This is a genomic window from Bradyrhizobium lablabi, from assembly GCF_018129385.1.
Classification (GTDB): domain Bacteria; phylum Pseudomonadota; class Alphaproteobacteria; order Rhizobiales; family Xanthobacteraceae; genus Bradyrhizobium; species Bradyrhizobium lablabi_C.
The window spans coordinates 226,030-684,882 of the sequence record NZ_JAFCLN010000001.1 but is presented as its reverse complement, the minus strand read 5'-3'; the positions used below and the strand labels follow the sequence as shown (position 1 = coordinate 684,882).

The window sequence follows — 458,853 nt, the reverse complement described above, 5'->3', positions numbered from 1 at the left end:
GGCACCATCGCTTGCTAGCCGATCTCTTTCCGCACCGTCGCCGCCGCGTCGCACATCGCCTTCAGCTTTCCGAACGCGACATGGCGCGGCATGTATTTCATGCCGCAATCCGGCGCGACCACCAGCCGTTCCGCTGGCACATGCTTCAGCCCGTTGCGGATGCGGTCGGCGACCACGGAGGCCGGCTCGATCTCGGGATTGCCGAGGTCGAGCACGCCCAGCATGATCTTCTTCGACGACAGGTCCTTCAGCACGCCGAGATCGAGCTTTGGCTGCGCCGCCTCGATCGAGATCTGGTCCGCCTTGGTATCATCGAGCTCGGCGAGGAAGGAATAGCCCGCAGGCTTGGTCGAGCCCGGCACCACGGCGGCATAGCCGAAGCACAGATGCACCACGGTCGGCACCGTAATGCCTTCCAGCGCGCGGTTGATCGCTTTCACCGCATAGCGCTTGGCCAGCTCCGGATTGTTGCGCACCCAGGGTTCGTCGAGCTGGATCACATCGGCGCCGGCTTTTTGCAGGTCGAGCGCCTCGGCGTTGACGGCCGCCGCAAAGGCCAGCGCGCACTCTTCGTCGTCCTTGTAGAACTCGTTCTTGGCCTGCTGGCTCATCGTGAACGGGCCGGGCAGGGTGATCTTGGCGGCGTGCTCGGTGTTTTTCCGCAGGAACTGCATGTCGCGCAATTCGACCGGCTGCGTGCGCTTGACCGGGCCGACCACGCGCGGCACCGGTGTCTTCTGGCTGCCGGTGCGGGCGGTGATGATGGCGGGGTTCTCGTCGTCGATGCCTTCGAGTGCGGTGGCGAAGCGGTTGGAATAGCTTTCGCGGCGGATTTCGCCATCGGTGACGATGTCGATGCCGGCGCGCTCCATGTCCCTGATGGCGACGATGGTGGCGTCATCCTGCGCTTCCTCGAGATGTTCAGCGGGAAGGCGCCACATCGCGTGCAGGCGCGTGCGCGGCACGACTTTTGACAGCATGGCGCGGTCGACCAGCCATTCCGGCTGCGGGTAGCTGCCGACGACGGTGGTGGGCAGAAGATGCCTGGGCAGGTTCATGATGTCCTCCTTCTTGTTGTTGGTTCGCTTGGTTCAGGCGGCACGCGTTGCGCTGGCGGCCACTTCATCCTTCACGGGATTGCGCAGCACGCCGATGCCGGAAATCTCCACCTCAACCACATCGCCGTCCTTCATCCAGAGCGGCGGCGTGCGGTAGGCGCCGACGCCGCCGGTGGTGCCGGTGACGATGACGTCGCCGGGCACCAGCTCGGTGAAGGTCGAGCAATAGGCGATCAGGGCTGGCACGTCGAACACGAGGTCGGAGATGGGTGCGGCCTGCACCTCGACGCCGTTCAGCCGCGTCGCAATGGTCTGCTTGCTGATGTCTGATATTTCATCCGTCGTCACCATCCACGGGCCGAAGCCGCCGGTGCCGGCAAAGTTCTTGCCGGGCGCGAATTGCGAGGTGTGGCGCTGCCAGTCGCGGATGCTGCCGTCATTGTAGCAGGCATAGCCCGCGACATGCTTCAGCGCATTCTCGCGTGAGATGCGCCGGCCGCGCCTGCCGACGATGACGGCCATCTCGCCTTCATAATCGAAACGCTCGGATTCCAGCGGGCGGATCATCGGCTGGCCGCCGCCGACCTGGCTGTTGGCGAAGCGCGTGAAGATCATCGGATGCGGCGGGGTGGGGTGGCCGCTCTCGGCCAGATGCGTGGCGTAGTTGACGCCGATGCAAAAAATCTTGTCGGGATCGGGCACGGTGGGAAGAAGCTCGATGTCCTTCAATGCGTAGTCTGCGCGCTCCCCCGTCAGCACCTTCAGCGCATCGACCGATCCCTTCGTCAGCAACGCCTTCAAGGTCGGCAAATCCTTCAGCCGCCGTCCGGCGTCGATCACGCCGCTGTCGGTCACGATGCCGTAGCTTGCGACGGAGCCGGCCTTGAAACTTGCGATCTTCATTGGGAGGTACTTTCTTCGATGGAGGAGACGTAGGAATTGAGCGGTAGCGCGATCTCGCCGCGGCGGATCGGCACGCAGGCCGGTGGGAAATCCTGATGCATACGGGCGCCGATCGCTTTCACGCGACCGAGGAATTCCTCCAGGCGATTCATTGCGCCGGTGGGCAGATCGTGCAGCACCATCAGGCTCCACGGCTGCGCGCGGCATTGATCCAGCGCGCGCTCGACCCAGCGTTCGGGATCGTCCCAGTCATGCGGGATCGCATTCCAGAGCACGCAGGTGAAGCGGTTGCGGACGAGATAGTTCACGACGGACGGTTTCAGCAGGCCCTCGTCAAGATTGCCGCCACCGCCGAAGGGGCGGAACAGGCGGTCCGGATGCGCGAGATCGCCGATCGCGGCTTGCGTGCGGCCGATCTCGTTCTCGGCGGAATTGCCGTCGCGCTGGCGGCCGAGCGGCACCGAATGCGTAAAGGTGTGATTGCCGATCCAGTGTCCTTCGGCATGGGCGCGGCGCATCAGCCGGCGGCATTCGGGGTCGCCGAGTTGTTCGCCGACGACGAAGAACGTTGTCTTGATGCCGCGTTCCGCCAGCACGTCGAGCACCAGCGGGGTGACGCCGGGCGAGGGGCCGTTGTCGAACGAAAGCGTCAGGTCGAACACGGGCGCTTCCTCAGGTCGCCGGTTGCAGCGTGCGGGCGGGAGCGATCTCCTCAGTCGCGCTTTCGCCGCCGCGCGTACCGGTCTGCCAGATCGCAGCCTTGCCCTCGACCCATTTGATCGCGGCGTTGAAGGCGATCGCCATGAACAGCACCAGCAGCACGCCGGCAAACACGTGCGGGCTGTCCAGGATGGTCCGGTAACGCGAGATCAGATAGCCGATGCCGGCCGAGGAGATCAGCATTTCCGACACCACGACGCCGACGATGACCAGCGCGCCGCCGACGCGCAGGCCGGACAGCACGGTCGGGATCGCCGCGGGAATGATCACCCTGACGAGGCGCTGGCTCAGCGTCGCGCCCATGCTGCGCGCGGCCAGCAGCAATTGCGGGTCGATGGTCTGGATGCCGGCAGCGGTCGCCAGCATGGTCGGCAGGAAGCCGTAGATCGAGGCGAAGGCGATCTTGGATTCCGAACCGATGCCCAGCCACACCGTGAAGACGGGATAGAGGATGACGAGCGGCACCGCATAGAGGCTCGACACCATCGGCATGATCAGGATACGCGGGCGCGGCAGGCTGCCGACGATGGCGCCGAGCAAAATGCCGCCGCCGCAGGCGAACACCATGGAGATCGCGACTTCATAAAGCGTCACCGCCAGCGCGTGGCCGTATTCTCCGGCCTCGTTCCAGCCGGCGACGAGCGTCGATGACAGCGCCGGCAGGAACAGTTCGGGAATCAATCCGCTGCGCGGCAACAATTCCCACAGCGCGATCAGCGCGACGATGATCAGCCAGCGAAGCGTGGTTGCGCTCATGTCTGCCTCACGCAGATTTGCGGATATGGCGCCAGATGCGGTCGCGCAGGGTGCCAAACGTCTCGCCGCTCAGCATGTCGTAGGTGCGCGGGCGCGGCAGCGAGACCTGCAAATGATCGACGATGCGGCCCGGCCGCGCCGACATCACCATCACCTCGTCGGCCAGATAGACCGCTTCGGTCAGGCTGTGGGTCACGAACACCACGGTCTTGCCGGTGGCGGCCCATATCCGCAAGAGTTCGTCGCCCATGGTCATGCGGGTCTGCTCGTCGAGCGCTGCGAACGGCTCGTCCATCAGCATCACAGGCGGATCCTGCACCAGCCCGCGCGCGATCGAGACGCGCTGCTTCATGCCGCCGGAGAGCTCGTGCGGGTGGCGCTTGCCGAAGCCGTCGAGGCCGACCAGCTTGAGCATGTCCTGCGCCTTCTCGCGGCGTTCGCTCTTCTTCACGCCGCGCAGCGCCAGCGGAAACTCGACATTCTCTTCCGCGGTCAGCCAGGGGAACAGGCTGGCCTCCTGGAACACGACGCCGACTCGGTCGGGGTCGGGCTGCGGGATCGGCGCGCCGTTGATGGTGATGGTGCCCGAGGTCTGCTGGCGCAGGCCCGCCATCATCATCAGCAGCGTCGACTTTCCGCAGCCGCTCGGGCCGACCAGCACGACGAAGCGGCCGGGCTTGACCTCGAGCGAGACATCCTCCAGCGCGACCACGTCCTGCGAGGACGTCCTGAATATCTGTCCGACATTCCTGACCTCGATCGCACCTGTGCGCGTGGCGGGCTTGAACTGCGTCACGTTCGCCAATGGCTGCATCGCGTTTCCACCCATCTCACGAGTTCGTTGAAAGTCATGGCGATCGCGGCGACCATCACGACGCCCGCGAGAAGCTGTTTCATCTGGAAATTCTCGCCCCAGATCGCGATCTGGTGGCCGATGCCGTCGCGCGAGGCATACATCTCGGCGAGGATCACGCCGGTCAGGTTGAAGATCATCGAGATCCGCAAGGCTTCCAGCAGCACCGGCAGCATGCTGGGCAGATAGACGCGGAACGCCGTCTGCACAGGCGTCGCGCCATAGGAGCGAGCGACGCGAAGGTGCTCAACCTTCACCGACTCCACCGCCGTCGTTGTCGACATAATAACGATGAAGATGGTGGAGAAGAATCCGAAGCCGACCTTCTGCGAAAAGCCGACGCCGAACACCAGGATGAACATCGGCAGGAAGATCGACTTTGGAATGCTGAAGGCGAAGAACAGCAGCGGCTTCATCACGTCGGCAAAATAGCGGTTCTCCGCGATCAGGTAGCCGATCAGCGCGCCGAAAGGCACAGCGAGCGCGAAGGCGGCCAGCACTTCCTGCGCGGTCACGATCAGGTCTTTCTGCACGCTGGCGCGTTGCAGGAGTTCGCCGAGCGTGACCAGCGTGTCGGAAGCCGAAGGAAGCAGCCGCGGATTGACGATGCCCGTCCGCGACAGCACTTCCCACAGCGCGAAGATCGCGAGCACGATCGCAAAACGCGCCAGCTTGAGCCCAAGGCCTGCCATTGCGGGCATCTCCTAGATCATGATGCGAAAGAATCGCATCATGATCTCATCCTTTTGTTTGAGCATGATCTTCTCGGAAAACCGGTTTCCACTTTTCCGGATCATGCTCTACTTGGTCGGCACCGGCTTGAACTTGGTCGAGATCACGTCCTCGACCGGCACGATGTCCTTCAGTCCGCCGAGCTTGGCAAGATCGAGCGACAATTGTACGGCGGCCGGCACGTTGGCGGCGCCCATGTCGCCGGCGGTTTCGAGCTTCATGATGGTGTTCTCATATTCGAGCGCGGCAATCTCGGCCGGCATCTCGTAGAGGTCCGCGATCAGCTTGACCGTCACGTCCTTGTTGGCGCGCATGAACTGAAGCGCGCCGTAAAGCGCGTTCAGCGCTTTCTGGACGTTCTGCGGCTTGGCCTCTGCGTATTTGTCGAGCACGATCCAGCCTGCCGTCAGGTTCGGCGGAACTTCCTTGGAATAGTCGAGGATGGTCTTGGCCTCGCCGGACTTGGAGATCTGGAAGCTCAGCGGCGAATACACCACGGCGGCGTCGACATTGCCGGCGAGCAGGTTCGGCACCAGACCGCCGCCGCCGACCGGCACGCGGGTGAAATCGATCTTGCGGTCCTGGATGGTCCACAGCGCCAGCAGGTCCGAGCCGGAGCCGGCCGCCGTGATCGCAACCTTCTTGCCGTTGAGATCCTTGACGCCGAGCGTCGACTTGGTCGGCACCATCAACTGCCAGCCGAAATTGCCCATCGCGGCGTTGGCGACGATCCGCGACATCACGCCCTTCTTGCGGCCGGCCGAGACCAGCGACGGCGGATCGAGGATGATGTCGGCCGCGCCCGCCGCCATGCCTTCAAAGGTTTCGGCGCCGCTGCGATAGATCGTCAGCTCGGCCTTGATGCCTTCCTTCTCGAACAGCTTTTGCCGCACGGCGGTTTCCGCGATCGTGGTCGGCCAATAGGTCTTGGTCGGTAGCCCGACGCGGATAGTCTCGGTCTGCGCAAAGGCAGTCGCAGGGGCGGTGAGCAGCGTGACGGCGGCGAGCGAAGCCAGCGCATGACGGCGGGAGATGTTCATCGTTCGGTTTCCTCCATGTTCTCTTGTTTTTTGTAGCGCGACAATTTCCGGCCTATTTGAAGCCGTTTACCTCCGGGATTTTCGGGACGTTATGTTCGACGAAACGCATGGTCGTCGAGAAATGCCTTGCCAACGCATCCACGGCCGCGTCGGCATCCCGCCGCACGATCGCCTCGACGATCGCGGCATGCTCGGCCTCGACATCGCGCGATTTGGTGACGTCGCGGATCGACAGCCTGCGGTAGCGCTCGCTCTGCTCATGCAGCACATCGCGGAAGCCGAGCAGCCATTGCGAGCCGCAGGCGTTCACCAGCGCGCGGTGAAAGACGCGGTGGCGCACCACCCATTCGTCGTAATGCACGCCGGGCTCGTCCGGGTAACGGTAGGGTACTTCCCTCAGCCGATCGTGCGAGAGCTTGACGCTATCAAGCCAGGCCTGGTCGCCGCGCTCGATTGAACGCCGCAGCGCCAGCCCCTCGATATCGATCCTCGTTTGCGTGACGTCGGCGAGATCGGCGAGCGATACCGGGCTGACGCGAAAGCCGCGCTGATCGGACGCTTGCACCAGCCCGTCCGCGACAAGGCGCGACAGCGCTTCGCGCACGGCGGCAAGGCTGACCGAGAACTGCTTGGCGAGGCCGGCGATGTGCAGCTTCTGGCCGGGCAGCAGCCGCGTCGACAGGATGTCGGCCCGCAGCCGCTCCTGGACCGCGGAGGTCAGGCTGCGCGGTCGCTCGTCGTCGAGGCTTTCGCCAAAGCTGAGGCCGATATTGCTCATGGCCGAAAGATTGAGGCGGGAAGGGGGGGATCGTCAATCGAAAATCGATTTTTCTCACAAGCATATGTCTTGCTTGATGAAATTGTCCCGTTGCGGACCCAGCGGCCGCTGTCTGCACTTGGACATACCTCGTGACAACAGGCTCGCGTGCCGCTATATACTTCGCATGCGAACTAAATATCAGGAAGCCGACGAGCGGCCGCGGCCGCGTCAGGAGCGCCGCTTCGTGTTCCTGCTCAATGTGGCGCAGCGCCGGTTGCAGCGCTGGATCGCGGCGCGGGCGCCGGACAGCGGCGCTACGGCCGCGCAGTCGGGGTTGCTGCTGGTGCTTGGACAACGCGACGGCGTGCTGATGGGCGAGGCGGGTGCGGCGCTCGATCTCGGGCCGCCCGGTATCAGCGGGCTTGTGGAGCGGATGATCGCGGCAAAGCTGATCCAGCGGCGGCCCGACCCGGACGATGGCCGCGCCTGGCGGCTCTGGCTGACGCCGGCCGGCCGCACGGCGCTCGCCGAGACGAAAGCCGGGCTTGTTGAAATCAACGCGCGTCTTACCGAGGGCTTCAGCGAAGCCGAACTCGACGTGGTGGCGCGCTGGCTCACCAGTTTCCAGACCAAATTTCCCAAAGGAGAAGAGCAATGACCGAGCATATCAGGATCGAGAACCGCGACGGCGTGCTGAAGCTGACGATGGCGCGCCCCGACAAGAAGAACGCGCTGACCAATGAGATGTACGGCGCGCTTGCGGACGCCATCTTGGCCGCCGAAACCGACGCCAATATCCGCGTGATATTGCTGCGCGGCGAGGGCGACATGTTCACCGCCGGTAACGATGTCGGCGAGTTCGCGGCGATTGCCGCCGGCAAGGTGACGGGCGAACGGCATGTCAGCCGCTTCCTGGAGGCGCTGGCCAAATCGAGCCGCCCGATCGTGGCCGCCGTGCAGGGCCGCGCGGTCGGCGTCGGCACCACCATGCTGCTGCATTGCGACCTCGTCGTGCTTGCCGACAATGCGCTGCTGACGACGCCGTTCGTCAGTCTCGCGCTGGTGCCGGAAGCCGCCTCCAGTCTGCTGATGCCGATGCGCATCGGCTATGCGAGGGCCTTCGAGATGTTTGCGCTGGGCGAAGCCGTCGATGCTGCTTCCGCGCTCGCCTGGGGTATCGCCAACCGCGTCGTGCCGCTCGACAAGCTCGATGCCGAGGCCGGCGCGCTGGCTGCGCGTCTGGCAAAGCAGCCGGCCGGCGCCGTCAGCACCACCAAGCGGCTGATGCGCAATCCGGAAGTGTTGATGGCGCAGATCAAGGCCGAGAGCGAGCAGTTCGCCGCGCGCCTGAAAACCATCGAGGCGCGCGAGGCCTTCACCGCCTTCGCCGAGCGCCGCCCGCCGGACTTTTTGAAGCTTGCAAAGCAGTCCGCGGCGTAGACGCGCAGCTCGCATCGCGATTAGCCCCGGCGCGTCCCCGCCGGGGTGCATTTTTTCAACGCAGGCCCGCGCTGCCGCGATTGACCGGCCAAAACCCCGCCGCTACCTGTTTTCTCCGCATCTGCGGGGGAACCGGTGAACCACAACAACGACGCTTCCGAATTCGATTATGTCATCGTCGGCGCCGGTTCTGCCGGCTGCGTGCTCGCCAATCGCCTTTCCGCCGGCGGAAAACATTCGGTGCTGCTGCTCGAGGCCGGCCCGAAGGACAGCCACATCTGGATCCACATCCCGCTCGGCTACGGCAAGCTGTTCAAGGAAAAATCCGTCAACTGGATGTACCAGACCGAGCCGGAGCCCGGGCTTCACGGCCGCCAGGTGTTCCAGCCGCGCGGAAAGGTGCTGGGCGGATCGAGCTCGATCAACGGGCTGCTCTACGTGCGCGGCCAGCACGAGGATTACGACCGCTGGCGCCAGCGCGGTAATGCCGGCTGGGGCTATGAGGACGTGCTGCCTTACTTCAAGAAGGCGGAGAGCCAGCAGCGCGGCGCCGATCAGTATCACGGCGCCGACGGCCCCTTGCCGGTGTCGGACTGGCGCCACCACGATCCGTTGTCGGAAGCGTTTGTGAAAGCCTCGGTCGAGGCGGGCCTTCCCTTCAATCCGGATTTCAATGGGGCCACGCAGGAGGGCGCCGGCTTCTTCCAGACCACGACGCGGCGCGGCCGCCGCGCCAGCAGCGCATTCTCCTATCTGCGGCCTGCGAAGAACCGCGCCAACCTTCGCATTGAGACCGATGCGCTGGCCCAGCGCATCCTGTTCGATGGACGCCGCGCCAAGAGCGTGGAGTATCGCCAGCGCGGCCAGCTACGGCGCGCAACCGCCCGCCGCGAAATCCTGGTGTCGAGCGGCGCCTATAATTCTCCGCAATTGCTACAGCTCTCCGGCGTCGGGCCTGCTGATCTGCTGAAGAGCCACGGCATCGAGGTCATCTTGGATTCACCCGGCGTCGGCAACGATTTGCAGGATCACATGCAGGTCCGCATCGTCACGAAATGCTCGCAGAACATCACGCTCAACGACATCGTCGCCAGCCCGATCCGCAGCGCATTGGCCGGCGTGCAATGGGCGGCGCTGCGCAAGGGGCCGCTGACGATCGCGGCCGGCACCTCGGGCGCCTTCTTCAAGACCAATCCGAGACTCGCGAGCCCCGACATCCAGATCCATTTCATCCCGTTCTCGACCGACAAGATGGGCGAGAAGCTGCATCCGTTCTCCGGCTTCAGCGCCTCGGTGTGCCAGCTCCGCCCCGAGAGCCGCGGCACGCTGCGCATCAAAAGCGCCGACCCCTCGCAGCCGCCGGAAATCCGCATCAATTATCTCGCGACCGAAACCGATCGCCGTGCCTTCATCGACGGGCTGAAAATCCTGCGGAACATTCTGGCCCAGCCCGCGCTGAAACCGTATTGCGTCGAGGAGGTCTATCCCGGCGCGAAGGTCGTGAGCGATGAGGACCTGCTCGAATTTTCCCGCAAGACCGGCTCGACCGTCTATCATCCGACCTCGACCTGCCGGATGGGCAGCGATCCGCTGGCGGTGGTCGACCAGCGGCTGAAGGTTCGCGGCATCGATGGCCTGCGCGTGGTCGACGCCTCCGTGATGCCGGACCTGATGTCCGGCAATACCAACGCGCCGACGATCATGATTGCCGAAAAGGCATCTGATATGATCCTGGAGGATGCGCGCTAGGCGCGTCCGGCGGCAGCAAGAGAAAGCTATGACACCCATGCGGATCGGCACGCGCAAAAGCGTCATGGCGCTTGTCCAGACCGAGGAGATCGCGCGGCAATTGTCGCGCGCCGTACCCGGGATTGCCGTCGAGATCGTCAAGTTCGAGACGACAGGCGATACCGACCAGACCGGAAAGCTGCTGCCGCATGGCGGCAAGGGCGGCGCCTTCGTCGCGCAGATCCGCGCCGCGGTGATTGCCGGGGAGTTGCAGGCGGCGATGCATTCGCTCAAGGACATGCCGGGCAATGAAGACACGCCGGGCCTCGTGATCGGCGCGACGCTGTCGCGCGATCCGCCCGGGGACGCGCTGGTGTTGCGGCCGGGACTTGCGCTTGACGATTTCAGGCGCGCGCGCGGAAAAGGCTTCAAGATCGGCACCAACGCGGTGCGCCGCGCGGCCTATGCGCGGCGGCTGTTTCCGGAAGCGGAGATCATCCACTACCGCGGCGCTGCCGATACCCGCGTGCGCAAGCTGGATAATGGCGAACTGCAAAAGCTGCCCGATGGCGGCGCGGTGGGACCTGCCGACGCATTGATCATGGCGCGCTCCGGACTGGAGCGTGTCGGGCTGGCGAGCCGCATCGCTTATGAGTTCCAGGTCGCGGAAATGCTGCCGGCCGTGGGGCAGGGCATCGTCGCGGTGGAATGCGGCGCACAGGATTTTGCGACGAGGCAGACGCTTTCCCTGATCGACGACGCCAGGGCTCATGCCTGCGCCGATGCGGAACGCGAAGTGCTGTGGGTGCTCAACGGCCACTGCAACTCGCCGATTGCCGGCCATGCCGAAATCAACGGCGCCGAGATGTCGCTCACCGCATCGGTGCTCGATCACGCTGGGGCGCGCATCATCGAAACCTCGCGCACCGGCCCCGCCGACCGTCCCCGCGAACTCGGCCGCGCGGTGGGACTGGAACTGTTGGCAAAGGGGGCCGCCGACATCATCGAGCGCAGCCGGCCGGTGTGATCGGCTCATCTGTCTCCGCGCACTCCACCGTCATCATCCGCGAAAGCGGATGATCCAGTACGCCGCGGCCCATCGGCTCAAACTCAATTCGGCGTTTACTGGATACCCGCCTTCGCGGGTATGACGACCGATGACGTGGTCGGCTTTACTCTTTATACTCCCGCACGCGCTCCACCATCCGCTCGACATGCGCGATCGGCGTTTCCGGCTGGATGCCGTGGCCGAGATTGAAGATCAGCCGCCCCTTGCCGTAATTTTCCAGCACCTCGTCCACCGCGCGGTCGAGCGCGGCGCCGCCGGCGATCAGCACCAGCGGATCCAGATTGCCCTGCACGGCAACTTTGGTTTGCACGCGCTCGCGGATCAATGATGGCTCGGCGGCCCAATCGATGCTGACGGCGTCGACGGAGGTCGCCTCGACATAAGCCGGCAGCAGCGCGCCGGCGCCGCGTGGAAAGCCGATGATCTTGGCGTCAGGCACCTGCTTGCGTACGCCTTCGACGATGCGGCGCGCCGGCTCGATCGACCATCGCAGGAATTCGCCCGGCGGCAGCACGCCCGCCCATGTGTCGAAGATTTGCAGCGCATCGGCGCCGGCCCTGAGTTGGCCGAGCAGATATTGAATCGAATTCTCGACCAGTACGTCGACGATTTTCGCGAACGCCTCGGGATGCCGGTACGCCATCATGCGCGCCGGTGCCTGGTCCGGCGTGCCTTGTCCGGCGACCATGTAGGTTGCAACCGTCCACGGCGCGCCGCAGAAGCCGATCAGCGCGATGTTCGGGTCGAGTTCGCGCCGCACGCGGCGCAGCGCCTCATAGACCGGTTCGAGTTTATTAAAATCCGCGAGTGTCGCGAGCGCCGCCACCTGCTCCGGCGTATCGAGCGGATCCAGCCGCGGGCCTTCGCCCGCCTCGAAACGCACCGAACGTCCGAGCGCATAGGGAATGACGAGGATGTCGGAAAAGATGATCGCGGCATCGAAGTTGAAGCGGCGGATCGGCTGTAGCGTCACCTCGGCGGCAAATTCCGGCGTGAAGCACAGATCGAGAAAGCTGCCGGCCTTGGCGCGCAACTCGCGATATTCCGGCAAATAGCGCCCGGCCTGCCGCATCATCCATATCGGCGGCACCGCCTGCCGGTGGCCGGCAAGAACGTCAAGAAAAAGCTTTTTGGGAGAGGTCTGGGTCAAGCGCTGGTTCCAGGAGAAGGGGCGATTTTGCCGCCTCTGATACACGCCGGTTCCGCCTTGGCCAAGGCGAAAGGAACCCTCCCTGCGCCGCGGGCGTTATCTCGCCAAATGGAGGCATTCATGGCTGAGAAATTCAATCCTGCGCCGCACGACAAGCACGCCGCCAATCCGATTGCGGCGATGGAGGCTGACCGCGAGGCCCACAAGAAGCTGGAAACCGGCCTGATGGACAGCTTTCCGGCTTCAGATCCGATCAGCGCGGCGCAGCCGGCGCGATCGAAGCCCGATGGCGACCGTGAGAACGAGTCGCTGTGGGACAAGGTCAAGGCGGTCTTTAGCTGAACGCGCTTGCTCGCAGGGCGGTCTGCGATGCAGAGGCCGCCCTTGCGAGTTTTCAATAATGCGGTGGACGCTCGTTTGAGGGAGCCGGTGCCTGCGCTTCGGCTTCCTGCACGCGTTCGTTCAGCGCCGCGATCTGCCGCGTCAGCGCATCGATCTGCTTCCATTGCGCCGTGATGGTCTGGTTCAGCGTCTCGATGGTCTCGTCCTGAAAGGTCAGGCGGGTTTCCAGCACGTCGATACGTTCGCTGAGTGTCTTGAACTCACTGGGCTCACTCATGGGGATTCCGCTTCCCGCTCGCGCAGGCCGTGACCGAGCGCGACGCGTTCGTCGAACACAAAGCACTCGCCGCGCCAGCGGCTCTCTTGCTCCGGCACGCCTTCGAGATATTTCAGAATGCCGCCCTTGAGGTGAAACACCTCGCCGAAGCCGCGCGCCAGCAAATAGGCGCTGGCCTTCTCGCAGCGGATGCCGCCGGTGCAGAACATCGCGATCTTGAGATGCTTCGCAGGATCGAGATGGTTTGCGGCAAACTGCTTGAACTGGCCAAAGCTCGTGATGCCGGGATCGACCGCGCCTTCAAAAGTGCCCATTGCGACCTCGAAGGCGTTGCGGGTGTCCAGCACCAGCGTATCGGGCGAAGTGATCAGGTCGTTCCAGTCGGCGGGATCGACATAGGTTCCGACCTGCCGGGTCGGATCGGTGGCCGCATCTCCCAGCGTCACGATTTCCTTCTTCAGCCGAACCTTCAGGCGCTGGAAGGGCATCGCGGCGGCTTGCGAAAATTTCAATTCGAGATTGTCGAGGCGGCCGCCAAACAACTCCCCATGCCGCAATTCGTTAACGAATGCCGCAATGCCGTCCCTGTCGCCGGCCAAGGTGCCGTTAATGCCCTCATGCGCCAGGAGCACGCTGCCCTTCAGCTCCAGGCCGGCGCAAATCGCGCGCAGCGGCTCGCGCAAACAGCGGAAATCCGGCAGCGCGGCGAACTGATAGAAGGCGGCGACCTGAAGGGACATGGCGGGTGTTTATCAAACGCGTAAATGCGGGGAAACCCTGCAATTCCGGCCATTGCCCAGTCCGCCCCGAATGTGTCATCTAGCCCGGCTTTTGGCGGGGCAATGCTCCGCAACACAGTGACGAGCGAGCAAGCAGGTTATGAGGAATTTCCATTTCGCCGGCCGGTCGACGGTCCATGCCCAGAACGCGATGGTGGCGACGTCGCATCCGCTGGCGGCACTGACCGCGATCGAAGTGCTCAAGGCCGGCGGCACGGCAGCGGACGCCGCGGTCGCGGGCTGCGCGCTCCTGGGAGTGATCGAGCCGCAATCCACCGGCATCGGCGGCGACTGCTTTGCGCTGTATCAACCCAAGGGGGAAGGCAAGATCGTCGCTTATAACGGCTCCGGCCGTGCGCCGATGGCGGCCAAGCCTGAATGGTATCTCGAGCGAAAGATCCATGCGGTGCCGCTGACTTCGGCACACGCGGTGAGCATCCCCGGCGCGGTCGATGCCTGGGACGTGATCCTGCGCGACCATGGCAAGATGGGATTCGACACGCTGTTGCAGCCCGCGATCAAGGCCGCTGAAGAGGGCTACGTCGTTGCGCCCCGCATCGCCTTCGACTGGAAGAACCAGTTCGACAAGCTGAAGAAGGGCACCAACACCGAGCGCTACCTGCTGCCGGGCGGCAAGCCGGCGGTTGCCGGCGATGTCATCCACCAGCCTGAACTGGGCAAGACCCTGCGCGCCATCGCGGCCAAGGGGCGCGATGCCTTCTATTCCGGCGAGATCGCCGCCGACATGGTGGAAACCCTGCGCGGCATCGGCGGCCTGCACACGCTGGAGGATTTTGCCGAGCATTCGACCGAGACGACCTCGCCGATCGGCACCATGTATAAAGGCTACGACGCCTGGCAGTGCCCGCCGAACGGTCCCGGCATCACCATGCTGGTGATGCTCAACATCCTCTCGCATTTCGATCTGACGAAATTCCCGCCGCTCAGCATCGAGCGTTTCCATCTGGAGGCCGAAGCCGCCCGCATCGCCTACATGATGCGCGAGCAATTCATCGGCGATCCCCGGCACGTGAATGTCGACGTCGCGCGCATCCTTGCGAAGGAATTTGCCGACGAGCATGTCAGCCAGATCAAGATGGACCGCGTGCTCGAATTGCCCAATGTCGCGCCGCCGATGAACCCGTCGACCATCTACATCACCGTGGTCGACAAGGACCGCAACGCCTGCTCGTTCATCAACTCGATCGCCCACTCCTTCGGTTCGGCGATCGTCTCCAACAAGACCGGCATTTTGCTGCAAAACCGCGCCGGCGGCTTCCGTATCCAGCCCGGCCATCCCAACTGCATCGCGCCGGGCAAGCGGCCGCTGCACACCATCATTCCCGGCCTGTTGACGAAGAACGGCCGCGCCATCATGCCGTTCGGCGTGATGGGCGGGCAGTATCAGCCGGTCGGGCAGTGCCATGTGCTGACCAACATCCTCGACTATGGCTGCGACGTGCAGGAAGCCATCGATATGCCGCGCGGCCTGCACTATGAAGGCGTGTACCAGCTCGAGGACAGCGTGCCGGCCGAGATCGTCGAGGGATTGAAGAAGCTCGGCCATAAGACCACCAGCATCGTCGGCCCGCTCGGCGGTGGCCAGGCGATCTGGATCGACTGGGACAAGGGCACGCTGACCGGCGGCTCCGACCCCCGCAAGGACGGCTGCGCGCTCGGCTATTGAGCGCGCCGTCTCGACCCGGCCCGTAGCGGCTTCTTGAGAAAGGCACACGCGATGCGATCTTCCCGGCGCACCATCATCCAGACTGCCTTTGCAGCCATGACGGCTGCGATCGTCACCCCCGCCGCGCTGCGGAGCGCATCGGCTCAAGCAGGAAAAGCCATGACCACAGCATCCGGACTACAGATCATCGACACCAAGGAAGGCACCGGCGCTTCGCCGAAACCCGGCCAGACCTGCGTGATGCACTACACCGGTTGGCTGTATGAGAACGGCCAGAAGGGCAAGAAATTCGACTCCTCGGTCGACCGCAACGAGCCGTTCGATTTTCCGATCGGCCAGGGCCGCGTGATCAAGGGCTGGGACGAGGGCGTTGCCACTATGAAGGTCGGCGGCAAACGCACGCTGATCATTCCGCCCGCGCTCGGCTATGGCGCGCGCGGCGCCGGCGGCGTGATCCCGCCGAACGCGACGCTGATGTTCGACGTTGAACTGTTGGCGGTGAAATAGAGGCGAGGAGGTCCGCCATGTCCGGTACGCACGAGCACGAACATACGCATTCCCACGACCACGCCGACATGAAGCGCTGGAAGCATGACGGCGTGCGCGTCATTCCCGGCAACCAGCTCGATCCCAACGTGCCCTCGACGCCGGGCATGGACCGCAAGGCCGCGATCAATTTTGCCCGGGTCGGCGCCCAGAAATTGTGGGCGGGCACCGTCAACATCAAGCCCGACGCCAAGACCGGCGCGCATCATCACGGCCACCTCGAAAGCATCATCTATGTGGTGAAGGGCAAGGCGCGGATGCGCTGGGGCGAAAAGCTCCAGTTCACCGCCGAAGCCGGCCCCGGCGATTTCATCTTCGTGCCGCCTTACGTGCCGCACCAGGAGATCAATGCCAGCCGCGACGAGGTGCTGGAATGCGTGCTGGTGCGCAGCGACGGCGAGGCCGTGGCGATCAATCTCGACATCGAGCCGATCGAGAAGCCGGAAACCGTGCTGTGGATCGATCCCGTGCACCGCGACCCCGCCGAGAAAAAATAGAGCGGTTGCCGGTATTTAGGCGCGGATTGCGACCCGACGCCGCAGTTCTGCGAACCCGTCAAATAAACCTCCAAAAAAATCGCAATGGCTTGTCGGGACAGGGGCAGGCCCAATCGTCATTGGGATGGAACCCCTCCAAAGGAGCCCTCAATGGCCAAGATGATCTTCGTCAATCTGCCCATCACGGACCTCGCCCGGTCGATCGCCTTCTATCAGGCAATCGGCGCGGTGAAGAACGACCAGTTCAGCGACGACACCGCGGCCTGCATGGTGTTTTCCGACACCATTCACGCCATGCTGCTGACCCACGACAAGGTCCGCCAGTTCACCTCGAAGAAGATCGTCGACGCCAAGACGTCCTGCGAAGTGCTGATCTGCGTCTCCGCCGACAGCCGCGGCGAGGTCGACGACCTCGTCAAGAAGGCAACCGGCGCCGGCGGCACTGCTGACCCGACGCCGACGCAGGACTTTGGCTTCATGTACGGCCGCAGCTTTGAGGATCCCGACGGCCACATCTGGGAAGTGATGTGGATGGACGTCGCGGCAGCCCAGGCCCAGTTCGCGACCGAGAACGCCTGATCGAAGCGCGCGCAAGGAGATTGCCGATGTCGAAGATTTCCCCCTGTCTCTGGTTCGCCAACGAAGCCGAGGAGGCGGCCAGCTTCTATGTTTCGCTACTGCCGGATTCGAAGATCGAAACCGTCCAGCGTGCGGCCACCGATTATCCGCACGGCAAGGCCGGGCAGGTGATCGTGGTAGAGTTCACCCTTGCCGGACAGCAGTTCATGGCGATCAACGGCGGCATGCGCATGGAATATACCCATGCCGTCTCCTTCAAGATCGACTGCGCCGATCAGGCCGAGGTCGATCGCCTGTGGGATGCGCTGCTGGCCAATGGCGGCAAGGCCGAGCAGTGCGGCTGGGTCCGCGACCGCTATGGCCTCGCCTGGCAGATCGTGCCGACGGCGCTCGAAAAATATCTCGGCGGTTCCGACAAGGCCGGTGCACAGCGCGCCATGCAGGCCATGCTCGGCATGGTGAAGCTCGACATCGAAGGCCTGCGCCGCGCCTATGAAGGCAAATCGGCGGCGTGATGCGGCTCACCTCGCCCCGCTCTTGTCCGCCGAAGCCCGCCTTCGGGCGAAGGCGGATGCGGGGAGAGGTCGGATCGCATCGAAGATGCAATCCGGGTGAGGGGGACTCTCCGCGAGTCCATTTCTCACCGTCACTGCGGAGAGAGCCCCTCACCCTGACCCTCTCCCCGTGAAGAACGGGGAGAGGGAATCGACGCACCCAAAAAAATTCCCTCCGCCACCGGCACCGCGCATGGTGCCGATGACGGAGGGGTCCGCCGACCGGTGTCCTCGGTAATCCTCAGTAACTTATCCGCAAGCCGACGCCGCCATGGACGGTGTTGCCCACCGGCTGCGGGCCGGCGGTGCCGTTGACGAAGAGATCGGCGACCCATCCCTTGCTGATGCGGAAGCCGAGCCGGCCGCCATATTCGAACCAGCCCTGATTGCCGACGGTCGGCACCACATTGCCCTGGCCCGTCACGGTCGCGACCACGCCCATTTGCGTGCCGAACGCGTAGACGTAGCCGCCGTTGATATTGGCCTCCAGGCTATTGCCGAACAGATGCGTCCATTGCCCGCCGATCTTGACCAGCGTGGTCTTGTCGGTGCCGGTGGCGAAGGTGGCGTCGAACGGGTTGAAGGCGACCGTGGGGTCGGCATAGCCTTTCACCCGCTGCCATAGCTGCCAGACCTCGACCGCGGCGGCGACCTCGTCGCGCGGCGAAAACCGGTTGATCCAGCCGGCACGGCCATAGACGCCGTAATTGCTGGCGGTGGTTTGCCCGTCCACCGTCACCGCACCCAGGCTCGTGAAATAGCTGCGGCGGTAGCGCACCTTCTCGTACGGCGTCAGGATCGCGCCGACGTCGAAGAACGGTCGCGACTTTCCCCAGTCGGTAAAATCATAGCGCAGCGCGAACGCGCCGATCGGCGCCGAGGTGACGCTGTAGCCACCCTCGCTGTAATGCGCATAGGCGATGCCGGCGAGCAGGGCCAGGTTCGGGGTGAGGTTCTTGCGGCCGTGGACGCCGGCCGAGAACGAGCCGGCCGAGCCGAACGCGCTGACGCAGTCGTCGCAATTGATCTGCTCATTGATCCCCAACAGCACATTCGCCAGCACGCGGTTGGTGATCATCTGGTTGAAGCGCTGGTTGGCGACGTCGTTGATCGAGCCGGCACTGGAACCGACGCCGGTCGGGCAGGGCGGCAGGGTGGTGGCGGCTGTGGCCGCGGCCGCAGCCGTGGCGGCAAACTGCGGACGATCCTCCGATGTCACCAGGTTCGCCAATGGCGTTGACGTGGAAGTCGATGTCGACGTCGACGTGGAGGTTGATGTTGAAGTGGAAGTTGAAGTCGAGGTTGAAGTGGATGTCGAGGTCGAAGTTGACGTCGATGTGGAAGTCGAAGTCGAGGTGGATGTCGAGGTCGAACACGACGTTGGCGCCATCTGCGCGTAAGCCACATTGGATTGCCCGCGCTGGAAAAACACCAGCGCCGCCGCGATCAGCGTGGCAAAGACGATCCAGCTTCGAGAAAAATTCGCCATCGTCAGCGCCCGCACAACCCGCTGGTGGGATCGCTGCCGTCATCGACGACCGGGATCACGGTCGGGGTTCCCGCATATTGGGTTGTGCTGCACAGGCCGGCCGCCGCGGCGCAGTTTTTGGCAAAGGTCCAGGTCGGGTTGTTGGTCTTCTGGATCCTCACCTGGCCGTTCACCGAGGTGATCACGGCGGTGTCGCCGGGCTGGGTCAGTTCGATGCACTGGAAGCTCAACGTGCAGACGCGCGAGGCGCCGTCCTGTAGCACCACCGTGGTCCGGCCCCGCTGCGACAGGATGTCGAGCGTGGTGCCGCGCACGCCGATGGTCGCCAGGCCCGTGGTGATCTTGTAGGCGTTCTTGTCGGAATGTCCGGTGACGAAGCGAAACGCGCCGGTGGTCAGGCGGATGGCGACGTCGCGATAGCTGCGCTCGTCGTTGAAGACGGTGCGGTCGAGCGTGATCGAGGAGTTGGCGCCGAGCGACAGGTTGGTGGAATCGATCATCACCAGCCGCGTCGCGCTGTTGGCGCCGGTGCGCACGGTCTCGTTGCGCAGCACGGCATCGCCGACATTGATCTGGCTGCCGCCGGAGCCGGAGACGCGGACCACCTCGTTCTGCACGACGGCCGCTTCGCCGACGCGCGCCGGCGCCTGTGCGGCGGCGATACCGATATTCGAACAGACGCAGATCGCCAGCGCCGCAAAAACCAAATGACGCAAATTCATTTCTCACCGTACAATCTGCGGAATCTTTTAGCGGATTGTGCGGGCCACCCATGTAGTATAATTGCCACAAGTCCCACACACTTTCCCGGCCCGTCGATTAGTGGCGTCCAAACGCAAACCGGTTCGAAAAGAAAAGACGCGCGATGTTCAGCGCGTCGAAGCCGCGCCTGTGGCTGAAAGTACCGTCGAGGCCGCGCGTGCTGCGCCGCTTGTTCCGAATAGTCCAATCGCAAAAATTGTGCTGATCGCGAGCGCAATTTTCGTGATCGCACATGTTCTCTTGATGATCGGACTTGATACGCCCGACAAGATCACCTTCGACGAAGTGCATTACGTGCCGGCGGCGAAGCAGATGCTGGAAGCGGGAACGCCGGCGCCGCTGCTCAACCCGATGCATCCGCCGCTGGCAAAGCAGTTCATGGCGTGGTCGATCCGCATGTTCGGCGATGTGCCGTTCGGCTGGCGCTATCCGAGCGTATTGTTCGGATCGCTCGCGATCGTCGCGATGTATCTCTGCGGCCTCGTGCTGTTCGCGAGCCAGGGCGCGGCGCTGGCCACCGCGGCGCTCACCTTCCTGAACCAGATGGTATTCGTGCAATCGCGGATCGCGATGCTGGACATCTATGCGCTGACCTTCGATCTCTTCGGCATCGCCGCCTTCATGTATGGTTTCCAGCGGCAGCGTCCCGAAAGCGCCTTTGCGCTATCCGGTCTCGCGTTTGGCCTGGCCGGCGCCTGCAAATGGAGCGGCTTCTTTCCGCTCGGCGTCTGCATCGCCATCGTCGCCGTGATCCGCCTGCTACAGGGCTGGCGCACGCAATTTGCCGACGCCAATGCCGACGACTGGTACCGGCCGGACCGCTGGCCGGATTTCCGCTATTATCATTTTGCGCTGTGCTTCATCCTGATTCCGGCGTTGGCGTATTTCGTGGCCTTCCTTCCGCGCACCGGCCTTTCCGTCGGCGACTTCATCGAGGCGCAGCGGCGCATCTTTGCGGAAAACGCCGGTTCCCATCCGCCGCATCTCTATATGAGTTCGTGGCCGTCATGGCCGCTGCTGATGCGCCCGATCTGGTATCAGTTCGACAAGATCGCCGGCGACCGTTTTCAAGCCGTCATCTTTCTCGGCAATCCGCTGATCCTGTGGCCGGCGCTGGCCGCGCTCGGCATTTGCCTGCGCGATTTCATCGTGAAGCGCCGGGCCGATGCGTTCCTGATTCTCGCGTTCTATCTCGGGCCCTGGCTCGCCTGGGCGAGCCTGCCGCGCACCATCGGCTTCATCTATTACTATCTGCCGTCGGCCACGATCGCTTCGCTCGCGCTGGTCTATGCGCTGACCCATGGCGAGCGCGCGCCGCCGCGCTGGGTGCTGTGGGCCTTTGTGCTTGCCGCATCGCTCGGCTTTGCGGCGATGCTGCCGATTTCGGTGGCGATGCTGGGGACGTCGATGGAGACCTACCAGCGGCTGATGATCTTTCAGAGCTGGATATAGAGCATGATCCGAAAAAGTGGGAACCGGTTTTTCGATAAGATCATGCTCAAACAAAAGCTCAGAAGAACCAGCGCATGCGGTGCCAGCTGACGCCGTGGCGGTGAAAGCGCGGCAGGTAGATCGGGAACGGCTGCCAGTACGCATAGCGGCGGTAGTGCAGTCGCGCGTGGCGGCGGTGACGGCGCGGTTTCTCGGTAGTGGCGGGGGCGGGTTCCGCGGTCTTCGGCACGATGGCGGGGCGCGGAGCGTTCGCCGGCGCCTCGGTTGGCGTGGCGCTCGGCGTCGAGGACGGTGTCGCGGTGGAATTTGGAGCTGCGTCCTGGGCGTGACTGGGAACGGTGCGGCCGAGAACCAGCAGGGCTGCGAAGGCAAGGCCGATTGAACGCGCTCTCATCTTGATCACCCCTTCAAGTCAAAAGGTTTCGAGTCAAAACTTCCCTTGAGCCGCTCCCGTGAACGGCCCTTATTCACCTGATTGGTTCGAAAAGGTCTCTTCAGCAATCCGCCCGCCAAGGGGCGGGCGGATCACTTGCAAGATCACTGCGAAGCAGCGGTCTTGGTTTCCATATTGACCACCTGGACGCGGCGGTTGGCCGGGTCCATCGGCGCATTCGCATCCTTCGGCTTGGACTCGCCATAGCCGACGGTCACGAGGTCGCTGCCGTTGAGGGCGTACTTCTCGACCAGATAGCGCTTGATGGTGTCGGCGCGGCGCTCCGAGAGACCCTGGTTGTACTCGTCGGTGCCGACCGCGTCGGTGTGACCGGCGACCACGAAGGTCTGGCCCTTGAGGTTCGGCTGCGACAGCGCCTTGCCGAGTTCCTGCACGGCTTGCGTCGAGTCCTTGCTGATCTCCGCCGAGTTGTAGTCGAAGCGGATCTCGAGATCGATCTTCGGCTTGCTCGAGGCGATCTGCGCGATCTCCTCGCGTTCGCCGAGCGAAAGCGAGCGCGTGTTGCGGTTGCGCAGGCTGTCGACGAACTTGGTCTCTTTCGCCTGGGTCGCGGTGTCGATCTGCTGCGGTCCGGCCGACAGGCCGCGGGTCAGCGGCTTCGACTGGAGCGCCCTGGAGATCTGGTCGGCGGAGACAACTTCGCCAGCCACCGCCAGGCCGGCCGTCATCGACAGCGCGGCGCCGAGCGCAATGGCCGTAAATCCGGAAAGTCTGGAAATGCTGGTCATGGTCTTGGTCCTTCGGGTTACGCCTGCGGGAATTACGCATGCTGGCGTTTGGATGGTCCGAACATAGACCCGGTTCAAATCGGGGAATGTGATGCGGGTCACACGGAAATGGCAATGATCTCAGTGTATCCCCAGACGCCGCTCCAGTTGGTGCCAATTCACCGGCTTCGTTAACGTGCGCCGCCGCGCCGCCGGGCGCGTTTTCCGCGAACTTCAGCGCCGGCAGGGCTTGAGGGCCCAATTCGGGCGTCGCGTCGCATCGATTTCCAATCGCGTTCGATTGAGCGGAACTTCAGTGTGATCTGGGTCACGGAGGCGGGATTAAGAGTCGTTCACATTGGCCCCATCGAATTTCGGCCCACGGGTCTGAAGGGAGCAGGGGAGAGTGGATCATGCGCTTCTGGATCGCAGCAATGTCAGTCGCAGGACTTCTGGTTAGCTCGAGCGCCGCGCTCGCTGACAAGCGTGTCGCCTTCGTGCTCGGCAACGGCGCCTACAAGGCGGTGCCGGCACTGCCGAACCCGGCGGTCGACGCCAAGTCGATGGCCAAGCTTCTGCGCAATGTCGGCTTCGAGGTGGTGGAAGGTTCCAACCTCAGCCGCGACAAGATGACGGAGAAGCTTCTGGACTTCGGCAAGAAGGCGGAAGGCGCCGATGTCGCCATCTTCTATTATGCCGGCCACGGCATTGCGGTGAACGGCACCAACTACCTGTTGCCGGTCGATGCCGACCTCAAATCCGAGATGGACGTCAAGCTGGGCGCCGCCATCAATATCGACCTGACGCTGGAACAGACCATGGGCGATGCCAAGGTCAAGCTGGTGTTCCTCGATGCCTGCCGCGACAACCCGTTCGCCGCAAAAATCCGTTCCGCCAAGGCGACCCGCAGCGTCAACGTGCAGACCGGTCTTGCCGAGATGAAGTCCGGCGAAGGCACGCTGCTCGCTTTCGCCACCGGCCCGGGCCAGACCGCGCTCGACGGCGAAGCCGGCACCAACAGCCCGTTCACCCGCGCGCTGCTCGCCAACATTGCCCAGCCCGGCGTCGAGATCCAGCAGGCCATGACCAAGGTTCGCGCCCAGGTCAATGACGAGACCGCCAAGAACCAGCTCCCCTGGGGCCACACCAACCTGACCGGTTCGGTCTACCTCAACCCCGTCAAGGGCAGCGAAGCGATGGACATGCAGAGCAAGCCGTTCGCCGCCGCGCCCGCCAGCGACGTCGAGATCGAGTTCTGGCGCTCGATCAAGGACTCCAACAAGGTCGAGGAACTCAACGCGTATCTGTCGAACTATCCGAACGGCACCTTCAAGCCGCTGGCGCTCGCCCGTATCGCCGCGCTCCAGGACGGCCCGTCGACCGCGACGCGCAACCTCACTGCGACTTCCGGCCTAGACCCCGCAACCTTCACCGAAGAAGGCACGCAGGTGACCGAAGACCAGCTCGGCCTGAACAAGATGCAGCGCCGCGACGTGCAGCGCCGCCTCACCGGCCTTGGCTTCGACATCAAGGCCACCGGCAAGTTCGACGATGAAACCCGTTCCGTAATCTCGCGCTGGCAGGCGGCTCGCGGATATCCGAAGACGGGCTACCTCAACGCGCTCCAGCACAAGGCGCTGTCGACCGAAATCCTTGCCACCCGCCCGACGTCTTCCTCGGACGACTCCTCCGACGACGAGCCGCGCGTGTCCCGCCGGCGCAGCGGTGGCGGAGGTGGTGGCCGCCACTATCGTCGTGGCGGCGGCGGCGGTGGCCCGCCTCCGATCTTCCGGATGATGGGCGGCATGTTCCGCTAGGCGAATGCTTCAAATCGAGACTGTGCGAGAGGCGGCCCAAGGGCCGCCTCTTCGTTTGCAACACTCTGACAATTTTTTTCGTAATCGCGCCATAGCTGATCCGCGAACAAGAAATCGGCCATATGCTGCTCTACAAAAGACGTTCACAACAAAAAGCAAAAAACGCGAAACACAAGCAGACGAAGCAGGGGCCGGTGTTCCATCCAATTCGAAGGCACAGTGAGTTTCAGGGGTATCGCGCCAATCCTCCGGATCAGACGGGTTCCACCACATCGATGCCGATCCTGATCGGCGCGGCGATGATTGCGGCGGCGATCCTGCTCTCGACACTGATCTCCGCCATGGGCTCGCGCTACATCGGCATGGAAAGTCCCACCGACGAAACCGCCTGGCTGATCGATCGCCTCACCGGCAGCATCTACAAATGCCAGGCGCTGGACCGCGGCAGGGCGTCGTGCGAAGCGGACGTGGCGACCGGCAGCATCATGGGGCGGGGAAAGCGGTAGCGCATGATCCCGACCCGAAGGGCCGCGTTAGCGCAAAGTGTGCAGCGGTTTTCGGATGGGGTCATGCTCCCATAGACCGAGGATGTTCCGGCGCGCGAATCCCCGTTAAACTACGGAGACGATGCCCCGCAAGACCGAGCCCCTTCCTCTAAGCCAAGCAAAAGCCCGCCGCATCTGGCTGCACGCCCAGCGCCTGGACAGCCCGGCGCCGTTCGGCGAGGGCGCGCAGGCGACTGCGGAAGCGGTCGCCCATCTCGGCTATGTGCAGATCGACACCATCAACGTGATCGAGCGCTGCCACCATCACATCCTCTTCAGCCGCATCCCCGCCTATCGCCGCGCCGATCTCAAGCAGGCCCAGAGCATCGACAAGAGCGTGTTCGAATACTGGACCCATGCGCTGTCCTACGTGCCCTCGAAGGACTTTCGTTTCTTCATGCCATTGATGAAGGAGCACAAGCGCGACGGCCATAAATGGTACGCGTCGGTGAAACCGGCCGACACGCGCAAGGTGATGCGGCTGCTCCGCGCCGGCGCGCTCACCATCCGCGACATCGAAGACGACGTGCTCCGGGAAAAGGAGCATCTGTGGCACAGCCGCAAGCCTTCCAAGTTTGCGCTACAGCTCGCCTTCTATACCGGCGCGGTGACGATCTCTGAACGCACCGGCATGCTCAAGACCTATGAGCTGATGGAACGGCATTTTGGCTGGGACAAACTGCCGAAGCCGGCCAGCGCCAGCGAAGCCACCGCCTACCAGCTCGACCGCGCGCTGCGTTCGCAGGGCGTCGTCAGCCTGGACTCGATCTGCCATCTCGATGCGCCGAGCAAGCCCGCAATCCGCAAGCTGATCGAGGCCCGCGTGCGCCGGAAGGAGTTGCTGCCGGTCGCGCTGGAAGGCGCCGGCAAGCAGGAGCATTGGGTGAAACCCGAGGTGCTTGAAAGCACGAGCGAGGGAGACCCGCATCTGGTGCACATTCTCTCGCCGTTCGATCCCCTGATCATCCAGCGCAAGCGCACCGAATTGTTCTTCGGCTACGGCCACAAGTTCGAGGCTTATGTACCGAAGGAAAAGCGCCAGTTCGGCTACTTCGCGCTGCCGGTCCTGCTGGGGGACGAGATCGTCGCCGCCATCGATCTGAAGACCGACCGCCAGAACAAAAAACTCCTGATGCAGAAGTGGAGCTGGGTAGGGAAGGGCAAGGCGGCAAAAGGCGAGGCGCGCAAGGATCTCAAGCGGCAGATCGAGGAAGAGCTCGGCCGGTTCGAGCGCTTTCAGCTCGCGGACTGAGGTTCCCGCAAGGAACCCGTTGCCTCCGCTCCTGTTGTTCCCAGGCAGAAATGCCGGGAGGCATCATGGACAACGAAAAATCCGTTCTGGAAAAGATCGCCGATACCCTGAAGGACGCCGCGAAGACCGTGACCGACGCGGCAAGCGACGCGCTTAATACCGACCGGCCGGCGCTGAAAGCCGACGAGCGCGCCGTCTCCTACATGCCGCTTGCCGCCGACGGGCTCGTTTCCGATCCGCTGCTGGCAGCGCCGGCACCTGTTGTCGAGAAGCCTGCGAGGAAGAGGGCGGCCCCAAAGCGGGCGGCGAAGGCGAAGAAGTCAGCCAGAAAGAACGCCGCGAAAAAGACCGCCAAACGTCCCGTCAAGAAAGCCGCGAAGAAGTCGAACGCGAAAAAGTCGGCGCCGAAGAAGGCAGCAAAATCCAGCAAGAGCGCAAGCAAGGCGGCTTCGAAGAAACGCGCCAGGACGAAGGCACGGCGCTAAAGCATGATGAGATCAGGTTCGGATTCGGCAACGAGCGAGGCGCAGCTCCCTCTCCCGCGCTTGCGGGGGAGGGCTGGGGTGGGGGTGTCTCCGCAGCAAACGGTGCCCGTGGGGAGAGAGCCCCCACCCGGCGCTTCGCGCCGACCTCCCCCGCAAGCGGGAGAGGTTGACCGAGCCCGTGGCTAATCGATGCATTCCTGATCTCAGCATGCTTCAGTCAGGCGCGCGCAACCCAGCCGCGGAAGGTGAACGCCGTATAGAACAGGCTGACATCCGAAAAGCCGGCGTCGCGAAGGATGGCTTCGTCCTGGTCCGGGCCGAACATGTTGACATGCGCGTCGACGGCGTCGCGGGCCTTGCTGACCATCTCCGGGTCTGCACCTGAGGCAAGCGCGAACGCCGCGTAGCGTGACAGCCATTGCGGCCGCTGATCGCTGTCCTGCGGAAAGCTGCCATGGGCTGCCACGAAGGGCGCGCCCGGCTTGAGCCGGCGCCGGATATCGCTTGCCGTGCGCTGCCGTTCGGGAGCGCTCAGGAAGTGCAGCGTCAACAGGCAGGTCGCCGCATCGAATGGCCCAGGCGGCGCATCCTCGATATAGCCCTGCACAAATTCGACGCGGGCGCGATGCGGCCCGAGGGTTTCAGCGGCCAGGTCCAGCATCGGCCGGGCCGGATCGATCCCGACAAACGTCCACTCCGGATGGGCCTCTGCCATCGCCTTCAATTCCATGCCGCCGCCCGCGCCCAGCACCAATATCCGAGCGTCGCGCGGCGCGCGCTCCGCCAGCAGGATGCCCGTCATCCGATGAAGATCGGCAAGCCCCGGCACGAAGCGCCGCGGCCCGTCCAGATATTGCGCCACCTTCACCGGATCGGAGAAGGCCTCTACAAAGAGCTTGGCGCTGGCCTCAGTGGACATCGGAAATCTCCATTGACGAAGAGTGGGAGCGAGCGGAAAGCCGCGCGTGAAAATCGGCGCTCAGTTGGGCCAGCGTGACTTCGCCGAGACGCGAGAGCAGCAGCGCCTCCGCATCAGCAAATGCGCTGTCGAGCGCGGCATTCACCGCCTGCTCGACCAGACAGCCGGGCGATTCCGTCCGGTTGCCCATCGCCAGCAGCGAAGGATGGCCGAGCGCGTCGTAGACGTCGCGAAGCGTGATCTTTTCCAGATCACGATGGATCACCCAGCCGCCGCCATGGCCCTTTTCGGAACGGACGTAGCCGGCCTCGCGCAAGCCCGCCATGATCCGCCGGACCACGACCGCATTCGTGCCCATCGCTTTCGCCAGCACTTCTGACGTCACCGGGCCGTTGTGCTCCGCCATGTGCAGCAGCACGTGCAGCACGCCCGATAATCGGCTGTCTCGTCTCATGTAACTTCAAATATTACGAAATCGAACATCGGTCAAGCGGCCCTCGCTCCTCGAATGCGAGGTCTGCACAGATCGAATTGACTAGAGTCTTTGCGGCGCTCAAAAGCGACACGCGAACAAAGAAACGGCCGGGAGCAAACGCATGAGCCAACTCACCACCGCCGCCATCGCCGGCGGCGCCAAGAGCGACATCGAAACCTCCACCATCCGCGCGATCTCCTGGCGGCTCATTCCGTTTCTGATCCTCGCCTACTTCCTCGCCTATCTCGACCGCGTCAATCTCGGCTTTGCCGCGCTCACCATGAACGCGGATCTGAAATTCTCGCCGCTGGTGTTTGCCACCGGCGCCGGCATCTTCTTCATCGGCTATTTCATCTTCGAGGTGCCGAGCAATCTGGCGCTGGAAAAATTCGGCGCCAGCAGATGGATCGCCCGCATCATGGTGAGCTGGGGCATCCTCTCGGCGCTGATGGCGACCGTGAGCGGCGAATGGAGCTTTTACATCCTGCGCTTTCTGCTTGGCGTTGCGGAAGCCGGCTTCTTCCCCGGCATCATCCTCTATCTCACCTACTGGTACCCGGCCCAGTATCGCGCGCTGTTCATGGCGGCGTTCGCGGTGGCCGTGCCGCTCTCGACCGTGATCGGCGCGCCGATCTCGGGAATGCTGCTCAACCTGCACGGCTTCATGGGGCTGAGCGGATGGCAGTGGCTGTTCATTCTCGAAGGCATCCCCTCGGTGCTGCTCGGCGTTGTCACCTGGTTCTATCTGACGGACAAACCGGAGAAGGCGAACTGGCTCACCGCCGAGCAGAAGGCCTGGCTCGCCTCGAAGCTTGAAGCCGAAAAGGCCGCCAAGGAGGCCGTCCGGCACTTTTCGCTTGGCGAGGCGCTGGCCTCGCCAAAGGTGATCGCGCTCAGCGTGATCTATTTCGGCTTTGTCGGCGCGCTCTACGGCATGCAGTTCTGGCTGCCGACGATCGTGAAGGCCTTTGGCCTCACCAATGTGCAGACCGGTTTCGTCACCGCGATTCCGTATCTGTTCGGCACGATCGCCATGATCTTGTGGGCGCGCCATTCCGACGCCACGCGCGAGCGCGTTGCCCATGTCGGCGGGCCGCTGCTGCTGACGGCGATCGCGCTTGGCGTCTGCGGCTTCATCACCGAGCCGGTCACCACCATGATCGCGCTGACGGTCGCCGCGATCGGCATCTTCTGCTGCTTTGCGGTGTTCTGGACATTGCCGACCGCCTGGCTCTCCGGCACCGCCGCCGCCGGCGCCATCGCGCTGATCAATTCGATCGGCAACCTCGCCGGCTTCGGCGGCCCCTACCTGATCGGCTGGGTCAAGGACGCCACCGGCAGCACCTCGACCGGGCTGCTGGTGCTGTCGCTGTTGCCGCTGGTTGCGGGACTGATGGTGTTCCTCGGCGGGCACGACAGCAAGACGGAGTTCGCCGCCGGGCCTGCGAAGTAACGCGCTCTCGCAGGAACTCATACGCGCCGTTGCGCGGATCGCTGCGCCGATGCGGGTCGCAGCGAACTGCGGCGCGGGCCTGAGCGAACTACGACGTGTTTTTGCTGTCGACTGCCAGCATTGATCGAACTGCTTTCTCACTGCTCACGACGTAGCGGCATGCCCTGATGCACGGGCGACAACGCAACGTGAGGAGCGATACATGGCCAATCTCGTCAAGCTTGCCAATGGAGGCGTTACCTATGCTCACCTGATAGCGAGTCCGGATGAGCGTACGCGCGACATCGTGTGGGGAGGAGACGGCAACGATTTCATCATCGGCGACAATGAAACATGGGCGGTCTATCCGCCCGATTTCGGGTTCGGCGACCTGGATTACAACTTTGGCATCCGCGGGCCTGCATACTGGAGTGATCCCTTCACCGAGTTTGAAGAAACCGAAGAGAATATCGAGCGCATCGCTGACAATATGGATGACCAGGAAGATGACGACTACTATTTCGTGAAGTTCAACCCCAAGACCGGCACGGGCTCGCACGATCCGGGACAAGAGTATCCTTACGACGAGCTTCTGATCGGAGGCGACGGCAACGACACCGTGTGGGGGCTCGCCGGCAATGACTGGATCGTCGGAGGCAAGGGAAATGACTGGCTCTTCGGTGGCAGCGATCACGATATGGTCGAAGGCGGCAGCGGCAACGACTTCATCTTTGTTTCCGATACCTCCCCGTTCACCTACTTCGAAAACGATGTAGCGTTGGGCGGGGACGGTGACGATCAGATCACCATCGATCTTGGCGACTATGCCGACGGCGGCGATGGCTTTCTCGACAAGCTGATCGTCAAGAATGTCGTGCAAGCTTCAACGTTCGACTTCTACCTTCAGCAGAACGAAGGATCGTACACGAAGAATTTCGAGCTGCTGGAGTTCCACGGCAGTGATTTCGCCGACGTGGTAAAGGGCGCCGGCAAGAATGACGTGCTTTACGGCAACGATGGCAACGATATTCTGGAAGGCCGCTTTGGCCATGACGAACTCTATGGCGGCGCCGGTGTCGATTTCATCTATGGCGGCTGGGGAAGCGACATGCTTTCCGGCGGCCGTGACAGCGACGTCATCTATGATGACGAGGGAGACGACGAGGTCTGGGGCGATGACGGCGGCGACATCATCTGGACCGGGGAGGGCAACGACACCGTTCACGGTGGCCTCGGCGATGACATCATCGGCGAAGCCGGTGTGGACGGCACCGTCGACACGCGCACCCAGGCCAACGACGTGCTGCTCGGTAACGAGGGTGCCGACAAGATATTCGCCGGCACCGGCGACGATATCCTTCATGGCGGTGCCGACAACGATTTGATCGTCGGCGGGCTCGGCTTCGACAAGATGGGGGGCGGGACGGGCCGCGATACGTTCCAGTTCCGGCCGGAAGACGTCGACCGGCATACGTTCAGCAATGGCGCAGTCGAGCTGAGTTCGTTCGACCAGATCATGGACTTTTCCATCAAGGATCACGACGTGGTCGATCTGAGCGGCCTCAAGAGCCTCGTCGCCGGCAACAAGCTTTTCTTCCACCATGACCTCAACACGACGGAGGCCGGCAAGGTGGCGCTCTCCGCGAGCGACAATGGCGATGTGCTGCTGACGGTCTATCTCGATCCCGACACCGATGCCGACGTCACCGTCGAGTTTGTCGGTCTGGACTACGCCAGCACTTCCATATCCGCCATGGAGCAGTTCATCCTGCTGTGACGAGACCGGGTCGCGGTGCCGGGCCGATCTTTCAGGCCCGGCGCCGGTTGCTTGCCGCCTATGCCCGGTCCGCATTAGGCTGCGCTTCGTTCAGCCGCTGGATTGGCCTGCCGATCGAAGGCCTGGTTTGCTGCCGCATATGACAAGCGCATGAAATGAACATATCGTCGATACTTCGCTTTTCGATGGCCGAGCTTCCCGAACGCGAACGCTTGACGATGTTCCGGGAGATGATCGGGCGTGGCGTCGCCAATATGGAGATCGTCCCCTTGAGCGCGGAATGCAGCGCGGAGCTTGAACTCCGCATGCTTCCCGGTGCGAGCGTGATGTGGGGCGGCTACACCCCGCATCGCTTCGAGAAGAGCCGCGACCTCAGCCGATCCGACGATGATTGTGTGTTGGGCTGGTCGAATACTCCTACGTCGTTCTCGCAACTGGGGCGGCAGATCACCGTCGGAGCGGGACCGGCCCTCATGATATCCAGCGCGGACAAAGCGAGGGTTGAAAGCCTCTCGCCCCTCCAGAAGATGGTCACGGTGAAAATCCCTCGCGCTGCTCTCAAGCCACAGGTCAAGCGTCTGGAAGACAGCTTCTTGCAACCGATCCCCGCGGAAACCGATGCATTGCGGCTCCTGAAAACCTATCTGGCGGCGGTCCGTGCCGATCACGCGGCCGCCGGCCTGAACCTACAGCGCGCGATGGTCCTTCATATCTGCGATCTTGTTGCTCTGGCGCTTGGGGCGACGCGCGACGGCATGGAACTCGCCAGTGGCCGAGGCCTGCGCGCCGCCCGGCTCGATTCGATGAAGCGGCACGTGCTGACGCATCTCGGGGATGCCTCGTTGTCGGTCAGGGATGTGGCGCGCGTTCAGGGTGTGAGCCCCCGTTACGTCCAGCAGTTGTTCGAAAGCGAGGGCGGGACATTTTCGTCTTTCCTGCTCCAGGCAAGGCTGACGCTCGTGCATCGCCGTCTCGCCGATCCCGGTTCCTTATCTCTGCCGATCGGCGCGATCGCCGCCGACTGCGGCTTTGGCGATCTGTCCTATTTTAACCAGTGCTTCCCCCGCCGCTACGGCGAGACACCCTCCGATGTACGCAGCCGCGCACGCCGTCGATCGGAGTAATATCGGGCACGTTGGCTCAGTCGGGCAATATCTACTGCTTCACCGCGGTAAACCGCGCGCCGCCCATTTCCTTGCGCTGCACGAGATCGACGAACAGCACATAGGAGCGGTAGAAATCGTCATGGCCGGAAGGCGTGCCGGCCGCTTCGGCTTCGCCTCGAAGTTTTTCATACATGCGCAGCCGCTCGCCGAGGATAGTTCCCCACGCCGGCGTCTCGTCCTCGACGGCCTCGATCTCAAAGCCCGCGGCGCGCAACAGCCCGGCATGCGCCTCGATGCCGATCAGCGTCGCGGCCGCCATGCCGTCCCACAGCAATTGCCGCTGCCCCTCGGGCAGCGGCCGGTGCACGACCCAGTTGGTGAAGGCGATGCGTCCGCCCGGGCGCAGCACGCGATGCGCTTCGGCGAACGCCCGCGCGATGTCGGGCACATGCAGCAGCGCTTCCTGGCTGATCACGGCGTCCTGGCTCGCATCCGCAAGCGGCAGGTCCATCACATTGCCTTCGATCATGCGGACCTGACCGTTCAGGCCCACCCGCCGGCTCAGCTCAGCCGCACCGGCGACGCGGGCGGGCGTCAGTTCGATGCCGGTGACGATGGCGCCAAAGCGGTGCGCCAGATAGCGGGCGGGACCGCCGAGGCCGGCGCAGAGATCGACGACCTTGCTGCCGATGCCGATCCGCGCGGCCTTCGCCAGCGCATCATTGGCGGCGAGTCCGCCATAGTGATCCTGGTCGTGCGGAAACAGATCGTCCGGCTGCAATCCCTCCAGCGTCCCGCGCGTCGCCTCGAGTTTGGCGAGGATGATCTGCGCCGAGATCGGATGGCGGTCGTAGAAGTCGATGGCCGAGCGGATTTTTGAAGCCATGGCGGAGCCCATCAAAGTCTGCGGGACTTTATCCATTTTGCCGGTGAGGCGCGCCGGTTAGAGCAGGATGACTTTTCTTCGAATCGTCATCCCGCTCTAGCTTTTTGTTTGCGCATGATCTTTTCGGAAAACCGGTGTCCACTTTTCCGGATCATGCGCCCCCGAGCGAAACAGTCATAAACCCTTCATTAACTCACGGACATGTGTCTACTGACGATTATTGACATTCATCAGTGAACAAACGACACTTCTCATCAGTTTTTAGCCGAGGAGGATCCGATGTTCGTCCGTTCCGTTTTGTCCAGCTATTCCAAGCTCTTGACCGGGGCAGCGCTGGCTTTTGCGGCGATTTCCCTCGGCGGATGCAACGAGATAGCGGCTGAAAAGGCGGTTCCGGGACGTCCCGTCCTGGTCGCCACGGTGAAATACGAAGCCTCTTCGCCGGAACGTAGTTTTGTCGGCACGATCAGGCCCCGGGTCGAAGCCGACATGGGTTTCCGCGTTCCAGGCAAGGTGGCGAAGCGGCTGGTCGAGGTTGGCCAGACGGTCGATATCGGCCAGCCGCTCGCTACGCTTGATGAGGTCGACCTGAAGCTGCAGGCCGAGCAGGCCGAGGCCGAGTTCCGCGCCGCCACCGGCGTGCTCGCCCAGGCCGCCGCCAACGAACAGCGCGCCAAGGACCTCCGTGCCAAGGGCTGGACCACCGACGCGCAGATGGATTCGGCGCGCGCCGCGGCCGACGAGGCGAGGGCGCGCCTCAATCGCGGCGAGCGCTCGGTCGAACTGACCAAAAACTCTCTTTCTTATGCGACGCTGGTGGCGGACACCCGCGGCGTCGTCACCGCCACCTTGATCGAGCCCGGCCAGGTCGTTGCCAACGGCCAGGCCGCGATCCGCGTCGCGCGCTTCGGCGAAAAGGAAGCCGTGGTTGCGATCCCGGAAACACTGGTCGGCCGCGCCAAGGATGGCGTTGCCTCGGTTACGCTGTGGTCGGAGCCCAACAAGAAGTACGCCGCCAGGCTGCGCGAGATCGCGCCGTCGGCCGATCCCGCCACGCGCACCTATCTTGCAAAGTTCTCGATCCCCGAGGCGGATGAAAAGGTCTCGCTCGGCATGACCGCGACGCTGACGCTCGGCGACCCCGTCACCGAGCGCGTCGCAAGGCTGCCGCTGTCGGCGCTGTACAACCAGGGCGGCGATCCTTCGCTCTATGTGGTCGATGATAACGGCAGCATCGCGCTCAAGCCGGTGAAGGTGAAGTCCTACGACAGCGACAATGTCGTGATCGCCGGTGGCGTCGATGAAGGCGCAAAGGTCGTCATGCTCGGCGTGCAAAAGCTCGATCCGGCGCAGAAGGTCCGCGTCGTGTCGGCATTGTCATTCTAATTCCTGCGTCATGAGAACAGCGATCATTACTGGAGGGTAAGATGAAGCGCTTCAATCTCTCGGCTTGGGCGGTAAGCCATCCGACGCTGGTGCTGTTCTTGATGATCGCGCTCGGCGTCGCCGGCTTCATCTCCTACCAGAAGCTCGGCCGCGCCGAGGATCCGTTCTTCACGGTGAAGGTGGTGAACGTCTCCGCGATCTGGCCGGGCGCGACCGCGCAGGAAATGCAGACGCAGGTCGCCGATCCCATCGAGAAGAAGCTTCAGGAGCTGCCCTATTTCGAGAAGGTGCAGACCTACTCCAAGCCGTCTTTCACGGCATTGCAGGTCACCTTCCGGGATTCGACCCCGGCAAAGGACGTTCCCTATCTCTTTTATCTCTTGCGCAAGAAGATCGCCGACGTGCAGGGCCAGTTGCCGGCCGGCCTGATCGGCCCCAACGTCAACGACGAATTCTCCGACGTCGATTCCATTCTCTTTATGATGACCGGCGACGGCGCCGACTATAAGCAATTGAAGAAGGCGGCCGAAGGCCTGCGCCAGCGCCTGCTCAAGGTGACGGGCGTCACCAAGGTCAATCTCTACGGCACCCAGGACGAGCGCATCTACGTCGAATTCTCGCACGCGAAACTCGCCACCCTCGGCATCACGCCGCAAGCGCTGTTCGACTCGCTCGCCAAGCAGAACAACGTGACCCCTGCCGGCACGGTCGAAACCTCCGCGCAGCGCGTGCCGCTGCGCGTCACCGGCGCGCTCGACGGCGCCAAGGCCGTCGCCGAGACGCCGGTCGAAAGCAATGGCCGCGTGTTCCGGCTCGGCGATATCGCGACCGTCACGCATGGTTTCGTCGATCCCCCGACTTTCGTGGCGCGCCAGGAAGGCAAGCCCGCGATCGGCATCGGCGTCGTCACCACCAAGGGCGCCAACATCCTGGAGCTCGGCAAGGACGTCGAGGCCGCTACCAACGAATTCATGAAGGCGGTGCCGCAGGGCATCGAAGTCGAGCAGATCGCCGATCAGCCGAAAGTGGTCGAGCATGCCGTGGGCGAGTTCGTGCACTCCTTCATCGAGGCGCTCGCCATCGTGCTGTTCGTCTCCTTCGTGGCGCTGGGCTGGCGCACCGGCTTTGTGGTGGCCGCTTCCGTGCCGCTGGTGCTCGCGATCGTGTTCATCGTCATGAACACGATGTCGCTCGACCTGCACCGCATCACCCTCGGCGCGCTGATCATCGCGCTCGGCCTTCTGGTGGACGATGCCATCATCGCGGTCGAGATGATGGTGGTAAAGATGGAGCAGGGCTGGGATCGCGTCCGCGCGGCCGCCTTCGCCTGGGAATCCACTGCGTTTCCGATGCTGACGGGCACGCTGGTCACGGCCGCCGGCTTCCTGCCGATCGGTTTTGCCAATTCCGCGGTCGGCGAATATGCCGGCGGCATCTTCTGGATCGTGGCGATCGCGCTGGTCGCGTCCTGGTTCGTGGCGGTGATCTTCACGCCCTATATCGGCGTCAAGCTGCTGCCGAACATCAAGGTCCACCACAACCATGATCCGCATGCGGTCTATGAGACCCGGATGTATCGCGGCCTGCGCGCGATCGTGCAATGGTGCGTCGATCACCGCATCAAGGTGGTGCTGGCTACCGTCGGCATCTTCATCGCCTCCATCGTCGGCTTCGGCCATGTGCAGCAGCAGTTCTTCCCGCTGTCCGAGCGGCCAGAGCTGTTCCTCCAGTTGCGCCTGCCCGAGGGCACCGCGTTCAAGGTAACGGAAGACTCCGTCAAGAAGGCCGAAGCGCTGCTGAAGGACGACAAGGATATTGCGACCTACACCGCCTATGTCGGTCAGGGCTCGCCGCGCTTCTGGCTCGGCCTCAACCCGCAGCTCCCGAACGAGGCCTTTGCCGAGATCGTGATCGTTTCCAAGGACGTCGAGGCGCGCGAGCGCATCAAGGCGAAGATCGAGAAGGCGGTCGCGGGTGGCGCGCTGTCCGAAGCTCGCGTGCGCGTCGACCGCTTCAATTTCGGCCCGCCGGTCGGCTTCCCCGTCCAGTTCCGCGTGATCGGTCCCGATCCCAACACGGTGCGTGACATCTCCTACAAGGTACGCGACGTGATGCGGCAGAACCCCAACGTCCAGGAAGTCCAGCTCGACTGGAACGAGCAGTCGCCTTATCTGAAGCTGGTGGTCGACCAGGACCGCGCCCGTGCGCTCGGCCTCACCCCGCAGGACGTCTCGCAGGCGCTGTCGATGCTCATTTCGGGCGCGCCGGTCACCACCATCCGCGACGGCATCGAAAAGGTCGGCGTGGTCGCGCGCGCCGTGCCTGGCGAGCGGCTCGACCTCGGCAAGGTCGGCGACCTCACCATCACCTCGCGCAACGGCGTTGCCGTGCCGCTACAGCAGATCGCCAAGATCGAATATGCGCATGAAGAGCCGATCATGTGGCGGCGTAACCGCGACATGGCGATCACCGTGCGCACCGACGTCGTCGACGGCGTGCAGGCCCCTGACGTCACCAACCAGATCTGGCCGAAGCTGAAGGAGATCCGCGACCATCTCGAGCCGGCCTACCGGATCGAGCCGGGCGGGGCGTTCGAGGAATCCGCCAAGGGCAATGCCTCGATCTTCATCCTGTTCCCGCTGATGGTGCTGGTGATGCTGACGCTGCTGATGATCCAGTTGCAAAGCTTCTCGCGCCTGACCCTGGTGTTCCTCACGGCGCCCCTTGGAATCGTTGGTGCTTCGCTCGGGCTCAACGTCGCCAACCAGCCGTTCGGCTTCGTGGCGCTGCTCGGCCTGATCGCGCTCGCCGGCATGATCATGCGCAACACCGTCATCCTCGTCGACCAGATCGAGACCGACGTCGCCCATGGCCTGACCCGCAAGGAAGCCATCGTGGAAGCCACCGTCCGGCGCGCCCGCCCGGTGGTGCTGACCGCGCTCGCCGCGATCCTGGCCATGATCCCGCTGTCGCGCTCGGCCTTCTGGGGCCCGATGGCGATCACCATCATGGGAGGATTGTTTGTTGCAACCTTCCTGACCCTGCTATACCTGCCGGGTCTGTACGCGCTTTGGTTCAGAAAGAGCCTCGACGAGAGCGGCGCGACCGAGAAAGCCGTTGCCGCGCCGCAACATCACACCGACGGCCCGCACGCAATTCCGCTTGCTGAAGCCGCAGAATAATTGAACATTGAGTACCGCCATGTCTCTGATCGCCGAACACGCCGAAACTGACACCCGCGAACGCATTCTCGTGGTGGCGGAGCGTCTGTTCCGGCAGCTCGGCTATCAGAAGACGACGGTCGCCGACATCGCCAAGGAATTGCGGATGTCGCCGGCCAACGTCTACCGCTTCTTCGATTCCAAGAAGTCGATCCACGAGGGCGTGGCCCGGGCCCTGATGGGCGAGGTCGAAACCGAGGCGCGCCGGATCGCCTCCGGGTCCGGTCCGGCAAAACCCCGTCTGCGCCAGCTGCTCACGACCATCAATCATATGAACACCGAGCGCTATGTCGGCGATTCCAAGCTGCACGAGATGGTTGCGATCGCGATGGAAGAGGATTGGGACGTCTGCGTCGCCCATATCGAATGCGTCACCGGCATGATCGGACAGGTCATCGCCGATGGCGTCGCCTCGGGCGAGTTCGAGGCCCCCGACGTGCCGCTGGCGGCGCTCTGCACCTGCACCGGCATGATCCGCTTCTTCCACCCGCAGATGATCGCCCAGGCCGTCAACAAGCCGACCGCCACGATCGACCAGATGATCGATTTCCTGTTCCGGGCGCTTGAGCCGCGCCAGGCGAAATAGTTTCACGCAATTTTGTAGGGGTAGGAAAGGCGCGTCAGCGCCGTGCCCACCATTTATTTGCTTTATGGGCGGGCACGCGGAGCCTATCATCGGGCGCGCATTCGCGCGTGACCCGGTGGTTTTGCCCACCCTACAAAAGAGCGGAAAAGCAGCCGTGGACGCCAAATCTCCCAAAGACTTGCACTTCTATGAACCCAGGAACGGCCACGGCCTGAAGCACGATCCCTTCAACGCGATCGTCGCGCCGCGCCCGATCGGCTGGATCTCCTCGCGCGATGCCAAGGGCAACATCAACCTCGCGCCCTACAGCTTCTTCAACGGCTTTTGCTACGTACCGCCGATCATCGGTTTCTCCTCCACCTCCTGGAAGGACACCGTCCAGAACGTGAAGGAGACCGGCGAATTCGTCTGGAATCTCGCCACCAAAGATTTGGCGCAGCACATGAATGCCACCGCCGCGCACGTCGCCCACGACGTCAGCGAGTTCACGATCGCGGGCCTCACCGCCGTACCGGGCAGGCTCGTCAACGTCCCGCGCGTCGCCGAAAGCCCGGTCGCCTTCGAATGCAAGGTGACCCAGATCATCCAGCTCCAGGGCGCCAACGGCGAGAAGGCCAATGCCTGGGTCACCTTCGGCGAGGTCGTCGCCGTCCATATCGACAAGGCCATGATCAGGGACGGCGTCTACCAGACCGGCCTTGCCCGGCCCATCGTCCGCGCCGGCCGCAAGGGCGACTATTTCGAGATCAAGCAGGAAGACATGTTCGAGATGATCCGGCCGGATTGAATCTCCATCCTCCCTCTCCCCGCAAGCAGGGCGAGGTAAGCGAAGCGATCCTGCCTCAGTTCAGCTTGAGCGGGCTATCGGCGACCACATGCAAATCGAGCCGGCCGATCAACTCCGAGCGGAGCGCTTCGGCGGCGTTCATGGCGGCTGTCGTCTGTTGCAGCGTGCTGAAATTCGATCCGAGCGAGACAACCCCGCCCAGCACGGCGGCGATCGATCCGAGGGCAAGGACCTGATTGCCGCCGAGCAGGCCGAACATCACGAGAGCCAGCAAGGCAAGGCCGCCGGCGATAGCGGCCTTGGAAGCCAGGATGTATTTGCGGCAGCTCTCGGCGACCTCGGCAAGATGCTCGAGCCGCGCCTCGATCAACGCGATCTCGTCGGTCGCGTCATCGTCCTCGGCCACGCTCAAGCCGCGTTGCGTCCCAGCGCTGCACGCGTGTCGAGCAATCCCGCTGCGATCAGTGCGTCCCTGATCCGCGCAATTTCCGCCTCCGAAATCTTCACCAGCGGCGGGCGCACCACCGCGCGCGGCAGCTTGCCGAGCAGCACCAGCGCTTCCTTCATGCGGTTGTGCATGTCGACAAAGGGATCGGCGTAGAACACCCGTGCCGTCGGATAAATCAGGTCGTTCAGCCGGCGCGCTTCCGCCAGATCGTTGGCTTGCGCGGCGCGGAACAGTTTTGCCTGGAGATCGGCGATCACGCTGCCGCTGCCGGAAAGCAGGCCGTTGCAGCCGAGCACCAGCGAGCTCAGGAGAAAGGCGCTGTTGGTGGACAGCACGTTGATCGGACGCTTGCGTCCCTGCAACGCGCGCACATGATTTTCGTGCTGCGGCACCAGCGGCGTCCAGTCCTTGATGGCGCGGATGGTCGGCGCTTCGTCGAACAGCCGCTCCAGCGTCGCCATCGGATAGCCCTGGCCGGTGGCGAGGGGATATTGAAATACGATGATCGGCAGATCGGAAGCATCGGCGATGGCTTTGAAATGGGCCAGCGCCATCTCGGGCGTCTGGCCAAGGGTGAACGGAGCGGGTGGAAACACTAACAGCGCCGAAGCGCCGCCGGCCTGCGCCTGCCGCGCGATCCGCGCTGCCTCCAGGCTGCCGTCCGCCCACACACCATGAACGATCGGCAATTTGCCGCCGGCTTCCTCGCCCGCGATCTCCATCACGCGGCGCTGCTCGTCCCGCGTGCAGGAGGCAACCTCGGTGGAGTGCGCGTTGACGGTGATCGCGGATAATCCTTGCACCGCGGCGACATCGCGCAGGTGGGCCCGGAAGCTTGCCTCGTCGATCGAAAGGTCCTCGTGGAATGGCAGCAGCACCGCCGGGATCACACCTTGCGGCACGAAGTCGGGATGGCGGGCCATGTCTCGTCTCCTTCGGCGGTTCACGGTCAAGACTAGCATGCTACGGCTGGCGGACATCTGCAAAATAACCGCACCGCCAGCGGCAAGGTAGCGCTTCCACGCATGCCCAATAATTCGTTATAGAGGGGGAAATGGCGAGGGGCGCTCTTTCGCCCGGTGCCGACGGATTGCAATTTAAAGGGAGTAAACAGCTCATGAAACGCCGTACATTCCTCAAGGGCGGCGCCGTCGCCGGCGCGACCACGCTGGTCGCGGCGCCCGCCATCGCGCAAGGTACGCCCGAAATCAAATGGCGCCTGACTTCGAGCTTTCCGAAGTCGCTCGACACCATCTTCGGCACCGCGCAGACCTTTGCGAAATACGTGGCGGATGCCACCGACGGCAAGTTTCAGATCCAGACCTTTGCGGCCGGCGAGATCGTGCCCGGCCTGCAAGCGCTCGATGCGGTGAGCTCGGCGACCGTCGAGGTCGCGCAGACCCCGCTTTATTTCTACATCGGCAAGGAGCCGGCGCTGGCCTATGCGACCGGCGTGCCCTTCGGCATGAATCACCGCCACCAGGAATCCTGGTGGGCGTTCGGCGGCGGCGCCGACCTCGTCAACGAGGCGCTCAAGCCCTTCAAGGCCCACGCCATCCTCGCAGGCAATTCCGGCACGCAGATGGGCGGCTGGTTCCGCAAGGAGATCAAGACAACAGACGATCTCAACGGCCTGAAATTCCGTATCGCCGGCATGGGCGGGCATGTGCTGGCCAAGCTCGGCATCGTGCCGCAGCAGATCGCGGGCGGCGAGGTCTATTCGGCGCTGGAGAAGGGCTCGATCGACGCGGCCGAGTTCGTCGGTCCCTACGACGACGAAAAACTCGGCTTCTACAAGGTGGCGAAGTACTACTACTTCCCCGGCTGGTGGGAAGGCGGCGCCATGCTGCACATGATTATCAACGAGGAGAAGTGGAACGCGCTGCCCAAGCAGTACCAGTTCATTCTCAACCAGGCCGGCGCAGCGGCCGGCGCGTGGATGCTCGAGAAATACGACAGCGTCAATCCGGCAGCGCTGAAGCGGCTCGTCGCTGGCGGAGCGGAGCTGCGCGCCTTCCCGCAGCCGGTGATGGAAGCCTGCTACAACGCCACGCAAGAGTACCTGAACGACATCGCGTCCAAGAGCCCGCTCTTCAAGAAGACCAAGGAGAGCCACGACGCGTATATGAAAGAAGTGCTGTTCTATACGCAGATCGGCGAGAACTATTACGACAATTATCTGCTCAGCAAAATGCGCAAGGGCTGAGCATACCCGTCAATAACAAGAACAATGGCGTCGCGCGCTGATGAGCGTGCGACGCTGCAATTTTGGGAAACTGAATCATGAAATATTCACTCCGCGCCATCGCAGCCTTGGCGCTCATGCTGGTCTCCGCTAGCGAGGCCTTCGCGCAAAACTGGCCGAACCGGCCGATCCGCATGATCGTGCCCTATACGCCGGGCGGCTACACCGATCTGATGGCCCGCCTCGTCGGGCAGAAGATCGCCGATGCGCTCGGCCAGACCATCGTCTTTGAAAACAAGCCGGGCGCCAACGCCATCATCGGCACCGACGTGGTCGCCAAGGCCGCGCCCGACGGCTACACCTTCGGCACCGTCATCGCGGCGCATTCGGTCAATCCCACCCTCAATCCCAAGCTGCCTTACGACACGCTCAAGGACCTCACTTACGTGTCGTTGATGAGCTCGGCGCCGCTGATCATGATCGCGCACCCGTCGCTGCCGGCGAACAATGTGAAAGAGCTGATCGCGCTCGCCAAGTCCAAGCCGGGCGAACTCAATTTTGCATCGAGCGGCATCGGCGCGGCGGCGCATCTGACCATGGAGATGTTCAAGAGCCGTACCGGCACCAACATGCAGCACATTCCCTACAAGGGCACGGCCGGCGCGTTGCAGGATCTGGTGGGCGGTCAGATCAACGTAATGTTCGACATCATCGGCCCGCTGATGCCCCAGGTGAAATCCGGCAATGCCAAAGCGCTGGCGGTCACCGCCAAGGAACGCGTTCCGGCCGCGCCGGATGTGCCGACGATGGCAGAGCAGGGCGTGCCCGACTTCGTCTCGGGCACCTGGGCCGGAATTATCGCGCCCGCCGGCACGCCAAAGGAAATCGTCGACCGCGTCGCGGCGGAGGCCAAGAAGGCGCTCGCCGATCCCGCGTTACAGGCCAAGCTCGCCGATCAGGGCATCGTGGCGGTCGGCAGCACCCCCGAGGAATTCCGCGCCTTCGTCGGCGAGGAAATCGCGCGCTGGGGCAAGGTGATCAAGGACGCCAACATCAAGATCGAGCAATAAGGCAGGCGTTAGCTCAGCCGCGATTCGATCACGCTGAACAGGCCCGCCGGGTGGATTGACACCTGGCGGAAGCCGGCTTCCTCGAGCAGGCGGCGATATTGCTTCTCCGTTCGCTCGAGGCCGCCCGGGCCGCGCAGCATGTTCAGGTCGCTCATCGCCTGCTCGCGATGCTCCTCGCTCGGGCTCGGCGCTTCCGGCATGATGCGTTCGACGACCAGCAATACGCCGCTCGGCGGAAGCGCCTGGCGACAATTCCTGAGGATCACCGAGCAGCGCTCGTCGTTCCAGTCGTGGAGAATGCTCTTCATGATGATCGCATCGGCCCCTGAGGGGACCGCCTGGAAGAAATCGCCGGGCAGGAATTCAGTACGGTCCTTCACCTGCATGCGGTCCAGATGATGGAGCGCCGCCTCGGCGCAGCGGGGAAGATCGAAAACCGCGCCCCGTATCTGCGGATATCGCCTCGCGATCGCGGCGATGAGTTCGCCGGCGCCGCCTCCCACGTCCATCAAGCTGACGATTTGACTGAAATCATATGCGCCCAAGATGCCGGGCGTCGTAAAACGCGTCAGGTCTGCCATGGCCGCGTTGAAGATGCTGACGGTCTCCGGGCTCTGCGCCATCAAGTCAAAGCTGTTGTCGACGCCCTGGAGTTGCGCGGCGGTCTTGCCGGTCATCACCGAATCCAGCATGCCGCTCCAGCGATGGGACAATATCTGCCCCTCGAAGATCGCCCACGCCTTGAACGACTGTTCGGAATTTCCGTCGAGGCCGGCGCCCAAGTCGGTCAATGAGAATCGATCGTCCCCTTCGGCGCTGCAAATCCCGATCGTCGACAGCGCGATCAGCAGGCGGCGAAGGGCCTGTTCATCGGCACCGGTCGCCACCGCCAGTTTCCCGACCGGTAGCGGTTCGTCGCGCAGCAGCTCCGCAATTCCCAATCGTGCAGCGACATGGATCACCGCCGTCACGCGATGCGACTGAATGAGTTGCCGCAATTCGGATGCCGATTTCACCGGCGGCATGCGATCTCCCGTTTCTCAGCCCGCAGGGGTGAATCCCGTTGCCTGCACGATCCCCTTCCACCGTTCGGATTCGGATGCGATCAGCCGGGTCAGATCGTTCATCGAGATCGCATCGATCTCAACCCCCAATTTTGCCATGCCCGATTTTACCGCGTCGGTGCGCAAGGCCGCCTGGATAGCGCCGTTGAGCTTTTCGACGACGGGCGCCGGCGTCTTTGCCGGAACGAAGAATCCAGACCACGTAGTGTCCCTGAGCGAGGGATAGCCGGCTTCCGCCATCGTCGGCACATCGGGAAGGAACGGGCTGCGGTGCGTCCCGGTGGTTGCCAGCGCGCGGAGGCTGCCGGCCTGGACAAGGCTGAACGAACTAGGGAGTGGCATGATGGCAGATGCAATCTCGCCCTTGAGGAGGTCGTCGATTGCGCCTCTGCCCTGATAGGGCACGTGAAGATATTCAATGCGCTCGGTGCGGCCCAGCATCGCACCGATAAAGTGCAGCGTGCTTCCGGCACCCGCCGTTCCGAAACTCGCTTGCCCGGGATTGGCCCGGCACCATGCGACGAAATCGGCGAGGGTTTTTACCTCGGCCGGTACCTTTGGGCCCACCGTCAGCAATGTCGGAACGGCGCCGGCCGTCGTGACGGGAATAAAATCTTCCGCCTTGTATGGAAGCGTCTTGTGGACATGCGGAAAGAGCGTGAGGAAGCCTAGCGGCCCGAACAGCATGATCGACCCGTCGGCGGCGCCGCTCTTGACGGACTCCGCTGCGACACGTCCGGCCGCACCCGGTCGGGTCTCGACCACGATTGTCTCGGCGTAATCCTTCATCTGGCTCGCAATCAGCCTTCCCATGGTGTCCTGGAGCCCGGGCGTAAAACCCGTCACGATATGCACGGTTCTCGCGAGCGGTTGCGCGATGCCCTGCGGCACAAAACCAGTGGCGGAAAGTGCGACGCCGGCCGCCGACGCGTTCAGCAAATCACGACGCGTGATCATGAACAGTCTCCGTGGTCTGGCCCGATTTCGCGCCGGCCGGGGATCGGTTGGAGCCAGCGCCAGCAGGCTATTCTGCGAAACGGACGGTACCAAGACATGCGGCTACGCGCTTGATGTGCGGCTTACTTTTTCCTTACCGGCGGCTTACGTTGTGGCTTGCCCCGGTGCTAAAAACAGTCGGTGATCGAAAGGCGGGAGGGAATGGCAGCTTGCGCTATCTCTTCGAGGACTACGCATTGGATACCGACCAGCGTGAGTTGCATCGCGCCTCCGATATCGTCCCGGTTGCACCACAGGTGTTCGACCTGCTCGAGTACCTGATCCGCAACCGGGAGCAGGTGGTCAGCCGGGACGATCTCCTCAACGCCGTCTGGAACGGGCGCATTGTCTCGGAGGCGGCGCTGACGACCCGCCTGAACGCCGCCCGGAGCGCGATCGGCGATTCCGGCGAACAACAGCGCCTGATCAAGACACTCCCGCGCAAGGGCTTTCGCTTTGTCGGTCCGGTGCAGGAAGTCCGGCGACGGCCTGCGGCATCCGTTCAGGATGAATTGGCTTGGCGAACCGGCAATGGCAGCGCGGTCCGGCCCACCGCGCCGCGTCTGTCGATCGTGGTTTTGCCGTTTGCCAATATCGGCGCCGGTCCCGAGCAGGACTATTTTGTCGATGGGGTCACCGAGAGCCTGACGACGGACCTGTCGCGCATTGCGGGTTCGTTCGTGATCGCCCGCAACACCGCATTCACCTTCAAGGGCAGGGCGGTCGACGTCAAGCTGATCGGGCGCGAATTGAATGTCCGTTATGTGCTCGAAGGCTCGGTGCAACGCGGCGGCAACCGGTTTCGGCTGAATGCGCAGTTGATCGATGCGGAGACCGGCAACCATCTGTGGGCCGAACGCTTCGACAAGCCGGCCGCCGACCTCTTCGATATGCAGGACGAGATCGTTTCACGGCTCGCCAACACATTGAATGCCGAACTCATCGAGGTCGAAGCGCGGCGCGCGGAACGCTCACCGCACCCGGATGCGATGGACCTCTACTTCCAGGGTAGGGCAAGCATAAACAAGGCGCTGACACCTGCTTCCATCGAGCGGGCGAGGAACTTTTTTGCGCGTGCGCTCGCGCTCGACCCGGAAAATATCGAGGCGGCCGTCAGCGCGGCTCATCTTGATATGGCATTGGCTTCCGGACATTTGACCGATGACGGAATCCTGCATCTGGATGCCGCGGAGAGCGCATTGATCAGGGTGCTGTCGCTGGCCCCCAACTATCCCAGAGCCCATATGTTTCTTGGTGCGGTTCGGATGCAAACGCGCCGGATTGCCGAAGGCATTGCCGCGTGCAACCAGGCGCTGGCGCTTGACCGCAATTTGGCCGACGCCCACGGGTTTATCGGCTTTGGCAAGTATCTCATGGGACGCATCGAGGAGGTCGAGGCGCACATCCAGGAAGCGCTCCGCCTGTCCCCGCGCGACACGCGCACCTTCATCTGGTTCATGTTCGCTGGCATGGCCAGGTTCGCGGCCGGCGCAGATCTGGAGTCAATCGCCTGGTTTCGCCGGAGCCTGGAGTCCAATCGAAATCATCCGCATACTCATTTTCAACTCGCGGCCGCACTGGCGCTGGCCGGTGATGTGATGGAGGCCCGATCGACAGCCCTAGCGGGCCTCGCGTTTGATCCCGGCTTCACCATCCGCCGGTACCGCGTCAACGCGAGAAGCGACAACCCGATATATCTGGCAACCCGCGAACGCTTCTACGCGGGGATGCGGATCGCCGGCCTCCCTGAGGGGTGATGTCGGAATGGCGTGCGGGCGCGTCGCTGCGCCGCGCGCCGGTTGGGAACTCCGGGCCGTCCTGATCTTTATCAGGGCAGGTTTGGAGCTTGCCGATGACGCGCTGGCTTGTCGGATTGGGACTACTTGCGTGCCTCGTTCGCCCGGCATTCGCCGGCGTCGATGCGCCCTCGATCAATGCTGCCGAACTCAAGGGCAAGCCGCCGGCCCGCGATGCGATCCATCCCGCGATCGTCAAGGCGCAGGTCCTGCTGGACCGCGCCAGCTTCTCCCCGGGCGAGATCGACGGCAAGATGGGGGAGAACGCCGAAAAGGCGCTCAAGGCATTCGCGGCATCGAAGGACCTTCCTGCCGGCAAGCAGACGCTGACGCCTGAAGTCTGGAGCGCGCTGATTGCCACCAGCCCCGACGCCGTCATCGTTGACTACAAAATCACGGAAAAGGACGTAAAGGGTCCTTTCCTGGAAAAGCTCCCACGCAAGATGGAAGACATGAAGGACCTGAAGGCACTCGGCTACACCAGCCCGCGCGAGGCGCTTGCGGAAAAATTTCACATGAGCGAGGCGCTGCTCGCAGCTCTCAATCCCGGCAAGAAGTTCGATGAACCCGGGCAGACGATTTCGGTGGTGAACATCGCGGTGAGAGGGGACAAGCCGGCCGTTGCCCGCGTTGAGGTCGACAAGACAGCACAGACCGTCAAAGCCTTCGGCAATGCCGGCGAACTGATCGCCTTCTTCCCGGCCACCGTCGGGAGCGATGACAAGCCGACCCCCAGCGGGGTGCTCAAGGTGGCCTCGATCGATGCCAACCCGCACTATCGCTACAACCCGGACTACAAGTTCAAGGGCGTCAAGGCCAAGCGCGCCTTCACCATCAAGCCGGGCCCGAACAATCCGGTCGGCACGCAATGGATCGGGCTGTCACCGGGCGAGGGCTATGGCATTCACGGCACTCCCGATCCATCCAAGGTGAGCAAGACGGAATCGCATGGTTGCGTTCGTCTCACCAATTGGGACGCCGACCGGCTGGCAAAATTGCTGAAGAAGGGCACCGAGGTGGCGTTCATCGAACGCTCGGCGGCAAGACAGAGGTGATCGCCGCAACTCCCCCGGCTGCTTTCGGGGGCTTCAGTAACACTGCATCAGCATCCAGCATTGATCGAAACGCCGCGCGGCCAAATCCTGCTTGCGCGCCGACAGGTAAAGCCGCCCGGTGTCTCCCCACTCCATTCCCGCGTCGACATCGCTGCTGATCTGCAAGACGAGTTGCCAGTCTTCTGCCGTCGCGGACGCATCTGCCGTCAGTCTTGCGGTTTCCCGTTCCACCGGCTCCTGAATGGAAAACGCCGATCCGCCCACCTGGTGGATCATCTGGCCTTGTTCGGCGAATATGTCGGGATGCCGCGCATGCAGGTCGTCCCAGAATTGCCGATAGGCGGAAAAGGCCGGACCATCCTGTTTCCAGGCGCCGGGCCGTTCGGCGCGCAGGTCATCCAGCGCGCAGGAACGCAGCGGCGGAGGCATCAGCCAGGCAGCCGGCCGCAGGAGGCGCGGTTTGAATACGAACCCGCGCGGCATCACCTGCCTTGCCTCGGGCTCGGCAAACTCCGGTGGGGCGCGCCTGCGCTGCAAGCGCTCAAGCGGCTGCTCCGTGTAGATGGCGCGGGTCCGTGCCTGGTCGGCTTTTTCGCCCCACGGCCAATCGAAGGGATCACAGAACAGCAGCAGACGGCCGGAAGACGGAAAACCATCCAATGCATGCACTGCGTGGAGTTCGGCAAAGTCGATCTGAGCGACGAAGCTCAGCGGCCAGTCGCGATTGCGGATGCTTCGTTCGGCATCGCGCGCGCGTTGCCATGCCTGCGATGCCTGCTTCCATTTTTCGGTGCCGAGCAAGCGGTGCAGCCAATGGCTAGGGCCGAGCAGCAGGCGGCCAGGAATCGGACCGGTCCAGTTGTCCTGCGCTTCAAACGCCGGTCGCATCGGCCAATCGAAATCGACCGGCAAGTCGGGCTCGCCGCCCAGACGGCTCGAGCCCAACGGCATATTTGTTTCGTCGATCGGTCCCGGGGCCAGCATGATGGAATATCTCGCCATCCGGGCCAGCCCGGCGGCATGTTCGCCCATGCCACCTTGCCAAAGTGCGCTCTCCAGTTCCGGTCTCGACAACATCGGTGTCATCCGTCCACGACGGCCGCGAACGATACGGCTTGCAATATCAAGGGTCCATGCTGGCGCAGGCTCGTGTCCGCTTCGAGGTCATCAAGCGACATTCCGGGGATGGCCTGCACATGTCTACCCATTCTCCATGGCGGACATGATGCGCACTTGAGTACTCCCGCAAACCTGGGAAGCGTGAGCCGCGGCACCGGGGTATTTCCCGGAACGGAAGCCGCCCGTTGCCGTTAACAAATGCCGTCCGGCCGCGTCAATTTCGCATCATTTTCAAAGCGAAGTGTTCACCCCTGACAGGCACTTTCGGCTAAAATCCCTAAAGCCGTCCGCGACGCCGAACCTTGAGGTATCCCCATGAGCTTTCGCCGCGACTACATCACCAAGCCGATTTTTTCCTTTGCCCGCGGCGTGCTGCCGCCGATGTCGGACACCGAGCGCGAGGCGCTCGAAGCGGGCGATGTCTGGTGGGACGCCGATCTCTTCGCCGGCGACCCCGATTGGTCGAAGCTTCTCGCCTATCCGCAGGCGAGGTTGACCGACGAGGAAAAGGCCTTCCTCAACGGCCCGGTCGACGAACTCTGCGCCATGCTTGACGAATGGAAGATCAATTGGGAATGGCGCGACCTGCCGCCCGAGGCGTGGGACTTCATCAAGAAGAAAAAATTCTTCGGCATGATCATTCCGAAGGAGCATGGCGGGCTCGGCTTCTCCCCCTATGCCCATTCGGAAGTGGTGCGCAAACTCTCCTCCCGCTCGCTCGCCGCCGCCGTCACTGTGATGGTGCCGAACTCGCTCGGGCCTGGCGAACTGCTGATGCGCTTCGGCACCAAGGAGCAGCAGGACAAATGGCTGCCGCGTCTTGCCGACGGCCGCGACATTCCCTGCTTCGGCCTGACCAGCCCCGAGGCCGGCTCGGATGCGGCGTCGATGGTCGACAGCGGCATCATCTGCAAGGGCCAGTTCGAAGGCCGCGAGGTGCTCGGCCTGCGGCTCAACTGGCACAAGCGCTACATCACGCTGGGACCGGTTTCGACGCTGCTGGGTCTGGCCTTCAAGGCCTATGACCCGGATCATCTCGTGGGCAGCGAGGAAGAGCTCGGCATCACCGTCGCGCTGATTCCCACCCATCTGCCGGGCGTTGAGATCGGCCATCGCCATCTGCCCTCGATGCAGGTGTTTCAGAACGGCCCGAACTGGGGCCGCGATGTCTTCATCCCCATGGACTACATCATCGGCGGGCAGGAGCGGCTCGGGCAAGGATGGAAGATGCTGATGACGGCGCTGGCCGCCGGCCGCGGCATTTCGCTGCCCTCGCTGTCGGCTGCCGGTGCGGCCTATTCGGCGCGCGTCACCGGTGCCTATGCCCGCATTCGCGAGCAGTTCGGCATCTCGATTTCCAAATTCGAAGGCGTCGAGGAGCCGCTCGCCCGCATCGCCGGCACCGCCTACCTCTTGGATGCGGCGCGCAGACTGACCTGCGCTGCGCTCAACGAGGGCCATCATCCCGCAGTCATCTCCGGCATCATGAAGCTGCACGCCACCGAGCGGATGCGCGTCGTGATCGACGACGCCATGGACATCCATGGCGGCAAAGCGGTGATCGACGGGCCGCAGAACTACATGGGCAACCTCTACCGCGCGGTGCCGGTCGGCATCACCGTGGAGGGCGCCAACATCCTCACCCGCAATCTCATCGTGTTCGGGCAGGGCGCGATCCGCGCGCATCCCCATCTGTTAGAGGAGATGAATGCGCTGCGCGATGGCGACCGCACCCGCGGCCTGGAGGCCTTTGACAAGGCGCTCTGGAAACACGTCGGGCACTCCTTCAAGACGCTGTTCCGCGCCTGGGGTCGTGCCTGGACCGCGGGCATCTGGGTCAACGCGCCGAACGCCGGCGAAGCGACGCGCTTCTATCGGCAGCTCTCGCGCTACTCGGCCGCCTTCGCGCTCTGCGCCGACATGGCGTTGCTGACGCTCGGCGGCGCGCTCAAGCGCAAGGAGATGCTCTCGGCCCGCTTCGGCGACATCCTGTCCGAGCTGTATCTGCTCTCCGCCGCGCTAAAACGCTGGCAGGACGAGGGCCGGCAGAAGGAGGATTTTGCCGCGCTCGAATGGTGCATGGCCACCGGCTTCCGCACCATCGAAACCCGTTTTGCGGAAATCCTCGGCAATCTGCCCAACCGCTTCGTGGCCGTGATCCTGAAATTCCTGATCCAGCCGTTTGGCGTCCGTGGGCTCGGCCCGATCGACCGCGTCGTGCACCAATGCGCCGCGCTCATCCTGGAGCCGTCGGCGGCACGCGACCGGCTGACACCCGACCTGTCGCACGTCGATGACGATGGCGGCATTTTCCGGCTGGAAAAGGCTTTCCGGCAGGTCGCCGACTCCGAGGATATCCGCAAGAAACTGCACGCCGCCCGCATCCACGACTGGAAGGAAGCGGTGAAGAAGGGCGTCATCACCCAGAGCGAAGGTGACAAGATCGCCGCCACACATGACGCCGTGATGAAGGTCATCGAGGTCGACGATTTTGCGCCGGAAGCGCTGTCGCCGATTTACAAAAAATCCGCCGACGTGCATCAATTCTTCCAGGAATTGGGTGAGCAGAGGGCGGCAAGCTGATGGCGCGACCGGTTTTTATTGTCGACGGCAGCCGGACGCCGTTCATCAAGGCACGTTCGGGTCCTGGGCCCTTCACCCCGGTCGATCTTGCCGTGCAATGTGGTCGGCCCTTGCTGGCGCGTCAGCCCTTTGCGCCTGATACCTTCGATCAGGTGATCCTCGGCTGTGTCAATGTCATTGCAGATGAAATGAACCCGGCGCGCGTTGCAGCGCTGCGGCTCGGCATGGGCGAAAGGATGGTCGCCTTCACGGTGCAGATCAATTGCGGCTCCGGCATGCAATCGATCGATACCGGCTTTCGCTACATCCGCGAAGGCGTGTCCGACCTGATCCTGGCCGGCGGCGCCGAGGCGCTGAGCCACGCGCCGCTGGTCTGGCCGCAACAGGGCGTGCGCTGGTTCGCAGGCCTTGCTGGCGCCAAAGGCATCGGCGCAAAGATCATGGCCGCGCTGAAGGTGAAGCCGAGCTATCTCAAGCCGATTATCGGACTCGAACGCGGGCTGACCGATCCCATCACCGAACTCAACATGGGCCAGACGGCGGAAGTCGTCGGCCAGCTCTTCGGCATCACCCGCGAGCAGTCGGACGCCTATGCCGCCGAAAGCCACAAGCGGCTGGCGAATGCGCAGTCGCAGGGCTTTCTCAAGGGCGAGCTGGAAACCGCGTTCTCGCGTGACGGCAAATTCTTCGATCATGACGACGGCGTGCGGCCGGACTCGACGCCTGAGTCCTTGTCAAAACTGAAGCCGGTCTTTGAGCGCCCCTGGGGCCAGGTCACGGCCGGCAATTCCTCGCAGATCACCGACGGCGCCTCCTGGGTGATCCTCGCTTCCGAAGAAGCCGTGGCAAAGCACGGGCTGACGCCGAAGGCGGTGATCCTCGACAGCCAGTGGGCCGCGCTCGATCCCTCCATTATGGGGCTCGGGCCGGTGATGTCCGCAACTGCGCTGCTCAAGCGCAACGAACTCACGCTCGGCGATATCGAGACCTGGGAATTGAACGAAGCCTTCGCCACGCAGGTGCTCGGCTGCCTTGCGGCTTGGAAGGACGAAAAATTCTGCAAGGAAGTGCTGGGCCTCGACGGTCCCGCCGGCGAGATCGACCACGCAAAGCTTAACGTCGATGGCGGCGCGATCAGCCTCGGCCATCCCGTCGGCACATCGGGTAATCGCATCGTGCTGCATCTCGTCAATGCGATGAAGCGGCTCGGCACGCGGCGCGGCATCGCCACCGAATGTATCGGTGGCGGGCAGGGCGGCGCCATGTTGATCGAGGTGGTGTGATCATGGCCGGCAAGATCATGGACGTTCTCGGCGACCGCGTGCTCGAACTCGGCCCCGGGCGCGATATGGAAAGCCGCTATCGTAATTTTCGGTTGAACCGCGATGCCGACGGCGTCGCCTGGCTGCTGTTCGACCGCGATGGCACCAGCGCCAATACGCTCTCGGCCGAAGTCATCGCTGAGCTCGACCGCGTGCTGGCGGAGCTGGAAGAACAGCGGCCGACCGGCCTCGTCATCCGTTCCGCCAAGACCAGCGGCTTCATCGCGGGCGCCGACGTCAACGAATTCCGCGGCGCCAGCGATCCAAAGCAGGTCGAGACCGAGATCGGTCGCGCGCATGCGGTGATCGACCGGCTGGAAGCCCTGCGCATTCCGACCGTTGCCGTCATCCATGGCTTCTGCCTCGGCGGCGGTCTGGAGGTGGCGCTGGCCTGCCAGATGCGCATCGCGATTTCAGACGCACGCTTCGGCTTTCCGGAGATCATGCTCGGCCTGCATCCGGGTCTCGGCGGTACCGCGCGGTTCACTGCGCTCGTCAATCCCATGCAGGCGATGACGATGATGCTGACCGGCAGGACCGTCGATGCCCGCCGCGCAAAATCGCTCGGGCTCGTCGATGCCGTCTGCGAGGAGCGCCACGTCCGCAACGCGGTCAAGGACGCGATGGCCGGCCGCCTGAAGCGCGCCAAGCCGGGCCCGCTCAATAGCCTTCTCAATTTCGCCCCGGTGCGCGGCTTCCTCGCCTCGCGCATGCGCCGCGAGGCGGAAAAGGCCGCGCCGCATGAAAACTATCCCGCGCCCGATGCGCTGATCGACCTCTGGGAGCGCCACGGCGGCGACAAGCGCGCGATGCTGGCAGCGGAAAAGACCTCGTTCGCCCATCTGATGGTGACGCCGGCGGCGCAGAACCTGATCCGCGTGTTCTTCCTGCGCGAGCAGATGAAGAAGCTCGCTGGAAGCGGCAACAAGATCGAGCATGTGCATGTGATCGGCGCCGGCGCGATGGGCGGCGACATCGCCGCCTGGTGCGCCAACCAGGATATGCGGGTGACGCTCGCCGACATGAAGCCGGAGCCGATCGCGGCCGCGATGAAGCGCGCCACAGAACTGTTCGGCAAGATCATGCGCAAGCGCACCGCCGTGCGCGACGCCGGCGATCGCCTGATTCCGGACATGGTCGGCGAGGGTGTGCGCAGCGCCGATCTGATCATCGAGGCGGTGCCGGAAAAGCTGGAGCTGAAGCAGAAGGTCTATGCCGGCCTCGAGCCGAAGATGAAACCGGGCGCGATCCTCGCCACCAACACGTCGAGCATTCCGTTGCAGGATTTGCGCACCACGCTGCAAAAGCCCGAGCGCTTGCTGGGGCTGCACTTCTTCAACCCGGTGTCGCGGCTACAGCTCGTCGAGGTCGTCAGCCATGACGGCACCGACGCGCAATTGCTGAAGGAGGCGATGGCCTTTGTCGGCGCCATCGACCGCCTGCCGCTGCCGGTGAAGAGCTCGCCGGGCTTCCTCGTCAACCGCGCGCTGACGCCCTACATGCTGGAGGCGATGGTGATGCTGGACGAGAAGATCGACAAGACCGTCATCGACGCCGCCGCGATCAAGTTCGGCATGCCGATGGGGCCTATCGAACTCGCCGACCAGGTCGGCCTCGATATTTGCCTCGATGTCGGCGACATGCTGCGCTCGAAATTTGGCGACGCCCTGCCGCCGACGCCGGCCTGGCTGCGCGAGAAGGTCGCGCGCGGCGAGCTCGGCCGCAAGACCGGCAAGGGCTTTTACGACTGGAAGGACGGCAAGGCGCAAAAATCCGCCGGCCCGCAGCCGCAAGGCGCGCAGCAGCCGACCGAGCCGACGCCGGAAATGATCGATCGTCTCGTGCTGCCGATGTCGAACGTCTGCGTCGCCTGCCTGCGCGAAGGCATCGTCGACAATGCCGACGTGGTCGACGGCGCCATGATATTCGGCACCGGCTACGCGCCGTTCCGCGGCGGCCCGCTCAATTACGCCCGCACACGCGGCCCGGAGAACGTCGCCTCCACGCTGCGCGCGCTGGCGCAAAAATTCGGCGACCGCTTTGCGCCCGATCCGGGCTGGGAGAATTTTAAGTGACTGATGCCCACGTGCATGCGCCGCCGAGCAACCTCACCGAGCCGCGCGGCGATCTCTGCATCCGCACGCTGGCGATGCCGGCCGATACCAACGCCAATGGCGACATCTTTGGCGGCTGGCTGCTCAGCCAGATGGACCTCGCCGGCGGCGTTGCCGCATTGAAGATCGCCAAGAGTCGTACGGTCACGGTTTCGATCGAAGCGATGAACTTTCGAAAACCCGTCTATGTCGGCGACCTCGTATCCGTCTACGCCAATCTCATCCGCGTCGGCCGCACTTCGATGACCATCCATCTCGAAGCCTGGGTGGTGCGGCGCAAGGAGACGCAGCCCATCCTCGTCACCGACGGGAATTTTACTTACGTCGCGATTGACGATGACGGCAAGCCGCGCGTCATCCCGCGGGATGGCGCGGCGATTTCGGCGTAGGCCCTGCCGCCTCATAACAGCCGTCGTCACCCGCGCAGGCGGGTGACCCAGTATTCCAGAGACGCTTGTGGTTGAACCGTGAGGCCGCGGCGTACTGGATGCCCCGCATTCGCGGGGCATGACGTCGCTGGGCGGGGTGGGCGTTGTGCCTAACCCGTGGCGCCTCAAATGCAGCGGCGGCGATAGCCGTTGCGGTCGATGAAGGTGCCGTCGCGCGGATCGAAGGTCGGCGAGCGCGTGCAGCGCGGAGCATCGTAGCCGCCTTGAACGTAAGCCGGGGCCGGGGGCGGGCCGGCGCAATAGCCCGGCTCGACCGCAACATAGGTGCCGTCGCCCTGCGGCAGATAGCAGGCGTTGCGATAATAATAGTAGCGGCCCCGGCGTTCGCCTTCCGCCGCGATCGCCGCGCCGGTTCCGGCGCCGAGCACCGCACCGATCGCAGCGCCACGGCCGCCGCCGATCGCGCCGCCAAGGATGGCGCCTGCCGCACCGCCGAAAATGGCGCCGCCAATTGCATCTTGGGCCGCCGCCTGCTTCGGCGGCATCAGGATCGCCAAGGCGAGCAGGGCGATGAGGGCCAATCTTGTCATTTCGCTGATTCTCCAGTCGGGTGATGCTTCCTACCACGATTCGCAGGACTGACCGTTAAAGGTCAAGCCCGCCGGCCGGCCAATTTCGTCAGAAAAGCCATCAATTTAGCCGTTTTTCGGTCAAGCGCGCCGCTGGAACATTTGCCCCTCTGCCCGGTTATCGGTGCGGAATTTCGCAATTGAGGCTGGCATGTCGCAGACCTACATCATCGAAATCGGCTCGCAGCCGGCCGGTATCGTCGTTCGTGATCCCAAAGGTTACATCTTCTTCGCCGCCTCCCACCGCTTCAACCAGCTCGATGGCAAGCTCTTCCGCAACCCGCGCGAGGCCGAACGCGCCGCGCGCCGTATCGCCAATGGTGAGGCGGTGCTGGCGGCGTAGTTAACTGTCATGGCCGGGCTTGACCCGGCCATCCACGTCTTTGTTTCATCGAAAAAGTAAGACGTGAATCACCGGGACAAGCCCGGTGATGACCGCTTATTTTTGCGGCGCCAGATTGCATTTCCCGCGGGTGATCGCTCAGAACGACACGCACGAAACGCTGTCGATCCGCAGCACGCTTTCCTGATCGAAGCGCTCCTTATAGGCCGAGCGAATGGCCTCGATGTCGGCGTCCCGCGACGGCAAGCGATCATGCCAGATCACGAGGATGCGGGCCTGTTCCTTGGTCAGGCCGCCTTCTCCACGCCACTGGCCGCTGGCGTTCAGCACCGTGAGCCCGTCCGGAAAGCGCGGGGTCACGATCGAATCGACGAACGATTGCCACTCGTCCTCCCTGATCGGCACGCCGTGAGCGCGCGCGGTCCCGAACACCAGCTCGTGGCGGACCTGCGCCCGCGCGGGAGGGGTACATCCGGCGGTCTTTGCGGATGTCGGCGCTTCGAGTTGCATGAGCGTGACGCCCAAACCGACAATCGCGGTCAGGGAAGCCAGGACCGAGAGGGCGAGAACGGTCTTCGGCTTAAAGCGCATGTCGGAAACTGCGATCCTGGCGGCGCCAAGCGCCCCTCCCGGCCGCGAAATAGCAGCAGGATTAATTCAGCGATTATATCCCAACGATGCAACGGATCAAATAACGGGAGCCTACGTCCGCGTGATCGACCGGGCGCGCCACCGCGTGAATGGCGGCGCGCCTTTTCCCGGCGTCCCGTCAGCTCTGTCAGAGTTTTGTCGCCGAGCGCGACAGCAGCTTCCACTCGCTGCCCTGCTTCTGCCAGTTCATCAGGATGGCGAGGTTCTGCGGCGTCTTCTTGCCGTCGGTGAATTCCTGCTCGCCGACGAAGTTGAAGCGCACGATCGCGGCCGGGCCGACGACCTTGACCGTGGGATTCTTGTATTCAAGCGTCGTCCATTTGTAGTTCGCGTTCTTGACGCCCGACAGCAGCTTCGCCTTGTCGTCGAGTTGGCCCAGCGAATGGCTATAGCTCAGCTCCTCCGCCAGGAGCGGGGCGAGGCCGTCGGCGTTGCCGGCCTGCTGGGCCGCGCGGAATGCTTCGAGCTTCTTGGTGATCTCATCTTCATCGGCTCCGGCGAAAGCGGACGTGGTGCCGAGCAGCGTAAGCGCGGCTGCAGACAAGGCAAAGTAACGGCGATCGATCTGCATGGGGATCCTCCGGATTTTCTTGATTGTGAGCACAGTCTTGCAGCGGTGTTTTCATTTGTCGAGCGGGGCAGGCCATCTGCAGCAAAATGATTTCCAATCATTTTTGCGGCTGCGCAATGACGGCGGAGTTCCGGCCCTTAACTCTGTCTGCGATTTAGCGCCCGCCACGTTGACCGCGCCGCGAAACCGCCGCACCATATCCGTCCACCGCCGGAAAGAACGCCGTGGCCGGACTGTCGCATCGCCAGACTGAAATCCTCAACATCGCCCGCTCCTTTGGCCGGGTGATGGTGGACGATCTCGCCAGGCGCTTTGAGGTGTCGGCGCAGACCATCCGCAAGGACCTCAACGACCTCTGCGACCAGCGCTCGCTGACCCGCATCCATGGCGGCGCCATCATCGCCTCGGGCGTCGAAAACCTCGCCTATGAGGCGCGCCGCTTCGTCGCCGCCGAGGAGAAGAAGGCGATCGGGATCGCCGCCGCCGCGCGCATCCCGAACGGCTGCTCGCTGTTCATCAACATCGGCACCACGACGGAAGAAGTCGCAAGCGCGCTGACCTCGCATGAGGACATGCTGGTCATCACCAACAACCTCAATGTCGCGATGCTGCTGTATCGCCACCCGCGCATCGAGGTGATCGTGGCCGGCGGCACGGTGCGCCGGGCCGACGGCGCCGTGGTCGGCTCGACCGCCACGCAGTTGATCGGCCAGTTCAAGGTCGACTACGCCATCATCGGCGCTTCCGCGATCGACGAGGAGGGCGCGCTGCTCGATTTCGACTATCGCGAGGTGCAGGCGGCGCAGGCGATCATCGCCAACGCCCGCAGCGTCATGCTGGTCGCCGATTCGACAAAGCTGCGCCGCAGCGCCCCGGTCCGCATCGCGCACCTGTCGCAGATCCAGACCTTTGTGACGGACTCGCCGCTGCCCTCCGGCCTCGCCAGCATCTGTCACCACCGCGGCATCGAGGTCGTGGTCGCCATGGACAAGCCGGTCGCCGATATCGACGACGCCGAGCCCGGCTCGCCGCCGCCGGCGCTGCGGAGCGTATAAACACTCGCTCTCTCCGTCGTCATGCCCGGGCTCGTCCCGGGCATCCACGTCTAATGCACCCGCCGGCACCAAAGACGTGGATGGCCGGGACATAGGCGAGCGGAAGCGACGCCGTCCTTCGGACGGCTATGCCCGGCCATGACGAGGAAGGCTGTCTCCTCGCCGCGATCTGAACCCAAAACTGCGAAAACAACCCCATGCACAGTAGAAGCGGGCACCGTGGCGTGTCCCGCGCCTATACCTTCACCTTTCGCTTGCTTTCGCTTTTCGTTGTGATTTAATCCAAAACGAAAGCCAAATCGCCAAAAGCGAACAAGGCGATTGCCGGGGAAGCGTCTTGGATCGGGTATACGACCTCGCGATCATCGGGGGTGGGGTTAACGGCTGCGGCATCGCGCGCGATGCGGCGGGCCGGGGAAATTCCGTTTTCCTTTGTGAAATGAATGATTTGGCGAGCGGGACGTCGTCCTGGTCGACCAAGCTCGTGCATGGCGGGCTGCGCTATCTCGAATATTACGAGTTTCGCCTGGTCCGCGAGGCCCTGATCGAGCGCGAAATCCTCTGGGGCATCGCCCCCCACATCATCCGCCCCCTGCGTTTCGTTTTGCCGCACCACGCAGGACTTCGCCCGGCTTGGCTGCTCCGCCTCGGCTTGTTCCTGTACGACCATATCGGCGGGCGGCACTTGCTGCCGCCGACGCGCTCGGTGGACCTTGCGAGCGACGCGGTCGGCAAGCCGCTGAAGCCGGGCCGCTACAAAAAGGCTTTCGAATACTCCGACTGCTTCGTCGACGATGCGCGCCTCGTTGCGCTCAATGCGCGCGACGCCGCCGATCGCGGCGCCGACATCCGCACCCGCTCGCGCGCGGTAGAGATCAGGCAGATCGACGGCATCTGGCACGTCACGGTGGAGGACACGCTGAACGGCGGCCGCAGCACCATCACCGCCCGCGCGCTGGTCAATGCCGGCGGCCCCTGGGTGGAGCAGGTGTTGTCCTCGGGCGCCGGCGTCAATGCCAAGGCAAAGGTGCGGCTGGTGCAGGGCTCGCATATCGTGGTGCGCCAGCTCTATGCGCATGACCGCGCCTACATGTTCCAGAACGCCGACGGCCGCATCGTCTTCGTGATTCCCTACCAGGACGACTTTACGCTGATCGGCACCACCGATCGTGACTACGACGGCGATCCGGCCAAGGTGAAGGCCACTTCGGAAGAGATCGAGTATCTCTGCAACTCCGTCAGCGAATATCTGGCAAAGCCGGTAAAACCCTCGGACGTGGTCTGGAATTACGCCGGCGTGCGTCCGCTCTACGACGATGGCGCCAGCGAAGCGAAGGCCGCTACCCGCGACTATGTTTTCGAGCTCGACATGCCCGGCGGCGCGCCGCTGCTGTCGATCTATGGCGGCAAGATCACGACCTATCGGCGCCTCGCCGAAGAAGCGCTCGAACGTCTCTCTCCATATCTGAACAGCGCCAAGGCCAAGGAGGGCTGGACCGCGACCGCGCCGCTGCCCGGCGGCGACATGGATGTTTCCGCGGTGGTCGCGCTGACAGCGGAATTGATACGCGACCATCCGTTCCTTGCACATGCGCATGCCAATCGGTTGGCACATGCCTACGGAACCCGTGCGGCGAAATTACTCGGTCACGCCAAGTCGATGTCCGATCTCGGACAATGCTTCGGTGATACGCTCACCGAGGCCGAGGTCAGGTATCTCATGACGGAAGAATGGGCCGTGACCGCCGAAGACGTGGTGTGGCGCCGTTCAAAGCTGGGCCTGCGCCTGACGCCTGCGGAGATTGCTGCACTCGATGATTGGATGGCGGCCCATCGCGCGCCCGAGAGGCGTCCGTTGCGCGAAGCGGGAGCGCGCCCATGAGCGTCACGCTCGACCACGTCACGCGCACCGTCGATGGCATTCCGGCCATTCGCGACGTGTCGCTGACGCTCGAGCGCGGCACGCTCAGCGTGCTGCTGGGACCGACGCTGTCCGGCAAGACCTCGATCATGCGGCTGCTCGCCGGCCTCGACAAGCCGACCTCGGGCCGCGTGCTGGTCGACGGCGAGGACGTCACCGGCATGGACATTCGCAAGCGCTCGGTTGCGATGGTCTACCAGCAGTTCATCAACTATCCCTCGCTGACGGTCTACGAGAACATCGCCTCGCCCTTGCGCGTCAAGGGCGCGCCGCGCGAGGAGATCGAGCGGCGGGTGCAGGAAGCGGCACGGCTGCTCAAGCTAGAGCCCTTCATGAAACGGACGCCGCTACAACTCTCCGGCGGCCAGCAGCAGCGCACCGCGATTGCGCGCGCGCTGGTGAAGGGCGCCGATCTCGTGCTGCTCGACGAGCCGCTGGCCAACCTCGATTACAAGCTGCGCGAAGAGCTGCGCGCCGAGTTGCCACGCATCTTTGAGGCTTCCGGCGCGATCTTCGTCTATGCGACGACCGAGCCTTCGGAAGCCCTGCTGCTCGGCGGCAATACCATTTGCATGTGGGAAGGCGAAGCGTTGCAGGTCGGCGAGACGCCAAGGGTCTATCGCCATCCCGACACGCTGCGCGTCGCGCAGGTATTTTCCGATCCGCCGCTCAACATCGTCGGCATCGAGAAGAAGGGCGGCTTGATTCAGTACGACGGCGGCGTGCAGGGGGCCGCAACCGGCCTTTACGCCGGCCTGCCCGACGGCGCCTATCGCGTCGGCTTTCGCGCGCACCAATTGGAAGTCGCCAATGGCGCGGCCGGGCGCCACGTTTTTCCGACCACCGTCTCGGTGACGGAGATCACCGGCTCCGAAAGCTTTGTGCATCTGCATCGCGAATCCTCCAATTGGGTCGCAGTGCTGGAGGGCGTGCACGAATACGAGCCTGGGCAGGCACTCAATGCCGCGCTCAGCCCCGGCAATGTTTTCGTCTTCGACACGACCGGCCGCCTGGTTGCTTCTCCCGCCAGCGAGTTTTCGGGCGGAGCGCAGGGCGCCTCGCGTGATGCCTCAAGAAAAAGCTCGAGCAGGTGAGGGAGATGGCGCATGGCCCGCATTGACCTCGTCGATCTCGCCCATTCCTACGGCGGCAACGATGCGCCGCCGGAATCCTTTGCGCTGAAGCCGGTCACGATGACCTGGCGGCAGGGCGGCGCCTACGCGCTGCTTGGCCCGTCCGGCTGCGGCAAGACCACGCTGCTCAACCTGATCTCCGGCATCGTGACGCCCTCGCGCGGAAAAATCCTGTTCGACGGCACCGACATCACGCAGGCCTCGACCCAGAAGCGCAACATCGCCCAGGTGTTCCAATTCCCCGTCATCTACGACACCATGACGGTCGGCCAGAACCTGGCATTCCCCTTGAAGAACCGCGGTATCGCAAAGGCAGAGATCGACGCGCGCGTCGCCGAGATCGCAAAGCTTTTGGACCTCACGCCGGTCCTCAACCGCAAGGCCACGCGGCTGACGGCCGATGCCAAGCAAAAGATCTCGCTCGGTCGCGGCCTCGTGCGTTCCGACGTCGCCGCCGTGCTGTTCGATGAGCCGCTGACGGTGATCGATCCCGAATTGAAATGGCAGCTCCGCTCGAAATTGAAGGCGCTGCACCGCGAGCTTGACCTCACGATGATCTACGTCACCCACGACCAGACCGAGGCGCTGACCTTTGCCGACACGGTCGTGGTGATGCATGACGGCCGCGTCGTACAAAGCGGTACGCCGGCGGAGCTTTTTGACAAGCCGGCGCACACCTTCGTCGGCTATTTCATCGGCTCGCCCGGCATGAACATCGTGCCGGCTGAAGTGAAGGGAAGGGAAGCGCGCATCGGCGGTCACGTCATCGCGCTCAACCGCAACTACAACGTCCTGCCGGGCACCGCGAAGATCGAGATTGGCGTGCGGCCGGAATTCGTCGACATCGCCGCGCCCGCGCCGGGACTGCTGTCCGCAAAAATCGAGCGCATCGACGATCTCGGCCGCGTCCGCTTCGCGCGTGTGAGGGTCGGCGATGCAAAACTCGCCGCCCGCGTGCCGCAGGGATTTTCGGTCCCGGATAGCAATGCGGGCCTGGTCTTCAATCCCGCGCGCGTGCACGTCTATGCCGACAGCCTTCTGGTCGAGGGAGCCGCCTGATGGAGAAGGTCGTCAACCAGAAAGCCTGGTTCCTGGTGCTGCCGGTGTTTTTGATCGTCGCCTTCTCGGCGGTGTTGCCGCTGATGACGGTCGTGAACTATTCCGTGCAGGACACCTTTGGCAACAACCAGTTCTTCTGGAACGGCGTCGGCTGGTTCAAGGAGCTGCTCGATCCTTCGACGGATCTCGGCGGGCGCTTCCTCGCCTCGCTCGGACGCAACCTGCTGTTTTCCGCGATCATCCTCGCGATCGAGGTGCCGCTCGGCATCGTGGTGGCGTTGTCGATGCCGCGCCACGGCTGGCCGGTTGCCGTCTGCCTCGTCATCCTCGCGCTGCCGCTGCTGATTCCGTGGAACGTGGTCGGCACCATCTGGCAGATCTTTGGCCGGCCCGACATCGGCCTGATGGGCTATGTCTTCAACAGCCTCGGCTTCAACTACAATTACGTCTCCAACGATATCGATGCCTGGTTCACCGTCATCCTGATGGATGTCTGGCACTGGACCTCGCTGGTCGCGCTGCTCTGCTACGCCGGCCTGAAGTCGATCCCCGACGCCTATTATCAGGCAGCCCAAATCGACGGTGCCTCGCGCTGGGCGGTGTTCAAGGCGATCCAGTTGCCGAAGATGAACCGCGTGCTGCTGATCGCCGTGCTGCTGCGCTTCATGGACAGTTTCATGATCTACACCGAGCCGTTCGTCGTCACCGGCGGCGGTCCCGGCAATTCCACCACCTTCGTCTCGATCGAGCTCGTCAAGATCGCGCTCGGCCAGTTCGACCTCGGCAAGGCCGCCGCGCTGTCGCTGGTCTACAACCTCGTCATCCTGATCGTGTGCTGGCTATTCTACACCGTCATGACCAACGCCGGCAGCGAGCGCCCGCCGAAGGAAGGTGTCGCATGATGCACTCCATTCCCGGCCGCCGGATCATCATGGTGGTGTTCCTGTTCTTCCTGCTGTTGCCGATCTACTGGCTCGTCAACATGAGCTTCAAGACCAACACCGAGATCGTCACGACCATGACGCTGTGGCCGCATCAGCCGACGCTGGCCAACTACAAGCGCATCTTCACCGACGAGAGCTGGTATTCCGGCTACATCAATTCGCTGCAATACGTCATCCTCAACACGTTTCTGTCGATCTCCTTCGCACTGCCGGCGGCCTACGCCTTCTCGCGTTACCGCTTCCTCGGCGACAAGCATCTGTTCTTCTGGCTGCTGTCGAACCGCATGGCGCCGGCGGCGGTGTTCGCGTTGCCGTTCTTCAACCTCTATTCTGCGCTGAATCTGTTCGATACGCCCTGGGCGGTGGCGCTGGCGCATTGCCTGTTCAACGTGCCGCTGGCGGTCTGGATCCTCGAAGGGTTTGTCTCGAGCGTGCCGCGGGAGATCGACGAGACCGCCTTCCTCGATGGCTATTCGTTCCCGCGCTTCTTCATCAAGATCCTGGTGCCGCTGATCGCGAGCGGCATCGGGGTGGCCGCCTTCTTCTGCTTCATGTTCTCCTGGGTCGAATTGCTGCTGGCGCGCACACTCACTTCCGTCAACGCCAAGCCGATCGCAGCGACCATGACGCGCACCGTCTCCGCCGCCGGCGTCGACTGGGGCCTGCTGGCCGCCGCCGGCGTGCTCACCATCATCCCCGGCGCGCTGGTGATCTGGTTCGTCCGCAACTACATCGCGCGCGGTTTTGCGCTGGGGCGGGTATGATGATGACGAGAACTTTCCCCCGTCATTGCGAGCGAAGCGAAGCAATCCAGCTTCCCTTCGACGCGGCGACAAAGCTGGATTGCTTCGTCGCTGCCGCTCCTCGCAATGACGAGCCGAAAGCGCTCTTCGTTATCTCACCCCGCGGAAGGAGCTAGCCATGGAAAACATCGCATGGATGGCCTGGACGTTGCCGACCGCGATCTTCTTTGCGCTGCTCGCCACCACGCTCGGCGCCATGACCTGGCTTGCGGTCGCCTATCCGGAAGCGGAGCGCGTCGGCGTTTTGCGCATCCCGACCACGCGCGGCGACCGCCTCTTTATTTCGCTGATATCAGCCGCCGTCATCCATCTGCTGTGGATCGGCCTCGTCGGCACCGAGGCGATCCTGACATTGCCGATCGGGGAGGGCGTCGAGATTTCGAGCCTGTGGCTCGCAACACTGATTTCGCTTGGCGCTGCCGTTGCGATCTTTCGCACCGTCTAGGGGCAGGCGAGAACGACAGATCCGGGATCAACCCGGGCCTGGGACTGAGCACGATCGGAAGAAGAAGTGGGGTGCAGGCTTCCGCAAGATCATGCTCGAACGAGAAGCATTTTCGTCGTTGTAACCGGAGGAACCAAAATGCGACACCTTAGGAGAAGTAAGGAAAACCTTCTGACCATGACCAGCGCGGTAGCGCTGATCGCGGCTTCCGTCACCATGTCAGCGCCGGCCCGCGCGGACGATGCCGTCAACCAGCGCTGGATCGATTCGGAGTTCCAGCCCTCGACACTGTCCAAGGCCGATCAGTTGAAGGAATTGCAGTGGTTCGAAAAGGCCGCTGCGCCTTTCAAAGGCATGGAAATCAACATCGTGTCGGAAACCATCACGACACATGAATACGAGGCGAGGACGCTGGCCAAGGCGTTTTCCGAGATCACCGGGATCAAGCTCAAGCACGATCTGATCCAGGAAGGCGACGTGGTCGAAAAGCTCCAGACCCAGATGCAGTCCGGCAAGAATGTCTATGACGGCTGGATCAACGACTCCGACCTGATCGGCACGCATTTCCGTTATAACCAGACGGTGATCCTGTCGGACTACATGACCGGCGAGGGCAAGGACGTCACCAGCCCGACACTCGACGTCAACGACTTCATCGGAAAATCCTTCACGACCGGTCCGGACAAGAAGCTCTATCAGCTTCCCGACCAGCAGTTCGCGAACCTCTACTGGTTCCGCTACGACTGGTTCTCCAATCCGGAGTACAAGTCGAAGTTCAAGGCCAAGTATGGCTATGAGCTCGGCGTGCCCGTGAACTGGTCGGCCTATGAGGACATCGCCGAGTTCTTCACCAACGACATCAAGGAGATCAACGGCGCCAAAGTCTATGGCCACATGGACTATGGCAAGAAGGATCCCTCGCTCGGCTGGCGGTTCACCGACGCCTGGCTGTCGATGGCCGGCAACGGCGACAGGGGCATCCCGAACGGCCTGCCGGTCGACGAGTGGGGCATCCGCATGGAAGGCTGCCGCCCGGTCGGCTCTTCGGTCGAGCGCGGCGGCGACACCAACGGTCCCGCTTCGGTCTACGCCATCACGAAGTATCTCGACTGGCTGAAGAAGTATGCCCCGCCGCAGGCGCAAGGCATGACCTTCTCCGAAGCAGGCCCGGTGCCGGCGCAGGGCAACATCGCCCAGCAGATATTCTGGTACACCGCCTTCACCGCCGACATGGTGAAGCCGGGCATTCCGGTCGTGAACGCGGACGGCACGCCGAAATGGCGCATGGCCCCGTCGCCGCACGGCTCGTACTGGAAGGAGGGCATGAAGCTCGGCTACCAGGATGCGGGTTCGGCGACGCTGCTGAAGTCGACGCCGGCCGACCGCCGTAAGGCGGCCTGGCTCTATCTCCAGTTCATCAACTCCAAGACGGTGTCACTGAAGAAGAGCCATGTCGGTCTCACCTTCGTCCGTGAATCCGACATCTGGGACAAGTCCTTCACCGAGCGCGCGCCCAAGCTCGGCGGGCTGATCGAGTTCTACCGCTCGCCCGCGCGCGTGCAGTGGACCCCGACCGGCAACAACGTGCCTGACTATCCGAAGCTCGCGCAGCTCTGGTGGCAGAACATCGGCGATGCCTCCTCCGGCACCAAGACGCCGCAGCAGGCGATGGACGCGTTGGCCGCGGCCCAGGACTCCGTGCTCGAGCGTCTGGAAAAGAGCGGCGTGCAGGGCGCCTGCGGGCCGAAGCTGAACAAGAAGGAGACCGCCGAGTTCTGGTTCGCCAAATCCCAGAAGGACGGCAACATCGCGCCGCAACGCAAGCTCGCCAACGAGAAGCCAAAGGGCGAGACGGTCGACTACGACGCGCTGATCAAGTCGTGGCCGGCGACGCCGCCCAAGCGCGCGGAGGCGAAGTGACGGCGTGACCTCGTGTCCCGGACGCGGTGCAGCGCTTCTTCAGCGGTGCACCGCAGAGCCGGGACCCACGCATCCACGAATGGACCCCGGATCAGCAGCGCACCGCTCTCGCGCTGCGCTGCATCCGGGGAAAGAAAAAAGGCCGGGAGCGATCCCGGCCTTTATTTTACTCCGACGTCATCGTCCGCGAAGGCGGACGATCCAGTACGCCGCGGCCTCTCGGTTCTATCGCTGACGGTTGCGTTTACTGGATGCCCCGCCTTCGCGGGGCATGACGACCCGCGTTACTCCGCCGCCTCAGTCGCCGCCAGCGTCGGGTAATCGGTATACCCCTTCGCGCTGCCGCCGTAGAACGTGTTCTTGTCCCATGCATTGAGCGGTGCGCCCTGCTTCAGGCGCTCGACCAGATCGGGATTGGAGATGAACGGCTTGCCGAATGCGATCAAATCGGCCGCATGCGCGTCCAGCACCTTGTTCGCGAGATCGAAGTCGTAACCGTTGTTGGCGATATAGGTCTGCCTGAAGCGATTGCGCAGGGACGCGTAGTCGAACGGCGCGTTGTCGCGCGGGCCGCCGGTCGCGCCTTCGACCACATGGAGGTAGATGAGCCCCAGCGCGTCGAGCCCCTGCACGATGTGATCGAACAGCGGCTGCGGGTTGGAATCGCCGACGTCATTGGCCGGCGTCACCGGCGAGATGCGGATGCCGGTGCGCTCGGCGCCCGCCACCGCGGCCACCGCCTTCGAGACTTCCAGCATCAGCCTTGCGCGGTTCTCGATCGATCCGCCATACGCATCGGTACGCTTGTTGGTGCCGTCCTTGGCGAACTGGTCGAGCAGATAGCCGTTGGCGCCGTGGATCTCGACGCCGTCGAAGCCGGCGGCCAGCGCATTCTCGGTGCCGCGCTTGAAATCGTCGATGATACCGGGGATTTCGGCAAGCTCCAGCGCGCGCGGCTCGGAGATTTCCGTGAAGGTGCCGTTCACGAAAGTCTTGCCTTTCGCGGTGATCGCACTCGGCGCCACCGGCTTGCCGCCGTTCGGTTGCAGCGAGACATGCGAGACGCGGCCGACATGCCAGAGCTGGATGAAGATGCGCCCGCCGCGCTCATGCACGCGATCGGTAACCTTGCGCCAGCCCGCGACTTGATCCTTCGAATAGATGCCGGGCGTATCCTGATAGCCCTGGCCTTGCTGCGAAACCTGGCTCGCTTCGGTGACGAGGAGACCTGCGGACGCGCGCTGGCCGTAATATTCCACGGCGAGCGGATTCGGCACCATACCGGGCGGCACCGCGCGGTTGCGCGTCAGCGGCGCCATCACGAAGCGGTTCGGGAGGGTGATCGGGCCGAGCTTGTAGGGTTCGAACAGTTTGGACTGGCTCATGTCGGGGCTTTCGCAAAATGAAAAACGGAAGGTAGAAGAACAATTGGGGCATCGGCGTTGCCTGCGCAAGCGGCCAGCCATTCCGCCGATGCAGGCTAGCCTCTCATGATGTGACCCACGTGACCAGCACCTGGGAACAATGCATGCGCGTTCATGTAGGAAGATTCGTGCGAAATCAGAAAGAGCGCAGCATAGGCTTCCTCCCAACTGGTGTCTTGGCGGCCGAAAGGCACCGTGATGGCGGTGTCCCTCATCCTGAGGAGCCGCGAAGCGGCATCTCGAAGGATGAAGGCCCGTCTGCGGCCTCATGGTTCGAGACGGCCCTTCGGGCCTCCTCACCATGAGGATCGATCACCTTACCCCAAGAAAATCCCGCTTGCCGATATCGACGCCGCTGTGGCGCAGAATGCCGTGGGCGATCGCCGCGTGGAAATAGAAATTCGGGAACGAGAAGCCGGAAAGGAATTGCTGGCCCGTCACCGTCATCGAATTGCTCGGCCCGATCGGGAACGTCACATCCTTTGCATCCGCGCCGTCGAACTGCGCCGGCTTGTAGGACTTTACGTACTCGATCGTCCTGGCGAGCCGCTGCCGCAATTCGTCAAACGTCTTCTCGGTGTCGGGGCTTGACGGCACCTCGCTATGCGTCAGCCGCGCGCAGCCCTTGGCGGCGAAATCGCAGACCATCTGGATCTGCCGCGAGAACGGCAGCATGTCCGGATAAAGCCGCGCGTTGAGCAGCACGTCGGGCGCAATGCCCTTGGCCTGGCAATGGGCTTCCGCCTTGCCGAGGATGCCGGAGAGGCTGTTGAGGATTTGCAAATACGCGGGCACGGCGGCGTCGTAAAAGGACATGTGATGCTCTTTTCGTGGGATGGAAGTACGGAAGGAAGGATAGCCGTGCTCGAAATGGGGCAAGGCGGGGAAAAATACAACTCGCATCGCGCGAGGCATACGCCAAAATATTTCCGCTTGCGCCGGCCTCACCTCGCCCCGCTTGCGGGGAGAGGTCGGATTGCATCGCAAGATGCGATCCGGGTGAGGGGGACTCTCCGCGAGTCCCGCTGTTGAGACAGCCCCTCACCCCAGCCCTCTAAGAGCGAGCTTCGCTCGTCTCGACGCCGCGAAGAGCGGGGCGAGGGAGAAGAGTCACCTTGCCTGCGGCATCATCGCGCCGGCCGGCAGCGCCTGCGCGCCGGGGCCGCGCATCCGAGCCAGCAATTCAGCCGTCGGCCAGGAATCGGCGGGCAGGCCATGCTTCACCTGCATCGCCTTCACAGCCGTGCGGCTCGCCTGTCCCAGCACGCCGTCGACCTTGCCGACATTGAAGCCGGCGCGCACCAGGAGCTGCTGCAATTCCTTGATCTCGTTGAACTGCAATTGCGCCACCGGTTGCGCCGGCTGGCGCATCGGCGGCGCGCCCGCGATACGCGTGGCGAGATAGCCGGCAGTGATCGAATAGATCAGCGAGTTATTCCACTCGGTATAGGCGGCAAAATTCGCATAGGCCAAAAACGCCGGCCCGTTGCGGCCCATCGGCAGCACCACCGAGGCCGGCAGGTCATCGTTCGGCAGCGGCTTGCCGTCCGGATAGGTCACGCCCCATGCCGCCCATTTCGAGCGCGGATGCTTGATCGACAGGTCGGTCTCCTGCCAGGGCAGGTTTTGCGGCACTCGCACTTCCTGTAGCCACGGCTCGCCGCGCCGCCATTTCAAGCCGGTCGCGATGTAGTTCGCGGTCGAGCCAATCACGTCGGGCGCGCTGCGCAGCAGATTGCGGTGGCCGTCGCCGTCATAGTCCACCGCATAGTTGAGATAATGCGCCGGCAAAAATTGCGTCTGGCCGAGTTCGCCCGCCCATGAGCCGATCATCTCTTCCGGCGAAAGGTCGCCGCGCTCGATGATCTTCAGCGCGGCGATGGTTTCCTTCTCGAACATTTCCGAGCGGCGGCAGTCATAGGCCAGCGACACCAGCGAGGGCAGCGTGTGCAGCTTGCCCATGTTGGCGCCAAAATCGCTCTCCAGCCCCCAGAAGGCGGCGATCACGGCGGGCGGCACGCCATATTCCTTTTCCGCGCGCGCGAACGCGGCCGAATAGGTCTTGATGTGCGCCTGCCCGTTCTGCATCCGGAACGGCGCCGCCATCCGCCCGGCGAACTGGGTAAAGATCTGCCCGAACACCCGCTGGCCGCGGTCGCGGTTGACGATGCTCTGGTCGTAGACGAGGTAGGGCGCCGCCTCGGCCAGCGTCCGCTGCGACACGCCTTCGCTGACAGCGCGCTGCTTCAGATCGGCAAGGAAGCGGTCGAACGACATGCCGTTATGGCACGCCGCCCCGCCACGCGACGCGACAGCGGCAGGCCGCGGCGCGGTCGCTGCGGGCGCGCCGGGCGCCGCAGCTCTCGGCGCGGCGCGAGGAGCTTGAGGCTGCTGAAAAAGTTGCGCCGATGCGGCGGTAGACAACAGCAGCACGGCCGCAGCCGCCGCTACGCTACGAAATCCGGCTAAAGATGTCGGCATAACTCTCCCCGCAAGACCTGCCGATTTCTGCAACATCCGGCGTGATTTGTCACTTCACGCTGGCTGAGGCGGAGGCCGTCGCTTGCGCGGCGGCGGTGGCTTGTCCGGGGGCCGGGGCTTGCTCCGGCTTGGCTATCACGGCTGCCGGGACTGCTTGCGGCTTCGCCATGACAGGTGCAGGTGCCTGTTCGGGCTTGGCAGCGACCGGCGCGGGTGCCGGCTCCTGCTTCGTCGCGGCCAGTGCAGGCGCCTGACCAGGTTTCGCCACCGCCAGCACCGGGGCCGTTTCCTGCTTCACCATGGCAGGCGCGCTGGTGCCGGTGCCGAACCGCTCGCGGTACACCGCAAGGTTCTCCATCACCCGCTGCACATAGTTGCGCGTTTCGGAGAAGGGGATGCGCTCGACCCAGTCGACCGGATCGACATTGGGATCGCGCGGATCGCCGCGCAGCTTGATCCAGTCGCGCACCCTTCCGCGGCCGGCATTGTAGCCGGCAAAGGTCATGATTTGCGATCCCTTGTATTCGCTGATCAGCGCGCTCAATTCGGCCGCGCCCACTTGCGTGTTGTAGACGGGATCCTTGCGCAGCCGCTCCCAGTCGTATTTGAAGCCAAAGCGCCTGGCGGTGTCCTTGCCGGCCTCCGGAGTCACCTGCATCAAGCCGACCGCGTCGGCATGCGAGTGGTCGCGCTGGTCGAATGCGCTTTCGGTGCGCGCCACCGAATAGATCATGCCGTGCTCGATCGCCGGCTCATGCTGCGTATGCGCGGGAATGCCGACAATCGGGAAGGCATAGTGGTCCGCCGCAAGCCCGCGCCCGAGCGCGTTCTTGCCGAGCTGTAGCATCGCCGCCGCATCTTCCCGCCGGTAGGTGACTTCGCCGACCGCGGCGATCACGGCCTCGTTCTGGCATTCCTCGCCGAGGTCATGCGCGAATGCCTTCACCATGTCCTTTTCGCCGACGGCGTAGAGCATCTCGGCCGCGCGCACCCGTTCGTCGGAGCTGGCCGCCATGACCGCTTCCGGTTGCTGCATGCGCACCTCGACCGCCTCGAGTCCGAGTTTTTTCCGGGACATCTGCCCGTAATAGGCGGTGTGATATTTTGCCGACGCCTCGTAGAACGCTCGCGCGGCCGCAGCGTCGCCTGCCGCTTCCGCCGCGCGGGCCCGCCAGTAATTGGCGCGCGCCAGCGTGATCGGGTTGAACAGCCCCTTGTCGATATCGGCAAAATACTTCTTCGCGGTGGCGGGATCGTTGAGATAGCGCAGCGCGATCCAGCCGGGCATGAAGGCATAATCGGCGCGATAGGCCTCCAGCCCCGGCGTTGCCGCATCCTTCACCACGTCATAGGCCATCTGGAATTCGCCCATGTCGAGCAGTTTGCGCGAGATGGTGCGGCGGTCGCGCCACCATTCGTCGGTGTCCTGCTGCGCCATCGTCTCTGGCGCCGCCGCGATGATCATCTTGGCGGCCTCGACGATCTTGTCCTTTTTCATCGCCCATTTGACGCGGCACAGCACATAGCCGAGATCGCCGCGCGCCGATTCCGGCACGTCGTTGAGCTTGCCGAGCGCCGTGTCGGCATCGCCTTTCACGGCAGCGCAGGCCTTGACGATCGCAACGTCGTCCTCGCCGAGTCGCTTGGCGGCGCGCATCGCCGCAGAAATTTCCTTGGCGCCGATCCGCTTGTCCATGCGCGCGCGATGATCCTCGCGTGCGAGCAGATCGCGGAATTCCTCATAGGCCATCTCTTCGGTGGCTTCGCCGAGCTCCTCAGCGCGCCAGGCCGCCTTCACCTCGCGCGCGGCGCCAAGGCGATCGCCTTCGGCCAGCAGCACACGCGCCAGTGCAAAGCGGCCCTTGGCGGTCAGCGGCGCCTTGTCGGCAAAGAACGCCTTGATGGTCGCGGCGTCCGCCTTCTCCTGCCACAGCCGCGCCTCCGCGCGCCGGCGCAGCAGCGCATTGCTCGGCCAGTCCGGGTTGTTTTTCAGGAACGCCGCATAGCGGCCAAAGCGCGCTTGCGTCTCGGAGTGGCGCAGCAAGAACCATTCGGCGAGCTTTTGCCCGGCCGGGTCGGCAATCGCCTTCATCGCGTCGGTGGCGTCATCCGTCTTGCCGCGGCGTGCCAGATCGATTGCATTCTTCACCGCCGCCAGATCGCCGGTCAGCGGTGGCTTTGAAGGCTTTGCCTCGTCCTCGTCGTCATCATCATCGTCGGCCGGCTTCTTGCTCCGCTTGGCCTTTGCCGCGTGCTTTGCGGGCCTGCCCTTCTTGCTCGCGGTTTTGGCGGCCTTCTTGCCGGAAACTTCGCGCGCGGGTTTGGCGGCTGCCGGCTTCTTGGCCGCAGCCTTTGGCTCGGGCTTCTTCGCCTCCTGCTTCTTCACTTCCGGCTTCTTCGCCGGCTGCACCACGCGCTGCCTGGCGTTGGTGGCGGCGTTGGCATTGGCGGCGGGTACGACGACCCACGCCAATGCGCAGAGTGCGATCAGGACAAAAATGTCAGCGGGTCGCTTCGCGTGGGTCTTGGCCATGCGCTACCTTGAAATGAAGGGAGAGGGCGCGGTTCCGTGATGCGGCGTTGCAGCGTATTAGCACGGCGCGAACTGATTTGTCCGTCCGTTAACTTGCGGAAAATCAGCGGTTCCCTGCATAAATTCGCCGTAATGTCGGCTCCGCATCACCGGCGCGGCTGACCTCCGTCCTGCCGGACGAGCCCGCGGCATGACGAAACGGCAAGAATCCGCGTCGCCGCGACGCACCCACTTGAGGCCGGTTCCCGGGTTCCTACGTTTTCCCCGGAGGACAAATGCAATGAATTATTTCCGCACCGCGCTTCTGCTCGCAGGCCTGACCGCGCTGTTCATGGGCGTCGGCTTCCTGATCGCCGGCAAGTCCGGCGCGCTGATCGCGCTCGTCGTTGCCGCGGGCATGAACCTGTTCACCTACTGGAATTCCGACCGCATGGTGCTGTCGATGCACGGCGCGCATGAGGTCGACCGCAATTCCGCACCCGATCTCTACAACCTCGTCGCCGAGCTCGCCGGCCGCGCGCAGCTGCCGATGCCGCGCGTTTACATCATGGACGAGGCGCAGCCCAACGCGTTCGCCACCGGCCGCAACCCGGAGAACGCCGCGGTCGCCGTCACCGTCGGCCTGATGCAGCAGCTGTCGCGCGAAGAGCTCGCCGGCGTGATCGCGCATGAGCTGGCGCACATCAAGAATCACGACACGCTGATCATGACCATCACCGCGACCATCGCCGGCGCCATCTCCATGGTGGCGCAGTTCGGCATGTTCTTCGGCGGCAACCGCGGCAACAACGGCCCCGGCATCATCGGCTCGATCGCGATGATGATCCTGGCGCCGATCGCCGCCATGCTGGTGCAGATGGCGATCAGCCGCACCCGCGAATACGCCGCCGACAATCTCGGCGCGCGCATCTGCGGTAACCCGATGTCGCTGGCCTCCGCGCTGTCGCGCATCGAGAACGCCGCACACCAGATCCCGAATATGGAAGCCGAGCGCAATCCTGCGACCGCGCACATGTTCATCATCAACCCGCTGAGCGGGCAGGGCATGGACAACCTGTTCGCGACCCACCCCTCGACCGCCAACCGCATCGCCGCGCTCCAGCAGCTTGCCGCGGAGATCGGCGCGGGCGGCATGTCGCCGTCGATGGGCCGAGCCGTTCCGCCGCGCGGTCCCTGGGGCGGCAGCGCCCCGCGGCGCGGGCCGTGGGGCTAAGCTGCGGCGACCGTGATAGTTTGCGACGTGCGGTTGCGGGTTCCATTTCGCACCCGCACGCGCTTTCCACATCGCGATCGGCCATCGCGGCAAATATCCCTTAAATATCCCTTGGCGCCGGCGTGAAAGCCAATACGCTGTGTGCTGGCAATGACGCCGCACGCGCGAGTCGCAACGGGCTTCCATCTGCTTTGCGGACGACAGTGCGCGAAAACAGTTGAGAGGCTGCGCGATGACCGATCTCTCCTTGAACGCCGCCACCCCCGCATCGCCGGCAACTGAGGCTGAGCCCAGCCTGCATCGGGTGATGGGTCCCTGGCTGCTGCTGCTGTTCATCGTCGGCGACATCCTCGGCACCGGCATCTACGCGCTCACCGGCCAAGTGGCCAACCAAGTCGGCGGCGTGGTCTGGCTGCCGTTCCTGGTCGCCTTCGTCGTCGCGCTGATCACGGCGCTGAGCTATCTCGAGCTCGTCACCAAATATCCGAAGGCCGCGGGCGCTGCGCTCTACACCCACAAGGCCTTCGGCATCCACTTCGTCGCCTTCATCGTCGCCTTTGCGGTGATGTGCTCCGGCATTACTTCCGCGTCCACCGCCTCGCGCGCGTTCTCCGCCAACATGTCGAGCGCGTTCGGACTCGGCTTCTCCGGTTTCGGCATCACCGTGACGGGGCTCGTCTTCATGGCGATCGTCGCCGCAGTCAATTTCCGCGGCGTCGGCGAAAGCGTGAAGGCGAACGTCGTGCTGACCTGCGTCGAACTGACGGGTCTGCTGATCATCATCTTCATCGGCCTGTGGGCGATCGGCATGGGGCAGGGCGACGTCTCGCGCGTCATGCAGTTCAAGACAGGCGACAGCGGCCTGTTCTGGCCGGTGATTGCGGCGACCACGCTCGCCTTCTTCGCCATGGTCGGCTTTGAGGATTCCGTCAACATGGCCGAGGAATGCAAGGAGCCGACACGCGATTTCCCGAAGGTGCTGCTCGCCGGCCTGTTCATCACCGGCGCCATCTACGTGCTGGTCTCGATTTCGGCGATCACGCTGGTGTCGCCGGCGCAACTCGGCGAAGGCGAGACGCCGCTGCTCAAGGTGGTGCAGGCGGGAGCACCGAACTTTCCGCTATGGATCTTCGGCTTCATCACCATGTTCGCGGTGGCCAATTCCGCGCTGATCAACATGCTGATGGCGAGCCGCCTCGTCTACGGCATGAGCCGCGAGCACGTGCTGCCGCCGGTGCTCGGCAAGGTGCACGCGGGCCGGCGCACGCCCTATATCGCGATTCTGTTCACCACCTTGCTGGCGTTCGCGCTGATCACCTTCGTCGGCGAGGTGCCGGCGCTCGGCGGCACCACCGCGCTGCTGCTGCTCTGCGTGTTCACGGTGGTGAACATCGCGGTGCTGGTGCTGCGCAAGGACAGCGTCGCGCACGAGCATTTCCGCACGCCGACCATCCTGCCGGTGCTGGGCGCCGTCACCTGCGCCTTCCTGGCCGGGCCTTGGACGGGCCGGGCGGTGGTCCAATATCGGGTCGCGGGCGTCCTGATCGCCATCGGCATTGTGCTGTGGGTGATCACGATGCTGGTCAACCGCGCCCAGGGCGTCAGGCCCGAGGCGCCGGACATGGAAGGCGTCGGCGGCAAAGGGCCGGTGAACTAGCGCCGCGGGCAGCCGCGCTCACGGCGCCAAGTTGACGTGAAAATTCAAATGGCGTGATATGAGGCCACGCGGATCACGCGCGCGCCGCTCGTTCGAAGGGAGAATTTCTTGAAGTCGATTGCTCTGACCGCGACCATATTTGCCGTTTCCGGATTTCTGGCGGTCACTTCCGCCGAGGCGTTCGACGCCAGCAAGAGCGGCGGTTTGGCCGATTATTCGAAGGGCATTTCGGGCCGATGCCCCGCCGGCACCTGCAATCAGATGGGCGGCCCGAACGCGAGAGACGTGAAATTCTGCTCGGCGGAGAACTGCAAGCGCAGGGGCAAATGACGATTCGCTGACCCGCCTCGCAAATCCGGTCGCAGCCTACGCCAGCGTCCCGCCATCGACCGGCATCGCGATCCCCGTCACGAACGAAGCCTTGTCGGACAGCAAAAACACCGCGGCCTCCGCGATCTCCTCCGGCCGCGCCGCGCGGCCCATCGGGTTGCGCGTCACCGCGGCCTTGATCAGCGCTTCCGGGTCGGCCTCGTTGTGGCCCGGCTGGTCCGGCCGGTTGACGAACACGCGCAGCATCGGGGTGTCGATCGCGCCGGGGCAGATCGCATTGACGCGGATGCCGTCCTTGGCGTGCCGCTTGGCGAGGCTGCGTGCAAGCCCGATCACGCCGGCTTTCGCCGCCGAGTAGGTCGGGCTCCACGGCGAGCCCGTCAGCCCCGAGGTCGATGCCGTGAACAGGATGCTGCCGGCGTGCTGCCTGGTCATGTGCCCGAGCGCCGCGTGCGTGGTGACGAGCTGCGAGCGCAGGTTGAGGTCGATGGAAAATTCCCAGCCGTCGAGATCGTCGATCACGGAAGGGCCGGGCGTGCCCAAATGATTCCACAGCGCGTCGAGCCGGCCGAATTCCTTCACGGTGGCGGCGACGATCTCGCGCGAGAAGTCGTCGTTGCGTAGATCGCCGGCCAGCGCGATCGCCCGGCCGCCGCCCTTGCGGATTTCGTCCGCAACCGCTTTCGCACCGGCTTCGTTGACGTCGGCCACCGCGACCGCCGCGCCCTCGCGCGCCAGGATCAGCGCACCGGCGCGGCCTGCGCCGGAAGCCGCCGCGGTGACCAGCGCGATCTTGTCCTTCATATCCATGGTCCGATCCCCCGGTGCCGACGTTTACTTCGCCTCGCTCGCCTTCATCTCGTCCGCCATCGGCTTGAGCGCCTGCGCCTGCTCGTCGAGCCGCTTCTGCCATTCCGCGCCCGGCATGAAGGCGAGCACCGGCTCGTCACCCGGCGAGCTCTTGATGTAGTCGGGATCGCGCAGCCCCTCGGCAATCGCCGCTTCCAGCTTTTTGACGACATCGTCGGGCACGCTTTTCGGCACGGCAAAGCCGCGCTCCGCCGTCATGGTGACCGCAATGCCGGCTTCTTCCGCCGTCGGCACGTCCGGCAGCGCCGCGGATCGCTTCTTCGACAGGATCGCGATCGCGCGGAATTGTCCCTTGGCGCCGCCATGCAGTTCCGGCACTTCGCTGACGCTGACCATGCCGACCTCGACATGCCCGCCGAGCAGGTCGGTCCGTTGCGCGGCCGTTCCGCGATAGGAGATCTCGTTGGGCTGCACCTTGGCGGCTGCCGCCAGCATGCGGATCGCCAGATGCCCGTTGGTGCCCGCGCCGTTGTGGCCGAACGTCACCGACTCCGGCTTGGCGCGCAGCGCGGCCAAGACATCGCCGAGACTGGCGAACTTGCTGTCCGCCTTCACCACAATCACGCTGGGATCGTCGACCACGCGCGCGACCAGCCGGATCTCGTCCATCGTGTACTGGGTCTTGCGCGTCATCGGCAGGAAATTGTAGCCGGGCACGTTGACCACGCCCATCAGATAGGCATCCGGCGCAGCGCGCGCGATTTGCGCAAACGCGATCTCGCCGCCGGCGCCTGGTTTGTTCAGCACCACGAATTTGGCGTTGGCCCCGAGCCGCTTCTCGACCACCGGCAGCAGCTTGCGCGCCATCACATCGGTGGCGCCGCCCGGCGCAAAGCCGATCACGACCTCGATCGGCTTGTCGTCGGGCCACGCCGCGAGCGCCGGTCCAGAGGCTGCGAGGCCGAAAGCTGCGGCGAGTGCGATGATCTTGTGCATTTCCATTTCCACCCTGTTTTTGTTGTTGGCCCTCGCGCCGCTTGCGGCGGCGCGGTCGGCAAATTCTTGCGATTGCTTGTAGCTGTCCGCTGCTGCGCATGACAACCGGCGTTGCCGCAGGCCCCCGTGCGCCCCACGCGTGCCAGAGTTGAGCGCCGTCCACGGAACGCGCCCGGAAACTTGCGCGGGGAGGCCGAACCGTTTCGCGACTATCGCGTTAACACGGGTTATCCGGAGGTTTGCAACCATGGGAAGTTCAAGACCCTTCCGTTCCGTCGCGGTGGTGGTTGAGGATGATCCGATCCAGCGCGAGATGCTCGCCTCGCTGCTCGAGGAAGGCCATTTCGAAGTCATCCAGTGCGAAGACGCGCAGACCGCCGACCTTGCCCTCGCAAAGCGCCATCCGGCCCTGCTGGTCACCGACGTCAATCTCGTCGGCGCGATGTCGGGCCTCGAACTCGCGCGGAAGGCGCGGCAGCTCCATCCGGAGATCCGCGTCATCGTGATCTCCGGCCGCCCCACGCCCGCGGTCCCCGACGGCGTCACCTTCTTCGCAAAGCCGTTCTATCCCACCGACCTGCTGCGCGAGGTCGAACGGTCGGAGCATGCTGAAAAACGTTCTCGCCTTCATTGCACGCTGATGTAGCGACGGCGGCGGCTTTGATTGGAAATTGATCCGGCTGATCAGCCGGTCCACTGCGCCCTGCCGGGAAGGCAACACTTGGTGCTAGCGATCGCGTTTTTTCTTGGATGTGGGCAAAGGGCAATTCGTACAGACCGTATCGTCGCACATCCGGCAAATCGTGAAGCGATCCATCTCGGACGTATCCTGCCTCGCCAGCAGTTCGCGTATCAGCGCGCCAAGTCGCTTCGTCTCCGTCGGCGACAGCACATCCAAGAGTGACGTCACGGCTGAAATCCGGGAAGCCAGCAGTTCCTTCCGGCTTGCGGTGCCTCTGGCCGTCAGATGCAGGGCGACCTCGCGGCCGTCCTTTCCAGGCCGGCGCTCGACAAGCTGATCCGAAACCAGACGGTCGACCAGCCGGACCGTTCCGGAATGCGACAGGCCGAGGATTCTGCGCAGCATGTCATTGGTCATGCCCTGGCCATAGCCAAGGACGATGAGGGCGGCAGGCGTCTCGCCGCCGCGGCCGACGACCTCGCGCGCGCCGTGCTCGATCCGGTCCATGACGGCAAGCGAAAGCGCCGCCAGCAGATTTGCGATTCCGGTCTCCGTCTCCATGCGATGAATAATATGTGCGTAGCGCACAAAAAACAACTTGACCAAATATGTGCGCTGCGCACATATTGATCGAGAGAGCAACGATGAGACCGCGCGATCGCGCGGGAAACCCCGCGGCGGCATCGATCCAGGACGCTTCCATGGGCGACGTGAACACGAGAGACCGGGAGAATGGCGATGAATACGACGAGCACTGCATCAACGATTCGGACTGCCGCCGGCAGTGAACCCGCCTTGAAATACGTGCAGGCCAATGGAGTACGGTTTGCCTATCTCGAGCAGGGGAGCGGGCCGCTCGTCATGTTCATGCATGGCTTTCCCGACAACGCCTGGTCGTATCGAAAGCAACTACAGGTCTTTGCCGATGCCGGATATCGTGCGGTCTCGCCGTTCCTGCGTGGCTATGCGCCGACCGAGATCCCGGCGGATGGAATCTTCGATCCCATCGCGCTGGGCAAGGATCTCGAAGCGCTCATCGCTGTCCTGAGCGACGACGGACAAGCGCGCGTCGTCGGCATGGATTGGGGCGGCACGTCGACCTTGCAGGCGCTGGCCACGGCACCTTCGGCAATCAAGGCCGCCGTGGTCATGAACACCGCGCACCCCATCACATTTTCCAGCATCAGGAGAGATCCCGATGCCGTCAGGTCCATCTTCCATTTCTATTTCTTCCAGCTGCCCGGCGCCGAATCGGCTGTCAATGTCGAGGGACTCCCCTTCGTCGACTATCTTTGGAAGCTGTGGTCGCCGACATTCAGGAACGACGAGCATCTGCGTTCGATCAAACAGACGCTCAGCTCTCCCGGCACGATGGCAGCGGCGCTCAAATATTATGGTGGCCTGTTCAATGCGGGATTTGCCGGCCGGCTGCCGATGAACGCGATGCATACGCCGACGCTGACGATCTATGGCAGCAACGATCCGACGGCGAGGTATTCGATGAAGGAGGAGCCGCTGTTCAAGGGGCCCCACAAGCGCATCGTCCTGCCTGATGTCGGTCACTTCCCGCACCTCGAGCGCGAGGCGGAAGTCACCGGTTTGATCATGGACTGGTTCAAGACGCATGCACCGGACTGAGCGGCGCGGCGACAACATCTTTCAGCTTCTTCAGGAGTGCGCGTGATGGACACGCAAACACAGCAGCAATACGCCGAGACGTTTCACGGTCTTCACAGGAAGGGGGATCCGCTCGTCCTGTTCAACGCCTGGGACGTCGCCACCGCCAAAGCCATTGCAAAGACGTCGCGCGCGGTTGCGACCAGTAGCGGGGCGGTCGCATCCGCGCTCGGGTACGCGGACGGCGAAAATGTCCCGCTCGAGTTGGTGGCGGGTCTGGTATCGCGGGTGACCGCTTCCGTATCGGTTCCGGTATCGATCGATCTGGAGGCAGGCTATGGCGACACTCCGGAGGCCGCCGCGAATTCGGCGGCCAGTATACTGAAAGCCGGCGCCATCGGCATCAATATCGAAGACGGTCTGTCAGCGGGAAAGCGGCAACTCGTCAGCTCCGACCAGCATGCAGCGAAGATCAAGGCGGTGCGGGACACTGCGCAACAACTCGGAATTCATCTGTTCATCAATGCACGGACCGATCCCTTCCTGCTGAAATTCGGATCGCCGGACGAGTGCCTCAACGAAGCGGCGAGGCGCGCAAAAGTCTATGCCGAGGCCGGCGCCGATGGAATTTTCGTGCCCGGCCTCACGGACCTTCCTCTCATCGAAAAATTCGTTGAACTCGCGCCTCTGCCGGTCAACATCATGGTGACGCGAGGTGTGCCCGAAATCGCCGATCTCGCCCGCGTCGGTGTCCGGCGGGTGAGTCTCGGGCCGTGGCCGATGATGGCCGCGATGCGCATCATTGGGCAAGCCGCCGCCGCGGTCGTTGCGAGCAGGCAATACGGCACGTTTTTGCAACCGGATGCGTGAGGGCGGAAATTTTTGCGCCGCGCGCGATCACTGGATTTGCGCGCGGCGCATCGCGTTCGTCAGGTGCACGCTTTTCTACGTCAGCACCGGTATGGCCGCGGATTGCGCGACCAGTCCGCTGGATTTGAGCTCTTGCCAGAACTCGGCAGGAATCTTGGCCTGCATTGAATTGTAGTCTTCGGCGATTTGCTGGCTGCTGCTTGCGCCGACGACGAGGGCGACGGCGACGTCGGGTGCCGCCGAGAACTGAAGCGCAGCGGTTCGCAGATCGACGCCGTGCCGCGCCGCCACTTCACGCAGGCGGTCCCGCTTCTGAAGATGCGCGCTCGAAATCGCAAAGTTCTTCGGGCCGTAATTGTAGCGTGCGCTGCCCGATATGAATCCCGCATTGAGCGACGAGCCGATCACCAGCGCGACATTCTTGCGCCGCATCGCCGGGAATACCTGGTCCACCGCGTTGGCGTGATCGATCAGCGAATATTGCGAGGCGCACAGGCACACGTCGGGGTCCGCCGCCTCGATCACGCGCAGCTGCGGCTCGGGCCGGTTCACGCCGATGCCCCACGCCTTGATGATTCCTTCCTCGCGCATTCTCGAGAGCGCCGGAAATGCGCCTCTCTCGGCGATCCGGAATTGCTCTTCCCAGGGCTTGTCGGGCGGGAAGTAGGGAAAGTCCGGCGAGATATCGTGAACGAATGCGACATCCAAGGCGTCGATGCCCATCCGTTGCAGGCTGTCTTCGATCGAGCGGCGCACCCCGTCGGCCGAGTAGTCGTACGAGACGTCGTTGGGCGAGTCGGAGAGCGGAAAGATATCGGCGTGGCGGTTGTTGCGCGAGGCCTTGAACAGCTTGCCGACCTTGGACGAGACGAGATAGTCGCTGCGCCGCTTGTTGTGCAGGAAGTGGCCGAAGCGGCGTTCGGCGAGGCCAAAGCCGTACCACGGCGCCATATCGAAATAGCGAACGCCGGCTTCCCACGCCGCATCGAGCGTCGCGTAGGCATCCTTGTCGCTGATCTTGTTGAACTCGTTGCCGAGCGGGACGCCGCCGAGACCGAAATGGAATTCCGGTTTGAACAGGCGGGTTGCGCGATTGTCGATAGCCATATTTGACGTTCCTTCGTTCGAACGGACGGTGTTGGTTGCTGCTGTTGCCGATGAGGACATTGCGAGGGCGCTCAGGCCACCTGCGGCGAGGCCGAGGAACTCGCGGCGGCTGTTGGCGCTGCCGGTCGGGTTTTGCCGGGCTTTTTGCGGGCTTTCATGCATCGGAACTTCTCCGTGAGAGGCGTAGGAAACTTCCCCGTGCGAGACGTACGTACTGGAACAAAAGGCCGCCAGCTTCGTTCGTTGACCTGGATTCAACGGAAGCTTGAGCAGATTTCCCGTGACGTTCGATCCAAAGCTGTTCAGCGATCTCTGCGTGTTCCTGAGCATCCTGCGGTGCGGCAGCATGTCCCGCGCGGCCATCGATCTCGGCGTCACGACCTCGGCGCTGAGTCACAGGCTTCGCAAGCTGGAAGCCTCGCTTGGAATCCGGCTGATCAACCGGTCATCCCGTTCCATCAGGCCGACGACGGCCGGCGCCATGCTGGCCGGGCAGTTGCAGCAGGGCTTTGAAGCGATCGCGGAATCGGTGCGTGCGCTGGAGCAGTATCGGCAATATCCCGCGGGGAAGTTGCGCCTCAACGTCCTGCGCGATGCGGCGTGCCTGCTGCTGAACCCGGTCATCCGGGATTATGGCCTGCAATTTCCCAATGTGCATCTCGATGTGACGGTGGACGATCGCTTCGTCGACATCGTCGGCGACGGTTTTGACGCCGGCATCCGCTATGGCGATCGCGTTCCCCAGGATATGGTCGGCCTCGCGCTGACCTCGCCGCTCAACTGGGTGGTTGTGGCGTCTCCCGAATTGCTCGAACGCGTCGGCCGGCCCGACACGCCGCAGCAACTGCTCGATCTGCCCTGCATTCAGATGCGCGTCGGCGACAACAGCGCCTTCCCGTGGGAATTGGGCAACGCAGATGCACTGATCCGGCTCGATGTCCGCGGTCCGCTTTGCGCCAACGAGACCGAGCATTCGCTCGCGGCGGCGATCCGCGGCGTCGGCTTTGCCTATTGTCTCGAGCGCCGCGTAACGTCGGAGGTCAGGGAAGGGCGGCTCGAAATCGTTCTGCCGCAATGGGCGTCGACCGGCCCTTGCTTCATGATCTACTACCCAAGCCGCCGGCAACCGCCTTCCGGGCTGCGGCAACTCATCGACATGATCAGGAGCAACGAACGGCTCGCGCCGGTCGAATGGCCGAGGGGTAATGGCGCTTTGCCGGAGTCAGGAGAGGCGACTGACCACGCGCCCGGCATCGAGCAAGGTGGCTTGGTTGCAGCGGGCGATCGCTCGAGGTCGCCGCAGCGGCCGGGATCGCGCCACGGCTAGATCAAGCGGCTGCGCACAACTTTCTCAGCGAGGATGGCCACTTCGGTGCGATTATGGGCCTTGAGCTTTTGCATGATTCTCCGCAGATGAAGCTTGACCGTGTGCTCGCTCATATTGAGATCATAGGCGATCTGCTTGTTGGCTTTGCCCTGGCGGATCGCCTCGACCACTTCGATCTGTCGCTTCGTCAAAGTCACTTCCGGTTTGGCAGGAGCGAAGCCTTCGCCGCCGAGCAGGCTGTCAGCCGGTACGAAGACGCCGCCGGCTTTCACAAGGCGGACGGCCTCGACGGCAATATTGAAAGGGAGATGGCTTGGAATGTAGCCGCGCACCCCACGCTTCAAGGTGCGAACAATCTGGTCGGCATCCCCGGTATCGGCGACGACGATCACGGGCTTCGGTACCTCTTCCAACAGCTCCCAATCGGCAAGGCTCGATGCATCCTGGCGTTCGATGGCGATAATGGAGACTGACGGAGTTACGGCGACGGCCTCCGCCGAGCTGCGCCAGCCCACGACGCTCTCGAACGGAAAGACGACATGATTTTCGCAAGCGGCCGCCAGACAAACGGCGAAGCAATCCCGAAAGAACGGTCGAGGATGGATCAGCAGGATCGTAGGCTTGGCGCGCGCGGCTGACGATGCGGCGGCGCGGGCTTCCGATGCAGGCATCCTCGAGCTCCTTCCATTGGCCCCAGTCGTTTGTAGGGCCATTCGAAAGGTTCCGGTGTGATCTGGTTCACGTGCGCGTCAATCGGCAGCGGCTGCTTCTCCCAACAGAGCTTGGGGAGAGGAGCGGCAAATCGACCCGGTCGCGCAGCCAATTCTGATTTTCAGAATCAATGTCAAGCCCCTTGTGCAAAAATATTCCGCTTGTCAATTTCGGCAAATCAGAATTATAACAGCGCTACCTCATCCCCGAGGAGGGGCGTTGGCCATCGCCACCAAACGTTGGGATGGGATGCGGTGGACGCGCTTGTTCAGTAGACGACTGAGCAAGGGCGTTCGGCGAAGTCGTGTGGTCCTGGCGCCGCGACGCTGGCGCTAAGCCTTGCGGAATTTCCGCGGGGCGATGGTGACAACAAGCCCGCTCACCAGGGAGAGCGCGATATAAGTCGTAAAGCCATTGCGCAGGGGATGTCGGACTGCCTCCGCTCACCTGTATGCTCGTGTGCAGTTTTTTTTATGCGCAAGCAGCGCACACGAGACCGCGGGTGCAGCGCGCACCCGGCATTCCCTGCGCCCTCTTCTCGAAGAGGCGCGATGAATTTGAAAAAGCTCGGGCAAATGATGTCGCGAGATCGCGAACGCATACCCTTTCGCCTCGTCGTCCCTGCGAACGCAGGGACCCATACTCTGCGGCGGATGTTGTTTGAAATGGTGGATGACGATTTGCGCGAATAACCACGGCCGGTGGCTATGGGTCCCTGCGTTCGCAGGGACGACGAGAGGAGAGAGCCGGGGCCTACCTCCCGTTATGTGAACTCCAGTTGCTCCAGCTCGTATTCTTCAGACTGCCAAAATCCGTGCCCAGGGGCCTGCGGATCTGGCGCTCATAGGTCGCAATGACCCGTTCGGAGGCGGCGATCCTGGCTTCGAGCTCGGCGATGGCCTTTTCCATCCGGCCGGACGATTTTGCCCCCGCGATCTGGCCGAACCTGAAGCGGCCGGTTTCCAGCGCCTTGAGGGCCTCGCGGTGCTTTTTGATCTGGGCCCGGTGCCACGCAATCTGACTGTTACTGTCTGCGACCATACTGGGGTCTCCGAAATGAGCCGGGCAAACATAAGTGATTCGCCGCGATGGAATAGGGGCGACAGCCGCCGGTCCGGGGTGCCCATTGTCAGGGCAAGTCCCGCTGGACGCATAGGAGCGCTCCGATGACGCCGGGTCGCAGTGGCTGTTCCAAACGTTCTTGCCCGTGTAGGCTTAGAACCGATCCAAGGTGAGATGACATCACCATGACAGGGGCACGGGTCGAAAAGCCCGCCCGGACAAAGCGATAGCGGGGAGACTTCATAGCTGATGACCGATATCCGATACCTGGCGCCGCGCACGCTCGATGAAGCGATCAGCGCGTATGCCGCCGCGGGAAGCGCGGCACGCATTCTGGCAGGCGGGACTGATCTTCTGGTGCAGATGCGCTCCGGCGCCGTGCGTCCGGGGCTGATCGTCGACATCAAGAAGATCGCGGAAATGACCGCGATCGAAGAGACCGCTGATGGCGGCTTCCGCATCGGGGCTGCGGTTTCCGGCATGGAACTGCACGACCACCCGAAGTTCGGCAAGGTTTGGCCGGGGGTGCTTGAGGGCATCAACCTGATCGGCTCCAAGCAGGTGCAGGGCCGCGCCTCGGCAGGCGGCAACCTCTGCAACTCCTCGCCCGCGGGCGACGGCGTGCCGGGCCTGGTCGCGGCGGGCGCGATCGCCGTCATCCAGGGCCCGAACGGGCGCCGCGAACTGCCGGTCGAGCAGGTACCAGCCGGTCCCGGCAAGACCAATTTGAAGCCCGGCGAAATTCTCGTCAGCTTCATCCTGCCGCCGCGTCCGGCCGGATCGAGCGATGCTTATCTGCGCATGATCCCGCGCACCGAGATGGACATCGCCGTGGTCGGCTGCGGCGTCAGCCTTACCATGAAGGGTGGCGTAGTCACCGCGGCGCGGGTGGCCCTCGGCGCGGTCGCACCGACCGTGCTGCTGGTTGAATCTGCGGCAAAAGCGCTGATCGGCAGCAAGTTGGATGATGCCGCGCTCGATGCCGCCGCAAAGGCCTGCTCCGCCGCCTGCCGTCCGATCGACGACAAACGCGGCACCATCGCTTACCGCATCAAAGTCGCCGGCGTGCTGCTCAAGCGCACCGCCGCCATTGCCGCCAAGCGCGCGGGAGGAAACTGAAGACATGGCGAAACTGCATGTAACCACGACCATCAACGGCGAGCCGATGGAGTTTTTGTGCGAGCCGAACGACACCATGCTCGACGCGCTGCGCGGGCCGCTCGGCCTCACCGGCTCCAAGGAAGGCTGCGCCTCCGGCGATTGCGGCGCCTGCTCGATCACGGTCGATGACAACCTGATCTGCTCGTGCCTGATGTTGGCTGCGGAAGCCGAAGGGCATGAGCTCCGCACCATCGAAGGCATGGCGCAGGGCGACAAGCTGCATCCGCTCCAGCAGAAATTCCTGGAGATGGCCGCGCTCCAATGCGGCATCTGCACGTCGGGCATGCTCGTCGCATCGGATGCGCTGCTGCGGAGGAATCCGCAGCCGAGCGAGGAGGAAGTCCGCTTCTGGCTCGCCGGCAATCTCTGCCGGTGCACCGGCTATGACAAGATCGTCCGCGCGGTGCTCGATACTGCCGCTGAAATGCGAGAACAGGGAATCAGGGAGGCCGCGCAATGAACGTCGTCACCAACAACAAGTGGATCGGCCAGCGTACCATTCGCCCTGATGGCATGGACAAGGTGACCGGCCGCGCGCAGTTCGCCGCCGACACCACGATGCCCGGCATGATCTGGGGCAAGGTGTTGCGCAGCCCGCATCCACATGCGCGCATCCGCGGCATCGACACCTCCAAGGCGGAAAAGCTGCCCGGCGTGAAGGCGGTCGTCACCTCCAGAGACATCGTCGACTTCCCGATCGAGAAGGGCGCGGTCATGCTCGGCATCCAGGACATGCGCTGGATGTGCCGCAACGTGATGGCGCGCGACAAAGCGCTGTTTCCCGGACACCCGGTTGCGGCCGTCGCCGCCACTACAGAGGCGATCGCGGCGGAAGCCTGCAAGCTGATCGAGGTCGATTACGAGGTGCTGCCGTTCGCGATCGAGATCGAGGATGCGATCAGGCCGGATGCACCGATCCTGCACGAGTTCAACAAGTTCGAGGGTAAGCCCTCCAACATCATGGGCCGCCTCGAACACAAGAAGGGCGACATCGAAGCCGGCTTCAAGCAGGCTGACGTCATCATCGAGCGCAGCTTCACCACGCGCCCGGTGCACCAGGGCTACATCGAGCCGCACGCCTGCCTGATCAGCGTCGCGCCCGACGGCAAGACCACGATCTGGAGCTCCAGCCAGGGCCAGTTCATGGTGCGCGCGATGACCTCGATGCTGACGGGCATCCCGCAGAGTGACATCCGCGCCATCCCCGCCGAGATCGGCGGCGGTTTTGGCGGCAAGACCATCGTCTATCTCGAACCGGTCGCGACCTTGCTGGCGAAAAAATCCGGTCGTCCCGTGAAGATGGTGATGACGCGCGAGGAAGTGATGCGCGCCACCGGTCCCACCTCCGGCTCGAAGAGCACGGTGAAGATCGGCGCCACCAAGGATGGCAAGATCGTCGCCGCGCACGGCACCTTCTATCTGCAAGCCGGCGCCTTCGCCGGCTCGCCGATCCGCGGCGCCGCCGGTTGCAGTTTTACGCCCTACGACATTCCGAACCTGCTGTCGGAAGGTTTTGACGTCTGTTCCAACCGCTCCAAGGTCGCGGCCTATCGCGCGCCGGGCGCACCGATCGGCGCCTACGCGGTCGAGTGCGTGCTCGACGAAGTCGCCGAAGCGTTGAAGATCGATCCGCTCGATTTCCGTCTGAAGAACGGCGCCAAGGAAGGTACCAAGGCCGCGCATGGCCCGGTGTTTCCGCGCATCGGCTATCTCGAGCTGACACAGGCCGCCAGGGACTCCGAGCACTACAAGGCGCCGCTCGGCGACGGCAACGGCAAACTGCGGGGCAGGGGCGTGGCTAGCGGCTTCTGGTTCAATGCCGGCGGTGAATCCTCAGCGCAGGTCAACATCACCGAAGACGGCAACGTCGTGGTGACCACAGGCCACCCTGATATCGGCGGTTCGCGCGCCGGCATCGCCAACATTTGCGCCGAACTGCTCGGCATCGACTACAAGCGCGTCTCCGTCATCATCGGCGACACGCAGACCGTCGGCTTCTCGAACCTCACCGGCGGCAGCCGCGTGCTGTTCGCATCGAGCATGGTGGTCACGCAATCGACCGAAAAAATCATCCAGACGCTGCGCGAGCGCGCGGCAAAAATCTGGGAGATCGACCCCGAGGCGGTGAAGTGGGAAAACGGCGCGGCGCATCCGGTCAGCCCGAATGCCGGCCAGTTCGAGCCGCTGACGCTGGAACAGCTCGCCGAAAAGGCGCCCGCGATGGGCGGACCGATCGGGGCCGGCGTGCAGCTCAACACCGCCGGTGCCGATGGCGGCTTCGGCACCCATATCTGCGACGTCGAGGTCGACACCGAGCTCGGCATCGCGCGCGTGATCCGCTACACCGCCGTGCAGGATGTCGGCCGCGCCATTCATCCGGGCTATGTCGAGGGCCAGCTCCAGGGCGGCGTCGCGCAGGGCATCGGCTGGGCGCTGAACGAAGAGTACATCTACCGCAAGGACGGCACCGTCGATAATCCCGGATTCCTCGACTATCGCATGCCGGTCTGCTCGGACCTGCCGATGCTCGACTGCATCCTGGTGGAAATCCCGAACCCAAAGCACCCGCAAGGCGTCAAGGGCGTCGGCGAAGTCCCGCTGGTCCCCGTGATGGCCGCGGTCGGCAACGCCATCTACAACGCGCTCGGCAAGCGCTTTTACTCACTGCCGATGTCGCCGCCGAAAGTGCTGGAAGCGCTGGAGGCGGACATCAAGCAGGCGGCGGAGTAAGCCCAATCGTCATCGCCCGCGAAAGCGGGCGATCCAGTACTCCGCGGCGTTCGTGATTGAACCGAGAAGCCGCGGCGTACTGGATACTCCGCCTTCGCGGAGTATGACGACCGTTGATGTTGAGACGGAATCGTAGCGTGGGTTAGCGCAGCGTAACCCATCATCTTTGGTCGGACTTGGATCGCGGATCGTGAAGATCAAGGAACTGGAAAAAGCCCTGCTGGAGCGCGGTGTACGGGCTCGTTCATTCAGTATTGACGGGGCCGGTGAAGACGAGGAGCAATATAGGCTGGAAAGATCGGGAGGAAGATGGTGGTGCGCCTATTACTATGAGCGAGGAAATAGGAATGAGGTTCGCGAATTTCCCAGCGAGGAGGAGGCGTGTGACTATTTCCTTGAGTTGGTTTTGTCCGATCCGACATCTCGCCGCTAGGAATCGTAGGGTGGGTTAGCCGACATGTCCGCCGTAGCTCAACGAGCGAAGGCGGAAGGCGTAACCCGGCATCTCACCAAGAAAATGCGGCGGGTTACGCTTCGCTAACCCGCCCTACAAAGTTGAAAAATGACCGACGCCGAGAAAGCCGCCAAAGTCCTCGAAGCCCTCAAGGCCGCCGAAGCCGCGACTCCGCAGGCGGCGCTGCCGATGCTCAACAATCTCGTCGGCCTCGTGCAGGCGCATGGCGAACAACCGCTAGAGGTCGAGGAAGCCCGCTCCGGCGCTTTCCTCGCCATCTGCGAAATCGGCAAGGCCCTGCATCGCGGCCAGCCGGCGGACAGGCTGTGGGCCTCGGCGATCGCGGCTACGGAAAGGTGGAAGTCGCTGGCGAAATAGCTTCGGGGCGCGCCAATGACGCTTGTTTCGCTAAGGCAGAGCATCCGGCACCTCTACGAGGGCGAAACGCCGGCCGGTATCCGTTTTCGCTACGCGCTGCTGGCGTTCGACATCGTCACAATCCTGTTCATCATCGCGACGTCGTTCCTACCCAGGAGCGCTGCCATCGAAGCGCTCGACGTCCTGTTCGGGATCGTGATCCTGATTGATTTCACCGCACGGCTGATCGGCAGCGAGCATCGCGTGCGCGACCTCACCCGACTCTCGACCTGGGCCGACGTCGTCGCGATCGTGTCATTCCTCGCGCCGCTGGCGGGAGAGGCCGGCGGATTTCTGCGCATCCTTCGCACGCTGCGGCTGCTGCGCGACTATCAGATGCTGGCCCGGCTACGTGTCGACTTTACGTTCTTCCGGCAGAACGAAGAGGTGATCTTCGCCGTCACCAACCTCGCGGTCTTCATCTTCATCATGACCGCCGTCGTCTACGAGACCCAGAAATTCCGTAACCCGCAGATCGCCAATTATGCCGACGCGCTCTACTTCACCGTCACGGCGCTCACCACGACCGGCTTCGGCGATATTACCCTGCCGGGAACGCTCGGCCGCATGATCACGGTGGTGATCATGATTCTGGGCATCACCCTGTTTTTCAATCTCGCCCGCGCCCTGATCAACCCGCACAAGGTCCGGTTCTCCTGTCCGGATTGCGGCCTCCAGCGGCACGATGCCGATGCCGTGCACTGCAAGGCCTGCGGCAAGTTGTTGAATATTCCCGATGAAGGCCTGACGTGATCAGCAGGCGCGCCGGCAGCAAGCGAGAGTACCGGCGGGCCTCAGTAAACGGTCCGTTGCGGCCGTCGATTGTTGCGCCCGTAATACGGGTTGCTGATGCATTGAGACGCGCGAATCCCGGTCGCGAATTTGCACTGCTGGATGGAGGTGTAACTGCAATCGATGCCCTGGAGCGGGCCGAAAGTCTGGAGGCAGACGGGATAGCGGGGATCGTAGGTCTGCGCCCGCGCCGGCTCTGCCGCCGAGATCGATCCGACCGCCAGAAATGTCAGGAGGGCAACGCGCATCGAAATCGTCCTTGGGGCTGCCTAGCCCTTCGCGCCCATCGCATACGGCTTGAGCATCGCATACATCATGCCGTGCGTCGGCGTCGGAATGCCGAACTGCCGGCCGAGCTCGGCGACCTTGCCGGAGAGCCACGGCACTTCCAGTCGGTTGCCGCGATCGAGGTCGAGCGCCATCGAAGCCTTCATGTGCGGCGGAAAATGCGCGGTTGCATCCGCAATCCGCTCGAGGGCATCCGCGGGGATCGTCACGCCCTTGGCGCGGCCGACGTCGATCACTTCCTGATACGCCGCGCGAAAAATCGGCCGCATGTCGGGGTCCTCGCGCAGGGCGCCGATCGGCTGGCGCGCCAGCGCCATCATGCCGGCGTTGCTGGCGAGCAGGATGAACTTCATCCAGAGATCGGTGAGGATATTGTCGCTCAGCACGGCCTCAAAGCCCGCCTTCTGGCACAGCGCGAGAAAATCCTCGCCGCGGCGGCTAGCGGTGCCGTCGAACTCGCCGAACACCATGCGCATGAACGTACCGACCTGCGTGATCGTGCCGGGCGCGGTGATCGCGGCCGAGATTTGCGCAACGCCGCCCATCACCGCGTGCTTGCCGAGGATCGGGATCAGCCGCTCATGGGCGTCGATGCCGTTCTGGAGCGGGATGACGGCGGTATCCGGACCGATCAGCGGCTTGATGTGCTCGCCCGCGCTCTCGACGTCCCACAGCTTGACGCAGAACAGCACGATGTCGACCTTGCCGATCTCGGCGGGATTATCGGTCGCCTGCGTCGGCACGAGATGGATATCGCCGCGCGGGCTGAGCAGCCGCAAGCCCGCGCTCTTCATGGCGGCCAGATGCGCGCCACGCGCGATGAAGGTGACGTCGGCGCCGGCCCTGGCCAGCGCCGCGCCATATCCGCCGCCAACTCCGCCAGTGCCGACGACCGCGATGCGCATCGGCTAGGCCGGCACGCGGTGCAGCGCGCAGAGCTTGTTGCCGTCAGGGTCGCGCAAATAAGCGATGTACAGCTTGACGCCGGAGCCTTCGCGGATGCCCGGCGGCTCCTCGCAGGTCTTGCCGCCATGAGCGATCCCGGTGGCGTGGAAGGCGTCGGCCTCGGCCTGCGAATTGGCGAGGAAGCCGATGGTGCCGCCATTGGCAAAGGTCGCGGCTTCGCCGTTGATCGGCCTGGTCACCGAAAAGGTGCCGGTCTTGGTGCGCCAGAAAATGCGGTGGCGGTCGACCCGTCCCTCCGGCACGCCCAGCGTGCCAAGCAGCGCATCGTAGAATGTCTTGGCCCTGTCGAGGTCGTTGGTGCCGATCATGATATGCGAGAACATAATTCTACTCTCTCCCGAGCTGCGCCGGACGGTTTCGGCCGTCCGTGGTTGGTCTTGTGGAATGAAACTAGCAGCGCGCACGGGCTTGCGGAAGGTCTCCGTCTGAGTTGACCGGGAGCATCCTAAAGTCGTATCCTTGTCTTATTGCTCGCATAGATTTCTTTGGCCGCCACCAATATTCAGGAGCCCTCCCATGCAAGCAGCCTCGCGTATCAGTTGCCCGATGTATTTTCCCGGCGCGCCTTACGCGTTGGCGGACTCGGTGACCTGCACCACGCTCATCGATTGGGCCTACGACCAGTGCGCCCAGTGGATCAATCAGGATTATCCATCGAGGTCGCAATTCATCTGGCAACTGCCGAGCCAGGACTACACGTTTTCGGCCCCGCTGTTCTGGACCTACACTTGGTGGAATGACGAGACCTACGATGAGCCCTTCGGTTTCATCGCGCAGGACGCCAATCAGGATGCCTATCTGGTGTTCCGCGGCACCGTGACCGACGCCGACGAAGTCCAGGATGGCCTCGCCATTCAGACGCCGTATCCGTTCGTGCAGAACGGCGGTAACGTGCATCTCGGCTTCTATCAAATCTATCAGGGTGTCCAGAGCCAAGTGTACGCGGCGATCGCTGCGCTGTCGCCGTTCAAACGATTTTTCTTCACCGGCCACAGCCTCGGGTGCGGCTTGTCGACGCTCGCGGTGCCGGACGTCCTTGCGAATACATCCGTGAAGCCGGGTTCGAACCTGCTCGTTCAGCACCACAACTTCGCCAGTCCGCGTGTTGGCGACGTGAATTTTGCATTGCTGATGAACAATTGTGGGATACCGACATATCGGATCGTCAACACCGAGGACATCGTGCCGGATGCGCCGACCGCGATCTTCGGCGGCTATCTCTACGAGCATGTCGGCACACCGATCGATTTCACCGCACAATACGGCTCGATAGGCAACAACCATGCGCTCGATGTTGCCTACGAATACGCCGTCGCGCACCCGAATGACCCGCAAGGACCCATGCCGTTGCAGCCGCCGCTCGGCCTCGCCCGGCGCCCCGGCGTGCGGCTGGTTGTGAGGGGGCCGGTGACGCGGCTGAGGCGCTCGTCGGCGCCCGCCTATTGAGCCGTTGTTCGGAACTGGATCTGCGAGCGTGACGCTTACAGCTCGCGTGCGTTCGAGAACGCGAACGACGTCACGCGCCGCGTGTTCTCGTCGAGGATCAGCGTGCGGGTGATCGGCGGCTCGGCGCGCTGGCTACAGTTTTCGCGCTCGCACAGCCGGCAGTTGACGCCGATCGGCGTGCCCTCGGCCTTCTCGAGGTCCATGCCGGTGGCATAGACCAGTTTCGACGCATGGCGAATCTCGCAGCCCAGGCCAATCGCAAAGCGCGGCTGCGCCAGCGGATGCGGCGCCACCGGCCGGCGCACCATCTGCGCGATCGAGAAATAGCGCGTGCCGTCGGGCAGCTCGATCACCTGCTTCAACAGCCGATCCGGCGTGTCGAAGGTCGAGTGCACGTTCCACAGCGGGCAGGTGCCGCCGAACTTGGAGAACGGGAACGTGCCGGAGGAAAACCGCTTCGAGACATTGCCGGCGTTGTCGACCCGCAGCAGGAAGAACGGCACGCCGCGCGCGTTCGGCCGCTGCAACGTGGTCAGACGGTGACAGACCTGCTCGAAGCCGGCATTGAAGCGCTGCGCCAGCACGTGCACGTCATAGCTCAGCGCTTCAGCCGCGCTGAGAAAGGCCTGGTAGGGCATCATCGCGGCGGCGGCAAAATAATTGGCGAGCGTGATGCGGTAGAGCCGCCGTGGCGTGTCGTCGAGCGGCCCGGCGCGGCCGACGATGGCCTCGATCGTGGGGCTGCATTCGGCAAGCCCGATCTGGAACGCGAGCTGAAAGGTACGTCCCGAACCGTCGACCAGTTCGGAGATCAGAAGCTGGCGGCGATGGCGGTCGAACCGCCGCAGCGTCTCGCGCATCACATCGACCGGCATCACGCGGGTAACGATCGAATGCTTTTCCCGCAGCCGCGCGGAGAGGGCCGCGAACAGCCCATCGGCCGAGACGTTCAATTCGTCGCGCAGATTCTCCGCCGCCGTCTCCAGCTCCGGAAAATAATTGCGATTGGCCTCGATCAGGTCGCGCACCCGCTCGATCGGGTTGGCCTCGAACTGCGTGCCCTCGCGGTCGGCCATTTGCGCGGCGACCATGGTCTCGCCGCGCCTTGCCTCGGTATAGGCGGCGTAGAGGCGTTGCAGGGAATGGGTCACGCCGGGGCAAAGCTCGGCGAGGTCGCGCAGTTCCTGTTTCGGCAGGTCGATCTGCCGGAACAGCGGATCGGAGAAGATCTCGTTCAGCTCGGCGAAGAAGCGATCCTCGTCGGCGGTGGCAAGGTCGCGCAGATCGAGGTCATAAGTCTCGGCCAGCCGCAGCAGAAGCTGCGCCGTCACCGGGCGCTGGTTCCGCTCGATCAGGTTGATGTAGCTCGGCGAAATCTCCAGCCCCTCGGCCATCTGCGTCTGCGACAGCCCCAATTGCTGGCGGATCCGCCGGAAACGGGGCCCGACAAACAGCTTCTTTCCGGAATCGCTCGCCATTGGCCGCTCCCTGGTTCCGAGGAACCGCGTCAGTGTCATTGACCCATTTTGTGACTATTTTTACAAAATGACATCTATGACAAGTTCATATGTTACATGACATCACCAATAGAATACAAGCCCTCTATACGATTCTGGCGTTCTGGCGTTTAGCTCTCGACACGCATTTCGCATTGCACTGTCAAGAATGTCGAGAGGATACGATCATGAACTACCAGCCGCGTGGGATCGACCGAGCCATCCAGGGACCGGCTTCCTATCTGAGCGAGATTGAAGCGGCCAAGGCGCTGCTCGAGACCCAGCCGACCTGGAACGGCGTCACCGCCGAGGCCGTGGCGCGCATGCGCTTACAGAACCGCTTCAAGACCGGCCTGGACGTCGCCCGCTACACCGCGGCGCTGATGCGTGCCGACATGGCTGCCTATGACGCCGATCCCACCAAGTACACCCAGTCGCTCGGTTGCTGGCACGGCTTCATCGCGCAGCAGAAGCTGATTTCGGTGAAGAAGCATTTCGGCAAGACCGATCGCCGCTATCTCTACCTCTCCGGCTGGATGATCGCCGCGCTTCGCTCCGAGTTCGGCCCGCTGCCCGATCAGTCGATGCACGAGAAGACCTCGGTGCCGGCGCTGATTGAGGAGCTCTACACCTTCCTGCGTCAGGCGGATTCCCGCGAGCTCAACGATATTTTCCGCGCGCTCGACGCAGCCCGCGAGGCAGGCGACAAGGCAAAGGAAAAAGCGCTGATCGAAAAGATCGACAACTTCCAGACCCATGTCGTGCCCGTCATCGCCGACATCGACGCCGGCTTCGGCAATGCCGAGGCGACCTACCTGCTCGCCAAGAAGATGATCGAGGCGGGTGCGTGCGCGCTGCAGATCGAGAATCAGGTCTCGGACGAAAAGCAGTGCGGTCACCAGGACGGCAAGGTCACCGTGCCGCACGAGGTGTTCCTGGCGAAGATCCGGGCCTGCCGCCATGCCTTCCTTGAACTCGGCGTCGAAGACGGCATCGTCGTGACCCGCACCGACTCGCTGGGTGCCGGCCTCACGCAGCAGATCGCCGTCAGCCACAAGCCCGGCGACATCGGCGATCAGTACAACAGCTTCCTGGATTGCGAGGAAGTGACGGCCGAGAACGCCAGGAATGGCGATGTCATCATCAATCGCCACGGCAAAATGATGCGTCCGAAGCGGCTCGCCAGCAACCTCTATCAGTTCCGTGCCGGCACGGGCGAAGACCGCTGTGTGCTCGACTGCATCACCTCGCTCCAGAACGGCGCCGACCTCTTGTGGATCGAGACCGAGAAGCCGCATATCGAGCAGATCGCCAAGATGGTCGATCGCATTCGCAAGGTCGTTCCGAACGCGAAGCTGGCCTACAACAATTCGCCGTCGTTCAACTGGACGCTCAACTTCCGTTGGCAGGTGTACGACGCGATGAAGGAAGCCGGCAAGGATGTCAGCAAGTACAACCGTGCTGAATTGATGAAGCCGGAATACGACGATACGCCGCTGGCCATCGAGGCCGACGAGCGCATCCGCACCTTCCAGGCCGATTCAGCCGAGCGCGCCGGCATCTTCCACCACCTGATCACGCTGCCGACCTATCACACGGCAGCCCTGTCGACCGACAACCTCGCGAGGGAGTATTTCGGCGAGCAGGGCATGCTTGGGTACGTGAAGAACGTGCAGCGCCAGGAGATCCGTCAGGGCATCGCCTGCGTCAAGCATCAGAACATGGCCGGCTCCGACATCGGCGACGAGCACAAGGAATATTTCGCCGGTGAAGCAGCTCTCAAGGCGGGCGGCGCCCACAACACGATGAACCAGTTCGGCTAACGGGTAACGACAGGAGACTAGTCATGACGAAGAGCAATTTCTGGGTGATTGGCGGCGAGTTCGGTTCGATGAACTTCCACAAGCTCGTGGAAGGCTCGGCTCAGGTGCAGGGTCCGTTCAAGACCCGGCAGGAGGCCGAGGACGCCTGGCGCACGGTCTCGGAAGAGAACCGTCACAAGGCCGGCGTGCGCTTTTCGATCGTGGAAGAGCCCTCCCGCATCCCGGCCTGATCGCCGATCGGCAAGCCTTTAAAGGGGAAACAAACCAAGGACCAGGCGGCCCCATCCGGATTTCCGGGTGGGGCCGTTTGCTTGTGCAAAACGGCTGGCGGGCTAACCCCTTGAGAATAAAGGCCCCTTTGCGCCGAACATGGTTGCTGATAGGTTAAGGCCGCAAAAACGACCCATCAGGACAAAGGCCGCACGGCGATGTCAGACGCGCAATCAACTTCCAGCACCGCCGCTACCGTGCCGCCGATGCGGCTGCGCGACGCGCTGCGCAAGGCGCGGATCGAGGCGGCCGATCGCACCGGCGTTGTGGTCGATCTGCGCGACGCCGAAGTGGCGCGGCTTGAGATTTTGAATGAGGCGCTCGATCAGCTGTTCGCGCAGGTGCCTGGCAATGTCGATCTGTTCGACCGCGGCATCAGCCAGGGCGAGACGCCGCGGCTATGGATCGATGTGGTCGCGCATATCCTGATGGGACGCGACAAGCGCATCTATCGCTTCGTGCAGGACACGCGCTTCGGCCGCATCGTGCTCGCCGAGTCGCATGACGTGCCCGTCATCGTCGATGCCGTCACCGACTACGTCGCGCGCCGCATGATCGAGCGTGAGCATGCGCTGGTGGCGACGCCGGTGGCCGAGCCGGCCCCGAAGGATAAGCCGTCACGCCGCGGCGGAAAATTCTGGAGCTTTGTGCTCGGCTTCATCCTCGGCGCCGCCGCGCTGTTCGGCTTCGCCGTTTTCGCGACGCTGAAGAATTTCTAGATCAATCGCGTCTTGCGTATCTCCTGCACCCGCAAATCGCTGTTGACGCTGCGCACCATCTGCTCGCAGCGCCAGACGCCGTTTGCGCGCTCGATCTCGAACAGATTGAAGGCCGCCGCCGGATAGTGCCGGTGCGCGATGGCCGAAGCCGACGGCACGCCGATCGCGGGAATGCGGCCGTTAGGTCCGTCGAACCACATCGTCGAATGAATGTGGTCATGCCCGTGCAACACCAGCTCCACGCCGTGCTTTTTCAAGACCGCCTTGACCTTTGGCGAATCCGTCAGCCGCTTGACGCGTGCAGTCGAATGCAGGGGGTGGTGCACCAGCAGCACGCGAAACACCTGTTCGGGGGATAATTGCGCGAGCAGGCGATCGAGTGCCTCGATCTGCGCGTGGCCGAGCCGGCCTGTGGCCATCAGCGGCATGGTCGGCACCGCGGAGGAGACCCCGATCAGCGCCACCGGCCCGCGCCGCCGCAGGAAGGGAAAGGTTGCGCCGCTCCCTTCATCGCCGCGCAGATAGTCGTCCCACGCCTCCGCCGCGCGGTGGCTGGTGGCGCGGACATAGGCGTCGTGATTGCCGGGAATGACGGTGACGTGCTCCGCCGCGCCGACGCTCTCCAGCCAGGCCCGCGACGGCGCGAACTCGGCCTCCAGCGCGAGGTTGACGAGGTCCCCGGTCACCGCGATGTGGTCCGGCCGCTGCGCCCGAAGATCGGCGACCAGCGCATCCAGCACCTCGCGGCGGTGGTATTTGTGGCGGTTGCGGGTCCAGTTGAGATAGCCGAGCGCGCGCTTGTTCGCGAGATCGCGAAACCGCGCCGCCGGCATCGGCGGCAGATGCGGATCGGACAGGTGCGCCAGCGTGAATGCCGCCATCGGAAAACTCCCCTCCATCTATTGGCAAGCGCGCCGCGCTGGCGCAAGGATCAAAAATGAAGCGCGGGGTTGCGGAACGGAGCACGCGGCGGTCATGAGTCTTGATGACATGCGAAAGAGGTTCGAGCCGCTGCTCCGGCGGATCTTTCACCTCTATTGGCGCCTGGTCCGCGGCATGACGCTCGGCGTCCGCGCCGTGGTGCTGGACGGCGAGCGCAAGGTGTTCCTGGTCAAGCATTCCTACGTCAGCGGCTGGCACCTGCCGGGCGGCGGTGTCGAGGTCGGCGAGAGCTTCGTCGAGGCGCTGCGCCGCGAATTGCTGGAAGAGGGGCGGATCGAGCTGAAGGGCGAGCCCGATCTGCACGGCCTGTTCTTCAACAGCCACGTCTCCCGCCGCGACCACGTCGCGGTCTATGTGGTCAGGCAGTTTGCGCAGGACCGCCTGCCGGAGCCGAACCGCGAGATCGTCGCTTGCGGCTTCTTCGCGGCCGATGCGTTGCCGGATGAGACCACGCATGGCACGCGGTTGCGGATATCGGAAGTGCTTGAAGGCACGGCGCGGATCGGCACATGGCGCTGAACAGAAATTGGGCTAAAAGCGGCATGGGACGTCGCGCATTGGAACAACGATGAAATTGCTGAAGATCATTTGCGGCATCGGCCTGCTGGCGATACTGGCGAGCAATATCTGGTCGATCTCACGCTGGCATGAATCCCGCGGCGTCTATGACGACGTCTGCTATCTGCGCCAGGCCCATCTGTTTCAGCGGTTTGGATGGCGCGGCATCGACACCGACATCACCCGCGACGACGACCGCTACTTTGCCAACAAGCTGAAGGAAATCGGCTACCCCGAATGGGATAATCCGGCAAGGTCGCCCTGTCACACGCCGATGCCGGCGCTGAACAAGATCGTGATTCAATATCCGCCGGGCACCGGTTTCATGCTGGCGGCGTTTCCGGCCGGATTTCAGGTGATTCCGCTGTTCATGCTGGCGTCGCTGGTAGCTTTCGGTTTTGCGGTGCTGGCGCTGCTGCGGGCATCCACCTTTCCTCAGGTGGTGCTCGCGGCGATCTTCGGCGATGTCGCGGTCTACCTGATGATCAACCCGACGAAGGCGAGCTATTCGATGGCGCCGACCATGATGGTCTGCGCGCTGGCAGGATATCTGACAGCGAGATTTTTCGTCACGGAGGCTGTGCGGCAGCGCATCTTTCTCTCCGCGCTGATCGGCCTCTTGATCGGGCTCTCCGTCAGCTTCCGCTTGCCGAACGTTGTGCTCGCTTCCGGCTATGGCGTCTTCTTCCTGGGCGCGTTCCTGATCGCGCGAAACAGGGAAACCTTCCTGGACGGCCTCGGCTTCAGCGTCGCATTTTTGATCGGACTGGCGCCGACGCTTGCCGCGCACGCCATCAATGCCGGCAGCCCGTTCGCCACCACCTATGGCGGCATCGATATCGCCCCGCCCGAATTGAACGCCACGGTGTTGCTGTCCTACGTCGCCGATCTTCAGTTCGTGTTGCTGGTGATCGCGGCCGCCTGGAGCACCCTGATCCTGCGCTTCGGCTATCGCGGCCGGGCTGGGCCGGCCGCGCTGCTGGTCGCCGTAAACCTGGCATTGAACATCTTCTTCTTCATGACTCACCCGGTGTTCACGCCCTATTACACCGTGCCGGTCTCCATGCTTTCCCTGTGGACCCTGTTGTTCGCAACTCTGAAACCATATGGCGAAACGGCGGCCGGAAAACCCCGGCCTGCAACAACCGGTTAAGGCCCGACTGCGATATAACCGGTCCCATGGACAGGCTTGATTCGGCGCACCGGCAATGACAATGGCAGATTTGCGGATTGCCGTTCTCGTCCCCTGCTACAATGAGGAGGCCGCGGTCGGCACCGTGGTCGCCGATTTCCGCAAGGCGTTGCCGTCCGCAAAGATCTTCGTCTACGACAACAATTCGAAGGACCGCACCGTCGCGGTGGCGCGTGAGGCCGGCGCCGAAGTGCGCAGCGAGACCCACCAGGGCAAGGGCCATGTGGTGCGCAGGATGTTCGCCGACGTCGACGCCGACATCTATGTGCTGGTCGACGGCGATGCGACCTATGACGCGCCGAGCGCGCCGCGCATGATCGAAAAGCTCCTCAACGAACATCTCGACATGGTGGTCGGCCTGCGCGTCGACCAGTCGGTTGCCGCTTATCGGCCCGGCCACCGCACCGGCAACTGGATGCTGACGAATTTCCTGTCTTCCGTGTTCGGCGAGGCGTTCAAGGACATCCTCTCCGGCTATCGCGTGTTCTCGCGCCGGTTCGTAAAATCCTTTCCGGTGCTGTCCGACGGCTTCGAGATCGAAACCGAGCTGAGCGTCCATGCGCTCGAACTGGCACTGCCGGTGGCGGAAGTCGACACGCCCTATTATGCGCGCCCGGAAGGCTCGTTCAGCAAGCTCAACACCTGGCGCGACGGATTCCGCATCCTCGGCACGATCCTGAAACTGTACCGGTCGGAAAAGCCGCTACGATTTTTCAGCGCGATCGGAATCTTTCTGGCGCTGGTATCGATCGGGCTCGCGATCCCCATCATCATCACCTTCCTCGAAGAGGGTATTGTGCCGCGCCTGCCGACGGCGGTGCTGTCGATGGGCCTGATGATTTTGGCGGTGCTGTCGGTATCGTCGGGCCTGGTGCTCGACACGGTCACGCGCGGCCGGCGTGAAATGAAGCTGCTCGCTTATTTGTCACAGCCGCCGGTCGGCAAAACCTGATACGCGAGGGGTGATGGACCCCGGACTCCGCAGGTGCTAATCCGCGAACCTTGGTTGACGCGTTTTCTCGACGCGAACCGGTGTCCACTTCGCTTGAAAACGCCATCCCATGAACGATCTTTCCCTTACAATCCTTCCCGAAACGCCAAAAGATGCGCAGGCGATCGAACGCCTGCTGGAGCGCACCTTTGGCCCGGGCCGCTTCGTGCTCAGCGCCTATCGGCTGCGTGAGCATGTTGATCATGTGCTCGATCTGTCGTTCACGGCGCGGATCGGCACGCTGATGGTCGGCTCGGTCAGGCAGTTGCCGATCTGCATCGGCGATACGCCGGCGCTGATGCTGGGGCCGTTGACGGTCGAGCCGCCATTCCGCGGCCGCGGCGTCGGCCGCGCGCTGCTCGAACGCGCGCTCAGCGATGCCAAGGCCAGGGGCCACCGGCTGGTGCTATTGGTCGGCGACGAGCCCTATTACAGCCGCGTCGGCTTCAAGGCGGTGCCGAAGGGCAGGGCGACCATGCCGGGCCCGGTCGACTACAGCCGGCTTCTGGTAGCCGAGTTGGTCGATGGTGCTTTCGAAAATGTTTCCGGCGCGATCCGGCCGGACTGGAGCATGGCGAAGTAGCGCTGAGCCGATCTCGCGGGCTTTCGATCAGGAAGCTCGCTTTTCCTCGCCGGCTTGCCCTTTCGGTGCGGGCTTTGCCCTGCCTGCCGCCTGCTGCAATTCGTGCCGGAACTCGTCGCGTTTTTCGTGGATGGAAGCGATGACGGTTCCCATCGGCACGCCGAGATCAATCAGCGTCGCTTCCGACAGTTGCAGGCTTGCTTCGATCGTCTCCGGCACCGCATCGGTGACGCCGATCGAGTAGAGATGCCGCGCGTGATCGGCGTCGCGGGCGCGCGACACGACGGGCATCTCCGCGCGGAGCGCACGCACCTGCGCCACGATTTCGTCGATGCCTTTGGCCTCGCCCGTCGTGACGATAACGGCCGCGGCTTCCATCAGGCCGCAGCTCTTCAAGAACTCCGGATTGGTCGCGTCACCGTAATAGACGGTGCGTCCCTGCCTGCGCTGCTCAGGGACGGCGGCCGCATCATTGTCGACGGCAATGTACTTGAAGTGGTGCCGGTCGAGCATCGAACAGACGACCTGTCCGACCCGGCCATGGCCGACCACGATGGCGTGGCCGCTGGCGTGACTCGGTGCGACGCTGAGTTCCGGATCGAGCCGCTTGTCGTCGCGCACCATCGGTGCAAGCCGCCGCGCGATGTGGGACAGCGCCGGAATCAGCATCATGGTCAGCGACGTCAGCGCGACCGAGAAGCTCGCAACCTTCGGGTCGATCAGGCCGAACGCCGCGGCAAGGCCAATGCCGACGAATGCGAACTCGCCGCCGGGGCCAAGCAACAGGCCGACCTCGAGCGCAGCCGGCCACGACAGCCGGAACAGCCGCGCAAGCACGATCAGAATTGATGATTTCACCGCAATCAGCCCGAACGCGCCGCCGATCAGCCACACCGGATCGCGCGCGAGCTCGCGGAAATCGACGTTCATGCCGACCGTGAAGAAGAACAGGCCGAGCAGCAGGCCCTTGAACGGATCGATCGCGGTCTCGATTGCCTTGCGGAATTCGGTCTCGGCCAGCAGCAGCCCGGCGACGAAGGCGCCTAGCGCCATCGAGATGCCGGCCAGGGCGGCGGCAACGCCGGTCGCGACGATCACGAACAGCGTCGCGGCCACGAACAGCTCGTTCATTCCGACCGACGCCACGAGGCGGAACAGCGGTCTCATCACGAGGCGCCCGACGATGACGATCACGCCGAGCGCGACCACGGTGTTGGTGAGGGCGAAAGCAAGGCTCGTGAGCACCGAGCCGTTCTCGCTGACGCTGGAAATCGAGATGAACAGCAGCAGCGGGGCCACCGCCAGATCCTGGGCCAATAGCGTTGCAAAGCTGGCCCGGCCGGCGCTGGTGTTGAGCCGTCCCTGGCGCGACAGCACCTCCAGCACGATGGCGGTCGAGGATAACGCCAGGCACGCCCCGATGATCAGCGCGGCCGCGGGCTTGGCGCCGGCAAGCGCGGCCATGCCGCCGATGACCGCGGCCGACAGCACGATCTGCGAGCCGCCGAGGCCGAGGATCAGGCGGCGCATCGCCCTCAAGCGGTCGTAGGACAACTCCATGCCGATCAGAAACAGCAGGAATACGATGCCGAGGTCGGCGAGCCCCGAGACGTTCCTGGCATCGACCACCGTGAACCAGTAGAGGATCGGAAATTGCTGGATGAACGATCCAAGGCCGAGCGGACCGAGGATCGCCCCGGCGCCGAGATAGCCCAGCACCGGATTGAGGCCGAACCGCCGCACCAGGGGAATGACGATGCCGGCAGTGCCGAGCAGGACAAGCGCGTCGCTATAGACGTGTATGTTGATCGTCGAGGAAGCCATCTACCCGCGCTTTGCCTGATGTGGTGCACATCAAAGTCCGGCGCCCACCACCACCCTTCCATCATCCATGGGGACGTTAGCTGGTCGCACCAGCCAACGCCACCCATCGGTACGCGAGTTCAGAACTTGAGATTGGCGAACGCCCGCACGCCGATGCCCGGCAGGAGCACCTGGTCCTTGGTATAGGACACGCTGTTGCGGATGTTCTCGTTCAGGAGATTGTTGCCGACGAGGCCGACCGTCATCTCGCGCGCACCGAACCATGACGGGTCGAGCGCGGTCTTGTAGCTGACCTCGGCCTTCAGCAGGTTATAGCCCGCCGTCGGCGTCTCGGCGATCACGGCGACATCGTTCTGCGCGAAGGCGTGCAGAAGGTTGACGCGCGCGAACCAGTTGGCGTCGCGGTAGAATACGCCGCCGCCGAGTCGCTGCGGCGGGATTCTGGGCACGTTGGTACCGTCGTCGAAGGTTGCGCGCACGATGTCGTACTGACCCTCGATACCCCAGATGCCGTTCCAGACCGGCATCACGTCGTACTGGAACTGAAATTCGCCGCCGCGAAAGGTCGCGTCGCGCTGGGAATAGATCGCCTGATTCAGCTCGAGACCTGCACCAAGCTGGCAGACGCCGTCCTCGCAGGTGTTGCCGGTCAGGCGGCGGAAGATGAATCCGTTGAATTTTGTGTAGTAGCCGGTGAGTTCGAAGCGCAGCGGTCCCGTCGCCCGGCGCAATCCGGCCTCGACCGATTTCGCGGTTTCGATGCCGAGATTGGGATTGCCGATATCGAAGGTGGCGGTGGCATCGTGGCCGCCGCGCGAAAACAGCTCCGCCGGCTTTGGCGCGCGTTCGACATACTGGCCGGTGATGCTGGCGACCAGATCCCAGGGCAGGTTCTGGATCAGGCCGATGCTCGCGCTCTTCGGCGTGAAGTTGAGGTTGCGCGGCGTTGCAGGTCCGATCGCATTGGGATCGACATTGAGATCGAACACTTCGGGGACGAACGCGGGCGCCGTTCCCTGGAGGTTGACGTGCTCGATGCGGCCGGAAATCTCCGCCTTGGTGGTCTCGGTGAATTTCAGCTCGTTGAAGATGTAGCCCGCCACGCGGTTGTTCTTGTTCGGATCGAACAATCCGTTGAGGGGACTGCCGGGATCGTCGGGGCTTGGCGCCGTCAGCTCCTGGTGGCCGGCTTGCAGGCCGAACGCGGTGGTGATGGCGGCAAAGCGCGCGTTGAAGGGCATCATCTGCATTTCGACGCGGCCTTCCTGCTCCTTGTTGGTGAAGGTTTGCCGCACGCCGAGCGATGTCAGGTCGGCGGGATCGGCGAGCCCGATCTCGTTGTGCTTGTAGTCGGTGGCGCCGGCCCAGAAGCGGATGGCTTCGATCGCCGCGGCGTCCGGCCGGTATTCGCCCTTGCTGGTGAACTTGGTCTGGCGCGCGTCGATGCGGGTCAGATGATCGGCGCCGTCGATGCCGGGGATGCGATAGAGCGAGTCGTTTTGCGTGACCGCAGCACCGATGAAGCCGCCGGTGAAGATGTAAGAGGCGCCGATCGAGCCGCCTTCCGATTGTGCGGAAGAATTCGGCTGCCGTCCGTTCACGGGGCGGGTGTGGTCGAACAGATAGGGATAGCCGGGGATGTTGTAATCGCTGGACCTGCGGCCATAGGCGTCGGCATGAACGGCGAAATTGCCGGCGCCGGCATCGATCAGGATGCCGCCTTCGACGCCGCGGTCGACCGAGCTCACGGCGGTGCGCGTTTCGGCGGTGACACAGGGCGCGGACGAAGCGGTTGCCAGCGGCGCCTTCACCGGCATGCCGTAGCTCTGGAACGGCGGGGCCGGGCACACCGGCAGCGCGTCGGGAATGCGGTTGTTGGTGGCGCTGACCACGCCGCCGATCGAGGTCGAGCCGTAGCGTAGTGCGGCGGGGCCGCGCACCACTTCGACCTGATTGGTGGCAAGGGGATCGACGGGGACAAAATGGTCCTCGCCGAGATCGGAGGCGCCGCCAGCAGGCGTGCCGTTCTCGACAATGCCGACGCGGTTGACGTCGAGGCCCCGGATGATCGGCCGGCTGGAGGCGCCGGGCGCAAAGCTCGAACCGGTGATGCCGGGCTTTGAGAACAGGAGATCGCCGAGCGTGGCGCTGCCGTTGCGGCGGATTTCCTCGTTCGGCACCACCGTGACGGTTGCAAACTGGTCGGTGACGACGGGCAAGACGCCTTGCTGGGGCGCAGGCGCGGGCGCCGCCGGGGCGGGCTCTGCTTGCGGCGCGGGTCCGCGCGTGCGGCCGGACGTTACCCGCGTGACGCGGGCAGGGGCGCGGGTCACGGCAGGCTTTCGCCGCACGATTGGGCTCGGCGCGGTGACGGTGATCTCGGGCAGCGCCGCAGGTGCATCCTGGGCGATCGCGCGCGCGTCGATCGCGCATAGCGCCAGGCAGCTCGCGCCGCCGATATAGAAGGCTCGTTTGTTCGGGATTCTCATTGTTCCTGGTTCCTGACGCCGCCGGGTGCGACGGCTCGATTCCGATTTGCCTTGCCGCAAGAGCCACGTGCGGCGTGGCGATCTCGGCAGGCGTCGATCAATCGATGTCAGGAAACGGGAGGCGCGCGGGACTGGAACGGCAGCCGGGCAGAGCCGAGATGAACGAACTCGGCGTCGGTCGCAAGATACAGCAGCTCGACCGCATCCGGCAGCAGCAACACCGGCGGCGTCGAGAGCAGCAAATTGCCCGCAAGCGAGAGGACCGCGCAGATGGCGCAATTCGTGGCCGGATGCCGGTCGCTATCGTGATGGTCCGATGGCTGCTGTGAGGCCTCGGTCGGGACAACGCCGTCGACCGATGACAGATCGACGTCGCTCAGCCCGATCTGCACGGCCGGGCCGGCCTGCGCCGGCTCGAAGTGAAAATGCCCGAACGACAGCGCAAGCTGGATCGCGAGCGCAAACAGCGCCAGCCGCGAGCCGGTCTTGATATGTCGCCGGAACCATTTCATGCCGAACCACACCCTTCGGGTCAGGCATAGACATCCCCGCCGGCCCCGATGTTATAATATAACATCGGCGGGCGGCCACCGTGTCAACGTGGCGCGGGCAACTTCGATCAGATCGACGAAAGCTGTGTGATATCAGCAACAGCAGGCCGCTGAGCGGCCGCCGGGATCACGACCATCCGCCGGAATTGCCATTCCTAACAGGACTCATTTTCTCGATTGACAGAAGCGTCGATCGAATATGTTATGTTATAACATAACATATATTGGGAAACCCGATGCTTCGACGCCCCCGATTGGGACCAAGCACACTGAACAGGCTGTTCGATCTCCATGCGAAAACTCCCCGTCACCGTCTTGTCCGGCTTCCTCGGGGCTGGAAAGACCACTTTGCTCAATCATGTCCTGAACAACCGTCACGGCCTGAAAGTTGCTGTGATCGTGAACGACATGAGCGAGGTCAATATCGACGCCGACCTCGTGCGCGATGGCGGTGCGAACCTGTCGCGGACTGACGAAAAACTGGTGGAGATGACCAACGGGTGCATCTGCTGCACGCTGCGCGACGATCTCCTGAAGGAAGTCCGCGCGCTCGCTGAAAGCGAAAGGTTCGACTACCTTCTGATCGAATCGACCGGAATTTCAGAGCCGCTGCCGGTTGCGGCGACGTTCGATTTCCGGACCGAAGAAGGCGACAGCCTTTCCGACGTGGCGATGCTCGACACCATGGTAACAGTCGTCGATGCGGTAAACCTGCTGCGTGAATATTCCTCGACCGATTTCATCAGGGATCGCGGCGAATCGCTCGGTTCCGACGACAAGCGCACGATGGTCGACCTGCTGGTCGAACAGATCGAATTCGCTGACGTCGTCGTTCTCAACAAGGTCGACGATGCTTCTCCGGGTCAACTGGATGCCGCCCGCAAGATCATCCGCGCACTCAACCCTGCTGCCGATATGGTGGAAACCAACTTCGCCAGGGCTCCGTTCGAACGCATCCTCAACACGGGTCGTTTCGATTTCGAACGTGCGCAGCGGCATCCGCTCTGGTTCAAGGAACTGTACGGCTTTGCCAATCATGTACCTGAGAGCGAGCAATACGGCGTCGGCAGTTTTGTCTATCGCGCGCGCCGGCCGTTCGAGCCGGCAAAATTCCATCAGTTCCTGCGGGAAAGCTGGGCAGGGGTCATCCGCGCCAAGGGGCATTTCTGGGTCGCAACGCGCCCGCAATGGTTGGCTGAACTAAGTCAGGCCGGCGCGATCGTTCGCACCGAGGGTCTCGGCTTCTGGTGGGCGAACGTTCCTGCGGACCGCTGGCCGGACGATTCTTTCTGGCGGCAGTCGCTGAAGAAGAACTGGAACGAAGTGTACGGCGACCGACGCCAGGAAATCGTCTTCATCGGCACCGACATGGACGAGGATGCAATCAAGGCGCGGCTGGACGCATGCCTTGTATCGGGGAAGCCGGGAATGCATGTCCAGGAATGGGCCGGCCTGCCCGATCCGTTTCCGAGATGGCGTCGCGCCGACGAGGCCGCTTAGCGGCCCTCGCGGACCCAGGTTGCGGCGAATGCGCCGAGCAGCAGCAACAGGCCGATCAGGCCGGCGAAGATCGGCAGCACGCCGACGCCCTTCACCACGCTGGCATCGCGCATCTTGACGCCCATCCAGCCGTCGCCGCGGAACACGCTGGTGGAGCGCACCGGCACGATGCGGGGCATATCGATGCTGCCGCCATCCGCGATGCGCCGCGCGTCGCCGCCGGTCGCCTGCGTCAGCGGCTTGAGCATATCGGTGGTGGAGGTGACTTCCGAAAATTCCTTCGGGTTGGTCGGGCCGACATTGATCAGTGCCTTCAGCGTGCCGTCAGTCGCCTGCCACAGGCCGAGCTCGTCCGCGGGCAGCGTTGCGCGCCATTCGCCGGGCTCGCCTTGGGAGAGCGTGAGTTCGCGCGTGGCGCCGCTTGGGGACGTCACGGTCACCGGCGAGACGGTGTCGGACATCGTCTGTCTGATGACGGCGAGATCCTTGCCCTGCACCTGTAGGCGCAGCGCCTCTTCATCGAGGTCCGGCTGCTTCATCAGCCAGTGCGACATCCGCCGCAACAGATCGAGATGCGGTCCGCCGCCTTCATAGCCGCGCGCCCACAGCCAGATGTGATCGGACAGCAAGAGCGCGACGCGGCCCTCGCCGAAGCGCGACAGCAGCAGCAGCGGCTTGCCGTCGGCGCCGGTCATGACCGGCGCGCCGATGGCGTTGCGGGTATCGACGGTGCGGAAGAACCGGCTCCAGTGCGGCGGGTCGCTGGCGGAGCCTTCGAGGCCGCGCGTCACCGGATGGCGCTTTCCGGCATCGGAGAGACGCGCATAGAACGGCTTTTCAGTCACGCCGACCGGCTCGGCCGGCAGCACGGTGTCGAGCGGCGTACGCCAGATCGACGTGGTCGAGGCATAGTCGGGGCCGGCCGACACCAGCACCGCGCCGCCGCCGCGCACATAGCGCGCGATATTATCGAAATAGGCGATCGGCAGCACGCCTTGCCGCGCATAGCGGTCGAAGATGATGAGCTGGAAGTCGTTGATCCTTTGCTGGAACAGCTCGCGGGTCGGAAACGCGATCAGCGACAATTCGTTGATCGGCGTGCCGTCCTGCTTTTCCGGCGGCCGCAGAATCGTGAAGTGCACGAGATCGACCGCGGCATCGGATTTCAGGAGGTTGCGCCACGTGCGCTCGCCGGAATGCGGCTCACCCGACACCAGCAGCACGCGCAGCTTGTCGCGGACGCCGTCGATCGCCACCACCGCGCGGTTGTTCACCAGCGTCAGCTCGTTCTCCATCGGGGAGGCTTCGATCTCGACGATGTTCGGGCCGGCATGCTTGATGTCGACGTCGACATTGGCGGTCTGGCCGCTTTGCAGCGTGCGCTCGTTGATGACCTCGCCGTCGCGGCGGACGGTGATTTTTGCGCGCTCGCCGGTGACGCCCTGGTCGTCGAGCCTATAGGTGATGGTCTGCGGCTGGCCGACGATGCCAAAGCGCGGGGCCGCCGAAATCGCGATGCGGCGGTCGCGCTCGTCCTTGCGCCCGGTGATCAGCGCGTGCACCGGCGCCTGGAAACCGAGCGCGGCAGCACTGCCTGGAATATCGTGCACGCGGCCGTCCGATATCATGAACGCGCCGGCGACGCGATCGACCGGCACGTCGGCGAGCGCCGACGACAGCGCGCCGAACAGCTTTGTGCCGTCGGTCTCGCCGTCGGCCTGTCCGGCCTCGACGACGCGCACTTCGAGGCCCTTGATCTTCTTCAGGCTATCGACCAGCGCCTCCTGTGCCTGCGCGGTCTCGCGGGTACGCTGGCCGAAATTCTGGCTCGGGCTCTTGTCGATCACGACGGCTGCGACCGAGGACAATGGCTCGCGATCCTCGCGGGTGAAGGAAGGATTGGCGAGCGCCAGCAGGATCAGCGCCAGCGCGGTGACGCGCACCGCCCAGCCGCGCGCGCGGCTCAGCAGCAGCAGCGCCGCGATCACGACGATGGCGGCGAGTGCGATCCAGAGCACGATGCCCGGAACGAGGGGGGTGAACGCGATACCGTAGTGCATATCGCTACTGCCCCAGCCGTTCGATCAGCGCCGGCACATGCACCTGGTCGGCCTTGTAGTTGCCGGTCAGCGTGTACATCACGATGTTGACGCCGGCGCGGAAGGCGAATTCGCGCTGGCGCGGCTCGCCGGGCGTCATCGGCAGCATCGGCTGGCCGTCCGGCCGCAGCGCCCACGCGCCGGCCAGATCGTTCGATGTGATGATGATCGGCGAAACGCCGTCGCCGCCATGCGCCGGGCGGGCTTCCGCCTCGTCGTCGTCCTCGCGCGGCAGGGTTTCCACCCAGGTCTGGCCGGTGGTGAAGCGGCCGGGGAAATCGCGCATCAGATAGAAGGTCTTGGTCATGACATGCTCGCGCGGCACCGGCTCGAGCTCGGGCACGTCGAGCGAGGACAGGATGTTGCGCAGCGTCAGCATGCCAGGCGTCTGCGACGCGCCGTTCTCGCCCGGCGGCGCCTCGACGGCGTCGCGGGTGTCGAACAGGACGGTGCCGCCCTGCTTCATATAGGCGTCGATGCGATTGAGCGTGTCCTGCGACGGTTTTGGCGCGCCGGGCACCACCGGCCAGTAGATCAGCGGGAAGAACGCAAGCTCGTCGCGCGAGGGATCGACGCCGACGGGATCGCCGGCTTCCAGCGCGGTGCGCTGCGCGAGGAACAGGGTGAGGCCTGCCATGCCGGCTTTCACGATGGAATCGACGTCGGCATTGCCGGTGACGACGTAAGCAAGCCGCGTCTGCGACACCGAACGCTGCGCGAATTCGTCGTTGGCGGGATTGGCTTGCGTATTTCCTTGCGCATTTCCTTGAGCCGGCGGATTTGCCGGCGCATTGCCTTGCGCGCGAAGGGGCGAGGGCGGGGCCGCAAGCAACGACAGCGCCAATGCGATTGCAAGCGCGGCCGGCGCGCTGCGCCAGCGCCGCACCACCGCGGCAAGTCCCGCGCCGAGCATGGCGACGACGATAGCGTCGATCAGGAACAGCGCCAGCGCCGACGACAGCAGGATGCCGCGCAGGTCGCGCGGTTCGGCGTTGGTGTAGGTGGCGCGGCGGGCGCGCAGGCTGGCGGTATCGAGCGAAGCAACGCGGTCGGCGGCGGCGAGCGTGTTGACGGCGATCGGGCCTTCCGCCGGACCGTACAATCCCGGCGGATGTTCGATCGTCGCGCGGTCGCGATAATCGGCCGACATCGGCTTTGCGGTCGAGGGCGGCGGGCCGAAGGCGCCAAAGCCGTCGAGCGTGCGCAGCGGCGCCACCATCTCTACCTTGGCTTCACCCGCGACGCCCGCGCCCGGCGTTGACGTATAGCCGGACATGTCGACGATCCTCCGCAGCATTTCGACGAAGCTGCCGGACATCGGCAGATCGGACCAGCGCATGTCGGCGCCGACATGGAACAGCGTGACAACGCCCTTGCCGCGTTGCTCGCCCGTCACGAGCGGCGTGCCGTCTTCCAGCGACGCCCAGCTCTTGGTGGAAAGCCCCGCGTCCGGCTCGGCAAGCACCTGCCGGCTGACGGTGATGTCCTTTGGCACGGTAAGTCCCGCGAACGGGCCGTCGGCAGAGAACGATGCCATATGCTGCGGCTTTTCCCAGGTCAGGCTGCCGCCGAGGATGCGCCCGCCGCGGCGCAATCGCACCGGCACCAGATCGTCATCGGCCTGTGCGAGACGCGGACCGGCAAAGCGCACCAGCACGCCGCCTTGCGCGATCCAGGCATTGAGGCGCTCGCGGATTTCCGGAGAGAGCGTGCCGACATCGGCCGCCACGATCATCGGCAGTTTCTGGTCGAGGAATTGCGCAATCACCTGCTGCGGCGCGCCGCGGTCGCCGAGCCTGACGTCGGCGAACGGCGACAGCGCGCGGGTGAGATAGAAGGTCGAGGCCAGCAGCGGCTGCGCGGTGTCGCTGGTCGCGCCCGAAACTACGCCGATGGCGCGGCGGCGCCAGCGCTTGTCGAGCAGTTGCACCGCGCCGGCCGAACGCTCGCCGGCGATCTCCAGCCGCGCGATGTCGTTGCGCAGTTCAACTGGAAGGTCGAACGCCGCCTCGGTCTCGCGATCCTGCGCCCCGAAGGCATAGCGTGCTTCGCCGATCGGCGATCCCTTGGCATCGACAGCGCGCACGATGCCCGCGGCAACGCCGCTGGTCGGGCGCAGCACCTTGACCGTCATCTTCGCGGCGGCGTTCTCGGCGGCGGCGAGCGCCAGCGGCGCGGGGGTGCCGCCTTCGAACACGGTCAGCGTGCGTTCGCCGATCGTCTTGGTCAGGCCTTCGAGAAATTCCGTGCCGCGCCCGGTATCGACGCCGTCGGTCAGCCAGGCGATCTCGCAATCGCCGGTGGCTTTCAGGAAGCGGTCGATCGCCGGCAGCGTCTCGACCCGTTCGACGGAATAGGGTTTGGGCGAGATCTGCCGCAGCGCGACGCGCGCAGTGCCGCCGGTCATCAGCGTGATGTCGCGCGCCGGCTCGGACAGCGCGACCAGCGCGACGCCGCGGCGATCGTTGTCGGCCTTCGCGATCAGTTCATCCGCCGCCTTGATGCGGGCTTCCCAGCTCGAGGCTGCGCTCCAGCCGTCGTCAAGCAGGATCACCAGCGGCCCGCTGCTGCCGGCAGCGCCGACTTGCGGATTCCAGATCGGGCCGGCGGCAGCCAGGATCACCAGCGCGGCCGCGGTCAGCCGCAGCAGCGTCAGCCACCACGGCGTGCGCGAGGGTGTCTCTTCCTTGGGCGCGATGTCGAACAGCAGTTTGGTCGGCGGGAACTCGATGCGGCGCGGACGCGGCGGCATCACGCGCAGCAGCCACCACAACACGGGAAGGCTGAGCAGGCCTGCCAGCAAAAACGGTTCGGCAAAGGAGAGCGGCAGGCCTGCAATCATGCGCTTCGCCCCGCTTTCACGGTCGAGCGGCCGCCGGCCTTGCTCACCATCATGCCCGAATGCAGGAACAACAGCAGCTCGGCGGCGGAGCGGCTGGTGGTGTGGGTCGAGAACAGCCAGTCGAGCCTGTTGGTCTCGGCGCGGATTTCATCGCGATGCAGCGCGACGCGCGCGACATAATCATTGGCCCAGCTCTCGGCGCGGCCCGCCGTGATGAGCTCGCCGCCCTCGGGTTCCACGAACTCGACGCGGCCGGCATAGGGAAATGTTTCTTCCGCGGGATCGACGATCTGGACCAGCGTGCCATGCGCGCCGGAACTGGAGAGCCCGGCGAGCATCTTCCTGATCTCTGGCATCGGCGACCAGAAGTCGGACAGCACGACGATTTCCGCCAGCGCCGACGGCACGAAGGACGGCGGCAGGCTGAGGCGCGCCGCATCGTCATGCAGCATCGCCTGCGCCATCTTGTCGATGACGTTGCGGCTTGAGCTCGGATTCATCAGTCCGGGAATGCCGACGCGCTCGCCGCCGGAGACCAGCAGCTCGGCCAGCGCGAACGCGACGATCAGGCCGCGCTCCAGCTTGCTGTCGCGCGCGCCCTTGGAGGCAAAGGCCATCGAGGGCGAACGGTCCGGCCAGATCCAGATGGTGTGGGCGGCTTCCCATTCCTGTTCGCGGACATAGAGATGGTCGTCGCGCGCCGAGCGCCGCCAGTCGACGTTTTGCGCCGGCTCGCCGGAGACGAAGCGGCGATATTGCCAAAAGCTTTCGCCGGCCCCGGCGCGGCGGCGTCCGTGCAGGCCGTGGATGACGTTGGCGGCGATGCGGCGAGCTTCAAGCACGAGTCGGGGCAGCGATGCGGCGAGCGTTCGGCTTTCGCCATCGGCACGTCGGACTGCTGTGATCTCCCCCTTGGTATGCCTGGTCTCTGCGGCCATCAACCAATCCGCGTCTTCAATTGCCTGATCACGTCGGGAATGGTGCGGCCTTCGGCGCGGGCCGAGAAGGTCAGCGCCATGCGGTGTTTCAGCACGGGCTCGGCAAGATCGAGCACGTCGTCGATCGAGGGCGCCAGCCGTCCGTCGAGCAGCGCGCGGGCGCGCACCGCCAGCATCAACGCCTGGCTGGCACGCGGGCCGGGGCCCCAGGCGATCAGCTTGTCGCCTTCGCCTTCGGAACTCGGACGCGCGGCGCGCACCAGCGACAGGATCGCTTCCACCACGGAGTCACCGACCGGCAAACGACGCACCAGCCGCTGCGCCGAGATCAGCGTCTCGGCATCCATCGATGCTTTCGCGAGCGTCTCTTCGGCGCCGGTGGTTTCGAACAGGATGCGCCGCTCGGCGTCGCGATCGGGATAGTCGACGTCGATCTCCATCAGGAAGCGGTCGAGCTGTGCTTCCGGCAGGGGATAGGTGCCTTCCTGCTCCAGCGGGTTTTGCGTCGCCAGCACGTGGAAGGGTTTTGGCAAGTCGTGGCGCGCGCCCGCAACGGTGATGTGCTGCTCCTGCATGGCTTGCAGCAGCGCCGACTGCGTGCGCGGGCTGGCGCGGTTGATCTCGTCCGCCATCAAAAGCTGGGCGAACACGGGACCAGCGATAAAGCGGAACGAGCGCCTGCCGGAATTGCTTTCGTCCAGCACCTCGGCGCCCAGAATGTCGGAAGGCATCAGGTCGGGCGTGAACTGGATGCGCTTGGCATCCAGCCCCAGCGTGATGCCGAGCGTTTCGACAAGCTTGGTCTTCGCAAGACCGGGAACTCCGATCAGCAGCGCATGGCCGCCGGACAGGATCGTCACCAGGGTGTTTTCGATCACCCGGTCCTGACCGAAGATGACGGTCGAGATCGCCTCCTTGGCGGCGCGGATTTGCCCCGAAACCTGCTCAGCCGAACGGACGATGACGTCCTCCAGCTTTTCGACACTTTCAGCCATTCCGGACTCCTTGCCTTCGCCGTCCTGCCATCGATCCCATGCTAAACCTATGCGAAGGCCTTGCATTTGTTGAATGAAACTATCCCCACATTATCGGTATTTCGGGGTATTAACGGCATCACGAAGTAGCGAGATTTGGTTCCGCATACGTCTAATGCGCAACTTGTAATGCGTTCGTGCACCATTCGTGCCAATTCCGCGTCAAGAAACCTCAGGGCAAACCATGGCGAACCAAGGGCAGAGCGGCACAAACCTTGAAGCGCTGACCGTCGCTGCGCGGGAAGCTGCGAACAAAACCCCTGCCGGAAAGGGGCTGCCTCCGGTGCACCTGTGGAATCCGCCGTTCTGCGGCGACCTCGACATGCGAATCGCCAATGATGGTACGTGGTTCTACATGGGAACGCCAATCGGAAGGCCGGCCCTGGTGCGATTGTTCTCGACCATCCTCAAGCGCGAGGGCGGCAAGCATTTTCTGGTGACGCCGGTGGAGAAGGTCGGCATCCGCGTCGACGATGCGCCGTTCATGGCCGTAGAAATGCGGGAGGAGAGCGACGAGCGCGGCCGGCTGCTTTGCTTTCGCACCAATGTCGACGACTGGGTGGCATGCGAGGAAGGCCATGGCCTGCGCTTCGAGACGGCTCCCGACGGCGGCATCACGCCCTATCTTCATGTCCGCGCCGACCTGTGGGCCAAAGTGACGCGTGCGCTCTATTACGATCTTGTTGACATCGGCGAGGAGCGGATGGTCGATGGCCGGGAAATGTTCGGGATCGAATCCGGCGGCGAGTTCTTTGCGATGGCCGGTGCGGAGCAGGTGAGGAACGCGCTTTGAACGAGCAGGTGCGCAAGGCGAGGCCCGCTGCCGTCGGCGCGTCCGAGTTCTTCGACCGGTCGCGCGCGCGGCTTTCCTTTGACGTGCCGCCCGGCCTCGTCGATCCCAACATCATTCCGCGCACCGGCGATCCCGGCAACGACCGCATGCTCGAGATCATCGCGCACGAGCAGCCGGTGCGCCCCGCCGCGGTGTTGATCCCGATCGTCGATCGCCCCGAGCCGACCGTGCTGCTGACGCAGCGCTCGCCGAATCTGAGCAGCCATGCCGGACAGATCTCCTTTCCCGGCGGCAAGATCGACGCGACCGATGCTTCGCCGCTCGATGCCGCGTTGCGCGAGGCCGAGGAGGAAGTCGGCCTCAATCGCGGATTCGTCGAGCCGATCGGCTATCTCGATCTCTACGGCACCGCCTTCGGCTTTCGCATCCTGCCGACGGTGGCGAAGGTCAAGCCGGGCTTTGCGCTCACGATCAACGAATCCGAAGTGGTCGATGCCTTCGAGGTGCCGCTGGCCTTCCTGATGAATCCGGAAAACCACCAGATCCACAGCAAGGAATTCCGCGGCATGGAGCGCTCCTATTACGCGATGCCGTTTGCCGAGCGTTACATCTGGGGCGCCACCGCCGGAATTTTGCGCGTGCTGTACGAGCGGATCTATCTCGCATGATCCGTCCGGTCCTGACCGAAATCGGAATTTTTCTTATCCCGTTTGCGGTCTATGCATTGTTTCTGATTGCCACCCGCTCCGGCGTATTCGCGCAATCCTCCTGGCCGCTGCATCTGGTCGCAAAGCTCGCACTCGGCTCGCTGCTTCTGGTGGTGCTCAGCTTCATCCTGCTCGCGCATTTTTCCGGCGCGCCGCCGGGTTCGACCTACGTCCCCGCCCACATCGAGGACGGCAAGCTGGTGCCTGGACAGGAAAAATGACGGAAGCGCGCGTGCTAGCCGATGCGCCATGGCTGACCTCAGGTCCGGCAACGCGCGTGCTCGCTCTGTTGAACGGAGATGGCGAGGAGGCGCGCGTGGTCGGCGGCGCCGTCCGCAATGCGCTGCTGAAACTCCCCGTGGTCGACGTCGACATCGCGACCACGGCACTGCCGGAAGAGGTGACCCGCCGCGCGCAAGCGGCCGGCATCAAGAGCGTGCCGACCGGCATCGAGCACGGCACGGTGACGCTGGTGGTCGACAAGCAGCCGTTCGAGGTCACGACGCTGCGCGAGGACACCGAGACGTTCGGCCGCAAGGCAAAGGTCGCCTTCGGCCGCGACTGGGTGCGCGATGCCGAGCGTCGCGATTTCACCATCAATGGCCTTTCGGTCGATGCCGAAGGCGTCGTGCACGATTATGTCGGCGGGCTTGCCGATATCGAGGCGCGGCGCGTGCGTTTCATCGGCAATGCGGACGAACGCATCGCCGAGGATTATCTGCGCATCCTGCGCTTCTTCCGAATCCACGCGACGTACGGCGCGGGCGAGCCGGACCGCGCCGGATATCTCGCCTGCATAGCCGGCCGCGCCGGCCTTGCCACGCTCTCGGCCGAGCGCGTGCGGATGGAGATGCTGAAACTGATGGCCGCCGACGGCGCGGTCGCGAGCGCCGTTGCAATGGCCGATGGCGGCCTGTTAGGTGCGATTTTCGGCGGCGTCGCCTATACCGGCCCGTTCGCCGCGATGATCAAGCTGGAACGTTTGCTTGGGCTTTCGCCGGACCCGATCCGCCGGCTCGGCGCACTCGGCGTGGCCGTGACCGAGGATGCACGGCGCATCGCGCAGCGGCTGCGCCTTACCAATGCCGAAACCAAGGCGCTCGACTCGATCGGCCATCGCTGGTGGCGCCTCGCCGACATGGACGAGGCGACCGCGAAGCGGCGGCTCTACCGGCTCGGCGAAGAGGCCTATCGCAACCGCCTGCTGCTGGCCTGGGCACGGGCAGGGGGCGCGGACACGCCGGACTGGCGGCAATCGGCCACGCTGCCGCAGCGCTGGAGCGCGCCAAAATTTCCGCTCAAGGCGGCCGATTTCATTTCCCGCGGCATCGCCGAAGGCCCGGCGCTCGGCCATGTCCTTACATTGGCCGAGGACGCCTGGCTTGCCGCGGATTTTCCGCTCGATGAGGCCGCGCTGAATAACGTCGCGGACCAGACCGTGTCCCGCTTCACCCGCGATCACCGGCTGTGACCATCCTTTCCGGCTTCGCCGACATCTCGCTGCTTCAGCTTCTGCTCGTCGCCGTCGTCGCGTTGTTTGCATCGGTGGTGGGCGGCCTTGCCGGCTACGGCACCGGCGCGCTGATGCCGCTGGTGCTGGTGCCCTTGATCGGCGCCGAGCCAGTGGTGCCGATCATCGCGATCTCCTCGATCTTCACCAATCTCAGCCGCTTTGCAGCCTTCATCCGCTATGCCGACCGCCGCCGTGCGCTGATCGTGATCGCGTCTGCCTGTCTCACGACCGCGCTCGGCGCTTACGGATACACGCGATTGACCAGCGCGGGCGCGGCGCTGGTGATCGGGACCATGCTGATCCTGAGCGTGCCGCTACGTCGGACCTTGAAGCGTCACGACGTCAAGATCGGCGATGGCGGCCTTGCCGCAGGCTCTGTCGGCTACGGCGTCGTGGTCGGCGGCACCTCGGGATCGGGCGTGATCCTGCTGTCGCTGTTGATGGCGGCCGGCCTCGAAGGCGCGGCGGTGATCGCGACCGATGCGGTGATCTCGGTCGCAACCTCCATCATCAAGATTTCGGTGTTTGGCGTGGCGGGCGTCATCACCGCCCAGGTTCTCGCCTTCGCCGTGTTGATCGGCGCAATCGCGCTGCCCGGCGCGTTCCTCGCAAAAGCTTTCGTCGAGCGCATGCCGGTGCACATCCACACCGCGATCCTCGATGCTGTGGTGATCGCGGGCGGCGCGGTGATGATCTTTGCGGCGGCGCGGAGTCTGCTCTAACGGAAATGCAACAACCCGCATCACTGCGGGTTGTTGGCGCGCATGATGCGGATTCGCGTTTCGTCGACAAAGTTTCGGCTGTCCTGATCCGCCCGGCGGAACAGGTTGCGTTCGACGACGAGCGAACGGCCGCTGATCGTCTTGGTGCAGTGTTCCCGGAGATAGACGCCTCCCACCGGCTGGTCTCCCGCGCCGGGCTGGCCCTCGGTGCATGCCCAGCCGTCGGGGCCGTAGCGCGATTTGGCCTGTAGCCCGAGGAGAAACGCCTTCTTCCTGATATAGAGACGCGCCTTCGGATCGGTCTCGATCTGCAAGCCGCCAACCTGGCCGGAATCGTCGATCAGCAAGGTCAGGATCGCCGGATGACCGGCCACCATGGTGCCATCCCGGCTGGTCGAGGGATCGTAGCCAAACCGGATCGCCCGTGCCCCGCTAGCGCCGGCAGGGCAGTCCCGCCAGTTCTTCCAGCCCGCCAATGTGCGCTTCGGATCGGCCACGCAGTAGAAGTCGACGTAACCCTCATCCGCCAGTTCAGTCGCGGCCATACCGACGCGAATGTTGCGCAGATCATTGCCGCCGAATTCCTCAGCCCGTGCCGGAGAGCTCGCCGGCGCGATCGCCTGCCAGGCGATCAGGCTGGCGGCGAGAATTTCGGACAACTTCAATCCGCGCATCATTGACGATTCCCCATGCTGGCGGTCGCATCATCCGGCTTCGTCGCCGGCGTCTTGTAGATGTCGCATACCCGCGACGTGCTCGAGAAGAAGGTGACGCATTCGGCGTAGGTCGGCTCGCCCGCTCCCTTGATGTGGGCGATCACGTAATCGGCGACGGCTTCGATATCCTTCTGCCGTAGAAACGTCCCACCCTCGGGCGGCATCTGCGCTCCCGCGTCCTGGCGGTTCATGTCGTGGCATTTCACTTCATCGTAGGCGCCGCGCATGAAGAACGGCATGCCCGTGCCCGGCCGCCCGCAGCCGACGGTCTCGACGATCTGATCCCGCGTCAGCTCGGTCTTGCGCAGCGACAGCGCATCGCCGCCATAGCCTCCGCCGCCATTGCCGTGCCATTTGTGGCAGCCCAGGCAATTGGCCTTGGCGAACACTGCCTTGCCAGCATTGCTCGGATCCGAAGCCGGCGCCTGCGCTGACTGACCGTAAGCGGCGGGCATCGAAACGTTGAGGGCGACGACGCTCGCAAGCAGCGCGCTCACCGTTGCCGGGAAACCGTTGAAGATCATCATTACGTCTCTTGTCGAGGAAGCGGGAAGGGCCCGCACGTGGCGGGCCCTCCTTTTTGCGATGTCAGAGCGCGAACACGTAGAGCATCGATCCCGGCTGAATCTTCTTCAGCTCGGGCGTCGAATCGATGAACCACTTGTCCCAGGCGCCGCCGAGGCCGACCAGAATGGCGACGTACTGCTTGCCATCGACCGTAAAGGTCATCGGCGGTGCGTTGACGCCGCCGCCGGTGTTGAACTCCCACAGTTTCTGCAACGACTTGGCGTCAAGCGCATGCACTTCGCCGGACGGCTGACCGGTGAAGACGAGGTCGGGAGTGGCTAACATGCCGCCCAGATTGGGGAACGGCGTTTCCATTTTTTGCGCGATCTTGCCGGTCGTCACATCGATCGCCGTCACGCTGCCGGTGATCCGGAACGGCTGGCTGGGGCCGCCGCCGGTCCAGAACTCGCGCGGCTTCAGCTTGTCCGGCGTCATCACCTCAACCTTGATACGGTTGCAGCTTTCGATGACCGGGATGTACCAGAGCTTCAGCTCCGGATTGTAGGCCGTCGGCGGCCAGTTCTTGCCGCCCATGTTGCCGGGGCAGATGTCGGTTTCCAGGTTGGTGCGGCTTGGCGTCACCGACGCGATGTAGGTCTGCACGGGCTTGTTCGGGTCATACTCGATCGGCTTGCCGCTCTCCGGATCGAGCCCCTTGGTCCATGTGACTTTCTTGACGAACGGCAGGCCCCAGACGAATTTGCCGGTGGTGCGATCGATCGCATAGGCAAAGCCGTTGCGGTCCGCTTCGAGCGCGAGCTTCCTCGGACCGCTGGGTCCGGGAATATCGACCAGCACGTTTTCTGCGACGCTGTCATAGTCGTAAGGGTCGTTCGGCGTGTGCTGATAGTGCCACTTGATCTTGCCGGTCGTGGCGTCAAGGGCGAGCGAGCTGTCGGTGTAGAGGTTATCGCCTGGCCGGTAGGCATTATCCCAGTCCGGTCCCGGATTGCCGATACCCCAGATGATGGTGTCGGTCGCGGGATCGTAGGTGCCGGTCACCCAGGTCGAACCGCCACCGGCGGCAGCCGCGTTGTCGCTGTCCTTCCAGGTCTCGCTGCCGGGCTCGCCCTTGCCCGGGATGGTGTAAGTGCGCCAGACCTCCTTTTGGGTCGAAAGGTCGGTGGCGGCGATCCAGCCGCGGATGCCGTACTCCGCCCCGGCCACGCCCGTGATCGCCATGTTCTTGACGATCAGCGGCGCGCCGGTGATCACCTCGCCCTTGTCCGGATTGGCCACCGTGCGCTGCCAGGCAACCTGGCCGGTTTCCTTGTTGGTGGCGATCAGCCGGCCATCGAGCGTGTGCGAAACAACGAGATCGCCCCACAATGCGACGCCGCGGTTGTCGACGCCGCAGCACGCCACGGCACCGGCCCAGTCACGGTCCGTCTTGGGATCCATCTTCCAGACCAGCACGCCGCGGCCGCCATGCGCGTCGATCTTGTAGACCGAACCCCATCCATCGGTGACGTAGAGGAAGCCGTTCTCGGCAATCGGCGTGCCCTCCAGCCCGCCATGACTCCATATCCCGCCCGGCTCGATGCCGCCGAGGTGCATGGTCCAGGCGACCTTGAGGTTCTTCACGTTGTCCTTGTTGATCTCTTTCAGCGTGGAGAACCGGTGCGCTGAATAATTCTGATGATGATGAAGCCAGTTGCCCGGCTCCTTTTCGACGTTGAGCAGCCGCTCCTGGCTGACCTGGTCCGCAGCGGAAGCCGGCAATGCAGCCATCATGCCTCCGGCAGCAATCGCAACGGCGAGCAGCGGCGCCCGCGTGAAGGTGCTCGAGTGACCCGAGAATTTCCTCATGATTAGTAACCTCCCCTATGGCAGTTCATGCTCGATCGAGCGTCCGGCACATCCGGGCGTTCTGCTGAGAAGTTTTGTTCAGCGAACCCTCCGGTTCGCCGTCGCAATCAGGGCGTTCGTGTAACCTGCACCTCCGTTTCCTTGGTTCCGGCTTTCTGGAAAACGACGGCGCATGTGAACTTCTCGCCGTCGGTGAGCTTCTGCCGCGTCTGTAGCAGCATCACGTGATATCCATCGTGCTTGAGCTCGATCGTCTTGTTTTCCGGGATCGGAATGGACTTGATCTCGCGCATGGCGGGCGCGCCTTCGCCGCGGTCGACCGCGTGTTTGACGGCGAAATTCGCGAACCCGCAGCGGACGCGCAGCAAGGCGTCGGCCTCAGCCGCATCGTTCCTGATTGTCATCACAAGCGGAAGATCGGTGCCAATCTGGTCGGACGCCGGCACCCGCGCGTTTGTCACTTGCAACGCGTCGCCTGCCACAGCAAAGGCGGGCGTCAGCCAAAGTCCGGCAGCAACCATTCCGAATACTGGAAATCCCGATCTGCCGGACAATGCACTCCGGCCGTCGCGATCGAAACGCGCCCCATGAGCGGGCGATGTCGCCATCGCGGTCATCGGCTACGTCCCGGCCGAAGCGTAATCCTTCAAGTGAACAGTCAGTCGAGCGTCACAAGCGAGAGATGACCGGACAAAACATTTCGGCTTGCTCATTGGCACGCCTCCCACGATCGCTTTTTCTTACTTCTTAAGTCGCAAGCTACGCTCCCAAATTAAGGCGGCCAAAGGGCGCTGCGTGGTTCCAGCAACCAGCGCGCGCTTGCTGCATTTCAAATTGCGTCTACACGCTGCTCGCCGAACAGCGCGCGACGACTCTCGAAGACTCCGGATCGCTCAAGGCCGGACGCGGGCGGACTTCGCTCAGGCTATTCCGCCGTGATCTGCGCGTCCTTGACCACCTTGGCCCAGCGCGGGCGATCCTTGGCGATCAGGTCGGCCAGGCGTTGCGGCGGGCCGCCTTGCGCGATCAGGCCCTGCTTGTCGAGCAGCGCGCGAACGCTCGGTTCGGACAGGATCTCGTTGAAGGTCGCGTTGTAGCGGTCGACTATTTCCTTCGAGGTATTGGCCGGAGCAAGCACGCCGTACCACAGATCGACGTCGAAATCGGTGACGCCGAGTTCAGCCAGCGTCGGCACATTCGGTGCCTGCGGCGCCCGTTTCTGGCTGCCGACGGCGAGGATGCGGATTTGTCCGGCTTCCGCGAGCGGAAGCGCGGTATGGACCGGCAGGAACATGGCCGAGACGTGCCCGCCGGCGAGATCCTTCACGGCGCCGGCAGAGCCCGAATAGGGAATGTGGGTCAGGTTGACCTGCGCCGTGAGCTTGAACAGTTCCATCGCCAGATGTTGCGGCGTGCCGCGGCCGGGAGACGCGTAGTTGATGACACCCGGCTTGCTGCGGGCGAGCGCGATCAATTCGGTGCCCGTGTTGACGTTGAGCGAAGGATGCACGACGAGTGCGAGCGCGCCTGTTGCGATCTCCGCGATCGGCACGAAGTCCTTCTCCGGATCGTAGGGGATGTTCGGGTAAAGGCTCGCATTCATCACGAACGTATTGACGGTCACCAGGAGGTTCTGACCGTCCGGCGCCGCGCGCGCCGCGAACTGCGTGCCGATGTTGCCGCTCGCGCCGGGCTTGTTCTCGACGATGACAGGGTGATTCCAGCGCTGCCGCAGTTCCTCGCTGAGGATGCGCGCGAGCAGGTCGGGCCCGGTGCCCGGCGAGAAGGGAACGTTGAGCCGGATCGGTTGCTGCGCCTGCCCATGGGCGAGGCGCGGGATCACGGGCACGACCGCCATGGCCAGGATTCCCAACGCCGTGCGGCGCGTGCAGCTTGCGGAATCGATCGCCACGGTATCCTCCCATATTCGCCCGCGGGCAGGGCCGGCTCGCGGGTCTATCTAGCAAAATCTCTTAATGTGAGATTATGATGTATTATGCGCCGATCGCCCGCCAGTGCAAGGTTGATTCTGTCGCATTCGAGCAGGTTCCGCCGGAAGCAGCGGCGAGGTGGGCTGTAGCGGCATTTGGAGCAACGTCTGACCATGCGGCCTGAGGCATGAAGCCGAAGAACAGTCTGGAACGGGTGCTCGCGGTCCTCGAAGTCTTCTCCGAGGAGCGGCTGGAATGGACATCGGAGGATTTGATGCGCGAGCTCGGCTACAGCCGGCCGACGCTCTACCGCTATCTGAAGATCCTGAAGGACGCGGGCTTTCTGATGTCGACCCGCAACTCCGGCGTCACGCTGGGTCCGAAGGTCGTCGAGCTGGACTATCTGACGCGCCGATCCGATCCGCTCGTGCTGCGCGGCGGTCCATACCTGAAAGAGCTGACGGCAGCCCGTTCCTGCACCGCCATGATCCTGCGCTGGTACGGCAACAGGATTCTGTGCGTTGCGTCTGAATCCTCTACCAAAAACCCGATCAGCTCCTATCCGCGCGGAAGGCCGATGCCGCTCGGCCGTGGCGCGATCGCGCGCTCGATCCTAGCGCTGTTGCCGCGGCCCCGGCTGATGCCGCTGATCGAAACCAATCTCGCCGACCTCAGCTCGGTCGGCCTTGGTGAGACCGCCGATGATGTCCTCAAAAGCCTGCGGAGGGTCCGCAAGGCCGGCTATTGCGTCGCCTATGGCGAGGTCACGCCCGGCGCCGTCGGTATCGCCGCGCCTGTCGTCGACGACCGCGATTATCCGATCGCCAGCGTCTGCGTCACCATTGCCGGCAACCTCGTGACGGGCGCGCAGATCGATCAGATCGGCGCCGAGGTCCGGCGCGTGGCGTCGCAGATTTCGGGCGATCAAGCGCAGCAAAGTACGTGAGGCGAAATCTTATATTATGAGATTATGCTTGACTTGAGGCCGCCTCTGCCCTCATTTCCGCCGGTCCATTCCGCCGCCAGTCGCAAGAAGCCGAGATGACCCCGCCAGCCACGTCAGCCACGCAAGTCGTCATTGTCGGAGGCGGGCCGGTCGGTCTTGGCCTTGCGATCGAGCTCGGCCAGCGCGGCATCAGGTGCGTTCTGGTCGAGCGCTATACGAGTCCGCAGCCGATTCCGAAGGGTCAGAACCTGACCCAGCGCACCCTCGAGCACTTTTACTTCTGGGGCGCGGAGAAGGAGCTGCGCGCCGCGCGGACGATTCCGCCCGATTACGGCATCGGTGGCATGACGTCCTACGGCACGCTGTTGAGCGGCTACCGGTACGATTGGCTACAGCGCGAGCTGGTGCGGCCCTATTACTTCACTGACAACGAACGGCTGCCGCAATATGCCACCGAGGCGGTGCTGCGGCATCGCCTCAGCCAGTTGCCTGATGTCGAGACCGTCTATGGCTGGAGCGCGTCCGCCATTGCGCAGGACGCGAAAGGCGTTCAGGTGACGATTGCCGAGCGCAACGGTGACGGTCGCCGCACCTTGCATGCGGACTACGTCGTCGGTTGTGACGGCAGCCGCTCGCTGGTGCGCGATGCCGCCGGCATCACGCAGACCCTGACCGACCACGACCGGTTGATGGTGCTGCTGGTGTTCCGCTCGACCGGCCTGCACAGACTGCTCGAGCGCTATCCCAACAAGTCATTCTACAATGTGCTGCATCCCGACCTGAAGGGCTACTGGAAGTTCTTTGGCCGCGTCGATCTCGGCACCACCTGGTTCTTCCATGCGCCGGTGCCGCTCGGCACCACCAGGGACAATTTCGATTTCCGCGGCCTTCTGCATTCGGCAGTCGGCGAGGAGTTCGACGTCGAGTTCGAGCACATCGGCTTCTGGGACCTGCGCGTCGCAATCGCCGATCAATATCGCATCGGCCGCGTCTTCATCGCCGGCGATGCCGCACACAGCCATCCGCCCTATGGCGGCTACGGCATCAACACCGGCCTGGAGGATGCCGCCAATCTCGGCTGGAAGCTCGCGGCCGTGCTGCAAGGCTGGGCCGGCGCAGATATTCTCGATTCCTACGGCGAGGAACGTCGTCCGGTATTCGCATCGACCGCGCGCGATTTCATCGAAAAGGCGATCGAGAGCGACCGGGCGTTTTTGGCGAAGTTCGATCCCGAGACCGACAAGGATGGATTCGAAGCCGAATGGCAGGCGCGTTCCTCAGGCGCGCGTTCGGAAGTCAATTCGTTCGAGCCGAACTACGAAGGCTCTTCGATCGTCGCAGGCCCGCCTGGCGCGACCTGTAGCGCGATCGGGTCGCATCAATTCGCAGCGCGCGCCGGACATCACCTGGCGCCACGCGGGCTCGCATCAGGCCGCAACGTGTTCGAGGAACTGGGCGAAGGATTTACGCTGCTCGATCTCGGCGCGCCGGAGGTTGCTGTATCCGGGATCAGGCGCGCCGCAGAGGCCGCGGGAGTGCCGCTCAAGCTGATCAGGGATGACAGCGCGGAAGCCGGAAAATTCTACGGGACGGCGCTGGTTCTGGTCCGGCCGGATCAGTTTGTCGCCTGGACGTCTGACGGCGATGTGACAGACGCCGACGGCGTGATTCGCCGCGTGGCTGGCGGTTAGCCCATACGGCGTACGCCAACGCCGCGCGCTCTGGAACGGCGATGCTGCCTCACAATCGGGCAGCATCGCCAGGAACGGATCAGGCCCGCTTCTTCTTCTTGGGCTCTTCGTCCTCGTCCTCTTCGTCGTCGTCTTCCGACTCGTCCTCGTCCTCGTCTTCCGACTCATCCTCTTCTTCGTCGTCCTCGATTTCGACGGGTTCCAGCGCGGCAAGCGGCAGCGTTTCGCGGAACAGATCGCCTTCGACGCCCATCCACAGGCACAAGACGCTGTCCTCGTTCACTTCCGCTACCGTCAGCGGTTGGCCGCCTGATTTCAGCACGACGACGTCGCCCGGTTTCAATTCCATGACTTGTTCCTTCCGAATCTGGTCAGTGAGAATTCGGAACGTACCGGCTTGTCATGACAGGATCACGGCAGGGTGTCCGTCAGCAGCTCGCTAAGCGATCGAATAATGCGGTCGGGCTTGACTGTGGATTGCGGGGGCAAGCCCTCGCCGTGCACATCCATCCAGATCGAATAGATGCCGAGCCGCTGGGGCGCGGCGATTTCCCACTCGAGATTATCGCCCACCATCCATGTATCCGGCGCGCTGACGCCGAGCGTCTCCATGGCGTGCAGATAGGCGCGCTCTTCCGGTTTGCCAAAACCGTGCTCGCCCTCGATCTGGATGTGGTCGAAGCGGTGCGCCAGCGCAAAACGTTCGACCTTGGCGCGCTGGGTTTCCGCTGCGCCGTTGGTCACCAGGGCCAGCTTGACGCCGCGCGCTTTCAATTCGTCGATCGCATCATGCGCACCGGGGAAGACGAACATCTCTTCCTCGCGATAGGCGGTGAAGCGGTCGGCGATGCGGATCGCCAGTTCTTCCGGCAGCCGCACATGACCGGCTGTGGCGAGCGCGTCAAAACCGCCCTTTACCGTCAGGCGTCGCGCCTCTTCGAGCTTCAGCCGCCACACCGGCTCGGCCGTCGACCAGAATTTTCGCGCAAAGATCAGGACGGCGGCGGCAACCTGTTGCGGCGGCAATGGCTTGAGTTCATCGGCGAACTCGCCGGCGATATGGTTCCACGCGATCTCGGGGCGGCCATAGGCCGACAGGATGGTGTCGTCCATGTCGATCAGCATGGCGCGGGGCAGCTTTACGGCCATTTCACCTCCGGCGGCATGGAGGAAAGGATGGAATCGACGTTGCCGCCGGTCTTCAGCCCGAAGATGGTGCCGCGGTCATACAGCAGGTTGAACTCGACATAGCGTCCGCGGCGGATCAACTGCTCCTCGCGGTCGGCCTCGTTCCAGGGCGTGTTGAAATTGCGCCGCACCAGCTCCGGATAGATTTTCAGGAACGCGCGGCCGACGTCCTGGGTGAAGGCGAGGTCGGCGTCCCAGTCGCCGCTGTCGTGCCAGTCGTAGAAGATGCCGCCGATGCCGCGCGCCTCCTTGCGATGCGGCAGGAAAAAATATTCGTCGCACCACTTCTTGTACTTGTCATAATCGGCAACGCCGTTGCCGCCGCCGCACGCCTGCTTCATCGCGGCATGAAACGCGATCGTGTCGGCGTCTTCCTGCGTGCGCCGGCGATCAAGCACCGGCGTCAGATCCGCGCCGCCGCCGAACCAGGCTTTTGTGGTGACGACAAAGCGCGTGTTCATGTGCACCGCTGGCACGTGCGGATTCTTCAGATGCGCGATCAGCGAGATGCCGGAAGCCCAGAAGCGCGGATCGTCGGCCGCGCCGGGAATCTGGGCGCGGAATTCGGGGGCGAATTCGCCATGCACGGTCGAGCAGTGCACGCCGACCTTTTCGAACAGCCGCCCGCGCATCATCGCCATCACCCCGCCGCCGCCCTTGGCGCCGGTATGGTCGGTACGCTCCCACGGCGTGCGCACGAAGCGGCCGGCGTCGCCCGCATAGAGCGGGGAGGGCGCCTCGTCCTCCAGTCTTTCGAACGCCGTGCAGATGTCGTTGCGGAGCGCTTCGAACCACATACGCGCGCGCTGCTTGCGTTGCTCGATCAGGGATATGTCCATTACGCCCTCAAATTTAGCCGCCGTCATTGCGAGAAGCGGAGCGACGAAGCAATCCAGAGTCCCGCCCGCCGCTCTGGATTGCTTCGCTTCGCTCGCAATGACGTTTACCCCTGCGGCCCGAAATAGGTGCAGCTCTCGTTGCAACTGTCGCGGTGCACGCTGACGCGGGTGATTTGCCCGGCGTGCTGTAGTTTCTCGAAAATGAAACGCGACAGGTTTTCCAGCGTCGGCGGGCCAAGCGCTTCCACGCGGTTGAGCAGCTTGTGGTCCAGCGTCTTGTGCACATCGGCCATGCTGCGCTCGAGCAGGCCGAGATCGAGCACCATGCCGGTGTCGGGATCCGGCGTGCCGCGGATACTCACCTCGGCGCGGAACGAGTGGCCATGGATTTCCTCGCTCGCCGCACCTAACGTCGTCCCCGGCAGCGCATGCGCCGCTTCGAACCGGAACGATTTCGTCAATTCCCACATCTGTCCAAGTATCCAGTCTCTATCTGATGCCGAGCGTCTTGTGCGTCTGAAGGCTGAGCCGCCATTGCGGATGCTGTAGGCAATAATCCACTGCGCGCGCGGTATTTTCGGCAACATCCGGGCCGTCCATCGGCTGTAGCGAAAATCGCTCGAAGTCGAGGCCGGCAAAGGTTTCAGGCGCCGCATTAGCCTGCGGGTAGACCAGTTTCAACTCGTGCCCGCGCCGCACCACCAGCTCCGCGCCGCCCTTCGGGCTGACGCAGATCCAGTCGAGGCCGCCGGGCGGGGTGAGGGTGCCGTTGGTTTCGATGCCGACTTCGAAGCCGCGCGCATGCAGCGCCTCGATCAGCGCGCTGTCCACCTGAAGCAGCGGCTCGCCTCCGGTCAGCACCACATAACGGTTGGCATTTCCGCTTGTCCATTGCGCGGCGACGGTGTCGGCGAGTTCGTCCGCGGTCGCAAAACGGCCGCCCAAGGTGCCGTCGGTGCCGACGAAATCGGTGTCGCAGAACTGACATGTCGCGCTCGCGCGGTCCTGCTCGCGCCCGCTCCAGAGGTTGCAGCCGGCGAAGCGGCAAAACACCGCTGCACGCCCGGCATGGGCGCCTTCGCCCTGTAGGGTGAGAAAAATCTCTTTTACCGCGTAGCTCACCGCTTCTCCTTAAGGGGGCGCATCGCGGGTCTGCCGCAGCGCCTCACCCAGTGCCATGGCGGCCGCCATCGCCACGTTGAGCGAGCGCAGGCCCGGTTTTATGGGAATGACCACCCGGGCATCGGCTGCCGCCACGACCTCGTCCGTCACGCCGGCGGATTCGCGCCCGAACAGCAGGATATCGGCCGCCTTATAGCGGTAATCAAGGTAGGAATCCGCTCCTTTGGTCGAGAACAGGATCAGCCGGTGACCCTTCGCGCGGCGCCATTGTTCGAATTTGGACCAGGAGTCATGGCGGCTCAGACTGACCTGATCAAGATAGTCCATCCCGGCCCTCCGAAACGTCCGGTCCGAGGTCGCAAAACCCGCCGGCTCGATAATGTGGGCGGCCACGTCAAGGCAGGCGCACAGGCGCAGAATCGTACCCGTGTTCTGCGGAATGTCCGGCTGGAACAGCGCAATCTGCATGGGTATGACAGGCCCTTGAAATCCGCATGAACGCGTTGAAAAAATCACGCTCTGCCGCAGAATTAGTGCATTGCACGCTTGCGAGCGGATAGCGGGCTTGCGCTCTTCCGGCAAGGGTGCCAATAGAACGATTCTGGATTGGCTGTTCCCCCCGAAACCGGGGCGGAAAAGCGGTCATTCTGCCGCCGCGGGGGTCGCGGGCGCCGGCAGCCACCTCGGGATACGTTGGGCGTTCGTATGGGCGTTCCCGGGGAGGTCCACCGGTGCAGCTTGGAAAGGGTTTTGGATCGTGACGACAGCGTCTTCGGCGGATCATCCGACACGCCGTGATTTCCTTTTTGTTGCAACCGGAGCCGTGGCCGCCGTTGGCGCAGTGGCCACCGCTTGGCCGTTCATCTCGCAGATGAACCCGGATGCCGCGACGATCGCAGCCGGCGCGCCGATCGAGGTCGACCTCACCCCGATCGCCGAGGGACAGGACATCAAGGTGTTCTGGCGCGGCAAGCCGATCTACATCATGAACCGCACCAAGAAGCAGGTCGAGGAGGCCCAGAAGGTGCCGCTGTCGAGCCTGCCCGATCCGCAGACCGACCAGCAGCGTACCAAGGCCGGCCATGAGCAGTGGCTCGTGGTAGTCGGCATCTGCACCCATCTCGGCTGTATCCCGATCGCGCATGAGGGCCAGTACGACGGCTTCTTCTGCCCTTGCCACGGCTCGGTCTACGACACCTCCGGCCGCATCCGTCAGGGTCCGGCGCCGGCCAACCTCGCCGTGCCGCCCTACGCATTTCTTTCCGACACCAAAATCCAGATCGGCTGAGGCCTCGGACATCCGTCCGAGACCTTTAACCCGTCGCGTCGTCTACCTTCCTCAGGATCGCATCAATGAGCGGACCATCCGATTTCCAGCCGACCAATCCCGCCTTGAAGTGGATCGAACGGCGCCTCCCGATTATGGGTCTCGTCCATTCCTCGTTCGTGGCCTATCCGACGCCGCGTAACCTGAACTACTGGTGGACCTTCGGCGCCATCCTCTCGTTCATGCTGGCGATGCAAATCGCCACCGGCGTGATCCTCGCCATGCACTACACCCCGCATGCCGATCTCGCCTTCAAGTCCGTCGAGCTGATCGTCCGCGACGTGAATTTCGGCTGGCTGCTGCGCAACATGCACGCCTGCGGCGCCTCGATGTTCTTCTTCGCCGTCTACGTCCACATGTTCCGCGGCCTCTATTACGGGTCGTACAAGGAGCCGCGCGAAGTGCTCTGGATCCTCGGCGTGATCATCTACCTCTTGATGATGGCGACCGGCTTCATGGGCTACGTGCTGCCGTGGGGCCAGATGAGCTTCTGGGGCGCCACCGTCATCACCAACCTGTTCTCCGCCATTCCCTATGTCGGCGAGAGCATCGTGACCTTGCTCTGGGGCGGTTATGCGGTCGGCAATCCCACGCTGAACCGCTTCTTCTCGCTGCACTACCTGCTGCCGTTCGTGATCGCCGGCGTGGTCGTGCTGCACGTCTGGGCGCTGCATGTCGCGGGCCAGAACAATCCGGCCGGCGTCGAGATGAAGACCGAGAAGGACTCGGTGCCGTTCACGCCGCATGCGACCATCAAGGACATGTTCGGCGTGTCCGTGTTCCTGCTGCTCTACGCCTGGTTCATCTTCTACATGCCGAACTATCTCGGCGACGCCGAGAACTACGTTCCGGCCAATCCCGGCGTGACGCCCGCCCACATCGTGCCGGAATGGTACTACCTGCCGTTCTACGCGATCCTGCGTTCGATCCCGAACAAGCTCGCGGGCGTGGTCGCGATGTTCGGTGCGATCATCATCCTGGCGTTCCTGCCCTGGCTCGACAGCGCCAGGACCAAGTCCTCGAAGTACCGCCCGCTGGCCAAGCAGTTCTTCTGGATCTTCGTGGTGGTCTGCATCGGCCTCGGCTATCTCGGCGCGCAACCGCCGGAAGGCATCTATGTGATCGTCGGCCGCATCCTCACGGTGATGTACTTTGCCTACTTCCTGGTCGTGCTGCCGCTGCTGGCGCGGATCGAAAAGCCGCGTCCGCTGCCGAACTCGATCGCCGACGACGTGCTGGCCAAGACCGGCAGCAAGACCGCGCCGATGGTGTCCACCGTGATCGCGCTGATGATCGCCGGCGGCCTGTTCGTCGGCAGCGCGCAAAATGTGTCGGCCGCAGAAGGCCAGCAGAAACCGCCCGCGAACAAGTGGTCGTTCTCCGGCCCTTTCGGCAAATTTGACCGCGGTGCCTTGCAACGCGGTCTGAAGGTCTACAAAGAAGTCTGCTCGGCCTGCCATGGCCTGTCCTTTGTCGCGTTCCGCAACCTCGCCGACCCCGGCGGTCCCGGTTACTCGACCGCGCAGGCGGCGGCCTTTGCTTCCGAGTACAAGATCAAGGATGGCCCGAACGATCAGGGCGAGATGTTCGAGCGGCCGGGCCGGCCGGCGGACTATTTCCCCTCGCCGTTCCCGAACGAGCAGGCGGCCCGCGCGGCCAATGGCGGCGCTGCGCCGCCGGACCTGTCGCTGATCACCAAGGCGCGCACCTACGGTCGCGGTTTCCCGACGTTCATCTTCGACTTCTTCACCCAGTACCAGGAGCAGGGCCCGGACTATCTCGTGGCGCTGCTACAGGGTTATGAGGACAAGCCGCCGGCCGGCTTCAACCTGCCGGCGGGCTCCTTCTACAACACCTATTTCCCCGGCCATGCCATCAAGATGCCGAAGCCGCTCAGTGACGGCCAGGTGACCTTCGATGACGGCTCGCCGGCCACCGTCGCGCAATACGCCAAGGACGTCACCACCTTCCTGATGTGGGCCGCCGAGCCGCATATGGAGGCCCGCAAGCGCCTCGGCCTACAGGTGTTCGTGTTCCTGATCCTGCTGGCGGGCCTGCTCTACTTCACCAAGAAGAAGGTCTGGGCCACCGCGCACTGAGCTTCATTCAGGTGACATGAATGCGTAAAAAGCCCCTGCGGGGGCTTTTTTTGTTGCGCTCGCAAAGTACGCCGTCATTCCGGGATGGTCCGAAGGACCAGACCCGGAATCTCGAGATTCCGGGTTCGATGCTTCGCATCGCCCCGGAATGACGATGCGTGAGATTGCATCCATCCCCTCCAGCCGCCAAAATGGCCGCAAGCATCACGGCCAGAAAACACCTCGCGGAGGAACCATGGGTACCCACATCACCTTCAAGCGTCCGGACGGCAAGGAAACCGCCGGCTATCTCGCCAATGCCGCGCGCGGCAACGCGCCGGGCGTGGTGGTGGTGCAGGAATGGTGGGGCCTGTCCGACAACATCAAGGGCCTGTGCGACCGCTTTGCGGTAGCGGGTTTTGATGCGCTGGCGCCCGATCTCTACAAGGGCAAGGTGGTGCCCTATCACGACACCGATGCGGCCAACAGCGAGATGAACTCGCTCGATTTCATGGACGCCACCACGCAGAACGTTCGCGGCGCCGCGCAGTATCTCGCGCGCAACGGCGGCAAGGTGGGCCTCACCGGCTTCTGCCTCGGCGGCGCCGTGACCATCATCGGCGCCACCAAAATTCCGGAGCTTGCAGCCGGCGTCGTGTTCTACGGCATTCCGCCGGAGCAGGCTGCAAAACCCGCGGACGTGAAGATCCCGCTACAGGCGCATTTCGCCAACAAGGACGACTGGTGCACGCCGGAACTGGTCGACGGTTTTGAGAAGGCGATGAAATCAGCCGGAAAATCGCTCGAACTGTTCCGCTATGACGCCGAGCACGCCTTCGTGAACGAGCAGCGCGTCGCCGTGCACGACCGCGCCGCTGCCGAGCTGGCGTGGGGCAGGGCGACCGAGTTTTTCAAGAAGCATCTTGGGTAAAGCGATCTCATCTCAACCGTCGTCCCTGCCAAGGGGCGCAATTGCGCTCCCGGTGCAGGGACCCATACTCCGCGGCGGTTCTAGTGAGATCGACTGAGAGATACCTGCGCAAGCCAACCTCACCCTGTGGTTATGGATCCCTGCGTTCGCAGGGACGACGAGATCAAAGCACATGAAAATCTTCTGCACAGGCGCATCGGGTTACATCGGTGGTTCGGTTGCTGCGCATCTCGCCGCTGCCGGCCATCAGGTCACCGGCCTCGTTCGTTCTGCCGAAAAAGCGGACGCCGTCCGCACGTTCGGCATCGAGCCTGTCATGGGTACGCTGGACGACGCTGCCGTCCTTGCGCGCGCAGCCCAGGCCGCCGATGTCGTCGTCAACGCGGCGAGCGCCGACCACAGGGGAGCGGTCACAGCCCTGCTCGATGCACTCGCCGGCAGCGGCAAGGCCTTCATCCACACTTCGGGCTCGAGCATTGTCGGCTGGCGTTCCCGCGGCGAGCGCTCCGACGATATCTTCGATGAGGATACGCCGATCGCGCCGTCGCCTGCACGCGTCGCGCGCGTCGAACTCAATCACTTCATCCTTGGCGCTCACGACAAGGGCTGCCGCCCCGTCATCATCTGCCCCAGCCTGATCTACGGCATCGGCCACGGCGCCGGCCGCGACAGCGTGCAGGTGCCGCTCCTGATCAGGCTCGCGAAAAAGCGCGGCAACGCCGCCCATGCCGGGCCCGGCGAAAATATCTGGTCCAACGTGCATATCGACGATCTCGTCCCGCTCTATGCACTCGCGATCGACAAGGCGCCAGCCGGCAGCTTCTATTTTGTCGAGAACGGCGAGAACTCGATGCGCGAAGCGTGCTTCGCTATCAACCGCATGCTCGGCTTTGCCGGCCCGCCCTCGGCAATGACCATGCAGGACGCCGCGAGCGAATGGAGCGAGGGCACCACCGAGGACACCATGGCCTCCAACAGCCGCGTCCGCGCCAAGCGTGCCCGCCGTGAGCTCAATTGGCAGCCGAAGGCGCGCGGACTGATCGAGGAGATCGAGCAGGGGTGCTATCGGGAGTAGGCATCTCGCCTCTGCCCCGATCCATGATATATGTAATCCATGACCAAGGTTCTTGAAGACGCGATTGAGAAGGTACGACGGCTTCCGGAAGACCGACAGGCCTATGTCGCGGAAATACTGGAACAGATCGCTGCGGCTGGCAGTGACCAGTTTGTCGTACCGGAGTTGCATCGTGCGGCAGTGCTCGAAGGCCTCGCGGAAGCGGAGCGTGGTGAATATGTGACCGATGAGGAGATGGCCGCTCTCTGGAAAAAGTGCGGCCTGTGAGGCTGCGTTTTTCGCCGCGCGCTTATGCCGACATCGCCGACATTCACGAATACATTGCGGAGCATAGCCCGCGGGCGGCTACCGCTGTAGCAGCGCAAATTCGTCTCACGAGTGAGTTGTTGGCTCGACACCCAGCTCTCGGACGCGATACTGATATTTATGGTGTCCGTGTATTTCCGACTTCCCGATATCCCTATCTCGTCTATCACCAGGTTAAAGGGGACGAGCTAGTCGTCATCCATGTGCGCCACGGGCGACGGGATGCACCGACTGGAGATGAGTTGCATGAGAACTGACTATCCGCCGCCCTCCCGCACCCCGTCCCACCACGCGCACGTGCCCGACATCAGCTTGTAATTCCCCTCCATCACCTGCACCGGCGCGCGCTTGCCCTCGCGGGCGGCGTTCATGCGCATGTCGCGGGCGACCTCGCGGTCCTTTTCCGGCAGCCAGACGCGATCGTGGCCCCACAGGCTCGGCCCGTCGAACATCTCGACCGCCTGCCAGGTTGGCGGATCGATCTCGCGCCCGCCCCAGCCGCATTCGATCATGAAGGAGGAGGGCGACTTGCAGTAGAACGAGGTCATGAAATCGTTGGTGTGGCGGCCGAGCGTGACGCCGACGCGACCTTCCTGCGTCAGTGCGATGTCGTAGGCCTGCCCGACGTCGTCGAGCGAGAACAGTTCCACCATCAGATGGTGCATGCCGCTCTTGCCGGTCTCGATCATCGCAAGCGAGTGGTGCCGCGCATTGACGTGGAAGAAATAGGCGCGGAACGGTTTTGTGATGTAGTCGGACAGCCCGAAGCCGAGCACGCCGGTATAGAACGCCAGCATCGGATCGATATTCTCTACCGTCAGCACGGCATGCCCGAGCCCCAATGGACCGGTGCGGAAACCGGAAATGTTGCGGCCGGGCCGGAACGGCGTCTCGTCGGTCTCGGCGCCCCAGAATGCCTCGAGCCGGTTGCCTTCGGGATCGCTGAACGAAATCAGCCCGCGCACGCGCCGCGCATCGGCCAGCGCCGCCGGCTCGGCGGTGACCTTCACGCCGGCCGCCTCCAGCTTCGCCGCCAGCGCATCGAGCGCCGTGCTATCTGCCACTTCCCAGCCGAAAAAGCGCGTGCCTTCGCCCATCGCGCGGTCGATCACCACGCGCTGCTTGCGGTCGTCCATCCGGAAGGCGAGCAGCGAATTGCCGCGCTCGACTGCCTGAAAACCGACCAGGCCGGTGCCGAACTCCCGCCAGTCGTCGAGCGCGTCAGACCCAAACCCGGCATATCCCAGACCCAGCAATGCCATATGCGCCTCCTTGATCCGGACCTTCGCCAGCCCGGTTAATGCGAATCTTAGGGGTATTTTCCGTTTCTGAAAGCCCTCAAATGCCATTGAAAGCGGCAGCCTGTGGCCCGGCATCCCTTGACACGGACCGTTGCCGATGGTGAGTAATCCCCATGAGCACCGTGATCAGACCAACCCGTCGTTGGTGGCGCACCTCTTAAGAGGTGGCCGGTGCGATTGCATTTTCAAAAAATCGTCAGAGGTCGCCAACGCAGTTCGGCGGCCTTTCGTTTGTCCTGTGTGGCGTTCCCTCGGCAAGTTTCGTAAGAGGATCACATGAACAGGACCGTCTTTTCGCTCCCCGACAAAAGCGAGTATCGCACCGCGAGCGGGCTGGCGATCACGCGCATGTCCGAGCAGTTTTCCGGCGACGCCAAGCGGCTGGACGACCTGATCGAACTGCTCGACCGCCGCCCAGGCGTCGTGCTGTCCTCGGGCACCACGGTGCCCGGCCGCTACGAGAGTTTTGACCTCGGCTTTGCCGATCCGCCGCTGGTGCTGGAAACGTCAGGCACGAATTTTTCGCTGCGCGCCCTGAATGCGCGCGGCGAGGTGCTGATCGCGTTCATCGCCGATGTCCTGCGCGAGCCCTGCGTCGTGATCGACGAGAAAAGCGCGAGCCGCCTTGCCGGCCATATCGTCCGCGGCGCAGCGCCGGTCGAGGAAGACCAGCGCACCCGCCGGGCCAGCGTGATGTCGCTGGTGCGCGATCTCATTGCCGCATTCTCCGCCAATGACGATCCGCTGCTCGGCCTGTACGGCGCCTTCGCCTACGATCTCGTGTTCCAGATCGAGGACCTCGTGCAGAAGCGTGCGCGCGAAGCCGACCAGCGCGACATCGTGCTCTATGTGCCGGATCGCCTGCTTGCCTACGACCGCGCCACCGGCCGCGGCGTCATGCTGAGCTATGAGTTCGCCTGGAAGGGCAAATCCACCGCGGGTTTGCCGCGCGAGACCGCAGAGAGCGTCTACAAGAAGACGCCGCGCCAGGGCTTTGCCGACCACGCCCCCGGCGAATACCAGGCCACGGTAGAAACCGCGCGCGCCGCGTTCGCGCGCGGCGATCTCTTTGAAGCCGTGCCCGGCCAGCTCTTCGCCGAGCCCTGCGAGCGCTCACCGGCGGAAGTGTTTCAACGGCTCTGCATCATCAACCCGTCGCCCTACGGCGCGCTGATGAATCTCGGCAATGGCGAATTCCTGGTTTCCGCTTCGCCGGAAATGTTTGTGCGCTCCGACGGTCGCCGCGTGGAGACTTGTCCGATTTCTGGCACCATCGCCCGCGGCGCGGACGCGATCGGCGATGCCGAGCAGATCAGGCAGCTCCTGAACTCGGAAAAGGACGAGTTCGAGCTCAACATGTGCACCGACGTCGACCGCAACGACAAGGCGCGCATCTGCGTGCCCGGCACCATCAAGGTGCTGGCGCGCCGCCAGATCGAAACCTACTCAAAACTCTTCCATACAGTCGATCACGTCGAAGGCATGCTGCGGCCGGGCTTCGATTCGCTCGACGCCTTCCTCACCCACGCCTGGGCGGTCACCGTGACAGGCGCGCCAAAGCTGTGGGCGATGCAGTTCGTCGAGGATCACGAGCGCTCGCCGCGGCGCTGGTACGCCGGCGCGATCGGCGCGGTCAATTTCGACGGCAGCATCAACACCGGCCTCACCATCCGCACCATTCGCATGAAGGATGGCCTTGCCGAAGTCCGCGTCGGCGCCACCTGCCTCTTTGACTCGGATCCCGCCGCCGAAGATCGTGAATGTCAGGTCAAGGCCGCCGCGCTATTCCAGGCGCTGCGCGGCGATCCGCCAAAACCGCTGTCGGCTTTCGCGCCCGATGCCACCGGCTCGGGCAAGAAGGTGCTGCTGATCGATCACGACGACAGCTTTGTGCATATGCTGGCGGACTATTTCCGCCAGGTCGGCGCCAGCGTCACGGTGGTGCGGCACGTTCATGCGCAGGAGATGCTGAAGAAGAACTGGGATCTTCTGGTGCTCTCGCCCGGCCCGGGCCGCCCCGAAGACTTCGGCATCTCCAAAACCATCGGCGCTGCGATCGACAAGAAGCTGCCGATCTTCGGCGTCTGTCTCGGCGTGCAGGCGATTGGCGAATATTTTGGCGGTCAGCTCGGCCAGCTCGGCCAGCCCGCGCATGGCCGGCCCTCGCGTATCCAGGTGCGGGGAGGCCGGCTGATGCAGAACCTGCCCAATGAGATCGTGATCGGCCGCTATCACTCGCTGTTTGTCGAGCGCCAGAGCGTGCCCGAGGTGCTGAGCGTCACCGCCACCACCGAGGACGGCGTGGCGATGGCGATCGAACACAAGACGCTGCCGGTCGGCGGCGTGCAGTTCCACCCGGAATCGCTGATGTCGCTCGGCGGCGAGGTAGGGCTGCGCATCGTGGAGAATGCGTTCCGGCTGAATGTGAGTTGATCGTCATTGCGAGGAGCGAAGCGACGAAGCAATCCAGCTTTCTTACTTGTAGCCAAGCTGGATTGCTTCGCGGTGCTCGCAGTGACGGAGGATAGATAAGGGGCTGAGAAGCTAATGACATTTGATCACGACCTGAAAGCCACCGTTCGCACCATCCCGGACTACCCGAAAAAGGGTATCCTGTTTCGCGACATCACGACGCTGCTCGGCGAGCCGCGCGCCTTCCGCCGCGCGGTCGATGAGCTGGTGCATCCCTGGGCCGGGCTGAAGATCGACAAGGTCGCCGGCATCGAGGCGCGCGGTTTCATCATCGGCGGCGCGGTCGCGCATCAGGTTTCCGCCGGCTTCGTGCCGATCCGCAAGAAAGGCAAGCTGCCGCACGCCACGGTGCGCATCGCTTACTCCCTCGAATACGGCATCGACGAGATGGAGATGCATGCGGACGCCATCCATCCGGGCGAGCGCGTCATCCTGGTCGACGACCTGATCGCCACCGGCGGCACCGCCGAAGGCGCGGTCAAACTGCTGCGCCAGATCGGCGCCAACGTGGTCGCCGCCTGCTTCATCATCGACCTGCCGGATTTGGGCGGCGCCGCAAAATTGCGAGCGATGGACGTACCGGTGCGCACGCTGATGGCATTTGAGGGGCATTAGGGCCTGCATCCGCACCCACCGACCTCATCCTGAGGAGCGCGCTTTCGCGCGCGTCTCGAAGGATGGGGCGCGGGGCGATAGGGCGGCCTCATGGTTCGAGACGGCGCTTACGCACCTCCTCACCATGAGGAGTTAGTCTAGGGCGAACGTGCATTGCCCAGCGTCTGGAACAGCGTTTGTCGCCACCAATCGCTTTCGATCTGATCGAGCACGGCGAGATCGAGCATGGGCCGCAAGCTGCTGCCCTTCGGCAGCACGATGGCATAGCTCTCCCGGCTGAAGCTGGTGTCGACGACACGAACCGAGGCCGAGAAATCCTTGCGGACGGTCCAGGTCAGAAGCGGCTTGTCGTGGACGAAGGCATCGATCGCGCCGTGTCGCAATGCCGACAGGCCGTCTTGCGGATCTGCAAATCCCCGGAAGGAAAGTTGCTGACGCGCGAGATAGTCCGCCGTCGCAGAGTTGGCGACGGCGCCAACGCGCACGGATCGCAGGTCGTTGAAGCCATGAACGGCACCTTCGAGCCCTCGGCGCGTCAGGGTGGAGGTGATGCCTGCCGTGAACACGGCGATGGCAATGATGGAAGCGATCATCCATGCGGTCGCGACGATCCGTCCCGGCAGGGTTGCCGGCGCATTCTGCGCGGCTCCCGCCTGGGTCATGGCGATGGTCGACCACCAGAAGCTGGAGCCGAGCCCCTTGGCGCCCCCGGAAAAATGTTCGGTTTTCCGCCGTTCCAGCAGCCAGATCAGGAAGCCGACCGCCATAGCAAGAGAAAGCAGGATCGCGACCGCCTGGAAGAAGCCGAAGGAAAGCAGCGCCCGCCCGATCGAGACCCAGGCGCTTTCATGGATCGGCACCGCGATCCCCAGCCCGGTGTTGTAGAAGGGTTGCGTGAAATCGACGCTGCGGGCGCGCCCGGCGGTCACGGTCACCGCTGCGACGCCGGCGTCGAGCTGGCCGCTCGCGACGCCATCCAGCAGATCCTGCACGTTCTGGCTCTCGACCAGGCGAAAGTGCAGATGCGCGCCGGCGGCGATTTTTCTCCAGAGCTCGATGCTGATGCCGCCCCAGCTGCCGTCCGGCTGCTTCATCGCGAACGGCGGCGCCTCCTTGGTCGCCACCACCAATTCCCGGTCGGGGACCGCGCCTTGCGTGCCTTGGGCCCGAACCGCGTTGCCGCCGAGTGCAAGCACCGCCAGCAATAGCAGGCATGGCAAAACCGGTCGAAACGAGCTCATGACGAACCTTGACTTGATGCGTATCGGGATCGGTCCACGCAAGCATTGCTATTTGGCGGCATTTCGTCATCAGTCAGGGCGACGATAGCTCTGCCCGATGCGGAACCTGCGCGCCGGGGCATTGTTCCCTGTTCCAGCGAAAGAGATCATGAGCTTCTTCGAACGACTGAAGACAGCAGCAGCGGCCGAGTGGCGGGCCTATACCGAGCACCCCTTCACGAACGGCCTGGCGGATGGTTCGCTCCCTGAAGCCGCGTTTCGTCACTACCTCATTCAGGACTATTTGTTCCTGATTGAGTTCGCCCGCGCTTACGCGCTCTCCGTCTACAAGTCGCCCAGCCTCGCCGACATGCGCGAGGCAGCGGCGGGCGTCTCGGCCATTCTCGATGTCGAGATGAACCTGCATGTAAAACTCTGCGCCGGCTGGGGCCTGTCGGCTAGCGATCTTGAACAAGCCCCGCCGGCAGTCGAGATGCTCGCCTATACGCGCTACGTACTCGACACGGGAATGCGCGGCGATCTGCTGGCGCTCAAGGTGGCGCTTGCCCCTTGCGTGATCGGTTACGCGGAAATCGCGACGCGGCTCGCCTCGCACCCCGATGCCCTCGCGGCGGCGAACCCGTATCGCGTCTGGACATCAGAATATGCCGGCGCACCCTACCAGGATGTCGCGGCGAGAATGTCGGCACATCTGGAAGATCTGGCCGCTCGCTACGCCACGCCGGCCCGCGAGGCGGAGCTGGCCGCGATCTTCAAGGAAGCCACCCGGCTCGAAGCCGATTTCTGGGAAATGGGCTGGCGCGCGGGGCGGTGACCACCGCGGCCGCAAAGCTGTGCGCAGCACCTATGCCGCATTCAACGCCTGCGCGATGTCGGCGATCAGATCGGACGGGTGTTCGATACCGATCGACAGCCGGATCGTGGAGTCGAGGACGCCTATTGTTTGCCGGACGTCGGCCGGAACCCCGGAGTGAGTCATGCTCGCGGGCAGGCTGGCAAGCGATTCCGTGCCGCCCAGGCTCACCGCCAACTTGAAGATTTTCAGCGCGTTCAGGAATTTGAATGCCGCGGCCTGGCCGCCGACGATATCGAACGAAAACGTCGATCCCGCACCGGTGCATTGGCTCGCGAACAGACGGCCGGCCGGGGAGGCTGTGTCGTGATGGGCGAGGTAGTGAACCCTTTCCACCTTATGGTGGTCGCGCAGATAATCCGCCACCATCCGCGCATTCTGGTCGGCCTTTTCCATCCGAAGGCTCAGTGTTTCGAGCGAGCGGCCGAGCATCCAGCAGGAATGTGGATCGAGCTGGGTGCCGATCGCGCCTCGCAGCGCCTTGATCTCCTTCATGAGGGCTTTTGAGCCGAGCGCGGCGCCGGCGATCAGGTCGGAATGGCCTCCGACATATTTGGTCAGCGAGTACAACGAGAGGTCAGCACCATGTTCGATCGGCCGCTGGAATACCGGCCCGAGCAGGGTATTGTCACAGGCGACGATCGGCACGTAGTCCTGCGCCTCGCCGATATTGTCGGCGATGCGGCGGACCATCGCGATATCGACGAGGCCGTTGGTGGGATTTGCCGGGGTTTCGATCAGGATCATTGCAACCCGCCCCTTTTGCATGGCCTCGTCCCCCGCCAGCTCGACGGCCGCTTCGTCGATGCCGTCGGCAAAGCCCACCGCGCTGATCGAGAAGCCGGAAAGCGTCTTCGCCAGCAGCGTTTCGGTGCCACCATAGAGCGGCTGCGAATGCAGGATCACGTCACCCGGCCGCGCAAAGGCGAGGATCGTGGTCGCAATCGCCGACATCCCGGACGAGAACAGCGCGCAGGACTCGGCGCGCTCGTAGACGGCGAGCCTGTCCTCGACGATCTCGCTGTTGGGATGATTGAACCGCGAATAGACCAGGCCCGCGCCGACCCCTTCGGGAGGCTCGCGCCGGCCCGAGACGAAATCGAAGAAGTCCTGTCCGTCTTCGGCAGTTTTGAAGACGAAGGTCGAGGTCAGGAACACCGGCGGCTTGACGGCGCCTTCCGACAGTTGCGGGTCGTAGCCGTAGTTCAGCATCAGCGTTTCGGGATGCAGCACGTGATTCCCGATGTGGGTCTTCGACGGAAACGGTTTCACCATGGCTTGCCTCGCTGTCTGAAAACGTTTCTTGCAATGCGTCTTCACCATAGCAGCACGCGAAGTTCGCGCAGAGCGTGGTGATATTGTCAGCACCTGCACTCTTGGTGTAAGACAATAGCGCATGTGGGATACCGCGAGCATTGCACTTCTCAGAAAACTCTGGGCCGATGGCCACAGTGCCGGGGAGATCGCAAGCCGCATAGGGCAAAGTCGCAATGCCGTGTGCGCCAAGTTGCTGCGGATGGGTCTGAAGCGCGGCCACAAGCCGCCAACCGCAAAACCCAGGATCGTATCGGTGCCGAAGCGAAGGCCTTTGCTTTCGGCAGCCTGTGCTCTCCCGGTTCACAAGGTGGTGTCGACGCGCAAGCCGGCAGCGCCGCGGCCCGAGGAATTCACCAAATCGCGGCTGAACGAGATGCTGGCTGAGGCCGTCGCCAACACAGTGCGACCCCGCCGGTGATGCACGCGACCTTTACTGAGGTATGAGCCATCGGTAGAGTCCGGCGGATGTCCGGCCCGGGCGTAGGGTGCGGATGCCCGGAGATTTGTGGAATCCAGTTGCTCGCGAGGTGTGTGGAGAGAGAGCGCAGTTATGACCGCTGCAAAATCAGCTTCAGCTCCAGCTCGCGGAAACTGAAATAGTTCCGCCGGATCCACTGGTGCAGTTCGGTGGACGAATCCTTCTCGCTCCGCAGATAACCGGTGAACGAAAAGTTCAGCCGGTCGATATAGGTCTTCAAAAACACCGGCAGCGCCGAGACCCGCAACACGCGGCCGTGCCCCATAGCCGGCGGCAGCTCGCCGCGCACCACGAATTCATTGTCGATGGTGACCAGCGATCGGTCGGGGATCAGCCGCCGCAGCGTCTCGTGGGCGCGCGCCGAGGTGCGGTCGGTGTCGGCCACGAACAGGATGATCGGCGCCACCCCGCGCCGGAGTGCCTCCTTCATGAAGCCGATCTCGTCGATCATCTTGAAGAATTCGTCAAAGGCGTGAAAGCCGAGATCGATCACCTTGGCGAGGCTGTCATTGACGATCAGCCGGTCCATCAACTGCATCTTGCCGAAGGTGTCGGCGACCTCCGCGGTCTCCGTGATCGCGGGCAGATAGTCGAGCAGCGACGGCTCTTTCAGATTGACGTCGAACGAGACCACGCTGCCGTTCTTCAGCAGCAGGAATTCGCTCAGCAGCCGCGCGATCAGCGTCTTGCCGACCTGCGGGCGGGGCGAACAGATGATGTAGACGGGCGTGGGAGTCATCACGCGCTATATCAGGCGAAATTTTCGCCCGATCCAGCCCGAACCGGGCCGGGGCCGAAATTATTTTTCGCCGCCGCGCGTCACCGCCTTGGCGCCGACCAGGTCGGTCAGCTTGATGCGGTCGTATTCGCTCCAGACATTGGCCAGCCAGTGCCGGACATAGCCGCGCAGCACGAAGGAGTAGTTGGCGGCCTCGTCGTGGGTGCCCTTGTTGGCGACGAATTTGAGGAACGGCACGGAAGCGACCTCGACCTGCTCATAGGCCATTTCGTTCAGCTTCGGGATCGTGAGGTCGGTAGCATCCTTGATGCGGTGGAAATAGGAATTGTAGGTCGCCTGGTCCCACTGGAAGAACTGGGTGTCGTTGATGAAGTTCTTCACCAGGAAATATTTGGCGCCGCTCATGAAGCTGGCGGTTTCGGCGATCTCGTCCAGCGAGGCGATTGAGGGGCCGAGGATGTGGAACACGGAGAAGGTGATCTGACCACCCTTGGCCGCATCGAGGAAGCCGATGTCGCGTAGCGAGGCCAGCGCGCGCGAGAGCAGTCCGGCTCGGACGTCGATCACGGTGACCGAGGGACCCGCGCTGAGCGTATCGAAGATCTTCATCTGGTCCGCGGTCGTCGTCATGTCGACGATCTCGGTGATGTCGGGGTGGAAGCGTTTCAGGGTGCCGCGCGGCGATTCGGTGTCGAAAGCGCGGGTAGGGACGTTGTTGGCGCTGAAATAATCCAGGAGCGTCCGCGATACCGTGGTCTTGCCGACCCCGCCCTTGTCCGCGCCCACCACAATCACAACCGGCTTTGCCATGAACTACCCTTAAGCGCCCTCGATCGCGGGAAGCGATCGGCATGTCCCCATACCTTGTTTGGGCGCGAACATGGCAGAAACAAGGGAGAATTCAAATCCTTAAGCCGTCGATTGGGCTAATCGCGGGGGATTTCCTTAATGCTCCGTGGCTTAGCGCATCACGGGACGTGCCGGCCCCAGGGACCCTGAGGTGGACCTTGCGCGGGATCGGCAGGGGTGCGGGCCGGCTCTGCATCGCCCCATGGCCCATGGTGCGGCAGCGGGGGCGGGGACTGGCCGGTGACTTCAGGTTGTTCCGGCTCCTCCGATTCCTGCGGCGGCGCCAGCGGGCCGGGATCGTGGCCACCGGCGAATTTCACCAGCGCCTCGACGCGCGACGGCACCGAGGGGTGGGTGGCGAACAGGTCGGCAAACCCTTGCCGCGGGTTGTCGACGCACAGTTCCATCACCGCCGAGGTGGCGCCGGGCAGTTCGCCGCGGCCCTCGATCTTGCGCAGCGCCGTGATCATCGCGTCGGGATTCTTGGTGAGCTCGACCGAGCCGGCGTCGGCCAGATACTCGCGCGAGCGCGACAGCGCCAGTTTGACGACCTGTGACAGCAGCCAGGCCAGCACGATCAGGACAATCGCGATGATGACGACGATCACCGCCCCGCCGCCCGAGCTCTTGCTGTTCCCGTCCGACGAGGAAGAGGACGACGATGAAGATGAGGACGAGGACGACCACGAGCCGTCGCTGGTCGAATTCCACGACAGGTTGGTGAACAGGCGGAAGAACAATTCGCCGAAGAAGCCGACCACGCCGGCGATGATCACCGCGACCACCATCAACTGTACGTCGCCGTTGCGGATATGGGTCAGTTCGTGGCCCAGCACCGCCTCAATCTCCTGGTCGTTCAGCGCGTTGAGGAGCCCGGTCGTGACCGTGATGGAATATTGCCGCTGGTTCAGCCCGGCTGCGAACGCGTTCAGCGCCGGGCTGTCCATGATCTTCAGCTTCGGCATCGGGATGCCGCGCGAGATGCAGAGATTTTCCAGCAAATTGTAGAGCCGCGGCTCTTGCTGCCGCGTCACCGATTCGCCGCCGGTGACGGCATCGATCATGTTCTGGTGGAAGAAATAGGCGATCACGATCCACAGCGCAGCGATAACGGTCGCGTAGGGAAAGGCCCGGATCAGGTCGCCCATGGCGGCGCGAAGATAGAAGTCGACCGAGCGGTCGCTATCCAGAAAGACCTCGGCCAGCAGCGCGCCGGCATAGACCAGCACATAGATCAGCAGGAACAGGCCCGCGAGCAGCATCATCGAACGGAACTTGTTCGATGCGATATGCGTGTAGAGCCCGTACGCGGCCATTGGTTACGCCTCGTCCCAACCGTCGTCATTCCGGGGCACGCCGAAGGCGTGAACCCGGAATCTCGAGATTCCGGGTTCGATGCTTCGCATCGCCCCGGAATGACGGAGAGAGGAAACGCGCATTGCGTGCAATCCTCAGAACTTCACCGTCGGCACCTTCTCGACCTCCGTCCGGCTGGTACCGAGGTCGAAAAATTCCTTGGGGGTGAAGCCGAGCATCCCGGCGAACAGCGCGGCCGGCATCTGCTGGATGCCGGTGTTGTATTCCTGGACGGCGTTGTTGAAGAAACGGCGGCTGGCCGCGATCTTGTTTTCGATGTCGGACAGTTCGCCCTGAAGCTGCTGGAAGTTGGCGTTGGCCTTCAGGTCAGGATAGGCCTCCGACAGCGCGATCAGGCGGCCGAGCGCGCCGGAGAGTTGGTTCTCGGCGGCGGAGACCTGCGCCGGCCCCTGCGCCGACATCGCCGAATTGCGCGCCTTGATGACGTCGTCGAGCGTGCCGCGCTCATGCTGGGCATAGCCCTTCACGGTCTCGACCAGGTTCGGGATCAAATCGTGGCGCTGCTTGAGCTGCACGTCGATATCGGCAAAGGCCTGATTGACGCGCTGGCTGAGCGCCACCAGCCGGTTATAGGCGGCAAAGACGAAGAGAACGAGAACGACGATGACGCCGAGAACGATCCAGCCGGTCGACATGAGGGAAAACTCCAGGTGGGAGGACGGTGTATTCCTGAACCAAAGCGCTGCCGGGCGGCAGCGTGCGGGAAATTGGGTCTTGCGTTGGTCGGATGCAAGCCCGGTTTAGTTCAAGGCTTTCCGTGTCCCGGACGCGATGCGGTACGCAGTACCGCTTCGCAGAGCCGGGACCCATCATCGCCCGCAAAGAATGGGCTCCGGCTGTGCGGCGCACCGCTTCGCGCTGCGCCGCGTCTGGGGCACGAGATTAAAGCTGTACCGCATCGCCCCAGCGCCAGCGCCGTGCTTCCGCATAGGCCGCCTTGTCCCGCCGCGGGACTCGCGCGATTTCGAGGCCGTTTGGCGTGCAAAGCTTTGCGGTCACCTCAACCTTGCCGACTGCGGGTTGCGCCAGCACGCGGGAAGGGCGCTGTGCGACCGGCGTTCGGGTCAGCGCGACCCAGGAAAACTTCTCGTCCTCGAACGGCACCTCCGCGCCCTTGACCTGCTTGTGCGCACGCGAGCGCTGCAAGCGCTGCGTGAAATGGCACCAGTCGGGCGGGACGAGTGGACAGGCTGCATCATGCGGGCAGGGGGCCACGACATGCGCGCCGGCGGCAATCAGTTGCTTGCGCAGCGCAATGACCCGCGCATAGCCCGCCGGCGTGCCGGGCTCGACCACCAGCAGCGTGTCGCGGGTCTTTTCCCACATCAGGCTCGCCAGCGAGGTCCGTTCGGCCTCGTTCATTTCGCCGATGACGTAACTTGCGATCACGAGATCGGCCGGCTCCGCCCTGGCGAGCAAGGCACGTGCATCGCCGCGTTCATAAATGGTTCGGCTGGCGCGGCCGTTGTCGTCGAGCAGTTCGAGGGCCAGCTTGCGCAGGGCGTCGTTGGCATCCAGCAGCATGAACGATTGCAACGATGGAAACGCCTCGGCTGCCGCCCACGTCGCCGTGCCAGGGCCGGCGCCGATATCGAGCAGGCTCGACGGCGCAAAGTCCGCACGGATTTCAGCAAGCGAATTCAGGCTCGCGACGTCAGCGGCGTACGTCGCCGGCATCCGCGCCAGCGCATAGGCCAGTGCGTCGGTTTCGCTCTTGATGGCGGTCGAGCCGCCGCCATCGCGATAGGTTTTGGAGATCGCCGCCGCACGATCGGCGGCGGCATTGCGTGAAATGCCCTGTAGCCTCGCCTCCAGCGCCGCCCTCAGGGCGGCGGGCAGGTCAGGCGAGGCTGTCACGCCACGTCGAGGATCTTGACCGCGTCCTCGAGATCGACCGACACAAGCTGCGACACGCCGCGCTCGGCCATGGTGACGCCGAACAGCCGGTTCATGCGCGCCATGGTGATCGGGTTGTGCGTGATGATGATAAAGCGCGTCTCGGTCGACGAGGTCATCTCGTGCAGCAGGTTGCAGAAGCGTTCGACGTTGTGGTCGTCGAGCGGCGCGTCGACCTCGTCCAGCACGCAGATCGGCGAGGGGTTGGTGAGGAACACGGCGAAGATCAGCGCGAGCGCGGTCAGCGCCTGCTCGCCGCCCGACAGCAGCGACAGCGTCTGCGGTTTCTTGCCCGGCGGTTTTGCGATGATCTCGAGGCCGGCCTCCAGGGGGTCGTCGCTTTCGATCAGATGCAGCGCCGCCTCGCCGCCGCCGAACAGCTCCGTGAACAGCCGCTTGAAGTGGGTATTGACGACCTCGAACGAGGTGAGCAGCCGCTCGCGCGCTTCGCGGTTGAGGCTCTGGATGCCCTGGCGCAGCCGCTTGATGGCCTCGACCAGGTCGTCGCGCTCGGTGGTGAGTGCGGTGTGCTGGGTCTCGACCTCGCGCAGCTCTTCCTCGGCGCGCAAATTGACCGCGCCGAGCCGCTCGCGGTCGCGGCGCATCTTTTCGAGGTTCTCCTCGATCTCGGCGAGCGGCGGCAATTCCGTGCCCGGCTCGATCTCGGCAAGGCCGGCCACCGCCTGCGGCTCAACCTCGAGCATGTCGTGGATTTCGCGCTCGATATCGGCGAGACGGCGCTTGGTGCCTTCCATGCGCTCTTCGGCGCGGGCGCAGGCTTCGCGGGCCGAAGAGAGCGCTTCGAGCGAGGCCTTGGCGGCGCGGTCGGTCTCCGCCATCAGGGTTTCGGCGGCGGCCAGCGCGTCGGCGGCGGCGCTGCGGTCGGTCTCGGCGTGCTGGATCTCGCTGATCAGCGCGCTGCGCTTCTCGGCAAACACCGCCGGCGCATTTTCAAGCTCCATCCGCTCGGTGGTGAGCTCGACGATGCGGGCCTCGATGGTGGAAATCTGCGAGGCCGCGCTCTGCCGGCGGTTCTGCCATTCGGTGCGCTCGGCCACGATCGCCTGCACGCGCTTGTCGGCGAGTTCTGCCTCGCGCGCCAGCGCCTGTGCTTCGGCGCGGACTTGCGCGGCCATCCGGCGATGGCCTTCGATCTCGGCCCGCACGGCGGAGAGCTTTGATTCAGTCTCGAAGCCCGGCGGCAGCTCCGCCAGCGCGGCGTTCGCACTCTCATGTGTAGCTTCGGCCTCGGCGCGGTCGGCGGTGAGGCGGCTGCGCGCTTCGGTCAACGCGGAGCGGCGCGCGGCATGGCGGTTGATCTCACGCTCGGTCGCGGCATGGCGCTCGCGCGCGGCATCGGCCTCGCGCTGGGCGGCACGCCAAGCTTCGCGTGCGGCGGATTCGGCCGACGCCGCAGCCTTCAAATCCGCTTCCGCGGTTTCCAGCGCCTGCCGCTTGGCGGTGGCGTCGACGCGCGCCTGCTCCAGCTCGTTCTCGATATCAACGAGGCGCGCGCGTTCGGCGAGACGGCGGGCCGCGCCGGTCGGGGCATGCGCGGCGGCGACAAAACCGTCCCAGCGCCAGACGTCGCCTTCCAGCGACACCAATCGTTGCCCGGTCTTGAGCTGCGACACCAGCTCCGCGCCGCGCTCCTTGGCCACGACGCCGATCTGCGCGAGGCGGCGCGACAGCTCGGCCGGGGCCTGCACATGATTGGCGAGGGAATCGACGCCCCCGGGCAGCGCGGGGTCGCCGTCGACGACCCCGACATTGGTCCAGCGCATCGGCGCGGAAGGATCGACGGGCGCATCGAGATCGTCGCCGAGCACGGCGCCGATCGCTTTTTCATATCCCTTGGTGACGGTGATGCCGTCGATGATCGGCGGCCACAAATTCTTGGTCTCGCCGTTGACCAACTTTGAGATGGTCCGCGCTTCGGTCTCCAGCCGCTGCACGCGCTTCTCGGCATCCACCAGCGGGGCGCGCGACGCCTCCAGCGTCTGCCGGGCGGCCACATGCGCACCTTCACTGGTCTGCGCCGCGGCTTCTGCCTCGGCCAGATTGTGCTGCGCCGTGTTCATGGCGATCGAGAGCGCGGCGAGATCGCCGAGGCCGCCGGTCTCCTGCTCGAGCTTCTGCTCGTCGCGCTCGACATTGGCGATTTCCTGGTCGAGCCGCGCCAGCCGCTCGCGGTGGGTGCGCACGCCGGCCTCGAGCTGATTGCGCTTGGCGGTGAGGTCGGCAAGGGCCGTGGTGAGTTCGGCGAACAGCTTTTCGGAACCGGCGAGCGTGGCTTCGGCTTCCGCCACGCGCTCGTCGACGCCGCTGCGCTTCTCGACGCGCGACTTGATCTCTTCCTTCAGTTCGGAGTCTTCGGCATCCAACCGCTGGAGGGCGACTTCGGCGTCCGAGCTCTGCTGCTGCTCGCGGGCGATGTCGGCGGTGAACTGGTTGAGGCGGCGGTCGAGTTCGCTGACACGTTCCTTGGCGCGCTCCTCCTCGCGGTCGAGCAGTTCGCGCGCATTGGTCAGCCGCTGTAGGCCGGCCGCGGCGCGGGCTTCGGCCTCGCGCAGCGCCGGCAGTTCGGACGCGCGCACCGCCTGGATGCGGGCGGCCTCGGCCTGTTCGCGGGTGCGCTCGGCCATCTCGCGGACATTGAGGTCGTGGGTGCGGCCGGCCTCGCCGACGTCGGCATTGGCTTCGATCCAGCGCAGATGGAACAGCGTGGCCTCGGCCTTGCGCACCTTGGCGGCGACCTCGCGGTAGCGGATCGCCTGCCGCGCCTGCCGCTTCAGGCCGTCCATTTGGCCCGCGAGTTGTCCGATCACGTCCTCGACGCGGGTGAGGTTGGTCTCGGCGGCCTTCAGCCGAAGTTCTGCTTCATGGCGGCGGGCGTGCAGGCCGGCGACGCCCGCGGCGTCTTCCAGCACGCGGCGGCGCTGCTCGGGTTTTGCCTGAATGATCTCGCCGATCTTGCCCTGGTGGACCAGCGCCGGAGAACGCGCGCCGGTCGCAGCGTCCGCGAACAGGATCTGCACGTCGCGCGCACGCACGTCGCGGCCGTTGATGCGATAGACGGAACCGGCCTCGCGCTCGATGCGGCGGGAGATCTCCAGGATCTGGCTGTCATTCATGGCGGCCGGCGCCGAGCGATCGGTGTTGTCGATCGTCATCACGACTTCGGCGTGGTTGCGCGCCGGACGGTTGCCGGAACCGGCAAAGATCACCGCGTCCATGTCGGCCGCGCGCAGCGATTTGTGCGAGGTTTCGCCCATCGCCCAGCGCAGCGCTTCCACCAGATTCGACTTGCCGCAGCCGTTCGGACCGACCACGCCGGTGAGGCCGGGTTCGATCATGAAGTCAGTGGGTTCGACGAACGACTTGAAACCGTGAAGGCGCAGGCGCGTGAGTTTCATCGACACAATTCTCTGTTGGCAAGGTTCTTCGCTGGCAAAGGCGCGAATCTCCCTGCCGTGACAATACCATAGAAGGCAATGTCGGTGTGGTGAGTCGCTTTATGCGCCTCTCATGGGGCGCGACAATGGCGGGGCCGGGGCAGAAGGGCAACCGCCGCGGCCTGCTTTTCCCAAAGCTTTTATGGCGTGTTTGTGAAGGCTTTTGCTGGACTTAGCCTGTCCAGCGAATCGAACACATCAGCGCTTTGCGAATCAGCTTTTCAACAGAGCTTTGATCCGCTTGTCGAATTCCTCGAACCTTGTGTCGCCCTTGATCATCTCGCCATTGATGAAGAAGGTCGGGGTCGAATTCACCTTCAGGACGTCGGCGGCGTATTTCTGATCGGCGGCGATCTTGTCGAGCAGCGCCTGGTCCTTGAGGCAGTCTTCGACCTGCTGTCCGCTCAGCCCGGCCTGTTTGCCGATCCGCGTCAGGGTCTCGGTGGTGTTCTTGAGCACCCAGTCGTTCTGCTGCTTGAACAGCATGTCGATGACGGCAAAATATTTGCCGGCATCGTCCTTGGCGATGCAGCGGGCCAGCATCGAGCCGGCGGCGGCCTTGATGTCGAGCGGGAATTCGCGGAACACGTAGCGGATCTTGCCCGTGTCGATGTATTCCGACTTGATCTTCGGGAACACCTTTTCGTTGAAATCAGCGCAATGCGGGCAGGTCATCGAGGCGAATTCGGTGATGGTCACGGGCGCGTTGGCCGGGCCTAAAGCCATGTCCGGCAGCGACACCGGTTTGGCGACCTCGGCCGCGCTTTGCGCCGCCGCTTCCGTGATCAGGCGCAGCGGCGAAAAACCGGCGAGCAGGCTCAAGCCCGTCAGCGACAGGGCGGCGGTAAAGGCGCGGCGCGTGATGATCAAGGTGAACTCCCGGATTGGCGCGTACACGCCTGAATGGACTTGAAAAAGCGGCTACTCGCTAGCTTGAAACAATAATTGTGGCAATGGCGGGTTGCCACCGCCAGCGAAACGAAAAGACTCAATTTCGCTTGATCGCAGCGCCCAGCCGCGCCAGCGCGGCCCGCAATTCATCATCCTCCACTGCGGACAGGGATTTGGCCACTGCTTCCACCGCCTTGGCATCGGGCGGCCGGGGCCGGGCAGGCCGGTCCCGCCGCGACAGCGGCGCCTGCCGCAGCGCCAGCCGCCCGACCGCGTGCCAGCCAAAGAAGCGGTTGACCCGCTCGAGGATGACGTCGGCCTTGTGCTGGATCTCCAGCGCCGCCGGCCCTTCCACCCGCAGCACCAGCGTCGCCGGTTCCTGCGGCTGCCCTTCCACCGGCCGTGGCCACTGCATCTTCAGCGGCTCGGAATGCCGGGCGATGTCGCTGCCCGCGATCTCCGCCCAGCGCGTCACCAGTTCGCGCGCCGCAAACCCCTGCTTGGCGTAGGCGTCGGAGAAGACGTCGCTGAGCAGGACGGAAAGCGGCTTTGCACTGATCGGGCCGGGTCTGGACATGGGTCGACTATATCACGCCGCGCGCGGCCGGATCGCCTTCAAGTCGCGATCGATCTGGCGCCGCCGTTGCATCAGGTCGTAATCCATCTGTAGACCCAGAAAGAAGCCTTCCGACATACCGAAATAGCGCGCCAGCCGTAGATCGGTATCGGCTGTAATGTCGCGCTTTCCCAACACAATCTCGTTGATGCGGCGGGGAGGCACATGCACCGCGCGCGCCAGCGCATTCTGACTAAGCCCCATTGGCTTGAGAAATTCCTCAAGCAGGATTTCGCCTGGGTGGGGGTTTTGAAGCAGCCCGCCTTTAGTCATGGTAGTCGACGATTTCGACATGCGCCGGTCCTCCTTCGTCCCAAACGAAACATATCCGCCACTGATCGTTGATCCGGATCGAATGCTGTCCCTGCCGATCAGCTTTCAGGGCTTCAAGCCGATTGCCGGGAGGTACACGAAGGTCCGTAAGCACTCGGGCCTGATTCAAAAGACGAAGCTTCCTCAGGGCAACGTTTTGAATGTCGGATGGCAACTTTCGGCTCCGCCGGCCGGACCAGATCAACTCTGTTTCGGGATCGGCAAAGTTCTGGATCATGAGCCACTATAACGCAATGCGTTATAGTGAGCAACGCTGGTCTTTCAGTGATTCCAATTCTAAGATGTGCCGTGCCTCGATCGACCGCAATCATGACGAAGCAGGACGCCGTCGAAAGCGCTGACGCGCGCCCCGCGCTCCTGCTCGCCTGGTACGACCGCCATCGCCGCCGGCTGCCGTGGCGGCCGCCGGCCGGGGAGCGGGCCGATCCGTACCGGGTGTGGCTGTCGGAGATCATGCTACAGCAGACCGGCGTCAAAACCGTCGGGCCTTATTTCGAAAAGTTTCTGGCGCGCTGGCCGGATGTCGCTTCGCTTGGGCGCGCCTCGCTCGACGATGTTCTGCGCATGTGGGCCGGGCTCGGCTATTACTCGCGGGCGCGCAATCTGCACGCCTGCGCGGTGGCGGTGCTGCGCGATCATGGCGGGCTGTTTCCGGATACCGAAGAGGGACTGCGCTCGCTGCCGGGGATCGGGCCGTACACCGCGTCCGCGATTGCGGCGATCGCCTTCGACATCAGGACCATGCCGGTCGACGGCAATATCGAGCGCGTGGTGTCGCGCCTCTATGCGGTTGAAGACCCGCTGCCGCAGGCCAAGCCAAAAATCCAGCAACTGGCGGCGACGCTATTGGCCGACTGTCGCGCCGGCGACAGCGCGCAGGCGCTGATGGACCTCGGCTCGTCGGTCTGCACGCCGAAGAAGCCGGCCTGCGCGCTCTGTCCGCTGAACGAAGGCTGTGCCGCGCGGATGCGGGGCGATGCGGAAACCTTTCCCCGCAAGGCGCCGAAAAAGAGCGGCACGCTGCGCCGCGGCGCCGCTTTCATCGTGACCCGCGGCGACGAGCTGCTGGTGCGCTCGCGCCCCGAAAAAGGCCTGCTCGGCGGCATGACCGAAGTGCCGGGCTCCGACTGGCTCGCGGCGCAGGACGACAAGGCCGCGCTGAAGCAGGCGCCGGCACTCAATGGCATCGCGCGCTGGCATCGCAAGGCGGGCGTGGTCACCCATGTCTTCACGCATTTCCCGCTGGAGCTCGTGATCTACACCGCAAAGGTTCCCGCGCGCACGCGGGCGCCGGACGATATGCGCTGGGTGCCCATCGCGACGCTGGACAGCGAGGCGCTGCCCAATGTCATGCGCAAGGCCATCGCGCACGGCCTCGGTGAATAGCTGCTGACACCATGCTGTCAGCATGCCTGCGGTAACAGGGGGCAAACGGAGGCTCCCATGACGACGACCGTGTTCGACCGCATGACCATGCCGCCTTGCGCGACGCTGCTCGGCTGGCATCTGCTGGATGCGCGTCCCGAGGAAGGCTGGATCCGGATCGGTTTTGAGGGCAGGCGGGAGTTCTGCAATCCGGCGGGCTTCGTCCAGGGCGGCCTGCTCTCGGCCATGCTCGACGACACCATGGGGCCGGCGGTGTTCGCCATGACCGATGGAAAACTCTACACCTCGACCATCAGCATGACCGTGAATTTCCTGTCCCCGGCCAGGCCCGGCCCGATCACCGGCGAGGCGCGGGTGACTCAGCTCGGCAAGACGGTGGCTTTCGTCGAAGGCAAGCTGATGGCCGAGGACGGCACGGTGGTGGCCACGGGTTCGACCAGCATCCGGCTCGTCGATAGCGCGAAGGCGCTGAGGTAACGCAGCCTGGTCGTCATTGCGAGGAGCGCTTGCGACGAAGCAATCCAGCTTTCTTCGCGTGGCAAAGCTGGATTGCTTCGCTTCGCTCGCAATGACGGTAGCGGCTACGCGCTCGCCCGCTTCGGCAATTGCACGATCGGCGGCTTTGCATTCAGCCCCTCGACCTGAAACCCCGCGACGCGCTTGTAGTTCGCGGCGATGTCTTCCAGTTCCTGCTGCGACAGCACGTCGGTGACGACCTTGTATCCATCCGGCGCGCGCTCCTCGACCAGTTGCATCACCTGCTCCGGCCCGTTGCGGCGGTTGAGCATCACGAGGTCGGTGGTGGCGGGCCGCCGCTCGGCCTCATAGGCCGCAAGCGCCGCATTGGTCGCGCCCTTTGACAGAATCTCGCGGGTGATGACGCGTGCATCCAGAATCGCCTGTGAGGCACCGTTGGAGCCGATCGGGTACATCGGGTGCGCGGCATCGCCCATCAGCGTGACGCGGCCAAAGGTCCATTGCGGGATCGGATCGCGGTCGACCAGCGGGTATTCGTAGGCGTGCGGGCAGTTCTCGATCAGCCCGGGCACGTCGAGCCAGTCGAACTTCCAATCCCTGAACCACGGCAAGAACTCCTCGAGTTTTGCCGTGCGGTTATAGTCCTCGCGGCGCCATTGATAGCTCGGCGGCATGTGGCGTTCGGCGACCCAGTTGATCTGGTGCTTGCCATCGGCGTCGGGCGTCTTCGAAATCGGATAGCAGACGAATTTCAGGATCTCGTGGCCGGCCATGATCATGGTGCGGCCGGTGAGGAACGCATCGCTTGCGGTGATGCCGCGCCAGAGAATGCGGCCATTCCAGATCGGCGGGCCTTCCTTCGGGTAGAGTTTTTCGCGCACCGCGGAATGGATGCCGTCGGCGGCGATCAGCAGGTCGCCTTCGTAAGTACCGGCCGGCTTGCCGGTCGCCTTGTCGATGAAGTCGGCGCGGATGCCGTTCGCCGTTTCGATCCAGCCGGTGAGGTGATGGCTGGTCAGGATGTTGTCGCGGCCGAGCCGCTCGATCGCCGCATCGAGCAGGATCTGTTGCAGCATGCCGCGATGGATCGAAAATTGCGGCCATTTGTAGCCGGCCTCGATGCCGCGCGGCTCGCTCCAGATCGGCTTGCCGTGTTTTGAGAAATAGGCGAGCTCGCGCGTGCGCACGGCGGAAGCATCGAGCGCATCGTGCAGGCCGAGCTCGATCAGCTCGCGCACCGCATGCGGCAGCACGTTGATGCCGACGCCAAGCGGCCTCAGCTCCGGCACGCTCTCGAATACGCGCGCGGGCACGCCGATCTGGTGCAGGCTGAGTGCCAGCGTGAGCCCGCCGATGCCGCCGCCTGCGATGAGTATGGTCATGATACGCCCCTGCTATTTGACATCGTCATGACATGGGAGCAGCGTTTTGGGCAACCGCGAAAGGCGGCGTTTCGGCATGGACGGCGCCGGGATGCGCCGTTAACGTCCCGCGGGCTTTTCGGGAGAGGAACGTCATGATGAAGCTCTATTACGCCACCGGCACCTGTGCGCTTGCTTCGCATATCGCACTGGAGGAGGCCGGCGCGGCCTACACCACCGACCGGCTCGATTTCAAAACCAACCAGCAGAACAGCCCGGACTATCTCAAGATCAACGCCAAGGGCCGCGTGCCCGCGCTGGTGACGGACAAGGGCGTGATCACCGAGACGCCGGCGATCCTTGCCTTCATTGCACAGAGTTTTCCGAACGCAAAGCTCGCGCCGTTCGACGACGCCTTTGCATTCGCGCAGGTGCAGTCGATCAACAATTATCTCTGTTCCACCGTGCATGTCTGCCACGCCCACAAGGGGCGCGGCTATCGCTGGGCAACCGAAGAGACCTCGTTCGCCGACATGAAGCGCAAGGTGCCGGAGACGATGTCGGCATGCTTCGCCCTGATCGAGCGTGACCTCTTGAAAGGGCCGTGGGTGATGGGCGAGCAGTACACGATCTGCGATCCCTATCTCTACACGATCAGCGGCTGGCTGGAGGGCGACGGCGTCGACCTCGCAAAACTGCCTGGTGTCGTCGCACATCGCAAACGCATGCAAGAGCGGCCGGCGGTGCAGAAGGTGGTGTCGGAAGAAAAGGCGCTGGCGGCTTAGGGGAGTGAGAAGGCTCGCGCCTTACCGCCATTTTCAATGATGGCGCTACACGCTCACTCGTCGTCCCCCGCGAAGGCGGGGGACCCAGTATTCCAGAGACGTCGGCGATCGAACCGTGAGGCCGCGGCATACTGGATCCCCCGCCTTCGCGGGGGATGACGGGCTTTGTTGGGTTATCCGTCCTTGCTTCGCAGTGACGACAACAATCGCTACGTCGGCTTTTTCCGCTCCCGCTCCATCTCCCGGCCGATGCCCAGCATGATGTTGCGCAGCCAGATCGAGCCGGGGTCCATCTGCGCGCGGGTCGGATAGAACATGTACTGCTCGTCGATGCCCGGATCGAGCGGCGGGTCGACGGTTGCGAGCGACAATTGCTTCGATAGCGCGCCGATCAGGCGGCGCGGCACGAAGGCGACGAGGTCGGTGCGGGCGGCGACGTGCAGCGCCTCGATATAGCCGGGCACGACCAGCGCGATGCGCCGCTCGATGCCCTTGGAGCGCAGCCACATGTCGATCAGATCCTGGCTCTGGCCGCGGATGATCACGGCGACATGACGTGCCTTCAGAAACGCCTCGCGCTTCTTCAGCCGCGCACCAACGGGATGGCCGCGCCGCACCGCCAGCGCGTCGCTGTCGGTGTAGAGCCTTTGGCGGTGAAAGCCCTTGAAGGCGTCGCCGATCGAGATGACGAGGTCGATCGTGCGGGCGAATTCGGCGGTGAAGATCGCCGGCCCGCGCCACGGCACCACGTCGATGGTGACGTTCGGCGCTATCTTCGTGACCTTCTCCATCAGCGGCGGCACCAGCAGCTCAACGGCCAGATCCGGCATCATCAGCCGAAAGTGCCGCTCGCTGCTGGCAGCGTCGAACGCGTCCGGCTCGAAAAGTCCGCGCACCTGGTCGAGCGCTTGCGCCAACGGCCCGCGCAACGCCTGGGCCCGCGGCGTCAGCTCCATCCGCGCGCCGTTGCGCACCAGCAAGGGATCGCGCAGCAGGTCGCGCAGCCGCTGCAACGCGTGGCTCGCCGCCGGCTGCGACAGCCCGATCCGCATCGCCGCCCGGCTGACGCTGGCTTCTTTCAGGAGCGCGTCGAGCGCCACCAGCAGATTGAGGTCAAGCGAATTCAAATTCATGGAATGAATAAATACCATATTCGCTATCGATTGGAAGAATGCCGACTGCGGCGCCATGATTGGCAACAGCCAATCCATGGAGAGCACCATGAGCGTCGAAGCCAACAAGAAGCTGGTCCAGCAGATCTACACCGACTCCGCCAACCGCAGCGGCACCACCTTCACCGACAATCTCGCCGAGGACGCCGTCTGGATCGTCACCGGCCAGTACTCCTGGTCGCATGAGTTTCGAGGGCGCGATGCGATCCAGAACGGCCTGATGGGCCATTTTCGCTCGTTCTTCGCAGTGCGACCAAGAACCGTAGCGTTCAACTTCATCGCCGAGGGCGACTATGTGGTGGTCGAGGCAAAAGGCGACAACGTCACCAAGGCAGGCCTGCGCTACGACAACCAGTATTGCATGGTGTGGCGGATCGAGAACGGCAAGATCAAAATGATCAAGGAGTATTGCGACTCGGCATTGGTCGAGCGCGTGCTCGGCCCGTTCCCGCGCGAACGCAAGCTGGCGGCAGGCTGACATCATTGAGTAGCCTTTATGCGGGCAGCCGGCCGCGATACCGGCGACCTTTTCCGATCGCGATCCTTGCAATCGCCCGGTCAATGCTCATGCTGGTTCTGACATGGCGCGAGCGCAGCCGTATCAGACGTCAGCTCGCTGTCATGAGCGATCGTGAATTGCACGATATGGGAATCTGCCGGGCGGAAATCGCCGACGAGACGGCAAAGCCGTTCTGGCGGGAATTGAAAGGGAGGTTGTCATGAGCAAGGAAATCTTCAGTCCGCCGACGCTGCCGCCGCCGACCGGCTATTCGCATGTCGCGAAGGTCAACAAGGGAACGCTGGTCTATATCGCCGGCCAGGTGTCGAGCGATGCGTCCGGCAAGCTGGTCGGCGAGGGCGATCTCACGGCGCAGACCGAGCAGGTGTTCAAGAACCTGAAGCTGGCGCTGGAGGCGGCCGGTGCGACCCTGAACGATGTCGTCAAGATGAACACCTATCTCGTCGCGGAAGTCAGCCAGGACGATCTGCCGAAGATGCGGGCGGTCCGCGACCGCTACATGAACAAGGAGAAGCCGCCGGCGAGCACGCTGGTGGTGGTAAGCCGGCTGGCGCGGCCGGGCTGGCTGATCGAGATCGAAGTCGTTGCGGCGATCGACGCGTAGAAGGCAACTACGCTGTCTGTGAATATATTCGGCCTCTATGGTTCGAGACGCGCCGCAAGCGGCGCTCCTCACCATGAGGATCACAGATTGTGCCGCGAAGTACGTCCTCATCCTGAGGAGCCCGCCTGGCGGGCGTCTCGAAGGATGGGCCGCGAGTACATCGCCTGCCAATTTCCGGGTCCACGCGCAAGGGCGCGTGTCCCGGAATGACGTGCGAGGGCTTAAGCCACCTTCGTCTTGAGATGGCGGAACATGTTGCCGCGCGCCTCGTCGTCCATCTCCGCCTTGAAGGTGTGCCTGTCCTTCAGGCCAATCGCCTTGGCCGCCGCCGGACGCGCGGAAATCTCGTCGACCAGACGCTTGACGTTGGCATATTTCGCCGCCGCCTCGTCGCTCATCACGAATGCCGCCATCCGCGCCCAGCCCCACAGCGCCATGTCGACGATGGTGTAGGTATCGCCCACCATGTACTTGCGGCCGGCCAGATGTTCGTTGAGCACGGCGTAGTGGCGCTGCGCCTCGAACTGGTAGCGGTTGTGGGCGTAGTCGTGGTTCTGGTCCTTCGGCGCGAAATGCTTGAAGTGCACCGCCTGGCCGGAATAGGGCCCGATGCCGGTGGCGACGAACATCAGCCACGACAGCATCTGCGCGCGGTTCTGCGGCGTGTCGGCGGGCAGGAATTTTCCGGTCTTCTCGGCGAGGTAGAGCAGGATGGCGTTGCTGTCGAACACGATGACGCCGTCATCGTCGATCGCCGGCACCTTGCTGTTCGGATTGACCTTCAGAAATTCCGGCCTGAACTGGTCGCCCTTGCGGGTGTCGACCGCCACCGCCTCGAACGGCAGGCCGGACTCTTCGAGGAAGAGCGCGACCTTGGTCGGGTTGGGCGAACCGTTGAAATAGAATTTGAGCACTGCAAGTCTCCCCTGCTTCTTGTTGGCCCGGCAAATCGGGTCGCGGCGTCATTGCCGCGGGCAGGGATTTTCATGCGCAAACCTGGCGGAAAGCGCAAGCGCCGACTTTGCAAGAAAGAGGGTGAGGCAGCCTTATGCGAATGCGAGGCCGGCAACGCCGGCGACCGCCAGGCCCGCACCGGCGATGATCATGAGCGCCGCAAAGCGCATTTCCGAACGCAGCGCCAGGCGCTGGCCTGCGCGCTCGGTTGGCCGCGCGTAGCCATGAACGATGAGCTGTTCGCTGAAGCTGGTGTTGGCTTCCAGGATGTCGGTGAAGCCGGCGCAGACGATCAGGATGCCGAGGATGATCAGTCCGGCAGGTCCCATCAGGCTGAGCAGCAGGATCGGAAAGACGCCAAGCAGGAAGATCGGCAGCAGCGGCAGGACGATGAACGACTCGGATGTTCGCGAGCGCATGGTCGTAATCTCGTATCGGGTCAAATGAATGCAATTCTGTCGCACAGGATAACGGCGGAAGGGTGTGCGGCCAACCGCAGAGATGGCGCGGCTGTCATGCCGGTTACCGTCGATGTTTGCGGAGGCAATAGGCAGCGCCGCGTTTCGCGCCACTCGGCCACGGTTCTTGTGCACGCTACGATGCGCAAACACCGGCTCGCGGTCACGGCTATGCGATTGGTGAACGGGGCGGGCGGTAAATTAACCCGCCGCCATCCCCGAGCGGATTTCCGCGCGCAGTTCGTCGATCAGCTTGAGGCCCTGCTTGGTCTCGACGTGCCAGAAAGTCCAGCCGTTGCAGGCGCCCGAGCCTTGCGCGACCGCGCCGATGCGATGGATCGAGCCGACCTTGTCGCCGAGCATGATGGCCCCATCGGCGCGCACCAGCGCGCCATGGCGCTTCTTGGCGTCGACCAGCTTTGCGCCCGGCGAAATCATGCCGCGCTCGATCAGTTCGGAGAACGCCACGCGCGGCGCCTCGCGGGCGGTCATGAACGGGGCGAGCGTTGCTTCCGGCAGCGGCTCGATCGCCGCGATGCGCGCCTCAGCCGCGGCCGCATAGGCCGGGTCGCGCTCGAAGCCGACATAGCGGCGGCCGAGACGTTTTGCCACGGCGCCGGTCGTGCCGGTGCCGTTGAAGGGATCGATCACGAGATCGCCGGGCTTCGACGACGACAAAAGCACGCGTGCCAGCAGGCCTTCCGGCTTCTGAGTCGGATGCACCTTCTTGCCGTCCTTGCCCTTGAGCCGCTCCTCGCCCGTGCAGAGCGGGATCAGCCAGTCGGAACGCGCCTGCACGTCTTCGTTGGCCGCCTTCAGCGCTTCATAATTGAAGGTATAGCCCTTGGCCTTCTCGTCGCGCGCCGCCCAGATCATGGTTTCGTGCGCATTGGTGAAGCGGCGGCCGCGGAAATTCGGCATCGGGTTGGACTTGCGCCAGACGATGTCGTTGAGGACCCAGAAGCCGAGGTCCTGCATGATGGTGCCGACGCGGAAGATGTTGTGATAGGAGCCGATCACCCAGATCGTCGCCGACGGCTTCATGACGCGGCGGCAGGCCAAGAGCCAGGCGCGGGTGAAATCGTCATAGGCGGCGAAGGAGGAAAACTTGTCCCAGTCGTCGTTGACGGCGTCGACATGCGATTCGTCGGGACGCTTGAGATCGCCCTTGAGCTGGAGATTGTAGGGCGGGTCCGCGAACACCAGATCGACGGAAGCCGCCGGAAGCTTCGACATCTCGGCGACGCAGTCGCCGACGATGATGCTGCTGTCAGGCACAGACTCAAATTTAGTGCGGGGCGCCCTTGCAGACGCCCCGCGACGCGACACAACCATGACTCAATTACTCTGACTCAGGCGACGCTGTCGGCGACGCGGGACTAAACAACCGACTGGCCACACATTGACCCGGCAAAGTAAAAATCGACTTAAGGACAAAGTTGTTGGGCGAGATTGGCGGTCCGTGCGCGCACAGGTGCACTAGGCAATATTTGCCGGGCGGGCTATTGATTAACGGAATGGAAATTTTACGTCTGTGCCGCGTTAGGCTTTGCGCACACGCAGTGCCAGCGGGCAGGGAATGAGGGAAAACCATCATGCGCTACGATGACTTTCGCCGCAGCGACGAGATCGATGACCGTCGCGACAGTGGCGGCATGGGTGGCGGCGGCGGCTTCGGCGTGCCGATGGGCGGCGGCGGTCTCGGCATCGGCACCATCATCGTGCTCGGCCTGCTCGGCTACGCCTTTGGCATCGATCCGCGCATCCTGATCGGCGGCGCCGAGATACTCTCCGGCGGCGGGCAGGCGCCGAGCTATCAGCAGGATCGTCCCTCCCGCCAGGGCAAGACCGGTGCGCCGACCGACGAGATGGGCAGCATGATCGCGGGCATCCTCGGCGAGCTCGACGACCGCTGGAGCGAAATCTTCAAGGCCAGCGGCCAGAACTATACCGGCCCGAAAATCGTCCTGTTCCGCAACGCCACCAATGGCGGGCGCTGCGGCATGGCGCAGTCGGCGATGGGACCGTTCTATTGTCCGCCGGACCGCACGATCTTCCTCGACACCGCGTTCTTCCGCGAGGTCGAGACGCGCTTCCGCGGCTGTTCGGGCAAATCTGCCTGCAACTTCACGACGGCCTATATCATCGCGCATGAGGCCGGCCATCATATCCAGAACCTGCTCGGCATCCTGCCGCGCGTGCAGCGCGCGCAGCAGCAGGCCGGCAGCAAGGCGGAAGCCAATGCGTTGCAGGTGAAAGTCGAGTTGCAGGCCGACTGTCTGTCCGGCGTCTGGGTCAACCGCGAGGAAAAGAAGCGCCCGGGCTTCGTCGAAGCCGGCGATATCGATGCGGCGCTCAAGACCGCCACCGCGATCGGCGACGACACGCTGCAACGCCAGGCGACGGGCAGAGTGGTGCCTGATAGCTTCACCCACGGCTCCGCCGCGCAGCGCAGGCAATGGTTCATGACCGGCTATCAGCAGGGCACCGTGCAGGCCTGCAACACCTTTGGCGCGGGCGCGTTGTAAGTCTCGTGCCCCGGACGCTGCGCAGCGCGTCCGGGATCGCGCGAAGCGCGACTCCTGCGGTGCGCTGCAGAGCCGGGGCCCACGTTTCGAGCCGGCCATTAAGAATGGGTCCCGGCTCTGCGGAGCAGCGTGAAGGACGCTGCACCGCGTCCGGGACACGAAAGATAGGTCGCAATGTCCATCGACGAAACCAAACAATTCGTGCCGCTCAACATCGCGGTGCTGACCGTCTCCGACACGCGCTCGCTCGCGGATGACAAGTCCGGCACGACACTGGCCGACCGCCTGACATCCGCCGGTCACAAGCTCGCCGCGCGCGAAATCGTCACTGATGACGTCGAGGAAATCCGCGCGGTGATCCGCAAATGGATCGCTGACGCCGGCGTCGACGCCATCATCACCACCGGCGGCACCGGCTTCACCGGCCGCGACGTGACGCCGGAAGCCATCGAGCCGCTGTTCGAAAAGCGCATGGACGGTTTTTCGATCGCCTTCCACATGCTCAGCCACGCCAAGATCGGCGCCTCCACCGTGCAGAGCCGCGCCACCGCGGGCGTGGCGAATGCGACCTTCATCTTCTGCCTGCCGGGATCTCCCGGCGCCTGCCGCGACGGCTGGGACGGCATTTTGGCGGCACAGCTCGACTACCGGACGCGGCCCTGCAATTTCGTCGAGATCATGCCGCGGCTGGACGAGCATCTGCGCCGCCCGAAGGCGAAGGGCGCGTCGGCGTAGAGCATAATCCGGAAAAGTGGAGACCGGTTTTCCGAAAGATCATGCTCAAACAAAGAGGAGAGGCGTCAACGGCGTGCAAGCCTTTTCAGCCACGCCCACACCGCCGACACCGCATCGACATAAGCCTGGTCGCGAAGCTGCTTTGCGCGCAGTTTGTAGAACGCCAGCAATTCCGGCGTTAAGCGCCGCGGTGCATCGCGACGCTCGGCCTTCACAGCTCGCGCTCCCAGGTCTCGCCCACGAGATCGACGCCAAAGCTGTGGTGCGGTTCGCTCGCCACCAGCTTGAAGCCGGCGCTCTGGTAGATTCCGCGCGCGGCGACCAGGATGCTCTGCGTCCACAGCGTCATCTTTTTGTAGCCTCTCTCGCGCGCCGAGCGGATGCATTGCTCGACGAGCGCGCGGCCGACGCCAAGCCCGCGCGCCTTTTTGTCCACCAGCAACAGCCGCAGCTTCGCGATGTCGTCGCTGCCCTTCACCAGGAAGATCGACCCAATCGGCAGGCCGTCTGCTTCCGCAATCCAGCAATGCTCGCGCGAAGCGTCATAGTTCTTGATGAACTGCGCGCAGATTTCAGCGACCAGCGCCTCGTAGCTGATGTCCCAGCCATATTCCTCGGCATAGGCCTTTGCCTGGCTCGAGATCACCCAGCCCATGTCGCCGGGGCGCGGATCGCGCAGGACGGCGGGCTTGGGCGCATCGGCCGTGCCGAGCAGGTGCTGGATGGTGGCCATCGCCGCCACCAGGCGCCGGCGATCGTCATCCGCCAATCCCTCAATCATGGCTATGACCTGATCGTCCGAGCTGCGATCGAGCTTGGCAAAGGCCTGCCGTCCCTTGGCCGTCAGGCTGAGCTGGTATTGCCGGCGGTCCGAGGGCAGGGGCTGGCGGGTGACGAGGCCTTTTTCGTCGAAATTCTGGATCAGGCGGCTCAGGTAGCCCGCATCGAGGCCAAGCTCGATGCCGATCTGTTTGGCTGCGAGGTCGTCCCGGTGGGCGAGTTCGTACAACACCCGGCCCTCGCTCAGCGAGAACGGGCTCTTCATGAAATGCTGGTCGAACACGCCGAGCTTGTGTGTGTAGAAGCGGTTGAACGCGCGAATTGCAGAAATTTCGCCGCCGGATTCTCGTATCGCCATCGTGCACCTCAAATATTTGCCATTGTCAAATAATTATTTGACTTTGGCAAGTATATTTTCGCGGGCAGCGGGGCGATCGGTGCCGCCAACGGCCACGGCCTACTGTGCATGGGGTTGTTTTCGATATTTTGGTCGAGCGGTGCGAGCGGGGTGGCTCCGGCCTGTCTCAGGCGACCATGATCCGGCTGCGCAGCATGATGCGCGAGGAGCGGCCGAGCTGGCGCAGCAGGCGGGCCTCCGAGCGGCGGCCATCCGGCCGGTAGCCGCCAAGCCGGTCGTAATGGTCGCGCGCGATCAGCAGCCCCTGTTCGGCCGATGGCCCCGCGATCATGCGGGCAAGCAGTCTGAAACCGTCGCTGAAGCGCGTTTCGGCGTAGGGCGAGCGGGCATAGCGAAAGATCCCGGCGCGGGGCCGGCCGCTGCTGGCGACGTTGTTGACGAACTGGGTGGTTTCCTCGATCCAGCCGGAATCGAGCACCGCGCCGGCATGCAGGAACATCAGCCAGGGCGAGCGCGCCTGTTTGGCGCCGGCCGCCAGGGCCGCAGCACGCGATCCCTCGGCGGCGAGGAAACGGCAACCGGCGACGTCGGCGACGCGCTCGATCACGGCGGACCCGGAGCGATCGACCAGCAGCACCTCGCGAATGATTCCCGCGGCGGCGCCCGGCACCAAAGCCGCAAGGGTTGCGACGGCCGGTTGTTCGACACCTTCCGTGGGAATGATCACGCTCAACATTAATGAGGCTTCATTAGCTCAAAACAGTGGAAAACGCAGCTTGTTATCACCTTGTCACATTCAAATCAGCCGTCCCGTTGCGGATTTTTGCGGCAAAGGTTTCCATCGCTCCACGGTGAATCTTGCGCTGATGTTCTTGATTTGTTCTCGCGCCGTGTTATGTTCGCTGCATGAGCCGAGCATCCTCTCATGCCCTCAAGCACCCGCCGGTCACGGCGCCCTCCGAGCCGGCGGGTGCGACTCCTTTTCCTGAGCTGGCGGTCGCGATCGAGAGCGAGCGCCGGCGCGGCCGTGGCGCGCAATCCAACGCCAGCGGACGCTACGAGGCGGAGGCGCGCGTCGCCTTCGACGACGGCTGGCAGAGCCTTGAGGACTTGCCGCCGTTCAAGACCACGGTCTCCATCGATACCTCGCGCAAGGTGATCGCGCGCAACGACTCGCCCGACATCGGCTTCGACCGCTCGATCAATCCTTATCGAGGCTGCGAGCACGGCTGTGTCTATTGTTTCGCGCGGCCGACCCACGCCTATCTCGGTCTTTCGCCGGGGCTGGATTTCGAATCGAAGCTGCTGGTCAAGCCCGATGCGCCTGCGCTGCTGGAGAAGGAGCTGGCCGCGCCCGACTACGAACCGCGCATGATCGCGATCGGCACCAATACCGATCCCTATCAGCCGATCGAGCGCGAGCGAAAGATCATGCGCGGCATTCTGGAAGTGCTGGAGCGCGCCGGCCATCCGGTCGGCATCGTGACCAAATCGGCGCTGGTGACCCGCGACATTGACATCCTCTCGAAGATGGCCAAGCGCAATCTGGTCAAGGTGGCGCTGTCGGTGACGACGCTCGATGCAAAGCTGGCGCGCACCCTGGAGCCGCGCGCCTCGACGCCGCCGAAGCGGCTGGAGGCGATACGCCAGCTTGCGCAGGCGGGCATTCCCGCCACCGTGATGGTGGCGCCGGTGATCCCGGCGCTGAATGATTCCGAGATCGAGCGCATCCTCGATGCGGCGGCGCATGCCGGCGCCAAGGAAGCAAGCTACGTGGTGCTGCGGCTGCCGCTGGAAGTGCGCGACCTCTTCCGCGAATGGCTGATGGCGAATTATCCCGATCGCTATCGTCACGTCTTCACCCTGATCCGCGACATGCGCGGCGGCCGCGACTACGACTCGCAATGGGGCACGCGGATGAAGGGGACCGGTCCGATGGCCTGGATGATCGGGCGGCGTTTCGAGATCGCCTGCGAAAAGCTCGGCCTCAACAAGCGGCGCTCGAAGCTGACGACCGATCATTTTGCGAGGCCGAAGCGGAGCGGGCAGCAGTTGAGTTTGTTTTAGCCGTTTGTGGCGCCGTCATTGCGAGCGAAGCGAAGCAATCCAGTGTCACGCGCGGCGCATCCTTCGAGACGCCCGCTGTTGGCGGGCTCCTCAGGATGAGGATCTGTTACGCGGCAAAATCTCGACCCTCATGGTGAGGAGCGCCGCTTGCGGCGCGTCTCGAACCATTGAGGCCGCAGATTCACAACCCTATGCGATAGCTCTGGCAATGACGGGGAGGATGGCGATATGAGCAACAAATCAAACATTCCAATTCCGCGACTGACCGTCATCACGCTGGGCGTCGGCGATATGCGCGCCAGCATTGCCTTCTATGAAGCGCTTGGCTTCAAGCGAAAGATGGCCGCAACAGGCGAGGCGGTTGCGTTCTTCGAAACGGGCGCCACTGTCATCGCACTGTTCCCATGGGATCAACTCGCGCAGGACACAACGCTGCGGGAGAAGCCACACCCATGGACGTTTCGCGGCATGACGCTGGCGTGGAACTGTGCAAGCGCTGAAGAGGTCGACCGCGTTCTCGATTTCGCGATCTCGAAGGGCGCCTCGTTGCTGAAACCGGCCCACAAAACCGATTATGGCGGCTATTCCGGCTATTTCGCCGATCCGGACAAGCATCCCTGGGAAGTCGTGGTCGCGCCCGGTATCGAGGTTGGCGAAGACCGGCGCGTACATTTGCCGGACTAGTCTTCAACGCCCTTGAATAACGGGAATAGCGCCGCGGTTCCCGGTTGCGCAGCGGGCGTTGTCTGACGCACGATCCCGCGCATGATTCGGGACAATTCCAAGAAGAAACCTGAGAAGAAACCGGAAAAGCCGGCAAAGGGCGTCATCGCGGTCGCGCCGCCGAGCTTTCGCAGGGAACGCGCGCTGATCAAGCGCGGCGTATGGCCGGTCGCCGGCTGCGACGAAGCCGGTCGCGGTCCGCTCGCCGGTCCCGTGGTGGCCGCGGCCGTCGTGCTCGATCCCAAGCGCATTCCAAAAGGCATCGACGATTCCAAGAGGCTGACGCCTGAGCGCCGGGAGGAACTGTTCGAGGAAATCTGCGCGACCTCGTCCTTTGCGGTTGCCTTCGCCTCGCGGGCGCGGATCGACCGCGACAACATCCTGCGTGCCTCGCTGTGGGCGCTGGCGCGTGCGGTGGCTGCGCTGCCCGAACCGCCAAAGCACGTCTTCGTCGATGGCCGCGACAAGCTTGCTACGCCTTGCGACTGCGATGCCGTGATCGGCGGCGACGGGATCGTGATGTCGATCGCCGCGGCCTCGATCGTCGCCAAGGTGACGCGCGACCGGCTGATGTGCGCGCTGGCGCTGGATTGTCCGGGCTATGGTTTTGAGAGCCACAAGGGCTATGCCGTGCCGGAACATCTGGAGGCGCTGGACCGGCTCGGCCCCTCGGCGCATCACCGCAGCTTTTTCGCGCCCGTCGTCGCGGCGCGGATAAAGCACTTTCCGGAGGAGGCCGACCGCGACCTCTTTACGGTCGACACCTCAGCCGTGTCAGAGATTTCCATCGCCGTTTGACGGCAGTTGCCTCGACCGCGGCCTCCCTTTATCAACAATCGGGGGATCGAATGCGGCCGGCCAAGGTAGGGCATGATCCGGAAAAGTGGGCACCGGTTTTCCGATAAGATCATGCCCAAAACAAGAGATTCGGCCGGATGGGGATTTCAGGCGGTTCATGCGTTTCACCTCGCTGGTAGTCGAACTGATCCGCGCCCGGCCGCGGCTGGTGGTCTGGCTCGTGCTGCTGTTCCAGGCGGCAATATGGCTGATCCTGCCGCTCGTGCTGTATCGCAGCCCGCCGGGCGACGTCGCCACTGTGCTGGCGTTCGGGCGCGAATTCCAGGTCGGCACCGATCTCGGTCCGCCGCTGGCGTTCTGGGTCGCCGATATCGCGTTCCGTGCCGCCGGCAATCACATCTTCGGCGTCTACGTGCTGGCGCAGATATGCAATGTCGGCGCGCTGTGGGCGCTGTATCTGCTCGCCCGCGCCGTTGTCGGCGGCCAGCAGGCGGTGCTGGCGGTGCTCTTGACCATGACGGTCACCGCTTTCGGCTCGTCCGGCGTCGAATTCGGCCCGCTGGTAGCAGCACGGCCGATCTGGGCGATGCTGCTATTGCATTCCTGGCAACTCATCGGCCAGAACCGCCGCAACGCCTGGTTCGCCTGGTCGATCGAGGCCGGCCTTTTGCTGCTCACCACGTCGGCGGCGCCCGTGCTGCTGTTGCTCGTTGTGGGATTTGCACTCGCCACGCCGCGCGGCCGGCGCACGCTGATGTCGTTCGATCCGCTTTACGCGCTGCTCGTGATCGCCGTGCTGGCGCTGCCCTATGTCGTGTGGCAGGTCCGCGCCAACGCGCTTGTCTGGCCGCAATGGCCCTCGATCGATGATCTCAGCGCGCGCGCGACGCATTGGGGCGGCTTGCTTGGCGGTCTGCTGCTGGCGATGTCCGCCATCGTGCTGCTGGTGATCCTCAATTCGCGCTGGTTCAGCCGCGCCAGCGAGGAAGCGCCGATCATCTACCGGCCGCCGGTCGATCCGCTGGCGCGCCAGTTCGTCTATTGCTTTGCGATTGCTCCCGCGCTCGGCGGCAGCCTGATCGCGGGCATCTTCAATTTCGATCACGTCACCGGCGGGGCCGGCATTGCGCTGTTGCTGTGGGGCCTTGCCGTGATCGTCGCAACCGGCGATCTCGTTCATCTGCGCCGTCAGCGGCTGCTCCGCGCGGTATGGGCGTTCGCGATACTGGCGCCGGCTTTGGTGGCGATCGGAAGCACCTTGTTCCTGCCCTGGACGAGCGCGGCCGAAGTGCCGACATCGCTGCCGGCCACTGCGGTCGCAAGCTTCTTCGGCGACAGTTTCCAGCGGCGCACTGGTCACCGCCTGCGAGCCGTGGCCGGCGATCCCAGGCTTGCGACCCTGATCTCGCTGGACCGGGGGCGTCCGCATCTGTTGCTCGACGCCACGCCGGAACGAACGCCGTGGCTCAACACCGCGAAATTCGCCGAGACCGGCGGCGTCGTGGTCTGGCGCGCATCCGACACCGTCGGCACACCGCCGCCTGACATTGCAAAACGCTTTCCCGGCCTCGTGCCGGAAGTGCCGCGCGCATTCGAATGGTACGTCAGCGGCCGCCAGCCGCTGCTGCGGATCGGCTGGGCCATCGTACGGCCAAAGAATCCGTGATCTTGCGGTATTCCCCGGACGCTGCGCAACATTCGTAGGGTGGGTTAGCGCAGCGTAACCCACCATCTTTGCGTGAGAACAACGGTGGGTTACGCTTCGGCTAACCCACCCTACGAAGACTGCGCCAACACCTTCGCGATCGCGCGCAAATCCTGCCACGACATCCGCTTGTAGGACGGCGAACGCAACAGATAGGCCGGATGGAACGTCGCCATCGCGCGGATCACCCGCGTGCCGGTGTCGTAATCGAACCATTTGCCGCGCGTGCGCATGATGCCTTCGCGGGTTTGCAGCAGGGTCTGCGTCGAGGGATTACCGAGCGTCACCAGCACATCCGGATTCACCAGCTCGATCTGGCGCTGGATGAAGGGCAGGCAGATTTGCGTCTCCTGCGGCGTCGGCGTGCGGTTGCCGGGCGGCCGCCACGGGATGACGTTGGCGATATAGGCCTTGCTGCGGTCGAGCCCGATTGCCGCGATCATGCGGTCGAGCAGTTTGCCGGAGCGCCCGACGAATGGCAGGCCCTCGATGTCCTCGTCGCGGCCGGGGGCTTCGCCGACGAACATGATGCGGGCCTGCGGATTGCCGTCGGCGAACACCAGCCGCGTTGCGGTTTGCCGCAGCGCGCAGCCGTCGAAATTTTCCAGCAACGCTCTGAGCGCCTCTAGGGTGGGCGCGGTCCGCGCCAGCTCGCGCGCCGAACCGATCGCGGCCTCCGGCGCGATCGTGGCATCGGCACGTGCGGGCAAAGCCGCGGGCGCGGTCTGGAATAGCGTTTTCGGCGGCGCTTCGCGGACGACCGGTTCGCGCGGCGGCGGAGCGGCGTCCGGATCAGCCAGCCGATTGATGGGCTCCTCGCCCAGCGCGCAGTCGACCCCGGCCTCAAGGTAAAAGGCCAGCAATTGCTGAACGGTAGGGGCGGGCTCGGGCATGGTCGGCATTATGCCAATCTAGCGCATGATCCGGAGGACACGAAACGCCCTGCGGCGCATTTCCATGGTTGTCCTTGCTGAAAAAATCGGAAACAAGGACCCTTTAGAAGCGTTCTCAACCCGGGCCGGGACCAGATCATGAGCAGCGAAGAATTACCCCCGCGCGAATCCATGGAATTCGACGTCGTGATCGTCGGCGCCGGACCGTCGGGTCTTGCCGCGGCCATCCGGTTGAAGCAGCTCAATGCCGATCTCAATGTGGTCGTGGTGGAAAAGGGCTCGGAGGTCGGCGCACACATCCTCTCCGGCGCGGTCATCGATCCTGTTTCGCTCGACAAGCTGATCTCGGACTGGCGTCAGGATGACGACTGTCCGCTGAAGACGCAGGTCAAGGACGACCGCTTCTACTGGATGACCGGCGGCGGCGCGATCCGGCTGCCGGGCTTCATGATGCCGCCGCTGATGGACAATCATCACTGCTATATCGGCTCGCTCGGCAATGTCTGCCGCTGGCTGGCGCCGAAGGCGGAAGCGCTCGGCGTCGAGATCTATCCCGGCTTCGCGGCGGCCGAAGTGCTCTACGACGACAACGGCGCCGTGCGCGGCATCGCGACCGGCGATATGGGCATCGCCAAGGACGGCTCGCACAAGGATTCCTTCACCCGCGGCATGGAGCTGCTTGGCAAGTACACGCTGTTCGCCGAGGGCGCGCGCGGTTCGCTCTCCAAGCAACTGATCGCAAAATACTCGCTCGATGCGAAGAGCGAGCCGCCGAAGTTCGGCATTGGACTGAAGGAAGTCTGGGAGATCGATCCCTCAAAGCACCAGAAGGGGCTGATCCAGCATTCGTTCGGCTGGCCGCTCAACAATTCCACCGGCGGCGGCTCGTTCCTCTATCACTACGACGACAACAAGGTGGCGGTCGGCTTTGTCGTGCATCTCAACTATGACGATCCGTACCTGTCGCCGTTCGACGAATTCCAGCGCTTCAAGACCCATCCCTCGATCCGCACGGTGTTCGAGGGCGGCAAGCGGCTTGCCTATGGCGCGCGTGCCATCACCGAAGGCGGCTATCAGTCGGTGCCGCGGCTGACATTCCCCGGTGGCGCGCTGGTCGGTTGCGCCGCGGGTTTTGTCAACGTGCCGCGCATCAAGGGCGTGCACAATGCGATGGGCTCGGGCATGCTCGCCGCGGAACATGTTGCCGCGGCACTCGGCGCCGGCCGCGCCAATGACGAACTGGTCGAGTACGAAAATGCCTGGCGCGATTCCGCTGTCGGCAAGGACCTGCATCGGGTTCGCAACGTCAAGCCGCTGTGGTCGAAGTTCGGCACCATCATCGGCGTCGCGCTCGGCGGCTTCGACATGTGGTGCAACACGCTCGGCTTCTCGCTGTTCGGCACACAGTCGCACGCAAAACCCGACCGCAAGACACTCGATGCCGCCAAGGCACATCAGCCGATCGCCTATCCGAAGCCGGACGGCAAACTGTCGTTCGACAAGCTTTCGTCAGTATTCCTGTCCAACACGAATCACGAAGAGGACCAGCCGGTCCATCTCAAGGTCGCCGACATGAACCTGCAAAAGACGTCGGAGCACGATGTCTATGCCGGCCCGTCGAACCGTTACTGCCCGGCCGGCGTTTACGAGTGGGTGGAGGAAGCGTCAGGCCCGCGCTTCCAGATCAATGCCCAGAATTGTGTCCACTGCAAAACCTGCGACGTGAAGGACCCGAACGGCAACATTACCTGGGTTCCGCCCGAGGGCGGCGGTGGCCCCAACTATGAGGCGATGTAGGAAAGCGAACCACGATTGCGTGAGGTGGCCCGGCCACGATACCGCCATACTGGAAGCGTTTGCAGGAAAAGCTGGCCCATCTGGCGGTATCCGGGCCATATGCCAATCGATTCGCCATCCCGTCTCCTTGCGGTTATGGGCCAAAAGCGGCATTGTCGCTGGGCTTGATGCCGCCGGTCGGGTTCGCATTCGAGACTGATCATAACGTCGTGCCTTGAAACGCGTCGTGCCTTGAAACCCTGGAGCTAGGCGATCCGTGATGCTTTCCAACCGTTTCACCCGCTTGACGATTGCTGCGCTCACTTCTGCCACGCTGGCAGGCGCGGCCCCCGCGCTGGCGCAGACGCCGGATCATTCGGCTGATAGCTCGGCGCAATTCCCGACCAAGCACGATCTGAAATCGCTGACCACCGCGGGCAGCTATCTCGCCGCTCGTCACGCCAGCGTCGAACGCGACGCCACTTCGGCTGCGGCATTTTATCGCTCGGCGCTGCGCACCGATCCCAAGAACAACGAGCTGCTCGACCGCGCCTTCATCTCCTCGCTCGCGGACGGCGACATCGACGAGGCCGTCAAGCTCGCCGACCGCATCCTGACCCAGGACAAGTCCAACCGCGTGGCGCGGCTCGTGGTCGGCGTGCGCGACCTCAAGCAGAAGAAATACGCGACCGCCCAGATCAACATCAACCAGTCGATCCGCGGTCCGATCACCGACCTCGTTGCCACGCTGCTGTCCGGCTGGGCGAGTTTTGGCGCCGGCGACAGCAAGGCGGCGGTTGCCAACATCGACAAGCTGACCGGTCCGGAATGGTATCCGATCTTCAAGGACCTGCATTCCGGCATGATCCTCGATCTCGCGGGCCGCGAGAAGGAAGCCGGCGTCCGGCTCGAGCGCGCCTACAAGCTCGACGATTCCATGCTGCGCGTCGCCGAAAGTTACGGGCGCTGGCTGTCGCGCAACAAGGATGCGCAGGCTGCGACCGCGGTCTACGAAGCATTCGACAAGAAGCTGCCGCGGCATCCGCTGGTGCAGGAGGGCCTGCGCGAAACGAAGGCCGGCAAGAAGCTGCCGCCGCTGGTCGATTCCGCGCAAGCCGGCGCTGCCGAAGCTCTCTACGGAATCGGCGCCACGCTGACCCGGCGCGGCGGCGAGGACCTTGCGCTGGTCTATCTACAGCTCGCGCTTTACCTCCAGCCCACCCATCCGATGGCGCTGCTGTCGCTCGCCGATCTCTACGAATCGGTGAAGAAGCCGCAGATGGCGATCAAGATCTATGAGCGCGTGCCGGCCAACTCGCCGCTGAAGCGGAACGCGGAGATCCAGCTTGCGACCAATCTGGATGCCGCCGACCGCAGCGACGACGCGATCAAGATCCTCAAGCGCGTCACGGCGGAAGATTCGAAGGATATCGAAGCGATCATGGCGCTCGGCAATATCGAGCGCGGCCGCAAGAAGTTCGCTGACTGCTCCGAGACCTACACCAAGGGCATCGAAGCGATGCCGGCGGTGGCGGAAAAGAACACCTGGGTCACCTATTATTACCGCGGCATCTGCGAGGAACGTTCCAAGCAGTGGAGCAAGGCCGAGGCCGACATGCGCAAGGCGCTCGAGCTACAGCCCGAGCAGCCGCATGTGCTGAACTATCTCGGCTATTCCTGGATCGACCAGGGCATCAACCTCGACGAAGGCATGAAGATGATCAAGCGTGCCGTCGATCAGCGTCCCGACGACGGTTATATCGTGGACTCGCTGGGCTGGGCCTACTACCGCATCGGCAATTTCGAGGAAGCGGTAAAGCATCTCGAGCGCGCGATCGATCTCAAGCCGGAAGATCCGACCATCAACGACCATCTCGGTGACGCCTATTGGCGCGTCGGCCGCACGCTGGAAGCCAAATTCCAGTGGGCCCATGCCCGCGACCTCAAGCCGGAGCCGGAAGAACTGCCGAAGATCGAAGCCAAGATCGAGAACGGGCTGCCGGACGACACCTCTTCAGCCGCTTCCGCCGAAAAACGAAAAGAAGACGGCAAGGGCGGCTGATCGCAGGGTATCATGCCGGGGCTGGTGGAAGAGGGGCGTGCCAAGGTCAACCTGACCCTGCGGGTAGTCGGGCGGCGCGTCGATGGCTATCACGACCTTGAAAGCGTGGTGGCGTTCGCCGATTGCGCCGATCGCCTGACGCTGACACCTGGACCGGAACTGTCGCTGCAGACCACGGGCCCGCTCGCCAGCGCTTGCGGCGAGACATCGGACAATCTCGTGCTGAAGGCGGCGCGGCTGCTCGGCGAGAGCATTCCCAATCTGAAGATGGGCGGCTTCGTGCTGGAAAAGGTCTTGCCGGTCGCCGCCGGCATTGGCGGCGGTTCGGCGGATGCCGCCGCGGCGCTGCGCCTCCTGGCGCGGTTGAACAATCTCTCATTCGACGACGAGCGCCTGCGCGAGGTGGCGCTTGCGACCGGCGCCGACGTGCCGGTCTGTCTCGCCTCGCGCGCCTGCGACATGACCGGGGTCGGCGACAATCTGAGGCCGCTCAGCGCGCCGAAGATGCCTTGTGTGCTGGTCAATCCCTGCGTGCCCGTCGCTACCAAGGATGTGTTCGCAGCGCTCGGCCTGCGCCACGGTGAACTGCTGGTCGGCGTCACCGACGTCATGATGCAGGCGTCCCCCTGGCCGGAAGAGGGCGGGTCGCTGGAGGAATGGGTCGAGGCACTCGCCGCCGGCACCAACGACCTCGAGGGCCCCGCAACGAAAATCCAGCCGCTGATCGGCGAAGTGATCGCCGCGCTCAATGCCACCGACGGCGCCTGGCTGGCCCGCATGTCAGGCTCGGGCGCGACCTGCTTTGCGCTTTACGAGAACACGGCTGAAGCAAAACGCGCCGCGGACAAGATTTCGAAAGAGCACCCCGAATGGTGGGTGCATGCGGGGACACTAAGCTAGCTGGTCGCCGGCCGCCGGGCCAGCGCCAGCGAAATGCCGAGCCCGGCAATGAACAGCCCCGATCCCTGCCTCAGCCGCCGGAACAGATGCGGCTTGCGCACAAAATTCTCACGCGCCGCGGATGCCATGAAGACTACCGCGAAGTCGACAAGCGTATTGAGCGTCACGGAAATCAGGCCGAGCACCATGAATTGAAGCGCCGGGCTGGCGCCCGCCGGATCGAGAAATTGCGGGATGAAGGCGAGAAAGAACGCCGCCGTCTTCGGGTTCAACGCCTCGACCAGCACGCCTTCCCGGAAGGCGCTGCGAGCGCTCCGTGCTACCGGCCGCTCGTCAGGCAGAATGCCGGCTTCGCGAAATGTCCGGATGCCTAGCCATACCAGATAGATCGCGCCGAGCAGCTTTAGCGCCGTGAAGAGCTCGGCGCTGGCCAGAATGATCGCGGAAACGCCGACGCCGCCTGCGATGACGTGCACGAGGCCGCCGAGCCCCGTCCCCACGCTGGACGCGATGCCGCTTGGCCTTCCGCCCGACAGCGTCCGCGCCGCGACGTAGAAGATGCCGGGACCCGGAACGGCGGCGATGATGAGCGCGGCGAGCAAAAACAGCGAGAAATTCATTTTCCGGATTCGTAGGATGGGTAGAGCGCAGCGAAACCCATCGACCGCTGGCATTTGGGAATTGATGGGTTTCGCTGCGCTCTACCCATCCTACAGAAGCGTCAGTGCGACCGTGCCAGGCAGAATGCCACCACCTGCTCCAGCGCGGACTTCATCGGCGAGGGCGGAAACAGCGCCAGCGCATCGACCGCCATCGCGCCGTAATGCTGGGCGCGGTTGATCGTGTCTTCCAGCGCGCGGTGCTTGGTCATCAGCCCGATGGCGTGGTCGAGGTCGTTGCCGCCGATCTCGCCGCGCTCCAGCGCCCTGATCCAGAACGCGCGTTCGCTGTCATTGCCGCGGCGGAAGGCGAGCACCACGGGCAGCGTGATCTTGCCCTCGCGGAAATCGTCGCCGACATTCTTGCCGAGTTTTGCGGCCTTGCCGCCGTAATCCAGCACGTCGTCGATAAGCTGGAAGGCGATGCCGAGATTCATGCCGACCGAGCGGCAAGCGGTCTGCTCGGCCTTCGGCCGGTTGGCGATGACGGGGCCGACCTCGCAGGCGGCGGCGAACAGTTCGGCGGTCTTGCCTCTGATGACGGCGAGATATTCGTCCTCGGTGGTCGCGGTATTTTTCGCGGCCGCCAGCTGCATCACCTCGCCCTCGGCGATGGTGGCGGCGGCGGACGAGAGGATGTCGAGCGCGCGGAGCGAGCCGACCTCGACCATCATGCGAAAGGCCTGGCCGAGCAGGAAGTCGCCGACCAGCACGCTCGCTTCATTGCCCCACAGCATGCGCGCGGAAAGCTTGCCGCGCCGCAGTTCGCTCTCGTCGACCACGTCGTCATGCAGCAGCGTCGCCGTGTGCATGAACTCGACGGCGGCCGCGAGCTTGATGTGGCCGTCGCCGGAATAGCCGGTGAGGTTCGCCATCGCCAGCGTCAGCATCGGGCGCAGCCGCTTGCCCCCTGAGGAAATCAGGTGGTTGGCGACTTCGGGGATCATCGTGACTTCGGAGCCGGTCCGCGACAGGATGGTGGCGTTGACGCGCTCCATGTCGGCGGCAACGAGAGCGACCAGCGGCTCTATCGAGGCGTTTTGCGGGCTCTCGAAGGGTACAATAACCGCCACGCTGGTCTCCACTTTTGCCCAATAAACACTATCCTTGGGATACAATAGAAACTGCGGTGCGGCGCGGCAAGGGCAGCTAGCCAGTTGACATGCCGCCCGCCGCCCCCAAGGCGGGCCGGAAGGAGAAGAGCGACGTGCGGGAATTGGTTCGGACCAACGATGTGGTGCTGGTTTCCGCCATCGGCGCGCTGCTCGATGGCGCCAATATCCAGCATCTGGTGCTGGACCAGAACATGAGCATCGTCGAGGGCTCGCTCGGCATGCTGCCGCGCCGGATCATGGTCCATGAGGACGACAACCGCGAGGCCCGCCAGCTCCTGACCGACGCCGGTCTTGCCCACGAATTGCGTGCCGATGACTGAGCGTGCGGGCGCATGCACCGAGGACGCATTCCTCGGTGGGCAGTTGCGCTTGCGCCAGTTGAAGTCCGGCCACCGTGCAGGTCACGATGCGATGCTGCTGGCTGCCGCGACGCCGGCGCGATCGGGCGATCGCGTGGTCGATTTCGGCGCCGGCGTCGGCGCCGCAGGCCTTGCGGCGGCGCGGCGCGTGGCCGGCATTGATCTTGTGCTGGTCGAGATCGACGCGGCGCTTGCAGAACTGGCGCGCGGCAATGCGGCGGCAAATGGCATCGCCGCCAATGTGATCGTGCTCGATGTCGAATCTCCCGCCGAAGCGTATGCAGCCGCCGGCCTTGCGCCCGACAGCGTCGATGCGGTGCTGATGAACCCGCCGTTCAACGATCCCGCGCGGCACCGTATCTCGCCCGACAAGGCGCGCGGGCTCGCCCATGTCGCCACCTCGGACACGCTGCAAAACTGGGTGCACGCCGCGCGGCGCATTCTCAAATCGTCGGGAACGCTGACGCTGATCTGGCGCGCCGACGGCATCGGCGACGTGCTGGCCGCGCTCGACCGCGGCTTTGGTAGCCTGGCGATTCTTCCAGTTCACGGAGATGTCAGAACCCCGGCTATTCGCGTTCTGGTTCGCGCCACCAAGGGAAGCAGGGCGCCGACGCAAATCCATCCCGCCCTGATGCTCAATGATGAGTCAGGCGTGCCCAATAAAGAGGTGCAGGAGGTTTTGGCGGGTCAGCGCGTTTTGCCGCTTGCGACACTGTGAGGCTGTCAGCCTGCCCGAGTCGTGAGCAGATAAGCTCAGGACTTCGGCCTATTAGGGAAGGGTTTTCGAGCGTTGTTCGGGTGCGGAAGTGAAGTGAATCGCGGTCAAAAGGGTGCCGATCAGCATCAACAGCAGGTAAATCTTCATGTCACTCTCCGCTGCGCCATTGCAGCCTCAATCCCGGCTATGCAAAAGGCGTTCCCGGCTTTCCAATGACAGTGGCGTGATAAAAAATGGTTAATTCGAGGTAACGGCATGAATCAACAAACAAGTGATCGCGCGGGATGGCCGGGCCTCGTTGACAGGCTGAAGCAATTGTTACCGGCGCGGCTGCGGCGCGATGTTCCGGTCGTGCCCGTGGTCCGTCTGTCGGGGGTGATCGGCGCGGTCACCCCGCTGCGGCCCGGCATGTCGCTGGCCGGCGTCGCCAAGATGCTGGAGCGCGCCTTCGGCACCCGAAACGCCAGGGCGGTGGCGCTGGTGATCAATTCGCCCGGCGGATCGCCGGTGCAGTCGCGGCAGATCTATCTGCGGATCAGGCAGCTTGCGGCGGAAAAGAAACTGCCGGTGCTGGTGTTCGTCGAGGATGTCGCGGCTTCCGGCGGCTACATGATCGCCTGCGCGGGTGACGAGATCTTTTGCGATCCATCCTCGATCCTCGGATCGATCGGCGTGGTCGGCGGCACTTTTGGATTTCAGGAGCTGATCAGGAAGATCGGCGTCGAACGCAGGCTCTATACCGCGGGCGAGCACAAGGCGATGCTCGATCCGTTCCTGCCCGAGAAGCCGGAGGAGGTCGAGCGGCTGAAATCGATCCAGCGCGAAATCCATGCGATCTTCATCGCGCTGGTGAAAGCAAGCCGCGGCGTGCGGCTGAAGGGCGCCGACGATACGCTGTTCACCGGCGAATATTGGGCGGGCGAAACCTCGGTATCGCTCGGGCTGGCCGATGCCGTCGGCGATCTCCGCTCGACGCTGCGCGCCCGCTACGGCGAAAAGGTGCTGACCCCCGTCATCGCGCCGGCCAGCGGGCTCCTGTCCGGTCTGTTGGGGCGGCGGTCGCCGGGTGCCGGGTCGCTCGCCGCGCTCGACGGTATCGGGGGACTGCCGGATGATCTGATCTCGGCGCTGGAAACCCGGGCCATCTGGGCCAAATTCGGCTTCTAGAGCGTTTCAAGCGAAGCCTGCCCGCACCCGATGCGGGGTGGATTTCCGGTTCGCGTGAAGAAAACGCGTCAAAACAATAAGATGGAGTCTCGTTCCGATCTTATCGGAACGAGACTCCAGCCGCTTTTTAAGCCGGAGCGCTCAAAACCCGGTGAGATGGCCGCGGCATTTGGTTCCGGAGCACCCGATTGCAGGCCGGGCCGCGTTGGGAGAGAATGCGGGCATTGGGGGCTGACACGAACGACAAGGATCGACAGATGCCGCCGCTGGTCGCATTTGGAGCTGCCCTGGGTGGGCTCGCCGTGGTTCGCTGGGCTTACAAGACCGCTCAGAGGATCAACCGCGAGCTGGAAGAAGCTCGCCTGGCCCGCATGGCCGAGACCGTGAGGACCAGCGAAATTCCGACGCTGAAGCGCGACCCCGTCACGGGCGCCTATCGCCCGGGCTGACGGCCCTCATCCTGAGGAGCGGGCGCAGCCCGCGTCTCGAAGGATGGCCAAGGTCTCGGGCCTTCATGGTTCGAGACGGCGCTTTGCGCCTCCTCACCATGAGGAATCAAGGTCTCCATCGCCTTGATTCCCCGCTCCCCCGTCGATACGGTCCCGCGCATTTTCCGCCCCCTTCGCGAGACCGATTCTGACGATGGATGCCCTGCCTGACCACATGCGCCCGGAACGTTCGTTCCAGGGCTTTATCCTCGCGCTGCAGCGGTTCTGGGCGGAGCAGGGCTGCGTGATCCTGCAGCCCTACGACATGGAAATGGGCGCCGGCACGTTCCATCCCGCGACCACCTTGCGCGCGCTGGGGCCAAAACCGTGGAATGCCGCCTACGTGCAGCCCTCGCGCCGGCCCAAGGATGGCCGCTACGGCGAGAACCCAAACCGCCTCCAGCACTATTACCAGTACCAGGTGATCATGAAGCCGTCGCCGCCGAACCTTCAGGAGCTTTACCTGAAGTCGCTCGCCGCGATCGGAATCGATTCGTCCGTGCACGACATCCGCTTCGTCGAGGACGACTGGGAAAGCCCGACGCTCGGCGCGTGGGGCTTGGGCTGGGAATGCTGGTGCGACGGCATGGAAGTTTCCCAGTTCACGTACTTCCAGCAGGTCGCCGGCGTCGAATGTGCGCCGGTCGCGGGAGAACTCACTTACGGGCTCGAGCGTCTCGCCATGTATGTGCAGGGCGTCGACCGCGTCTACGATCTCAACTTCAACGGCCGCGAGGGCGCCGACAAGGTGACCTATGGCGACGTCTTCCTGCAGGCGGAGCAGGAATATTCGCGACACAATTTCGAGTATGCCGACACCGACATGCTGTTCGAGCAGTTCAAAATGGCCGAAGCGGCGTGCAAGAAATATCTCGCCGCGGGTTGGCGTGAGGGCGGCAACCAAAAGGAACATCTGATGGCGCTGCCGGCCTATGACCAGTGCATCAAGGCGAGCCACGCCTTCAACCTGCTGGATGCGCGCGGCGTGATCTCGGTGACGGAGCGGCAGAGCTATATCCTGCGCGTGCGCGAATTGGCGAAGGCGTGCGGCGAAGCCTGGGTGCACACCGAAGCGGGCAGGGCGATCTGATGCCCGATCTTTTGCTCGAACTGTTTTCGGAAGAAATTCCCGCGCGCATGCAGGCGAAGGCGGCCGACGATCTGCGCCGCACGGTCACCGACAAGCTGGTGGCCGAAGGCCTCGTCTATGAAGGCGCCAAAGCCTTTGCCACGCCGCGCCGCCTGGCGCTGACCGTGCACGGAATCCCTGCGCGCCAGCCCGACCTGAAGGAAGAGCGCCGCGGCCCGCGCGTCGGCGGACCTGAGCCCGCAATCCAGGGATTTTTGAAGGCCACCGGCCTCTCCTCGATATCAGAGGCAAAGATCCAGAACGACAAGAAGGGCGATTTCTACATCGCGCTGATCGAGAAGCCGGGCCGCCCCGCGATCGATGTGCTGGCCGATATCCTGCCGGTCATTGTCCGCACGTTCCCGTGGCCGAAATCGATGCGCTGGGGCGCGCGCTCGGCCAAATCGGGATCGCTGAGTTGGGTGCGGCCGCTGCACGCGATCACCGCCACCTTCGGTCCCGACACCGAAGAGCCTGACGTCGTGAAGTTTTCGATCGACGGCATCGAGGCGGGCCAGACCACCTACGGTCATCGCTTCATGGCCCCAAGTGCGATCTCCGTGCGTCACTTCGAGGACTACGAAGCCAGGCTGAAGGCGGCCAAGGTCGTGCTCGATCCGCAGGCGCGCAAGGACATCATCCTTGCCGACGCGAAACAGCTCGCCTTCGCGCAAGGCTATGAGCTGGTGGAAGACCAGGTGCTGCTCGACGAAGTCGCCGGCCTCGTCGAATGGCCGGTCGTGCTGATGGGCTCGTTCGATGCGGAGTTCCTCTCCATCCCGGGCGAAGTGATCCGCGCCACCATCCGCAACAACCAGAAGTGCTTTGTGGTGAGCGATCCGAAGACTGGAAAGCTCGCCAACAAGTTCATCCTCACCGCCAACATCGAGGCGACCGACGGCGGCAAGACCATCGTCGCCGGCAATGAGCGCGTGATCCGCGCGCGGCTAAGCGATGCGAAGTTCTTCTACGAGACGGACCTGAAGACGAAGCTCGAGGACCGGCTGCCGAAGTTCGAGCAGATCGTGTTTCACGAAAAGCTCGGCACGCAGGCCGAGCGCATCAAGCGTATCGAGCGGCTCGCGGCCGAGATCGCGCCGCTGATCGGCGCCGACGTCGAGAAAGCGAAGCGCGCCGCACATCTGGCGAAGGCGGATTTGCTTACGGAAGTCGTCGGCGAATTCCCCGAGCTGCAAGGCCTGATGGGCAAGTATTATGCGCAGGCGCAGCGTGAAGATGCTTCTGTTGCGGCTGCGAGCGAGGAGCACTACAAGCCACAAGGACCCGCCGATCGCGTTCCGACTGATCCGGTGAGTGTAGCAGTCGCACTTGCGGACAAGATCGATACGCTTGTCGGCTTCTGGGTAATTGATGAGAAGCCGACAGGTAGCAAAGACCCCTATGCACTGCGGCGCGCAGCGTTGGGCGTGATCAGATTATTGGTCGAAAACAAGATTCGCTTAGCCCTCTCGCCGATCATTCACCAAGCACACGAGCGGCTGCATGAGGCGGTTCATGGCAGAACTACGGTGTTCGATTCAGCGCCTGGTGGCGGTCTTATCAATCCGCGCGATGTACCGCTGGACCGCAGCTTAACTGCGGCTCTGCTCGCCTTCTTCGCTGACCGTCTGAAGGTCCAACTCCGCGATCAAGGTGCGCGCCACGATCTCGTCGATGCCGTATTCTCACTGGGCGGCCAGGACGATCTGCTTATGGTGGTCCGCCGCGTGGAGGCGCTCGGAAAATTCCTCGACAGCGACGATGGCAAGAACCTGCTCGCCGGCACCAAGCGCGCGAGCAACATCCTCGCGATCGAAGAGAAGACGGACAAGCGGACCTTTGACGGTGCGCCGGATGCTTCGCTCTACAAGCTCGACGAAGAGAAGGCGCTGGCGAAGGCGATCGATCAGGTGAAGGCGGAAGCGGGCGCCGCGGTGGCCAAGGAAGATTTTGCCGCCGCGATGAGCGCGATGGCAAAGCTGCGGCCGGCGGTGGATGCGTTCTTCGACAAGGTCAAGGTCAATGACGACGATCCGAAGGTGCGCGAGAACCGGCTGAAACTGCTGAACGAAATCCGCGCGGCGACGCGCGCGGTGGCGGATTTTTCGAAGATACAGGATTAGTAGCGCGGCACTCGTAGTGACGTCATCCTGAGGTGCGCGCACTTGCGCGCCTCGAAGGATGCGAGCCCGCGGCCCATCCTTCGAGGCTCACCACGCGGTGCAAATGCACCGCGAGGCTCGCACCTCAGGATGACGGCATCGCTTGTGGCGACCATTTTCAACGCGAACAAAAAGCGCGCGAACAAAAAAGCCCCGCTCCGGCGGGGGAAGTACCGGGCGGGGCCTTTTGGTCCGGTCGGCTCGCGCACATCCGCTTGCGCGGCGCCCGGACTGATCGTTCAGGACGCTACTCCTTCAGCGCGATCTCTCGCCTGCTGATCACGCTTTACTCCAGGACCTGAACGATGCGGCGTGTACGCGGTTCGACCAGCACCGGGTAATCGTTCACCACGGTGTAGCGGTAGGGCGAGGGGCCGAAGCGCGGCGGCACGTTGTAATAGGTCACGCCGGCTTCCGGCAGCACGCCGCCGACCACCACGCGTCCTGGAACGCGATAGCTCGGAATGTGCTCGCGCACGACGTATTCACGGAATGCCGGGCGCTGCTCCAGCGCGATGAAATCGTCATCGTCATCGATGACGACGCTTTCGCCGCGCACGATACCGACGGTCTGCGCCTGCGCTGTGAGCGGCACGCTCAATGCACCGGCGATCGCCGCAATGGCCAACAGTTTAGTCCGCATGACAAAACTCCTCCTGCGATGATTGGCGCTCAGTTCAGCGCACATGGCACGAAGAATTCATCGCGCACAGCAATGTTCCGGGGTTCAGCTGCCGCATACGCGGCAATTTCGGGCAATTTTCATGAGAGTGGGGAACTGCCGGAGGCGTCACGAGGTTGCTATTCCGGAACCGCGCCAGCGGGTAAGTTGCAGCCCTCGATTCGACATCACCCATATCAATCATGCCTGACGCGGAGGTACTTCAATGACCCTCACGGTCGCTCACATCACGCCGATCATCTCGCTGGTGGCCGGTGTGCTGATCCTCATCATGCCCCGGCTGCTCAATTACATCATCGCTCTGTTCCTGATCGTGAACGGCCTGATTGGGCTGGGCCTGCTCAAATGGCTGCGGTTCTAGGGGCATGATCCGGAAAAGTGGGTACCGGTTTTCCGAAAAAGATCATGCCCAAACAAAAAAGCAGCACGGGATGACTATTCAAGGAATAGTCATCCCGTGCTGGAAAGCGGGTTTCGCGGCTTGCGCGGAACCGTTCAAAATGGTGTAAGGCGCGCAACTCCCATCCCTCTTTCGGATTGTCTGTAGGCCATGGCCAAAGCCGTCGCGAAGTCGAAGAAAATTGCAGCAAAATCAAAGCCCTCGGCGCCTGCCAAGAAGGCCGCCCCGAGCGCTCGCAAGGCGCTGAAAAAAGCCCCGCCCAAGCCGGCCGCCAAGGCGGCTGTGAAAGCTGCGGCAAAGCCCGCGAAGCCCACAGTAAAGCCCGGCCAGTGGGTCTTCACCTTCGGCGACGGCAAGGCCCAGGGTACTGCAAACCTGCGCGATCTCCTCGGTGGCAAGGGCGCCAACCTCGCCGAGATGGCCAATCTCGGCCTGCCGGTGCCTCCGGGCTTCACCATCCCGACCTCGGTCTGCACCTATTTCTACGCGCACGACAAAACCTATCCGAAGGAATTGAAGGCGCAGGTCGAGAAGGCGCTCGATCATGTCGGCAAGCTGACCGGCAAGTCGTTCGGCGATTCGAAGAATCCGCTGCTTGTGTCCGTGCGCTCAGGCGCACGCGCGTCGATGCCGGGCATGATGGACACCGTGCTCAACCTCGGCCTCAACGACGAGACCGTGGAAGCGCTCGCAAACCTCTCGGGCGATCGTCGTTTTGCCTATGACAGCTATCGCCGCTTCATCACGATGTATTCGGACGTGGTGCTCGGCTTCGAGCATCATCATTTCGAGGACATCCTCGACACCTTCAAGGACAGCCAGGGCTATTCGCTCGACACGGATCTCACCGGCGACGACTGGGTCGAACTGGTCGGCAAGTACAAGGAAGCAGTCGAGCGCGAGACCGGCTCGCCGTTCCCGCAGGATCCGCACGCGCAATTGTGGGGCGCGATCGGCGCGGTGTTTTCATCCTGGATGAACGCGCGCGCGGTGACCTACCGCAAGCTGCACGACATTCCGGAGTCGTGGGGCACCGCCGTCAACGTGCAGGCGATGGTGTTCGGCAACATGGGCGAGACGTCGGCGACCGGCGTTGCCTTCACCCGCAATCCCTCGACCGGCGAGAGCAAGCTCTACGGCGAATTCCTGATCAACGCCCAGGGTGAGGACGTCGTCGCCGGCATCCGCACGCCGCAGGACATCACCGAAGAGGCGCGCCAGGAATCCGGCTCCGACAAGCCGTCGATGGAAAGCGCGATGCCGGAAGCCTTCAAGGAGCTGACGCGCATCTACACGCTGCTGGAAAAGCACTACCGCGACATGCAGGACATGGAGTTCACGGTCGAGCAGGGCAAGCTGTGGATGCTGCAGACCCGCGGTGGCAAGCGCACCGCCAAGGCGGCGCTGCGCATCGCCGTCGAACTCGCTAATGAAGGCCTGATCTCGAAAAAGGACGCGGTCACGCGCATCGATCCGGCTTCGCTCGACCAGTTGCTGCACCCGACCATCGATCCCAACGCCAAGCGCGACGTGATCGCCACCGGCCTGCCGGCTTCGCCCGGTGCCGCCTCCGGCGAGATCGTGTTCTCGTCCGATGAGGCCGCAAAGCTTCAGGCCGACGGACGCAAGGTGATTCTGGTCCGCATCGAGACCAGCCCGGAAGACATTCACGGCATGCACGCCGCCGAAGGCATCTTGACCACCCGCGGCGGCATGACCTCGCACGCGGCGGTGGTTGCGCGCGGCATGGGCAAACCCTGCGTCTCCGGTTGCGGCGCCATCCGCGTCGATTACGGCCGCGGCACCATGAGCGTCGGTGGGCGCACCTTCAAGACCGGCGACGTCATCACCATCGACGGCTCGGTCGGACAGGTGCTGGCCGGCCGCATGCCGATGATCGAGCCGGAACTGTCCGGCGAGTTCGGCACGCTGATGGGCTGGGCCGACGAGGTCCGCAAGATCGGCGTCCGCGTCAACGCCGACACGCCGGAAGATGCGCGCACCGCCGTCAAGTTCGGCGGCGAGGGCATTGGCCTGTGCCGCACCGAGCACATGTTCTTCGAGGAAACCCGCATCCGCACCGTCCGCGAGATGATCCTTTCCGAAGACGAGCAGTCGCGCCGTGCGGCGCTGTCGAAGCTTTTGCCGATGCAGCGTGCCGATTTCGTCGAGCTGTTCGAGATCATGAAGGGCCTGCCCGTCACGATCCGCCTGCTCGATCCGCCCTTGCACGAATTCCTGCCGCACACGCAGCACGAGATTGAGGAAGTCGCGCGCGCGATGAATACCGATCCGCGCAAGCTGGCCGATCGCGCCCGCGATCTGGCCGAGTTCAATCCGATGCTCGGCTTCCGCGGCTGTCGCCTTGCGATCGCCTATCCTGAAATCGCCGAGATGCAGGCCCGCGCCATCTTCGAGGCCGTGGTTGAAGCGGCCAAGCGCACCGGCGAGCCTGTCGGCCTCGAGGTGATGGTGCCGCTGATCGCGACCAAGGCCGAGTTCGATCTGGTCAAGGCGCGCATCGACGCCATCGCGCAGGCGGTGATGAAGGAGACCGGCAAGAAGCTCGACTACCAGGTCGGCACCATGATCGAGCTGCCGCGCGCCTGCCTGATGGCCGGCGATGTCGCGCAGACCGCCGAATTCTTCTCGTTCGGCACCAACGACCTGACGCAGACCACCTACGGCATCAGCCGCGACGATGCCGCAAGCTTCCTCGGCACTTATGTCGCCAAGGGAATCCTGGAGATCGATCCGTTCATCTCGGTCGACCGCGACGGCGTCGGCGAGCTCGTCAAGATCGGCGTTGAGCGCGGCCGCAAGACGCGGCCGAATCTGAAGGTCGGCATCTGCGGCGAACACGGCGGCGATCCCGCCTCCGTCGCCTTCTGCCACCAGATCGGCCTCGACTACGTCTCGTGCTCGCCCTACCGCGTGCCGATCGCACGCCTCGCCGCTGCACAGGCCGCGCTCGGCAAGGCAGTGGCGAGCCAGGCGTAGGGCCTCTGCACCGGGCGCCAGTCTCTTAAATCAGGCACAGGCATCTCCACCGTCATTGCGAGCGAAGCGAAGCAATCCAGCTTCCTTCGCCGCGACGAAAATTCTGCGTCACTCGTCGTGCGTGGCGATTGCGGCGAGAGGCGCACCGCTCTCTCCCCGTCATTGCGAGGAGCGAAAGCGACGAAGCAATCCAGCTTTCTTGTTGCGGCCAAGCTGGATTGCTTCGCTTCGCTCGCAATGACGAACTCTCTCAGCCGTCATTCCGGGATGGTCCGGAGGACCAGACCCGGAATCTCGAGATTCTCAGGGGCGCAAGGGCGCCCCATAGTTCGATGCTGCGCATCGCCCCGGAATGACGACGAGCGCGTTACGCAATCCAACCGCACTCGCGCAAGAGTTCCTTCATCTCTTCCGTTGACCGGATATTTACCACTTCGCTCCAGCGCCTGTTTACCAACGCGCACGATCTCATCGCGCAAAACACCGCGCCTGCTTGCATGTATCGCGCGTGCAACGCCGATTAACTCCGCGGCAACCTAAATTCGGTACCAACAATTTTGGTCGAATTGCACGGATGTACTGCAATTCGGTTGCGTACCGAGTAGCGTAAGCGTTGCGTGAGCGTACAATGTCTGTGTTGCGTAACCGGCCGAAGGACGTGCGTATCGCGTCCTTCGTGCTCGGTCTCTGCATCTTCTCGATGATGCCGACGGAGACCGGGTATCAGGATATCGCCTCACTGCTGGCCCGCCAGCCGGGCGTCGCCGAGCGCTGGCAGAAGCGCGTGTCCTCCTCCGCCAGCAACATCCAGCTCGCCACCTACAGCTTTGGCCGTCCGATCGGAACGTCGTCGCCGCAGGTTCCGTCCTATCGTCTTGCCAGCATCGATGCCCGCGATATCACGGGCACGGTGACGCGCAGCAGTCCGCTCGTCACGCCGCCATCGCGCTATCAGGCTTCCGACTTCCCGAAAGTCGATCGCACGCTGAAGGGTGACCGTCTCGTCACCCGGTCTGCGCCGCCCGCGGACACCGTCGCACCGCCGGCCCCTGCCAACCAGGATCCCGCGACATCCAATTCATCCGTCATGGGCGCGAAGACCGCGGCCGCGCCGCTGCCTGCCGCACGCGCGCCGCTCGATCCGGAATTGCAGGCCGCGCTGAACGCGCCGCCGCTGCCGCAATATGATCAATCGCTGTCGCTCGAGATCGGGAAGGACGAAGCAGGGAAGGCGCCCGATGCGCCTGCCGTGGCGGCCGCGCCTGCGCCGCCGCGCGATGCGTTCTCGTTCAAGACCTCCAGCCTGTTCTTCGGCTCTTCGCTCGGCTCGCCCGAAAGCATCGAGCGCTGGCAGCCCGGCGAGGAGCCGACCATCGTGATGCCGGACGCCGTCGCCGATCCCGACATGAAGATGATGGCCTCGCTGCCGGTCGATGCCGACGGCCCGGTCAAGGCCGGCGACATGGGCGAGAGCATCGCGCCGAAGGGCGAGGTCAATGCCGACAACCAGCGCGCCCAGACGCCGGCCGAGCGGCTCGGCCTGTTCGACGAAAAGCTGCGCGCCAAGCACGAAAAATGTCTCGCCGAAGCCGTCTATTTCGAGGCGCGCGGCGAAGCCGTGCGCGGCCAGATCGCGGTGGCCCAGGTGGTGTTGAACCGCGCCTTCTCCGGCAAGTATCCGGACAACGTGTGTGGCGTCGTCTACCAGAACAAGCACCGGCATTTTGCCTGCCAGTTCAGCTTCGCCTGCGACAACCACCGCGAGGTGATCCGCGAGCCCGACATGTGGGACCGCGCGCAGAAGATCGCGAAGGCCAGCCTCGACGGCCAGCTCTGGCTGCCGGAAGTCGGCAAGTCGACGCACTACCACGCCTATTGGGTGCGGCCGGGCTGGGTCAGCGAGATGAAGCGGATGTACAAGACCGGCGTGCACACCTTCTATCGTCCGCGCAAATGGGGCGACGGCAGCGACGCGCCGAGCTGGGGAACCAGCGAGGAGACCGCTGCGATCTCGGCGAAGCTCGCGGAGGCCGCGCAGAGTTCGGCTGAACAGGCGGCCGCGCGGCGATAATCGGGCATTCAGGGCGGCGCCGACCGTTCTTGGCATGCGGCCCGCGCATGGCATGACGCAGACGGCGAACCGGGAAATCTACTGTGCATGGGGTTGTTTTGAAGATTTTGATTCAGCCCGGCTTACCGCTTCTACGTCCGGCCAATTTTGCAGGGCTGCCCTGCGATCCACGGCGCCCCCTTGGGGTTTTCATGCGAATGCATTAACTCCCGGCAATGTGCCGGGCCGCTATTTCGCGAGCCCGGCCGGATCCCGGGGGAAATTAGATGTCGGCAACTACTGACGCCCGGTCGGCGTCCGCGGTCAGCACTTGGCGCACGCCGCTCGTCATCATCATCTGCGGCTGCATCATCGCGCTGCTCAGCTTTGGCCCGCGCTCCAGCCTCGGCTTCTTCGTGCAGCCAATGAGCCGCGAACTCGCCTGGGGCCGCGACGTCTTTGGCCTCGCGCTGGCGCTACAAAACCTGTTGTGGGGTCTTGGCCAGCCGATTGCCGGCGCGATCGCCGACCGCTTCGGAATCGTCCGCGTGATGGTGGTCGGCGCGCTGCTCTATGCCGGCGGTCTGTTGCTGATGCGCTATTCGACGACGCCGCTGGCGCTCGATATGGGCGCGGGCGTGCTGATCGGTTTTGGCTTGTCAGGCTGCTCGTTCAACCTCGTTCTCTCCGCTTTCAGCAAATTGCTGCCGCCCGAGAAGCGCGGCATCGCGCTCGGCGCCGGCACCGCCGCCGGATCATTCGGCCAGTTCCTGTTCGCGCCGTTCGGCGTTGCCATGATCGACAGTTTCGGCTGGCAGCCTGCGCTCACCGTGTTCGCACTGCTGATGCTGCTGATCGTTCCGCTGTCGCTGGCGCTGTCGACGCCGCCGCAAGCCGAGACCAACGTGCCGGCTGCGGATCAGCAATCGTTCAAGACCGCGCTGGCGGAAGCTTTTGGCCATCGCTCCTACGTGCTGCTCGTGCTCGGCTTTTTCACCTGCGGCTTCCAGCTCGCCTTCATCACCGTGCATCTGCCGCCCTTCCTGGTCGATCGCGGCATTCCCGCTTCCACCGGCGGCTGGGTGATCGCGGCGATCGGGCTGTTCAACATCATCGGCTCGCTCAGCGTCGGCTGGGTGCAGAACTTCATTCCCAAGCGCTACATCCTGTCCGCGATCTATTTTACCCGCGCGCTTTCGATCCTCGCCTTCATCTCGTTCCCGATCACGCCGTTCACGGCGATCGCCTTCGGCGCCATCAGCGGCCTGACCTGGCTGTCGACGGTGCCGCCGACGTCGGCGCTGGTGGCGCTGATGTTCGGCACGCGCTGGTTCGCGACGCTCTACGGCTTTGCCTTCGTCAGCCATCAGGTCGGCGGCTTCCTCGGCGTCTGGCTCGGCGGCATCGTGTTCGAGCAGTACGGCTCCTACACGCCGCTGTGGTGGCTCTCGATCCTGTTCGGCGTGCTCTCCGCGCTGATCAACCTGCCGATCGTGGAAAAGCCCGTCGCCCGCCCGGTTGCGCAACCCGCCTGATGGGTTAAACATCCCCGATCAAGAGATCGGGGAGTTATCCGTGGGAACGTTCAAGGCGATCCGCATCGACAAGGCGGAAAAAGGCACCACCGCTGCGCTCACGCAGTTCGACGACGCCGAACTGATGGAGGGCGACGTCACCGTCCGCGTCGAATGGTCGACGGTGAACTACAAGGATGGCCTCGCCGTCACCGGCAAGGCGCCGGTGGTGCGCCGCTTCCCGATGATCGCCGGCATCGATTTCGCCGGCACGGTCGAGCAATCCTCGCATCCGGAGTGGAAGGCCGGCGACAAGGTGGTCTGCAATGGCTGGGGCATGGGCGAGACGCATCTCGGCGCCTATGCCGAGAAGGCGCGCGTCAAGGGCGACTGGCTCGTGCGTTTGCCCGAGGGCATTTCCACGCGCGATGCGATGGCGATCGGCACGGCGGGCTACACCGCGATGCTCTCCGTGCTCGCGCTGGAGAAGCACGGGCTGACGCCGAACAGCGGACCGGTCGTCGTCACTGGCGCTGCCGGCGGCGTCGGCTCGGTTGCTACCGCCGTGCTGTCAAAGCTCGGCTATCACGTCATCGCCTCCACGGGACGGACATCGGAGGCCGATTATCTCAAGAGCATCGGCGCGGCCGAGGTGATCGACCGCAACGAGCTCTCAGGCCCTGCCAAGCCGCTTGCAAAGGAGCGCTGGGCCGGCGGTGTCGACAGCGTCGGCTCGACCACGCTGGCGAACCTCCTCTCCATGACCCGATACGGCGGCGCCATTGCTGCCTGCGGCCTCGCCGCCGGTATGGACCTGCCGTCCTCGGTCGCACCCTTTATTTTGCGCGGGGTGTGCCTTCTCGGCATCGATTCCGTGATGTGTCCGCTGCCGCAGCGGAAGCTCGCCTGGGGCCGTCTGGCGACCGACTTGGATCGGGCAAAACTTGCTGAAATTACTCACGAAATTGGCCTGGATGAGGTCATCGCCACCGGCCCCAAAATCCTCGCCGGCCAGGTCCGCGGGAGAATCGTGGTAAAAATTTCCTAAGGGACATTCAGACTTTACCAACCAAGCTGCTCCAATGTTGCCACTGTTGGTATGGTAAGCAGCGGGTAAAGAGACTTCTGGCCCGCCGCTCTGGTGCAGTTGGAGTTATCGCAATGTTTGCGCGTATCGTGTTGGGAGCCGTCACCGTCTGTGCGACCATTGTGCCTGCACTCGCCGGAATGATGACGGCGGATGAAGCGCGCAGGTTCGTTGCCGGCAAAGTTTTTGCTTTCACCTGTTTCGACGGCAGCCGCGGCGCGGGCCGCATCATGGATGATCTTGGCGCCGCCGGCTCGATCCAGTTCTCGGGCGCAGGTCCGGTCCGCCATGTGCGGCTGCCCGGCAATACCTTGCAGATCCGCGGCCAGGCCGTGTGCGCCTCGATCAAGGGCATCCCGTTCGAACCCTGCTTCAATCTCGAGAAGAAGGACGAACGCAGCTTCCGCGGTTCGGTGTCCGGCATGGGCTTCGCCTATTGCGATTTCCGCCACCAGGGCGCCTCGCAGATGCTGATGGCTCGTGCGTCGCGTCCGCGCGCGCCGCTCGGTTCACGCCCTCGCGCGACCGACGACGCACGCGCCGAAGTGGCGGCACGGGTCGCGATGCCGGCGGTCGAGAGCGCCAAGCTCGAACCGGTCAGGGCGGAGCCCGCCGCCAGGACCGAACCCGCGCCTGAACTGCGCAGTTCGAAAGACTGAGCCGGCATATCTCCTTGAGAGCAGGGGGCAGCGTCGCCCGCAACACTGCGCAGGCGCGCGCCGGTCTGCATGCAGATGTTTGTCTCCCGTCAGGACTCTGACATCGACGGCCTCAGGGTGAGTGCCATCGAACGAGTTGCGGTATTGGCCGCGGGCGCGTCCCCGTATTCTTACCGGCTGCAATTTTAAAGGAGCATGCACACTCCAACACTAGAGAATCTGAGACGGCGATCGCCGGTCTAACTTTGATTCGGCAAGAGCGCGTTGCTATTCAGCATGAATTGGTGAATGGAATGAATTGGCTCAATAACCTTCGTCTTTCCGTGAAACTATCCCTCGTGTTCACGGCAATATGCCTCGTGGTCGGCATCAGCAGTGCGATGATTTACAGGTCGCTCGGTGTCATGCGCGCGACCGAGAAAATGACCGTTCATACCTACGAGGTTCTGGAGCAGCTCAACGCGATCGTCAGCGGCATGGTGAATAGCGAAACCGGCGTGCGCGGCTATCTGGTTTCCGCCGATGCCGGCTTCCTGGGCCCATATGAGGCAGGGCAGAAGCAGTATAACGCCGCTGTAGCGAAGGTCGGGAGCCTCACCTCCGACAACGCCGTGCAGCAGAGTCGCCTCGAACGGGTCAAGCAGAACGCGAGCGAATGGTTCACGACCGTCGCGCAACGCGAAATTGCGCTGATGAAGGATCCCGCTACCCAATCGAAAGCGCGGGAGCTGGAGTCATCGGGCACCGGCAAGAAGACGATGGATGGCCTGCGCGCCGTCGTGCAGGAAATGGATGCGGAAGAACGCGCGCTCCTGTCGGTCCGCGCCGAGGCGTCGCGCGCTGCCGCGGACTCGGCAATATTCACAATACTGCTCTCCGGCGCCTTGACGTTGCTTCTCTCGATTGCCGGTGCAGCCGGTGTCACCTTTGTAGTCACCCGCCCGATTCAGCGCCTTACGGCCCAGATGGGTGTTCTGGCCGGGGGCGATACGTCGGTAGCCATCTCGGGCATCGAAAGGCTTGACGAGGTTGGCCGGATGGCCCAGGCGGTCCAGGTTTTCAAGGCCAACGCGATTGAGGTCGATCGGCTGAAAGTCGAACAGCAGGCGGCCGAACAGCGTAACGCCGAGCAACGCAAGGCGGACATGATCAGACTCGCCAACGATTTCGAAGGCGCCGTCGGGGAGATCATCAACACGGTATCCTCGGCTTCGAGCCAGCTCGAATCTTCGGCCGGTACCCTGTCCTCGACCGCCGAGCGGTCGAAGCGATTGGCTACCACGGTTGCTGCGGCTTCCGAAGAAGCTTCCACCAACGTGCAGTCGGTGGCGTCGGCGACAGAGGAGCTTTCTTCGTCGGTGAACGAGATCAGCCGCCAGGTGCAGGAATCGGCCCGGATGGCGACCGATGCCGTCGGCCAGGCCCGCGTCACCAACGATCGCGTCAGCGAGCTTTCCAGGGCTGCCGCCCGCATCGGCGACGTCGTCGAACTGATCAATACCATCGCGGGACAAACCAACCTGCTCGCGCTCAACGCCACCATCGAGGCGGCGCGTGCAGGCGAGGCCGGCCGCGGCTTTGCAGTGGTCGCGTCCGAAGTGAAGGCGTTGGCTGAACAGACGGCAAAGGCGACCGGCGAGATCAGCCAGCAGATTTCCGGCATTCAGGGCGCAACGCAGGAATCGGTCGTCGCGATCAAGGAGATCAGCGCGACGATCGAAAGACTGTCGGAGATATCCTCGACCATCGCCGCGGCGGTAGAAGAGCAGGGGGCCGCCACGCAGGAAATTTCCCGCAACGTGCAGCAGGCCGCCCAAGGCACCCAGCAGGTCTCCGCCAACATCACCGATGTGCAGCAAGGCGCAGGCGAGACTGGCTCGGCCTCTTCGCAGGTGCTTTCGGCCGCTCAGATGTTGTCGGGCGACAGCAACCGCCTCAAGAGCGAGGTGACAAAATTCCTCGATACGGTCAGGGCCGCGTAAGGATTGACCTCATAGCCGACGTCGTTGTTACGGCCCGCGGCTTCGCGGGCCGTAATGTTTGAGGGACTGGAGCAGCACTATCGCGCCGGCGCTCATTCATACCGGTCGCCCGCATCGTTGCGCCAGAGCCAGACCGAGAGCGCGCGGGTGCGGCCGCGGATGCGCGTTTCCTTCGGTCCCGTGAGGATTCCGGATTCGCGTAGCGCTGAACCCGCGCCCGCCTGCTGCAACAGGTCGTCGCTTACCGCCAGCACGGCGCCTTGCCTGGCGGCGACTTCCATCAGGCGGCTTGCGACGTTCACGGTATCGCCGGTGGCGGTGATGTGCTGATGGCTGCCGCCGCCGAGGCGCGACGCAACGATCGGGCCGAAATGCGCGCCGACCTTGAAGCCAGTGCGCGCAGCGGTCGACGGCGGCAGGGATGCGATCCATTGTTCGGCCCGGTTGCAGAGATCGACGCAGCACAGCGCGGCATTTTTGGCATCGTCCGCGGTGCTTTCCGGCAGGCCGAACAGGATCATCGCGCCGTCACCGAGGAAGCTGGTGATCACCCCGCCGCGCGCCTCGACCTCGCGGTCGACGAGCCCGTGAAAATCCTCGAGCAGCCGCAGCGTCGCATCGCCGCCGAGCGTTTCGCTCAGCGCAGTGAACCCGGACAGGTCGATGAAGACGATCGCCGCATCCTGGTGCACCGGCGTGAGCAGGAAATTTGGATTTTTGGTCAGCCATTGCCTCAAGGCCGGAGCCTGGAACTGCTGTAGCAGATCGCTCTTCATCGCAAAATACTGTGCCTGCCGCCGGTTCAGCCAAAGCTGCACCGCGCCGAACAGGATGGCGGGCGGTGCCGCGGTGGCGAGCGGCAGCGACGCGCTGAACCAATATCCGCGCGAGAACGCAGCAAAATTCGCGATCATGGCCATGATCAGCACGGCAGCGATCATAAAGAGGCCGATCGCACTACGCTGCCAGGCCAGCAATATGATCAGCAACAGAGTCAGTGCGACCGCCATCACCGCATCGACCCCCCGCGTAAAACGATCGCGCAGGATTCCATCTGCGGCCATCAGATGGCTGATGGCGGTTGCGGCGACCTCTACGCCCGGCGTCACCGGATCGAACGCGGTCGAAAAGGTGTCGCCGCCTCCCGTCACGGTGGTGCCGATCACGACGATCTTGTCGGCAATCACCGCCGAGGGTACTTCATCGTTCAGCAGCGCGGCAGCGCTGACGGTCTGAATGGCGCCATGGCGTCCATAGAAGGCGACTGGAAGCACGAGATCGACATCGGTCGCAACCGGCTGCTTCCCCAGCATCAATCTTTCGGCCTCGATGACAGGATTTTCGCCGCTGGCCAGCGCCGCGACTCTGAGGGGCAGTGACAACTCGATCTTGTCGGAGGTGCGGAACAGCATCGGAAAGCCACGCGGCGTGCCTGAACTGTCCGTGGTGAGATTGACCACGCCGGTTGCCGCGTGATCGGAAAACGTCTTGAGCGGCAGCAGGAATTTTTCCGCGCGGGGCAATCGCGCCAGCGCGCCTTCGCTTGCGTCGAGCGATTGCACTGCGTCCGGGAATACGGCAGCGGCCGCGATCACGCTCGGATGCTTTTTCAGCGCTTCCGCCAGCGCCGTGTCGCCGGCTTCGCTGGCGCGATCGATCAGCAGGAGGTCGATTGCGATGACGCGCGGCCGCAGACGGCTGATGGTATCGATGATGCCGGCGAGCTCGGCGCGCGGCAGCGGATAGCCGCCCTTCTTGGCCACGGTCTCGTCATCGATCGCGACGATGGTGACGACACCGGGCGCGGGCCGTTCGCCACGCGACAACAGACGCAAATCGGTCAGCACGCCCTCGGCGCGATCCAGGAAACGGACATCGCCGTTGAAGTGCCCGTAGCCGAGCGCCAGCGCCCAGACCGCCGCCAGCAGCAGTGCTCCCATTGTCTGGAATGTCTTGTCGGTCACAGAGAAACGATCGGTGCGGTCATTGTCCCAGCCGAGCCAGCAAGGCATCGACGCGAGGTTGGCCCCAGCGCTTGACGGTGAGCGGTTCGGTGCTGCCGCGATCGACGTCGACACCTTCGCCGGGACCGAGCTGGACCTGGCGGCCGCCGCTCGGCCGCCGCACCGCCACTCTGCCGCGCAGCACCAGCACCGACGTCCGGGTGTCCTGCACGTCGACGGCCCATTTGGTCCCGCGCACGGCGGCGATCGCCTGCGGCGTGATCACTTGCAGGCGGTGTTTGGCTTTTGGCTTGGGTGCATCGATCAGCACGGCCTTGCTCTGTAGGTCGATCGTATCGACGTCGCCGCTCCGGGCGTGGCTCTGCAAGGTATATCTTGCGCCGTCCTCGGCGACGATGATCACGTCGCCGCGGCAGCGCAGGGTTTGCGTCGCGTTCGGCCCTTGCGTGGTGGCGCAGCCCATATTTGCCGGTTGCGCCGATACGGCATCGGGGTTCAGAGCTGAGGAGACGCCGAGAGCTGCGTACACGATAGCCATGCACATGGTTCGGGCGAAAACTGGCATGGCCGTATCTCCGTAAACACGCTCGAGGGAATATAGTCGTCGCGGCAACAGGTTCTTGCAAATCCAAACTGTGGTCAGAAAATGTCTTCGCCGGCCCGCCGTTAAGATGGTGGACCGGCAGGGCTATTTTCGCCGCACAAAGTCGCGTGAAGCCTGCGTGAAGCGTGATTTAGCCGCTGGGCGCCGCATCGGGTACGGGCGGCGCCTGTCTACGAAACAGGATGCGCTGGTAGAACCAGCCGATCGCCACCAGGACGACGCCGAGGCACATGAACGACAGCGCACGGTAGAAGCCGGTCAACTGCGACATGTCGATGAAGAACGCCTTCAGGATCGTCAGTGCGATCACCACGGCGGACGCAAGCCGAGCCCGCTGCGAATTGACGAGGATGCCGACGCCCAGCAGCAGGACGCCGAACACCAGCCAGGCGATCGAATAAGTGTATTGCTCGGCGCCGGTGGTAGGACCCCCCACCAGCACAGGGCCGTGATAGACCCTGCGGACTTGCAGCGTCACATAGGCGAGCGCGAGAAGGAGCGCGCCTGCCGCGATGGTGTTGCCATACTCGGCCGGACGATGACCGGCCGCGGCGTAGGACAACAGCAGCGCCAGCACCGCGGGCAGGGCATAGCCCAGCAGCAGCAGGTTGAAGAGAACGCCGCCGACATCGACCCATCCGAGCAGCGGGTTGTCCAGCATGAACAGGCCGAGCACCGTGATGGCTGCCGCAATCAGCGTCAGCACGACGGCGCCGGCATTGTGCACGATGCTGCCCGAGCGCAGATGCAGACGCTCCAGCCCGATCGCCATCGCGAGCGCGACGCAGACCTGGAGCGCGACCTCGGTAAGGCCGGCGCTCTGGCGATAGATGTCGCCATTGTTGATGAAGTGGCGGATCTGCGTGAATGCCAGCAGCACCGTGAACAGGATGGCGGCGGCTTCCACCGAACGGAGCGGCGCGTCGTCGCCGTTGCGGCGCAGGAAATAGCTGCCACCCCAGAAGCACAGCGCCGGCACGCCATAGCCCCACAGCAGCCAGTTGAAGATCGGCGTGGTGCCGACCTCGCTGCCGACAATGCGCGGCTCGTAGCCGACCCGCAGCACCACGATGCCGGCGAGGATCGCTGCCAGCGTGCGCAGGAACGGGATTGGCCGTTGCAGCGAGATCCAGGCGGTGCCGAGCGACATCAGCGCAATCGCAATCGTGAGCCAGCCCTTTTCCAGCGCAAAGGTCAGCGCCAGCGCCATGGCCGCGAGTGTGCCGGTGGCATAAAGCGCGATCGAGGCCTGTAGGCCCGGCCGGTCCTCGCGCTTGGTCAACATTTCGGTTGCCGCGGCGAATGCGGCCGCGAGCAGCACGGCCAAAATCGCAAACGGGATCGACCGGTCGAGAAGCGCAATGCGTGCGTAGAGCGCTACCAGCAGGGCCAGCGGCGTGAACACCGACGCGGCCGACCAGATGATCGGAATCTGCGGGTTGATCGAGCGGCCCTGTGCGAGGAATCCGGCGACACCGAAGCCTGCCGCAAAGATCGCCGCCGTGCCGAGGTGCAGCGAGACCGAGCCGTCGGTAACGGCAGGCCCGATGCCGGGCAGCGGCCCGCCCGGCAGCACCAGCATGTCCGGATTGGCGCGGATCACCCATTCGGCGAACACGATGAAGACGAAGCCGGCGGCAAAGCCGACCGCGGAGGTTGCGGCCTCCGTGCGCCAGGCGACAAGCAACGTGCCGGCCACCAGCAACGTAAACGCGATCATGACGGGATCGGCATGGTGGTTGCTCAGTACAATCAACGTTGCACCCAGCAGGTAGGCGGCGAGCGAGCCCGACGAGACCTGCTCGATCTTACCGTCGTCGGCAGCGGGGCCGAACATGAAGCCGCAGACCACCAGCAGCGCCGCCAGGATGAAGCCCGCGATCACGTGGAACACGAGCGGGCCCATCGGCGATGGTTCGAGGCCGGCCAACGTCCAGAGCAGCGCGAAGACGATGGTGGTCACCGCCAGCCAGCGCCACAGCCGCGCGCGCGCAAGGCCGAATGCCGCGGCGGTGACGATCGCGAGATAAATGTACAGCGCCCAATAGTCCGGCTTGTCCGAGGAGACGAGCACCGGCGTGACGAAGGCGCCGACGATGCCGAGCCCGGCCAGCGCCGGGCCATGCAGCAACGCCGCCGCCAGCGTGCCGAGCGCGACGAGGCCCAGCAGGACGAACGCGGTGCCGGGCACCAGGAAATCGTAGAGCGCGTAGGCGGCATAGACGGTCGCAAATGCGACCGCCGTTCCGGCCGCCGTCAGGATCGCCGGGATGTTGGCGATCGGCAGCGCGGCGATCTGCGAAATGCTTTCCTTGCGGCGGGTCCATTCGCCGGCGGCGAGCAAAGCGAGCGCGAACAGGCCGCCCAGCACGGTGCGTACGCCGGGGCCGAGCAGGCCCGCCTCGATCGAGTAACGCACCATGAAGAAGCCGCCGAGCGCCAGCGCCAGGCCGCCGACCCAGACCACCCAGCGGGTGCCCAGTTGCTCTTCCAGACCGGGCGCGGCTGGCGGCTGCGGGGGCGGCGGGGGCGTTTCCTGCGCCGGTTGCGGCGCGGGCGTCGGCTCGGGCTGAAGCGGCGGCGGTGCCTCCGTCGTTTCGACACGCACCTCTTCGGGGATCGGAGGCGCGGCAGGAGCCTCGCGCGGGGGCAACGGTGGCGGCGCGGCCGGCACTACCACCGCTCGCGGCGATGCTTCCAGCGCCTCGAGCCGCGTGCGCAGCAATGCAACCTGATTGAACGCCTTGGTCGCTACTATCAGCGCGACGACGGCAACAGCCAGCGCAAAGAATTCGAACATCGAGCCTCTCCGGAACGTCACTCGCGGGACGTCAACCGGTCAGCTCGGCGGTCCGTCGCGATACCGTGAGTGTGATTTTACCGGGCTAAAGTTCAATGGCGATGTGCGGCAAATTACCCGGTTTTAGTCCAAATCCACACGGAAGGGCCGGCCCTCGACCGTCATGCTGCCCGGGCCCATCTCGTCGAGCGCGCGCAGCATCCGCCCCTCGCGGCCCAGCACCTTGTCCGCCAGGCTGACGATCAGCCGGTTCGGCTGGGCGATCGGCGAGGCCGCCCGCATCTGCTTCGCAATCGAGATTTCGTCCCGGTGCGGATTGAGCGCGCAGGCGGTCATGAAGGCGCTCGCCGTCGAGCGGCTGATGCCGGCATAGCAATGCACCACCATCGGCGCGCTACGATCCCAGCCGCGCACGAACGCCAGCACCTTTTCGATATGCTCTTCGCATGGGGCGACAAAGCCATTCATGGCTTCCGTGATGTCGTCCATCGACACTTTGAGATGATTGGCGGGAAGCACCGACACCGGCCGCTGCACCTGATCCACATTGGCCATCACGGTCAGCACATGGCTGGCGCCGGTGATCCTGACGGTGTCGGGAAGGGCGGCGAGCGAACAGACGTGGAGCATGGCGTTCCCTGGATGTCTTCGGGTGTTCTTGATTTTGCGAGCAATTATAGAGGCCTCGCGCCTGCGGAGAAAGCAGCTTTAGCGGCTTGATTCACGGGTGCAACGCCTTGAAACGCTCGAGGAACCGCTTTTCGGCCCTGGCCGCGGTCCAGGGGGTCAGATAGTCCTGCTCCATCGCCGCGGAAAGGCCGGGATCGCCGCCGAACAGGCGTTTGGCCTCGCTCTCCGAAAAGCCCGCAAGGCGCGTCGCTTCGAGGAAGGCTGCGCCCTTGTCGGCGGCCTTGATTGCCTTGGTGATCGTATCAGCCAGCACGGCCGGCAGGCCGAAGCGGATGTGGATCGCCGACAAGAGGCGCTTCTCCACCACCTTGTAGTCGCCGCCGAGCACCGCCTTGAACGGCGAGATCATGTCGCCGATGACATATTCCGGCGCATCGTGCAGCAGCGCCGCAAGACGGAAGGTGACATCGACGCGCGGCATCTGCTCGCGCATGACAGCTTCCACCAGCAGCGTATGCTGCGCGACCGAGAAGATATGCGCGCCGCTGGTCTGCCCGTTCCAGCGCGCCACGCGCGCAAGGCCATGCGCGATGTCGGCGATCTCGATATCGAGCGGGGAGGGATCGAGCAGGTCGAGCCGCCGGCCCGACAACATGCGCTGCCAGGCGCGGCTTGCCACGGTCGACGTCTTGCCGCTCATTTGACCTTGAGGCGCGGCTTGCGGTGCGTGCCGCCGCAGGTGGCGTGGCAGTGGCAGGCAACGAGATGGTCGTTCACCATGCCGGTCGCCTGCATGAAGGCGTAGACGATCGTGGGGCCGACGAACTTGAATCCGCGCGAGCCGAGCTCTTTCGAAATCTTGATCGAGACCGGCGTCGAGGCCGGCACGCTCGCGGTGGTCTTGAACTGATTTACCTTCGGCTTGCCGTCGACAAAATCCCACAGGAATTTCGAGAAGCCGGGACCCTTCTCCATGATCTCGAGATAGGACTTCGCGCTCGCCACGGTGCCTTCGATCTTGGCGCGGTTGCGCACGATGCCGGCATCGTTCATCAGCGCATGCACCTTCTTCGCGTTGTAGCGCGCGATCTTTTCCGGCTGGAAATCGTCGAACGCCTTGCGGAAATTCTCGCGCTTGCGCAGGATCGTGATCCAGGACAGGCCGGCCTGAAAGCCGTCGAGGATCAGCTTTTCATACAGCGCGCGGTCGTCATATTCCGGCACGCCCCATTCGTCGTCGTGATAGGCGATGTAGAACGGATCCTCGCCCGGCCACGGGCATCGCATCTTGCCGTCGGGATGCAGTCGCGCTGATCGGCTCATGCGACGGTCTGCTTCGGTGAGGGGCGCAATTCGTCCGGCTCGGCGATGCGGATCGGAAGCCCGCCGGCGGTGAGCTGCACGCCCGCCGCGAGCGCATCGCTGACGCGATCGGTGCGGATCAGCGCAAGGCCATGCTTGCCCGATGTCGATCCCATGGTGCCGACCGTCTTGTCGCCGGCCATCACGGGAAGTCCGATCTCGGGCGAAAAATCATCGAGGATCACCTTCACGGTGCGCGTGCGCGCGGTGCCGCGGTGCTGCATGCGCGACACCACTTCCTGGCCGACATAGCAGCCTTTTTCGAAATCCACGCCGTGCAGGCGATCCATGTTGGTCTCATGCGGGAAGGCGTCGCTGTACATGAAGTCAACGCCGCCGCGCGGCGCGCCCGAGATGATGCGGTGCGCCTCGTAGGTCTCGCTATCGACCAGATCGGCACCGATGAGATCGGCAACCTTCTGCTTCAGCTCCTCGGGGACGAGGATGCGCCAGCCGAGCTTTTCGCTGCGCGGATCGGCAAAGGCGAGATCTGGCTTTGTCGTGGGCTCGCCGTCCCATACCGCCAGCACGCCGAGGCCGTCGGAAAGATTTTCCACCGTCACCTTGGCGCGCAGCTTGTAGAAGCCGAGCTTGTCGGCGAGCGGCTGTGCCAGCGGCCGCGGCACATCGATCAGGAAGCCGCCGCCATGGCCGGCCGAAGCTTCCGTGATCAGAAAATCCGCCGTGATCTTGCCTTGCGGCGTCAACAGCGCGCCGAAGCGGCCGACGCCGGGATGGACCAGCGTGACGTCGGTCGTGACGAGGCCATTGAGGAAGTTGCGGGCGTCCTCGCCGCTGACCTTGATCACGCCTCGATCGGGGAGAAACGCTGCTTTCATACAAGAATCTCTTGTGACATGTTGCATCGGAACGTAAGCCGCCAAGGCATTGACGACAAGGCCTCCGACCTCATCCTGAGGAGCAGGCGGAGCCTGCGTCTCGAAGGATGGGTAACGGGCACCGTGCGTATCCCATGCTTCGAGACGGCCCTTGCGGGCCTCCTCAGCATGAGGAGGAACTGAATATGAGGACCGATGAATCAGCGATTTGATACCATTCTAAAATCCGGCACCGTGGTCAATCAGGACGGCGAGGGCGTTCGCGACATCGGCATCACCGGCGGGCGGATCGCCGGGATCGGCGGGCTCGGCCAGGCATCGGCCGGCGAAGTGATCGACTGCAAGGGCCTGCACATCCTGCCCGGCGTGATGGACACGCAAGTGCATTTTCGCGAGCCCGGGCTGACCCACAAGGAGGATCTGGAGACCGGCTCGCGCAGCGCCGTGATGGGCGGCGTCACCGCGGTGTTCGAGATGCCGAACACCAATCCACTCACGGTCACCGAGGAGGCATTTACCGCCAAGATCGAGGCCGGCCGCCATCGCATGCATTGCGATTTCGCCTTCTTCATCGGCGGCACCCGTGAGAACGTCAATCACCTGCCGGAGCTGGAGCGCGCCGAAGGTTGCGCCGGGGTGAAGGTTTTCATCGGCTCGTCCACCGGCGCGTTGCTGGTCGAGGATGACGAGAGCCTGCGCCGCATTTTTCAGGTGATCCGCCGCCGTGCGGCCTTCCATGCCGAGGACGAGTATCGCCTCAACGAGCGCAAGCCGCTGCGCGTCGAGGGCGACCCGCGCTCCCATCCGGTTTGGCGCGACGAGACCGCGGCGCTGATGGCGACACAGCGGCTGGTCAATCTCGCGCGCGAGACCGGAAAGCGCATCCATGTGCTGCACATCTCGACCAAGCAGGAGATCGAGTATCTGCGCGATCACAAGGACGTCGCCACCTGCGAGGCGACGCCGCATCACCTCACCATGGCCGCGCCCGAATGCTACGAGCGGCTCGGCACGCTCGCGCAGATGAATCCGCCGGTGCGCTCGGCCGATCACCGCGAGGGCATCTGGCGCGGCATCGAGCAGGGCGTTATCGACGTGCTCGGAAGCGACCACGCGCCGCATACGCTGGAGGAGAAGCAGAAGGCCTATCCGGCCTCGCCCTCCGGAATGACCGGCGTGCAGACGCTGGTGCCGCTGATGCTGGATCATGTCAATGCGGGCCGCCTGTCGCTGGCGCGCTTCGTCGATCTCACCAGCGCCGGCCCCGCGCGCCTCTTCAACATCGCCTGCAAGGGCCGCATCGCCGCCGGCTACGATGCCGACTTCACGATCGTGGATATGAAGCGCAGCGAGACCATCACCAACCAATGGGTGGCCTCGAAGGCTGGCTGGACGCCTTATGACGGCGTGCGCGTCACGGGGTGGCCGGTCGGCACTTTTGTGCGCGGCAGGCGCGTGATGTGGCAGGGCGAGATGGTGACGCCGTCGACCGGCGAGCCGGTGCGGTTTCTGGAGACGTTGAAGGCGTAGGCCAGCCTCAGGGTAGGTCGTCATCACCCGCGAAAGCGGGTGATCCAGTACGCCGCGGCTTCTCGGATCGATCACTGCTGTCTCTGGAATACTGGATCCCCGCCTGCGCGGGGATGACGAGTGAGTGTGTGTCAGCGTTCTCGCGACACACTGTGCCCGAGCTATTCAAATTCATCGCGCCTCTAACGATAGAGGGCGCAGGGAATGCCGGGTGCGCGCTGCACCCGCGGTCTCGTGTGCCTGATGCGCAAGCAAAAAAAGGCGCACACGAGCATACAGGTGAGCGGAGAACACTCCGACATCCCCTGCGCAATGGCTTTACGGCTTACTTCGTGCTCTTCCCGGTGGAGCGAGCTTGTTGTCACCGTCACCCCTGAGAAGCGCCAGCTTCTCGCGAGCTTGACGCCAGCATCGCGGCGTCAGAACCACACGACTTCGCCGTACGCTCCTGCCCGGTCGTCTGCCGGACAAGAAACGTCCATCGCAACCCCGTGCCCAACGTGTCGTGACGATCGCGAAACGTCCCCTCATGTGGGCCCGGGTGCGCGGAGTTGTGCCAGTGATTTGCCCGACGTGTTAAGGGGAATATTTTTATTTTCGGGGCTTGACACGACTTCCGAAAATCAGAAGTTGATTTGCCCGTCGTGTCGAAGATGTCACACCAGATTGCGCTAGTTGGCGGTCTTCCATTGGGTGCGGCGGACGTCCTGCTGGCCGCGGCAGTTAATGTATTCGGGCGTTCCTGGCTTTGCCCCATAGCCGCGGCAGATTTCATCGTCTTTAGCTGCTACGGCATCCGCCGATAGGAAGAGCTCGCCCTGCCCAGGCTGATTTGTTTGGAAGCAGCCACCGAGGATGGCAGAAGCACTGACAAGTAATCCAGCGGTCATTGCCGACCGGCTAGCGCGCTTCAAATGCGTCATACGAAATTTCCCCCTGAATGTTTCCGATGCGCCGATTCAGCATAATCCGCCATCCATGCGGCAACAAGGCAGGCGGATAACGCTTCGCTGATCTGCGCGCGCCGGCGTGACCTCAAAACAAAACCGCGCTACGCTCCGCGGACAAGAACAAGAGGAAGCGCCAATCGTGTACGACTTCATTATCGTGGGCGGCGGCTCGGCAGGGTCCGTGCTGGCCCACCGTCTCTCCGCAAAAAGCGCCAACAAGGTTTTGCTGTGCGAAGCCGGACAGGACACACCGCCCGGCAACGAGCCGGCCGAGATCAGGGACAGCTATCCGGGCACCGCCTATTTCGATCCGCGCTTTCACTGGACCGAGCTCAAGGTTACGACCCAGATCGTCAGCCATAACAATCCGAACGAAGCGCGTCCGCCCCAGCGCAAATACGAGCAGGCGCGCGTGCTGGGCGGCGGCTCGTCGATCAACGGCCAGATGGCCAACCGCGGCGCGCCGACCGACTACGACGAATGGAACGCGCGGGGCGCCGAGGGATGGAAGTGGGCCGACGTGCTGCCCTTTTTCAAAAAGGTGGAGCGCGATCTCGATTTCGACGGACCGTATCACGGCAAGGACGGCCGCATCCCAGTGCGCCGCATCCCCAGGGAACACTGGACCCGGCATTCGCTGGCGTTCGCGGAAGGATTCAAGCAGGCCGGCCATCAATTCCTGCCAGACCAGAACGGCGAGTTCGTCGACGGCTATTTCCCGGTGACGCATTCCAACCAGTCCGAGCAGCGCGTCTCGGCCGCGATGGGCTATCTCGATCGCGACACCCGCCAGCGCGCCAACCTCACCATCTCCACCAACACGCAGGTCCGCGAATTGCTGTTCGAAGGCACGCAATGCGTCGGCGTGAAAGCTGTTGTCGATGGACGCGAGCAGGAATTCCGCGGCCGCGAGATCATCCTCTCCTCAGGCGCCATCCATTCGCCGGCGCATCTTTTGCGCGCCGGCATCGGCCCGGTCGGCCACCTCCGCGACATCGGCATTCCCGTGCGGATGGGCCTTGCCGGCGTCGGCCAGCGCCTGATGGATCATCCCTCGATTTCGCTGTCGTCATTCGTCCGCCGCGGCGCGCGCATGACCGACAACGAGCATACGCGGCGCCACATGCAGCTCGGCCTGCGCTATTCGTCCGGGCTGCCCGGCGTGCCGAAGGGCGACATGTTCGTCGTCGTGCTGAGCAAATCGGCCTGGCACGCCATCGGCGCGCAGATCGGTTCGGCGCTGACCTTCGTCAACAAGACCTATTCCGAGACCGGACAGGTCAAGCTCGCCTCGCGCGATCCCGCGGCCGAGCCGATCGTCGAGTTCAACCTGCTGTCGGACCGGCGCGACCTCGACCGCCTGATGAGCGGCTTCCGCAAGATGGCGGCCGTGCAGATGAGCGACGCCGTCAGGGCCGTCACCGACAAGCCGTTCCCCGCGGCCTATACCGACAAGGTGCGCAAGATCGGCGTGGTCAATAACAAGAACAGGATTCTGACCAGGATCGCCGCCACGCTGATGGACGGGCCGGCGGCGCTGCGCCACTATTTGATCGACAATTTCGTGGTCGAAGGCTTTTCCTTCGACGACGTCATGAACGACGACGAGACGCTGGAAGCCTTCGTACGCAAGTCGACCATCGGCGTGTGGCACGCCTCCTGCTCATGCCGGATGGGGCGAGCCGACGATCCGATGGCGGTGGTCGATAACCAGGGTCGCGTCAAAGGCATTCAGGGATTGCGCGTCGTCGACGCCTCGATCTTCCCGGTGGTGCCCTGCGCCAACACAAATTTCCCGGTGCTGATGTCGGCGGAGAAAATCGCTGCGGCGATGATGCAGTGATCCGTAGCGATCCAGGCAATAGTGCGAATGTCCGTGTGAGGTCCAAAGTTGACACCGAAGCCGCGTCAATGTCCACCAAGGGCCACTAGCAGACATTGGCTGTCTCGCCGGTTCGTCCGCTAAGGGCCAAAAGCTGACATTCGGGCCTCAGCGAACCTGTAGAAGTCCGTCGTAAGCGTCGCGACCACGGCGGTCCACGTTGCCTCGGTAAATTTCATTCCCGGACGGCCCTGGCTTTGTCGAAATACGTATAGGTCGCGCCGCCGCGAGTGAGAGATTTCGTCTCGAGCTCGACCAAGTACGTCGTCAGCTTGGGATCAACGCCATGACCATCAAGATCGGTCGGCATCTTCATCTTCAGTCCGCTCCGCCTAGTGGATTGGTACGTCTTGTTGACCACTTTGTAGTCAGTCGGCGCCGGTCCGCCCACAAGCGCTTCCTCGAGCACGCGGCCCTGTGCGTCCGGCATATTGAACTCTAGGATGCGGGCGAGGGTGGGTGCGATATCGACGTTCGCACTCGGTAGCGTATTGCGCAGCCCCGGTTTGAAATGGGGTCCGTGCGCCATCAGTGAAATATGCACGTCCGTCGCCGAGAAGCTACCGTGATCGCCCCGTCGATTGACGGAACTCGCATAGCTTACGCCCGATTTGCCCGCCACCGTCGTGGTCTCGTCGTAGCTGAAGCTGACGATGATATCGGGTGCCCGGCCGCCATTCCCGGTTTTGATTAGGCTCATGGGCAGTGTACCAGCGATTTCTCCGTACCGATCGCTGACAAAGATGGCGCCGAACTGCAGCCGACTCTGAAGGCTTGTCACCGCCGCTTTCACCGTCTCGATGCTATGGTCGGGCACGAACAAATAATCGCTGCCGGCGTTCGCCGCGACCACGATCGCGCCGGCCGGAACGGGTCGGGGAACCACAAAGCTACCTGACGTGTAGTTTTGCGCGCGTCCGCATACTTCGCCGTCAGGGTCGTCCTTCACCGGAAAGAGATGCGAGCCGTCGGCCGTGATGCCAGACAGCGTCGGAACGTGTCTGCAGCCAGCGCCATCATAGGCCTTCAGACCATCGCGGTTTAGTAGTTCGGCGGTGCGCACGAAGCCGGATACTGCATAGCCGCGCGGATCGGGTTCGCCTATGTCGCGATCAGCAATCGCGCGGAGTGGATAATGCGAAACGTCGCCAGACACGGTACTGTGGTTGTGATCCTGGGTGATGACGATGTCGGTTGAGTTTTCCCAACCTAGCTCGCGCAGCTTGGTCATAACACGGCCAAGGATTTCATCATTCATTCGCGTAGCGTCGATTGAATTGAAGGTTCCCGGCCCGTAAGCATGGTTCGTTGCGTCTGGCTCCTTCGACCAGAAGATCGTGAGATCCGGTTTCATGTTCGGCAGGACATGGTTGACGAAGACATCGGTCAGGTATGCAAAGCCGCGCCGAGAGAGCGCACCGCTGCGGTCGAGCGGGTCGGCGGTCTGTTTATCCTTGAGCCTCGCAATTGGGATCGGCGCAGTGGGATCGCCATTGTCTTTCGCGAGCGTCAGCGCACCGGCCTCGTAGGCATTTACGCTGTTGCGGGGTAGCGCATAGCCGGCCGCTTGCAGATCCTTCGCAAACCCGAGCGGCATAGCCGCGTCTTCATCCAGGATTATGCCGCCGCGGGCATAATCCTGGATGAAGGCGGCGCCGAACTTGCCCACCGCTGCCGTGTTCAGTCCTTTGGCCTGCGCAGCCTGCAGCATAGTCGACACTAACGTCAACCTGCCTCGGTAGGCTTCGCGAACGGCCTCTACAACCCCGAAATCCTCGATGAAGACTGGCGCGGAAAAGTCTATCTCGGCTCCTTTGGCGTTCTTTCCACTCGCGGATGGTGCGTACACAACGTTGCCGTAGAACCCGTGCGCGCCCGGATAAGTACCGGTCGCGATAGAGGCGGAATTTAACATCGTGAAGGTCGGATAGACCGCGTGGTGGTCGGTGAAAACCACGCCTGACGCTGCAAGCGCAAAATAGTTTGGCGCGATCTCCCGCGTTAGGTCGTCGGCGCGCAGCCCGTCCCAGACGAAGACGATGACGCGGCGCCCGGCCGCGTCCTGTGCCCTCGGGGCCTCTGTTCCGAACAACACGAGAGCAAAGACAGTGAGGAAAGCGAGCGGACGCAGTTTCATCGGTATCCCTCCCTGCGACCGAGGTAGCAACGAGCACCCGCTCCAGGCGAGCCAGTGGTGTGGAATTCGCCGATTCACGCTTCGGCAGGTTACGAGCGTGCCACTATGGCGTCCAATACATAATTGATCTATTCTTTATGCGTTTTGGAGATAAGCGAATGGAGCTAAAACGCCTACGCACGTTCGTTACGGTCGCGGATCTCGGCACGGTTTCGGAGGCGGCGCTGCGTCTGTCCATCAGCCAGTCCGCCCTGTCGCGGCAGATCGCCGATCTCGAACACGAATGCGGGTTCAAGCTGTTCGACCGCATCGGGAGGCGCCTTTTTCTGACCACGCGAGGCGAGCAGCTGCTCGTGGACTGCCGGGGCGTGCTTGGCCAAGTTGGATCACTCGCCGAGCGCATGGACTTGCTCAAGCGCGGCGAAACGGGGGTGCTCAAGCTCGCTGCACCACCCCAGACCATTGAGAGCGTGCTGACGGGATTCCTTCCGCGCTACGCTAAGAGCTTTCCCAATGTGCGCGTGAAGCTTACGGAAGCGCTCGGCATGGACCAGGTGCCGCTATTGGAGCGCGGCGAGGTGCACGTCGGCATTCGGCACGATCAGGGCGTGAATCCATGGTTCGAGAGTTTCGCGTTGCCGTCAGACGACGTGCTGGCAGCGTGCTCGCGATCGTTTCCGCTCGGCCAGGACGGCATAATCGACATCGTGTCGCTTGCGTCCCATCCGCTGTTGCTACTTGATTCCGGCTACTCGGTTCGGCGGCTGTTCGACGCGGCCTGTCGCGTGGCCGATGTTGAGCCCGATATTCTGCTCGAAAGCCGCGCGCCACACACATTATTAGCACTAGCTGAAATCGGTCAGGGGATGGCGGTTATTCCGTCAGTGCTGCAGACCAAACGCTATCGGCTCAACATCGCGCGGGTTGCTCACCGGCGGAAGCCACTGCGCGACCGTTACGTCATTCAGTGGGACAAGCGGCGTCCCATGCCGAGTTATGCCGAAAACTTCTGCACGGAGCTCGCTGCCTATATGCGCGACGTACTGCCGATTACGCGACCCTCATCAAAACAGCGCCCTGTACGCTGACACCCCACTTGAGTCCGCTTTGGGGTCATAAGCCGACATTGGCCGGAGCCTTCGCGATGCCCGCCAAGGCCCCCTTGCAGACATTCTCGCTTGAGGCCGCTTTGCGGCATGCCGTCAGAAACCGAGCACGCGGAGCTGTTGCCTGCTGACCGGGTCGCCCGGGTCGATCGATTGTGCCTTGCGGAAATCGGCGATTGCATCCGTGCGGCGGCCCAGCACTTGATAGGTGAAGCCGCGGTTGTTGTAGGCCTCGACATAGGACGGATTGAATTCGATCGCTTGCGTGTAATCCGCAATCGCGCGGTTGCGGTCGCCCTTTGCGACGAAGGCTTTGCCACGGGAGTTGAAGGAGTTGGCGTCCTTGGGGTTTATCGCGATTGCCCGATCATAGTCGGCGATGGCGTCATCGATCCTGCGCAGCGCCACATAGGCATTGCCTCGATTCCAGTACGCCACGCCATTCTTCGGATTGATGCTGATCGACCGATCGTAGTAGGCGATCGCGCGGCGATAGTCCTTCAAGCCTTCGTAAGCGACGCCGCTGCAATTGTACCCGCCGGCATTGTCGGGTTCGCGCTTGATGACCTCGCTGCAATCGGGAACGGCGAGGCCGTATTGGCGATTGTTGCTGTAGGCAACGCCACGCGAGCTGTACAGCCAAAGCAGATTCGGATCGAGCCTGATGGCTTCGCCGTAGTCCGCGATCGCGGGCTCCCATCCGCCGTTTTTCGTGATCAACCTCTTCCGGAACAGCGCCTGCCCCCTTTGGCCAAAACCAAAGGCATATTTCGGATCGATGGTGACCGCCTGGGTGAGATCGGCGATCGCCCGGTCGAATTCGCCTTTTTCCGTCCACGCCATGCCGCGGCGAGCATAGGCCCACGCATCACCGGAATTGATATTGATCGCCTCGGCGTGGTCGGCGAGCGCGGCGTCGTATTCATGCAGACCGTACCAGGCGACGCCACGATTGTTGTATGCCCAGCCGTATTTCGGATCGATCCTGATCGCCTCGGTGCAATCCGCAATGGCCGCGGCATGGCCCTCTTTACTCTCGTAAGCCTCACACCGGTGCGCAAAGGCCCAGGCGTCTGTTGGGCTGAGCTTGATGGCCTCGCTGTAGTCGGCAATCGCGCGGTCGTAATCCCTGCTGTTGAACGAGCTGCGGCCCCGGTTCTTGAAGGCCTTGATGCGTTCTGCCGCCGACACGCTTGCATCGTCGATGATGCGGCTGCATGCCGCGCCGCCGACATCAGGCTTGTCGGCGCTGGCGTCGCACTCGACGCGGTCGGCCGGCGTGGCGGCGAGCGCCGGCATCGCAAGCAGAAGACTCATGCAAAGGAGCAGTCCACCCGATCCGCGCGCTGCCATGCTGTTTCCCTCCGCCAGGCGCTCCGGCGCGACACGTCCGGACATGGGACTTTAGCCCCAAGAGCGGGCTATCCGCCATCGGCAATCGATGTCCGAGAGGCGATAAGCCGACATTGCGGGGCGACGGCACCCTACCCCTCAAGCGGAACCATATTTCCCGGGCATGGTTGGGATGCGTAGCCAACAACGCGAAAGCATGGCCGATGCTGTCCTGTCGTCATCGATTGCTCGTCTGGTGTTTTCCCTTGCTGATTTTTTCCTTCGGCTGTAGCGCCCAACCCGAATGCGACTCGATCGAGACCCGGAAAGCCGTGCTTCAATTCATCTCGGACGACCGGAATAATCCGTTGCTCGATTACGCTACAAGAACATCGACCGCGAACAAGGACTCGGCCGAAAGCGCAAAACCCCTCTATCAACTCGGCCAGAGGATGGTCACCACCTCGACCAGCAAGGACAAATTAACGCTGAAGTGCAGCGGCCCGCTCTCGGTGGCCGTCAATGACCTCAAAGCGACGAAAGAAGTGAACTTCACGGTCCAGCAATCGCCGGACGGCAAGATTTCAGTTTCCGTCGATCCGTTTCAGTTTTGAGTCCCACGAATGGCGCTTTGGCCATGTCTCGGATGCCCGGCCGATCATTGGCGCATGCACCCTCAGTCGGGATACTCTTCCGAGCCCTGTACCCAGAGGAATGACTGAAGATCGATCATGTCGCGCGGCCGCAGATCCTCGATGCTCGCCCGCACTTGCCTGACGAATCCGAGAAGGTCGCGGTAGAGCAGCCATGACGGCCGCGAGGCATAAGGTAAATCGAAGCCAACACGCCGCGCCGCTTCCCGCGTCACGGTCGGCTTGAAAAAGAAATGCGTTTTGGGCTGCGCAATGAAGCCGAACACCGTAACCAAGGGCCAGGTCAGCACACGCGTTTGTCGCCGGGGCAGACGATCCACTGCCGCGATCCAATTGGAGAACCTCGCATCGAGCGGATCGTCGCCATGAAGCAAGGCAAACAGCGCGGTTGCAAATGCCCGAACTCCTGCCGGGGATTTGACGGCATCCCGCAGTGCCATCTTTTCGAAAGAAAACAGCAGGTTTGTACGCGACTCAATGCGGATGGCAAGCGCAGCAACCTCCCTGTAACGCCCTTGCGCAAGCAGCCGCCGAAATGCCGGTTCGTTCAAGTGCTCCTGCCAGCGCAGGTGGGCGCTCCACTTGTACTCACGCTCTAGCGACAAATAATCCTCATCGCGAAAGCCGGCGGGAAAGATATCGAGAAACTTCCGTCGCGCCTTTCGCGCGGTGAGGGTTGGGCCGGACGACGGCTTCGGCCGGGTTACGCGCTTCCGCCGGGCGATCGCCAGTTGGCGCGGCTTCGATCTGAATTCACGGCGAGGTGCTGTGGATGCCATGAGATGGCAACGCACGCCGGTTGAGACATGTTCCGCATTACGAATTGCGCGGCTAACAAATTCGCTCCCGAGCATCGGAGGACCGAGCGATGTTGCTCGCAGGAAAAAAGCCGCCCGAAGGCGGCTCTTTCCTGGTCATCCCTCTTGCTTACCTCTTTACAGCATCCGCTGCATCGCGGGCGGCATCCTTGACGTCACCGGCCACATTGTGAGCAGAGCCTTTGGCCTTGTCGATCTTGCCTTCGGCTTCCATGTCCTTGTCGCCAGTCAGCTTGCCGGCGCCTTCCTTGATGGTGCCTTTGGCCTTGTCTGCGGCGCCCTTTATGTGTTCGCGGTCCATCGTCGCTCTCCTTTTTCTTGTATCTAGTGACAACGGTCCGGGTTTTCCGCCGTTCCGGCCGGAAGGCCAGCCCTTGTTCGCTCAGTCCGCCGTTTGCTCGATCGGCGCCGGCATCCGCGCGACCGACATCAGCGACCGTGCCACCTGGTTGAGGAGCTGATCGGAATTTTCCTCCTCCGCTAGCGATTTCGAAAGCAGAGCGACCACGGCGCTGTGCCGAAGCTGTGAAGCGAGGTTGCGAGCACTGGTGTAGCCTGCGATCTCGTAATGCTCCACGCGCTGCGCGGCGCCGATCAGGGCAAGGTCCGCCGCGGCGTCCTCCTTCTCCTCGTTTTCACCGATGACTTCCTCGCCTTCCTCGACGAGGCCCTGCATACCCTTGCAGGGTTTTGCGCGCGCCGTCTCGCCCAGAAGCTCGAAGCATTCGTTGAGCCGTTCGACCTGGGCTTCGGTTTCGCCGAGATGGATCTCGAACAGCTCACGGAGCTGATCAAAGCGGGCGGCCTCCGCCATCTTCGGCAAGGCTTTCGTCAGCTGCTTTTCCGCATGAAGCAGATCGCGCAGCTCGTCGATCAGAAGGTCCTGTAGCCCCGCAACATCGTCGGGCGGCGAGCTTTCAGCCACGATGGAAGGTGAAGGTTCGGCGGTTTCAACCACCGGCGAAGCGGTGAAGACCCAGTCGTTGCCTTCGTTCCACGGACCGCGGGCGTCGATTTCGCCATGGTCGCCCGTGCCGGTGGAGGCATTGAAGTACTGGTTGGCAAGCCCCGGCGTCGGCGCGATGCGCCCGATCGTCAGCGGCGGCTTGCTCATGCTTTCCAGAGCCAGGCCGAATGCCTTCATGTGCGCGATCTCGCGCGTCATCAGGAATTGCAGAGCATCCTTGGTGCCGGCATCGTCGCAGAAATTGATCAGGCGCTCGTAGACGATTTTCGCACGCGCCTCCGCCGCGATATTGCTGCGCAGATCGACGTCGAGTTCGCCGGTGATCTTGAGGTAATCCGCGGTCCACGGATTTCCCTGCGAGTTGAAGAGATTGATCCCTCCCCCGCCGGCGATGGCGATCAACGGGTCGGCCTCGGCGGCCTGGCGATCGAACTTCGAGGGCTTCAGGTGCATGCGGGCGAGCGTACCCACGACTTCGAGGTGGCTGAGCTCCTCGGTCCCGATGTCCATCAGAAGGTCCTTGCGATCCGCGTCTTCGCAATTCAATCCCTGGATTGAATATTGCATCGCGGCGGCGAGCTCGCCATTCGCTCCGCCGAACTGCTCCAGCAGCATGTTGCCGAAACGAGGGTCCGGCTCGTCGACCCGTACGGTGAACATCAGTTTCTTGACATGGTGATACATCTTCCGACCTTTCGCGGCTGTCTCTCCGACGAGAAGTCTTCCAACAACCATTCGTTCCTAACTAGTCCAGGACAGCATCGACAGCGCGTATCGACAACGCATCGGCATGCGCCGCTTCGGCAATGGTTGCCGGAGATGTCGACCCTTTTCTGGATGTGGCCGTCGTCGCCGACGATATCGGCGCAATAGCCATTCACTATTGCGGCGACTTCAGACCGGGAGAGCGTAGCCACTCGCTGATGTGAGCACCGACGTCGGCCTGACGGGCCTTTCGCAAAAGGCCCTCGCGTTGCAAGCCGGGCGGCAGAAGCCTCGCCTGCTCGCGCAGGCGCCTCGCCTCCTCGGCCAGACGTGTTTCAAGGATATCGGTCTGTCTGATACGGCGTCGCTTTGTGACGGTCATGGGCTGCTCCATTCCGCTGATGATGCAAGGCGGGAGCGCAACCGGCGTTCTCATCACCGATAGAAGCCACGGGCCGGACGGTGATGGCCGATGCTGCTACCGAATTGGCCGGAAAGCGAGTCCGTTCTGGCTCATCCGGATAATCCCTTCGGTCAATTTTTCGGAATGGCTCAGACGTCTCAAATTGAGCGGAATGCTAAAAGGAAGGCGGCCGCCGCAGCGGCTACTCAAGGACCGGATGGCCAAAAATATTTGAATCTATCATTTGATAAAGACTCCCTTTCGCACGGTGTTACCCTTCAGACATCACCGCACGGCCAAGAGGCAACTATCGGTGATGAGAACGCCGGTTGCGCTCCCGCCTATCAGCAAGGGAGAAGCACCATGCCGAAACGACGCCGCTTTAAACAGACAGAACTTCTCGAGGAGCGCCTGGGACAGGAAGCGATCCGGCTTCGCGCAGAAGCCAAGCTGCTGCCGCCGGGCGCCAGGCGCGAAACGCTGCTGCGACTGGCGAGGCAAGCCGAGACCGGCGCGCAGATGAGCCAGTGGCTGCGCTCGCCCGGCCTTCAGCCGCCGAAGTAGGAACATCGGCGATTCAAGGATGTTTTTCTCACAGGAGCAGTTGCCATGGACAGCCTGACCAGGAAGGAGCGGCCCGATCGCTCAAAGATCAACATGCACCAGCCGCACGAGGTCAAATACTGGGCTCATGCGCTGGGCGTGTCGAAGGAAGAGCTACAGAAGGCGGTCGACAAGGTCGGCAACTCGGCAGCGACAGTCCGCAAGGAGCTCGGCCTGACAAGTTAGGCGATCGCCGATATTCAGCCTGCCCCGCGGCTTTCAAAGGGACCGAGGCTCGGAGCGCGATCAAATCAGCCCCCGAACGGCTGGTTTTTTTGTCAGACGGTCGTCGAAGCGAGCGGCATCTGGGCAATTTCCTTGCCGCTGTCATCGACCACGGCAATGAAATTACCCTCACGGATCATGGCTGGCTTCTCCGTCCCGATCCTGTGGGCGATGAAGCTTCCATGGTCCCTGGCTTCATCGTCATTCGCGCACTCGTGACCGAGGACGTCATGGGCGGGAAGCTCGCCGGCGAGGTGGAAGAAATACCTGGGCATATGGGCCAACATCGTTCGCGCCGTGATGTTCCTGGGAGAGCCTTGCCGAGCGGGTGAAGGCTTTCCGGGGACAGATCCCCGGGCAGAAAAAACGCCGCGCGAACATTTGTCGCGCGGCGTTCTGCCTCAAATGGCCGGGAAAATCAGCTCGCGGCCCGCATGTTGACCTTGCTCTCCGCAATGGTCGTCAGCTTCTTGTCGGCCGCCTTCTCCTCCTCGAGCGTCTTCTGGAGCACGCTGGCGCAGTCGTTGCGGCCGAGCTGTTTTGCCCAGGCGATCAGGCTGCCGTAGCGGGTGATCTCGTAATGTTCGGCGGCCTGCGCGGCGTTGATCAGGGCGGCATCCAGCACGCTCTTGTCCTCGACTTCGCCCGCGACCTCCTCGGCTTCCTCGATAATGCCGTCGATGGCGGGGCAATTGACCGCCTTGACCTCGGCGCCGTGCATCTTGAACACCTGCTCGAGGCGCGTCACATGCGTTTTGGTCTCATCGAGATGGCTGAGAAAGCCCTGTTTGAGCTGGGGATCGCTGGCCTTTTGGGCCATGGTCGGAAGCGCCTTCACGAGCTGCTTTTCGGCGTAATAGATGTCCTGCAATTGATGCACGAACAGGTCATTCATGCTCTTGATGTCCTTGGTAAACAGTCCCATTGCACGGTCCTTTTTTTCATGAGAACAGGCTGCGCGGCCCCCTTCGAAACCCGCCTCGCGCCGTCCATGTCCGGTTGCAGATAGCGGGCTAACCGGGGGAACAGGGCCTCGTTCCTGTAAATCCCGCAATTCGCTGGCAAAAACCGGGGAACATGGCGTGCCGCCCGCCGGTTGAAGGGCGACTCAAAATCCTGAGCGCCAGGACATATGTACGGAGTATGACAATGAGGGCCGAGGAAGACCCCAAGGGCGCCTTGTCAAGGACTGCACAACGACAAGGTTTTGCCTTATGGGTTTCCGCATACGGTACGCCTGACCGTTGCCTGTCGCGTTCATGACGGGCCCTTCACGTGTTACCGCCCTGCCGGGAGGATGAATGCATCGGCTGCTGACCGCGCTCGGGCGCGGCTTCAAGGAAAAAATCGGCTGGAAGCGGGTCGGGATCGCCGCGAGCCTTATCATCATCGTCCTGGCTGTGATGCATCTGGTCAAGACGCTGAAGGGCGTCGATACCGCCGTGGTCCTGACCGCGCTGACCGAGATCGCGCCGCACCGGATCGCGCTCGCCGCGCTGTGCGTGGTCGGGGCGTTCTGCACGCTGACCTTCTATGATTTCTTTGCGCTGCGCACGATCGGCAAGAACCATGTGCCCTATCGCATCGCAGCGATGTCGAGTTTCACCAGCTACACCATCGGCCACAATATCGGCGCCACCGTGTTTACCGGCGGCGCGATCCGCTTCCGGATCTATTCGGACTACGGCCTCTCCGCGATCGACGTCGCAAAGATCTGTTTCCTGTCGGGGTTGACGTTCTGGCTCGGCAATCTGTTCGTGCTCGGCATCGGCATGGCCTGGCATCCGGATGCGGCCACCGCCATGGACCTGTTGCCACCGGCCGTGAACCGGCTGATCGCGATCGGGTGCCTCGCCGGCATCGCGGCCTATCTGGTCTGGCTGGTGACCGGCGAAAAGCGCCGCGAGCTCGGGCAGAACGGCTGGAAGGTCGTGCTGCCGTCGGCCAAGCTGACGCTGGTGCAGATCCTGATCGGCGTCGTCGATCTCGGCTTCTGCGCGCTGGCGATGTATCTGTTGATGCCGACCCAGCCCTATATCGATTTCGTCTCGCTGGCGGTCGTGTTCATTCTCGCCACCCTGCTCGGCTTTGCCAGCCATGCGCCCGGCAGCATCGGCGTGTTCGACGCCGCCATGCTGGTGGCGCTGCCGGAATTTTCCAAGGAGGAATTGCTCGCGACGCTGGTGGTGTTCCGCATCCTGTATTTCCTCATCCCCTTCGGCATCTCGATCTCGATCATGGGAACGCGCGAGCTCTGGCTCAGCGTCGTCAAGCCCTGGATGGAGCGCCGCCGGGCGGCGAACGACGAGACCGAGCCCACGGCCCGCACGGCCGAAATTCCGGTAAGGCAGCAGGTCAAGCGGGCGAAACGGTCGTAAGGTGCGAATAGGGAGCGGCGAATAGGAAATTCCATTCGCTCCTCGCCATTCGCTATTCGCCGTGTCGGACCGACGCCACGCTCAACCTTCAGCACTCACCACGTGTAGCGGATACGCCCGGTGGCCGTGTAGGTCTGCGAGCGATCGCCGAACTCGCCGTCGAACTTGGCGAGGAAGGAGACGCCGTTGGCAAGCCGCCATTCCGCACCGGCGGTCGTCAGTGCGAGATCGCGCGAGGGCCGTGCGCCAAAGACGGTGAACGGGGCCGCCCCGAGGCCGAGCGCGGTGAAGTTGGCCGCCGCTTCGGGATTGCTGATCGCATCATGGGCATAGGCGAGCCGGCCAAACAGGTTGAGTTGGCCGCCATTGTCGATCGGCATCGTCTTGTCGAGGCGCGCGCCAAGCTCGCCACGCCAGGCGGTCGCGGTGCGGCTTGCGAAGTTGAGCGCGAACTGGTTGGAGCCCGTGACGGCGGCCTCGCCGTAGCCCGGCGTGCTGAAACTCTGTCCCTGCACCGCGCCATAGGGCGTCCAGACGATGTTGCCGTAAGCCACAGGCAGGCGATAGCCGCCCTCGATGCGGCCGCCAAAGCCGTGGGCGTTGTAGTCGGCCCTGAGCTGGTCGAAGCCCGCCACCGTCACGGTCCGGTTGGTCGAAGTCCAGTAGCTGGAGTAAGTGAGCGCGCCCGTCACATAGGCCTGGCCGGCGCTGTACTTGCCATAGAGACCGGCAAGGAAGGCATCGCTGGTGCCGCCGCCGGTGACGCCGTTGCCGGTCAGCGACCAGTTGATGTTGCCGCCGGCGAGCGAAACGCCGATCAGCGCATCCGGCGAGAAGCGATAGTCGGCGCCGGCTGCGACGCCGCCGGCGCGCGTATAGATATCGTTGCTGCCGACCGTCGCCGTCTCGCCGCGCGTCTGATTGGCGCCGCCGAACGCCGCGCCCCAGATGTCCCAGCTCGGCGCATAGGCCATCGCCGGCGGCGCCTTCGTGTAGGCGGCGAAGGCCGAGCGCGCCGCGTCCGGCATCGCCGGGGACGACACCCCTGAGGAAGGCTCTTGCGCGTATCCGATGGCGCTAGTGGCCCCGACCCGGTTGGTCGCGAACGGATCGGTCAGCAGCGACAGATAGGAATTGCCGAGCTGGAATGCGCCCTGTTGCGCGCCAGTGGCGTTCTCGCCGGACAATTGCGTCAGCGCGTTGCCGAGCGAGGGTCCTGTCAGGCCGAACAGCGCGACAAAACCCGGCGGCAGCGCGCCGCCATTGTTGAAGAAATTGTTGAGCGTGCTCGCGACGTTCTGCTGGTTCTGGTTGAGATTGCCGCCGATGCCGAGGACCGCGGCCAGATCGACCAGTACGTCGGTCGCGGTGTAGTTCAGCGACGCCGTAAATCCTGCCGGCAAAAACGTGTTCGTCAGTCCGCCGGTGAAGGTGGTGCCGCCGAGCCCGCCGGTCGCGGACAGGATGGTGTATTGGCGGCTGACATAGGCCCCCGGCAGGAACAGCGCGTTCACCGAGCCGCCGGTCAGGTTGGCAGTACCGGAGACGTTGATGCGATCCGCATTGCCCGCGGCATCGACATCGACCCGATAGACGCCGTTGCCGGCGTAATTGCCGGCGAGCGTGATCACCTGTCCGGCCACGCCGTTCTGTATGTTGACCGTGCCGGTGTTGCTGAGATTGCCACTGAACGCCGAACTGGCGGTGCCGGCATTCCATGTGCCGCTGTTGGCGAATGTCGAGGCCGCGTTCGAGCCTGTCACGTTCACATTGCCGCTGAGGGTGCCGCTGTTGGTGATGTTGAAGGTGCCGCTTGTCGAGCCAAACACCGCGTTGGTCGCGCCGGTGACGGTCGAACTGCTGATGATCGCGATATTGCCCGAGGTCGCAACGGCGTTGATCGCGTTGGCGGCCGTCGACGTGAACGCAACGCCGGCCGTAATCGTGGTGGCGCCAGTGGTGGCCTGGGTATCAATGACATTGCCGCCGGTAGCGCCGACCGTGCCGCCGGTGAGCGAGATGGCGACGTCGCCGGTACCCGTCGACGCATCAACCCGAACCGCGTTGGTCGTACCGTTGAGCGCGCCGCCGGTCTGGCTGACGTCGATGTTACCACTGCCGCTTCGAAATGCGTTGATGCCGATCGTCCCGGCGGCAACGGTCCCGCCGGTCTGGCTGATGTCGATGTTACCACTGCTATTTTGAAATACGTTGATGCCGATCGTTCCGGCTGCAACGGTCCCGGCGGTATGATTGATGTCGATCAGTCCGGCGCCGGAACCGCTTGAGACGATGCCATTTTGAGCGGCCGTCACGTTGTGACCGACATTGACTGTGGCGGCACCGCTCCCCAGGATGGTAGAGATGCCGTGGCCGGAGATGCCGGTGACGGCGCCGCCGGTGGTGACTGTGGTGGTGCCGGCGCCGGCGGTGAATATCCCGGTTGTTGCGCCGGAAACGGTGCTGCTGGTGGCAACAAGCACATTGCCGTCCAGCGATGCCGCTAGGACGCCCAAGCCGGTATTTCCAGTAATGCTTCCGCCGCTAGTGATATTGACGTTGCCGGTGGTTGCTTGAGCCAAGATGCCGTCAGCGCCCTGAACGGCGCCGGAGCCGTTGATATTGATGGCGCCCGTCGTCGACGCCGCGTTGATGCCGCTGCCGCCGGTCGAGGTGAGATTGACGTCCGCCGTAATCGTGGTGGTGCCTGTCTTGGCCGAGGTCGTGATGACATCGCTGACGACATTGCCGACCGTGCCGCCGGTGAGCGAGACGATCACATTGCCGCTGCCCGTCATCGACGCGGATACGGCCTGGCTCGTGCCGTTGAGCGCACCGCCGGTCTGGCTGATGTTGATGGTGCCGCTGCCGCTTTGAATTGCCTCGATGCCGGTCGTTCCGGCAGCAATGGTCCCGGCGGTGTGGTTGACGTTGATCAGTCCGCTGCCGCCGGAGCCGAGCGCCTGGATACCCCGGGTGCCGCCCGTCACGTTATGACCGACATTGACGGTGTTGGTGCCGTTCTGCGTTTCGGTCTGGATGCCCGCAGCGCTGGTGCCGGTGACCGCGCCACCGGTGGTGACCGTCACGGTGCCGGCGCCGTTGGCGAGCGCGGTTATCCCGTAGGTGCCGCCAGAGACGGTGCTGCCGGTGGCAATGAGCAGATTGCCGCCGGATGATTGCGCGGCGATGCCCGCGCCGGTGCTCCCGGTAACAGCTCCGCCGCCGGTGATATTGATGTTACCGGCGCTGGTTGCGAGCGCGCGGATGCCTTCGGTCTGGCCGGTGATGGCACCGCTCCCGCCGATGTTGATTGCGCCCGTCGTCGAGGTCGCGCTGATGCCGCGAGCACCGGTCGAGGTGAGGCCGGCGTCGCTGGTGATCGTGGTCGTGCCGGTCGTGGCAGAGGTATTGATGACGTTGCCGCTGACGTTGCCGACGGTGCCGCCGGTGAGCGAGACGGTCACGTTGGCGCTTCCGGTCGCCAGCGCGGATACGGCACGGGTCGTGCCGTTGAGCGCGCCGCCGGTCTGGCTGATGTCGATCGTGCCGCTGCCGCTTTGAGCCGCGTTGATGCCGATCGTTCCGGCGGCAATGGTCCCGGCGGTATGATTGATGTCGACCGGTCCGGCGCCGTTGGCGTTCGACTGGATTCCTTCGGTACCGGCCGTCACGTTGTGGCCGGCATTGACGGTCGTGGCGCCAGTCCCCAGCAGGGTCATGATGCCGAGGCCAGTGCCGCCGTTGATCGCGCCGCCGGTAGTGACGGTAACGGTGCCGCTGCCGTTGGTGGTCGCCTGTATGCCCCGGCTGCCTCCGGACACCGTGCTGCCGGTCGCGACGAGCACATTGCCACCGGACGATCCCGCGACAATGCCCGTGCTAGTGATGCTCGCAACGGCTCCGCCGCCGGTGACATTGACATTGCCGGCTCCGGAGGCGAGCGCCTGGATGCCGTTGCCCTGGCCCTGGACAGCGCCGCTTCCGTTGATGTTGATCGTGCCCGTCGTCGACGACGCGTTGATGCCGGTACCAGCAGTCGAAGTGAGGTTGACATCCGCCGTGATCGTGGTCGTGCCGGTGGTAGCCGAAGTCTCGACAACATTGCCGTTGACATTGCCGACCGTGCCGCCGGTGAGCGAAACAACAACATTGCCGCCGCCTGTCATCTGGGCGAGCACGGCACCGCTCGTGCCGTTGAGCGCGCCGCCGGTCTGGCTGATGCCGATGTTGCCGGTGCTGGATTGAGTTGCGACGATCCCGATCGTTCCGGCGGCAATGGTCCCGGCGGTGTGATTGATGCCGATCACCCCGCTGCCGAAGCCGGTCGTCTGAATGCCCACAGTGCCGGCCGTCACGTTATGGCCGGCATTGACCGACGTGTTGCCGTTCGCCGCACCGGTCAGGATGCCCCATTGGCTCGTGCCGGTGACCGCGCCGCCGGTGGTGACCGTCACGGTGCCGATGCCAAGGGTGTTCGCCCTTATACCGGAGTTGCCGCCGAAGACGGTGCTGCCGGTGGCAACGAGAATACTGCCGCCGGCGGAGCTGGCATTGATGCCCGAGGCGGTGCCGCCGGAAATGGCTCCGCCGCTGGTGACATTGATACTGGCGTTGTCGTCTGCCAGCGCGAACACGCCGGTCTGGCCGCCGGTGAAGCTGCCGGATCCGTTGACGTTGATCGTGCCGGCCCCCTGGGTATGGACGAAGACGCCGTTGTTGCCGCCGGGACCGAACACGCCGTTGTTCGTGACGGTGACGCCGCCCGTGCCGACGTTGGTAATCGCCGCCCCGATCGAAGCCGTCCCGTTGCCGGTATAGGTGACCAGTCCGCCGTTGCCGATAAGGTTCAGACCAGCGATGGTGCCGCCGTTGGTTAAAGTAATGGTGTTGTTGCCGCCGCCGTTGGTGAGCGCGAGTTCAAGGCCGAAACCGTTGACCGTCACGCCGTTGGTGACCATGCCGATGATGTTGGCGCCGTTATCGAACTCCTGGCGCTTGTCGATGGACGACGGTGTGCCGCCGTTGGTGTTTATGGTGTCGGTGGTGGTCGTGTTGACGACGCAGTTAACGAAGCCGCCAACGGTCACGTCGCAAGCCGCGCTTGCGTCGGTGACGGACACCGACAACGCTGCCGCGCTGACCAGTGCCGTACTCGCGAGCAGAGTCGCCAGCCGCCGCGCCCGCGTGCCACCCGGCGCAAGTACGCTCATTCCCATTCCCAGCCCCGCATTCCGGCAGAATCCACGATTCGGCCACCGGACAACGGTTCCGGCGCGCCATTGTTAGAGAGAGATGCCCGGCGGCTGCAATGGTGCGGCGCCCCAGCGATCGGGGACGGCGGCACAATCACCGGGACCTGTGGCGGAGACGACACAATCGTGGCGTGGTGTATGACAACGCTGTCACAGCATCCGCGGTAATGACGCATCACGGCGGCGTTCGTGACGCGTGCAAGCGGGCGATTGCCCCTGCCCTCACCACGTATGGTTGAGCGCTCCGTTACCGGCGAGCGTGTGCGAGTCCGCCGCAGGCTCGCCGTCGAAGTTGCCTTAGGCCGTTCGGCATCCGCATCGCGCGGCGCCCCGTCGATGAAGCTCGTGCCGGGCTCTACCGGAACTCGGCCCGGACGCGGCCACCGTGATTGCCGTCGTGCACCGAACGCTCAACGACAGCTTCGCGACGAAAGCCGCCGCCGCACGAAAATGGTAACGGCGTCGTTATCCGCGCGCGCCGGTCTTTTGGGCTAGGACCATGCGGTTCTCTTATTTCCGCCTTACCGGTAACGTCAAAGGCGCCATGAGCAAGATTCCCCTCCGCAAAGCCATTGCTGCGGCGCTGCTTCTCGGCCTGTTTGCCGGCTTGCCGGCCGATGAGGCGCAAGCGCAGATGACCGTCGACGGACCTCTTCAGATTACCTGGGAGGTTCGCAACCGTTTCCGCCTGTTCCGTGAGGAGCGTGACTTCGCCCTGCATGCCGAGAGCGCGCGCGGCCGCAGCGTGCTGGCCTCCGAACAGGCGCTCGCGCTGCAAAGCGACGGCCGCGGCTGGGCGCGCAACATGGTCAACCGGCTCTGCATTGACCTCGCCGGGCGCGTCAGCGAGCCCTGCACCCGCGACAACGTCAAGGAAAGCTATTTGACGCCGATCGACCATGCGGTCGTGGTGCGGCTGGCGGGCGCCGTTCCGGTCGGCGCCACCTGCGCCTGGACCTTCGACGATGGCGAGGGTCCGCAGAGCTCGACTTTCGATTGCGCCGAGCCGGTCAACAACCGCGTGCGTTACGGCCGCACCACCGTGGCGACTGTGGAAGTTTCGAGCTCGGAAGGCACCCAGCGCATTTCGACCGAGATTGCCGTGCGCGACATCCTGATCGCGGGCCTCGGCGACAGCATCGCCTCCGGCGAGGGCAATCCGGACCGCCCGATCGCGCTTTCCGACGAAGGCTTTTGCTTCCGCTATTATCTGTCGACGGCGATGGCGCAGTATTATCGGCCGAGCCGCGCCAACTACAAGGGCGGCCGCGCCTGCGAGGCGCCGGATTCGCTCCAGGTCTGGCAGCGCCAGAGCGCGCTGTGGTTCAATCCGGCCTGCCACCGCTCGCTCTACAGCTATCAGACCCGTACCGCGCTGGCGCTCGCAGTGCGCTATCCGCACATCGCCGTGACCTACCTGCCGCTGGCCTGCACCGGCGCCACCATCGCCGACGGGCTGTTCGGCTCGCAGGGCGCGCGCGAATGCCCGCCCTCGAAATCGAACGCGCCGTGCCGCACGAAGGTGAATGGCCAGCTCGCCGAATTGCGCGAAGCGCTCGCCGCCGCAAAAGGCCGCCAGCCCGACCGCACGCTGGACCTGATCCTGCTGTCGATCGGCGCCAACGACATCTATTTCTCCGGCCTCGTCGCCGACGTGATCGTGGATTATCCGACCGAGCGCGTATTGTTCCGCCGCAGCGGCGTGATCGCGTCAGTCGAGGACTCGCGGAGCGCGCTGACGAACGATCTTCCGCGAGGGTTTGGCAAGCTGCGCGAAGCGCTGAAGCCGCTCGTCGGCGGCGACCTCTCCCGCGTTATCTTCACGTCCTATGCCAATCCGGCACTGGCCGGCAGCGGCGCGCCCTGCCCCGGCGGCCCCGCCGGATTTGACGTGCATCCCTCCTTCAACGCCGATCCGCAGCGGCTCGCCAGTGTCGCTGGTTATGTCGACAATGAATTCCTGCCGCAGTTGCGGGCAATGGCGCTGTGCGAGCGAGGCATCATCTGCCGCGATCCGCGCGCCGACCGCATGACCTTCGTCGATGCGCATCAGCAGACCTTTGCCGCCCACGGCTTCTGCGCGCGCGCGCAGACCGATCCGGAATTCGACCGCGAATGTTTTTCGCCGAAGGGCGAAAGCTTCAACACCGACCTCGTCACCGCCGCCAGCCAGCCGATGCTGTGCGGCCGCAGCGCGAGCGAATACCGCGCCTACCTGCCGCGCGCGCGCTGGATTCGCGACGCCAATGACAGCTATTTTTCCGCGATGACCTATCCGCAAGGGCTCCCGGCCAACATGCAGCCTTCAGACATCCATGATGCGACCTGGGGCGTGCTGTCGGCAGTCTATGGCGGCGCCGTGCATCCGACCGCCGAGGGCCATGCCGCGATGGCGGATGCGGCAGTACCAGCAGCGGCGAGCGTGCTGCAACTCGATGCGGGCGTTCCGGAAGTCGTCTCGCAGCCGATCCGGCCGTTCGGGCAACGCTAGCATCACCGCGATCCGGGAATGAACGAGGGCACGTTCGTCAACGAACGATCGCCGCGGCTCGTCCTCCGATCAGGCACCTATCCATGCCACCTCGGAAAGGTTGAATATCGTCGCAATCGCGACATCGGAACAGGCTTGAATTCATTACCCCATCATGATCGTGACGTAATTCCGCTTGACTTGCCGCGAACAAGATCAACGCCTCCAGGAGCCGCGATCTCTCCTCGATAAAGGGAACCCGCAATGCCAGCGACCGCCCTCGAACAATACATCCTCGAACTCATCAATCGCGCGCGGCTCGATCCGGCAGCGGAAGCGGCACGGCAAGGCATTGCTCTCAATGAAGGCGTTCCGGCTGCCGATACCATCTCGACCGTCTCGAAGCAGCCGCTTGCGATGAACGAGATATTGCTCGGTACGGCGCGGACCCACAGTCAGGACATGATCAATCGGGACTATTTCGCGCATGATACGCCCGAAGGCGTCGATCCGTTCGTACGGATGACCAATGCGGGCTACAACTGGAACGCCGCCGCCGAAAACATCGCTTATCAGACGACACCCGGTGCCATCACAGACCAGCTGTCAATCGGTCTTCACCGGATACTGTTCGTGGACCTCAACTATCCCGGCCGCGGACACCGGGTCAGCATCATGGATAACGCCTACCAGGAAATCGGCGTTGGGCTGGCGACCGGCAATTTCCAGGGCTCCAACGCTGCGATGATAACCGAGGACTTCGGCACCTCGGGCAACCAGCAGTTCCTGACCGGCGTTTCCTATGCGGACAACGACCATGACAATTTCTACTCGATCGGCGAAGGCCGGGGTTCGATGTCGATCACGGTATCAGGCAATGGATCGACGGCCACAGGATCCACCGGTGGTTATTCGCTGGCCGTGGGCTCCGGGGGCAGAAACATCACGTTCAGCGGCGGCGGTCTGGCATCGCCGATCAGCGTTGCCGTCCTCATCGCGGCCCATACCAATGCCAAGGTCGACGTGATCGACCAGGGCACCATCGCAACTTCGGCCTCCCTGACGGATCTGGGCGGCGCGACGAAGATCATCGGCCTTGGTACGATTGGCCTGGCGTTGACCGGCGATGGCGGCGGCGACACGATTGTCGGGACCAAAGGCAACGACACCATCGACGGCGCCGGCGGCAACGATACCGCCGTTTTCTCCGGCAATTTCGCATCCTACACCCTGACCAATCTCGCACAGGGCATCCGGGTGGTGGGCCCCGACGGCACGGACACCGTGCTCAACGTCGAGAATTTTCAGTTCGCCGACCGCACGGTGAACGTTGGCGGCTCCAGCGCGGCGACGCACAACGACTTCAACGGCGACCACATGAGCGACATCGTCTGGCGCAACGACGCCGGCACTGCCCAGATCTGGTCCATGAACGATGCCACGATTCATCACACCAGCCCGCTCGGCACGATGCCGGCCAGTTGGACTCTCGCCGGCACCGGCGACTTCAACGGCGATGGCAAGAGCGATCTGTTGTGGCGTAACGAGGCCGCCGGCACCGCCCAGATCTGGGACATGAATGACGGCGCCATTCTCCACGCCAATTCGCTGGGCATCATCCCGGCTAGCTGGAAAGTCCTCGGTGTCGGCGACTTCAACGGCGACGGCATGAGCGACATCGTCTGGCGCAACAACGCCGGCGCCACGTCGATCTGGGCCATGAACGATGGCGTCATTGACCACACCAACTCATTGGGGACGGTGTCTTCGAACTGGACGCTGGCCGGCACCGGCGACTTCAACGGCGACGGCAAGAGCGACTTGCTGTGGCGTAACGAGGCCGCCGGCACCGCCCAGATCTGGGACATGAATGACGGCGCCATTCTGCACGCCAATTCGCTGGGCATCATCCCGTCCACCTGGAAAATCCTCGGTGTCGGTGATTTCAACGGCGATCACATGAGCGACATCGTCTGGCGCAACAACGCCGGCGCCACCACGATCTGGGCCATGAACGACGGCGCCATTCACCACACCAATTCATTGGGGACGGTGCCGTCCAACTGGAATCTCGCCGGCACCGGCGACTACAACGGCGACGGCAAGAGCGACCTGCTGTGGCGTAACGAGACCGCCAGCGCCGCTCAAATCTGGGACATGAATGACGGCGCCATTTTGCACACCAATTCGCTCGGCGTGATACCGGCGAACTGGGACATCATCGCCTAAGGGCTGCGTACTACGCAAAAACACGTCAAAGGCGCTTTCGCTTGCGATCCTTTGACGCAGCGTGCGCGTTCCCGCGATATGGCAAATGCCATTGTTGGCATTTTAGCGATTTGAAACGACATGACGGCGGCCCGGATTGAGGCCGATCGATCTGTCGCAATATATTTTGGCGGGGAAGATTTCATGGCCCAGTATACTAGCTTCGGCTACGATTTCACTTCGGCGGGACATTCGATCTGGGCCTTCCAGGCGGTAACCGACCCGTTCAACGCGAGCTACAATGCGGCAAGCTCGAATTCCGGCAGGCTCGTCTACGACAACAGCGACGGCACGAAAACCTGGATCAACGGGACCGGACTCAATGTCAACGGTGTCGGCACCATCGGCTGGACCACGCTGACATCGCTCGAGCATCGCGCTGCTGACGGGACGCTGCTCGAGAGCATCACCAGCCTTGGCACTACCGGTGCCAATCCAGGCGGCTCGGGACCTAACGGTCTCTTCTATCTGTTGATGGCCGGCGCCGACACAGCCACCGGGTCGACGGGGACCGATGCGCTTCACGGCGGTGAAGGCGCCGACGTGTTATACGGGGGCGCCGGCGTCGATATCCTCGGAGGCGGCTACGGCAATGACACGTTTCGATTGGCCGCTGGCGATTTTGTCGCCGGTGAAACGATCGTCGGTGACCAAAGCGGTACCGACCACGGCAACGACACGCTTCAGCTGGAAAACGTCGGCAGCATTGATCTGCGCAACGGCAATGTCATCGGCATCGACACCGTCGTGTACTTCAGCGGCACCTCCAGCCTGACCATTGGCGGGACCACCGGCGGAACGGACGAAATCAAGACCTTTGTCGGCAGCGCCGGAGCGGACTCGCTGACGCTCGCGGCTGCGGCCGGGATGAATCTTTCCAGTCTTGTCTTTACAAACTGGACGGCGGGTCAGGACACGATCACAATTGTGCTTCGCGGCGGCAATTTCGGCGGTGTTACCGGCACTGTAAAGAACGACATCATTACGTTCGATCTGGCCACCGCGGGCGGCCCTTCGGTGAATGGGGAAGCCGGAGATGATGTCTTCGTGTTCTCCGGAACCAGCAACGGCAGTTTCATCATCGACGGCGGCATCGGAGCGGACACGATAAAGGCTCAGAATGTCACGCTTGATTTCTCACAAACGACGTTCGCCAGTATCGAATCGTTCGTATTCGACTCCGGCGCTTCGACGGTGAAATTCAGCCAGGCCCAGATCACCTCAGGCAACGTTCCGGCGTTCACCGGCAGTGCCAATGTCGATACGATTATCATCAGCCATCCCACCAACAATGCAGGTCATTACAGCCTCGACGCGTCGACGCTGGTGTTGAATTCGTGGACCGACGCCGCGGATATGGTCATTCTCGACAGCAACGCTGGTGGCGGTACGGGGACGTTAACCGGGTCCAGTCATCGGGATACGATCTACAGCCACGGGGGCCATGACGCGCTCAATGGCAAAGGCGGCGCCGATCTGCTTTACGGCGGCGCATTCGACGACAAGTTCGTGTTCGACGCGGTGGCGCTGACCGACGCGCAATCGGCGATCATCGATCACGTGATGGATTACAACTTGAGCGAAGGCGACAAGATCGACCTCTCGGCGCTGCTTTCGGCGGCCTACAATCAGGGCAGCGGCCAGCCGCTTTCCTCGCTGGTGCGCGTCGTCGCGGGCGGCGGCAACTACGCCAACCTGGAGATCGATATCAATGGGACCGTCGGTGGCGCGAACTGGACCACCATCGCTCATCTGGACGGCGTCCTGCCCGGCAGCAGCATCTCGGTCATTCTGGATAGTGCGCTGCCTGCGGGCTCCACCGTAAAGGCCGGCACCTCGTCCCGTGACTTCGGCGGCGACTGGAAGAGCGACATCATCTGGCGCAACGATGCCGGCGCCACCTCAATGTGGGCCATGAACGGCAGCGCGATCGACCACGCCACCTCGCTGGGCACGATGCCGGCCACCTGGACTCTGGCCGGCACCGGCGACTTCAACGGCGACGGCAAGAACGATTTGCTGTGGCGCAACGAGACCGCCGGCACCGCCCAGATCTGGAACATGAACGACGGCACCATTCTGCAAGCCAATTCGCTCGGCATTATCCCGTCCAACTGGAAAGTCCTCGGCGTCGGCGATTTCAATGGCGACGGCATGAGCGACATCGTCTGGCGCAACAACGCCGGCGCCACCTCGATCTGGGCCATGAACGGCGGCGTCATTCACCACACCAGCACGCTGGGCACGGTGCCGACGAACTGGACGCTGGCCGGCACCGGCGACTTCAACGGCGACGGCAAGAGCGACTTGCTTTGGCGCAACGAGGCCGCCGGCGCTGCCCAGATCTGGGACATGAATGACGGCACCATTCTGCAAGCCAATTCGCTCGGCATTATCCCGTCCAACTGGAAAGCCCTCGGCGTCGGCGATTTCAATGGCGACGGCATGAGCGACATTGTCTGGCGCAACAACGCCGGCGCCACCTCGATCTGGGCCATGAACGACGGCGTCATTCACCACACCAGTTCGCTGGGCACCGTGCCGTCGAACTGGAATCTCGCCGGCACCGGCGACTACAACGGCGACGGCAAGAGCGACCTGTTGTGGCGTAACGAGACCGCCGGCGCCGCCCAGATCTGGAACATGAATGACGGCGCCATTTTGCACGCCAATTCGCTGGGTGTGATACCGGCGAATTGGCACATCATCGCCTAGGGCGGCCTACCTGGCTCCCGGCGCTGCCGGCGCCATCGCGCCACCGGGTGGACGGGTCGGCGCCATCGCGCCGCCGGGCGCCGGGGCCGGACCTTTCTTGGCGGGCTGTTTCGTCGTCGTCGCTGCGGCCTGCGCCGGCAGATATTTTGCGATGATGCCGGGATCGAGCGTTGCGATCTCCTTGTCCGGCAGGCGCTGCCAGACCTCGTCCATGCCGAACAGCGAAATGCCGACAAAGCCGCGCATCGTCAGCGTCTGCCCATCCTTGCTCAGGGTCATCTTGGCCTTGTAGACGTTGCCGTCGCGCGGATCGAGCACGTTGCCGCCCTCATAGACCAGGCCATTGGGCTTCATGTCACGGATGAGGGATATGCCAAGCCAGGGCGCATTCTTGCGATCGTCCGTGCACTTCGAGCAGACCGGATTTGGTGGATCGCCGGGCTTGGGAAACATCTTGGCGATCACGCCTTCGAAGATGCCGTTATTGTCGACGATCAAAAACCACCCCGTCGGCTTGCCGTCCTCGATCTTCTGCCACAGTCCCACGGCCGAGGGTTCGGCGGCCTGCGCCGGCAGCGCAGCGATGCCGGAGGCAAGGCCGAACAGGATTGCAAGTATCAACTGGAATCGGGAAGCCATATTCCGCATCGTCATCACCTGACCAATCGACAAAATAATGGCCGCAGACTACGGCCATTTCGCGGAGGGTTCTAGTAGGCGAATGCAAGCGGCTGCACGGCGATTGCCTGCGCAGCCCGTCACATTTCGGTTGGAATCAGTTGACGCCAAGCTTCTTCTGTAGGCTCGACGACGAGGTCGTGTACTGGAACACCAGCCGCTTGTCGGGATAGACATAGCGGTGGGCCTTTTGTGCCATCAGCGCGCCCTCGTGGAAGCCGGACAGGATCAGCTTCAGCTTGCCCGGATAGGTGTTGATGTCGCCGATCGCGAAGATGCCGGGAATGTTGGTCTCGAACGCCGCGGTATCGACCGGCACCAGATTGTTCTCCAGCGCCACGCCCCAGTTCGCGACCGGTCCTAGCTTCATGGTGAGGCCAAAGAACGGCAGCACGGTATCGCACTCGACCTTCGACATCGCATTGTCGTTGCCCTTCACATGCGCGCCGGCGAGCTTGCCGCCCTCGCCTTCGAGCCCGGTGACCTGGCCGATCTTCAAATCCATCTTGCCGTCAGATACCAGCGCGCGCATCTGCTCGACGCTGTGCGGCGCCGCGCGGAAATCGTCGCGCCGGTGCAGCAGCGTCACGCGCTTCGCGATGGGATGCAGGTTGAGCGTCCAGTCCAGCGCGGAATCGCCGCCGCCGACGATCAGGATGTTCTTGTCGCGGAACTGCTCCATCTTGCGCACGGCATAGAACACAGAGGTGCCTTCATAGGCCTCGATGCCCGGCACCGGCGGTCGCTTCGGCTGGAACGAACCGCCACCCGCGGAGATCACCACCACCTTGCACTCGAACACCTGTCCCGCATCGGTTTTCACGCGAAAACCGGGATCGCCGATCTTCTCGATCGTCTCCACCATTTCATTCAGGTGGAAGGTCGGGTTGAACGGCTTGATCTGCTCCATCAGGGCATCGGTCAGGCCCTGGCCGGTGACGAAGGGAATGCCGGGAATGTCGTAGATCGGCTTTTCCGGATAGAGCTCGGCGCACTGGCCGCCGATCTTGTCGAGGATGTCGACCAGATGCGCCTTCATGTCGAGAAGGCCCAGTTCGAAAACGGCGAACAGTCCGCAGGGACCCGCGCCAATGATCAGCACATCGGTTTTGATCGCTTCGCTCATTATCCGCTTCTTTTCAGTTGAAATCCGGCAAGAGGGCTGCGCCTGTCTAGCCAACGGCGGCGGATCAGGAAAGACATAATATGGGGTCCAACCCCTTGCCGCCATTCAACAGTTGCGGTGTATGGAGACGAGATTTTCCGGAGATTGCCCCCTGTGAATGCCCCGCTCCGTTCCGACGCCACGCCGCGCCTGGAAGACTTTCCCTACCGCCTGTCGGACAATGTGCGCTTTGCCGACCTCGATCCCAACCAGCACGTCAACAACGCGACCTATGCCAGCTATTTCGAGACCGGCCGCGTCACCTTGATGAAGGATCGCTCCTACGGGCTGATGCCGGAAGGGCTCGGCTGGGTGATGGTGCGGCTCGACATGCATTTTCGCGCCGAACTGCACTGGCCCGGCAGGATCGAACTCGGACTTGGCGTTGCAAGATTCGGCCGCACCTCCGTGACGTTCGACCAGGTGGTGTTCTCGGAAGGAAAGTGCGTGGCCTCGGCGCAGGCGACCACGGTGCTGATCGATGAAGCGACACGAAAGCCCGTGCCGCTGACGCCGGAACTGAAGGCGAAGTTTCAGCCGTGGATTCGTCGCGGCGTGGATCCGAATTAGGACGCCGCTTCAGCGAACGAGCTTCAGGCCTGGCGTTCCGGCGTGGTGACGACGAGGCCGTCGAGATCGTCGGTGACCTTGATCTGGCAGGACAGGCGCGAATTCGGCCGCACGTCGAAACCGAAATCCAGCATGTCCTCTTCCATCGGCGAGGGCGAACCGACCTTTTCGCGCCAGGCTTCATCGACATAAACGTGGCAGGTCGCGCAGGCGCAGGCCCCGCCGCATTCGGCTTCGATGCCCGGAATGGCGTTGCGGATCGCCCCCTCCATCACGGTGGCGCCGTTCTCAACTTCAATGATCCGGGTTTCGCCGGTGTGGTCGACATAGTGGATTTTGGCCATGATCGCTCGTGCTGACGGAATTTAGCAATGAAGGGGGTCCCGGCAGTCCTATAACGGGTCAGTCCGCCCGGCGCCAGCCGCCGGGACGAAAACCTCCCCTACGGGTTTACGGGGTGTTTTGACGATATTTGAGCCTTAAGGCCGCCGCAGCATGGCGTCGATGGCCGTCCGCGCCAGCGCCACGGCTTCGCCAAGTTCGGCCAACGCCGCACGGGCATCGCTGCCGGCGGCGAGCGCGGCCTCGAGCCTGCGTGCCGCATCCGCCACCGCAAACGCGCCGATCGCCTTGGCCGAGCCCTTGAGCGTATGGGCCAGCGCCGCCGCCTCCGCGGGCAGGCTCGCGAGAGTATCAAGCAATCTTGCGGACTGGGCCGAGAACATCGCCAGCACCTCATGCTCGAGGTGGGCATCGCCAAGCGTCATGCGCGCGAGGTGCGCAAGATCGATCGGACCGTCATCGGGAGCGAGCGGCGGCGATGGCATCCATTTGATCCGTTCAAGATGAAGCGGCATGACTCAAGCCCGGGGAATTCAGTGCAGCGACTCGGCGCTGCATCGATCCGGCAGGCGAGCCTCTCCAGCCAATCACGAAAGTGGTTAATGGAACGTTTGAACGATTTGCCGTAAATTTGCCGCGTTTTGGCCGGTGGACAGCCTCAATCGTCGGGTTCCCGAAAGAATTCTGAGGACTATTAGTATCTTACAGCGCTTTGCTGTTAACGATGATTAAGATTGTCTTAATCGCGGCCATTTCATTCGCATCGCTCTGCCAATAGGATGTTTTCCGGGTGTAGCGGACAAGCTGCGCAATTGCGTGCGTCGGCACCGCTCAAGGGGCATGTTTTCCGGCTTCGAGCTTCGCGGGGGGCCCGCAAGGCACGAACGCAAGAACGAACGCAAGACTTGGCCGGACGCGTAAAAAAGTAGTGAGGGCACAGGCTGACATGGCAAACACTCCCAAAAAGGTGAAAGACCCGACCGAAGTCGCGCTTTCTGCCATCCAGGAAGCCCTCAACATCAGCGACAGCAACGCGGACAACAACCGCAATTCCGCCGACAGCGAAGTCGCTCCGCCGCCCGTTGCGTCGGCGCCCCCTGCCTATTCCGACGCGCCGTTCGATGCGCGCCCGAGCGTCGATCGCGCCAGCATCGATCGGCCAGGCATCGATCGTCCCGGCGTCGACCATCCCGTCTTCGACCCGATCGAGACGCCGCGCCGCGCCGCCAACGACGATCGCGAAACCATCGGTCAGATTCTACAGGCGCTACAGAAGGGCCGCCCTGCCCGCAGCGTCTACACCATGGCGACGATCTTCGCCGGCATCTGGCTCGCGGGCTGCGCGCTGCTCACCGTCAGCTTCCTCGGTTCGCTACAGGCCGCGATCGGCCAGAGTGGCGGCGCGCTGGTGCTCGGCGGTCTCGCCGCGCTGTTCTTCGCGCCGGTGCTGCTGTTCTACTTCCTCGCAAGCCTTGTCTGGCGCGGCCAGGAAATGCGCATGATCGCCCAGGCGATGGCGCAGGTCGCGATCCGCTTCTCCGAGCCGGAGGGTACGGCCAGCGATTCCATGGTCAGCGTCGGCCAGGCGATCCGCCGCGAGGTCGCCGCGATGGGCGACGGCATCGAGCGCGCGATCGCGCGCGCCGGCGAGCTTGAAACCCTCGTCGCCAACGAAGTCGCCGCGCTCGAGCGCGCCTATTCCGACAACGAAGTGCGCATCCGCGCGCTGTTGCAGGACATCGCCCATCAGCGCGACAACCTGGTCGGCCAGGCCGAGCAGGTGCGCAGCGCCATTTCCGGCGTGCAGATCGATCTGCGCCACGACATCGCACTGATCTCGGATGCGATCGCCTCGCGCGTCGACGAGGTCGCCAAGAGCATCACCGGCGCGCTGGAAGAACGCGGCGCCCACATCACCGGCGCCCTCTCCCATGCCGGCGACAACATGATCCTCGCGCTCGGCGAGCGCGGCGGCGACCTGCTCGACCGCCTCGAGGAAGCCAGCGCCGAGACGACGCGCGCCGTGCTCGACGCTTCGGAGCGGCTGACCACCAGCCTCAACTTCAAGACCGGTCACGTGCACGACGAGTTCGTCGACCTCGCCGACCGCGTCCACGAAATGCTGAACGAGCGCATCGACCGCATCACCGCGGAATTCGAGAGCCGCTCGGCGACGATCGTCGACAGCATCTCCGATCGCACCGAGCAGGCGCACGACTCGCTGAAGAACTCCTCCGACTCCCTGCTGCTCGAGCTCGAGCTGCGCAGCGGCGATCTCGTCAACAAGATCGACGAGGCCGGCAACAAGCTGGCGACCCGCATCCTCACCTCCGGCGACAAGGCGAGCGACGCGCTCGACGTCACCGTCAACACGCTGGTGGCCAAGGTGGTCAGCCAGACCGAGACCGCGCACGACACGCTGTCGCTACAGATGAGCGCGTTCGACGAGCTGGTGAAGAACCAGGGCGCGGAGCTTGCCGAGAAATTCGCCCGCGACAGCGGCACGCTCGGCGCGCTGATCACCCGCCACATCTCGGAATTCGACCGCACCGTGAAGACGTTCGGCGGCGAGATCGTCGAACGCATGGGCCAGCGCACCCAGGAGATCGGCGACAGCCTGAAGAGCTATGTCGACAATTTCGACAGCCGCCTGACCTCCAACGGCGGCCAGATCACCGCTTCGCTCGACCAGCGCCTGCTACAGTTCGAGACCACGCTGGGCAGCCGCGTGGCGACGCTCGACACCTCGCTCGACGACAAGATGAGGAATTTCGACGGCGCGCTGGACGGGCGGATCAGGGCGTTCGACGAGTCGCTCGACGGCCGCCTGAAGTCGCTGGAGATCAATTTCGACACCCGCTCCAGATCGGTGACCGATACCATCGACAACCGCCTGGCAACGCTCGCCAGCTCGCTGACGGACGGTGCGGCGCAGGCGATCCACTCGATCGACTCGCGGCTGACCCACCTCACTTCCTCGCTCACCGACGGCACGCTGCAAGCGGTGCAGGCGGTCGATCAGCGCATGACGGCGGTGACGGATACCATCAATAGCCACACCACGAATTTGACCGACACCATCTCCGCCCGCGCCACGCACCTGACCGACACCATCTCGGCGCGCTTCCAGGATATCCATCAGGGCATCGAGACCCGCGTCGGCCTGATCGCCGGCGACATCGACACGCGCGTCGCGCAGTTCGAAGACCTGCTCGGCTCGCGCATCGAGGCGGTCGCCGGCCGCATCGAAAGCTCGGGCCGCCAGGCCAGCGAAGACTTGATGTCTCGCGCCGAACTGTTGTCCTCCGGCATCAAGTCGCATGTCGAAGACGCCGAGCGCTCGCTCACCAATCTCGTCGTCAACACCAGCGAGACCATCCAGACCGGCGCGCGCGCCGCCCAGCAGGCACTGCTCACGGTGTCGACCGATGTCGGCGCCCAGTTGCGGCTGACCTCGGCCGAGGTCGAAGCGGCGCTTACCGCGGTCGGCACCGGTGCGGCCAACTCGATCCTCACCTCGGCCCGCGACGCCCAGTCGACGCTGGTGTCCGCCTCGGGCGAGGCTGCCGGCCAGATCAAGGCACTGTCCGCCGACGTCGAGCGCACGCTCTCCGCCGCCGGCAGCGCCACCGCCGCCTCGGTGCTGTCAGGGGCGCGCGAAGCCCAGACCACGCTCGTCACGGCCTCGACCGATGCGGCGAGCCAGGTCAAATCGCTGGCCGCCGACATCGAACGTTCGCTGTCGATGGCCGGCACTGCCACCGCCGAAGCGATCACCGCCGGTGCCCGCGACGCCCAGAGCACGCTGGTGACGGCCTCGACCGCCGCCGCCGATCAGGTCAAGGCCCTCGCCGCCGACATGGAGCGCTCGCTGTCGATGGCGGGCACCTCCACTGCCGAGACGATCACCGCAGGCGCCCGTGAAGCGCAGAACACGCTGGTCACCGCGTCTTCCGATGCGGCAAGCCAGGTCAAGTCGCTCGCCGCCGATATCCAGCGGTCGCTGTCGCTTGCCGGCAGCACCACTGCCGAGGTGGTCACGACAGGAGCGCGCGAGGCCCAGAGCACGCTGATTGCCGCCTCTTCCGCGACAGCAGAACACGTCAAGTCTCTTGCTGCCGAAGTTGAGCGCACGTTGACGGCGGTGGGATCGGATGTCGAGCGTACCCTGACCCAGGTTGGTCAGAACACGGCCTCGTCGATCCTGACCAGCGCGAGGGATGCGCAGGGCACTCTTACCGCCGTGAACCAGGAAACCGTGGCGTCGATCCTCAACACCGCCCGGGATGCACAGGGTTCGCTTACCGCCGTGGGCCAGGCCACGGTGGCAGCGATCCTCAGCAGTGCCAGGGATGCGCAGGGTTCGCTGACTTCGGCCGGTCAGGAAACGGCCGCATCCCTGCTCAGCACCACACGGGAAGCACAGGGTACGTTGACTGCGATCTCTGCCGATGCCGCAAGCCAGATCAAGACGATCTCGGCCGATCTCGAACGCTCGCTGGCGGCTGTTACCACTGCTACGACCGACAACATCCAGACCTCGGCTCAGAACGCCCAGAGCGCGCTGGTGGCCGCATCCAACGAGGTCAGCTCGAAGTTCAAGACCACCTCGGCCGATATCGAGCGTTCGGTGCTGGGTGCTACAAGCGCGTTCGGCTCGACCATGACCGGCAAGACCGACGAGATCGTCACCTATGTGCAGCAGCAGGCCGACCGGCTGGCGCAGATCGTCGACAGCCGCCGCGGGCAACTGGTCGAAGCGCTCACCGCCAAGACCACGCAGCTTGCGACCGACATCGATCGCGTCACGGCCGACGCGCTGAAGTCGATCGAGACGCGCGGCCAGGCGTTCTCGCAGACGATGGCGGCCAATGGCTCCGACGTCGCTCGCGCGATCAATTCGGCCGGCGATCTCGCGACCGGCGCCGTCGCCAAGTCGCTCAAGGACCTCGAGCAGGCCTCGCGCTCGGCAATCGATCAGTCGCGCCAGGTCTCGATCGCGGCCGTTACCGAGATGCAGGAGACCAGCAAGATCCTGCGCACCGACACGGTCGCCCTGTTCGAGCGGCTGCGCGAGGGCAACATCCTGCTACAGGAGGTGCTCACCGGCGCCCACGACAACCTCAACTCGCTGGAGCGCGCGCTGGTGACCCGCGTTGCCGACTTCGTCTCGGCGATGAACGACGTCACCACCCGCAACGGCGTTGCGACGCAGACGCTGGAAGATCAGCTTTCCGTGTTCAACGCCAAGACCTCCAAGGCGCTGGAAGACCTCGGCATGCTGTCGACCCAGTTCGACACCCATGGCCGCGCGCTGGTGGAAGCCGCCGCCGTCGTCGAGCAGAGCAACAAGAACACCAGCGCTTCGCTCGCCGAGCGCAAGAGCACGCTGGAATCGCTGGTCACCACCATCGACCTGCGCACCGCCGATCTCGACCAGCGGCTGTCGCGCTTCACCGGGCTGCTCGATGAATCGCTGGCGGCGGCCGAGGAACGCGCCCGCGACATCGCGCGCGTGGTGGCGGAAACCGCCGGCGCCGGCTCTGCCGCGATCAGCCGCCAGTTCGAGGCGGTGCGCGCGGCGGCCGAGAACGAGCGTCAGCAGACGCTCGATGCGATGAACGAGCTGTACCAGAACAGCGCCGCCGAAACGGACGGCATGTTCAAGGAATCGACCGAGAAGTTCTCGGCGATGGTAACGGCCATGAAGCAGATGGCCGCGGAGATGCACAACGAGCTCGAGGCCACCCGCAACGAGCTGCGCCGCGGCGTGCTGGAAATGCCGCAGGAGGCCGCCGAAAGCACCGCGCAGATGCGCAAGGTGATCGTCGACCAGATCGAGGCGCTCGCCGAGCTCAACCGCATCGTGGCGCATCACGGCCGCGGCCTCGACGTGGTCACGCAAGGCCGCGCCAGTGCGCCGCAGCGCCAGGAAGAGCCAATCATGGCGGTCGCCGGCGGCCGCGGCGGCGATGTCCGCGGCAGCGATGTTCGCGGCAGCGCCTCCACCCTGCCGCCGCCCGACCTCGGCATGCCCGCCGGCCGCCGCACCGAGGCGCCGCCGGTGAGCCCCGCCGGTCCCGATGGTGGCGGGCGTGACGGATGGCTGTCCGATCTGCTCAGCCGCACCGATGCCGGCGCCGGTCAGCCGCAGCGCGGCGGCCGCGCACCGCAACAGGTCGCCCCCGACAATCCGCTGGCGTCGCTGTCGCTCGACATCGGCCGCCTGATGGACCGCAACCTCGCCGCCGAGATGTGGGACCGCTACCAGCGCGGCGAGAGCAAGGCCTTCACCAAGCGCCTCTACACGCCGGCCGGCCAGAAGGCGTTTGACGAGGTCGCCCGCAAATATCGCGCCGACCGCGGCTTCAAGCAGACCGTCGACCGCTACATCGCCGAGTTCGAGCGCCTGCTCGACGAGGTCGCCCGCGAGGACCGCGGCGCGCAGACCCTGCGCGGCCACCTCACCTCGGAGACCGGGCTGGTGTACACGCTGCTGGCGCATGCGGCGGGCCGACTGGGGTAAGCGGCGAGAAAAGCAGTTTGAGAATCGAGAACGGAGGCCCAGCGGCCTCCGTTTTGCGTTAGGCTGCACCAACATGGCGGAGCAAACTGCTATGAAGCCAGTCGCGAAGGTTATTCGAAAATCCAGCCGCTCTGCGAAGTCGCACGCCACGCGCATCGACAGAACGGGCCCCGCATCATGCTAAGGGCGGCATCCTCGCCGCATTGCGCCGCTCGCCGCTGGTCGGGGCCGATCTGAACTTTGCCCGTTCAAGCACTACCGAACGAGACCGCTAACCACGACGGTGCGGCAAAGAGCAGACTCAACTCTTTCGTCATTGCGAGGAGCGAAGCGACGAAGCAATCCAGCCTTCTTTGCGGCGGCAAAGCTGGATTGCTTCGCTTCGCTCGCAATGACGGTGCGCGCTACCGGCTGATTTTGCGCCTTGTCGGCAATGCCCGTCGCTGTCACATTTCGCGGCAAGTCCGGCGGCAAAGACCACACGGACGTGCGGAGGAAATCATGAAGCTCGCTGCGAGCCTGTTTGCCGCCCTACTCGTACTATCAGCCGCGCCGAACGCATCGGCGCAATCCAGTTACCCGAACCGGCCCGTGAAGATCCTGGTCGGCTTCACGGCCGGCACGGCGCCGGATCTTGCGGCGCGCATTCTGGCCGACCGGTTTGCGGAAGTCTGGGGCACGCCGTTCGTGGTCGAGAATGTTCAGGGCGCCGGCAGCAATATCGCCACCGAGCGCGTCGCCAAGGCGGCGGCCGACGGCTACACGCTGCTGATGGGCGGCAACTCGGCGCTCGTCATCAATCCGAGCCTGTACGAAACGCTGCCGTTCGATCCCGTCAAGGATTTCGCGCCGATCTCGCAAGTCTTCATCGCGGCGAACGTGCTCGCGGTCCCGACCGAGGTGCCGGTCAAGAGCGTGGCCGAACTGGTCGCGCTTGCGAAGGCGCAGCCCGGCAAGCTTTCCTACGCGCATGCCGGTGTCGGCACATCGCAGCATCTCGGCGCCGAACTGTTCAAATACATGGCGCATGTCGATATCGCATCGGTGCCCTATCGCGGCACCACGGCATTCATGCCGGACCTGTTAGCTAACCGCGTCACCATGTCGTTCGCCAATATCGTGAACGTGCTACCGCTCGCGCGCGAAGGCAAGCTGCGCCCGCTCGCCATCACCTCGATCAAGCGCTCGGCGCTCGCGCCCGATCTGCCGACGATGGCGGAATCCGGCTTCCCCGGCTTCGAGGCCGTCCCCTGGTTCGGCCTGGTCGCGCCGGCCGGCACGCCGCAGGACGTACTGGACAAACTGCACGGCGAAACCGTCAAGACGCTCGCGCTGGCTGAGGTGCGCAAGAAGTTCGACGAGCTTGGCCTCGAGCGGGTCGGCAATACACCGGCCGAGTTTGCGGCGGTCATCAGGAAGGAAACGCCCGAGTGGGCAAAAGTGATCAAGGAGGCCGGCATCAAGCTCGGCAATTAGCGCCAGGGCACACAACAGCACGAGAGTGCTTACGACGCGACAAGTGGTTCAGCCGCCGCCATCGGCTTTGCCTTTCCCTCCTTGGGCACGTGCCACTCGCGCAATTCAACGGTCACTTTGGTGATACGAAGGGCAAGGCTTACAGCAAGAATATAAAACCAGATGAATTGATTCTCGCCGGAACGAGCCGGACGCATGTAGGGAATGGCTCGCTCATCAAGAACGGCAACCATTTCGTCGAACTTACCCAGAAACGGCGAGATGTTTTCATCAGCCAGCTTGTAGTCCCTAAAGCCCTGCATCATCCTGTCGAGCATCTTCGCTGTGCGGTAATAGGCAGGATCTGGCGTGCGGACAATGTTCATCATTGAGTTGGCGAAGTCACACTCTTTACCCTTTGGATTTTTGCACGGCTTCAGCTTCTCCAACTGAGGCATATAGTATTCAACTACGGCGATGTATCGCTCGTTTGCCATCTTAGACTGGATGTCGATGATGCCTCCCACGCCGAAAAGGGCGAGACCAAGGTACAGGTAGTCGACTATCTTTAGGGCTTTATCATTGGTGATGTTACGAAGCTGCGCGAACACGAAGTGGTACAGAATCAGCGCAAGAATTGAGAACGCAAAGATGCTGGCCAGTTGGTCTGGCACATAGGCAATAAGCAGGAAGCCGAAACAGATTAGAAAAACGGTTAGGCCCATGATCCACCCCGGAGCCCTCAGAGTATTGGCGAACTTCTCTCCGCGGCTCGGCTCGGCCCTCGCATCCGTCATTTCACTCTCTGTTTCCCCGATCAACTAGCTAGCAGGCCAGGCGGCCTCCGCGACAATCACCAATTGCGTCGCCATTCAAGCACGTCGAAAGACTGAGCGACAGCGACGAACTAGTCAGAGTCCGCTACGCTTGTGGATTGCTTCGCTCGCAATGACGGCTGGAGCGTCGCTACTGCGCCCGCCGCGGCTGCGCGCCTGCCGCGGCCCCAGGTCGTGGCTGCTCGGCGCGCGCTGCGGGCGCGGATCGTGGCGGCGGTGCCTCCTGAGCCGGCGCCGCAGCGTTGCCACCGCCGAAGATCACGCGGCTCGGGTTGCGGTCAAAATTGTTCACGGCGCGGCTGATGTCGGAGAGCGTGCGGCGGCCGTCGGCCATCAGCGCGCCGGAGCGCTTGTCAAAGTCCTCGGCGAGCTCCTTGATCGCCTTCACCATCGCGGCGAGCTCGCCGCCGGTGCCACCGGCAATCGAGTTGAGGCCGAGCATCAAATTGTCGGCCTTGCCCATCACGCCGTCGACCTTGAGCATGACGTTGTCGATCTTTTCGGAATTGCGCGCGAGCGCCGAGGTGAAGGTCTCGAGATTACGCAGCGAGTTCTTCACCGATTCCTGGTTGTCGGCGACGATGCGGTTGACGTTCTGAAGCGTCGAGCGGATCGCCTCGGTGACGTCCTGAAGCGCGTGCGGGTCGGCGGTCAGCACGGGGACCCCGTCTTCATCCAGCGGCACCGGGGGCGCGGACTCATCGCCGCCCTTCAGCGAGATGGCGGCGACGCCGGTGAGGCCCTGGAATTCGAGCCCGACGAGGGTGTCCTTGCGAATGGGGGCGTTGTTCTCGACCATCGCCAGCGCGACAACGCGACGCGGATTGTCGAGCTTAACGGACATCACCTCCCCTATCCGGATACCGTTAAAATTGACGCTGCCGCCGTTGCGCAGGCCCGATGCCGGGCCCTCGAACACCACGCGCAAGGGGCTGCGCAGCTTGGTGGTGTGCAGGCTCTGGAACCACAGCACGAAGCCGAAGGCGGCCGCGATCACCGCCAACGTGAACGTACCGATCAGGACGTAGTTCGCCCGCGTTTCCATTCTGCTCGTCTACTCCAGCGCTATACGACTACGGCGCGTGCGCGCTTCCCATTAAAATACTGGTTCAGCCAGGGATGTTTGGACGCCTTCATGTCGGCAATCGATCCTGCGGCAATGATCTTACCGTTCCCCAAAACCGCGATGCGGTCGCAGGCCGTATAAAGGCTGTCAAGGTCGTGGGTTACCATGAAAACGGTCAGCCCCAAAGTGCGCTGGAGGGTGCGGACCAGCTCGTCGAAATCGCCCGCGCCGATCGGGTCGAGGCCCGAGGTCGGCTCATCCAGGAACACCAGTTCCGGGTCCAACGCGAGCGCGCGCGCCAGCGCCACGCGCTTGATCATGCCGCCGGAAAGTTCCGACGGGTAGCGGTCGGCCACCTCGGGCTTGAGGCCCACCATGACGAGTTTGGCGACCATGATCTCGTCCAGCAGCCGCTGCGAGACGCGCAGATATTCGCGCACGGGAAACTGGATGTTCTGCCGCACCGTGAGCGAGGAGAACAACGCGCCTTGCTGGAAGAGAATGCCCCAGCGCCGCTCGACGCCGCGCCGCGTCGCCGTATCAGCCGCATCGAGATCGACGCCGAACACTTCGATGCGGCCGGCGACCTTCGGCACGAGGCCGATGATGGTGCGCGTCAGTACCGACTTGCCCGCCCCGGAAGGGCCGACGAAGCCGAGGATCTCGCCGCGCTTCACATCGAGGTTGAGGCCGTCGAGGATGCGCGTCTTGCCGAACTGGACCGTAATGTCGCGAACCCGGATGATGGCGTCTGATTGGGGTTGCAGCGCCATGGTCAGATCCCGATCGAGGCGAAGAAGATCGCGAACACGCCGTCCATGACGATGACGAAGAAGATGCCTTTCACCACCGACGACGTGGTGTGCTGGCCGAGCGACTCGGCCGAGCCCTGCACCGCCAGTCCCTCGACGCAAGCGACGATGCCGATCACCGCCGCCATGACCGGCGCCTTGATCATGCCGACGATGAAATGATTGATCGAGATGGCGTCCCGCAAACGAAGCAGGAAGGCTTCCGGCTCGACGCCGCCATAAAGCCAGGCGACGAGGCCGCCGCCATAAAGCGAGGCCATGGCGCCGAGGAAGGCAAGGATCGGCAGTGCCAGCACCAATGCCAACATGCGCGGCAGGACCAGCACCTCGATGGGGTCAAAGCCCATGGTGCGCAGCGCGTCGATCTCTTCGCGCATCTTCATCGAGCCGAGCTCGGCGGTGTAAGCGCTGCCCGAGCGTCCCGCGACCATGATCGCGACCAGCAGCACGCCGATCTCGCGCAGCACCAGCACGCCGAGCATGTCGACCACGAAGATGTCGGCGCCGAACTGGCGGAAATGGAAAATGCCCTGCTGCGCGATGATGCAGCCGATCAGGAAGGTGATCAGCACGATGATCGGCACCGCGCGCCAGCACACCTGCTCCAGATGATGGATCGTGGAGGTCAGGCGGAAGCTGCGGGGACGAATGAGAACCCTGAACCAGGCCGCCAGCACCGCACCCAGCATATCGATCAGGCTGACGACGGTGCCGCCGATGCCGACCACGCTGCGGCCGACCTGCTCCAGCATGCCTGATATCGTCACCGGATTGCTGTCGACCTCGGGCGCCGGCTTCACGCGGCGCACTTCCTCGACCAACGTGGAATAGTTTGCCGACAGGCCGGCGATCTGCGCTTCCACGCCGCCCCGGGTCAGGCTGCGGCGCAGGCGCTCGATCAGCCAGGCGCCAAAGGTGTCGAGCCGCGAGACCTGCGAGACGTCGATGAAGATGTTGGGGCGGCTGCCGGCGAGCTTTTCGGCATCCGCCACCATCGCCTCGAGCACGGGCGCAAAGCGCGCGGTCCACGAACCGGCCGCCAGCAGCGCAAGCCCGTTGCCTTTTGCAATCCGCTCCAGTGTCGGGTTGCCGTCCAAAGAATGTCGCCTCCCGTGCCGGAGAAGTTAAGTTCCCGGCCCCGCCCCCGTGACCTCTGAGAATCTGTCACTAACCAGCCATAGTTGGTCGACGCTCGCAAGCGGACGGTTCAGAAATCTCCAGATTTTGAAATGACTTCCGGCCGGCTTACAAACCGGAAGCTTCGCTTTGGGGCTGAGGCGCCAGCTTGTGCCGCGCCAGCCACATGATGACCGCGCCGGTGCCGGCCATCGCCGCCATCAGGTAATAGACGCCCTCGCCGTAGCGCGCATAGACGGCGCCTGACGCGATCGAGGCGGAACTCGAGACGATGCCGGTGCAGGCCGCGAGATAGCCCTGCCCGCGCGCCATCACATGGCCGGGCACGAGTTGGGCGAGCAGGCCCATGGTGCCGACCATCGTAAGCCCGAAGGTCAGCCCGTGCGCCAGTTGCACGAAGGCGAGGATCGCGATCGGCGGCGCCTGCGCAAAGATGACCCAGCGGAATACGGCGCTCAGGGCCGCGATCGCGACCAGTGTCGAGAACGGCAGCGTGAAGCGCGGCGACAGCGCGAACAGCACGATCTCGGCCAGCACACCCAGCGCCCACAGGCCGGCGATCGTCAGCCCGCCCAGACCCGCCTGCTGCCAGGCGATCGACGCAAAGGTGTAGTAGGCGGCGTGGCTGCCCTGTACCAGCGCCGAGGTGACGATGACGGCGACAAAGCCGCCGTCGCGCAGCAGCGCGCGCGCGTCGTGCCGTGTCGTTGCGGATGCCTTCGGCCGGTCGAGCGGTTGCAGCGTCAGGCTGGCCAGCGCGCCAAGCACGGCCACCGCTACGATCACCCAGATCAGGTGCTTTGCGGCGATGAGATCGACCAGCAGTCCGCACGCCAGCGCGCCGGCCACGAAGGCGGCCGAACCCCACAGCCGCAACGGCCCGTAGTTGAGGCCGTAGCGCACGACCCCACGCAACGCATAGGCATCGGTGAGCGGCGTCATCGGCGTCCACAGGCAAGAAGTCACGATGTAGATGAGAAGCACCGCGACGGCCTGATGCTGGGTGCCCATGATGGCAAGTCCGCCGGCGCAGCCGAACGCCGTGACGATCAGCGCTGTCAGCAGCGAGTCGCGCCGTTCGGCCAGGCCCGTCACGAACGGCAGCACCGTGAAGCGCGTCACCGCCGGCACCGCCGTGATGATCCCGATCCAGCCGGGCTCGATGCCGATCGCCTTCAGCCAGACCGGGAAAAACGGCAAATGGGTACCGACGAGGCCAAACAGCGTGCCGTAGAACAGCGCGAGGCGCGCCGCGAATCGCCTGGAGGCCGCTTGCGTATCGATGGGGATTTGCGATTCGGAAGTCATCAAACCGGTTGCGATTCGGGCAATATCATGTTGTTCCTTATTGCAAACCGCGCGATGATTTGCGCGAAGAGTTTTGGATGGCCGAAGAAGCTTTTGCCCTGTCGCCAATTTCCGCCCGCGCGGCTTTGCCGAGCGAGGAGGATTATGCCGCGATCAGCGAAGCCTTCATGGAAACTTCGCGCGGCCGCTGGTTCCTCGGTGAATATGCCAAACGCAACCGCAACGCCGACACCCGCATGGTGCTCGATGCGGTCGCCCGCATCGAGGAAAGCCTTGCCTCGCAGAAGCAGGCCGCTGCCGACACGCGGCTGACCGAAGCGCTGGCGACGATCCGCCACGCCGTTGGCGAGGCGCAGGCCGCCACCACCTCCGCGCTCGATGCGATGGCGGTGGAGCAGCATATCGCCCCGATCCGCAAGGGCGTGCGCGTCATCCGCGAAATCAGTTGGCGCCTGCGCGAGATCGGCGCCGATGGCCGCATCTGCGACATCCTCGATTCGCAGGTCGCCGCGATCGAGACCAGCGCGGAACACATCGCGTCCGTGCAAGTGCGGCCGGCGGTCGATGCCGCGTTTGCCGAGTTGCTGGCGGAGTTCGAGGAATTCGAAGCACGCGGCGAAACCCACGCACCGGCGCCGGAGCCGGAGGAAACGCGGGCGCGGGTTGTGCCCTTCCCCGCGCCGGCGGAGCCGGAGCCGGTTGTTGAGGCGAAGGTCGAGCCCGTCACCGCAGCGAACATCGAAGCGGTCGAGCCGGAGCCGCCGCAGCCGATGATGGAAGCGCCGGCGGAAGCCGTTGCCGCCGTCGAGGCTCCGCCCGAGCCCGTTGCCTTCTCCGCGCCTCCCGAGCCGGAAATCCCGGCGCCGGCGGCGAAGGAGCCCGCCGAGATGGCCGACGCAGCCGCGGCCGAAGCGCATGACGAAGCCGTGCTCGACCTGATCGCGGCAGAAATGGCGGCGCCCGATCCGGTCGGCATGGACGAGAGCTTTGAGACCGCCGCCATGCCGGAGGCAATCGCGGAGCCCGCGCCGGTCGCGCCCGCGCCGGAGGCAATCGCAGAAACTTCCGCTATCGTCGAAGTCCCTGTGCAAGCGACAACAATCGCGCCTCAGCCTTCGATTGCGCCACAGCCCGTCATCGCGCCTTCGCCCGAACCGCAACCGCCGCCGCCCGTGCAGGAAATCTCGCTCGGCTCGACCATCCTCGCGAGCGGCATGCTGAAGAAGCCCGCGCCGGCCAACGATCCGCTGTCGCCGATCCGCCGCATGAGCCAGGCCGAGAGGATCGCGTTCTTTTCGTGAGGTGCGTTCGCATGTCGCACCGCTTTTGATCCTAACTTATTGATGTTCATTCGACGTTCATCATAAGCGTTTGTTCCATCGTGATTTTCATCACGCACATGATGTGAACCCACGCCTAGCCTGCTCGCGACAAATCTCGCATCGAGATTCCCGTTGAGGAGGACGTCATGTCCCGTTTGAAATCATTTCTTCGTACCGGCCTGCTGGTGAGCCTGCTCGGCTTCATCGGCGGTGCAAGCTTTGCCCAGACATCCGAGACCACCAATGCTCCGGCCGCGCTGCGCGGGCCGGAGCAGCGCGTCGCGCTGGTGATCGGCAATTCGAACTACCAGAACGCCCCTGACCTGGCCAATCCCGGCAACGACGCGCAGTCGATGGCGCAGTTGCTCAATCAGGCCGGCTTCGAGGTGATCTCCGCGACCGACCTGACGCACAACGACATGCTCAAGGTGGTGCAGGACTTCTCCGCCAGGGTCGCCAGCCGCGGCCAGAATACGGTGGCGATGGTGTACTATGCCGGCCATGGCGTGCAGCTCGCCGGCGAAAACTACCTCGTCCCGACCGACGCAAAAATTTCCTCGCCGAACGATCTCGTCAGCAACTCGGTTCGCCTGGTCGACGTGATGGCGACGCTGGAAGCGATCCCGAGCCGGCTGCGCATCGTGCTGCTGGATGCCTGCCGCAACAACCCGTTCAAGGAAGTCAACGACGCCGGCCGCGGCCTTGCGATCGTCGACGCGCCGAACGGCTCGATCGTCGGCTACTCGACGGCGCCGGGCGCCGAAGCGCTCGACGGCACCGACGGCCACAGTCCGTACACCTCGGCCTTCCTGAAGCTCGCCCGCGAGCCGAACGTGCCGATCGAACAGCTCTTCAAGCGCGTCCGCCTCGAGGTGAACAACACGACCGACGGCAGGCAGATCCCGTGGGAGAGTTCGTCGCTGACATCTGACTTCACCTTCTTCGGCGACACGGCGGTGGCGGCCAACCGCGCGCCCATCAAGGCTCCGGTGGTGCAGATGGCGTCCAACCTGCCGAGCCGTTCGGCGCGCCAGGCCTATGACTACGTGCTGTCGGAGGGCTCGCCGCAATACTACGAGGAGTTCATCGCGATGTATCCGCACGATCCGCTGTGCGACCGCATCCGCTGGCTCTTGCGCAACATGATGATGGCGCAGGCCTGGCACAAGGCGGTGCTTGCCAACTCGCCGTTCGCCTACAAAACCTTTGCCGACAATTACGCCGGCAGCCCCTACGCACAGGCCGCGCTCGCGCTACAGGCGAAACCGAAGATCGTACCGCTGATGCAGGCGACGCACCTGATCGCGCCAGCGCAGCTCGCACCGAACCTGAAGCCGGTCAATTTCGGCCTGCCGAAGGAAGGCACCATCAAGCTCGGCGATACCGTGGCGCCGGTGCAGGGCGGCAAGCTCGGCATCGCGCTCGGCGACAAGCCGAAGCTCGGCACCACCGTCGGCATCGGCAACGGCAATACCGGCATCAACGGCGGCGGCAAGATCGTCACGCTGCCGCCCGTTACGAAGACGGATGCAGTGTCCGACAAAAAGATCGTGACCCTGCCTGCGCCGGGTGCCGGCAGCACCAACGGCAATACCGGCATCAATGGCGGCAAGATCGCCACCCTGCCGGGAACGACGGTCGGCAAGGCCGGCGCCAATACGGACGTGATCAAGACGACCGGCCCGAGGCCGGACATCAAGGCGACCTTGCCGCCCAAGCGCATCGTCGATGCGCCGGTCAACAAGCCGAAGTTCGAGTCCCGGATTGTTCGGCGCGAGCCTGTCATCATGAAGCAGAGCGGCCCCGCGCAGGGCGGCCGCTTTCAGGGCAGGATCGGCGGCATGGGCAGCAACGGCGGCTCGCACTTTGCCAGCTCGATGAACCAGGGCGGCGGCCGGCGCGGGTTCATGCGCTGAAAGCCGATACCGTCAATAACAACGGGGCGGAGCAACGCGATGCTCCGCCCCGAATTCTTTGCTCGCGATCTCGCCTGTGTCAGGCCACCAGCTTCGCGAACAGATCCGCGTCCACATTGCCGCCGGAAAGCACGATGACGACGTTCTTGCCCTTGGCGTCGATGCGGCCCGCAAGCAGCGCGGCAAGGCCGACGGCGCCACCGGGCTCGACCACCAGCTTGAGTTCGCGATAGGCGAAGGCGACGGCCTTGCCGACTTCCTCATCCGAAGCCGACACACCCTTGGCCAAGAGCTTGCTGTTGATCGAAAAAGTCAGCTCACCTGGCATCGCCGCCATCAACGCATCGCAGATGGTGCGGCCTGCCGCAGGATGGGCTTCGCGATGGCCGGCGCGCAGCGAGAGCGCGTGGTCGTCATAGCCCTGCGGCTCGGCGACGATCACTTCGGCGTTCGGGAACTTTGCCTTCACCGCGGTGGCAACGCCCGCGATCAGGCCGCCGCCGGACGCCGGGGCCACCACGATATCGGGCACAACGCCGCGCGCGGTCAGGTCCTCGGCAATCTCGCGGCCCGCGGTGCCCTGCCCTGCGATCACGAAAGGATCGTCATAGGGGCGCACCAAGGTGGCGCCGCGCTTGCTCGCGATGCCGCCGGCGATCGCCTCGCGGTCTTCCTTGTCGCGGTCGTACAGCACGACCTCGGCGCCGTACGCCTTGGTGCGCTCGCGCTTGGTCAGCGGTGAATCCGCGGGCATCACGATGGTCGCCTGCATGTTCAAGATCTGCGCCGCCGCGGCCACGCCCTGTGCGTGGTTACCGGAGGAGAACGCAACCACGCCGCCGCCGCGCTTTTCAGTTGGGATCGACACCAGCTTGTTGAAGGCGCCGCGGAACTTGAACGAGCCGGTCCGTTGCAGCATCTCCGGCTTTAAGAAGACTTTTGCGCCGACGCGTTCGTCGAGCACGGGGAAGGACAACAGCGGCGTGCGCACGGCAAAGGGCGCAACGACCTTCGCGGCGGCGTCGATATCGGCGGCGCTCACGGGCAACGGTTTGGCGGTTTCTGTCATGCGGTTGTTGTATCGCGCCGTGGGAGGCACGAGCAAGACGCTTTAGCGTGAGGTGACCGCGAGGTGCGGGTCTTCCGCAACGAATTCAGGCGGTTGTTCGGCCTTTTTCTCTTCCGGCGGCAGGAAGCGGGCCTGGCTTGCGTGCTCGATGAAGACGCGTGCGGAAGCTTCCCAGGTGTGGCGGGCGGCGAACGCGACGCAGGCCTTCCGGGGAATGCCGAGCGCTTCGATACAGGCGGCCCCCAGATTGTCGCTGAGCACGCCGACGGGCGTGGTTCCGATCACATCGCGCGGACCCGTGACCGGAAAGGCGGCAACCGGCAGACCGCTCGCCAGCGCTTCCAGCAGCACGAGGCCAAACGTGTCAGTCTTGCTGGGAAACACGAAGACGTCGGCGCCAGCGTAGATTTGCGCGAGTTCTTCGCCATGGCGCGCACCGAGGAACAGAGCGTCCGGATACTGCCGCTCAAGCCGTACGCACGCCGGGCCGTCGCCGACGATCAGCTTGGTGCCGGGCAGATCGAGATCGAGAAACGCCTCGAGATTCTTTTCGACCGCGACGCGGCCGACGCAGAGGAAGACCGGCTCGGGCAGGCAGAGATCGACGTGGCGCGGATGAAACAACGCCGTGTCGACGCCGCGCGACCACAGCACCACATTGCCAAACCCGCGCGCGCGCAATTCAGCAGCAAGCGCCGGCGTCGCCGCCATCACCGCCCCGCTCGGCTTGTGAAACCATCGCAGCATGGCCCAGACCCAGCTTTCCGGAACCGGCGAGCGCGCCGACACGTATTCCGGAAAGCGGGTGTGGAAGCTCGTGGTGAAGGGCAGATTGTGCTTGCGGCAGTAACGCCGAACCAGAAAGCCGATCGGGCCTTCGGTCGCGATATGAATGCAGTCGGGGCGCGCCGCCTCGATCAATTTCCTGATCTGGCTCGGCCCCGGCAGCGCCAGCCGCAGGTCGCGATAGCTCGGCAGCGCAAAGGTGCGGAACGACTGCGGCGTCAAGAAGTCGACCTCGACGCCGCATTTTTGGGCGGCCTGCGCCATCATGGTCAGCGTGCGGACAACCCCGTTGACCTGGGGATGCCACGCATCGGTCGCGACCAGGATTTTCATCAGGCCGCGCGCGCCTCCACACGAGGCACCGGCGCGATGCGTCGCACCGGATCGGTCCAGGTGATGATCTCGAAACGGCCGTCCTCATGCTCGGCAAGCGCCGTGCAGCTTTCCACCCAGTCGCCGCAGTTCATGTAGCGGATGCCATGCTCGTCATGAATGGTGGCGTAGTGGATGTGGCCGCAGATCACGCCGTCGCAGCCATGGCGCTTGGCTTCGCCCGCGAGCGTCGATTCGAACGCGCCGATATAGTTGACCGCCTTCTTGACCTTCAGCTTGGCCCATTGCGACAGCGACCAATAGGGCACGCCGAACATCTTGCGGAAGAAGTTGACGAAGCGGTTCATCTGAATCGCAAAGTCGTAGGCCTTGTCGCCGAGATGGGCGAGCCAGCGCGCGTTCTGCACCACGAGGTCGAAGATATCGCCGTGGATCACGAGGTAACGCTTGCCGTCGGCGCCGGTGTGGACGGTGTTCTCCATCACATCGATGCCGCCGAAATGCGTGCCGTAATATTTGCGTAAAAACTCGTCGTGGTTGCCCGGCACGTAAATGACCTTGGCGCCCTTGCGCGCCTTGCGCAGCATCTTCTGCACGAAGTCATTGTGCGATTGCGGCCAGTACCAGTTGGACTTCAGCGCCCAGCCATCGACGATATCGCCGACCAGATAGATCGTGTCGGCGTCGTGGCTGCGGAGAAAATCCAGCAATCGGTCGGCTTGCGAGCCGCGAGCTCCGAGATGAACATCGGAGATAAACAGGGTGCGAAAACGCCGTTCCGGCGTCTCATCACTCAAGGATTCACTTCCCATGCCAGCGTCACCTAACAATTCCCCATGACAAGGCGATGACGGCCCATTTCGCTGCAAAAGCCGCGTATTCCGCCGCTCGCGGAATAGCTATTGGCCCAGTTTTCGCGAGCGAATCGTTCGCCAGCGCCCCAAGGACCGCGATACCAGCGCGATGCGACAATCTGGCGACATCGGCCGGCGGAACCCGCGCATGCGGCGTCCGTGAAATGACGGGGCTGTTGGTTTTGGGGATAGTTGGTAACGAAGGTTAACGGCTGCGGGGCCTCGTCCGCATGTTTCAAACTCACCGCCCTGCTGCGGTCAGCTCACAAACACCACGCGCGTCTCCACAGAAACCCGCCGGTACAGATCTTCGATATCGTCGTTGACCAGGCGGATGCATCCGGACGCCACCAAATGGCCGATGGTTTTCGGGGAATTCGTGCCATGAATGAGCATGCCGGGCTTGTCGAGCAGCAGCGCCCGTGCACCCAGCGGACTGCCGGGGCGGCCGGTCGATGCGAGTAACGCGTCCTTCATGCTCGCGCCTGGACTCTTCCAGACGGGCCATTCGAGCTTGTCGGCGACGCGGAAGAAGCTGCCGCCCTTCTGGCACTCCTGCGCGAGGCCGATGCCGTAGCGGCGCGCCGAATTGTTGGCGTCGATCAAATAGAGGAAGCGGTTCTCACGATCGACCACGATCGACCCGGGAACGACGGTGGTGCGATAGAACACCACCTGCCGCTGATACGCGAAAGGCAGTCCCTCGCCGCTGGAGCCGCCGTCGACGCCGGGCTTCAGATCAGCCATGACAACATCTTCGCGTCCGCGCGTCGGCTTTTGCGATGACGCGGTCACGGCGGCGCCGATGCCGGGACCCTTGCTGTAGACATAGCCGAAGACCAGCGCCGACAGCACGACAGCGGCAACGAGGGCGGAAGCCGCGATCATCAGCGGCCGCCAGTTTCTTTCCGGCGCCAACACCTCGCTGATTTCGGCGGCGGATCTGGCTTCACGAGGGGCAAGCTCATCCTCGATCTGCTGGATGGCCTCCTCGAGCGCGGCGTTGTGCGAAGCCGCGGCGTCGCGGGTGAGCTGGGACCGCCTGATCAGGCTCAAGGCATCCTTGTAGATCGCCTCGCGCGCAACGGCATCCTTGCCCGCCACGGCCTTCTTCAACAGCGCGTAATAGTCCACATTCATGGCTTGCCCCTACCTGACGGGAGGCGCGTACTGGATCCCACCCTGCGTCCACAGCGCGTTGAGTCCGCGCGGGATGCTGAGACGCGATTGCGTTCCGACGTTTCTCTCATAGATCTCGCCGTAATTGCCGACCGCCCGAACGGCGCGCGCGGCCCAATCCTTATCGAGGCCTAGCTGCGGGCCGAATTCACCCTCGCTGCCGACCAGGCGCCGGACGTCGGGATTGGCGGATTTGACCGCCTCGTCGACCGTCGCTGACTTGACGCCGAGCTCCTCGGCGTTGATCAGCGCATAGAGCGTCCACTTGATCAGGTTGAACCACTGGTCGTCGCCTTGCCGTACGGCCGGCCCGAGCGGCTCTTTCGAGATGACTTCCGACAGGATGATGTGGCTGTCGGGCGCCGCGAGCTTGAGGCGCTCCGCGTAGAGCTGCGAAACGTCGCTTGTCAGCACATCGCACTTGCGCTCGTCATAGGCCGTGCGGCTCTCTTCCGCGCTGTCGAAGGCCAGCACCTTCAGCGGCATGTCCTTGGCGCGGAAGTAATCCGACAAATTGAGCTCGGTGGTCGTGCCCTTCTGCGTGCACACCGTCTTGCCGCCAAGCTGTAGGGCGGTGTCGATCCCGGCCTCGCGACGCAGCAGAAAACCCTGGCCATCATAATAGGCAACGCCCGCGAACATCAGGCCAAGCGAAGTCTCCCGCGACATGGTCCAGGTCGAGTTGCGCGACAACACGTCGATCCCGTTCGACTGCAACGCGGTAAAGCGTGAGGAAGCGTCGAGCGGAACGAACGTCACCTTGGCGGGATCGCCAAAGATGGCGGCTGCCATCGCCCGGCAAACATCGACATCAAGACCGGTCCAGTTGTTCTTGTCGTCCTGGCTCGAAAAACCCAGCAACCCCTGCCCGACCCCGCAATTGAGCGCGCCGCGTTCCTTGACGGCCTTGAGGGTCTGCGCACCGACCGAAGGGCTGCCTGCAACGAGCATGGCCAGGAGCAGTGCAGCCGTGAGGATCAAGGGTCGCATGGCGCAATCGGGCATTCCATTCTCGCAATCGGTTGCGGCGCGACCCGCCGGACGCGTCATGTTGAGGATGAGACAGATCTTTGACTTTGACTGCCATAGTCCAGTCTTTGTCACCGACGAATGCAAGCCCCTTGACATGGATCAACGGCGGCGCTGGCGGCAGTCCGGGACTATCGCGAAACTTTCACGGCTGCGGATCGCCTGTCGGGCAAAATGCCTCGATCAAGCAAACAGAGCGGCAAGATCGTCAGTCCCAATTCCGAACACCGTGCCCGCGCCGCCGAAGTCACGGGGGTGTGATGGCGCTAACGAGTACGCCCGTTCGAAATGAAAAACCATCATTGGATTGCCGGTGCAGCATGTTCTTTTCGATCCTCCGTCCGCCAGGAGCGCACCCATGACCTCGCAGCACGACCGCCATTTCGCAGGAAGTTTGCCGGACAAGACCACTCATCGCAATGCATCGGCATTCGGCCGCGTCCTGTCGCGGCGTTCGCTGCTTCGCCAGGCCAGCATTGCAGGCATCTCCCTCGCCTCGCTGCCGGCGTTTGCGGACCAACTGGTCAAACTGCCGTTGCCGAGCGATCCTCGCGAACGGCCGCTCACGGCCGATTTCCCGCAGAAGGCCGCGATGATCCTACAGCGAAGCCGGCCGCCGCTGCTCGAGACGCCAATGGAAGTATTCGATCGCGGGGCATTCACGCCGAACGATCAGTTCTACGTCCGTTGGCATTGGTCGGTGATTCCAAATTCGGTCGACGTGAACAGCTTCAGGCTCTCCGTAAGGGGGCACGTCGACCATGCGCTGTCGCTCTCGATTGAAGACATACTTCGCTTGCCGCGGGTCGAGCTGGCTGCCGTCAATCAATGTTCCGGCAATTCGCGCGGCCTCTTCCTGCCGCGCGTGCCGGGCGCGCAGTGGGCGCATGGCGCGATGGGCAACGCCAGATGGGCGGGCGTCCGCTTGAAGGACGTACTGGACCGTGCCGGCGTCAAGGGTGGCGCAATCCAGGTCCGCTTCAAGGGATTGGACGAGGCGGTCATGCCAGATGCACCAGCCTTCAGAAAATCGCTGGCCATTGACCACGCCCGCGACGGCGAGGTGATGATCGCCTTCGCCATGAACGGAGAGCAGCTCCCGCTGCTGAACGGCTTTCCGCTGCGGCTGATCGTCCCCGGCTGGTATTCAACCTACTGGGTCAAGATGCTCAGCGATATCGAGGTGCTGGACAAGCCCGACGACAATTACTGGATGGCGGTCGCCTACACCATTCCCGATACGCCCCATGCCGATATCGCTCCCGGTCAGACCGGCGTGAAGATGGTTCCGATCAGTCGCATGGTGCCGCGTTCGTTCATCACCAATTACGCTGCGGACGCCGCCATCCCGGTGAATACACCCCGGCCGGTGCGAGGCATCGCCTTCGGCGGCGATACCGGCGTCGCCAAGGTCGAGATTTCCGCCGACGGAGGCAAATCCTGGCAAACGACGACGCTTGGAACGGACCATGGCAAGTACAGCTTCCGGCAGTGGCAAGGCACCATCTCGTTCTCCGAGAAGGGAAACCACGCGCTGATGGCCCGCTGCACCAATCTGGCCGGCGAGGCGCAGCCGAACGAGCCGAACTGGAACAACAGCGGCTTCATGCGCAATGTCGTCGAAGCTGTTCAGGTCAATGCGGTCTAGGAGACGGTCATGCGCAAGCCAATCATTGCAGCGGCCTGTTTGACGACAGCGCTGCTGGTCTCGACGCCGGCCCGGGTCCAGGAACAGCCGATGATCACATCGACAACTGTCGATCTGCCCGCAGGCGATGCGCTGTTTCCGGGTGGCAAGGCGGCGGACGCGATCAACAACAATTGCCTCGCCTGTCACTCCACGGACATGGTGCTGAACCAGCCGGCGCTGCCGCGGGCGACCTGGGAAGCCGAGGTTCGCAAGATGATCAACGTTTACAAGGCGCCGATCGATCCGACCGACGTAACTGCGATCGTCGACTATCTCGCAAAGACCAAGGGCAAGAGCTAGCGGCGTACCAATTGCCATCTGCGGGCGGCAACGCCGGCCCAGATCGCTTCGATCACACCGAACGGCCAGGCGCCCTGTAGGAAACCATAAACCGATCCCAGGGCACACGCGGCGGCGAAAGCGAGGATCATCCAGTGGCTGCGGTGTTCGAGGGCGTAAGTGACGAGCATGGCGGTGACGGCGAACAGGCCGAACCAGGTCAAGGCGTCCATTAAAATCATCTCGCTATGCCCGGCCGGTTGGTCGCAGGCGATCGAACCGTCGTTACTACACGAACCAGACACCGCCGCCCAGAAGGGCGCGCGCCGGTCGCGAACAGCAGTCACCCGCTGCCGCAGCCCGACGCGCATAGCCTTCATCTTGCAAGGCCCGCTGATCACTTGCGGACCACTTCCTTCAGCGAGTCGACGAACACCCAGAAGGAGGCGGCGAAGAGGCCGATGTCCTTTAGCAGGAACTGACCCGGTGCGACCGAGATCGCCGGCACCCCGAGCTCGGGCACCACGACGCCCGGCGTCGAGATCATGAAGCTGACGGTGGTGACGAACAGCCCGGCCGACAGCAGGCCACCCGCCGCCGAGAAGATCGGGCTTGCCAGCCTGAGCGCGATCAACAGCCCGATGCTGAGTTCGAGGACGCCGAGGAAATTGGAAAAGCCTCGCACCGAAAGCAGCGCATAGAACCAGCTCACAAGCGGGCTGTTCTCCACCAGCGGCACGAGCCCGTTGGCCTCGTACTCGGTGAACTTCATTCCGCCGAACCAGGCGTAGATGATCGCGAGCGACAAATAGAGGGCAGCCCGGCTGATCGGCTCCGCGTGCGCGAGCAGGCGCTCGGCCTGATCGCGCCAGCTTACGCCCGGCCTCAGCGACAGGACCGGACTGGCGATGGGTGACACGGCAACTTCAGTTCTCGTAGTCATGGTACTTCTCCTTGTCCGCCGGCAGGTGAAGGAACGCACTCGAGCATTAGCTCGATGGTTCTCTCGGCACGACCGGCAGAATGCCGAGAAGAATGGGTCTGGCTGAACGAAACGGCTGCGCCGGCTAGGCGCTCAACCGATCGTGCTTTTGCAGGTTGTAGCGAGGCGCCGGGATCGTGCTCGCGATCCTGCCCGACATGGCAAGCCGCGCCGCTTCATGACGATCCCACTCCGCCTTGTCCGTCAGCGACGGAATGGTGACGGTCTCGCCGAGGTCGAGGCCCGCGAGAGCAGCATCGACCAGGTCATCCCCCGACATCACGATCTGTGCCGGGAGCTGGTGAACGGGCATGCCGGCGACATCCCAGAATTCGGTGGCCGTCGGGCCCGGCAGCACCGCCTGCACGCGAATACCCTTGCCGGCGAGCTCGTGAATGAGCGACTGGCTGAACGCGAGCACGAAGGCTTTGCTGCCGCCATAGACGCCGTTCAGCAGCTCCGGCGCGATCGCGACGATCGACGCAATATTGATGATCGTGCCGTTGCCGCGGGCGACAAATCCCGGGACCGCCGCATGGGTCAGCCGCGTCAGCGCGGTGACGTTCAGGCGGATCATCTCGTCCATCTTTTCGACGTCCGAGACAACCAGCGGATCGGTAGCGCCGACGCCTGCATTGTTGACCAGCACGGAGATGCCCGCATCGGTCCGCAGGATGCTCTCAACGCGCGAGAGATCGGCTGGGGACGTGAGATCGGCTTCGACCGTCGCCACCTTCCGCCCGGTTTCGTTGGCGAGCCTGCGCGCGAGGGCGGCGAGCCGCTGCTTGTTGCGCGCGACGAGGATGAGGTCGTGGCCGCGCCTGGCCAGGCGATCGGCGTAGATCGCACCGATGCCGGTCGATGCGCCGGTGATGAGGGCGGTGCCTTTGGCTTGGGTGATGCTCATGTTCGTCTCCATGTGGTTGGCTGAAATCGGTTGCTTCCAGGCCTGAATAAGTCCTTCCGAAAATGCTGGGTATCTGGCAAAATCGAGATGCATTCTTCCAAAAAATGGAAACATCCCATGGACCGTTTCGAGGGCATGTCGATTGTGTTGGCGGTCGCGGAGGCCGGCAGCCTGTCGGCTGCGGCGCGCCGGCAGAACATGCCGCTCGCGACCGTGAGCCGGAAAGTGTCCGAGCTCGAAGCGCATCTGCGCACGAAACTGTTCAACCGCTCGACCCGCGCACTGGTCCCGACGGATGCGGGCCGCTCCTACATCGCGGCTGCCAAGAGAATCCTCGCTGATGTGACGGAGGCCGAACGCGCGGCCTCCGGCGAGTACACGACGCCACGCGGGGAGCTGAGCGTATCGGCACCCGTCGCGCTCGGGCGCCTGCATCTACAGCCGGTGCTGACGGAGTTTCTGGCGGCGTTTCCGGAAGTCGACGTTCAGCTCAGCCTGCTGGATCAGGCGGTCAACCTGCTCGAGGAGCACATCGATGTTGCGCTTCGCATCGGCCCTCACGCCGACAGCAGCCTGATCGCCGTGCGGGTGGGCGACATCAGCCGCGTGATGTGTGCAAGCCCGGCCTACCTGAAATCCCGCGGCACGCCCAAATCGCCGGACGACCTTTCGACTCACGACTGCATCACCTTTCCGCCGATCCAGCAGCCTGACACCTGGCGGTTCGAACGGGATCGGACCGAATATGTCGTGCCGGTACGATCGCGACTGGTCGTGAGCAACCTCGAATCGGCCCACGATGCCGCCTGCACGGGTCTCGGGATCACGGTGGTGTTTTCCTATCAGGTCGCCGATTCCATCAGATCGGGAGAACTTGTGCCGTTGCTCCAGAATTTTCAGCCGGCGCCGCTGCCCATCAGCCTCATGTATTCGCCCAACCGCTTCATGCCGGTGAAATTGCGCGCCTTCCTCGATTTCGCGGCACCGCGGCTGAAGGCACGACTGGAACTGCCGAAAGGTGTCGTCCCGCGACAACGAAGCAGCCGCGGAGATCGCAATCAGCAAAACTTGTGAAAGCGATCATCGCCGACAGCAAAGCGGTCCGTCGGCAGCACCCGGCAACGGCCGCGGCGCTGAACCCGTCCGCCTCTTCCGATGAGTGTGGCGCAACAGCCACGCCGACCGGAAATCGTCCGACATCTCACCGCATTGAGCCCGCACTTTGCTTGCCGGCCAATTTTGCGCCCCTACAATCGTGCATTGTTGAGCCAGGGAGGCTCGCAGTGCAAAGCACGGCATTTTTCGCGGTGGCGATCATCGCAGCCGGTATGGCTTCCTGCGGACCGGAAGCATCGGCCGCCGACGCCGCTCCAACCGCTGCTTCCACGGCAACGGCGGCTTCCACGCCCAAGCCCTGCACCGACGGTTGGGACTTTGTTGCGACCGACTGCCAGCTGACTTGGCGGGGTATCACGGTCTACGGCGCGATTGACGCGGGGTTCGGTTGGCAGAGTCACGGCGCGCCGTGGGACCCACGATCCGCCGTCGGCGCGTCATACTTGATCCAGAAGCAGAACAATTCACCGCTCTGGGGCCCTGCGCCCAACGCTTTGACAAACTCATTCATCGGCATCAAGGGAACTGAGCCGATCGGCGGGAACGTCTCCGTCGTCTTTGCGCTGGATGCCGGGTTCGACCCTTATTCCCTGCGCTTCTCCAACGGGCCGGGATCGGTCGCCGCGAACGCCGGCATTCCCCAGAATTTCGCAACCGCCTATTCCGATTCCAGCCGCGCGGGCCAGTGGTTCAACGGACAGGGTTATGTCGGCCTCAGTTCTCCAACCTACGGCACCCTGACCGTTTTCCGGCAGAACTCGCTGACGCTCGATGCGGTCTTCGACTATGACCCGTTCGGCGCCTCTTACGGCTTCTCGCCCATCGGCTTCCAGGGAATAACCTGCGGCGGCGGCAATACCCAGAACTGCCGAAACTCGACGTCGCTGAAGTATCGGATCAAGGTCGGCCAGTTCCGGGCGGCGGCGCTATGGCAGTTCGGCGGCTACGCCGAGAATAATGCCTCCAATGGCGCGTATCAGTTCCAGGCTGGCGCCGATATCCCGACGTGGGGCAGCGGTGTGCTCTCGGTCGACGCGATTTACAGCTTTGTCAGAGATTCCGTGTCGCTCTCCCTTGGGCCGGGAACGAATGACGCCAGTGGAGCGCCGATACCCCCGTTCCTGCCGCAAGCGCTCACGGCGCAGATTTCCAACAATGAAGCCGTGATGCTTGTGGCCAAGTACACCGACGGACCGCTGAAGGCATACGCCGGTTACGAACACATTCGATACATGGCGCCCAGCAATCCGCAGACCGGCTTTACCGATATCGCGGGAGACTTTGTTTGCCTGAACTGTCAGGCGTTCAACAACACGACCATCAACAATACCGCGTTCGGCGTGAACGGCCTCGGCAACAGGAATTTGCAGGTCATGTGGGTCGGCGCCAAGTACGCTGTTACCGAGAATCTGGATGTGATCGGCGCCTACTACCACTATATCCAGAACTCCTTCTTCGGCACCGCTGCCGGCGGACCCGCCCCCTGTTTCGGCAGAGAGCACGCGCAATGCGCCGGGACTTTCGACGCGATCTCTGCCGCAGTCGATTGGCGGTTCGCGCCAAAGTGGGATCTCTATTCCGGAATCATGTTCACGCAAGTGAATGGCGGATTGGCCTTCGGCTTTCTCCAGCGCAACAACATCGCCCCTACGGTCGGATTGCGGTTCCGCTTCTGAAGCCGGAGCCAGCGGCAGCGCCGCTGGCCTCACGCACCAGGCTAGCAGAAACCAAGCTAGTAGAATTTGTGAAAGTGATGCACCGGGCCATGGCCGTGGCCGACGGCAAAGCGGTCGGCGGCAGCAATCGCGGCGCTGATCCAGGCCTTGGCGTTGCGCACTCCGGTTTCCAGATCGTCGCCCTTCGCAAGTCCCGCAGCGATGGCCGACGACAATGAGCAGCCGGTCCCGTGGGTATTCTTTGTGTTGATGCGCGGGGCTGGGAGCGCGATGCTGCCGGCGCTGGTCACAAAATAATCGGTGCTCTCTGGGCCCTGCCCGTGGCCGCCCTTGACCAGCACGGCGCGGCAGCCGAGCGCGAGCAGGCGTTTTCCCTGCGCGGCGATGCCGCTTTCGCTCGCTACGATCTGCTCGTCGAGCAGCGCGGCGGCCTCAGGCAGGTTGGGCGTGATCAGCGTGGCGCGTGGAATCAATTTTGTGCGCAAGGCATCCACCGCTTCCGCCGCCAGCAGGCGATCGCCCGAGGTTGCGACCATCACGGGATCGAGCACGACATGCCTTGGCGACCAGCGGTCGAGGCCGGCGGCGATCGCATCGATCACCGCGAGGTCTGCCACCATGCCGATCTTGACCGCGCCAATGGCGAGATCGGCAAACACGGCGTCGATCTGCGCAGTGACGAACGGTGCGGGCACCTGATGGATGCCGGTGACGCCGGTGGTGTTTTGGGCAGTCAGCGCGGTGATGACGGAAGCGCCGTAGACGCCGAGCGCGGCAAAGGTCTTCAGGTCGGCCTGAATACCGGCGCCGCCGGAAGAATCCGAGCCGGCGATGGTGAGCGCTACCGGCGTCATTGCTGCGCGGAATTGGCTGACGGAAACAGGGTCATGATCTGTCCTACCCCCTCACGCGGGCGTCATCAAGCCGCCTTGCCACGGGGCCCCGATTTGGCTCTATTGGCCTCGAAATCCGCTTCCTGGAGACGTTCGCGATGGTGCCCTTTTTCGTCCAGATCAAATGCAAGCTCGGCCAGTCCTACACGGTCGCGAATGCGCTGGCGGAAGCCGAGATCGCCTCCGAGATCTATTCGACCGCGGGCCATTACGACCTGCTGGTGAAGTTCTACGTCGACAAGGAGACCGACATCGGCCACTTCGTCAACGAACGGGTGCAGGTCATTCCCGGCATCCAGGACACCCACACCATCATCACCTTCAAGGCGTTCGGCGGCGGCTGATCGGCCCTCGCCGGGCACCTTCAAAAGCAAGAGCCTGCAAAAAGCAGGTCGCGAAACATCGCTCAAAAAATTCCAAGGGAGGAAATGGGATGATCGCGAAGATCGCACGACTTGCTTCTGTTGCATTGGCCGCAAGTGCGGTCGCGGCACCGGCCGCGCTGGCGCAGGTGAAATTGCCGCCGACGGTGACGATGACGGCCTATGACACCGGCACATCAGGTTTCAACATCACGGTGGCCGTCGGCAAGATGATGAAGGACAAGTACGGCAGCGACGTGCGCGTGCTGCCGGCCGGCAACGACGTCGCCCGCCTACAGCCGCTGCGCGTCGGCCGCGCCAGCATCTCGGCGATGGGCGTCGGCGTCTATTTCGCGCAGGAAGGCGTATTCGAGTTCGCGACCCGCGAATGGGGCCCGCAGCCGCTCCAGATCACCCTGAGCTCGCTCGACTGCAACGGCCTTTCGCTGGCGGTCGCCGGCGACATCGGCGTCAAGACCTATGCGGACCTGAAGGGCAAGCGTGTCGGTTTCGTGGTTGGCTCGCCCGCGCTCAACCAGAATGCGCTGGCCGTGCTGGCGTTTGCCAATCTGACGGCAAAGGACGTCAAGATCGTCGAATTCGCCAGCAACAACGCCATGTGGAAGGGCATGGTCAATAACGATACCGATGCGGTGTTCGGTTCGACCATCTCCGGGCCCGCCAAGGAATTGCAGACCTCGCCGCGCGGCATCACCTGGCCGGCGATGCCGTTCTCCGACAAGGCGGGCTGGGAGCGCATGCGCAAGGTCGGCCCGTACTTCACCGAGCATAACGCCAGCTGCGGCGCCGGCGAATTCTCCAAGGACAAGCCGATCCAGATGGGGACCTATCCCTATCCGATCTACAGCGTCTATGGCAGCGCGTCCGAGAACGACGTCTACAACCTCGTCAAGGCGATGATCGACGGCTACGACGGCTTCAAGGACAATGCGCCCGGCGCCAGCGGCCTTGCGGTGAAGACGCAGGCGAAGAACTGGGCGGTGCCGGTGCACAAGGGCGCGGTCAAGGCGTTCAAGGAAGCCGGCGCCTGGAGCGACGACCAGGAGAAGCACAACAACGCGCTGCTCAAGCGGCAGGACGTGCTGATCGCGGCCTGGAACGAGTTCATCAAGGGCAACCCGTCGTCCGATTCCGCAAAGTTCGCCGAAGAGTGGATGGCGGCGCGCAAGGCGGCGCTTACCAAGGCGAACATGATCGATACGTTTTCCTGAGCGAACAGGGACGGCAGGCGGCAGGCCGCGCCCGCCGTCCCTTCGACGCACGAATCGCCTGCCGCCTTGCGATGCCCGGCCTAACCTCCCGGCGCGGGCATAGCGCGCAGCCTCCCTCCGCATCGACCGATCCCGCACCCCACTGCCGACAACGCCGAGGGTTCCCTCTCGCGGCGAACGCGCGCACGCGATAGCCTGATCCGATACGCGGCGAGATTGCGGGTACGACCATGTGGGCCTTCTTCGAACGTCTCCTCGATTCCTCGATGTTTTCCCCGCACGGCATCTGCCTGTTGTGGGAGCCGCAACTGATCTGGCTGCATGTGGTCTCCGACGCGCTGATTGCGATGGCCTATTTCTCGATTCCGTTTGCGCTGGCGATCTTCGTCATCAAGCGGCGCGACCTGAAATTCGGATGGGTGTACTGGGCGTTCGCGATCTTCATCGCGGCCTGCGGCCTCACCCATGTGCTCTCGATCGTCACGCTGTGGAAGCCGATCTACGGCATCGAGGGGCTGGTCAAGGCGGCGACCGCCGCCGCGTCGGTCTTCACCGCCGGCATGCTGTGGCCGCTGCTGCCGCAGCTCTTGAAAATCCCCTCGCCGTTCGAATTCCAGAAGGTGCGGACCGCGCTCGAGATAGAGGAAAGCAAGAGCCGCGACACCGCGCAATTGCTACAGCAGGTGCGCGACTCCCAGCGCGCGCTGCGCGAGAGCATGTCGCGCCTCACCGCCGTGGTGGAAACCGCGGTCGACGGCGTCATCCTGATCGACGCCGAGGGCCGCATCCTCCTGTTCAATCCCGCCTGCGAGCGGCTGTTCGGTTATCGCGTCGACGAGATCATCAATGAAAACGTCAAGCTGCTGATGCCGTCCGAATCCGGCGGGCAGGACGATAGCTGGATCGAGAACTTCCGGCGCTTGCGCGAGGCAAAGATTGCCGGCATCGGCCGCGAGGTCACGGGGGTGCGCAAGGACGGTTCGACATTCCCGATGGACCTTTCGGTCGGCGAAGCAAGGCAGGACGGCGAGTCGATCTTCGCCGGCATCATCCACGACCTCACCGCGCGCAAATCGACCGAGCTGCAACTCCAGCAGGCGCAGAAAATGGAGATGGTGGGGCAATTGTCCGGCGGCATCGCCCACGACTTCAACAACCTCCTGACCGTGATCATCGGCAATGCCGAGCATCTCGGCGAGCAGCTCGGATCGCGCCCGGAGCTGCGGCGGATCGCCGACGACATCTGCCAGTCCGGCGAACGCGGCGCGGAGCTGACGCGGCGGCTCCTGGCATTCAGCCGAAGGCAGTTGCTGCAACCGCGGCCGATCGATTGCCACGAGCTGCTCGATTCCATGCACAAGCTGCTGCGGCGGACGCTGCGCGAGAACATCGAGATCAGGACGGCGTTCAGCCCCGGCGTGATCATGGCCTTCGCCGACCGCGCCCAGCTCGAATCGGCGGTGCTCAACCTCGCGCTCAACGCGCAGGATGCCATGCCCGCCGGCGGACATCTGACCGTCAGCACCGACCTCGCCGCGCTCGATGCGAGCTATCGCAGCCTGCATCCGGAAGTCGCGCCCGGGCTATACGCCATGATCGCGGTGACCGACGACGGCGAAGGGATGACGCCGGGGGTGGTCGCCCGCGCGTTCGAGCCCTTCTACACCACCAAGGAAGTCGGCAAGGGCAGCGGGCTGGGCCTGAGCATGGTCTATGGCTTTGCCAAGCAATCGAACGGCCATGTCGTCATCCACAGCGAAGCCGGCCTTGGGACGACGGTGCGGATCTACCTGCCGCACGCCGCAAGCGAGTGGACGGACGAGACCAGCGCAGGTGAAATCTCGGCCCCGAAAGGCCACGGGATCATACTGGTGGCGGAGGACGATCCGTTCGTGCGCTCCTCCGTGGTCCTGCGCGTGGAAGCGCTGGGCTACAAGGTTATCGCGGCCGTCAACGGGGCCGACGCGCTGGCGCAGCTCAAGGCCAACCCCGGCATCGATCTGCTGTTCACCGACATCGTGATGCCCGGCAGCATGAGCGGCTGGGAGCTCGCCGAGCAGGCGCGGCAGATCCGCCCCGGCCTGCCCGTGGTGTTCTCCTCCGGCTATGCGCTGGAGACGCTGGTCGAACAGGGCCGCGCCCAGCCCCATTCGGTCATCCTGACCAAGCCCTACCGCAAGGCCGAGCTCGCCAACCGCCTGCGGGAGGCGTTGGCGGCGGTCTCGACCGTTGCGTGAGGGGCCGGCGGCCATCCGGCCCGGCCGGAATTAACCAGTTAACCGTTTCCAGCCGCGGCATGGTCTCAATTGACCGCCTGCCCGGCACGGTTTCGCCATACCGCCATCATCGTCCAGCCTTGATATTTTTCGACTAAATCTCCCCGTTGAGCATGGTCTCCGCGCAAACGCTTCGCGTTTGTCGCGAGGGAAGCCGGTACCCACCCCTCATCAAGGCGGGGCAGGTTTTTTCGGATCATGCGCTTCGCAGTCGTCGACCAAAAACTCCGGCGGGGGTTTTTGTGGGGGAATGTGTTGTGAGTACCGCCATGGGGACGCTGTATGATCTGCTCGGAGCCCTTCCGAACGATGATGCCGAGGGCTTGAGAGCTGCCTTCCGCAAGGCCGCCAAGGCGACCCATCCCGATCTCAATCCGGATAATCCCGAAGCCGCACTGAGGTTTCGCCAGCTCGTCCGCGCCCACGACATCCTCAGCGATGCCGAACAGCGGGCGACCTACGACCAGTTGCTGGCGATCGCGACCAAGCCCGTTCCCACAAAGTCGAGCCAGGTCTACGAAAAGGTCCACCGCTTCGCCTCCTCTACGATCGCGGCGACGATCATCGCAGCCATCCTGGTGGCGAGCTACACGCTGATGGGGGTGGTCTCGCGGGCTCCGGTGGCCGCCGAAAGCACTGTCGGAATGGCCGGCGGCAAGGCGGATATCGAGACCGTGGCGATATCCGGCCGGCACGAGCGCACGGCGCTTGCCGATGAGATCTTCAAGACGAGTGCGATCGCGCCCAAGGCAAACGCCAGGAGCTACTGGATGGCCGGTCCCGTTCCCCTTGTCGCAGGCGACGACATCGCATCAAGCCGCGCACCGGGGTTTTTGGCTTCGCTCGGCGCAAGCAAGCGCCCGGCGCTCACCGACCTCCAGCGCGACCTCGGTTTTCTTCCGCTCTACTCGGCGCACGATGTCGGCCGTGCGTTCGCCGGCATGGAGCGCACGCGGCTTCGCGCCAAGGCGAGACAAGCCCGCATCGCCTCGCACAGGCCATCGACCGCGCGGGTGCTGGATGCACCGCCGGTGCTCCGGCCGACGCGGATGACGCAGGCCACCACGCCGTAACGCGCAACCAGAGCCGTTTCCGTCGCGATTGAACCGGAACGGGGCTCTTATTGTTTGACGCGATTTCTTCAGACTTCGCTTGAAAGCGCCTATCCGGACTTTTCGCCCTTCTTCGGCCGCGGCGGCCCCTCCACCGGTGGCAGCGATTTCAGATATTCCGCCATCGCGGCGCGATCTTCCGCGGGCAATTGCGAGGTGTTCTTGATCACGCGCGCCATCGAGCCACCGGCAGAGTCGCCGTCAGGGAATTCGCCGGTCTCGAGGAAATAGGCAAAGTCCTTTGCGCTCCATTCGCCGAGACGCTTCTGGGTGATGTTCGGCACGAACCCCTCGCCTTCCGGATTGGGCCCGCCGGCAAAGCGTTGCGCCTCGATGATGCCGCCTAGGAAATTGCGCGGGCTGTGGCATTCGGCGCAGTGGCCAAAACCGTTGACGAGATAGGCGCCGCGATTCCATGCCGCCGAGCGCGCGGGGTCCGGCGTGAACGGCCTGTCGTCCATGAACAGCAATTTCCAGATGCCGACGTTGCGGCGGATGTTGAAGGGGAACGGCAGGTCATGGTCGCGCACACGGCCCGGTACCGGCGCGAGCGTTTTCAGATAGGCGAAGAGATCGCGGACATCCTCGATCTTCGCATGCACATAGGAAGTGTAGGGAAAGGCCGGGAAATAATGCGTACCTGAGGGGGAAGTCCCCTTCACGACGGCGGTGACGAAATCGGCCTCGCTCCAGCGCCCGATGCCGTCATTGGGATCGGGCGAGATGTTCGGCACATGGAAGGTGCCGAATGGCGAGGGCAGCGCGAGTCCGCCGCCGAGTCTTGTGCGGTCCGGCTGGTTCGGCACGGCATGGCAGGAGGAGCATCCGCCGGCATTGAACATGATCTGGCCGTTGGCGACGTTGGGCTGATAGGCCGGCAGCGAGGCGGCCGCGATGCTCTTGGGAATGGTCAGCCACCAGAACACGCCGAGGCCGATGGCGGCGAGCAGAATGGCGGCAAGAAAGATACGTCGCAGCATGTCCGGCCTCAGGCGCTTTGCGGTAATGCATTATGACCGCAGTTCGTTCGACAAGCTCATCTGAAATTTCAGATCAAGAAAAGCTGTTCCGGGAATAAAATCAAAGGGCTGCTGTTTGAAAGATGACATCCATGTGTAACGTCAGGAGAGAGAAGCTCATGCTGAACAAGACCATGCTTGCCACGCTCGCTCTGGGCGCGGCCGTTGTATTCGCCGGGCCTGCTCTTGCCGACAAGATGAAGGCGACGCTGGACGGCAAGTCGCAAGTGCCGCCGAACGCCAGCGCGGGCACCGGCACCGCCGACATCGACTACGACCCGGCGTCGAAGAAGCTTAGCTGGAAGGTGACCTATTCCGGTCTCTCGGGACCTGCCACGATGGCGCATTTCCACGGGCCGGCCGAAGCCGGCAAGAATGCCGGTGTCGCCGTCCCGATCCCCAATGCCGCCACCAGCCCAGTCGAAGGCAGCGCCACGCTGACCGACGCACAAGCAGCCGACCTGATGGCCGGAAAATACTACGTCAACATTCACACCGCAGCGAATCCGGGCGGCGAAATACGCGGCCAGGTGACGAAGTAGCGACGAACAACGCTCAAGTTAGAGACGACGAAGATCGCCGGACCGACGCCAAAGGGGCGATGCTTGCTATGCATTCGCCCCTCTTGTTTTGCCAGCGTCCGAGTTATCCGCGTCAGCCCTTGACGCGGAATTTTTCGTGGCAAGCCATGCATTGCTTGTTGATCTCGGGAAATTCCGCCTTCAGGCTGTTCACGTCCTTGATGTTGGACTTGGCCTGAGCGACAGCCTTCACGAAGGCCGCAGAGTGCGCCTCGAAGTCCGCCCGCTCGGTCCATATCTTCGGCGATGCGGAATACTCGCCCTTCGTCGGCTTCAGCCCCTTGATGCTCTCGGGAAACAATGACGGGAAGCGCTTCGCGACGTCATCGAGCTCCGCCAGCGCCTTGTCGACGGCCGCCTGATCGTAAGGCTTCTTGTCCCTGACAATGTCCGAAAGTGCAATCGCACTCGTGAGGTTGGACTTCATCGCGAGCTGGGTCTTGTCGACCTGCTCCTGCGGACTCTGCGCCAGTGCCATTCCGGCGGCAAACAGTAGGGTTCCTGTCAAAACGATGGTTCGACGCATCGGCAAATCTCCGTTTTCCAGCCCCATGTTCTTTTTGCGCTGGATATTCCTGATCCAACGTGCGCCGCGCCAGTTGGCGCGACGCCGCATCTCTTCAACACCACGTGTGGTGTTTCATTCCAGGGGCAGCGGCAAACGTCAGAGCGTGTGCCGGCGCTGCGCCTCCCGGATCGCGATCCAGACCCGCTCGGCGGTCGCGGGCATATCGATGTGGTCGATGCCGTACTCGCGATGCAGCCCCTCGATGATGGCGTTAACCACCGCCGGACACGAGCCGATCGCGCCGGCCTCGCCCGCGCCCTTCACGCCCAAAGGATTGGTCGTGCAGGGCACGTTGTGGGTCTCGAAGTGGAAGGACGGCCCGTCGGAGGCGCGCGGCAGCGCATAGTCCATGAAGGTGCCGGTGACGAGCTGGCCGTCCTTGTCGCTGTAGACCGCCTGCTCCATCAGGGCCTGTCCGATGCCCTGCATGGCGCCGCCATGTACTTGGCCGGCCAGCATCAGCGGATTGAGCGTGACGCCAAAGTCGTCGACGATGACGTAGCTGACGATCTTGATGATGCCGGTTGCGGGGTCGATCTCGACTTCGGCGAGATGCGTGCCGTTCGGATAGGTGCCGTCGGCCTGATTGAAGGTGGCGCTCGCATTGAGCTTGTCGGGATCGGCGCCGGGACGCTTTGCCAGATCGGCAAAGCTGATCGAACGGTCGGTACCGGCGATGCGCAGATTGCCGTTGCTGATCTCGATATCGCAGGCGCTGGCTTCCAGCGCCTGCGCCGCGAGCTCCTTCAGCTTGTTGCCAAGCTCCTGCGTCGCGCGCTGGACGCTGACGCCGCCGGTCGGGATCGAGGCCGACCCGCCGGTGCCGAGGCCGGTGGCGATCTTGTCGGTGTCGCCTTGCAGGACATGCACGCGCTCCGGCGGCACCCCGAACTGCTCGGCGACGAGCTGTGCGTAGGCCGTCGCATGCCCCTGCCCGCTCGACTGGGTGCCGATCAGAATCGAGATATCGCCGTTGGGATCGAGCGCTACATTGGCGGTCTCATCGCCCATGGTGCCGCAGACCTCGACATAGCTCGCAAGGCCGATGCCGCGCACCAAGCCTTCCTTCCTGGCGGCCTTGGCGCGCTTGGGAAACTCCTTCCAGCCTGCGACCTCCATCGCGCGCTTCATGTGCGCGGTGAAATCGCCGGAATCGTAGACCTTGCCGGTGACGGTCTTGTAGGGCAGCGCTTTCGGCGGGATGAAGTTCTTGCGGCGGATCGCATCCGGCGTCATCCCGACTTTTCGGGCAGCGGCATCGACCAGACGCTCGACGACGTAAGCGGCTTCCGGGCGCCCGGCGCCGCGATAGGCGTCCACGGGCACCGTGTTGGTGAAGACGGTGCGCACGCGGCAGTGGAAGGTCTGGATGTCATAGAGGCCCGGCAGCATGCCGGCGCCGCCATGCGGGATGTAGGGCCCGAAGGTCGACAGATACGCGCCCATGTCGCCGATCAGGTCGACATCCATGGCAAGGAATTTTCCGTCCTCGGCGAGCGCCATCCGCGCCGTCGTGACGTTATCGCGGCCCTGCGCATCGCCCATGAAATGATCGGAGCGGTCGGCGGTCCACTTGACGGTCTTCTTCAGCTTCTTCGCGGCGACTGCGAGCAGTGCGTATTCCCGGTACGGAAACAGCTTTGTGCCAAAGCCGCCGCCGACGTCGGGGCAGATCACCCGCATCTTTTCCAGCGGCATCTTCAACACCATGCCACCGATGATTTCACGCAGGCGATGACTGCCCTGGCTGCCGACGGTCATGGTGAGATGGTCGCGTTTGGCGTCGTATTCGACGACCGCCGCGCGCGTTTCCATGAAATTGGTGATGACGCGCGGGTTGACGATCCTGATCTCGGCGACCGCATGCGCCTTCGCGAACGCCGCGTCGGTCGCCTGCTTGTCGCCGATGCCGACGTCGAACAATACGTTGCCGGCATGGTTGGGCCAGACCTGTGGCGCGCCCGGTTTCAACGCGTTGACGACGCCCGCCACGGCCGGCAGCGGCGTCCAGTTCACCTCGATCGCCTCGATCGCGTCGCGAGCCTGGTCGATGGTGTCGGCCACCACGAAGGCGACGGCATCGCCGACATGGCGGACCTCGTCTTTTGGCAGGATCGGGTAAGGCGGCCCGGTGAACGGATTATCCTCGAGGTTGAACAGGCAGGGCAGATCGCCGAGGTCCTTGACGTCATCGGCGGTCAGGATCGCCGCCACGCCGGGCAGCGCGCGGGCCTTGGCGACATCGATGGTGAATTTTGCGTGCGCATGCGGCGAGCGCAGCACCAGCGCATGCAACGCCGGCTGCGGCGCGACGTCGTCGGTATAGCGGCCCTTGCCGCGGATCAGCGCGTCGTCTTCCTTGCGGCGCACGCTTTGACCGACGCCGAATTTGATGGGAGCGGAAGCCATCTTGTCTCCGATTGCAGTTTGAGATCATGAGGCGACCTGAAAGGTCGCCTCATGATCTCATTTCTCCGTTTTGCGCATGACCTTGTCGGAAAACCGGTACCCACTTTTCCGGATCATGCGCCAATTCCAGATTGTCATAATGCAGTGGTTCGGGCGCGGGCGCAAACGCGCGCTGCCCGCGCCTTCGCCGCGCTGCAACGCGGCGAAGCGTTTACCGGCAACAAAAAAGCCCCGGCGGATGCCGGGGCTTTCGCAGGACTGACTGACCGGTGACGATCAATATTTCGCGACCACCGGGCTATTGAAGTGATAGTTGATGCCGGCGCGCAGGATGTGGTCGGTGAAGCGCGAGCTCACGTCAGCGGCGAAGGCGCTACCCGGCAGCAGGGTGAAGCTGGAATTGTAGCGGCCGAGATCCATATAGAGATATTCGACCTTGGCGCTCCAGTCGCGGGCGAACAGCCATTCGGCGCCGACGCCAACCGTCCAGCCGACGCGGACTTCGCTGTTGCTGCCGACGGCAGCAAGCGCAACGCCGGCCGGAGTGAAGCCGGCCAAGGCAGCGTTGGTCTTGATCGAGCCATAGGCCAGACCGCCGGTGCCGTACAGCAGGAACTGCGGGGAAGCCAGGATGCCACCGCGCAGGCGGGCGGTGCCGAACCACTCAAGGTGCTGGCTCAGCGCGATGTTGGTGCCGGTGGCGCCGGGCGGCAGGAAGGTCAGGCCGGGCAAGCAGGGTCCACCGATCAAGGTGCCGGCGCAACGCAGCGCCAGATCGCCCTTCTCGTCCGACCACTGGATGTCGCCCTCGACACCCCAGACCCAGTTGTTGGTCTGCCAGTTGTAGCCGGCCTGGCCGCCGGCGATGGCGCCGTTCATGTCGAAGTTGCCGCCGACGATCGATCCCGGGGGCGGCGCGATAATCGCACCGGTCGCGGTGTTGCGGTAGACCACATCGGTGTTCGAACGGCCCCAGCTATAGCCGGCGTTGCCGCCGATATAGAAGCCGGTCCAGTTCCAGATCACGACGGGCGCCGGCGGCGCCTTGGTGTAGCGCGGTGCCATGTCGGCCGCGTAGGCGGAAGAGATCGCAGCCGTCGCAGCGAAGGCGGCAGTGGCAAAAGCCTTGAGTGAAGCGCGCATCGGAAGCCCCATTTGCAAAGTACGCATCAAAATTCGGTTCAACTTTCGTCGCGATCTTAACGCGGAATCACTTCCGCCAATTACTCGATGCACACTCCCGCGCCACTTTGCTCGCGGATGTTGCATATTCGGCGCAGTGCGACAGGCCGCCGCAGCGAAAGCGCGACATCGATATAACCTGTTGAATTTACTAGATAAAAAATGCGATTTCAGCGCACGAGCGAAATCAGCCAGCGGCGACCGAACAACGGCAGAATAGAGCCCGTGTAAACGAGCGCGCCTGTTGCAACCAGAAGCGCCAGCGTGGTCTCGTCACGCAACGCGCTCATCTGGGCGAGATAGACCGCCGCGAGGCGCGCGACCAACCACAGCGCTGCGCCGAGAACGACCCCGGCGAGGACGAATTTTGCGAACGAGGCCAGCATGGCGCGGTCGAGCACGAGGTGCCCGGCACGCACGGCAAAGAAGATCACCAGCAGCAGGTTGACCCAGGCGCCGACCGCGGTGGCCAACGCAAGACCGATCTGCGCCAGCGAACCCACCAGCAGGACTTTCAGCGCGACATTGACGGCAACGCCGGTCAATGCGGCCTTCACGGGCGTCGCCGTATCCTTGCGCGCGTAGAAGGTCGCGACCGCGCTGCGGATCAGTACGAACGGAATGAGTCCGAAGGCATAGGCCGCCAGCGTCGCGCCCGCCGCCGCGGCGTCGGCTTTGGAGAACGCACCGCGCGCGAACATCGCGCGCATGATCACGTCGGGCACGGTCATGAAGGCGGCGACGAACGGCACCGAGAGCAGCAGCGTGAAGTCGAAGGCCTTGCGCTGGGAAGCGTTGGCGGCGGCCTGGTCGTTCGCAGCGAGCTGCCGCGACATTTCCGGCAACAGCACGGTGCCGATGGCGATCCCGATCACCCCGATCGGCAACTGGTTGAGGCGGTCCGCATAGTACAGCGCAGAGATCGCGCCGGCGGCGAGAAAGGTGGCGATGATGGTATCGGCGAACAGCGCGACCTGCGTGCCCATCGATCCGATGGTCGCCGGCCCGAGCGCGCGGAAGAACGCGCGGACATCTTCATCCAGTTTGAACGGCGCAAAGCGCGGCAATATCCCGCTGCGCCATGCGTCTTGCGCCAGCAGCAGGAATTCGAGCACACCCGCGATCAATACGCCCCAGGCGGCGGCGTATCCGGCGCCGGGAAAGAACGCAGCCAGCGCCAGCGTCGCCATCATCGACAAATTGAGGAAGATCGGCGCAGCCGCCGCGCTGGCGAAGCGGTGCATGACATTGAGCATGCCGCCATACAGCGTCACCAGCGTGATCAGCAGCAGATAAGGGAATGTGATGCGGGTCAGCGCGATGGCGAGTTGGCCGCGCTCGGGGTCTTGCGAAAATCCGGGCGCGAGGATCGCGATCACCTGCGGCATGAACAGCCAGGCCAACACCAGCAGCACGACCTGTGCGGTGAACAGCAGCGTGAAGATGCGGTTGGCGAAGATTTTTGCCGAAGTCTCGCTCTGCCCGTGCAGATGCGCGTAGGCCGGCACGAAAGCGGCGTTGAAGGCGCCCTCGGCGAAGATCGCGCGAAAATGGTTGGGCAACCGCAGCGCCACGAAGAACGCGTCCGCCACGGGACCCGCGCCCAGGATCGCCGCGAGCATGATGTCGCGCGCAAAGCCGGTCAGCCGCGAGAGAAGCGTATAGCCGCCGACGGTGAAGATGCGCCCAAGCATGCGCCGCTTCTATATCACGACGCTGCCCTACAAAAAGGCGAAATCAGGCGGAAACCGCGCCGCGCACGGCCGCGATTACCCGATCCTGCGACGGCTCATCGAGATAGGCATGCATCGGCAGGCTGATGACGTCGGATGACAGTTTTTCGCTCACCGGCAGGCCGCCATCGGCGACCGGGAAATCGCGATATGCCGTCTGCTGATGGATCGACTTCGGATAGTAGATGCCGGTCGGCACGCCCTTGGCCTTCAGCGCCGCGGCGAACGCGTCACGCTCCACGCCTCGCGGCAGGCGGATGGTGTAGAGCGCCCACACCGAGCCGCAGCCGGGCGCCAGATGCGGCACGGTCACGACATTGCCGAGGCCGCGATTATAACGTTCCGCGATCCGATTGCGTTCTGCGATCTCGTCGTCGAAAATTTTCAGCTTTTCGAGCAGCACCGCCGCCTGCATGGTGTCCAGCCGTCCGGTCAATCCGAGGCGGACATTGTCGTATTTGTCGCTGCCCTGCCCGTGCACACGGATGCTGCGCAGCTTTGCTGCGAGATCGGCGTCGTCGGTGAAGATCGCGCCGCCATCGCCGTAGCAGCCGAGCGGCTTGGTCGGGAAGAAGCTGGTGGCGGTGGCATGGCCCAATGTGCCGAGCCGGCGGCCCTTGTAGCTGGCGCCAAAACCCTGTGCGGCATCGTCGAGCACGAACAGGCCTTCGGCCTCGGCCACCGCCGCGATTGCGTCGTGATCGGCGCACTGGCCGAACAGATCGACGGGAATCACTGCCCTCGGCTTGAGACCGTGCTTGCGCGCCGTCGCGATGCCGGCCTTCAGCGAGGCGGCGCTGAGGTTGAAGGTCGCCTCGTCGACATCGACGAGCACGGGCGTTGCGCCGGTCAATGCCACGGCTTCCGCGGTTGCGCAGAACGTGAAGGATGGGCAGAGCACCGCATCCCCGCGGCCGATGCCCTCGGCCATCAGCACCATCAGGAGCGCGTCGGTGCCGCTGGCGCAGGTCACGACATGCCGGGCGCCGGAGAATTCGGCGAGCGCCTTTTCCAGCGCCGTCACCTCGGGGCCGCTGACGAACTGGCAATGCGCGAGCACCCGCGCGAGCGCCTCGTCAATCGATTTGCCGAGCCGGCGGCGTTGCGCGCCGATATCGAACAGAGGCACGGGTTCTGGCGGCATGTGCTGGTTCATGATGCTCTTCGAAACGTGAGAAGGAATCTCAGCCGGCGACGGCGCGCGGCCCCTTGCGCGCGGTCGTAGCTGCCGGCTTGGCCGGATTGACGAGGCACTGGATCGCGATCTCAAGGCTGGCAACGCCTTCGTCGCCGGTTACGGCGGGTGCGCCGCCCGAGCGCACGGCGTCGAGGAACGAGATCAGCTCTGCGCGCAGCGGCTCGTCATGACCGACCGGCAAATGGCGCATCGAGTAGCTGCCGTCCTGCTTGAAGCCGAAGCATTCGGTGACCTGCCGGGTCAGCAGATCGCCCATCACATATTTGTTGCGGGTCGCCACCGTGACGCTGCGCGCCTTGAACGGCGTCAGCCAGTTGGTGTTGATGTGGGCGAGCACGCCGGAGGCGGTGCGGAATTGCAGCAGCGCGATGTCCTCGCGTTCGGCGACGGCGCTGGCGAGCTGCGGCTGCACCTCGACGATGTCGGATTCGGTGAACCAGCGGATCAGATCGATGTCGTGCACGGCAAGGTCGATCACCACGCCGACATTCGACATGCGCGGCGGAAACGGACCGACTCGGGTGATCGCGATCGACAGGATGTCCTCGCCGGAGATCGCCTGCTTGATCGCGGCGACCGCCGGATTGAAGCGCTCGACATGGCCGACCATCAGCGTCACGCCGGCGCGGCGCGCGGCGGCGACGATCTCGCGGCCCTCCTCGACGGAGGAAGCGACCGGCTTCTCGACCAGGATGTGGATGTTGCGCGCGATGCAGGCGAGCGCGATCTCGTGATGCAGATGGGTGGGTGCCGCGATGGTCACGGCATCGACGCCCTCAGCGAGCAGTTGCTCGAGGGTTTCGAACGCGCGGCAGCCGGCATGCTCGGTGGCGCGCGTGCGGTGTTCGGCTAGGGGATCGACGATCCCGACCATGGTGACATTCGGCAACCCGCCCAGGACGCGTGCGTGGTTGGTCCCCATCACACCCGCGCCGATAACGCCGACTCGCATTCAATTCCCCTCTTCGGTCACCGCAAGCGCTTCCAAACGCTCATCAATCCTGGAAGCCCACCGGAACCCGCCCCCGATTCCACGGCCCGATTAGCAGGCCGCTTGCAGCGCGTGAAGACACGATTTGCTGCACTACATTACCAAGCGCGGCGGGTGCCCGCTTTTTATACACAAGCGAGCCTGATTTGGCACGGGATCAACGAGTCACGGCGTCTCCCGAACCGCGGCCAAGCGCGGTCGCCGCAATGATGCGCAGGTCGCCCCAGAAGGTGCGGCTGTCGATATAGCGGCGGTCGGCTTCCGCAAGCTTTTCGGGCGTCGACATGTCGATCGAGGCGAGCTGGGCGATGCCGGTGATGCCGGGCCGGACGTCGAACACGCCTCGCGCGCGCCGCGCGGCGATCACCTCGGCCTGGTTGGGAAGGCAGGGCCTGGGGCCGACCAGGCTCATATCCCCGCGCAGCACGTTGTAGAGCTGCGGCAGCTCGTCGAGCTTCAGCGATCGCAGGCGGCGGCCGACCGGCGTGATCCAGCTTCCTGAAACTTCATGCGAGCCCGCAACCGGCGCGCCCTTCGCCATGGTGCGAAACTTGTAGCAATCGAACGGTTTTTCGGACCTGCCGACGCGAGCCTGCACGAACAACGCGCCGCCTGGCGAGGATCGCGCGATAAGCCAGGCGATGACCAGCATGACGGGCGCAAGTACGATCAGGCCGACAGCCGATACCAGGAAATCGAAGGTTCTTTTCATTGCAAGGTCCGGGGAAGATGGCCGGTACGGCGGGCCACCCCTCCAGCGTCGCTTCGCCTTGGGGAACGCGCAGCGCGAGCGCCTAGGCCGATCTGGCTATCGGGTCAAGAGCGAGGTCGGCACCTTGAAACCAGCGCGCGGTCTCCTGCAACCCCTCCTGAACGCTCCAGCGCGGCGTCCAGCCAAGCAAGTCGCGCGTCTTGCCGATGTCGACCTGCAACGAGTCGGTCAGGCGGCTGGTGACCTCGCGCCTTCGAAGCGCAGCCGCCGCGAACGTCAATAGCTGAGCCGGCACCGGCATTACCCGCGACCTCCGGCCGAGCTCTTGCGCAATTCGCCGCAACAGCTCGGTCGTCGACAAATCCTCTCCGTCGCTGCACAGGAAAATCTGCCCCGCCGCTCTGGGATGGGCGGCCGTCAGAACAATCAGATCAGACAGATTGCCCACGAAGATGAACGAACGCTTGTTGTTGACAGCGCCGAGCGGCAGCGGAATCCCGCGATTGACCCAGTCCATCATGGTGGCAAAGTTGGCCTTGACTCCGGGTCCGTAGACCAAGGGCGGACGGATCACGCTGACTTCAAGTCCGGTCTCGGCAGACAGTGCAAACAGCCCCCGCTCGGTATCGAATTTGGACTGCGCATACCGGTTTTGTGGATCAGCCGGGTCTTCGGCCGTGAAGGGTCGGCCCGGCGGAGTCGCCTCACCGTTTACCTTGATCGAACTGATGAAGACAAACCGCTTCGCGCCGGCCTGCGCGGCCTGGCGTGCGAGATTCATCGTGGCGCCGACGTCGGAGAGCGACGAGCGATTCGCCTGGTCTGCAACCGACTCCTTCAGGACATGGGCGCGTGCGGCAAGATGAACGACCGTTTCAATGCCCTTCAGCGCCTGGGTCCAGTTGGTTGCCGAATGAATATCGCCGATATGGAAGCATCCTTCGCGCGGCATGCGCGTAACAGGCCGGTGCGGGATGCACCGCCGGGCCAACTCGCAAATCACTGCCGCCCCAACGAATCCGCTGGCGCCCGTAACAAGTATCATTTCGTCCCCGCCGCAGTATCAAGTATTGGACCCCCTCCGGCTAGCCCAACACTCCAGTATCATTGGAAGCACGATTCAACCATAACGTGACAATACAATAACAGAATTCGATGGGGCGTCTCACATATCGATAAACCCCACATCGCTCAACGTAATCCTTTCGTCGCTCGAAAGTTCCAAAGGCGAAATTTTAATCAAGTCCGCCGGTATTCATCCTCGATTCGGATAATGTCGTCCTCCCCCAAATAGCTCCCGGTCTGAACCTCGATGAGTTCCAGCGCGATCTTGCCCGGATTCTCCAGCCGATGCACGGCTCCGATCGGAATATAGATCGATTCGTTTTCATGCACGGTCTTGACGAGCTCGTTGACGGTGACCCGCGCGGCGCCACGCACGACGATCCAGTGCTCCGAGCGGTGATGGTGCTTCTGTAACGAAAGACGGCCGCCGGGCTTTACAATGATGCGCTTGACCTGGTGGCGATCGCCATTGTCGACCGACTGATAGGAGCCCCAGGGGCGATGCACCTTGATGTGGTCCTCGGTTACCTCCGGCGCGACTGTTTTCAGCCTTGCAACCAGACGCTTCAGGCCGTTGGCGTCTTTCTGACGCGACACCAGCACCGCATCCTGCGTGGCCACCACGACCAGATCCTCGACGCCTTCGAGTGCGACCAGCGCCCTGTCGGTGGAGACGTTGCAGTTGCGGGAGTCCTCGAACACGGCGGTGCCGCGGGCCGCGTTGCCCTGACCATCCTTCGCCGAAAGTTCCCACACGGCATGCCAGGAGCCGACATCAGACCAGCCGCAGGAAACAGGCACGACAGCCGCGCGCGAAGTCTTTTCCATCACGGCATAGTCGATCGAGATCGCCCTGGCCCTCGCGAAGGCCTCCTGATCGAGCGTTACGAAACCGAGGTCACGCCCGGCCCTGCCGACGGCCTCGCCGACAGCCTGAACACTGACGTCATCGACGTTGCGATACTCGTCAAGCAGCACGCCGGCGCGGAACATGAAGTTGCCGCTGTTCCAGAGATAACCCGACTTGACGTATTTCTCGGCGGTCTCCTGATCGGGCTTCTCCACGAACTTCGCGACTGCCCGGACTTCACCCGTAATCACCTTGTCCGGGCTGATGTAACCGTATTCGGTGGCGGCGCGTTCGGGTTGAATGCCGAATGTCACAATATTGCCGGCGACAACGGCAGCAAGGCCCTGACGACAGGCTGCGATGAAGGCGCCGGTATCGCGCACCACATGGTCTGCGGCCAATGCAAGAACGATGGCTTCGCTGTCACGGGTTTGCGCAAACGCCGCTCCCGCCGCGATCGCCGGCCCGGAATCGCGTCGCATCGGCTCCAGCAGGATGTCGGCGTCGAGGCCGAGCTCGGCCAGTTGCTCGAGCACCATGAAGCGATACGCCATGTTCGTGATGACGATCGGACGGTCGAACAGATCGGGATCCGACACGCGCGCGAGCGTGTCCTGAAATGTCGAGCGGGCACCGAACAAGTGCAGGAACTGCTTGGGATGAACTTCGCGCGAGGCTGGCCACAACCGCGTTCCGGCACCGCCGCACATGATCAGGGGAATGATTCGTTTGTCCATCGAGACTCAAACCTTGTAGTGGTCGCGGTACCAGGCCACGAACTCGTCAATGCCATCCTCGATCGGCGTGTGCGGTCTGAAGCCGGTATCGCGCATCAGGTCGCCGACATCGGCGAATGTCTCCATCACGTCACCGGGCTGCATCGGCAACATCTCCCTTATTGCCGCGCGGCCCAGCGCTTTTTCCAGAACCGCTACCACATGGGTGAGTTCTTCCGGACGATTATTTCCGACATTGTAAATGCGTGCGGGAGCCAGCCCCTGATGCCGGCCCGGAATCTGGTCGACAACACGCGATATTACCCGGGTGACGTCGTCGACATAGGTAAAGTCGCGGCGCATTTTACCATGGTTGAAGAGCTTGATCGGCGTCCCCTCGAGGATCGCCTTGGTAAACAGGAAGATTGCCATGTCAGGCCGGCCCCAGGGGCCGTAGATGGTGAAAAAGCGCAAGCCCGTCACCGGCAGACCGTACAAATGACTGTAGGAATGAGCCATCACTTCGTTGGCCTTCTTGGTCGCAGCATACAGGCTGACCGGATGATCCGTCCGGTCGTCGACCGAAAACGGCAGCTTTGAATTGGCGCCATAAACCGACGAAGACGATGCGTACACCAGATGAGCGCAACCGTTGTGCCGGCATCCCTCCAGAACGTTGACGAAGCCTTCGAGATTGGCGTCCGCATAGCTGTGCGGGTGGCTGAGCGAGTAACGAACGCCGGCCTGGGCGGCGAGGTGCACCACCCTGACAAATCGATTGCTCTCGAAGATCGAAGCGATCGAGGTCCGATCCGCCAGATCGGCCTGCACGAAGTCAAACTGCGGCTGTTTGCGCAGAAGATTCAGCCGTGCATGTTTCAAGGCGGGATCGTAATAGTTGTTGAGATTGTCCAGCCCGACGACGCGGCATCCGTCCGACAACAACCGACGTGCAACATGGAAGCCGATGAAGCCAGCCGCCCCCGTGACCAATACTGCCTGCTCTGACATCACCTTCTCTGCGTGGAGTTGGGTTCCGCTGCCGCCCCTTCGGGACGCCTCTTTAGCCGCCGGCCAGCGGTTGTCGCAATACCCGGCAACCGGCTATTGCCAGACGGGCTTCAAAACCATACCAAAGCGGACGAAATTTCGGCATGCCGTGCCGCCTGCACCTCGGTTAACCTCCTCGGACAATTGAAACTCGGACGATGCGCCGGATTCTGCTTTTATCGCTCAAGATCATCGTTTCCGCAGCGCTGCTTTATCTTGCGCTCCGCAAGGTCGATTTCCACGAGCTCGCCTCCCGCTTCAATGTGGCAAGCGTCGGCTGGATCGGACTCGCGATCGCGGCGACCCTGCTACAGATATTCGTCGGCGTATTGCGCTGGCGCATCGTCAGCGCCGAATGCGGCGCACCCCTCGGCGTCACGCAGGCAACCCGCTTCAACCTGATCGGGGCGTTCTTCAATCAGACGCTGCCCTCTTCGATCGGCGGCGATGCGGTCCGTCTGTGGCTGGTGGCGCGTGGCGGCGCCGGTTGGCGTGCGGCGACCTATTCGATCTTCGTCGACCGCGCGATCGGCCTGATTGCGCTCGCGATCGTGATCGTGGCAACCCTGCCCTGGAGCTATCAGTTGATCGCGGATCCACACGGCCGCTCGGCGCTGCTGCTGGTCGATTTTGCGGCGCTCGCGGCGGGAGTGGGTTTTCTGATTCTGGGGCGGCTGCAATGGCCGTGGCTGAAGCGCTGGTGGGCGACGCATCACGTCCATAACTGCTCCGTCATCGCCAACCGCGTGATCTTCAGCCGCGAGCGCGGACCGAAGGTCGCGGTGCTGTCGTTTCTCGTCCATTTTCTCGCCGTCGTCATCGCCTGGTGTGTGGTGCGATCGATCGCGGCGCCCGTGCTGTTCGGCCAGGTTTTCCAGCTCATCCCGCCGGTGATGCTGATCACGATGATGCCGATCTCGATCGCCGGATGGGGTGTGCGGGAAGCCACCATGGGACTCGCCTTCGGCTATGCCGGGCTGGTCTCCGCCGAAGGCGTCAACGTGTCCCTGCTGTTCGGCGCGGTGTCGTTCATCGTCGGCGCGTTCGGCGGGCTGGTATGGATATTTAGCGCGGAGAAGGCGGCAAAAGGTTCTGCGCCGATCGAGGTGCCCGAGGAAAAATTGCCACATTAACGATCGGAATCGGCACAAGCGTCTATTGTCGTCAGCGGCACTGCGGCGCCGTATAACGGCACCGGGGTCGTCGTCCGCGTCTCCTTCTGCGCACCTTCTTTTGTGGTCCCGGCCTGGTGGGGCTTGCGCAAGGCGTCAAATAACGGGACAAGGGCTTTGCAGCGCCACGGCCAATTAGCCTTCTCAAGCAGCGCATCGTGTTGCGCAGGCTGAAGACCTACTGAAGCATGAAGATCACTGTCGTCACAACCAGCTTTAATTCGGAAGCGACGATCGGCTTCACCATCGAATCCTTCCTCAAGCAGACGCACTCCGACAAGGAGATGCTTGTGATCGACGGCGTGTCGCGCGACGGGACGCTGAAAATCGTCGAGTCTTTCCGCTCCGACGCGATCACGGTCCTGTCCGAGCCGGACAAGGGCGTTTACGACGCCATGAACAAGGGCTTTCGCCAGTTCAGCGGCGATGCCGTCGGCTTTCTCAACTCCGACGACACGTTTCACGATGCAAATGTGCTCGCCGACATCGCCGCCGGCCTGGAAAACGCCGACATCGTCTATGGCGATCTCAACATGGTGACCGACCATCACAGCAAGCGGCTGGCGCGGGTGTGGCGCGCCGGGACATTCCGCCCCTACGCGTTTCAGCTCGGCTGGGTGCCACCGCATCCCACCTTCTACACGCGACGGGAAGTGGTGCAGAAGGTGGGTGAATACGATCTGAGCTACGTCACCACCGCCGACTACGACTACATGCTGCGGGCAATGGCGCTGAACGATTTCCGCGTGCGTTATATCCCGCGCGTGATCGCGGATTTTCAGATGGGCGGCATCAGCACCAGCGGCATCGACGTCACCATCCGTGCCAACCTGGAATGCCTGCGCTCGCGGCGGGAGCATTTGAATGCCCCTGTCATCGATGCGGCATTCTTTCTGCGCTTCCTGCGGCGGATTTTTCAAATCCGCAGGTTGGGGCTTTAGCGGGCGGATATCTGGCGCGGTTCTTCGGCCGGCGCGGCAGCGCCAAATTCGGGGACGGCATCCTTCAGCACGGCGCGGATGGTGGCGCGGTCATCCTTGGCGATCGCCTCCTCCAGCGCCGCAAGCCATTTGCGCAAGGTTGCCATCGGCGGCTCGTTCGGCTTGGCGGCCATGATGCCGGCAACGCCGATCTCGACCGTCGGCTCCTCTGTTGCGAACAGAATTTCGTTCAGCCGCTCGCCCGGCCGCATGCCGGTGAACGCAATTTCGATATCAAGCCCAGGCTCAAGGCCAGAGAGGCGAATCATGCGTTCGGCCAGATCGACGATCTTCACCGGCTGGCCCATGTTGAGCACATAGACCGAGACGTCCGGGCGCACCGGCGCCAGCGCATGCGCCGCCGCCGTGATCACGAGGTCGCAGGCCTCTCGGATGGTCATGAAATAGCGGACCATGTCGGGATGCGTCACGGTGACCGGTCCACCCGCCTCGATCTGCGCCTTGAACTTCGGCACCACCGAGCCGTTCGAGGCCAGCACATTGCCGAAGCGGACCGAGATCAGGCGCATGCGGGGCTTGTCGCCGGCTTGCGTGGCCAGTTCATGATCCAGTGCCTGGCAATACATTTCGGCAAAGCGCTTGGTCAGGCCCAGCATCGAGACCGGCTCGATCGCCTTGTCGGTCGAGATCATCACCATCGCCCCGGCGCCGGCGGCGAGCGCGGCATCGGCGACATTGACCGAACCGAAAATGTTGGTCTTGACGCCCTCGCTCCAGTCGCGCTCGAGGATCGGCACGTGCTTGAGCGCCGCGGCGTGAAACACGATGTCGGGCTTGAACTCGCGCATCAGGCGCATGATGCGCTCGCGGTCGCGGATATCGGCGATGCGGCCCTCGATCGCGGCATTGGTGGCATGGGCTGCCAGCGCCTCGGTGACGGCATAGAGCGCCGGCTCCGAATTCTCGATCACCAGCAGCCGCGCGGCGCCGAAGGTGGCGACACGGTCGCAAATCTCCGCGCCGATCGAGCCGCCGCCGCCGGTGACGATCACCGACTTGTCCTTCACCAGCGCTTCCAGGCGGGCGTAATCGATTTTCTCGCTCGGCCGCAGCAGGAGGTCCTCGACCGCGACCGCAGTCAGGCGCGGCGCGTCGCCGCTCTCCAGCGACGGCAGGCGGCTGACGATCAGGCCGAGCCGCCTTGCGCGCATCAGGACCGCTTCGGGCCTGGCCTCGGGATCGAAGGCAGAGGGCGTCATCACCACGCGCCCGATCGGCTTGCCGCGTCTCTCATAGTCGCGGATCACGTCCTCGACGTCGTCGATGCCGCCGAGCACGGGAATGTTGCGGATGGTCTGGCCGCGATCGGCCGCCGACGGCGACAGCACGCCGACCGGCCAAAGCTGCTTGACCGCCCCGCTCTCGATGCCGCGCAGCAGGATCTCGGCGTCGGCGGCGCGGCCGATCAGCAGCGTTGGCGAAGCACCTTCGCTGCGGGCATGACGGCGCACGCGGGTGTAGCGGAAGTAGCGGTAGGCAAAACGCAACGCGCTGAGAAAGAATATCTGGAGGAAGAAATAAAGGACAATGGTGATACGGCCGAGGAAGACCGGGCCGTGCACGTTCGGGGCGAGGAACACCGAAAAATAGTCGACGACGACCAGCCCCAGCGTCAGCACGGTGGCGACGCGCACGATGTTCAGTGCGTCGGGCAGCGAAATGAACCGCCATTTGGTGGTGGTCAGCTTGAAGAAATAGCAGACCACCACGCTGAAGATGACGAAGATCGGCAGGATGCGCAGCAGGAGCGGCAGGCGGGCGTCGAACAGGTCGCCTTCGAAGCGCAGATAGAAGCTCGCAACCAGCGCGGCCGCCGTCGCGAGCGCGTCATGCGTGGCAATCAGCACGTTACGCAAGGTCAAGTTCTTGAAGCTCATCATGCCGCTGATCGCTGACAAACACTTTTCGGGTTAAGCCGCCGCCGGGAGGCCGCTGATAGCCCATCTCGCCGTCCCATACCAGCCGGTCACGGCCCCGTCGCGCTTTCCGCCGACTGCTTTTCGCGCAGCCGAGCGCCGAGCACGGTTCCGCCCGCGACACCGACACCCAGCACATACATCCAGCCCTCGTGGAAATCGAACAGATGCGAATTGAACAGCGAGGTGAAGAAATTCTGCACGACCACCATGAGACCGATCCAGGCGATCAGCCCCTCGCCCCGGAACAGCAGCAGATGGTACAGCCACATCGCATACAGCACGATGACACCGACGATGCCCCACTGCACGGCGACATTGAGCGTCTGGTTGTGAGGATTGCCGATCACCTGCGCACTGGCAAAGACCTTGCCTTCGTTGTGATCGCTCGCCGCCTTTTCAAAGAGCCCCCGCGTCGCGCCGGTGCCGTGCCCGATAACCGGCGCTTCGGCGAAGAACTGCAGCGACTTCTTCAGGAACTCGAGCCGTATCCCGATCGAGGTCGGCTCGTCCTGGAGCTTGTAGAGATAATAGTCCCGGTAGAACGTTTCGGTCGTCTGTTGCAGCCTCGAGGAACTTGCCCATGCAACGGCGGCCAGCACGACCAACGCCAGGAAGATGGCGAGATTGGCCCGCCACTTCAGATGCAGCAACGCGAACACCGCGAGCATGACCGGCATCGTGACCAGCGCCGTGCGCGAAACGGTCACGAAAATCATGTTGATGACGAACAGCAGCCCGACCGAGGCCAGAACCATCGCCGACCATTTCGCGCCCGCCCGCAGCCGTTCTATGACGGGGTAGGCCAGCACCACAGCGCAGAGCGCGAACTCCTGGCTCTGGTCGATATAGTTCTTTACCGGGACGCCGTACGTCGCCTCCGGCTTGAGAGCGAGACCCGGGAACAATGCAACGATCCAGGACATCGCCAACAACAGGCTGCACGACGCCAGGAACGCAACGAAGACCCAAAGGCCGCGGCTGGAGCGCTGGAAATGATAGAGCAGCGGCGGCAGCATCAGCAACTTCCCCAGCGGCGTGAGGGCGTAGGCCCGCGTGCCCCAAGCCGCGTCCGACCACAACGTTCCGGCGATCGCGATGGCGCAAAGCGCCACCGGCAAATAACAGATCGGCTGCCGCAGCAAGCGAACGAACGCGCGCAGATCGATCGTCGGGAGCAACGCGACCAGCCAGAGCACACTGACGATGGCAACGCCGGATGTCGTCCACGGCAGCAGGATCGCAAGCAGGACCGCAAGCAGGTCCAGATTCAGAATCCGCGCGGCCGGATCGCGCCAGGCCGAAAACACGAGCGCGGGCATCGAGCCTATCGACGGTCTTTTTCCGGCTGGTTCGCTCATCGCCATCAAGCTTCGACCCGCTGATTGACTGCCGTGCCGGCGTCGTCCTTCAATAACATGCCGCCCGCAACCCCGACGCCCAGCACATACATCCATCCCGCATGGAAATCGAAAATATGCGAATTGAACAGCGAGGTGAGGACGTTCTGTACGACGACAAGAAGCCCGATCCAGGCCGCCAGGCCCTCGCCGGGGAGGAACAGCCGCAGATGCGAGAACCACATCGCATATAAAACGACAATGCCGATCACACCCCACTGGATTGCGACGCCGAAGGTCTGGTTATGCGGGTTGGCAATAACATGCCCCGTGGCCTCGACGGCATCCCCCGTCGCCGCCTTCTGGAACAGTCCGCGGATGGAGCCGGTGCCATGCCCGACGAGGGGGGCTTCGGCAATGAAGCGCAGCGACTTCTTCCAGTACTCCATCCGCAGGCCCGCCGACGTCGGCGTGTTGTGCTCCCGGTAAAGCTCAAAATCTCTCGCCAGCGTTTCGACCGTCCGGCACATTCGCGGCGTTGTCGCCCACGCAAGACCGCCCACGATGACGGCCATGCCGAGCGCGACGATCCCGCGCCATTGCAGGTACCTGAACGCAAAGACCGCGAGCATGAGCGGCATTGTCGCCAGCGCGGTGCGCGATGCGATCACAAAGACCATGTTGACGATCAGCACCAGCGCAATCGCCGTCAGAAAGCCCGCGAGCCACAGCCTGTTCTCCTTCAAGAGCCGCATCACAGGATAGGCAAGTGCGATCGCGCAAAGCGAGAATTCCTGGCCCTGATCGATGTAGTTCCTGACAAAGATGCCGCAAAACCTCGCATCCTCCGGCTTGAGGCTGAAGCCCGGATTGAACGCGACGATCCATGAGACGGCCGCCATCAACGTGCACGAGACCAGAAAGGCGATGAAAACCCACTTCCCACGCGTTGAACGTGAAAAATGATAGAACAGTCCGGGTAACACCAGAAGCCTGGCGAGCGGGCCAACCGCGTAGAGCCGCTCGCTCCACGGCGCGCCGGACCAAAGCATGCCGATCACCGCCAACATGAACAATGCGATCGGAAAGACGAAAATCGGCCGCTTCAGCGACCTCAGGTAAATGCCGTAGTCGATCATCAATGCGGCTGACCCGAGCCAGCAAAGCATGAAGATCGACACCGCCGACGTCGACCATGGCAGGGCGAGCGCTGTCAGCACCGCGAAAGCGTCCGCCACCGTCGTCCAGAACGCGGGATTGCGCACCCATCGCCAGAATCGCCACACCGGCTCGATCGGTGAGGCCAGCGTGCTCATGCCCGGCCCTCGCGGGCGCGCTGCACCAGCGAGGTGGTGCTGAATCCCTGGAGGATATCGACCAGCAACACCTCCCCGCCATTGGCTTCGACGATCTCGTGGCCGACGACCTGCTCGCGGGCGTAGTCGCCGCCCTTCACCAGCACGCTGGGCCTGACCTGCTCGATCAGCCTGATCGGCGTATCTTCCTCGAAGATAACGACGAGATCGACCGCCTCCAGCGCAGCCAGCACTTCCGCCCGCGCGCGTTCGTCCTGCACCGGACGCCCCTCACCCTTCAGCCGCCGCACCGAAGCATCGCTGTTGAGGCCGACGATCAGCCGGTCGCAGGCGCCCCGCGCCGCCGTCAGCACCTTGACGTGACCGGGGTGCAAAATATCGAAGCAGCCATTGGTGAAGCCGACACGCAGGTCCTGCTTGCGCCACTCCGCCAGATGCGCTTCGAGATCGGAGGCGGCGGCGATCTTTTGCTCAGCCGCCAGCGAAGCCGTCGGCAGGATCTTTCGCCGCAATTCGGCCAGCGTCACGGTGGCGGTGCCGGTCTTGCTGACGGCAACGGCGGCCGCGGCGTTAGCCGTTCGGAGCGCGGATTCCCAATCGGCGCCGGCCGCGAGCGCCAGCGCCAGTGCGGCCGCCACCGTGTCACCGGCGCCCGAAACGTCGCGCACCTTGACCGGCAACGCCGGCACATGAACCATATCGCCGGTGCGGGTGACCAGCGTCATGCCGTGCTCGCTTTGCGTCACCAGCATGGCCTCGCAATCGGCGAGATACATCGCGTCCCGCGCAGCCTCCGCAATGTTCGCATCGCTGTCGGCGCGGCTGCGGGTGGCTTCGGCAAACTCCTTGCGGTTCGGCGTCAACAGCGTGGCGCCGCGATAGATCGCGAAATTGGCGCTCTTGGGATCGACGATCACACGCTTGCCGAGCCTCTTCGCCGTATCGATCACGTTGCGGATCACGCGCGCGGTCAGCACGCCCTTGGCGTAGTCGGACAGCAGCACGATGTCGGCACGGGGAATGAGCGGCAGGACGGCGTCGATCAGCTTCTGCTCGATCTCGGCCGACGCTGGCTGTGCCAGTTCCCAGTCGGCACGCAGCATGTGCGTTGAAAAATGTTCGGAGACGAAGCGAACCTTGCGCGTGGTCGGGCGCGCGGGATCGTGCACCAGCGCACTTTCGATCCCGGGCTGCTGCGCCAGCGTGACCGCCAGCTTCACGCCCACCTCGTCCTCGCCGATCATGCCGACAAAAATGCAGCGTCCGCCGAGCGAGGCGATGTTGCGCGCGACATTGCCGGCGCCGCCGATATTGGTCTCGCTGCGCTGGGCCGCGATCACGGGCGCCGGCGCTTCCGGCGAAATCCGCGACACCTCGCCGTAAACAAATTCATCAAGCATGAGATCGCCGACGCAGAGCACGGTCTGGCGGACAATCGCGTGCGCGAGAGAATCGAAATCGAACATCTGTACTCGTTACATCCTGCGCCGCTCAGCGAAAACGGTCGGCGCGATCGAGAAACCCCTTCACGTAAAGTTCCACTGCCTCTTCCAGACCCGTAAAGCCGCCATTGTAGCCGGCCCCGTGCAGGCGATCGACTTCGCTTTGGGTGAAATACTGGTAGCTGCCGCGAATCTGTTCGGGCATGTCGATATACTGGATGTTGGGCGAGGTGCCGAGCGCGGCATAGGCCGACAGCATCATGTCCTTGAAGCTGCGCGCGCTGCCGGTTCCGACATTGAACAGGCCGGACACCGACGGCGTCGCCAGCAGCCACATCATCACCCGCACGACATCGTCGACATAGATGAAGTCGCGGCGCTGGTCGCCGTCGGCGATGCCCTCGCGATGCGACTTGAACAATTGCACCGGCCGGCCCGCTTTGATGTCATCGAAGCGCCGCGCCAGCACGCTCATCATGGTGCCCTTGTGATATTCGTTGGGCCCGAACACGTTGAAGAACTTCAGCCCTGCCCATTGCGGCGGCAGCTTTTGCCCGAGCGCCGCGCGCTCGGCGACCGCCATGTCGAACAGATGCTTGCTCCACCCATAGAGGTTCATCGGCCGCAATTGCCTGAGCGCCGGCAGCGACGGATCGTCGGCAAACCCCTGCGCGCCATCGCCATAGGTCGCCGCCGACGAAGCATAGATGAAGGGCGTCGGATTGTCGGTGCACCAGTCGAGCAGCCGCAGCGAGAAGCGGAAATTGGTCTCGATCACGAGGTCGCCGTCGGTCGCCGTGGTCTCCGAGATCGCGCCGAGGTGGATGACCGCGTCCAGCCGGCGGCCCTTCAGCCAGTCCGCGAATTGATCGGGCGGGACAATGTCCATCAGCTGCCGCTTGGCCAGGTTGCGCCACTTGCCGTCGCGGCCGAGCAGGTCGCAGACCACGACGTCGGAGCGGCCGGCCTCGTTCAACGCGGCCACGACATTCGATCCGATAAAACCGGCGCCGCCGGTCACCAGCAACATGCGATACCCTGCCCTGTCATTTGCGGCGCCAGCTTTGCCCCAGACCCGGCTGGCAGGCAATGTGGGCGGCGAAGGCGAGACCAGCTTTACCTGCGGACGGCGAGCCGCTACCGAGCCTTGGACGGCCTGTCGCGGGGGTCCGAATCGAAAACATGAGGATCAACCCCATGCACAGTAGAAATTTCCCCTCGCGCAGGGTCGAGACCGCACACGCTCGGAAGAAATGAACATTAATTCAATCAATCCGGATCCGACCGATATCCGCCCGATCCTCATCGTTCCCTATATGTGGATCGGTGACTTCGTGCGCGGGCACACGGTCGTGCGGGTGTTGAACGAGCGTTGGCCAAATCGCCCGGTGGATCTGCTGGCGACACCGCTGTGCGCTCCCCTTGTCGACTACATGCCGGGGGTACGCGCCAAGATCGTCATGGACCTGCCCCGAAGCCGGCTGGCGGTGGCCAAACAGCGGGCCCTGGCGGCCGATTTGAAAGGCCGGGGCTATGGCACCGCCCTGGTGCTGCCGCGCACCTGGAAGGCCGCCATTGCCCCTGCGCTGGCCGGTATCCCGGAGCGGGTCGGTTTCTTCGGCGAGGCCCGGTTCGGGCTGATAAATCGGATGCGCTGGCACGAGAAAACCTTCCCCCGCTTCATCGACAAGAACGCCGCCCTGGCGTTGCCCGAAGGTGCGGCACTGCCGCAGCCGGAATGGCCCGTACCGCAGCTCAGGGTGTCTGCCGAGGAAACCGCCCGATGGCGGCAAGCCAACGGACTCGGCACGGGACCTGCGATTGCATTGGGGCCGGGGTCGGCCGGAGCCTCCAAGCGCTGGACCTATTTTCCGGAAGCCGCGCAGATGTTCGCCGCGCGTGGGTTCGACGTCTGGGTCGTCGGCGGCCCCGGTGAAAAAGCGCTGGCCGCGGAAATCGTGGCCGCTGGCGGTCCGCGCGTGCGCGACCTTACCAATTCCGACCTGCGCAATGGCGTCCTGGCAATGGCCTCAGCCAGCGTGGCGATTTCCAACGATTCCGGCCTGATGCACATCGCCGCCGCTATCGGGACGCCGACGATCGGCATCTTCGGCCCCACCAGCCCTTATCATTGGGCACCACTGAACGGCCTTGCCGCCACTGTGCAGACCAAAACAATTGTGCCGTGCCAGCCCTGCCATCGTCCGGTCTGCACCATGAACAACCACCGTTGCATGCGCGACATCCCCGCGCTCGACGTCTTCGAAACGGCGCAGCGCGTGCTGCTCGAAGCGGGCGCGCCCGCCGCGCATTAACTATTTTTCCGCGCTTGCAGAGCCGCGGCGCGGTCACTACCAAGAACCGACCTGAGAACACGGTGTCACTTGAGCCAGGACTTGATCGCAGCCCATCTCAAACAATCGCTCACCGCGCTTGAGCGCGCGAATAGCGATGCGGCGATGCTGGCCGCGGCAGGAAAGATTGCAGACACCATTGTCGCAGCGCTGCGTGCCGGCAAGAAACTGCTGATCGTCGGCAATGGCGGCAGCGCGGCGGACGCCCAGCACATCGCTGCCGAGATCATCGGCCGCTACAAGCAGGATCGGCCGGGCTATGCCGCGATCGCGCTGACAACCGATACGTCTGCGCTGACGGCGATCACCAACGACTATGGTTTTGAGCGGGTGTTTTCCCGCCAGGTCGAGGGTCTCGGCCAGCGCGGCGACGTGCTGCTCGCAATCTCCACCTCCGGCCGCTCGCCGAACATCCTGGCGGCGCTGCGCACGGCGCGCGAGCTCGGCCTCGTCACCATCGGTTTTACCGGCACCAAGGGACAGACCATGGGCGCTGACTGCGATCATCTGCTGATCGCGCCCAGCGACGACACGCCGGTGATCCAGCAAATCCATCTCGCCGTCGCCCACGGCCTGTGCGAAGCGATCGAACGGGCGATGATGGCATGAGCGGCGCGGTCCAGCGCCCGGCGGCGTTTCTCGACCGCGACGGCGTCGTCAATCATGACGACGGCTATATGGGCACGCGCGAGCGCATCCGCTGGATGCCGAATGCGGCGAAGGCGATCCGACGACTCAACGACGCCGGCTATTTCGTTTTCTTCTTCACCAACCAGTCCGGCGTCGCCCGCGGTTTTTTCACCGAGGCCGAGCTCAACATCCTTCACGACTGGATGCGCGCCGAGCTTGCCGCGCAAGGCGCTGTCGTCGACGATGTCAGGTACTGCCCGCACCATCCGGAGGGAACGGTCGCGGGCTATCTCGAGGATCATCACTGGCGCAAGCCCGCACCCGGCATGATCCACGACCTGATGGAGCATTGGCCGGTGCGCCATGCCGGCAGCTTTGTGATCGGCGACCGCGCGAGCGACATCGAAGCCGGCCGGGCGGTGGGGCTGCCCGGCTTCCTGTTCGCCGGCGGCGACCTCGACGCGTTCGTCGCCGAGGTGATGGCTCAGACCAGCGTGCGGTAGACCGCGGCAATCTGCTGCGCTTCGGCATCGAGGCTATATCTTTCCAGCACACGCGCCCTCGCCCGCTCGCCCATGGCCGCAGCGGCCGCCGGATCGCGCATCAACGGCTCCAGCGCGGCGACCAGCGCATCGACATCGCCCGGCAGCGTCAGCACGCCGGTGACGCCGTCCTCGACCACAAGCTCAGCAGCCCCCGCGCGCGAAGCCACCAGCGCCGCGCCCGATGACATCGCCTCGATCAGCGTCAACCCAAATCCCTCGTTGCGCGATGTGAAGGCAAAGATCGTCAGCCGCCGATACCAGCGCTGCACTTCCTCGATCGGAAGCTCACCAGTAATCACGATGCGCGATTGCAGGCCGGCAGCCTCGATGCGCTTCTTCAGTTCGTTCGCAAAACCTTGCTGCTCCGGCACGATCGCACCCACCATGACGGCGGTGAAATCGGGATAGCGCGGCAGCAGGCGGCACATGGTCTCCACAAAGACGTCGCTGCCCTTTTGCGCGCGCACGCGCCCGAAACAGCCGATGGCGTAGCGTCCCGGCAGCGCAGCTTCGGCGAACGCCGCCGCGCGATCGGGAGGTGGAGCGTAGACGTCAGCATCGACGCCATGCATCACGACGGTCGCTTCACGTTTCAGAAACGATGCCGAGATGCTGCTGGTGGCGATGACGGCATCCATCTGCCGGATCAACCAGCGTGTCAGCCAGGTGTGATGGCGCTGTGCGGCCGAGGTGAACAGCAGCTTCAGCGGCCAGCCGAGCGCGCGCAGCAGCACCCCCGCGATCATCTCGTCATTGCGGCGCGCGTGCCAGATCAATGGCGCGCCGCGGCGCCACAGCTTCAGAAGATCGGCAAAGCTCATCTCCGGAATGCCGTCCGGCTTGTCGGGTCCGAGCCACGCCGCGCGAAACATCTTTGCCAGTCTTGGCGACACTGCGCGGTTGGTGGCGGTGACGCCCGAATAGCGCCGGTGCAGATTGGGCACGATCAGTTGCAGATCGGCGGCAGGATTGTTTTCGATCGGCACATCGGGCTCCGTTTCGCGCATCTGCTATACGCAACATTAAGCATAGTGACCAGTTCGTGGCGCACGAAACCCACTCTTCACCGCATCGAGGCTAGCATTGCCCCTCGCAAAACAAGGAGAGGCAAAGCTCATGACCGTGCTCGTCACCGGGGGCGCCGGCTATATCGGCAGCCACATGGTTCTGGCGCTGGCGGAAGCCGGCGAGAGCGTGGTCGTCATCGACAATCTCTCCACCGGCTTTTCCGCGATGCTGCCCGAGGGCGTGCCGCTGTTCATTGGCGATGCCGGCGACGAAAACCTCGTCGAGGGCGTGATCAGCCAGCACAAGGTCGAGAGCATCATCCATTTCGCCGGCTCGGTGGTGGTGCCGGAATCGATGCGCGATCCGCTCGGCTATTACCGCAACAACACCATGGTGACGCAGAGCCTGCTCCGGGCCGCCGTGAAGGGCGGCGTCAACCGCTTCATCTTCTCCTCGACCGCGGCCGTCTATGGCAATCCCGACCAGGTGCCGGTGCCGGAGACCGCGCCGACGCGGCCGCTGTCGCCCTATGGCGCATCGAAGCTGATGACCGAGATCATGCTGCACGATGTCGCCTCGGCGCACGGCATGAACTATGTCGTGCTGCGCTACTTCAACGTCGCCGGCGCCGATCCGGAGGCACGCATTGGCCTTGCCACCGTCGGCGCCACGCATCTGCTCAAGATCGCTGTCGAGGCCGCCACCGGCCAGCGCGCCAAGATCGACGTGTTCGGCACCGACTACCCGACGCCGGACGGGAGCTGCATCCGCGACTTCATCCATGTCAGCGATCTCGCCCAGGCGCATCGCGCTGCGCTGTCCTACCTGCGCGCCGGCGGCAGCTCGGTGACACTCAATTGCGGTTACGGCCGCGGCTATTCGGTGCTGGAAACAGTCGAGACGGTGAAGCGCATCGCAATGCGCAATATCCCGGTTCAATATGCGCCGCGCCGGCCCGGCGACGTCATGACCATGGTGGCCGATACCAGCCGCATCCGCGGCCTGCTCGACTGGACGCCGAAATACGACGACCTCGAAACCATTGCGACCCATGCGCTGGCCTGGGAAGAAAAGCTGTTCCGCGAGCGCGGCGGGCTTGCGCAGCAGGCGGAATCGGCCTGAAATCTGTTATCCCGCAAGCCCTTAATTGGGCTTGAAAAACCTTCGCTTCACAGGCAAGCAGGCATCCGACCCTGACGCGCGGCGCAATCGCCTGCGTCGTCCATGGAACGCGGATGGCCAATACTCCCAGGAAGATTACCGACGATCCCTATGGCGCGATGATCCTGATTCGCCGCCTGATCACCGAACAGGGGCTCGTCCACTGGCGCAGCTATCTGCGGGCCTTCGTGCTGATGGGCATTTCAGCCGGCGCAACCGCGGGCGCCGCCTATGTGCTCGGCCAGGTGATCAACCAGGCCTATGTCGACAGGAACGTCACCGGCATTGCGATCTTCTCCGGCGTCGTCGTCATCCTGCTGTTCATCAAGGGCGTGGCGACCTACGGCCACACCGTGATCCTATCGAAGATCAGCAACGCGATCCTCGCCAACAACCAGCGCCGGCTGTTCGCAAAGCTGATGAGCGAAAGCATCGGATTCTATTCCGAGCGGCACTCCTCCGAATTCCTGGCGCGGCTGACCGCGGGTGCAAAATCCATCACCGACGTGCTGACGTTGCTGGTCAACGCGGTCGGGCGCGACCTGTTGCTGCTGATCTCGATGATCGCCGTGATGGTGACGCAGGATCCGATCCTGTCGCTGATCGGCCTCGTGGTGGTGCCGCCGGCCATGCTGATGCTGCGCAAGCTGGTAAAACGCATCAAGGGCCTCGCCTATAACCAGTTCACCGGCACCGCCGACATCCTGGAGACGATGCAGGAATCGCTGCAAGGCATCCGCACTGTAAAGGCATTTACGCTGGAAGAAGCGATGCAGCGGCGCATCGACGAGAACATCGCCATCGTCGAGCGCAATTCCAACAAGATGACGCGCGTCGCCACCCGCTCGAACCCGCTGATGGAGATGCTCGGCGGTTTCGCGGTTGCAGGCTGCCTGCTCTACGGCGGCTACAGCGTGGTCGCACTCGGCGCCACGCCCGGCCAGTTCTTCTCCTTCATGACGGCCTTTCTGATGGCGACAGAGCCGGCTAAACGGCTGGCGCGCCTCAACATCGACCTGAACAGCCAACTCGTCGGCGCGCGAATGCTGCTGGAGGTGATCGACAACCCCGCGAGCGAACAGAAAGACGATGACAAGCCGGCGCTGAAGCTTTCGGAGTCGCGGATCGAATTCCGTAACGTCAGTTTTGCCTATCGCGACAACGAGCCGGTGCTGAACCGCATGAGCTTTATCGCCGAGCCCGGCAAGGTCACGGCGCTGGTCGGCCCCTCCGGCGGCGGCAAATCGACCGTGCTCGCGCTGCTGCTGCGCTTCTACGAGGTCAGGCAGGGCGAAGTCCTGATCGACGGCCAGTCGATCGCTGGCGTGTCGCGGCGGTCGCTGCGGCAGCAGACCGCCTATGTCGGCCAGGACGTCTACCTGTTCCGCGACACCATCCGCGCCAACATCGCCTTCGGCAGGCAAGGCGCCACCGAGGCGGAAATCGTCGAGGCCGCGAAGGCCGCCTGCGCGCACGACTTCATCATGGGCTTTCCGCTCGGCTACGATACGCCGGTCGGCGAGCACGGCACGCAGCTTTCCGGCGGCCAGCGCCAGCGCATCGCGGTGGCGCGCGCGCTGATCAAGGATGCGCCGATCATCCTGCTGGATGAAGCGACCGCGGCGCTGGATTCGGAGTCCGAATTGCAGGTGCAGGAAGCGATCGAGCACCTCTGCCGGAACCGCACCACCATCGTGATCGCGCACCGCCTGCATACGATCATGCATGCGGACACCATCATGGTGGTGGAAGCCGGCGAGATCGTCGAGCAGGGACGGCACGACGACCTCTTGCGCCGCGGCGGCCGCTACGCCTCGTTCTTCCGCCTGCAACAGCGGGACACGGCGACGCTGGCGCCGATCAGCGCCACCGCGTAGTCCGCATTACCTGAATGCGGACGCGACGATCAGGCCGATGATCAGGACGCCGATGCTGTATTTCAGCGTGTAATAGACCGTCCGGTTCCATTCCTTGATCTTGCGGCTGCCGAGGTGCAGCTCATAGAGCTTGCCGAACACCTTGTTGAGCACGCCGACATGCTCGCCTTCGACGTTCTGGGTGGCGGAGGCCTTGACGATGTGGTGGCTGACCCAACGGTTGATCGCGGTCATGAAGCCGTATTTCATGGGACGCTCGACGTCGCAGAACAGAATGATGCGGTTCACATCAGTCGTGTTCTCGGCCTTGTGGATGAACGTCTCGTCGAACATGAAGGCTTCGCCGTCGCGCCAGACGCATTCGACGCCGTCGACCAGGATGCGGCACTTGTTGGAATTGGGCGTGACGAGGCCAAGGTGGTAGCGCAGCGAGCCGGCAAAGGGATCGCGATGCGCGCCCAGCTTGCCGCCGGGCGGCAGCATGGCGAACATGGCGCCGTGCACGGTGGGGATCGAGTTCAAGAGCTCGACCGTCTTCGGACAGAGCTGGCGCGCCGAGGGAAGAAAGTCGTCGTACCATTTGAGGTAAAAGCGCTTCCAGCCGCTCTTGAAGAAGGAGTAGAAGCCCCAATCGTTGTTCTTCGCGGCGGCGCGGATAAAGCCCTCGTCGAACAGGCGGGCCGCCTCGTCGCGGATGGTCTCCCAATTGTCCTTCAATTTGTCGAGCTCGGGAAAGCGCTCGACCGGGATCACGGGCTCATTGGGGACCGCCGAGCCCGCATACATCAGGACGTTGTAGGGCGCGAGGTAGGTGGAGTGATCGCCGATCTGGCGGGCGAAGCGCAGGCGCTCACGCCCACGGAAATGCACATAGACGGCACATCCCACAAGTACATAGAGCACCACAAGCTGTGGTGCGAAAAGATGCTGCAACATGTTTCGTTCCCATCGACACGGCCAGCAATCTCCAGCCGTGAAATCCCGTGCGAATTTTCTCATGGTCCCGGGCTGGCTGCAAGGCGGGCCGGCCCCGGTGTCCGGTCAGTTCCTCGTGTACTGTCGGATGCCCCGCCGCAGGCCCGCGATATGCGCCAGGGCGGTCTGGCGCGGCCTTGCGCAATCGCGTAAAGCTGCCGTCGCATTTCCGCACCCACCTTCCGAGACCTTTCATGAACGCCAGCTCCTTCGTCATCGCCGCCCCGCCGCAAGCTTCGCTCCCGGTTGTCGGCGAGTCAGCCGCCTATCCGGTCCGCCGCATCTGGTGCGTCGGGCGCAACTATCTCGAGCACATCCGCGAGATGGGAAATGACGAGCGCGCGCCGCCGTTCTTCTTCGCCAAACACGCCGACATGCTGGTGCCGGACGGAGCCACCATCCCCTACCCGCCGCTGACAAAAGACCTGCATCACGAGGTCGAGCTGATCGTCGCGATGAAGAGCGGCGGCCTCAACATTCCCGCGGACAAGGCGCTCGATCATGTCTACGGCTATGCGGTCGGCATCGACCTGACCCGCCGCGACCTGCAACTCGCCTCGCGCAAGAAGGAGCGGCCGTGGGAGATCGGAAAGTCGTTCGACTATTCCGCGCCCTGCTCGGCGATCCAGCCGGCTGCGAAGATCGGCCACCCCAGCAAGGGCAAGATCTGGCTGACGGTGAACGGCAAGGAAACGCAAAAAGGCGACCTCACCGAACTGATCTGGAACGTGCCGGAAATCATCTGGCAGCTCTCGCAACAGGTAAAGCTCGCTGCCGGCGACATCATCATGACGGGAACGCCGGCCGGCGTCTCGCAGTTGCAGCCCGGCGACAAGATCGAATGCGGCGTCGACGGCGTCGGCACGCTGAAGGTCAATATCGGCAAGCCGGAATAACCGCCGCTCGTCAGATTCTGTCGAAGGCCAAAGCTCCGGGACAAACGCCCCGGAGCTTTTTTCTGATCTCGTGGCCCGCAAATTTACGGGGCTTTTCATGGTTGGTTAGCCATGCCCCAAGCGACGCCGGAAATAGCCCCAAACAGCCACAAAAAATTCCTAATAAATCCCCACCGGGCTGGCATTCCCACGTTCGGAAGCCATCGCCACGGTTTGCGTGGCCTGTAGTGGCGCTTCGGACGCCGCCTTACCTTCTTGCGTCATGGCGCAAGGGCGGCAAGCAGGACCTTGGGGCATCCCCGGGAGGAACTGACGAGGTGGCCGAAGCGGCTCACCTTGCATTCGAGCATCCGCCGTAAAGCTTTCTAAACGGAAAGCTATTCGTATTGGGCCTGCTGAATCGCGCCGATTCTCACGCGCCGGTTCCGGCGCCCGATATCGGAGATTTAGCGGTCACATGTGCGGCTTGTGCAGCAGGAATCAGTTGAGCACCGGACGCACCGGTTTGCCGGCATGCGACGATCCATCCGCCAACGCGCCGGACACCGCTGGTCAGCTTTTTGTCGATGATGGCGACGGCATCTTCCCGCTCGCTGCCGGCGACGGCGGCGGCAGCATCAGCGTGAGCGCGGCAAAGCCCGTGGCGAGCATTGCCCAGCTCGCCGACTATCTCGTGAACGGCTTCTGGGCGTACAACAGCGCGCTCTCGCATCACTGGTTTTCCAGCACCATCACCTACAACATCACCGGCCTGAACGCGGACGAGCAGTTCCTTGCGCGATCGGCGCTGGCTGCCTGGCACGACGTCGCCAACGTCAATTTCGTCGAGACGTCGGGCAGCGCGAACATCACGTTCACGCATAACGGCACCATGCAGGCGGTCACCAGCGCCAGCTGGTACGGCTCCGGAGCCATGGCGTCCGCGACGGTGAACATCAGCACCGATTGGGTCACCACCGACGGCGGTGCGCGCGACGGCAAGACCGGCATCGACAGTTACGCCTACCAGACCTACATCCACGAGATCGGCCACGCGCTCGGCCTGGGCCACCAGGGGCCGTACAATGGCAGCGCGAGCTATTCCACCAACGCGCTGTTCGCCAACGACACCTGGCAATATTCGATTATGTCGTATTTCTCCGAGCCGAATTACTCGGGGAGCAGCTATCGCTACGTCGTTACGCCGCAGATGGCCGACATCTACGCGGTGGCCGCCATGTATGGCGCCGCCACCACGACCCGGACCGGCGATACCGTCTACGGCTTCAACAGCAATGCCGGCGCGGTGTTCGGCTTCGCCAACTACACTTCGGCGCCGGCATTCACGATCTACGACAACGGCGGCAGTGACACGCTCGATTGCTCGCTCTATTCCAGCACCCAGCGGATCGACCTGCATGCCAGCGCGTTCTCGTCGGTTGGCGGGCTCGTCAACAATATCGGCATCGCGCTCAACGCCGCGATCGAGAAGGCGATCGGCGGCAGCGGCAATGACATGCTGATCGCCAGCGATCTGGGCTGTACCCTGATCGCCGGTGCGGGCGCCGACACGCTGACCGGCGGCGCAGGGATCGACCGCCTGGTCGGCGGCAGCGGTATCGACACCATGACCGGCGGCGGCGGTGCCGACAGTTTTGTGTTCGCTTTCGGGGACAGCTCGGCCTCCAGCAACCAGCACGACCGCATCACCGACTTCGTTGCCGGCACCGACCGCATCGATATCTCCGCAATCGACGCCATCGCCGGCACGGGAGCGCTGGACCTGTTCCGCTTCCTCGGCAGCGCCGCGTTCGACGGCGCCGCAGGCGCGCTCAACTATGTCTACAACAGCGCGCTCGGGGTCACGACGCTGCAAGGCGACACCAATGGCGACCGCGTCGCGGATTTTGCCATCGACCTTGTCGGCAACATCACGATTGCCCTCCGCGACCTGGTTGGGGCAACTCCCGCCGTCAATCACGCGCCGGTCGTCACGCTGCCGTCAGCCAATATGGCAGCGAGCGCGGGACAGGCGATCGCCGCTTCCAGTCTGTTCGGCGCGACCGATTCCGACGGCGACAGCCTGACCTACTACATCTACGATGCCAATCCGTCGGCCAGCAGCGGCCACTTTGCCTATAACGGCGTTGCGATCCCGTCGCAGACCGTTGTCGCATTGAGCGCCGCCGACCTGGCACACACCACGTTTGTCGCGGGAGCTGCCGGCACCTCCGATGAACTGCGTGTCATCGCATTCGACGGCCAGACCTACTCGAACGACAGCATTTTCACCTATCTGAACGTCAACGTCGCCGGGCCCAATCACGCACCGGTCATCACGTTGCCGACAGCAACTGTGACAGCCAGCGCCGGACAGACGATCGCAGCATCCAGCCTGTTCGGCGCCACGGATTCCGACGGCGACAGCCTGACCTACTACATCTACGATGCCAATTCGTCGGCCAGCAGCGGTCACTTCGCCTACAACGGCGTTGCGATGCCTTCGCAAGCGGTCATTGGATTGAGTGCGGCGCAACTGGCAAACACCACATTCGTGGCCGGAGCAGCCGGCACTTCCGATGAATTGCGTGTCATCGCCTTCGATGGCCAGACCTATTCCAATGACAGCATCTTCACCTATTTGAACGTCAACGTTGCCGGCACCAGCACCAATCATGCTCCCGTGATCACGCTAGCGTCGGCGAATGTCGCCACGACCGCCGGCCAGACCATCCTGGTTTCCAACCTGTTCAGCGCCACGGATGCCGACGGAGACAGCCTGAGCTATTACATCTACGATGCCAATTCGTCGGCCAACAGCGGCTACTTTGCCTATAACGGCGTTGCGATGCCGTCCCAAACAGTCATCGGATTGACTGCGGCGCAACTGGCAAACACCACATTCGTGGCCGGAGCGGCCGGCACTTCCGATGAATTGCGTGTCATCGCCTTCGATGGTCAGACCTATTCCAACAACAGCATCTTCACCTATCTGAACGTCAGTTCGTCGGCGCGCTCCCATTCCATTCCAGCCCCGGCCATGCCCGGCGAAGCCGGGCCTGACTATCTTGCAGAGCACGCCGCGCACGCAGCAGCCGGCCATTTCATCGTCTAAAGCATGATCCGGAAAAGTGTGAAGCGGTCTTCCGAAAAGATCATGCGCAAACAGCCGCCGGCTTAGCTCAATCGAATCGAAGGCCCCGGGAGGATTCCCGGGGGCTTTTTTTTTCGCGGCCGCACGTCCCGCAAAAATTACGGGGATTCACCCGCCGTTAGCCCTGGAGTGGTCGTTCGCACAGTTCGCGCCGGCATCCATAAACTTTCTCCCGCTTCAGGCCGAACTATCCAAATGTGACTGGAAGCCCGCCTTGAGCCGACATTTCGACCAAGTATACTGCCGGCAGTTCGCGCACGCGAGCCAACACCGGATACAGGCCCGCAACGTCAGTTTTCCGACTTGCCCGATCTCTTTCGCAATAGTGTCAGAAAGTCAGTGCCCCGCGACCGTGCAACCGCGACCGTGCAACCACGACCCGCGCCCTTCGAGGGGTGAAACGTGACCGTCACGCCAATCAACGGCATTCTCTCCCAGCAATTGCCAATCGCCGTCGTCGGAGGCGTCGGCACGACCGTGACGCTGTCGTCGATCCTGTCGGGCGCGTTCGGACCCAACTATGGCGGATATTCGAGTTTCACGATCGTCTATTTTAGTCCCGCTTATCTACAGGAGCAGAACTCGAGCTATTGGGATCCCGCCCATCCGAGCGTCAACCAGTATTTCGTGAACGGGGTCGATATCGGCGGCTCCACGACGGGCGATTTCCATCGGGTCACCTTGACGGCGGCGCAACTCGCGACCACCACGGTGGTTGTCGGCAACAACATGCTTCACAACCTCTATGTGACGGTTCCGGTCAACCCCGCGGGTTCTCCGGATGAATTTGTTCGATACGGAATCAATGTCGTCGCACCGTCGCTGCTGAGTCCAACCGCGGGAAACGGCGCGCCCACGCCGGCCGACATCGTGGCATCCGCCCAAAGATACGCCGCCGCCTATACCGGAGTCGTCAACCCTAACGATTGTCACGCCATCGCGGCCAACGTTGCGGCGGCAGCCGGGGCGACGCTTGATTACGACGTCACCAACTTCTATCAGAATCCGGCCCAAAACCAGAGCGCGGGATTCTGGCGCATCGCCTATCGCGGGTCCGATCCCAACCCGGCCGCCAACTGGCAATCGCTACTTCAGCCCGGCGACATCGTGCGTGTGGGCTGGACCGATGGCGGCAAGCACACCTTCACCGTGGTCAGCACTTCGAACGGCGTGCTCACGGTATTCGACAACTACACTGGCCAGGTCTCGACCCATGCGGCGAACTACGCCCCGTTGGTCATCCCCTCGTCGGTCACGATCTATCGGCTGTCCCCCGATCATCTGTATTTGATCAACGGGTCCAACAGCGGCGAAACTCTGGCCGGATCGACCTACAACGATCTGATCAGCGCTGGCCAGGGCAATGACACGATCGATGGTGGCCCCGGCACCGACACCGTGGTGTTTGCCGGAAACCGCTCGCCCTACACGATCACCGATCTCGGCAACGGCAGCATTCGCGTGGTCGGCCCCGACGGCACCGACACGCTGACGCGCGTGGAACGCCTGCAATTCGACGACCAGACGGTGACCGCGCTCAATCATTCGCCGACGGTCAGCCTGACGTCCGGCGCCACCGTCTCCGCCACGGCCGCGCAATTGATCGCCGTCTCCAGCCTGTTCAGCGCGACCGATTCCGACGGCGACAACCTGACCTATTACATCTACGACGGCAATTCCTCGGCCAGCAGCGGCCACTTCGCCTACAACGGCGTGGCGCTGCCGTCGCAGACGGCCGTGAAACTGACCGCAGCGGAACTGGCTCTCACCACATTCGTGGCCGGAGCTGCCGGCACTTCCGATGAATTGGGCGTCATCGTCTTCGATGGCCAGACCTATTCCAACAACAGCATCTTTACCTATCTGAACGTCAACGTTGCCGGCCCCAGCGTCAATCACGCCCCGGTCATCACGCTGCCGTCGGCAAATGTGGCAGCGAGCGCGGGACAGGTGATCGCCGCTTCCAGCCTGTTCAGCGCGACCGATTCCGACGGTGACAACCTCACCTATTACATCTACGACGGCAATTCCTCGGCCAGCAGTGGCCACTTCGCTTACAACGGCGTCGCGCTCCCGTCGCAGACAGTCGTGAAATTGACCGCAGCGGAACTGGCTCTCACCACATTCGTGGCCGGAGCAGCCGGCAGTTCCGATGAATTGGGCGTCATCGCCTTCGATGGCCAGACCTATTCAAACAGCAGCATCTTTACCTATCTGGACGTCAACGTTGCCGACCCCAGCGTCAATCACGCACCGGTCATCACGCTGCCGTCGGCGAATGTGGCGACGAGCGCGGGACAGGTGATCGCCGCCTCAAGTCTGTTCGGTGCAACCGATTCCGACGGCGACAGCCTGACCTACTACATCTACGATGCCAATTCGTCGGCCAGCAGCGGCCATTTTGCCTACAACGGGGTAGCGCTCCCGTCGCAGACGGTCGTCGGACTGACGACAGCGCAACTGGCCCTCACCACTTTCGTGGCCGGAACGGCCGGCAGTTCCGATGAGTTGCGCGTCATCGCCTTCGATGGCCAGACCTATTCCAACGACAGCATCTTCACTTATCTGAACGTCGGCGTGGCCGGCTCCAACACCAATCACGCGCCGGTCATCACGCTGCCATCGGCAAATGTTGCGGCAAACCCGGGACAGGTGATCGCTGCTTCCAGCCTGTTCGGCGCCTCCGATTCCGACGGCGACAGCCTGACCTACTACATCTACGATGCCAATTCGTCGGCCAGCAGCGGCCACTTTGCCTACAACGGCGTGGCGCTCCCGTCGCAGACGGTCGTCGGTCTGACGGCAGCGCAACTCGCACTCACCACATTCGTGGCCGGAGCGGCCGGCACCTCCGACGAATTGCGCGTCATCGCCTTCGATGGCCAGACTTATTCCAACAACAGCATCTTCACCTATTTGAATGTCAGTTCCTCGATCAATTCCACCCCGCTCGAAGGCGTTCATACCGTGGCAGTGCCTGACTATCTGGCAGAGCATGTCGCGCGCGCATCGGACGGCCATTTCATCGTCTAGCAACGGCATGCCCGGCCGGCATATCAAGACAAGAGCCGCGCGTCAGGAATACCGCATCACCCCGTCGTCGATGCTGCCGTAGCGCAGGGTGACGATGTCGAGCGCGTAGTTCTGGTACAGCCGCCACGGCCGCTTCGAGCCTTGCTTGGGCATCTTTGCGATCGCGCGCTGCACATAGCCGGAGGAAAAATCCAGCGACGGCCGTTCGGTGATGGCGGGGTCGAGATTATGCGGCACGCATTGCCGATAGCCGCGCTTGTCCATGTAGTTGATCAGGCGGCAGACATATTCGCAGGTGAGATCGCATTTCAGCGTCCATGAGGCGTTGGTGTAGCCGAAGGCGGCCGCGAGATTCGGCACGTCCGAATACATCATGCCCTTGTAGTTCAGCGTCTTTGCAAAATCGACCGCGCGGCCGTCGACGCTGACGTCGATTCCGCCGAGCACCTGGAGCACCAGCCCGGTCGCGGTGACGATGATATCGGCCTCGAGCTCGCTGCCTTCCTTCAGACGGATGCCGTTCTTCGTGAACGTGTCGATCGTGTTGGTAACGACCGAGGCACGTCCCTCCCGGATCGACTTGAACAGATCCCCGTCCGGCACCAGGCACAGCCGCTGGTCCCAGGGATTGTAGCGCGGGGTGAAATGCGTCGCGACGTCATAGTCCGGCCCGAGCGCCACCCTGACGCCGCCGAGGATCAGCTTCTTGACCCGCTCCGGCTTGCGGCGGGAGAGCTGGAAGAAATACATGCCGAGCAGCACGTTGCGCCAGCGGATCAGGTGATAGCCGAGCTTTGCAGAAACCCGCCGCAGCTTGTTGGCCAGCACGTCCTCTGCCGGCCGCGCCACCACATAGGTCGGCGAGCGCTGTAGCATGGTGACATGACCGGCGGTCTTGGCCATCTCCGGCACCAGCGTCACGGCGGTCGCGCCCGAGCCGATCACCACCACGCGTTTTCCGGCATAGTCGAGGTCTTCCGGCCATTTTTGCGGATGCACGATCTGGCCTTCGAAACCGGCGCTGCCTGAAAACTCCGGCGTGTAGCCCTCTTCGTATTTGTAGTAGCCGGAGCACATGAACAGGAAACTGCAGGTGAAGCGCACGATCTCGCTTCCGCCCACAACCGTCCCGCGCTCGGCCTCCACCGTCCAGCGCGCATCCGGCGACGACCACGATGCGCGTTTCACCCGGTGATGAAACCTGATCTGCTTGTCGATGCCGTTCTCGGCCGCGGTCTGCCGGACGTAGTTGAGGATATTCGGCCCGTCGGCGATCGCCTTCGGTTCGGTCCACGGCTTGAAGGAATAGCCGAGCGTGAACATGTCGCTGTCGGAGCGGATGCCGGGATAACGAAACAGGTCCCAGGTGCCGCCGATGCAGTCGCGTCCCTCGAGGATGATGTAGCTTTTGCCCGGACATTTGTCCTGCAAGTGATAGCCCGCGCCGATGCCGGAGAGACCGGCGCCGACTATGAGGACGTCGAAATGTTCTGGTGATGCTGCCATGGGTCGATTAGCGGTCCAAGGCGGCGAAAAATCAACTCGGAAACGGCGGAGGTCAGGAGCAATCGCCTGCTATCGCCTCGCAATGAACAAGCCGCCCGGCGGCCTTCAGGCGGTTGATTGCAGCCAAAACTCGAACTACCATAAGTAGTTATTTGATGTGATGCATTTTTGAGGGCGTGTGATGAGTGATACGTCGCAAAATTCCGAGTCATCGCGCAGTCACGAGACCATCGTCGATCCGGCGCCGGACACCGTCATCCGGCGGGTTGGGATTTACTTCATCCTGCTCTCGGTCCTGCTGCTTTATCTTCTGATCACGACATGGCCGGTACCGGATTTCGGTGGGACGGTATTCCGGCCGGTCAACATCTTCGGCTTCTCCCATACCTGGGCGCCGGAGCGACACTTGATGTTCACGGTCATGGTGTCGGGCGCCATGGGGAGCCTGGCGCATAGCCTGACATCGTTTGCGGACTATGTCGGGAATCGAAAGCTGGGCCTGAGCTGGATCTGGTTTCTCATCCTGCGGGTGCCGGTCGGGATCGCCATCGCGCTGTTGTTTTATTTCATCGTCCGGGGCGGCATCCTGATTCCGACCGTTCAGGTTCAACCTCAAACCGGGCTCACGCCGGATACGGCAACGAAAATAAATCCATATGCCATTGCAGGCTTTGCGGCGCTGGCCGGAATGTTTTCGAAGCAGGCCACTGACAAACTGGCGGCGCTCTTCGATGTCGTATTCGCCATGAAGGATCCGGTGCAACGCACCAATGGACTGAATATCAAGCCGCCAAGCATCTCCTCGTTCGATCCGGCGCAGTTGGACAAGTCAAGCAAGACGCTCACGATCTACGGTCAAGGCTTCCAGGAAAAATGCATGGCGACGGTCGAAGGCAAGGAGCGCAAGCCCTCCTCCGTCACCGACAAGAAAATTGTCGTTCCGCTCGATCCCGGCGATGTCGCGGTCGCTCCTGCCACGCTGAAGGTCGTCGTCAAGAATCAGGATGGCGGGGTAGCGGAATCCAGCATCAAGGTCGTCTAGCGGCACTACGCAACCAACCGACAACAAAAAACGCCGGCCAACTGGCCGGCGTTTCGACTGCGACAAATATTGCTCAGTACCGGTAGTGATCGCTCTTGTACGGGCCTTCCTGCTTCACGCCGATGTAGTCGGCCTGGTCCTTGCGCAGCTCGGTCAGCTTGACGCCGATCTTGGCGAGGTGCAGGCGGGCGACCTTTTCGTCCAGCGACTTCGGCAGCACGTAGACCTTCTTCTCGTACTTGCCGTCCTTGTTGTTGGCCCACAGCTCGATCTGCGCCAGCGTCTGGTTGGTGAAGGAGGCCGACATCACGAAGGACGGATGGCCCATGGCATTGCCGAGGTTCACCAGGCGCCCTTCCGACAACAGGATGATGCGGTGCTTGTCGGGGAATTCGATCTCGTCGACCTGCGGCTTGATGTTGGTCCATTTCAGATTGCGCAGATGCGCGATCTGGATCTCGTTGTCGAAGTGGCCGATGTTGCAGACGATGGCGCGATCCTTCATCGCGCGCATGTGCTCGATGGTGATGATGTCCTTGTTGCCGGTGGCGGTCACGAAGATATCGGCGCGCGGCGCGGCATCTTCCATGGTCACAACTTCATAGCCTTCCATCGCCGCCTGCAGCGCGCAGATCGGATCGACTTCGGAGACCATGACGCGGCAGCCGGCCTGACGCAGCGAGGCCGCCGAGCCCTTGCCGACGTCGCCAAAGCCCGCGACCATCGCAACCTTGCCCGACAGCATCACGTCGGTGCCGCGGCGGATGCCGTCGACCAGCGACTCGCGGCAGCCATAGAGGTTGTCGAACTTCGACTTGGTGACGCTGTCGTTGACGTTGATGGCGGGGAACAGCAGCGTGCCCTTGTTCGCCATCTCGTAGAGGCGGTGCACGCCGGTGGTGGTCTCTTCCGAGACGCCTTTGATGTTCTTTGCAATCTCGGCGAACCAGCCTTTCGGCTTTTCCTTCAGCAGCTTCTTGATCAGCGCGTAGAAGATCTCTTCTTCCTCGGAGCCCGGCTTGTCGAGGAAGGCGGTGTCGCCCTGCTCGGCGCGGACGCCGGCATGCACCAGCATGGTGGCATCGCCGCCATCATCGAGGATCATGTTGGGCGTGCCACCGCCATGCCAGTCAAACAGCTTTGCGGTGTAGTCCCAGTATTCGGTCAGCGTTTCGCCCTTCACGGCGAACACCGGAATGCCGGCCGCAGCGATTGCGGCCGCAGCGTGATCCTGGGTCGAATAGATGTTGCAGGAGACCCAGCGGATGTCGGCGCCGAGTGCCGCGAGCGTCTCGATCAGCACCGCGGTCTGGATCGTCATGTGCAGGGAGCCGGCGATGCGTGCGCCCTTCAAGGGCTGCTTGGGGCCGAATTCCTCGCGCGTCGCCATCAGGCCGGGCATCTCGGTCTCGGCCAGCGAGATTTCCTTGCGGCCGAATTCGGCGAGCGAAATGTCCTTGACGATGTAGTCGGTGAAGGTGGGCTTCTTGGCGGCGGCGGTCATGCGGTTGATCCCTTAAAAAGCATATTCCGGAAAGCTGTGCCTTCCGGAATACGCGAGAAGATTACGGAGAAAGTCAGACCGCGCGCTTGAGCGGTTCGACCAGATCGGTCTTCTCCCAGGAGAAGCCGCCTTCATTGTCGGGCGTGCGGCCGAAATGGCCGTAGGCCGACGTGCGTGCGTAGATCGGGCGGTTGAGATCGAGATGGGAGCGGATGCCGCGCGGCGTCAGGTCCATGACCTCGGCAGCCGCCTTCTCGAGCTTGTCCTCCGGCACCTTACCGGTGCCGTGGGTGTCGATGTAGATCGACAGCGGACGCGCCACGCCGATCGCATAGGCAAGCTGGAGCGTGCAGCGGTCGGCCAGACCGGCGGCAACGATGTTCTTGGCCACGTAGCGTGCGGCATAGGCCGCCGAGCGGTCGACCTTGGTCGGGTCCTTGCCGGAGAAGGCGCCGCCGCCATGCGGAGCAGCACCACCATAGGTGTCGACGATGATCTTGCGGCCCGTCAGCCCGGAGTCGCCGTCGGGACCGCCGATGTAGAATTTTCCGGTCGGGTTGATGTGCCAGATGGTCTTGCCGTTGATCCACTCCTTCGGCAATGCCTCGCGCACATAGGGCTCGACGATGTCGCGAACCTGGTTGGAGGTGAGGTCCTCGACCAGATGCTGGTGCGAGACCACGATCTCGCGCACGCCAACCGGCTTGCCGTTCTCGTACTGCACGGTGACCTGGCTCTTGGAGTCCGGGCCCAAAACCTTCTCGCGGCCGGAATGGCGCGCTTCGGAGATCAGCCGCAGGATCTTGTGAGCGTAGAAGATCGGCGCCGGCATCAGGTCCGGCGTTTCGTTGGTGGCGTAACCGAACATGATGCCCTGGTCGCCAGCGCCCTCTTCCTTGACCTCGCCCGGCTGTAGCGCATCGACGCCCTGCGCGATGTCGGCCGACTGCGGGTGCAGGAGAATCTCGATGTCGCACTTCTCCCAGTGGAAACCGTCCTGCTCGTAGCCGATGTCCTTGATCGCCCCGCGAACCACGCCTTCGATCTGCTCATTGGTGACCGATTTCGGGCCGCGGGTTTCGCCGGCGATCACCACCTTGTTGGTGGTGGCGAGTGTCTCGCAGGCCGCGCGGATCTGCCAGGGGTCGATGCCGGCCTTCGGGCCTTCCCGGTAGAACAGATCGACGATCTCGTCGGAGATCCGGTCGCAGACCTTGTCCGGATGGCCCTCGGAAACCGACTCGCTGGTGAACAGATAGGACGCGCGCATCAATACCCTCTTTCGCACCGGATCGCCGGCAGTTCGTGATTTGAGTTTGGAGTGTCAGTCTCGACGGCGCGAGATGACGTAGGATTCGTCGTAAAACCAGAGCCCGTTATGCTTGCGCAGAACCTCTCTCGTCGCCTCGAGGGTTTTGCTGTTTTCAGTCAGTTCCGCCAACCGGTCGTCCTCGATCTGGGCGACATACACCGCCGCGTTCCACGCTGCAAAGGCCGTCGAGGTTCCGATCTGGCCGGTGACCTCGTTGGGCAGCGCTTCCATATCATAACGGAAGATGGAACGGTTATCGGCGTAGGCGTTAAAATTAAGGTCCCGCCCGGCCGACCCCAACTCGTATTTCACCGCGCGCAATAGCTCATGACGGCTCACCGTGAAAGGATTTTCTCCGGGCCAGACCGCCTGGATGATTTCCAGGCCTGGATCCTGCCCGTGGGAGTGGATTCCGATCAGCCGGCCACCGGCCCGCAGCGCCCGCGCCAGCGGTGCGACAATACGCTTGGCCCGGAAATTCACAGAGGATTTTGCCCGGTAGGGCTGGGAGGCGATCACCAGGTCAAAATTGGCCTCGGAACGGCCGGCCCGGGGGATGATCGAATCGAGCAGGAACCGGTGGTCCTCCCGGTACAGGACCAGCGCCACCGGCCGTTCATAGATCGGCATGCCCGATTTGGGGCTGACATTGGCCCGCCAGTTCTGCTCCAGGAACGGCCCCAGCTCCGCGATCTGGGCCTCGAACTCCCCTGAGGAGGCCCCGCGCAGCGCCACTTCGTGCCAGATCATGCCGGAGGCGGCCGCCGGGGTTGCCGGGGCCAGCCACGGCGCTTCGGCATAGTACATGTTGGTCAGCACGAAGACGGTCGCCGGGTGCTCGAACAGCCGGTCCGGGATCTTGTCCAGCGTCAGCCGCACATCCTCGAGGCTCAGCTCCTTGCCGGCGATGTAGAAGGGCATGTGGGGAAAGCGGCCGTGCATCGCGCGCATCACCCGCGCCAGCACCGTGCCGTCGCCGCAGCCGGCGTCGAATACCCGCAGCGCCGGCGGCCGGGGATGCAGGCTGGCAAGCTCCAGCGCCACCCGCTCGGCGATCACCCGCTTCTCGCTACAGGTATGGACGAACAACAGGTACTTTTGCCGGTTCTCGAAAAAGCGGAAATTGCCGCGGGGATCGCGTCTTTCCGGCGGGGGCTCCGGCCGCGGCGGCAGCACTCCGCCCGGCGTGGAGGCCGCGATATAGGCCTGGATACGGTCCAGCGTATCCGTCGTGATGCGCTTGCCCTCGCGCAGGCGGGCGACCAGCTTGCCGTCATTGACCGCTCGCCGTCCAAAGGTTGTCTCGGCCATATCGGAGCGGCGGCAGAAGTCGGTGATCTGGGCCAAGATCTGGTCGTTTTTCATGGAAATGGTTGGGACGCCGGTGGGCAGCAGGAGGTCTTCGGTCCCTTCCTACCACCCCCTGCCCAATGAGCAAATGCGGATACACTACGAAAATCGTCACCACGGGACGGTGGACCTGCGGCGTCCGAGGACAGCCTGTGATCCTGCCGGGTGCTGCGGGTCGACGCTGAGAAACATCCTGCCGGATGCGGCAGCCAGGACAGCTTTCAATGCTTCAGCCCGCTTCGTCGGGCAGTTTCTTTTGAAGCGCAGAAACGCGAGTGTTGTAACCGCGGTCTTCAGCTTCGATCGATATGATCCTGCCGTCATCGCCAAGCTCGCGAGCAAAGCGCCGCGAGAAAAATCCGACAAGGCGACCCAAGAAAAGCCCGATCGAATGCGGAAATGATTGAGGCCCAACGGCACGGCAAGTCAGAAAATCCGAACAGCAATGCTCCTTACGAGGCGGCGAACCATCCGGATTCTACTCCGCGCGCCCGCTCCGGCCATCACGCCGCCGTCCGCCGCCCGGCGAATTTACAGCGGATGTCCCGCGGGCTAGGAGTACCCTGCCCTCGATCGAGCGGCGATCGGAACTGATCAATGAAGACATCCCACAAGATCGGCGCTGCCCGCCTGATCTACCACGTTGCTCATGCCGGGCGCTCGCTGTTGGGCCGCACCGATCGAGAGACCGTTGTTCGGGACGGCATTACCTACGACCTGGACCTGTCGCAAGGAATAGACTTTGCGATCTACTTGGCCAACGTCTACGAACGCCAGACCAGGGCCGCCCTGCGCAGACTGGTCTCCCCGGGCTCGCTCGTGCTGGATATCGGCGCCAACATCGGCGCGCACACGCTGCCGCTCGCGCGGCAAGTCGGACCCAAGGGACGAGTTCTCGCGTTCGAGCCCACCGATTTTGCGTTTCGCAAGCTTAGCCGCAATCTCGAACTCAATCCCGATCTCGCCTCTCGCGTGACTGCGCACCATTGCTTCCTGACTGCGACCGATTCCGATCAGGTGCCGGCGGCAATCTATTCAAGCTGGCCGCTCGAGCATCAGGCTGGCCTGCACGCCAAGCATCTGGGACGTGAAATGCGGACCGAGGCCGCGAAAGCGCGAAGCGTCGACAGCGTGCTGGCGGAGCTCGGCGGCCGGCCGGTACAGCTCGTCAAACTCGACGTCGACGGATTCGAGTGCGACGTGCTGCGCGGCGCGCGCAACATGCTGTCAACGATGCGCCCGGTATTCGTGATGGAGATTGCGCCGTACGTCCTGGTGGAGCGCGGCGCCTCGCTGGACGAAATGCTCTCGTTCTTCGTGCCCAACGGCTACAAGTTCTATGACGAGCGCACCGAACAGCCGCTTCCCTCCACGGCACCCGAGCTTTTGCGAATGATCGGGGACGGCGCCGGCATCAATGCGATCGCAAGGACGGCCTAGGTACACCGCCGATGCATGGATCACGGCGAATGTCGCGGCCACCGGCAGCGATATCGAAAACGCAAGGTTAAATAAAGCATTCGGCCGCGGCCAATCCGTTCGCCGACCGACGGAACGGTACGCACCACCATTGCCAATGGCGACAATTTCGGCGAAAAGCCGATGGCCGGCCGATACCTGGAGCGGCTTTTTCCGGTGCAATACCGAGCCACCGAACGGGCGGCATCAGCACACAACGCAAGACTATCAAGAGTTTTTGAGGCCGCTATGAATCTGGCGTCACCCGTCCCCGCCGCCTCGCCGGAACCCCTCAGCCGGCGCAAGCGCGAATTCCTCGACCACGTGGAGGCCACCGTCGATGACCAGGAACGATGGCGCAAGATAAACGACGTCTACTACAGCGCGGACCACCAGTTCATGCGATTCCTGATTCCGCCGGGAAAGCGCGTTCTGGAATTGGGTTGTGGGCGCGGCGACCTGCTGGCGGCGCTCGAACCCTCCTACGGCGTCGGTGTCGATTTCAGCCCAACCGCTATCCTCCGGGCAAAAGCAGGGCACGCTCACCCCACCCTGCAATTCCATCTGGGCGATTCCGAAGATCCGCAGACGCTGGCGCAGATCGAGGGGCCGTTCGACTACGTGGTGATAGCCGATACCATCGGCATGTTCGAAAACATCGACGAAACGTTACGAATGGTCCATCAGCTTTGCGATCCGTCGACGCGGATCGTCATTTCCTATTACTCCCATCTGTGGGAGCCGATCCTCAAGCTCGGCGAAGTGCTGCGGCTGAAAAGCCGACAGCCCAAGGTCAACTACATCGCCACCGCCGACTTCCTCAACCTGATGGATCTGGCCGATTTCGAGATGATCCGGCACGAGCAGCGGCAATTGCTGCCGCGTCGGCTGTTCGGGCTGGGACCGCTCATCAATCGCTATATCGCGCCGCTGCCGGGCATCCGGAAACTGTGCCTGCGGACCTACATCGTCGGCCGCCCGGTACGGCAATTTCCCGACCGCAAACTTTCCGCCACCATCCTCGTTCCCTGCCGCAATGAGCGCGGCAACATCGAGAATGCGATTTTGCGCATGCCGAAATTCGGCAGTTCGCAGGAAATCATCTTCGTCGAGGGCAACTCGAGCGACGGCACTTTCGAGGAATGCGAGCGCGTCCGCGACGCCTACAAGGGCCAATGGGACATCAAGGTCCTGAAGCAGGACGGCAAGGGCAAGGGCGATGCGGTTCGCAAGGGCTTTGCCGCGGCGACCCGTGACGTCCTGATGATCCTCGATGCGGATCTGACGATGCCGCCGGAAATGCTGCCGAAATATCACGCCGTCATCGAGAGCGGAAAGGCCGACTTCGTCAACGGCACCCGCCTGATCTACCCGATGGAAGACGAGGCGATGCGGCCGCTCAACCTGATCGCCAACCGCTTCTTCGCCTATCTGTTCAGCTATCTCGTCAACACGCGGATGACGGATACGCTGTGCGGCACCAAGGTGCTGATGCGCAAGGATTACGAGGTGCTCGCGCGCGAGCGGGCATATTTCGGCAATTTCGACCCGTTCGGCGATTTCGACCTGATCTTCGGCGCGGCGAAGCAGAATCTGAAGATCATCGAGACGCCGATCCACTACAAGGCGCGCACCTTCGGCGAGACCCAGATCTCCCGCTTCCGCGACGGATGGCTGCTCCTGAAAATGGTCTGGTTCGCTTACCGCAAGCTCAAGGCGGTCTGAGTGACGTCACCCTCATCACGTCACTCGTGCGGTCTGGACCAGCGTCAGGTCACCCACCGCGCGCTTTGGGAAAGGAAGAAGTCGGTACGGCTGCTGTACCAGGATTTTCACCGGCAGTTGCTTGATGCCTGTCCGGAAGGGCGCATTCTGGATATCGGCAGCGGAACGGCTCACATCAAGGAATTCAGGCCGGACATCGTATCGACCGACATCCTTTCCTTTCCCGGCATCGATGCCGTCGCCGACGCCCACCGGCTGCCGTTTGCAGATAAGTCGTTCGCCGGCGTGGTGATGCTCGACGTGCTGCATCACCTCGAACGGCCGATCGAATTCCTGCGGGAGGCAGCGCGGGTGCTGCGTCCCGGCGGCTGTCTTGCCATGATGGAACCCGCAATGACGACTCTGGCACGCGGCTTCTACGACCGGTTTCACGAAGAGCCGGTCGATATGAAGGCCGATCCATTTGCTCCGGTCGAGATCAACCCCAACCGCGATCCGTTCGACGCCAACCAGGCGATCCCCACCCTGCTGTTCGCCGGCGAACCTGCGCGGCAACGCGTGGAAGAGACCATCCCTTCGCTTGCCGTTCGCAACGTCGATTGGCTGAGCCTGCTGGCCTATCCACTGAGCGGCGGATTCCAGAATTGGTCGCTGATGCCCGCCGCCTTTGTCGCGCCGGTGCTGGCGCTGGAGCGAGCACTCCCTATCGCGATCCGAAGGCACCTCGCATTTCGAATGATGGTCGTGCTCGAGCGGCGCTAACCGCCGCTACTTCCCCCACACCTCGTTTGCGATCTCGACCGCCAGCCGCAGCTTGGCCCACTGCTCCTCCTCGGAGAGGATGTTGCCCTCTTCGGTCGAGGCGAAACCGCATTGCGGGGAGAGCGCGAGTTGGTCGATCGGCGCGAATTTGGCGGCCTCGTCCAGGCGGCGCCTGATGTCGTCCTTTTTCTCGAGCTCGCCGAATTTCGAGGTGATGAGCCCGGCCACCACGACCTTGTTGCCCTTCGGCAAATAACGCAGCGGCTCGAAGCCGCCGGCACGGTCGGAATCGTATTCGAGAAAATAGCCGTCGTAGTTGGTGCCGCCCAGCATGACCTCTGCCACCGGCTCGTAGCCGCCGGAGGAAATCCAGGTGGAGCGGAAATTGCCGCGGCAGACATGGGTGGTCACCACCATGTCGGCCGGGCGCTCGGCCAGCGCATAGTTGATGATGCGAGCGTAGATCTCCTGCAAGCCGTCGGGATTGTCGCCGCGCTCGCGCGCCTTCTGCAATTCTTCCTGCGAGCAGAGATAGGCCCACACCGTGTCGTCGAACTGGAGATAACGGCAACCGGCGTCATAGAAGGCCTTCACCGCCTTGCGGTAGGTCTTGCCGAGGTCGGTGTAAAATTCCTCGAGGTCGGAATAGACCTCCTTCGAGATCGACTTTCTCCCGCCGCGGAAATGCAGCACCGCCGGCGACGGAATCGTCATCTTCGCTGCGACATGCGCGGTGTCGGCGTGTTTCTTCAAGAACCTGAAATGATCCAGCATCGGGTGATCGGCAGGAAAGTCGAGCTTGCCGATCACGCGGATCGCGTCATGCCGGGTCTGCACGCCCGCGAACTGGATGCCCTGGTCGGGATGGAACAGCTCGCAGCCGGTCAGTTTTGCCAGGAAATCGAAATGCCACCAGGAGCGGCGGAACTCGCCGTCGGTGGCCAGCTTCAACCCGGTCGAGGCCTGCCGGTGCACGACCTTCTCGATTTCCATGTCCTCGACCTTGCGCAGGTCATCGGCGGAAATCTCGCCCTTCTCGAGCTGGGCGCGCGCCTCCTTGATTTTTTGCGGCCGCAACAGGCTGCCGACCTCGTCGGCGCGGAAAGGGGCTTTGGTTCGCTGCATGGTGTTTACTCCAGGGAAGTTTCGGTTTGCGTCGGCCGGATTGGACCAGACGCCGTCGGGCTAGTTTGGTGTTCCTGTCGTGTAGCCGGGACAATTGGCTGCCAGTTTGGCCCAGGCATTGTCGAGCTCCGCCCGGGATTTTTTCTGTTCGATGTCGCGTGCCACGGCGTTTTCGATGAAGTTGGCTTCTTGTCTCATGATCTCGAAACTGTCGCCAGCCGACTTCTGGTAAAGCACGACGTACCCGCAGTACCTGTCGACGTTGCTGTACCGGGCGCCAACGTCGACGGCGGCATAGATTCCGCGCGGCGCGCCCGCGGGATCCTTGGTCCAGGTGACCTTCAGAAGGCTGCGTTGGCTCAGTGAACCGGATCGGGACCGAAAGTCCTTGTTGTTGCGGGTGAACTGCTCGGCCGGCACCGTGCGCCGGTTCGCCTCCGACATCATGGCGTAAGCGTTGTCGTAACGCTCGTTGTCGAGTTTGGAGAAATAGTCGCGGGCCGCCTGGAGCGCGTTCTGCTTCTGACTCTCGGATGGAGCCCAGCCCGGCGTTGAGTCGCTCGTGATCGCGGACGGCACATCCGGAAGCGCTCGCTGGCCCGCCGCTGTAGAGACACCCGCAGCGACGACCAAGCACGCTGCGCAGCACTTCCTCAGGCTTGTCATCCGTTCGGGACCTTCTCAATGCTGTGTCTTGGCGCCTGCGCCGCCGGAGACGCCGAGATAACGTTCGAGCACCGCCGGATCGGCTTTCAAGGCCTGGCTCGCCGCATCGTGGACGATGGTGCCGCGCTCCAATATCACAACGCGGTCGGCCAGCCCCAGAATCTTTTGCGCGTGCTGCTCGACGATGATCGAGCAGATGCCGCCCGAGCGGGTGATGGTGCCCAATGCCCGTAGCAGCTCTTCCACAATGATGGGCGCCAGCCCCTCGGTCGGCTCGTCGAGCAGCAATACCCGGGGATTGAGCGTCAGCGCCCGGCCGATCGCCAGCATCTGCTGCTCGCCGCCGGAGAGCTGGTTGCCAAAATTGTTGCGGCGTTCCTTCAGCCGCGGAAACATTTCGTAAACCCTGTCCACCGTCCACGGCCCGGGCTGAGCCACGGCCGTCATGTTTTCTTCAACGGTCAGGGAACGAAAGATGTTGCGTTCCTGCGGCACCCAGCCGATCCCGACCCGCGCCCGCTGGTCCGGCCGCATCGCCGTGATGTCGGCACCGCCGAGGCTGAGGCTGCCGCCGAACCGGCGGGTGATGCCGACGATCGAATTGATCAGCGTGGTCTTGCCGGTGCCGTTGCGCCCGAGCAACGCCAGCACCTGGCTCTCGGGCAGGCTCAGCGACATGCCGGGCAGCACCACCGCCTCGCCGTAGCCGGCGCGCAGGCCCTCGATGGTCAGAAGGTCAGGCATGGGCGGCCTCGCCGAGATAGACCGCCTTCACCTGCGGGTCGCGCGCCACCTCGTCCGGCAGGCCCTCCACCAGCATGGCGCCATTGACCAGCACCGAAATCCGGTCGGCGAACGAGAACACCAGGTCCATGTCGTGCTCGATCAGCAGCACCGTGACATCGCGCGGCAGCGCGGAGACGGCGGCGAGGATATCGTGGCGCTCGCTCTCGGGGACTCCTGCGGCCGGCTCGTCCAGCAGCAGCACGCGCGGCCTGGTCGCAATCGCCACCGCAATCTCCAAAAGGCGCTGCTTGCCGTAAGGCAATGTCGCGGTCGGCTCGTTCATCACGTCTAGCAGATGGAAGCGCGAGAGCATTTCGGCGATCTCGGCATTGACATCGCTGCGCGTGCCCATCCGCCGCCACCAGTCGCCGCCGCGTCCCATGCGCTCGGAAACCGCCAGCCCGATGGTTTCGAGCGGCGTCAAATCGGCATAGAGCTGGTTAATCTGGAAGGTGCGCGACAGCCCGCGCAGCACGCGCCTGTGCACCGGCAAATCGGTGATGTCGTGGCCTTCGAGCAGGATGCGGCCGCCATTCGGCTTGAGCACGCCGGTCAGCAGGTTGATGACGGTGGTCTTGCCTGCGCCGTTCGGGCCGATCAGCGCATGGCGGGCGCCCTGCTCCACCCTGAGCGACAGGTCGCGCGTGACGCGGAGGCCACCGAACGACTTTTCTAGTCCTTTTGTCTCCAGCGCCGTTGTCATGACGCGTCCCTCTCGGGCACGGCGACGACCGCCTTGCGGCCGGCGAACTGCCGGATCACGAGATTGGGCAAAAACAGCACCCAGCGATGGATACGCGCGCGGCCGACCAGCACGATCACGACCAGCACCAGGCCGATCCAGAACAGCCAGTATTGCGGCGTAATCGTCTGGAACAGTTCCTGTAGCATCTTGAAGACGACAGCCCCGATCAGCCCGCCATAGAGATAGCCGGTGCCGCCGATGACGAGTACCAGCATCAGGTCAGCAGAGCGCTCGAACGAGAACACATCGAGCGAGGCCAGCGCCGTGGTCTGGGTGAACAGCGCCCCCGCAATGCCGGCATAGAAGGCTGAAAGCGTATAGACCGCGATCAGGCGGCGGTTGACGGGAACACCGATCGCGGCGGCCCGCAGCGGGTTGTTCCGGATTGCCCGCAGCGACAGGCCGAAGGGCGAATGCACGATGCGGCGCGCCAGCAGGAACAACAGAAACAGCACGATCAGGCAATAGAAGAAGCCGGTCTTGCCGAACATGTCGAAGGCGAACAGGCCGAGGATCGGCTGCATCTCGATGCCCTGCAAACCGTCGGTGCCGCCGGTGATGTTGGAAAAGCGCTCGGCCAGCGCCTCCAGCAGCAGCGCAATGCCGAGGGTCACCATCAGCCGCGTGAGGTCGACGCCCCGGATGACGAGGAAGCTGGTGAGAAAACCCAGCACCATCGCCGCCAGGCCGGCCACGACGAGGGCGATCACCGGCTCGTTGATGATGCCGTGTAGCGCCAATAGTCCGGCGGAATAGGCGCCGACGCCGAAGAAGGCGGCATGTCCGAGCGACACGATGCCGGCATAGCCAAGGATCAGGTCGAGCGACAGCGTAAACAGCGCCAGCCGCAGGATGTCGGTCATGATCAGATAGCGCGACGGGAACAGGAAGGCGCAGGAAAGCGCCAGCACCCAGAACACGATTTCGGCCACATGCCAGCGCGAGCGGGCCAATGCATCTGTGGAGACGTTGGGAAGCGCCGTCATCTCGCCCTCACCGCGCCGCGCTGCGGCCGAACAGGCCGTTCGGACGCCAGATCAGGATCACGATCATGATGGTGTAGATCACGAACGGCCCCATCTTAGGCACGTAATATTTGCCGGCGACGTCGCCGATGCCGAGCAGGAGCGAGGCCAGAAACGGCCCGGTGATCGAGGACGAGCCGCCGACGGTGACGACGATCAGAAAATAGATCATGAATTTCAGCGGAAAGTACGGATCGAGCCCGAGGATCTCCGCGCTCAGCGCGCCGCCGAGGCCGGCAAGGCCGCAACCGAAGGCAAAGGTGAAGGCGAACACCTGCGGCACGTTGATGCCGAGCCCGCTGGCTGCGCGCGGATCGTCCACCGCCGCGCGCAGCCGGCTGCCGAAGCGCGTGCGCGACAGGATCAGTTGCAATGCCAGGGTCAGCAGGCCGCAGATCACGATGATCATCAGCCGGTAGCGGCCGATGCCGACGCCGAAGAAATCGAACTGGCCCTCCAGCGCCGCCGGCAGTTTGATGAAGATGCGCGAGGAGCCCATGATGTAGTCGACCGCGGCCACCGACATGAAGACGAGGCCGACCGAGAACAGCACCTGGTCGAGATGGCTGCGGGTGTAGAGATGCCGGTACAGCGTCCGCTCCAGCACCGCGCCGATCGCCGCACTCGCGACGAAGGCCAGCGGCAACGCGGAAAAGAACGGCCAGCCGTGGTTATTGACCAGCACCGCGCAGACATAGCCGCCCGCCATCGCAAAGGCGCCGTGGGCGAGGTTGACAAAATTCATCAGACCCAGCGTCACCGCCAGTCCGCAGGCGAGCACGAACAGCAGCATGCCGTAGGCAACGCCGTCGAACAGGATGGTGAAGAGGGTTGTCATTTAATGGAGTGCCCTCATGCTGAGGAGGCGCGAAGCGCCGTCTCGAAGCACGAGGGCCTTGCGCAGCGGCAGCCCCATCCTTCGAGACGCCCGCAAGAGGCGGGCTCCTCAGGATGAGGCCCACCTCCCGCGTCGCTTGTTATTTCTTCGTCTTGCCGGAATCCTTCACCGCCTCGAAGGTGGCGAATTCGACGTTGTAGAGCTCGCCGTCGACCTTCTCGACCTTGCGGATGTAGATATTCTGCACGATGTCGCGCGTCTCCGGGTCGATCGAGATCGGGCCGCGCGGGCTTTCCCACTTCATGCCCTTCATCGCCGCGATCAGCGCATCGCCGTCGGTCTTGCCGCCGGTCTTCTTCAGCGCCTCGTAGATCAGGTGGATGCCGTCATAGCCGCCGACCGCCATGAAACCCGGACGGTTGTTGAAGACCTTCTTGTAGGCCGCGACGAAATCCTTGTTCATCTGCGAGGGATGCGCGGCGGAGTAGAGATGCGCGGTAACGGTGCCGAGCGCCGCATCGCCCATGCCGTTGAGCAGGTCGTCGTCCATCACGTCGCCGGGGCCGATCACCTTGATGCCGGCCTTGTCGAGCCCGCGCTCGGCATATTGCTTCATGAAGTTGCCGCCCTGACCGGCCGGCACGAACACGAAGATGGCGTCGGGCTTGGCGTCCTTCATCCGCTGCAAGAATGGAGCGAAATCAGGATTTTGCAGCGGGACCTTCACCTCCTCGACCACCTCGCCGCCGCCGGCGGTAAAGTTCTGCTTGAAGAAGGTCAGCGCGTCGTTGCCGGGCGCATAGTCCGAGGTCAGCGTCGCGACCTTCTTGATGCCGTTCTTGGCGGCCCAGTCGCCGATGATGGTGGAGGACTGCGCCAGCGTGAAGCTGGTGCGCACGATATAGGGCGAGCGCTCGGTGATGATCGAGGTGCCCGCCGCCATGACGATTTCCGGCACCTTGGCCTGGGTGGCGAGCGGCGCAGCGGCGAGCGCGGCCGGCGTCACGCCGAAACCGGCGATGAAATTGACCTTGTCGTTAACGATCAACTCCTGCGCGAGGCGCTTGGTGTTGTCGGGTACCGCCGCGTCATCCTTCAGGATGACCTCGATCTTCCGGCCGGCGACGGTGTCGCCCTTCTGCTGCATGTAGAGCTTGACGGCGTTGTCGATCTGCTTGCCGGTCGAGGCCTGCCCGCCCGTCATCGGCAGGATGAGGCCGATCTTGACGCTGTCCTGCGCCTGCGCCGGCGCAAACGCCAACAAGGCTGCGGCGCCAGCCAGCAGCGATAGCGATGTGGTGCGAATAGACATGGACGCTTCTCTCCCCCTGATCGGTTTGTGGCTCGAACCGAGTCCCCGGCCCTTGCCTTCCACAATAGCCCAGATTTTCCGGCCGTGTACCGCGCTGACATGGCGTCCACGGACGCATGATTGTCAATCGGACGAACGGCGGCTGTTGGGTCGATCGTGAACCTTACGCGTCCATGGCCCGGCGCTCATCAGTCCGCTTGTCATAGGTATTATAACACCTCAAACTCTCGCCGTGCGTTGTTTATACAAGTGTACAAATAGATTGATCCCGTCAACAAAAGCCCCGCTGCCATCGCGGAGATAGCCAGCTTGGCTGGCCGCCCCAAATCCATCATCCTTGGAGATCAAAGTGCTAACCTCTCTCCCATGCCGATCTGCGTCCGCCATATCCTTGCAATCGCCGCGCTGTTGCTGGCGGCCCCAGCCCTGACCGGCTGCGGCACCGTCAACGAAAGGCTGGCGGCCGGAGTTGGCGATGCGATACCTGCCTGGGCCGGCGGCATGCCCGCGGATGCCCCGCCGCGTCCCGGTACCGCGAAATATGACGAGTTCATGCGCGAGCGAGAGCGACGCCGGTTGATGCCCGCGGCAGAGCGCGAGCGCGAAGATGCGAAAGCGCGAGAAACGGCGGCGGAACCTGTGCGTCAAGCGCAATAGGCGCCGGGAAAATCCTAATCCAGCCGCAATGTACAAGTAAAGGTTGTAGGGCGATTTGCATTCGCCGTCCGAATTCCGGACGGATCGGAACTCGAGAAGAAAATTTTTGCCTCGGGGACGACCAAAAAAGTGGACAACAATAATCAGATTGATCTGAACCGAAGTGTCGTCATCGGCGGCTCCGGCCTGGTTGGCGGCTACATTGTCGAGCATCTCCTGCGGCGCGGCGAGCGTCCATTTGCGATGTCGCGGGCCCAGCGGAACAAGTCCGGCATCGATTGGATCCGCGGCGACCTCGAGAAACCGGACGAATTAACGCTCCCGCCGTTCGCAACGCTGTACTGCACCGCGGACGCCATCCTGCTGGCGAATGCGCTGCCCCGTTTGATCCATCCATCGCTCAAACGGGTCGTCGCGTTCAGTTCCACCAGTGTCTTGACCAAGCAGGATACGGAGGTCGCCGCCGAGCGCGCGATGATCCAGAATTTGACGAGGGCTGAACAGCAGATCGCGGCGACCTGCGCGCAAGGCCACGTTGCATGGACGATCCTGCGGCCGACCCTGATCTATGCCGAGGGCCGCGATACCAATCTCACGCCGCTGTCGCGGCTGATCCGACGCTTCGGCTTCATGCCGCTGGTCGGCGGCGCTCCAGGCTTGCGGCAGCCGGTCCATGCCGAGGATCTGGCGATTGCCGCGATTGCTGCTGCGACGAGCACGGCGGCCATCGGCAAGTTCTATTCCCTGCCGGGTCCGGACACACTGACCTACAGGGAAATGATCGGACGCGTGTTTGACGGAATGCAACTGCCGAGGCGGATGGTCTCTGTCCCCCCGCTACTGTGGCGAGCCGGATTCGCTGTTGCAAAACCGCTTTTTCCCGGAGCCAATGTGGCGATGGGAATACGCATGATGAAGGACATGACGTTCGATTCCACGCCGGCCGAGCGCGACATCGGCTGGAGCCCACGTCCCTTCAATCCGAAGTTCGATACCACGAGCGCGACCGAGGTGGCGCGCGCACCAGCCTCCTGACCCACGCGAGATCAGGAATCCGATGCCGGCCGGGACATGACAATCTGGTTCGCCGCCGCGACCGGCGAAAACATCGACCGGCCGAATTCCCTTCCCCGCTCGGACATCGAATGCCGCAAGCCGTCGTCGTCGATCAACTGCTCCGCGAGTTGCTTCAGCTCGTCGACCGAATTGCCGACATAGACCTTGCCGACCTCGTTCTCCTCGATCAGTTGCTGAAGATCGGTTCCGGGATTGACGCGCGCGAGCACCGGCAGCCCGTACTGAACGTAGGAGACGAATTTTCCGGGAATGTTGTGCGTCTTGTGGTCGGGATGAAGCGCGACGAGCCCGACATCGCATTGTTCGAGCAGCCCCGGGATTTCCGAGGAATCGATCTCGCCGTGAAACAGTACGTTGCTCAGTTCACGCGAAGTCTTCTCCGCCTCTAGCCTTGCGAATTCGGACCCACGGCCCACAAACAGGAATCCGATATCGTCGCGGTGCCGCAACGCGACGATCAACTCCATGAAGATATCCATGCCCTGGGCGACGCCCATATTGCCGATGTAGACGAAGATCTTGCGGCCGGCGAGCGGAGTGTCTTTTACCGAGATACTGCATCCGACCGAGGGGGTGACGGCCAGCCAGTTGTGCAGCACCTCGATCCGGCGACGCGGCGGATTCTCCCACCTCTTGAGATAGGCGAGATTGGAATTCGTCTGCACGCCGATGACATCGGCAATCCAATATTGGTAAGCGGCTATCGCCTTGAACACGAGATAGACCGGCCCCCTGTGTACGAGGCCGAGATCGACCGCCCATTCCGGAAAGATGTCGCGCAGGATGAGGTAGCGCCATCCGCCAAACCGTCGATGCATGGCCCAGATCAGCGGTCCGAAGAAAATCGGCGGCGAATACCACACCAGGATATCCCACTTTTCCCGGCGGAACGGGCTCTTGCGGATGTTGCGGTACATCGCAAACGGCAGCCACATCTCCGCAATCGCCCGGCGCACGAATGACGGTGCTCGTGTCGGCGGCGCAGAGACGCGCAAGACTTCTATGCCGTCGATCCGCTCGATCTCCCAGCGCTTGCGCGACAGCGGCGAGGGAACGACGACAACCGGGCGGTGACCGAGCGCGGCGAACTGCTGCGCCAGGTCGCGCAACTGTACCGCCGCGGACGTCCGCAGCGGCGGATAGTCCGTCGAGATCAGAGCAATCAGCAGTTTTTCGCTCATGCTCAAAAGAAGTTGGTGATCTGGGTCCGGATTGCGTTCACGACGACTGCCGAAGGCGAGTAATCCTCTTCAAACTCATAGCGGGCGCTCCAGGGCAGGCTGACCGCAAGCGTCACCGCCTCGACGATGTTTTCCGCGTCCATGCCTGAAACGATGGTGGCGCCGCTCTCCAGCGTCTCCATGCGTTCGGTCGCCATCCGCAGGCTCACATTCGGAACCTTGTAGAACAGCCCCTCCTCTGCCGCGGTACCCGAGTCCGACAACACGCAATAGGACTGCTTGAGGAGCTGGTTGAAGTCGTAGAAGCCGAGCGGCGGCATGATCCGGATGTTCGGCGGGACAGTGATGCCCTTCAGCTTGCTGGTGGTCCGCGGATGCATCGGGAAGATGACCTCGCGCTTGTGCCGCTGGCTCAGGATGCCGAGCGCCTTGAAGATGTTGGCGAGGTTTTCGGGATTATCGACGTTCTCGCTGCGATGCGCCGTCACCAGGATGTAGTTCTTCGGCTCGAGCTTCAGCCGGGCCAGGATGTCGCTGCGCTCGATCTCCGGCGCAAATGCCCGCATCGCCTCGAAAGTGGTATTGCCAGTGACGATGATCTTGGATGGATGGATGCCTTCGCGCAGCAGGTTTTCGCGGTGATAATGATTATACGGCAACAGAATGCTGCTGATGTGGTCGATCAGGATGCGATTGCGCTGCTCGGGCATGCGGCGGTCCCAGGCCCTCAGGCCCGCCTCCATGTGAAAGATCTTGATGCCGCGATGCGCCGCCGGGAGCACGCTGAGACCGCTGTAGGTATCGCCGAGGATCAACAGCGCGTCCGGCTTCTCCTTCTCCATCAGCGCATCCGACTTCATGATGACGTCGGCCACCTCCGGTGCGTAGCCGGAAGTGTCGATATCAAGCTCATAGTCCGGCCGGCGCAGCTTCAGATCCTTGAAGAAAAAATCCCGCAGCTCCGGCGTGAAGTTCTGGCCGGTGTGAACCATGATGTGCTCGAAGTTGAGCTCGTCGAGCTTCTTGAGCGTCGACCACATCTTTATCATTTCCGGACGCGTGCCGAAAATAGACATGACTTTCATCTGATGGTTCCGTGCTGGCTGGAATGAACGGTCGATGCGATACCCGGTATCACGTCGCTGACGGTGGAAAAATCGAAACCTTCGGCAAAGGGATGATCATCCGGCCGCCCTTGCCGAGATAGCCTGCATTTCGCTTGCGGATTTCATCGAGAAAGCTCCAGGCGAAAATCAGCAAATAGTCCGGCGGGCTGCCCTGGTCCAGGATCGAGCTCGGGAAGATCTCGAAATGCGATTTCGGCGTGCAGTATCCCGCCTTGGCCGGAGCGTCGTCGATCATGTAGTCCAGATGGCTGTGGTTGATGCCGCAATACTGGATCATGGTGTTGGCGCGGCCCGAGGCGCCATAACCGGCGATCCGTTTGCCTTCTTCCCTCAGCCGGTTCAACAGCGCGATCAGTTCATCGCGGTGCGCCGCCACCGTGTCGGAGAATTTCCGGAACGTCTCGAAGCGGTCAAAACCACGCTGCCGTTCCGCAGCCGCGAGCGCCGTTACCGCCGACGAGACGGAGGCACCATGCCGGCTGCCTTTCTTGCAGGCATAGAAGCGGATCGATCCTGCATGGATCGGGATCGGCTTGATGTCGAACACCATCATGTCGTAACGGGCGAGATGATTGATCACGGAAAGCAGCGAATAATAATACAGGTGCTCGTGATAGATCATGTCGTACTGAAGTTCGTCGATCACCTTGCCGAGGTAGTGCACCTCGAAGACGAACACGCCGTCCGGACCCAATGCCTGGGCCACCGCGCGCGTCGTTCCCTGAATATCCGGGATGTGGGCGTAGACGTTGTTCGCCATGATGAGATCGACCGGGCCATACTCGCCAACGACCCGTGCGGCGACCTCTTCGGTGAAATAGTCGTTGATCACCTTGATCCGGGAGTCGTTGATGGTCGCAACCACGTTGGAAGCGGGATCGACCCCGATCACGGTGCGGATGCGCTGATCCGCCAGCGGCCGCAACAGCACGCCGTCATTGCAGCCGAACTCCAGCACGGTGGCGCGCTCTGGATCCAGGAATCGTTGCGTCACCTCGGCGGCATACTCCCGGAAATGATCACGGAGCGTGCCGATCGAGGACGAGAAGTAGAAGTAGTCCTTGAACATCACGTCGGCCGGCACTTTGTCGGTCACCTGGACGGCAAAGCAATCGGTGCAGAAGTGCAGCCGCATCGGAAAGGTGCGCTCGGCGGCAAATTGTTCGGGCTTCAGGAACGCGCCGGCCAGCCCGACCTCGCCAAAGTCCATGACAAGCTCTAATCGCTTGCTGTCGCAAAAGGCACAGACAGGCTGGTACGGGCCGGTCTTGTTCATCGAATACGTCCCCTTTTTCGGACCGGCTCCCTTCAACCTCGCCGTTCAACGGCGCAGCTTATCGCCCCGGCTGCGAGCTAGCACAACCGCTTCTGCGGGTCGATGGCGAATGCGTCAGATTTCAGCGATCTCGCCGTCCCATCCCTGAAGGTGCCGTTGAATGAAGTCGAGCTTGAGCAGCAACTGCTTGATCTGCGGCACGCTGAGACGCTCGGTATTGTGCGAAGTATAGTCGTCCAGAACGGAAATCTCTTTCTGTCCGTCGGTAAAGTACATGGCGTAGTTGAGATCCCTGTTGTCGGCGGGGATGCGATAGTATCGCTCCATCTCCTGGACCCGCGCCATTTCCTCGCGCGACACCAGCGATTCGTACAGCTTCTCGCCGTGCCGCGTGCCGACGATCTGAACCGGATTGTCGGCCTGAAACAGCTCCTTGAGCGCCTGAACCAGATCGCCGATCGTGGCAGCGGGCGCCTTCTGCACGAAGATATCGCCCTGTCTGCCATGGCCATAGGCGTGCAGCACCAGGTCAACCGAATCGTCGAGCGACATCAGAAACCGCGTCATATTGGGATCGGTTACGGTCAGCGGCTTACCGGCCTTGATCTGCGAAACGAACAGCGGGATGACGGAACCCCGCGAAACCATGACGTTGCCGTAGCGCGTCCCGCACAGCAATGTTTCCGTCGATGACAGGCTGCGGGACTTTGCGACCATCACCTTTTCCATCAGCGCCTTGGTCTGGCCCATGGCGTTGACCGGATAGACGGCCTTGTCGGTGCTCAGCACGACCACCTTCTCGACATTGTTGGCGATCGCAGCGCTCATCACGTTTTCGGTGCCGAGGATGTTGGTGCGCACCGCTTCAAGCGGATAGAACTCGCAGGACGGCACCTGCTTGAGGGCGGCCGCGTGAAATACATATTGGGCACCCTTCAGTGCCTGATGAATGCTGTCATAGCCTCGTACGTCGCCGATATAGAACTTGAGCTTGACGTTGTTGAACGCCGTCCGCATCTCCTCCTGCTTTTTCTCGTCGCGGCTGAAGATGCGAATTTCGGCGACGTCCGTCGCAAGGAAGCCCCTGAGGATATGCTGTCCGAATGATCCCGTCCCGCCGGTGATCGCTACGATCTTGTCCTTGAACATCATGCCCCCGCAGCGCCAATCTTGTCGCGATACATCGCATCAACCAGTTCGGGCCAGTCCGGCGCGACATAGCCGGTAGCCTTCGCGAACCGATCCGCTATCAGCGAGCGATCCGGACTGGCCCGGTCGTCCGGTATCAGTTCAATGGTCTTGCCATAACGGCGGGCCACGAGCTGGAGCAAATCAAACTTCGAGATTGGCCGGCTTGCCAAATGATAAACACCGGACAAGTCCCGCGATGGGATCACGAAATCTCTGATGATGCGGGCGAGAACGATCGTCGGAAATCCCGCGAAGATAGCACGCGTGAAGCAGCGGCACTGTTGCTGCTGCGCCAAAAACCACTCCAGCAGCGCGCTGCCGGATTGCAGCTCATGGCCGATGATCGAAGTCCGCAGCGTAATCGCATGCGGCTCCGTGACCTCCCCCAGCAGCTTGGAAATCCCGTAGACGTCGGTCGCGTCGGGCAGGTCGTCCTCGGTATAGGAACCGCGGCTGCCTGAAAACACCCCGTCAGAACTTATCTGCACGAGGCGAGCGCCCGAACGCCGGCACCAATGCGACAGCCGGTGCGGCAACACCGAATAGACCTCGATCGAACGCATCGGCTCGGCGGGCGCGGGCCGGCCGACGGCAATGCAGTTGATGACGACGTCCGGCGCGGTGTCCTCGAACAGCCGGGCAAGCAGTTCGCCGTTCTCGATGTCCTCGACGACCACCAGCTGCGCACTGTGGGCGGACGAGAACAAGGCACGAGATTTTTTTCGGCGGATGGTCCCCGTAACACGCGCGCCGGCCGTTTCTGACATGGAGCGGAACACCGCATTGCCGAGCAGACCCGTGGCGCCAAGCACCAGTATGTTCACGGCACGATCCGTTCGCGGGGCGGCATCAGGCGACCTCAATCCTGCTCTGCAACAATTCGTCACGCTCCCTGATGGTCGGATAGTTCACCAGCACGGCGCGATAGATTCCCTTGAAGACAAAAAGGCTGCCCGCTGCGGCGCCGCTCACGCCGGAGCTACGGATCAACTCTTCGATATGGGCAAGCGAACCGGCGCCCCCGAGGATGGTCACCGGCACACGCGCGGCGGCGTTGATCTTACGGGCAAGATCGAGGTCGTACCCCTTCATCTGGCCGTCTCTCTCGATCGCGTTGATGACGATCTCGCCGGCGCCGAGCTTTTCGGCCTCGGCCGCCACATCGAGCATCGAGCGCCCGGTATTCTTCGTGCCGTTGTGCGTCCAGACGTCGTAGTCCTTGCTGCGCGGACGAGGCTTGACGTCGAGTACAACCACCACGCTCTGGCAGCCGACCGCTTCCGCGGCTTCCGCGATCAGGCGCGGATTGGCGATCACCGCCGAACTGAGCGCCACCTTCTCAACGCCGAGCCCAATGATGGCCTTGACCTGCTCCAGGGTCTTGACGCCGCCGCCATAGCAAAGCGGCATGCGGGACTCGAAAGCGAGGTTTTCAATCAGCTTGTAGTCCGGTGCGTATCCCCGGGTGGTGGCGTCGATGTCGTAGACGGCGATCTCGTCGACGGCCTTCTCGTTGAATATCCTGACGACGTTGATGGGGTCTCCGACATATTTCGGATTCGAGAATCCGACGGTCTTGACGAGGCCCTTGTCGTGGACCAGCAGGCTGGGAATGATGCGGGGGCGCAGCACGATCTATAGCTCAGCAAAATTCTTCAGGAGCCGAATGCCGAAGTCATGGCTCTTCTCGGGATGGAATTGAACGCCGTGGACATTGTTTGAGCGCACCGCGCAACCAAACTCGATGCCGTATTCGGACGTTGCCAGTATGTTGTCGTTCGAAGCACAATCGAAGTAATAGGAATGCAGGAAATAAAAGCGCGAGTCCCGCTCCAGGCCCGCGAACAGCCCCGCGCCGTTCCGGGGAATGACGTCATTCCAGCCCATATGCGGCAAACGTCCGGGCGGCGGGAGTTTATTGGCATCGAAGCGCCGCACTTGTCCGTCGACCCATCCGAGACCCGGGAGGGTTCCCTCCTCGCTGCCGCGCGCGAGCATCTGCATGCCGACGCACACGCCGAGCACCGGTTTGCCCTGACGCAGCACCAGATCATCGACGGTCTGCCGCATCCCGGACTCTTCAAACGATTCCATCGCGTGATCGAACGCACCCACGCCCGGCAGGATCAGCTTCGATGCGCCGTCCAGCTCGGCAGCAGACGATGCAATTCTGGCCGCGATATTCAAGCGCTTGTAGAGGTTGGCGAACGCCTGAACATTGCCAAGCCCATAGTTGATGATCGTGATCATCGGAATATCCGATTATCGAGCCCGAGCAGATTGAATATCCTGGTGCCGAGCGTGATGAGGAAGAGATTGTTCTTGTAATCGCGGAAGGTCTTGTTCTTGCCGCGGAAGATCTCCTCGAACTCGGCAACGGTCCAGCCAAGCTTGGTGGCGACAAATTCGAATTCCTGAGCCATGACATCCTCAGGGAGCTCGGGCTTGCTAAGCCGCTCGAGCGCCTGATCGCGCGTCAGTTGTCCGGTGAGGATTTCGCTCGACAGGTAAGCGCGCCGCTTGTCGTAGCCGAATTTCTTTGGCGTCCAGAACGACTCGTAAAAGCGGGTGAACCGGGATTCGTAGTGCTTCTGCGGATAAGGCTGCCAGCCAAACTTTTCGCTGAGCGTGCGAATGGCGTCCTGCTTGATGTAGGGTACGGAGTCGAGCAGCTTGATGACGCGCATCCCCTTCATCCAGCGATAGTAAATCCGGTACTTCAGGATATCGCAGGTGGGAAAGGTCTTCAGCGGCCGTTCGCCGAACTTCTGGTGAATGTCGCGAACATGCACCATGTCGGTCGAGTAGTAGGTCCACTCCAGCGACTCTCGCACGCATTCGGTGGAATTGTTGCCGCCGGTGATGACGTATTTGAAGCCGTTCTTGGCCGCAAAATTGTACAGCGCGGAGAACAGCGCCAGATCCTGCGGCTGATCCTGGAAGGCGACCTGAGAGCGGAAGAAGGCCCGCTGAAGATCCTTCATCTCCTCCCAGTTGACGACCTCGGTGACCAGATCGAGGTGAAGACCTTCGATCATCTTCTGGATGTTGCTCACTCCGAGATCGGAGTTCCAGCCGGTGTCACAATGGAACATCAGCGGCCGGAGGCCGAATTTTTCCTTTGCAATATAGGTGACATAGGAACTGTCGAGGCCGCCGCTTATTCCGATGATGCAATCGTGGTCGCGGCCCTTGCCTTCCCGTTTGATCTTTTCGATCACGGGCATGATTTCCTTCAGCCCGCGCTCATCCGGATGCCAGTTCGGCCGGATGCTCTCATGGTAGTTGCAGCAATACTGACACCAGCCCCGCCCGTCGAACTGGAGCGTCGAATCGCTGGTGTCCATCACGCAATTGGCGCAGATTTGGTACGGTCGCTTTGTCATTTGTTCCGACGATCGGGTGGCCCCGGGGCGCATCCGCCGGCGCCAAGCACAACTCCCCGTTGGCTTCAGGCCGGCCTTGCGCCCCGGACCCCCTTTAGCCCGTCCCGCACCGCAAATAAATACGATTTGAGGTACGAAGCGCGGCCATTTACCACAAAAAGCAGGAGTGCTCGGCTGAACAATGTGGCTGCCAATTGTTTGAGCGCGTAATTGAAGGGAATGTGCCTTTTACGGAACAGCAACAGACAATTTCTGACCTGGTAATAGCAACGTTCCGGGCTATGAACGGATACGTGAAACGGCCCAAATTTGACGTGCCGACTCCCAATACTGTGCCGCATGACCACCGCCGGAACGACATAGATCGGCACTTGCTGTGCGCGGCACCGCAAGCACCATTCCGCATCCACGAAGTCGATGAAAAAGTCTTCGTCCAGGGTGCCCGCACGCTCAAACACCTCTCTCGTGGCCGCGGTTCCCGATGCGATGACGATATCGGCGGAATAGCGAGCGTCGGCGTCAGCTTCATGGATTGCGACCGGCCACCCCCATCGGCCGAGGCGCTCCGCGGGCAACGGCATGTTCGTGGCCTCATCCACGCAGAGCGGGGCGACGATTTCGGCAGTGCCTTCGGTCAACGAAGCCGCCAGCGCCTTCAAAAATCCTGGTTCGATCTTCGAGTCCTGGTCGAAAAAGACGAGCACGCGGGCGCCGGCAGCGAGCGCCGCAGCGATACCGACGTTCTGTGCATGCGCAATCCCGGAATTGTAGCCTAGCGAGATCAACGAGCATCCGTCCGGCAGCGCGTCCGCCTCCAGGGTCCGGGTCTCCGAGTTGTCGACCACGATCACCCTTGCACCATCCAGCGCCGCCCGGCTGCACAGGCCGCGCAGGCGCGCCACGTCGGGCCGGTAGCTCACGATGATGCAATGCGCTTCCATCAGGTATCTTGCCGTCGGGCCTTCACCCCCAAACGCCTTTCCCCGCTCGCCGTCGCTTCAAATCGACTGCGATTGAGATAGACGTTGGCAAGGATTGCGGACAGTATCAACATACCGCTAGACGAAAACAACAGGGGATTCGAGACCGCCATCAGCAAGTAGAACAGATAGGCCACGGCTAACGCTCGCGCTCGCCGGGACAGGGGCGCAGCAAACGAATACCATGCGGGAAAAAGCAACAGCGCGACCATCGCCGCAGCGCCGAAGATGCCGAAACTCCTGAGCATCTCCAGATAGGTAAGCTCGGTAATATAGAAATTGACTTGGCCCGCGCTCCACTCGTGGTATGCGCCCAGTCCTTGCCCGAACAAGAGCGTAACAGGGTCGCTGAGCAGGCTGATATAGTCGCGAAGCAGGGTTAGCTTGATGCTGTTCGAGCTCTCCTCGGCATCAAAGAAAGCCTGCAAGCGATCGGCAAAAGGAAGCGCCAAGAGCACCAGCACAAGCAGGCTCAAAAGCGCGTTGCGCGCTACCCTCGCAGTATACAGCGGCCACAGAGTGAACGGCAGCAGCAGTGATACCAGGATGTTATTTCGGGTGCCGGCCAGCAGCATCCCGGTTATGTTGACGCCAAGCAGGACCAGATAGGCGAGCTTTCTGATGTACCCTGCCGCCGACATGACGCGGTCGAAGTAATAGGCGATCGAAACGACGAGCATGGCGCTGGTCACGAAATAGACCTGGACCAGTTCCAGGTTCTCACCGTATTTGCGCCGGTCCAGCGAAAGAACGCCAGTGTTGATGCCCAGCTCATGCAACCGCTCAAATTCCTCCGGTGAAAATTGAAGAAAAAGGAAGACGGCAATTACCGACAGAGCCAGGAGGGTAAGAACCGCGCTCAGCTGCGGTATCAGATCGATCTTGTTCAGCACGAGGATGATGGCGAACGAAATAAAAAGGTACGCCTTGAAGAGGGCAAATCCCTCAAATGGCTGGCGCCCATCGATGATGTGGTACCACCCGATCGACAGCAATGGAATCGTGATAAACGCCAGCGAATAGATCAGCAATGACGGCGGCAGGTAAGGCTCTTCCCTGGTCAGGGCACAGCCGGCAAGGGTAGCGGGCCAAAGGGCGACGAAGAGCGGGACCTTACCGCGCAAGACCTGATCCGCCGGATCGAAGATACAAACCAGCACGAACATCAGCAGAAGAAGACGCACCAGCCAGTGCGCTCCCTCGGAATTAACGGTCGTGCCGTCCGCCGCGACGTAGGCCACAGGTTCTCTGCTCTGCATCATCTCGGCAAACAGCCGAGACCGAATTGTGAATTTCCCACCGGGCGTCAAGCTCTGAAATAGCGGACGGAAGGTCCGTAAAAAGTCCCTCAAACCAGGGCTTGTTGGGTTCCACCACTGTTCGGGGCCCGGGCTGCGCCGCACGTATTCTGGTAGCAAACTTCACGAATAACCACAACGCGCCCCTCGCGACGTATCCAAGCCCTGCACTGTGCGGGGATGCGGCAGCAACGAAAGCCGCTGACAGGGCGGAGAGCCACGGAAGCCTTCAGTCATTCACTGGAAGCGATGCCTCAGATTATTGAATGCCCGCCACATCCAGGGCACCGCGGCGCGAAACGGCGATGCGTTCAGCGTGGCGATAGCGGCAACAGCCGCGGAACGCCGCAACGTGCCAGCGAGCGACGGCGCGAGCCTTGCCAGCGACGTCTCAAAACGCTCCGTCACCTTGGGATCGATCGTGCGACCGTGCTGGCACGCCTCGATGAGCGCAAACATGTAGAATGCCCTGTGGCGGGAAAGCATGAAGCTCGTGCCGTGCCTGGCGTAGACGGCTCGGGCATCCGCGTTGCCCGCCAGATATACGTCGAGAAACTTCGAAAACTGGCCCAATCCCGTGAGTCCGGGCTCCCAAATCGACGGCAGCGACGCAGACTCGCTCTTCGGGTGGATTCGAACGGCGCAGTGCTCGGCGGGATCGGCCGCTTTGCAGAAATTGCCGATCATCTTCAGCCAAAGCGCGTCATCGGCAAAGAACAGTTTTTCGAACGCCGGCAAGCCACCGGTCCGGTCATAGTCGGCCGAGCGCATGACGTATCCGGTGCCGAATACGTCGCGCTGGTACGTCAGTCTCGCCTCGAGAAACTGCGCGGCTGTCTCGCGCTCCGGCACGTCCCTACAGGTGCGAATGACTTTTCCCTCGGCATCGATGAAGCGGGCGCCGGTCTGGTAGAGGGTGCAGTCGGGAAAGCGGTCGATCAGGGTCTTGATGGTCCGCAGGAAATCGCGATCCAGGAGGTCATCGTGACCGATCAGGGTCATGTATTCCTGCTTCTCGACATCCTTGACGCGGCCCCAGCTCTCGACAATCGAAAGGTCGGCTGCCGAAGTGGTCAGGCGAATACGGTCGTCCGTCAGGGTCTTCAGCCAGGGCAGCGTGTTGTCGGTGCTCCGGTTGTCGAGCACGATCAGATCAAAATGCGGATAGGTCTGCGCCAGAACGCTCTCGACGCACTCCTTGATATACGGCCAGCCGTTACGGACGGACAAGACAACGCTAAATTTCGTCAAAAGGCATCTCGCATGGTTTCCGCCACCGCCGCGTCCTGCAGCGCATAGGTTATTTCTCCGAGCCTCGCGGTATAGACGTGGGCGTTCTTGCTCCGGAACGTGGCAGGCGAACAGAAGCCGTTGCCGTCCTTCAGGAAAACTCCATCAGCCGCGGCAGGCTTCACAATCTGGAGCAGTTAGGGGATAAATATGAAATAATGCAAGGCGGCAAACCGAACGAAACAATATGCGACGACTTCTCCAGGTGGTTGGCGGGCTAGCGGTCATAGCGGCATCCTTTCTTGGAACCCTGGCCGTTCTTGATCTCTTCAATTCCGGGCGCGCGAACAACGAACTTCGCGAGCAGCACATCAAATCGCTGTCCGGCGCCTTGGAAAAATATCGACAAGCCCGGGGTTTCTACCCCCTCCGCCAGGACGCTCCTGTCGACGATCTCAAACGCGACCTTGTTGACGGCGGTTTTATTGCGGCCATCCCCAGCGACCCGGCGCAACCGAAGGGACCGCAATATCGCTATGCGGGGGGCGCCAACACGTATGGCCTGCTGGTGACGTTCGAGCCGCAGTCCTACCTGATAGGGACCAAGGCGGGTTTTACCTGCACCGTCGGCGTGAAAATAAAGGGCTCAGGAGCGTGGGGAGACCCGCCGTTGTGCCAGTTCTAGAGAGCCATCGCGCAAACGAGCCGGCCTGACAAAGCCCTCGGCTCGCAGTCCGGCCAAACCGCGCTATTGGTATTGATGGCTCAGCCGCGCCCTGAGATCCAGGCTCACCGAACAAGCACCCGATCAGCCGGCGAACGCTCGATCCGCCGGTGAGTTCAGGATCACCTCCGGCAGCTCAATGAGCTCCCTCTTTCGCCGTCTTCTCGTAATCAGCGCGAAGATTCATCGAGTACGGCGAGTTCTCCGGCTTGTACAAGGTGAAATGCGGCGCGTTCCATTCTGCGTCGTCCTTGCGCGCCGTGTAGTAAAACGCGCTGAAGACACGCCGGTAGATGCCGGGCGGCGTCTTCAACGGCTCGGGCTGGCCATGATTGGAATCGTCGGCAACCTCGAACACGATCAACCGGTTGAATTTCGGTTCAATGCTATGAACCTTTCGGGTCATGTCCTTCGACCACAATTCCAGATTGCCGCCCCATTCGGGCTTCCAATCCGGCGCCAGGTAAAGCAGCGCATTGAGACGACGATGCGCCTGCAATTTGTGATGCCAGTTGAAGTCGGCATGGATCTTGAGGAATTCGCCTGTGCCGGTTGCCATGGCGCCACCGCCGATGAAATACGGGTCGGCAAGCAGGCAGTCGATCCCGGAAAGCGTTTCCAGGAAGAGCAGAAACTGCTTGGAAATGACGGCATTGGCGAATAGCCGCAGCGGGAGAGACATCGAACCGGTGTCCTCCACGAACTTCCGCATCACGTTGGCGTTGGAATGCGTCTTCCACTTCACCGAGGCATCGTTGGGATCCGGGTAAGCATCGGCGACGGCGGCAACCACATCATCGGGGAGAAAGTCGTCGATAACAGCGTGCGGAAACGGGTCCGCGTTTCGAAATTCGTCACGCCGCTGCACGGCCATGCGCGCGAATCGATCGTCGTCCATGAAGGTCACAAGTCTTTCACGCATGAGCGTCGAAGTATTGTCGGTCATGGTCCCCTCGTATTTCAACCCACGGTATCTACACCGCAGCGCCCTTCGTCAATCCAAGTTCCGGCGGGAACCGGTAGAAAGCACCTAAAAAGGGGCCCGCTCCCGCCGACAGGTCCCCTGCCCCAACCACGTGCGCCGGCCAGAATCCTCAGATTCGGAAGTAGCCAACGGACCCCTCGTAGGGGAATCGCTTGAGCTCGACCTTGTTGAAGTCCAGCACCTCCTTCAGTGCCTGGGTCTCGCCCGCAAAATTCCGGTAGGCGACTTCGTCCAGTACGACGATCGCCCCCTTGGGCATCAAGGGCAAGAACGACTGTAGCGCGACCTTGGTCGGCTGATATAGATCTGTATCAAGAATCAGCATTGCGACGCACAGCTCGGGCTTGTTCTTGACGAATTCGGGTACCGTCTGGACGATATCGCCCTTGATGATCTCGCAGCGGGGAATGCGATTGACCGGACGGATCAGATCGTTGAGCAGAATGCTCTGCTCGAGCACTTCCGCATCGGTTTCCGAGAACATCTGCTCGTTGATGTCATCCGGGTCAAATGTCCCGTCGATGCTGCGGAAGCCGGCGAAAGTGTCGAAGCCATACAGCGACCGATTGATCGCATAAGGCTCCAGCAGCAGCGAAAGCTGCAAGTACAGCATCAATGAATTGCCCCGGTAGACGCCGCATTCGATAATGGCTCCGGGAATATCCATGGCCATCTTGAACAGCTCGACACGGGAGAGCATCGAGGCGGTCTGGATGCGGTTGGCGAACAGGAACGGCGCATCGGCAATGTATTCCGGCCTGCAACGGGCGATCAATTCCGACCTGCGCCGGTTATAGCTCTGCTCCTGTTCGGTAAGCCGACGCTTTGTCATAGTCCGATCCCTTGCCGATAGCCCCCAGCGGTGACCGGTTGGCCCGAACCGTGTTCCACACGTTTGCCAGCCTGGCGGCCTACCGCAGCGCCACGCTCTCTACACTGTTACCCGAGCTTTCCCAAGTCCTTACGGGGCAACATTTTCCAGTTTCCGGATCCCCGCTTTCAGCTTGCCCCGCTCAGGCCTGTCCGCCCTCGCCCCAGAACGCCATCGGCTCATAGTCCGGATAGGGCAGTTCGCCAAATCTTGGCTCGATCTGCCAGTGGTGCTCGGCGATCCAGGCCTCGACCAGACTGCGAACCGATATCGGGCGTCCCGAGCAGACGTTAACCGGTCCCCGGTCGACCGGATTCATCGCCAGCTCCACGAGCCGGCGCGCAACCTCGGCGACCGGCAAATAGTCCCGCAACTGTTCCCCGCCCGACATCGGAAATTCCTTCCGGCCTGCCGCGCTTGCCGCCTTCAACGACGGAAAAAGCGACGTTGCCGGCTGATCGTCGCCATACATGTAGAACAGCCGGGCCCAGGTCAGCCGGTAGGGCTGTTCCATTTGCAACGCCTGCAACTTCCTGCGCAGCGCATCCTTCGCAAGGCCGTATTGCGTGATGGGCCGGGTCTCGGTTTCCGCAGCAAGCGGGCCCGACTGCAATCCGTATTCGAGACAGGTTCCGGCGACGACGAGCGCCGGCAATCCGTTGCGGACGGCGTTGCTCAGGAACGCGTCTTGAGCCGGAAGCTCGGCCTCAACATGGCGCGGCGAGCGATAGTTCGGCAATCCACCCCAGGCAAGATGCAACAACACATCCGGGCCGTGGAGGGCGCGAAAGACATCCTGCGGCGGACTCGCCAGGTCGAGTGGCACCCACCGGACTTTTCCATCCGCGCTCGCGTCGCCGGACGCGGATCGCGCTGTCGCGATCACGTCCACGTCTCGCCGCGACAGCTCGGCCAGCACATGACGGCCGACAAAACCACTCGCACCGGTGACGGCGAGCCTCATTGCCGAAAATCCACCACCTCTTCGACGAAGCCGCGCCTCATCCAGTAGGGCATTCTGGTCCCGTGCCGTCCTGGCGCCATCTGCGCGATCAATTGAGCGACGGTAAATTCATTTGCCTCGTGATTGATCGACAGAAAAACATCCGAACGGCTCGCGACCTGCGCAAAATATCCTTCAGCCGCCTCGCGCCCGATTTCAGTCAACGAGTCGACATTGACGATAAGATCGTAGCGCTGCGTTCCTTCCAGAAAATGGCCGGGCGGCATGAGCTTTATGCGATCGTCGGCCGAAGATTCGCCAAACAACGCAACGCTCTCGTCGCCCAGCGTCCGGCCGAGGAAGTAACCCTGCGCCAGCGAACTCACGGGAATATCGACAATCGTGTAATCCCGGACTCCGAATTGTCGCGCATAGAAAGCGGTACGGCCAAGTCCGCCGCCGATTTCGAGGACTTTCGGATTTTTCAGTCCCGCAACAAGGCGCGATATCCGCCATGCCTGGTACAGGGCCTGCGGCACCCGATAGGAAACGATGCCGCGCCCGGTAATCAATCCGTATTCGCGTGGATACGGATTCGGCACCGGAATAGTGAATCCCAGAGCCTTGTCGATCTGCGCCAATAGCTCGTCGGGCTCGTAGCGTTCTCTGCGCCAGAAGTAATAGTTCTCGGGATGCTCGAGATTGCGCACGCCCAGAGCCTCCGCGAATACAACGAGCGCATCGAGCACAAGCGCCGGGGCATGGCGGTCTTCGAGCCGCAGACCGCCGGCGCGGAGCGTTTTGCCGGTGCTGTCAAAACCAAAGAAAATATCTGATGTGACGGGATTCCGAAGGATCTCCTCGATCTTGGCGCGATCGTTGCTCGCGAAAGCGTCCCTGATGTCAGCGTGCCGTTCGAGAAAAATTTCCGACCACTGACCTGAGGGATTTTCCCGCCGGGCATTGTAACTCGCGATCAACCGGTCGATCAGATTGCGGTCGTCGCCGGTCTCGCCCGTAGCGTATCCGCTTGTTGCGTTCAGCGAATAAGGCCGGCGATGATAGCGGTACCGGATGGTCGGCGCTTTCATTGCGCTTCGAAGGCCTTGAAGCACGCCCGGGAAATGGCTTTCGAGAATTTGACGAACCTGCCGCTTCATGCATCACCCGAGCCGAAAATCTCAAGTCTGGGAACAGCGGTAACGAAACGAGCGGCAGACAAGCCCGCGCTACTCAATTGCCGTACGACTTCCGATTTCAAATTCCATGGGAGTATTACCACGTAGTCCGGCTTTTCCCTGTACAACACGTGCTCGTCGACGATGGGAATCCGGCTGCCGGGCAGGAACATGCCCTGCTTGGCGGGGTTGCGATCGGCGACAAAGGAAATCAAGTCGCGTCGAATGCCCGAGAAATTCAGGAGGGTATTGCCCTTGGCGGCGGCACCGTAGGCTGCGACGCGCTTGCCCTCTCGTTTTGCACGGATGAGGAACTCGAGAAAATCATCCTTGACCCGCTCCGCGCGCAACTGAAAGCCCTCATAGCCGCGCGCGCTCGAGAGACCAGCGTCCGACTCTCGCTGCAGCAGGATTGCCACACGATCGCCAATCGGTCGGCGGCCCGTCTGGGCATTCTGGGCAAACACGCGCAGACTGCCTCCATGGGTCGGCAATTCCTCGACGTCGAACACCGCAAGCCCATTCGCGGCAAACATCTTCGACACCGCGGTCAACGAAAGATACGAAAAGTGCTCGTGGTAGATCGTGTCAAACTGGTTTTCCGCCAGCAGCCGCAACAAGTGAGGAAACTCGAAAGTCGCGACGCCCTGCGACTTCAGCAGCCGGTTAAATCCTGCGAGGAAATCGTTGATGTCGGGAACGTGGGCGAGCACGTTGTTGGCGGCGATCAGATCCGCCTGTTTACCCGAAGCGGCGAGCCGAGAGCCGACTTCTGCCCCGAAGAAGACCTCCAGCGTTTCAATGCCTTTTTCCCGTGACGCGCGCGCCGTGCTGGTGGTCGGCTCGATCCCCATACAGGGAATTCCTCGCGCCTTGACGTATTGGAGGAGATAACCATCGTTCGATGCGATCTCTACCACATGGCTTTGAGGGCCGAGTTCGAAGCGGCCGACCATTTCGGCGACGTAGCGTTCGGCATGTTGCAGCCAGCTCGTCGAGAAGCTGCTGAAATAGGCGTAATCCGCCGAGAACAATTCCTGCGCGTCGGCAAAATCCAGCGTCTGCACCAGCCAGCACCGCTCGCAGATCATGACCCGCAGCGGAAAAGTCCTTTCGGGCTCGAGCAGCGCGCCAGCGGACAAATAGGAATTGGATGGCGGCGAATTGCCGAGATCGATCAGTTCCAGGCCGAGTTTGGCTGAGCAATGCCGGCAATTCATAACGCGATTCCATCAAATGACGGCGACAGCGGCGAGTGGGCGCTATCGCGTGCCGAAAGCTCGGCAATCGGCCGCGGCCAGGCGATGCCGACACGCGGATCTTCCACATGCACCGCACTTTCGCTCGCGGCGTGATAGGCGGTGCTGTGGAAATACATCAGCTCGCTGTCCGCAGCCAACACCTGGAATCCGTGCGCAAAGCCTTCCGGAATCAGCAGAGCCCGGCCGTTATCCATCGACAACTCCGTTCCAAACCACTTCAGGAACGTCGGCGAGCCGCGTCTCAGGTCGACCGCAACGTCGAACACCGCGCCCCTGATGCAATTCACCAGCTTCATCTCCGCATGCGGCGGCAGTTGAAAATGCAGCCCGCGGACAGCGCCCGGACGGCGGGTCAGCGTTTGATTGACCTGCGCGACCGGCTTGCTCCAGCCGGCCTCGCGCAAGTCCCCGGTGCAGAACACGCGGCTGAAGAAGCCGCGCTCGTCCGACTGCCGGCTGCGCTCGACGATCTTCAATCCGGCAATCGGCGTATCGATGATCCCAAACCGGCTCATGCTGTCGAGCTCTGCGCCGGTTCGGCTTCGAACTCCACAATATCGCCGATGCAGAGATCGCGCGCGTTCATTCCCTCGTGCTGGCGGCGATACCAGTGCATCGTTCGCTTCACGGATTCACGCAGCGGCCACCGCGGAGTGATACCCAGCGCATGTCGCGCCTTTGCCGTTTCCAGCGCAAGCCAGCCCGCCTCGTGAGGGCCCTCACTGCCGTCGCCCCAGACCACGTCGCCCTTGCCGTAGCACTCGCTGGCCAGTTGCACCACATCGCGCACGCTGGCAGCCTCGTTGGTGTGCGGTCCGAAATTATAGGCTCCGGCAAGTCCGGGATCGGCCCATAAGCGCTCGGCCAGAAGCAGATAGCCCGCGAGAGGCTCCAGCACGTGCTGCCATGGGCGATACGCATCGGGCCTGCGAACGCTTAGCGAATGGCCGTTGCTCCAGGCGCGCACGGCATCCGGGATAAGCCGATCGTCGCACCAGTCCCCGCCTCCAATGACATTGCCCGCGCGAGCCGACGCTACAGCGACACCGGCTCCCGCCAGATAGGCATCGCGATAGCTCGCAATGACGATCTCCGCCGCCGCCTTGCTGGCGCTATAGGGATCATGTCCGCCCAGCGCATCGGCTTCCCGATAGGGATAGTAGTGTTCGACGTTGCGATACACCTTGTCGGTCGTCACGGCGACAATCACCCGTGTCTCCGGGACGCCCCGCACGGCCTCCAGCACATTGGCCGTACCCTGAACGTTGGTGCCGAAGGTCAGTAACGGTTCGCGATATCCGGTCCGCACCAAGGCCTGCGCTGCCAGATGCAGAACGATCTCGGGGCGCGCCGCACGCACCTGACTTGCCAGCGCAGCAGCATCGCGAATGTCGATGAAGTGGCTTTCGACGAGATCGGCGATGCCCGCAAGACCAACCAGGTTCGGCTCGCTGGCCGGCGGCAGGCTGACGCCGACCACGCTTGCGCCCAGCCGATGGAGCCATAGCGCGAGCCAGGCCCCCTTGAATCCGGTGTGGCCGGTCAGCAGGACCCGCTTGCCCGCCCAAAAGCCGGGGTCGGGATTGCGCCGGCTGTTCATTTCCAGATTTTCCATGGGGCCTTGCCGCTCGCCCACAGTTCTTCCAGCAGGTTCTTTTCCCGCAACGTATCCATCGGCTGCCAGAAACCGAGGTGCTGAAAGGCCATGATCTCGCCGCGGCCGGCAAGTTCGGTCAGCGGAGTGCTCTCCCAGCTTACGTGATCCCCCTCGATGAGATCGATGCACTTCGGCGACAGCACGAAGAAACCGCCATTGATGAAGCCGCCGTCTCCGCGGGGCTTCTCCGTGAAGGCCGTAACCCGATCTCCCGAGCGCTCCAGCGCGCCATACTTTCCGGGCGGCTTGACGGCTGTAACCGTCGCCATCTTTCCGTGCTGGAAATGAAATTCGATCGAAGCGCCAATATCGACGTCCCCCACGCCGTCACCATAGGTCAGGCAAAATGCCTTCTCATCCTTGACGTAGTCGGCCACGCGCTTGAGGCGTCCGCCCGTCATGGTGTCTTCGCCTGTGTCGATCAGGGTCACCCGCCAGGGCTCCGCCTTCTGCTGATGAACCTCCATCTGGTTTCGCGACATGTCGAACGTGACGTCGGACATGTGAAGAAAGTAATTCGCGAAGTATTCCTTGATCATGTACCCCTTGTAGCCGCAGCATATGACGAAGTCGTTCACGCCATGTGCCGAGTACAATTTAAGGATGTGCCACAGGATGGGACGGCCGCCGATCTCCACCATCGGTTTCGGCTTCACCGAGGTTTCCTCGGATATACGGGTACCCAGTCCACCGGCGAGAATAACAGCTTTCACAATAGCGTCCGTTCGTTCAGTGGCTCGCCCGGGCGCGGGTCACGGCGTGCATCGCGCCGGCCATCCAATTACCGGGATCAGACGTTCCCTACCAAGACAAATCACCCATTGCTGTCAAGGCTGGCACATCGGATTGGCGCGTGGATCCTGCGGCGGAAACGCGGTGTGACAGGTCTTCAGCCTAGTGCGGGCTTATGATTTGCCGCCTGGTCAATTCCCCGATGACCATATCGGCCATTGCCTCGGCGGGCGCCTCCAGCGTCCGCAGGTGGATTTCCGGCGTCTCGGGAGCTTCATAAGGCGCATCAAAGCCCGTGAAATTCTTGATCTTGCCGGCCCTGGCCTTGGCGTATAGCCCCTTGCTGTCCCGCCTCATGCATTCCTCGAGCGGGGTATCGACGAAGACTTCAACAAACTCACCCTCCCCGACGAGATTCCTCACGGCGATCCGCTCGGCGGCATAGGGCGAGATAAACGAACAGAGCACGATCAGGCCGGCCTCCGTCATCAGCTTCGCCACCTCGCCGGAACGGCGGATGTTCTCCACCCGATCGGCTTCCGTGAAACCGAGGTCGCGGTTGAGGCCGTGCCGAACATTGTCGCCGTCGAGCAGCATCGTATGATGACCCATCGCGTGTAGCCGCTGTTCCACGATGTTGGCGATGGTGGATTTGCCCGACCCGGACAGCCCGGTAAACCAGACGATGGCCGCGCGCTGGCGCTTGATCGCCGAGCGTTCCGCCTTGCCGATCAGCAGCGGCTGCCAGTGAAGGTTGGTTCCGCGCCGCAGGCCAAAGTCGATCATCCCTGCGCCGACCGTGTGGTTGGTAAAGCGGTCGATGATGATGAAACTGCCGGTTCTCCGGTTTTCGCGATACGGGTCGAACGCGACCGGCATGCCGGTCGCGAGATTGCAGACGCCGATATCGTTCAGTCCGAGCGTATGCGTGGCGAGATGCTCTCTGGTGTTGACGTCGACCTTGTACTTGATTCCTGTCACGGTCACCGCGGTGGTCCGCGTGCCGATGCGCGCCAGATATGACCGGCCAGGAACCAGATCATGATCGCTCATCCAGATGACATGAGCGGCAAACTGGTCCGATACTTCGGGGCGGGACTGCGGGGTGACCAGCAGATCGCCGCGCGCGATGTCGACTTCATCCGTAAGCGTGATGGTGATCGCATCGCCCGCCCGGGCAGACGTCTGCGGTCCCTCGTAGGTCAGCAATTCGCGAATGCGCGACGTCTTGCCTGATGAAGCGACCACGACGGGATCGCCCGGCCCGATCGTTCCGGACACGACAGTGCCGGCATATCCCCTGAAATCGAGATTTGGCCGATTCACCCACTGAACCGGGAAACGAAATGGCTGATCGAAAGCTTCGCCTTCGACCTCCACCTGCTCCAGATAGTCGAGCAGCGAAGGGCCGGTGTACCAGGGCGTATTCCCCGCCCGGATGACGTTGTCGCCAAACCTTGCAGAGATCGGAAGTGGGACGATGGACTTAAATCCAAGCTGCACGCCGAACGGCAGATATTCAGCGACGATCCGATCGAAGGTCCCCTGGTCATAACCCACGAGATCCATCTTGTTCACGGCGAGGACGACGTGACGTATACCGAGCAGCGAGCAGATCAGGGAGTGCCGGCGCGTCTGCACCAATACGCCCTTTCGCGCGTCGACCAGGATGATGGCCAGATCGGCGTTGGAAGCGCCGGTTGCCATGTTGCGCGTGTACTGTTCATGTCCCGGCGTATCGGCGACGATAAAGGAGCGTCTGGCAGTGGCAAAGAAGCGATAGGCGACGTCGATCGTAATGCCCTGCTCGCGCTCGGCCTCCAGCCCGTCGACCAGCAGCGCAAAATCGATGTCATCCTCGACGGTGCCGTGTCGTTCGGAGTCCCTCACGAGCGCCGAGAGCTGATCGTCGAATATCAACTTCGAATCGTGCAGCAGGCGGCCGATCAGTGTCGACTTGCCGTCGTCGACCGAACCGCAAGTGATGAAGCGAAGAAGGTCCTTGGTCGCCATTTCCGCGGCGACCTTTCCGGCAACGGCGAGAGCCATCAGAAATAGCCCTCCCGCTTCTTCTTCTCCATTGATGAAGCTTCGTCGCTGTCGATCAGGCGGCCCTGTCGCTCCGAAACCCGCGCGGTCCGCATCTCGGCCAGAATGTCGTCAAGCGTCGTTGCGTCGGACTCAATGGCGCCGGTCAGGGGATAGCAGCCGAGCGTGCGGAACCTGACGAGGCGCATTTCCGGCGCTTCGCCGGGCTCCATCGGCAGACGCTCGTCATCGACCATGATCCAGGTGCCGGCGCGCCTCACGACGGGACGCGGCTTTGCAAAGTACAGCGGCACGACCGGGATATTCTCCAGCATGATGTAGTGCCAGATGTCGAGCTCGGTCCAGTTCGACAGCGGAAACACACGAATGCTTTCCCCGGCGTTTATTCGCGTGTTGAACAGGTTCCACAACTCGGGCCGCTGATTGCGCGGATCCCAGATGTGCCCCGGCGAGCGAAACGAGAATATCCTCTCCTTGGCCCGGCTCTTTTCCTCATCTCGCCGCGCGCCGCCAAAGGCGGCATCGAATCCGTGAAGATCGAGCGCCTGCTTCAGCGCCTCGGTTTTCATCACATGCGTATGCAGCGACGAGCCGGACGCAATCGGGCCTATTCCGCGCTCAACGCCCTCGCGATTGACATACACAATGAGGTTTGCGCCGACCCGCTCGACCGTACGATCGCGGAACGCAATCATTTCCCGGAACTTCCACGTCGTGTCGACATGCATCAGGGGGAACGGCAGCGGCGCGGGATGGAATGCCTTGACCGCGAGATGCAGCATGACGCTGGAATCCTTGCCGATCGAGTAAAGCATCACCGGCTTGCTGAACTCGGCGGCGACCTCCCGCATGATCTCGATGGATTCTGCTTCCAGCCGCTTCAGATGCCCGGGCAAAGCCTCGCGCGGCGGATTTGTACCCCCTTGCATTCGCTGCAACCTCAAAACGGCCCGATCCGATCAGGCCCTGATACGCCGCGCGACCGCGCTCTTCAATCGCTGGATCAAACCGGGGCGCCTCGTCGCCACCGCCTCGCGCAAATCCCCGACCAGCTCGGCATCTTCCGCCGAGGCCGGCAGGTTGTCCGCCGAATGCGCCATGGCGAACCAGGTCTGACGAGGGTGGAACCATGACAATTGCTTGCCGACCATTCCAGCCTTGGCGATGAAATTCAGAACCGTGTCGGCTTCAAAAGCCACGCAGCCCGGATATATCCAGCCGCGCTCGTTGCCGTCGGTCGGATCCATCTGGTGCGGGAGCACGAAAGTGGCCAACGCAAGTCCTGTCGGGTTCAGGCAGCTTCGGAATTCGGACAGCAATTGCTCCGCCAGGTCGGCGCCGGTGTGGGAGAAAATGGACTGGGCGACAATGAAATCGAATGTCGTTCCAAACTTCGTCGGACGAAAATCGTCATCGTGTCGGAAAGTCGGCTGTTTGAGCCTGATGATATCGCGGCCGAGTTCCCGGTCGATCGACTCCTGAATGAGCCAGGCGTTTGGATCCAGGCCGAAGTAGCGGCCGGGCAACAAATACGGAATGAACAGCTTGCCTGAACGCAGCGAGCCGCAGCCGAAATCGAGCAAGCTGTGGCTTTCGCGCAATCCCAGCGCCGTCAAAAGCCGGAACTGCGTGGCCCCCATGAAATCGTACTGATCGGGCGGCCCGACATAGGCGCGATAATGATCCTCGCCGGGGTCCAGCTTGGCGGCGTCTTCAGCCGAAAGTTGCCGCAGGGTATGTTTGCTGTCAGATGACATCGTACAATTTGGGGTTAAATTCCGGGCTCGGACCACCGCCAGCCGCCGTGGCGGGTACATGGCACGGGCAAATCTCCGCTGTCAAATAGGCGAACGGGAGGCCGCGGCCGCGCTACGGCCGCAATATCCGCCGCTCAAGCGGAGTAGCCGAACTCACCGAGTTCCGCGCGATGTCCGTTTGCAAAATGCCCGAGTTCGCTATCGGACATATAGGAGTTGGCGCGATCCGCCCTTATGCCGCCGACAACCTCCTCGAGCCGCTTGTCCGAAACTTCCAGTCCGCAGAAATCGGCGCTCTGGCGAAGATATCGGCGCGGGTCGTCGAGCACATCCTCATAGCGCAGTGCGAGCGCCCGTTCCGGAGGCAATTGCGCGAGCATCCAACGCGCCTGGGTGACGTATTCCTGCCATAAGGAGAAGCCGCCGGCGAGCTCCGTACAACGCGGCGACTCGACGAATCCGCCACCCTTGAGACGCACAAAGGCAATGCGGCGAAGCCGCGTGAATTTTTCGCTTGCCTGTCTGAGCATCTCCCTCTCCCGCACGCGCAGGCTCTGGGCGACGTCGACGCCATGCCGTTCGATCGAAATCACTTTGGCTTCCGGAAAGATGCGCAGCCACATCGGCAAGGTGAAAGTATTGCGAGGATCCTTCCAGCCCCAGGCCGTATCCAATCCGTTGATTCCGCCTTGAAGCATCCGTCGCATGCCGAGAAAGCGAACGCTGCGCGGACTGGCAAGCAGGGTACGGATGTAATCTTCGATCCAGGGCAGGCCCTGTTCGTGCTGCCAGAGATAACGGATCGCCGAAGGCTCGTCCCAGCGGCCACCGCATTGACTGAGCAGCCAGGCATTTATCTCCTGGAAAAATATTGCCTCGTTATTCTCATCCTTCAGCGTTCCCGCAAACAGGCCAAGGTCTTCGAGCAGACGACCCAGCATGCTGGTGCCCGAACGATGCATTCCAATGAAAATTACCGGTTGACGCACAACTGATCCTCAAACTGAAAATCCGAGCGTATTGATGCCCAGCTTCTTCCTGACCATACGCCAGCAAGCAAGGTTCATGAAAGCCAGCGAAGCGGCGGTCGCCGTCGCAGCTCCCACGGCGCCATAGCGCGGCGTCAGGACCAGATTGGCCACCAGATTGAGCACCGCCGATGCTGCCACGCAATTGCGCAAGGTCTTTTCGTTGCCGGTCATCGAAAGCATGGGTCCGATATGACCCACCGAAAGATTGATGAGCTGACCCAGCGCCAGAATCCGCAGCGGCCAAGCCCCGTCTTTGAACTGGATCCCGAAAATCTGCAAGATGAACTCGGGAATGGCGATCAACAGGATAATGAGCGGCAGTGCCGCAATGATCGTCCACTGGGTGCTTTGCTGGGCAAGTTTCCTGAGTGCGGTCAAATTGCCCTCGGCATGCAAGGCGGCAAATTGCGGTGAAACCACAATGCTCACCGCATACATCACGAATGTCGTCAACGCCGAAACCCGCAGGGCGACGCCGTAAATGCCGACCTGGTCAGGATCCGACCATGCTCCAAGCACCAGGATATCTGTCCAGCCCATGATCAGGTTCAAGCTCGTGACCAGAAACAGGGGAACACTGGTGCCCAGCAGACGGCGGACATCGAAACTGCCTGGCTCCCGCCAGGATCCGGGGACGTACAGGGCCCATGCCGTCATCGCGCACGCCAGCGCAACAAGAATTACGCTCAAATAAAGTAGTGCGATCGTGTGCAGGCTGGATAGGCCGCCAAACCACAGAGCGGTGCTGCCGGCAACCAGCAACAAGGGCGGAAGCACGGCCTGCATGAATGTGGCGGCGCCGGTAGCTCCAATTCCCTTGAGAAAATCCGTCTGAATGACCAGCAGCGCCATCGGCGCCAGCGCACATAGCAGGATCGGCAGCTCCGCGCGGAGTTCTGGCGCCCTCTCCCCCCCGAGCGACAGATGAGGAAGGATCAACCAGAGCAAAAAGGCGATCACTACCCCCGCCGCAAGTACAAGCCCCATGCAGGTTCGATAGAGGGCTTCGCGCGTGCCTCGATCGCCGCGACTATGCGCAATCGAGACAAATCGCATGCCGGCGGTCTCAAGTCCGACGCGCGAAACCGTTGCGCCGATATCGACGATGGTCACGGCGAGGAAATAGAGACCGACCCCGGCCACGCCCATCGAGCGAGCCAACACGATGCTGAACAAAAAGGCCAGCGCAGCCCCGGATACCTGAATCACGAGAGCAGTCGCTATCCGGCGCAATCGACCTTCAAGAAAACCGGCAAAGCGCTGCTTCGTCATACCCAACTGCACCGATCGGCCGCCTCCAACTACGGTTCTTCCTCGGCGATCGCGAGCAGATAGCGCCCGTATGCCGACTTCTCGAGTTCCTGACCAAGACGCCTGAGGTCGGCGCGGCCGATATAGCCCATCCTGAACGCGATTTCTTCCGGACAACTGACCCGGAACCCCTGTCGCCTTTCGAGCGTGCGCATGAACTCGGACGCGTCGAGCATCGAATCGGGCGTACCGGTGTCCAGCCACGCAAAGCCCCGGCCAAAGCGTTCGACTCGCAGCTCACCCAGGCGCAGGTAAGCGGTGATCGCGTCGGTGATCTCGAGCTCGCCACGCCTGGAGGGCCGGATCGATGCTGCGATTTCGACAATGCGCTTGTCGAAAAAATACAGCCCCGTTACCGCCCACTTGGATTTCGGCCTTTCGGGCTTTTCGACAATCGATAGCGGGCGGCCATCACGATCCAGTTCCACCACGCCGTAGCGTTCGGGATCCGATACCTGGTAGGCGAACACGGTGGCTCCCGTGGTCCTGGCTGCCGCGGCCGCCAGCATCTCCGGCATTCCGTGACCGAAGAAAATATTGTCGCCAAGAATGAGCGCCGAATTGTCGTTGCGCACGAAGTCCGCGCCGATAATGTAGGCCTGCGCCAGGCCCTCGGGCCTCGGCTGCTCGCGATAGGTCAATTTGATGCCGAGGCGGCCGCCATCCCCAAGCAGGTTCCGGAAACTCGGCAAGTCCTCGGGCGTAGAGATCAGCAAGATGTCGCGAATGCCGGCCAACATCAGCGTGCTCAGCGGATAGTAAACCATCGGCTTGTCGTAAACCGGCAGCAACTGCTTCGACACTGCGCGCGTCATCGGATGCAGGCGGGTGCCGCTGCCGCCAGCCAGGATGATACCCTTCATGCGATGACTGCTCCGTCACGGTGGTTGCGTCGTCGCATCGCACAAGCCGCACGCCTTGGCAATTGCGGAAACACCCTCAATGCCGGCCATGTTGCCCGGCGCTGAGACGCGATACGGCCTCCCGAACGCCGAGCCGCCAGTCCGGCAGTTCCAGACCGAAGACGCGGCGCAGCTTTTCGCAGTTCAGGACGGAATTAGCCGGGCGACGGGCGGCTGTGAGAAAATCGGCGGTCTTGATTGCAACGATCCCGGCGGCGGGCAACCCCTGTTGCGAAGCGGCCCTGAATATCTCGCCTGCGAGGTCGAGACGCGAGGTCTCTCCTGCCCCCGCCGCGTGATAGATCCCCCAGGGTATGCCGGCAGCATCCGTCGCAATCCGGCGTGCAAGCGCCAGCACAAGGCTCGCCAGATGCGGTGCATAGGTGGGCGAACCCCTCTGATCATCGACGACGCGCACGACGCCCTGCTCGGCCGCCAATCGCAGCATCGCTTTTACAAAGTTGGCGCCCCACGGACTGTGGACCCACGCAGTGCGCAAAATCACATGACGCTCGCACGCAACGACCACGCGTCGCTCGCCATTGAGCTTACTGCGTCCATATGCGTTGATGGGGGCCGTGGCGTCCTCCTCGAGGTATGCACCGGCCTTTGCTCCATCGAATACATAGTCGGTCGACAGATGAATCAGAGGGATCGAGAGCCCGGCACAGCTCCTCGCGACATTTTCCGCGCCTTGCGCGTTGACCGCATTTGCGCTCGCCTCCTCGGCCTCCGCTTTGTCCACAGCGGTGTAGGCCGCCGCGTTGACGACCACATCCGGCTGTTCGCGTGAAATCACGGTTTCCACGGATCGAGCGTCGGCGAGATCGATATCGGGGCGGCCGATCGTCACCACTCGCACATCTTCACCTTGCAGCTCGAACAGACTACGGGCGAGCTGGCCTTCCCGGCCGGTGACCAGAACCTTCACTTCTCCCTCGCGTCCGCTTGCGGAAATCATGCTGAAACAACCGGCTTCGATCGCGCTGCCGTCACGCCTGGAAAAAAAATGAGGGAGACATTTCGTTCAAGGCAGGCTGTCTGCGGTCTTTATCCGAGAGCCTGGCGTTTGCAGGGGCGACCGGCCACTCGATGCCGAGGGAAGCATCGTTCCACATCAGCCCTCGATCGCTTTCCGGCGCATAATACTCGGTCACCTTGTAGATGACCTCCGTATTCGGCTCCAGCGTACAAAAGCCGTGCGCAAAGCCGGCCGGAATCCACATTTGCGCCCAGTTCTCGGCGCTTAACGTCGCACCGACATGCTTGCCGAATGTCGGCGAACCAACTCGAATGTCGACGGCGACATCATAGATCGCGCCTCGGATCACGCGCACCAGCTTGCCTTGAGCATCCGGCGGAATCTGAAAATGAAGCCCTCGAACTGTTCCGGCTTCCACCGATAGAGAGTGGTTGTCCTGAACGAAATCAGTCGCAATGCCGGCGGCCTCAAAATTCCGGCGGCTGAAGGTCTCGGAAAAGAAGCCGCGGGCGTCACGGTGGATTGCCGGAACCACGAGCTTGACGGCTTCAATGCTAAGCGAACGTATCTCCACGCCGATCTGTCCCTACGCGCGTATCATGCAAAAAATCCGCCAATGCACGGTATCGCAACCGATGCGAGTGATGGCGGTCCCCAGCAAGTATCATGCTTCACAAGACAAGTCATTCCGGGATACTATTAGGCCAATGTAGTGGATGCGAGGCTCATGAGACTCAAATTGAAGACAGACGCCGCCCCCAGGGAAAATGTTAACGATGTGCATCAACCTTCTAGCGGTGATAAGAATGATTCCGCCCTTGCCGTCGCCTTTGAGTTTCTCAGAGCCAACATCCTTTTGCTGCTTTTGGGGCCCCTCGTCGCAGGAGCCGTTGCTGTCGGGACCGCCTATGTCGTGCCTCAATACTACACCAGCACGGTGTACCTGAATCTTGACGAGACAGGCGCAAGAAATGCCGACGCATGGATGCGATCATATCCGGTTGTCGACAAGGTATTGTCCCAGGTCAGCGTGCGCGGAGCCACTCAAGAAGAGCGGCGCAAATGGATCGAAGAAAACCGCCGCATCGTCGTTGCCTCTGGAGGACCGCAGAAGACGGCGACACTGTTCAAGATGGAGTATTCGGACCGCGACGCGGCACTGGCGCAAAAGATCAACACGCTTCTGATAGATACATGGCTGGAGGCAACAAGACCGCCGCCGGACAAGCGCGCCAGTCTGGAAGCCGAAATCGAGCGTACCGAAACGCAAGCCAAGGCAATCACGGCCTTGATCGAACGGCTTGAGAAAGACGCCACGTCCTTTGTGTCTCAGAGTTTACAGGGCGAATTGGCGACGCCAATCCTCGGATTGATCGCCAAAAGAGATGAAAACCTGGGCGCCTTGATCGACCTGAAGAACAAGTTGAAAGGGATGTCTCGCGACGTGGTTTTCGGTGTGCCGGACCTCCCACAAGAGCCATCCTGGCCCAACAAGAAGCTGGTCTTTGCTCTGACCGTTGCCGTAACGGGCTTGTTGCTTCTAGCCCTTACTATCCTCCGTTACGTCCGGTTTCGGCGATTCTAGATTGCCTGGGTCGTGCAGGGAAAACACCGGGCCGCCGTAGAGGAACGAGCACTGGTGGATGACGATGTTGCCGTGCGCAACATTCACCAGCGCGTAGTCCGGCAGCTCATGGGTGCCCGGGATGTAGCCTTCGGTCTCGAAATCGAACGCGACCTGGTGGGTCAGCGCTCGCTGGATATGGAACGGGATGCCGCGCCAGGTGCCGGCAATCGGCCGGTGCAAATGGCCCATGAAGAGATAGTCGGGCTTGCGGGTGCGCGCGATCACCTCCCATTCGGCATCGCCATTGGCGAGCTTGATGGTGTCCATGTAGCGCAGGCCGGTGTCGAACGGCGGATGGTGCTGGAACAATAGCAGCGGCCGGTCGTCCGGCGCAGAGTTGAGCGCGCGGCTGAGGAAATCCAGCCGCGCGGCGCACAACAGGCCGGCATGGTCGGGCATATCCTCGTTCAGCGTATCGAGCGTGACGATGGTGGCGGCGTCGAAGGCGTGCACGCCCTGCACAAAGCCGTGTGCATCGCGGTCGGCGCCGGGAAACTGCATCCGGAATGCATCGCGCTTGTCATGATTGCCCATCATCAAAATGGTCGGCGCATCCAGCCCGGCCAGCACGCCGGCGAGACTGGCATAGGCGGCCGCCTCGCCCCAATGCGCGAGATCGCCGGTCACGATCACAAAGGAGATGTCGCGGTGCGTCGCATTGATCTTTTCGACCGCGATGGCGAGCCGTTCGGCCGGATCGAGCCCGTAAAGCCTGCTGCCCCGGGGGACAAAATGAGTATCGGTGAGGACAACGAACTTCATCGCGCCATCGTCTCCCGATCCCATGCGGCGTAATCCGGCGAGCCCTCGATCCGGATATCGCCCTGATAGCCGAACTCAACCATGTGCACGGTGACGTAGTCGGAACCGAAGAAGACGACGCCATAGGCTTCCGGCAGGTCCGAAGCGCTCAGCATGACCTTTTCCGAAAACAAGGGATAGCTGGCGTGATTGGTCCCGCGCAGTGAGCTGGCGGGAACACCGGCCACCGAACCGCTCAGCGGCAGGTGGCAATGGCCGAAGAAGACGTGCCGAATCCTGTCGCGATGCCGTCCGACGATGGTGCGGAAATGCGCATCATCGAGCAGGCGGATCTGGTCCATCGGACCAAGGTGCGTCGGCATCGGGTTGTGGTGCATGAACAGCAGGAACGGCCCGTCATGTTCCGAGAGCCGCTGTGCGAGCCAGTCCTGCCGCGCATCGCAATAGCGGCCGGCATGGGTTTCCGGCTCGCAGGTGTCGAGGAACAGGCAGCGGCCGGCAGACGTATCGTGAAGGCCCTGCGCAAAGCCGGCCTCGGCGCATTCGGGAAACACGCTCAGGAAAGCCTTCCGGTTGTCGTGGTTGCCGATGCACAGCCGCACCGGAATCGGAAAGCTTTCCAGCCGGCTGCGCAGCCACTGATAGTCGGCGAGATCGCCCCAGTCGGAGAGATCGCCCGTAATCACCATCAGTTCGGCATCGGCATGGTCGGCCAGCACATGGCCGAGCGCCCGCTCGAAATTGCGGCGCGGGTCGCGGCCGTGGATGGTGGTGCCGGGCACCGTCAGGTGGATATCGCTGAGATGGATGAGCTTCATGGCTGCGCCTCGTGGCAAAGATTGGCGGAGCGCCTTGGCGCTCCGCGGTGACGTCAAGCGGGAGGAAATCTCCCGCGCTTCAGAGATCAGCGCGCCGCGCCGACCGACTTCGGCAGCAGCTTCTGCACATCGGCCGTCATGTCGGCGAGCACGGCGTCGGGCTCTTTTGCACGCGCACCGGTGACGATGCTGTTCATGTGGTCCTTGATGACGTCGGTGATCTTCAGGCCGTTGTCACCGGGGAATGCGTACCATTTGGTGAGAACCGGCAACTGCTTCACCGCCGTGTAGTTGTTCGGGTTCTTGACGTAAAAATCCTTCAGGTGGACGTCATTGGCGACCTTGTTGGGCGGCATGTAGCCGGTGGTCTCAGCCATGATCGCCGCGCCCTTCGGGCCGGTCCAGAACTTGACGACTTCCCAGGAGGCGTCGCGCTTGGCCTGATCCTTGGCGAGGATCAGAACGACATTGCCGCCGGCCGGCAGACGGCCGTTGGGCGAGACGACGTCGGGGAAAGCGATCGTCTTCAGCGTGAACTTGTCGCCGATCATCTGCGTCACCTTGTTGAGGTCCGAGGTCGAGGTGACGTGTATGCCGGTCTTGCCCGCGGCGAAGGCCGAGCGCATCGCCGGCTGGTCGAGGTTCGGCATGCCGGCCTCGGTGACGAGCCGCGCCAGCATCTTGATCGCGAACTGCCCTTCCGGCCCGTTGAAGGCAACCTTGGTTTCGTCGGCGTTCAGCATCGAGCCGCCGCGCGCAAACACCGGCGCCTGCCACAGCCAGTTGCCGGTGATGTCCCAGACATAGGTGATGCCGTTGACGTCGGGGGTAGCAGCCTTGATCTTCTTGGCGAGGTCGATGATGCCGTCCCAGGTGGTCGGCAGGTTGTCGGGATCGGCGCCGGCCTTCTTGGCGAGGTCGACGTTGACGTAGACGATCGGCAGCGAGATCGCGAACGGCAGCGCGTAGACTTTTCCGCTGGCGGTACCGATGTCGTACATCGCCTGGTGGAAGCCCTGCTTGTCAAAGTCCTTCTCGGCGGCGATGTAGCCGTCGAGCGGAGCCGGAATGTTCTTGTCGACGAGCACGCGGATACGATTAAGGCCCTGGAAGCTCACATCGGGCATCTGGTTGGTGACGGCCTCGCGCAGCACACGCTGGGTGCCATCTTCATACGACTCGTACGGCGCGCGCATCGTCACCTTGATGTCAGGCCGCACCTTGTTGAACTCTTCGGTGATCTTCTTGTGGGTTTCGGCGAACAGCTCCGGATAGGGATATTGCAGCACCACTTCGGTCTGGCTTTGCGCATGGGCGCCGGCGATGCCAAGCAGCGTGCCGAACGCGGCGGCAGTCAATCTCTTCAACATAAAACCTCCTATGATGGCAGCAGCGGACGTCTATTTGATGCCGGTCAGCGTGATGCCTTCGATGAACCGGCGTTGGGCGAGCAGGAACGCAACGACAAGCGGGGCGATGATGACGATGGCGGCCGCCATCAGCGGCCCGTAATTGGTGCCGGCCTCCTCGTTGCGGAAGGCGGCGACGCCAAGCGGCGGGGTGCGCAGGTGCTCGCTGTTGAGCACGATCAGCGGCCAGAAATAGTCGTTCCAGTGCGCGACCACCGAGAAGATGCCGAACGCGGTGAGCGCAGGAATCGCCGTCGGCAGCATCACGCGCCAGACGATGCCGAATTCGGAAATGCCGTCCATGCGCGCGGCCTCGATCAGATCGTCCGGCACGGTCATGAAGAACTGCCGCATCAGGAAAATGCCGAAGGCCGAGATCGTGAAGGGCACGACCAGCGCCGCGTAGCTGTCGAGGATGCCGATCTTGTGGAACAGCAGGAACACCGGAATGGCGGTCGCCTGAGGCGGGATCAGGATGCAGAACAGCACCAGCGCGAACAGCACATTGCGGCCAGCAAAGCGCAGCTTGGCCAGCGCGTACGCTGCCGGCAGCGCGATCAGCACCTGGAGCGCAAAGATCGACACCGTGACAATCACGCCGTTGAGCAGAAAGCGCCACAGATTGGCCTTGCCGAAGGCGGTGACGAAATTGTCCCACAGCGCAAAACTCTGCGGGATGAAGTGAACGTTGGAGGTGAATATCTCGGTCTGCGGTTTTGACGCGGTCGAGATCATCCAGATGAACGGCAACAAGATGAAGGCTGCACCGAGCACCAGCAGCGCGTGGCGCGTGATTGACCAGATGAAAGAAGAGCCGGTCGTCATGCGTAGTGCACTCCCCGGTTCGCCAGCGTCGATTTGACCAGCGTCAGCAGCAGGACGAAGACCAGAAACACCACCGTCAGCGCCGCGCCGTAGCCGGAGCGGAAGAATTCAAAGCTCTCGATGTACATGGTGTGGATCAGCACTTCGGAGGATTTCGACGGCCCGCCCTTGGTCAGGACATGCACGGTGTCGAACACCTGGAACGAGCGGATGCCGGTGATGACGAATACGAACACGGTGGTCGGCCCCAGCATCGGCCAGGTAACGAGGCGAAAGCGCGCCCAGGCGCTATGCGCGCCGTCCATCTCGGCGGCGTCGTAGAGCTGACGAGGGATCGATACGAGACCGGCGAGAAACAGCACCATGTTGAAGCCGAGCGCCTGCCAGATGCCGACCACGCACAGCGCATAGAGTGCGGTGCGACGGTCCTGTAGCCAACTGAAACCGGAAACGCCGATGTCGCGCAGCAGGCCGTTGATGAGGCCGAACTGCGGATGCAGCATGAATTCCCAGACGATGCTCATGGCGATCAGCGTCGCCATCACCGGCAGGAAATACACCGTTCGATAGAGGGCGCGCAGCGACGTGCCGCTTTCGATCAGAAGCGCCACGCCGAGGCCGAGGCCCACCGCTGATGGTACCACGATCGCGACATAGGTCAGCGTGTTGCGGAACGAAATCCAGAACACGCGGTCGGCAAACATCTCCTGATAATTCGCAAAGCCGATCCACGAGAATGTCGGGCTGCCGAGCTGATAGTCGGTCAGCGACAGCGCGAACACGCCGAGCAAGGGGCCGAGCAGCAGCAGGCACATCAGCACAAGGGCCGGCGCCACCATCGCGAGCGCCGATCGCGCGCGGTTGCGATCCCAGGCATGGGTGGCCGTTCTGGCCGCCTTCGGCGTGGCTACAGCCGCATCGGTGGTGAGCACGTCAGCCAAGGGCGGCCTCCCGCAGCCGTCCGCTGCGCGCCGGCAACACCGCCTGGATGCGTTTGCCCGAGGCGTCGAACACCCGGATCGCAGCCGGCGAGAACGACAGCTCGATGCCGTTACCGATCCCGGGCAGCGCCCGGTCGGGGCTGACGCGCGCCACCAAAGGCGAGGCAATGCCGTCGACCCTGACATGGACAAAGGCTTCCGCGCCCAGATTTTCCAGATGCACGACCGTGCCGGAGATCGCCCCCTGCCCGCCGCCCAGCTCGACCCGCTCCGGCCGCACGCAGATCGAAGCCCGGCCCGCCGGGGTCTGACTATGCAGGCCGAGCGGCCGTCCCAGCGCCTCCAGGCCGCCGTCGTCGCGGATGGTGCCGGGGATCACGTTGATCTTGGGGCTGCCGACGAATTCGGCGACGCGGATGTCGCGCGGGTTCTCATAGACCTCGTTGGGCGTGCCGATCTGCACGATGCTCCCGTCGATCATTACGGCGATGCGCGTCGACATCGTCATCGCCTCGGCCTGATCGTGGGTGACGTAGACGAACGTGGATTGCAGGCTGCGGTGCAACTGCGCCAGCTCGGCGCGCATGTGCACGCGCAGCTTGGCGTCGAGATTCGACAGCGGCTCGTCGAACAGAAAGCCCACCGGCTGGCGCACGATGGCGCGACCGACCGCCACGCGCTGGCGCTGGCCGCCGGAGAGCTGACCCGGCTTGCGCTTCAGCAGCGCCGAGAGCTCAAGTTGCGCGGCGACGCGTTCGACGTCCTCGCGGATCCCGCGCTCGATGGCCGCGCGGCCCGGCACCAGATGGCCGAGCAAAGGCACGCGCGCCAGCGTGGCGTGACGGCGCATCCGCAAGGGCACCGCGATATTGTCGAATACCGAAAGATGCGGATAAAGCGCGTAGGACTGAAACACCATCGCAAGATTGCGCGCGCTCGGCCTGACGTCGTCGACCCTGACATCGTCGATGCTGATTTCGCCCGCCGTCTGCGGCTCGAGACCGGCGATCACCCGCAGGAGGGTAGACTTGCCGCAGCCGGACGGACCGATCAGCGCAATGAACTCGCCATCCTCGATCGTGAGGTCGATCCCTTTCAGGATTTCCGTCGTATCGAATGACTTGCGGATCGCGCTGAGTTCGATCTTCGCCACGGGAAGTGCCTCCATTGGAGGACTCCCCCGTAAGCTACGGATTTGACAGTCACGTAACGATTGAAACTGTTTCCAAGGGAATTTTCGCAGGCCGCCGGCGGCCCCTACGGCCGCTGCCTAAGCGGATGGCAGCACTGCCGAAATCGGCGCGCTTCAAAAGGTCGCAGAACTGGCCGGAGGCCCGACCGTACGTTCAATCGGACCGGCCACTGCAATCTAAAATCGCACGGCCCCGCTAGGCGATGACGTGCCAGTCGTTGGGAACGAGCCGCAGCGAGTGGCCGTCCATCGTCACCGCTGGCCTGTGCTCAGGCCAGGACGTGCCAGACGTCGGGCACACTTCCAAGATCATGTTTGCCGAGCAGCGTTCCGTTGTTCATATCCCAGATTTGGAGCGCGCCCGAGGCGTTCCGCCAGAGAATGTCGGTCTTGCTGTCGCCGTTGAAGTCGCCCGTTTGGGCAATGCTCCAGACGTTGGGCACCACGCCCAACGAAGCGGTGCCCTGGATCGTGCCATTGTTCATATTCCAGATCTGCGCTACCCCGGAATCGTTGCGCCAGAGGATGTCGCTCCTGCCATCGCCATTGAAATCGCCAATGGCGCCAAATTTCCACACCGCAGGAATAACGCCCAGCGACGGTGCGCCCAGAAGGGCTCCATCGTTCATATTCCAGATCTGGGCTGCCCCGTCGGTGTTGCGCCAAAGAAGATCGCTCTTGCCGTCGCCGTTGAAGTCGCCGGTGCCCAGCAGGGTCCAGTTCGAGGGAACGACGCCCAGCGAGTTGGCGCTGAGCAGGGTTGCATCGCGCATATCCCAGATCTGGACCACGTTGTTCGAGTCGTTGCGCCAGACGATGTCGCTATGGCTGTCGCTGTTGAAGTCCCCGACGCCGAGCACTTTCCATGTCGCCGGAACCACCCCAAGCGACTGAGTGCCGACGACATTGCCGTCATTCATTTTCCAGATCTGGGCGACCCCGGTGGAGCTGTTGCGCCACAACAGATCTGCATGGCCATCGCCGTCGAAGTCTCCGCTGGTGGCGATTGTCCAGACTGCCGGCACCAAGCCCAGGGGACTGTTCCTGACCGCGCCAGCGTCAGTGTCCCAAATCGAGGCCGCATTGTTATTCGTGTTGAACAGGAAGATGTCGCTGGTGCCGCTGCCATCGAAATCCCGCGAGGCAGTCGGCAGAATTCGCGACGTGCTATCGCCGAACGAGAGTTTCTCGATATGCGAAAGCAGGTCGACGCCATCGGGTCCGGAGACCTGGAAAACACCGTTCCCCTTTGGCGTGATCGTGTATGCCGAATTCGCCCCCGACAACATGACAGTATCGAAACCGGCGCCGCCGTCGATCTTGTCGTTGCCGGCCAGTCCGTTGATGGTGTCGTTGCCGCCCAGACCGAAGGCAAAATCGTTGCCGCTTGTGCCGGTCAGAAGATCCAGACCGTTGTTGCCGCTGATGACACTGGGAAGCGTTACCGTATTGAGGTCAACCACTATGGAATGCGCCGCCGGCTGCCCCAACACCGTGACGTCGTTTGGCAGCGTGATGGTGGTGGTATGCGTTGGTGTCAGGCGATATTGCCACGCCACAGCATCGGCATAGGTCGATCCGGAGGGATCGTCAGTCGGATAAGTTGCGAAGCTGTTGGGATCCTGCACCGGTGGGACTGGCGAACTGGCGAAATCCCGCACGACCCATAAGGGCGCCGGCGCAAGCGACGCGATGGAGCTGGTTTGATTGAAAACGCAATATACGCCGGGAATGTACCCTGCTTGCGATACCGTCAAGCACCAGGCCTTGATGTAGTCCTGTGTCGCTGAGCTGAGCGCGACGCCCTGCGTGCTCTCGATGTCCAGGTAGATGATCGTGCCCGCAGCAAAGCCTTCCTGTTTCAGGAGCTTGATCGCGGAATTGCCATCCACGATCCCCTTTGCACCCGAGGGATGATGCGAGAGGTTGCCTGGAGCCGCGGGATCCTGCTCGCCGATATAGGTCGGGGCGATGTTCCAGCCCTGCGCTTCAAGTTCTGCACGATGGCCCAGCCACGAATTCTCGACGCGGCTCGGGGCGGGAGCCAGGTAGTACGCGACCCAGGACAGATTGGTATGGTCCTTTATCCATCCCATCGCCGCCTGGCCGGGATACACCTTGGTGTCGAAGCCCGCTCCGGTCTGCTCGCCGCGAACCGGAAAAACCCAAAGACCGTTGACGCTAGTGTTGCCTAACGTCGTCGGGAGCGTGAGCATTGCGTTCGTGCCCGACGCCGGCAGCTCGGAAAAATGTGCGCCGTCTCCCGCGGTATATCCGGCATGCGCGATTTGGCCGCCCAGCCCGCCCGAGCCGCCGCTCACATCCCCGGTGGTCCACTGAATATTCTGATAGCGAAAGACGATATCGAAATCGCCATGGCCACGGTCGTATAGCTGGATCTGAAAGAAGTCCTTCTTGTCGCCCTTCTGATCGTAGTAGTTCACGCCCGGCCAGGTCGCCGTGAAGACGTGATTGACGGTGTCGAGGTCGACATAGATGGGAGCACTGTCTGTGCCGGTCGCGGCCGGCGTCCGGGTATCGACGTCGCCCCAGAACGCCGCGATCATCGGCGTCAATCCGCCCGTTATCGAGGTCGGCGTATACGTGCTGATCCCGGTGTTGAACGAGATGCTTCCATTGGTGTTGACGTAAAGCGACGTGTAGTTGTGGCCAAAAAAGTTCAGGCCGCCGGGAAATACTTGCGAAACGTCGAACTGGCTGGACCCGTCGTCATTGCGAGCGACCGTGATCTCGCCGTAACCGGCTGGTCCGCCCAAATTGTTAATCAACGTTCCGGAGCCGGGAATCGTCGGCATAATATCCTCATACTCAAATTAACTATTCAATATGGCTTGATACTCAGATCAACCATGAGGCGAGTCAATCAAAAATTTGACTAAGGCGTTGCGTCTCAGGCCTAGCTGCGGCATCAGCCGGCCAGGTCTGGCGCGGCAACTACGTGATGATGTGCCAGTTGTCCGGTATCAAACCAAGCGCATGGGCGTTGACGATCGCCCCGTCGTTCATTTCCCAGATCTGGGTCGTGCCGTTGGTATTGTTGCGCCAGAGGATGTCGGCGTTGCTGTCGCCGTTGAAGTCCGCAACGTCGGCGACCTGCCAGTTGGAAGGGATCGTCCCGAGCGCTCGGGTGCTCTGGATCGTGCCGTTATCCATGTTCCAGATCTGCGTCACGCCGGAATCGTTCCGCCACAACAGGTCGCTCTTGCCGTCGCCGTTGAAGTCGCCGGCGCCTGCGATCTTCCAGGCCGCGGGAATGATTCCCAGCGACTGCGCGCTCAGGATATTGCCGTCGTCCATGGCCCAGAGCTGGACCACGCCGGTGCTGTCGTTACGCCAAAGCAGATCGGTGTTGTGGTCGCCGTTGAAGTCGCCCGTGCCGGCGAACTTCCAGACCGCGGGAATGACTCCGAGCGACTGCGCGCTCAGGATCTCGCCGTTGTCCATGTCCCAGATCTGGGCCACGCCGGTGCTGTCGTTGCGCCAGAGAATGTCGCTCGTCCCATCGCCGTTGAAATCGCCCGTGTCGAGGATCTTCCATTCCGTGGGGATCGCCACGAACGAATGAGTGCCCAAAATATTGGCGTTGTCCATGTCCCAGATCTGAGCAACGCCGATGCTGTCGTTGCGCCAGAGAATGTCGCTCTTGCCATCGCCGTTGAAATCGCCGGTGCCTTCGACCTTCCAGGCCGAGGGGATGGTCCCCAGCGAGGCGGCGCCGAGAAGATTGCCGCCGTCCATGTTCCAGGTCTGGACCGTGCCTGCGTCGTTGCGCCAGAGGATGTCGCTCTTGCCGTCGCCGTCGAAGTCGTGAGCGACGTTGGGTGCGGGTGCGAATGTCGAAGTCGCCACGACGCCATCAGCAAACTGGAAGTGTTCGATCCCGGTCAGCGTGTCGGTGCCGTCGGGCGTGCCGGCGCGCAGATCTATCACGGTAAAAGTCTGCGTACCGCGATCGTAGCCAATGTAGTAGTCGCCTCTGTTGCCGGTGAATATGGCCGTGTCGTCTCCCTGCCCCCCGTCAACCTCATCATCGCCTCCACCGCCCTGCATGGCGTCCGACATGTCCATTCCAAGGAGCACATCGTTGCCGGCCTGCCCATAGATGGTATCTTCGAACTCCGAGCCCGTGATTACGTTGTCGCCGTCCGTGCCTGCCAGGCTGGCAACACGATAGGCGGAATAAGCTGGCAGCGTGAAATTGTAAGAAGTCGATCCCGGCAGCGCATTGCCTATCTGATACTGCGTTCCGACCGTGCTTCGAGTCAGGTCGATGGTGAGGTTGGTGAACGCAATCTGCTCAATGTTACTGAAGCTGAGACCTTCTGAGCCACTTTGCAGGAATCCGGTAATATGCCCGCTGACATCCTTGGTCCAGGTGAGAAGCCAGCGGCCATTTGTGTTGACGGACGAACCAGGCGTGTATGCAGGACTTGCATACTGGTTCGTCACCGAATTCCAGGGAAGAGAGATGACGTCAATTCCGCCTCCACCGTCTATCGAGGCGTTCATGAGTTCACTGCCCCCCTCCAAATAACGTATTGGAGTGGTAAGGTGGAGGCTTGGGCCGAAGGTCACGTTGAACTCTCTGATGGACGGCCTGAAGATGTCGGCCATGGCCGTGCCGACGAGATTATCGTCGTTTCGAGCAATGAGTTGGCTCAACCAACCTGTGTGGGCCGTCAACGCCGTTGCCCCGCCGATCGTCGATATGACGCCGACGACGGTCGGAATGCCGTTTATGTTTTGAAGGACCGGCCCGCCCGAACTGCCCGGACCCATCGTCGCATTGAGTCCAATATAATTGTCGACGGGACTACGCGTGAGGTTGACGGTCTGCTCGAAAGGATTGCCCCCTTGCGACGCCGGATAGCCAACCAGCAAACCTGCTCCCTGACCACCGCCCCCGGTGAAATTGAGCGGCCTGAGCGGCTGAGAAAGGCCAATTCCGGAAACATGGAGCAGCGCGATATCTAGTTCCGTTCCTACCAGCGTGTTCGGATTTCCATTGCCGGGGTCATAGTTTCCATCATGGTCGGGATCGAACGTGAAGAACGTCGCATAGCTTGAAACGCTTGTTGATCCGAATGGAGCCTGAGCTCCGCCAACGGCCGGGTCGAAAGAGTCGTAAGCCGGCGTGACCTCGATGGCGTATGCGGGCCTGCCACCGATACTGTCGTAGATCACATGGGCCGCGGTCAGAATGTCATCCGGACCGACGACCACTCCGGAGCCCTGAGCCGAGGGCCGATGCGCCATATAATCTTCGTAGGTGTAGTACACATGGATGATGCAGACGGCGTTGTACGGATATACGAGGTTATTGACTTCAGGCATGATGCTATCCCCCAAAAGCATAAGCGGACTGCTGCCGGCTAGAGCGCATTCCGCGCGTCCGACTGCCGAGCCCCGATAACAAAGTCATGCAGATTTTCTGCGCGTGAACTGTGATTTCGATCACAGCAAACGATATGCGCGCCTGTTGCAGCGCGTGTTTGAAACCGTTTCGATGTGAAAATGCCCCCAAGCCCCGCGGAAAACCTGAATTCGTGGCATTAAGAAAAAGAAGGAGCAGCCGAGTCAATTGGATTTTGGTGCATGCTTCCGACATACTGGACGACCGGCCATGGGCCGGATGCGAACGCGTCAGTCCATGAACACCACGGTCTTGCGGCCGTTGAGGATCACGCGGTCCTCGAGATGATGCCGCACGGCGCGCGCCAGCACGCGCCGCTCGATGTCGCGGCCCTTGCGCACGAGGTCATCAGGCGTGTCGCGGTGGCTGATGCGCTCGACGTCCTGGTCGATGATCGGGCCCTCGTCGAGATCGCGCGTGACGTAATGCGCGGTGGCGCCGATCAGCTTGACGCCGCGCTCGTGGGCCTGGTGGTACGGGCGCGCGCCCTTGAAGCCCGGCAGGAAGGAGTGATGGATGTTGATGCAGCGCCCGGACAGCTTTGCCGACAATTCGTCCGACAGGATCTGCATGTAGCGCGCCAGCACCACCAGATCGGTTTTGGTGTCCTCGACCAGTTTCCAGATCGCCGCCTCCTGCTGCGGCTTCGTCTCCCTGGTCGACGGCAGGTAGTGGAACGGGATATCGCCGAAATCGGAAGGGCCGTAGGTCTCGCGCGGATGATTGGAGACGATGGCGGTTGGGATCATGTCGAGTTCGCCGGTACGCCAGCGATAGAGGATGTCGGCGAGACAATGATCGGACTTTGAGACCAGCAGCATTACCCGGCGCCGGGCGGCGCGGTCGCGCATCTGCCAGTCCATCGAAAAGCGCTGCGCGATCGCGGTAAAGCCGGTCTGTAGCGCCGCGAGTTCGACCGCGAGATCGGCGGCGGTGAACACCACGCGCATGAAGAACTTGTTGGTCTCGATATCGTCGAACTGCTGCGCATCGAGGATGTTCTGGCCGTTCTGGGCCAGGAAGGTCGAGACGGCGGAGACGATGCCCGGGCGATCCGGGCACGACAGCGTCAACACGAATTGATGGTCGGGCATTTGAGCTTGGATTTTGATGGTTAAGTCTTAGGCAGGAAGTGGATTTTTCGGCCCTGCTCTAGCAGAGCAGCAACCCTTGCGCCAATCCCGCAAAGCGGGTCAGGATGAACAAATGACGGTCCACCCGCGTTAAAGTGAATCATGGCTGATCGACTCAACGGCTACCGCATCCTGATCCTGGAAACTCGGGAAGAAGCACAGTTTTCCCGCCTGCTCACCGAGCAGGGCGCGGATGTCCTGCAATGCCCGATGTTCACCATTCACGACGCGCCGGACCCCGCCCCCATAGAAGCCTGGATCAAGCGCGTCATTGCAGCGCCACCCGACGATCTCGTGCTGCTGACCGGCGAAGGCCTGCGCCGCCTGATGAAGGTGGTGCGCCGGCTCGGCGTCGAGCAGGAATTTGTTGCCGCGCTTGGCAAGGCACGAAAATTCGCACGCGGCCCAAAACCCGGCAAGGCGCTGCGCGAGATCGGGCTGGAGCCGCAGATGACGACGGAAAAGCCGACCTCCGAAGGCGTCGCCGCCATGCTGTCAAGGCTCGACCTGAGAGGCCGTCGCGTCGGCCTGCAACTCTATCCCGACAAGCATCACAGCGCCCTGATCGGCGCCATTGAGACACAAGGCGCCGAGGTCGATACGGTCACGCCCTATGTCTACGACGCGCAGGCCGCGGAGACCAATATCGTCACCGCAATCGACGAGATGGCGCAGGGCCGCATCGACGCGATCGCGCTGACCAATCTCGGGCAGGTCCGCCGCCTGATCGAAGTGGCGCGCGCCCGAGGCTGCGAAGACCGCCTGCGCGAAGGTCTTGAGCGGACACCGATCGCGTCCGTCGGACCGGCAGTGTCGGAAGAGCTGAAAGCGCATGGCCTGCGGACGGATATCTATCCCGCTGACGACGCGTTCTTCATGCGGCCGCTGATTTCGGCGATGGCGGCCGAGCTTGGAAAGAAGCCGCCGCGCGCGGCAAAAACGGCTTAAGCCGTCATTGCGAGCGAGGCGAAGCAATCCAGCTTCCTTCGCGGTCGCGACAAGAAAGCCGGATTGCTTCGTCGCGTTGCTCCTCGCAATGACGAGGAGGCACTTACTCCGCCGCCTCTTTGTGCTCGCTCAAAAAGGCCTGATACGCCAGCCGAATGCCGTCCTCCAGCGAAGTGCTGGCGCGCCAGCCGAGCTTTGCCAGCCGGCTGACGTCGAGCAGCTTTTGCGGCGTGCCGTCGGGGCGCGAGGTGTCATAGCTGATCTCGCCGGCATAGCCGACGGCCGCCGCAACCACGCGCGCAAATTCAGCAATCGTGATGTCCTCGCCGGTGCCGATATTGACCAACTCGTCGGAAGAATAGGTCTTCATCAGATGGATGCAGGCATCCGCGAGATCGTCGACGTACAAAAATTCACGCCGCGGCTGGCCCGTGCCCCAGACCACGACGTTCTTCGCGCCCGATACCTTCGCCTCGTGGAAGCGGCGGATCAAAGCGGCGACCACGTGGCTGTATTCGGGATGATAATTGTCGCCGCGGCCGTACAGATTGGTCGGCATCACGTTGATGAAATCGGAGCCGTACTGGCTGCGATAGGTCTCGACCATCTTGATCCCGGCGATCTTGGCGATCGCATAGGGCTCGTTGGTCGTCTCCAGCGGGCCGGTCAGCATGGAATCCTCGCGCAGCGGCTGCGCCGCCAGCTTCGGATAAATGCAGGACGAGCCGAGAAACATCAGTTTTTCGGTGCCGTTGACGTGCGCGGCATGGATCACGTTCGCGCCGATGACGAGATTGTCGTAGAGGAACTCGGCGCGCAGCGTGTTGTTGGCGACGATGCCGCCGACCTTGGCCGCCGCCAAAAACACCACTTGCGGCTTCCTGCGCGAGAACCAGTCGAACACCGCGGCCTGATCGCGCAGGTCGACTTCGCTGCGCGGAATCGTCAGCAATTCGACGTCCTCGGAAGCGAGTCGGCGCACCAGCGCCGCGCCGACCATGCCGCGATGGCCGGCGACGTAAACGGTCTTGCCCTTCAGCTCAAACGGGAGCCTTGCCATGGGCGGCCTCCCGCCGGGCGGCATCGAGATCGCCGGCGATCATTTCCTTGACCAATTGGGTGAATGTCGTCCTGGGCTTCCAGCCGAGCTTTTCGCGCGCCTTGCTGGCATCGCCGATCAAGAGATCGACCTCTGTGGGCCGGAAGTAAACCGGATCGATGCGAACCACGGTCTTGCCGGATTTCTTGTCGATGCCGGTCTCGTCCACCCCCTTGCCGCGCCATTCGATGGTACGGCCGACCTCGGCAAATGACAGCTCCACCAGTTCGCGCACCGAATGCATCTCGCCGGTCGCCAGCACGAAATCGTCAGGCGCATCCGCCTGCAATATCCGGTGCATGCCCTCGACATAGTCGCGGGCGTGGCCCCAGTCGCGCTTGGCCTCGAGATTGCCGAGATAAAGCGTCTGCTCGAGTCCGGTCTCGATGCGGGCCACCCCGCGGGTGATCTTGCGGGTGACGAAGGTTTCGCCGCGGATCGGGCTCTCATGGTTGAACAGGATGCCGTTCGAGGCGAACATGCCGTAGGCCTCGCGGTAATTCACCGTGATCCAGTAGCCGTATAACTTTGCGACGCCGTAAGGCGAACGCGGATAGAACGGCGTGGTCTCCTTCTGCGGCACTTCCTGCACCAGGCCATACAATTCCGAGGTCGAGGCCTGGTAGAACCGCGTCTCCTTTTCCATGCCGAGGATGCGGATCGCCTCCAAAAGGCGCAGCACGCCGATCGCGTCGGCATTCGCCGTGTATTCCGGGCTCTCAAAGCTGACGGCGACGTGGCTCTGGGCGGCGAGGTTGTAGATCTCGGTCGGCCGGATCTGCTGCATCAGCCGGATCAGGTTGGTCGAGTCTGTCATGTCGCCATAGTGCATCAGGAACGGCACGTTGCCGGCGTGGGGATCTTCATAGAGATGATCGACTCGCGCCGTGTTGAAGGACGACGAGCGCCGCTTGATGCCGTGCACGGTGTAGCCGAGTCCGAGCAGATATTCGGCAAGGTAGGCGCCGTCCTGTCCGGTAACGCCGGTGATCAGCGCGACGCGCTTTGGGTCTTTTGCCGCCATGTGTTCTCCAGTAGCGCGTTCGGATTGCCCGAGACGCGCGGCGCACGCAATAGCATCCGCTTACCCCTAAGTCTAATGCCAAAAGCCGATAGGAATCAGCCCGATAGCGGGACGGCTTAATGCCGGGATGGCTTCACTCGCCGTAATGACGCAGCCGTTCGATGTCGACAATCGTCACCCCGCCATATTCGAGCCGGAGCAGGCCCTCCTTCTCCAGCCGCTTCAGGCACTGGTTGGCGTTCTGGCGGGACATGCCCGACAGCGCCCCGATCTCCTCCTGGGTGATTTCGAGGTGGCGGGAAAAATCCGGATAGAGGATCGGATTGAACAGCGAGGCGATCGAGCGCGCAAGCCGAGCGGTCGCGTCCAGCGTGCGGCCATATTCGAGCAGCGCAATGAACTGGCCGAGCCGTTCGTTGAGCTGGCGCACCAGGAAACGGTTGAAGCCGACACTGTTCTCGAACAGCCAGTGGAACGTGTTGCGGTCCATCATCGCGATCTTGGTATCGCGCAGCGCGACCACGTCGTACCGGCGGGCCTCGTCCTTGAGCACAGTGCCCTCGCCGAACCATGCACCGGCGGTGAGGCCGGCAAAGCTCGCGGCCTTGCCGCCGCGCGAGACGATGCCCATCCGCGCCAGGCCCGTGACGACGCCGGTCCAGTAGTCGAATTGATCGCCGCGCATGAAAATGAATTCATTGGCGCGGTAGGATTTTTCGACGATGCCGGCGCGCGCGATCTCGATCTCGCGCTCGTTCAGTTCGCGCGACCAGGCGGCAATGCGTTTCAAATGATCCGCAGCAATCATGATCGCATCGACCGTCGCGCCCGTTCAGGTTCCGTGATTCCCCGCCCTCATGCTGCAACGCAGCAAGTCAGACCAAGGACTAACAAAATTTGCCGACGAATTGTCACGCAAAAGACAGTTCAACCTAACGCATTGCCTTAAGGAGGGCCACTTGGCGGAACGCGCTGTGGATCGTGCGAGACGCGGGTGCGGCGTTACCGCACAGCTTTCGGACGGATCCGATGGCTGCCGATAGCCCCGAACGGACGGCCGATGTAAGGTCGTCCAAGTGACGGAAACCAAGGATAAAGAGCGCTGGCAAAGCGCCGTATCTGGAGGAAACGAGTGGCTCATACGTTGGAAGTGCGCGGGGTGTCGCTGCGCTTTGGTGGCGTCCGCGCGCTGACCGAAGTCAGCTTTGCCGTGAAAGAGGGCGAGCTGTTCTCGATCATCGGGCCGAACGGCGCCGGCAAGACCTCGATCGTCAACTGCATTTCCGGCCGTTACAAGCCGACCGAAGGCCAGCTCTTTTATCGCGGCAAGGACATCACCGGCCTCAGTCCGAACGCCCGCGCCTCGCTCGGCATCGGCCGCACCTTCCAGAATCTGGCGCTGTTCCACCATATGAGCGTGCTCGACAACATCATGGTCGGGCGGCACCACCTGCTGAAGAATAATTTCATCACGGGATCGCTGTACTGGCTCACCGGCGCACGGCGCGAAGAGCTCGAGCACCGCCGCAAGGTGGAGGAGATCATCGATTTCCTCGACCTGCAGTCGGTGCGCAAGGCGACCGCCGGCACCCTGCCCTACGGCTTGCGCAAGCGCGTTGAGCTGGCGCGCGCGATGGCGCTGGAGCCGCAGTTGATCCTGCTCGACGAGCCGATGGCCGGCATGAACTTCGAAGAGAAGGAGGACATGGCGCGCTACATCGTCGACCTCAACGAAGAGTTCGGCATGACGGTCGTGATGATCGAGCACGACATGGGCGTGGTGATGGACATCTCCCATCGCGTCACGGTGCTGGATTTCGGCCGCAAGATCGCCGAGGGCGACCCGGCCTCCGTGCTGGCCGATCCCCACGTCAAGCGCGCCTATCTCGGCGAAGAGGACGAAGTGCTGGTCGATCCCGATGACGCCCCGGTGCGCACGGAGAGCGCGGCATGATGGACTACGCGGGCAGAGTGCGAGAGGCCGATACTTATCCCAAGCTGCTGCGCCTCAACGCCAGGGAGCACGGCAACGAGATCGCGCTGCGCGAAAAGGATTTCGGGCTCTGGCGCACCTTCACCTGGAACGACTATCAGGACCGCGTGCGTGAGTTCGCGCTCGGCATGGTCGAGCTCGGGCTCGGCCGCGGCGACGTCATCGGCATCATCGGCGACAACCGGCCGGACTGGATATCGGCCGAAGTCGCAACCCACGCCATCGGCGGCCTGAGCCTCGGACTTTACCGCGACGTGCTGGATGATGAAGCCGCTTACCTCCTCAGCTATGGCGAGGCAAAACTCGTGTTCGCCGAGGACGAGGAACAGGTCGACAAGTTGCTCAACGTCGCCGACCGCGCGCCGCATCTCAAGCACATCGTCTATTCCGATCCGCGTGGCATGCGCAAATATGACGACCCGCGCCTGATGGAGGCCAGCAAGCTCGCGGCCATGGGGCGCGACCGCGCCGCGCGCGAGCCGGACTTTTACGACAAGCTCGTCGATGCCACCCAGGGTGAGGATTGCGCGATCCTCTGCACGACCTCGGGCACCACGGCCAATCCAAAGCTGGCGATGCTCGCCGCGGGACGCGTGCTGCGGCACTGCGCGACCTATCTCTCCTTCGATCCCAAGGGGCCGGATGACGAATACGTCTCGGTGCTGCCGCTGCCCTGGATCATGGAACAGGTCTATGTGCTCGGCAAAGGCCTGCTCTGCCGGATGAAGATCAACTTCGTCGAAGAACCCGAGACGATGATGCACGATTTCCGCGAGATCGCGCCGACCTTCGTGCTGTTCGCCCCGCGCGTCTGGGAATCGATCGCCGCCGACGTGCGCGCCAATGTGATGGACTCTTCGCCCCTGAAGCAAAGGCTCTATGATGTCGGCATGAAGTCGGGGCTGGCTGCGCTGGCGGAAGGCAAGCGCTCTGCCTTTGCCGACATGCTGCTGTTCCGCGCGCTGCGCGACCGGCTCGGTTTTACGCGGCTGCGCTCGGCCGCGACCGGCGGCGCGGCGCTCGGGCCCGACACCTTCAAGTTCTTCCAGGCCATGGGGGTGCCGCTGCGCACGCTCTACGGCCAGACCGAATTGCTGGGGGCTTACACGCTGCATCCGGAAGGCGAGGTCGATCCGGACACGACCGGCGTGCCGATGGCGAGCAACATCGAGATCCGCGTCGACAACCCCGACGTCAACGGCGTCGGCGAGATCGTGGTGCGCCACCCCAACATGTTCCTTGGGTACTACAAGAATCCGGAAGCCTCCGTCGCCGATATCAGGGATGGCTGGATGTATTCCGGCGATGCCGGCTATTACAACGACAATAAGCAGCTCGTGGTGATCGACCGTATCAAGGATTTGTCCGAGACCTCGCGCGGCGAACGCTTCTCGCCGCAATATCTCGAGAATAAGCTGAAATTCTCGCCCTACATCGCCGAGGCCGTGGTGCTGGGCGCGGGCCGCGAAAAGCTCGCAGCGATGATCTGCATCCGCTATTCGATCATCTCGAAATGGGCGGAGAAGAACCGCTTGTCGTTCACGACCTATACCGACCTCTCCTCGCGCCCCGAAGTCTATGCGCTGCTGCGGAAAGAAGTCGAAGCCGTCAACGCCACGCTGCCGCCGGCGCAGCGCATCTCGCGTTTCCTGCTGCTCTACAAGGAGCTCGATGCCGACGACGGCGAATTGACCCGTACGCGCAAAGTCCGCCGCGGCGTCATCAACGAGAAATACGAAGACATCATCGAGGGCATCTATCGCGGCGCCAGCGACATTCCGGTCGACACCGTGATCCGCTTCCAGGACGGCACCACGCAACGCATCCGTACGTCGCTGAAAGTGGTTGATCTCGCCCCTACCCCCACCGCGGAGGCCGCGGAATGATGGGTTCGGTACACCAAGGCGCAGTGCCCATTAATGCGCCCTCTCCCCCTTGTGGGAGAGGGCATCACCGCCCGTCGTCCCGCCCTCGGTTGGGTGAGGGGTTCTCTCCGTACACCGCCGATGCCGAGAGAACCCCTCACCCGTCTTCGCTTCGCGAAGCCACCCTCTCCCACAAGGGGAGAGGGTAAGATGCGCGCCTCGGACCAAACCGCATGAACACCGCCTTCCTCCTCCAGCTCATCATCAACGGCCTCGTCGTCGGCACGCTCTATGGCGTGGTCGCGATGTCGTTCGTGCTGATCTACAAGGCGACGCAGGTCGTCAATTTCGCGCAGGGCGAATTGCTGCTGATCGGCGCCTGGGTGTGCTGGGCGCTGCTCGCCAAATACCAGGTGCCGTTCTGGGTCGGCATGCCGATGACGCTGGTGTTCATGTTCATCTTCGGCATCGCGGTCCAGGTGCTGATCCTGCGGCCGATGATCGGCGAGCCGATCATTTCCGTCATCATGGTGACGATCGGGCTCTCGACCGTGTTCCAGGCCGCGCTGAAGTGGATTTTTGGCGTCAACCCGCAGCCGTTCCCGCGCGTGTTCCAGAGCCAGGCGGTCAACCTGCTCGGCCTTCAGATCCAGACCGTCTATGTCATGAGCCTCGTGGTGTCGGTCGCCATGATGATCGGCATGGCGTGGTTCTTCCGCGCCTCGAAATACGGCCTCGCCATGCGCGCCACCGCCTTTAACCAGCAGGTCGCGCAATCGCTCGGCATTTCCGTGAAAAGCGTGTTCGCGATGGCCTGGGCGATTTCGGCGGTCGTCTCCGCGGTCGCTGGCGTCGTGGTCGGCGTCGTCAACGGTGTTTCCTCAGGGCTGGCCGCCTATGGCATCAAGGTATTTCCCGCGACCATCCTCGGCGGGCTCGATTCGATCGGCGGCGCCGTGCTCGGCGGTATCATCATCGGGCTGCTCGAGAACGTCGCCCAATATGTCGACAGCGAGTATCTGCACTGGGGCAATCTCTATGAAATTGCGCCGTTCTACGTGCTGATCATCATCCTGATGATCAAGCCCTACGGGCTGTTCGGCACCAAAGACATCGAGCGGGTGTAATCCATGGCCGGTCCTTCCCTTATCCCCGCTGGTGATTTCCGCACCACCTATTCGGAAGACACCACGATCTTCCCGACCACGACCAGCCGCAACATGGCGATCCTGGGCGTCGTGCTGATCTGCTTTGCACCACAGGTATTCAGCGGCTACTGGCTCAGCATCCTGATCCAGATCGGCATCTTCTCGATTGCGGCGCTGGGCCTCAACATTCTGGTCGGCTTCACCGGCCAGATCTCGATCGGCCACGCCGCCTTCTTCCTGTTCGGCGCATTCACCTCGGCCTACATCAACAACACCTTTTCGATTCCGGTGTTCTTCGCGATTCCGCTCGCCGGCGTCGTCACCGCCCTGGTCGGCCTGATCTTCGGCGTGCCGGCGGCACGGCTGAAGGGCCTCTATCTCGTCATCGCGACACTGGCCGCGCAGTACATCCTGCTCGACTTCTTCTCGCGCGCGGAATGGTTCTCCGGCGGATCGGTACCGGCGAGCGCCAACCCGTTCTCGATTTTCGGCTACACGCTACGGGGCGACCGGCAGTATTTCTATGTCGTGCTGGCCTATGTCCTCGTCAGCTTCATCCTGGTGACCAACCTGATGCGCACGCGCGACGGCCGCGCGCTGGTCGCGGTGCGCGACCATTATCTCTCCGCCGAGATCATGGGCATCAACCTCACCAAATACCGCACGCTGTCATTCGGCCTTGCCGCGTTCTTCGCCGGCATTGCCGGCGCGCTCTATGCGCATTATCAGCTCGTCGTCTCGCAGGAAGGTTTTGGCATCGAGCGCTCGGTGCTGTTCCTCGCCATGGTCATCATCGGCGGCACCGGCTCGGTCATGGGCACGCTGATGGGCACCGCCTTCGTGGTACTGGTGCCGGAATCGATGGAATGGCTCAGTCACTGGCTGAAGGGCGGGGTGATCGACAAGGCGCTGTCGCTCAACACCAACATTACGTTCCTGCGGGAGATCGCGATCGGCCTGATCATCATCGGCTTTCTGATGTTCGAGCCCGACGGGCTCGCGCATCGATGGCGGCAGATCAAGGCGTACTGGAAGCTCTATCCGTTCTCGCATTGAGGGCGTACTTAACTAACCGACTAATAACAGGGAGGAAGACACAAATGACGATTAAATCGCTTCTGAGCACGGTCTCGCTGGCGCTGCTGGTCGGCGGCATCTCCGCCACCGCGCAGGCCCAGATCGCCGTCGGCCAGCTCGCGGACTACTCCGGCGCGACCTCGGACGTCGGAACGCCCTACGGCCAGGCGGTGGCCGATACCTTTGCCTGGATCAACAAGAACGGCGGCATCGGCGGCAAGCAGGTCAATCTCGACACCAACGACTATGGCTACCAGGTGCCGCGCGCGATCGCGCTCTACAAGAAATGGTCGGCGTCGGACGGCAAGGTCGCCGCGATCATGGGATGGGGCACGGCGGACACCGAGGCGCTGACCGGCTTCGTCGCCAACGACAAGATACCCTACATCTCCGCGTCCTACGCGGCGGCGCTGACCGATCCGGAAGGCACCAGCGGCAAGGCAAAGCCCGCGCCCTATAATTTCTTCTACGGCCCGAGCTATTCCGACGCGATCCGCGCGCTGATCACCTGGGCGGCCGAAGACTGGAAGGCCAAGGGCAAGAGCGGCAAGCCGAAATTCGTCCACATGGGCGGCAACCATCCCTACCCGAACGCGCCGAAGGCGGCCGGTGAGGCGATGGCCACCGAACTCGGCTTCGAAGTGCTGCCGCCGATCGTGTTCGCGCTGACGCCGGGCGATTACTCGGCGCAGTGCCTGAGCCTGAAGAGCTCCGGCGCCAACTACGCCTATCTCGGCAATACCGCCGCCTCCAACATCTCGGTGCTGAAGGCCTGCAAGACCGCCGGCGTCGACGTCCAGTTCCTCGGCAATGTCTGGGGCATGGACGAAAACGCCGCCAAGACCGCCGCCGATGCGGCCGACGGCGTCGTGTTCCCGCTGCGCACGCCGGTGATCTGGGGCGGCAACGCACCCGGCATGAAGACGGTGCAGGAAATCTCCAAGATTTCCGATGCGAGCGGCAAGGCCTATCGCCCGGTGCACTACATCGCCGGCGTTTGCAGCGCGCTCTATGCGAGGGAAGCGATCGACTGGGCTGCCAAGAACGGCGGCGCCACCGGCGAGAACGTCGCAAAAGGCTTTCACCAGAAGAAGGACTGGGTGCCGGCCGGCCTGGAAGGCGTCTGCAACCCCTCGACCTGGACCGACAAGGACCATCGCGGCACGCTCAAGGTCGACCTCTACCGCATGAAGGTCGCCGGTGCCACGGACGGCGAGCTCAACGACCTCATGAGCAAGGGCACGATCAAGCTCGAGAAGGTGAAGACCGTCGACCTGCCGCGCAAGCCGGAATGGCTGGGCTGGTGAGTTTGTAAGGCTGCCTCGCAGCAGCCCCATACGCAACACGTCGTCCCCCGCCTTGTGCGCAATTGCGCACTGGGGCGGGGGACCCAGTACGCCGCGGCTTCTCGATTCGATCATCGGCGTCTCTGGAATACTGGATCACCTGCTCTAGTGCGCAGTTGCGCACGAAACGCGGGGGATGACGACCGGAGGTGAAAGAAACAATATGACCCAAACCGCAGAAGCCACTCGTCCAACGCCCGCCGCCGTCGCGGCCGCCCCGTTGCTCGCCGTGAACAACATCGAGGTGGTCTATGACGACGTCATCCTGGTGCTGCGCGGCCTGTCCCTCGAAGTGCCCAAGGGCGCGATCGTCGCGCTGCTCGGCGCCAACGGCGCCGGCAAATCGACGACGCTGAAAGCGATCTCCGGCTTGCTCAAGACCGAGGACGGCGAGGTCACCCGCGGCGAAATCCTGTTCGAGGGCCAACGCATCAACGGCATCGATCCCGACAAGATCGTGCGCCGCGGCATCTTCCAGGTGATGGAGGGCCGCCGCATCATCGCCGATATGACGTCACTGGAAAATCTGCGGCTCGGCGCCTTCACCCGCAGCGACAACGAAGTCGATGCCGACATCGACATGGTCTTCAAATATTTCCCGCGCCTGAAGGAGCGCACGGGCCTTGCCGGCTATCTCTCCGGCGGCGAGCAGCAGATGCTGGCGATCGGCCGTGCGCTGATGGCGCGACCGAAGATGATCCTGATGGACGAGCCCTCGATGGGCCTGTCGCCGCTGCTGGTGAAGGAGGTCTTCTCCATCATCAAGGAAATCAACCGCGATCTCGGCGTCACCATCCTGCTGGTGGAGCAGAACGCCCGCGCCGCGCTGTCGGTCGCAAGCCACGGCTACATCATGGAACAGGGCAAGGTCGTGCTCGACGGCTCGGCCGACGAATTGCGCGACAACGAGGACGTGAAAGAGTTCTACCTCGGCGGCGCCGGCGACCAGCGCAAGAGTTTCAAGAACCTGAAAAGCTTCAAACGGCGGAAACGTTGGCTGTGAGTAATAACCACTACGACGCGCTCGAAACGCGCGATCCCGCCGCCCGCGAGGCGGACCTGTTCGCGCGGCTGCCGAACGTGCTGCGCGCGGCCATGGCGGCGCCGGCCTACGCCGAGCGCCTGCGCGGCGTCGATCCGGCCGGCATCGCCAGCCGCGATGCGCTGGCCAAATTGCCGGTGCTGCGCAAATCCGAACTCCCTGCCCTGCACAAGGCCGCTCCGCCCTTCGGCGGCTTTGTGGCCGCCCATCCCGGCTCGTTCGCACGGCTGTTCACCTCCCCCGGTCCGATCTTCGAGCCGGAAGTAACGCAAGCCGACCCCTGGCGCGGCGCGCGGGCGCTGTTCGCGACCGGCTTCCGGCCGGGCGACGTCGTGCTCAACACCTTCAGCTATCACCTCACCCCCGGCGGATTCATCTTCGATGCCTCCGCCCGTGCGCTCGGCTGCGCCGTCATCCCGGCCGGCCCGGGCAATACCGAGGCGCAGTTCGAGCTGATCGAGACCTATCGCCCGGTCGGCTACAGCGGCACGCCGGACTTTTTGAAGATCCTGCTCGATGCCTCCGATCATGCGAAGCGCGACGTTTCCTCGATCAAGCGCGCGCTGGTCTCGGGAGCAGCCTTTCCGAAATCACTACAGGAAGAGATGAAGGCGCGCGGCGTCGATGCCTACCAGGCGTTCGGCACCGCCGATCTCGGCATGGTCGCCTTCGAGACCCCCGCGCGCGAGGGCATGACCGTCAACGAGGACCTGATCCTGGAAATCGTCAAGCCCGGCACCGGCGATCCCGTCACGCCGGGCGATGTCGGCGAGATCGTCGTCACCTCGCTCGACGAGCACCATCCCTGGATCCGCCTTGCCCTCGGCGACCTCACCGCGGCGCTGCCGGGCACCAGCCCCTGCGGCCGCACCAACATGCGCATCAAGGGCTGGATGGGCCGCGCCGACCAGACCACCAAGGTCAAGGGCATGTTCGTGCGGCCCGAGCAGGTCGCCGAGATCGGCAAGCGCCATCCCGAGCTCGGCCGCCTGCGCCTCGTCGTGACCCGCGCCGGCGAAAGCGATGTGATGACGCTGAAGGCCGAATGCGCTTCGGCTAACGATGCGCTGCGCCAGCAGCTCGCCGCCACGCTGCGAGCGGTGGCAAAGCTCGGCGGCACCGTCGAACTGGTCGGCGCCGGCGCGCTGCCCAACGACGGCAAGGTGATCGCGGACGAGAGGTAGCGCAGCCCCAAATTTCGTCATTGCGAGGAGCGAAGCGACGAAGCAATCCAGCTTTTTTGCTGCGGAAAAGCTGGATTGCTTCGCTTCGCTCGCAATGACGATGTGGCCATCAGCTCGGCTTAGACAGCCGGTACGGCCCGAGATACAGCGCGTCCAGCCCGGAGCAGAAATAGGTGTGCAGCGCCTCCAGCGGCGCGTTCACCGTCGGCTGCTCGTTGATGTTGAGGCTGGTGTTGATCAGCATCGGCACGGAAGCCGCCTTGGCGAACTCGCCGATCAGGCGGGTGTAGAGCGGATTGGTATCGGCCTGCACGCTCTGGATCCGCGCGGTGCCGTCGACATGCACCACGGCCGGGATCTTTTCCCTGACCTTGTCGATGACCGGAAAGGTCACCACCATGAACGGGGCGTCGAAGGCTTCCTCGAAATATTCGTCCTGACGCTCGTAGAGCACCGAGGGACAGAACGGCCGGAATTCCTCCCGATACTTGATGCCGGTGTTGATGCGGTCCTTCATGCCGGCCGAACGCGGGTCGGCGATGATCGAGCGGTTGCCGAGCGCGCGCGGGCCGTATTCCATGCGGCCCTGGAACCAGCCGACCGTCTTCTGCCCGACGAGGTCATCGACGCAGCGCGAGACCGGATCGTCCAGCACCTCGTAACGCGCGCCGATCTTGTCGAGCGTGTTCCTGATCTCGTCGTTGGAATATTCCGGACCCCAATAAGCATGGGTGAGCGGCGCGATCCTGTGGCCGGCTTCGGCGCATTTGAGCATCGCCGCGCCCAGCGCGACGCCCGCATCGTGCGGCACCGGCGGAACGTAGAGCCGGCCGACCGACGGCTCGGCGGCGATCTCCATGTTCATCTTGCAGTTCAGCGCGACGCCGCCGGCGAGGCACACGTCGGCGCAGCCGGTCTGCGCGATCGCGGTGCGGATCACTTCGGTGGTGACGATCTCGAGCTGCTTCTGGCCGCTCGCCGCGATGTCGGTAAAGCGCTGGTCGAGCGGCTGGCCGCGAACGCGGCGCGGGCCCAGCACATCCTCCATTTTCTCGGTGAAGATGCGCTCCTGCCGGGTCGAGAAATCGCTGGTGAAGATCTCGGCATCGCGGCGGCGCTTGTCGAGGGCCTCGTCGAGAACATAGTCGATCCCGTTCGGGCGCAGCAGGGCAGCGAACTTGTCGAGATATTTCGGGCTGCCGTAGGAAGAAAGACCCATGACCTTGTATTCGTCATTGGTCATTTGGTAGCCGAGATATTGCGTCAGCATGCCGTAATAGAGGCCGAGGCTGTTGTGCCGGCCGAACCGCGTCAGCACCTTGAAGTCGTTGCCTTTGACGTGGGCGACCATGCCGGAGGAGGAGTCGCCGGAAAAATCGAAGCAGGCGACCGTCGCCTCCGAAAAGCCCGAGCCGTAATAGCTGCTGGCGGCATGGCAGAGGTGGTGATCGTACAGCTCGATCTTCGGGCTGTGTCCGAACTGGTACTTGAAGTACTCCGTCAGGCGCCGCTCATAATTGGTGTAGGTCCTCAGCGGCGAGCAGACATAATCGACGTCGCGCATGGTGATGCCGGCCTGCTTCAGGCAAAAGGCCATCGCGCCGCGCGGCAGCTCGCCGCGGGCGTGCTTGGCCAGCGTGAAGCGCTCCTCTTCCGCCGCCGCGATCAACTCGCCGTCGCGAAGCAGGACCGCGGCGCCGTCATGGTGGCCGTGCTTGATGCCGGAACTGATTCCAATCACATACATGCGTTTTCGCGCCTGCCACCCGACATCGAGGGGAATAAAGGGTAAACAAAAGACCGCCAAAAGGCGGTCACGGACGCCGCCGTTCTATAGGGAAGCCGCTGCAAATCAAGGGGTTTTTGTTGCGGAAAAGACCCGGATTGCGCTTGTTTCGAAAACCTGAGGGCATTGGCGCCCCGGATGCTCCGGTGAAGCGGAGGCCCGGAACAGCCCACGCGGTTCAGCGGCTTGGAGGTGCGGCCGAATAAGCGGCGCGCAAGTTGTGCGCAGCAACTCGTTTCGATATGCAAGCCGGGGGAAATCAGAGCTTTGGTTTGCAAGCAAATGATCGGTGAATGGCTGCAAACAAATGCCGATGACAAGCGGCAACGCCTGTCATTGGCCCTATTGATCGCATTTCACATCGTCATCTGCTGCATTTCTCTCATCCAGCTAGCCAACAACGACCACCCGGTTTCCTTTCATCCGCCGACATTCCATCTCTTCTTCGATGCCGGAAGACTGCACGTTGTTATCCCGATCATTGCGGCCTTTTCGGCGGTGGCGGCGCTGTTCGTCTTCTCCGGCTTCAGCTTCGGCTTCTTCACGGGATTCTATCTCTACACCATGGTTCTCGGCTATCTCTGGCTGAACTGTTTCACGGATCTGACCTATGATCATCGACTGGCTGGAATTTCGGCCGCCGTTTCGGCCATTACGTTTCTCGTCCCGGCGCTGTTTGTGGCATCGCCGATCCGGCAAATTTTGGTGCTGTCGGACAAGGCCTTCGACCGCGGGCTGATCCTCATCCTGCTGTTCGGCGGCGTAATCGTCGCTGCCGGCGCCTTCTACAGCTTCCGTCTGGTGGCGCTCGATAACATCTATGACTATCGCGACAAGATCGAGTTTCCAACGATACTGAGATATCTGCTGCCGTTGTTGTCCAGCACCCTGCTTCCGTTCGCTTTCGCATCTTTCCTGGCGCGCCGGAAATTTTTCGGCGCCGGCGTGGCGGTGCTGCTTTTGCTTGCGCTATATCCGGTCACACTCAGCAAGACCATGCTTTTCGGTCCATTCTGGCTGCTGCTCGTCGCAGCACTTGCAAGGCTGTTCGAGACAAGGATGGCCGTCGTTCTGACCCTGACGTTGCCGCTCGCCGCTGGCGTGGTGCTGCACGCCGTTGCGCCTGCGCAGACCGCCTCAGTCTTCTCTGCGGTAAACTTCCGGATGGTTGGCATCCCGTCGGTCGCGATGGACATCTACAACGACTTTTTTGCGCGGCACGAGCTTACCTATTTTTGCCAGATAAACGTCCTGCGGCATCTGGTCGGGTGTCCGTATCAGGAGTTCCTGGGTAGCGTTATGGCCAAGGCCTACGGCATCGGTAATTTCAACGCCTCGCTGTTCGCCACGGAGGGGATCGCCTCGGTCGGTCCGCTATGGGCGCCGGTCGCGACGTTTGGCTGCGGCCTCATCGTTGCGCTGGGCAACCGCTTGTCCGCGGGACTGCCTGCCAGCTTCGTCATGGTTTCCGCCGCGATCCTCGTGCAGACCATCCTCAACGTGCAGTTTTCGACGGTCTTGCTCACCCACGGCGGAGCGCTGATGCTTCTGCTCTGGTACATTACCCCTCGAAACATATTCGAGGACGGAAAGCCGGCCGGGGAATATCCGAAGATCAATCGTGCTCCGGCATCCCTGCCGCGTCAGGCCGAGAGCTAGTCCCCCAATCGCCGGTGAAACACCGTATGGCTGCCAGCTTTCCACTCACCCCGGAGCGCACCCGATTGGGGATGCTGCTGCTGGCTCACATCGCGGTCTACTGCCTGTCCCTGCTCTATCTGGCGCACTACCGGTTTCCGGTCGATTTCGATCCCACCACGTTTCACGTCTTCTGGAACCCGTCTCGCCTCGGCTTTGCACTGCTTGCGACGGGATCGCTTGTCCTGTTTGCGCCGCTGTTCGCCATCACCCGCTTCAGCTTCGGCTACTTCGTCGGCTTCTATCTCTACACCGTGGCGCTGGGGTTTCTGTGGTTGAACGCCTTCACCGACCTCAAATACGATCATCGGCTGGCGGCAGTATCGGCCGCAGCATCGGCTGTAGCGTTTATTCTGCCGGCCTTGTTCATATCAAAGCCGGTCCGCCAGATTTACGTGCTGTCCGAACCGGCGTTCGACCGGTTGCTGACGGCGATCCTCGTGATCGGTGCCGCTGTAATAGCGGCCGGCGCGTTCTATGATTTCCGGATCGTTTTGATCGGAGACATCTATGAATTCCGCGCAACGATGACCAAGCCGGTCGTCCTCAGCTATCTGATCGGAATGACGTCGGGCGCATTGCTTCCGTTCGCTTTCGCCGGCTTTGTGATGCGCAATGCATACTGGCGCGCCGCCGCGGCCCTGCTGCTCCTGCTGTCCGTCTACCCGGTCGTATTCAACAAGACCGCCCTGTTCGCGCCGTTCTGGCTTGTCTTCATGCTGGCGCTTTCCAGATTGTTCGAGGCGAGAGTCGCGGTCGTGCTGTCGCTGTTGTTACCGCTTGCCGTCTCACTGGCGCTGATCGTTCTGTTCGGCATCGCGGCCGCGTCGATTTTCTCCCTCGTCAATTTTCGCATGGTCGCCGTCCCATCGGTCGCCATCGGCGTCTATTCCGATTTCTTCTCCAGCCACGACCTGACCTATTTCTGTCAAATCACGCCCTTGAAGACGATCATGTCCTGCCCCTATCACGAGCAGCTCTCGCTCGTGATGGAGAAGGCCTACAAGCTCGGCAACTTCAACGCCTCGTTGCTCGCTGAAGGCATTGCCTCGGTGGGCCTTCCATTTGCCCCGGTCGCGGTGCTCGCAGCCGGACTGGTCGTGGCTATCGGCAACCGGCTCTCCGCCGGATTGCCCGCCACCTTCGTCATGCTTTCGGGAGCGCTCGTTCCGCAACTGTTGCTCAACATACCCCTTTCAACCGTGTTGTTGACGCACGGCGCGGGGTTGCTGTTCCTGTTGTGGTACATCACGCCCCGCACGATCTTCGATCGCAAGCCGGACGAGGTTTCCTGACCTGCGCCTGCCCGCTGCGGAACAAGCAATATGTGTTGAGCGACGGTATCCGGGCATGCAATAGAACAGCCGCGCATCGGGAAAAGTCGCGCCGCTGCTGCCGAATTTCAGGCCGCAATGATCGCGATTTGACCGCCACAACCGGGGGATTTCGGATGCAAAGCGTTTTGATCACGGGAGGGGCCGGCTTTATCGGCCAGAACCTCGTGCATGCCTGGCGACGTGCCCGCCCGACGGACCGGCTGGTTGTGCTGGATGCCATGACCTATGCCGCCAATATCCGCAGCCTCGAGCCGCTGATCGCCGACCGCGGCATCGTCTTCGTCAAGGGCGACATCGGCGATGCGGAATTGCTGCGCCGCCTGTTCGACGAGCACCGCTTCACGCGGGTCGCTCATCTGGCGGCAGAGTCCCATGTGGACCGCTCGATCGCAGACCCCCAGGCATTTCTGCAAACCAATGTGCTCGGCACCTTCACGCTGCTCAAGGCCGCACTTGATGCCTGGCGCGGCCCTTCCGCAGAGCTGGCCGCGCGCTTCCTGCACGTCTCGACCGACGAGGTCTATGGCTCGCTCGGTCCCACCGATCCCGCATTCACCGAATCCACCGCGTATCGCCCGAACTCACCCTATGCGGCAAGCAAGGCAGCGAGCGACCACCTGGTACGTTCGTTCGTCGAAACCTACAAGCTGCCGGCCTTGATCACCAATTGCTCGAACAATTACGGTCCATATCAGCATCCGGAAAAGCTGATCCCCCTGATGATCATCCACGCACTGGAGGGAAAGAAACTGCCGATCTACGGCGACGGCTCCAATGTTCGCGACTGGCTGCATGTATCCGACCATTGCAATGCGCTGATGACCGTGATCGAGCGCGGCCGCGTCGGGCAAACCTACAATGTCGGCGGCGGCAACGAACGAAACAACCGGGACGTCGTCGGCACGATCTGCGATGCGCTCGATCGCGCTTTCGCTACTGATGCAACCTTGTCTTCACGCTTTCCGTCCTGCCCCGCGTCCGCCGGCAACTCCTGCCGCTCTCTCATCACGTTCGTGACCGACCGTCCCGGTCATGACCACCGCTATGCGATCGACGCCACAAAACTGGCCGCCGAGCTAGGCAGCAATTGCAACGTCGATTTCGCAAATGGCCTCGGCCAAACCGTGCAGTGGTATCTCGATCACGAGCAATGGTGGCGCGACGTGACCAGCGGCGCCTATCAGGCCTGGATCGACCAGAACTACAGTTTTCGGATCGCGGTCTGACTGATCATGCGGATCCTGGTGCTCAATGCGGATTACGCGCGCTTCCAGTCGTGGCTCTACCGCCGCCAGCCCGGCCTCGAGAACGCGCCATACGCGGAGCAGATGGCGGCGCGAAACGCCAGCCTGTTCGGCGTCGCCGATTTCTATTCGCGGAACTTCATCGCGCAGGGTCACCAGGCGGCCGAGATCCACGTCAACAATCCATGGCTGCAATCGGCATGGGCGCGCGAGCACGGCATGGCGCCGCTGGAGCCCGTGGCGGCCGCCGAGCGCCGCGTGCTGCCGGCCTGGATCGAGCGTGCGGTCGCGCCGTTCAAGCCGATGCTGCGTCCGCTGGCGCGGCGCGTCGGCCTCAGCCCGAAACTCGATCCCGGCGAAGAGCGGATATTGCTGGCCCAGATCGAGGAGTTTCGCCCCGATCTCATCCTCAACCAGGATGTCTTCCATACCGACACCGGCTTTATGCGGCGCATCAAGGGTAGCGGTGGACCGATCCTGATCGGCCAGGTCGGCATCGATCCGCCGCGCGGCGAGGACTGGAAGGTCTACGACCTGATGATCTCGCAATTGCCGGCGATCGTGAAATCGTTCCGGGCGCTCGGCGTCCGGTCCGAGGTCTGTCATCTGGCGTTCGAGCCGTCGATACTCGACGGACTGCCCGCGGTGCCGACCGACATCGACATCTCCTTTGTCGGTACGGTGTCGACGGATCATCAGCAAAGGATCGCGCTGCTGGAAGCGATTGCCAAACGCTTTGATCTGAAGCTTTGGGGCAATCTTCCGCGCACCCTGCCCGCCTCTTCATCGCTGCACGGCTGCTTCCAGGGCGAAATCTGGGGCGCGGAGATGTATCAGGTGATGCGGCGCTCGCGCATCACGATCAATTCCCACATCGACATGGTCGGCCAGGAGGCCGGCAACATGCGCCTGTTCGAGGCGACCGGCGCCGGCGCCTTCCTGCTCACCGACTTCAAGGAGAACCTGCACACCCTGTTCGAGCCGGAGCGTGAAGTCGCCACCTGGCGCTCGGTCGACGACTGCCTTGCCTCGATCGATCGCTATCTCGGCGACGATGCCGCACGCGCCGCGATCGCGCGCGCGGGCCAGGACAGAACCTTCGCCCAACACACCTTTGCCAACCGTGCCAGCGAAATCCTCACCTTCATCGGACGGGCGTGAGGGCAGCGATGAAGCTCCCACCGCTCGTCAGGCAGATCGGCAAGCGCATCGTGAAGGCGACGCCGATGCTGCGGCGGCGCTTCATGTACTCGTCGGACTATCGCCTGCTCAGCGGGCCGGAAGAGGCTCGCGCTGCGGCTACCTCGTCCGGCGGATGGTTTGCCGGGCGCACGGTGGCGCGGCAGGAGCGCGCCTATCAGGGCCTGATCGAAGCCATGAAGCGCGGCGAGTCCCGGATCGATTTCACCGCCGCAGCGGAAGCCGTCGCGGCAACCGGCATCCAAAATCCGAGCCTGCTCGAGGTCGGCTGCGGCAGCGGCTATTATTCGGAGGTGTTTGCGACCCTGCTGCCGGGCCGGGTGCGCTATGCCGGCGTCGACTATTCGCAAGCCATGATCGCGCGCGCCCGCGCGCATTATCCGTCAACTTCGTTCGATGTCGCCGACGCGACCAGGCTGCCGCACGCTGACGGCGCGTTCGACATCGTCTTCAATGGCGTCTCGCTGCTGCATATCGTCGACTATCAGGCCGCAATCCGCGAGGCCGCGCGCGTCGCCGCACGCCATTGCATCTTGCACACCGTGCCGGTGTTCAGCGATCACCGGACCACATTCCTGCAAAAATACGCCTATGGCGCGCCGGTGATCGAGATCGTGTTCGACAAGCAGGAACTGATCGCGCTGTGCCGGGATGCCGGATTGCGCCTCGAGCGTGAATGGCCCGGCGTGCCCTATGACGTCCACGAAGTCACCGGCCATCACTCGGTGACGGAGACCTATCTCTTTTCGAAGAGCGGCGCCTAGCTCATTTCCAGCAGCGGCGCTGGGCCTCGAATGCGTCGAGCACGTCGAATATGCCGCTGACGAACTCGCGCCCGGTCCATTTCGCCGCCCGCACCCGCCCTCGCTCGATCAGCTCAGCGCGCAACGCGTCATCCTCGAGGACGCGGCCGATTGCCTGCGCGATCGCAACGGGATCCGTCGGGTCGAACAGCACCGCCGCATCGCCCAATTGCTCCTCTGCCCCCTTGTAGTTGGAGACAATAGCGGGACATCCGAGCGCAAAAGCCTCCAGCGGCGGCAGGTTTTCCGGCCCCGAGAACGACGGGTAGACCAGCGCGCGCGCGTTGCGGTACAGGCCGATCAATTCCTCGTTCGATACGAAGCCGGGAAAAATCACCTTGTGCGAAATCCCGAGATCGGCCGCACAGCGTTCGACAAAGGCCCGGTTGCCCTTGTCCGATCCGACCAGCACAAGCGCCGGCGCATCGCTATCGGCCTTGATCAGAAGCTGCAACGCCCGCAGCAGGTTCACGTGGTTCTTGTGGGGCCAGAACTGCGCGGGATAAAAAATGTAGTCCTTTGGAACGCTCACTGGCGGCTTCGCGCTGGCGGCATCGCCGGCCGCGCGCAATGCAAATCCCGGAGTCGGGTGCGGCAGGATCGCGATGTGCTCCTCGGGTACGCCAAAGTACCTGATGAGTTCATCGCGTCCGATGCGCGTCCCCACGATGACCGCGGTGGCACGGCGCAGATGCCGCCGGAAAAAAAGCTCGCGGTGATCCCAGGTCCAGTTAGCGCTCACTTCCGGAAACCAGGGATGGGTCAGGTGCTGAACGTCCCAGACCATGGTCACATAGGGGATTTCGTAGGTGTCGTGCGTGCCGCCCGCGAGCCAGATCACATCGATACCGAGCGAAGCCGCCTGCTGCTCCAGCCGGCTTGGCCGCCGCCAGAAATAGCCGAAAACCGGCCAATAATGGCGCAGCAGCGAGAGCGGCCGATCCAGGAAAAACGGTTTTCGAACCGGGACGATCGCGACGTTGTCCGCCAGCTTGCGGCCGCGCACCGCATCGGCATAGGCCTGCGGCGCCAGCAGCGTGAAGCGGTGCGAACTCTTCCCCGCAAGATTGATGAAGGCGTCGACGACGTCGTGGACGAAGGTGAAACCGCCGCCGGACTGTGGCTCAATATCGCCGAGAACCACGCCGACGTGCATCGCCCGCCTCAATTCCTCGCGGCAACGATGGCGTCGCGCACGAATTCGAGCTTGTTATCCGTCAGCGTGGGCGCGGACGGCAGGTACAGGCCGGTTTCCCAGAGACGGTCGGCGACCGGACAGGCATCGCTGCGGAAACCGGGCATCTCCTGCAACACCGGCTGCCGGTTCATCGGACAAAAGAACGTGCGCGTCTCGATGCCTTTCTTCGCAAGGCTCGCCGCCATCTCATCGCGGGTGCGCCCGAACTCGGGCTCCACCGTCAGCGCATACATCCAGTAGACGTTCTTCGCCCAGTTCAATTCGACCGGCAGGCGAAGGCCGGGCACATCGGCCAGCAGCTTGTTGTAGGTGGCGGCCACCCGGCGCTTCTGCTCGATGATCTCTTCGATCTTCTCGAGCTGCGCCAGTCCCATCGCCGCCTGGTAGCTGGTCATGCGGAAATTATAGCCGGCGACGTCATGCTTGAAGCGCGGTTTTGTGAAGCCGAGATTACGCAGGAGGCGCAGCCGTTCGGCGAGCCGGTCGTCGTTGGTGGTGACCATGCCGCCCTCGCCGGTCGTGATCACCTTGTTGGCGTAAAAACTGTAGCAGGACATATCGCCAAAGCTGCCGGTCATGCGCCCGCGCACTGTTGCGCCATGCGACTCCGCGCAGTCCTCGATGACGATCAGGTTATGGCGCTTGGCCACTTCCATCAGGTGATCCATGTCGACGGGATGGCCGAACAGGTGAACCGGAATGATCGCCTTCGTCCGCGGCGTGATCAGGGATTCGATCAGGTCGACATCCAGGTTCCAGGTTACGTTCTCGGAATCGACCGGCACCGGCATGGCGTTGTTGTGAATGACGCCGAGCGCGGTCGCGATATTGGTGCTGGCACTGACCAGCACCTCGTCGCCCTCGCCGATGCCGGCGGCATCCACGGCCAGGTGCAGCGCGGTGGTGCCGCTGGTGACGGCAATGCCGTGCTTGCAGCCGCAATATTCCGCAAAGCCCTTCTCGAAGCGGTCGAGATAGGTGCCGAAATTGCCGGAGATCTCGCCACGGCGCAGCGCGTCCGTGACATAGGCGATTTCCGTTTCGCCGATGAAGGGTTCAAAGACAGGTATCATCGCTTCACATTCACATCCACTTTGTCGCGGTCCGCGCCCAGAAAGGGGCCCTGCTTGACGCTCACGCACTGCATCGTCTCGAGCACACGGACCGAATGCACGCCATGGATCAGCGTGATCGCATCGCCCGCCCGCAGCACCACCTCTCGAAAACGTTCGCCGCTGTCGGTGAAAAAGTCCACCGCCACGACGCCCCTCTGTACCACGAACATCTGCTGGAGATCGTCGATCTTGCGCTCGATGGTGGGGTGGTAATGCGCCGGCTCGATGAAATCGGCCTCATGCGCCAGCAGCCCGAACTGGAACGACGAGCCCGCCGGCGAAAAGAACGTGCTCTTTTCCACCGACGTGCCGGCCCAGATGATCTCGGCATAGCGCTTGCCGTCATGCTCGATCACTTCGAAACTCATCTCTCGGCTCCGGCCTCTCGTGCGAGCATGGTCAATTCAGATCGGCGAGACGAACGACGGCGCGCCGCTCGACATCATAGATCGGCAGGTCGATGATCTTCTGCAACCGCGCCGCGCCCGACAGGAATGTCAGCCTGCCGCCTTCATCGCGGGATTCGCGGAACTGCGACTCGACATAGCCCTCTTCCGCCGTCAGTTCGCGCTGCCCGTTCAGGCGGTCGCGGCGGACGAAGAACGCATTGTTGCCCGCGCTGTTCGATCCCACGAACGCGTAGCCCTTGCGGTTACCCAGTTCCACCAGTGCCTTCAGCGAGGCGCCCCAGTAGAGGTGCGAATGATGCGCGCGGCCGCGCACAAAGCTCTTGTCGTAGGGCACGGTCACCGCATGCCGCGCACCGAACACGCTGTTGTATTCGGCCACGACGAGGATCGGATTGACGGCATCGATCTTTTCCCAGACCCAGTAATCGTTGCCGTCGATATCGACGCTGAGCAGGCCGATCTCGCCGGAAAATCCGGCACCCTTTATCAGGCTGTTGATGTTGTCGGCATCGATGAAGGCGTCGACCGCGAGCAGATTGTGCCGCCAGTAGATCGTGCTGTCGCGCACCTTCTTCATGTGCGAGGCGCTGCCGTCCATGATCAATCCGCGCCAGTTGTCGTTGATGACGAGAAAGCGCGTGTTGGCTTCCTCGTACGACTCAACGCCGAACTCGACAAAAGTCCGGCATTGCTCCGGGATGCGCGCCTGCCTGACCAGATACTGGATGATGCCGTCTTCTCCGAACTGGGAAAACACCTTGAACTCGGCCGCGCGGATATCGTCGAGCGTTCCCATCGTTGCCGTCTGTGCAATCAGCGCCTTCGCCGCCAGAATTTTTGCATCCTGAACCTGCGCGCGGAGCGTCAGCAGCCCCCGGAGGTGGACATCCACAAGACTCCGGAGTCTTTGCACCAACCGCATACGAACAGTCCCGCCGATTGGCCCAAAGTGCCAAAAACCGCTTACCTCCAACGCTGATTACAGCAAGGGGTAAACCACTGCAACCTAAATCCCGGCAGGCAAAATGATGACGAATCAAGCGGTTAACGCGCTTGCCGGCAGCGATGGATGATGTCCGCCAACAGACCTTTCGCGCTATTTCCAGTCCAGTTCTTCGAGACGTCCCTCGCCATTCGAGCAGCGCCAGTAACCCTCGATGCGCTTCCAGGATGACGCTTGTAGCGGATATTCCTGCTGCTTGACGCGCACGTGCCGAAACTGTTCGGCAAGCAGCGAGCGCAGATCGTCCAGCGTCGCGAACACCTGGAGATGATCGTGCCCTTCGGGCCCGATGCTTTCGGAACCGCAAAACACCCCACGCGGCGCCAGCGCCGATGAAATCTTTTTCAAAACCGCCGCCGACCCCTCGCGCGTGAAATGACCGATCGCGCCGTCGAACACGATCACATCATAGGTCGGCCGCGGGAACGGCTCGTTCACCGCATCGAGCTTGCGATAGCTGATATTGGGCGCCGCATTGTGCCTCGCCGCGTAATGAATTGCGCTCTCCTCGATGTCGACGGCATCGACATGCGCGGCGCGCGGCGCATAGAACCGCCTGGTCAGCGCGCCGTCGCCGCAGCCGATATCCAGCACATGGTCGCCTTCGCGGATGATCTCGGCGGAAAGGAATGCGCGCGTCAGCGAATAAATTCCTTGCCCCAGCCGGCCGTCGAGCAGGTCGAACAGCGAGACGGAGTGCAGGCTGAAGTGAGGCTCGCCGTACACCTGCCAGGCCCAGTGACGGCGGAACACGCTGCGGTAATACTGCGACAGCAAACCCCGCGCGAATTTTTCCCGCAGCGAGGAGCCAAAAACCGCGAGCTCGCCGAGATGCGCCAGGCTGCGCGCGACGGCATTGCCGCGCACGGCCCTTGCGATTGCCGGCTTGTCGATCTTCATCACGCAGGCCTCGTTCCTTTTCGGGCAACCCGGATAACGCAAAAGCATCCGGAGCGCATCCGGTTTTTGCTCGCGCAGACAATCCCGGTGAGGCTGCTCGAAAGAGCTGCGACGCGATCTAGCGCGGGATCACGTCGGACAGACGATAGCGAAGGTTGCCGCTGATCAGCGGACTTGCTGCAAGCGCAACCACGGCCAGCCACACCGTGCATTCAAGGACAAATCCCAGAGGCTGTCCCGCCGGCACCAGCGAATGGATGATACTGCCCAGCGTCCAGCCGGCCAGCACGACCACGACGAACAGCGCGCCCAGAAAGGCGACGTGGCGGATGGGCCGTGAAAGCGTCTGCCTGACGATGACAATCGTCAGCAGCCCGAACTGAACCAGGAGATCGCTTGCGACAATGGCGATGGCCGCACCGAGTGGCCCCATCGGACCCGTCAGCGCCACCGCCAGCACCAAGAAGACCACAAGCTGCAATCCCTTGCTGCGCACCAGCAACTCGCCCCGATTGCTGTAATTGGCAAAGCCGAGTGCCAGGATCGAAGGTGCGGCGAGGCCAGCGCCGAGCAACAGCGTCATGGTCAGCACCGGGTCATACGGAATCGCGCCATGGGTCCAGAGCGCGAAGAAATCCGGCCAGAACGCCAGCAGGCCCGACACCACGGCGGCCGCCAGCAGCGTAACCAGCGCCGATGTGCGCGCATACAGCCGCTGGAGCGCGTCCTGCGCGCCGATGGCGTAGTCGTGGCCGAGTTCGGCGGTCAGCGGCAGCGTTGCTTGCACGCAAAGCGCCCGCACCAGTCCGGCGATCACGCGCGTCAGCCCCCACTGCGCCACCGCCACGCGATCGCTCACGAACACGCTGACCAAGAGCACCGGCAGATTGAGCAGCGCGATCTCGGTGCCGCCGGCCACCGCAAACGGGAACGCGCGGCGGAACTGGCCGGCGATCCAGCGCCAGGAGGGCGGTTTGATGCGAACCCCGCGCAGGAAGGGAAAACGGCGATAGGCATCCGCGAGTACGAGATATCCGAGCGCCAGCACCTGCGGCACCACATAGGCGATGACGACCGCCAGCAGGCTTCCGGTGACAACGACGGCCGCGATCTGCGCGAGCTGACCGGCAAACATGCCCGAGACCTGTAGCCAGGTCGGCACGCCATAGACGCCGCGGGCGCGATAGAGCGCCGCCGTCAGGAATGACGGCAGACCGAGCAGCACGCCGGCCGTCATGACAGCAAATGCGACGTCGAAATTTTCGATTTCCGCAAATCCGAGCAGGCGCGAGGGATGGAAGATGGAGCTGAAGGCCAGCGTGAGGCCAATCAAAAGCGCCGTCAGCATGAAATAGACGCGCAGCATCGCTGCGTAATAGCGCGCGCTGCGGCCGTCGGCATCGGCGCACGCCTTGAAGGCCAGAAAGCGGTTGACCGCGCGGAGCTGAAGCCCCGCGTCGGCGATGTAAGCCAGGTTGCCCGCGGCGTAGAGCGCGAGCCAGGCCGCCAGCGTATCGCTGCTCCAGAAATGCAGGAATATCGGGATCAGTGCGACCTGCTGCGTAATCCCCAGCAGCAACTGGACGAGATTGGCGGACCAGCCTTGCAGCACCCGATGCAGGCGGCTGGGAACGCTCACCACGCCCTCCCGATCGTCACGCGCGCGAGCGGAACGTGGATCAAGCTCATGGATCGCAGTCTGTCACACGTGCGGAAGCCGGCGCAAAATCACAGGCCGTCATGGGCCCCGTTCTTCGGCGTCGAACGGGGAATGAACGGCGCGTAGTTCGTATCCATGACCCCCGCGCCGATTTGCGTCGGGGCCGGCAGGATCTGCGGACCCGGCACTCCCGCGAGGACCGGCACACCAGGAGCCGCGGCAGGCGGAGCATTGGTGCTCTTGAGCTCGATGGTTTCGGCCCGGCCGCCCTTCTTCATCGTGACTTCACGCCGCAGCACCGTGCTGAGCACCCAGCCGGCATGGCTTTCGCCCTGTCGCAGGCGAACGGTCTTCTGGCTGGTCCGGTCCACGAACACGGCGATCGCGTCGCTGTCGCTGACCACGGCGCCGATCAACGCCAGGGGCGGCGGCTCGGGCGCCGCCACCACCACCGGAGGCGGGGCGACCACGGCCTGCGGCGCGGCCACCGCACGCGGCGGCGGACGGCGTGATGCGGAAAAGATCGGGCGTTCCTGTGTGGCCGTGAGCATCGAAAGCGGGACGGACCACAGCGGATTGCCGCTCGGCGGCGGCTTTGGCGCGTCGCGATTCGGCCGGGCGATGGGTTTGACGGTGCCGAGGTCGACCGTGTCGGCATCCCCTGCCCGGTCGCTGGAAAGGATGTCCGGCACCGAGGATGTTGCCGCGAACAGCATTGGAGGCGCAACGGCCAACAACAGCCCGCCGGAGAGCAAGGCCAAACCGACCATGTTGCGCCAACAGACCATCATGCCCCTGTCCCGGCCACCGCGGAGACCCCGCTTGTCACAACTTACCGGGAACTGGCGTTCCCATCAACACGCGCGGACGGAGATTGAGCCGGTGATTCCCTGGAACCTGCACGCGCGTTGCCAACCCTGCGCTCTTTGAGAAGCGCTCGACGCCAAGGGCGGCGCAAATGTTGCCCAAGTGCCACGCCGACGGAAATACGAAAAGCGGTGCTCTGCCGGCTACCGCAAAACCCATCTGCCTTCGTTGCACCCGGCTGCAACGCCGTGAGATTATGGCGAAAATGGGCGTCGTGACGTTTGATTTCTGCATGGTCCGGGCGCGTCGAAGAGCAGATTTGAGAAGCAGCGCCATGGCCGATCCGATATTCCCGCGAATGGGCGACATCACCGTCGGTTCGGCGCTTCGGCGCTCGGCCGCGGTGCTGCTGGCAACGACGGCGCTCGGCGTGGTGTCGGCGCATGCGGTGGACGGCACCTGGACCGGCGCCGGCAACGACTGGATCGATGGCACCAACTGGTCGTCGACGCCGAATGTGCCGGACGGCACTGCGACGTTCACCAATAACGCCGCGCCGACGGGTGTCGACGTCAACGGCCTCGCCTCGATCGGCGCCCTCACCTTCACCAATACCGCGCCCGCCTACACGATCAACACCAACGACATCTTTCTGGTCAACGGCGCCGGCGTGAACAACGCGAGTGCGGCGACGCAGACGTTCAACGTCTTTTCTTCATTCGTTTTCCAGAACGCCAGTTCGGCGAGCACGGGCGCGGGGCCGGTCACCTACAACAATGCCGGCTTCATCACCTTCGCGAACACCAGCACGGCCGGCAATGCCGCCATCAACAACGGCAGCGTCCTGCAATTCTTCGACACCAGCGCAGCTGGCACCGCCACGATCCAGAACAATCTCGTGATGGACTTCTTCGACGGTGCCTCGGCCGGCAGCGCCAACATCACCAATGCCGCGACCGGCACATTGACGCTCAACAGCACCGCGACGGCCGGTTCCGCCACCATCGTCAATAGCGGCACGGTTTCGTTCACCGGCTTGGCCTCCGGCGGCACGGGCAGTGCAAATCTCGTCAACAATACAAACGGCCTCTGGAGCTTCAACGACAACAGCACCGCCGGCGCAGCGAACGTCGTCAACCTCAGCGATCTCTCGTTCAACAATTCCGCCACCGCCGGCACCGCGACGGTCACGACCAGCAACGGCGCGACCACGCGCTTTACCGGAACGAGCACCGGCGGCAACGCGCGCTTCATCACCAGCGCAGGCGGCACGTTCAACATGTCCGGCCTCACCTCGACCGGCATGACCGCCGGCTCGATCGAGGGTGCCGGCAATTATGTGCTGGGATCGAAGACGCTAACCACCGGCGGCAACAACGCCTCGACCACGGTCGACGGCGTGATCTCGGGCGCCGGCGGCGGCTTGACCAAGGTCGGCACCGGTACAATGACGCTGACGAACACCAACACTTATTCCGGCGAAACCACGATTTCAGGCGGAACGCTCGCGCTGTCGGGTTCTGGCTGGCTCACAGCCACCAGCCGGATCACAGTCGACGCTACGTTCGATATTTCTGCCATGTCCTCGAGTGAGCTTCTCATATCCACGCTTGCCGGAAGTTCGACGGGCGTGGTGAAGACGGGCAGTAAGATGCTGGAAATATGGAACGGCTCAACCGAATTTGGAGGCTCCATACAGGACACCGGCGGTTTGAGGATGATCATCGGAACGCAGACGCTATCCGGTAACAACACCTACACCGGTACCACCCAGATCTACGGCGGAACACTGGCGCTCAAGGGAAGCGGGTCGATCTCATCATCCGTAGCACTCATGTTTTTACCTTTCGCTCCAGGCGTGTCCGGTACCTTCGACATTTCACAGACCAACACCGGTGCATCGGTCCGCAGCATCCATGGCTCCAGCAACAACGGCGTCGTCGCACTGGGCGGAAAGACGCTTACGATCACGGGAGGTAATGCCACCTTCGACGGCGTTATTCAGGATGGCGGAATCGGCGGCGGCACCGGCGGAAACCTGACCATCGCCACGGTTTTCGCGCAGAAGCTGAGCGGAGTGAACACCTACACTGGCGCAACCACGATCGTGGCCGGCGGCAAACTCGATCTGATCTCTGCCGGAGGCCATCATGGCAGCATCGCGACATCGAGCGGACTCACCAACAACGGCACATTCGACGTTTCCGCGCTCACAAACGGCGGCACCTCGATCAAGTCGCTGGCCGGTGGAAACACCGGCACTGTCAAACTCGGCGCCAACACACTCACTCTCGCCAACGCCAATGGCGCATTCGCCGGCGTGATCCAGGGCAGCGGCGGGCTGACGCTGTCAGCGGGCGCGCAGGTGCTGTCGGGCGCAAACACCTATACCGGCAACACCAATGTCAACAGCGGCACGCTGGTGGTTGACGGCTCGACCGCGGCGTCGGCGCTGACCACCGTGAACGGCGGCGCCACGTTGGCCGGCAGCGGCAATGTCGGCACCACCGTAATCAACGGCGGCACACTTGCTGCGGGCAGCGCCGGCGGCAGCGTATTTGGTCCGCTGGCGGTCGCCGGCAGCCTCACCTTCACCGCAGCATCGACTTACCTGATCCAGGTTTCACCCGCGACCGCAGGCAGGACCAACGTCACCGGCGCCGCAAACCTCGGGGGCGCAACCGTCAACGCGGTGTTCCAGCCCGGCTCCTACGTGAACAAGAAGTACACCATCCTGACTGCGAACGGCGGCCTCGGCGGCACCACGTTCGATCCCGCCGTGGTCTCCAACAATTCGAATCTCACCGCGACGCTCTCCTACGATCCGAACAACGTATTCCTCAACGTAACCCTCAACTTCGTCACGCCGAACGGTCCGCTCAGTGTCAATCAGCAGAACGTGGCGAACACCCTCACCAACTTCTTCAACACCACCGGCAGCATCCCGGTGGCGTTTGCGGCGCTCAGCGCCCAGGGTCTGGCCGTCGCCTCCGGCGAACTCGGCACCGGCATTATCCAGTCCGCGACCCAGGCCGATAACTTCTTCCTCAACCTGCTGCTCGATCCCACCATCGCCGGCCGCGCCGGCGGCTTTGCGCCGGTCGGCAGCACGACCGGACTTGCGGACGAAGACGACGAGGCGCTTGCCTATGCGAAGAAGCGCCTAGCGACGAAGAGCGAGCGCGACGCCTACGCAATGGCGCGGAAGGCTCCCGCCCTTCTCGCCGCGCAGCCCGCGAGCCGCTGGAGCGTCTGGGGCTCTGCCTACGGCGGCGCCGTCAATATCGACGGCAATGCCGTGATCGGCTCGAACGACCTCACCGCGCGCGCCTGGGGCGTCGTCGGCGGCGCCGACTACCGGGTCACGCCGAATACCCTGCTCGGCTTTGCGCTGGCCGGCGGCGGCACCAACTACTCGCTGGCCAACGGCCTTGGCCGCGGATCGTCCGACCTGTTCCAGGCCGGCGTATTCGGCCGGCACAATTTCGGCCCGGCCTACGTTTCCGGCGCGCTCAACTATGGCTGGCACGACGTCACCACCAACCGCACCGTGATGCTGGCCGGCGTCGACCAGTTGCAGGCGCGCTTCCGCGCGGAAACGTTCTCCGGCCGCTTCGAGGGCGGCTACCGCTACGCCAATCCGCTTCTCGCGCTGACGCCCTATGCCGCCGCACAGTTCACCAGCGTGCGCCTGCCCGGCTACGCCGAACAGGTGCTGGCCGGCGCCGGCACCTTTGCGCTCACCTATGCCGGCCAGACCACCACCGCGACCCGCACCGAGCTCGGCCTGCGCACCGATAAATCCTATGCGATGCAGGACGGCATGCTGACCCTGCGCGGCCGCGTCGCCTGGGCGCACGACTACAACAACGACGGCGCCATCACGGCCGTGTTCCAGACGCTGCCCGGCGCCAATTTCGTCGTGAACGGCGCGCGGCCGAATCCGGACGCCGCCCTCGTCAGCGCCGGTGCGGAGATGAAGTGGCTGAACGGTTTTTCGCTCGCCGGCACCTTCGAGGGAGAATTCTCCGGCAATTATCAGAGCTACGCCGGCAAGGGTGTCGCCAAGTACAGTTGGTGAGCTAGCGATAGCTGGCGCAGCCTGCTACTAATCATCGGATGACGGTCAAGGTCTCAAAATTCGACGCGGCCGACTACCTCGGCACTCCGGCAGCAATCGCGGCTTATCTTGCCGAGGCATTGGAGACGAACGATCCAAACTACATCCGCGTGGCGCGCGATACAGTTGCACGCGCATATCGACGTCAAACTGGCAAACGAGCTGATTAATAAACGTAGCATCTACGTTTCGAGCTCTACTTGCTGCCCTGCCACCTGCCGGACACACCGAGCACGACTCTGATCTTGCCGGCGCCGCCTTCATTCGCCGCGGTCATCTGCGGCACCTGTACGTCGAGCTGGTCGACGAACAAAAAGGGCATGCCGGCCTCGAGGTCGTAGAGCAGCTTTTGCAGCGCCGGCTGCTCCATCTCGCAGCTCACGGTGAGGCCGACAAAGCCGTCTTTCGCCTGCGTTCCCGTCACATCCACCTGCGAGGACTGGATGGTGCCGCCGACCTTGCTGACGGCATCGCCGACCCGCTGCAACAGTGCGGCGCCTGCCACCGTCACGGTCGGCCCTTCCAGGAACGGCGTGCCCGGGCGCCCCGCCTGCACTGGTCCCTTGCCGCGCGCGCGCCGGCCCTGCAACTGATCCAACAGATCGGACGTCTGCGCCAGCGCCTGCTGGCGCGCGAAGATGTCGGCGATGGAAAAGCCCGCGGAAGCGATCAGCCCGCCGACCACGGCAAGATACAGCGTCACCGCGATCAGCGGCGATTGCGTCAGGGCGCGGGTGACGGTGGAGGCGGCGCTCATGGGGCGTTCTTCGGTTCGACGCGGGTTTCGATGTGAAAACGCTCGCCGGGATCGGACGGCGAGCGCGTCGTCGGCGCATAGAAGGTGGCGCGGGTGAAATGCTGGGACTGCTCGATCAGCGGAATCAGCGACGGCGCATCGCGCGTGATGCCGACGATCTGGAGCTTGTTGCCGGCAAGATGCAGCTCGGTGATGTAGGTGTGGTCGGGCAGCACGCGGCTCAGCGTCTCCAGCACGATGACGCCGGACGGCGTTTCGTGCTTGCGCCGCTCCAGCGCGGCGAGCGGTGAACGGTCGCTACCGTCAGAGCCGGCGCGGATCGCCGCACGGCGCGCCGCGATCTGCCGCCCCAGTTCGTTCTCCTGCGCGCTCAGGCTGTCGCCGATATACGCCGACACCGCTAGCGCCAGCAGCGCCCCGACCGCAACAACGCCAAGCAGGATCGACAGCGCGCGGCTCAACCGTGCCGCGTCGAGATGCCCGCGCGCCTTCTGCTCGAACACTTTTACGCGCCCGGCATCGCGTTCGGCGATGTCGGTGCATACGGCGACGGAGGCCGGATGGAACGGGGCCACCGCCTGCACATAGGTCATCGCCACCTTGCGCGTGGTTGCCGCGATCATGGTGGTGACGCTCTCGGTCCCGCCGGCGGCCGGCACCGAGCAGCCGAACACCGCTTCGGTCGCGCTCCATGGCGTCAGCCGGTCGATCTGCGCGCGCACGATGCCTTCGACAAAGTCCGCCGCGCGCGCCGGCAGTTCCAGCGGGCGAAACAGGAACCGCTTCGGTTGCAGCACGATCTCGACCCGGCTGCCCCGGAACGCCTGGACGAGGTTGGGCGCCGACAGCACGCCGTCGGCAAAGCCGATACGCGAGGGGATATTGTCCGACCGCGCCGTCCCCTCGACCGCAAAGCCGCCATCGTCCTGTTCGAGCAGCCGGACCACGCGCGGCGACACCGTGCGGTCGAATGCGGCGATCACGGCCGCGGCGACGCTCGCCGTCCATGCGCTGATGATCGCGCCGATCGTCTGCAAGAACTTCATCGGGCCCTTTGCGGCGCGGTGGCGCCGTCCAACATATTGCGCCAGGACAATACACGATAAGGCGCTTCCCCGCCGTCGAGAAGCAGGATCACGACCTCGGCTGCGTTCGGGCTGACGCCGCCGAACGCGACAGCGACGTTGATCCGGTAGGCCCTTGATCCGGCCAGCGATGCCCCCTCGCTGCCGGCCATCGCCAGCAGCGCGTTCGGATCTGCACTCGGATCGCTGCGCTGTGCCAGCAGGGCCTGCAACTTCTCCGGTGTCATGCCCGGCAGGGCGGCCAGCACCTGCGGCGCGGCATCCGCTACATTGATCGAGGACAGGTTCGAGAACACGGTGACGAATGGCAATATCTTCTCGATCACCAACGGCGGGACCCCATGGACCAGCCACAGCTCTTCGGCCAGCGGGAACGGCGCGTGGCGCGGCAAATAGGGCGCGCCCGAGGTTCGATAAAACGAATTTTCCGGATCGTTTTCGCCGCCACTGGCAGGAGAACGCCAGGCCAGGATGCGTTCGGCATAGTACGCCGCATTCTCCGGGCTGGCTCCAAGACCCGCGATCAATCCCGCGAGCAGGCCCTTCGGCGCCGCATTGAGATCGACGCGCGCCGCCTCCGAGCGGAACGTCACAACCACCTTGCCAGCGCCCACCCGCGCATCGAATGTGCCGCTGGTGGGGCGCACGGTCTCGCTGACGCCGGAGAGCTGGAATGCCGCAAGCTCTACCCCGGCCGTTACCAGCGCTTCGGTCTGTACCCGGTCGGCTCCGGTCGCCACGACGACGGCGGTGCTGGTGACATAGTTGAGATAGATCAGCACCAGCGCTGAAAGCGCTGCCAGAATCCAGAGCACCGCGACGACGATGAAGCCGCGTGAATTCCTCTCGTCTCCTGGGGTGATGCGAAAGCCCATATAGGCATCCTGGCCCGTCAGAGCCCCTCCTGCTTGGATTCCGACCCCAGGCATGCAGCCGGATTCTTTGCCCGCGCGCATTCGGCCGGCGCATCGACGTGAACGACCATCGCTGTCGACACGTTCAGCACCTGCCCGGTTGCGCCATCGCGCACGGTGGCGCGGATTTTTTCGGGCAATTGCTTCTGGCCGCGCCAGACCGGCTGCCAGACCTGGTCCGGCCCCGCATAGGAGAACGTCACGCGGAAGGGTGCGCGGGTCAGCACCACCTGGTCGGCAAAACGGATTTGCGCATCGGCCGCCATCGGCGCGAACGGCGCACGCTCGCGCACCAGCGCAAGCCCCTGGGCGTCGGCCTTTTCGGTGAAGCGGATGATCTCGAGCCCGGGCCGCGAATTGGGACCGATCGCTGTGCGCACGAAGGTGACGGACAATTCGGAGCCCTCGAACAGCGGCGCCTTGGCGTCGGCGTTGACCGGGATCATCTCCGCGACCGACAGGTCGGCGGCGATGCGCTCCAGCCCCATCGCCAGCTTCTCGGCGCGCTGCACGCGCGCGATGCCACGGTTCCAGTTCGGCAGCCATTGCGCGGTCACGGTCGCAAGCGCGGCGAGGATCACCGTCATCAACAGCGTCGCCAGCAGCACTTCGATGAGCGTGAAGCCGGCTTCGCCTTTCCTTGCACGCTTGCTCATTCGCCACCCCTCGGCACCAGCCGCACGGTGGTGAACTGCATCGCCGCCCCGCCGGCGGCCTGGAGCCGCAGGTTCACCGTGAGGGGAATGAAGCGGGCGGTCGGCGGAATCTGCGCCAGCCGCGTCGGCGCGACGTCGATCCGCCAGCGATGACCGGAGAGCTCGCCGGTTTGCCGGCCGGGTTTGAGGAGATCGCGCGCTGGAATCGAGGCCAGCAGCGTTTCCGCGGTGCCGGTCAGCGCCAGCCGCTGGTCGATGGAGCGCGTCCCCCTCACCGTGGTCCCGATCACGGCCGCGATCGACGCCAGCACGGTCGCGACGATCGCCAGCGCGACCAGCGCCTCGATCAGCGTGAACCCTGCCTCGCCGTCAGAGCATCTTCGGGACAATATCGACGCCTCCGGTCAACCAGTTGACGCGCACCTCATATCGCATCCCCGGCCGCAGCAGCGCGATCGTGCCGCCGCATGACATGCCCGAGGGGAAGAAATCGATCGAGCGGCCGACGCTGCGGTCGGCGCAGCGCGAGGCCAGGATCGCTTCCACCTGCACGTCGTCAGGCAGGCGGATGACCTGGCCGGTCGAGCCCGAGCGGATCGAGCGCGACGGCGCATCCACTTGCGTGACGATCTGCGCACGCCGGCGCAGCGCGGCGTTGCGGTCGGCCTTGAGGAGAGCCGCCATCTGCACCGCGTAGCTTTCGAGCCTGGCGCGCGTGGTGGCGCGCGGCACCGACGGCAGGATGATTGCCGCAAGCAGTCCGATGATGGCGAGCACGCAGAGGATCTCGATCAGCGCGAAACCCGCTTGCGCATTCGCCTCAGCGCGTGCCGCTGACGATGTCGGCTGCCGTTCCACTGCCGCCTTCCTGACCGTCCGAGCCGAGCGAAATGATTTCAAACGGCGCCCGCTCGCCCGGCGCGCGATAGACGTAAGTGTGGCCCCAGGGATCGTTCGGCACCACGCCGCCGCGCAAATACGGCCCGTTCCAGCCCGGCGCGTTGTTGCTGCGTGTCAGCGCCGCCAGTCCCTCATTGGTGCTCGGATAGCGGCCGAGATCGAGATAATAGAGATCGAGCGCGCTGGAAAAACTCTCGATCTGGATCTTTGCGGCCTTGGATTTGGACTCGCCGAGATAATTAAGCACCCGCGGGCCGACCAGCGCCATGATCAGCCCGATGATGGTGATCACCACCAGGATTTCGACCAGCGTAAATCCGGCCTGCGAATGGCTGCGGCGGCGTCTCGCCGTTCTCGTTCCAAAGTCCCTGCCCACTTCCAGCTCCGTAAAAAACTTCAACCGACAATCTGACTGACGGACATCAGCGCCGTCATCACAGACACAATCAATCCGCCGACCACAATACTGATCACGATGATGGCCGCCGGACCCGCGACACCGACGACGCGGTCCAGCGTGCGCTGTAGCTTTGCCTCGTAGAATTCGGCGACGCGCCCCGCCAGCATCGGCAACTGCCCGGTCTCGTCGCCGAGCCGCAACATCCGCACGGCCATCGCCGGCAAGGCATTGGTCTCGGCAAGCGCATCGGAAAGCTTTGCGCCATGGCGGACGCGCTCGGCGGCATCGGCCCAGACCTCGGAGGCGCCGACCGACGCCATCATGTCGACGAGGATACGCAGCGTCGTGGTGAGATTGACGCCGCTGCCGAGCAGGAGGCCGAGATTCCGGCAGAACAGCGCGGTCCTGTAAAACTTCATCACCTCGCGGATGGCCGGCAGCCGCGTCAGCGCATTGGTGAACGCGCGGCGCACGCCTTGCTGGCGCAGCAGCAGCCAGCTTCCGGCGATGACAGCGGCGAGGATAGCCATGACAGCGTCGGCATTGGCGCGCAGGAACGTCGAAAAATTCAGGAAGCCAAGGATGAACGGATCGACCTTGGCGCCAAAGTCCTGGAGCACGCCTGCAAATTGCGGCAGCACGAATATCAGGAAGAAGAACAGCACGCATCCCGCCGCGCCCAGCACGAACAGCGGATAGCGGATCGCTTCGCCCAGTCTTCGTTTTAATGCCTCGGTACGGGTGCGTTCGTCCGCGAGCACTTCGAGCACCTGATCGAGCGAGCCGGAGGCTTCGCCGACCCGGATCAGCGCAACATACATCGGCGGGAACAATCCCTCGTGCCGTGCCAGCGCGTCGGCAAAGCTCTCGCCGGCCACTACATGCGACCTGATGTCGGCGACCACCGGCCGCAGCCGGCCGAAATCGCGATCCGCCGAGAGCAGTTCGAGCCCGTCATTGATCCGCGCACCGGCGCGCAGCAGCAGTGCGAGATCGCGGGTGAACAGCGTGACGTCTTCCGGCTTCGGATTGTTGAAGAGGCTGAAGGCGCGCCCCGCCGGGCCGCCCTCCTCCAGCGTGACATTGTCGACCAGCACGAGCCCGAGCCGCTCGACCCGCTGGGCGACATCGCCCGGTGCGGGTGCGGCGATCGCGCCCGAAACCAGTTCGCCATTGCTGTTGATCGCGCGGTAGCGGTAGTTCGGCATTCTGGATCACCGCACCGTCGTGACGCGAAAAACCTCGGGCACCGTGGTGAGGCCGGCGCGGCATTTTCTCACCGCATCCTCCAGCATCGTGGTCATGCCGCCCTTCATCGCGGCGGTATCGACGGTGTGCGAGTCCGTTTGCGGCCCGACCAGCTTGCGCACGTCGTCGCTCATTTCGAGGATTTCGAACACGCCGTTGCGGCCGCGATAACCGGTGCCACCGCAGCGCTCGCAGCCGCCCGCCTCATGTACGACCTCGCCGGCCGCAAAGCCGATCACCGCAAAGCGCGGGTCCTTCTCGACGTCTTCCGCCGTCAGCCTGTGCGGCACCTTGCAGCGGTCGCACAGCACGCGCACCAGCCGCTGCGCCACCACCGCGCGCAGCGTGGACTTGAGCAAAAATCCTTCGATGCCGAGATCGATCAGCCGGGGCACGGCGGCGGCGGCCGTCTCGGTGTGCAGCGTGGTCAGCACGAGATGGCCGGTGAGCGCCGCATGGATCGCGATATGCGCGGTCTCGGCGTCGCGGATTTCGCCGACCATGATCACATCAGGGTCCTGGCGGACAAAGGAGCGCATCGCGGTCGCAAAGGTCAGCCCGATCGACGGCTTGACCTGCGACTGGTTGATCCCCGGAATTTCATATTCGACGGGATCTTCGATGGTGAGAATCTTTCGCGTCGGCTCGTTGAGGATCGACAGCATGGTCGCGAGCGTCGTGGTCTTGCCGCTGCCGGTCGGTCCCGTCACCACGATCATGCCGTGCGGCAGCGCCAGCAGCCGCGTCATGATGCCCTCGTCGCGCGGGGCAAGACCGAGCTTGCTCATCTCCAGCAAGCCGCGGTCGCGCGGCAACAGACGGATCACCGCGCTCTCGCTGTGCTGCGTTGGCATGGTAGCGACACGCACGTCGAGCTCGGCTCGGCTGACGCGCACCCGCGCCGCGCCATCCTGCGGCAACCGCCGCTCGGCGATGTTGAGACCCGCCAGGATCTTCACGCGCGAGATCAGCGCCTGCGGCGGAATGTTCGGCGCCGGAATCGCACGCAACAGCCCGTCGACGCGCATGCGGATCACGAGTCCTGTGCGGAACGGCTCGATGTGAATGTCGCTGGCACGCAGCTCGACCGCGCGCTCGAGCAGATCGTTGAGCGCGCGCACCACCGGCGCACCGCTGGCGAGATCGCGCAGGCTTTCGATGTCATCGTCGGATTGCTGGCTCGGCCCGTTCGCAGCCTTGTCGTTTGCCGCATCATCGGCCTCGATGCGCTGGTCCAGCACCGTGGTGATGTCCTCGAACGAGGCCACCGCAACCTCGACCGGCGCACCGAACACGATTTCCGCGGCGCGGATCGCAGCCGTATCGGAGGGGTCGGCGACCGCAAGGCGATAATTCCCGTTCGGCGCACGCACCGGAAAGATCGTGGACTCCCGCAGGAAGCGGCGGGAAAACCCGTCCAGACAAGGCGTTGCGGCGAGAAGCTGAGGCAGGCTCAGCCGCACCACGCCAAAATAGTCCGAGACCTCATCGGCGAAATCGGATGCGGAAAGATCGGTCGCCTCCCACAGCTCGCGCAGCGGTCGCGTTGAGGTTGAGCTGGAGGCATTTTCGAAGCGGGCGCGCGCCTTCGCCGGAAGCGAATATTTTTCCAGAAGGTGCTGCCGGAAGGTCTCTGCGGACAGGTCTCGCATCGAATTCCCACCGCTAACCTTGTTACTGGAAAGCAACAGCCTTCAATTGTGTCGAAGGGGCGTTTAAGCTTGACTTATTTAGTAGCAAAAACATAATTGTGGCGCAAATTTTTAAGCGTCCGCACCATGCCCGGAGGGGGCGTGGTTTTCAGTTAACGCTGTAGCTTTGGTAGGCGTATTTTGTTCAAAGTGGTCCATCCGCTTGCGCGCCTGCGTTCAGGGTTGGCTGGAACGCTCGTTCTGTTTTTTTCCTCGATGCTGCTGACGGCCTGCATCGTTACTTCGGATTCCATTGAAGGCAATCCAAAGGATCCCCGCGCCCAGGACATCGCCGATCGCGTTCGCTCGCTCGATCTGTCCCCCCGTCAAACTACGGACCCCGGCGCCGGCGGCATCCGGCAGCAGGGCGCTTCGCGTCCGCAGATCTACCTGAGCGACGGCACGCGGCCGCAAGGTGCCGCGCTGGCCGAAGGCGATGGCTCGGGTACCAGCGGCTACGATCTCAACTTCGAGAACGCGCCGGTCGCAACCGTCGCCAAAGTCATCCTCGGCGACGTGCTCGGCGTCGGCTACACCATCGATCCGCGCGTGCAGGGCACCGTGACGATGGCCTCCGTGCGTCCTGTTCCGAAAGCGGATGCGCTCTATGTGCTGGAGAACGCGCTGCGGATGAGCGGCGTGGCGCTGCTGCGCGACCGCGGCGGCAGCTACCGCCTGTTGCCCGCGACAGAAGCCGGTCCGGGCGGCATCGACCGCTCGGCCTCGGCCGAAGCCGGCCAGGGCATCAGCGTCGTGCCGCTGCGCTACGTCTCGGCGCAAAACGTGTTCAAGCTGCTCGACGCATTCGGGGTGCGGGCCGGCGCCATCCGCCCCGACAACAACCGCAACACGCTGATGATCACCGGCAGCGGCTCCGACCGGGCTGCGGCGATCGACACCATCCTCAGCTTCGATGCCGACTGGATGCGCGGCCAATCGGTCGGCATCTTCCCGGTGCGCAATTCGTCGCCCGAGCCGCTGATCTCCGAGATCGAGAAGATCATGGATTCCGGGGACGGCGGCATCGGCCAGAACATGGTCAAGTTCCAGGCGATCGCGCGGCTCAACTCCATTCTCGTGGTCAGCCAGAAGCCGGAATATCTCAAGCGCGCGCAGACCTGGATCGCGCGGCTCGACAAGTCCGACACCGAAGGCGTCAACATGAAGTCCTACCCGCTGCGCTACGGTCAAGCGAAGCAGGTGGTGGCGCTGCTCAATGAAATGCTGGTCGGCCAGGGCCCGCCAAGCGGCAGCTTCGAGAATGCTTCAAGCCAGGTGTCGCCGGGCTCGGGCATTTCCACGTCCAGTTCCGGACCGCCGCCCGCCTCGGTTGCAGCATTGAGCGGACTGCCGACCGCGGCGGCCGGCGCGACGACGCCGGTGACCGGTCCACCCGGTTCGCTGATGAACGCGCGCCCCATTCCTGCTCCGGGCACTTCACTCGGAACGCCGCAGGATCAGACACCCGGCGCCTCTTCCGGTTCGACCAGGCAGGCCGTGGCGCCCCCCGTCCAGAACGTGCGCATCACCGCCGACATCGCCAACAACGCCGTGCTGGTCTACGCCAACATGGAATCGCAGCGCATCGTCGAGCAGACCATCCGCCAGATCGACCGGCCGCAGCGCCAGATCGCGATCGAGGCGACCATTGCCGAAGTGACGTTGAACGATCGGCTGAACTACGGCGTGCAGTTCTTCCTGGCGAGCAAGCAAGGCTCGCTGTCGAACACGATCGCCACCCAGCCGGGCACGCTCAACACCGTCGAGCCCCCGAGCAACGCCGTCAACGCCGCGGCCAATGCCCTGCTCAACCGCTCGATCCCCGGCTTCAATCTGTTGGTCGGTGCGGAAAATTCGCCGCGCGTCATTCTCGATGCGCTGCACGGCGTCACCGACGTGAAGGTCCTGTCGAACCCGTCGCTGGTCGTGCTCGACAACCAGCCCGCGACATTACAGGTCGGCGATCAGGTGCCCTTCTCCACCGGCACCGCCACGGTGCTGACCACCGCCAACACCGTCGTGAACACGATCGACTACAAGAATACGGGCATCATCCTGCGCGTGCTGCCGCGGGCCAACGCCAACGGCAACATCGTGCTCGATATCGAGCAGGAGATCAGCAACGTTTCCACGACGACCAATACCGGACCGCTGACCCCGACGATATCGCAGCGGCGGGTCAAGAGCTCGATCGCGGTCACCAGCGGCCAGACCGTGCTGCTTGCCGGACTGATCAGCGAGAGCGAGAACAAGCAACGGCAGGGCATCCCGCTGCTGGACCAGATCCCCGGCGTCGGCGACGCGTTCTCGCATCAGACGTTCACGCGCGCCAGGACCGAATTGATCCTGTTCATTCGGCCGACGGTCGTAAAGGACGCGGTCGACGCGCAGGTCATCGCCGAGGAAATGCGCAGCAAGATGAACAGCCGGCTGGTGGGCACCAGCAATCGCGTGATCGTGGTCGATCCGAAGACCGGGGCTGCGCGCTAGAGCATGATCCGGAAAAGTGGAAACCGGTTTTCCGAAAAGATCATGCTCAAACAAGGAGATGAGATCATGATGCGATTCCTTGTAATCGCATCATGATCTAGCGCGTGGTGGCGGGATCGACAGGCCGGCAAGCCGTCCTCAGCCTTTTGTTGCTTGTCGCAGTCGCGGTCAGCCTGGCCGTGGCGCCGGGACCGGAGGGGCTGTTCGGTGCGTTGCTGGCCGCGCTGATGCTGGCCATCGCGGTGATGGATCAGGACCGCTACGTCATCCCGAACGAGCTGACGGCCGCCGCTGCGGCCCTGGCGCTGCTTCGCGCCGGCATCGTCGGACCGGACGCCGGCTGGGAGGGCGTTCTGTGGTCCATCGGGCGGGCCTGCGCCGTCGCCCTGCCCTTGCTGGTGCTGACGGAAGGCTACCGGCGCTGGCGCGGCCGGGACGGGCTCGGCCTTGGCGACGTCAAGCTGGCGGGCGTACTCGGCGCCTGGCTCGGCTGGGTGACGATCTTTGCGGTGCTGGAAGCCGCGACCCTGACGGCTATCGCCGCCTACCTCATCCATGCAATGGTCCACCGCCGTCCGCTGCGGGGCACGGCCTTCCTGCCGTTCGGCGCGTTCCTGGCGCCGGCGATCTGGCTGGGCTGGCTGGCAGAGGCGCTGATGTACTGAACCCCGAGCGGCTTCAGCGCTCGCGCTTGGGCACCCACTCCAGCGCCTTCAGCCGCGCCTGCGCGATCTCCCCGCGGGTCATCTTGGTGGTGACGGCGTCGCGGATCCGCGCCCGCGCCTCCCGCGCCCTGGGAGGCGCACCGGCGGTGGCGAGATTGAGCCATTTGCCGGCCTCGACGATGTCCTGCGGCACGCCAAAACCGCGGTCGTAGAGCAGGCCGAGCGAATATTGCGCGAGGCTGTCACCCTGCTCCGCGGCGCGGCGGTACCACATCGCGGCATCCGTATAATTCTGTGGCACGCCCCGGCCGGTCTCGTACATGAAGCCCAGATAGGCTTGCGCGGTCGGATCGCCCCGCTCGGCATAAGGCGTGAAAACTTGCGCCGCGAGCATGTAGTTCTGACGGTTGAAGGCAGCGATGGCCTGGCGCATCGATGCGGCCTCGGCCGCGCCCATCATCAGAAGGAACCATGCAGCGCTGACCAGGCCAAGCACCGACGCGGCATGGCGTCGCGACGCGGCGCCGCTTCCGTTGGCACGACGATCCGCTCGCTGACTCATCCTGTTTTCCATTCACGGTCTGAACGATCTCAGTCTAGCCACGCGCAAACGGGAAATCCATGCCTTGCAGGTGGCCCAAGTGAGTGCCCAAACCCGCACGTCGATAGGACCTTCAGCAGCCGGTCGGAGATGCCGCATTCGATATTGCGATTTCGGCGGTTCTGTCACTTGAGTTGCGGTAGCGCGACGTTTCGTCCGCTGGAGGGCGACAAGCACGTGATGCCCCCGTCGATGCGCTGTTGGGCCCCCCGTCCAGTCAGATGCGCAACACGCGCGGCAAGTCCGCAAAACAAAACGCAACAGGCTCCGTGGAGCCTGTTGCGCATTTGTCGGTCGGATATGCTGTTGTGCCTCTCCGATCGAGAGGAAGCCGCCCTGGCTTACTTGAGCGGAACGGTCGCCGTGATCGTGCCGGAGCCCGCGATGGCGTTGTTGCCGAACGAGGCGACCGTCGGGCTGCCGGTGACCGAGATGGCTGCCGGGCTGCCCGCCAAAGTCGAAGCGTTCAGGGTGATCGCGCTTGGCGCGGCCACACTCGTCGCGAAGTTGGTATTGTTGTCGACCGTCGTCCTGATCAGGATTGCGGTATTCACCGCTCCGCCGGCGCCGGCGATGTTCACGCCGCCGGTGTTGCTCGCGATATACGTATCCTCAATGAGGACGCGCGCGCCGGCCGCGCCTGTCAGGTTGACGCCGTTTCCGTTGAAATTGCGGATCGCAGATTTCCTGATCGTCACCTTGGCACCGCTGGAGCTGGGGATGCTCACGCCGTTGATGCCGGTGCCGAGGCCTTCGATGTCAAGTCCCTGGAGAAGAACCTCGGCGGGCGCCGCAGCGTTGACGATGATGGCGTTGGTCCCCGACACGAGCACGCCGGCGGTGAAGGGTTCGCAGATGATGGCGATCGACTTCGTGATCGTGACGGCGCCAAAGCCGCCCGGATCGATGCAGTTGATCTCACCGCCGGTGGCGGTTTTCGAGATCGCACCGGCAAACGTCTTGCAGGGCGCCGTGCGGCTGCATGGATTGGCGTCGTCACCTACACCCGACACCCAGGTACGGGTCGCCTGGGCATGTGCCGAGGTCGTGGGAACGGAAACGATCGCGAGCAATCCAAAAAGACCGAGCAATAAGCTAGTTTTCTTCATGAGAGCCCTCAAAGAGTTGAACACCAAGAGACACGGTGCCGCAATCGGCACCACGAAAAGGAAGGGAGGTAGAGAGGTCGGCACGCAATACTGGCAGGGAATTTCAATCAGCCGCGAGGGGCCATTCCACCTAGCAAGGCGGTGCAACAAAACGATGTCAGATGGACAATGTCGTCGCCCCCACAGACGATTGACTTTCGTACTGGAAAAGGTCCGGCCCCAAAAATTACTTAAGCAACAGCCACACCCCTCCCATTAGTACGTCGCACGATCCGACCTTCGGTTCAATATGGCCAGAACCAAATTCTACTTGAGATTGCCAGCATTGTTGGCTGCGGGCAGAGTGGTTGGGACCGGGGTGCCGCCGCACCGCGAGAGGATCGTAGGGAACCGGGCGCCGTCGCGGCCCCTCGGCTTTGCGACTGGAGCTTCGCCGGCCACGGCGGCGAGATGATCGGAAGCGCGGCGGGCGGCGCGCTTTGCAGGCAATTTTCGCACAACGCTGCCGGCATTCCTTCATTGAAGCGCCTCGCACGAGCGGCCCGGCCTAATGCATTGCTGGCATGACCTCGATCCGATATCCGACTACTGCTACCCTTCCGGAATTCTCTCGGAGCCTTCTGACATGTCCTTCCCGCGCGCTTCCCAGGCCCTCTCCCGTTTTACCGTGCTCGATCTGACCCGCGTCCGTTCCGGACCGACCTGCGTGCGGCAGCTCGCGGACTGGGGCGCCAACGTCATCAAGATCGATGCGCTACTGGAGGATGCTGCGGGCGAACAGCCGGGCGGTCCGCGCCGCGGCTCGGATTTTCAGAATTTGCACCGCAACAAGCGCGCGATGACGCTGAACCTGAAGGACCCCAGGGGTCTCGAGGTGTTCAAGCGGCTGGCAGAGAAGGCCGACGTCATCGTCGAGAACTTTCGCCCCGACGTGAAGGCCAAGCTCGGCATCGACTACGAGAGCATCCACAAGATCAACCCGCGCATCGTCTATGGCAGCATTTCCGGCTTTGGCCAGGACGGCCCCTATCACAAGCGGCCCGGCTTCGATCAGATCGCGCAAGGCATGGGCGGGCTGATGTCGGTCACCGGCGCGCCGGGTGAAGGCCCGATGCGGGTCGGCATTCCCGTCGCCGACCTCTCTGCCGGGCTGTTTTGCGCCATGGGCATCCTGACCGCGCTGCTGGAGCGGGAAGTCTCCGGCGAAGGCCAGTGGGTGCAGACCTCGCTGCTACAGGCGCAGATTTTCATGCTGGATTTCCAGGCCTCGCGCTGGCTGATGGAAAAGGAAGTGGCCAAGCAGGCCGGCAACAACCATCCGACCTCGATCCCGACCGGTGTGTTCAAGACCTCGGACGGCTACATCAACATCGCCACCACCGGCGGCCGCATCTGGGAGCGCTGCGCACAGGCGATCGGCGCGCCCGAACTCGTCACCAATCCCGATTACGCCACCGCACCCGCGCGCTCGAAGAACCGCGACGCGCTCAATGCCGCGATCGGCAAGCTCACCGAGAAAAAATCGACGGAGACCTGGGTCAGGGAATTGAACGAGGCCGGCGTACCCTGCGGCCCGATCTATGCCATCGACCAGATGTTCGAGGATGCGCAGGTAAAACATCTCGGCATCGCCCAGCATGTGCCGAACGACGAGAATCGCCACATCCAACTGGTCGGCCAGCCTGTCACGCTGTCGCGCACGCCGAGCAAAATGGCCGCACGCCCGCCGGAATTCGGCGAGCAGACCGAAGAGGTGCTCGCCGAGTTCGGCTTTGCCGGCGAGGAGATCGCGGAGCTGCGCCACCACAAGGTGGTGTGAGAACAGCCGTAGACCGTAGGATGGGTAGAGCGCAGCGAAACCCATCACCTGACACAGTAACGGGTTCGATGGGTTTCGCTTCGCTCTACCCATCCTACTGCCTGTGACAAATTCAACACGACGGGCAAATCACTTCTGTTTTCCGGAATTCGTGTCAAGTCCCGGCAGCAAAAATATTTCTCTTTGCGATTCTGAAAATCAGAATTATAACTTCCATCGTCACATCCCGATGAGGGGCGTTGGCCATCGTCACCAAACGTTGGGATGTGATGCGATGGACGCGGGCGGCGTCAGGCGGTTTTTCACGCTGGACGAAACGCCGGTCGCGTACGGCGAAGTCGTGTGGTCCTGGCGCCGCGACGCTGGCGCTAAATTCTGGAGAAGCTGACGCTTCTGCGGGATGACGGTGACAACAAGCCCGCTCACCGGGGAGATCACGATATAAGTCGTAAAGCCATTGCGCAGGGGATGTCGGCGTGTTTCCGCTTCACCTGTATGCTCGTGTGCAGTTTTTTGATGCGCAAGCAGCGCACACGAGACCGCGGGTGCAGCGCGCACCCGGCATTCCCTGCTCCCTCTGTTTCGAGAGAGGGACTACGAGATTGAAAAACTCGGGCAGATCATGTCGCGAGAATGCGAGGTCGTGACCGGTATCGTGTCCCGTGCGCTTCGCAGCATGGAGCGTCAGCGGAATGATGCGATGCAGACCCGGGATCCATGAAATTGGAGCCGGCAACCGAAGCAAGCATGGGTCCCGGCTCAAGGCCGGGACACGAGAAAATGCACTACGCCGCCTTCGGCTTCATCATCCGCGACACGCCGCCGAACACCCGGTCGATCACCGGCCAGAACAGCAGGATAAACGCGAGCGTCGTGATCGAGCCCACAAGGCCGTTCGACCAGAACACCTTGAGATCGCCGCCGGAGCCGATCATCGACAGGCGGAAGGCATCCTCGGCGCGGTTGCCGAGCACCAAGGCCAGCGTGAACGGCGCCAGCGGAATGCCGATCTTCTTGAAGACGTAGCCGACAACGCCAAAGCCGAGCATCAGCCAGATATCGAACATCGCGTTCTGGATCGCATATGCCCCGATCGCGCAGGACACCACGATCATCGGCGCGACGGCCGCGAACGGCACGCGCAGGATGGAGGCGAAGATCGGCACCGTCGTCAGCACCAGCACGAGCCCGACGACGTTGCCGAGATACATCGAGGCGATCAGGCCCCAGACAAAATCCTTGTGCTCGACGAACAGCAGCGGCCCGGGATTGAGGCCCCACACCATCAAGCCGCCGAGCAGGATCGCCGCGGTGCCGGAGCCGGGAATGCCGAGCGCCAGCATCGGCAGCAGCGCGGAGGTGCCGGACGCATGCGCCGCCGTCTCCGGCGCGAACACGCCCTCGATGCGGCCCTTGCCAAAGCTGTCCTGGTCCTTGGAGAAGCGCTTGGCGAGGTTGTAGCCCATGAAAGAGGCCGCGATCGCGCCGCCCGGCGTGATGCCGAGCCAGCAGCCGATAAAGGACGAGCGCAGCAGCGTCACCCAGTATTTTGGCAGATCCCTCCACACCGACAGCACGACGCGCAGCGAGATGCCGGCGGCGTGTCCGCGCAAAGCCAGCCGTTCCTCCATGGTGAGTAGAATCTCGCTGATGCCGAACAGGCCGATGACAGCGACGAGGAAGTTGACGCCGCGCAGGAGTTCGGCACTGCCGAAGGTCATGCGGAGCTGGCCCGACACCGTGTCCATGCCGACGCCGGCAAGGAGCAAGCCCAGCGACATCGAGATGACCGTCTTGTGCTTGGCCTCGCGGCCGAGGCCGACAAAGGAGCAAAAGGTGAGCAGGTACACCGCAAAGAATTCGGGCGGACCGAACTTCAGCGCGAAGGAGGAAATCATCGGCGCGAGGAAGGTGATCAGCATCACCGCAACCAGCGAGCCGATGAACGAGGACGTAAACGCGGCGGTGAGCGCTTCCGCAGCCCTGCCCTGCTGCGCCATCGGATAGCCGTCAAACGTGGTGGCGACCGACCAGGCTTCGCCTGGAATGTTGAACAGGATGGAGGTGATGGCGCCACCGAACAGCGCGCCCCAGTAGATGCAGGACAGCATCACGATGGCCGAGGTCGGATCCATGGTGAACGTGAGCGGCAGCAGAATCGCCACGCCGTTGGGCCCGCCAAGGCCCGGCAGCACGCCGACGAAGATGCCGAGCACCAGCCCGATCATCATCAAGAGCAGCGTCTTCCAGGTCAGCAGCACGGCGAAACCGTGCATCAAGAGGCCGAAGGCTTCCATGATTCAGAGCCCCATCGACCGGTTAACGCCCGAGGGCCGCTTCGAGCGGTCCCTTGGGCATGATGACGTCGAAGGCGACGTCGAACACGATGAACATCGCGGCGGTGAACACGAAAGCCGTCAGCAGCGACTTCCACCACGCGATCTTGCCGACGAAGAACATGAAGCCGGAGATCAAGAGGAAGCTGGCGACATAGAGGCCGAGGAATTGCGTGCCGAGCACGAACAGCACCGTCGGCACGAACACCGCGAGCACGCGGCGGAGCTGCGCCCGCATGACGAAGGTCTCGGCCGCCTCCTTGCGCGAAAAGAACGCCGCCACGATGCCGTAGAGGCTCGCTCCGCCAAGGATGATCGAAAGATAGAACGGAAAATAGCCGGCCTGCGGACCGGTCGATTCCCACCCCGCACCGGTGCGCCAGTTGTCGTAACCGAGCGTCACGGCAAGGGCGAGCAGCAGCAGGGACACGACGACATCGACGACCCGATTGCTGGTCACCGCGGGCGAATTGGCCTCGGGCGCGGTCGGATCCTCGACGACGATTTCAATATCGGTATTGGACATGGAGAAGAGGTATCCAGAATGCCACAGCCTTCCGGATACGTGCCGACATCGCCGGCGTCAATGTCCGTTGGCGCGCTCCGGAAATGCGCTCGCAAGTGCAGCACGATCAGGCTTGAGCACGCCGCGCTCGGTGATCAGTCCCGTCACCAGCCGCGCCGGCGTAACGTCGAATGCGTAATTTGCTGCCGGAGAGCCGTCGGGAACGATGCGGACGGTCTCAATGCGCCCGTCGGCGGTGCGGCCGGTCATGTCGGTGACCTCTGCGGCGCTGCGCTGTTCGATCGGAATCTGTTTGACGCCATCATCAATACTAAAGTCGATAGTCGGCGATGGCAGTGCAACATAGAACGGCACGCCGTTGTCATGCGCCGCGAGCGCCTTGAGGTAAGTTCCGATCTTGTTGCAGACATCGCCATTGGCGGTGACCCGGTCGGTTCCGACGATCGCGAGGTCGACCATACGATGCTGCATCAGGTGGCCGCCGGTATTGTCGGGGATGACGGTGTGGCGCACGCCGTGATGGCCGAGTTCCCAGGCGGTGAGCGAGGCGCCCTGGTTGCGCGGCCGCGTCTCGTCGACCCAGACATGGACGGCGAGCCCGCCGTCATGGGCCTGGTAGATCGGCGACGTCGCGGTACCCCAGTCGACAGTGGCGAGCCAGCCGGCGTTGCAATGGGTCAGCACATTAACAGGCTCGCCCGGCTTCTTGGTCGCGGCAATGGCCTTGATCAGCTCAATCCCATGCCTGCCGATATCGCGGTTGATCGTGACGTCCTCGTCGGCGATTTCGCGGGCGCGCGCATAGGCTGCCTCCACGCGGGCCGAGGGCGGCAGCGGACGCAGCAGCCGGACCATCTCGTCCAGCGCCCATTTCAAGTTGATCGCGGTCGGCCGCGTCGCGATCAGCAGCTTGTAGGCCTGATCGAGTGCGGCATCGGAACTGTCGGCGCGCATCGCCAGCGCAACACCATAGGCTGCGGTGGCGCCGATCAGGGGCGCGCCGCGCACCAGCATGGAGCGGATCGCTTCAGCCGCGTCTTCGGCGTCGTTCAGCCGCGCGACAACGAACTCATGCGGCAGCCGCCGCTGGTCGATCGCGCCGACCGTCACGCCATCGGGCTCGAGCCAGATACTGCGAAAATGCCGGCCGTCGACCTTCATTTGCCAAGGATCCTTCCCGCCACCGCATCAAGCTTCCTGAGCAGCGCCGGATCGCGCGCCTCCGGCGCCGTGATCAGCGCATTGTCGAGCGCGCGGTCGGAACCGACGGGGCACGGCTCGTGCTCGCGCGGAAAATCCCGCGCCAGCCGCGCGACCAGGGCCTTCGCCTTGTCGGCATTGGAATTCAGCACGCGGATGATGTCCTGCACGGTAACGGCGTCATGACCGGGGTGCCAGCAATCGAAATCGGTGACCATCGCGACGCTGGCGTAGCAAATCTCCGCTTCGCGCGCGAGTTTGGCTTCCGGCATGTTGGTCATGCCGATCACCGAAAACCCCTGCGCCTTGTAGGCGAGGCTCTCGGCAAGGCTGGAGAATTGCGGGCCTTCCATGCAGACATAGGTGCCGCCATCCGACACCGCGATGCCCTCTGCCCTTGCCGCCGCCTCGAGACGCACTCGCAGCAGCGGCGAGACCGGATGGGCCATCGAGACATGCGCGACGCAGCCGCGGCCGAAAAACGAAGTCTCGCGCTTGTAGGTGCGATCCACGAACTGATCGACCAGCACGAAGGTGCCCGGCGGCAACTCCTCCTTGAAGGAGCCGCAGGCGGACAGCGCGACGAGATCGGTGACCCCTGCCCGCTTCAACGCGTCGATATTGGCGCGGTAGTTGATGTCGGAGGGCGACAGCACGTGTCCTTTGCCGTGGCGCGGCAGGAAGACGATCGGCAGCCCCGCCAGCGTGCCGCGGCGGAGCGGCGCGGACGGCTCGCCCCATGGACTCTTGATGGCCTCGTCCCGAACGTCCTCAAGGCCCGGCAAGTCGTAAATGCCCGATCCGCCGATAATGCCCAGCACGGCACTCGTCATGACTGCTCCCGATCGTTCTCCGGTCCGGGATGTTCGACTATAGTGCGACGTAATAATCAACCCTTGTTCGCGGATGGGAAGCGTGGATCAAGTTGATATGACCGATCGTGAGAAACGCCAATCCATCATCGATGCCTGCCTGCGCATGAACGCGCTCGGCATCAACCAGGGCACCTCAGGCAATATCAGCGTCCGCCACGGTGATGGATTGCTGATCACGCCGACCAGCACGCCCTACGAGACGATGCGGCCCGAACAGATCGTCTATATGGGCCTCGACGGCGCGCACGATCCGGCCCAGCGTCCGTCGACCGAATGGCGGTTTCACCGCGATATCCTCAAGGCGCGCCCGGACGTGGAAGCGGTGGTGCACGCCCATCCGACCTACTGCACGGCGCTGGCGATCATGGGCATGGAAATTCCGCCGGTACATTACATGATCGCCTGCGCCGGCGGCGATACCATCCGCTGCGCGCCCTATGCGACGTTCGGTACCCAGGACTTGTCTGAATATGCGGTGCGGGCGCTGGAGGGCCGGCTCGCCTGCCTGCTCGCCCATCACGGCATGATCGCCGTGGGGCCTTCGCTCGCCAAGGCGATGTGGCTGGCGGTCGAGGTCGAGACGCTGGCGCGGCAATATCACGCCTGCCTTCAGATCGGAAAGCCGCCGCTGCTATCGAAAGAGGAGATCGAAAAGGTGCGAGTCCGCATGGCCGGATATGGCCATGCGGAGCAATGAGGGAGTTATTGGATCAGCTTACTTCGCGACAAAACCCGCTTCGTTCATCAGTTGGACATTGAGCTTGTCGTCTTCCTCGAGGAACTGGACCATGTCCTTGCCGGTGAGGAAGATCGGCTTGAGCGCCTGCTTCTCCATGTAGTCCTTGTATTCGGGCGTCTGCGTGACCTTCTGGAACAGGTCGACGTAGAACGCCTGCTGGTCCGGCGTGACCTTGCCGGGCAGGAACATGGCGCGCAGCATCAAATACTGCACATCAAGGCCCTCTTCCTTGCAGGTCGGGATGTCGTTCCACGACTGCGTCTCGGTCACCTTGGTCCGGTAGGCGATGCGTTCCTTGTCGAACACGCAGAGCGCCCGCACCTGCCCCGCCCGCCAGACTTCGAGATTCTCGGAAGGGTTGTTGACGTTGGATTCAGTGTGGCCGCCAACCAGCTGCGTCGCCGCCTCGCCGCCGGACTTGTAGGGCAGATAGGAGAACTTTGCGCCGGTCTTCTGCTCCATGAACACGGTCAGCACGTGGTCCTCGCGCTTGGAGCCGGTGCCGCCCATCTTGAAGGGTGCGCTCGCGGCCTTCGCGGCGGCGATAAAATCCTTCACGGTCTTCGGCCCGCTCGCGTTGTCCCACAGCACGAACTGGTCGAGTGCGATCACCGAGACCGGCGTCAGGTCGCGCCAGTTGAACGGGATCTTGGCCGACAGCGGCAACATGTAGATCAGCGAATAGGCGATCAGCACCTTGTTGGGATCGCCGTCGCTGGACTTCATGTACATCAGCGCTTCGGCGCCCGACGCGCCGCCCTTGAGCGACACGACCATCGGCTGCTTCATCAGGTTATTTTTCTGGATCGCGGCCTGCATCATCCGCGCCATCTGGTCCGACGCTCCACCGGCGCCGGCGGCGACGACGATTTCGACCGGCTTGGTCGGCTCCCAGGCGGCAAGCGCTGGTGCGCTCGCGAATACGGCCGTCGCGGCGGCCACGGCTTTCAGCAAATGTCCCACGTGTTTCTTCCCTATGTCTTTGTTTGGATTTATGAAAACGATACGCCCTTTGCCGCATATTGCGGGCTAATGCACGCCAGTTCAAGCCGGGCGTTGTCGCACCGGCTAGGACTTTCGCATGACGGGCCCACAAAAAACAGCGGGCTCCCGAAGGAGCCCGCGATTCAATGGAAGCCGCTCGGCCGGTCAGACGATCAGCAGGTCGTGCGCGGTGAGCGTCGCGCCGGGCTGCAAGGTCGCTACCGTGATGGCGGAGGCCTGCGTGCCGTCGGCGCTGAAGTAGAGCGTCTGGTTGGCGCTGTCGAAGTGCAGGACCGGACCGGTGCCCGAGAACTGATCGTCGCCCGAGGTTTCGAACAACGACGTCACATCCATGCCGGCCGTCAGCCCGCCGCCAAAGCCATTGGCAGAGATCACGATGCGATCCTGCTCGGTGGTGGTGTTGAAGTCCGTGATGATGCCCGGACCGTCGGAGCTGCTCACGAACGCAAAGCTGTCGTTGCCCGCGCCGCCGGTCATCGTGTGGCTGCCGGTATTGCCGATCAGCACGTCGTTGCCAGCCCCGCCATCGAGCGTCTCGGTGCCGTTGGTGGCGATGATGATGTCGTCGCCCCCGGTGCCCGTCAGATCGGTGGTGGAAGTCGGGTTGTTGATCACGGTCGCGGTGGCGGCGTTGCCGCTGGTCGCAACGCCGTCGGAGGTCGTGTAGGTGAACGAGCCGCCCGGGGTTGCGTCATCCACGAAAAAGACGTCGCCGAACGGCACCGCATCCCCACCCGTGCTGGAGACGATGCTGTTGACGACCAGATGATCGATCGTGTCCGGATCGGTGTCGTTCAGGGCCAGCGCCCAGGCCGGAATGCCGATAATGCCGTCAGCTCCGGCATCCGAAATGATGGTCTCGTCGACCGCAGTCGGTGCGTCGTTGGTCCCGTCAATGGCAACGGTAACGTCCTGCGCCACCGAGTTGCCGGCATCGTCGGTGACAAACACGGTGTAGGTCTGGCTCAGGGTTTGCCCCTGCGCAAGGAACTGGATGTCCGCGTTGTCGACCGAGAAGTGCCAGCCGACGGAGCCGCTTCCACCGGACTCGCTGACCGGATCGAGCGTGAATGTTCCAACGTAGCCGCCCCCCTGCGGAACAAAGCTCGCCGTGTGAGTATCGGCCGTGTCGGGATCGGAGAAAGCAATGCTGCCGTCCGCCTCCTCCACCGCGGGTCCCGGTGTCGGTGTGACGGAAACCCGATCGAGCAGCAAGCCGAGTCCGTCTGTACCGAAATCAAAGAACAATTGAGTCGTCGGATCCGAGGCGTCTCCCACCACGTCAAACGTATAGGTAGTGTATCCCGATATCACGTTGCTCTGGGCAAGAAGTTGCACACCGTCCCAGTACACGGCGATGTTGTTGGCGGTGGATTCGCCATCGCCCGCCAGCGAGAAGGTCAGCGTGTAGTGCTGCCCTGGTGTCGTCACCACGTCCTGCTCCAGGAATCCGCTGGTCAACACCGCTCCGTAATCCCCGAAGGCGCCGCCGATCCCCTGGAATTGCACCGAGGCGCCCAAAGCGGTCCATCCGGTAAGGTCGCCGGTTTCAAAGCTGCCGTTGACGGAAACGACGGGCCCCGCGTCTTCCCTCAGCGAGCCGAGTGGTTGAGCCGCGGTGATCTGCGGCATCTCGTTCGCCCCTGTGACGTCGATCGTCAAGGTGGCGGGAATGCTATGGCCAATCGTGTCGCTGACCGTGAAGGTGAACTGCTCGGTGGGAGTTTGCCCGGCCTGCACAGCGTCCAGAGCCGAGCTTGCAGTGTAGAAGTATGTTCCGTCACTGAACACCGTGAGCGTGCCATACAGGCCTGCGACCTCGAGGGGCCCCGAAACCGACTGTCCGTTCACGTCGGTAACGCTCAGCGCGTTGCCCAGGTCGCCCGCAGAATCTCCGGCATCGGTGATGAGATTGCCGGAAGCCACCACCTGTCCGTCGTCTGTCGAAGGAGTGTCGGCGATGCTGGTCGCGAGCGAGTTCACCACGATGTTGTTGTCCGCTGCGCCGGTAGCGGTGATCGTCACCTGCTGCGTCGAACTCGTGAATCCGTCGGAAACCGTCACGTCATATGTGACAGTCAAAGTCTCCCCGGCCGACAAGAAATCCAGATCGTTGTCGGGAATGCTGAACGTCCAATCGAGTGCTCCGCTGCCGGTGCCTGTCGAATCCTGAAGTGCAATCGCCAGAGCGTTCTGCAGATCGGCAAGCGTATTCGACGGCACGAAATCGGGATCTGTCGACCAAACGGCCGAGGTGAGCGACACGGAGACCGTGTGAGTATCATTCAGGTCGACATCGCCGAAAGTGAGTGTGCCGGTTGCACTGTCCGGTGCGGGCGACCCGGTCGTATCCGCCTGTTCGTTGATGGCCCCTGTTCCGGGTCCGCTGGTCATCGCCACCGCATCGTTGGCGCCGGTGACGACGACCGAAACCGATTGCGTCGCGCTCGTGCTGCCGTCGCTGACGCTGACGTCGTAGTTGACCGTCAATTGCTGGCCTTCCGACAGGAAATCGAGATCGCCATCGGCGATCGCGAAGGTCCAGTCGATGGTGCCGTTGCCGGTGCCCGTGGAATCGTTGAGCGCGGTGGTCAGTGCGGTCGCGAGATCAGCTTGCGTTCCGGCCGGAACATCGCCGCCCGACGTCGAGACCAGCGCGCTGGTGACGGTATGGGTGTCGCCGGTATCGGCATCGGTGAAGTTCAGCGTGCCCGCCGTGGAGTCGATGGCGGCCGAGCCGGTGGTGTCGGCGAGTTCGGTCACCGCGCCCGATTGCGGCCCGCTGGTGATGATGACCGGCTCGTTGGTGCCGAGAATCGTGACGGTGACGTCCTGGGTCGCGGTTGCGCCGGCGGAGTCGGTGATGGTCACGTGATAGACCAGCGTCAGCGTCTCACCCGAGGCCAGGAAGCCCGCACCGTTATTCGGGAAAGCGAACTCCCAGTCGACCTCACCGAGCAGATGATTGGTGGAATCCGGATCGACGCTGGCCGCGAAAGCGGCCAGGAACGTCGCGTCGGGGACCGGCACGGAGCCGCCGCCGCTGCGCGATGCCGTTACCGTGGTCGAGACCGTGTGCGTGTCGTGCAGGTCGATATCGGCAAACAGGAGGTCGCCCTCAGCGGTCAGGTTGCCGGCCGGGCTGACATGCTCGTCCTCGACCAGATGGGCGAATTCCGGCCCGCTCAGATAGACCGGCTTGTCGTTGGTGCCGACCACGGTCACCACCACCGTTTGCGTCGAGATGCCGCCGGCGTGGTCGTCGAGCTTTACCGTGTAGCTGATGTCGAGCGTCTCTCCGGCCGACAGATAGTCGAAGGTGAGATCGGGCGCCGAGAACGTGGTGTTGATCGTGCCGGTGCTGGAGCCCGAAGCCTTGATGACGTTGTCGACGTGGAAGAACGACATCAGGACGGAGTCGCCAAGCGATCCCGGCAACAGGCCGGACGTATTGCCGGAAGCGGAAACTCCGGTCACGCTGGCGGTGTGGCCGGTGTTCGTCAGATCCTCGTCGGTGAAGCCGAGCGCGATCTGTACGGTGTCGGGCGAAAGCGACAGCGTCTTGTTGTCCTGCTCGGTCACGGTCGCAACAGCTTCCATGGCGAACACCGGCTTGTCATCGGTTCCGGTGACCGTGATCTTGACCGTTCGGACCGCGCTGCCGCCGTGGTTGTCGAACACCTTGATACTGTAGGTGAGAACCAGGCTCTGGTTCTTGGCCAGAAAATCGAAATCGTCGTCGATGTCGCTGAACGACCATTTCAGTTTGCCGCTGCCGTTGCTGTCGGTCACGATCTGCGAGGTCATCGCCGTCTGAAAATGCGCAAGCGACGTGGCCGGAATGATCGAGCCGCTCGAGAGCACCGCGGACTGCAATGTCGCCGATGTCGTGTGGCTGTCGCTGCGATCAGAGTCCGTGAAATTCATCGTCCCTGATAGTTGATGCGCGGTGGTGGAATTCGAAGTATTGGCGGTTTCGCTAAAGCTGCCCGTCGCGTTTGAGGACGTGAAAACCGGATTATGATTTGTCATGGGAAATCCCTGCCTGCGTTGCCACACGAACGCCGTCGTGTTGAGCCGCGACGGCGCAATTGTTCAGTTTTTGGCGATATCGCAAGCCGCGCCGGCTCAGAAAAAAATGGCACGCAGTACAATAAATGCCGGCGCGGTCGCGTGATGGAACGTAACGGCCTAGTCTTTCAGTTTAATGACTTGCAGTTGCCGCGCCGTGGTTGCTCACAACGGGAATTCAAAAACCTTGCCAAACGGTCGGCTGAAGAAGAAATGTGAGGCCACGATCTGCAACCTGCCCGATCATATTCTCGGGCTGATCGTTCCGTCAACCTGCGGGTGCGTAAGGTAACGGCAGTTCCTGAATGGAACCGTCGAACGGTTGACGGAAATACACAGTCGTATCAAGACCTGTACCGCGATGGGCGCAAAGCACAACCAGAGCGCGATACAATGGGCGGGCTACTTGCCCTTCCAGTTGGGCGTTCGCTTGTTGAGAAAGGCATCCATGCCCTCGCGAAAATCCTCGCTCATATAGGCACGAAGGATCAGGTCGCGGCCCTCCTCGCGCGAGAGCGTACGGCGGATGCGCAGCACCGCTTCCTTGGCGGTCTCCATCGTGATCGGCGCATGGCCGGCAATCAGCTTTGCGGTTTCATCGGCGCGGCGCTGGAGCGTTGGTACGTCAGGCACCACTTCGTTGAGCAGGCCGAGCGCCAGCGCCTCGGGCGCCTCGATCAGCCGCGCCGTAAAAATCAGATCCTTGGTTCGCGCCGGCCCGACCAGCGCGACGACCCGGCTGATATTCGACATCGACAGACAGTTGCCGAGCGTGCGCGCGATCGGAAAGCCGATCCGCGTCGTTGCGGTGCCGATCCGCATGTCGCAGCAGGCGGCGATTCCCGCGCCGCCGCCGGTGCAGGCGCCGGCGATGGCCGCGATCGTCGGCACACGGACTCGCTCCAGCGCGCCCAGCACGCGGTCGATCCGCTCTTCATATTCGAGCGCATCCTCCGCGGTCTTGAAGGCGCGGAATTGCGAGATGTCGGTGCCGGACGCGAACGCCTTATCGCCGGTGCCGGTCAGGATCATCGCCTTGATCGAGCGGTCCTGATTGATGCTTTCGCAGATCGACGCCATCTGCTCGTACATCGCAAAGGTCAGCGCGTTGCGCGCCTGCGGCCGGTTGAATGTCAGCCGGGCGATGCCGTCCTCGACGGAATAAAGCAGGTCTTCAGTGGCGGCGACCGGAGCGTTCATCGCGACTCTCTCTATTGTTGGCTCAGACTTACCGTTCGATCAGGCGACCGCCGCCTTCGGCATCTGAACGACCTCGCGGCCCTTCAGCACTTCCATTGCTGCCAGCACGCCGCCGCTGCGATGCGGAACCTTGGCGAGATCGAGGCCCATCTCGACGCCGGACAACGTGCCCATCAGCATCAGGTCGTTGAAGTGACCGATATGGCCGATCCGGAACAGCTTGCCCTTGACCTTGTTCAGACCGGTGCCGAGCGACATGTCGAAATTTTCGAGCACGACCTTGCGGAAATTGTCGGCGTCATGGCCCTCGGGCACGCGCACGCCGGTGAGCGCGGGCGAATGCGCGTTCGGGTCGAGGCACTGCGTCTCGAGGCCCCACACCTTGATCGCCGCGCGCGTCGCAGCGCTGTGGCGCTTGTGGCGGGCGAAGACGTTCTCCAGCCCCTCCTCCTCCAGCATCTTGACGGCCTCGCGCAATCCGAACAGCAGATTGGTCGCGGGCGTATAGGGCCAGGTGCCGGCCTTGTTGATGTTGATGACGTCCTGCCAGTCCCAATAGGACCGCATCGCGGTGTTGGCCTTGGCAACCGCAAGCGCCTTTTCCGAGATGGCGTTGAAGCCGAGGCCGGGCGGCAGCATCAGACCCTTCTGCGAGCCGGCGACCGACACGTCGATGCCCCAGGCGTCGTGCTCATATTCGAGCGAGCCGAGGCCGGAAATGGTGTCGACCATCAAGAGGGCGGGATGCTTGACCGCGTCCATGATTTTGCGGACATCGCGCGGATCGGTGACGCAGGCGGTGGAGGTCTCGTTGTGGACTACGCAGACCGCCTTGATCTTGTGCGTCTTGTCGGCCGACAGCCGCGCCTCGATCTGGGCGAGATCGGCGCCGTGGCGCCAGTCGCCCGGGATAAAGTCGACATCGAGTTTGAATTTCTCGGCGATGCCGTGCCACAGCACGGCGAACTGGCCGGTCTCCGCCATCAGCACCTTATCGCCGGGGGCGAGCGTGTTGACGATCGCAGCCTCCCAGGCGCCCGTTCCGGACGAGGGATAGATGATCACGGGCTGCTTGGTGCGGAATACCCGCTGCATTGCGGCCATCACGGCAAAGCCGATCTCGGCGAATTCCGGACCGCGATGGTCCATGGTCGGCATATCCATGGCGCGCAGGACCCGGTCCGGCACGTTGGTCGGTCCCGGAATCTGCAGAAAATGCCTTCCAGTATGCACGGTCATGGGCTTCCTTCCCGGTCTTATCTTAGGGTCTTGCCTTGGTATTGCGAGGCGCTCGAATACCACTATTCGGCAGGCTTGTCCCCCTCCGGGCGGGGGCTGTCAATGCATTGGAAGCAGGGCTTCACCAGGAGATTTCGCCGACAAAACCCGGTCCAGGCGGGCGCCTTCAGCATGCGCCGCGAACAGGGCCTGTGCCGACCGCATGAGGCGGAAGCCAACGGAATCCGCGAACCGATGCAGTCTCAGCGGACCGGTGAAGTTCGCTCCGCCGAATGCATTAACTGCCCAGCACTCTGAGCGGCGTGGGATTATTGGTTTCGGTTCGGCCCTCGAGGTAGCTCATCGCAGCCGCCACGCCGCCTGCCCGATGCGGCACGCCAGCGGCCGACAAGCCCATCTCAACACCGGTCAGCGCGCCGAGCAGCGTCAGCTCATTGCATTCGCCGAGATGGCCGATGCGGAACACCTTGCCCGCGACTTTCGAAAGGCCTGCGCCGAGCGACATGTTGTAATTGTCGAGCACGACCTGGCGGAATTGATCGGCGTCGTGGCCCGGCGGCATCAGCACGGCGGTCAGCACGGGCGAATACTCATGGGGTTCCTGGCACAGCACTTCCAGCCCCCAGTGATTGACCGCGGCCCGCGTTGCTGCAGCAAGCCGCTGATGGCGGGCGAACACCTTGTCGAGGCCTTCCTCGAACAGCATCGCAATCGCCTCGCGCAGCCCGTAGAGCAGGTTCGTCGCCGGCGTATACGGGAAGAAGCCCTTCGCATTCGGCTTCAGCATCTCTTCCCAGTCGAAATAGGAGCGCGGCATCCGGTTGGATTTGGCGGCGACGCGGGCCTTCTCGGAAATTGCGTTGAAGCCGAGGCCGGGCGGCAGCATGAATCCCTTTTGCGAACAGCTAACGCTGACATCAACCTTCCACTCGTCGTGCCGGTAGTCGATCGACCCGAGCGAAGAGATGGTATCGACCATCAACAAGGCCGGATGTCCGGTGCGGTCGATCGCGGCCCGGATATCGGCGATACGGCTGGTGGCGCCGGTGGAGGTTTCGTTGTGGACGACCATCACCGCCTTGATGGAGTGCGCGGTATCGGCTGCGAGTCGGGTTTCGATCTGTGCGGGGTCGGCGCCGCGTCGCCAATCGCCGGCAAGAAAATCAACATCAATCCCGAAGCGGCCCGCCATCTGGCGCCACAGGGTCGCAAAATGACCGGTCTCCACCATCAACACCTTGTCGCCGGGCGACAGCGTGTTGACGATCGCGGCTTCCCAGGCGCCCGTGCCCGACGAAGGGAAGATCACCACCGGTCCGGCGGTCTGGAAAACCTTCTGGCTGCCTTCCAGCACCGCCCGCCCAAGCTCGGCGAACTGAGCGCTGCGGTGATCGATCACCGGCATGTCCATCGCGCGAAGAACCCGGTCGGGGACCGGGCTCGGCCCCGGAATCTGCAGAAAATGCCGTCCTTGCCGCATGACAACCTCCTAGACTCGCGCCTTAGGGATATTTTGCATTCATTTTTTGCCTTTTCAACTCAATTCTGGTATTCGATTTGGAACATCGACGCCGCAAATTCCGTAAACTACTGTTGCGCAAATGAAATCCACGATTCCCGAAGCCGGGGTGCCGATCACCCGATCCGACCGCCAAGAGGCCTCGCTGCACGACGAAATCCTGCTGCGGCTGCGCGACTACGTGGTCGAAGGCAACATTCCGGAGGGCGCACGTGTTCCGGAACGGCAGCTCTGCGAGATGCTTGGGATATCGAGAACACCACTGCGCGAGGCGCTGAAGGTCCTGGCCGCGGAAGGCCTGATCGAACTCCTCCCGAACCGCGGCGCGCGGGTGCGTCAGCTAAGCGAGCGGCATCTGGAGGAGCTATTCGATGTGATGGCGGGCCTGGAGAGCCTCGCCGGGCGCCTCGCCTGCGAGGCCATCACGGATGAGGAAATCGCTGGCATCGAGCGGCTGCATTACGAGATGTACGGCTACTATCTCAACAGCGACATGCACGGCTATTTCAGGGTCAACCAGAACATCCACGAGAGTATCGTCGCGGCCGCCCGCAACGAGGCCCTGCGCGCGGCCTATGCGAGCTTTGCCGGCCGGATCCGCCGCGTCCGCTACTCCGCCAATTTCGCGCGCAAACGGCAGCGCTGGGGCGAGGCGATGCGCGAGCATGAGGCGATCCTGGAAGCGCTGCGTCGCCGCGCCGGCAGCGAGCTTGCCGACATCCTGTTCCAGCATTTGCGCAACAAGCGAGCCGCGGCAATTGAACACCTCACCGCGACGCGGGATGCTAACCCCGCCTCTGCCGCTGGCGGCTAGCTTGCCGATTATGAATTCATAATTTAATTCAACCGAGAAAAAAGTGCATAATACCATCGAGGGGTTACAACAGCCCTCCAAGATCACTTTGGATTTGGGATGAAGAGTGCCTCGACGCTTGAGCGACGCCTGCGGTCGAACCTGACCGGCAACGTCATGTTCGACGACTTCAACCGTGGCCGCTATGCGACCGATGCCTCGTTCTACCAGATCATGCCGCTCGGGGTCGTGGTGCCCCGCAGCATGGACGAGGCGCTGCGGACGCTGGCGATCGCCCGCGACGACAAGCGTATCGTCACCCCGCGCGGCGGCGGCACCTCGCAATGCGGTCAGACCGTCAATGAGGGCCTTGTCGTCGATTTCTCAAAGCACCTCAACCGGCTCGTTTCGCTCGACGTCGAGAACCGCACCTGTGTGGTCGAGCCGGGCATCGTACTCGACGATCTCAACCGGCAACTGAAGAAGCACGGGCTGTGGTTTCCGGTCGATGTCTCCACCGCCTCGCGCGCCACCATCGGCGGCATGGCCGGCAACAATTCCTGCGGCGGCCGTTCGCTGCGCTACGGCACCATGCGCGACAACACGCTGTCGATGGATGCGGCGCTGGCCGACGGCACGCTGCTGCATTTCGGCGAGGTGCCGCGCGACCTGGCGCAGGTGAACTCGCCCAAGAGCGGGCTTGCGCTGTTTCGCGACATGCTGGGGCTGGGCGAGCGCGAGGCGGCCGAGATCGCGGAAAAGTTTCCAAAGGTGCAGCGGCGTGTCGGCGGCTACAATCTCGATGCGCTGGTACCGCGCAACGCCGCCAATAACATGGCGCATCTTCTGGTCGGCTCAGAGGGCACGCTGGCTTTCACGACGAAGGTCGAGCTGAAGCTGTGGCCGGTCATCCGCAACAAGGTGCTTGGCGTCTGCCATTTCGGCAGTTTTTACGAGGCGATGGATGCCGCCCAGCATCTGGTAAAACTACGGCCGATTGCGGTGGAGTTGGTCGACCGCACCATGATCGCGCTTGGCCGTGACATCGCGATGTTCCGGCCGGTGATCGAGGCGACGGTGCGGGGCGATCCCGATGCGCTGCTGATTGTCGAGTTCGCCGAGGAAGACCAGGCCGATAACCTGCACAAGCTGAAGCAGCTTTCGGAATTGATGGCCGATCTCGGATTTGGCTGGAGCAACCCGCAGCGCAAATGGGGCGGCGTGGTTGATGTCGTTGAACCCGCCAGGCAGACGGCGATCGCGGATTTCCGCACCTCCGGCCTCAATGTCATGATGTCGATGAAGCAGGAAGGCAAGCCGGTCTCCTTTGTCGAGGATTGCGCCGTGCCGCTGCCGCATCTTGCCGATTACACCGCGCGGCTGAACGAGGTCTTCGCCAAGCATGGCACGCGCGGCACCATGTATGCACACGCCTCCGAAGGCTGCCTGCATGTGCGGCCCGTGCTGAATCTGAAGCTCGACAAGGACGTCAAGGCGATGCGCGCCATCGCCGAGGAAGCTTTCGAGCTGGTGCGCGAGTACAAGGGCTCGCATTCCGGCGAGCATGGCGACGGGCTGGTGCGCTCGGAATTTCACGAGGCGATGTTCGGCGCGCGCATCGCCGCCGACTTCAGGGAGGTGAAGCGGCGCTTCGATCCCGAAAACGTGCTCAACCCCGGCAAGATCGTCGATCCGCCCAGGATGGATGATCGCACGCTGTTTCGCTATCGGCCGGAGTATCGCGTGGGCGAGCTGAAGACCATGCTCGACTGGTCGGCCTATCCCGGCGCCGGCGGGGGTTTCCAGGGCGCGATCGAGATGTGCAACAACAACGGCGCCTGCCGGAAGCTCGAGGGCGGCGTCATGTGCCCGTCCTATCGGGCCACCCGCAACGAGAAGGATGTTACGCGAGGCCGGGCCAATACGCTGCGGCTTGCGATCTCGGGCCAGCTCGGGCCCGACGCGCTGGCGTCGGACGAGATGATGGAGACGCTAAAGCTCTGCGTATCCTGCAAGGCCTGCCGCCACGAATGCCCGACCGGCGTCGACATGGCGAAGATGAAGATCGAGGTGCTGGCGGCGCGCGCGGCGAGCCGCGGGCTTTCGCTGCGGGACAGGCTGGTAGGTTACCTGCCGCGATATGCGGGATTGGCCTCGAGGTTCGCGCCGATCGCGAACTGGCGCAATCGCAGTCCCTTGTTGCGCGCGCTGTTTGAAAAATTCGCCGGCATCAGCGCCAGACGCGCCCTGCCCGCCTTCCGCCGCGACGTGTTCGCGCCGGGCACCGAAGCAGCCGGGCCAAAGAACGGCCGAGAGGTCGTGCTGTTCGCCGATACTTTCAATCGCGCCTACGAGCGCGAGAACCTCGAGGCGGCGCTGCGGGTGCTGGTCGAAGGCGGCTATCGCGTCTATCTGCCGAAGCCAGCAGATTCGAGGCGACCGCTGTGCTGCGGGCGCACATTCCTTTCAGCCGGGCTGGTCGAGGAAGCTCGCGGCGAACTGGACAGGCTCGTGGCGACCTACCTGCCGTTTGCCGCGCGGGGCATTCCGATTGTCGGACTGGAGCCGAGTTGCCTGCTGACGCTGCGCGACGAGCTGCTGTCGCTGCGGTCCGACAACGATGCCAAGACGATCAGCACGCATGCGCTGCTGTTCGAGGAATTTCTGGTGCGCGAGGCGGAATCCGGCCGGCTACAACTGCCGCTCGGCCCCGTCGTGGGTAAGGCTGTGGTGCACGGCCATTGCCACCAAAAGTCATTTGGCGCGTTCAAGCCGGTGGAACAGGCGCTGCGCCTGATCCCAAATCTCGCGGTCGAAACCATCGAATCGAGCTGCTGCGGCATGGCCGGAGCGTTCGGCTATGGCGCCGATACGTACGAGGCTTCGGTCGAGATGGCCGAACTATCGCTGCTGCCGGCCGTGCGGCGCGCGGATTCAGATACGCTCATTGTCGCCGACGGCACCTCATGCCGGCACCAGATCAAGGATGGGACCGAACGTGAGGCGATCCACGTCGCGCGTGTGCTCGCCATGAGCCTCGACAATGCGAAATCCAGACTGTCTGCCGGTACAAAGGAACAAGTTAATGGCTGAACTGACCCTCGACGTCGCCCGCAAGATACTCGATGCCGCGCTTGCAAAAAGCGTCGAGAAGAAATTGAAGCCGCTGGTCATCACCATCCTGGACGCCCGCGGCGCGGTGAAAGCTACGGCGGCGCAGGACGGCACCAGCCTGATGCGGGCCGAGATCGCGCATGGCAAAGCCTATGGCGCGCTTGCGATGGGCATGGGCTCGCGGGCGCTGTTCCAGCGCGCGCAGGAGCAGGCCTATTTCGTGAGCGCCGTGAATGCGCTGGCGCAAGGCCGGCTGGTGCCCGTGCCGGGCGGCGTGCTGATCCAGGACGGCAGCACCCTGCTCGGCGCCGTCGGCGTCAGCGGCGACACGTCCGACAACGACGAGATTTGCGCCGTGGCCGGGATTGAAGCGGCTGGATTGAAGGCGGGCACGGGCTAGCACTTTAATCCAGCTTGACATCGTTCCGTTCTGCGCCGCCAAGAAACTTTCGAGGCAAAAATTCAGGCGTCTGCGCCAAAATGTAACAGGCTACCTGCCACCAAATAACAGCTTGTTGGATCGCGACTGCCTTAATATGGTCCTGAAAAATGCAGTTCGAGGACGAACATTGGACCAAATTGAAATGAAGCCGATCAAGGCGGTAGTTCTAATTCCAGCGATCGTATTTGGAACAATCACCGTTACCCCGCAAGAATCCGCAGCAGAAATCTTCAAGACCGGCGATCAGGTCACGCTGCGACAAGGTAAAGAACAGAGCGACGCACAAGTCGTCATTTCGGCGAGAAACTCCGACCGATTGGTGCTCCGGTTGAATTCGAGCCTTGGTGCGCACATCGGCCTGATCCAGCTCTTCCGCCCTCCCTCCAAGCCTGAATTCCAGGATATGAACGGCGCGACCATTGTTGTCCGCAAGAAAAACGGGAGTGAGAAGCAGCCCGGTGAAATCTCTAGCCGGGCCCGCGATCAAGTGGGCCGTTCACAGGCTCCGGCTACGCTGGCCAACTGAGGGAGCACAGACAGTCAACCCAGCTTTGCCGGCGTTCGAAATATCTGAAGCTTACCAAGAGCGTGCCGCCAGGCGTTTCATTCCGGCGCGCTCGTTACAGCGATATGTGGTGCAATGAAAGCGATACTACTGGCTTCCCTCCTTTTCACGGCCGTCGGCCTGACGGCTACAGAATCGCTGGCCGATGTCGAAACCAGGGTGATCAAACTCGCCGATGGCGTACATACCGACCCTATCGACATCGAGGGCGACGGCGCGACGCGCGTAACCATCGTCGGCAATGACAAGAATCCGGAGAAGGTCATTGTCGACGTAAAGGGCGCGCCCGCCATTCGGGTCCGCAAGGCCATCGTGACGGTCAGCGGCGTGGAGCTACGCAGCACGCAATCGTTCCCCCAGCTCCTTGCCGAGGATGAAGGGACGATCGAGTTCTCCAACGTCAGGTTCAGCTATGGCGGTCAGCAGGTTTCGGCCCGCAATGGTGGCCGGGTTCGCGCCACCGGAAATTATTCCATCGTCGTTGGCGGCCTTACTCATCTGCTTGCAGTTCGCGGAGGGGTGATCGAACTTGCAAAGAATATCGTGGTGACGATGGACAATGCCGTGTACTTGGCGTTTTTCGCGGGGACCAACCACTACGGTGTGATCAGCATCGAGCCCGGGGTAAAATTTTCCGGGATCGCCAGCACCGCCAAATTTCACGTGCAAAACCATGGCCGGATAAGCTCGGGTGGTTTGGGCATCGAGGGTTTGCCCGGCGGACTACCAGGTGTCATTGAAACGGGTGGCGAATATGACGGAATGCGCGCGCGTCCATAGCCGCAAGGGAGCGCCGCCAATCCTATCTTTTCTGAGTCCGCAGCATTTCCTCAAATGACCGCGCATCCACGCAGGCGTTGCCGACACACAGCCTGTCAATTTTCAACGCGCCGAAAATAATCGCCTCTGTAGTATCGACGTTGCCGATCACCGTCTGGTTGCTCTCGGTATTCTTGGCTCGATAACCAATGGCGATGCTGTTCGAGACCTGCTTCAGCGTCGCCGGGCCCGATTGGAAACCGAACCACGAATTGAACGAGCCAAGCCGGTGCTGAGCGTCGCGGTTTTCGGTGTAGCCCGACTCGCCACCGAAGGCGGAGTTACCCAGGCCAACCTCCAGTCCGGGCAGCGAGTCGACGCCAAAGGCGGAATTCCACGATCCACGCTTGATCGTGAAGAGCGCGTCGCGCCCAAAAGCACTGTTGTTGGCGCCGTATTCGAGATTGTAAAGGGCCTGCGTTCCGACGGCAGAATTGTGATCGCCAGCGATGTTTCGATACATGGCCGCCGAGCCCACAGCGACATTTGCCGAGCCTGAATTGTTCGATGCCAACGCGTTCGCACCGGCCGCCAGATTGTGGTTGCCTCCCACATTCGATCCGAGCGCCCAGGTGCCGATCGCCGCATTCCAGGCACCGGTCCGGTTGCCGGCGAGCGCGCTGCTGCCGAGTGACGTGTTGAATGATCCTGCATCCCGATTTTCCCCGCTGTCTTCCGCGAGAGCTTCCGCGCGCGGGCCGGCACCAATCCCGACGAACACGTTCTGGCCATTGCTTCCCTTGATCTCGGCCAAATTGATCGTTTTCGATCTCATCTCATCCATTGCTTGCCGGCTTCGGATTTCGTCGATGTGTTCCCGCAGCTTGCCGATCAGCTCGGTCTGCTCCTGGTGGCCGGATTTGTACTCTTCAGATCTGGCCTGCTGCGTGGACTTGAGGCTGTCGATCTCCTTTCTCAGCGAAACATTTTCCTCGGCATATGCCGCCAACTGCCCTCGCAGTTGCGCATCAGATTGGCGAATCGCTTCAATTGCATTGCTTTGCGCAACGAGCGCTTCCCTCAGGCGAAGCTTGACGTACCGGAGACCGCCGAAGATCGTCAGCGCGAGCAGGACCGTTATGAAGGAAATCCCAATCCAACCCTTTTTGTTCATATCCTCTCCAGTTAAGCAAAATGTGTCGACCCAGGACCCCGCCAGCCAATCGCGCATCGTATCGTTCGAGCGCTTCCAGAGCTGGTGCCGAGCCCGCTCTTGCTTGAAACTGAGCCGCGCTCGCTTTACCACGGGCAACGCCATAGGAGCAAGATTCGCGCCAATGATGCCGGATGGCAGTCGAGCCTGCATGAAGACGAGCGGCGCGTCGCGCACAAACGTGCCAAAGCCCGGTCAAAACGGGAGTTGAGCTGCCAACGGAAAAGATCTGATTCTGTCCCGCGGGAATCGACAGTAACCGGAACGACGGCAGGGATTGGACATGGTCTGATTTTTTCGCTTGGTGCTCAGCGCAAACGACCGCCCCGCTTCCGAAAACGAGCCGCGCTTCACTTCCCCGGCCAGGTCGGCTTGCGCTTCTCGCCAAAGGCCTTCAGGCCCTCCTTGGCGTCTTCGGTCATCGCCAGCAGCGCGATCTGGCTCTCGGTGTAGGCGATGCTTTCGTCGAACGACATCGAGGCGATCGCGCGCATGGCGTATTTGCCGCGCCGGATCGCGGTCGGCGATTTGTCGACGATGCGGCTGATCAGCCAGTCGACCTTGGCGTCGAGCTCGGCCCCTGGCACGACATAGTTGAGCAAACCGGCGGTGAGCGCGGCCTTCGCGTCAAAGGGTTCGCCGGTCAGCGCCCATTCGTTGACGAGGCGCGGCAGCGCGATCGATTGCAGGAGGCTCATCACCTGCATCGGGAATACGCCGACCTTCACTTCGGGCAGGCCGAAGATGACGTGGTCGGCAGCCACCGCCATGTCGGTCATGCAGAGAAGGCCCATGCCACCGGCCATGCAGACTCCACCCACGCGCGCGATCGCGGGCTTTGTCGCATTCTGCGACAGCCGCAACAGATCGGCGTAATCGACATTGGGCCGGGAAAAATCCATCGCAAAGGCCGCGCCGCTGTTCTGCAAGTCGGCGCCGGCACAAAACGCCTTATCGCCCGCGCCCGTCAGCACGATGACGCGGACTTCCTTGTCGTCATGCGCTTCGCGATAGCCTCTGGCGATGCCGCCGATGACGTCGCCATTGAGCGCGTTGCGCTTGTCCGGTCGGTTGATGGTGATCCAGAAGGCCTGCCCGCGCTTCTCGCGGATGACGCTGTTATGGTCGGTCATGGTCCCACTCGCCTGTTCGCTGCAAAATGCTCGCAAGCATTTGCAGCAGGATAGCGGTGGACCGCAAGCGGTATCAGCTCTTGCGTGGAGTGGCTGCCGCGGTCTTTTTCACCCAGACCTTGTTGTCGTGGAACGCCGCACCGCCGACCGGCGCGACGGTTTCGGCGCCGGTCAGCACGTTGATGCCGCGTCCGCCGATGTGGGCCTTGTTCGGGTGGATCGATTCCGCGATCAAAACGCCTCGCCGCACCCCATCGAAGATTTTTGCCGTTAGCGTGGTCTCGCCGCGCGTATTGCCAAGCGTGACGGGATCGCCGTCCGCAATCGACAGCGCGGCTGCATCCTCCGGATGGATCATGACGGTCGGGACGCCTTCGCGCGCCTGCGAGCCCGGCGTCTCATTGAAGCTGGTGTTGAGATAGCTGCGCGAGGGTGAGGTGGCGAGCCGGAACGGGTGCTGTTCGTCGGCTTCCTCGATGATGGTCCAGTGGTCGGGCAGCGAGGGCATGTCCTTCCAGGGACCGAGGCCAGGAGTACCCCAGGGCGGATTGGCCCAGTCGGCCTTGAAGTGGAATTTCCTGTCGGCATGCGCGAAGCCGTCGAGATAATGCGAGGTGCGGAAATCCGGCTGGATATCGCGCCAGAGATCGGCTTCCAGCGTTTCGATGTCGCCGTGGCCGCTTTTCTTGAGCGTTACGTCGATCAGTTCGCGCGGCGTCATCTCGAATCCGGGATGAACCGCGCCAAGCCGGCGGCCGAGACCTTGCAGCACTTCGTGATTGCTGCGGCACTCGCCGGGCGGATCGATCAGCTTCGGCCCGACCGAAATGTGCTGGTGGCCGCCGCCGTAGTAGAGGTCGTCGTGCTCCATGAACATGGTGGCCGGCAGCACGATGTCGGCCATCGCGGCCGTCTCGGTCATGAATTGCTCGTGCACGACCATGAACAGGTCTTCGCGGGAAAAGCCCTGCCGAACCAGATTCTGTTCCGGCGCGACCGTCACGGGATTGGTGTTCTGGATCAGCATCGCCTTGACCGGCGGTCCGCCCTTCAGCGCCTCCGCGTCGCCCGTCAGGATGCGGCCGATCTTCGATTGATCCAACCAGCGCGTATTACGATCGATCGCGTCATGGCCTTCGATCACCGACTCGTTGAACTTCCAGATCGAGGCGTTGTTGAAGAACGCACCGCCGCCTTCATATTGCCAGGCGCCGGTCACGGCCGGGATGCACAGCGCCGCATGCATCTGTGCTGCACCGTTGCGGCTGCGGGTAAAACCGTAGCCGAGCCGGAAGAAGGAGCGCTTGGTCTGACCGACGAGACGCGCGAAGGACTCGATTTCCTCGACCGGCACGCCCGAAATCGCGGAAGCCCATTCCGGCGTGCGCGTCATCAGATGCGCTTCCAGCTCATCCGGGCAATCAGTGTAGCGGTCCATATAGGCGCGATCGGCAAAACCTTCGCGGAACAACACGTGCATGACGCCGCAGGCAAAGGCGGCATCGGTGCCCGGCCGCAGTAGGATCCTGATGTCGGCCTGCTTCATGGTGTCGTTGTTGTAAACATCGACCGCCGCGATTTTCGCGCCTCGCTCTTTCCGGGCGCGCGAGGCGTGCGTCATCACATTGACCTGGGTGTTCACGGGATTGGTGCCCCAGATCACGATCAGGTCGGAGACGCCCATCTCGCGGGGATCGACGCCGGCGATTTTTCCGGTACCGATGGAAAAACCGACGCGCGCGATGTTCGCACAGATGGTCGAGTAGAAGCGGGAATATTTTTTCACATGCGACAGGCGATTGATGCCGTCGCGCATCACCAGCCCCATGGTGCCGGCGTAGTAGTAGGGCCAGACCGATTGCGCGCCGAATTCGCGCTCGGCCGCATCGAAGCGTGCGGCGACCTCATCGAGCGCCTCGTCCCAGGAGATTCGCGCGAACTGGCCGGAGCCTTTCGGTCCGGTGCGGCGCATCGGGTAAAGCAGCCGGTCCGGATGATGGATGCGCTCGGCATAGCGCGCGACCTTGGCGCAGACGACGCCGGCCGTATAGGTCTGGACCTTCGAGCCGCGCACCCGGCCGATGGAACGGCCTTCGATCACTTCGATGTCGAGCGCGCAGGCCGACGGACAATCATGCGGGCATGTGGAATGGCGAATGTCGATCTTGGCGTGCTGGTTCATGACGGAAAGCTAACATCGATCGTCCGCTTCGCCGAGGGGCAATATTGCCCATTGTCCCAGCAAAAACGGAACGATGGGCATGCATCAACCGCCGAGATAGGCCCCGCCATTGGCGTGGATCGCCTGTCCGGTGATGTAGCGCGCGGCCGGGCCGCACAGGAAGCGCACCATCGCGGCGACATCCTCGGGGCGGCCCCTTTCGCCGCTGATGGTGCCGTGCGTGAGGTGATGGGCGGGTTCCGGCTTGTCCTTTGGACGCGGCGTGCCAATAAGGCCGGGAACAACGCAATTGACGGTGATGCCGTCGGCCGCGAGATCATGGGCGAGCGCACGGGTGAAGCCGACGATACCGGCCTTTGCCGTAACTACATGGGCGCGGTTGGCGGCGCCAGTATGCGCACTCAAACCGCCGATATTGACGATGGCGCCCGCGCCCGATTGGCGCAGTGCCGGTAGGCAGGCCTTCGTGCAATGGAACGCGCCGTCGAGCGTAACGTCGAGAATTTCCCGCCATTCGGAGTAATCCATCTCGGCAAAGGATTTTTCGCGTCGCAGTGCGGCGTTATTGACGAGGATGTCGATGCGGCCGAAATGTGAGAGCGCCGCATCTGCCATTGCCTTGCCTTGATCGGGATCACTGACATCACCGATCACGCCGAGCGCTCCGCCCCCGGCCTGCCGTATGCCCATGACGAGGTCGTCAACTTCCTTCCTGTTCGAACGCGCGTTGACGATAACGGCCGCACCGCCTTCGGCAAGCGCGAGCGCAATCGCCCGGCCGATGTTGCGCCCGGCGCCGGTGACGATGGCGACTTTGCCCGCGAGCTCCTGTGCCATTGCTATCCCCGCAGCGACGAAAGGTCGATGCGGCCATTATACAATGTCGCCAGCAGTTTTAGCGCAGCATCGCTCCGCGCCCTGCTCCAGCCGCCATGCTCCGTATTGAGCAAGAATTTATCGACCACATCCTGCCGCGTCAGCGGCTCCTGCGCGCCGCCGCGCAGATAGGGTTGCCGCTCTTCGGTCACGCTGCCGTCCTTCAGCTTCGCGCGGATATGGCCGGTATAATTGTTCGGATAGGAGTTTTGGGGATCAATGACGTACTTCACCTTCGCGGCGAGCGCGAGCACGCCAGGATCGGCGATTGCGCCCTTGCTGAAAGCAGCGAGGCCAACGCCGCCTTGGACGAAGCCAGCGGCCAACAGATACGGCACCGCGAATTTGGCAGCATAGCCATTGGGCGGGCGTTGCTTGTCGGCGAGCGGCTCCCACAAGCGGTGCACCGTGCCTTCCGCGACTTCGCAAACGATTTCGGCGATGTCTTCCGCCTTGATGCCGCGCGCTGCAAGCCGTCGCGCGCAGTCGATATAGGGCTGCGCGATGGTCCCGCAGGGATATGGCTTGAAGGCGAGTGTGTCCGTGACCCAGCGCGTGCCGAAATCACCAATCAGCGCGTCGTAGTCGCCATTGGTCGTATGCGCAAAACCATGGAATAGCCCGTGCACGCCTTCGAACACCGTACGCGGGCCGACAAAGCCGCCGCGCGCCAACAGCGCCGCGCGGATGCCGGATTGCGCGGCCCAGCCGGCATGCAGCCGCTTGGTCCAGGCGCCCTCGGCGAGATATTCGATGATGCCGCCGGCCATGCTGCCGGCGACGCCGAGCGCATCCACGATTTGCCTTGCGTTCAGGCCCAGCGCCGCGCCGACGCCGGCCGCCGCGCCCATCGCGCCGAAGATCGCGGTGGGGTGAAAGCCCGCCTTGTGCACGGCCTTCGGCACCACCAGGCTCAAGCGGCAAAGGACTTCGGCGCCGACGGCAATGCCGATCAGCGCCATCCGGCCATCCGGATTGTGCCGTTCGCAGGCGGCCAGCACGGCCGGCACGACGACGGCTCCGGCATGCACCGGCCCGCCTTCGAAAGTGTCGTCAAAATCCTCGCCATGCGCGGCGGTGCCGTTGACGAAGGCCGCGCCGGCGGCTGTCAACGCGCGCGGGTGGCCGATTGCCGTGCAAGGTCCGTCGTCGTCGGAGCCGGCAAGCGCGCTGTTGATGTAATCCTCGTTCCGCGCGGTCACGCAGAGCCCGACGACGTCGATCAGCAGATCCTCGCATTTGCGCGCGGTCGCGGCCGGAGGCGATCCGCCCTGCAACGCGACAATCTTCTGCGCCAGCGTTTCGGCGACGGAAATTTTCGGCAACGTCATTTCAGACGCGGAACAGTCTTGTGTAGCGCGCCTTGATCGCCTCGCCTTCTTTCTCGACCGCAGCCGCGTCGTCCTTCATGGTCTTGATGTCCTTCAGTGGCCTGCGGCCGGCTTTCTCCTGCGTCTGCGAATGCACCGAGCGCAATCCGCCGACATCGATGATGAGCTGTTGCGCTTCGCGGCTCAGGCTGAAGGACTGGAACAGTCTTGCGGCATTCGGATGCGGCGCGGCTTTGAAGACGCCGTTGGGGCCGATAATCAGCGGAGAGCCTTCCGTGGCGTAGACCGGTTCCACCGGCCGCCCCGCTTCCTTCATCTGGAAGATGTTGTACTCGTTGCCGTCGGCCATCACGGCGCGCTCGCCGAGATCGAGCTTTTTCGGCGGGTCGGCCGAGGACTGCACCTGCATGATGCCCTGCTTTGCAAGCTTTTCGAAATATTCCCAGCCGAGATCGCGCTGCATCTGGTAGGTCGCGGTCATGATGGTGCCGCTGTAGCCAGGATGCGCCTTGACGATCTTGCCCTTCCATTTGGGATCGAGCAGGTCGGCAAAGCTCCTTGGCGCATCCTCCGCTTTCACCAGATTGGTGTTGTAGGCGATGATGCTCAGCCACACGCGGAAGCTGGCGAACTGACCGTCCGGATCCTTGTGCTCACCGGGATAGAATTTTGCGACCTCTTCCGGAACGTAGGGCGCCAGAACGCCGTCGCGCTTCCAGACGATGAAATGCGCCGCGTCGGATGAGTTCACGATGTCGACGGCGTGGATGTTGCTGGAATATTCCTGGCCGATACGCTGGAACACCCGCTCCGCGCCCGTGCGTTCGACGCGAACTGGAATGCCCGGATATTTCGCTTCAAAGGCCTTTGCGAGCTTCTCGGCCACCGGCAGGTCGGTCGAGGTGTAGTAGATCACCTGCCCTTCCTTCTTCGCCGCCTCGATCAGCGCCGGCGTCACCGGCTCGGCCGGCGGGGCGGCGGCCACCACGCGGGTGGAAAACGTTGCACCTACAGCCAATGCCGCGCTGCCCTTCAGCATGCCGCGGCGCGAAATCCCCGAGCTTTTCATGCGTTCATCCCCGCTCGTTATGGCGAAGTTGGGTACACCAGAGCCTATCTTTTATTCCTGTCGCCTGCCTTTAGTCTATCGTCGACAGTTCGTTCGCATTGCCGCTAGACTAACCTCGCAAGAAAATGCGCTTCAGGGAGAGAAGGATGACCGGTCCAAGGTTTGTGCTGGCGCTGGCCGGGGCTTTGCTGGCGATGTCGGCATCCACCGCGTCCGCACAGGACTACCCGTCGCGGCCGGTCAGGATCATCGTTCCCTTCGGTGCCGGCGGGCCCGCTGACGTCACCGCCCGCCAGATCGGCAGCATCCTTCAGGAAACCCTCGGCCAGCCCTTTGTAATCGAAAATCGCACCGGTGCCGGCGGCGTAATCGGCACGATCGAAGCCGCCAAGTCGGCCCCCGACGGCTACACGTTGCTGATGATGTCGAACACCCAGACCGCGAACGAGTCGCTGGTGCCGGACCGCAAATACGAGCTGATGCGCGATCTCGCGCCGATTGCGCCGGCGAACTATTCCGATCTGATGATCGTCGTACACCCGGACGTGCAGGCGAAAACCCTGGCCGAATTCATTGCGCTGGCAAAATCGCAGCCGGGCAAGCTGAACTATGCCTCGTCCGGGCAAGGCACGCCGTATCATATGGCCGGGGAGCTTTTCAAAGCGATGGCCGGCATCGATGTCGTGCACGTGCCCTATCGCAACAGCGGCGAAGCTCGCAGCGGCGTGATCGGCGGTCAGGTGCACATGATGATCGATGCGGTACCCGCAATGGCACCGAACGTTACGGCAAATCAGGTCCGCGCTTTGGCCACTACCGGCAAGACACGCTCGAGCGTATTTCCCAATGTGCCGACCGCGGACGAAGCCGGTGTTGCCGGCTATGAGGCCACGATCTGGCTCGGGTTGATGGCGCCGGCCGGTACGCCGAAACCGGTCATCGACAAGCTCAATGCCGCCGTGAACGCTGCGATCAAGCGGCCGGATATCGTGAAGCAGTGGACCACACAAGGTGCAGTTCCGATGTCAATGAGCCCCGAAGAATTCGACAAATTCCTGCGCGGCGACATCGTGAAATGGGCGGAAGTGGTCAAGAAGTTTTCCGCCAAGTCGCAATAGGCTTTGCCCCATGCCAAGCACTCGATTTCGCCTCAACGGCGTCGAGACGTCTATCGACGCCGATCCTGACCGCTCCTTGCTGGACGTTCTACGCGGTCCGCTCGGCGTGACCGGACCGCATTTCGGTTGCGGTGCCGGCGAATGTGGCGCGTGCAATGTGATGATCGATGGCCGTGCTGTGAGTTCCTGCGACACGCCGCTGTGGTCGGTCGCGGACAAGGATGTCACGACGGTCGAGGGTCTCGGTGATGCCGAGCGTCCGCATCCGCTACAGCGTGCCTTCATCGCCGAACAGGCCTTGCAGTGCGGGTATTGCGTGCCGGGCATCTTGATCAGCGCAGCGGCGCTGCTGAAGCAAAATCCCTCGCCTTCCAGCGCCGAAGTCAAGCAGGCGCTCGACCGCAATCTCTGCCGCTGCGGTTCTCAGACCCGGATGGTGCGCGCGGTGCTCCGCGCGGCAAGTGAGATGGCCGCCGGATGAATGTGCCCCAGCCAAAATTGCCGGTGAGCCTCGCAGCGAACCCTAGACTGTCGTCATGGCTGAAATTCTCGGCGGACGGACAGGTGAGCGTGTCGCCTGGCAAGGTGGAGATCGGGCAAGGTATCGTTACCGCGCTGGCGCAAATTGCGGCGGACGAACTCGATGTCGATATCGCGCGGGTGCGAATGGTTCGTGCCTCGACAACGGCGAGCCCAAACGAGGGAGTCACGTCCGGTAGCCTGTCGATCCAGCAGTCCGGTCGTGCGCTACGGCATGCCTGTGCCGAAGTCCGGCAGCTATTTCTCGCCGCCGCGTCGGAGCGGCTTGGGGTAGAGACCGGAGCGCTTGCCGTCGATGACGGCACTATTTCCGGACCCGGCAATGTGCGGACAAGCTACTGGGAACTGGCCGACGAGGTTTCGCTGGATCGGGACGCGTCGCCCGATGTTACGCCAAAGCCCATCCCGCAGCGTGCGCTGGCCGGAAATTCGGTGCAGCGGCTCGACATTCCCGACAAGGTTTTTGCGCGTCCGCGCTTCATTCATGACGCCGCGTTGCCGGGAATGCTTCACGGCCGCGTGCTACGGCCAGAGCTGTCCGGCGCGACGCTCAGCGGGCTGAGTGAGGGAGGTGCCCGCGCCGTTGCAGGATTCGTCGCCATCGCGCGCGACGGCAGTTTCGCCGGTGTCGTCTGCGAGACCGAGAATGCTGCGGAAATGGCATTGAAGGCGCTGCGTAAGGGCGCAACATGGTCTGGCGGAGAGACGCTGCCCGATGAAAGCGACATGGCGGCGTTCCTGAAGTCGCGGCCGGTTGAATCGACGATCATCGATAAAAGGCAAGCGCCCTCGCCCACGGCAAAAAGCCGAACCGTCAAACGGCAATACACGCGTCCTTACATCGCGCATGCATCGATCGCGCCATCTTGCGCGATCGCGCAATGGGACGCAGACAAGGTGCGCGTATGGACGCACAGCCAGGGCGTTTACCTGCTACGCGCCGATCTGGCGCTGGTACTGAGGCTTCCGGTGGAGAATATCACCGTCGAGCATATGGAGGGCGCCGGCTGTTATGGGCATAACGCCGCCGACGATGTTGCGCTCGATGCGGTTTTGCTCGCCAGGGCGGCCGAGGGACGGCCGGTGCGTGTGCAGTGGTCACGCGAGGGCGAGATGTCGCATGCGCCCTTTGGCGCTGCGATGGCGATCGAGATCGAGGCCGATCTCGATGCGAACAATGAAATCGTGGACTGGCGTCACACGATCTGGAGCAACGGCCACGCCGCGCGGCCGGGACGTGCAGCGAAGCCTGCGCTGCTGGCGGCAACAGAGATTTCGAATCCGTTTCCGCGCACGATCTCGACCAACCCGCCGCAGGCCAATGGCGGCGGCGGCGACCGCAATTCGGTGCCGCTGTATGATTTTCCGTCCTGGACGATCGAGAGCCATCGCCTGCTGACCATGCCGGTGCGCACGTCGGCGCTGCGCACGCTCGGTGGACAAGGCAACGTGTTCGCGATCGAGTCCCTTCTCGACGAGATCGCCGCCGAGCGCGGCGAAGACCCGGTTGCGTTCCGGCTGCGTCATCTGAAGGACGAACGCGCAAAGGATGTGATCCGCACCGTAGCCCGGCGAGCGAACTGGAAGCCGGCCAAGCGGCCCGGCATTGGCTACGGCATCGGCTTTGGGCGCTACAAGAACACCGGCGCCTATTGCGCAGCGATCGCGGAGATCGAAGGGGAGGAAGGTATTCGGGTCAGGAAGCTGACACTGGCGGTCGATGTCGGCGAGGCCATCAATCCGGACGGCGTGATCAACCAGATCGAAGGCGGGGCGATCCAGGCGACGAGCTGGGTTCTGAAGGAACGTGTGCGCTTCGATCGTCAGCGCATCACCAGCACCAGTTGGTCGGAGTATCCGATTTTGCGCTTCAGCGAAGTGCCGGATGTGGAGGTCGAGCTGATTCAGCGGCCGGAGATTGATCCGGTCGGCGCCGGCGAGGCGGCGCATGGCCCGGTGACCGCGGCAATTGCCAACGCGACGTTCGATGCACTCGGTGTGCGGGTGCGAAACCTGCCAATCACGCGCGACACCCTGATCGCGGCGATGGACCTGGGTTCATGACGCGACTGAACATCTTGAGCGGGGGCGCGGCGCAAGGGCTGGTCGGAAGTCTCGCACCCGCATTCGCGGCGAAGACGGGACTTGATATTGGGGGAGAGTTCGGTGCGGTCGGCGCCATGGCCGACAAGCTACGCAACGGCGCGCCAACGGACGTTGTCATCCTGACGGCCGCGCTGGTCGCGACACTGGCAGAGGAAAAGCTGGTCGTTCCCGCCACCATCGCTGATATCGGCATGGTCGAGACCGCCCTCGCCGTTCGCGCCGGCGATCCGCCACTAATGGTCAGGGACGAGGCCAGCCTGCGCGAAGCGCTGCTGGCCTCGGATGCGATCTTTGTGCCGGATATCAAGGCATCGACCGCCGGGATCCACGTCGCAAAAGTTCTGGCGAAATTGGGGATCGCCGACGAAGTGGCCGGCCGTCTCCACGTCCATCCAAACGGGGCGACCGCGATGAAGCATCTGGCTGCCTCCGGCGCAAGGCGGCCGATCGGCTGTACGCAGGCAACCGAGATCATCAACACGTCAGGCGTCGTTCTGTCGGATTCTCTGCCGCCGGACTGCGAACTCTCGACCGTGTATACGGCGGGTGTGACGACGCGTGCCGCCCACGCGGCGCAGGCTCAGGAGTTGATAGATCTGTTGAGAGGCGCGGACCAGGAGGAACTGCGTCGGCGCGCGGGCTTTATGAAGGCCGCGGGATAAGTCAGCTTCTGCGGCGATACCTGAGGATCCGCGCTTCCGCGAACGACATCATCAGCGACGTCAGATAACCGATCATACCGAGCAGGATCACACCGGCGAATAAGTCCGCCGAGCGGAACGCGCGGGCGGACAGCAGCACGGAGTGGCCAAGGCCATCGAGGCCTGCGAGGATTTCGCAGACCACCGACAGGATCAGCGCCACGGTGAGACTGAGCCGCATGCCGGCGAGGATGTCGGGGGCCGCCGATGGCAACGCGATCTTGAAGATGACGGCGAGCCGCGACATGTGCAACGAACGAGCCACCTCGTAGAGTCGCGGCTCGACGGCGGCAAAACCGTGAATAGTCGCCAGCAGCATCGGCCAGATCGCTCCGAAGGCGATCACGAACAGCGCCATGCCCTGCGTAAGCCCGAACAGAGCGATGGCGACTGGAATGATCGCCGACACCGGCAGTGGACGAAGGAATTCAAGCGACGGCGCGATATAGCTGCGCATGCTGCGCGACGAGCCAATCAGGGCACCCAATGCGATCCCGGCGATCGAGGCGAGGAACCAGCCATAGGCCATGTGCTCGAGTGTCCCGAGCAGCTTGCTGCCGAGGTCACCGCTCGTGAAGCCGCGTACCAGAGACGCCCAGGCGCGATCGGGCCCCGGGAGAAATACCGGCGACACCAGCCGCAGATCGGCGATCAGTTGCCAGAGGCCGACAAAGCCGGCGGCGACGGCAAAACTGGCGATGCGCCAATAGATCGCCCCGCGCGACGTCATGCCGGATCCCCGACCAGTGCGGCGCGTCCGAACAGGTGGCGCTGCGCCAGATTGAGGCCTGCATTCAGGCCATAACCGATCACTCCGATCCACACGAGATAGGCCAGCATCAGATCCGGCTGGAGCCCCTGCTGTGCGGCCATGATGGCAGCGCCAAGGCCGATCGGGTTTATCGCGATTTCCACCGTCACGGCCACGATCAGGGCGATACCCGCAGCCAGACGAAACGCGACGAAAATGCGCGGCAGCGCCGCCGGGATGATGATTTTTCGCACGCGATCGGCCGGTGACAGGCGCAAGGCCCGGGCAACTTCCATCAGGCGCGGCTCGACTTCCTGCACCGCGGCCCGGCTGAGGATCAGAATTGGCCATACGCAGGCGAAGGCGATGATGGCGATCTCCATGCGGTAGCCGAAGCCAAGCGCGATCAGTGCAATCGGCAAAAGCGCGATGGATGGAATGGGACGGACCGCCTCGACGGTCACTTCCATCAACCGGTCAAACACCTGGAAAACCCCAAGCGCGATGCCGAAAGCCAAGCCGATGGCGCCGCCGATAATAAGCCCGGCAAATGCCGATGCCAGAGTATCTCGCGTGGCGCTCAGGAACGCGCCGTCGCTGATGGCCAAACCGAACGCCGCCGCGATCGCGCTCGGCGGCGCCAGCGAGTCACTATGCAAGTCGACCGAGCGGGCCCATATCTCCAGCGCGGCCAATGCGGCCGCGGGAAACACCAGCCCCTTGAAGCGATCGGGAATCACGCTTCGGATGCCTTGATGAAATCGAAAAGTTCGCGGCGCAGGCGCAGGAATTCGGGGTTCTCGCGCGTCGTCAGTTGATCGCGCGGCCGCGGCAGGTCGATTGTGAGCTCGATACCGATCCGGCCCGGATTGGGCAACAGGCCGATAACGCGATCGCCGAGATAGATCGCCTCTTCCAGATCGTGGGTCACGAAGATGACGGTCATGTTTGCAGCGGCGACCAACGACAGCACCTCATCCTGCAAACCTTGCCGCGTCATCGCATCGAGCGCACCAAAGGGCTCGTCCATCAGTAACGCCTTGGGATCTTGCGCCAGGCAACGCGCGATCTGCAACCGCTGCTGCATGCCGCCGGACATTTCCGCGGGATATTTGCCGGCGTGGTTGGGCAGCCCGACTTTCTTCAGCAGCGCGTCGATGCGAGGCGCGCGTTCCGAGACAGGAACATTGTTGGCTTCCAGCGCCAGCGAGACGTTGCCGGCAGCGGTTCGCCAGGGTAGCAGCGCCTTGCCGTAATCCTGGAAAACGATCGCGATGTCGCGGCGTGGGGTACGCATCGGCTGGCCGTCAAACTCGACCGATCCGCTGGTCGGCTGATAAAGCCCGGCCGCAAGCCGCAGCGCCGTGGTCTTGCCGCAACCGGACGCGCCGATGATGCAAAGGAATTCACCGGGCCTGACCGTCAGGCTCAAATCCTCGACGATCGCCTTACCGCCGAGATTGAGCGCGACATTGGAAAACGCGATCTGGGGCCGCGCGGACTTGCTGGCGCTAGCCTCCCTGGACACCACGAGTGACAACGCCACCATTATTCTCCGTCCGGATAGACATATTGCAGAGTGGATCCGAGGTGCCCCCTCAGCATGGCCTGCGCCCCCGCCACGTCCCGCGCCAGTACTTTATCGGCAAGGCCCTGATGCGCCGCGACGAATTTCTTGCCGCTGTCAAACCCGCGCATCATGACGCGGCGATAGCGGTAAGCCTGATCGTAGAGATCGGAATGTGCCGTCAGCAGCCGTCTTGAACCACAGGCCGCCAGCAGCGAGGTGTGGAACGCCTTGTGCAGCTTGTCGAAATCAGGCGCACCTTCGCGAAACTCGGCAGCATTACGCTCGATGTAGCGGCGCATCTGGTGCAGCGTGCCCAAAATGCCCGCTTCCCAAGCGTCGTCGCCATTGGTGATCGCGAGCTGCAAGGCCTCCATCTCTACCACGGTGCGCATCCGCGTGATGTCGAGCAGATCCTCGCGACTGACCTCGGCCACGCGAAAACCGCGCTGACCGATGCCGACAATCAACCCGCGCGATACCAGCCGCGACAGGCCCTCGCGTAGCGGCGTGGCGCCGATATCGTAGCGACTAACGAGGTCGACAATCCCGAGCCGCGCGCCGGGCGCCAATTGCCCGGAAATGATGTCCTGCTCCACAAGAATGGCCGCGCGTTCGCTCAGCGTATCCCCTGCCGAGACATCTTCCGGCTTCCGGTGCGGCTGTGCGGCCATGGCGACCCCTTCCGGCTATTTCAGGATCAGCTTGTCGAGATCGAGCTTGCTCTGCAACATCTTCTGGGACGACATGATGTCGATCCACCATGCGAGCTGCTCGGGCTTGAGCACTGGCTCGGAGCGGTTCGGTGGGGTGGCCTTGACCAGTTCGATCGGCTGCTTGGTGAATTTCGAGATCGATACGGACACCTTCTCGCGATCGTTGTTGACGATAGGCGCGGCTTCCGCAATCGCAGCGCGGAATTTCTTGATAGTGTCGGCGTTCCTGTTCGCCCAGTCACGCGAGGCGGCGTAGAAGATGATCGGCTCGGTGCGGCCAAGCTCGGCCGCATAGCGCGCGCCGACAGTACCCAGCCCGGCGTTCGTCATTCGCGTCACGAACGGCTCGCCGGTGAGCACGGCATCGACGCTGCCCGACTTCACGATATCCATCATGGTCGGAAAGGTCACCTCGACGAAATTGACTTTCCTGGGATCGACCCCCTTCTCGACCAGCCACTTCACGAACAGAACATGCAGGAAGGCGCCAAGCCCGGGTGCGCCGACCTTCTTGCCGACGAAATCCTTGGGCTCGTTGATGGTGATGCCGTTGCGAACGAAGGCGGCCACATTGTTGTTGGTGACAGGGCTCATCACCGAGGCGCCGCCGACCGCAACCAGATCCAGTCCGCCATCAGCGGCCTGCAAGAACACCGTCGAGGTCGGGCCGCCGATCTGGATCGAGTTGGAAAGGATGGCAGCCGGGATATTCGAATTGATGCCGATCAGCACCATCTCGGCTTCGATGCCATGCTTCTTGAAGATGCCTTCGTCGATCGCGAGCATCGCCGAGGCGCAGTCGGAGGTCGCGGTGCAGCCGATCTGGATCTTGTTCTGGGCGAAAGCGGGCCCGGCCGACAAGAGAGCGGCTGTCGCCGCGGCCGCCAACAATCTGGTCATTTCACGCCTCCCCGTGCGATATTTCCCATCGCCTCTTGTTTATCGATATTTTTAATGATCATATATTTTAGGAAATCACAAGGGGGCGGCCATGAAACTGGCGACATTTCGATCGGATGGCGGGGAAAAAATCGGGATGGTACACGATGGGGATGCCCGGCTGTTCGATCTAGCCAGGGCGGCAGGGCGCGACGGCGGCAGCAACCCAGCCTTCGCATCGATGCTGTCGCTGATCGATGCCGGTCCCTCGGCGCTCGATCAAGCCAGCCGCCTGTTCGAAAAGCACGGCAAGGACGAGACGCTGTCCGAGAATGTTGCCAGCGTGGACATCCTCGCGCCGGTGCCCGAGCCGCGGCAGATGCGCGACGGCATGTCGTTTCCGCTGCACATCCTGCAAGCGCCGCGCGGACAGCTCAAGCTCGCGGCGCGCGCCAAAAACGACATGGCCGAACTGGCGCGGATCGATGCGGAGCCGCTGGGAGAATTACCGGAGGTCTACCGCAAGCAGCCGATCTACTACATCACCAACCGCTTCAGCGTGCGCGGCACCAACACGACCGTGAAATGGCCGCGTTACAGTCAGGTGATGGACTATGAGCTCGAATTCGGCATCGTCACGAAGAACAGGGGTGCCAATATTTCCGCAGCTAAGGCCAAGGACCATATTTTCGGCTACACGATCTTCAACGATTTCTCCGCCCGCGATGCACAGCGTATCGAGATGGATGGCCGGCTGGGGCCGGCCAAGGGCAAGAGCTTTGACGGCGGGAATGTGATGGGACCCTGGATCGTGACGCCGGATGAGATCGGCGATCCCTACAAGCTGAAGATGGAAGCGCGTGTGAACGGCGAGATGCGCTCGCGAGGTATTTCGGAGGGCATGCTGTTTTCGTTCGAGGAGATCATCGAACACGTCACCAAGGATGAAACGCTGATGCCGGGTGAATTCATCGGATCGGGCACCGTCGGCAATGGCTGCGGGCTGGAGCTCGGATGGTACCTGGAGCACGGCGACACCATCGAGCTCGAAGTCGAGAAGATCGGAATCTTGAAGAACAGGGTTGAACGGCAGAGCGCCTGACCCGTTAGAGCACAATCAGAAGAAAGTATCCGGGAAGGAATACGCGATGGCGCGCAAATTGATCGACATTTCGGTGCCGCTGCAAAACGACGTGCCGGCCGATCCGCCGGGCGGGCACCCGACGATTCAATACATCGATCATCAGCAAGGCCTGCCGCGCATGCTGCAATTCTTTGAGGGATTGAAGGCGGAGGATTTGCCTGACGGCCAGGGCTGGGCGGTCGAACAGGTGCAGCTCTCGACCCACAACGGCACACATCTCGACGCGCCCTGGCACTTTCATCCCACCATGAACCACGGCGAGCGGTCATGGACGATCGACGAAGTGCCGCTGGAATGGTGCCTGCAACCGGCCGTAAAGCTTGACTTCCGGCATTTCCCGGACGGCTATGTCGCCACCGCCAAGGACGTCGAGGCGGAGCTGAAGCGCATTGGCCACACGCTATCGCCGCTGGAGATCGTCGTCGTCAACACCAGCGCGGGCGCCAAGTACGGCCGGCAGGACTACGTCACCTCAGGCTGCGGCATGGGATACGAGTCAACGATGTATCTTCTGGAGCGCGGCGTGCGGCTAACGGGCATCGACGGCTGGAGCTGGGATGCGCCATTCGTCTACACCGCGAAAAAGTATGCAGAGACCAGGGATGCCAGCCTGATCTGGGAAGGCCACAAGGCCGGACGGCATATCGGCTACTGCCACATCGAAAAGTTGCACAATCTCGAACTGCTGCCCTCGACGGGCTTCATGGTGTCATGCTTCCCGGTGAAGATCGAACGGGCCTCCGCCGGATGGACCCGGGCGGTCGCCATTCTCGACGGCTAGATGACTTGTAGACGCAAGTCTGCGACGATGGCTTCCATAGACGCGCGGAAAAAGGCCGCCTAAACTCCCCTTAAAATTCCGACGCCGGATCAGCCTGCGCGGGAACGGCCAGCGGCCAAACCGCAGGGCCACAACATGGGGAGGAGATCATGAACCGTCTTTCGCGGGCTCGCCGCGCTGTCACGCTTGCATCTGCGGCCGCCATATCACTGGCTCTCGCCGCTCCCGCATCTGCGCAGGAAACCTTCAAGCTCGGTATCGTGACATTCCTGTCCGGACCCGCCGCCGACAGTTTTGGCGTCCCGGCCCGCAACGGCGGAACATTCGTCATCGATCAATTGAACAAGGGTGGCGCCCCCTCGCCTTACGAAAAAGTCGGGTTCGGCGGCATGAAGATCGAGCCCATCATCATCGATGAGAACGGCGGCGCCACCAAGCAGGTACAAGAACTGCGTAACCTGTATCAGCGCGATAATGTCGACGCCGTGCTCGGTTATATCAGCTCAGGCGACTGTCTTGCCGTGGCGCCGATCGCCGAAGAGCTGAAGAAGATGCTGGTGCTGATGGATTGCGGCACGCCGCGCATCTTCGAGGAAGGCAAGTACAACTACGTGTTCCGTACGGCCGCACATGCCACAATGGATAACGTTGGCCTGATCCGCTACATGAAAGCCAAGAACGTCAAGATGGAGACCCTCTCGGCGATCAACCAGGATTACGCCTGGGGACAAGACAGCCGGGCCGACTTCGTCGCCGCAGCCGGGCAGCTCTATCCCAATGCGAAGCTCGTGACCGATCTGCTGCCGAAATTCGGCGCCGGTCAATACGGCACCGAAATCTCAGCGCTGGTGAGTGCCGGGTCGGACGTGGTCTATTCGAGCCTGTGGGGCGGCGACTTGCAGTCCTTCATCCTACAGGCATCACCGCGCGGCCTGCCTAAACGCAGCCAGCTCGTGTTCAGCGCGGCCGACCACGTGCTGCCGCCGCTCGGCGACAAGATGCCAGACGGCACCATCATCGGTGCGCGCGGCGCCTACGGCTTGATGTCGCAGAAGTCGCCGCTGAACGATTGGTTCTTCAAGGGGTATGAAGGCGCCAACGGCGTTTATCCGGTGCAGGCGGCCTATCGCATGACGCAGGCGATCCTCGGACTGAAGGCCGCGGTCGAAAAGGCGATGGCAAAGAACGGCGGCAAGAAGCCGTCCACGGACGAACTGGTCGCCGCCATGACCGGCCTCGAATGGCAAACTCCCGGCGGCCTGGTCCAGATGAAGCTGGCAGACGGCCACCAGGCGATCCAGTCGATTGGCTTCGGCCGCACCAAGTACAATCCGGACCTGAAGCGGGTCGACCTTGTCGACATCCAGTATTTTCCCGCCGAGTGCGTCAATCCGCCGCCGGGCGTGAAATCGCTGGACTGGATCAGGGGCGGCATGCAGGGCGCCAAGTGCAATTGATCGGCGCCGGCGGCAGATGACGCAACGATGCAGCGGCACGAACGGACGCGTTCGCGCCGCTGTTTGCTGCCCGCAACTTCCCGCCTAAACTGGCAGCCATGAATTTCTTCCTGACCATCATTGTTGACGGCCTGATCCAGGCTTCCTGGCTGTTCATCGTGGCGCTGGGGCTCACGCTGGTGTTCGGCGTGCTGAAGATCCTCAACATCGCCCATGGCAGCTTTTACGCCATCGGCGCTTATGTCGCGGCCACCGTGGTGACGCTGGTTGCGGCACACCGCTTGCCGCCGAGCGTCGGATTTGTCGCGATGCTATTCGCAGTGGCACTGATTGCCGCGGCCGTTGGGCTGTTGCTCGAGCGCGGTCTCCTGAAGATGTTTTATGGCCGCGACGAGGTCGTGCTGTTGCTCGTCACCTACGCCGTGTTCCTGATCCTCGAGGATGTCACCAAGCTGATCTGGGGCGTCAATCCGATCTATGCGACGCAGCCTTACGAGCTGTTCGGCAACCTCGAATTCGCCGGGCTCTACTATGTCGGCTACGACCTCGTCCTGATCCCGATTTCCGCTGCGATCGGCTTTGCAATCTGGTTCGGCCTCAATCGCACCATCATGGGCAAGATCGTGCTGGCGGTGATCCATAATGAGGAAATGAGCGTCAGCATGGGCGTGCGGGTGAACCGCGTCTATGCGTTCGCGTTCGCTTTCGGCGTGCTGCTGGCGGCGCTCGCAGGCGCCCTGACGGCGCCGAAAATATCGATGCAGCCGGGCCTCAGCTCGGATGTGATCATCCTGAGCTTTGCCATTGTCGTGATTGGGGGATTGGGCAGCGTGGAAGGCGCTGCCGTGGGCGCGATCCTGGTCGGCCTCGCGCGGGCGGCCTCGGTGCACCTGATGCCACAGGCCGAACTATTCATGATCTATCTGATCATGGCGGGGGTGCTGCTGTTCCGCCCCGAGGGCCTGTTCAAGCGCGAGACGGCAAGGCGGATCTGATGAACAAGGGCATGCATCCCCTGGTCATGATCGGTCTGGTCGGGGCCGTCACCCTGTTCGGCCGCCTGCTGCCGACCTGGACCTTGTCGCTTGCGACAATTGCCGCTGCCAATGCGCTGATTTCACTCGGTATTGTGGTGCTGGCGCGGACCGGCAATATCTCGTTCGGCCAAGGCCTGTTCTACGCCGCCGGCGGCTATGGCGTCGCATTGATCGCCAATGGCTGGGGCCTCACCGACGCGGTTGCGCAGGTGATCATCGGCGCTGTCTGCGGCGGCGTGCTTGGCCTCGTGATCGGTCCCTTGATTGCCCGCTACAGCGGCATCTTCTTTGGCATGCTGACACTGGCGCTTTCGATGGTGTTTTACGGCGCGCTGGTAAAATCCACGGCGCTCGGCGGCTCGGACGGATTCAACGTCGGGCGGCCGACCTTGTTCGGCATTGGTTTTTCCGATCCGCGCGAGGCCGACTTCATGCTGTACGCGGTATCGGTGATCACGACTGGCCTTGCCGGCATCGCTGCGACCATCCTGTTTCGGTCCGAATTCGGCCTTGCCAGTCTCGCCGTTCGCGAAAACAATCTGCGCGTCGAGTATCTCGGTCTTTCCGCCAACCGCATCATCTCGCTCAATTTCGTGATTGCCGCGATCTTTGCTGGCGCCAGCGGCGCGTTTGCGCTGATGGCACAGCGGCATATCGATCCGCAATTCGCCTACTGGACCACATCAGGCGAATTCGTCTTCGTCGCAGTGCTCGCCGGAAACCAAAGCGTGGCTGCCGTGTTCGTTGCCTCGATGGCGCTGGAGCTGGTGCGCTCGTTCTCCAATCTCTATCTGCCCAACACCTGGCAGCTCGTGCTCGGCGTTTTCCTGCTCGGCGTGATCCTGTTCCTGCCACGAGGTATCGGTTCGCTCTGGGTCCGGGACCGGCGCCGGAAGAGCACGCCCGCAACCGCATCGGAGGGCACGACCAAGAAAGAGGTGGTGCTGTGAAGCCGGTCCTTTCCGTGCGCGGCCTCGACAAACGGTTCGGTGCGGTCGTCGCCGCCGACGCGCTTACCCTCGACATCCCCGTCGGCCAAAAGGTCAGCCTGATCGGCGCCAACGGCGCTGGCAAGACCACCTTCGTCAATATGGTCACCGGCTACCTGGCGCCGGACAAAGGATCGATCGCGCTTGACGGACTGGATATCGGTGGACGCTCGCCGCGCAACGTGGCCAAGCTCGGCATTTCGCGCTCGTTCCAGATTCCGCAACTGTTCATTGAGCTCACCGCCGCGGAAAACCTGACGGTGGCTATTTCCGGCGCCGGCACGAGGGCGTTGTCATTCCAATCGCCGGCAGGCGCGCAAGAGCGCCACGACAAGGCAGTGGAACTATTACGGCGTTTTGGCCTGGCCGACCTCGCCGACCGTCCAATCTCGGAGCTCGCGGGTGGCGTGCGCAAGCTGATCGACATCTCCATGGCGCTGGTGCGCCGGCCGAAACTGCTGCTCCTGGACGAGCCGACTTCCGGCGTTTCGGCGGAAGAGAAATTCGCCACCATGGACCGCGTCATCCATGCGGTGGCACCCGATGCCTCCACGGTCGTCTTTGTCGAGCATGACATGGAGATCGTCAACCGCTACGCCGATCGCGTGGTCGCGTTCTACCAGGGCCGCATTCTTGCCGACGGCGAACCAGCCCATGTTCTGAAGGACAAGGAAGTGCGCCGCTACGTCACCGGGGGCACACAATGAGCACAGCGGCGCCCCTGCTCGAGATCGACAATCTCGTCGTTGAAATTCAGTCAATGCCGGCGCTGCGCGGCTTTTCCCTGCACATTGCGCGCGGCGCCATGGTGGGCCTGGTCGGCCGCAACGGCGCCGGCAAGACCACCCTGATGCGCTCGATCATGGGCCATCTGAAGGCGGCGCGAGGCATCATTCGCTTCGAAGGCATCGATCTCGCCGCCCGGCCGCGCCACGACCGCGCCGCGCTCGGCATCGGCTACATGCCGGAGGATCGCTGCCTGGTACCCCAACTGACGGTGGAGGAGAATATTCTGCTGCCGCTGTGGGTCGCCGATCACATTGACCGCAAGGCGCGACTGGAGTTCGTTTACTCGGTGATCCGCGAACTCACAGAGATGCGGGACCGCAAGGCGCTGCTGTTGAGCGGCGGCCAGCAGAAGCTGGTGGCGCTCGGGCGCGCGCTTGCTATCGGCACAAAATGTCTGATGCTCGACGAACCGTTTGAGGGAATCGCGCCCGCGCTGTCCGAACGGCTGTCAGAGGTCCTGGCATCGCTTCGAGGCAAGGACCTCACCTTGCTGATGTCGCAGTCGGACATGAACCATTCGCGCGGCTTGATTGACGCCGAGTTCACGATCGAACGCGGCGCCAACCTGATTTCAGCCTGATACCAGATGCCCCATTTGGCTGACGACATAAGCGATTAGGGCCACCGCCGCCAAGATTGGCAAAGCGATCAGCTTGATATTCCAGTTGCGGTAGATGCTGTGTTCGTCGTCTTTCGGTGACCGGTCGAACGAGCCAGGCATGGACGCCTCCATGGTGTGGATCTGCCTACCCGGAAGTCACATACCGCAGTGCACGCAAGACCCCTGTGAAATGCTTCACATGCCTCATCAGTTTCACCGGCTTGTGAGG

Annotated in this window: 411 protein-coding genes and 1 pseudogene; 185 read left to right on the top strand and 227 right to left on the bottom strand. The window is 63.2% G+C overall.

Annotated elements, in window-relative coordinates; genetic code table 11:
• Positions 1–14: 14 nt before the first annotated feature.
• The 8 genes from JQ628_RS03175 to JQ628_RS03140 form a co-directional block, all read right to left on the bottom strand.
• Positions 15–1,058, bottom strand: a complete 1,044-nt coding sequence (locus JQ628_RS03175; RefSeq protein ID WP_212218995.1) for a uroporphyrinogen decarboxylase family protein — start codon at positions 1,056–1,058, stop codon at positions 15–17.
• 33 nt (positions 1,059–1,091) lie between these two features.
• Positions 1,092–1,961 (bottom strand): fumarylacetoacetate hydrolase family protein, encoded by an 870-nt coding sequence (locus JQ628_RS03170; RefSeq protein ID WP_212218992.1) that lies wholly within the window; start codon positions 1,959–1,961, stop codon positions 1,092–1,094.
• On the bottom strand, positions 1,958–2,623 hold the full coding sequence (locus JQ628_RS03165; RefSeq protein WP_212218989.1) for a polysaccharide deacetylase family protein: 666 nt from the start codon (positions 2,621–2,623) through the stop codon (positions 1,958–1,960). The genes JQ628_RS03170 and JQ628_RS03165 overlap by 4 nt, the downstream gene beginning before the upstream one ends.
• A 10-nt stretch (positions 2,624–2,633) precedes the next feature.
• Positions 2,634–3,437, bottom strand: coding sequence for an ABC transporter permease (locus tag JQ628_RS03160; protein WP_212218986.1), 804 nt, complete (start codon positions 3,435–3,437; stop codon positions 2,634–2,636).
• Positions 3,438–3,444: 7 nt separating this feature from the next.
• On the bottom strand, positions 3,445–4,251 hold the full coding sequence (locus JQ628_RS03155) for an ABC transporter ATP-binding protein (protein ID WP_249127417.1): 807 nt from the start codon (positions 4,249–4,251) through the stop codon (positions 3,445–3,447).
• Entirely contained in the window at positions 4,230–4,982 is a 753-nt protein-coding gene (locus JQ628_RS03150) for an ABC transporter permease (protein ID WP_212218982.1), read from the bottom strand. Before JQ628_RS03150 ends, JQ628_RS03155 begins: the two co-directional genes overlap by 22 nt.
• A gap of 108 nt (positions 4,983–5,090) precedes the next feature.
• Positions 5,091–6,062: an ABC transporter substrate-binding protein gene (locus JQ628_RS03145; protein ID WP_212218978.1), complete on the bottom strand. Its 972-nt coding sequence runs from the start codon at positions 6,060–6,062 to the stop codon at positions 5,091–5,093.
• A gap of 52 nt (positions 6,063–6,114) precedes the next feature.
• Entirely contained in the window at positions 6,115–6,840 is a 726-nt protein-coding gene (locus JQ628_RS03140) for a GntR family transcriptional regulator (protein ID WP_212218976.1), read from the bottom strand.
• Between JQ628_RS03140 and JQ628_RS03135 the strand changes: the two genes are divergently transcribed.
• The 4 genes from JQ628_RS03135 (at position 6,839) to hemC (ending at position 11,017) form a co-directional block, all read left to right on the top strand.
• Positions 6,839–7,480, top strand: a complete 642-nt coding sequence (locus tag JQ628_RS03135) for a MarR family winged helix-turn-helix transcriptional regulator (RefSeq protein WP_349628011.1) — start codon at positions 6,839–6,841, stop codon at positions 7,478–7,480. The two genes, JQ628_RS03140 and JQ628_RS03135, sit on opposite strands and share 2 nt — an antisense overlap.
• The gene (locus tag JQ628_RS03130; RefSeq protein WP_212218973.1) at positions 7,477–8,262 is read left to right on the top strand and encodes an enoyl-CoA hydratase; all 786 of its coding nucleotides are present in this window, start codon (positions 7,477–7,479) and stop codon (positions 8,260–8,262) included. Before JQ628_RS03135 ends, JQ628_RS03130 begins: the two co-directional genes overlap by 4 nt.
• Positions 8,263–8,397: 135 nt before the next feature.
• The gene (locus tag JQ628_RS03125; protein ID WP_212218970.1) at positions 8,398–10,011 is read left to right on the top strand and encodes a GMC family oxidoreductase; all 1,614 of its coding nucleotides are present in this window, start codon (positions 8,398–8,400) and stop codon (positions 10,009–10,011) included.
• Between the two features lie 28 nt (positions 10,012–10,039).
• A complete protein-coding gene (hemC, locus tag JQ628_RS03120) occupies positions 10,040–11,017 on the top strand; it encodes a hydroxymethylbilane synthase (RefSeq protein ID WP_212218967.1) in 978 nt (325 codons plus the stop codon).
• A gap of 145 nt (positions 11,018–11,162) precedes the next feature.
• Here hemC and hemE read toward each other — a convergent pair whose 3' ends face one another.
• Positions 11,163–12,209, bottom strand: a complete 1,047-nt coding sequence (gene hemE, locus JQ628_RS03115; protein ID WP_212218964.1) for a uroporphyrinogen decarboxylase — start codon at positions 12,207–12,209, stop codon at positions 11,163–11,165.
• A gap of 120 nt (positions 12,210–12,329) precedes the next feature.
• On the opposite strand from hemE, the gene JQ628_RS03110 reads away from it, so the two are divergent.
• Complete coding sequence (locus tag JQ628_RS03110; protein WP_212218960.1) at positions 12,330–12,551, top strand: hypothetical protein; 222 nt, start codon at positions 12,330–12,332, stop codon at positions 12,549–12,551.
• A 52-nt stretch (positions 12,552–12,603) separates the two neighbouring features.
• On the opposite strand, the gene JQ628_RS03105 is transcribed toward JQ628_RS03110, so the two are convergent.
• Positions 12,604–12,828, bottom strand: a complete 225-nt coding sequence (locus JQ628_RS03105) for a SlyX family protein (RefSeq protein WP_212218957.1) — start codon at positions 12,826–12,828, stop codon at positions 12,604–12,606.
• Complete coding sequence (locus tag JQ628_RS03100) at positions 12,825–13,568, bottom strand: rhodanese-related sulfurtransferase (protein WP_212218954.1); 744 nt, start codon at positions 13,566–13,568, stop codon at positions 12,825–12,827. Before JQ628_RS03100 ends, JQ628_RS03105 begins: the two co-directional genes overlap by 4 nt.
• 139 nt (positions 13,569–13,707) lie before the next feature.
• On the opposite strand from JQ628_RS03100, the gene ggt reads away from it, so the two are divergent.
• From ggt to JQ628_RS03075, 5 genes are all read left to right on the top strand, one after another.
• Positions 13,708–15,294, top strand: a complete 1,587-nt coding sequence (gene ggt / locus JQ628_RS03095) for a gamma-glutamyltransferase (protein WP_212218951.1) — start codon at positions 13,708–13,710, stop codon at positions 15,292–15,294.
• A gap of 96 nt (positions 15,295–15,390) precedes the next feature.
• Positions 15,391–15,801 carry an FKBP-type peptidyl-prolyl cis-trans isomerase gene (locus tag JQ628_RS03090; protein WP_433996100.1) on the top strand — a complete coding sequence of 137 codons (411 nt, stop codon included), beginning with the start codon at positions 15,391–15,393 and terminating at the stop codon, positions 15,799–15,801.
• A 17-nt stretch (positions 15,802–15,818) separates the two neighbouring features.
• Positions 15,819–16,337 (top strand): cupin domain-containing protein, encoded by a 519-nt coding sequence (locus JQ628_RS03085; RefSeq protein ID WP_212218945.1) that lies wholly within the window; start codon positions 15,819–15,821, stop codon positions 16,335–16,337.
• A gap of 150 nt (positions 16,338–16,487) precedes the next feature.
• Positions 16,488–16,916 carry a VOC family protein gene (locus tag JQ628_RS03080; RefSeq protein ID WP_212218942.1) on the top strand — a complete coding sequence of 143 codons (429 nt, stop codon included), beginning with the start codon at positions 16,488–16,490 and terminating at the stop codon, positions 16,914–16,916.
• A gap of 26 nt (positions 16,917–16,942) precedes the next feature.
• Positions 16,943–17,431 carry a VOC family protein gene (locus JQ628_RS03075; RefSeq protein WP_212218939.1) on the top strand — a complete coding sequence of 163 codons (489 nt, stop codon included), beginning with the start codon at positions 16,943–16,945 and terminating at the stop codon, positions 17,429–17,431.
• 280 nt (positions 17,432–17,711) lie between these two features.
• On the opposite strand, the gene JQ628_RS03070 is transcribed toward JQ628_RS03075, so the two are convergent.
• Complete coding sequence (locus JQ628_RS03070) at positions 17,712–18,959, bottom strand: hypothetical protein (protein WP_433996098.1); 1,248 nt, start codon at positions 18,957–18,959, stop codon at positions 17,712–17,714.
• 2 nt (positions 18,960–18,961) lie between these two features.
• A complete protein-coding gene (locus JQ628_RS03060) occupies positions 18,962–19,681 on the bottom strand; it encodes a FecR family protein (protein ID WP_212218933.1) in 720 nt (239 codons plus the stop codon).
• A 169-nt stretch (positions 19,682–19,850) separates the two neighbouring features.
• Between JQ628_RS03060 and JQ628_RS03055 the strand changes: the two genes are divergently transcribed.
• Positions 19,851–21,173 (top strand): phospholipid carrier-dependent glycosyltransferase, encoded by a 1,323-nt coding sequence (locus JQ628_RS03055; RefSeq protein ID WP_433996097.1) that lies wholly within the window; start codon positions 19,851–19,853, stop codon positions 21,171–21,173.
• Positions 21,174–21,231: 58 nt separating this feature from the next.
• On the opposite strand, the gene JQ628_RS03050 is transcribed toward JQ628_RS03055, so the two are convergent.
• On the bottom strand, positions 21,232–21,567 hold the full coding sequence (locus JQ628_RS03050; RefSeq protein WP_212218931.1) for a hypothetical protein: 336 nt from the start codon (positions 21,565–21,567) through the stop codon (positions 21,232–21,234).
• A 143-nt stretch (positions 21,568–21,710) separates the two neighbouring features.
• The gene (locus tag JQ628_RS03045; protein ID WP_212218928.1) at positions 21,711–22,355 is read right to left on the bottom strand and encodes an OmpA family protein; all 645 of its coding nucleotides are present in this window, start codon (positions 22,353–22,355) and stop codon (positions 21,711–21,713) included.
• A 392-nt stretch (positions 22,356–22,747) separates the two neighbouring features.
• On the opposite strand from JQ628_RS03045, the gene JQ628_RS03040 reads away from it, so the two are divergent.
• From JQ628_RS03040 to JQ628_RS03025, 4 genes are all read left to right on the top strand, one after another.
• The gene (locus JQ628_RS03040; RefSeq protein ID WP_212218924.1) at positions 22,748–24,151 is read left to right on the top strand and encodes a caspase family protein; all 1,404 of its coding nucleotides are present in this window, start codon (positions 22,748–22,750) and stop codon (positions 24,149–24,151) included.
• A gap of 275 nt (positions 24,152–24,426) precedes the next feature.
• Complete coding sequence (locus tag JQ628_RS03035) at positions 24,427–24,657, top strand: hypothetical protein (RefSeq protein ID WP_212219359.1); 231 nt, start codon at positions 24,427–24,429, stop codon at positions 24,655–24,657.
• A gap of 121 nt (positions 24,658–24,778) precedes the next feature.
• Positions 24,779–25,948, top strand: coding sequence for a winged helix-turn-helix domain-containing protein (locus JQ628_RS03030; RefSeq protein WP_212218921.1), 1,170 nt, complete (start codon positions 24,779–24,781; stop codon positions 25,946–25,948).
• Positions 25,949–26,013: 65 nt separating this feature from the next.
• Positions 26,014–26,433 (top strand): hypothetical protein, encoded by a 420-nt coding sequence (locus JQ628_RS03025; RefSeq protein ID WP_212218918.1) that lies wholly within the window; start codon positions 26,014–26,016, stop codon positions 26,431–26,433.
• A gap of 217 nt (positions 26,434–26,650) precedes the next feature.
• On the opposite strand, the gene JQ628_RS03020 is transcribed toward JQ628_RS03025, so the two are convergent.
• Positions 26,651–27,352 carry a class I SAM-dependent methyltransferase gene (locus tag JQ628_RS03020; protein WP_212218914.1) on the bottom strand — a complete coding sequence of 234 codons (702 nt, stop codon included), beginning with the start codon at positions 27,350–27,352 and terminating at the stop codon, positions 26,651–26,653.
• Positions 27,342–27,806 carry an RrF2 family transcriptional regulator gene (locus tag JQ628_RS03015; protein WP_212218911.1) on the bottom strand — a complete coding sequence of 155 codons (465 nt, stop codon included), beginning with the start codon at positions 27,804–27,806 and terminating at the stop codon, positions 27,342–27,344. Before JQ628_RS03015 ends, JQ628_RS03020 begins: the two co-directional genes overlap by 11 nt.
• 142 nt (positions 27,807–27,948) lie before the next feature.
• Between JQ628_RS03015 and JQ628_RS03010 the strand changes: the two genes are divergently transcribed.
• From JQ628_RS03010 to JQ628_RS03000, 3 genes are all read left to right on the top strand, one after another.
• Positions 27,949–29,280: an MFS transporter gene (locus JQ628_RS03010; protein ID WP_212218908.1), complete on the top strand. Its 1,332-nt coding sequence runs from the start codon at positions 27,949–27,951 to the stop codon at positions 29,278–29,280.
• 202 nt (positions 29,281–29,482) lie between these two features.
• The gene (locus JQ628_RS03005; RefSeq protein WP_212218905.1) at positions 29,483–31,036 is read left to right on the top strand and encodes a calcium-binding protein; all 1,554 of its coding nucleotides are present in this window, start codon (positions 29,483–29,485) and stop codon (positions 31,034–31,036) included.
• A gap of 155 nt (positions 31,037–31,191) precedes the next feature.
• Positions 31,192–32,160 carry an AraC family transcriptional regulator gene (locus JQ628_RS03000; protein WP_212218902.1) on the top strand — a complete coding sequence of 323 codons (969 nt, stop codon included), beginning with the start codon at positions 31,192–31,194 and terminating at the stop codon, positions 32,158–32,160.
• Between the two features lie 31 nt (positions 32,161–32,191).
• Here JQ628_RS03000 and JQ628_RS02995 read toward each other — a convergent pair whose 3' ends face one another.
• Positions 32,192–33,028, bottom strand: coding sequence for a class I SAM-dependent methyltransferase (locus JQ628_RS02995; protein WP_212218899.1), 837 nt, complete (start codon positions 33,026–33,028; stop codon positions 32,192–32,194).
• Positions 33,029–33,307: 279 nt separating this feature from the next.
• On the opposite strand from JQ628_RS02995, the gene JQ628_RS02990 reads away from it, so the two are divergent.
• The 4 genes from JQ628_RS02990 to JQ628_RS02975 all read left to right on the top strand — a co-directional run bounded on the left by JQ628_RS02990 (position 33,308) and on the right by JQ628_RS02975 (position 39,008).
• Entirely contained in the window at positions 33,308–34,414 is a 1,107-nt protein-coding gene (locus tag JQ628_RS02990; protein WP_212218896.1) for an efflux RND transporter periplasmic adaptor subunit, read from the top strand.
• A 41-nt stretch (positions 34,415–34,455) separates the two neighbouring features.
• Positions 34,456–37,596 (top strand): efflux RND transporter permease subunit, encoded by a 3,141-nt coding sequence (locus JQ628_RS02985; protein ID WP_212218893.1) that lies wholly within the window; start codon positions 34,456–34,458, stop codon positions 37,594–37,596.
• Positions 37,597–37,615: 19 nt separating this feature from the next.
• The gene (locus tag JQ628_RS02980) at positions 37,616–38,221 is read left to right on the top strand and encodes a TetR/AcrR family transcriptional regulator (RefSeq protein WP_212218890.1); all 606 of its coding nucleotides are present in this window, start codon (positions 37,616–37,618) and stop codon (positions 38,219–38,221) included.
• 154 nt (positions 38,222–38,375) lie between these two features.
• A complete protein-coding gene (locus JQ628_RS02975) occupies positions 38,376–39,008 on the top strand; it encodes a flavin reductase family protein (RefSeq protein WP_349628010.1) in 633 nt (210 codons plus the stop codon).
• Positions 39,009–39,063: 55 nt separating this feature from the next.
• Here the strand turns inward: JQ628_RS02975 and JQ628_RS02970 are convergent, their stop codons facing one another.
• Positions 39,064–39,414 (bottom strand): hypothetical protein, encoded by a 351-nt coding sequence (locus JQ628_RS02970; protein WP_212218885.1) that lies wholly within the window; start codon positions 39,412–39,414, stop codon positions 39,064–39,066.
• 2 nt (positions 39,415–39,416) lie between these two features.
• The gene (locus JQ628_RS02965) at positions 39,417–40,379 is read right to left on the bottom strand and encodes a dihydrodipicolinate synthase family protein (protein WP_212218882.1); all 963 of its coding nucleotides are present in this window, start codon (positions 40,377–40,379) and stop codon (positions 39,417–39,419) included.
• 194 nt (positions 40,380–40,573) lie between these two features.
• On the opposite strand from JQ628_RS02965, the gene JQ628_RS02960 reads away from it, so the two are divergent.
• Complete coding sequence (locus JQ628_RS02960; RefSeq protein WP_212218880.1) at positions 40,574–41,662, top strand: TRAP transporter substrate-binding protein; 1,089 nt, start codon at positions 40,574–40,576, stop codon at positions 41,660–41,662.
• 77 nt (positions 41,663–41,739) lie between these two features.
• Positions 41,740–42,711 carry a Bug family tripartite tricarboxylate transporter substrate binding protein gene (locus JQ628_RS02955; protein WP_212218877.1) on the top strand — a complete coding sequence of 324 codons (972 nt, stop codon included), beginning with the start codon at positions 41,740–41,742 and terminating at the stop codon, positions 42,709–42,711.
• An 8-nt stretch (positions 42,712–42,719) separates the two neighbouring features.
• Here JQ628_RS02955 and JQ628_RS02950 read toward each other — a convergent pair whose 3' ends face one another.
• Both JQ628_RS02950 and JQ628_RS02945 read right to left on the bottom strand, forming a co-directional pair.
• Positions 42,720–43,736, bottom strand: a complete 1,017-nt coding sequence (locus JQ628_RS02950) for a methyltransferase (RefSeq protein ID WP_212218874.1) — start codon at positions 43,734–43,736, stop codon at positions 42,720–42,722.
• 15 nt (positions 43,737–43,751) lie between these two features.
• Positions 43,752–44,732, bottom strand: a complete 981-nt coding sequence (locus JQ628_RS02945) for a Bug family tripartite tricarboxylate transporter substrate binding protein (protein ID WP_212218871.1) — start codon at positions 44,730–44,732, stop codon at positions 43,752–43,754.
• Between the two features lie 209 nt (positions 44,733–44,941).
• On the opposite strand from JQ628_RS02945, the gene JQ628_RS02940 reads away from it, so the two are divergent.
• Entirely contained in the window at positions 44,942–46,528 is a 1,587-nt protein-coding gene (locus tag JQ628_RS02940) for a winged helix-turn-helix domain-containing tetratricopeptide repeat protein (protein WP_212218868.1), read from the top strand.
• A gap of 95 nt (positions 46,529–46,623) precedes the next feature.
• A complete protein-coding gene (locus JQ628_RS02935) occupies positions 46,624–47,622 on the top strand; it encodes a L,D-transpeptidase family protein (RefSeq protein WP_212218866.1) in 999 nt (332 codons plus the stop codon).
• A 33-nt stretch (positions 47,623–47,655) separates the two neighbouring features.
• On the opposite strand, the gene JQ628_RS02930 is transcribed toward JQ628_RS02935, so the two are convergent.
• A complete protein-coding gene (locus tag JQ628_RS02930) occupies positions 47,656–48,654 on the bottom strand; it encodes a YwqG family protein (RefSeq protein ID WP_212218864.1) in 999 nt (332 codons plus the stop codon).
• Between the two features lie 402 nt (positions 48,655–49,056).
• Between JQ628_RS02930 and JQ628_RS02925 the strand changes: the two genes are divergently transcribed.
• Genes JQ628_RS02925 through JQ628_RS02910 form a run of 4 tightly spaced genes read left to right on the top strand, consistent with a single transcriptional unit; the run spans position 49,057 to position 55,149 of the window.
• Positions 49,057–51,324, top strand: coding sequence for an acyl-CoA dehydrogenase (locus tag JQ628_RS02925; protein ID WP_212218861.1), 2,268 nt, complete (start codon positions 49,057–49,059; stop codon positions 51,322–51,324).
• Complete coding sequence (locus tag JQ628_RS02920) at positions 51,324–52,607, top strand: acetyl-CoA C-acetyltransferase (RefSeq protein ID WP_212218858.1); 1,284 nt, start codon at positions 51,324–51,326, stop codon at positions 52,605–52,607. Before JQ628_RS02925 ends, JQ628_RS02920 begins: the two co-directional genes overlap by 1 nt.
• A gap of 2 nt (positions 52,608–52,609) precedes the next feature.
• Positions 52,610–54,721 (top strand): 3-hydroxyacyl-CoA dehydrogenase NAD-binding domain-containing protein, encoded by a 2,112-nt coding sequence (locus JQ628_RS02915; protein ID WP_212218856.1) that lies wholly within the window; start codon positions 52,610–52,612, stop codon positions 54,719–54,721.
• On the top strand, positions 54,718–55,149 hold the full coding sequence (locus JQ628_RS02910; RefSeq protein ID WP_212218852.1) for an acyl-CoA thioesterase: 432 nt from the start codon (positions 54,718–54,720) through the stop codon (positions 55,147–55,149). Before JQ628_RS02915 ends, JQ628_RS02910 begins: the two co-directional genes overlap by 4 nt.
• A 296-nt stretch (positions 55,150–55,445) precedes the next feature.
• Here JQ628_RS02910 and JQ628_RS02905 read toward each other — a convergent pair.
• Positions 55,446–55,739 (bottom strand): annotated as a pseudogene (locus JQ628_RS02905) (hypothetical protein); the annotation flags it as partial.
• Between the two features lie 190 nt (positions 55,740–55,929).
• On the opposite strand from JQ628_RS02905, the gene JQ628_RS02900 reads away from it, so the two are divergent.
• Positions 55,930–56,121, top strand: a complete 192-nt coding sequence (locus JQ628_RS02900; protein ID WP_212218841.1) for a hypothetical protein — start codon at positions 55,930–55,932, stop codon at positions 56,119–56,121.
• Between the two features lie 138 nt (positions 56,122–56,259).
• Here the strand turns inward: JQ628_RS02900 and JQ628_RS02895 are convergent, their stop codons facing one another.
• Positions 56,260–56,712 carry a DUF3574 domain-containing protein gene (locus JQ628_RS02895; protein WP_212218839.1) on the bottom strand — a complete coding sequence of 151 codons (453 nt, stop codon included), beginning with the start codon at positions 56,710–56,712 and terminating at the stop codon, positions 56,260–56,262.
• Between the two features lie 187 nt (positions 56,713–56,899).
• A complete protein-coding gene (locus JQ628_RS02890) occupies positions 56,900–57,343 on the bottom strand; it encodes a nuclear transport factor 2 family protein (protein ID WP_212218836.1) in 444 nt (147 codons plus the stop codon).
• Between the two features lie 224 nt (positions 57,344–57,567).
• On the opposite strand from JQ628_RS02890, the gene JQ628_RS02885 reads away from it, so the two are divergent.
• From JQ628_RS02885 to JQ628_RS02850, 8 genes are all read left to right on the top strand, one after another.
• Positions 57,568–58,398 (top strand): DeoR/GlpR family DNA-binding transcription regulator, encoded by an 831-nt coding sequence (locus JQ628_RS02885; RefSeq protein ID WP_212218833.1) that lies wholly within the window; start codon positions 57,568–57,570, stop codon positions 58,396–58,398.
• Positions 58,399–58,735: 337 nt separating this feature from the next.
• Positions 58,736–60,280, top strand: a complete 1,545-nt coding sequence (gene glpD, locus JQ628_RS02880; RefSeq protein WP_212218830.1) for a glycerol-3-phosphate dehydrogenase — start codon at positions 58,736–58,738, stop codon at positions 60,278–60,280.
• Positions 60,277–61,413, top strand: a complete 1,137-nt coding sequence (locus JQ628_RS02875; RefSeq protein WP_212218827.1) for an ABC transporter ATP-binding protein — start codon at positions 60,277–60,279, stop codon at positions 61,411–61,413. Before glpD ends, JQ628_RS02875 begins: the two co-directional genes overlap by 4 nt.
• A 12-nt stretch (positions 61,414–61,425) precedes the next feature.
• A complete protein-coding gene (locus JQ628_RS02870) occupies positions 61,426–62,511 on the top strand; it encodes an ABC transporter ATP-binding protein (RefSeq protein ID WP_212218824.1) in 1,086 nt (361 codons plus the stop codon).
• Positions 62,511–63,413 carry a carbohydrate ABC transporter permease gene (locus tag JQ628_RS02865; RefSeq protein WP_212218821.1) on the top strand — a complete coding sequence of 301 codons (903 nt, stop codon included), beginning with the start codon at positions 62,511–62,513 and terminating at the stop codon, positions 63,411–63,413. The genes JQ628_RS02870 and JQ628_RS02865 overlap by 1 nt, the downstream gene beginning before the upstream one ends.
• A complete protein-coding gene (locus JQ628_RS02860) occupies positions 63,413–64,219 on the top strand; it encodes a carbohydrate ABC transporter permease (protein ID WP_212219356.1) in 807 nt (268 codons plus the stop codon). Before JQ628_RS02865 ends, JQ628_RS02860 begins: the two co-directional genes overlap by 1 nt.
• Before the next feature lie 157 nt (positions 64,220–64,376).
• Entirely contained in the window at positions 64,377–64,703 is a 327-nt protein-coding gene (locus JQ628_RS02855; protein WP_212218818.1) for a DUF2160 domain-containing protein, read from the top strand.
• Positions 64,704–64,880: 177 nt separating this feature from the next.
• The gene (locus JQ628_RS02850) at positions 64,881–66,623 is read left to right on the top strand and encodes an ABC transporter substrate-binding protein (RefSeq protein ID WP_212218816.1); all 1,743 of its coding nucleotides are present in this window, start codon (positions 64,881–64,883) and stop codon (positions 66,621–66,623) included.
• A 284-nt stretch (positions 66,624–66,907) separates the two neighbouring features.
• Here JQ628_RS02850 and JQ628_RS02845 read toward each other — a convergent pair whose 3' ends face one another.
• The 4 genes from JQ628_RS02845 to JQ628_RS02830 form a co-directional block, all read right to left on the bottom strand.
• A complete protein-coding gene (locus tag JQ628_RS02845; RefSeq protein ID WP_212218812.1) occupies positions 66,908–68,008 on the bottom strand; it encodes an alkene reductase in 1,101 nt (366 codons plus the stop codon).
• Between the two features lie 351 nt (positions 68,009–68,359).
• Entirely contained in the window at positions 68,360–68,863 is a 504-nt protein-coding gene (locus JQ628_RS02840; RefSeq protein WP_212218809.1) for a DUF1993 domain-containing protein, read from the bottom strand.
• 294 nt (positions 68,864–69,157) lie between these two features.
• Positions 69,158–70,528: a lytic murein transglycosylase gene (locus tag JQ628_RS02835; protein WP_212218806.1), complete on the bottom strand. Its 1,371-nt coding sequence runs from the start codon at positions 70,526–70,528 to the stop codon at positions 69,158–69,160.
• Between the two features lie 49 nt (positions 70,529–70,577).
• Entirely contained in the window at positions 70,578–73,061 is a 2,484-nt protein-coding gene (locus JQ628_RS02830) for a lytic transglycosylase domain-containing protein (RefSeq protein WP_212218803.1), read from the bottom strand.
• Positions 73,062–73,341: 280 nt separating this feature from the next.
• Here JQ628_RS02830 and htpX point away from each other — a divergent pair, with 280 nt between their 5' ends.
• The 3 genes from htpX (at position 73,342) to JQ628_RS02815 (ending at position 76,261) form a co-directional block, all read left to right on the top strand.
• The gene (gene htpX, locus JQ628_RS02825; protein ID WP_212218800.1) at positions 73,342–74,274 is read left to right on the top strand and encodes a zinc metalloprotease HtpX; all 933 of its coding nucleotides are present in this window, start codon (positions 73,342–73,344) and stop codon (positions 74,272–74,274) included.
• Between the two features lie 232 nt (positions 74,275–74,506).
• Positions 74,507–75,931 carry an APC family permease gene (locus JQ628_RS02820; protein WP_212218797.1) on the top strand — a complete coding sequence of 475 codons (1,425 nt, stop codon included), beginning with the start codon at positions 74,507–74,509 and terminating at the stop codon, positions 75,929–75,931.
• Between the two features lie 108 nt (positions 75,932–76,039).
• Entirely contained in the window at positions 76,040–76,261 is a 222-nt protein-coding gene (locus JQ628_RS02815) for a hypothetical protein (RefSeq protein WP_212218794.1), read from the top strand.
• A gap of 36 nt (positions 76,262–76,297) precedes the next feature.
• Here JQ628_RS02815 and JQ628_RS02810 read toward each other — a convergent pair whose 3' ends face one another.
• Together JQ628_RS02810 and JQ628_RS02805 are read right to left on the bottom strand one after the other, a co-directional pair.
• A complete protein-coding gene (locus JQ628_RS02810; RefSeq protein ID WP_212218791.1) occupies positions 76,298–77,071 on the bottom strand; it encodes an SDR family NAD(P)-dependent oxidoreductase in 774 nt (257 codons plus the stop codon).
• Between the two features lie 24 nt (positions 77,072–77,095).
• Positions 77,096–78,067, bottom strand: coding sequence for a tripartite tricarboxylate transporter substrate binding protein (locus JQ628_RS02805; protein WP_212218788.1), 972 nt, complete (start codon positions 78,065–78,067; stop codon positions 77,096–77,098).
• A 247-nt stretch (positions 78,068–78,314) separates the two neighbouring features.
• Here JQ628_RS02805 and JQ628_RS02800 point away from each other — a divergent pair, with 247 nt between their 5' ends.
• Positions 78,315–78,713, top strand: a complete 399-nt coding sequence (locus tag JQ628_RS02800; protein WP_212218785.1) for a response regulator — start codon at positions 78,315–78,317, stop codon at positions 78,711–78,713.
• Between the two features lie 81 nt (positions 78,714–78,794).
• On the opposite strand, the gene JQ628_RS02795 is transcribed toward JQ628_RS02800, so the two are convergent.
• Complete coding sequence (locus tag JQ628_RS02795; protein ID WP_212218782.1) at positions 78,795–79,310, bottom strand: MarR family winged helix-turn-helix transcriptional regulator; 516 nt, start codon at positions 79,308–79,310, stop codon at positions 78,795–78,797.
• A 177-nt stretch (positions 79,311–79,487) separates the two neighbouring features.
• On the opposite strand from JQ628_RS02795, the gene JQ628_RS02790 reads away from it, so the two are divergent.
• Both JQ628_RS02790 and JQ628_RS02785 read left to right on the top strand, forming a co-directional pair.
• Positions 79,488–80,387, top strand: a complete 900-nt coding sequence (locus tag JQ628_RS02790) for an alpha/beta fold hydrolase (RefSeq protein ID WP_212218779.1) — start codon at positions 79,488–79,490, stop codon at positions 80,385–80,387.
• 45 nt (positions 80,388–80,432) lie between these two features.
• Entirely contained in the window at positions 80,433–81,236 is an 804-nt protein-coding gene (locus JQ628_RS02785; RefSeq protein ID WP_212218776.1) for an isocitrate lyase/PEP mutase family protein, read from the top strand.
• A gap of 75 nt (positions 81,237–81,311) precedes the next feature.
• Here JQ628_RS02785 and JQ628_RS02780 read toward each other — a convergent pair whose 3' ends face one another.
• Positions 81,312–82,343: an aldo/keto reductase gene (locus tag JQ628_RS02780; RefSeq protein WP_212218774.1), complete on the bottom strand. Its 1,032-nt coding sequence runs from the start codon at positions 82,341–82,343 to the stop codon at positions 81,312–81,314.
• 265 nt (positions 82,344–82,608) lie between these two features.
• On the opposite strand from JQ628_RS02780, the gene JQ628_RS02775 reads away from it, so the two are divergent.
• Positions 82,609–83,670 (top strand): LysR family transcriptional regulator, encoded by a 1,062-nt coding sequence (locus tag JQ628_RS02775; RefSeq protein WP_249127414.1) that lies wholly within the window; start codon positions 82,609–82,611, stop codon positions 83,668–83,670.
• Here JQ628_RS02775 and JQ628_RS02770 read toward each other — a convergent pair.
• Together JQ628_RS02770 and JQ628_RS02765 are read right to left on the bottom strand one after the other, a co-directional pair.
• Complete coding sequence (locus JQ628_RS02770; RefSeq protein WP_212218771.1) at positions 83,667–84,341, bottom strand: response regulator transcription factor; 675 nt, start codon at positions 84,339–84,341, stop codon at positions 83,667–83,669. The two genes, JQ628_RS02775 and JQ628_RS02770, sit on opposite strands and share 4 nt — an antisense overlap.
• A 793-nt stretch (positions 84,342–85,134) precedes the next feature.
• Complete coding sequence (locus JQ628_RS02765; protein WP_212218768.1) at positions 85,135–85,422, bottom strand: hypothetical protein; 288 nt, start codon at positions 85,420–85,422, stop codon at positions 85,135–85,137.
• 279 nt (positions 85,423–85,701) lie between these two features.
• On the opposite strand from JQ628_RS02765, the gene JQ628_RS02760 reads away from it, so the two are divergent.
• The 6 genes from JQ628_RS02760 (at position 85,702) to JQ628_RS02735 (ending at position 90,958) form a co-directional block, all read left to right on the top strand.
• A complete protein-coding gene (locus JQ628_RS02760; protein ID WP_212219350.1) occupies positions 85,702–86,562 on the top strand; it encodes an FAD binding domain-containing protein in 861 nt (286 codons plus the stop codon).
• A gap of 4 nt (positions 86,563–86,566) precedes the next feature.
• On the top strand, positions 86,567–87,064 hold the full coding sequence (locus JQ628_RS02755; RefSeq protein ID WP_212218765.1) for a (2Fe-2S)-binding protein: 498 nt from the start codon (positions 86,567–86,569) through the stop codon (positions 87,062–87,064).
• Positions 87,061–89,334, top strand: a complete 2,274-nt coding sequence (locus JQ628_RS02750) for a xanthine dehydrogenase family protein molybdopterin-binding subunit (protein ID WP_212218763.1) — start codon at positions 87,061–87,063, stop codon at positions 89,332–89,334. The genes JQ628_RS02755 and JQ628_RS02750 overlap by 4 nt, the downstream gene beginning before the upstream one ends.
• Positions 89,335–89,524: 190 nt before the next feature.
• Positions 89,525–89,767, top strand: a complete 243-nt coding sequence (locus JQ628_RS02745; RefSeq protein ID WP_212218761.1) for a hypothetical protein — start codon at positions 89,525–89,527, stop codon at positions 89,765–89,767.
• 129 nt (positions 89,768–89,896) lie between these two features.
• On the top strand, positions 89,897–90,166 hold the full coding sequence (locus JQ628_RS02740) for a hypothetical protein (RefSeq protein WP_212218759.1): 270 nt from the start codon (positions 89,897–89,899) through the stop codon (positions 90,164–90,166).
• Positions 90,167–90,181: 15 nt separating this feature from the next.
• Positions 90,182–90,958: a potassium channel family protein gene (locus JQ628_RS02735; protein WP_212218757.1), complete on the top strand. Its 777-nt coding sequence runs from the start codon at positions 90,182–90,184 to the stop codon at positions 90,956–90,958.
• A 41-nt stretch (positions 90,959–90,999) separates the two neighbouring features.
• On the opposite strand, the gene JQ628_RS02730 is transcribed toward JQ628_RS02735, so the two are convergent.
• From JQ628_RS02730 to JQ628_RS02720, 3 genes are read right to left on the bottom strand one after another with little or no spacing between them, the layout of a single operon-like run.
• Positions 91,000–91,245 (bottom strand): DUF3551 domain-containing protein, encoded by a 246-nt coding sequence (locus tag JQ628_RS02730; RefSeq protein WP_212218755.1) that lies wholly within the window; start codon positions 91,243–91,245, stop codon positions 91,000–91,002.
• 21 nt (positions 91,246–91,266) lie between these two features.
• Positions 91,267–92,190, bottom strand: a complete 924-nt coding sequence (locus JQ628_RS02725) for a ketopantoate reductase family protein (protein WP_212218752.1) — start codon at positions 92,188–92,190, stop codon at positions 91,267–91,269.
• Positions 92,191–92,193: 3 nt separating this feature from the next.
• Positions 92,194–92,574: a VOC family protein gene (locus tag JQ628_RS02720; RefSeq protein ID WP_212218750.1), complete on the bottom strand. Its 381-nt coding sequence runs from the start codon at positions 92,572–92,574 to the stop codon at positions 92,194–92,196.
• Positions 92,575–92,767: 193 nt separating this feature from the next.
• Here JQ628_RS02720 and JQ628_RS02715 point away from each other — a divergent pair, with 193 nt between their 5' ends.
• Positions 92,768–93,697, top strand: coding sequence for a lipase family protein (locus JQ628_RS02715; RefSeq protein WP_212218747.1), 930 nt, complete (start codon positions 92,768–92,770; stop codon positions 93,695–93,697).
• A 35-nt stretch (positions 93,698–93,732) separates the two neighbouring features.
• On the opposite strand, the gene JQ628_RS02710 is transcribed toward JQ628_RS02715, so the two are convergent.
• Positions 93,733–95,175, bottom strand: coding sequence for a helix-turn-helix domain-containing protein (locus tag JQ628_RS02710; protein ID WP_212218744.1), 1,443 nt, complete (start codon positions 95,173–95,175; stop codon positions 93,733–93,735).
• A gap of 206 nt (positions 95,176–95,381) precedes the next feature.
• Here JQ628_RS02710 and JQ628_RS02705 point away from each other — a divergent pair, with 206 nt between their 5' ends.
• The 3 genes from JQ628_RS02705 to JQ628_RS02695 all read left to right on the top strand — a co-directional run bounded on the left by JQ628_RS02705 (position 95,382) and on the right by JQ628_RS02695 (position 98,005).
• A complete protein-coding gene (locus JQ628_RS02705; protein ID WP_212218741.1) occupies positions 95,382–97,016 on the top strand; it encodes an isocitrate lyase in 1,635 nt (544 codons plus the stop codon).
• A gap of 23 nt (positions 97,017–97,039) precedes the next feature.
• Positions 97,040–97,246: a DUF4170 domain-containing protein gene (locus tag JQ628_RS02700; protein WP_212218738.1), complete on the top strand. Its 207-nt coding sequence runs from the start codon at positions 97,040–97,042 to the stop codon at positions 97,244–97,246.
• A gap of 198 nt (positions 97,247–97,444) precedes the next feature.
• A complete protein-coding gene (locus JQ628_RS02695; RefSeq protein WP_212218736.1) occupies positions 97,445–98,005 on the top strand; it encodes a hypothetical protein in 561 nt (186 codons plus the stop codon).
• Here the strand turns inward: JQ628_RS02695 and JQ628_RS02690 are convergent.
• Positions 98,002–98,886, bottom strand: coding sequence for a metallophosphoesterase family protein (locus JQ628_RS02690; RefSeq protein WP_212218732.1), 885 nt, complete (start codon positions 98,884–98,886; stop codon positions 98,002–98,004). The two genes, JQ628_RS02695 and JQ628_RS02690, sit on opposite strands and share 4 nt — an antisense overlap.
• A 94-nt stretch (positions 98,887–98,980) precedes the next feature.
• Here JQ628_RS02690 and JQ628_RS02685 point away from each other — a divergent pair, with 94 nt between their 5' ends.
• The 4 genes from JQ628_RS02685 (at position 98,981) to JQ628_RS02670 (ending at position 102,271) form a co-directional block, all read left to right on the top strand.
• On the top strand, positions 98,981–99,466 hold the full coding sequence (locus JQ628_RS02685) for an NUDIX domain-containing protein (RefSeq protein WP_212218729.1): 486 nt from the start codon (positions 98,981–98,983) through the stop codon (positions 99,464–99,466).
• 49 nt (positions 99,467–99,515) lie between these two features.
• Complete coding sequence (locus tag JQ628_RS02680) at positions 99,516–100,658, top strand: hypothetical protein (protein WP_212218726.1); 1,143 nt, start codon at positions 99,516–99,518, stop codon at positions 100,656–100,658.
• A gap of 55 nt (positions 100,659–100,713) precedes the next feature.
• Entirely contained in the window at positions 100,714–101,649 is a 936-nt protein-coding gene (locus JQ628_RS02675) for a glycosyltransferase family 2 protein (RefSeq protein ID WP_212218723.1), read from the top strand.
• Between the two features lie 109 nt (positions 101,650–101,758).
• Entirely contained in the window at positions 101,759–102,271 is a 513-nt protein-coding gene (locus JQ628_RS02670; protein ID WP_212218720.1) for a GNAT family N-acetyltransferase, read from the top strand.
• Between the two features lie 27 nt (positions 102,272–102,298).
• Here the strand turns inward: JQ628_RS02670 and JQ628_RS02665 are convergent, their stop codons facing one another.
• The 3 genes from JQ628_RS02665 to JQ628_RS02655 form a co-directional block, all read right to left on the bottom strand.
• Positions 102,299–104,095: a cation:proton antiporter domain-containing protein gene (locus tag JQ628_RS02665; RefSeq protein WP_212218717.1), complete on the bottom strand. Its 1,797-nt coding sequence runs from the start codon at positions 104,093–104,095 to the stop codon at positions 102,299–102,301.
• A 119-nt stretch (positions 104,096–104,214) separates the two neighbouring features.
• Positions 104,215–106,584 carry a TonB-dependent receptor gene (locus tag JQ628_RS02660; protein ID WP_212218714.1) on the bottom strand — a complete coding sequence of 790 codons (2,370 nt, stop codon included), beginning with the start codon at positions 106,582–106,584 and terminating at the stop codon, positions 104,215–104,217.
• Positions 106,585–106,691: 107 nt separating this feature from the next.
• Positions 106,692–107,096 carry a DUF2946 domain-containing protein gene (locus JQ628_RS02655; RefSeq protein WP_212218711.1) on the bottom strand — a complete coding sequence of 135 codons (405 nt, stop codon included), beginning with the start codon at positions 107,094–107,096 and terminating at the stop codon, positions 106,692–106,694.
• Between the two features lie 330 nt (positions 107,097–107,426).
• Here JQ628_RS02655 and zigA point away from each other — a divergent pair, with 330 nt between their 5' ends.
• Positions 107,427–108,635 carry a zinc metallochaperone GTPase ZigA gene (gene zigA / locus JQ628_RS02650; RefSeq protein WP_212218708.1) on the top strand — a complete coding sequence of 403 codons (1,209 nt, stop codon included), beginning with the start codon at positions 107,427–107,429 and terminating at the stop codon, positions 108,633–108,635.
• Here zigA and JQ628_RS02645 read toward each other — a convergent pair.
• The 4 genes from JQ628_RS02645 to JQ628_RS02630 are packed head-to-tail and all read right to left on the bottom strand — an operon-like array spanning position 108,632 to position 115,509.
• The gene (locus tag JQ628_RS02645; protein WP_212218705.1) at positions 108,632–110,695 is read right to left on the bottom strand and encodes a hypothetical protein; all 2,064 of its coding nucleotides are present in this window, start codon (positions 110,693–110,695) and stop codon (positions 108,632–108,634) included. The genes zigA and JQ628_RS02645 overlap by 4 nt on opposite strands.
• A gap of 4 nt (positions 110,696–110,699) precedes the next feature.
• Positions 110,700–113,573: a DUF4159 domain-containing protein gene (locus tag JQ628_RS02640; protein ID WP_212219347.1), complete on the bottom strand. Its 2,874-nt coding sequence runs from the start codon at positions 113,571–113,573 to the stop codon at positions 110,700–110,702.
• Positions 113,573–114,514 carry a DUF58 domain-containing protein gene (locus tag JQ628_RS02635; RefSeq protein ID WP_212218702.1) on the bottom strand — a complete coding sequence of 314 codons (942 nt, stop codon included), beginning with the start codon at positions 114,512–114,514 and terminating at the stop codon, positions 113,573–113,575. Before JQ628_RS02635 ends, JQ628_RS02640 begins: the two co-directional genes overlap by 1 nt.
• On the bottom strand, positions 114,514–115,509 hold the full coding sequence (locus JQ628_RS02630) for an AAA family ATPase (RefSeq protein ID WP_212218699.1): 996 nt from the start codon (positions 115,507–115,509) through the stop codon (positions 114,514–114,516). The genes JQ628_RS02635 and JQ628_RS02630 overlap by 1 nt, the downstream gene beginning before the upstream one ends.
• A 223-nt stretch (positions 115,510–115,732) precedes the next feature.
• Between JQ628_RS02630 and JQ628_RS02625 the strand changes: the two genes are divergently transcribed.
• Genes JQ628_RS02625 through JQ628_RS02605 form a run of 5 tightly spaced genes read left to right on the top strand, consistent with a single transcriptional unit; the run spans position 115,733 to position 119,283 of the window.
• Positions 115,733–116,341, top strand: a complete 609-nt coding sequence (locus tag JQ628_RS02625; protein WP_212218695.1) for a DUF1285 domain-containing protein — start codon at positions 115,733–115,735, stop codon at positions 116,339–116,341.
• A complete protein-coding gene (locus JQ628_RS02620) occupies positions 116,338–117,009 on the top strand; it encodes a CoA pyrophosphatase (protein ID WP_212218693.1) in 672 nt (223 codons plus the stop codon). The genes JQ628_RS02625 and JQ628_RS02620 overlap by 4 nt, the downstream gene beginning before the upstream one ends.
• Positions 117,006–117,269 (top strand): DUF6111 family protein, encoded by a 264-nt coding sequence (locus JQ628_RS02615; RefSeq protein ID WP_212218690.1) that lies wholly within the window; start codon positions 117,006–117,008, stop codon positions 117,267–117,269. Before JQ628_RS02620 ends, JQ628_RS02615 begins: the two co-directional genes overlap by 4 nt.
• A complete protein-coding gene (locus JQ628_RS02610; RefSeq protein ID WP_212218687.1) occupies positions 117,266–118,519 on the top strand; it encodes a CCA tRNA nucleotidyltransferase in 1,254 nt (417 codons plus the stop codon). Before JQ628_RS02615 ends, JQ628_RS02610 begins: the two co-directional genes overlap by 4 nt.
• Positions 118,516–119,283 (top strand): TSUP family transporter, encoded by a 768-nt coding sequence (locus tag JQ628_RS02605; RefSeq protein ID WP_212218684.1) that lies wholly within the window; start codon positions 118,516–118,518, stop codon positions 119,281–119,283. Before JQ628_RS02610 ends, JQ628_RS02605 begins: the two co-directional genes overlap by 4 nt.
• 20 nt (positions 119,284–119,303) lie before the next feature.
• Here the strand turns inward: JQ628_RS02605 and JQ628_RS02600 are convergent, their stop codons facing one another.
• From JQ628_RS02600 to JQ628_RS02580, 5 genes are all read right to left on the bottom strand, one after another.
• Positions 119,304–119,960, bottom strand: a complete 657-nt coding sequence (locus JQ628_RS02600; protein WP_249127411.1) for a hypothetical protein — start codon at positions 119,958–119,960, stop codon at positions 119,304–119,306.
• Entirely contained in the window at positions 119,957–120,454 is a 498-nt protein-coding gene (locus tag JQ628_RS02595) for a c-type cytochrome (protein WP_212219341.1), read from the bottom strand. The genes JQ628_RS02600 and JQ628_RS02595 overlap by 4 nt, the downstream gene beginning before the upstream one ends.
• A gap of 133 nt (positions 120,455–120,587) precedes the next feature.
• Complete coding sequence (locus tag JQ628_RS02590) at positions 120,588–122,375, bottom strand: PQQ-dependent dehydrogenase, methanol/ethanol family (protein WP_212218681.1); 1,788 nt, start codon at positions 122,373–122,375, stop codon at positions 120,588–120,590.
• 107 nt (positions 122,376–122,482) lie between these two features.
• Positions 122,483–122,836 carry a copper chaperone PCu(A)C gene (locus JQ628_RS02585; protein WP_349628009.1) on the bottom strand — a complete coding sequence of 118 codons (354 nt, stop codon included), beginning with the start codon at positions 122,834–122,836 and terminating at the stop codon, positions 122,483–122,485.
• A 464-nt stretch (positions 122,837–123,300) separates the two neighbouring features.
• Positions 123,301–124,287, bottom strand: coding sequence for a Bug family tripartite tricarboxylate transporter substrate binding protein (locus JQ628_RS02580; protein WP_212218676.1), 987 nt, complete (start codon positions 124,285–124,287; stop codon positions 123,301–123,303).
• A 206-nt stretch (positions 124,288–124,493) separates the two neighbouring features.
• Between JQ628_RS02580 and JQ628_RS02575 the strand changes: the two genes are divergently transcribed.
• Both JQ628_RS02575 and JQ628_RS02570 read left to right on the top strand, forming a co-directional pair.
• On the top strand, positions 124,494–125,252 hold the full coding sequence (locus tag JQ628_RS02575; RefSeq protein WP_212218673.1) for an IclR family transcriptional regulator: 759 nt from the start codon (positions 124,494–124,496) through the stop codon (positions 125,250–125,252).
• A 95-nt stretch (positions 125,253–125,347) separates the two neighbouring features.
• On the top strand, positions 125,348–126,943 hold the full coding sequence (locus JQ628_RS02570; RefSeq protein ID WP_212218670.1) for an FAD-dependent monooxygenase: 1,596 nt from the start codon (positions 125,348–125,350) through the stop codon (positions 126,941–126,943).
• Between the two features lie 79 nt (positions 126,944–127,022).
• On the opposite strand, the gene JQ628_RS02565 is transcribed toward JQ628_RS02570, so the two are convergent.
• From JQ628_RS02565 to JQ628_RS02540, 6 genes are all read right to left on the bottom strand, one after another.
• The gene (locus tag JQ628_RS02565) at positions 127,023–127,292 is read right to left on the bottom strand and encodes a YodC family protein (RefSeq protein ID WP_212218667.1); all 270 of its coding nucleotides are present in this window, start codon (positions 127,290–127,292) and stop codon (positions 127,023–127,025) included.
• A 62-nt stretch (positions 127,293–127,354) separates the two neighbouring features.
• Complete coding sequence (locus JQ628_RS02560; RefSeq protein WP_212218664.1) at positions 127,355–128,092, bottom strand: HAD family hydrolase; 738 nt, start codon at positions 128,090–128,092, stop codon at positions 127,355–127,357.
• Entirely contained in the window at positions 128,083–128,970 is an 888-nt protein-coding gene (gene hemF, locus JQ628_RS02555; protein ID WP_212218661.1) for an oxygen-dependent coproporphyrinogen oxidase, read from the bottom strand. The genes JQ628_RS02560 and hemF overlap by 10 nt, the downstream gene beginning before the upstream one ends.
• 104 nt (positions 128,971–129,074) lie before the next feature.
• Positions 129,075–129,440, bottom strand: a complete 366-nt coding sequence (locus JQ628_RS02550; RefSeq protein ID WP_212218658.1) for a 6-pyruvoyl trahydropterin synthase family protein — start codon at positions 129,438–129,440, stop codon at positions 129,075–129,077.
• Between the two features lie 19 nt (positions 129,441–129,459).
• Positions 129,460–130,092 (bottom strand): 7-carboxy-7-deazaguanine synthase, encoded by a 633-nt coding sequence (gene queE / locus JQ628_RS02545; protein WP_212218655.1) that lies wholly within the window; start codon positions 130,090–130,092, stop codon positions 129,460–129,462.
• A 9-nt stretch (positions 130,093–130,101) separates the two neighbouring features.
• Entirely contained in the window at positions 130,102–130,560 is a 459-nt protein-coding gene (locus tag JQ628_RS02540) for a tRNA (cytidine(34)-2'-O)-methyltransferase (protein ID WP_212218652.1), read from the bottom strand.
• A 289-nt stretch (positions 130,561–130,849) separates the two neighbouring features.
• Here JQ628_RS02540 and petA point away from each other — a divergent pair, with 289 nt between their 5' ends.
• The 6 genes from petA (at position 130,850) to JQ628_RS34935 (ending at position 136,066) form a co-directional block, all read left to right on the top strand.
• Positions 130,850–131,380 carry a ubiquinol-cytochrome c reductase iron-sulfur subunit gene (gene petA / locus JQ628_RS02535; protein ID WP_212218649.1) on the top strand — a complete coding sequence of 177 codons (531 nt, stop codon included), beginning with the start codon at positions 130,850–130,852 and terminating at the stop codon, positions 131,378–131,380.
• A 65-nt stretch (positions 131,381–131,445) separates the two neighbouring features.
• A complete protein-coding gene (locus JQ628_RS02530) occupies positions 131,446–133,518 on the top strand; it encodes a cytochrome c1 (protein WP_212218646.1) in 2,073 nt (690 codons plus the stop codon).
• A gap of 235 nt (positions 133,519–133,753) precedes the next feature.
• On the top strand, positions 133,754–134,428 hold the full coding sequence (locus tag JQ628_RS02525) for a dienelactone hydrolase family protein (RefSeq protein WP_212218643.1): 675 nt from the start codon (positions 133,754–133,756) through the stop codon (positions 134,426–134,428).
• Positions 134,429–134,600: 172 nt separating this feature from the next.
• Positions 134,601–135,503, top strand: a complete 903-nt coding sequence (locus JQ628_RS02520; protein WP_212218640.1) for an NAD-dependent epimerase/dehydratase family protein — start codon at positions 134,601–134,603, stop codon at positions 135,501–135,503.
• Between the two features lie 39 nt (positions 135,504–135,542).
• Positions 135,543–135,770: a hypothetical protein gene (locus tag JQ628_RS02515; protein ID WP_212218638.1), complete on the top strand. Its 228-nt coding sequence runs from the start codon at positions 135,543–135,545 to the stop codon at positions 135,768–135,770.
• Positions 135,758–136,066: a type II toxin-antitoxin system RelE/ParE family toxin gene (locus JQ628_RS34935; protein ID WP_433996096.1), complete on the top strand. Its 309-nt coding sequence runs from the start codon at positions 135,758–135,760 to the stop codon at positions 136,064–136,066. The genes JQ628_RS02515 and JQ628_RS34935 overlap by 13 nt, the downstream gene beginning before the upstream one ends.
• Here JQ628_RS34935 and JQ628_RS02505 read toward each other — a convergent pair whose 3' ends face one another.
• On the bottom strand, positions 136,067–137,071 hold the full coding sequence (locus JQ628_RS02505; RefSeq protein ID WP_212218632.1) for a VOC family protein: 1,005 nt from the start codon (positions 137,069–137,071) through the stop codon (positions 136,067–136,069). It abuts the gene before it with no gap.
• Positions 137,072–137,386: 315 nt separating this feature from the next.
• On the opposite strand from JQ628_RS02505, the gene JQ628_RS02500 reads away from it, so the two are divergent.
• A complete protein-coding gene (locus JQ628_RS02500) occupies positions 137,387–139,543 on the top strand; it encodes an anthranilate synthase component I (protein ID WP_212218630.1) in 2,157 nt (718 codons plus the stop codon).
• Between the two features lie 114 nt (positions 139,544–139,657).
• Positions 139,658–140,197 (top strand): adenine phosphoribosyltransferase, encoded by a 540-nt coding sequence (locus JQ628_RS02495; protein WP_212218626.1) that lies wholly within the window; start codon positions 139,658–139,660, stop codon positions 140,195–140,197.
• Positions 140,198–140,334: 137 nt separating this feature from the next.
• On the opposite strand, the gene JQ628_RS02490 is transcribed toward JQ628_RS02495, so the two are convergent.
• The gene (locus JQ628_RS02490; RefSeq protein ID WP_212218623.1) at positions 140,335–141,438 is read right to left on the bottom strand and encodes a transporter substrate-binding domain-containing protein; all 1,104 of its coding nucleotides are present in this window, start codon (positions 141,436–141,438) and stop codon (positions 140,335–140,337) included.
• Positions 141,439–141,586: 148 nt separating this feature from the next.
• Here JQ628_RS02490 and tenA point away from each other — a divergent pair, with 148 nt between their 5' ends.
• Positions 141,587–142,252 (top strand): thiaminase II, encoded by a 666-nt coding sequence (tenA, locus tag JQ628_RS02485; protein ID WP_212218620.1) that lies wholly within the window; start codon positions 141,587–141,589, stop codon positions 142,250–142,252.
• 30 nt (positions 142,253–142,282) lie between these two features.
• On the opposite strand, the gene JQ628_RS02480 is transcribed toward tenA, so the two are convergent.
• On the bottom strand, positions 142,283–143,566 hold the full coding sequence (locus JQ628_RS02480; protein ID WP_212218617.1) for a cystathionine gamma-synthase family protein: 1,284 nt from the start codon (positions 143,564–143,566) through the stop codon (positions 142,283–142,285).
• 121 nt (positions 143,567–143,687) lie between these two features.
• Between JQ628_RS02480 and JQ628_RS02475 the strand changes: the two genes are divergently transcribed.
• On the top strand, positions 143,688–144,026 hold the full coding sequence (locus JQ628_RS02475; protein WP_212218614.1) for a GcrA family cell cycle regulator: 339 nt from the start codon (positions 143,688–143,690) through the stop codon (positions 144,024–144,026).
• Between the two features lie 130 nt (positions 144,027–144,156).
• Here JQ628_RS02475 and JQ628_RS02470 read toward each other — a convergent pair whose 3' ends face one another.
• The 10 genes from JQ628_RS02470 to JQ628_RS02425 all read right to left on the bottom strand — a co-directional run bounded on the left by JQ628_RS02470 (position 144,157) and on the right by JQ628_RS02425 (position 154,459).
• A complete protein-coding gene (locus JQ628_RS02470) occupies positions 144,157–144,825 on the bottom strand; it encodes a hypothetical protein (RefSeq protein WP_212218611.1) in 669 nt (222 codons plus the stop codon).
• A gap of 60 nt (positions 144,826–144,885) precedes the next feature.
• Positions 144,886–145,635, bottom strand: coding sequence for a hypothetical protein (locus tag JQ628_RS02465; protein WP_212218607.1), 750 nt, complete (start codon positions 145,633–145,635; stop codon positions 144,886–144,888).
• 158 nt (positions 145,636–145,793) lie between these two features.
• Positions 145,794–146,990 (bottom strand): M48 family metallopeptidase, encoded by a 1,197-nt coding sequence (locus JQ628_RS02460; RefSeq protein WP_212218604.1) that lies wholly within the window; start codon positions 146,988–146,990, stop codon positions 145,794–145,796.
• A 135-nt stretch (positions 146,991–147,125) separates the two neighbouring features.
• Positions 147,126–147,686 carry a LemA family protein gene (locus JQ628_RS02455; RefSeq protein ID WP_212218601.1) on the bottom strand — a complete coding sequence of 187 codons (561 nt, stop codon included), beginning with the start codon at positions 147,684–147,686 and terminating at the stop codon, positions 147,126–147,128.
• A 247-nt stretch (positions 147,687–147,933) separates the two neighbouring features.
• The gene (locus JQ628_RS02450) at positions 147,934–148,908 is read right to left on the bottom strand and encodes a small ribosomal subunit Rsm22 family protein (RefSeq protein ID WP_212218598.1); all 975 of its coding nucleotides are present in this window, start codon (positions 148,906–148,908) and stop codon (positions 147,934–147,936) included.
• Positions 148,905–152,363: a chromosome segregation protein SMC gene (gene smc, locus JQ628_RS02445; RefSeq protein WP_212218595.1), complete on the bottom strand. Its 3,459-nt coding sequence runs from the start codon at positions 152,361–152,363 to the stop codon at positions 148,905–148,907. The genes JQ628_RS02450 and smc overlap by 4 nt, the downstream gene beginning before the upstream one ends.
• 252 nt (positions 152,364–152,615) lie before the next feature.
• A complete protein-coding gene (locus tag JQ628_RS02440) occupies positions 152,616–153,272 on the bottom strand; it encodes a DsbA family protein (protein ID WP_212218592.1) in 657 nt (218 codons plus the stop codon).
• Between the two features lie 118 nt (positions 153,273–153,390).
• The gene (locus JQ628_RS02435; protein ID WP_212218589.1) at positions 153,391–153,870 is read right to left on the bottom strand and encodes a DUF721 domain-containing protein; all 480 of its coding nucleotides are present in this window, start codon (positions 153,868–153,870) and stop codon (positions 153,391–153,393) included.
• Between the two features lie 12 nt (positions 153,871–153,882).
• On the bottom strand, positions 153,883–154,203 hold the full coding sequence (locus JQ628_RS02430; protein ID WP_212218586.1) for a HigA family addiction module antitoxin: 321 nt from the start codon (positions 154,201–154,203) through the stop codon (positions 153,883–153,885).
• Complete coding sequence (locus JQ628_RS02425; protein WP_212218583.1) at positions 154,175–154,459, bottom strand: type II toxin-antitoxin system RelE/ParE family toxin; 285 nt, start codon at positions 154,457–154,459, stop codon at positions 154,175–154,177. Before JQ628_RS02425 ends, JQ628_RS02430 begins: the two co-directional genes overlap by 29 nt.
• Positions 154,460–154,551: 92 nt before the next feature.
• Between JQ628_RS02425 and mutY the strand changes: the two genes are divergently transcribed.
• Both mutY and JQ628_RS02415 read left to right on the top strand, forming a co-directional pair.
• Positions 154,552–155,628, top strand: coding sequence for an A/G-specific adenine glycosylase (gene mutY, locus JQ628_RS02420; protein WP_212218580.1), 1,077 nt, complete (start codon positions 154,552–154,554; stop codon positions 155,626–155,628).
• A gap of 57 nt (positions 155,629–155,685) precedes the next feature.
• Complete coding sequence (locus tag JQ628_RS02415; protein WP_212218577.1) at positions 155,686–156,105, top strand: PaaI family thioesterase; 420 nt, start codon at positions 155,686–155,688, stop codon at positions 156,103–156,105.
• A gap of 104 nt (positions 156,106–156,209) precedes the next feature.
• Here the strand turns inward: JQ628_RS02415 and JQ628_RS02410 are convergent, their stop codons facing one another.
• Positions 156,210–157,487 (bottom strand): flavin-dependent oxidoreductase, encoded by a 1,278-nt coding sequence (locus JQ628_RS02410; RefSeq protein ID WP_212218574.1) that lies wholly within the window; start codon positions 157,485–157,487, stop codon positions 156,210–156,212.
• Between the two features lie 134 nt (positions 157,488–157,621).
• Between JQ628_RS02410 and JQ628_RS02405 the strand changes: the two genes are divergently transcribed.
• Entirely contained in the window at positions 157,622–158,251 is a 630-nt protein-coding gene (locus JQ628_RS02405) for a glutathione S-transferase family protein (protein ID WP_212218571.1), read from the top strand.
• A gap of 209 nt (positions 158,252–158,460) precedes the next feature.
• Here JQ628_RS02405 and JQ628_RS02400 read toward each other — a convergent pair whose 3' ends face one another.
• On the bottom strand, positions 158,461–159,384 hold the full coding sequence (locus JQ628_RS02400) for a LysR family transcriptional regulator (protein ID WP_212218569.1): 924 nt from the start codon (positions 159,382–159,384) through the stop codon (positions 158,461–158,463).
• Positions 159,385–159,472: 88 nt separating this feature from the next.
• Between JQ628_RS02400 and JQ628_RS02395 the strand changes: the two genes are divergently transcribed.
• From JQ628_RS02395 to JQ628_RS02385, 3 genes are all read left to right on the top strand, one after another.
• Positions 159,473–159,901 carry a nuclear transport factor 2 family protein gene (locus tag JQ628_RS02395; protein WP_212218566.1) on the top strand — a complete coding sequence of 143 codons (429 nt, stop codon included), beginning with the start codon at positions 159,473–159,475 and terminating at the stop codon, positions 159,899–159,901.
• A gap of 83 nt (positions 159,902–159,984) precedes the next feature.
• A complete protein-coding gene (locus JQ628_RS34415) occupies positions 159,985–160,146 on the top strand; it encodes a DUF1127 domain-containing protein (protein WP_212218563.1) in 162 nt (53 codons plus the stop codon).
• Complete coding sequence (locus tag JQ628_RS02385; protein ID WP_212218560.1) at positions 160,143–160,547, top strand: RidA family protein; 405 nt, start codon at positions 160,143–160,145, stop codon at positions 160,545–160,547. The genes JQ628_RS34415 and JQ628_RS02385 overlap by 4 nt, the downstream gene beginning before the upstream one ends.
• Before the next feature lie 221 nt (positions 160,548–160,768).
• Here JQ628_RS02385 and JQ628_RS02380 read toward each other — a convergent pair whose 3' ends face one another.
• From JQ628_RS02380 to JQ628_RS02370, 3 genes are all read right to left on the bottom strand, one after another.
• On the bottom strand, positions 160,769–161,461 hold the full coding sequence (locus JQ628_RS02380) for a glutathione S-transferase family protein (protein ID WP_212218557.1): 693 nt from the start codon (positions 161,459–161,461) through the stop codon (positions 160,769–160,771).
• Between the two features lie 132 nt (positions 161,462–161,593).
• Entirely contained in the window at positions 161,594–161,920 is a 327-nt protein-coding gene (locus JQ628_RS02375; protein WP_212218554.1) for a hypothetical protein, read from the bottom strand.
• Between the two features lie 240 nt (positions 161,921–162,160).
• Positions 162,161–163,294, bottom strand: coding sequence for a site-specific DNA-methyltransferase (locus tag JQ628_RS02370; protein ID WP_283815755.1), 1,134 nt, complete (start codon positions 163,292–163,294; stop codon positions 162,161–162,163).
• Positions 163,295–163,554: 260 nt separating this feature from the next.
• Here JQ628_RS02370 and ypfJ point away from each other — a divergent pair, with 260 nt between their 5' ends.
• On the top strand, positions 163,555–164,487 hold the full coding sequence (ypfJ, locus tag JQ628_RS02365) for a KPN_02809 family neutral zinc metallopeptidase (RefSeq protein WP_212218551.1): 933 nt from the start codon (positions 163,555–163,557) through the stop codon (positions 164,485–164,487).
• A 174-nt stretch (positions 164,488–164,661) separates the two neighbouring features.
• Complete coding sequence (moaB, locus tag JQ628_RS02360; RefSeq protein ID WP_212218548.1) at positions 164,662–165,222, top strand: molybdenum cofactor biosynthesis protein B; 561 nt, start codon at positions 164,662–164,664, stop codon at positions 165,220–165,222.
• Positions 165,223–165,287: 65 nt separating this feature from the next.
• Here moaB and JQ628_RS02355 read toward each other — a convergent pair whose 3' ends face one another.
• The 3 genes from JQ628_RS02355 to JQ628_RS02345 form a co-directional block, all read right to left on the bottom strand.
• Positions 165,288–165,437, bottom strand: a complete 150-nt coding sequence (locus JQ628_RS02355; RefSeq protein ID WP_212218545.1) for a hypothetical protein — start codon at positions 165,435–165,437, stop codon at positions 165,288–165,290.
• Entirely contained in the window at positions 165,434–166,360 is a 927-nt protein-coding gene (locus tag JQ628_RS02350; protein WP_212218542.1) for a bifunctional helix-turn-helix transcriptional regulator/GNAT family N-acetyltransferase, read from the bottom strand. Before JQ628_RS02350 ends, JQ628_RS02355 begins: the two co-directional genes overlap by 4 nt.
• A gap of 166 nt (positions 166,361–166,526) precedes the next feature.
• Positions 166,527–167,096: a glycosyl transferase gene (locus tag JQ628_RS02345; RefSeq protein WP_212218539.1), complete on the bottom strand. Its 570-nt coding sequence runs from the start codon at positions 167,094–167,096 to the stop codon at positions 166,527–166,529.
• A 170-nt stretch (positions 167,097–167,266) separates the two neighbouring features.
• Here JQ628_RS02345 and JQ628_RS02340 point away from each other — a divergent pair, with 170 nt between their 5' ends.
• From JQ628_RS02340 to JQ628_RS02325, 4 genes are all read left to right on the top strand, one after another.
• Positions 167,267–168,427, top strand: coding sequence for a PA0069 family radical SAM protein (locus tag JQ628_RS02340; protein ID WP_212218537.1), 1,161 nt, complete (start codon positions 167,267–167,269; stop codon positions 168,425–168,427).
• Between the two features lie 228 nt (positions 168,428–168,655).
• Positions 168,656–169,111: a VOC family protein gene (locus tag JQ628_RS02335; RefSeq protein WP_212218534.1), complete on the top strand. Its 456-nt coding sequence runs from the start codon at positions 168,656–168,658 to the stop codon at positions 169,109–169,111.
• 81 nt (positions 169,112–169,192) lie between these two features.
• Complete coding sequence (locus JQ628_RS02330; protein WP_212218531.1) at positions 169,193–169,948, top strand: ribonuclease HII; 756 nt, start codon at positions 169,193–169,195, stop codon at positions 169,946–169,948.
• A gap of 157 nt (positions 169,949–170,105) precedes the next feature.
• The gene (locus JQ628_RS02325; protein ID WP_212218528.1) at positions 170,106–171,614 is read left to right on the top strand and encodes a glycosyltransferase family 39 protein; all 1,509 of its coding nucleotides are present in this window, start codon (positions 170,106–170,108) and stop codon (positions 171,612–171,614) included.
• 110 nt (positions 171,615–171,724) lie between these two features.
• Here JQ628_RS02325 and JQ628_RS02320 read toward each other — a convergent pair whose 3' ends face one another.
• On the bottom strand, positions 171,725–172,555 hold the full coding sequence (locus tag JQ628_RS02320; RefSeq protein ID WP_212218525.1) for a uracil-DNA glycosylase: 831 nt from the start codon (positions 172,553–172,555) through the stop codon (positions 171,725–171,727).
• Between the two features lie 129 nt (positions 172,556–172,684).
• Here JQ628_RS02320 and JQ628_RS02315 point away from each other — a divergent pair, with 129 nt between their 5' ends.
• The 3 genes from JQ628_RS02315 (at position 172,685) to JQ628_RS02305 (ending at position 177,284) form a co-directional block, all read left to right on the top strand.
• Positions 172,685–174,343, top strand: a complete 1,659-nt coding sequence (locus JQ628_RS02315; RefSeq protein WP_212218522.1) for an electron transfer flavoprotein-ubiquinone oxidoreductase — start codon at positions 172,685–172,687, stop codon at positions 174,341–174,343.
• Between the two features lie 259 nt (positions 174,344–174,602).
• Positions 174,603–176,384, top strand: coding sequence for a tetratricopeptide repeat protein (locus JQ628_RS02310; RefSeq protein ID WP_212218519.1), 1,782 nt, complete (start codon positions 174,603–174,605; stop codon positions 176,382–176,384).
• A 12-nt stretch (positions 176,385–176,396) separates the two neighbouring features.
• Entirely contained in the window at positions 176,397–177,284 is an 888-nt protein-coding gene (locus tag JQ628_RS02305) for a 4-(cytidine 5'-diphospho)-2-C-methyl-D-erythritol kinase (RefSeq protein WP_212218516.1), read from the top strand.
• Here the strand turns inward: JQ628_RS02305 and JQ628_RS02300 are convergent.
• The gene (locus tag JQ628_RS02300) at positions 177,281–177,913 is read right to left on the bottom strand and encodes a LysE family translocator (protein ID WP_212219335.1); all 633 of its coding nucleotides are present in this window, start codon (positions 177,911–177,913) and stop codon (positions 177,281–177,283) included. The two genes, JQ628_RS02305 and JQ628_RS02300, sit on opposite strands and share 4 nt — an antisense overlap.
• 92 nt (positions 177,914–178,005) lie before the next feature.
• A complete protein-coding gene (locus tag JQ628_RS02295; protein ID WP_212218513.1) occupies positions 178,006–179,016 on the bottom strand; it encodes a polyprenyl synthetase family protein in 1,011 nt (336 codons plus the stop codon).
• Positions 179,017–179,150: 134 nt separating this feature from the next.
• Between JQ628_RS02295 and JQ628_RS02290 the strand changes: the two genes are divergently transcribed.
• From JQ628_RS02290 to glyS, 6 genes are all read left to right on the top strand, one after another.
• Complete coding sequence (locus JQ628_RS02290) at positions 179,151–179,378, top strand: DUF2007 domain-containing protein (protein WP_212218510.1); 228 nt, start codon at positions 179,151–179,153, stop codon at positions 179,376–179,378.
• Positions 179,371–180,138: a tRNA1(Val) (adenine(37)-N6)-methyltransferase gene (locus tag JQ628_RS02285; protein WP_212218507.1), complete on the top strand. Its 768-nt coding sequence runs from the start codon at positions 179,371–179,373 to the stop codon at positions 180,136–180,138. The genes JQ628_RS02290 and JQ628_RS02285 overlap by 8 nt, the downstream gene beginning before the upstream one ends.
• A gap of 255 nt (positions 180,139–180,393) precedes the next feature.
• The gene (locus tag JQ628_RS02280; protein WP_212218505.1) at positions 180,394–181,305 is read left to right on the top strand and encodes a S49 family peptidase; all 912 of its coding nucleotides are present in this window, start codon (positions 180,394–180,396) and stop codon (positions 181,303–181,305) included.
• Between the two features lie 257 nt (positions 181,306–181,562).
• A complete protein-coding gene (locus JQ628_RS02275) occupies positions 181,563–181,754 on the top strand; it encodes a hypothetical protein (RefSeq protein WP_212219332.1) in 192 nt (63 codons plus the stop codon).
• 193 nt (positions 181,755–181,947) lie between these two features.
• Entirely contained in the window at positions 181,948–182,883 is a 936-nt protein-coding gene (locus tag JQ628_RS02270) for a glycine--tRNA ligase subunit alpha (RefSeq protein WP_212218502.1), read from the top strand.
• A complete protein-coding gene (glyS, locus tag JQ628_RS02265; RefSeq protein ID WP_212218498.1) occupies positions 182,883–185,045 on the top strand; it encodes a glycine--tRNA ligase subunit beta in 2,163 nt (720 codons plus the stop codon). The genes JQ628_RS02270 and glyS overlap by 1 nt, the downstream gene beginning before the upstream one ends.
• Before the next feature lie 325 nt (positions 185,046–185,370).
• On the opposite strand, the gene JQ628_RS02260 is transcribed toward glyS, so the two are convergent.
• Positions 185,371–185,727, bottom strand: a complete 357-nt coding sequence (locus tag JQ628_RS02260) for a DUF1236 domain-containing protein (protein ID WP_212218495.1) — start codon at positions 185,725–185,727, stop codon at positions 185,371–185,373.
• A gap of 244 nt (positions 185,728–185,971) precedes the next feature.
• Here JQ628_RS02260 and JQ628_RS02255 point away from each other — a divergent pair, with 244 nt between their 5' ends.
• From JQ628_RS02255 to JQ628_RS02225, 7 genes are all read left to right on the top strand, one after another.
• Positions 185,972–186,127, top strand: a complete 156-nt coding sequence (locus tag JQ628_RS02255; protein ID WP_212218491.1) for a DUF3096 domain-containing protein — start codon at positions 185,972–185,974, stop codon at positions 186,125–186,127.
• Between the two features lie 189 nt (positions 186,128–186,316).
• Entirely contained in the window at positions 186,317–189,166 is a 2,850-nt protein-coding gene (gene ppdK, locus JQ628_RS02250; protein ID WP_212218488.1) for a pyruvate, phosphate dikinase, read from the top strand.
• Positions 189,167–189,794: 628 nt separating this feature from the next.
• Positions 189,795–191,237, top strand: coding sequence for a cell wall hydrolase (locus tag JQ628_RS02245; protein ID WP_212218485.1), 1,443 nt, complete (start codon positions 189,795–189,797; stop codon positions 191,235–191,237).
• Positions 191,238–191,503: 266 nt separating this feature from the next.
• Entirely contained in the window at positions 191,504–192,751 is a 1,248-nt protein-coding gene (locus JQ628_RS02240; protein ID WP_212218482.1) for an MFS transporter, read from the top strand.
• A gap of 40 nt (positions 192,752–192,791) precedes the next feature.
• Positions 192,792–193,778, top strand: a complete 987-nt coding sequence (gene acuI / locus JQ628_RS02235; protein WP_212218479.1) for an acrylyl-CoA reductase (NADPH) — start codon at positions 192,792–192,794, stop codon at positions 193,776–193,778.
• A 113-nt stretch (positions 193,779–193,891) separates the two neighbouring features.
• Positions 193,892–194,476: a hypothetical protein gene (locus tag JQ628_RS02230; protein WP_212218476.1), complete on the top strand. Its 585-nt coding sequence runs from the start codon at positions 193,892–193,894 to the stop codon at positions 194,474–194,476.
• A gap of 293 nt (positions 194,477–194,769) precedes the next feature.
• Positions 194,770–196,458, top strand: a complete 1,689-nt coding sequence (locus tag JQ628_RS02225; protein WP_212218472.1) for a methyl-accepting chemotaxis protein — start codon at positions 194,770–194,772, stop codon at positions 196,456–196,458.
• Positions 196,459–196,550: 92 nt separating this feature from the next.
• Here JQ628_RS02225 and JQ628_RS02220 read toward each other — a convergent pair whose 3' ends face one another.
• The 7 genes from JQ628_RS02220 to JQ628_RS02190 form a co-directional block, all read right to left on the bottom strand.
• Entirely contained in the window at positions 196,551–198,422 is a 1,872-nt protein-coding gene (locus tag JQ628_RS02220) for a CHASE2 domain-containing protein (protein ID WP_349628008.1), read from the bottom strand.
• A gap of 19 nt (positions 198,423–198,441) precedes the next feature.
• Entirely contained in the window at positions 198,442–198,960 is a 519-nt protein-coding gene (locus JQ628_RS02215; RefSeq protein ID WP_212218469.1) for a FecR domain-containing protein, read from the bottom strand.
• A 196-nt stretch (positions 198,961–199,156) separates the two neighbouring features.
• Positions 199,157–201,826 (bottom strand): DUF2339 domain-containing protein, encoded by a 2,670-nt coding sequence (locus JQ628_RS02210; protein WP_212218466.1) that lies wholly within the window; start codon positions 201,824–201,826, stop codon positions 199,157–199,159.
• A 123-nt stretch (positions 201,827–201,949) separates the two neighbouring features.
• Entirely contained in the window at positions 201,950–202,456 is a 507-nt protein-coding gene (locus JQ628_RS02205) for a tyrosine phosphatase family protein (protein WP_212218463.1), read from the bottom strand.
• Between the two features lie 91 nt (positions 202,457–202,547).
• Positions 202,548–203,156: an HD family hydrolase gene (locus JQ628_RS02200; protein WP_212218460.1), complete on the bottom strand. Its 609-nt coding sequence runs from the start codon at positions 203,154–203,156 to the stop codon at positions 202,548–202,550.
• Positions 203,153–203,779, bottom strand: coding sequence for a DNA-3-methyladenine glycosylase I (locus JQ628_RS02195; RefSeq protein ID WP_212218457.1), 627 nt, complete (start codon positions 203,777–203,779; stop codon positions 203,153–203,155). The genes JQ628_RS02200 and JQ628_RS02195 overlap by 4 nt, the downstream gene beginning before the upstream one ends.
• Entirely contained in the window at positions 203,776–204,657 is an 882-nt protein-coding gene (locus JQ628_RS02190; protein WP_212218454.1) for a YgfZ/GcvT domain-containing protein, read from the bottom strand. The genes JQ628_RS02195 and JQ628_RS02190 overlap by 4 nt, the downstream gene beginning before the upstream one ends.
• Before the next feature lie 195 nt (positions 204,658–204,852).
• Between JQ628_RS02190 and JQ628_RS02185 the strand changes: the two genes are divergently transcribed.
• The gene (locus JQ628_RS02185) at positions 204,853–206,187 is read left to right on the top strand and encodes a dihydroorotase (protein WP_212218450.1); all 1,335 of its coding nucleotides are present in this window, start codon (positions 204,853–204,855) and stop codon (positions 206,185–206,187) included.
• Between the two features lie 671 nt (positions 206,188–206,858).
• On the opposite strand, the gene JQ628_RS02180 is transcribed toward JQ628_RS02185, so the two are convergent.
• Positions 206,859–207,110 (bottom strand): hypothetical protein, encoded by a 252-nt coding sequence (locus JQ628_RS02180; RefSeq protein WP_249127408.1) that lies wholly within the window; start codon positions 207,108–207,110, stop codon positions 206,859–206,861.
• Positions 207,111–207,276: 166 nt separating this feature from the next.
• Here JQ628_RS02180 and JQ628_RS02175 point away from each other — a divergent pair, with 166 nt between their 5' ends.
• Complete coding sequence (locus JQ628_RS02175; protein WP_212218448.1) at positions 207,277–208,980, top strand: GMC family oxidoreductase; 1,704 nt, start codon at positions 207,277–207,279, stop codon at positions 208,978–208,980.
• A 214-nt stretch (positions 208,981–209,194) separates the two neighbouring features.
• Here the strand turns inward: JQ628_RS02175 and JQ628_RS02170 are convergent, their stop codons facing one another.
• Positions 209,195–211,156: an alkaline phosphatase family protein gene (locus JQ628_RS02170; RefSeq protein ID WP_212218445.1), complete on the bottom strand. Its 1,962-nt coding sequence runs from the start codon at positions 211,154–211,156 to the stop codon at positions 209,195–209,197.
• 158 nt (positions 211,157–211,314) lie between these two features.
• Between JQ628_RS02170 and JQ628_RS02165 the strand changes: the two genes are divergently transcribed.
• Positions 211,315–212,244, top strand: coding sequence for a LysR family transcriptional regulator (locus tag JQ628_RS02165; protein WP_212218442.1), 930 nt, complete (start codon positions 211,315–211,317; stop codon positions 212,242–212,244).
• 114 nt (positions 212,245–212,358) lie between these two features.
• On the opposite strand, the gene JQ628_RS02160 is transcribed toward JQ628_RS02165, so the two are convergent.
• Positions 212,359–213,579: a tetratricopeptide repeat protein gene (locus JQ628_RS02160; RefSeq protein ID WP_212218440.1), complete on the bottom strand. Its 1,221-nt coding sequence runs from the start codon at positions 213,577–213,579 to the stop codon at positions 212,359–212,361.
• A gap of 149 nt (positions 213,580–213,728) precedes the next feature.
• Between JQ628_RS02160 and JQ628_RS02155 the strand changes: the two genes are divergently transcribed.
• Positions 213,729–214,208, top strand: a complete 480-nt coding sequence (locus tag JQ628_RS02155; protein WP_212218437.1) for a hypothetical protein — start codon at positions 213,729–213,731, stop codon at positions 214,206–214,208.
• 62 nt (positions 214,209–214,270) lie between these two features.
• Here JQ628_RS02155 and JQ628_RS02150 read toward each other — a convergent pair whose 3' ends face one another.
• The 4 genes from JQ628_RS02150 to JQ628_RS02135 form a co-directional block, all read right to left on the bottom strand.
• A complete protein-coding gene (locus JQ628_RS02150) occupies positions 214,271–215,026 on the bottom strand; it encodes a hypothetical protein (protein ID WP_212218434.1) in 756 nt (251 codons plus the stop codon).
• A 148-nt stretch (positions 215,027–215,174) separates the two neighbouring features.
• Positions 215,175–215,366 carry a CsbD family protein gene (locus JQ628_RS02145; protein ID WP_212218431.1) on the bottom strand — a complete coding sequence of 64 codons (192 nt, stop codon included), beginning with the start codon at positions 215,364–215,366 and terminating at the stop codon, positions 215,175–215,177.
• Positions 215,367–215,447: 81 nt separating this feature from the next.
• Positions 215,448–216,716, bottom strand: a complete 1,269-nt coding sequence (locus JQ628_RS02140) for a DUF892 family protein (RefSeq protein ID WP_212218428.1) — start codon at positions 216,714–216,716, stop codon at positions 215,448–215,450.
• Positions 216,717–216,912: 196 nt separating this feature from the next.
• The gene (locus JQ628_RS02135) at positions 216,913–217,119 is read right to left on the bottom strand and encodes a hypothetical protein (protein WP_212218425.1); all 207 of its coding nucleotides are present in this window, start codon (positions 217,117–217,119) and stop codon (positions 216,913–216,915) included.
• 90 nt (positions 217,120–217,209) lie between these two features.
• Here JQ628_RS02135 and JQ628_RS34930 point away from each other — a divergent pair, with 90 nt between their 5' ends.
• The gene (locus JQ628_RS34930) at positions 217,210–217,704 is read left to right on the top strand and encodes a hypothetical protein (RefSeq protein ID WP_433996095.1); all 495 of its coding nucleotides are present in this window, start codon (positions 217,210–217,212) and stop codon (positions 217,702–217,704) included.
• Positions 217,705–217,749: 45 nt separating this feature from the next.
• A complete protein-coding gene (locus tag JQ628_RS02125; protein ID WP_212218422.1) occupies positions 217,750–217,929 on the top strand; it encodes a DUF3606 domain-containing protein in 180 nt (59 codons plus the stop codon).
• 92 nt (positions 217,930–218,021) lie between these two features.
• Here JQ628_RS02125 and JQ628_RS02120 read toward each other — a convergent pair whose 3' ends face one another.
• Complete coding sequence (locus tag JQ628_RS02120) at positions 218,022–218,255, bottom strand: DUF6894 family protein (protein ID WP_249127407.1); 234 nt, start codon at positions 218,253–218,255, stop codon at positions 218,022–218,024.
• A gap of 131 nt (positions 218,256–218,386) precedes the next feature.
• Entirely contained in the window at positions 218,387–218,893 is a 507-nt protein-coding gene (locus JQ628_RS02115) for a ferritin-like domain-containing protein (RefSeq protein WP_212218419.1), read from the bottom strand.
• 376 nt (positions 218,894–219,269) lie between these two features.
• Here JQ628_RS02115 and JQ628_RS02110 point away from each other — a divergent pair, with 376 nt between their 5' ends.
• On the top strand, positions 219,270–220,346 hold the full coding sequence (locus JQ628_RS02110) for a lysylphosphatidylglycerol synthase transmembrane domain-containing protein (RefSeq protein ID WP_212218416.1): 1,077 nt from the start codon (positions 219,270–219,272) through the stop codon (positions 220,344–220,346).
• Between the two features lie 95 nt (positions 220,347–220,441).
• On the opposite strand, the gene JQ628_RS02105 is transcribed toward JQ628_RS02110, so the two are convergent.
• Entirely contained in the window at positions 220,442–225,559 is a 5,118-nt protein-coding gene (locus JQ628_RS02105; RefSeq protein ID WP_212218413.1) for an autotransporter domain-containing protein, read from the bottom strand.
• Between the two features lie 586 nt (positions 225,560–226,145).
• On the opposite strand from JQ628_RS02105, the gene JQ628_RS02100 reads away from it, so the two are divergent.
• The 3 genes from JQ628_RS02100 to JQ628_RS02090 all read left to right on the top strand — a co-directional run bounded on the left by JQ628_RS02100 (position 226,146) and on the right by JQ628_RS02090 (position 233,054).
• Positions 226,146–228,092: a hypothetical protein gene (locus JQ628_RS02100; RefSeq protein ID WP_212218410.1), complete on the top strand. Its 1,947-nt coding sequence runs from the start codon at positions 226,146–226,148 to the stop codon at positions 228,090–228,092.
• Positions 228,093–228,335: 243 nt separating this feature from the next.
• On the top strand, positions 228,336–230,300 hold the full coding sequence (locus JQ628_RS02095) for an FG-GAP-like repeat-containing protein (RefSeq protein WP_212218408.1): 1,965 nt from the start codon (positions 228,336–228,338) through the stop codon (positions 230,298–230,300).
• 183 nt (positions 230,301–230,483) lie between these two features.
• Positions 230,484–233,054: a beta strand repeat-containing protein gene (locus JQ628_RS02090; RefSeq protein ID WP_212218405.1), complete on the top strand. Its 2,571-nt coding sequence runs from the start codon at positions 230,484–230,486 to the stop codon at positions 233,052–233,054.
• Positions 233,055–233,060: 6 nt separating this feature from the next.
• Here JQ628_RS02090 and JQ628_RS02085 read toward each other — a convergent pair whose 3' ends face one another.
• Entirely contained in the window at positions 233,061–233,702 is a 642-nt protein-coding gene (locus tag JQ628_RS02085) for a DUF2147 domain-containing protein (protein WP_212218402.1), read from the bottom strand.
• Positions 233,703–233,829: 127 nt separating this feature from the next.
• Positions 233,830–234,858, bottom strand: a complete 1,029-nt coding sequence (locus tag JQ628_RS02080) for an NAD(P)/FAD-dependent oxidoreductase (protein WP_212218398.1) — start codon at positions 234,856–234,858, stop codon at positions 233,830–233,832.
• Positions 234,859–235,011: 153 nt separating this feature from the next.
• Here JQ628_RS02080 and JQ628_RS02075 point away from each other — a divergent pair, with 153 nt between their 5' ends.
• Positions 235,012–235,467 carry an acyl-CoA thioesterase gene (locus JQ628_RS02075; RefSeq protein ID WP_212218395.1) on the top strand — a complete coding sequence of 152 codons (456 nt, stop codon included), beginning with the start codon at positions 235,012–235,014 and terminating at the stop codon, positions 235,465–235,467.
• A gap of 23 nt (positions 235,468–235,490) precedes the next feature.
• Here JQ628_RS02075 and JQ628_RS02070 read toward each other — a convergent pair whose 3' ends face one another.
• Together JQ628_RS02070 and JQ628_RS02065 are read right to left on the bottom strand one after the other, a co-directional pair.
• A complete protein-coding gene (locus JQ628_RS02070; protein WP_212218392.1) occupies positions 235,491–235,811 on the bottom strand; it encodes a 2Fe-2S iron-sulfur cluster-binding protein in 321 nt (106 codons plus the stop codon).
• A 135-nt stretch (positions 235,812–235,946) separates the two neighbouring features.
• Positions 235,947–236,324: an Hpt domain-containing protein gene (locus tag JQ628_RS02065; protein ID WP_212218389.1), complete on the bottom strand. Its 378-nt coding sequence runs from the start codon at positions 236,322–236,324 to the stop codon at positions 235,947–235,949.
• Positions 236,325–236,755: 431 nt separating this feature from the next.
• Here JQ628_RS02065 and JQ628_RS02060 point away from each other — a divergent pair, with 431 nt between their 5' ends.
• Both JQ628_RS02060 and JQ628_RS02055 read left to right on the top strand, forming a co-directional pair.
• Positions 236,756–242,335 carry a negative regulator of septation ring formation gene (locus JQ628_RS02060; RefSeq protein ID WP_212218386.1) on the top strand — a complete coding sequence of 1,860 codons (5,580 nt, stop codon included), beginning with the start codon at positions 236,756–236,758 and terminating at the stop codon, positions 242,333–242,335.
• A gap of 501 nt (positions 242,336–242,836) precedes the next feature.
• The gene (locus JQ628_RS02055; RefSeq protein ID WP_212218383.1) at positions 242,837–243,811 is read left to right on the top strand and encodes a Bug family tripartite tricarboxylate transporter substrate binding protein; all 975 of its coding nucleotides are present in this window, start codon (positions 242,837–242,839) and stop codon (positions 243,809–243,811) included.
• A gap of 29 nt (positions 243,812–243,840) precedes the next feature.
• Here JQ628_RS02055 and JQ628_RS02050 read toward each other — a convergent pair whose 3' ends face one another.
• From JQ628_RS02050 to JQ628_RS02030, 5 genes are all read right to left on the bottom strand, one after another.
• Entirely contained in the window at positions 243,841–244,587 is a 747-nt protein-coding gene (locus tag JQ628_RS02050) for a hypothetical protein (RefSeq protein ID WP_212218381.1), read from the bottom strand.
• A 169-nt stretch (positions 244,588–244,756) separates the two neighbouring features.
• On the bottom strand, positions 244,757–245,671 hold the full coding sequence (locus JQ628_RS02045; RefSeq protein WP_212218379.1) for an MlaD family protein: 915 nt from the start codon (positions 245,669–245,671) through the stop codon (positions 244,757–244,759).
• A gap of 20 nt (positions 245,672–245,691) precedes the next feature.
• Positions 245,692–246,465 carry an ABC transporter ATP-binding protein gene (locus JQ628_RS02040; RefSeq protein WP_212218376.1) on the bottom strand — a complete coding sequence of 258 codons (774 nt, stop codon included), beginning with the start codon at positions 246,463–246,465 and terminating at the stop codon, positions 245,692–245,694.
• 2 nt (positions 246,466–246,467) lie between these two features.
• Positions 246,468–247,601, bottom strand: coding sequence for an ABC transporter permease (locus JQ628_RS02035; RefSeq protein WP_212218372.1), 1,134 nt, complete (start codon positions 247,599–247,601; stop codon positions 246,468–246,470).
• A 148-nt stretch (positions 247,602–247,749) separates the two neighbouring features.
• Positions 247,750–248,949, bottom strand: a complete 1,200-nt coding sequence (locus JQ628_RS02030) for an MFS transporter (RefSeq protein WP_212218369.1) — start codon at positions 248,947–248,949, stop codon at positions 247,750–247,752.
• Between the two features lie 77 nt (positions 248,950–249,026).
• Between JQ628_RS02030 and JQ628_RS02025 the strand changes: the two genes are divergently transcribed.
• Together JQ628_RS02025 and JQ628_RS02020 are read left to right on the top strand one after the other, a co-directional pair.
• Positions 249,027–250,250: a hypothetical protein gene (locus JQ628_RS02025; RefSeq protein WP_212218366.1), complete on the top strand. Its 1,224-nt coding sequence runs from the start codon at positions 249,027–249,029 to the stop codon at positions 250,248–250,250.
• A gap of 167 nt (positions 250,251–250,417) precedes the next feature.
• Positions 250,418–252,187 (top strand): caspase family protein, encoded by a 1,770-nt coding sequence (locus JQ628_RS02020; protein ID WP_212218364.1) that lies wholly within the window; start codon positions 250,418–250,420, stop codon positions 252,185–252,187.
• 79 nt (positions 252,188–252,266) lie between these two features.
• On the opposite strand, the gene JQ628_RS02015 is transcribed toward JQ628_RS02020, so the two are convergent.
• The 5 genes from JQ628_RS02015 to JQ628_RS01995 form a co-directional block, all read right to left on the bottom strand.
• On the bottom strand, positions 252,267–253,256 hold the full coding sequence (locus tag JQ628_RS02015) for a threonine ammonia-lyase (protein ID WP_212218361.1): 990 nt from the start codon (positions 253,254–253,256) through the stop codon (positions 252,267–252,269).
• Between the two features lie 42 nt (positions 253,257–253,298).
• Positions 253,299–254,375: a glycosyltransferase family 4 protein gene (locus JQ628_RS02010; protein ID WP_212218357.1), complete on the bottom strand. Its 1,077-nt coding sequence runs from the start codon at positions 254,373–254,375 to the stop codon at positions 253,299–253,301.
• Entirely contained in the window at positions 254,375–255,187 is an 813-nt protein-coding gene (locus JQ628_RS02005; RefSeq protein ID WP_212218354.1) for a UDP-2,3-diacylglucosamine diphosphatase, read from the bottom strand. The genes JQ628_RS02010 and JQ628_RS02005 overlap by 1 nt, the downstream gene beginning before the upstream one ends.
• 300 nt (positions 255,188–255,487) lie before the next feature.
• On the bottom strand, positions 255,488–256,369 hold the full coding sequence (locus JQ628_RS02000; protein WP_212218351.1) for a L,D-transpeptidase: 882 nt from the start codon (positions 256,367–256,369) through the stop codon (positions 255,488–255,490).
• Positions 256,370–256,378: 9 nt separating this feature from the next.
• On the bottom strand, positions 256,379–257,398 hold the full coding sequence (locus tag JQ628_RS01995) for an amino acid ABC transporter substrate-binding protein (RefSeq protein ID WP_212218348.1): 1,020 nt from the start codon (positions 257,396–257,398) through the stop codon (positions 256,379–256,381).
• Between the two features lie 397 nt (positions 257,399–257,795).
• Between JQ628_RS01995 and JQ628_RS01990 the strand changes: the two genes are divergently transcribed.
• Both JQ628_RS01990 and JQ628_RS01985 read left to right on the top strand, forming a co-directional pair.
• Positions 257,796–259,085 carry a molybdopterin-dependent oxidoreductase gene (locus tag JQ628_RS01990; protein WP_212218345.1) on the top strand — a complete coding sequence of 430 codons (1,290 nt, stop codon included), beginning with the start codon at positions 257,796–257,798 and terminating at the stop codon, positions 259,083–259,085.
• 9 nt (positions 259,086–259,094) lie between these two features.
• On the top strand, positions 259,095–259,427 hold the full coding sequence (locus JQ628_RS01985) for a cytochrome c (RefSeq protein WP_212218342.1): 333 nt from the start codon (positions 259,095–259,097) through the stop codon (positions 259,425–259,427).
• Here JQ628_RS01985 and JQ628_RS01980 read toward each other — a convergent pair.
• From JQ628_RS01980 to JQ628_RS01970, 3 genes are all read right to left on the bottom strand, one after another.
• Positions 259,424–259,639: a hypothetical protein gene (locus JQ628_RS01980; protein WP_212219316.1), complete on the bottom strand. Its 216-nt coding sequence runs from the start codon at positions 259,637–259,639 to the stop codon at positions 259,424–259,426. The genes JQ628_RS01985 and JQ628_RS01980 overlap by 4 nt on opposite strands.
• 164 nt (positions 259,640–259,803) lie before the next feature.
• Entirely contained in the window at positions 259,804–260,349 is a 546-nt protein-coding gene (locus tag JQ628_RS01975; protein WP_212218339.1) for a YkgB family protein, read from the bottom strand.
• Between the two features lie 124 nt (positions 260,350–260,473).
• Positions 260,474–261,289 (bottom strand): SDR family NAD(P)-dependent oxidoreductase, encoded by an 816-nt coding sequence (locus JQ628_RS01970; RefSeq protein ID WP_212219313.1) that lies wholly within the window; start codon positions 261,287–261,289, stop codon positions 260,474–260,476.
• 123 nt (positions 261,290–261,412) lie between these two features.
• Here JQ628_RS01970 and JQ628_RS01965 point away from each other — a divergent pair, with 123 nt between their 5' ends.
• Together JQ628_RS01965 and JQ628_RS01960 are read left to right on the top strand one after the other, a co-directional pair.
• Entirely contained in the window at positions 261,413–262,369 is a 957-nt protein-coding gene (locus JQ628_RS01965) for a LysR family transcriptional regulator (RefSeq protein WP_212218336.1), read from the top strand.
• Positions 262,366–264,087: a porin gene (locus JQ628_RS01960; RefSeq protein WP_212218333.1), complete on the top strand. Its 1,722-nt coding sequence runs from the start codon at positions 262,366–262,368 to the stop codon at positions 264,085–264,087. The genes JQ628_RS01965 and JQ628_RS01960 overlap by 4 nt, the downstream gene beginning before the upstream one ends.
• Before the next feature lie 56 nt (positions 264,088–264,143).
• Here JQ628_RS01960 and thiD read toward each other — a convergent pair whose 3' ends face one another.
• Positions 264,144–264,941, bottom strand: coding sequence for a bifunctional hydroxymethylpyrimidine kinase/phosphomethylpyrimidine kinase (thiD, locus tag JQ628_RS01955; RefSeq protein ID WP_212218330.1), 798 nt, complete (start codon positions 264,939–264,941; stop codon positions 264,144–264,146).
• Positions 264,942–265,078: 137 nt separating this feature from the next.
• On the opposite strand from thiD, the gene JQ628_RS01950 reads away from it, so the two are divergent.
• The 4 genes from JQ628_RS01950 (at position 265,079) to JQ628_RS01935 (ending at position 269,923) form a co-directional block, all read left to right on the top strand.
• Entirely contained in the window at positions 265,079–265,324 is a 246-nt protein-coding gene (locus JQ628_RS01950) for an Lrp/AsnC ligand binding domain-containing protein (protein ID WP_212218327.1), read from the top strand.
• Positions 265,325–265,413: 89 nt separating this feature from the next.
• Positions 265,414–266,574 (top strand): TAXI family TRAP transporter solute-binding subunit, encoded by a 1,161-nt coding sequence (locus JQ628_RS01945; protein WP_212218324.1) that lies wholly within the window; start codon positions 265,414–265,416, stop codon positions 266,572–266,574.
• Positions 266,575–266,804: 230 nt separating this feature from the next.
• Positions 266,805–268,811 carry a PAS domain S-box protein gene (locus tag JQ628_RS01940; RefSeq protein WP_212218321.1) on the top strand — a complete coding sequence of 669 codons (2,007 nt, stop codon included), beginning with the start codon at positions 266,805–266,807 and terminating at the stop codon, positions 268,809–268,811.
• A gap of 308 nt (positions 268,812–269,119) precedes the next feature.
• Positions 269,120–269,923, top strand: a complete 804-nt coding sequence (locus tag JQ628_RS01935) for a J domain-containing protein (RefSeq protein ID WP_212218317.1) — start codon at positions 269,120–269,122, stop codon at positions 269,921–269,923.
• Between the two features lie 89 nt (positions 269,924–270,012).
• Here JQ628_RS01935 and JQ628_RS01930 read toward each other — a convergent pair whose 3' ends face one another.
• A complete protein-coding gene (locus JQ628_RS01930) occupies positions 270,013–270,942 on the bottom strand; it encodes a c-type cytochrome (RefSeq protein WP_212218314.1) in 930 nt (309 codons plus the stop codon).
• 158 nt (positions 270,943–271,100) lie between these two features.
• Between JQ628_RS01930 and JQ628_RS01925 the strand changes: the two genes are divergently transcribed.
• Positions 271,101–271,523: a CHRD domain-containing protein gene (locus JQ628_RS01925; RefSeq protein ID WP_433996094.1), complete on the top strand. Its 423-nt coding sequence runs from the start codon at positions 271,101–271,103 to the stop codon at positions 271,521–271,523.
• Between the two features lie 112 nt (positions 271,524–271,635).
• On the opposite strand, the gene JQ628_RS01920 is transcribed toward JQ628_RS01925, so the two are convergent.
• Both JQ628_RS01920 and JQ628_RS01915 read right to left on the bottom strand, forming a co-directional pair.
• Positions 271,636–272,088 carry a c-type cytochrome gene (locus JQ628_RS01920; RefSeq protein ID WP_212218311.1) on the bottom strand — a complete coding sequence of 151 codons (453 nt, stop codon included), beginning with the start codon at positions 272,086–272,088 and terminating at the stop codon, positions 271,636–271,638.
• 138 nt (positions 272,089–272,226) lie between these two features.
• Complete coding sequence (locus JQ628_RS01915) at positions 272,227–274,539, bottom strand: xanthine dehydrogenase family protein molybdopterin-binding subunit (protein WP_212218308.1); 2,313 nt, start codon at positions 274,537–274,539, stop codon at positions 272,227–272,229.
• Positions 274,540–274,590: 51 nt separating this feature from the next.
• Between JQ628_RS01915 and JQ628_RS01910 the strand changes: the two genes are divergently transcribed.
• The gene (locus tag JQ628_RS01910) at positions 274,591–274,812 is read left to right on the top strand and encodes a hypothetical protein (protein WP_212218305.1); all 222 of its coding nucleotides are present in this window, start codon (positions 274,591–274,593) and stop codon (positions 274,810–274,812) included.
• A 3-nt stretch (positions 274,813–274,815) separates the two neighbouring features.
• Here the strand turns inward: JQ628_RS01910 and JQ628_RS01905 are convergent, their stop codons facing one another.
• The 8 genes from JQ628_RS01905 to JQ628_RS01870 all read right to left on the bottom strand — a co-directional run bounded on the left by JQ628_RS01905 (position 274,816) and on the right by JQ628_RS01870 (position 283,997).
• A complete protein-coding gene (locus JQ628_RS01905; RefSeq protein WP_249127404.1) occupies positions 274,816–275,682 on the bottom strand; it encodes an outer membrane protein in 867 nt (288 codons plus the stop codon).
• A gap of 209 nt (positions 275,683–275,891) precedes the next feature.
• Entirely contained in the window at positions 275,892–277,415 is a 1,524-nt protein-coding gene (gene murJ / locus JQ628_RS01900) for a murein biosynthesis integral membrane protein MurJ (RefSeq protein ID WP_212218299.1), read from the bottom strand.
• Positions 277,416–277,458: 43 nt separating this feature from the next.
• The gene (locus JQ628_RS01895; RefSeq protein ID WP_212218296.1) at positions 277,459–278,610 is read right to left on the bottom strand and encodes a DegT/DnrJ/EryC1/StrS family aminotransferase; all 1,152 of its coding nucleotides are present in this window, start codon (positions 278,608–278,610) and stop codon (positions 277,459–277,461) included.
• A gap of 28 nt (positions 278,611–278,638) precedes the next feature.
• Positions 278,639–279,604 carry a Gfo/Idh/MocA family protein gene (locus JQ628_RS01890; RefSeq protein ID WP_212218294.1) on the bottom strand — a complete coding sequence of 322 codons (966 nt, stop codon included), beginning with the start codon at positions 279,602–279,604 and terminating at the stop codon, positions 278,639–278,641.
• A gap of 196 nt (positions 279,605–279,800) precedes the next feature.
• Positions 279,801–280,355 (bottom strand): sugar transferase, encoded by a 555-nt coding sequence (locus JQ628_RS01885; RefSeq protein ID WP_212218291.1) that lies wholly within the window; start codon positions 280,353–280,355, stop codon positions 279,801–279,803.
• Positions 280,356–280,437: 82 nt separating this feature from the next.
• Positions 280,438–281,400 carry an NAD-dependent epimerase/dehydratase family protein gene (locus tag JQ628_RS01880; protein ID WP_212218288.1) on the bottom strand — a complete coding sequence of 321 codons (963 nt, stop codon included), beginning with the start codon at positions 281,398–281,400 and terminating at the stop codon, positions 280,438–280,440.
• Positions 281,401–281,594: 194 nt separating this feature from the next.
• On the bottom strand, positions 281,595–283,007 hold the full coding sequence (locus tag JQ628_RS01875) for a mannose-1-phosphate guanylyltransferase/mannose-6-phosphate isomerase (protein WP_212218285.1): 1,413 nt from the start codon (positions 283,005–283,007) through the stop codon (positions 281,595–281,597).
• Between the two features lie 6 nt (positions 283,008–283,013).
• A complete protein-coding gene (locus JQ628_RS01870) occupies positions 283,014–283,997 on the bottom strand; it encodes an NAD-dependent epimerase (RefSeq protein ID WP_212218282.1) in 984 nt (327 codons plus the stop codon).
• A gap of 197 nt (positions 283,998–284,194) precedes the next feature.
• On the opposite strand from JQ628_RS01870, the gene JQ628_RS01865 reads away from it, so the two are divergent.
• The gene (locus tag JQ628_RS01865; RefSeq protein ID WP_212218279.1) at positions 284,195–285,169 is read left to right on the top strand and encodes a lysylphosphatidylglycerol synthase transmembrane domain-containing protein; all 975 of its coding nucleotides are present in this window, start codon (positions 284,195–284,197) and stop codon (positions 285,167–285,169) included.
• Between the two features lie 227 nt (positions 285,170–285,396).
• Positions 285,397–286,149 (top strand): glycosyltransferase family 2 protein, encoded by a 753-nt coding sequence (locus JQ628_RS01860; protein WP_212218276.1) that lies wholly within the window; start codon positions 285,397–285,399, stop codon positions 286,147–286,149.
• On the opposite strand, the gene JQ628_RS01855 is transcribed toward JQ628_RS01860, so the two are convergent.
• The 5 genes from JQ628_RS01855 to rfaD all read right to left on the bottom strand — a co-directional run bounded on the left by JQ628_RS01855 (position 286,146) and on the right by rfaD (position 293,253).
• Complete coding sequence (locus JQ628_RS01855; RefSeq protein WP_212219308.1) at positions 286,146–288,089, bottom strand: nucleoside-diphosphate sugar epimerase/dehydratase; 1,944 nt, start codon at positions 288,087–288,089, stop codon at positions 286,146–286,148. The two genes, JQ628_RS01860 and JQ628_RS01855, sit on opposite strands and share 4 nt — an antisense overlap.
• An 86-nt stretch (positions 288,090–288,175) precedes the next feature.
• Positions 288,176–289,447 (bottom strand): O-antigen ligase family protein, encoded by a 1,272-nt coding sequence (locus tag JQ628_RS01850; RefSeq protein WP_212218273.1) that lies wholly within the window; start codon positions 289,445–289,447, stop codon positions 288,176–288,178.
• Positions 289,448–289,491: 44 nt separating this feature from the next.
• Complete coding sequence (locus JQ628_RS01845; protein ID WP_212218269.1) at positions 289,492–290,781, bottom strand: O-antigen ligase family protein; 1,290 nt, start codon at positions 290,779–290,781, stop codon at positions 289,492–289,494.
• Positions 290,778–292,247, bottom strand: a complete 1,470-nt coding sequence (gene rfaE1 / locus JQ628_RS01840; RefSeq protein WP_212218266.1) for a D-glycero-beta-D-manno-heptose-7-phosphate kinase — start codon at positions 292,245–292,247, stop codon at positions 290,778–290,780. Before rfaE1 ends, JQ628_RS01845 begins: the two co-directional genes overlap by 4 nt.
• 25 nt (positions 292,248–292,272) lie before the next feature.
• The gene (gene rfaD / locus JQ628_RS01835) at positions 292,273–293,253 is read right to left on the bottom strand and encodes an ADP-glyceromanno-heptose 6-epimerase (protein ID WP_212218263.1); all 981 of its coding nucleotides are present in this window, start codon (positions 293,251–293,253) and stop codon (positions 292,273–292,275) included.
• A gap of 223 nt (positions 293,254–293,476) precedes the next feature.
• Between rfaD and waaF the strand changes: the two genes are divergently transcribed.
• The 3 genes from waaF to JQ628_RS01820 all read left to right on the top strand — a co-directional run bounded on the left by waaF (position 293,477) and on the right by JQ628_RS01820 (position 295,710).
• Positions 293,477–294,538, top strand: coding sequence for a lipopolysaccharide heptosyltransferase II (gene waaF / locus JQ628_RS01830; protein ID WP_212218260.1), 1,062 nt, complete (start codon positions 293,477–293,479; stop codon positions 294,536–294,538).
• A gap of 69 nt (positions 294,539–294,607) precedes the next feature.
• A complete protein-coding gene (locus tag JQ628_RS01825) occupies positions 294,608–295,186 on the top strand; it encodes a D-sedoheptulose 7-phosphate isomerase (RefSeq protein ID WP_249127403.1) in 579 nt (192 codons plus the stop codon).
• Positions 295,183–295,710: an HAD family hydrolase gene (locus tag JQ628_RS01820; protein ID WP_212218257.1), complete on the top strand. Its 528-nt coding sequence runs from the start codon at positions 295,183–295,185 to the stop codon at positions 295,708–295,710. Before JQ628_RS01825 ends, JQ628_RS01820 begins: the two co-directional genes overlap by 4 nt.
• Here the strand turns inward: JQ628_RS01820 and JQ628_RS01815 are convergent.
• Positions 295,692–296,738, bottom strand: coding sequence for a glycosyltransferase family 4 protein (locus JQ628_RS01815; RefSeq protein ID WP_433996093.1), 1,047 nt, complete (start codon positions 296,736–296,738; stop codon positions 295,692–295,694). The two genes, JQ628_RS01820 and JQ628_RS01815, sit on opposite strands and share 19 nt — an antisense overlap.
• Positions 296,739–296,868: 130 nt before the next feature.
• Here JQ628_RS01815 and galE point away from each other — a divergent pair, with 130 nt between their 5' ends.
• The gene (galE, locus tag JQ628_RS01810; RefSeq protein ID WP_212218254.1) at positions 296,869–297,882 is read left to right on the top strand and encodes a UDP-glucose 4-epimerase GalE; all 1,014 of its coding nucleotides are present in this window, start codon (positions 296,869–296,871) and stop codon (positions 297,880–297,882) included.
• A gap of 113 nt (positions 297,883–297,995) precedes the next feature.
• The gene (locus tag JQ628_RS01805; protein WP_212218251.1) at positions 297,996–299,798 is read left to right on the top strand and encodes an ABC transporter ATP-binding protein; all 1,803 of its coding nucleotides are present in this window, start codon (positions 297,996–297,998) and stop codon (positions 299,796–299,798) included.
• A gap of 6 nt (positions 299,799–299,804) precedes the next feature.
• On the opposite strand, the gene JQ628_RS01800 is transcribed toward JQ628_RS01805, so the two are convergent.
• The gene (locus JQ628_RS01800) at positions 299,805–300,734 is read right to left on the bottom strand and encodes an aspartyl/asparaginyl beta-hydroxylase domain-containing protein (RefSeq protein WP_212218248.1); all 930 of its coding nucleotides are present in this window, start codon (positions 300,732–300,734) and stop codon (positions 299,805–299,807) included.
• Positions 300,735–300,967: 233 nt separating this feature from the next.
• Here JQ628_RS01800 and JQ628_RS01795 point away from each other — a divergent pair, with 233 nt between their 5' ends.
• The 3 genes from JQ628_RS01795 to JQ628_RS01785 all read left to right on the top strand — a co-directional run bounded on the left by JQ628_RS01795 (position 300,968) and on the right by JQ628_RS01785 (position 307,835).
• Positions 300,968–301,669: a fumarylacetoacetate hydrolase family protein gene (locus tag JQ628_RS01795; protein WP_212218245.1), complete on the top strand. Its 702-nt coding sequence runs from the start codon at positions 300,968–300,970 to the stop codon at positions 301,667–301,669.
• Between the two features lie 484 nt (positions 301,670–302,153).
• Entirely contained in the window at positions 302,154–304,763 is a 2,610-nt protein-coding gene (locus tag JQ628_RS01790) for a M10 family metallopeptidase (protein WP_212218242.1), read from the top strand.
• Positions 304,764–305,204: 441 nt separating this feature from the next.
• Complete coding sequence (locus JQ628_RS01785) at positions 305,205–307,835, top strand: hypothetical protein (RefSeq protein ID WP_212218239.1); 2,631 nt, start codon at positions 305,205–305,207, stop codon at positions 307,833–307,835.
• Between the two features lie 42 nt (positions 307,836–307,877).
• Here JQ628_RS01785 and JQ628_RS01780 read toward each other — a convergent pair whose 3' ends face one another.
• Complete coding sequence (locus tag JQ628_RS01780) at positions 307,878–309,341, bottom strand: flavin-containing monooxygenase (RefSeq protein WP_212218236.1); 1,464 nt, start codon at positions 309,339–309,341, stop codon at positions 307,878–307,880.
• Between the two features lie 181 nt (positions 309,342–309,522).
• Between JQ628_RS01780 and JQ628_RS01775 the strand changes: the two genes are divergently transcribed.
• Positions 309,523–310,383 carry an IPT/TIG domain-containing protein gene (locus JQ628_RS01775; RefSeq protein ID WP_212218233.1) on the top strand — a complete coding sequence of 287 codons (861 nt, stop codon included), beginning with the start codon at positions 309,523–309,525 and terminating at the stop codon, positions 310,381–310,383.
• Positions 310,384–310,456: 73 nt separating this feature from the next.
• Here JQ628_RS01775 and ahcY read toward each other — a convergent pair whose 3' ends face one another.
• From ahcY to JQ628_RS01760, 3 genes are all read right to left on the bottom strand, one after another.
• Positions 310,457–311,887, bottom strand: a complete 1,431-nt coding sequence (gene ahcY / locus JQ628_RS01770) for an adenosylhomocysteinase (protein WP_212218230.1) — start codon at positions 311,885–311,887, stop codon at positions 310,457–310,459.
• Between the two features lie 73 nt (positions 311,888–311,960).
• On the bottom strand, positions 311,961–313,157 hold the full coding sequence (gene metK, locus JQ628_RS01765) for a methionine adenosyltransferase (RefSeq protein WP_212218227.1): 1,197 nt from the start codon (positions 313,155–313,157) through the stop codon (positions 311,961–311,963).
• Between the two features lie 54 nt (positions 313,158–313,211).
• Positions 313,212–314,564 carry a hypothetical protein gene (locus JQ628_RS01760; protein ID WP_212218224.1) on the bottom strand — a complete coding sequence of 451 codons (1,353 nt, stop codon included), beginning with the start codon at positions 314,562–314,564 and terminating at the stop codon, positions 313,212–313,214.
• Between JQ628_RS01760 and JQ628_RS01755 the strand changes: the two genes are divergently transcribed.
• The 4 genes from JQ628_RS01755 (at position 314,533) to JQ628_RS01740 (ending at position 318,494) form a co-directional block, all read left to right on the top strand.
• Positions 314,533–314,952 carry a hypothetical protein gene (locus JQ628_RS01755; RefSeq protein ID WP_212218221.1) on the top strand — a complete coding sequence of 140 codons (420 nt, stop codon included), beginning with the start codon at positions 314,533–314,535 and terminating at the stop codon, positions 314,950–314,952. The genes JQ628_RS01760 and JQ628_RS01755 overlap by 32 nt on opposite strands.
• Positions 314,953–315,146: 194 nt before the next feature.
• Positions 315,147–315,989, top strand: a complete 843-nt coding sequence (locus JQ628_RS01750; protein ID WP_212218217.1) for an FkbM family methyltransferase — start codon at positions 315,147–315,149, stop codon at positions 315,987–315,989.
• 267 nt (positions 315,990–316,256) lie between these two features.
• On the top strand, positions 316,257–317,732 hold the full coding sequence (locus JQ628_RS01745) for a glycosyltransferase (RefSeq protein ID WP_212218214.1): 1,476 nt from the start codon (positions 316,257–316,259) through the stop codon (positions 317,730–317,732).
• Positions 317,733–318,494, top strand: coding sequence for a class I SAM-dependent methyltransferase (locus JQ628_RS01740; RefSeq protein WP_349628007.1), 762 nt, complete (start codon positions 317,733–317,735; stop codon positions 318,492–318,494).
• A gap of 6 nt (positions 318,495–318,500) precedes the next feature.
• Here the strand turns inward: JQ628_RS01740 and JQ628_RS01735 are convergent, their stop codons facing one another.
• The 7 genes from JQ628_RS01735 to JQ628_RS01705 all read right to left on the bottom strand — a co-directional run bounded on the left by JQ628_RS01735 (position 318,501) and on the right by JQ628_RS01705 (position 324,991).
• Positions 318,501–319,619, bottom strand: coding sequence for a cobalamin-independent methionine synthase II family protein (locus JQ628_RS01735; RefSeq protein WP_212218211.1), 1,119 nt, complete (start codon positions 319,617–319,619; stop codon positions 318,501–318,503).
• Between the two features lie 60 nt (positions 319,620–319,679).
• Positions 319,680–320,252, bottom strand: coding sequence for a DUF4019 domain-containing protein (locus JQ628_RS01730; RefSeq protein WP_212218208.1), 573 nt, complete (start codon positions 320,250–320,252; stop codon positions 319,680–319,682).
• 48 nt (positions 320,253–320,300) lie between these two features.
• Complete coding sequence (locus JQ628_RS01725; protein WP_212218205.1) at positions 320,301–321,029, bottom strand: ABC transporter ATP-binding protein; 729 nt, start codon at positions 321,027–321,029, stop codon at positions 320,301–320,303.
• A complete protein-coding gene (locus JQ628_RS01720; protein WP_212218202.1) occupies positions 321,022–321,774 on the bottom strand; it encodes an ABC transporter ATP-binding protein in 753 nt (250 codons plus the stop codon). Before JQ628_RS01720 ends, JQ628_RS01725 begins: the two co-directional genes overlap by 8 nt.
• On the bottom strand, positions 321,771–322,802 hold the full coding sequence (locus JQ628_RS01715; protein WP_212218199.1) for a branched-chain amino acid ABC transporter permease: 1,032 nt from the start codon (positions 322,800–322,802) through the stop codon (positions 321,771–321,773). The genes JQ628_RS01720 and JQ628_RS01715 overlap by 4 nt, the downstream gene beginning before the upstream one ends.
• 7 nt (positions 322,803–322,809) lie before the next feature.
• A complete protein-coding gene (locus tag JQ628_RS01710; RefSeq protein WP_212218196.1) occupies positions 322,810–323,679 on the bottom strand; it encodes a branched-chain amino acid ABC transporter permease in 870 nt (289 codons plus the stop codon).
• A gap of 139 nt (positions 323,680–323,818) precedes the next feature.
• Positions 323,819–324,991 carry an ABC transporter substrate-binding protein gene (locus JQ628_RS01705; protein WP_212218193.1) on the bottom strand — a complete coding sequence of 391 codons (1,173 nt, stop codon included), beginning with the start codon at positions 324,989–324,991 and terminating at the stop codon, positions 323,819–323,821.
• 366 nt (positions 324,992–325,357) lie between these two features.
• On the opposite strand from JQ628_RS01705, the gene JQ628_RS01700 reads away from it, so the two are divergent.
• Together JQ628_RS01700 and JQ628_RS01695 are read left to right on the top strand one after the other, a co-directional pair.
• On the top strand, positions 325,358–325,648 hold the full coding sequence (locus JQ628_RS01700; RefSeq protein ID WP_212219296.1) for a hypothetical protein: 291 nt from the start codon (positions 325,358–325,360) through the stop codon (positions 325,646–325,648).
• Between the two features lie 129 nt (positions 325,649–325,777).
• The gene (locus tag JQ628_RS01695; protein WP_349628006.1) at positions 325,778–326,683 is read left to right on the top strand and encodes an SDR family oxidoreductase; all 906 of its coding nucleotides are present in this window, start codon (positions 325,778–325,780) and stop codon (positions 326,681–326,683) included.
• An 11-nt stretch (positions 326,684–326,694) separates the two neighbouring features.
• Here JQ628_RS01695 and JQ628_RS01690 read toward each other — a convergent pair whose 3' ends face one another.
• From JQ628_RS01690 to JQ628_RS01640, 11 genes are all read right to left on the bottom strand, one after another.
• Complete coding sequence (locus tag JQ628_RS01690; protein ID WP_249127401.1) at positions 326,695–327,906, bottom strand: glycosyltransferase family 4 protein; 1,212 nt, start codon at positions 327,904–327,906, stop codon at positions 326,695–326,697.
• 2 nt (positions 327,907–327,908) lie between these two features.
• Entirely contained in the window at positions 327,909–328,991 is a 1,083-nt protein-coding gene (gene wecB / locus JQ628_RS01685) for a non-hydrolyzing UDP-N-acetylglucosamine 2-epimerase (RefSeq protein WP_212218190.1), read from the bottom strand.
• Between the two features lie 49 nt (positions 328,992–329,040).
• Positions 329,041–330,309, bottom strand: coding sequence for a class I SAM-dependent methyltransferase (locus tag JQ628_RS01680; RefSeq protein ID WP_212218187.1), 1,269 nt, complete (start codon positions 330,307–330,309; stop codon positions 329,041–329,043).
• A 114-nt stretch (positions 330,310–330,423) separates the two neighbouring features.
• Positions 330,424–331,458, bottom strand: coding sequence for a polysaccharide biosynthesis protein (locus JQ628_RS01675; RefSeq protein WP_212219288.1), 1,035 nt, complete (start codon positions 331,456–331,458; stop codon positions 330,424–330,426).
• Positions 331,458–332,324: a dTDP-4-dehydrorhamnose reductase family protein gene (locus tag JQ628_RS01670; protein WP_212218184.1), complete on the bottom strand. Its 867-nt coding sequence runs from the start codon at positions 332,322–332,324 to the stop codon at positions 331,458–331,460. The genes JQ628_RS01675 and JQ628_RS01670 overlap by 1 nt, the downstream gene beginning before the upstream one ends.
• Positions 332,325–332,349: 25 nt before the next feature.
• Positions 332,350–333,132 carry an AglZ/HisF2 family acetamidino modification protein gene (locus tag JQ628_RS01665; RefSeq protein ID WP_212218182.1) on the bottom strand — a complete coding sequence of 261 codons (783 nt, stop codon included), beginning with the start codon at positions 333,130–333,132 and terminating at the stop codon, positions 332,350–332,352.
• Between the two features lie 3 nt (positions 333,133–333,135).
• The gene (gene hisH, locus JQ628_RS01660; protein WP_212218179.1) at positions 333,136–333,750 is read right to left on the bottom strand and encodes an imidazole glycerol phosphate synthase subunit HisH; all 615 of its coding nucleotides are present in this window, start codon (positions 333,748–333,750) and stop codon (positions 333,136–333,138) included.
• Positions 333,747–334,886 carry an N-acetyl sugar amidotransferase gene (locus JQ628_RS01655; protein ID WP_212218176.1) on the bottom strand — a complete coding sequence of 380 codons (1,140 nt, stop codon included), beginning with the start codon at positions 334,884–334,886 and terminating at the stop codon, positions 333,747–333,749. The genes hisH and JQ628_RS01655 overlap by 4 nt, the downstream gene beginning before the upstream one ends.
• 65 nt (positions 334,887–334,951) lie before the next feature.
• A complete protein-coding gene (locus tag JQ628_RS01650) occupies positions 334,952–335,827 on the bottom strand; it encodes a rhamnosyltransferase (protein ID WP_212218173.1) in 876 nt (291 codons plus the stop codon).
• Positions 335,827–337,107: a hypothetical protein gene (locus JQ628_RS01645; protein ID WP_212218170.1), complete on the bottom strand. Its 1,281-nt coding sequence runs from the start codon at positions 337,105–337,107 to the stop codon at positions 335,827–335,829. Before JQ628_RS01645 ends, JQ628_RS01650 begins: the two co-directional genes overlap by 1 nt.
• Before the next feature lie 294 nt (positions 337,108–337,401).
• Complete coding sequence (locus JQ628_RS01640) at positions 337,402–338,415, bottom strand: glycosyltransferase family 2 protein (protein WP_212218167.1); 1,014 nt, start codon at positions 338,413–338,415, stop codon at positions 337,402–337,404.
• Between the two features lie 226 nt (positions 338,416–338,641).
• On the opposite strand from JQ628_RS01640, the gene JQ628_RS01635 reads away from it, so the two are divergent.
• Entirely contained in the window at positions 338,642–339,079 is a 438-nt protein-coding gene (locus JQ628_RS01635) for a hypothetical protein (protein ID WP_212218164.1), read from the top strand.
• 175 nt (positions 339,080–339,254) lie between these two features.
• On the opposite strand, the gene JQ628_RS01630 is transcribed toward JQ628_RS01635, so the two are convergent.
• The 16 genes from JQ628_RS01630 to rfbC (JQ628_RS01555) form a co-directional block, all read right to left on the bottom strand.
• Positions 339,255–340,064: a 2OG-Fe(II) oxygenase gene (locus JQ628_RS01630; RefSeq protein WP_212218161.1), complete on the bottom strand. Its 810-nt coding sequence runs from the start codon at positions 340,062–340,064 to the stop codon at positions 339,255–339,257.
• A 148-nt stretch (positions 340,065–340,212) separates the two neighbouring features.
• Positions 340,213–340,935: a TylF/MycF/NovP-related O-methyltransferase gene (locus JQ628_RS01625; protein ID WP_212218158.1), complete on the bottom strand. Its 723-nt coding sequence runs from the start codon at positions 340,933–340,935 to the stop codon at positions 340,213–340,215.
• Between the two features lie 181 nt (positions 340,936–341,116).
• The gene (locus JQ628_RS01620; protein ID WP_212218155.1) at positions 341,117–341,938 is read right to left on the bottom strand and encodes an NAD-dependent epimerase/dehydratase family protein; all 822 of its coding nucleotides are present in this window, start codon (positions 341,936–341,938) and stop codon (positions 341,117–341,119) included.
• Positions 341,935–343,077, bottom strand: a complete 1,143-nt coding sequence (locus tag JQ628_RS01615) for a putative sugar O-methyltransferase (RefSeq protein WP_212218152.1) — start codon at positions 343,075–343,077, stop codon at positions 341,935–341,937. The genes JQ628_RS01620 and JQ628_RS01615 overlap by 4 nt, the downstream gene beginning before the upstream one ends.
• Positions 343,074–344,315, bottom strand: coding sequence for a class I SAM-dependent methyltransferase (locus tag JQ628_RS01610; RefSeq protein WP_212218149.1), 1,242 nt, complete (start codon positions 344,313–344,315; stop codon positions 343,074–343,076). Before JQ628_RS01610 ends, JQ628_RS01615 begins: the two co-directional genes overlap by 4 nt.
• Positions 344,312–344,872 carry a dTDP-4-dehydrorhamnose 3,5-epimerase gene (rfbC, locus tag JQ628_RS01605; protein ID WP_212218146.1) on the bottom strand — a complete coding sequence of 187 codons (561 nt, stop codon included), beginning with the start codon at positions 344,870–344,872 and terminating at the stop codon, positions 344,312–344,314. Before rfbC (JQ628_RS01605) ends, JQ628_RS01610 begins: the two co-directional genes overlap by 4 nt.
• Positions 344,869–345,957, bottom strand: coding sequence for a CDP-glucose 4,6-dehydratase (gene rfbG / locus JQ628_RS01600; protein WP_249127400.1), 1,089 nt, complete (start codon positions 345,955–345,957; stop codon positions 344,869–344,871). The genes rfbC (JQ628_RS01605) and rfbG overlap by 4 nt, the downstream gene beginning before the upstream one ends.
• Positions 345,954–346,727 carry a glucose-1-phosphate cytidylyltransferase gene (gene rfbF, locus JQ628_RS01595; RefSeq protein WP_212218140.1) on the bottom strand — a complete coding sequence of 258 codons (774 nt, stop codon included), beginning with the start codon at positions 346,725–346,727 and terminating at the stop codon, positions 345,954–345,956. The genes rfbG and rfbF overlap by 4 nt, the downstream gene beginning before the upstream one ends.
• A gap of 181 nt (positions 346,728–346,908) precedes the next feature.
• On the bottom strand, positions 346,909–348,795 hold the full coding sequence (cysN, locus tag JQ628_RS01590; RefSeq protein WP_212218135.1) for a sulfate adenylyltransferase subunit CysN: 1,887 nt from the start codon (positions 348,793–348,795) through the stop codon (positions 346,909–346,911).
• A complete protein-coding gene (gene cysD, locus JQ628_RS01585; protein WP_212218132.1) occupies positions 348,795–349,724 on the bottom strand; it encodes a sulfate adenylyltransferase subunit CysD in 930 nt (309 codons plus the stop codon). Before cysD ends, cysN begins: the two co-directional genes overlap by 1 nt.
• A 30-nt stretch (positions 349,725–349,754) precedes the next feature.
• The gene (locus JQ628_RS01580; protein WP_212218129.1) at positions 349,755–350,552 is read right to left on the bottom strand and encodes a class I SAM-dependent methyltransferase; all 798 of its coding nucleotides are present in this window, start codon (positions 350,550–350,552) and stop codon (positions 349,755–349,757) included.
• A 134-nt stretch (positions 350,553–350,686) separates the two neighbouring features.
• Positions 350,687–351,493 carry a sulfotransferase family protein gene (locus JQ628_RS01575; protein WP_212218126.1) on the bottom strand — a complete coding sequence of 269 codons (807 nt, stop codon included), beginning with the start codon at positions 351,491–351,493 and terminating at the stop codon, positions 350,687–350,689.
• A 57-nt stretch (positions 351,494–351,550) separates the two neighbouring features.
• A complete protein-coding gene (locus JQ628_RS01570) occupies positions 351,551–352,855 on the bottom strand; it encodes an oligosaccharide flippase family protein (RefSeq protein ID WP_212218123.1) in 1,305 nt (434 codons plus the stop codon).
• A 29-nt stretch (positions 352,856–352,884) separates the two neighbouring features.
• Complete coding sequence (gene rfbA, locus JQ628_RS01565; RefSeq protein ID WP_212218120.1) at positions 352,885–353,757, bottom strand: glucose-1-phosphate thymidylyltransferase RfbA; 873 nt, start codon at positions 353,755–353,757, stop codon at positions 352,885–352,887.
• Positions 353,758–353,833: 76 nt separating this feature from the next.
• Positions 353,834–354,727 (bottom strand): dTDP-4-dehydrorhamnose reductase, encoded by an 894-nt coding sequence (rfbD, locus tag JQ628_RS01560; RefSeq protein ID WP_212218117.1) that lies wholly within the window; start codon positions 354,725–354,727, stop codon positions 353,834–353,836.
• Between the two features lie 61 nt (positions 354,728–354,788).
• Entirely contained in the window at positions 354,789–355,352 is a 564-nt protein-coding gene (rfbC, locus tag JQ628_RS01555) for a dTDP-4-dehydrorhamnose 3,5-epimerase (protein WP_212218114.1), read from the bottom strand.
• Between the two features lie 153 nt (positions 355,353–355,505).
• Between rfbC (JQ628_RS01555) and JQ628_RS01550 the strand changes: the two genes are divergently transcribed.
• Entirely contained in the window at positions 355,506–356,363 is an 858-nt protein-coding gene (locus JQ628_RS01550; RefSeq protein WP_212218111.1) for a hypothetical protein, read from the top strand.
• Here JQ628_RS01550 and JQ628_RS01545 read toward each other — a convergent pair.
• The 9 genes from JQ628_RS01545 to purU all read right to left on the bottom strand — a co-directional run bounded on the left by JQ628_RS01545 (position 356,319) and on the right by purU (position 368,880).
• The gene (locus tag JQ628_RS01545; protein WP_212218108.1) at positions 356,319–357,167 is read right to left on the bottom strand and encodes a phosphodiesterase; all 849 of its coding nucleotides are present in this window, start codon (positions 357,165–357,167) and stop codon (positions 356,319–356,321) included. The two genes, JQ628_RS01550 and JQ628_RS01545, sit on opposite strands and share 45 nt — an antisense overlap.
• Entirely contained in the window at positions 357,164–357,985 is an 822-nt protein-coding gene (locus tag JQ628_RS01540) for a phosphodiesterase (RefSeq protein ID WP_212218105.1), read from the bottom strand. The genes JQ628_RS01545 and JQ628_RS01540 overlap by 4 nt, the downstream gene beginning before the upstream one ends.
• A gap of 86 nt (positions 357,986–358,071) precedes the next feature.
• Positions 358,072–359,355, bottom strand: coding sequence for an ABC transporter substrate-binding protein (locus tag JQ628_RS01535; RefSeq protein WP_212218102.1), 1,284 nt, complete (start codon positions 359,353–359,355; stop codon positions 358,072–358,074).
• Positions 359,356–359,385: 30 nt separating this feature from the next.
• Positions 359,386–360,219, bottom strand: a complete 834-nt coding sequence (locus JQ628_RS01530; RefSeq protein WP_212218099.1) for a carbohydrate ABC transporter permease — start codon at positions 360,217–360,219, stop codon at positions 359,386–359,388.
• Positions 360,216–361,151, bottom strand: a complete 936-nt coding sequence (locus JQ628_RS01525; protein WP_433996099.1) for a carbohydrate ABC transporter permease — start codon at positions 361,149–361,151, stop codon at positions 360,216–360,218. Before JQ628_RS01525 ends, JQ628_RS01530 begins: the two co-directional genes overlap by 4 nt.
• A 1-nt stretch (position 361,152) precedes the next feature.
• On the bottom strand, positions 361,153–362,313 hold the full coding sequence (locus JQ628_RS01520; protein ID WP_212219283.1) for an ABC transporter ATP-binding protein: 1,161 nt from the start codon (positions 362,311–362,313) through the stop codon (positions 361,153–361,155).
• 308 nt (positions 362,314–362,621) lie between these two features.
• Positions 362,622–365,168, bottom strand: a complete 2,547-nt coding sequence (locus tag JQ628_RS01515; protein WP_212218095.1) for a nidogen-like domain-containing protein — start codon at positions 365,166–365,168, stop codon at positions 362,622–362,624.
• 139 nt (positions 365,169–365,307) lie between these two features.
• Positions 365,308–367,707, bottom strand: coding sequence for an FG-GAP-like repeat-containing protein (locus tag JQ628_RS01510; RefSeq protein WP_212218092.1), 2,400 nt, complete (start codon positions 367,705–367,707; stop codon positions 365,308–365,310).
• Between the two features lie 309 nt (positions 367,708–368,016).
• Positions 368,017–368,880 (bottom strand): formyltetrahydrofolate deformylase, encoded by an 864-nt coding sequence (gene purU, locus JQ628_RS01505; protein ID WP_212218089.1) that lies wholly within the window; start codon positions 368,878–368,880, stop codon positions 368,017–368,019.
• 141 nt (positions 368,881–369,021) lie between these two features.
• Here purU and JQ628_RS01500 point away from each other — a divergent pair, with 141 nt between their 5' ends.
• Positions 369,022–369,867 carry a uroporphyrinogen-III synthase gene (locus tag JQ628_RS01500; RefSeq protein WP_212218086.1) on the top strand — a complete coding sequence of 282 codons (846 nt, stop codon included), beginning with the start codon at positions 369,022–369,024 and terminating at the stop codon, positions 369,865–369,867.
• A gap of 103 nt (positions 369,868–369,970) precedes the next feature.
• Here JQ628_RS01500 and JQ628_RS01495 read toward each other — a convergent pair whose 3' ends face one another.
• From JQ628_RS01495 to JQ628_RS01485, 3 genes are all read right to left on the bottom strand, one after another.
• On the bottom strand, positions 369,971–370,927 hold the full coding sequence (locus JQ628_RS01495) for a GDP-L-fucose synthase family protein (RefSeq protein WP_283815751.1): 957 nt from the start codon (positions 370,925–370,927) through the stop codon (positions 369,971–369,973).
• Positions 370,908–371,990, bottom strand: a complete 1,083-nt coding sequence (gmd, locus tag JQ628_RS01490) for a GDP-mannose 4,6-dehydratase (protein ID WP_212218083.1) — start codon at positions 371,988–371,990, stop codon at positions 370,908–370,910. Before gmd ends, JQ628_RS01495 begins: the two co-directional genes overlap by 20 nt.
• 133 nt (positions 371,991–372,123) lie before the next feature.
• On the bottom strand, positions 372,124–372,798 hold the full coding sequence (locus JQ628_RS01485) for a Crp/Fnr family transcriptional regulator (RefSeq protein ID WP_212218080.1): 675 nt from the start codon (positions 372,796–372,798) through the stop codon (positions 372,124–372,126).
• 324 nt (positions 372,799–373,122) lie between these two features.
• Between JQ628_RS01485 and JQ628_RS01480 the strand changes: the two genes are divergently transcribed.
• From JQ628_RS01480 to JQ628_RS01450, 7 genes are all read left to right on the top strand, one after another.
• Entirely contained in the window at positions 373,123–373,944 is an 822-nt protein-coding gene (locus tag JQ628_RS01480; protein ID WP_212218077.1) for an ABC transporter ATP-binding protein, read from the top strand.
• Positions 373,941–375,869 carry a long-chain fatty acid--CoA ligase gene (locus tag JQ628_RS01475; protein ID WP_212218074.1) on the top strand — a complete coding sequence of 643 codons (1,929 nt, stop codon included), beginning with the start codon at positions 373,941–373,943 and terminating at the stop codon, positions 375,867–375,869. The genes JQ628_RS01480 and JQ628_RS01475 overlap by 4 nt, the downstream gene beginning before the upstream one ends.
• Positions 375,870–376,081: 212 nt before the next feature.
• Positions 376,082–376,975, top strand: coding sequence for a branched-chain amino acid ABC transporter permease (locus JQ628_RS01470; protein WP_212218071.1), 894 nt, complete (start codon positions 376,082–376,084; stop codon positions 376,973–376,975).
• Positions 376,976–376,978: 3 nt separating this feature from the next.
• Complete coding sequence (locus JQ628_RS01465) at positions 376,979–378,052, top strand: branched-chain amino acid ABC transporter permease (protein WP_212218068.1); 1,074 nt, start codon at positions 376,979–376,981, stop codon at positions 378,050–378,052.
• A 44-nt stretch (positions 378,053–378,096) separates the two neighbouring features.
• Entirely contained in the window at positions 378,097–379,380 is a 1,284-nt protein-coding gene (locus JQ628_RS01460; RefSeq protein WP_212218065.1) for an ABC transporter substrate-binding protein, read from the top strand.
• 202 nt (positions 379,381–379,582) lie between these two features.
• Positions 379,583–380,422 carry an ABC transporter ATP-binding protein gene (locus tag JQ628_RS01455; protein ID WP_212218063.1) on the top strand — a complete coding sequence of 280 codons (840 nt, stop codon included), beginning with the start codon at positions 379,583–379,585 and terminating at the stop codon, positions 380,420–380,422.
• Positions 380,419–381,645, top strand: a complete 1,227-nt coding sequence (locus tag JQ628_RS01450; protein WP_212218060.1) for a phenylacetate--CoA ligase family protein — start codon at positions 380,419–380,421, stop codon at positions 381,643–381,645. Before JQ628_RS01455 ends, JQ628_RS01450 begins: the two co-directional genes overlap by 4 nt.
• Before the next feature lie 109 nt (positions 381,646–381,754).
• Here JQ628_RS01450 and JQ628_RS01445 read toward each other — a convergent pair whose 3' ends face one another.
• Positions 381,755–383,392 (bottom strand): carbamoyltransferase family protein, encoded by a 1,638-nt coding sequence (locus tag JQ628_RS01445; RefSeq protein WP_212218057.1) that lies wholly within the window; start codon positions 383,390–383,392, stop codon positions 381,755–381,757.
• Between the two features lie 225 nt (positions 383,393–383,617).
• Here JQ628_RS01445 and JQ628_RS01440 point away from each other — a divergent pair, with 225 nt between their 5' ends.
• The 5 genes from JQ628_RS01440 (at position 383,618) to JQ628_RS01420 (ending at position 389,674) form a co-directional block, all read left to right on the top strand.
• A complete protein-coding gene (locus JQ628_RS01440) occupies positions 383,618–385,090 on the top strand; it encodes a hypothetical protein (protein WP_212218054.1) in 1,473 nt (490 codons plus the stop codon).
• 26 nt (positions 385,091–385,116) lie between these two features.
• Complete coding sequence (locus tag JQ628_RS01435) at positions 385,117–386,424, top strand: hypothetical protein (protein WP_212218051.1); 1,308 nt, start codon at positions 385,117–385,119, stop codon at positions 386,422–386,424.
• A 155-nt stretch (positions 386,425–386,579) separates the two neighbouring features.
• Positions 386,580–387,692 (top strand): dTDP-glucose 4,6-dehydratase, encoded by a 1,113-nt coding sequence (gene rfbB, locus JQ628_RS01430; protein WP_212219277.1) that lies wholly within the window; start codon positions 386,580–386,582, stop codon positions 387,690–387,692.
• 6 nt (positions 387,693–387,698) lie between these two features.
• Positions 387,699–388,871, top strand: a complete 1,173-nt coding sequence (locus JQ628_RS01425; protein ID WP_212218049.1) for a CgeB family protein — start codon at positions 387,699–387,701, stop codon at positions 388,869–388,871.
• Between the two features lie 8 nt (positions 388,872–388,879).
• The gene (locus JQ628_RS01420; protein WP_212218046.1) at positions 388,880–389,674 is read left to right on the top strand and encodes a class I SAM-dependent methyltransferase; all 795 of its coding nucleotides are present in this window, start codon (positions 388,880–388,882) and stop codon (positions 389,672–389,674) included.
• A gap of 1 nt (position 389,675) precedes the next feature.
• On the opposite strand, the gene JQ628_RS01415 is transcribed toward JQ628_RS01420, so the two are convergent.
• From JQ628_RS01415 to JQ628_RS01385, 7 genes are all read right to left on the bottom strand, one after another.
• The gene (locus JQ628_RS01415) at positions 389,676–390,869 is read right to left on the bottom strand and encodes a glycosyltransferase family 4 protein (protein WP_212218043.1); all 1,194 of its coding nucleotides are present in this window, start codon (positions 390,867–390,869) and stop codon (positions 389,676–389,678) included.
• Between the two features lie 8 nt (positions 390,870–390,877).
• The gene (locus tag JQ628_RS01410) at positions 390,878–391,984 is read right to left on the bottom strand and encodes a DegT/DnrJ/EryC1/StrS family aminotransferase (RefSeq protein WP_212218040.1); all 1,107 of its coding nucleotides are present in this window, start codon (positions 391,982–391,984) and stop codon (positions 390,878–390,880) included.
• Positions 391,981–392,394, bottom strand: a complete 414-nt coding sequence (locus JQ628_RS01405; RefSeq protein WP_212218037.1) for a hypothetical protein — start codon at positions 392,392–392,394, stop codon at positions 391,981–391,983. The genes JQ628_RS01410 and JQ628_RS01405 overlap by 4 nt, the downstream gene beginning before the upstream one ends.
• 31 nt (positions 392,395–392,425) lie before the next feature.
• Complete coding sequence (locus JQ628_RS01400; protein ID WP_212218034.1) at positions 392,426–393,328, bottom strand: hypothetical protein; 903 nt, start codon at positions 393,326–393,328, stop codon at positions 392,426–392,428.
• A 204-nt stretch (positions 393,329–393,532) separates the two neighbouring features.
• Positions 393,533–394,339 (bottom strand): class I SAM-dependent methyltransferase, encoded by an 807-nt coding sequence (locus tag JQ628_RS01395; RefSeq protein WP_249127447.1) that lies wholly within the window; start codon positions 394,337–394,339, stop codon positions 393,533–393,535.
• 118 nt (positions 394,340–394,457) lie between these two features.
• Complete coding sequence (locus JQ628_RS01390; protein ID WP_212218028.1) at positions 394,458–395,978, bottom strand: hypothetical protein; 1,521 nt, start codon at positions 395,976–395,978, stop codon at positions 394,458–394,460.
• A gap of 89 nt (positions 395,979–396,067) precedes the next feature.
• Positions 396,068–396,790 (bottom strand): hypothetical protein, encoded by a 723-nt coding sequence (locus tag JQ628_RS01385; RefSeq protein WP_249127395.1) that lies wholly within the window; start codon positions 396,788–396,790, stop codon positions 396,068–396,070.
• Positions 396,791–397,140: 350 nt separating this feature from the next.
• Between JQ628_RS01385 and JQ628_RS01380 the strand changes: the two genes are divergently transcribed.
• Together JQ628_RS01380 and JQ628_RS01375 are read left to right on the top strand one after the other, a co-directional pair.
• On the top strand, positions 397,141–400,887 hold the full coding sequence (locus tag JQ628_RS01380; protein WP_249127394.1) for an autotransporter domain-containing protein: 3,747 nt from the start codon (positions 397,141–397,143) through the stop codon (positions 400,885–400,887).
• Positions 400,888–400,925: 38 nt separating this feature from the next.
• Positions 400,926–401,096: a hypothetical protein gene (locus JQ628_RS01375; RefSeq protein ID WP_212218025.1), complete on the top strand. Its 171-nt coding sequence runs from the start codon at positions 400,926–400,928 to the stop codon at positions 401,094–401,096.
• Positions 401,097–401,122: 26 nt separating this feature from the next.
• Here the strand turns inward: JQ628_RS01375 and gspM are convergent, their stop codons facing one another.
• From gspM to JQ628_RS01330, 9 genes are read right to left on the bottom strand one after another with little or no spacing between them, the layout of a single operon-like run.
• A complete protein-coding gene (gene gspM / locus JQ628_RS01370) occupies positions 401,123–401,683 on the bottom strand; it encodes a type II secretion system protein GspM (protein WP_212218022.1) in 561 nt (186 codons plus the stop codon).
• Positions 401,680–402,729 (bottom strand): PilN domain-containing protein, encoded by a 1,050-nt coding sequence (locus tag JQ628_RS01365; protein WP_212218019.1) that lies wholly within the window; start codon positions 402,727–402,729, stop codon positions 401,680–401,682. Before JQ628_RS01365 ends, gspM begins: the two co-directional genes overlap by 4 nt.
• Complete coding sequence (locus tag JQ628_RS01360; RefSeq protein ID WP_249127393.1) at positions 402,726–403,724, bottom strand: general secretion pathway protein GspK; 999 nt, start codon at positions 403,722–403,724, stop codon at positions 402,726–402,728. The genes JQ628_RS01365 and JQ628_RS01360 overlap by 4 nt, the downstream gene beginning before the upstream one ends.
• Positions 403,661–404,338, bottom strand: a complete 678-nt coding sequence (locus tag JQ628_RS01355; protein ID WP_212218016.1) for a PulJ/GspJ family protein — start codon at positions 404,336–404,338, stop codon at positions 403,661–403,663. Before JQ628_RS01355 ends, JQ628_RS01360 begins: the two co-directional genes overlap by 64 nt.
• Positions 404,335–404,727, bottom strand: coding sequence for a type IV pilus modification PilV family protein (locus JQ628_RS01350; RefSeq protein ID WP_212218013.1), 393 nt, complete (start codon positions 404,725–404,727; stop codon positions 404,335–404,337). The genes JQ628_RS01355 and JQ628_RS01350 overlap by 4 nt, the downstream gene beginning before the upstream one ends.
• Positions 404,708–405,196, bottom strand: a complete 489-nt coding sequence (locus JQ628_RS01345) for a prepilin-type N-terminal cleavage/methylation domain-containing protein (RefSeq protein ID WP_212218011.1) — start codon at positions 405,194–405,196, stop codon at positions 404,708–404,710. Before JQ628_RS01345 ends, JQ628_RS01350 begins: the two co-directional genes overlap by 20 nt.
• Complete coding sequence (gene gspG, locus JQ628_RS01340; RefSeq protein WP_212219265.1) at positions 405,159–405,614, bottom strand: type II secretion system major pseudopilin GspG; 456 nt, start codon at positions 405,612–405,614, stop codon at positions 405,159–405,161. Before gspG ends, JQ628_RS01345 begins: the two co-directional genes overlap by 38 nt.
• A 20-nt stretch (positions 405,615–405,634) precedes the next feature.
• Complete coding sequence (locus JQ628_RS01335) at positions 405,635–406,846, bottom strand: type II secretion system F family protein (RefSeq protein WP_212218008.1); 1,212 nt, start codon at positions 406,844–406,846, stop codon at positions 405,635–405,637.
• A gap of 6 nt (positions 406,847–406,852) precedes the next feature.
• The gene (locus tag JQ628_RS01330) at positions 406,853–408,538 is read right to left on the bottom strand and encodes a GspE/PulE family protein (RefSeq protein ID WP_212218004.1); all 1,686 of its coding nucleotides are present in this window, start codon (positions 408,536–408,538) and stop codon (positions 406,853–406,855) included.
• 255 nt (positions 408,539–408,793) lie between these two features.
• On the opposite strand from JQ628_RS01330, the gene gspD reads away from it, so the two are divergent.
• Together gspD and JQ628_RS01320 are read left to right on the top strand one after the other, a co-directional pair.
• Positions 408,794–411,067 (top strand): type II secretion system secretin GspD, encoded by a 2,274-nt coding sequence (gene gspD / locus JQ628_RS01325; RefSeq protein ID WP_249127444.1) that lies wholly within the window; start codon positions 408,794–408,796, stop codon positions 411,065–411,067.
• A 146-nt stretch (positions 411,068–411,213) separates the two neighbouring features.
• Positions 411,214–411,732: a prepilin peptidase gene (locus JQ628_RS01320; RefSeq protein ID WP_249127392.1), complete on the top strand. Its 519-nt coding sequence runs from the start codon at positions 411,214–411,216 to the stop codon at positions 411,730–411,732.
• Between the two features lie 13 nt (positions 411,733–411,745).
• Here the strand turns inward: JQ628_RS01320 and JQ628_RS01315 are convergent, their stop codons facing one another.
• Both JQ628_RS01315 and JQ628_RS01310 read right to left on the bottom strand, forming a co-directional pair.
• Positions 411,746–412,294, bottom strand: coding sequence for a tetratricopeptide repeat protein (locus JQ628_RS01315; protein WP_212217998.1), 549 nt, complete (start codon positions 412,292–412,294; stop codon positions 411,746–411,748).
• A gap of 380 nt (positions 412,295–412,674) precedes the next feature.
• Complete coding sequence (locus tag JQ628_RS01310; protein WP_249127391.1) at positions 412,675–413,442, bottom strand: hypothetical protein; 768 nt, start codon at positions 413,440–413,442, stop codon at positions 412,675–412,677.
• 625 nt (positions 413,443–414,067) lie between these two features.
• Between JQ628_RS01310 and JQ628_RS01305 the strand changes: the two genes are divergently transcribed.
• On the top strand, positions 414,068–415,261 hold the full coding sequence (locus tag JQ628_RS01305) for a CaiB/BaiF CoA transferase family protein (RefSeq protein WP_212217995.1): 1,194 nt from the start codon (positions 414,068–414,070) through the stop codon (positions 415,259–415,261).
• 785 nt (positions 415,262–416,046) lie between these two features.
• On the opposite strand, the gene JQ628_RS01300 is transcribed toward JQ628_RS01305, so the two are convergent.
• Genes JQ628_RS01300 through JQ628_RS01285 form a run of 4 tightly spaced genes read right to left on the bottom strand, consistent with a single transcriptional unit; the run spans position 416,047 to position 420,156 of the window.
• On the bottom strand, positions 416,047–417,558 hold the full coding sequence (locus JQ628_RS01300; protein WP_212217992.1) for a tripartite tricarboxylate transporter permease: 1,512 nt from the start codon (positions 417,556–417,558) through the stop codon (positions 416,047–416,049).
• A 22-nt stretch (positions 417,559–417,580) separates the two neighbouring features.
• Positions 417,581–418,123, bottom strand: a complete 543-nt coding sequence (locus tag JQ628_RS01295) for a tripartite tricarboxylate transporter TctB family protein (protein WP_212217989.1) — start codon at positions 418,121–418,123, stop codon at positions 417,581–417,583.
• A 57-nt stretch (positions 418,124–418,180) separates the two neighbouring features.
• Positions 418,181–419,284 (bottom strand): S-methyl-5-thioribose-1-phosphate isomerase, encoded by a 1,104-nt coding sequence (gene mtnA, locus JQ628_RS01290; RefSeq protein ID WP_212217986.1) that lies wholly within the window; start codon positions 419,282–419,284, stop codon positions 418,181–418,183.
• Positions 419,281–420,156 (bottom strand): S-methyl-5'-thioadenosine phosphorylase, encoded by an 876-nt coding sequence (locus tag JQ628_RS01285; RefSeq protein ID WP_212217983.1) that lies wholly within the window; start codon positions 420,154–420,156, stop codon positions 419,281–419,283. The genes mtnA and JQ628_RS01285 overlap by 4 nt, the downstream gene beginning before the upstream one ends.
• A gap of 97 nt (positions 420,157–420,253) precedes the next feature.
• On the opposite strand from JQ628_RS01285, the gene JQ628_RS01280 reads away from it, so the two are divergent.
• Positions 420,254–420,895 (top strand): class II aldolase/adducin family protein, encoded by a 642-nt coding sequence (locus JQ628_RS01280; protein WP_212217980.1) that lies wholly within the window; start codon positions 420,254–420,256, stop codon positions 420,893–420,895.
• 18 nt (positions 420,896–420,913) lie between these two features.
• Here the strand turns inward: JQ628_RS01280 and JQ628_RS01275 are convergent, their stop codons facing one another.
• The 5 genes from JQ628_RS01275 to JQ628_RS01255 all read right to left on the bottom strand — a co-directional run bounded on the left by JQ628_RS01275 (position 420,914) and on the right by JQ628_RS01255 (position 429,932).
• Positions 420,914–421,900 (bottom strand): Bug family tripartite tricarboxylate transporter substrate binding protein, encoded by a 987-nt coding sequence (locus JQ628_RS01275; RefSeq protein WP_212217977.1) that lies wholly within the window; start codon positions 421,898–421,900, stop codon positions 420,914–420,916.
• Between the two features lie 186 nt (positions 421,901–422,086).
• Positions 422,087–425,974, bottom strand: a complete 3,888-nt coding sequence (locus JQ628_RS01270; protein ID WP_212217974.1) for a beta strand repeat-containing protein — start codon at positions 425,972–425,974, stop codon at positions 422,087–422,089.
• Positions 425,975–426,415: 441 nt separating this feature from the next.
• Positions 426,416–427,213 carry an enoyl-CoA hydratase/isomerase family protein gene (locus JQ628_RS01265; RefSeq protein ID WP_212217971.1) on the bottom strand — a complete coding sequence of 266 codons (798 nt, stop codon included), beginning with the start codon at positions 427,211–427,213 and terminating at the stop codon, positions 426,416–426,418.
• 39 nt (positions 427,214–427,252) lie between these two features.
• Positions 427,253–428,452 carry a pyridoxal-phosphate-dependent aminotransferase family protein gene (locus tag JQ628_RS01260; RefSeq protein WP_212217968.1) on the bottom strand — a complete coding sequence of 400 codons (1,200 nt, stop codon included), beginning with the start codon at positions 428,450–428,452 and terminating at the stop codon, positions 427,253–427,255.
• A gap of 277 nt (positions 428,453–428,729) precedes the next feature.
• Positions 428,730–429,932: a pyridoxal-phosphate-dependent aminotransferase family protein gene (locus tag JQ628_RS01255; protein WP_212217965.1), complete on the bottom strand. Its 1,203-nt coding sequence runs from the start codon at positions 429,930–429,932 to the stop codon at positions 428,730–428,732.
• Positions 429,933–430,053: 121 nt separating this feature from the next.
• On the opposite strand from JQ628_RS01255, the gene JQ628_RS01250 reads away from it, so the two are divergent.
• From JQ628_RS01250 to JQ628_RS01230, 5 genes are all read left to right on the top strand, one after another.
• The gene (locus tag JQ628_RS01250) at positions 430,054–430,785 is read left to right on the top strand and encodes a GntR family transcriptional regulator (protein ID WP_212217962.1); all 732 of its coding nucleotides are present in this window, start codon (positions 430,054–430,056) and stop codon (positions 430,783–430,785) included.
• A gap of 99 nt (positions 430,786–430,884) precedes the next feature.
• Positions 430,885–433,857: an FAD-binding and (Fe-S)-binding domain-containing protein gene (locus tag JQ628_RS01245; protein WP_212217959.1), complete on the top strand. Its 2,973-nt coding sequence runs from the start codon at positions 430,885–430,887 to the stop codon at positions 433,855–433,857.
• Positions 433,850–434,278, top strand: a complete 429-nt coding sequence (locus JQ628_RS01240; protein WP_212217956.1) for a GlcG/HbpS family heme-binding protein — start codon at positions 433,850–433,852, stop codon at positions 434,276–434,278. The genes JQ628_RS01245 and JQ628_RS01240 overlap by 8 nt, the downstream gene beginning before the upstream one ends.
• A gap of 184 nt (positions 434,279–434,462) precedes the next feature.
• A complete protein-coding gene (locus JQ628_RS01235) occupies positions 434,463–434,846 on the top strand; it encodes a hypothetical protein (RefSeq protein ID WP_212217954.1) in 384 nt (127 codons plus the stop codon).
• 114 nt (positions 434,847–434,960) lie between these two features.
• Positions 434,961–435,665: a hypothetical protein gene (locus tag JQ628_RS01230; RefSeq protein ID WP_212217951.1), complete on the top strand. Its 705-nt coding sequence runs from the start codon at positions 434,961–434,963 to the stop codon at positions 435,663–435,665.
• A gap of 22 nt (positions 435,666–435,687) precedes the next feature.
• On the opposite strand, the gene JQ628_RS01225 is transcribed toward JQ628_RS01230, so the two are convergent.
• The 6 genes from JQ628_RS01225 to JQ628_RS01200 all read right to left on the bottom strand — a co-directional run bounded on the left by JQ628_RS01225 (position 435,688) and on the right by JQ628_RS01200 (position 443,448).
• The gene (locus tag JQ628_RS01225; protein WP_212217948.1) at positions 435,688–437,034 is read right to left on the bottom strand and encodes a hypothetical protein; all 1,347 of its coding nucleotides are present in this window, start codon (positions 437,032–437,034) and stop codon (positions 435,688–435,690) included.
• 173 nt (positions 437,035–437,207) lie between these two features.
• Positions 437,208–437,990, bottom strand: a complete 783-nt coding sequence (locus tag JQ628_RS01220; RefSeq protein WP_212217945.1) for an enoyl-CoA hydratase/isomerase family protein — start codon at positions 437,988–437,990, stop codon at positions 437,208–437,210.
• A 73-nt stretch (positions 437,991–438,063) separates the two neighbouring features.
• Positions 438,064–440,172 (bottom strand): molybdopterin oxidoreductase family protein, encoded by a 2,109-nt coding sequence (locus tag JQ628_RS01215; protein WP_212217942.1) that lies wholly within the window; start codon positions 440,170–440,172, stop codon positions 438,064–438,066.
• Positions 440,173–440,256: 84 nt separating this feature from the next.
• Positions 440,257–441,009, bottom strand: coding sequence for a 3-oxoacyl-ACP reductase FabG (gene fabG, locus JQ628_RS01210; protein ID WP_212217939.1), 753 nt, complete (start codon positions 441,007–441,009; stop codon positions 440,257–440,259).
• A gap of 2 nt (positions 441,010–441,011) precedes the next feature.
• Positions 441,012–442,379, bottom strand: coding sequence for an MmgE/PrpD family protein (locus JQ628_RS01205; protein WP_212217936.1), 1,368 nt, complete (start codon positions 442,377–442,379; stop codon positions 441,012–441,014).
• 1 nt (position 442,380) lies between these two features.
• On the bottom strand, positions 442,381–443,448 hold the full coding sequence (locus JQ628_RS01200; protein WP_249127390.1) for an ABC transporter substrate-binding protein: 1,068 nt from the start codon (positions 443,446–443,448) through the stop codon (positions 442,381–442,383).
• A 146-nt stretch (positions 443,449–443,594) separates the two neighbouring features.
• Here JQ628_RS01200 and JQ628_RS01195 point away from each other — a divergent pair, with 146 nt between their 5' ends.
• Genes JQ628_RS01195 through JQ628_RS01180 form a run of 4 tightly spaced genes read left to right on the top strand, consistent with a single transcriptional unit; the run spans position 443,595 to position 447,874 of the window.
• Positions 443,595–444,566, top strand: coding sequence for a Bug family tripartite tricarboxylate transporter substrate binding protein (locus tag JQ628_RS01195; RefSeq protein ID WP_212217933.1), 972 nt, complete (start codon positions 443,595–443,597; stop codon positions 444,564–444,566).
• A gap of 10 nt (positions 444,567–444,576) precedes the next feature.
• A complete protein-coding gene (locus JQ628_RS01190) occupies positions 444,577–445,047 on the top strand; it encodes a (2Fe-2S)-binding protein (RefSeq protein ID WP_212217930.1) in 471 nt (156 codons plus the stop codon).
• Positions 445,044–447,170: a xanthine dehydrogenase family protein molybdopterin-binding subunit gene (locus JQ628_RS01185; protein ID WP_212217927.1), complete on the top strand. Its 2,127-nt coding sequence runs from the start codon at positions 445,044–445,046 to the stop codon at positions 447,168–447,170. The genes JQ628_RS01190 and JQ628_RS01185 overlap by 4 nt, the downstream gene beginning before the upstream one ends.
• Positions 447,167–447,874, top strand: coding sequence for a molybdate ABC transporter substrate-binding protein (locus JQ628_RS01180; protein ID WP_212217924.1), 708 nt, complete (start codon positions 447,167–447,169; stop codon positions 447,872–447,874). The genes JQ628_RS01185 and JQ628_RS01180 overlap by 4 nt, the downstream gene beginning before the upstream one ends.
• Before the next feature lies 1 nt (position 447,875).
• Here JQ628_RS01180 and JQ628_RS01175 read toward each other — a convergent pair whose 3' ends face one another.
• From JQ628_RS01175 to JQ628_RS01155, 5 genes are read right to left on the bottom strand one after another with little or no spacing between them, the layout of a single operon-like run.
• On the bottom strand, positions 447,876–448,643 hold the full coding sequence (locus tag JQ628_RS01175; RefSeq protein ID WP_212217921.1) for an ABC transporter permease: 768 nt from the start codon (positions 448,641–448,643) through the stop codon (positions 447,876–447,878).
• Positions 448,640–449,359, bottom strand: a complete 720-nt coding sequence (locus JQ628_RS01170; protein ID WP_249127389.1) for an ABC transporter permease — start codon at positions 449,357–449,359, stop codon at positions 448,640–448,642. The genes JQ628_RS01175 and JQ628_RS01170 overlap by 4 nt, the downstream gene beginning before the upstream one ends.
• A gap of 41 nt (positions 449,360–449,400) precedes the next feature.
• Positions 449,401–450,213: an ABC transporter ATP-binding protein gene (locus JQ628_RS01165; protein WP_212217915.1), complete on the bottom strand. Its 813-nt coding sequence runs from the start codon at positions 450,211–450,213 to the stop codon at positions 449,401–449,403.
• Entirely contained in the window at positions 450,213–450,905 is a 693-nt protein-coding gene (locus JQ628_RS01160) for a GntR family transcriptional regulator (protein WP_212217912.1), read from the bottom strand. Before JQ628_RS01160 ends, JQ628_RS01165 begins: the two co-directional genes overlap by 1 nt.
• A 15-nt stretch (positions 450,906–450,920) precedes the next feature.
• Complete coding sequence (locus tag JQ628_RS01155) at positions 450,921–451,847, bottom strand: ABC transporter substrate-binding protein (protein ID WP_212217909.1); 927 nt, start codon at positions 451,845–451,847, stop codon at positions 450,921–450,923.
• 91 nt (positions 451,848–451,938) lie between these two features.
• Between JQ628_RS01155 and JQ628_RS01150 the strand changes: the two genes are divergently transcribed.
• The 7 genes from JQ628_RS01150 to JQ628_RS01120 all read left to right on the top strand — a co-directional run bounded on the left by JQ628_RS01150 (position 451,939) and on the right by JQ628_RS01120 (position 458,603).
• On the top strand, positions 451,939–452,928 hold the full coding sequence (locus tag JQ628_RS01150) for a fumarylacetoacetate hydrolase family protein (RefSeq protein ID WP_212217906.1): 990 nt from the start codon (positions 451,939–451,941) through the stop codon (positions 452,926–452,928).
• 46 nt (positions 452,929–452,974) lie between these two features.
• Positions 452,975–453,751, top strand: a complete 777-nt coding sequence (locus JQ628_RS01145) for a cyclase family protein (protein WP_212217902.1) — start codon at positions 452,975–452,977, stop codon at positions 453,749–453,751.
• A gap of 149 nt (positions 453,752–453,900) precedes the next feature.
• The gene (locus tag JQ628_RS01140; RefSeq protein ID WP_212217899.1) at positions 453,901–455,208 is read left to right on the top strand and encodes an ABC transporter substrate-binding protein; all 1,308 of its coding nucleotides are present in this window, start codon (positions 453,901–453,903) and stop codon (positions 455,206–455,208) included.
• 98 nt (positions 455,209–455,306) lie between these two features.
• A complete protein-coding gene (locus JQ628_RS01135) occupies positions 455,307–456,203 on the top strand; it encodes a branched-chain amino acid ABC transporter permease (RefSeq protein WP_212217896.1) in 897 nt (298 codons plus the stop codon).
• Positions 456,203–457,195, top strand: a complete 993-nt coding sequence (locus tag JQ628_RS01130) for a branched-chain amino acid ABC transporter permease (RefSeq protein ID WP_212217893.1) — start codon at positions 456,203–456,205, stop codon at positions 457,193–457,195. Before JQ628_RS01135 ends, JQ628_RS01130 begins: the two co-directional genes overlap by 1 nt.
• Positions 457,192–457,941, top strand: a complete 750-nt coding sequence (locus JQ628_RS01125; protein ID WP_212217890.1) for an ABC transporter ATP-binding protein — start codon at positions 457,192–457,194, stop codon at positions 457,939–457,941. The genes JQ628_RS01130 and JQ628_RS01125 overlap by 4 nt, the downstream gene beginning before the upstream one ends.
• Positions 457,938–458,603, top strand: coding sequence for an ATP-binding cassette domain-containing protein (locus JQ628_RS01120; RefSeq protein ID WP_212217887.1), 666 nt, complete (start codon positions 457,938–457,940; stop codon positions 458,601–458,603). The genes JQ628_RS01125 and JQ628_RS01120 overlap by 4 nt, the downstream gene beginning before the upstream one ends.
• On the opposite strand, the gene JQ628_RS01115 is transcribed toward JQ628_RS01120, so the two are convergent.
• Positions 458,595–458,744, bottom strand: a complete 150-nt coding sequence (locus tag JQ628_RS01115) for a hypothetical protein (RefSeq protein ID WP_212217884.1) — start codon at positions 458,742–458,744, stop codon at positions 458,595–458,597. The two genes, JQ628_RS01120 and JQ628_RS01115, sit on opposite strands and share 9 nt — an antisense overlap.
• Between the last annotated feature and the right edge of the window lie 109 nt (positions 458,745–458,853).

Excerpts from the sequence above, each read along its gene's own strand:
- JQ628_RS03175 (WP_212218995.1), bottom strand. The coding sequence starts at position 1,058 with ATGAACCTGCCCAGGCATCTTCTGCCCACCACCGTCGTCGGCAGCTAC.
- JQ628_RS03170 (WP_212218992.1), bottom strand. The coding sequence starts at position 1,961 with ATGAAGATCGCAAGTTTCAAGGCCGGCTCCGTCGCAAGCTACGGCATC.
- JQ628_RS03160 (WP_212218986.1), bottom strand. The coding sequence starts at position 3,437 with ATGAGCGCAACCACGCTTCGCTGGCTGATCATCGTCGCGCTGATCGCG.
- JQ628_RS03155 (WP_249127417.1), bottom strand. The coding sequence starts at position 4,251 with ATGCAGCCATTGGCGAACGTGACGCAGTTCAAGCCCGCCACGCGCACA.
- JQ628_RS03150 (WP_212218982.1), bottom strand. The coding sequence starts at position 4,982 with ATGGCAGGCCTTGGGCTCAAGCTGGCGCGTTTTGCGATCGTGCTCGCG.
- JQ628_RS03145 (WP_212218978.1), bottom strand. The coding sequence starts at position 6,062 with ATGAACATCTCCCGCCGTCATGCGCTGGCTTCGCTCGCCGCCGTCACG.
- JQ628_RS03135 (WP_349628011.1), top strand. The coding sequence starts at position 6,839 with ATGGCCGAAAGATTGAGGCGGGAAGGGGGGGATCGTCAATCGAAAATC.
- JQ628_RS03140 (WP_212218976.1), bottom strand. The coding sequence starts at position 6,840 with ATGAGCAATATCGGCCTCAGCTTTGGCGAAAGCCTCGACGACGAGCGA.
- JQ628_RS03130 (WP_212218973.1), top strand. The coding sequence starts at position 7,477 with ATGACCGAGCATATCAGGATCGAGAACCGCGACGGCGTGCTGAAGCTG.
- hemC (WP_212218967.1), top strand. The coding sequence starts at position 10,040 with ATGACACCCATGCGGATCGGCACGCGCAAAAGCGTCATGGCGCTTGTC.
- JQ628_RS03110 (WP_212218960.1), top strand. The coding sequence starts at position 12,330 with ATGGCTGAGAAATTCAATCCTGCGCCGCACGACAAGCACGCCGCCAAT.
- JQ628_RS03105 (WP_212218957.1), bottom strand. The coding sequence starts at position 12,828 with ATGAGTGAGCCCAGTGAGTTCAAGACACTCAGCGAACGTATCGACGTG.
- JQ628_RS03100 (WP_212218954.1), bottom strand. The coding sequence starts at position 13,568 with ATGTCCCTTCAGGTCGCCGCCTTCTATCAGTTCGCCGCGCTGCCGGAT.
- ggt (WP_212218951.1), top strand. The coding sequence starts at position 13,708 with ATGAGGAATTTCCATTTCGCCGGCCGGTCGACGGTCCATGCCCAGAAC.
- JQ628_RS03090 (WP_433996100.1), top strand. The coding sequence starts at position 15,391 with ATGACGGCTGCGATCGTCACCCCCGCCGCGCTGCGGAGCGCATCGGCT.
- JQ628_RS03085 (WP_212218945.1), top strand. The coding sequence starts at position 15,819 with ATGTCCGGTACGCACGAGCACGAACATACGCATTCCCACGACCACGCC.
- JQ628_RS03080 (WP_212218942.1), top strand. The coding sequence starts at position 16,488 with ATGGCCAAGATGATCTTCGTCAATCTGCCCATCACGGACCTCGCCCGG.
- JQ628_RS03075 (WP_212218939.1), top strand. The coding sequence starts at position 16,943 with ATGTCGAAGATTTCCCCCTGTCTCTGGTTCGCCAACGAAGCCGAGGAG.
- JQ628_RS03070 (WP_433996098.1), bottom strand. The coding sequence starts at position 18,959 with ATGGCGAATTTTTCTCGAAGCTGGATCGTCTTTGCCACGCTGATCGCG.
- JQ628_RS03060 (WP_212218933.1), bottom strand. The coding sequence starts at position 19,681 with ATGAATTTGCGTCATTTGGTTTTTGCGGCGCTGGCGATCTGCGTCTGT.
- JQ628_RS03050 (WP_212218931.1), bottom strand. The coding sequence starts at position 21,567 with ATGAGAGCGCGTTCAATCGGCCTTGCCTTCGCAGCCCTGCTGGTTCTC.
- JQ628_RS03045 (WP_212218928.1), bottom strand. The coding sequence starts at position 22,355 with ATGACCAGCATTTCCAGACTTTCCGGATTTACGGCCATTGCGCTCGGC.
- JQ628_RS03040 (WP_212218924.1), top strand. The coding sequence starts at position 22,748 with ATGCGCTTCTGGATCGCAGCAATGTCAGTCGCAGGACTTCTGGTTAGC.
- JQ628_RS03035 (WP_212219359.1), top strand. The coding sequence starts at position 24,427 with ATGCCGATCCTGATCGGCGCGGCGATGATTGCGGCGGCGATCCTGCTC.
- JQ628_RS03030 (WP_212218921.1), top strand. The coding sequence starts at position 24,779 with ATGCCCCGCAAGACCGAGCCCCTTCCTCTAAGCCAAGCAAAAGCCCGC.
- JQ628_RS03025 (WP_212218918.1), top strand. The coding sequence starts at position 26,014 with ATGGACAACGAAAAATCCGTTCTGGAAAAGATCGCCGATACCCTGAAG.
- JQ628_RS03020 (WP_212218914.1), bottom strand. The coding sequence starts at position 27,352 with ATGTCCACTGAGGCCAGCGCCAAGCTCTTTGTAGAGGCCTTCTCCGAT.
- JQ628_RS03015 (WP_212218911.1), bottom strand. The coding sequence starts at position 27,806 with ATGAGACGAGACAGCCGATTATCGGGCGTGCTGCACGTGCTGCTGCAC.
- JQ628_RS03010 (WP_212218908.1), top strand. The coding sequence starts at position 27,949 with ATGAGCCAACTCACCACCGCCGCCATCGCCGGCGGCGCCAAGAGCGAC.
- JQ628_RS03005 (WP_212218905.1), top strand. The coding sequence starts at position 29,483 with ATGGCCAATCTCGTCAAGCTTGCCAATGGAGGCGTTACCTATGCTCAC.
- JQ628_RS03000 (WP_212218902.1), top strand. The coding sequence starts at position 31,192 with ATGAACATATCGTCGATACTTCGCTTTTCGATGGCCGAGCTTCCCGAA.
- JQ628_RS02995 (WP_212218899.1), bottom strand. The coding sequence starts at position 33,028 with ATGGCTTCAAAAATCCGCTCGGCCATCGACTTCTACGACCGCCATCCG.
- JQ628_RS02990 (WP_212218896.1), top strand. The coding sequence starts at position 33,308 with ATGTTCGTCCGTTCCGTTTTGTCCAGCTATTCCAAGCTCTTGACCGGG.
- JQ628_RS02985 (WP_212218893.1), top strand. The coding sequence starts at position 34,456 with ATGAAGCGCTTCAATCTCTCGGCTTGGGCGGTAAGCCATCCGACGCTG.
- JQ628_RS02980 (WP_212218890.1), top strand. The coding sequence starts at position 37,616 with ATGTCTCTGATCGCCGAACACGCCGAAACTGACACCCGCGAACGCATT.
- JQ628_RS02965 (WP_212218882.1), bottom strand. The coding sequence starts at position 40,379 with ATGGCCCGCCATCCCGACTTCGTGCCGCAAGGTGTGATCCCGGCGGTG.
- JQ628_RS02960 (WP_212218880.1), top strand. The coding sequence starts at position 40,574 with ATGAAACGCCGTACATTCCTCAAGGGCGGCGCCGTCGCCGGCGCGACC.
- JQ628_RS02955 (WP_212218877.1), top strand. The coding sequence starts at position 41,740 with ATGAAATATTCACTCCGCGCCATCGCAGCCTTGGCGCTCATGCTGGTC.
- JQ628_RS02950 (WP_212218874.1), bottom strand. The coding sequence starts at position 43,736 with ATGCCGCCGGTGAAATCGGCATCCGAATTGCGGCAACTCATTCAGTCG.
- JQ628_RS02945 (WP_212218871.1), bottom strand. The coding sequence starts at position 44,732 with ATGATCACGCGTCGTGATTTGCTGAACGCGTCGGCGGCCGGCGTCGCA.
- JQ628_RS02935 (WP_212218866.1), top strand. The coding sequence starts at position 46,624 with ATGACGCGCTGGCTTGTCGGATTGGGACTACTTGCGTGCCTCGTTCGC.
- JQ628_RS02930 (WP_212218864.1), bottom strand. The coding sequence starts at position 48,654 with ATGGGCGAACATGCCGCCGGGCTGGCCCGGATGGCGAGATATTCCATC.
- JQ628_RS02925 (WP_212218861.1), top strand. The coding sequence starts at position 49,057 with ATGAGCTTTCGCCGCGACTACATCACCAAGCCGATTTTTTCCTTTGCC.
- JQ628_RS02920 (WP_212218858.1), top strand. The coding sequence starts at position 51,324 with ATGGCGCGACCGGTTTTTATTGTCGACGGCAGCCGGACGCCGTTCATC.
- JQ628_RS02915 (WP_212218856.1), top strand. The coding sequence starts at position 52,610 with ATGGCCGGCAAGATCATGGACGTTCTCGGCGACCGCGTGCTCGAACTC.
- JQ628_RS02900 (WP_212218841.1), top strand. The coding sequence starts at position 55,930 with ATGTCGCAGACCTACATCATCGAAATCGGCTCGCAGCCGGCCGGTATC.
- JQ628_RS02895 (WP_212218839.1), bottom strand. The coding sequence starts at position 56,712 with ATGCGCTTTAAGCCGAAGACCGTTCTCGCCCTCTCGGTCCTGGCTTCC.
- JQ628_RS02890 (WP_212218836.1), bottom strand. The coding sequence starts at position 57,343 with ATGCAGATCGATCGCCGTTACTTTGCCTTGTCTGCAGCCGCGCTTACG.
- JQ628_RS02875 (WP_212218827.1), top strand. The coding sequence starts at position 60,277 with ATGAGCGTCACGCTCGACCACGTCACGCGCACCGTCGATGGCATTCCG.
- JQ628_RS02870 (WP_212218824.1), top strand. The coding sequence starts at position 61,426 with ATGGCCCGCATTGACCTCGTCGATCTCGCCCATTCCTACGGCGGCAAC.
- JQ628_RS02865 (WP_212218821.1), top strand. The coding sequence starts at position 62,511 with ATGGAGAAGGTCGTCAACCAGAAAGCCTGGTTCCTGGTGCTGCCGGTG.
- JQ628_RS02860 (WP_212219356.1), top strand. The coding sequence starts at position 63,413 with ATGCACTCCATTCCCGGCCGCCGGATCATCATGGTGGTGTTCCTGTTC.
- JQ628_RS02855 (WP_212218818.1), top strand. The coding sequence starts at position 64,377 with ATGGAAAACATCGCATGGATGGCCTGGACGTTGCCGACCGCGATCTTC.
- JQ628_RS02850 (WP_212218816.1), top strand. The coding sequence starts at position 64,881 with ATGACCAGCGCGGTAGCGCTGATCGCGGCTTCCGTCACCATGTCAGCG.
- JQ628_RS02845 (WP_212218812.1), bottom strand. The coding sequence starts at position 68,008 with ATGAGCCAGTCCAAACTGTTCGAACCCTACAAGCTCGGCCCGATCACC.
- JQ628_RS02840 (WP_212218809.1), bottom strand. The coding sequence starts at position 68,863 with ATGTCCTTTTACGACGCCGCCGTGCCCGCGTATTTGCAAATCCTCAAC.
- JQ628_RS02835 (WP_212218806.1), bottom strand. The coding sequence starts at position 70,528 with ATGCCGACATCTTTAGCCGGATTTCGTAGCGTAGCGGCGGCTGCGGCC.
- JQ628_RS02830 (WP_212218803.1), bottom strand. The coding sequence starts at position 73,061 with ATGGCCAAGACCCACGCGAAGCGACCCGCTGACATTTTTGTCCTGATC.
- htpX (WP_212218800.1), top strand. The coding sequence starts at position 73,342 with ATGAATTATTTCCGCACCGCGCTTCTGCTCGCAGGCCTGACCGCGCTG.
- JQ628_RS02820 (WP_212218797.1), top strand. The coding sequence starts at position 74,507 with ATGACCGATCTCTCCTTGAACGCCGCCACCCCCGCATCGCCGGCAACT.
- JQ628_RS02810 (WP_212218791.1), bottom strand. The coding sequence starts at position 77,071 with ATGGATATGAAGGACAAGATCGCGCTGGTCACCGCGGCGGCTTCCGGC.
- JQ628_RS02805 (WP_212218788.1), bottom strand. The coding sequence starts at position 78,067 with ATGCACAAGATCATCGCACTCGCCGCAGCTTTCGGCCTCGCAGCCTCT.
- JQ628_RS02800 (WP_212218785.1), top strand. The coding sequence starts at position 78,315 with ATGGGAAGTTCAAGACCCTTCCGTTCCGTCGCGGTGGTGGTTGAGGAT.
- JQ628_RS02795 (WP_212218782.1), bottom strand. The coding sequence starts at position 79,310 with ATGGAGACGGAGACCGGAATCGCAAATCTGCTGGCGGCGCTTTCGCTT.
- JQ628_RS02790 (WP_212218779.1), top strand. The coding sequence starts at position 79,488 with ATGAATACGACGAGCACTGCATCAACGATTCGGACTGCCGCCGGCAGT.
- JQ628_RS02785 (WP_212218776.1), top strand. The coding sequence starts at position 80,433 with ATGGACACGCAAACACAGCAGCAATACGCCGAGACGTTTCACGGTCTT.
- JQ628_RS02780 (WP_212218774.1), bottom strand. The coding sequence starts at position 82,343 with ATGGCTATCGACAATCGCGCAACCCGCCTGTTCAAACCGGAATTCCAT.
- JQ628_RS02770 (WP_212218771.1), bottom strand. The coding sequence starts at position 84,341 with ATGCCTGCATCGGAAGCCCGCGCCGCCGCATCGTCAGCCGCGCGCGCC.
- JQ628_RS02765 (WP_212218768.1), bottom strand. The coding sequence starts at position 85,422 with ATGGTCGCAGACAGTAACAGTCAGATTGCGTGGCACCGGGCCCAGATC.
- JQ628_RS02755 (WP_212218765.1), top strand. The coding sequence starts at position 86,567 with ATGGCGAAACTGCATGTAACCACGACCATCAACGGCGAGCCGATGGAG.
- JQ628_RS02750 (WP_212218763.1), top strand. The coding sequence starts at position 87,061 with ATGAACGTCGTCACCAACAACAAGTGGATCGGCCAGCGTACCATTCGC.
- JQ628_RS02740 (WP_212218759.1), top strand. The coding sequence starts at position 89,897 with ATGACCGACGCCGAGAAAGCCGCCAAAGTCCTCGAAGCCCTCAAGGCC.
- JQ628_RS02735 (WP_212218757.1), top strand. The coding sequence starts at position 90,182 with ATGACGCTTGTTTCGCTAAGGCAGAGCATCCGGCACCTCTACGAGGGC.
- JQ628_RS02730 (WP_212218755.1), bottom strand. The coding sequence starts at position 91,245 with ATGCGCGTTGCCCTCCTGACATTTCTGGCGGTCGGATCGATCTCGGCG.
- JQ628_RS02725 (WP_212218752.1), bottom strand. The coding sequence starts at position 92,190 with ATGCGCATCGCGGTCGTCGGCACTGGCGGAGTTGGCGGCGGATATGGC.
- JQ628_RS02720 (WP_212218750.1), bottom strand. The coding sequence starts at position 92,574 with ATGTTCTCGCATATCATGATCGGCACCAACGACCTCGACAGGGCCAAG.
- JQ628_RS02715 (WP_212218747.1), top strand. The coding sequence starts at position 92,768 with ATGCAAGCAGCCTCGCGTATCAGTTGCCCGATGTATTTTCCCGGCGCG.
- JQ628_RS02710 (WP_212218744.1), bottom strand. The coding sequence starts at position 95,175 with ATGGCGAGCGATTCCGGAAAGAAGCTGTTTGTCGGGCCCCGTTTCCGG.
- JQ628_RS02705 (WP_212218741.1), top strand. The coding sequence starts at position 95,382 with ATGAACTACCAGCCGCGTGGGATCGACCGAGCCATCCAGGGACCGGCT.
- JQ628_RS02700 (WP_212218738.1), top strand. The coding sequence starts at position 97,040 with ATGACGAAGAGCAATTTCTGGGTGATTGGCGGCGAGTTCGGTTCGATG.
- JQ628_RS02695 (WP_212218736.1), top strand. The coding sequence starts at position 97,445 with ATGTCAGACGCGCAATCAACTTCCAGCACCGCCGCTACCGTGCCGCCG.
- JQ628_RS02690 (WP_212218732.1), bottom strand. The coding sequence starts at position 98,886 with ATGGCGGCATTCACGCTGGCGCACCTGTCCGATCCGCATCTGCCGCCG.
- JQ628_RS02685 (WP_212218729.1), top strand. The coding sequence starts at position 98,981 with ATGAGTCTTGATGACATGCGAAAGAGGTTCGAGCCGCTGCTCCGGCGG.
- JQ628_RS02680 (WP_212218726.1), top strand. The coding sequence starts at position 99,516 with ATGAAATTGCTGAAGATCATTTGCGGCATCGGCCTGCTGGCGATACTG.
- JQ628_RS02675 (WP_212218723.1), top strand. The coding sequence starts at position 100,714 with ATGACAATGGCAGATTTGCGGATTGCCGTTCTCGTCCCCTGCTACAAT.
- JQ628_RS02670 (WP_212218720.1), top strand. The coding sequence starts at position 101,759 with ATGAACGATCTTTCCCTTACAATCCTTCCCGAAACGCCAAAAGATGCG.
- JQ628_RS02665 (WP_212218717.1), bottom strand. The coding sequence starts at position 104,095 with ATGGCTTCCTCGACGATCAACATACACGTCTATAGCGACGCGCTTGTC.
- JQ628_RS02660 (WP_212218714.1), bottom strand. The coding sequence starts at position 106,584 with ATGAGAATCCCGAACAAACGAGCCTTCTATATCGGCGGCGCGAGCTGC.
- JQ628_RS02655 (WP_212218711.1), bottom strand. The coding sequence starts at position 107,096 with ATGAAATGGTTCCGGCGACATATCAAGACCGGCTCGCGGCTGGCGCTG.
- zigA (WP_212218708.1), top strand. The coding sequence starts at position 107,427 with ATGCGAAAACTCCCCGTCACCGTCTTGTCCGGCTTCCTCGGGGCTGGA.
- JQ628_RS02645 (WP_212218705.1), bottom strand. The coding sequence starts at position 110,695 with ATGCACTACGGTATCGCGTTCACCCCCCTCGTTCCGGGCATCGTGCTC.
- JQ628_RS02635 (WP_212218702.1), bottom strand. The coding sequence starts at position 114,514 with ATGGCCGCAGAGACCAGGCATACCAAGGGGGAGATCACAGCAGTCCGA.
- JQ628_RS02630 (WP_212218699.1), bottom strand. The coding sequence starts at position 115,509 with ATGGCTGAAAGTGTCGAAAAGCTGGAGGACGTCATCGTCCGTTCGGCT.
- JQ628_RS02625 (WP_212218695.1), top strand. The coding sequence starts at position 115,733 with ATGGCGAACCAAGGGCAGAGCGGCACAAACCTTGAAGCGCTGACCGTC.
- JQ628_RS02615 (WP_212218690.1), top strand. The coding sequence starts at position 117,006 with ATGATCCGTCCGGTCCTGACCGAAATCGGAATTTTTCTTATCCCGTTT.
- JQ628_RS02610 (WP_212218687.1), top strand. The coding sequence starts at position 117,266 with ATGACGGAAGCGCGCGTGCTAGCCGATGCGCCATGGCTGACCTCAGGT.
- JQ628_RS02600 (WP_249127411.1), bottom strand. The coding sequence starts at position 119,960 with ATGATGCGCGGATTGAAGTTGTCCGAAATTCTCGCCGCCAGCCTGATC.
- JQ628_RS02595 (WP_212219341.1), bottom strand. The coding sequence starts at position 120,454 with ATGCCCGCCGCTTACGGTCAGTCAGCGCAGGCGCCGGCTTCGGATCCG.
- JQ628_RS02590 (WP_212218681.1), bottom strand. The coding sequence starts at position 122,375 with ATGAGGAAATTCTCGGGTCACTCGAGCACCTTCACGCGGGCGCCGCTG.
- JQ628_RS02575 (WP_212218673.1), top strand. The coding sequence starts at position 124,494 with ATGAAGCCGAAGAACAGTCTGGAACGGGTGCTCGCGGTCCTCGAAGTC.
- JQ628_RS02570 (WP_212218670.1), top strand. The coding sequence starts at position 125,348 with ATGACCCCGCCAGCCACGTCAGCCACGCAAGTCGTCATTGTCGGAGGC.
- JQ628_RS02565 (WP_212218667.1), bottom strand. The coding sequence starts at position 127,292 with ATGGAATTGAAACCGGGCGACGTCGTCGTGCTGAAATCAGGCGGCCAA.
- JQ628_RS02560 (WP_212218664.1), bottom strand. The coding sequence starts at position 128,092 with ATGGCCGTAAAGCTGCCCCGCGCCATGCTGATCGACATGGACGACACC.
- hemF (WP_212218661.1), bottom strand. The coding sequence starts at position 128,970 with ATGGACATATCCCTGATCGAGCAACGCAAGCAGCGCGCGCGTATGTGG.
- JQ628_RS02550 (WP_212218658.1), bottom strand. The coding sequence starts at position 129,440 with ATGTGGGAATTGACGAAATCGTTCCGGTTCGAAGCGGCGCATGCGCTG.
- JQ628_RS02540 (WP_212218652.1), bottom strand. The coding sequence starts at position 130,560 with ATGCAGATTGCGCTGTTCCAGCCGGACATTCCGCAGAACACGGGTACG.
- JQ628_RS02530 (WP_212218646.1), top strand. The coding sequence starts at position 131,446 with ATGAGCGGACCATCCGATTTCCAGCCGACCAATCCCGCCTTGAAGTGG.
- JQ628_RS02525 (WP_212218643.1), top strand. The coding sequence starts at position 133,754 with ATGGGTACCCACATCACCTTCAAGCGTCCGGACGGCAAGGAAACCGCC.
- JQ628_RS02520 (WP_212218640.1), top strand. The coding sequence starts at position 134,601 with ATGAAAATCTTCTGCACAGGCGCATCGGGTTACATCGGTGGTTCGGTT.
- JQ628_RS02515 (WP_212218638.1), top strand. The coding sequence starts at position 135,543 with ATGACCAAGGTTCTTGAAGACGCGATTGAGAAGGTACGACGGCTTCCG.
- JQ628_RS02505 (WP_212218632.1), bottom strand. The coding sequence starts at position 137,071 with ATGGCATTGCTGGGTCTGGGATATGCCGGGTTTGGGTCTGACGCGCTC.
- JQ628_RS02500 (WP_212218630.1), top strand. The coding sequence starts at position 137,387 with ATGAACAGGACCGTCTTTTCGCTCCCCGACAAAAGCGAGTATCGCACC.
- JQ628_RS02495 (WP_212218626.1), top strand. The coding sequence starts at position 139,658 with ATGACATTTGATCACGACCTGAAAGCCACCGTTCGCACCATCCCGGAC.
- JQ628_RS02490 (WP_212218623.1), bottom strand. The coding sequence starts at position 141,438 with ATGAGCTCGTTTCGACCGGTTTTGCCATGCCTGCTATTGCTGGCGGTG.
- tenA (WP_212218620.1), top strand. The coding sequence starts at position 141,587 with ATGAGCTTCTTCGAACGACTGAAGACAGCAGCAGCGGCCGAGTGGCGG.
- JQ628_RS02480 (WP_212218617.1), bottom strand. The coding sequence starts at position 143,566 with ATGGTGAAACCGTTTCCGTCGAAGACCCACATCGGGAATCACGTGCTG.
- JQ628_RS02475 (WP_212218614.1), top strand. The coding sequence starts at position 143,688 with ATGTGGGATACCGCGAGCATTGCACTTCTCAGAAAACTCTGGGCCGAT.
- JQ628_RS02470 (WP_212218611.1), bottom strand. The coding sequence starts at position 144,825 with ATGACTCCCACGCCCGTCTACATCATCTGTTCGCCCCGCCCGCAGGTC.
- JQ628_RS02465 (WP_212218607.1), bottom strand. The coding sequence starts at position 145,635 with ATGGCAAAGCCGGTTGTGATTGTGGTGGGCGCGGACAAGGGCGGGGTC.
- JQ628_RS02460 (WP_212218604.1), bottom strand. The coding sequence starts at position 146,990 with ATGGCCGCGTACGGGCTCTACACGCATATCGCATCGAACAAGTTCCGT.
- JQ628_RS02455 (WP_212218601.1), bottom strand. The coding sequence starts at position 147,686 with ATGTCGACCGGCTGGATCGTTCTCGGCGTCATCGTCGTTCTCGTTCTC.
- smc (WP_212218595.1), bottom strand. The coding sequence starts at position 152,363 with ATGAAACTCACGCGCCTGCGCCTTCACGGTTTCAAGTCGTTCGTCGAA.
- JQ628_RS02435 (WP_212218589.1), bottom strand. The coding sequence starts at position 153,870 with ATGTCCAGACCCGGCCCGATCAGTGCAAAGCCGCTTTCCGTCCTGCTC.
- JQ628_RS02430 (WP_212218586.1), bottom strand. The coding sequence starts at position 154,203 with ATGTCGAAATCGTCGACTACCATGACTAAAGGCGGGCTGCTTCAAAAC.
- JQ628_RS02425 (WP_212218583.1), bottom strand. The coding sequence starts at position 154,459 with ATGATCCAGAACTTTGCCGATCCCGAAACAGAGTTGATCTGGTCCGGC.
- mutY (WP_212218580.1), top strand. The coding sequence starts at position 154,552 with ATGACGAAGCAGGACGCCGTCGAAAGCGCTGACGCGCGCCCCGCGCTC.
- JQ628_RS02415 (WP_212218577.1), top strand. The coding sequence starts at position 155,686 with ATGACGACGACCGTGTTCGACCGCATGACCATGCCGCCTTGCGCGACG.
- JQ628_RS02410 (WP_212218574.1), bottom strand. The coding sequence starts at position 157,487 with ATGACCATACTCATCGCAGGCGGCGGCATCGGCGGGCTCACGCTGGCA.
- JQ628_RS02405 (WP_212218571.1), top strand. The coding sequence starts at position 157,622 with ATGATGAAGCTCTATTACGCCACCGGCACCTGTGCGCTTGCTTCGCAT.
- JQ628_RS02400 (WP_212218569.1), bottom strand. The coding sequence starts at position 159,384 with ATGAATTTGAATTCGCTTGACCTCAATCTGCTGGTGGCGCTCGACGCG.
- JQ628_RS02395 (WP_212218566.1), top strand. The coding sequence starts at position 159,473 with ATGAGCGTCGAAGCCAACAAGAAGCTGGTCCAGCAGATCTACACCGAC.
- JQ628_RS34415 (WP_212218563.1), top strand. The coding sequence starts at position 159,985 with ATGCTCATGCTGGTTCTGACATGGCGCGAGCGCAGCCGTATCAGACGT.
- JQ628_RS02385 (WP_212218560.1), top strand. The coding sequence starts at position 160,143 with ATGAGCAAGGAAATCTTCAGTCCGCCGACGCTGCCGCCGCCGACCGGC.
- JQ628_RS02375 (WP_212218554.1), bottom strand. The coding sequence starts at position 161,920 with ATGCGCTCGCGAACATCCGAGTCGTTCATCGTCCTGCCGCTGCTGCCG.
- JQ628_RS02370 (WP_283815755.1), bottom strand. The coding sequence starts at position 163,294 with ATGGTTGTGTCGCGTCGCGGGGCGTCTGCAAGGGCGCCCCGCACTAAA.
- ypfJ (WP_212218551.1), top strand. The coding sequence starts at position 163,555 with ATGCGCTACGATGACTTTCGCCGCAGCGACGAGATCGATGACCGTCGC.
- moaB (WP_212218548.1), top strand. The coding sequence starts at position 164,662 with ATGTCCATCGACGAAACCAAACAATTCGTGCCGCTCAACATCGCGGTG.
- JQ628_RS02350 (WP_212218542.1), bottom strand. The coding sequence starts at position 166,360 with ATGGCGATACGAGAATCCGGCGGCGAAATTTCTGCAATTCGCGCGTTC.
- JQ628_RS02345 (WP_212218539.1), bottom strand. The coding sequence starts at position 167,096 with ATGTTGAGCGTGATCATTCCCACGGAAGGTGTCGAACAACCGGCCGTC.
- JQ628_RS02340 (WP_212218537.1), top strand. The coding sequence starts at position 167,267 with ATGAGCCGAGCATCCTCTCATGCCCTCAAGCACCCGCCGGTCACGGCG.
- JQ628_RS02335 (WP_212218534.1), top strand. The coding sequence starts at position 168,656 with ATGAGCAACAAATCAAACATTCCAATTCCGCGACTGACCGTCATCACG.
- JQ628_RS02330 (WP_212218531.1), top strand. The coding sequence starts at position 169,193 with ATGATTCGGGACAATTCCAAGAAGAAACCTGAGAAGAAACCGGAAAAG.
- JQ628_RS02325 (WP_212218528.1), top strand. The coding sequence starts at position 170,106 with ATGCGTTTCACCTCGCTGGTAGTCGAACTGATCCGCGCCCGGCCGCGG.
- JQ628_RS02320 (WP_212218525.1), bottom strand. The coding sequence starts at position 172,555 with ATGCCGACCATGCCCGAGCCCGCCCCTACCGTTCAGCAATTGCTGGCC.
- JQ628_RS02315 (WP_212218522.1), top strand. The coding sequence starts at position 172,685 with ATGAGCAGCGAAGAATTACCCCCGCGCGAATCCATGGAATTCGACGTC.
- JQ628_RS02310 (WP_212218519.1), top strand. The coding sequence starts at position 174,603 with ATGCTTTCCAACCGTTTCACCCGCTTGACGATTGCTGCGCTCACTTCT.
- JQ628_RS02305 (WP_212218516.1), top strand. The coding sequence starts at position 176,397 with ATGCCGGGGCTGGTGGAAGAGGGGCGTGCCAAGGTCAACCTGACCCTG.
- JQ628_RS02285 (WP_212218507.1), top strand. The coding sequence starts at position 179,371 with ATGACTGAGCGTGCGGGCGCATGCACCGAGGACGCATTCCTCGGTGGG.
- JQ628_RS02280 (WP_212218505.1), top strand. The coding sequence starts at position 180,394 with ATGAATCAACAAACAAGTGATCGCGCGGGATGGCCGGGCCTCGTTGAC.
- JQ628_RS02275 (WP_212219332.1), top strand. The coding sequence starts at position 181,563 with ATGCCGCCGCTGGTCGCATTTGGAGCTGCCCTGGGTGGGCTCGCCGTG.
- JQ628_RS02270 (WP_212218502.1), top strand. The coding sequence starts at position 181,948 with ATGGATGCCCTGCCTGACCACATGCGCCCGGAACGTTCGTTCCAGGGC.
- glyS (WP_212218498.1), top strand. The coding sequence starts at position 182,883 with ATGCCCGATCTTTTGCTCGAACTGTTTTCGGAAGAAATTCCCGCGCGC.
- JQ628_RS02260 (WP_212218495.1), bottom strand. The coding sequence starts at position 185,727 with ATGCGGACTAAACTGTTGGCCATTGCGGCGATCGCCGGTGCATTGAGC.
- JQ628_RS02255 (WP_212218491.1), top strand. The coding sequence starts at position 185,972 with ATGACCCTCACGGTCGCTCACATCACGCCGATCATCTCGCTGGTGGCC.
- ppdK (WP_212218488.1), top strand. The coding sequence starts at position 186,317 with ATGGCCAAAGCCGTCGCGAAGTCGAAGAAAATTGCAGCAAAATCAAAG.
- JQ628_RS02245 (WP_212218485.1), top strand. The coding sequence starts at position 189,795 with ATGTCTGTGTTGCGTAACCGGCCGAAGGACGTGCGTATCGCGTCCTTC.
- JQ628_RS02240 (WP_212218482.1), top strand. The coding sequence starts at position 191,504 with ATGTCGGCAACTACTGACGCCCGGTCGGCGTCCGCGGTCAGCACTTGG.
- JQ628_RS02230 (WP_212218476.1), top strand. The coding sequence starts at position 193,892 with ATGTTTGCGCGTATCGTGTTGGGAGCCGTCACCGTCTGTGCGACCATT.
- JQ628_RS02225 (WP_212218472.1), top strand. The coding sequence starts at position 194,770 with ATGAATTGGCTCAATAACCTTCGTCTTTCCGTGAAACTATCCCTCGTG.
- JQ628_RS02215 (WP_212218469.1), bottom strand. The coding sequence starts at position 198,960 with ATGGCTATCGTGTACGCAGCTCTCGGCGTCTCCTCAGCTCTGAACCCC.
- JQ628_RS02210 (WP_212218466.1), bottom strand. The coding sequence starts at position 201,826 with ATGTTCGAATTCTTTGCGCTGGCTGTTGCCGTCGTCGCGCTGATAGTA.
- JQ628_RS02205 (WP_212218463.1), bottom strand. The coding sequence starts at position 202,456 with ATGCTCCACGTCTGTTCGCTCGCCGCCCTTCCCGACACCGTCAGGATC.
- JQ628_RS02200 (WP_212218460.1), bottom strand. The coding sequence starts at position 203,156 with ATGAGCGGCAAGACGTCGACCGTGGCAAGCCGCGCCTGGCAGCGCATG.
- JQ628_RS02195 (WP_212218457.1), bottom strand. The coding sequence starts at position 203,779 with ATGAGCCGATCAGCGCGACTGCATCCCGACGGCAAGATGCGATGCCCG.
- JQ628_RS02190 (WP_212218454.1), bottom strand. The coding sequence starts at position 204,657 with ATGAAAGCAGCGTTTCTCCCCGATCGAGGCGTGATCAAGGTCAGCGGC.
- JQ628_RS02185 (WP_212218450.1), top strand. The coding sequence starts at position 204,853 with ATGAATCAGCGATTTGATACCATTCTAAAATCCGGCACCGTGGTCAAT.
- JQ628_RS02180 (WP_249127408.1), bottom strand. The coding sequence starts at position 207,110 with ATGACGCATTTGAAGCGCGCTAGCCGGTCGGCAATGACCGCTGGATTA.
- JQ628_RS02170 (WP_212218445.1), bottom strand. The coding sequence starts at position 211,156 with ATGAAACTGCGTCCGCTCGCTTTCCTCACTGTCTTTGCTCTCGTGTTG.
- JQ628_RS02165 (WP_212218442.1), top strand. The coding sequence starts at position 211,315 with ATGGAGCTAAAACGCCTACGCACGTTCGTTACGGTCGCGGATCTCGGC.
- JQ628_RS02160 (WP_212218440.1), bottom strand. The coding sequence starts at position 213,579 with ATGAGTCTTCTGCTTGCGATGCCGGCGCTCGCCGCCACGCCGGCCGAC.
- JQ628_RS02150 (WP_212218434.1), bottom strand. The coding sequence starts at position 215,026 with ATGGCATCCACAGCACCTCGCCGTGAATTCAGATCGAAGCCGCGCCAA.
- JQ628_RS02145 (WP_212218431.1), bottom strand. The coding sequence starts at position 215,366 with ATGGACCGCGAACACATAAAGGGCGCCGCAGACAAGGCCAAAGGCACC.
- JQ628_RS02140 (WP_212218428.1), bottom strand. The coding sequence starts at position 216,716 with ATGTATCACCATGTCAAGAAACTGATGTTCACCGTACGGGTCGACGAG.
- JQ628_RS02135 (WP_212218425.1), bottom strand. The coding sequence starts at position 217,119 with ATGACCGTCACAAAGCGACGCCGTATCAGACAGACCGATATCCTTGAA.
- JQ628_RS34930 (WP_433996095.1), top strand. The coding sequence starts at position 217,210 with ATGCTGCTACCGAATTGGCCGGAAAGCGAGTCCGTTCTGGCTCATCCG.
- JQ628_RS02125 (WP_212218422.1), top strand. The coding sequence starts at position 217,750 with ATGGACAGCCTGACCAGGAAGGAGCGGCCCGATCGCTCAAAGATCAAC.
- JQ628_RS02120 (WP_249127407.1), bottom strand. The coding sequence starts at position 218,255 with ATGTTGGCCCATATGCCCAGGTATTTCTTCCACCTCGCCGGCGAGCTT.
- JQ628_RS02115 (WP_212218419.1), bottom strand. The coding sequence starts at position 218,893 with ATGGGACTGTTTACCAAGGACATCAAGAGCATGAATGACCTGTTCGTG.
- JQ628_RS02110 (WP_212218416.1), top strand. The coding sequence starts at position 219,270 with ATGCATCGGCTGCTGACCGCGCTCGGGCGCGGCTTCAAGGAAAAAATC.
- JQ628_RS02105 (WP_212218413.1), bottom strand. The coding sequence starts at position 225,559 with ATGAGCGTACTTGCGCCGGGTGGCACGCGGGCGCGGCGGCTGGCGACT.
- JQ628_RS02100 (WP_212218410.1), top strand. The coding sequence starts at position 226,146 with ATGAGCAAGATTCCCCTCCGCAAAGCCATTGCTGCGGCGCTGCTTCTC.
- JQ628_RS02095 (WP_212218408.1), top strand. The coding sequence starts at position 228,336 with ATGCCAGCGACCGCCCTCGAACAATACATCCTCGAACTCATCAATCGC.
- JQ628_RS02090 (WP_212218405.1), top strand. The coding sequence starts at position 230,484 with ATGGCCCAGTATACTAGCTTCGGCTACGATTTCACTTCGGCGGGACAT.
- JQ628_RS02085 (WP_212218402.1), bottom strand. The coding sequence starts at position 233,702 with ATGCGGAATATGGCTTCCCGATTCCAGTTGATACTTGCAATCCTGTTC.
- JQ628_RS02080 (WP_212218398.1), bottom strand. The coding sequence starts at position 234,858 with ATGAGCGAAGCGATCAAAACCGATGTGCTGATCATTGGCGCGGGTCCC.
- JQ628_RS02070 (WP_212218392.1), bottom strand. The coding sequence starts at position 235,811 with ATGGCCAAAATCCACTATGTCGACCACACCGGCGAAACCCGGATCATT.
- JQ628_RS02065 (WP_212218389.1), bottom strand. The coding sequence starts at position 236,324 with ATGCCGCTTCATCTTGAACGGATCAAATGGATGCCATCGCCGCCGCTC.
- JQ628_RS02060 (WP_212218386.1), top strand. The coding sequence starts at position 236,756 with ATGGCAAACACTCCCAAAAAGGTGAAAGACCCGACCGAAGTCGCGCTT.
- JQ628_RS02055 (WP_212218383.1), top strand. The coding sequence starts at position 242,837 with ATGAAGCTCGCTGCGAGCCTGTTTGCCGCCCTACTCGTACTATCAGCC.
- JQ628_RS02050 (WP_212218381.1), bottom strand. The coding sequence starts at position 244,587 with ATGACGGATGCGAGGGCCGAGCCGAGCCGCGGAGAGAAGTTCGCCAAT.
- JQ628_RS02045 (WP_212218379.1), bottom strand. The coding sequence starts at position 245,671 with ATGGAAACGCGGGCGAACTACGTCCTGATCGGTACGTTCACGTTGGCG.
- JQ628_RS02040 (WP_212218376.1), bottom strand. The coding sequence starts at position 246,465 with ATGGCGCTGCAACCCCAATCAGACGCCATCATCCGGGTTCGCGACATT.
- JQ628_RS02030 (WP_212218369.1), bottom strand. The coding sequence starts at position 248,949 with ATGACTTCCGAATCGCAAATCCCCATCGATACGCAAGCGGCCTCCAGG.
- JQ628_RS02025 (WP_212218366.1), top strand. The coding sequence starts at position 249,027 with ATGGCCGAAGAAGCTTTTGCCCTGTCGCCAATTTCCGCCCGCGCGGCT.
- JQ628_RS02020 (WP_212218364.1), top strand. The coding sequence starts at position 250,418 with ATGTCCCGTTTGAAATCATTTCTTCGTACCGGCCTGCTGGTGAGCCTG.
- JQ628_RS02015 (WP_212218361.1), bottom strand. The coding sequence starts at position 253,256 with ATGACAGAAACCGCCAAACCGTTGCCCGTGAGCGCCGCCGATATCGAC.
- JQ628_RS02010 (WP_212218357.1), bottom strand. The coding sequence starts at position 254,375 with ATGAAAATCCTGGTCGCGACCGATGCGTGGCATCCCCAGGTCAACGGG.
- JQ628_RS02005 (WP_212218354.1), bottom strand. The coding sequence starts at position 255,187 with ATGGGAAGTGAATCCTTGAGTGATGAGACGCCGGAACGGCGTTTTCGC.
- JQ628_RS02000 (WP_212218351.1), bottom strand. The coding sequence starts at position 256,369 with ATGAATGTGGACTATTACGCGCTGTTGAAGAAGGCCGTGGCGGGCAAG.
- JQ628_RS01995 (WP_212218348.1), bottom strand. The coding sequence starts at position 257,398 with ATGCGACCCTTGATCCTCACGGCTGCACTGCTCCTGGCCATGCTCGTT.
- JQ628_RS01990 (WP_212218345.1), top strand. The coding sequence starts at position 257,796 with ATGACCTCGCAGCACGACCGCCATTTCGCAGGAAGTTTGCCGGACAAG.
- JQ628_RS01985 (WP_212218342.1), top strand. The coding sequence starts at position 259,095 with ATGCGCAAGCCAATCATTGCAGCGGCCTGTTTGACGACAGCGCTGCTG.
- JQ628_RS01980 (WP_212219316.1), bottom strand. The coding sequence starts at position 259,639 with ATGGACGCCTTGACCTGGTTCGGCCTGTTCGCCGTCACCGCCATGCTC.
- JQ628_RS01975 (WP_212218339.1), bottom strand. The coding sequence starts at position 260,349 with ATGACTACGAGAACTGAAGTTGCCGTGTCACCCATCGCCAGTCCGGTC.
- JQ628_RS01965 (WP_212218336.1), top strand. The coding sequence starts at position 261,413 with ATGGACCGTTTCGAGGGCATGTCGATTGTGTTGGCGGTCGCGGAGGCC.
- thiD (WP_212218330.1), bottom strand. The coding sequence starts at position 264,941 with ATGACGCCGGTAGCGCTCACCATCGCCGGCTCGGATTCTTCCGGCGGC.
- JQ628_RS01950 (WP_212218327.1), top strand. The coding sequence starts at position 265,079 with ATGGTGCCCTTTTTCGTCCAGATCAAATGCAAGCTCGGCCAGTCCTAC.
- JQ628_RS01945 (WP_212218324.1), top strand. The coding sequence starts at position 265,414 with ATGATCGCGAAGATCGCACGACTTGCTTCTGTTGCATTGGCCGCAAGT.
- JQ628_RS01940 (WP_212218321.1), top strand. The coding sequence starts at position 266,805 with ATGTGGGCCTTCTTCGAACGTCTCCTCGATTCCTCGATGTTTTCCCCG.
- JQ628_RS01935 (WP_212218317.1), top strand. The coding sequence starts at position 269,120 with ATGGGGACGCTGTATGATCTGCTCGGAGCCCTTCCGAACGATGATGCC.
- JQ628_RS01930 (WP_212218314.1), bottom strand. The coding sequence starts at position 270,942 with ATGCTGCGACGTATCTTTCTTGCCGCCATTCTGCTCGCCGCCATCGGC.
- JQ628_RS01925 (WP_433996094.1), top strand. The coding sequence starts at position 271,101 with ATGCTGAACAAGACCATGCTTGCCACGCTCGCTCTGGGCGCGGCCGTT.
- JQ628_RS01920 (WP_212218311.1), bottom strand. The coding sequence starts at position 272,088 with ATGCGTCGAACCATCGTTTTGACAGGAACCCTACTGTTTGCCGCCGGA.
- JQ628_RS01915 (WP_212218308.1), bottom strand. The coding sequence starts at position 274,539 with ATGGCTTCCGCTCCCATCAAATTCGGCGTCGGTCAAAGCGTGCGCCGC.
- JQ628_RS01910 (WP_212218305.1), top strand. The coding sequence starts at position 274,591 with ATGATCTCATTTCTCCGTTTTGCGCATGACCTTGTCGGAAAACCGGTA.
- JQ628_RS01905 (WP_249127404.1), bottom strand. The coding sequence starts at position 275,682 with ATGCGCGCTTCACTCAAGGCTTTTGCCACTGCCGCCTTCGCTGCGACG.
- murJ (WP_212218299.1), bottom strand. The coding sequence starts at position 277,415 with ATGCTTGGGCGCATCTTCACCGTCGGCGGCTATACGCTTCTCTCGCGG.
- JQ628_RS01895 (WP_212218296.1), bottom strand. The coding sequence starts at position 278,610 with ATGAACCAGCACATGCCGCCAGAACCCGTGCCTCTGTTCGATATCGGC.
- JQ628_RS01890 (WP_212218294.1), bottom strand. The coding sequence starts at position 279,604 with ATGCGAGTCGGCGTTATCGGCGCGGGTGTGATGGGGACCAACCACGCA.
- JQ628_RS01885 (WP_212218291.1), bottom strand. The coding sequence starts at position 280,355 with ATGAAAAGAACCTTCGATTTCCTGGTATCGGCTGTCGGCCTGATCGTA.
- JQ628_RS01880 (WP_212218288.1), bottom strand. The coding sequence starts at position 281,400 with ATGATACTTGTTACGGGCGCCAGCGGATTCGTTGGGGCGGCAGTGATT.
- JQ628_RS01875 (WP_212218285.1), bottom strand. The coding sequence starts at position 283,007 with ATGGACAAACGAATCATTCCCCTGATCATGTGCGGCGGTGCCGGAACG.
- JQ628_RS01870 (WP_212218282.1), bottom strand. The coding sequence starts at position 283,997 with ATGTCAGAGCAGGCAGTATTGGTCACGGGGGCGGCTGGCTTCATCGGC.
- JQ628_RS01865 (WP_212218279.1), top strand. The coding sequence starts at position 284,195 with ATGCGCCGGATTCTGCTTTTATCGCTCAAGATCATCGTTTCCGCAGCG.
- JQ628_RS01860 (WP_212218276.1), top strand. The coding sequence starts at position 285,397 with ATGAAGATCACTGTCGTCACAACCAGCTTTAATTCGGAAGCGACGATC.
- JQ628_RS01855 (WP_212219308.1), bottom strand. The coding sequence starts at position 288,089 with ATGATGAGCTTCAAGAACTTGACCTTGCGTAACGTGCTGATTGCCACG.
- JQ628_RS01850 (WP_212218273.1), bottom strand. The coding sequence starts at position 289,447 with ATGCCCGCGCTCGTGTTTTCGGCCTGGCGCGATCCGGCCGCGCGGATT.
- JQ628_RS01845 (WP_212218269.1), bottom strand. The coding sequence starts at position 290,781 with ATGAGCACGCTGGCCTCACCGATCGAGCCGGTGTGGCGATTCTGGCGA.
- rfaE1 (WP_212218266.1), bottom strand. The coding sequence starts at position 292,247 with ATGTTCGATTTCGATTCTCTCGCGCACGCGATTGTCCGCCAGACCGTG.
- rfaD (WP_212218263.1), bottom strand. The coding sequence starts at position 293,253 with ATGTTGCTGGTGACCGGCGGCGCCGGTTTTATCGGATCGAATGTCGTG.
- waaF (WP_212218260.1), top strand. The coding sequence starts at position 293,477 with ATGAACATTAATTCAATCAATCCGGATCCGACCGATATCCGCCCGATC.
- JQ628_RS01820 (WP_212218257.1), top strand. The coding sequence starts at position 295,183 with ATGAGCGGCGCGGTCCAGCGCCCGGCGGCGTTTCTCGACCGCGACGGC.
- galE (WP_212218254.1), top strand. The coding sequence starts at position 296,869 with ATGACCGTGCTCGTCACCGGGGGCGCCGGCTATATCGGCAGCCACATG.
- JQ628_RS01805 (WP_212218251.1), top strand. The coding sequence starts at position 297,996 with ATGGCCAATACTCCCAGGAAGATTACCGACGATCCCTATGGCGCGATG.
- JQ628_RS01800 (WP_212218248.1), bottom strand. The coding sequence starts at position 300,734 with ATGTTGCAGCATCTTTTCGCACCACAGCTTGTGGTGCTCTATGTACTT.
- JQ628_RS01795 (WP_212218245.1), top strand. The coding sequence starts at position 300,968 with ATGAACGCCAGCTCCTTCGTCATCGCCGCCCCGCCGCAAGCTTCGCTC.
- JQ628_RS01780 (WP_212218236.1), bottom strand. The coding sequence starts at position 309,341 with ATGGCAGCATCACCAGAACATTTCGACGTCCTCATAGTCGGCGCCGGT.
- JQ628_RS01775 (WP_212218233.1), top strand. The coding sequence starts at position 309,523 with ATGAGTGATACGTCGCAAAATTCCGAGTCATCGCGCAGTCACGAGACC.
- ahcY (WP_212218230.1), bottom strand. The coding sequence starts at position 311,887 with ATGACCGCCGCCGCCAAGAAGCCCACCTTCACCGACTACATCGTCAAG.
- metK (WP_212218227.1), bottom strand. The coding sequence starts at position 313,157 with ATGCGCGCGTCCTATCTGTTCACCAGCGAGTCGGTTTCCGAGGGCCAT.
- JQ628_RS01760 (WP_212218224.1), bottom strand. The coding sequence starts at position 314,564 with ATGAAAAACGACCAGATCTTGGCCCAGATCACCGACTTCTGCCGCCGC.
- JQ628_RS01750 (WP_212218217.1), top strand. The coding sequence starts at position 315,147 with ATGAAGACATCCCACAAGATCGGCGCTGCCCGCCTGATCTACCACGTT.
- JQ628_RS01745 (WP_212218214.1), top strand. The coding sequence starts at position 316,257 with ATGAATCTGGCGTCACCCGTCCCCGCCGCCTCGCCGGAACCCCTCAGC.
- JQ628_RS01735 (WP_212218211.1), bottom strand. The coding sequence starts at position 319,619 with ATGCAGCGAACCAAAGCCCCTTTCCGCGCCGACGAGGTCGGCAGCCTG.
- JQ628_RS01725 (WP_212218205.1), bottom strand. The coding sequence starts at position 321,029 with ATGCCTGACCTTCTGACCATCGAGGGCCTGCGCGCCGGCTACGGCGAG.
- JQ628_RS01720 (WP_212218202.1), bottom strand. The coding sequence starts at position 321,774 with ATGACAACGGCGCTGGAGACAAAAGGACTAGAAAAGTCGTTCGGTGGC.
- JQ628_RS01715 (WP_212218199.1), bottom strand. The coding sequence starts at position 322,802 with ATGACGGCGCTTCCCAACGTCTCCACAGATGCATTGGCCCGCTCGCGC.
- JQ628_RS01710 (WP_212218196.1), bottom strand. The coding sequence starts at position 323,679 with ATGACAACCCTCTTCACCATCCTGTTCGACGGCGTTGCCTACGGCATG.
- JQ628_RS01705 (WP_212218193.1), bottom strand. The coding sequence starts at position 324,991 with ATGTCTATTCGCACCACATCGCTATCGCTGCTGGCTGGCGCCGCAGCC.
- JQ628_RS01700 (WP_212219296.1), top strand. The coding sequence starts at position 325,358 with ATGCCGATCTGCGTCCGCCATATCCTTGCAATCGCCGCGCTGTTGCTG.
- JQ628_RS01690 (WP_249127401.1), bottom strand. The coding sequence starts at position 327,906 with ATGAGCGAAAAACTGCTGATTGCTCTGATCTCGACGGACTATCCGCCG.
- wecB (WP_212218190.1), bottom strand. The coding sequence starts at position 328,991 with ATGAAAGTCATGTCTATTTTCGGCACGCGTCCGGAAATGATAAAGATG.
- JQ628_RS01680 (WP_212218187.1), bottom strand. The coding sequence starts at position 330,309 with ATGAACAAGACCGGCCCGTACCAGCCTGTCTGTGCCTTTTGCGACAGC.
- JQ628_RS01675 (WP_212219288.1), bottom strand. The coding sequence starts at position 331,458 with ATGTTCAAGGACAAGATCGTAGCGATCACCGGCGGGACGGGATCATTC.
- hisH (WP_212218179.1), bottom strand. The coding sequence starts at position 333,750 with ATGATCACGATCATCAACTATGGGCTTGGCAATGTTCAGGCGTTCGCC.
- JQ628_RS01655 (WP_212218176.1), bottom strand. The coding sequence starts at position 334,886 with ATGACAAAGCGACCGTACCAAATCTGCGCCAATTGCGTGATGGACACC.
- JQ628_RS01650 (WP_212218173.1), bottom strand. The coding sequence starts at position 335,827 with ATGGAAGCGCATTGCATCATCGTGAGCTACCGGCCCGACGTGGCGCGC.
- JQ628_RS01635 (WP_212218164.1), top strand. The coding sequence starts at position 338,642 with ATGCGACGACTTCTCCAGGTGGTTGGCGGGCTAGCGGTCATAGCGGCA.
- JQ628_RS01630 (WP_212218161.1), bottom strand. The coding sequence starts at position 340,064 with ATGACCGACAATACTTCGACGCTCATGCGTGAAAGACTTGTGACCTTC.
- JQ628_RS01625 (WP_212218158.1), bottom strand. The coding sequence starts at position 340,935 with ATGACAAAGCGTCGGCTTACCGAACAGGAGCAGAGCTATAACCGGCGC.
- JQ628_RS01620 (WP_212218155.1), bottom strand. The coding sequence starts at position 341,938 with ATGAGGCTCGCCGTCACCGGTGCGAGTGGTTTTGTCGGCCGTCATGTG.
- JQ628_RS01615 (WP_212218152.1), bottom strand. The coding sequence starts at position 343,077 with ATGAAGCGGCAGGTTCGTCAAATTCTCGAAAGCCATTTCCCGGGCGTG.
- JQ628_RS01610 (WP_212218149.1), bottom strand. The coding sequence starts at position 344,315 with ATGAATTGCCGGCATTGCTCAGCCAAACTCGGCCTGGAACTGATCGAT.
- rfbC (WP_212218146.1), bottom strand. The coding sequence starts at position 344,872 with ATGAGCCGGTTTGGGATCATCGATACGCCGATTGCCGGATTGAAGATC.
- rfbG (WP_249127400.1), bottom strand. The coding sequence starts at position 345,957 with ATGAACAGCCGGCGCAATCCCGACCCCGGCTTTTGGGCGGGCAAGCGG.
- cysN (WP_212218135.1), bottom strand. The coding sequence starts at position 348,795 with ATGGCTCTCGCCGTTGCCGGAAAGGTCGCCGCGGAAATGGCGACCAAG.
- cysD (WP_212218132.1), bottom strand. The coding sequence starts at position 349,724 with ATGCAAGGGGGTACAAATCCGCCGCGCGAGGCTTTGCCCGGGCATCTG.
- JQ628_RS01580 (WP_212218129.1), bottom strand. The coding sequence starts at position 350,552 with ATGTCATCTGACAGCAAACATACCCTGCGGCAACTTTCGGCTGAAGAC.
- JQ628_RS01575 (WP_212218126.1), bottom strand. The coding sequence starts at position 351,493 with ATGCTGGGTCGTCTGCTCGAAGACCTTGGCCTGTTTGCGGGAACGCTG.
- JQ628_RS01570 (WP_212218123.1), bottom strand. The coding sequence starts at position 352,855 with ATGACGAAGCAGCGCTTTGCCGGTTTTCTTGAAGGTCGATTGCGCCGG.
- rfbA (WP_212218120.1), bottom strand. The coding sequence starts at position 353,757 with ATGAAGGGTATCATCCTGGCTGGCGGCAGCGGCACCCGCCTGCATCCG.
- JQ628_RS01550 (WP_212218111.1), top strand. The coding sequence starts at position 355,506 with ATGAGACTCAAATTGAAGACAGACGCCGCCCCCAGGGAAAATGTTAAC.
- JQ628_RS01545 (WP_212218108.1), bottom strand. The coding sequence starts at position 357,167 with ATGAAGTTCGTTGTCCTCACCGATACTCATTTTGTCCCCCGGGGCAGC.
- JQ628_RS01540 (WP_212218105.1), bottom strand. The coding sequence starts at position 357,985 with ATGAAGCTCATCCATCTCAGCGATATCCACCTGACGGTGCCCGGCACC.
- JQ628_RS01535 (WP_212218102.1), bottom strand. The coding sequence starts at position 359,355 with ATGTTGAAGAGATTGACTGCCGCCGCGTTCGGCACGCTGCTTGGCATC.
- JQ628_RS01530 (WP_212218099.1), bottom strand. The coding sequence starts at position 360,219 with ATGACGACCGGCTCTTCTTTCATCTGGTCAATCACGCGCCACGCGCTG.
- JQ628_RS01515 (WP_212218095.1), bottom strand. The coding sequence starts at position 365,168 with ATGCCGACGATTCCCGGCTCCGGAACGTTGATTAACAATTTGGGCGGA.
- JQ628_RS01510 (WP_212218092.1), bottom strand. The coding sequence starts at position 367,707 with ATGCCTGAAGTCAATAACCTCGTATATCCGTACAACGCCGTCTGCATC.
- purU (WP_212218089.1), bottom strand. The coding sequence starts at position 368,880 with ATGCCCGACCATCAATTCGTGTTGACGCTGTCGTGCCCGGATCGCCCG.
- JQ628_RS01500 (WP_212218086.1), top strand. The coding sequence starts at position 369,022 with ATGGCTGATCGACTCAACGGCTACCGCATCCTGATCCTGGAAACTCGG.
- JQ628_RS01495 (WP_283815751.1), bottom strand. The coding sequence starts at position 370,927 with ATGGCAAGGCTCCCGTTTGAGCTGAAGGGCAAGACCGTTTACGTCGCC.
- gmd (WP_212218083.1), bottom strand. The coding sequence starts at position 371,990 with ATGGCGGCAAAAGACCCAAAGCGCGTCGCGCTGATCACCGGCGTTACC.
- JQ628_RS01485 (WP_212218080.1), bottom strand. The coding sequence starts at position 372,798 with ATGATTGCTGCGGATCATTTGAAACGCATTGCCGCCTGGTCGCGCGAA.
- JQ628_RS01475 (WP_212218074.1), top strand. The coding sequence starts at position 373,941 with ATGATGGACTACGCGGGCAGAGTGCGAGAGGCCGATACTTATCCCAAG.
- JQ628_RS01470 (WP_212218071.1), top strand. The coding sequence starts at position 376,082 with ATGAACACCGCCTTCCTCCTCCAGCTCATCATCAACGGCCTCGTCGTC.
- JQ628_RS01465 (WP_212218068.1), top strand. The coding sequence starts at position 376,979 with ATGGCCGGTCCTTCCCTTATCCCCGCTGGTGATTTCCGCACCACCTAT.
- JQ628_RS01460 (WP_212218065.1), top strand. The coding sequence starts at position 378,097 with ATGACGATTAAATCGCTTCTGAGCACGGTCTCGCTGGCGCTGCTGGTC.
- JQ628_RS01455 (WP_212218063.1), top strand. The coding sequence starts at position 379,583 with ATGACCCAAACCGCAGAAGCCACTCGTCCAACGCCCGCCGCCGTCGCG.
- JQ628_RS01445 (WP_212218057.1), bottom strand. The coding sequence starts at position 383,392 with ATGTATGTGATTGGAATCAGTTCCGGCATCAAGCACGGCCACCATGAC.
- JQ628_RS01435 (WP_212218051.1), top strand. The coding sequence starts at position 385,117 with ATGGCTGCCAGCTTTCCACTCACCCCGGAGCGCACCCGATTGGGGATG.
- rfbB (WP_212219277.1), top strand. The coding sequence starts at position 386,580 with ATGCAAAGCGTTTTGATCACGGGAGGGGCCGGCTTTATCGGCCAGAAC.
- JQ628_RS01425 (WP_212218049.1), top strand. The coding sequence starts at position 387,699 with ATGCGGATCCTGGTGCTCAATGCGGATTACGCGCGCTTCCAGTCGTGG.
- JQ628_RS01420 (WP_212218046.1), top strand. The coding sequence starts at position 388,880 with ATGAAGCTCCCACCGCTCGTCAGGCAGATCGGCAAGCGCATCGTGAAG.
- JQ628_RS01415 (WP_212218043.1), bottom strand. The coding sequence starts at position 390,869 with ATGCACGTCGGCGTGGTTCTCGGCGATATTGAGCCACAGTCCGGCGGC.
- JQ628_RS01410 (WP_212218040.1), bottom strand. The coding sequence starts at position 391,984 with ATGATACCTGTCTTTGAACCCTTCATCGGCGAAACGGAAATCGCCTAT.
- JQ628_RS01405 (WP_212218037.1), bottom strand. The coding sequence starts at position 392,394 with ATGAGTTTCGAAGTGATCGAGCATGACGGCAAGCGCTATGCCGAGATC.
- JQ628_RS01395 (WP_249127447.1), bottom strand. The coding sequence starts at position 394,339 with ATGAAGATCGACAAGCCGGCAATCGCAAGGGCCGTGCGCGGCAATGCC.
- JQ628_RS01385 (WP_249127395.1), bottom strand. The coding sequence starts at position 396,790 with ATGATGGTCTGTTGGCGCAACATGGTCGGTTTGGCCTTGCTCTCCGGC.
- JQ628_RS01380 (WP_249127394.1), top strand. The coding sequence starts at position 397,141 with ATGGCCGATCCGATATTCCCGCGAATGGGCGACATCACCGTCGGTTCG.
- JQ628_RS01375 (WP_212218025.1), top strand. The coding sequence starts at position 400,926 with ATGACGGTCAAGGTCTCAAAATTCGACGCGGCCGACTACCTCGGCACT.
- gspM (WP_212218022.1), bottom strand. The coding sequence starts at position 401,683 with ATGAGCGCCGCCTCCACCGTCACCCGCGCCCTGACGCAATCGCCGCTG.
- JQ628_RS01365 (WP_212218019.1), bottom strand. The coding sequence starts at position 402,729 with ATGAAGTTCTTGCAGACGATCGGCGCGATCATCAGCGCATGGACGGCG.
- JQ628_RS01360 (WP_249127393.1), bottom strand. The coding sequence starts at position 403,724 with ATGCGCGCGGGCAAAGAATCCGGCTGCATGCCTGGGGTCGGAATCCAA.
- JQ628_RS01355 (WP_212218016.1), bottom strand. The coding sequence starts at position 404,338 with ATGAGCAAGCGTGCAAGGAAAGGCGAAGCCGGCTTCACGCTCATCGAA.
- JQ628_RS01335 (WP_212218008.1), bottom strand. The coding sequence starts at position 406,846 with ATGCCGAACTACCGCTACCGCGCGATCAACAGCAATGGCGAACTGGTT.
- JQ628_RS01330 (WP_212218004.1), bottom strand. The coding sequence starts at position 408,538 with ATGCGAGACCTGTCCGCAGAGACCTTCCGGCAGCACCTTCTGGAAAAA.
- gspD (WP_249127444.1), top strand. The coding sequence starts at position 408,794 with ATGCTGCTGACGGCCTGCATCGTTACTTCGGATTCCATTGAAGGCAAT.
- JQ628_RS01315 (WP_212217998.1), bottom strand. The coding sequence starts at position 412,294 with ATGAGTCAGCGAGCGGATCGTCGTGCCAACGGAAGCGGCGCCGCGTCG.
- JQ628_RS01310 (WP_249127391.1), bottom strand. The coding sequence starts at position 413,442 with ATGAAGAAAACTAGCTTATTGCTCGGTCTTTTTGGATTGCTCGCGATC.
- JQ628_RS01305 (WP_212217995.1), top strand. The coding sequence starts at position 414,068 with ATGTCCTTCCCGCGCGCTTCCCAGGCCCTCTCCCGTTTTACCGTGCTC.
- JQ628_RS01300 (WP_212217992.1), bottom strand. The coding sequence starts at position 417,558 with ATGGAAGCCTTCGGCCTCTTGATGCACGGTTTCGCCGTGCTGCTGACC.
- JQ628_RS01295 (WP_212217989.1), bottom strand. The coding sequence starts at position 418,123 with ATGTCCAATACCGATATTGAAATCGTCGTCGAGGATCCGACCGCGCCC.
- mtnA (WP_212217986.1), bottom strand. The coding sequence starts at position 419,284 with ATGAAGGTCGACGGCCGGCATTTTCGCAGTATCTGGCTCGAGCCCGAT.
- JQ628_RS01285 (WP_212217983.1), bottom strand. The coding sequence starts at position 420,156 with ATGACGAGTGCCGTGCTGGGCATTATCGGCGGATCGGGCATTTACGAC.
- JQ628_RS01280 (WP_212217980.1), top strand. The coding sequence starts at position 420,254 with ATGACCGATCGTGAGAAACGCCAATCCATCATCGATGCCTGCCTGCGC.
- JQ628_RS01270 (WP_212217974.1), bottom strand. The coding sequence starts at position 425,974 with ATGACAAATCATAATCCGGTTTTCACGTCCTCAAACGCGACGGGCAGC.
- JQ628_RS01265 (WP_212217971.1), bottom strand. The coding sequence starts at position 427,213 with ATGAACGCTCCGGTCGCCGCCACTGAAGACCTGCTTTATTCCGTCGAG.
- JQ628_RS01260 (WP_212217968.1), bottom strand. The coding sequence starts at position 428,452 with ATGACCGTGCATACTGGAAGGCATTTTCTGCAGATTCCGGGACCGACC.
- JQ628_RS01255 (WP_212217965.1), bottom strand. The coding sequence starts at position 429,932 with ATGCGGCAAGGACGGCATTTTCTGCAGATTCCGGGGCCGAGCCCGGTC.
- JQ628_RS01250 (WP_212217962.1), top strand. The coding sequence starts at position 430,054 with ATGAAATCCACGATTCCCGAAGCCGGGGTGCCGATCACCCGATCCGAC.
- JQ628_RS01245 (WP_212217959.1), top strand. The coding sequence starts at position 430,885 with ATGAAGAGTGCCTCGACGCTTGAGCGACGCCTGCGGTCGAACCTGACC.
- JQ628_RS01240 (WP_212217956.1), top strand. The coding sequence starts at position 433,850 with ATGGCTGAACTGACCCTCGACGTCGCCCGCAAGATACTCGATGCCGCG.
- JQ628_RS01235 (WP_212217954.1), top strand. The coding sequence starts at position 434,463 with ATGAAGCCGATCAAGGCGGTAGTTCTAATTCCAGCGATCGTATTTGGA.
- JQ628_RS01230 (WP_212217951.1), top strand. The coding sequence starts at position 434,961 with ATGAAAGCGATACTACTGGCTTCCCTCCTTTTCACGGCCGTCGGCCTG.
- JQ628_RS01220 (WP_212217945.1), bottom strand. The coding sequence starts at position 437,990 with ATGACCGACCATAACAGCGTCATCCGCGAGAAGCGCGGGCAGGCCTTC.
- JQ628_RS01215 (WP_212217942.1), bottom strand. The coding sequence starts at position 440,172 with ATGAACCAGCACGCCAAGATCGACATTCGCCATTCCACATGCCCGCAT.
- fabG (WP_212217939.1), bottom strand. The coding sequence starts at position 441,009 with ATGGCACAGGAGCTCGCGGGCAAAGTCGCCATCGTCACCGGCGCCGGG.
- JQ628_RS01205 (WP_212217936.1), bottom strand. The coding sequence starts at position 442,379 with ATGACGTTGCCGAAAATTTCCGTCGCCGAAACGCTGGCGCAGAAGATT.
- JQ628_RS01200 (WP_249127390.1), bottom strand. The coding sequence starts at position 443,448 with ATGAAAAGCTCGGGGATTTCGCGCCGCGGCATGCTGAAGGGCAGCGCG.
- JQ628_RS01195 (WP_212217933.1), top strand. The coding sequence starts at position 443,595 with ATGACCGGTCCAAGGTTTGTGCTGGCGCTGGCCGGGGCTTTGCTGGCG.
- JQ628_RS01190 (WP_212217930.1), top strand. The coding sequence starts at position 444,577 with ATGCCAAGCACTCGATTTCGCCTCAACGGCGTCGAGACGTCTATCGAC.
- JQ628_RS01185 (WP_212217927.1), top strand. The coding sequence starts at position 445,044 with ATGAATGTGCCCCAGCCAAAATTGCCGGTGAGCCTCGCAGCGAACCCT.
- JQ628_RS01180 (WP_212217924.1), top strand. The coding sequence starts at position 447,167 with ATGACGCGACTGAACATCTTGAGCGGGGGCGCGGCGCAAGGGCTGGTC.
- JQ628_RS01175 (WP_212217921.1), bottom strand. The coding sequence starts at position 448,643 with ATGACGTCGCGCGGGGCGATCTATTGGCGCATCGCCAGTTTTGCCGTC.
- JQ628_RS01165 (WP_212217915.1), bottom strand. The coding sequence starts at position 450,213 with ATGGTGGCGTTGTCACTCGTGGTGTCCAGGGAGGCTAGCGCCAGCAAG.
- JQ628_RS01160 (WP_212217912.1), bottom strand. The coding sequence starts at position 450,905 with ATGGCCGCACAGCCGCACCGGAAGCCGGAAGATGTCTCGGCAGGGGAT.
- JQ628_RS01155 (WP_212217909.1), bottom strand. The coding sequence starts at position 451,847 with ATGACCAGATTGTTGGCGGCCGCGGCGACAGCCGCTCTCTTGTCGGCC.
- JQ628_RS01150 (WP_212217906.1), top strand. The coding sequence starts at position 451,939 with ATGAAACTGGCGACATTTCGATCGGATGGCGGGGAAAAAATCGGGATG.
- JQ628_RS01145 (WP_212217902.1), top strand. The coding sequence starts at position 452,975 with ATGGCGCGCAAATTGATCGACATTTCGGTGCCGCTGCAAAACGACGTG.
- JQ628_RS01140 (WP_212217899.1), top strand. The coding sequence starts at position 453,901 with ATGAACCGTCTTTCGCGGGCTCGCCGCGCTGTCACGCTTGCATCTGCG.
- JQ628_RS01135 (WP_212217896.1), top strand. The coding sequence starts at position 455,307 with ATGAATTTCTTCCTGACCATCATTGTTGACGGCCTGATCCAGGCTTCC.
- JQ628_RS01130 (WP_212217893.1), top strand. The coding sequence starts at position 456,203 with ATGAACAAGGGCATGCATCCCCTGGTCATGATCGGTCTGGTCGGGGCC.
- JQ628_RS01120 (WP_212217887.1), top strand. The coding sequence starts at position 457,938 with ATGAGCACAGCGGCGCCCCTGCTCGAGATCGACAATCTCGTCGTTGAA.
- JQ628_RS01115 (WP_212217884.1), bottom strand. The coding sequence starts at position 458,744 with ATGCCTGGCTCGTTCGACCGGTCACCGAAAGACGACGAACACAGCATC.